The organism is Providencia sp. PROV061, from assembly GCF_011045655.1.
Lineage (GTDB): Bacteria > Pseudomonadota > Gammaproteobacteria > Enterobacterales > Enterobacteriaceae > Providencia > Providencia hangzhouensis.
The window spans coordinates 1,960,831-2,422,203 of record NZ_CP042861.1; the positions used below are offsets into that span (position 1 = coordinate 1,960,831).

417 protein-coding genes, 4 tRNA genes, 8 pseudogenes, 1 riboswitch and 1 other annotated feature (1 of these 431 only partly in view) are annotated in these 461,373 nt (G+C 40.3%); of the genes and pseudogenes, 229 read left to right on the forward strand and 200 right to left on the reverse strand.

All coding sequences use genetic code 11. The features are described 5' to 3' along the window. Window positions 1-33 precede the first annotated feature (33 nt). The 12 genes from FVA72_RS08830 to FVA72_RS08885 all read left to right on the forward strand — a co-directional run bounded on the left by FVA72_RS08830 (window position 34) and on the right by FVA72_RS08885 (window position 11,816). Entirely contained in the window at window positions 34-846 is an 813-nt protein-coding gene (locus FVA72_RS08830; protein WP_004257268.1) for a helix-turn-helix transcriptional regulator, read from the forward strand. A gap of 86 nt (window positions 847-932) precedes the next feature. Beyond that, a complete protein-coding gene (pdxB, locus tag FVA72_RS08835; protein ID WP_110591924.1) occupies window positions 933-2,069 on the forward strand; it encodes a 4-phosphoerythronate dehydrogenase PdxB in 1,137 nt (378 codons plus the stop codon). Between the two features lie 75 nt (window positions 2,070-2,144). After that, window positions 2,145-3,155: an aspartate-semialdehyde dehydrogenase gene (locus FVA72_RS08840; protein WP_096864927.1), complete on the forward strand. Its 1,011-nt coding sequence runs from the start codon at window positions 2,145-2,147 to the stop codon at window positions 3,153-3,155. Next, window positions 3,155-3,970 carry a tRNA pseudouridine(38-40) synthase TruA gene (truA, locus tag FVA72_RS08845; RefSeq protein ID WP_094962680.1) on the forward strand — a complete coding sequence of 272 codons (816 nt, stop codon included), beginning with the start codon at window positions 3,155-3,157 and terminating at the stop codon, window positions 3,968-3,970. The genes FVA72_RS08840 and truA overlap by 1 nt, the downstream gene beginning before the upstream one ends. Window positions 3,971-4,035: 65 nt before the next feature. Continuing rightward, complete coding sequence (locus tag FVA72_RS08850; protein WP_094962679.1) at window positions 4,036-4,722, forward strand: DedA family protein; 687 nt, start codon at window positions 4,036-4,038, stop codon at window positions 4,720-4,722. Window positions 4,723-4,839: 117 nt separating this feature from the next. After that, complete coding sequence (gene accD, locus FVA72_RS08855) at window positions 4,840-5,811, forward strand: acetyl-CoA carboxylase, carboxyltransferase subunit beta (protein WP_110591923.1); 972 nt, start codon at window positions 4,840-4,842, stop codon at window positions 5,809-5,811. Further along, entirely contained in the window at window positions 5,801-7,090 is a 1,290-nt protein-coding gene (gene folC, locus FVA72_RS08860; protein WP_110591922.1) for a bifunctional tetrahydrofolate synthase/dihydrofolate synthase, read from the forward strand. The genes accD and folC overlap by 11 nt, the downstream gene beginning before the upstream one ends. 5 nt (window positions 7,091-7,095) lie before the next feature. After that, the gene (gene dedD, locus FVA72_RS08865; protein WP_110591921.1) at window positions 7,096-7,737 is read left to right on the forward strand and encodes a cell division protein DedD; all 642 of its coding nucleotides are present in this window, start codon (window positions 7,096-7,098) and stop codon (window positions 7,735-7,737) included. 179 nt (window positions 7,738-7,916) lie between these two features. Beyond that, entirely contained in the window at window positions 7,917-8,420 is a 504-nt protein-coding gene (cvpA, locus tag FVA72_RS08870; protein ID WP_004257304.1) for a colicin V production protein, read from the forward strand. 14 nt (window positions 8,421-8,434) lie between these two features. After that, window positions 8,435-9,952 (forward strand): amidophosphoribosyltransferase, encoded by a 1,518-nt coding sequence (purF, locus tag FVA72_RS08875; protein ID WP_004257307.1) that lies wholly within the window; start codon window positions 8,435-8,437, stop codon window positions 9,950-9,952. A 292-nt stretch (window positions 9,953-10,244) separates the two neighbouring features. Further along, a complete protein-coding gene (locus tag FVA72_RS08880; protein WP_110591920.1) occupies window positions 10,245-11,069 on the forward strand; it encodes a YwqG family protein in 825 nt (274 codons plus the stop codon). A 174-nt stretch (window positions 11,070-11,243) separates the two neighbouring features. Then, on the forward strand, window positions 11,244-11,816 hold the full coding sequence (locus tag FVA72_RS08885; RefSeq protein WP_036957976.1) for a UbiX family flavin prenyltransferase: 573 nt from the start codon (window positions 11,244-11,246) through the stop codon (window positions 11,814-11,816). 29 nt (window positions 11,817-11,845) lie between these two features. Here the strand turns inward: FVA72_RS08885 and FVA72_RS08890 are convergent, their stop codons facing one another. Both FVA72_RS08890 and FVA72_RS08895 read right to left on the reverse strand, forming a co-directional pair. Then, window positions 11,846-13,534, reverse strand: coding sequence for a hypothetical protein (locus tag FVA72_RS08890; RefSeq protein WP_110591919.1), 1,689 nt, complete (start codon window positions 13,532-13,534; stop codon window positions 11,846-11,848). A gap of 153 nt (window positions 13,535-13,687) precedes the next feature. Continuing rightward, a complete protein-coding gene (locus tag FVA72_RS08895) occupies window positions 13,688-14,605 on the reverse strand; it encodes a TIGR01777 family oxidoreductase (RefSeq protein WP_110591918.1) in 918 nt (305 codons plus the stop codon). Window positions 14,606-15,003: 398 nt separating this feature from the next. Between FVA72_RS08895 and yfcD the strand changes: the two genes are divergently transcribed. The 4 genes from yfcD to FVA72_RS08915 all read left to right on the forward strand — a co-directional run bounded on the left by yfcD (window position 15,004) and on the right by FVA72_RS08915 (window position 18,676). Next, complete coding sequence (gene yfcD / locus FVA72_RS08900) at window positions 15,004-15,546, forward strand: NUDIX hydrolase YfcD (RefSeq protein ID WP_004257328.1); 543 nt, start codon at window positions 15,004-15,006, stop codon at window positions 15,544-15,546. A gap of 238 nt (window positions 15,547-15,784) precedes the next feature. Next, window positions 15,785-17,029 carry a M24 family metallopeptidase gene (locus FVA72_RS08905; protein ID WP_110591917.1) on the forward strand — a complete coding sequence of 415 codons (1,245 nt, stop codon included), beginning with the start codon at window positions 15,785-15,787 and terminating at the stop codon, window positions 17,027-17,029. 10 nt (window positions 17,030-17,039) lie between these two features. Beyond that, window positions 17,040-17,237, forward strand: coding sequence for a DUF3311 domain-containing protein (locus tag FVA72_RS08910; RefSeq protein ID WP_004257337.1), 198 nt, complete (start codon window positions 17,040-17,042; stop codon window positions 17,235-17,237). Beyond that, window positions 17,234-18,676 (forward strand): sodium:solute symporter family protein, encoded by a 1,443-nt coding sequence (locus FVA72_RS08915; protein WP_110591916.1) that lies wholly within the window; start codon window positions 17,234-17,236, stop codon window positions 18,674-18,676. Before FVA72_RS08910 ends, FVA72_RS08915 begins: the two co-directional genes overlap by 4 nt. A 62-nt stretch (window positions 18,677-18,738) precedes the next feature. Here the strand turns inward: FVA72_RS08915 and pta are convergent, their stop codons facing one another. Both pta and ackA read right to left on the reverse strand, forming a co-directional pair. Continuing rightward, the gene (gene pta, locus FVA72_RS08920) at window positions 18,739-20,868 is read right to left on the reverse strand and encodes a phosphate acetyltransferase (RefSeq protein ID WP_153673987.1); all 2,130 of its coding nucleotides are present in this window, start codon (window positions 20,866-20,868) and stop codon (window positions 18,739-18,741) included. Between the two features lie 87 nt (window positions 20,869-20,955). Further along, window positions 20,956-22,158, reverse strand: coding sequence for an acetate kinase (gene ackA, locus FVA72_RS08925; protein WP_110591915.1), 1,203 nt, complete (start codon window positions 22,156-22,158; stop codon window positions 20,956-20,958). Window positions 22,159-22,751: 593 nt separating this feature from the next. On the opposite strand from ackA, the gene yfbV reads away from it, so the two are divergent. Next, window positions 22,752-23,207: a terminus macrodomain insulation protein YfbV gene (gene yfbV / locus FVA72_RS08930; protein ID WP_004257353.1), complete on the forward strand. Its 456-nt coding sequence runs from the start codon at window positions 22,752-22,754 to the stop codon at window positions 23,205-23,207. A 139-nt stretch (window positions 23,208-23,346) separates the two neighbouring features. Then, window positions 23,347-23,841 (forward strand): YfbU family protein, encoded by a 495-nt coding sequence (locus tag FVA72_RS08935; RefSeq protein ID WP_004257356.1) that lies wholly within the window; start codon window positions 23,347-23,349, stop codon window positions 23,839-23,841. Window positions 23,842-24,030: 189 nt separating this feature from the next. Here FVA72_RS08935 and FVA72_RS08940 read toward each other — a convergent pair whose 3' ends face one another. The 7 genes and pseudogenes from FVA72_RS08940 to FVA72_RS08970 all read right to left on the reverse strand — a co-directional run bounded on the left by FVA72_RS08940 (window position 24,031) and on the right by FVA72_RS08970 (window position 27,667). Then, window positions 24,031-24,300, reverse strand: a complete 270-nt coding sequence (locus FVA72_RS08940) for a PAAR domain-containing protein (RefSeq protein WP_094962673.1) — start codon at window positions 24,298-24,300, stop codon at window positions 24,031-24,033. Then, entirely contained in the window at window positions 24,293-25,219 is a 927-nt protein-coding gene (locus FVA72_RS08945) for a hypothetical protein (RefSeq protein WP_110591914.1), read from the reverse strand. Before FVA72_RS08945 ends, FVA72_RS08940 begins: the two co-directional genes overlap by 8 nt. Further along, complete coding sequence (locus FVA72_RS08950) at window positions 25,216-25,455, reverse strand: hypothetical protein (protein ID WP_165119699.1); 240 nt, start codon at window positions 25,453-25,455, stop codon at window positions 25,216-25,218. The genes FVA72_RS08945 and FVA72_RS08950 overlap by 4 nt, the downstream gene beginning before the upstream one ends. A gap of 24 nt (window positions 25,456-25,479) precedes the next feature. After that, window positions 25,480-25,962: a hypothetical protein gene (locus tag FVA72_RS08955; protein WP_110592597.1), complete on the reverse strand. Its 483-nt coding sequence runs from the start codon at window positions 25,960-25,962 to the stop codon at window positions 25,480-25,482. Window positions 25,963-25,967: 5 nt separating this feature from the next. Further along, window positions 25,968-26,231 (reverse strand): hypothetical protein, encoded by a 264-nt coding sequence (locus FVA72_RS08960; protein WP_110591913.1) that lies wholly within the window; start codon window positions 26,229-26,231, stop codon window positions 25,968-25,970. A gap of 101 nt (window positions 26,232-26,332) precedes the next feature. Continuing rightward, window positions 26,333-27,079: pseudogene (locus FVA72_RS08965) on the reverse strand (type VI secretion system Vgr family protein); the annotation flags it as partial. Window positions 27,080-27,148: 69 nt separating this feature from the next. Next, on the reverse strand, window positions 27,149-27,667 hold the full coding sequence (locus tag FVA72_RS08970) for an Hcp family type VI secretion system effector (protein WP_004246976.1): 519 nt from the start codon (window positions 27,665-27,667) through the stop codon (window positions 27,149-27,151). A gap of 743 nt (window positions 27,668-28,410) precedes the next feature. Here FVA72_RS08970 and FVA72_RS08975 point away from each other — a divergent pair. From FVA72_RS08975 to FVA72_RS21700, 3 genes are all read left to right on the forward strand, one after another. Further along, window positions 28,411-29,085, forward strand: a complete 675-nt coding sequence (locus FVA72_RS08975; protein WP_110591912.1) for a sugar phosphatase — start codon at window positions 28,411-28,413, stop codon at window positions 29,083-29,085. A gap of 88 nt (window positions 29,086-29,173) precedes the next feature. After that, a complete protein-coding gene (locus FVA72_RS08980; RefSeq protein WP_004259790.1) occupies window positions 29,174-31,006 on the forward strand; it encodes an SLC13 family permease in 1,833 nt (610 codons plus the stop codon). A gap of 167 nt (window positions 31,007-31,173) precedes the next feature. After that, entirely contained in the window at window positions 31,174-31,590 is a 417-nt protein-coding gene (locus tag FVA72_RS21700; protein WP_232062784.1) for a hypothetical protein, read from the forward strand. 51 nt (window positions 31,591-31,641) lie between these two features. Here FVA72_RS21700 and yfbR read toward each other — a convergent pair whose 3' ends face one another. Together yfbR and FVA72_RS08995 are read right to left on the reverse strand one after the other, a co-directional pair. Further along, window positions 31,642-32,223: a 5'-deoxynucleotidase gene (gene yfbR / locus FVA72_RS08990; protein ID WP_004259798.1), complete on the reverse strand. Its 582-nt coding sequence runs from the start codon at window positions 32,221-32,223 to the stop codon at window positions 31,642-31,644. Between the two features lie 407 nt (window positions 32,224-32,630). After that, window positions 32,631-33,845: a pyridoxal phosphate-dependent aminotransferase gene (locus FVA72_RS08995; protein WP_004259802.1), complete on the reverse strand. Its 1,215-nt coding sequence runs from the start codon at window positions 33,843-33,845 to the stop codon at window positions 32,631-32,633. Window positions 33,846-34,635: 790 nt separating this feature from the next. Here FVA72_RS08995 and FVA72_RS09000 point away from each other — a divergent pair. The 14 genes from FVA72_RS09000 (at window position 34,636) to nuoN (ending at window position 51,648) form a co-directional block, all read left to right on the forward strand. Continuing rightward, window positions 34,636-35,559: a LysR family transcriptional regulator gene (locus FVA72_RS09000; RefSeq protein WP_036958083.1), complete on the forward strand. Its 924-nt coding sequence runs from the start codon at window positions 34,636-34,638 to the stop codon at window positions 35,557-35,559. Window positions 35,560-36,673: 1,114 nt separating this feature from the next. Continuing rightward, window positions 36,674-37,117 carry an NADH-quinone oxidoreductase subunit A gene (locus tag FVA72_RS09005; RefSeq protein ID WP_004259806.1) on the forward strand — a complete coding sequence of 148 codons (444 nt, stop codon included), beginning with the start codon at window positions 36,674-36,676 and terminating at the stop codon, window positions 37,115-37,117. A gap of 18 nt (window positions 37,118-37,135) precedes the next feature. After that, window positions 37,136-37,810, forward strand: coding sequence for a NuoB/complex I 20 kDa subunit family protein (locus tag FVA72_RS09010; protein ID WP_004912254.1), 675 nt, complete (start codon window positions 37,136-37,138; stop codon window positions 37,808-37,810). A gap of 74 nt (window positions 37,811-37,884) precedes the next feature. Further along, entirely contained in the window at window positions 37,885-39,687 is a 1,803-nt protein-coding gene (nuoC, locus tag FVA72_RS09015; protein ID WP_405029950.1) for an NADH-quinone oxidoreductase subunit C/D, read from the forward strand. A 2-nt stretch (window positions 39,688-39,689) separates the two neighbouring features. Further along, complete coding sequence (gene nuoE / locus FVA72_RS09020) at window positions 39,690-40,238, forward strand: NADH-quinone oxidoreductase subunit NuoE (protein WP_036958085.1); 549 nt, start codon at window positions 39,690-39,692, stop codon at window positions 40,236-40,238. After that, the gene (gene nuoF / locus FVA72_RS09025; protein WP_004259820.1) at window positions 40,235-41,593 is read left to right on the forward strand and encodes an NADH-quinone oxidoreductase subunit NuoF; all 1,359 of its coding nucleotides are present in this window, start codon (window positions 40,235-40,237) and stop codon (window positions 41,591-41,593) included. Before nuoE ends, nuoF begins: the two co-directional genes overlap by 4 nt. 89 nt (window positions 41,594-41,682) lie before the next feature. Then, on the forward strand, window positions 41,683-44,415 hold the full coding sequence (nuoG, locus tag FVA72_RS09030; RefSeq protein ID WP_110591910.1) for an NADH-quinone oxidoreductase subunit NuoG: 2,733 nt from the start codon (window positions 41,683-41,685) through the stop codon (window positions 44,413-44,415). After that, complete coding sequence (gene nuoH / locus FVA72_RS09035; protein ID WP_004912244.1) at window positions 44,415-45,392, forward strand: NADH-quinone oxidoreductase subunit NuoH; 978 nt, start codon at window positions 44,415-44,417, stop codon at window positions 45,390-45,392. The genes nuoG and nuoH overlap by 1 nt, the downstream gene beginning before the upstream one ends. A gap of 14 nt (window positions 45,393-45,406) precedes the next feature. Then, window positions 45,407-45,949, forward strand: coding sequence for an NADH-quinone oxidoreductase subunit NuoI (gene nuoI / locus FVA72_RS09040; RefSeq protein ID WP_004259834.1), 543 nt, complete (start codon window positions 45,407-45,409; stop codon window positions 45,947-45,949). A gap of 12 nt (window positions 45,950-45,961) precedes the next feature. Further along, a complete protein-coding gene (gene nuoJ / locus FVA72_RS09045) occupies window positions 45,962-46,504 on the forward strand; it encodes an NADH-quinone oxidoreductase subunit J (protein WP_004259837.1) in 543 nt (180 codons plus the stop codon). Continuing rightward, window positions 46,501-46,803 (forward strand): NADH-quinone oxidoreductase subunit NuoK, encoded by a 303-nt coding sequence (nuoK, locus tag FVA72_RS09050; protein ID WP_004259841.1) that lies wholly within the window; start codon window positions 46,501-46,503, stop codon window positions 46,801-46,803. The genes nuoJ and nuoK overlap by 4 nt, the downstream gene beginning before the upstream one ends. Then, entirely contained in the window at window positions 46,800-48,641 is a 1,842-nt protein-coding gene (gene nuoL / locus FVA72_RS09055) for an NADH-quinone oxidoreductase subunit L (protein WP_004259845.1), read from the forward strand. The genes nuoK and nuoL overlap by 4 nt, the downstream gene beginning before the upstream one ends. A gap of 19 nt (window positions 48,642-48,660) precedes the next feature. Beyond that, on the forward strand, window positions 48,661-50,181 hold the full coding sequence (nuoM, locus tag FVA72_RS09060; protein ID WP_110591909.1) for an NADH-quinone oxidoreductase subunit M: 1,521 nt from the start codon (window positions 48,661-48,663) through the stop codon (window positions 50,179-50,181). Between the two features lie 6 nt (window positions 50,182-50,187). Beyond that, window positions 50,188-51,648: an NADH-quinone oxidoreductase subunit NuoN gene (nuoN, locus tag FVA72_RS09065; RefSeq protein WP_004259851.1), complete on the forward strand. Its 1,461-nt coding sequence runs from the start codon at window positions 50,188-50,190 to the stop codon at window positions 51,646-51,648. A 56-nt stretch (window positions 51,649-51,704) separates the two neighbouring features. On the opposite strand, the gene FVA72_RS09070 is transcribed toward nuoN, so the two are convergent. Together FVA72_RS09070 and FVA72_RS09075 are read right to left on the reverse strand one after the other, a co-directional pair. Beyond that, a complete protein-coding gene (locus FVA72_RS09070; protein WP_110591908.1) occupies window positions 51,705-52,688 on the reverse strand; it encodes an alpha-xenorhabdolysin family binary toxin subunit B in 984 nt (327 codons plus the stop codon). Next, window positions 52,678-53,907 (reverse strand): alpha-xenorhabdolysin family binary toxin subunit A, encoded by a 1,230-nt coding sequence (locus tag FVA72_RS09075; protein ID WP_165119701.1) that lies wholly within the window; start codon window positions 53,905-53,907, stop codon window positions 52,678-52,680. Before FVA72_RS09075 ends, FVA72_RS09070 begins: the two co-directional genes overlap by 11 nt. Window positions 53,908-54,652: 745 nt before the next feature. Here FVA72_RS09075 and FVA72_RS09080 point away from each other — a divergent pair. The 6 genes from FVA72_RS09080 to menE all read left to right on the forward strand — a co-directional run bounded on the left by FVA72_RS09080 (window position 54,653) and on the right by menE (window position 61,782). Further along, a complete protein-coding gene (locus FVA72_RS09080; RefSeq protein ID WP_110591906.1) occupies window positions 54,653-55,987 on the forward strand; it encodes an isochorismate synthase in 1,335 nt (444 codons plus the stop codon). Window positions 55,988-56,106: 119 nt separating this feature from the next. Then, window positions 56,107-57,780 (forward strand): 2-succinyl-5-enolpyruvyl-6-hydroxy-3-cyclohexene-1-carboxylic-acid synthase, encoded by a 1,674-nt coding sequence (gene menD / locus FVA72_RS09085; protein ID WP_110591905.1) that lies wholly within the window; start codon window positions 56,107-56,109, stop codon window positions 57,778-57,780. After that, window positions 57,780-58,544 (forward strand): 2-succinyl-6-hydroxy-2,4-cyclohexadiene-1-carboxylate synthase, encoded by a 765-nt coding sequence (menH, locus tag FVA72_RS09090; RefSeq protein ID WP_110591904.1) that lies wholly within the window; start codon window positions 57,780-57,782, stop codon window positions 58,542-58,544. Before menD ends, menH begins: the two co-directional genes overlap by 1 nt. A gap of 12 nt (window positions 58,545-58,556) precedes the next feature. Then, window positions 58,557-59,414, forward strand: coding sequence for a 1,4-dihydroxy-2-naphthoyl-CoA synthase (menB, locus tag FVA72_RS09095; RefSeq protein WP_004259866.1), 858 nt, complete (start codon window positions 58,557-58,559; stop codon window positions 59,412-59,414). Beyond that, complete coding sequence (menC, locus tag FVA72_RS09100; protein WP_004259867.1) at window positions 59,414-60,385, forward strand: o-succinylbenzoate synthase; 972 nt, start codon at window positions 59,414-59,416, stop codon at window positions 60,383-60,385. The genes menB and menC overlap by 1 nt, the downstream gene beginning before the upstream one ends. Then, on the forward strand, window positions 60,373-61,782 hold the full coding sequence (menE, locus tag FVA72_RS09105) for an o-succinylbenzoate--CoA ligase (protein WP_110591903.1): 1,410 nt from the start codon (window positions 60,373-60,375) through the stop codon (window positions 61,780-61,782). The genes menC and menE overlap by 13 nt, the downstream gene beginning before the upstream one ends. Window positions 61,783-61,826: 44 nt before the next feature. Here the strand turns inward: menE and FVA72_RS09110 are convergent, their stop codons facing one another. After that, entirely contained in the window at window positions 61,827-63,266 is a 1,440-nt protein-coding gene (locus tag FVA72_RS09110) for a catalase (protein WP_004259872.1), read from the reverse strand. Window positions 63,267-63,601: 335 nt separating this feature from the next. On the opposite strand from FVA72_RS09110, the gene FVA72_RS09115 reads away from it, so the two are divergent. Further along, the gene (locus tag FVA72_RS09115) at window positions 63,602-64,144 is read left to right on the forward strand and encodes a YfaZ family outer membrane protein (protein WP_096864878.1); all 543 of its coding nucleotides are present in this window, start codon (window positions 63,602-63,604) and stop codon (window positions 64,142-64,144) included. 151 nt (window positions 64,145-64,295) lie between these two features. Here the strand turns inward: FVA72_RS09115 and FVA72_RS09120 are convergent, their stop codons facing one another. Together FVA72_RS09120 and tyrP are read right to left on the reverse strand one after the other, a co-directional pair. Then, window positions 64,296-65,246 carry an Rpn family recombination-promoting nuclease/putative transposase gene (locus FVA72_RS09120; RefSeq protein ID WP_004259881.1) on the reverse strand — a complete coding sequence of 317 codons (951 nt, stop codon included), beginning with the start codon at window positions 65,244-65,246 and terminating at the stop codon, window positions 64,296-64,298. Window positions 65,247-65,527: 281 nt separating this feature from the next. Continuing rightward, complete coding sequence (gene tyrP, locus FVA72_RS09125) at window positions 65,528-66,736, reverse strand: tyrosine transporter TyrP (RefSeq protein ID WP_036958089.1); 1,209 nt, start codon at window positions 66,734-66,736, stop codon at window positions 65,528-65,530. 419 nt (window positions 66,737-67,155) lie between these two features. Between tyrP and FVA72_RS09130 the strand changes: the two genes are divergently transcribed. After that, window positions 67,156-68,496 carry an anaerobic C4-dicarboxylate transporter gene (locus FVA72_RS09130; protein WP_004259891.1) on the forward strand — a complete coding sequence of 447 codons (1,341 nt, stop codon included), beginning with the start codon at window positions 67,156-67,158 and terminating at the stop codon, window positions 68,494-68,496. 72 nt (window positions 68,497-68,568) lie between these two features. Here the strand turns inward: FVA72_RS09130 and yfaE are convergent, their stop codons facing one another. The 4 genes from yfaE to ubiG form a co-directional block, all read right to left on the reverse strand. Beyond that, a complete protein-coding gene (gene yfaE, locus FVA72_RS09135) occupies window positions 68,569-68,832 on the reverse strand; it encodes a class I ribonucleotide reductase maintenance protein YfaE (protein ID WP_004259896.1) in 264 nt (87 codons plus the stop codon). A gap of 2 nt (window positions 68,833-68,834) precedes the next feature. Beyond that, a complete protein-coding gene (gene nrdB / locus FVA72_RS09140) occupies window positions 68,835-69,971 on the reverse strand; it encodes a class Ia ribonucleoside-diphosphate reductase subunit beta (protein WP_004259897.1) in 1,137 nt (378 codons plus the stop codon). 11 nt (window positions 69,972-69,982) lie between these two features. Further along, on the reverse strand, window positions 69,983-72,274 hold the full coding sequence (gene nrdA, locus FVA72_RS09145) for a class 1a ribonucleoside-diphosphate reductase subunit alpha (protein WP_004259904.1): 2,292 nt from the start codon (window positions 72,272-72,274) through the stop codon (window positions 69,983-69,985). A 358-nt stretch (window positions 72,275-72,632) separates the two neighbouring features. After that, window positions 72,633-73,355: a bifunctional 2-polyprenyl-6-hydroxyphenol methylase/3-demethylubiquinol 3-O-methyltransferase UbiG gene (ubiG, locus tag FVA72_RS09150; protein WP_094962306.1), complete on the reverse strand. Its 723-nt coding sequence runs from the start codon at window positions 73,353-73,355 to the stop codon at window positions 72,633-72,635. 308 nt (window positions 73,356-73,663) lie between these two features. Here ubiG and gyrA point away from each other — a divergent pair, with 308 nt between their 5' ends. Beyond that, a complete protein-coding gene (gene gyrA, locus FVA72_RS09155) occupies window positions 73,664-76,279 on the forward strand; it encodes a DNA topoisomerase (ATP-hydrolyzing) subunit A (RefSeq protein WP_201276746.1) in 2,616 nt (871 codons plus the stop codon). A gap of 213 nt (window positions 76,280-76,492) precedes the next feature. After that, entirely contained in the window at window positions 76,493-79,279 is a 2,787-nt protein-coding gene (gene rcsC, locus FVA72_RS09160) for a two-component system sensor histidine kinase RcsC (protein WP_232062974.1), read from the forward strand. 78 nt (window positions 79,280-79,357) lie between these two features. Here rcsC and rcsB read toward each other — a convergent pair whose 3' ends face one another. Both rcsB and rcsD read right to left on the reverse strand, forming a co-directional pair. Further along, window positions 79,358-80,008, reverse strand: a complete 651-nt coding sequence (rcsB, locus tag FVA72_RS09165; protein ID WP_004259923.1) for a response regulator transcription factor RcsB — start codon at window positions 80,006-80,008, stop codon at window positions 79,358-79,360. A gap of 1 nt (window position 80,009) precedes the next feature. Next, window positions 80,010-82,703 carry a phosphotransferase RcsD gene (rcsD, locus tag FVA72_RS09170; RefSeq protein WP_110591902.1) on the reverse strand — a complete coding sequence of 898 codons (2,694 nt, stop codon included), beginning with the start codon at window positions 82,701-82,703 and terminating at the stop codon, window positions 80,010-80,012. Window positions 82,704-82,916: 213 nt separating this feature from the next. Here rcsD and FVA72_RS09175 point away from each other — a divergent pair. The 3 genes from FVA72_RS09175 to lpxL all read left to right on the forward strand — a co-directional run bounded on the left by FVA72_RS09175 (window position 82,917) and on the right by lpxL (window position 84,578). After that, window positions 82,917-83,004, forward strand: a tRNA-Ser gene (locus FVA72_RS09175). A 5-nt stretch (window positions 83,005-83,009) separates the two neighbouring features. Next, window positions 83,010-83,085: transfer RNA gene (locus FVA72_RS09180), tRNA-Thr, on the forward strand. A gap of 569 nt (window positions 83,086-83,654) precedes the next feature. Next, window positions 83,655-84,578 carry an LpxL/LpxP family Kdo(2)-lipid IV(A) lauroyl/palmitoleoyl acyltransferase gene (gene lpxL / locus FVA72_RS09185; protein WP_004259939.1) on the forward strand — a complete coding sequence of 308 codons (924 nt, stop codon included), beginning with the start codon at window positions 83,655-83,657 and terminating at the stop codon, window positions 84,576-84,578. Window positions 84,579-85,061: 483 nt separating this feature from the next. On the opposite strand, the gene gltP is transcribed toward lpxL, so the two are convergent. Continuing rightward, window positions 85,062-86,369 carry a glutamate/aspartate:proton symporter GltP gene (gltP, locus tag FVA72_RS09190; RefSeq protein WP_110591901.1) on the reverse strand — a complete coding sequence of 436 codons (1,308 nt, stop codon included), beginning with the start codon at window positions 86,367-86,369 and terminating at the stop codon, window positions 85,062-85,064. A gap of 562 nt (window positions 86,370-86,931) precedes the next feature. Further along, window positions 86,932-87,594, reverse strand: a complete 663-nt coding sequence (locus FVA72_RS09195; protein WP_004259949.1) for a GntR family transcriptional regulator — start codon at window positions 87,592-87,594, stop codon at window positions 86,932-86,934. Between the two features lie 401 nt (window positions 87,595-87,995). Between FVA72_RS09195 and FVA72_RS09200 the strand changes: the two genes are divergently transcribed. The 5 genes from FVA72_RS09200 to FVA72_RS09220 are packed head-to-tail and all read left to right on the forward strand — an operon-like array spanning window position 87,996 to window position 94,174. Continuing rightward, window positions 87,996-89,237: an NRAMP family divalent metal transporter gene (locus tag FVA72_RS09200; protein ID WP_004259957.1), complete on the forward strand. Its 1,242-nt coding sequence runs from the start codon at window positions 87,996-87,998 to the stop codon at window positions 89,235-89,237. A gap of 14 nt (window positions 89,238-89,251) precedes the next feature. Further along, window positions 89,252-90,031 (forward strand): LamB/YcsF family protein, encoded by a 780-nt coding sequence (locus FVA72_RS09205; protein WP_110591900.1) that lies wholly within the window; start codon window positions 89,252-89,254, stop codon window positions 90,029-90,031. Then, entirely contained in the window at window positions 90,028-90,834 is an 807-nt protein-coding gene (locus FVA72_RS09210; protein ID WP_110591899.1) for a putative hydro-lyase, read from the forward strand. Before FVA72_RS09205 ends, FVA72_RS09210 begins: the two co-directional genes overlap by 4 nt. Before the next feature lie 9 nt (window positions 90,835-90,843). After that, window positions 90,844-92,418, forward strand: coding sequence for a 5-oxoprolinase/urea amidolyase family protein (locus FVA72_RS09215; RefSeq protein WP_110591898.1), 1,575 nt, complete (start codon window positions 90,844-90,846; stop codon window positions 92,416-92,418). Window positions 92,419-92,434: 16 nt separating this feature from the next. Beyond that, window positions 92,435-94,174 carry an acetyl/propionyl/methylcrotonyl-CoA carboxylase subunit alpha gene (locus FVA72_RS09220; protein ID WP_175427117.1) on the forward strand — a complete coding sequence of 580 codons (1,740 nt, stop codon included), beginning with the start codon at window positions 92,435-92,437 and terminating at the stop codon, window positions 94,172-94,174. Between the two features lie 41 nt (window positions 94,175-94,215). Here the strand turns inward: FVA72_RS09220 and FVA72_RS09225 are convergent, their stop codons facing one another. Further along, window positions 94,216-94,485, reverse strand: a complete 270-nt coding sequence (locus tag FVA72_RS09225; RefSeq protein WP_004259979.1) for a hypothetical protein — start codon at window positions 94,483-94,485, stop codon at window positions 94,216-94,218. A 403-nt stretch (window positions 94,486-94,888) separates the two neighbouring features. Here FVA72_RS09225 and FVA72_RS09230 point away from each other — a divergent pair, with 403 nt between their 5' ends. Next, window positions 94,889-95,431 (forward strand): DUF924 family protein, encoded by a 543-nt coding sequence (locus tag FVA72_RS09230; RefSeq protein WP_110591897.1) that lies wholly within the window; start codon window positions 94,889-94,891, stop codon window positions 95,429-95,431. A gap of 57 nt (window positions 95,432-95,488) precedes the next feature. Here the strand turns inward: FVA72_RS09230 and FVA72_RS09235 are convergent, their stop codons facing one another. The 5 genes from FVA72_RS09235 to FVA72_RS09255 all read right to left on the reverse strand — a co-directional run bounded on the left by FVA72_RS09235 (window position 95,489) and on the right by FVA72_RS09255 (window position 101,622). Further along, entirely contained in the window at window positions 95,489-96,082 is a 594-nt protein-coding gene (locus FVA72_RS09235; RefSeq protein ID WP_004259987.1) for a TorD/DmsD family molecular chaperone, read from the reverse strand. A gap of 152 nt (window positions 96,083-96,234) precedes the next feature. Further along, window positions 96,235-97,011, reverse strand: a complete 777-nt coding sequence (locus FVA72_RS09240) for a dimethyl sulfoxide reductase anchor subunit family protein (protein ID WP_004259991.1) — start codon at window positions 97,009-97,011, stop codon at window positions 96,235-96,237. Window position 97,012: 1 nt separating this feature from the next. Continuing rightward, complete coding sequence (locus FVA72_RS09245; RefSeq protein ID WP_036958092.1) at window positions 97,013-97,630, reverse strand: DMSO/selenate family reductase complex B subunit; 618 nt, start codon at window positions 97,628-97,630, stop codon at window positions 97,013-97,015. An 11-nt stretch (window positions 97,631-97,641) separates the two neighbouring features. Then, on the reverse strand, window positions 97,642-100,071 hold the full coding sequence (locus FVA72_RS09250) for a DMSO/selenate family reductase complex A subunit (RefSeq protein ID WP_110591896.1): 2,430 nt from the start codon (window positions 100,069-100,071) through the stop codon (window positions 97,642-97,644). A 300-nt stretch (window positions 100,072-100,371) separates the two neighbouring features. Then, window positions 100,372-101,622, reverse strand: coding sequence for a mechanosensitive ion channel family protein (locus tag FVA72_RS09255; protein ID WP_094962319.1), 1,251 nt, complete (start codon window positions 101,620-101,622; stop codon window positions 100,372-100,374). A gap of 347 nt (window positions 101,623-101,969) precedes the next feature. On the opposite strand from FVA72_RS09255, the gene FVA72_RS09260 reads away from it, so the two are divergent. Both FVA72_RS09260 and FVA72_RS09265 read left to right on the forward strand, forming a co-directional pair. Further along, complete coding sequence (locus FVA72_RS09260) at window positions 101,970-102,494, forward strand: anti-virulence regulator CigR family protein (protein ID WP_165119703.1); 525 nt, start codon at window positions 101,970-101,972, stop codon at window positions 102,492-102,494. Between the two features lie 452 nt (window positions 102,495-102,946). Beyond that, window positions 102,947-103,789 (forward strand): D-amino-acid transaminase, encoded by an 843-nt coding sequence (locus FVA72_RS09265; protein ID WP_004260013.1) that lies wholly within the window; start codon window positions 102,947-102,949, stop codon window positions 103,787-103,789. A 20-nt stretch (window positions 103,790-103,809) separates the two neighbouring features. On the opposite strand, the gene FVA72_RS09270 is transcribed toward FVA72_RS09265, so the two are convergent. The 4 genes from FVA72_RS09270 to FVA72_RS09285 all read right to left on the reverse strand — a co-directional run bounded on the left by FVA72_RS09270 (window position 103,810) and on the right by FVA72_RS09285 (window position 107,398). Next, entirely contained in the window at window positions 103,810-104,385 is a 576-nt protein-coding gene (locus FVA72_RS09270) for a cysteine hydrolase family protein (RefSeq protein ID WP_004260017.1), read from the reverse strand. Between the two features lie 95 nt (window positions 104,386-104,480). Beyond that, window positions 104,481-105,842: a sensor histidine kinase gene (locus FVA72_RS09275; protein WP_110591894.1), complete on the reverse strand. Its 1,362-nt coding sequence runs from the start codon at window positions 105,840-105,842 to the stop codon at window positions 104,481-104,483. Beyond that, window positions 105,832-106,506, reverse strand: a complete 675-nt coding sequence (locus FVA72_RS09280; protein ID WP_004260024.1) for a response regulator — start codon at window positions 106,504-106,506, stop codon at window positions 105,832-105,834. The genes FVA72_RS09275 and FVA72_RS09280 overlap by 11 nt, the downstream gene beginning before the upstream one ends. Window positions 106,507-107,137: 631 nt before the next feature. After that, a complete protein-coding gene (locus FVA72_RS09285; protein ID WP_004260032.1) occupies window positions 107,138-107,398 on the reverse strand; it encodes a DinI-like family protein in 261 nt (86 codons plus the stop codon). Window positions 107,399-107,620: 222 nt separating this feature from the next. Here FVA72_RS09285 and FVA72_RS09290 point away from each other — a divergent pair, with 222 nt between their 5' ends. Continuing rightward, complete coding sequence (locus FVA72_RS09290) at window positions 107,621-108,154, forward strand: GNAT family N-acetyltransferase (protein WP_110591893.1); 534 nt, start codon at window positions 107,621-107,623, stop codon at window positions 108,152-108,154. A gap of 18 nt (window positions 108,155-108,172) precedes the next feature. Here FVA72_RS09290 and FVA72_RS09295 read toward each other — a convergent pair whose 3' ends face one another. Then, window positions 108,173-108,592 carry a GNAT family N-acetyltransferase gene (locus FVA72_RS09295; RefSeq protein WP_004260038.1) on the reverse strand — a complete coding sequence of 140 codons (420 nt, stop codon included), beginning with the start codon at window positions 108,590-108,592 and terminating at the stop codon, window positions 108,173-108,175. A 295-nt stretch (window positions 108,593-108,887) separates the two neighbouring features. Between FVA72_RS09295 and FVA72_RS09300 the strand changes: the two genes are divergently transcribed. Together FVA72_RS09300 and FVA72_RS09305 are read left to right on the forward strand one after the other, a co-directional pair. Then, window positions 108,888-109,619, forward strand: a complete 732-nt coding sequence (locus FVA72_RS09300; protein ID WP_096864892.1) for a class I SAM-dependent methyltransferase — start codon at window positions 108,888-108,890, stop codon at window positions 109,617-109,619. Window positions 109,620-109,783: 164 nt separating this feature from the next. Next, window positions 109,784-109,894: a DUF4113 domain-containing protein gene (locus tag FVA72_RS09305; RefSeq protein ID WP_110591892.1), complete on the forward strand. Its 111-nt coding sequence runs from the start codon at window positions 109,784-109,786 to the stop codon at window positions 109,892-109,894. Window positions 109,895-109,979: 85 nt separating this feature from the next. Here the strand turns inward: FVA72_RS09305 and FVA72_RS09310 are convergent. The 3 genes from FVA72_RS09310 to FVA72_RS09320 form a co-directional block, all read right to left on the reverse strand. Beyond that, window positions 109,980-110,056, reverse strand: a tRNA-Pro gene (locus FVA72_RS09310). A 73-nt stretch (window positions 110,057-110,129) separates the two neighbouring features. Further along, a complete protein-coding gene (gene yejM, locus FVA72_RS09315; protein WP_110591854.1) occupies window positions 110,130-111,845 on the reverse strand; it encodes an LPS biosynthesis-modulating metalloenzyme YejM in 1,716 nt (571 codons plus the stop codon). Window positions 111,846-111,866: 21 nt separating this feature from the next. Beyond that, on the reverse strand, window positions 111,867-112,094 hold the full coding sequence (locus tag FVA72_RS09320; RefSeq protein ID WP_004911940.1) for a YejL family protein: 228 nt from the start codon (window positions 112,092-112,094) through the stop codon (window positions 111,867-111,869). 242 nt (window positions 112,095-112,336) lie between these two features. Between FVA72_RS09320 and yejK the strand changes: the two genes are divergently transcribed. Further along, window positions 112,337-113,338, forward strand: a complete 1,002-nt coding sequence (gene yejK / locus FVA72_RS09325) for a nucleoid-associated protein YejK (protein ID WP_004260056.1) — start codon at window positions 112,337-112,339, stop codon at window positions 113,336-113,338. Between the two features lie 97 nt (window positions 113,339-113,435). Here yejK and rplY read toward each other — a convergent pair whose 3' ends face one another. Both rplY and FVA72_RS09335 read right to left on the reverse strand, forming a co-directional pair. After that, window positions 113,436-113,717: a 50S ribosomal protein L25 gene (rplY, locus tag FVA72_RS09330; protein ID WP_004260060.1), complete on the reverse strand. Its 282-nt coding sequence runs from the start codon at window positions 113,715-113,717 to the stop codon at window positions 113,436-113,438. 165 nt (window positions 113,718-113,882) lie between these two features. Further along, on the reverse strand, window positions 113,883-115,640 hold the full coding sequence (locus FVA72_RS09335) for a DEAD/DEAH box helicase (protein ID WP_110591853.1): 1,758 nt from the start codon (window positions 115,638-115,640) through the stop codon (window positions 113,883-113,885). Between the two features lie 223 nt (window positions 115,641-115,863). Between FVA72_RS09335 and rsuA the strand changes: the two genes are divergently transcribed. From rsuA to FVA72_RS09350, 3 genes are all read left to right on the forward strand, one after another. Then, on the forward strand, window positions 115,864-116,571 hold the full coding sequence (gene rsuA, locus FVA72_RS09340) for a 16S rRNA pseudouridine(516) synthase RsuA (protein WP_110591852.1): 708 nt from the start codon (window positions 115,864-115,866) through the stop codon (window positions 116,569-116,571). Between the two features lie 18 nt (window positions 116,572-116,589). Then, window positions 116,590-117,801, forward strand: a complete 1,212-nt coding sequence (locus FVA72_RS09345) for a Bcr/CflA family multidrug efflux MFS transporter (RefSeq protein ID WP_137019014.1) — start codon at window positions 116,590-116,592, stop codon at window positions 117,799-117,801. 601 nt (window positions 117,802-118,402) lie between these two features. Continuing rightward, the gene (locus FVA72_RS09350; protein WP_004260080.1) at window positions 118,403-118,744 is read left to right on the forward strand and encodes a hypothetical protein; all 342 of its coding nucleotides are present in this window, start codon (window positions 118,403-118,405) and stop codon (window positions 118,742-118,744) included. Window positions 118,745-119,004: 260 nt separating this feature from the next. Here the strand turns inward: FVA72_RS09350 and mepS are convergent, their stop codons facing one another. Continuing rightward, window positions 119,005-119,589 carry a bifunctional murein DD-endopeptidase/murein LD-carboxypeptidase gene (mepS, locus tag FVA72_RS09355; protein ID WP_004253117.1) on the reverse strand — a complete coding sequence of 195 codons (585 nt, stop codon included), beginning with the start codon at window positions 119,587-119,589 and terminating at the stop codon, window positions 119,005-119,007. Between the two features lie 815 nt (window positions 119,590-120,404). After that, window positions 120,405-121,004 carry a YrbL family protein gene (locus tag FVA72_RS09360; protein ID WP_004253120.1) on the reverse strand — a complete coding sequence of 200 codons (600 nt, stop codon included), beginning with the start codon at window positions 121,002-121,004 and terminating at the stop codon, window positions 120,405-120,407. Window positions 121,005-121,340: 336 nt separating this feature from the next. Between FVA72_RS09360 and FVA72_RS09365 the strand changes: the two genes are divergently transcribed. Further along, window positions 121,341-121,685 carry a hypothetical protein gene (locus tag FVA72_RS09365; RefSeq protein WP_004253122.1) on the forward strand — a complete coding sequence of 115 codons (345 nt, stop codon included), beginning with the start codon at window positions 121,341-121,343 and terminating at the stop codon, window positions 121,683-121,685. A gap of 136 nt (window positions 121,686-121,821) precedes the next feature. Here the strand turns inward: FVA72_RS09365 and yeiP are convergent, their stop codons facing one another. The 3 genes from yeiP to FVA72_RS09380 form a co-directional block, all read right to left on the reverse strand. Continuing rightward, complete coding sequence (gene yeiP, locus FVA72_RS09370) at window positions 121,822-122,394, reverse strand: elongation factor P-like protein YeiP (RefSeq protein ID WP_004253124.1); 573 nt, start codon at window positions 122,392-122,394, stop codon at window positions 121,822-121,824. 153 nt (window positions 122,395-122,547) lie between these two features. Beyond that, window positions 122,548-123,792, reverse strand: a complete 1,245-nt coding sequence (mtr, locus tag FVA72_RS09375; RefSeq protein ID WP_110591849.1) for a tryptophan permease — start codon at window positions 123,790-123,792, stop codon at window positions 122,548-122,550. A 160-nt stretch (window positions 123,793-123,952) separates the two neighbouring features. Beyond that, complete coding sequence (locus tag FVA72_RS09380) at window positions 123,953-124,390, reverse strand: nucleotide triphosphate diphosphatase NUDT15 (RefSeq protein WP_004253127.1); 438 nt, start codon at window positions 124,388-124,390, stop codon at window positions 123,953-123,955. Between the two features lie 164 nt (window positions 124,391-124,554). Between FVA72_RS09380 and fruK the strand changes: the two genes are divergently transcribed. Beyond that, a complete protein-coding gene (gene fruK / locus FVA72_RS09385; protein ID WP_004253135.1) occupies window positions 124,555-125,490 on the forward strand; it encodes a 1-phosphofructokinase in 936 nt (311 codons plus the stop codon). A gap of 63 nt (window positions 125,491-125,553) precedes the next feature. On the opposite strand, the gene nfo is transcribed toward fruK, so the two are convergent. Both nfo and FVA72_RS09395 read right to left on the reverse strand, forming a co-directional pair. Beyond that, window positions 125,554-126,399, reverse strand: a complete 846-nt coding sequence (nfo, locus tag FVA72_RS09390) for a deoxyribonuclease IV (protein ID WP_036957604.1) — start codon at window positions 126,397-126,399, stop codon at window positions 125,554-125,556. Window positions 126,400-126,499: 100 nt separating this feature from the next. Continuing rightward, window positions 126,500-127,579, reverse strand: coding sequence for a YeiH family protein (locus FVA72_RS09395; RefSeq protein WP_110591848.1), 1,080 nt, complete (start codon window positions 127,577-127,579; stop codon window positions 126,500-126,502). A gap of 194 nt (window positions 127,580-127,773) precedes the next feature. Between FVA72_RS09395 and yieE the strand changes: the two genes are divergently transcribed. The 9 genes from yieE to dld all read left to right on the forward strand — a co-directional run bounded on the left by yieE (window position 127,774) and on the right by dld (window position 140,091). After that, complete coding sequence (gene yieE, locus FVA72_RS09400) at window positions 127,774-128,637, forward strand: DNA-binding transcriptional regulator YeiE (RefSeq protein WP_110591847.1); 864 nt, start codon at window positions 127,774-127,776, stop codon at window positions 128,635-128,637. 406 nt (window positions 128,638-129,043) lie between these two features. Beyond that, the gene (locus FVA72_RS09405; RefSeq protein WP_004253146.1) at window positions 129,044-130,534 is read left to right on the forward strand and encodes an amino acid permease; all 1,491 of its coding nucleotides are present in this window, start codon (window positions 129,044-129,046) and stop codon (window positions 130,532-130,534) included. Between the two features lie 250 nt (window positions 130,535-130,784). Then, a complete protein-coding gene (locus tag FVA72_RS09410; protein WP_036957608.1) occupies window positions 130,785-131,921 on the forward strand; it encodes an ABC transporter substrate-binding protein in 1,137 nt (378 codons plus the stop codon). Window positions 131,922-131,940: 19 nt separating this feature from the next. Continuing rightward, window positions 131,941-133,035 carry a FecCD family ABC transporter permease gene (locus FVA72_RS09415; protein ID WP_110591846.1) on the forward strand — a complete coding sequence of 365 codons (1,095 nt, stop codon included), beginning with the start codon at window positions 131,941-131,943 and terminating at the stop codon, window positions 133,033-133,035. Then, window positions 133,029-133,817, forward strand: coding sequence for an ABC transporter ATP-binding protein (locus tag FVA72_RS09420; RefSeq protein ID WP_094960415.1), 789 nt, complete (start codon window positions 133,029-133,031; stop codon window positions 133,815-133,817). The genes FVA72_RS09415 and FVA72_RS09420 overlap by 7 nt, the downstream gene beginning before the upstream one ends. Window positions 133,818-134,084: 267 nt before the next feature. Continuing rightward, the gene (locus tag FVA72_RS09425) at window positions 134,085-136,115 is read left to right on the forward strand and encodes a ligand-gated channel protein (protein WP_110591845.1); all 2,031 of its coding nucleotides are present in this window, start codon (window positions 134,085-134,087) and stop codon (window positions 136,113-136,115) included. 349 nt (window positions 136,116-136,464) lie between these two features. Beyond that, window positions 136,465-136,677 carry a hypothetical protein gene (locus FVA72_RS09430; RefSeq protein ID WP_004253162.1) on the forward strand — a complete coding sequence of 71 codons (213 nt, stop codon included), beginning with the start codon at window positions 136,465-136,467 and terminating at the stop codon, window positions 136,675-136,677. Continuing rightward, entirely contained in the window at window positions 136,667-138,052 is a 1,386-nt protein-coding gene (locus FVA72_RS09435) for an APC family permease (RefSeq protein WP_110591844.1), read from the forward strand. Before FVA72_RS09430 ends, FVA72_RS09435 begins: the two co-directional genes overlap by 11 nt. A gap of 299 nt (window positions 138,053-138,351) precedes the next feature. Beyond that, window positions 138,352-140,091: a D-lactate dehydrogenase gene (gene dld, locus FVA72_RS09440; protein WP_004253168.1), complete on the forward strand. Its 1,740-nt coding sequence runs from the start codon at window positions 138,352-138,354 to the stop codon at window positions 140,089-140,091. A 72-nt stretch (window positions 140,092-140,163) separates the two neighbouring features. Here dld and sbcB read toward each other — a convergent pair whose 3' ends face one another. Further along, window positions 140,164-141,591: an exodeoxyribonuclease I gene (gene sbcB / locus FVA72_RS09445; RefSeq protein ID WP_036957613.1), complete on the reverse strand. Its 1,428-nt coding sequence runs from the start codon at window positions 141,589-141,591 to the stop codon at window positions 140,164-140,166. A gap of 347 nt (window positions 141,592-141,938) precedes the next feature. Here sbcB and FVA72_RS09450 point away from each other — a divergent pair, with 347 nt between their 5' ends. Both FVA72_RS09450 and tmaR read left to right on the forward strand, forming a co-directional pair. Further along, window positions 141,939-143,222, forward strand: a complete 1,284-nt coding sequence (locus FVA72_RS09450; RefSeq protein ID WP_004253175.1) for an MFS transporter — start codon at window positions 141,939-141,941, stop codon at window positions 143,220-143,222. 124 nt (window positions 143,223-143,346) lie between these two features. Continuing rightward, window positions 143,347-143,679: a PTS system regulator TmaR gene (gene tmaR, locus FVA72_RS09455; protein WP_004253179.1), complete on the forward strand. Its 333-nt coding sequence runs from the start codon at window positions 143,347-143,349 to the stop codon at window positions 143,677-143,679. Window positions 143,680-143,745: 66 nt separating this feature from the next. On the opposite strand, the gene FVA72_RS09460 is transcribed toward tmaR, so the two are convergent. Next, the gene (locus FVA72_RS09460; protein WP_036958098.1) at window positions 143,746-144,435 is read right to left on the reverse strand and encodes a helix-turn-helix domain-containing protein; all 690 of its coding nucleotides are present in this window, start codon (window positions 144,433-144,435) and stop codon (window positions 143,746-143,748) included. A gap of 210 nt (window positions 144,436-144,645) precedes the next feature. Between FVA72_RS09460 and FVA72_RS09465 the strand changes: the two genes are divergently transcribed. The 3 genes from FVA72_RS09465 to FVA72_RS09475 are packed head-to-tail and all read left to right on the forward strand — an operon-like array spanning window position 144,646 to window position 148,345. After that, window positions 144,646-146,976, forward strand: coding sequence for a molybdopterin-containing oxidoreductase family protein (locus FVA72_RS09465; RefSeq protein WP_110591843.1), 2,331 nt, complete (start codon window positions 144,646-144,648; stop codon window positions 146,974-146,976). Window positions 146,977-146,978: 2 nt separating this feature from the next. Further along, entirely contained in the window at window positions 146,979-147,527 is a 549-nt protein-coding gene (locus tag FVA72_RS09470; RefSeq protein ID WP_165119705.1) for a 4Fe-4S dicluster domain-containing protein, read from the forward strand. A gap of 2 nt (window positions 147,528-147,529) precedes the next feature. Next, window positions 147,530-148,345: a dimethyl sulfoxide reductase anchor subunit family protein gene (locus FVA72_RS09475; RefSeq protein ID WP_110591842.1), complete on the forward strand. Its 816-nt coding sequence runs from the start codon at window positions 147,530-147,532 to the stop codon at window positions 148,343-148,345. 220 nt (window positions 148,346-148,565) lie between these two features. On the opposite strand, the gene FVA72_RS09480 is transcribed toward FVA72_RS09475, so the two are convergent. Together FVA72_RS09480 and rne are read right to left on the reverse strand one after the other, a co-directional pair. Beyond that, window positions 148,566-148,856 carry a putative quinol monooxygenase gene (locus FVA72_RS09480; protein ID WP_004253191.1) on the reverse strand — a complete coding sequence of 97 codons (291 nt, stop codon included), beginning with the start codon at window positions 148,854-148,856 and terminating at the stop codon, window positions 148,566-148,568. Window positions 148,857-149,054: 198 nt separating this feature from the next. Further along, on the reverse strand, window positions 149,055-152,333 hold the full coding sequence (gene rne, locus FVA72_RS09485; protein ID WP_110591841.1) for a ribonuclease E: 3,279 nt from the start codon (window positions 152,331-152,333) through the stop codon (window positions 149,055-149,057). Between the two features lie 543 nt (window positions 152,334-152,876). Between rne and rluC the strand changes: the two genes are divergently transcribed. Continuing rightward, window positions 152,877-153,836 (forward strand): 23S rRNA pseudouridine(955/2504/2580) synthase RluC, encoded by a 960-nt coding sequence (rluC, locus tag FVA72_RS09490; RefSeq protein WP_110591840.1) that lies wholly within the window; start codon window positions 152,877-152,879, stop codon window positions 153,834-153,836. A gap of 42 nt (window positions 153,837-153,878) precedes the next feature. Here the strand turns inward: rluC and FVA72_RS09495 are convergent, their stop codons facing one another. Continuing rightward, window positions 153,879-154,466, reverse strand: a complete 588-nt coding sequence (locus FVA72_RS09495; RefSeq protein WP_110591839.1) for a Maf family protein — start codon at window positions 154,464-154,466, stop codon at window positions 153,879-153,881. Between the two features lie 143 nt (window positions 154,467-154,609). Between FVA72_RS09495 and yceD the strand changes: the two genes are divergently transcribed. The 22 genes from yceD (at window position 154,610) to umoD (ending at window position 175,866) form a co-directional block, all read left to right on the forward strand. Beyond that, window positions 154,610-155,134, forward strand: a complete 525-nt coding sequence (yceD, locus tag FVA72_RS09500) for a 23S rRNA accumulation protein YceD (RefSeq protein ID WP_004253206.1) — start codon at window positions 154,610-154,612, stop codon at window positions 155,132-155,134. 12 nt (window positions 155,135-155,146) lie between these two features. Next, window positions 155,147-155,317, forward strand: coding sequence for a 50S ribosomal protein L32 (gene rpmF / locus FVA72_RS09505; RefSeq protein ID WP_004253223.1), 171 nt, complete (start codon window positions 155,147-155,149; stop codon window positions 155,315-155,317). A gap of 12 nt (window positions 155,318-155,329) precedes the next feature. Further along, entirely contained in the window at window positions 155,330-156,370 is a 1,041-nt protein-coding gene (gene plsX, locus FVA72_RS09510; RefSeq protein ID WP_110591838.1) for a phosphate acyltransferase PlsX, read from the forward strand. Between the two features lie 9 nt (window positions 156,371-156,379). Next, window positions 156,380-157,330, forward strand: coding sequence for a beta-ketoacyl-ACP synthase III (locus FVA72_RS09515; protein ID WP_094960620.1), 951 nt, complete (start codon window positions 156,380-156,382; stop codon window positions 157,328-157,330). A gap of 18 nt (window positions 157,331-157,348) precedes the next feature. Next, a complete protein-coding gene (gene fabD, locus FVA72_RS09520; RefSeq protein WP_096863860.1) occupies window positions 157,349-158,281 on the forward strand; it encodes an ACP S-malonyltransferase in 933 nt (310 codons plus the stop codon). 7 nt (window positions 158,282-158,288) lie between these two features. Then, window positions 158,289-159,023, forward strand: a complete 735-nt coding sequence (fabG, locus tag FVA72_RS09525) for a 3-oxoacyl-ACP reductase FabG (protein ID WP_004253233.1) — start codon at window positions 158,289-158,291, stop codon at window positions 159,021-159,023. 155 nt (window positions 159,024-159,178) lie between these two features. Then, window positions 159,179-159,415: an acyl carrier protein gene (gene acpP / locus FVA72_RS09530; RefSeq protein ID WP_004253236.1), complete on the forward strand. Its 237-nt coding sequence runs from the start codon at window positions 159,179-159,181 to the stop codon at window positions 159,413-159,415. Window positions 159,416-159,492: 77 nt separating this feature from the next. Then, the gene (fabF, locus tag FVA72_RS09535; protein WP_071585850.1) at window positions 159,493-160,743 is read left to right on the forward strand and encodes a beta-ketoacyl-ACP synthase II; all 1,251 of its coding nucleotides are present in this window, start codon (window positions 159,493-159,495) and stop codon (window positions 160,741-160,743) included. 150 nt (window positions 160,744-160,893) lie between these two features. Further along, a complete protein-coding gene (gene pabC, locus FVA72_RS09540; protein WP_110591837.1) occupies window positions 160,894-161,724 on the forward strand; it encodes an aminodeoxychorismate lyase in 831 nt (276 codons plus the stop codon). Between the two features lie 52 nt (window positions 161,725-161,776). Beyond that, entirely contained in the window at window positions 161,777-162,799 is a 1,023-nt protein-coding gene (mltG, locus tag FVA72_RS09545; protein ID WP_096863863.1) for an endolytic transglycosylase MltG, read from the forward strand. A 5-nt stretch (window positions 162,800-162,804) separates the two neighbouring features. Then, on the forward strand, window positions 162,805-163,434 hold the full coding sequence (gene tmk, locus FVA72_RS09550; protein ID WP_004253248.1) for a dTMP kinase: 630 nt from the start codon (window positions 162,805-162,807) through the stop codon (window positions 163,432-163,434). 24 nt (window positions 163,435-163,458) lie between these two features. Continuing rightward, window positions 163,459-164,451: a DNA polymerase III subunit delta' gene (gene holB / locus FVA72_RS09555; RefSeq protein ID WP_110591836.1), complete on the forward strand. Its 993-nt coding sequence runs from the start codon at window positions 163,459-163,461 to the stop codon at window positions 164,449-164,451. A 12-nt stretch (window positions 164,452-164,463) separates the two neighbouring features. After that, a complete protein-coding gene (locus FVA72_RS09560; protein WP_004253269.1) occupies window positions 164,464-165,255 on the forward strand; it encodes a metal-dependent hydrolase in 792 nt (263 codons plus the stop codon). Between the two features lie 40 nt (window positions 165,256-165,295). Then, entirely contained in the window at window positions 165,296-165,646 is a 351-nt protein-coding gene (gene hinT, locus FVA72_RS09565; protein WP_036957623.1) for a purine nucleoside phosphoramidase, read from the forward strand. Between the two features lie 13 nt (window positions 165,647-165,659). Beyond that, window positions 165,660-166,052, forward strand: a complete 393-nt coding sequence (locus FVA72_RS09570) for a YcfL family protein (RefSeq protein WP_004253275.1) — start codon at window positions 165,660-165,662, stop codon at window positions 166,050-166,052. A 2-nt stretch (window positions 166,053-166,054) separates the two neighbouring features. Then, complete coding sequence (lpoB, locus tag FVA72_RS09575) at window positions 166,055-166,633, forward strand: penicillin-binding protein activator LpoB (protein ID WP_004253278.1); 579 nt, start codon at window positions 166,055-166,057, stop codon at window positions 166,631-166,633. Further along, window positions 166,626-167,498, forward strand: a complete 873-nt coding sequence (locus tag FVA72_RS09580; protein ID WP_110591835.1) for a phosphotransferase — start codon at window positions 166,626-166,628, stop codon at window positions 167,496-167,498. Before lpoB ends, FVA72_RS09580 begins: the two co-directional genes overlap by 8 nt. Window positions 167,499-167,562: 64 nt before the next feature. Next, a complete protein-coding gene (nagZ, locus tag FVA72_RS09585; protein WP_110591834.1) occupies window positions 167,563-168,582 on the forward strand; it encodes a beta-N-acetylhexosaminidase in 1,020 nt (339 codons plus the stop codon). Window positions 168,583-169,955: 1,373 nt separating this feature from the next. After that, a complete protein-coding gene (locus FVA72_RS09590; protein WP_004253295.1) occupies window positions 169,956-171,308 on the forward strand; it encodes an OprD family outer membrane porin in 1,353 nt (450 codons plus the stop codon). Window positions 171,309-171,343: 35 nt separating this feature from the next. Then, window positions 171,344-172,963 carry a bifunctional metallophosphatase/5'-nucleotidase gene (locus FVA72_RS09595; RefSeq protein WP_110591833.1) on the forward strand — a complete coding sequence of 540 codons (1,620 nt, stop codon included), beginning with the start codon at window positions 171,344-171,346 and terminating at the stop codon, window positions 172,961-172,963. Between the two features lie 412 nt (window positions 172,964-173,375). Beyond that, window positions 173,376-174,680, forward strand: coding sequence for an NAD(P)/FAD-dependent oxidoreductase (locus FVA72_RS09600; RefSeq protein WP_004253300.1), 1,305 nt, complete (start codon window positions 173,376-173,378; stop codon window positions 174,678-174,680). A gap of 589 nt (window positions 174,681-175,269) precedes the next feature. Continuing rightward, window positions 175,270-175,866, forward strand: coding sequence for a UmoD family flagellar biogenesis regulator (umoD, locus tag FVA72_RS09605; protein WP_110591832.1), 597 nt, complete (start codon window positions 175,270-175,272; stop codon window positions 175,864-175,866). 69 nt (window positions 175,867-175,935) lie between these two features. Here the strand turns inward: umoD and mfd are convergent, their stop codons facing one another. Further along, window positions 175,936-179,379, reverse strand: a complete 3,444-nt coding sequence (gene mfd, locus FVA72_RS09610) for a transcription-repair coupling factor (protein WP_110591831.1) — start codon at window positions 179,377-179,379, stop codon at window positions 175,936-175,938. A gap of 276 nt (window positions 179,380-179,655) precedes the next feature. On the opposite strand from mfd, the gene lolC reads away from it, so the two are divergent. From lolC to lolE, 3 genes are read left to right on the forward strand one after another with little or no spacing between them, the layout of a single operon-like run. Next, on the forward strand, window positions 179,656-180,858 hold the full coding sequence (gene lolC / locus FVA72_RS09615; protein ID WP_004253308.1) for a lipoprotein-releasing ABC transporter permease subunit LolC: 1,203 nt from the start codon (window positions 179,656-179,658) through the stop codon (window positions 180,856-180,858). Beyond that, complete coding sequence (lolD, locus tag FVA72_RS09620) at window positions 180,851-181,552, forward strand: lipoprotein-releasing ABC transporter ATP-binding protein LolD (RefSeq protein WP_096863868.1); 702 nt, start codon at window positions 180,851-180,853, stop codon at window positions 181,550-181,552. Before lolC ends, lolD begins: the two co-directional genes overlap by 8 nt. Then, complete coding sequence (lolE, locus tag FVA72_RS09625) at window positions 181,552-182,799, forward strand: lipoprotein-releasing ABC transporter permease subunit LolE (RefSeq protein ID WP_004253316.1); 1,248 nt, start codon at window positions 181,552-181,554, stop codon at window positions 182,797-182,799. Before lolD ends, lolE begins: the two co-directional genes overlap by 1 nt. A gap of 69 nt (window positions 182,800-182,868) precedes the next feature. Here the strand turns inward: lolE and FVA72_RS09630 are convergent, their stop codons facing one another. Further along, the gene (locus FVA72_RS09630; RefSeq protein ID WP_110591830.1) at window positions 182,869-183,414 is read right to left on the reverse strand and encodes a class IV adenylate cyclase; all 546 of its coding nucleotides are present in this window, start codon (window positions 183,412-183,414) and stop codon (window positions 182,869-182,871) included. 139 nt (window positions 183,415-183,553) lie between these two features. Continuing rightward, window positions 183,554-184,042: a TIGR00645 family protein gene (locus tag FVA72_RS09635; RefSeq protein ID WP_094960443.1), complete on the reverse strand. Its 489-nt coding sequence runs from the start codon at window positions 184,040-184,042 to the stop codon at window positions 183,554-183,556. 419 nt (window positions 184,043-184,461) lie between these two features. On the opposite strand from FVA72_RS09635, the gene cobB reads away from it, so the two are divergent. After that, window positions 184,462-185,295, forward strand: a complete 834-nt coding sequence (cobB, locus tag FVA72_RS09640; protein WP_110592593.1) for a Sir2 family NAD+-dependent deacetylase — start codon at window positions 184,462-184,464, stop codon at window positions 185,293-185,295. Window positions 185,296-185,346: 51 nt separating this feature from the next. Here the strand turns inward: cobB and FVA72_RS09645 are convergent, their stop codons facing one another. Further along, on the reverse strand, window positions 185,347-186,057 hold the full coding sequence (locus FVA72_RS09645; protein WP_004253328.1) for an SDR family oxidoreductase: 711 nt from the start codon (window positions 186,055-186,057) through the stop codon (window positions 185,347-185,349). Window positions 186,058-186,442: 385 nt separating this feature from the next. Here FVA72_RS09645 and pepT point away from each other — a divergent pair, with 385 nt between their 5' ends. After that, complete coding sequence (gene pepT / locus FVA72_RS09650; protein ID WP_004253330.1) at window positions 186,443-187,678, forward strand: peptidase T; 1,236 nt, start codon at window positions 186,443-186,445, stop codon at window positions 187,676-187,678. Window positions 187,679-187,845: 167 nt separating this feature from the next. Here pepT and FVA72_RS09655 read toward each other — a convergent pair whose 3' ends face one another. The 9 genes from FVA72_RS09655 to rluE all read right to left on the reverse strand — a co-directional run bounded on the left by FVA72_RS09655 (window position 187,846) and on the right by rluE (window position 196,877). After that, window positions 187,846-188,445 carry a LysE family translocator gene (locus FVA72_RS09655; RefSeq protein WP_110591829.1) on the reverse strand — a complete coding sequence of 200 codons (600 nt, stop codon included), beginning with the start codon at window positions 188,443-188,445 and terminating at the stop codon, window positions 187,846-187,848. Between the two features lie 331 nt (window positions 188,446-188,776). Then, a complete protein-coding gene (locus FVA72_RS09660; protein ID WP_004253337.1) occupies window positions 188,777-189,901 on the reverse strand; it encodes a cupin domain-containing protein in 1,125 nt (374 codons plus the stop codon). 248 nt (window positions 189,902-190,149) lie between these two features. After that, a complete protein-coding gene (gene phoQ / locus FVA72_RS09665; RefSeq protein ID WP_175427118.1) occupies window positions 190,150-191,607 on the reverse strand; it encodes a two-component system sensor histidine kinase PhoQ in 1,458 nt (485 codons plus the stop codon). A gap of 1 nt (window position 191,608) precedes the next feature. Further along, entirely contained in the window at window positions 191,609-192,283 is a 675-nt protein-coding gene (gene phoP / locus FVA72_RS09670) for a two-component system response regulator PhoP (RefSeq protein ID WP_004253350.1), read from the reverse strand. Window positions 192,284-192,524: 241 nt separating this feature from the next. Further along, entirely contained in the window at window positions 192,525-193,895 is a 1,371-nt protein-coding gene (purB, locus tag FVA72_RS09675; protein WP_110591827.1) for an adenylosuccinate lyase, read from the reverse strand. Window positions 193,896-193,912: 17 nt separating this feature from the next. Further along, window positions 193,913-194,539 carry a high frequency lysogenization protein HflD gene (hflD, locus tag FVA72_RS09680; RefSeq protein ID WP_004253359.1) on the reverse strand — a complete coding sequence of 209 codons (627 nt, stop codon included), beginning with the start codon at window positions 194,537-194,539 and terminating at the stop codon, window positions 193,913-193,915. A 2-nt stretch (window positions 194,540-194,541) separates the two neighbouring features. After that, on the reverse strand, window positions 194,542-195,645 hold the full coding sequence (mnmA, locus tag FVA72_RS09685) for a tRNA 2-thiouridine(34) synthase MnmA (RefSeq protein WP_110592592.1): 1,104 nt from the start codon (window positions 195,643-195,645) through the stop codon (window positions 194,542-194,544). A gap of 139 nt (window positions 195,646-195,784) precedes the next feature. Continuing rightward, complete coding sequence (locus FVA72_RS09690; protein WP_110591826.1) at window positions 195,785-196,234, reverse strand: NUDIX hydrolase; 450 nt, start codon at window positions 196,232-196,234, stop codon at window positions 195,785-195,787. Next, complete coding sequence (rluE, locus tag FVA72_RS09695; RefSeq protein ID WP_110591825.1) at window positions 196,227-196,877, reverse strand: 23S rRNA pseudouridine(2457) synthase RluE; 651 nt, start codon at window positions 196,875-196,877, stop codon at window positions 196,227-196,229. The genes FVA72_RS09690 and rluE overlap by 8 nt, the downstream gene beginning before the upstream one ends. Before the next feature lie 540 nt (window positions 196,878-197,417). Between rluE and icd the strand changes: the two genes are divergently transcribed. Then, the gene (icd, locus tag FVA72_RS09700) at window positions 197,418-198,671 is read left to right on the forward strand and encodes an NADP-dependent isocitrate dehydrogenase (RefSeq protein ID WP_004253371.1); all 1,254 of its coding nucleotides are present in this window, start codon (window positions 197,418-197,420) and stop codon (window positions 198,669-198,671) included. 119 nt (window positions 198,672-198,790) lie between these two features. Here the strand turns inward: icd and FVA72_RS21705 are convergent. After that, window positions 198,791-198,982, reverse strand: a pseudogene (locus FVA72_RS21705) (integrase); the annotation flags it as partial. 38 nt (window positions 198,983-199,020) lie between these two features. Here FVA72_RS21705 and FVA72_RS09710 point away from each other — a divergent pair. The 6 genes from FVA72_RS09710 to FVA72_RS09735 all read left to right on the forward strand — a co-directional run bounded on the left by FVA72_RS09710 (window position 199,021) and on the right by FVA72_RS09735 (window position 201,886). Continuing rightward, window positions 199,021-199,203: a hypothetical protein gene (locus FVA72_RS09710; RefSeq protein ID WP_243154762.1), complete on the forward strand. Its 183-nt coding sequence runs from the start codon at window positions 199,021-199,023 to the stop codon at window positions 199,201-199,203. 174 nt (window positions 199,204-199,377) lie between these two features. Continuing rightward, window positions 199,378-200,157, forward strand: coding sequence for an HNH endonuclease signature motif containing protein (locus tag FVA72_RS09715; protein ID WP_110591823.1), 780 nt, complete (start codon window positions 199,378-199,380; stop codon window positions 200,155-200,157). A gap of 2 nt (window positions 200,158-200,159) precedes the next feature. Beyond that, the gene (locus tag FVA72_RS09720; protein WP_094960452.1) at window positions 200,160-200,420 is read left to right on the forward strand and encodes a bacteriocin immunity protein; all 261 of its coding nucleotides are present in this window, start codon (window positions 200,160-200,162) and stop codon (window positions 200,418-200,420) included. A 364-nt stretch (window positions 200,421-200,784) separates the two neighbouring features. Further along, complete coding sequence (locus FVA72_RS09725; RefSeq protein ID WP_004253374.1) at window positions 200,785-201,135, forward strand: hypothetical protein; 351 nt, start codon at window positions 200,785-200,787, stop codon at window positions 201,133-201,135. Window positions 201,136-201,153: 18 nt separating this feature from the next. Continuing rightward, entirely contained in the window at window positions 201,154-201,495 is a 342-nt protein-coding gene (locus FVA72_RS09730; protein ID WP_110591822.1) for a hypothetical protein, read from the forward strand. Beyond that, the gene (locus FVA72_RS09735; protein WP_110591821.1) at window positions 201,476-201,886 is read left to right on the forward strand and encodes a hypothetical protein; all 411 of its coding nucleotides are present in this window, start codon (window positions 201,476-201,478) and stop codon (window positions 201,884-201,886) included. The genes FVA72_RS09730 and FVA72_RS09735 overlap by 20 nt, the downstream gene beginning before the upstream one ends. Window positions 201,887-201,955: 69 nt before the next feature. Here the strand turns inward: FVA72_RS09735 and FVA72_RS09740 are convergent, their stop codons facing one another. Further along, window positions 201,956-202,198, reverse strand: coding sequence for a Rap1a/Tai family immunity protein (locus tag FVA72_RS09740; RefSeq protein WP_036957627.1), 243 nt, complete (start codon window positions 202,196-202,198; stop codon window positions 201,956-201,958). 278 nt (window positions 202,199-202,476) lie between these two features. Here FVA72_RS09740 and FVA72_RS09745 point away from each other — a divergent pair, with 278 nt between their 5' ends. Then, window positions 202,477-202,836: a hypothetical protein gene (locus tag FVA72_RS09745; protein WP_004253383.1), complete on the forward strand. Its 360-nt coding sequence runs from the start codon at window positions 202,477-202,479 to the stop codon at window positions 202,834-202,836. Window positions 202,837-202,870: 34 nt separating this feature from the next. Here the strand turns inward: FVA72_RS09745 and FVA72_RS09750 are convergent, their stop codons facing one another. Next, the gene (locus FVA72_RS09750) at window positions 202,871-203,197 is read right to left on the reverse strand and encodes a hypothetical protein (protein ID WP_094960455.1); all 327 of its coding nucleotides are present in this window, start codon (window positions 203,195-203,197) and stop codon (window positions 202,871-202,873) included. 126 nt (window positions 203,198-203,323) lie between these two features. Between FVA72_RS09750 and FVA72_RS09755 the strand changes: the two genes are divergently transcribed. After that, window positions 203,324-203,890 (forward strand): hypothetical protein, encoded by a 567-nt coding sequence (locus FVA72_RS09755; protein ID WP_110591820.1) that lies wholly within the window; start codon window positions 203,324-203,326, stop codon window positions 203,888-203,890. Window positions 203,891-204,030: 140 nt separating this feature from the next. Then, complete coding sequence (locus FVA72_RS09760) at window positions 204,031-204,402, forward strand: DUF4113 domain-containing protein (RefSeq protein WP_243154756.1); 372 nt, start codon at window positions 204,031-204,033, stop codon at window positions 204,400-204,402. A gap of 265 nt (window positions 204,403-204,667) precedes the next feature. Here FVA72_RS09760 and FVA72_RS09765 read toward each other — a convergent pair. The 4 genes and pseudogenes from FVA72_RS09765 to FVA72_RS09780 form a co-directional block, all read right to left on the reverse strand. After that, a pseudogene (locus FVA72_RS09765) lies at window positions 204,668-205,783 on the reverse strand (SAM-dependent methyltransferase); the annotation flags it as partial. 40 nt (window positions 205,784-205,823) lie between these two features. Continuing rightward, window positions 205,824-206,081: a YjhX family toxin gene (locus FVA72_RS09770; protein WP_110591819.1), complete on the reverse strand. Its 258-nt coding sequence runs from the start codon at window positions 206,079-206,081 to the stop codon at window positions 205,824-205,826. Window positions 206,082-206,560: 479 nt separating this feature from the next. Beyond that, window positions 206,561-206,791: a helix-turn-helix domain-containing protein gene (locus FVA72_RS21775; protein ID WP_096863878.1), complete on the reverse strand. Its 231-nt coding sequence runs from the start codon at window positions 206,789-206,791 to the stop codon at window positions 206,561-206,563. 55 nt (window positions 206,792-206,846) lie between these two features. Continuing rightward, window positions 206,847-207,170, reverse strand: a complete 324-nt coding sequence (locus tag FVA72_RS09780; RefSeq protein WP_004253408.1) for a helix-turn-helix domain-containing protein — start codon at window positions 207,168-207,170, stop codon at window positions 206,847-206,849. Between the two features lie 831 nt (window positions 207,171-208,001). Between FVA72_RS09780 and FVA72_RS09785 the strand changes: the two genes are divergently transcribed. Further along, window positions 208,002-208,358, forward strand: a complete 357-nt coding sequence (locus tag FVA72_RS09785) for an MmcQ/YjbR family DNA-binding protein (RefSeq protein ID WP_165119709.1) — start codon at window positions 208,002-208,004, stop codon at window positions 208,356-208,358. Between the two features lie 53 nt (window positions 208,359-208,411). On the opposite strand, the gene tam is transcribed toward FVA72_RS09785, so the two are convergent. The 3 genes from tam to FVA72_RS09800 all read right to left on the reverse strand — a co-directional run bounded on the left by tam (window position 208,412) and on the right by FVA72_RS09800 (window position 210,665). Beyond that, window positions 208,412-209,170 (reverse strand): trans-aconitate 2-methyltransferase, encoded by a 759-nt coding sequence (gene tam, locus FVA72_RS09790; protein WP_110591817.1) that lies wholly within the window; start codon window positions 209,168-209,170, stop codon window positions 208,412-208,414. Between the two features lie 67 nt (window positions 209,171-209,237). Further along, window positions 209,238-210,125: a PhzF family phenazine biosynthesis protein gene (locus tag FVA72_RS09795; protein WP_110591816.1), complete on the reverse strand. Its 888-nt coding sequence runs from the start codon at window positions 210,123-210,125 to the stop codon at window positions 209,238-209,240. A 330-nt stretch (window positions 210,126-210,455) separates the two neighbouring features. Further along, the gene (locus FVA72_RS09800) at window positions 210,456-210,665 is read right to left on the reverse strand and encodes a hypothetical protein (RefSeq protein WP_094960461.1); all 210 of its coding nucleotides are present in this window, start codon (window positions 210,663-210,665) and stop codon (window positions 210,456-210,458) included. An 829-nt stretch (window positions 210,666-211,494) separates the two neighbouring features. Here FVA72_RS09800 and FVA72_RS09805 point away from each other — a divergent pair. After that, a complete protein-coding gene (locus tag FVA72_RS09805) occupies window positions 211,495-211,884 on the forward strand; it encodes a nuclear transport factor 2 family protein (protein WP_110591815.1) in 390 nt (129 codons plus the stop codon). 91 nt (window positions 211,885-211,975) lie between these two features. Here FVA72_RS09805 and FVA72_RS09810 read toward each other — a convergent pair whose 3' ends face one another. Both FVA72_RS09810 and FVA72_RS09815 read right to left on the reverse strand, forming a co-directional pair. Next, complete coding sequence (locus FVA72_RS09810; protein WP_110591814.1) at window positions 211,976-212,818, reverse strand: MBL fold metallo-hydrolase; 843 nt, start codon at window positions 212,816-212,818, stop codon at window positions 211,976-211,978. Window positions 212,819-213,025: 207 nt separating this feature from the next. Further along, on the reverse strand, window positions 213,026-214,678 hold the full coding sequence (locus FVA72_RS09815; protein ID WP_110591813.1) for a methyl-accepting chemotaxis protein: 1,653 nt from the start codon (window positions 214,676-214,678) through the stop codon (window positions 213,026-213,028). Window positions 214,679-215,035: 357 nt separating this feature from the next. Between FVA72_RS09815 and FVA72_RS09820 the strand changes: the two genes are divergently transcribed. Both FVA72_RS09820 and FVA72_RS09825 read left to right on the forward strand, forming a co-directional pair. Then, window positions 215,036-215,374, forward strand: a complete 339-nt coding sequence (locus FVA72_RS09820) for a GlpM family protein (RefSeq protein ID WP_004253427.1) — start codon at window positions 215,036-215,038, stop codon at window positions 215,372-215,374. Window positions 215,375-215,585: 211 nt separating this feature from the next. Then, the gene (locus FVA72_RS09825; protein WP_226616956.1) at window positions 215,586-215,924 is read left to right on the forward strand and encodes a hypothetical protein; all 339 of its coding nucleotides are present in this window, start codon (window positions 215,586-215,588) and stop codon (window positions 215,922-215,924) included. Window positions 215,925-215,970: 46 nt separating this feature from the next. Here FVA72_RS09825 and FVA72_RS09830 read toward each other — a convergent pair whose 3' ends face one another. After that, on the reverse strand, window positions 215,971-216,753 hold the full coding sequence (locus FVA72_RS09830) for a class I SAM-dependent methyltransferase (protein WP_110591812.1): 783 nt from the start codon (window positions 216,751-216,753) through the stop codon (window positions 215,971-215,973). 85 nt (window positions 216,754-216,838) lie between these two features. After that, on the reverse strand, window positions 216,839-217,330 hold the full coding sequence (locus tag FVA72_RS09835; RefSeq protein ID WP_110591811.1) for an N-acetyltransferase: 492 nt from the start codon (window positions 217,328-217,330) through the stop codon (window positions 216,839-216,841). Between the two features lie 134 nt (window positions 217,331-217,464). Here FVA72_RS09835 and FVA72_RS09840 point away from each other — a divergent pair, with 134 nt between their 5' ends. Then, a complete protein-coding gene (locus FVA72_RS09840) occupies window positions 217,465-217,809 on the forward strand; it encodes a DMT family protein (protein WP_094960466.1) in 345 nt (114 codons plus the stop codon). Window positions 217,810-217,852: 43 nt separating this feature from the next. Here FVA72_RS09840 and FVA72_RS09845 read toward each other — a convergent pair whose 3' ends face one another. Further along, window positions 217,853-219,004, reverse strand: a complete 1,152-nt coding sequence (locus FVA72_RS09845; RefSeq protein ID WP_110591810.1) for a pyridoxal phosphate-dependent aminotransferase — start codon at window positions 219,002-219,004, stop codon at window positions 217,853-217,855. Between the two features lie 279 nt (window positions 219,005-219,283). Between FVA72_RS09845 and FVA72_RS09850 the strand changes: the two genes are divergently transcribed. After that, window positions 219,284-219,787 (forward strand): DUF1543 domain-containing protein, encoded by a 504-nt coding sequence (locus FVA72_RS09850; RefSeq protein ID WP_110591809.1) that lies wholly within the window; start codon window positions 219,284-219,286, stop codon window positions 219,785-219,787. Between the two features lie 40 nt (window positions 219,788-219,827). On the opposite strand, the gene FVA72_RS09855 is transcribed toward FVA72_RS09850, so the two are convergent. After that, on the reverse strand, window positions 219,828-220,166 hold the full coding sequence (locus FVA72_RS09855) for a hypothetical protein (RefSeq protein WP_004253447.1): 339 nt from the start codon (window positions 220,164-220,166) through the stop codon (window positions 219,828-219,830). A 189-nt stretch (window positions 220,167-220,355) separates the two neighbouring features. Then, window positions 220,356-220,580 (reverse strand): hypothetical protein, encoded by a 225-nt coding sequence (locus FVA72_RS09860; RefSeq protein WP_094960468.1) that lies wholly within the window; start codon window positions 220,578-220,580, stop codon window positions 220,356-220,358. A 286-nt stretch (window positions 220,581-220,866) separates the two neighbouring features. On the opposite strand from FVA72_RS09860, the gene FVA72_RS09865 reads away from it, so the two are divergent. Then, window positions 220,867-221,244, forward strand: a complete 378-nt coding sequence (locus FVA72_RS09865; RefSeq protein WP_110591808.1) for a hypothetical protein — start codon at window positions 220,867-220,869, stop codon at window positions 221,242-221,244. Between the two features lie 59 nt (window positions 221,245-221,303). Here the strand turns inward: FVA72_RS09865 and FVA72_RS09870 are convergent, their stop codons facing one another. Next, complete coding sequence (locus FVA72_RS09870; protein ID WP_036957640.1) at window positions 221,304-221,675, reverse strand: hypothetical protein; 372 nt, start codon at window positions 221,673-221,675, stop codon at window positions 221,304-221,306. A 373-nt stretch (window positions 221,676-222,048) separates the two neighbouring features. After that, the gene (locus FVA72_RS09875) at window positions 222,049-222,297 is read right to left on the reverse strand and encodes a DinI-like family protein (RefSeq protein WP_004253462.1); all 249 of its coding nucleotides are present in this window, start codon (window positions 222,295-222,297) and stop codon (window positions 222,049-222,051) included. A gap of 581 nt (window positions 222,298-222,878) precedes the next feature. Here FVA72_RS09875 and FVA72_RS09880 point away from each other — a divergent pair. Continuing rightward, the gene (locus FVA72_RS09880) at window positions 222,879-224,339 is read left to right on the forward strand and encodes an alanine/glycine:cation symporter family protein (RefSeq protein ID WP_110591807.1); all 1,461 of its coding nucleotides are present in this window, start codon (window positions 222,879-222,881) and stop codon (window positions 224,337-224,339) included. Window positions 224,340-224,527: 188 nt separating this feature from the next. Continuing rightward, a complete protein-coding gene (yddG, locus tag FVA72_RS09885; RefSeq protein ID WP_094960471.1) occupies window positions 224,528-225,427 on the forward strand; it encodes an aromatic amino acid DMT transporter YddG in 900 nt (299 codons plus the stop codon). Between the two features lie 67 nt (window positions 225,428-225,494). Here yddG and yidA read toward each other — a convergent pair whose 3' ends face one another. Then, entirely contained in the window at window positions 225,495-226,307 is an 813-nt protein-coding gene (gene yidA, locus FVA72_RS09890; protein WP_004253474.1) for a sugar-phosphatase, read from the reverse strand. Window positions 226,308-226,532: 225 nt separating this feature from the next. Further along, complete coding sequence (locus FVA72_RS09895) at window positions 226,533-226,916, reverse strand: helix-turn-helix domain-containing protein (RefSeq protein ID WP_004253477.1); 384 nt, start codon at window positions 226,914-226,916, stop codon at window positions 226,533-226,535. Window positions 226,917-227,249: 333 nt separating this feature from the next. Here FVA72_RS09895 and mgrB point away from each other — a divergent pair, with 333 nt between their 5' ends. Together mgrB and FVA72_RS09905 are read left to right on the forward strand one after the other, a co-directional pair. Beyond that, on the forward strand, window positions 227,250-227,396 hold the full coding sequence (gene mgrB / locus FVA72_RS09900; RefSeq protein ID WP_004253482.1) for a PhoP/PhoQ regulator MgrB: 147 nt from the start codon (window positions 227,250-227,252) through the stop codon (window positions 227,394-227,396). Between the two features lie 230 nt (window positions 227,397-227,626). Further along, window positions 227,627-229,003 carry an amino acid permease gene (locus FVA72_RS09905; RefSeq protein WP_036957645.1) on the forward strand — a complete coding sequence of 459 codons (1,377 nt, stop codon included), beginning with the start codon at window positions 227,627-227,629 and terminating at the stop codon, window positions 229,001-229,003. Between the two features lie 75 nt (window positions 229,004-229,078). Here FVA72_RS09905 and pagP read toward each other — a convergent pair whose 3' ends face one another. Further along, the gene (gene pagP, locus FVA72_RS09910) at window positions 229,079-229,654 is read right to left on the reverse strand and encodes a lipid IV(A) palmitoyltransferase PagP (protein ID WP_094960472.1); all 576 of its coding nucleotides are present in this window, start codon (window positions 229,652-229,654) and stop codon (window positions 229,079-229,081) included. 671 nt (window positions 229,655-230,325) lie between these two features. Here pagP and FVA72_RS09915 point away from each other — a divergent pair. The 3 genes from FVA72_RS09915 (at window position 230,326) to thiD (ending at window position 233,709) form a co-directional block, all read left to right on the forward strand. Further along, the gene (locus FVA72_RS09915) at window positions 230,326-231,882 is read left to right on the forward strand and encodes a YjjI family glycine radical enzyme (protein WP_110591806.1); all 1,557 of its coding nucleotides are present in this window, start codon (window positions 230,326-230,328) and stop codon (window positions 231,880-231,882) included. After that, window positions 231,854-232,720, forward strand: coding sequence for a YjjW family glycine radical enzyme activase (locus FVA72_RS09920; protein ID WP_110591805.1), 867 nt, complete (start codon window positions 231,854-231,856; stop codon window positions 232,718-232,720). Before FVA72_RS09915 ends, FVA72_RS09920 begins: the two co-directional genes overlap by 29 nt. 191 nt (window positions 232,721-232,911) lie before the next feature. Beyond that, complete coding sequence (gene thiD / locus FVA72_RS09925; RefSeq protein ID WP_004253495.1) at window positions 232,912-233,709, forward strand: bifunctional hydroxymethylpyrimidine kinase/phosphomethylpyrimidine kinase; 798 nt, start codon at window positions 232,912-232,914, stop codon at window positions 233,707-233,709. Window positions 233,710-233,755: 46 nt separating this feature from the next. Here thiD and yegS read toward each other — a convergent pair whose 3' ends face one another. The 14 genes and pseudogenes from yegS to purM all read right to left on the reverse strand — a co-directional run bounded on the left by yegS (window position 233,756) and on the right by purM (window position 256,182). Further along, on the reverse strand, window positions 233,756-234,655 hold the full coding sequence (gene yegS / locus FVA72_RS09930) for a lipid kinase YegS (RefSeq protein ID WP_096863891.1): 900 nt from the start codon (window positions 234,653-234,655) through the stop codon (window positions 233,756-233,758). A 462-nt stretch (window positions 234,656-235,117) separates the two neighbouring features. Beyond that, window positions 235,118-236,503, reverse strand: a complete 1,386-nt coding sequence (yegQ, locus tag FVA72_RS09935) for a tRNA 5-hydroxyuridine modification protein YegQ (RefSeq protein ID WP_004253511.1) — start codon at window positions 236,501-236,503, stop codon at window positions 235,118-235,120. A 128-nt stretch (window positions 236,504-236,631) separates the two neighbouring features. Beyond that, window positions 236,632-237,339, reverse strand: coding sequence for a two-component system response regulator BaeR (gene baeR, locus FVA72_RS09940; RefSeq protein WP_405029949.1), 708 nt, complete (start codon window positions 237,337-237,339; stop codon window positions 236,632-236,634). A 2-nt stretch (window positions 237,340-237,341) separates the two neighbouring features. Beyond that, a complete protein-coding gene (gene baeS / locus FVA72_RS09945) occupies window positions 237,342-238,730 on the reverse strand; it encodes a two-component system sensor histidine kinase BaeS (RefSeq protein ID WP_004253515.1) in 1,389 nt (462 codons plus the stop codon). Next, the gene (gene mdtC / locus FVA72_RS09950) at window positions 238,720-241,821 is read right to left on the reverse strand and encodes a multidrug efflux RND transporter permease subunit MdtC (RefSeq protein WP_110591803.1); all 3,102 of its coding nucleotides are present in this window, start codon (window positions 241,819-241,821) and stop codon (window positions 238,720-238,722) included. The genes baeS and mdtC overlap by 11 nt, the downstream gene beginning before the upstream one ends. Continuing rightward, window positions 241,821-244,943, reverse strand: coding sequence for an MdtB/MuxB family multidrug efflux RND transporter permease subunit (locus tag FVA72_RS09955; protein WP_110591802.1), 3,123 nt, complete (start codon window positions 244,941-244,943; stop codon window positions 241,821-241,823). Before FVA72_RS09955 ends, mdtC begins: the two co-directional genes overlap by 1 nt. Continuing rightward, a complete protein-coding gene (locus FVA72_RS09960) occupies window positions 244,943-246,187 on the reverse strand; it encodes an MdtA/MuxA family multidrug efflux RND transporter periplasmic adaptor subunit (RefSeq protein WP_110591801.1) in 1,245 nt (414 codons plus the stop codon). The genes FVA72_RS09955 and FVA72_RS09960 overlap by 1 nt, the downstream gene beginning before the upstream one ends. Before the next feature lie 248 nt (window positions 246,188-246,435). Then, the gene (locus tag FVA72_RS09965) at window positions 246,436-247,788 is read right to left on the reverse strand and encodes an MFS transporter (RefSeq protein WP_094960480.1); all 1,353 of its coding nucleotides are present in this window, start codon (window positions 247,786-247,788) and stop codon (window positions 246,436-246,438) included. Between the two features lie 585 nt (window positions 247,789-248,373). Then, window positions 248,374-249,660, reverse strand: a pseudogene (mgtE, locus tag FVA72_RS09970) (magnesium transporter); the annotation flags it as partial. Between the two features lie 360 nt (window positions 249,661-250,020). Beyond that, window positions 250,021-251,550 (reverse strand): exopolyphosphatase, encoded by a 1,530-nt coding sequence (locus FVA72_RS09975; protein ID WP_094960482.1) that lies wholly within the window; start codon window positions 251,548-251,550, stop codon window positions 250,021-250,023. Between the two features lie 4 nt (window positions 251,551-251,554). Then, window positions 251,555-253,624 (reverse strand): polyphosphate kinase 1, encoded by a 2,070-nt coding sequence (gene ppk1, locus FVA72_RS09980; protein WP_004253537.1) that lies wholly within the window; start codon window positions 253,622-253,624, stop codon window positions 251,555-251,557. Between the two features lie 54 nt (window positions 253,625-253,678). Continuing rightward, window positions 253,679-254,266 carry a spermidine N1-acetyltransferase gene (gene speG / locus FVA72_RS09985; protein WP_004253538.1) on the reverse strand — a complete coding sequence of 196 codons (588 nt, stop codon included), beginning with the start codon at window positions 254,264-254,266 and terminating at the stop codon, window positions 253,679-253,681. A 237-nt stretch (window positions 254,267-254,503) separates the two neighbouring features. Continuing rightward, complete coding sequence (purN, locus tag FVA72_RS09990; RefSeq protein WP_110591799.1) at window positions 254,504-255,142, reverse strand: phosphoribosylglycinamide formyltransferase; 639 nt, start codon at window positions 255,140-255,142, stop codon at window positions 254,504-254,506. Then, window positions 255,142-256,182, reverse strand: a complete 1,041-nt coding sequence (gene purM / locus FVA72_RS09995) for a phosphoribosylformylglycinamidine cyclo-ligase (RefSeq protein ID WP_094960484.1) — start codon at window positions 256,180-256,182, stop codon at window positions 255,142-255,144. The genes purN and purM overlap by 1 nt, the downstream gene beginning before the upstream one ends. A 354-nt stretch (window positions 256,183-256,536) precedes the next feature. Between purM and upp the strand changes: the two genes are divergently transcribed. The 3 genes from upp to hda all read left to right on the forward strand — a co-directional run bounded on the left by upp (window position 256,537) and on the right by hda (window position 259,386). After that, on the forward strand, window positions 256,537-257,163 hold the full coding sequence (gene upp, locus FVA72_RS10000) for a uracil phosphoribosyltransferase (protein ID WP_004253541.1): 627 nt from the start codon (window positions 256,537-256,539) through the stop codon (window positions 257,161-257,163). Window positions 257,164-257,261: 98 nt separating this feature from the next. Continuing rightward, window positions 257,262-258,557: a uracil permease gene (uraA, locus tag FVA72_RS10005; RefSeq protein ID WP_004253542.1), complete on the forward strand. Its 1,296-nt coding sequence runs from the start codon at window positions 257,262-257,264 to the stop codon at window positions 258,555-258,557. Window positions 258,558-258,684: 127 nt separating this feature from the next. Then, window positions 258,685-259,386, forward strand: coding sequence for a DnaA inactivator Hda (gene hda, locus FVA72_RS10010; protein WP_036957653.1), 702 nt, complete (start codon window positions 258,685-258,687; stop codon window positions 259,384-259,386). Window positions 259,387-259,429: 43 nt separating this feature from the next. On the opposite strand, the gene arsC is transcribed toward hda, so the two are convergent. Next, on the reverse strand, window positions 259,430-259,786 hold the full coding sequence (gene arsC, locus FVA72_RS10015; protein WP_094960485.1) for an arsenate reductase (glutaredoxin): 357 nt from the start codon (window positions 259,784-259,786) through the stop codon (window positions 259,430-259,432). A gap of 12 nt (window positions 259,787-259,798) precedes the next feature. Continuing rightward, the gene (locus tag FVA72_RS10020; protein ID WP_110592591.1) at window positions 259,799-261,262 is read right to left on the reverse strand and encodes a beta-barrel assembly-enhancing protease; all 1,464 of its coding nucleotides are present in this window, start codon (window positions 261,260-261,262) and stop codon (window positions 259,799-259,801) included. Between the two features lie 196 nt (window positions 261,263-261,458). Here FVA72_RS10020 and FVA72_RS10025 point away from each other — a divergent pair, with 196 nt between their 5' ends. Beyond that, the gene (locus tag FVA72_RS10025; protein WP_004253547.1) at window positions 261,459-262,523 is read left to right on the forward strand and encodes an AI-2E family transporter; all 1,065 of its coding nucleotides are present in this window, start codon (window positions 261,459-261,461) and stop codon (window positions 262,521-262,523) included. A gap of 47 nt (window positions 262,524-262,570) precedes the next feature. On the opposite strand, the gene bcp is transcribed toward FVA72_RS10025, so the two are convergent. Continuing rightward, a complete protein-coding gene (gene bcp, locus FVA72_RS10030; RefSeq protein ID WP_004253548.1) occupies window positions 262,571-263,041 on the reverse strand; it encodes a thioredoxin-dependent thiol peroxidase in 471 nt (156 codons plus the stop codon). A 14-nt stretch (window positions 263,042-263,055) separates the two neighbouring features. Further along, window positions 263,056-263,613 carry a glycine cleavage system transcriptional repressor gene (locus FVA72_RS10035; RefSeq protein ID WP_004253549.1) on the reverse strand — a complete coding sequence of 186 codons (558 nt, stop codon included), beginning with the start codon at window positions 263,611-263,613 and terminating at the stop codon, window positions 263,056-263,058. Between the two features lie 287 nt (window positions 263,614-263,900). On the opposite strand from FVA72_RS10035, the gene dapA reads away from it, so the two are divergent. The 3 genes from dapA to purC all read left to right on the forward strand — a co-directional run bounded on the left by dapA (window position 263,901) and on the right by purC (window position 267,118). Then, window positions 263,901-264,809, forward strand: coding sequence for a 4-hydroxy-tetrahydrodipicolinate synthase (gene dapA, locus FVA72_RS10040; RefSeq protein WP_004253550.1), 909 nt, complete (start codon window positions 263,901-263,903; stop codon window positions 264,807-264,809). A gap of 16 nt (window positions 264,810-264,825) precedes the next feature. Further along, the gene (bamC, locus tag FVA72_RS10045; RefSeq protein ID WP_004253551.1) at window positions 264,826-265,881 is read left to right on the forward strand and encodes an outer membrane protein assembly factor BamC; all 1,056 of its coding nucleotides are present in this window, start codon (window positions 264,826-264,828) and stop codon (window positions 265,879-265,881) included. A 523-nt stretch (window positions 265,882-266,404) separates the two neighbouring features. After that, a complete protein-coding gene (gene purC, locus FVA72_RS10050) occupies window positions 266,405-267,118 on the forward strand; it encodes a phosphoribosylaminoimidazolesuccinocarboxamide synthase (RefSeq protein WP_004911363.1) in 714 nt (237 codons plus the stop codon). Between the two features lie 52 nt (window positions 267,119-267,170). On the opposite strand, the pseudogene FVA72_RS10055 reads toward purC, so the two are convergent. From FVA72_RS10055 to FVA72_RS10075, 5 genes and pseudogenes are all read right to left on the reverse strand, one after another. Next, a pseudogene (locus FVA72_RS10055) lies at window positions 267,171-267,926 on the reverse strand (energy-coupling factor ABC transporter ATP-binding protein); the annotation flags it as partial. Between the two features lie 52 nt (window positions 267,927-267,978). Next, window positions 267,979-268,842, reverse strand: a complete 864-nt coding sequence (locus tag FVA72_RS10060; RefSeq protein ID WP_110591798.1) for an energy-coupling factor ABC transporter ATP-binding protein — start codon at window positions 268,840-268,842, stop codon at window positions 267,979-267,981. Continuing rightward, window positions 268,833-269,537 (reverse strand): energy-coupling factor transporter transmembrane component T, encoded by a 705-nt coding sequence (locus FVA72_RS10065; protein ID WP_096863898.1) that lies wholly within the window; start codon window positions 269,535-269,537, stop codon window positions 268,833-268,835. The genes FVA72_RS10060 and FVA72_RS10065 overlap by 10 nt, the downstream gene beginning before the upstream one ends. Further along, window positions 269,538-270,119 carry a membrane protein gene (locus FVA72_RS10070; protein ID WP_036957659.1) on the reverse strand — a complete coding sequence of 194 codons (582 nt, stop codon included), beginning with the start codon at window positions 270,117-270,119 and terminating at the stop codon, window positions 269,538-269,540. It abuts the gene before it with no gap. Window positions 270,120-270,155: 36 nt separating this feature from the next. Further along, window positions 270,156-270,581: a PPC domain-containing DNA-binding protein gene (locus FVA72_RS10075; RefSeq protein ID WP_110591797.1), complete on the reverse strand. Its 426-nt coding sequence runs from the start codon at window positions 270,579-270,581 to the stop codon at window positions 270,156-270,158. A gap of 583 nt (window positions 270,582-271,164) precedes the next feature. On the opposite strand from FVA72_RS10075, the gene FVA72_RS10080 reads away from it, so the two are divergent. Beyond that, window positions 271,165-271,617, forward strand: coding sequence for a DUF441 domain-containing protein (locus FVA72_RS10080; RefSeq protein ID WP_004253572.1), 453 nt, complete (start codon window positions 271,165-271,167; stop codon window positions 271,615-271,617). A 7-nt stretch (window positions 271,618-271,624) separates the two neighbouring features. Next, complete coding sequence (locus FVA72_RS10085; RefSeq protein WP_110591796.1) at window positions 271,625-273,646, forward strand: tRNA(Met) cytidine acetyltransferase TmcA; 2,022 nt, start codon at window positions 271,625-271,627, stop codon at window positions 273,644-273,646. On the opposite strand, the gene FVA72_RS10090 is transcribed toward FVA72_RS10085, so the two are convergent. Both FVA72_RS10090 and FVA72_RS10095 read right to left on the reverse strand, forming a co-directional pair. Continuing rightward, window positions 273,627-273,818: a YpfN family protein gene (locus FVA72_RS10090; protein WP_004253577.1), complete on the reverse strand. Its 192-nt coding sequence runs from the start codon at window positions 273,816-273,818 to the stop codon at window positions 273,627-273,629. The genes FVA72_RS10085 and FVA72_RS10090 overlap by 20 nt on opposite strands. Before the next feature lie 147 nt (window positions 273,819-273,965). After that, window positions 273,966-274,217, reverse strand: coding sequence for a hypothetical protein (locus FVA72_RS10095; RefSeq protein WP_004911337.1), 252 nt, complete (start codon window positions 274,215-274,217; stop codon window positions 273,966-273,968). Between the two features lie 244 nt (window positions 274,218-274,461). Between FVA72_RS10095 and FVA72_RS10100 the strand changes: the two genes are divergently transcribed. Next, window positions 274,462-274,854, forward strand: a complete 393-nt coding sequence (locus FVA72_RS10100; protein ID WP_094960491.1) for a DUF454 family protein — start codon at window positions 274,462-274,464, stop codon at window positions 274,852-274,854. 54 nt (window positions 274,855-274,908) lie between these two features. Here FVA72_RS10100 and FVA72_RS10105 read toward each other — a convergent pair whose 3' ends face one another. The 4 genes from FVA72_RS10105 to FVA72_RS10120 form a co-directional block, all read right to left on the reverse strand. Next, window positions 274,909-275,577 carry a M15 family metallopeptidase gene (locus tag FVA72_RS10105; RefSeq protein ID WP_110591795.1) on the reverse strand — a complete coding sequence of 223 codons (669 nt, stop codon included), beginning with the start codon at window positions 275,575-275,577 and terminating at the stop codon, window positions 274,909-274,911. After that, window positions 275,574-276,704, reverse strand: coding sequence for a succinyl-diaminopimelate desuccinylase (gene dapE / locus FVA72_RS10110; protein WP_110591794.1), 1,131 nt, complete (start codon window positions 276,702-276,704; stop codon window positions 275,574-275,576). Before dapE ends, FVA72_RS10105 begins: the two co-directional genes overlap by 4 nt. Before the next feature lie 13 nt (window positions 276,705-276,717). After that, window positions 276,718-277,089 carry an ArsC family reductase gene (locus FVA72_RS10115; protein ID WP_165119711.1) on the reverse strand — a complete coding sequence of 124 codons (372 nt, stop codon included), beginning with the start codon at window positions 277,087-277,089 and terminating at the stop codon, window positions 276,718-276,720. 146 nt (window positions 277,090-277,235) lie between these two features. After that, the gene (locus FVA72_RS10120; RefSeq protein ID WP_036957668.1) at window positions 277,236-277,856 is read right to left on the reverse strand and encodes a LuxR C-terminal-related transcriptional regulator; all 621 of its coding nucleotides are present in this window, start codon (window positions 277,854-277,856) and stop codon (window positions 277,236-277,238) included. A gap of 531 nt (window positions 277,857-278,387) precedes the next feature. Between FVA72_RS10120 and maeB the strand changes: the two genes are divergently transcribed. The 5 genes from maeB (at window position 278,388) to FVA72_RS10145 (ending at window position 287,145) form a co-directional block, all read left to right on the forward strand. Further along, complete coding sequence (gene maeB / locus FVA72_RS10125) at window positions 278,388-280,667, forward strand: NADP-dependent oxaloacetate-decarboxylating malate dehydrogenase (protein ID WP_004253593.1); 2,280 nt, start codon at window positions 278,388-278,390, stop codon at window positions 280,665-280,667. Between the two features lie 118 nt (window positions 280,668-280,785). Beyond that, complete coding sequence (locus FVA72_RS10130) at window positions 280,786-281,652, forward strand: ChaN family lipoprotein (RefSeq protein ID WP_228677085.1); 867 nt, start codon at window positions 280,786-280,788, stop codon at window positions 281,650-281,652. 145 nt (window positions 281,653-281,797) lie between these two features. Continuing rightward, the gene (locus FVA72_RS10135) at window positions 281,798-282,601 is read left to right on the forward strand and encodes a cell envelope integrity protein TolA (RefSeq protein ID WP_110591793.1); all 804 of its coding nucleotides are present in this window, start codon (window positions 281,798-281,800) and stop codon (window positions 282,599-282,601) included. A 12-nt stretch (window positions 282,602-282,613) separates the two neighbouring features. Beyond that, a complete protein-coding gene (locus FVA72_RS10140) occupies window positions 282,614-284,746 on the forward strand; it encodes a S9 family peptidase (RefSeq protein WP_110591792.1) in 2,133 nt (710 codons plus the stop codon). A 140-nt stretch (window positions 284,747-284,886) separates the two neighbouring features. Next, complete coding sequence (locus FVA72_RS10145) at window positions 284,887-287,145, forward strand: TonB-dependent receptor domain-containing protein (RefSeq protein WP_110591791.1); 2,259 nt, start codon at window positions 284,887-284,889, stop codon at window positions 287,143-287,145. A gap of 62 nt (window positions 287,146-287,207) precedes the next feature. Here FVA72_RS10145 and xseA read toward each other — a convergent pair whose 3' ends face one another. Continuing rightward, a complete protein-coding gene (gene xseA, locus FVA72_RS10150) occupies window positions 287,208-288,575 on the reverse strand; it encodes an exodeoxyribonuclease VII large subunit (RefSeq protein WP_110591790.1) in 1,368 nt (455 codons plus the stop codon). Between the two features lie 171 nt (window positions 288,576-288,746). On the opposite strand from xseA, the gene guaB reads away from it, so the two are divergent. From guaB to FVA72_RS10220, 13 genes are all read left to right on the forward strand, one after another. Next, entirely contained in the window at window positions 288,747-290,213 is a 1,467-nt protein-coding gene (gene guaB, locus FVA72_RS10160) for an IMP dehydrogenase (RefSeq protein WP_096863905.1), read from the forward strand. An 85-nt stretch (window positions 290,214-290,298) separates the two neighbouring features. Continuing rightward, window positions 290,299-291,876: a glutamine-hydrolyzing GMP synthase gene (gene guaA, locus FVA72_RS10165; protein WP_110591789.1), complete on the forward strand. Its 1,578-nt coding sequence runs from the start codon at window positions 290,299-290,301 to the stop codon at window positions 291,874-291,876. Between the two features lie 38 nt (window positions 291,877-291,914). Continuing rightward, a complete protein-coding gene (locus tag FVA72_RS10170; RefSeq protein ID WP_001131288.1) occupies window positions 291,915-292,091 on the forward strand; it encodes a hypothetical protein in 177 nt (58 codons plus the stop codon). Window positions 292,092-292,180: 89 nt separating this feature from the next. After that, window positions 292,181-293,383, forward strand: coding sequence for a tyrosine-type recombinase/integrase (locus tag FVA72_RS10175; RefSeq protein ID WP_000954590.1), 1,203 nt, complete (start codon window positions 292,181-292,183; stop codon window positions 293,381-293,383). 147 nt (window positions 293,384-293,530) lie between these two features. Then, a complete protein-coding gene (locus FVA72_RS10180; RefSeq protein WP_001179606.1) occupies window positions 293,531-293,752 on the forward strand; it encodes a helix-turn-helix transcriptional regulator in 222 nt (73 codons plus the stop codon). 19 nt (window positions 293,753-293,771) lie between these two features. After that, complete coding sequence (locus FVA72_RS10185) at window positions 293,772-294,584, forward strand: helicase RepA family protein (RefSeq protein ID WP_001346140.1); 813 nt, start codon at window positions 293,772-293,774, stop codon at window positions 294,582-294,584. Further along, window positions 294,571-295,452, forward strand: coding sequence for a replication protein C, IncQ-type (gene repC, locus FVA72_RS10190; RefSeq protein WP_000743064.1), 882 nt, complete (start codon window positions 294,571-294,573; stop codon window positions 295,450-295,452). Before FVA72_RS10185 ends, repC begins: the two co-directional genes overlap by 14 nt. 1,032 nt (window positions 295,453-296,484) lie before the next feature. Then, the gene (locus FVA72_RS10195) at window positions 296,485-296,673 is read left to right on the forward strand and encodes a FitA-like ribbon-helix-helix domain-containing protein (RefSeq protein WP_000024442.1); all 189 of its coding nucleotides are present in this window, start codon (window positions 296,485-296,487) and stop codon (window positions 296,671-296,673) included. Between the two features lie 140 nt (window positions 296,674-296,813). Then, entirely contained in the window at window positions 296,814-297,593 is a 780-nt protein-coding gene (gene trbJ, locus FVA72_RS10200) for a P-type conjugative transfer protein TrbJ (protein WP_000836966.1), read from the forward strand. 12 nt (window positions 297,594-297,605) lie between these two features. Continuing rightward, window positions 297,606-297,842 carry an entry exclusion lipoprotein TrbK gene (gene trbK / locus FVA72_RS10205; protein WP_000718002.1) on the forward strand — a complete coding sequence of 79 codons (237 nt, stop codon included), beginning with the start codon at window positions 297,606-297,608 and terminating at the stop codon, window positions 297,840-297,842. A 10-nt stretch (window positions 297,843-297,852) separates the two neighbouring features. Continuing rightward, window positions 297,853-299,280 (forward strand): P-type conjugative transfer protein TrbL, encoded by a 1,428-nt coding sequence (trbL, locus tag FVA72_RS10210; RefSeq protein WP_001405816.1) that lies wholly within the window; start codon window positions 297,853-297,855, stop codon window positions 299,278-299,280. Between the two features lie 4 nt (window positions 299,281-299,284). Further along, complete coding sequence (locus tag FVA72_RS10215; RefSeq protein WP_000213809.1) at window positions 299,285-299,533, forward strand: hypothetical protein; 249 nt, start codon at window positions 299,285-299,287, stop codon at window positions 299,531-299,533. Window positions 299,534-299,596: 63 nt separating this feature from the next. Beyond that, window positions 299,597-299,821 (forward strand): type I toxin-antitoxin system ptaRNA1 family toxin, encoded by a 225-nt coding sequence (locus FVA72_RS10220; RefSeq protein WP_000211355.1) that lies wholly within the window; start codon window positions 299,597-299,599, stop codon window positions 299,819-299,821. Window positions 299,822-299,857: 36 nt separating this feature from the next. Here FVA72_RS10220 and FVA72_RS22015 read toward each other — a convergent pair whose 3' ends face one another. The 5 genes from FVA72_RS22015 to FVA72_RS10245 form a co-directional block, all read right to left on the reverse strand. Continuing rightward, the gene (locus FVA72_RS22015; protein WP_000131871.1) at window positions 299,858-300,061 is read right to left on the reverse strand and encodes a hypothetical protein; all 204 of its coding nucleotides are present in this window, start codon (window positions 300,059-300,061) and stop codon (window positions 299,858-299,860) included. Between the two features lie 114 nt (window positions 300,062-300,175). Continuing rightward, a complete protein-coding gene (arsB, locus tag FVA72_RS10230) occupies window positions 300,176-301,243 on the reverse strand; it encodes an ACR3 family arsenite efflux transporter (protein WP_001272375.1) in 1,068 nt (355 codons plus the stop codon). After that, on the reverse strand, window positions 301,240-301,746 hold the full coding sequence (locus tag FVA72_RS10235) for an arsenate reductase ArsC (RefSeq protein WP_000140066.1): 507 nt from the start codon (window positions 301,744-301,746) through the stop codon (window positions 301,240-301,242). The genes arsB and FVA72_RS10235 overlap by 4 nt, the downstream gene beginning before the upstream one ends. After that, complete coding sequence (gene arsH, locus FVA72_RS10240) at window positions 301,743-302,510, reverse strand: arsenical resistance protein ArsH (protein WP_001239389.1); 768 nt, start codon at window positions 302,508-302,510, stop codon at window positions 301,743-301,745. Before arsH ends, FVA72_RS10235 begins: the two co-directional genes overlap by 4 nt. After that, complete coding sequence (locus FVA72_RS10245) at window positions 302,507-302,839, reverse strand: ArsR/SmtB family transcription factor (protein WP_000447876.1); 333 nt, start codon at window positions 302,837-302,839, stop codon at window positions 302,507-302,509. The genes arsH and FVA72_RS10245 overlap by 4 nt, the downstream gene beginning before the upstream one ends. Before the next feature lie 147 nt (window positions 302,840-302,986). Here FVA72_RS10245 and FVA72_RS10250 point away from each other — a divergent pair, with 147 nt between their 5' ends. The 3 genes and pseudogenes from FVA72_RS10250 to FVA72_RS10260 form a co-directional block, all read left to right on the forward strand. Then, window positions 302,987-303,724 (forward strand): recombinase family protein, encoded by a 738-nt coding sequence (locus FVA72_RS10250; protein ID WP_001366550.1) that lies wholly within the window; start codon window positions 302,987-302,989, stop codon window positions 303,722-303,724. Further along, window positions 303,721-303,945 (forward strand): hypothetical protein, encoded by a 225-nt coding sequence (locus FVA72_RS10255; RefSeq protein WP_000743213.1) that lies wholly within the window; start codon window positions 303,721-303,723, stop codon window positions 303,943-303,945. Before FVA72_RS10250 ends, FVA72_RS10255 begins: the two co-directional genes overlap by 4 nt. Window positions 303,946-304,155: 210 nt before the next feature. Next, window positions 304,156-304,560: pseudogene (locus FVA72_RS10260) on the forward strand (IS91 family transposase); the annotation flags it as partial. A gap of 106 nt (window positions 304,561-304,666) precedes the next feature. Here the strand turns inward: FVA72_RS10260 and FVA72_RS10265 are convergent. From FVA72_RS10265 to FVA72_RS10290, 5 genes are all read right to left on the reverse strand, one after another. Further along, a complete protein-coding gene (locus FVA72_RS10265; RefSeq protein ID WP_000480968.1) occupies window positions 304,667-305,503 on the reverse strand; it encodes an aminoglycoside O-phosphotransferase APH(6)-Id in 837 nt (278 codons plus the stop codon). Next, a complete protein-coding gene (gene aph(3'')-Ib / locus FVA72_RS10270) occupies window positions 305,503-306,306 on the reverse strand; it encodes an aminoglycoside O-phosphotransferase APH(3'')-Ib (protein ID WP_001082319.1) in 804 nt (267 codons plus the stop codon). Before aph(3'')-Ib ends, FVA72_RS10265 begins: the two co-directional genes overlap by 1 nt. A gap of 60 nt (window positions 306,307-306,366) precedes the next feature. Beyond that, a complete protein-coding gene (sul2, locus tag FVA72_RS10275) occupies window positions 306,367-307,182 on the reverse strand; it encodes a sulfonamide-resistant dihydropteroate synthase Sul2 (protein WP_001043260.1) in 816 nt (271 codons plus the stop codon). Window positions 307,183-307,612: 430 nt separating this feature from the next. Continuing rightward, the gene (locus tag FVA72_RS10285) at window positions 307,613-308,095 is read right to left on the reverse strand and encodes a glutathione peroxidase (protein ID WP_110591788.1); all 483 of its coding nucleotides are present in this window, start codon (window positions 308,093-308,095) and stop codon (window positions 307,613-307,615) included. 229 nt (window positions 308,096-308,324) lie between these two features. After that, complete coding sequence (locus FVA72_RS10290; protein WP_110591787.1) at window positions 308,325-309,266, reverse strand: LysR family transcriptional regulator; 942 nt, start codon at window positions 309,264-309,266, stop codon at window positions 308,325-308,327. Window positions 309,267-309,327: 61 nt separating this feature from the next. Between FVA72_RS10290 and FVA72_RS10295 the strand changes: the two genes are divergently transcribed. Then, a complete protein-coding gene (locus FVA72_RS10295) occupies window positions 309,328-310,311 on the forward strand; it encodes an aldo/keto reductase (RefSeq protein WP_004253824.1) in 984 nt (327 codons plus the stop codon). A 358-nt stretch (window positions 310,312-310,669) separates the two neighbouring features. On the opposite strand, the gene FVA72_RS10300 is transcribed toward FVA72_RS10295, so the two are convergent. Further along, on the reverse strand, window positions 310,670-311,764 hold the full coding sequence (locus tag FVA72_RS10300; RefSeq protein WP_110591786.1) for a porin: 1,095 nt from the start codon (window positions 311,762-311,764) through the stop codon (window positions 310,670-310,672). A 380-nt stretch (window positions 311,765-312,144) separates the two neighbouring features. Here FVA72_RS10300 and alr (FVA72_RS10305) point away from each other — a divergent pair, with 380 nt between their 5' ends. After that, complete coding sequence (gene alr, locus FVA72_RS10305; protein ID WP_110591785.1) at window positions 312,145-313,374, forward strand: alanine racemase; 1,230 nt, start codon at window positions 312,145-312,147, stop codon at window positions 313,372-313,374. Window positions 313,375-313,582: 208 nt separating this feature from the next. Next, window positions 313,583-314,320, forward strand: a complete 738-nt coding sequence (locus FVA72_RS10310) for a phosphatase (RefSeq protein ID WP_004253839.1) — start codon at window positions 313,583-313,585, stop codon at window positions 314,318-314,320. A gap of 102 nt (window positions 314,321-314,422) precedes the next feature. On the opposite strand, the gene FVA72_RS10315 is transcribed toward FVA72_RS10310, so the two are convergent. Continuing rightward, window positions 314,423-314,893 (reverse strand): GNAT family N-acetyltransferase, encoded by a 471-nt coding sequence (locus FVA72_RS10315; protein ID WP_164565706.1) that lies wholly within the window; start codon window positions 314,891-314,893, stop codon window positions 314,423-314,425. A 133-nt stretch (window positions 314,894-315,026) separates the two neighbouring features. Between FVA72_RS10315 and rlmA the strand changes: the two genes are divergently transcribed. Beyond that, window positions 315,027-315,851 carry a 23S rRNA (guanine(745)-N(1))-methyltransferase gene (rlmA, locus tag FVA72_RS10320; protein WP_036957684.1) on the forward strand — a complete coding sequence of 275 codons (825 nt, stop codon included), beginning with the start codon at window positions 315,027-315,029 and terminating at the stop codon, window positions 315,849-315,851. Between the two features lie 32 nt (window positions 315,852-315,883). On the opposite strand, the gene mntP is transcribed toward rlmA, so the two are convergent. From mntP to pabB, 8 genes are all read right to left on the reverse strand, one after another. Beyond that, window positions 315,884-316,465: a manganese efflux pump MntP gene (gene mntP, locus FVA72_RS10325; protein WP_004911288.1), complete on the reverse strand. Its 582-nt coding sequence runs from the start codon at window positions 316,463-316,465 to the stop codon at window positions 315,884-315,886. A 46-nt stretch (window positions 316,466-316,511) separates the two neighbouring features. Then, a riboswitch (yybP-ykoY riboswitch) is annotated at window positions 316,512-316,656 on the reverse strand. 151 nt (window positions 316,657-316,807) lie between these two features. Next, window positions 316,808-317,266, reverse strand: coding sequence for a DUF986 family protein (locus FVA72_RS10330; protein WP_004253844.1), 459 nt, complete (start codon window positions 317,264-317,266; stop codon window positions 316,808-316,810). Window positions 317,267-317,355: 89 nt separating this feature from the next. Then, complete coding sequence (locus tag FVA72_RS10335) at window positions 317,356-318,207, reverse strand: PTS mannose transporter subunit IID (protein ID WP_004253848.1); 852 nt, start codon at window positions 318,205-318,207, stop codon at window positions 317,356-317,358. 12 nt (window positions 318,208-318,219) lie between these two features. Continuing rightward, entirely contained in the window at window positions 318,220-319,023 is an 804-nt protein-coding gene (locus tag FVA72_RS10340; RefSeq protein ID WP_004253851.1) for a PTS mannose/fructose/sorbose transporter subunit IIC, read from the reverse strand. A gap of 81 nt (window positions 319,024-319,104) precedes the next feature. Beyond that, window positions 319,105-320,067, reverse strand: coding sequence for a PTS mannose transporter subunit IIAB (manX, locus tag FVA72_RS10345; protein ID WP_206535593.1), 963 nt, complete (start codon window positions 320,065-320,067; stop codon window positions 319,105-319,107). Window positions 320,068-320,748: 681 nt separating this feature from the next. Further along, window positions 320,749-322,113 (reverse strand): L-serine ammonia-lyase, encoded by a 1,365-nt coding sequence (locus tag FVA72_RS10350; RefSeq protein WP_036957685.1) that lies wholly within the window; start codon window positions 322,111-322,113, stop codon window positions 320,749-320,751. A gap of 280 nt (window positions 322,114-322,393) precedes the next feature. Next, a complete protein-coding gene (locus FVA72_RS10355) occupies window positions 322,394-322,954 on the reverse strand; it encodes a CoA pyrophosphatase (protein WP_004253869.1) in 561 nt (186 codons plus the stop codon). Further along, on the reverse strand, window positions 322,947-324,317 hold the full coding sequence (gene pabB / locus FVA72_RS10360) for an aminodeoxychorismate synthase component 1 (RefSeq protein ID WP_110591783.1): 1,371 nt from the start codon (window positions 324,315-324,317) through the stop codon (window positions 322,947-322,949). The genes FVA72_RS10355 and pabB overlap by 8 nt, the downstream gene beginning before the upstream one ends. A gap of 124 nt (window positions 324,318-324,441) precedes the next feature. On the opposite strand from pabB, the gene FVA72_RS10365 reads away from it, so the two are divergent. Next, window positions 324,442-324,621 (forward strand): YoaH family protein, encoded by a 180-nt coding sequence (locus tag FVA72_RS10365; protein ID WP_004253877.1) that lies wholly within the window; start codon window positions 324,442-324,444, stop codon window positions 324,619-324,621. A gap of 180 nt (window positions 324,622-324,801) precedes the next feature. Further along, window positions 324,802-325,167: a protein YebF gene (gene yebF / locus FVA72_RS10370; protein ID WP_004253880.1), complete on the forward strand. Its 366-nt coding sequence runs from the start codon at window positions 324,802-324,804 to the stop codon at window positions 325,165-325,167. A gap of 79 nt (window positions 325,168-325,246) precedes the next feature. Here yebF and FVA72_RS10375 read toward each other — a convergent pair whose 3' ends face one another. After that, window positions 325,247-325,477, reverse strand: coding sequence for a DNA polymerase III subunit theta (locus tag FVA72_RS10375; protein WP_004253885.1), 231 nt, complete (start codon window positions 325,475-325,477; stop codon window positions 325,247-325,249). A 291-nt stretch (window positions 325,478-325,768) separates the two neighbouring features. On the opposite strand from FVA72_RS10375, the gene ftnA reads away from it, so the two are divergent. The 4 genes from ftnA (at window position 325,769) to FVA72_RS10395 (ending at window position 328,206) form a co-directional block, all read left to right on the forward strand. Then, window positions 325,769-326,272: a non-heme ferritin gene (ftnA, locus tag FVA72_RS10380; RefSeq protein WP_004253892.1), complete on the forward strand. Its 504-nt coding sequence runs from the start codon at window positions 325,769-325,771 to the stop codon at window positions 326,270-326,272. Between the two features lie 237 nt (window positions 326,273-326,509). After that, window positions 326,510-326,896 (forward strand): copper homeostasis periplasmic binding protein CopC, encoded by a 387-nt coding sequence (copC, locus tag FVA72_RS10385; protein ID WP_004253895.1) that lies wholly within the window; start codon window positions 326,510-326,512, stop codon window positions 326,894-326,896. 1 nt (window position 326,897) lies between these two features. Next, on the forward strand, window positions 326,898-327,794 hold the full coding sequence (copD, locus tag FVA72_RS10390; RefSeq protein ID WP_110591782.1) for a copper homeostasis membrane protein CopD: 897 nt from the start codon (window positions 326,898-326,900) through the stop codon (window positions 327,792-327,794). Window positions 327,795-327,858: 64 nt separating this feature from the next. Then, the gene (locus FVA72_RS10395) at window positions 327,859-328,206 is read left to right on the forward strand and encodes a YebY family protein (RefSeq protein WP_004253900.1); all 348 of its coding nucleotides are present in this window, start codon (window positions 327,859-327,861) and stop codon (window positions 328,204-328,206) included. A 422-nt stretch (window positions 328,207-328,628) separates the two neighbouring features. On the opposite strand, the gene FVA72_RS10405 is transcribed toward FVA72_RS10395, so the two are convergent. The 3 genes from FVA72_RS10405 to yebS all read right to left on the reverse strand — a co-directional run bounded on the left by FVA72_RS10405 (window position 328,629) and on the right by yebS (window position 332,550). Further along, a complete protein-coding gene (locus FVA72_RS10405) occupies window positions 328,629-328,862 on the reverse strand; it encodes a DUF1480 family protein (protein ID WP_004253902.1) in 234 nt (77 codons plus the stop codon). A gap of 147 nt (window positions 328,863-329,009) precedes the next feature. Next, the gene (locus FVA72_RS10410; protein WP_110591781.1) at window positions 329,010-331,349 is read right to left on the reverse strand and encodes a PqiB family protein; all 2,340 of its coding nucleotides are present in this window, start codon (window positions 331,347-331,349) and stop codon (window positions 329,010-329,012) included. Next, entirely contained in the window at window positions 331,324-332,550 is a 1,227-nt protein-coding gene (gene yebS, locus FVA72_RS10415) for a membrane integrity lipid transport subunit YebS (RefSeq protein ID WP_094960507.1), read from the reverse strand. Before yebS ends, FVA72_RS10410 begins: the two co-directional genes overlap by 26 nt. Before the next feature lie 132 nt (window positions 332,551-332,682). Here yebS and FVA72_RS10420 point away from each other — a divergent pair, with 132 nt between their 5' ends. The 7 genes from FVA72_RS10420 to FVA72_RS10450 all read left to right on the forward strand — a co-directional run bounded on the left by FVA72_RS10420 (window position 332,683) and on the right by FVA72_RS10450 (window position 340,518). Beyond that, window positions 332,683-333,165: a GAF domain-containing protein gene (locus FVA72_RS10420; protein WP_004253911.1), complete on the forward strand. Its 483-nt coding sequence runs from the start codon at window positions 332,683-332,685 to the stop codon at window positions 333,163-333,165. 110 nt (window positions 333,166-333,275) lie between these two features. Next, window positions 333,276-333,965 (forward strand): RNA chaperone ProQ, encoded by a 690-nt coding sequence (gene proQ / locus FVA72_RS10425; RefSeq protein ID WP_036957687.1) that lies wholly within the window; start codon window positions 333,276-333,278, stop codon window positions 333,963-333,965. Between the two features lie 19 nt (window positions 333,966-333,984). Beyond that, entirely contained in the window at window positions 333,985-336,027 is a 2,043-nt protein-coding gene (gene prc / locus FVA72_RS10430; protein WP_004253916.1) for a carboxy terminal-processing peptidase, read from the forward strand. A 286-nt stretch (window positions 336,028-336,313) separates the two neighbouring features. Beyond that, complete coding sequence (locus FVA72_RS10435) at window positions 336,314-337,012, forward strand: cell envelope biogenesis protein TolA (RefSeq protein ID WP_110591780.1); 699 nt, start codon at window positions 336,314-336,316, stop codon at window positions 337,010-337,012. Between the two features lie 417 nt (window positions 337,013-337,429). Next, window positions 337,430-338,311 (forward strand): protease HtpX, encoded by an 882-nt coding sequence (gene htpX, locus FVA72_RS10440; protein WP_004253918.1) that lies wholly within the window; start codon window positions 337,430-337,432, stop codon window positions 338,309-338,311. 345 nt (window positions 338,312-338,656) lie between these two features. Beyond that, a complete protein-coding gene (locus tag FVA72_RS10445; protein WP_110591779.1) occupies window positions 338,657-340,039 on the forward strand; it encodes an alanine/glycine:cation symporter family protein in 1,383 nt (460 codons plus the stop codon). 200 nt (window positions 340,040-340,239) lie between these two features. Further along, complete coding sequence (locus tag FVA72_RS10450; RefSeq protein WP_110591778.1) at window positions 340,240-340,518, forward strand: hypothetical protein; 279 nt, start codon at window positions 340,240-340,242, stop codon at window positions 340,516-340,518. 176 nt (window positions 340,519-340,694) lie between these two features. Here FVA72_RS10450 and FVA72_RS10455 read toward each other — a convergent pair whose 3' ends face one another. Continuing rightward, window positions 340,695-340,916, reverse strand: coding sequence for a DUF2594 family protein (locus FVA72_RS10455; protein ID WP_004253922.1), 222 nt, complete (start codon window positions 340,914-340,916; stop codon window positions 340,695-340,697). Window positions 340,917-341,287: 371 nt separating this feature from the next. On the opposite strand from FVA72_RS10455, the gene FVA72_RS10460 reads away from it, so the two are divergent. From FVA72_RS10460 to FVA72_RS10475, 4 genes are all read left to right on the forward strand, one after another. After that, on the forward strand, window positions 341,288-342,487 hold the full coding sequence (locus FVA72_RS10460; RefSeq protein ID WP_110591777.1) for a sugar transporter: 1,200 nt from the start codon (window positions 341,288-341,290) through the stop codon (window positions 342,485-342,487). A 126-nt stretch (window positions 342,488-342,613) separates the two neighbouring features. Continuing rightward, window positions 342,614-342,946, forward strand: coding sequence for a DMT family transporter (locus FVA72_RS10465; RefSeq protein WP_004254027.1), 333 nt, complete (start codon window positions 342,614-342,616; stop codon window positions 342,944-342,946). A gap of 46 nt (window positions 342,947-342,992) precedes the next feature. Continuing rightward, on the forward strand, window positions 342,993-343,292 hold the full coding sequence (locus tag FVA72_RS10470; protein WP_110591776.1) for a DUF333 domain-containing protein: 300 nt from the start codon (window positions 342,993-342,995) through the stop codon (window positions 343,290-343,292). A gap of 280 nt (window positions 343,293-343,572) precedes the next feature. Beyond that, entirely contained in the window at window positions 343,573-345,855 is a 2,283-nt protein-coding gene (locus tag FVA72_RS10475) for an FdhF/YdeP family oxidoreductase (RefSeq protein WP_110591775.1), read from the forward strand. A gap of 58 nt (window positions 345,856-345,913) precedes the next feature. On the opposite strand, the gene dsbB is transcribed toward FVA72_RS10475, so the two are convergent. Together dsbB and nhaB are read right to left on the reverse strand one after the other, a co-directional pair. Beyond that, entirely contained in the window at window positions 345,914-346,429 is a 516-nt protein-coding gene (dsbB, locus tag FVA72_RS10480) for a disulfide bond formation protein DsbB (protein ID WP_004254030.1), read from the reverse strand. Window positions 346,430-346,580: 151 nt separating this feature from the next. After that, the gene (gene nhaB / locus FVA72_RS10485; protein ID WP_004254031.1) at window positions 346,581-348,131 is read right to left on the reverse strand and encodes a sodium/proton antiporter NhaB; all 1,551 of its coding nucleotides are present in this window, start codon (window positions 348,129-348,131) and stop codon (window positions 346,581-346,583) included. A gap of 221 nt (window positions 348,132-348,352) precedes the next feature. Between nhaB and fadR the strand changes: the two genes are divergently transcribed. From fadR to FVA72_RS10505, 4 genes are all read left to right on the forward strand, one after another. After that, window positions 348,353-349,069, forward strand: coding sequence for a fatty acid metabolism transcriptional regulator FadR (gene fadR, locus FVA72_RS10490; RefSeq protein WP_094960513.1), 717 nt, complete (start codon window positions 348,353-348,355; stop codon window positions 349,067-349,069). 462 nt (window positions 349,070-349,531) lie between these two features. After that, entirely contained in the window at window positions 349,532-350,833 is a 1,302-nt protein-coding gene (locus FVA72_RS10495) for a D-amino acid dehydrogenase (RefSeq protein ID WP_110591774.1), read from the forward strand. 61 nt (window positions 350,834-350,894) lie between these two features. After that, window positions 350,895-351,974, forward strand: a complete 1,080-nt coding sequence (alr, locus tag FVA72_RS10500; protein ID WP_110591773.1) for an alanine racemase — start codon at window positions 350,895-350,897, stop codon at window positions 351,972-351,974. A gap of 133 nt (window positions 351,975-352,107) precedes the next feature. Next, a complete protein-coding gene (locus FVA72_RS10505; RefSeq protein ID WP_004254041.1) occupies window positions 352,108-352,860 on the forward strand; it encodes a MipA/OmpV family protein in 753 nt (250 codons plus the stop codon). 112 nt (window positions 352,861-352,972) lie between these two features. Here the strand turns inward: FVA72_RS10505 and FVA72_RS10510 are convergent, their stop codons facing one another. Then, window positions 352,973-353,854 carry a D-hexose-6-phosphate mutarotase gene (locus FVA72_RS10510; protein WP_110591772.1) on the reverse strand — a complete coding sequence of 294 codons (882 nt, stop codon included), beginning with the start codon at window positions 353,852-353,854 and terminating at the stop codon, window positions 352,973-352,975. 230 nt (window positions 353,855-354,084) lie between these two features. Then, window positions 354,085-355,080 carry a glyceraldehyde-3-phosphate dehydrogenase gene (gene gapA / locus FVA72_RS10515; protein ID WP_004254049.1) on the reverse strand — a complete coding sequence of 332 codons (996 nt, stop codon included), beginning with the start codon at window positions 355,078-355,080 and terminating at the stop codon, window positions 354,085-354,087. A 355-nt stretch (window positions 355,081-355,435) separates the two neighbouring features. On the opposite strand from gapA, the gene msrB reads away from it, so the two are divergent. Next, window positions 355,436-355,849 (forward strand): peptide-methionine (R)-S-oxide reductase MsrB, encoded by a 414-nt coding sequence (msrB, locus tag FVA72_RS10520; protein ID WP_004254053.1) that lies wholly within the window; start codon window positions 355,436-355,438, stop codon window positions 355,847-355,849. A gap of 114 nt (window positions 355,850-355,963) precedes the next feature. Next, the gene (locus FVA72_RS10525; RefSeq protein WP_004254056.1) at window positions 355,964-356,269 is read left to right on the forward strand and encodes a YeaC family protein; all 306 of its coding nucleotides are present in this window, start codon (window positions 355,964-355,966) and stop codon (window positions 356,267-356,269) included. Window positions 356,270-356,396: 127 nt separating this feature from the next. On the opposite strand, the gene pncA is transcribed toward FVA72_RS10525, so the two are convergent. From pncA to sppA, 3 genes are all read right to left on the reverse strand, one after another. Next, entirely contained in the window at window positions 356,397-357,023 is a 627-nt protein-coding gene (gene pncA / locus FVA72_RS10530; RefSeq protein WP_004254059.1) for a bifunctional nicotinamidase/pyrazinamidase, read from the reverse strand. A gap of 22 nt (window positions 357,024-357,045) precedes the next feature. Next, window positions 357,046-358,065 (reverse strand): asparaginase, encoded by a 1,020-nt coding sequence (ansA, locus tag FVA72_RS10535; RefSeq protein WP_004254063.1) that lies wholly within the window; start codon window positions 358,063-358,065, stop codon window positions 357,046-357,048. A 167-nt stretch (window positions 358,066-358,232) separates the two neighbouring features. Then, entirely contained in the window at window positions 358,233-360,089 is a 1,857-nt protein-coding gene (gene sppA / locus FVA72_RS10540; RefSeq protein WP_110591771.1) for a signal peptide peptidase SppA, read from the reverse strand. Window positions 360,090-360,560: 471 nt separating this feature from the next. Between sppA and FVA72_RS10545 the strand changes: the two genes are divergently transcribed. Genes FVA72_RS10545 through FVA72_RS10555 form a run of 3 tightly spaced genes read left to right on the forward strand, consistent with a single transcriptional unit; the run spans window position 360,561 to window position 364,096 of the window. Continuing rightward, window positions 360,561-361,112, forward strand: coding sequence for an NAD(P)H nitroreductase (locus FVA72_RS10545; protein WP_004254072.1), 552 nt, complete (start codon window positions 360,561-360,563; stop codon window positions 361,110-361,112). Between the two features lie 11 nt (window positions 361,113-361,123). After that, window positions 361,124-362,167 carry a selenide, water dikinase SelD gene (gene selD / locus FVA72_RS10550; protein ID WP_004254077.1) on the forward strand — a complete coding sequence of 348 codons (1,044 nt, stop codon included), beginning with the start codon at window positions 361,124-361,126 and terminating at the stop codon, window positions 362,165-362,167. 3 nt (window positions 362,168-362,170) lie between these two features. Then, window positions 362,171-364,096 (forward strand): DNA topoisomerase III, encoded by a 1,926-nt coding sequence (locus FVA72_RS10555; protein ID WP_110591770.1) that lies wholly within the window; start codon window positions 362,171-362,173, stop codon window positions 364,094-364,096. Between the two features lie 65 nt (window positions 364,097-364,161). On the opposite strand, the gene xthA is transcribed toward FVA72_RS10555, so the two are convergent. Then, complete coding sequence (gene xthA, locus FVA72_RS10560; RefSeq protein WP_004254084.1) at window positions 364,162-364,974, reverse strand: exodeoxyribonuclease III; 813 nt, start codon at window positions 364,972-364,974, stop codon at window positions 364,162-364,164. Window positions 364,975-365,539: 565 nt separating this feature from the next. Here xthA and FVA72_RS10565 point away from each other — a divergent pair. After that, window positions 365,540-366,415, forward strand: a complete 876-nt coding sequence (locus tag FVA72_RS10565) for a LysR family transcriptional regulator (RefSeq protein ID WP_094960519.1) — start codon at window positions 365,540-365,542, stop codon at window positions 366,413-366,415. A gap of 1 nt (window position 366,416) precedes the next feature. On the opposite strand, the gene FVA72_RS10570 is transcribed toward FVA72_RS10565, so the two are convergent. The 3 genes from FVA72_RS10570 to FVA72_RS10580 all read right to left on the reverse strand — a co-directional run bounded on the left by FVA72_RS10570 (window position 366,417) and on the right by FVA72_RS10580 (window position 368,087). Then, a tRNA-Tyr gene (locus tag FVA72_RS10570) sits at window positions 366,417-366,501 on the reverse strand. A 162-nt stretch (window positions 366,502-366,663) separates the two neighbouring features. Beyond that, window positions 366,664-367,512 carry a formyltetrahydrofolate deformylase gene (gene purU, locus FVA72_RS10575; RefSeq protein WP_004254090.1) on the reverse strand — a complete coding sequence of 283 codons (849 nt, stop codon included), beginning with the start codon at window positions 367,510-367,512 and terminating at the stop codon, window positions 366,664-366,666. A 95-nt stretch (window positions 367,513-367,607) separates the two neighbouring features. Continuing rightward, the gene (locus FVA72_RS10580) at window positions 367,608-368,087 is read right to left on the reverse strand and encodes a YchJ family protein (protein ID WP_004254092.1); all 480 of its coding nucleotides are present in this window, start codon (window positions 368,085-368,087) and stop codon (window positions 367,608-367,610) included. 125 nt (window positions 368,088-368,212) lie between these two features. Here FVA72_RS10580 and rssB point away from each other — a divergent pair, with 125 nt between their 5' ends. Together rssB and galU are read left to right on the forward strand one after the other, a co-directional pair. Further along, on the forward strand, window positions 368,213-369,223 hold the full coding sequence (gene rssB / locus FVA72_RS10585) for a two-component system response regulator RssB (protein ID WP_110591769.1): 1,011 nt from the start codon (window positions 368,213-368,215) through the stop codon (window positions 369,221-369,223). Between the two features lie 159 nt (window positions 369,224-369,382). Continuing rightward, the gene (gene galU, locus FVA72_RS10590) at window positions 369,383-370,303 is read left to right on the forward strand and encodes a UTP--glucose-1-phosphate uridylyltransferase GalU (RefSeq protein ID WP_036957689.1); all 921 of its coding nucleotides are present in this window, start codon (window positions 369,383-369,385) and stop codon (window positions 370,301-370,303) included. A gap of 466 nt (window positions 370,304-370,769) precedes the next feature. On the opposite strand, the gene hns is transcribed toward galU, so the two are convergent. Further along, window positions 370,770-371,180, reverse strand: coding sequence for a histone-like nucleoid-structuring protein H-NS (gene hns, locus FVA72_RS10595; protein ID WP_004254106.1), 411 nt, complete (start codon window positions 371,178-371,180; stop codon window positions 370,770-370,772). A 542-nt stretch (window positions 371,181-371,722) separates the two neighbouring features. Here hns and FVA72_RS10600 point away from each other — a divergent pair. Further along, a complete protein-coding gene (locus FVA72_RS10600) occupies window positions 371,723-372,352 on the forward strand; it encodes a thymidine kinase (RefSeq protein ID WP_004254108.1) in 630 nt (209 codons plus the stop codon). A gap of 196 nt (window positions 372,353-372,548) precedes the next feature. Here FVA72_RS10600 and adhE read toward each other — a convergent pair whose 3' ends face one another. Further along, the gene (gene adhE, locus FVA72_RS10605) at window positions 372,549-375,254 is read right to left on the reverse strand and encodes a bifunctional acetaldehyde-CoA/alcohol dehydrogenase (protein WP_004254110.1); all 2,706 of its coding nucleotides are present in this window, start codon (window positions 375,252-375,254) and stop codon (window positions 372,549-372,551) included. A gap of 482 nt (window positions 375,255-375,736) precedes the next feature. Between adhE and FVA72_RS10610 the strand changes: the two genes are divergently transcribed. From FVA72_RS10610 to oppF, 7 genes are all read left to right on the forward strand, one after another. Beyond that, complete coding sequence (locus FVA72_RS10610) at window positions 375,737-376,381, forward strand: YchE family NAAT transporter (RefSeq protein WP_004254112.1); 645 nt, start codon at window positions 375,737-375,739, stop codon at window positions 376,379-376,381. A gap of 531 nt (window positions 376,382-376,912) precedes the next feature. Then, window positions 376,913-378,526 carry an ABC transporter substrate-binding protein gene (locus FVA72_RS10615; protein ID WP_110591768.1) on the forward strand — a complete coding sequence of 538 codons (1,614 nt, stop codon included), beginning with the start codon at window positions 376,913-376,915 and terminating at the stop codon, window positions 378,524-378,526. Between the two features lie 93 nt (window positions 378,527-378,619). Then, window positions 378,620-380,260: an oligopeptide ABC transporter substrate-binding protein OppA gene (oppA, locus tag FVA72_RS10620; RefSeq protein ID WP_110591767.1), complete on the forward strand. Its 1,641-nt coding sequence runs from the start codon at window positions 378,620-378,622 to the stop codon at window positions 380,258-380,260. A gap of 71 nt (window positions 380,261-380,331) precedes the next feature. Beyond that, a complete protein-coding gene (gene oppB, locus FVA72_RS10625; RefSeq protein WP_094960523.1) occupies window positions 380,332-381,252 on the forward strand; it encodes an oligopeptide ABC transporter permease OppB in 921 nt (306 codons plus the stop codon). A 14-nt stretch (window positions 381,253-381,266) separates the two neighbouring features. Continuing rightward, a complete protein-coding gene (gene oppC / locus FVA72_RS10630; protein WP_004254117.1) occupies window positions 381,267-382,175 on the forward strand; it encodes an oligopeptide ABC transporter permease OppC in 909 nt (302 codons plus the stop codon). Between the two features lie 10 nt (window positions 382,176-382,185). Further along, entirely contained in the window at window positions 382,186-383,175 is a 990-nt protein-coding gene (locus tag FVA72_RS10635; RefSeq protein WP_036957694.1) for an ABC transporter ATP-binding protein, read from the forward strand. Further along, entirely contained in the window at window positions 383,172-384,173 is a 1,002-nt protein-coding gene (gene oppF, locus FVA72_RS10640; protein ID WP_004254119.1) for a murein tripeptide/oligopeptide ABC transporter ATP binding protein OppF, read from the forward strand. Before FVA72_RS10635 ends, oppF begins: the two co-directional genes overlap by 4 nt. Window positions 384,174-384,263: 90 nt before the next feature. Here the strand turns inward: oppF and FVA72_RS10645 are convergent, their stop codons facing one another. Next, a complete protein-coding gene (locus tag FVA72_RS10645; protein ID WP_004254123.1) occupies window positions 384,264-384,596 on the reverse strand; it encodes an HI1450 family dsDNA-mimic protein in 333 nt (110 codons plus the stop codon). 22 nt (window positions 384,597-384,618) lie between these two features. Next, complete coding sequence (cls, locus tag FVA72_RS10650) at window positions 384,619-386,079, reverse strand: cardiolipin synthase (RefSeq protein ID WP_094960524.1); 1,461 nt, start codon at window positions 386,077-386,079, stop codon at window positions 384,619-384,621. 287 nt (window positions 386,080-386,366) lie between these two features. Between cls and FVA72_RS10655 the strand changes: the two genes are divergently transcribed. Beyond that, on the forward strand, window positions 386,367-386,540 hold the full coding sequence (locus FVA72_RS10655) for a YciY family protein (RefSeq protein WP_004254127.1): 174 nt from the start codon (window positions 386,367-386,369) through the stop codon (window positions 386,538-386,540). Between the two features lie 127 nt (window positions 386,541-386,667). Beyond that, window positions 386,668-387,387: a TonB family protein gene (locus tag FVA72_RS10660; protein ID WP_110591766.1), complete on the forward strand. Its 720-nt coding sequence runs from the start codon at window positions 386,668-386,670 to the stop codon at window positions 387,385-387,387. Between the two features lie 82 nt (window positions 387,388-387,469). Here the strand turns inward: FVA72_RS10660 and yciA are convergent, their stop codons facing one another. Next, window positions 387,470-387,904 (reverse strand): acyl-CoA thioester hydrolase YciA, encoded by a 435-nt coding sequence (yciA, locus tag FVA72_RS10665; RefSeq protein WP_004254136.1) that lies wholly within the window; start codon window positions 387,902-387,904, stop codon window positions 387,470-387,472. Window positions 387,905-388,194: 290 nt separating this feature from the next. Here yciA and FVA72_RS10670 point away from each other — a divergent pair, with 290 nt between their 5' ends. Next, window positions 388,195-388,392, forward strand: coding sequence for a YqaE/Pmp3 family membrane protein (locus FVA72_RS10670; RefSeq protein ID WP_004254139.1), 198 nt, complete (start codon window positions 388,195-388,197; stop codon window positions 388,390-388,392). 59 nt (window positions 388,393-388,451) lie between these two features. Here FVA72_RS10670 and FVA72_RS10675 read toward each other — a convergent pair whose 3' ends face one another. Further along, window positions 388,452-389,009, reverse strand: coding sequence for a septation protein A (locus tag FVA72_RS10675; protein WP_004254142.1), 558 nt, complete (start codon window positions 389,007-389,009; stop codon window positions 388,452-388,454). A 225-nt stretch (window positions 389,010-389,234) separates the two neighbouring features. Between FVA72_RS10675 and FVA72_RS10680 the strand changes: the two genes are divergently transcribed. Further along, window positions 389,235-391,037, forward strand: a complete 1,803-nt coding sequence (locus FVA72_RS10680) for a SulP family inorganic anion transporter (protein WP_110591765.1) — start codon at window positions 389,235-389,237, stop codon at window positions 391,035-391,037. A 49-nt stretch (window positions 391,038-391,086) separates the two neighbouring features. Here FVA72_RS10680 and FVA72_RS10685 read toward each other — a convergent pair whose 3' ends face one another. After that, window positions 391,087-391,839, reverse strand: a complete 753-nt coding sequence (locus FVA72_RS10685) for a YciC family protein (RefSeq protein WP_096863786.1) — start codon at window positions 391,837-391,839, stop codon at window positions 391,087-391,089. 404 nt (window positions 391,840-392,243) lie between these two features. Between FVA72_RS10685 and ompW the strand changes: the two genes are divergently transcribed. Continuing rightward, window positions 392,244-392,894 carry an outer membrane protein OmpW gene (gene ompW / locus FVA72_RS10690; RefSeq protein WP_094960528.1) on the forward strand — a complete coding sequence of 217 codons (651 nt, stop codon included), beginning with the start codon at window positions 392,244-392,246 and terminating at the stop codon, window positions 392,892-392,894. A 332-nt stretch (window positions 392,895-393,226) separates the two neighbouring features. Here the strand turns inward: ompW and FVA72_RS21715 are convergent. The 7 genes and pseudogenes from FVA72_RS21715 to FVA72_RS10735 form a co-directional block, all read right to left on the reverse strand. Next, window positions 393,227-394,909, reverse strand: a pseudogene (locus FVA72_RS21715) (ShlB/FhaC/HecB family hemolysin secretion/activation protein). A 534-nt stretch (window positions 394,910-395,443) separates the two neighbouring features. After that, the gene (locus tag FVA72_RS10705; RefSeq protein ID WP_094960529.1) at window positions 395,444-397,591 is read right to left on the reverse strand and encodes a filamentous hemagglutinin N-terminal domain-containing protein; all 2,148 of its coding nucleotides are present in this window, start codon (window positions 397,589-397,591) and stop codon (window positions 395,444-395,446) included. A 494-nt stretch (window positions 397,592-398,085) separates the two neighbouring features. After that, the gene (trpA, locus tag FVA72_RS10710; protein ID WP_094960530.1) at window positions 398,086-398,892 is read right to left on the reverse strand and encodes a tryptophan synthase subunit alpha; all 807 of its coding nucleotides are present in this window, start codon (window positions 398,890-398,892) and stop codon (window positions 398,086-398,088) included. Then, a complete protein-coding gene (gene trpB / locus FVA72_RS10715) occupies window positions 398,892-400,082 on the reverse strand; it encodes a tryptophan synthase subunit beta (protein WP_094960531.1) in 1,191 nt (396 codons plus the stop codon). The genes trpA and trpB overlap by 1 nt, the downstream gene beginning before the upstream one ends. A gap of 47 nt (window positions 400,083-400,129) precedes the next feature. Next, the gene (trpCF, locus tag FVA72_RS10720; protein WP_004254163.1) at window positions 400,130-401,521 is read right to left on the reverse strand and encodes a bifunctional indole-3-glycerol-phosphate synthase TrpC/phosphoribosylanthranilate isomerase TrpF; all 1,392 of its coding nucleotides are present in this window, start codon (window positions 401,519-401,521) and stop codon (window positions 400,130-400,132) included. A 1-nt stretch (window position 401,522) separates the two neighbouring features. Further along, window positions 401,523-403,157 (reverse strand): annotated as a pseudogene (trpD, locus tag FVA72_RS22280) (bifunctional anthranilate synthase glutamate amidotransferase component TrpG/anthranilate phosphoribosyltransferase TrpD). Then, on the reverse strand, window positions 403,157-404,731 hold the full coding sequence (locus FVA72_RS10735) for an anthranilate synthase component 1 (protein WP_110591760.1): 1,575 nt from the start codon (window positions 404,729-404,731) through the stop codon (window positions 403,157-403,159). The pseudogene trpD and the gene FVA72_RS10735 overlap by 1 nt, the downstream one beginning before the upstream one ends. A 26-nt stretch (window positions 404,732-404,757) precedes the next feature. Further along, window positions 404,758-404,859 (reverse strand) — a sequence feature (Trp leader region). A gap of 139 nt (window positions 404,860-404,998) precedes the next feature. Between FVA72_RS10735 and rnm the strand changes: the two genes are divergently transcribed. The 4 genes from rnm to aphA all read left to right on the forward strand — a co-directional run bounded on the left by rnm (window position 404,999) and on the right by aphA (window position 408,890). Next, window positions 404,999-405,898, forward strand: a complete 900-nt coding sequence (gene rnm, locus FVA72_RS10740; protein WP_004254168.1) for an RNase RNM — start codon at window positions 404,999-405,001, stop codon at window positions 405,896-405,898. A gap of 146 nt (window positions 405,899-406,044) precedes the next feature. Next, window positions 406,045-406,665 (forward strand): L-threonylcarbamoyladenylate synthase, encoded by a 621-nt coding sequence (locus tag FVA72_RS10745; RefSeq protein ID WP_036957701.1) that lies wholly within the window; start codon window positions 406,045-406,047, stop codon window positions 406,663-406,665. Window positions 406,666-406,865: 200 nt separating this feature from the next. Next, window positions 406,866-407,783 (forward strand): 23S rRNA pseudouridine(2605) synthase RluB, encoded by a 918-nt coding sequence (gene rluB, locus FVA72_RS10750; RefSeq protein WP_036958116.1) that lies wholly within the window; start codon window positions 406,866-406,868, stop codon window positions 407,781-407,783. A gap of 393 nt (window positions 407,784-408,176) precedes the next feature. Then, entirely contained in the window at window positions 408,177-408,890 is a 714-nt protein-coding gene (gene aphA, locus FVA72_RS10755) for an acid phosphatase AphA (protein WP_004254174.1), read from the forward strand. Window positions 408,891-409,106: 216 nt separating this feature from the next. On the opposite strand, the gene FVA72_RS22020 is transcribed toward aphA, so the two are convergent. From FVA72_RS22020 to FVA72_RS10780, 5 genes are all read right to left on the reverse strand, one after another. Continuing rightward, complete coding sequence (locus FVA72_RS22020) at window positions 409,107-409,268, reverse strand: hypothetical protein (RefSeq protein WP_164565270.1); 162 nt, start codon at window positions 409,266-409,268, stop codon at window positions 409,107-409,109. A 116-nt stretch (window positions 409,269-409,384) separates the two neighbouring features. Further along, a complete protein-coding gene (locus tag FVA72_RS10765) occupies window positions 409,385-411,493 on the reverse strand; it encodes a filamentous hemagglutinin N-terminal domain-containing protein (protein WP_110591759.1) in 2,109 nt (702 codons plus the stop codon). Between the two features lie 498 nt (window positions 411,494-411,991). Then, window positions 411,992-414,139: a filamentous hemagglutinin N-terminal domain-containing protein gene (locus FVA72_RS10770; protein WP_110591758.1), complete on the reverse strand. Its 2,148-nt coding sequence runs from the start codon at window positions 414,137-414,139 to the stop codon at window positions 411,992-411,994. A 555-nt stretch (window positions 414,140-414,694) separates the two neighbouring features. After that, the gene (cobO, locus tag FVA72_RS10775) at window positions 414,695-415,285 is read right to left on the reverse strand and encodes a cob(I)yrinic acid a,c-diamide adenosyltransferase (RefSeq protein ID WP_036958117.1); all 591 of its coding nucleotides are present in this window, start codon (window positions 415,283-415,285) and stop codon (window positions 414,695-414,697) included. 5 nt (window positions 415,286-415,290) lie between these two features. Beyond that, window positions 415,291-416,055 (reverse strand): YciK family oxidoreductase, encoded by a 765-nt coding sequence (locus FVA72_RS10780; protein WP_110591757.1) that lies wholly within the window; start codon window positions 416,053-416,055, stop codon window positions 415,291-415,293. A 177-nt stretch (window positions 416,056-416,232) separates the two neighbouring features. Between FVA72_RS10780 and sohB the strand changes: the two genes are divergently transcribed. Further along, complete coding sequence (gene sohB / locus FVA72_RS10785) at window positions 416,233-417,279, forward strand: protease SohB (RefSeq protein ID WP_110591756.1); 1,047 nt, start codon at window positions 416,233-416,235, stop codon at window positions 417,277-417,279. A 96-nt stretch (window positions 417,280-417,375) separates the two neighbouring features. Here sohB and FVA72_RS10790 read toward each other — a convergent pair whose 3' ends face one another. Then, complete coding sequence (locus FVA72_RS10790; RefSeq protein WP_094960535.1) at window positions 417,376-417,633, reverse strand: DUF2498 family protein; 258 nt, start codon at window positions 417,631-417,633, stop codon at window positions 417,376-417,378. 290 nt (window positions 417,634-417,923) lie between these two features. Between FVA72_RS10790 and topA the strand changes: the two genes are divergently transcribed. Next, a complete protein-coding gene (gene topA / locus FVA72_RS10795) occupies window positions 417,924-420,530 on the forward strand; it encodes a type I DNA topoisomerase (protein ID WP_004254195.1) in 2,607 nt (868 codons plus the stop codon). A gap of 315 nt (window positions 420,531-420,845) precedes the next feature. Beyond that, the gene (gene sodC, locus FVA72_RS10800; RefSeq protein WP_110591754.1) at window positions 420,846-421,370 is read left to right on the forward strand and encodes a superoxide dismutase family protein; all 525 of its coding nucleotides are present in this window, start codon (window positions 420,846-420,848) and stop codon (window positions 421,368-421,370) included. A 319-nt stretch (window positions 421,371-421,689) separates the two neighbouring features. Here sodC and FVA72_RS10805 read toward each other — a convergent pair whose 3' ends face one another. Then, complete coding sequence (locus FVA72_RS10805) at window positions 421,690-423,723, reverse strand: M13 family metallopeptidase (RefSeq protein WP_110591753.1); 2,034 nt, start codon at window positions 423,721-423,723, stop codon at window positions 421,690-421,692. A gap of 315 nt (window positions 423,724-424,038) precedes the next feature. On the opposite strand from FVA72_RS10805, the gene cysB reads away from it, so the two are divergent. The 3 genes from cysB to FVA72_RS10820 all read left to right on the forward strand — a co-directional run bounded on the left by cysB (window position 424,039) and on the right by FVA72_RS10820 (window position 428,703). Beyond that, window positions 424,039-425,013 (forward strand): HTH-type transcriptional regulator CysB, encoded by a 975-nt coding sequence (gene cysB / locus FVA72_RS10810; RefSeq protein ID WP_004254202.1) that lies wholly within the window; start codon window positions 424,039-424,041, stop codon window positions 425,011-425,013. Window positions 425,014-425,291: 278 nt separating this feature from the next. Continuing rightward, the gene (acnA, locus tag FVA72_RS10815) at window positions 425,292-427,964 is read left to right on the forward strand and encodes an aconitate hydratase AcnA (protein WP_110591752.1); all 2,673 of its coding nucleotides are present in this window, start codon (window positions 425,292-425,294) and stop codon (window positions 427,962-427,964) included. Window positions 427,965-428,259: 295 nt separating this feature from the next. After that, window positions 428,260-428,703, forward strand: a complete 444-nt coding sequence (locus FVA72_RS10820) for a hypothetical protein (RefSeq protein ID WP_036957705.1) — start codon at window positions 428,260-428,262, stop codon at window positions 428,701-428,703. Window positions 428,704-428,813: 110 nt separating this feature from the next. On the opposite strand, the gene hemB is transcribed toward FVA72_RS10820, so the two are convergent. Next, on the reverse strand, window positions 428,814-429,791 hold the full coding sequence (hemB, locus tag FVA72_RS10825; protein ID WP_036957706.1) for a porphobilinogen synthase: 978 nt from the start codon (window positions 429,789-429,791) through the stop codon (window positions 428,814-428,816). Between the two features lie 189 nt (window positions 429,792-429,980). Continuing rightward, entirely contained in the window at window positions 429,981-430,577 is a 597-nt protein-coding gene (ribA, locus tag FVA72_RS10830; RefSeq protein ID WP_094960627.1) for a GTP cyclohydrolase II, read from the reverse strand. 213 nt (window positions 430,578-430,790) lie between these two features. Between ribA and FVA72_RS10835 the strand changes: the two genes are divergently transcribed. The 5 genes from FVA72_RS10835 (at window position 430,791) to yciH (ending at window position 434,248) form a co-directional block, all read left to right on the forward strand. Then, window positions 430,791-431,513 carry a phosphatase PAP2 family protein gene (locus FVA72_RS10835; protein ID WP_110591751.1) on the forward strand — a complete coding sequence of 241 codons (723 nt, stop codon included), beginning with the start codon at window positions 430,791-430,793 and terminating at the stop codon, window positions 431,511-431,513. A gap of 145 nt (window positions 431,514-431,658) precedes the next feature. After that, on the forward strand, window positions 431,659-431,976 hold the full coding sequence (locus FVA72_RS10840; protein WP_004254219.1) for a LapA family protein: 318 nt from the start codon (window positions 431,659-431,661) through the stop codon (window positions 431,974-431,976). Between the two features lie 6 nt (window positions 431,977-431,982). Then, entirely contained in the window at window positions 431,983-433,155 is a 1,173-nt protein-coding gene (gene lapB / locus FVA72_RS10845) for a lipopolysaccharide assembly protein LapB (protein WP_004254221.1), read from the forward strand. 44 nt (window positions 433,156-433,199) lie between these two features. Further along, on the forward strand, window positions 433,200-433,925 hold the full coding sequence (pyrF, locus tag FVA72_RS10850) for an orotidine-5'-phosphate decarboxylase (protein ID WP_110591749.1): 726 nt from the start codon (window positions 433,200-433,202) through the stop codon (window positions 433,923-433,925). Further along, window positions 433,922-434,248, forward strand: coding sequence for a stress response translation initiation inhibitor YciH (gene yciH / locus FVA72_RS10855; RefSeq protein ID WP_110591748.1), 327 nt, complete (start codon window positions 433,922-433,924; stop codon window positions 434,246-434,248). The genes pyrF and yciH overlap by 4 nt, the downstream gene beginning before the upstream one ends. Before the next feature lie 72 nt (window positions 434,249-434,320). Here yciH and nadS read toward each other — a convergent pair whose 3' ends face one another. From nadS to FVA72_RS10915, 12 genes are all read right to left on the reverse strand, one after another. Continuing rightward, entirely contained in the window at window positions 434,321-434,605 is a 285-nt protein-coding gene (gene nadS, locus FVA72_RS10860) for a NadS family protein (RefSeq protein WP_096863771.1), read from the reverse strand. 1 nt (window position 434,606) lies between these two features. Then, window positions 434,607-434,939: a type II toxin-antitoxin system RelE/ParE family toxin gene (locus FVA72_RS10865; RefSeq protein WP_036957715.1), complete on the reverse strand. Its 333-nt coding sequence runs from the start codon at window positions 434,937-434,939 to the stop codon at window positions 434,607-434,609. Between the two features lie 151 nt (window positions 434,940-435,090). Continuing rightward, entirely contained in the window at window positions 435,091-435,309 is a 219-nt protein-coding gene (gene osmB, locus FVA72_RS10870) for an osmotically-inducible lipoprotein OsmB (protein ID WP_110591747.1), read from the reverse strand. Window positions 435,310-435,510: 201 nt separating this feature from the next. Beyond that, window positions 435,511-437,454 carry an exoribonuclease II gene (locus FVA72_RS10875; RefSeq protein WP_110591746.1) on the reverse strand — a complete coding sequence of 648 codons (1,944 nt, stop codon included), beginning with the start codon at window positions 437,452-437,454 and terminating at the stop codon, window positions 435,511-435,513. Window positions 437,455-437,593: 139 nt separating this feature from the next. Continuing rightward, the gene (gene nth, locus FVA72_RS10880; protein WP_004254236.1) at window positions 437,594-438,235 is read right to left on the reverse strand and encodes an endonuclease III; all 642 of its coding nucleotides are present in this window, start codon (window positions 438,233-438,235) and stop codon (window positions 437,594-437,596) included. Between the two features lie 19 nt (window positions 438,236-438,254). Next, a complete protein-coding gene (locus FVA72_RS10885; protein WP_110591745.1) occupies window positions 438,255-438,971 on the reverse strand; it encodes an electron transport complex subunit E in 717 nt (238 codons plus the stop codon). Beyond that, window positions 438,971-439,600 carry an electron transport complex subunit RsxG gene (gene rsxG / locus FVA72_RS10890; RefSeq protein ID WP_036957719.1) on the reverse strand — a complete coding sequence of 210 codons (630 nt, stop codon included), beginning with the start codon at window positions 439,598-439,600 and terminating at the stop codon, window positions 438,971-438,973. Before rsxG ends, FVA72_RS10885 begins: the two co-directional genes overlap by 1 nt. A 10-nt stretch (window positions 439,601-439,610) precedes the next feature. Beyond that, a complete protein-coding gene (gene rsxD, locus FVA72_RS10895; RefSeq protein WP_004254245.1) occupies window positions 439,611-440,696 on the reverse strand; it encodes an electron transport complex subunit RsxD in 1,086 nt (361 codons plus the stop codon). A gap of 11 nt (window positions 440,697-440,707) precedes the next feature. Then, complete coding sequence (rsxC, locus tag FVA72_RS10900) at window positions 440,708-443,281, reverse strand: electron transport complex subunit RsxC (protein ID WP_110591744.1); 2,574 nt, start codon at window positions 443,279-443,281, stop codon at window positions 440,708-440,710. Beyond that, entirely contained in the window at window positions 443,274-443,888 is a 615-nt protein-coding gene (gene rsxB / locus FVA72_RS10905) for an electron transport complex subunit RsxB (protein ID WP_004254251.1), read from the reverse strand. The genes rsxC and rsxB overlap by 8 nt, the downstream gene beginning before the upstream one ends. Then, entirely contained in the window at window positions 443,888-444,469 is a 582-nt protein-coding gene (gene rsxA, locus FVA72_RS10910; RefSeq protein ID WP_004254254.1) for an electron transport complex subunit RsxA, read from the reverse strand. The genes rsxB and rsxA overlap by 1 nt, the downstream gene beginning before the upstream one ends. Window positions 444,470-444,553: 84 nt before the next feature. Beyond that, on the reverse strand, window positions 444,554-444,994 hold the full coding sequence (locus FVA72_RS10915; protein WP_094960548.1) for a DUF2569 domain-containing protein: 441 nt from the start codon (window positions 444,992-444,994) through the stop codon (window positions 444,554-444,556). A gap of 128 nt (window positions 444,995-445,122) precedes the next feature. On the opposite strand from FVA72_RS10915, the gene FVA72_RS10920 reads away from it, so the two are divergent. After that, a complete protein-coding gene (locus FVA72_RS10920; RefSeq protein ID WP_110591743.1) occupies window positions 445,123-446,166 on the forward strand; it encodes an oxidoreductase in 1,044 nt (347 codons plus the stop codon). A gap of 60 nt (window positions 446,167-446,226) precedes the next feature. Then, complete coding sequence (locus tag FVA72_RS10925; RefSeq protein WP_094960550.1) at window positions 446,227-447,204, forward strand: bile acid:sodium symporter family protein; 978 nt, start codon at window positions 446,227-446,229, stop codon at window positions 447,202-447,204. 255 nt (window positions 447,205-447,459) lie between these two features. Here FVA72_RS10925 and add read toward each other — a convergent pair whose 3' ends face one another. The 3 genes from add to manA all read right to left on the reverse strand — a co-directional run bounded on the left by add (window position 447,460) and on the right by manA (window position 451,602). Then, window positions 447,460-448,461 carry an adenosine deaminase gene (add, locus tag FVA72_RS10930; protein WP_004254279.1) on the reverse strand — a complete coding sequence of 334 codons (1,002 nt, stop codon included), beginning with the start codon at window positions 448,459-448,461 and terminating at the stop codon, window positions 447,460-447,462. A gap of 212 nt (window positions 448,462-448,673) precedes the next feature. Beyond that, entirely contained in the window at window positions 448,674-450,320 is a 1,647-nt protein-coding gene (locus FVA72_RS10935) for a YdgA family protein (RefSeq protein ID WP_243154696.1), read from the reverse strand. A gap of 106 nt (window positions 450,321-450,426) precedes the next feature. Beyond that, window positions 450,427-451,602: a mannose-6-phosphate isomerase gene (gene manA / locus FVA72_RS10940; RefSeq protein WP_036957724.1), complete on the reverse strand. Its 1,176-nt coding sequence runs from the start codon at window positions 451,600-451,602 to the stop codon at window positions 450,427-450,429. A gap of 179 nt (window positions 451,603-451,781) precedes the next feature. Between manA and fumC the strand changes: the two genes are divergently transcribed. Further along, a complete protein-coding gene (gene fumC / locus FVA72_RS10945; RefSeq protein WP_036957725.1) occupies window positions 451,782-453,179 on the forward strand; it encodes a class II fumarate hydratase in 1,398 nt (465 codons plus the stop codon). A gap of 59 nt (window positions 453,180-453,238) precedes the next feature. Here fumC and tus read toward each other — a convergent pair whose 3' ends face one another. From tus to FVA72_RS10960, 3 genes are all read right to left on the reverse strand, one after another. Next, on the reverse strand, window positions 453,239-454,153 hold the full coding sequence (gene tus, locus FVA72_RS10950) for a DNA replication terminus site-binding protein (protein WP_110591741.1): 915 nt from the start codon (window positions 454,151-454,153) through the stop codon (window positions 453,239-453,241). Window positions 454,154-454,294: 141 nt separating this feature from the next. Then, entirely contained in the window at window positions 454,295-454,873 is a 579-nt protein-coding gene (locus tag FVA72_RS10955) for a lytic polysaccharide monooxygenase (RefSeq protein WP_228677007.1), read from the reverse strand. A gap of 84 nt (window positions 454,874-454,957) precedes the next feature. Next, complete coding sequence (locus FVA72_RS10960; protein WP_004254299.1) at window positions 454,958-456,229, reverse strand: MFS transporter; 1,272 nt, start codon at window positions 456,227-456,229, stop codon at window positions 454,958-454,960. Window positions 456,230-456,354: 125 nt separating this feature from the next. Here FVA72_RS10960 and FVA72_RS10965 point away from each other — a divergent pair, with 125 nt between their 5' ends. From FVA72_RS10965 to bioD, 3 genes are all read left to right on the forward strand, one after another. Then, entirely contained in the window at window positions 456,355-457,266 is a 912-nt protein-coding gene (locus FVA72_RS10965; protein ID WP_036957727.1) for a LysR family transcriptional regulator, read from the forward strand. Window positions 457,267-457,357: 91 nt separating this feature from the next. Further along, window positions 457,358-458,569 carry an ROK family protein gene (locus FVA72_RS10970; RefSeq protein WP_110591740.1) on the forward strand — a complete coding sequence of 404 codons (1,212 nt, stop codon included), beginning with the start codon at window positions 457,358-457,360 and terminating at the stop codon, window positions 458,567-458,569. 142 nt (window positions 458,570-458,711) lie between these two features. Then, entirely contained in the window at window positions 458,712-459,386 is a 675-nt protein-coding gene (bioD, locus tag FVA72_RS10975) for a dethiobiotin synthase (protein WP_004254308.1), read from the forward strand. 71 nt (window positions 459,387-459,457) lie between these two features. On the opposite strand, the gene FVA72_RS10980 is transcribed toward bioD, so the two are convergent. From FVA72_RS10980 to FVA72_RS10995, 4 genes are all read right to left on the reverse strand, one after another. Continuing rightward, window positions 459,458-459,691 (reverse strand): DUF1161 domain-containing protein, encoded by a 234-nt coding sequence (locus tag FVA72_RS10980; protein WP_036957728.1) that lies wholly within the window; start codon window positions 459,689-459,691, stop codon window positions 459,458-459,460. 45 nt (window positions 459,692-459,736) lie between these two features. After that, complete coding sequence (locus FVA72_RS10985) at window positions 459,737-460,108, reverse strand: DUF1283 family protein (RefSeq protein ID WP_036957730.1); 372 nt, start codon at window positions 460,106-460,108, stop codon at window positions 459,737-459,739. A gap of 82 nt (window positions 460,109-460,190) precedes the next feature. After that, a complete protein-coding gene (gene ydfG / locus FVA72_RS10990) occupies window positions 460,191-460,940 on the reverse strand; it encodes a bifunctional NADP-dependent 3-hydroxy acid dehydrogenase/3-hydroxypropionate dehydrogenase YdfG (RefSeq protein WP_110591739.1) in 750 nt (249 codons plus the stop codon). A 241-nt stretch (window positions 460,941-461,181) separates the two neighbouring features. Next, window positions 461,182-461,373 carry the 3' portion of a hypothetical protein gene (locus FVA72_RS10995; RefSeq protein WP_110591738.1) on the reverse strand. 87 nt of this gene lie beyond the right edge of the window, so only the last 192 of its 279 coding nucleotides appear in the window; its start codon lies off the right edge, out of view; its stop codon occupies window positions 461,182-461,184.

Here is a 461,373-nt window from a genome sequence, read left to right on the forward strand (position 1 = left end):
CAGACAACCGATAACGCTTTTCAGACAGGAACCATGGAAAACTTAAAATCAGACATTTGGCAAATCAGTGAATGTAATATCGCAGAGCCTGAATTGGTGGCTTTTCGGCACGAGCAAACCGCGGCCCTCACTGAGTATAAATCCCATTCACACCCTTTTGGGCAAATGCTGTATGTGGTCTGTGGCATTATGGAAATGGAGGTGGCTGGTCAACATTATCTAGCGCCGCCAGAGTTTTGCATTTGGATCCCAGCGAACATTCCCCATGCTAGCTTTAATAAAGAAAGTGTCAAATTTCGGATCATCGATTTTTCTCATGAATATAACCAAGTGCTTGCCCAGCGACCTTGTGTGATTAAGCTTAGCCCTATATTTCAGTCAATTATGACGGATATGTACCAACGCGGTATTGTTCAGCCTGAAACAGAGCAAGACTTACGTTTGGCTCATGTGCTAATTGACCAATTTCCATTGTCCCCTTGCCAAGATACTTATTTGCCTATTTCAAAAGACAAATTTCTTGCCCCAATCTTATTAGAGTTACAAAGCGACCCAGCCGATAACACGACGTTAGCACAATGGGCAAAACGCTATTATACATCGGAACGCACGTTATCAAGACGCTGCCAGCAAGAATTAGGTATGTCGTTTAGTGAATGGCGTCAACGCTTGCGATACTTACATGCTGTTGCCGGGTTAGAAAAGGGGAAAAGTGTCCATGAAGTCGCATTGGATGTTGGGTATAGCTCGGCATCCGCCTTTATTGCGATGTTCCAGCAGATATCAGGTGTCACACCAGACCGTTTTCGAGCGAAAGAATTTGACGTAGAAGGCAACCTCTCATAGGCATCTGGCTTAAACCGTGGCAAAATATTGTTCCACTTATCTATATAACGACACAATACAAAAAAGTTATTGATTGGGACAACAGCGTGAAAATTTTAGTCGATGAGAATATGCCATATGCTCAAACTTTATTTAGCGAGCTTGGTGAAGTGAAAGCAGTACCGGGACGTCCTATACCAGAACAAGAATTAATTGATGCAGATGCATTAATGGTGCGTTCTATCACTAAGGTTAATGAATCACTGCTTGGTAATACGCCAGTTAAATTCGTTGGAACCGCGACAGCCGGTTTTGACCATATTGATACCGAGTGGTTATCGGCGGCAAATATTGGTTTTTCATCAGCGCCGGGTTGTAATGCGATAGCGGTTGTTGAATATGTTATTTCTTCACTATTATTACTAGCGGAACGTGATAACTTTGATTTGCGTGATAAAACAGTAGGGATCATAGGTGTCGGTAATGTCGGAGGGCGTTTAGCTGCAAGGTTATCGGCTTGGGGAGTCAAAACATTACTCTGCGATCCGCCACGTGCAGCCAAGGGGGATGACGAGTCATTCGTTTCTTTTGATGATATCCTTGAGCACGCTGATGTCATTACCTTTCATACTCCGCTGAATATGTCAGGGGAATATAAAACTTTCCATTTAATGGATGAAACGCATTTAGAAAAATTGCGCGATGGTACCATTTTAATTAACGCAAGTCGGGGTGAGGTAGTTGATAATAAAGCCCTATTATCCGTGCTTAACCGCGGAAAAAAACTGAGCGTTATCTTAGATGTGTGGGAGCCAGAGCCTGATTTAGATACGGCACTTTTAGCATTAGTGGATATTGGCACGCCGCATATTGCAGGCTATACGCTAGAAGGTAAAGCCCGAGGAACGACGCAAGTTTATGAAGCTTACTGCCAGTTTCTCGGCAAATCGTCACAAGTTTCTCTTTCATCATTACTGCCTAAGCCAGATATCAATCAATTGACTTTCAATGGTAAATTAACGCAAAACCAGCTCAAAAGGTTAGTACATCTCGTGTATGATGTGCGCCGAGATGATGCAGTGTTAAGAGCCGTTGCAGGGGTAAAAGGTGAATTTGATAAGCTGCGCAAAAATTATCAAGAGCGTCGTGAATGGTCATCCCTTGAAATTATTTGTGATGATGAACAAACGGCATCAAAACTCAATGAGCTTGGTTTTACAGCAAGTTTAGTTTGCACAAAATAGATTAGTTAAAATGAACACCTGATTAAATAACACCAATTGGTGTTATTTAATTTTTTATTTTTTAGAGGAATAGCCATGACTGAAGGTTGGAATATTGCAGTATTAGGCGCAACCGGTGCTGTAGGTGAAGCTATTATTTCACTGTTACAAGAAAGAGAATTCCCAGTCGGCGAATTATATTTACTTGCCAGTGAGCGTAGTGCAGGGGAGAGCGTACGCTTTAATGGTAAAAGTATTCAAGTTGAAAATGTGACCGACTTTGATTGGTCACAGGCACAAATTGCATTTTTTGCAGCCAATGAAGGTGTCAGCCTACAATATGCCGAATTAGCGGCACAAGAAGGGTGCATTGTCATCGATACGAGTGGCGTATTTGCTCAAGAACCGGATGTGCCACTGGTTGTCCCGAATGTGAATCCGCAAGTCTTAGCCGATTACCGTAACCGTAATATTATTTCATTGGCGGACAGCTCTGTGAGTCAATTATTAACGGCAATTAAACCGCTGGTGGATGCGGCAGGGGTGGGGCGTATTACTTTAACAAATATGTTGTCGGTTTCTAGTTATGGTAAAGCCGCCGTAGACGAGCTGGCAGGGCAAAGTGCGCGTTTATTGAATGGTATTCCTGCAGAAGAAGGCCGTTTTAGTAAGCAATTAGCGTTCAATATGTTGCCATTACTGGCGGATATGGAAGGCAGTGTCGTTCATGAACGTCGTTTGGTTGAGCAAGTGCGTAAGGTGCTGCAAGATGATGGCTTGCCAGTGGCGGTGAGTTTTATTCAATCTCCTGTTTTTTATGGGAATGCGCAAGTCGTTCATTTAGAAACTTTGCGCCCAATGAGTGCAGAAGAAGCGAACGAAGAACTTGAACGTTTTGAAGATATTCAGGTCTCAGAAGAGGGTGATTATCCTACACAGGTGACTGAAGCGTCAGGTAATGACCAATTAAGCATTGGTTGTGTACGTAATGACTATGGCATACCTGAAATTTTACAATTTTGGTCAGTGGCTGATAACGTGCGTTTCGGTGGGGCACTGATGGCGGTAGAAACAGCAGAAAAACTGGCTCAGGAGCTGTTTTACTAATGTCTGAGCCTACACAGTTGTATCGAATCGCATTAGGTATTGAATACAACGGCAGTCGTTATTTTGGTTGGCAGCGTCAGCAAGAAGTGAAAAGTGTTCAAGGTTGTTTAGAAGAAGCCTTGTCAAAAATTGCAGCGGAGCCAATTAGCGTGTTTTGCGCAGGGCGCACAGATGCAGGCGTTCATGCTACAGGGCAAGTGGTGCATTTCGAAACCTCTGCCATCCGCAAAGAAGCGGCTTGGACTATGGGGGCGAATACGCATTTGCCCCCTGATATTGCTGTCCGCTGGTGTAAACCGGTGGCCGAGGAGTTTCATGCACGCTTTAGTGCAACTGCGCGTCGATATCGCTACGTGATTTTTAATCACCGTTATCGGCCAGCAATTTTATCGAGTGGCGTAACGCACTTTCATTATCCACTCGATGAAAAAAGAATGCATGAAGCGGCACAGGCGCTATTGGGTGAACGTGATTTTACCTCATTCAGAGCAGTCCAGTGTCAGTCAAAGTCGCCATGGCGTAATGTGATGCATGTGAATGTCAGTCGCCACGGTCATTATGTGGTGGTAGATATCAAAGCCAATGCGTTTGTTCACCATATGGTGAGAAATATTGTCGGAAGTCTGTTGGAGATTGGTTGTGGCAATCAAAACATTGATTGGATGGCGCATCTTCTTGAGTTAAAAGACCGTACCAAGGCAGCTGCAACCGCAAAAGCGGAAGGGTTGTATTTAGTGAGTGTCGATTACCCAGAGAAATTTGAGTTGCCTCAGAATGTGATGGGGCCGCTTTTTCTGGCAGATGAACTGATGTAAAGCGAATTTTTATTTATCTCATAATTTTTGTAAATAGCATGGATGCTATTATCAATGAGGATTTTATGGAATTTATCACTTTTATTATCGACTTTATTTTACACATCGATGTCCATCTTGCTGAACTGGTCAGAGATTATGGTACATGGGTCTATGGTATCCTATTTCTGATCCTATTTTGTGAAACAGGGTTAGTGGTCACACCATTTTTACCTGGAGATTCGTTATTATTCGTTGCGGGTGCGATTTCGTCATTAGACAGTAATGACCTGAATGTCCATTTAATGGTCGCTTTAATGATTACGGCAGCGATTATTGGTGATGCTGTAAACTACGCAATTGGGCGTATTTTTGGTGAGAAATTATTCAGAAATCCAGACTCGAAGATTTTTCGTCGTGTTTATTTAGATAAAACTCATGCTTTTTATGAAAAACATGGCGGTAAAGCGATTATACTGGCACGCTTTGTGCCGATAGTCAGAACTTTTGCACCATTCGTTGCAGGAATGGGGAAAATGTCTTATCGTCACTTTGCTTTTTATAATGTGACGGGCGCGTTTATTTGGGTATTATTATTCACTTATGCGGGTTATTTCTTTGGTGAATTACCGTTCGTACAAAAGAATTTGAAATTACTGATAGTCGCGATTATCTTTGTTTCAATTCTTCCGGGTGTTGTTGAAATTATTCGTCATCGTCGAATAGCTGCGAAAGAAAAGCGTGCGGCAGCGCAAAAAATCGATAACCACTAAGCGGTTTAGTAAGGTGGTTTAACAAGTTTTTATCTACAGTGAGATATCATTGTGGTTTAATGGCAAAAAATTACATACTGGTGATAACCAGAGTGAATCAGACAAAAAGGTCCATTAATGAGCTGGATTGAAAAAATTTTAAAGAAAGGTAACTTGACCCAATCACACAAAGCCAATATCCCTGAAGGGGTTTGGACCAAATGCGATAGCTGCGGGCAAGTATTATATGGTGCTGAATTAGAGCGTAATTTATCCGTGTGTCCAAAATGTGACCACCATATGCGAATTCACGCACGTCAGCGCTTAGAAACCTTCCTTGATGAAAACTCAACAACGGAATTGGGCAGTGAACTTGAGCCAAAAGATATTCTTAAGTTCAAAGATTCAAAAAAATATAAAGACCGTATTGCTGCTGCGCAAAAAGAAACAGGTGAAAAAGACGCGATCATCGTGATGAAAGGCACGTTGAAAGGTATGCCTGTGGTGGCTGCGGCGTTTGAGTTCGCTTTTATGGGCGGTTCAATGGCCTCTGTTGTTGGCGCGCGTTTCGTGCGTGCAGTGGAGCAAGCTCTGGAAGATAACTGCCCGTTGGTTTGTTTCTCTTCAAGTGGCGGTGCGCGTATGCAAGAAGCGCTGTTATCATTGATGCAGATGGCAAAAACCAGTGCAGCTTTGGCAAAATTGCAAGAACGTGGTTTACCTTACATCTCTGTATTGACCGACCCAACCATGGGTGGGGTGTCTGCAAGTTTAGCGATGTTAGGGGATATTAATGTGGCAGAGCCGAAAGCATTAATTGGTTTCGCAGGGCCACGTGTTATCGAACAAACTGTTCGCGAAAAGTTACCGCAAGGTTTCCAACGCAGTGAATTCTTACTTGAGAAAGGCGCGATTGATATGATAGTTCGCCGCCCTGAGATGCGTGATCGCTTAGCTGAAGTGTTAGCGATGTTAACCAATAAACCAAGCTTTAATGACACGCCTATCGTCGTAGCGGAAACGGTTGAAATCGACATTAACGCCGTTGATGAACTTGATGCCCAAGAGCCAAAAAAGGATTCTGAAAAGCATAAAAAAGATGATGAGTAATCTAATCATTCCTAATGCCAAGTCTCCATTGGAGGCTTGGCTTTCTTATCTCACCGACTTACATAGTCAAAATATTGATATGGGGTTGGAGCGAGTTGGTCAAGTTGCTAGGAAAATGAACCTAACGCAACCTGCACCTAAAGTTATCACTGTCACTGGGACCAACGGAAAAGGGACAACTTGCCATACGCTAGAGTCTATTTTTATGGCATCTGGGTTAAAAGTTGGGGTTTACAGTTCACCGCACCTTATTCGTTATACCGAACGCGTTCGTATTCAAGGCCAAGAGCTCCCTGAGTCTGATTTCTGTGAAGCATTTGCCACAATTGAAGCACAACGTGCAGATATTTCTCTCACCTATTTTGAATACGGCACCTTGGCGGCGTTACAATTATTTAAGCAAGCTAAACTCGACATTGTGATTTTAGAAGTCGGTTTAGGCGGTCGGTTAGATGCGACCAATGTCGTTGATGCGGATATTGCGGCGATCACCAGTATTGCCTTAGACCATACAGATTGGTTAGGTGCAGACCGTGAACATATTGGTTATGAAAAAGCCGGTATTTTCCGCAAAAATCACTATGGAGTGGTCGGTGAACCGGACATGCCAGCTTCAATTGCCCAAGTGGCTGAGCAGCTAGGTACACAGCTATTTCGCCGTGGTACGGATTGGCAATACAGTGAGCAAGCAAATAGCTGGTCATGGAAAAGTTCACAGCGTGAATGGCATGATTTACCGTTACCCAATGTACCTTTAGCGAACGCAGCAACAGCGCTGGGTGTGGTGAGTTGCTTATTGGAAATTGATGCTGATATTGCCCAAAAAGTGACTGAGTCCGCTATTCATCAAGGTTTGAAATCTGCTCAATTACCGGGGCGCTTCCAAATTATTGGTGAAAAACCGTTAATGATATTGGATGTAGCGCATAACCCCCATGCCGCAGGGTACTTAGTCAGTAAATTAGCGGCCTTACCGGAAACTAAAAACCGTCGCATTCTCGCGGTGGTAGGGATGCTAGGCGATAAAGATATCAAAGGGACGCTTGAGTGTTTATCACAACAAGTCACCGACTGGTACCTTGCGCCATTAACTGAGTTTAGGGGAGCAGATGTGGCCCAACTTAGTCAATATTTACCCACAGCTAACCAGTTTGAAAGCGTAGAAAAAGCGTGGCAGCAAGCTTGCGTCGATGCTAATGAGCAAGATGTGATTGTGGTGTGCGGGTCATTTCATACCGTCGCTCACGTTATGATGTTATTGGAAAATCAAGAAGGATAGTGCCGGTGGCTAGTAAATTTCAGAATCGACTTGCTGGCGCCATTGTGCTTGTTGCAGTGGGGGTCATTGTGCTTCCTGCTCTGCTTGATGGCGATAAGAAATACAATGAAAATGAATTTGCGGCCATTCCTATTATCCCTAAACCAGGTGATGAAGAAGACATTGAGGCAATAGCGCCTATTGTAAGTACGACAACAACAGCTTCTTCAGAAGGGGCTTCTGAAGCCATGTTATCAGAAGCGATTACGCAGCAGCAAAACGAACAGGTTGAAACACAGCCATCGACGACAACTCCGGCACCAAGCGTAGTTGAACCCACAAAGCCAGAACCGAAGCCTGAGCCTAAAGTTGAGCCGAAGCCACAACCGAAACCTGAACCTAAGCCCGAGCCGAAACCTCAGCCACAAGGCAAAGCATTTGTGGTGCAAGTCATCGCATTGAACAATGCGAGTAAAGTTGAGGAGATAGTCGCACAACTCAGGTTGTCTGGTTACCAAGTTTATACTGTTCCTGCAAAACCAGTGAATAATAAACTCACGCGGATTTACGTAGGGCCTGAGGCCTCAAGGCAAAGGCTAGAAGCGGCTTTACCAGAACTGAATAGGATTACGGGAACAAAAGGGATAATTCAAAGCTATAAACCTTAAAATAGAATTTAAATAATCCCTAAAAGGTAAGGGGATTTAGTAACTTACTGCGGCGATTATGATTTTTTCTTTTCGCCGCTATTTTTTTTAATTTGATAGAAAAATGGTTACGCAAACGTTTTCGTTTTCTGTTAGAATGCACTTCGCTGATGTCGCGAGTGCGAATTTTGGAATGGAATATGGTCTGGATAGATTACACAATTATCGCCATTATTGGCTTCTCGGCATTAGTTAGCTTGATCCGTGGGTTTGTACGAGAGGCGCTCTCACTGGTTACATGGGGCTGTGCTTTTTTTGTTGCAAGTACGTTTTATCCTTATTTAGCTGACTATTTTACTCGCTTTGAGGATGTGCTGGTTAGAAATGGCATTGCTATCGCCGCACTGTTTATTGCCACTTTGATTGTTGGCGCAGTCGTAAACTATGTGATTAGCTCATTAGTACAAAAAACGGGGTTGTCAGGCACAGATCGTGTTCTGGGGATCTGCTTCGGTGCGTTGCGTGGTGTATTGATTGTTTCGGCATTGCTGTTTTTTCTCGATACCTTTACACCATTACCTCAAAGTGAGGACTGGCAGCGTTCGGAACTTATTCCGCAGTTCAGTCATATAATCAGGTGGTTTTTTGACTACCTGCAAAATGCGTCAAGTTTCCTACCGGAGAACATTTCTCCGTCTGGCTGATGAGGAAAGACTAAATGTGCGGTATTGTCGGTATCGCCGGTGTTACACCGGTAAACCAATCAATTTATGATGCTCTCACGGTGCTTCAACATCGTGGGCAAGATGCAGCAGGTATTGCCACTATTGATGGCAAAAACAACATTCGTTTACGCAAAGCAAATGGCCTTGTTAAAGATGTGTTTGAAACACGTCATATGCTGAGATTACAGGGCTGCATGGGGTTAGGGCACGTCCGTTACCCAACGGCAGGTAGCTCAAGTGCTTCCGAGGCGCAACCTTTCTACGTAAACTCACCTTTTGGTATTACACTTGCGCATAATGGTAATCTGACAAACGCTCATGAACTCACTCGGAGTTTATTTGAAACAGCGCGCCGCCATGTTAACACCACTTCTGATTCTGAAATATTACTGAACGTATTAGCCCATGAGCTGGACAGGTTTGATCATTTCCCTCTCGAGCCAGACAATGTTTTCAGTGCTGTGTCCGCGATGCACAAAAAATTACGCGGTGCGTATGCTTGTGTGGCATTAATTATTGGCCATGGCATGTTAGCCTTCCGTGATCCTCACGGTATTCGTCCGTTAGTATTAGGGCGCCGCATTACTGAAAGTGGTGAACATGAATATATGGTCGCTTCTGAAAGTGTTGCGCTTGATACTTTAGGTTTCGAGTTTTTACGCGATGTGGCGCCTGGCGAAGCGGTATATGTGACAGAAAAAGGCCAATTATTTACACGCCAATGTTCTGATAACCCACAATTAACCCCATGTATTTTTGAGTATGTCTATTTTGCTCGCCAAGACTCTTTTATTGATAAAGTGTCTGTGTATAACGCAAGGTTACGTATGGGGCAAAAACTGGGAGCTAAAATTGCTCGCGAATGGGAAGACTTAAACATCGATGTGGTAATTCCTATTCCAGAAACATCGTGTGATATCGCCTTAGAAATCGCGCATATTCTTGATAAACCGTACCGCCAAGGTTTCGTGAAAAACCGCTATGTAGGCCGTACATTTATCATGCCGGGTCAGCAAGAACGTCGTAAATCGGTGCGCCGTAAGCTTAATGCGAACCGTGCGGAGTTTCGTGATAAAAACGTCTTACTTATTGACGACTCCATTGTACGCGGAACAACATCGGAGCAAATTGTTGAGCTTGCGCGTGAAGCCGGAGCAAAAAATGTTTACTTTGCCTCAGCGGCACCCGAAGTGCGTTTCCCAAACGTATATGGCATTGATATGCCAAATGCAAATGAATTGATTGCACACGGGCGCGAAGTGGATGAAATTCGCAAACTTATCGGCGCAGATGGGCTAATTTTCCAAGATTTAACGGATTTAGTCGACGCGGTGCGTGAAGAAAACCCTGAAATTACAGAATTTGAGTGTTCCGTGTTTGATGGCATTTATGTGACCAAAGATATCGACCAAAGTTATTTAGACTACCTAGAAAACTTACGAAAAGACGATGAGTTAAAGTTGAAGGATCAGAGTGAGGTTGAAGACCTAGAGATTTATAACGAAGGCTAAATTTTCGTCAATTTTCGTCATAGTTTGGGCTACAGCGTTGTTGGCTTCACAAATTCGCCCTAGTCACGTAGTTTTCTACGCTCCTAGGGTCTCTTTGCTAGCCGCCTAGCTGTAACCCTAACTATATAGAAAATCCACAGTGATTCTGATTTTTCCCATCTTTAATCTGTAGCCTAAAATATCAAGAAAACTATGACGTCAAATGAAGGCCTAAGTTACAGTTATATCTGATTTAAAATACGTAAAAATTGAGTAGGCTATAGGGACATTAACTGCCTATTTGGAGCGATATATGGCTGATTTCAACTCCCTCCCTGATGTGATTAAACCTTTCGCAGATAAAATCAAAGCCACTAAAAAACCGCTTGTTGAAATGACGTTAACCCCTATTGAAGACTATGTTTTATGGGATAGCCGTGTTGGGGGAATGCCGTATTTGCCACTAAATGAAAAATACCCGACGAATAGCGAAGGAACGCCACTCAAGTTACTTGCCCAAATTAATTTTGCACAAGTGCCTAAATTAGAAAATTACCCTGAAAAGGGGATTTTACAGTTTTTTATTGGTGGTGATGATTTATATGGGGCTGATTTTGAGCAGCGACAAAAACAAGAAGATTTCCGTATTATTTATTGGGAAGAGGTTATTGAAGATACTCAGCAATTAACCCAAGATTTTTCTGCGGTGATTGCTGCCCATTCTGATGACTACTATACCCCCATAGACCATCAATACAGTATTGAATATACGCCTGCGGAGCAGTACATCAGCATCGATGATTTCCAATTTGGCCAGAAAATATTAGGGGTCGACAACCTCTATGATTATGAAGAGCAATTTGAAGGGGAAGATTTTTACGATGAATGGGTTGAGCCCTACAGTGATACGTTTGAATCAGGGGCACACTGCATCGGCGGCTATCCGTTTTTCACTCAAACCGACCCAAGAGAATACGAAGAAGATATTCAACAATATGAATTGCTTCTACAAATAAATACCGATTATGAAATAGGGATCATGTGGGGAGATATGGGAGTCGGTAATTTCTTTATTCACCCAGATGACCTGAAAAAACGTGATTTTAGTCGTGTGGTGTATAATTGGGATTGCGGCTGACCCAGAAATCCTTTTTGCCTTTTAACCTGTAGCGTTGTTGGCTACAGGCTAAAATAATGAGTGAGTTATTAGTCGCCTATTTAATTAATTTTAATGCTTTCTTTGCATCTGCAACCGTGGCGTATTTCGTATATAATGCTCAATTATCGTTTGCTAGGGTGGTTAGGTAGGGAAATGAAGAAACTTATCATTGGGTTAACTGGCGCGAGTGGGGCTATTTATGGTGTCCGCTTGCTTGAAGTGTTGAAACCGCTCAAAGGTGTAGAAACCCATTTGGTGATGAGTGCGGCCGCCCGTCAAACATTAGCACTTGAAACAACTTACACGGTGAAAGACGTTCAACAGTTAGCCGACCATAACTATGACAGTCGTGATATTGCTGCAGCGATTTCTTCCGGTTCGTTCCGTACTGCTGGGATGGTGATCATGCCCTGCACCATGAAAACGTTATCAGGTATTGTTCACAGTTATACTGATACGTTGGTCACTAGGGCGGCGGACGTAGTGCTTAAAGAAGGTAAAAAATTGGTGTTAGGTGTACGCGAAACGCCATTGCACGTCGGCCATTTACGTTTGATGGTGCAAGCGGCGGAGATGGGAGCCGTGATTATGCCTCCCATGCCTGCGTTTTATCACCAGCCTGAAACTATTCAAGATATTATTGACCAAACAGTTAATCGTATCCTTGATCAGTTTGATATCGAACTGGAACAAGACCTATTTCATCGTTGGCAGGGGGCGAAATAATATTTAAAGATAATCATATTGTTAGGTTACTAACTTTTATGTATTTTAAATCTATTTTTTACTGAGGGTAGCTTTGAACTGAAAAATGTTAAAATTGATTGAATTTTAACACTAAGTGGTAAGGCGGTTGTTAGTTTTTCATGCTGAACGGTCGCGATATCATCTTGAATCAATGATGCTGATATAGTCGGTGAGCCAAACATTTCGGCGATATTCGATTGTTGAGTAAAATCGTTCATAGAATGGTTATCTCGCAATTGATAAATATTGCCTGCTTGACCTATAAATATAGAGCTGTTCAAGTTTACGATTTCATGGTATTTGTTTTTAATATGTTTGTGTAGCTGTTCAGAATCTAATTGATTAGAGTAAATATAGTAGTTATGCATGGTACCTTGCTTATCAGTATAATACGTGTTTTCTAATGTTATTAGACCGTTTTTTTTATTAAAGTGTGAATGAAATATTCGATCAGATCTAAAAATATCATGGTTTATTCTTACGACATTAAATTCATCTAATGCTAAAACTTCGTTTTGAACTAATAATTTTAATTTTCTTTCTTTTTCGCTAATGATAGATGACTCATTTGGGAGTCCATTCACTTTTGTATATTTGATTAAAAAATCGGAATTACTGCTATTCTTTTTAAATTTATAGGGTTCTGCGTGAGTATTTACAAATAATGTTAAATTTTCTTTAAATTGTTTAAATGAGCCAAACTCATATAGCCCTTTGTTTGGGTCAAATAAAGTATAAATTTCTTTGCCATTTTGATTGTTCTTTATACCAACTGCACATGCATGATTAGTACTGTAGAAAATATATGACTGTATTTTTTCATCATTGTTTTTTATGAGAGATAGAAAATGACTAAGTTCTACTTGAATCTTTCTATCATTAGAATAATGAATATTCTCTCCTGCATCAACATGATTTTTCTTGTTCACTTTTTGCCATCCTAATGTTTGGCATGAGAAAGTATAATCAATGACAGAATTTATAAATAGATTGATATCTTTTTCTAAAAATAACTCTTTGGGTAAGTCAATTTTTCTTATTAGGCAATCCATGTGATTATTGAAGTTATCATCAAGAGTTTTATTATTAGCTAAATTTGAAAAGAATTTATCCATATTTGTTTTTATAGTGGCATATTCCACTGTAGGTTTGTAATTTATGTAGTATTCATTGGAAGAAATTGTATCTGAATAGGTTTTCTCTAGTGCTTCGTAGACTAATTGCTTGAACTCCTCTACTGAATATTTATTTTTTCCACTAGATTGTGAAGTTTTTAAATAATTAGAATTTAAATTAAGTATAAAATTAGATTTACAGTGAAAATCTTGTATTTTCATTGCCTGTTTTAGCAATTTTTTAGTCTGTACTTTGGCCATTTCCTCTTTTATTGTTGATAAATATTGATTAATATTCGTACGGTATCTGCTGTGCTCAGGGAAATGTAGTAAAATTGTATTGTTAGAGAAAGAAGATGTATTATGAGAGAAATTAACACAGTTATCCATAAATGTTTTTATGCTATTATTATTGTGGCTATGCAAAAATTTCATTGATAGTCCCAAACAATAACCGGCATAGGCTTGGTTGGTATTTGAGACTCCGAATAATTGCTCTTGAAATGAATGGCGTTTAGCTTCATTAACCAAACATTTTTGAGAAAATGGAATAAATTTGTTGTAGGTTATTTGCTTAGGCACGTTATACTCCGATAACTAATTTAGTTTAATCACAGTATGTTTTTCATGATTTTATTTCTTTCAAATATCAATTATTGATATGTAGTTTTAAAATTGCATATCGAAAAATTGAGTGTGCGGTCTTGTAATTAGCCTAATTTAAAATGTTATGTACTATTTTTCGGTGTTATTGTTATTTTGAAGTAAATCTTCTAACGCTTTTTTTAACTCGATATGTTCAAATTGAAAGCCTGCCTCTTCTAACCGTTTGGGGATCGCCTGTTGGCCACCCAATACCAGCGCTGCGGATTCCCCCATGATGGCTTTAATCACAAAAGCGGGCGTTCGTACAAATGAAGGACGATTAATAACTTCACCTAACGTGGCGGAAAATAGGTCATTATGGACTGGATAAGGTGAGGTCATATTAAAGGGGCCAGAAAGCGTTGGGTTATCTAATAGAAAACAAATTGCACGAACCATATCGTTGATATGTATCCACGGCATGTATTGTTTCCCGTCACCAATTGGCCCACCTGCACCCATTTTAAAAATGGGGAGAATTTTGGCAAGTAAACCGCCATTCGCTGATAACACAAGGCCAGTGCGTAATAAACAAACGCGAGTTTTTTCTGACTGAGCATTAGCGGCTAAAGCTTCCCAATGCTGTGTGAGTTGGTGAGTAAATTCATCATGGGGGTGTTCGTCTTCGGTAACGACCGATTGGCCCTGATTGCCATAATAGCCGACAGCAGAGCCCGATAAAAATACCCGGGGAGGGGTTTCACTGGCTGTGATTAACTCACTAAGCTGCTGAGTTAACTTCCAACGGCTATCACACAGTAACTTTTTTTGTTCCTCTGTCCAGCGCTTATCAGCAATAGGTTCGCCTGCTAGGTTAATGACAGCATCGAAGTCATTTAAGTGGGTTTTACCATTGAGAGACGTCCAGCACTCAACAGCCTTGCAAAACTGGCTATAAACTTTTTGTGGAGAGCGGCTTAATACAGTAACCTGATGCTCAAGAGAAATCAGTTTTTGGATTAGTGGTGTTCCGATTAGCCCGGTGCCGCCTGTTATGAGTATCTTCATCGCCATCCCCGTCATATTTCAAACTGCAGCGTTGTTGCTTACGTTTTGTCACCTTAGTCACATACTTGTGTATGCTCCTAAGGCTGCCATCTCTTGGCGCCTAGCTGCAATTTGAACTATTTAGGGGATATCCCTGAGATCAGTAACAAACTACAGCGTTATGATTTAACTATAGCATTTGTGAACACAATTTGTATGATTTGCTTAGCCTGCCTTTAAAAAATTCGGTTTCATTATCACTGTAATAAGAAGTGCTTTTTATGATGGCAACCAATCACAAATTCAGCTAGGATCATTTTCATAGGTGCGGATCAATGCAGATTGGTATTGTCAGGCATACAATAATAATCAGTCTAATGATATAAGCAGTTTTAGCTTAAAAATAAAAGGTTTACAGGATGGAACAACAAACCGAAGTTGTTGAATGGGTCGATATTGTTGATGAAGACAATACTGTGATTGCTCAGGCAACACGTAGCCAAATGCGAGCAGAAAACCTACGTCATCGTGCAACTTACATTGTTGTTCATGACGGAATGGGCAAAATATTGGTTCAACGACGCACAGACATTAAAGATTTTCACCCCGGTTTCCTCGATGCAACAGCTGGAGGAGTGGTTACGCAAGGTGAAAACATTCTTGATTCTGCAAAGCGTGAAGCTGAAGAAGAGCTAGGTATTGCTGGCGTTCCTTTTGCTGAACATGGCCATTTTTACTTTGAAGATGCGCATTGTCGTGTATGGGGTGGTTTGTTTAGCTGTGTGAGCCATGGTCCATTTGCTTTACAAGAATCTGAAGTTGTTGAGGTCAGTTGGTTGACCCCTAAAGAGATCAGCGCACGCTGTGACGAATTTACGCCGGATTCACTTAAAGCGCTTTCTTTATGGTTGACTCGGAATAATGAGTTAGAAAAAACCATCACTTGTGCTGAAAACTCATAGTTGATCAGATTAAAATTGTTGAAGGGCTATTTTATTTAGTCCTTTACTTTATTTCTCCCAAAATCAAATCTCTAGCAAAGTTAATTTCAAGCTAATATATAACGATTAGTTATAACAAACTTGTAAGCTAAACGATGTATTCATTTCTACACTAGATATAATGTGACAGATCTTAACATTTATCGTTTGCGATATGATGCACTGCTTGGTGTATACATGACGCTTCGAGAGAATAAAAATGACAATTGATAAACAAGATACTTTTTTGAAACAACAACACCTTGATAACGTAACCAATAAAGCCCGTGAGATTATGGAGCGTGAAGGAATTGAAGCGTTAATCGCAACCGTGGGTGATAACTTTTATCACTTAACCGGTTTTGCGAGCTTCTTTATGTACACTTTCAGGCAAACAGGTTCGGCGATTGCGGTTATTTTTCGTGATCCTTCTATTCAATCATTGGTTATTATGAATGAATTTGAAGCGGCAAATTTGTCACTTCAAATGCCTAACGCAAGGATTAAAACATTTCCAATTTGGGTGGATGTTGATGACCCTTACAACCCGGAAAATGGCAAAGTGGTGAAGGCAAGGCCAATTAATAGCCCAATAGAAACCATTTTCAATTTACTCAAGGAGGCGTTGTCAGAAGCGGGAGTTTATTGTAAACCGGTTGCAATTGAATTAAACCAAATTACACATACAGGTAAAGTATGGTTGGATAAGGTTATTCCTGAATTAAATTTGGTTGATTCTTCGCCGCTATTTAATGAATTACGCATGATTAAAAGCCCGTGGGAAATTGCTCATCTCAGAAAATCAGCACAAATTACAGAGGCTGGTATTGCTGCTGCGAGTAAATTGATCAAAGTCGGCTGTACTTCAGCGGAATTAACCGCCGCTTTTAAAGCGAAAGTGATGGAATACCCAGAGACAAATTATAGCCGCTTCAATTTAATTTCAGTGGGCAGTGATTTTTCACCGAAAATGATCCCTGATGACCAACCTGCAAAAGAAGGGGATTTAATTAAATTTGACTGTGGCGTTGATGTGGCAGGTTATGGTGCTGATATTGCACGGACATTTGTGGTTGGTAAACCGAATGAAAAAGTCGCTGCTATTTATCAAACTATCTTAAAAGGCCATCAATATATGTTAAGTCGAGTTGCGCCCGGCGTGGCATTAAGTGATGTTTTCAATGAAACAATGGCACTCATTCGTTCTTCGGGTTTGCCCCATTATAACCGTGGGCACTTAGGCCATGGGGACGGGGTGTTCGTTGGGCTGGAAGAAGCCCCTTTTGTGAGCGCTGCGACCACAGAAATATTTCGAGCTGGGATGGTAATGAGCTTAGAAACACCTTATTACGGGATTGGTGTTGGCGGTATTATGATTGAAGATATGCTGCTGATTACTGAAGACGGTGTGGAAATGTTAAGTCATTTGCCTCGTGAATTGATTTCTTTCGGGCAAGTGGAATAAGGGGCGGAATATGAAGTGGTATCATTATTTAGTTATTTTCCCAATCCTAGCGTTAACCGTGGGTATCTATTATGCCAACCAAGTAGAGCCTTTTGTTATGGGCTTGCCATTTTTAATGTTCTGGATTGTCTCATGGGTGATTGTTACAGCCTTAGTTATGTTACTAATCAATATATTAGATAATAAAAATACTAAGGAAACATCATGAGCTCCGCGCTAATTATTATTACTGTTTTCTTCCTGTTTAGTATTTATCTTGCTATTCGTGCGAAGAAAGGAAAAACGATGGACCATGAAGGGTGGTCTGTCGGTGGTCGTAGTTATGGCGCACTGTTAGTTTTCTTGCTGAGTGCGGGGGAAATATATACCACGTTTACCTTCCTTGGCGGGAGTGGCTGGGCTTATGGTAAAGGCCCTGCAATTCTATATACCTTGGCAGTCAATGCTTTTATGGGGATCTTTTTATACTGGGTGCACCCAAGGGTATGGCGATTTGCAAAAGATAATGATGTCAGAACGATTTCTGAGTTATTTACCAAAAAGTATCAAAGCCCGGGGTTAGGGTTATTAATTAGCTTAATATCTATTGCTGCAATGGTGCCTTTATTTGTTTTACAGCTTAAAGGATTAGGCATTATTGTTTCTCAAGCGTCTTACGGCGCAATTCCAGCAGATATTGCCATTTGGATTGGAATTATTGCAGTGACGTTATTTGTGATGATTTCAGGAATTCATGGCTCAGCTTGGACATCAGCACTAAAAGATTTAATGATTTTAATTGTGGTGGTTTTTATCGGTATTTATATTCCACTTCATTATTACGGTAGTTTTGGGGACATGTTTAAAGCGATAGATACGGCGATGCCAAGCTTTTTAACATTCTCCGAAACGGGGCTAAATATCCCTTGGTATATTTCCACAATATTCTTATCTGTGGTTGCCTATTTCTGTTGGCCGCATTATATGGCCGCAGTGTTTACCGCAAAAGATGAAAAATCACTGAAACGTAATAGTATTCTGATTCCAGCGTACAGTTTGATTATGCTATTCGCATTTTTCGTTGGTTATGCATCCATATTGCAAATTCCACATCTTGAAGGGGCGGCAGTGGATTTATCGCTGTTTGAGATATCTAAGAGCACCTTCTCACCGATTGTGGTTGGTTTTATTGGTGCGGCAGGGATGTTAACCGCATTAGTACCTGGTTCGATGTTGTTGCTAACTACTTCTAATATGTTAGCGGGAGTTGCGCAAAAAGCGATGGGAGTAAGTGAAGAAAAACGCCAGTCTGGTGTGTATGCTCGCTTTATGGTACCTGTCGTTGCGTTGGTCAGCTTGTATTTTATTTTCCACAGTAATGATACCTTAGTGGCTATTATGTTACTCGGGGTCAATATTGTCGCGCAGTTTTTCCCTGCTTTACTGATGAGCTTTAAACAGCAAAACCCAATGACACCAGCGGGTGCTATTTGTGGAATTTCTGCGGGGGTTTTATTCCTTGCGGTAACCTATATAGAGAAAATTTCTTTAGCACAATTGTTCCCTTGGTTAGGAGAAAGTTTGAGCTTTATGAATATCGGTATTGCTGCATTTATTCTGAATATTATTGTTGCGGTAGTGGTTTCATTATTTACGCGTAAAAGATAGTTAAAAATAATCAGGCAATAAAAAAGCGCTCAGTTGAGCGCTTTTTAGCATAAAGAGATGAATTAAGCGTTTTCGTTTTGTACTGCTTGGATAGCAGTTAACGCAACGGTATACACGATGTCATCAACTAATGCACCGCGTGACAAGTCATTGACTGGTTTACGCATACCTTGCAGCATTGGACCAATAGAGACTAAGTCAGCAGAACGTTGTACGGCTTTATACGTGGTATTACCGGTATTTAAGTCAGGGAAGATAAATACGGTCGCTTTACCTGCAACTGGTGAATTAGGTGCTTTGGACTTAGCAACATCCGCCATAACAGCCGCGTCATATTGTAATGGACCATCGATAATTAAATCAGGGCGTTTTTCTTGTGCTAAACGCGTTGCTTCACGCACTTTTTCAACATCACTACCCGCACCTGAATCGCCTGTAGAGTAAGAAATCATCGCAACACGTGGGTCGATACCGAACGCTTTAGCAGAATCCGCAGATTGGATAGCGATTTCAGATAATTGCTCTGCAGTTGGGTCTGGGTTGATAGCACAGTCACCGTACACAAATACTTGTTCTGGTAATAACATAAAGAACACAGAAGAAACTAATGAGCTACCCGGTGCTGTTTTAATTAATTGCAACGGTGGACGGATAGTATTTGCCGTCGTATGAACAGCACCAGAAACTAGGCCATCCACTTCGCCTTTCTCTAGCATTAATGTGCCTAATACAACGTTATCTTCTAATTGCTCACGAGCAACAACCTCAGTCATTCCTTTGCTCTTACGTAATTCAACGAGGCGAGCAACGTATTCTTCGCGTACTTTAACTGGGTCAACAATTTCAATACCAGTGCCGAGTTCAATACCTTGTGCGGCAGCAACACGACGAATATCTTCTGGGTTACCTAATAGAACACAAGTTGCAATGCCGCGCTCTGCACAGATAGATGCAGCTTTAACTGTACGCGGTTCGTCGCCTTCAGGAAGAACGATTCGTTTGCCAGCTTTACGTGCTAATTCAGTTAACTGATAACGGAATGCTGGTGGTGATAGGCGGTTAGGGCGTTCTGAGTCAGCAACCAGTGATTCAATCCAATCGCTACTAATATGACGAGCCACATAGTTTTGAATTTTTTCAATACGTTCATGGTCATCAGCTGGGACTTCTAAGCTAAAGCTTTGTAGATTCAGCGATGTTTGCCATGTATTGCTTTTCACCATGAAAACAGGCAGGCCAGTTTCGAAAGCTTGTTCACACAGCTGGCGAATAGGCGCATCGATGTTGTAACCACCCGTTAGTAGAACTGCACCGATTTCAACCCCGTTCATTGCCGCTAGTGAGGCAGAAACTAATACATCAGGGCGATCCGCTGAGGTCACTAATAATGATCCTGGGCGGAAGTGTTCAAGCATGTGCGGAATGCTACGAGCGCAGAAAGTCACTGATTTAACACGACGAGTTTTGATTTCGCCTTCGTTAACAATCTCTGCACCTAAGTGTTTTGCCATGTCAATTGCACGGGTGGCAATTAAATCAAAGTTCCATGGAATGGATGCCAGCACAGGCAGATTCAGCGCAGAAAGTTGCTTAGTATCGAGGTTAGCCACAGTCGCTTTGGTTGAATCATCAAAGATTTCAGATAGGTCAGGGCGAGTACGACCTTGTTCATCAACAGGTGCATTCACCTTATTGATAATAACGCCGATGATATTTTTATTACGTTGGCCGCCAAATTCGTTACGTACTAACTCTAAACGCTCTTGCATTTGTGTGATTGAACTGTTGCCTGGTGCAGTGACGAAAACAATCTCTGCGCCTAATGTTTTGGCAATTTCATAATTTAATGATTGAGCAAATGAATGTTTACGCGTTGGCACTAAACCTTCAATTAAAATCACTTCCGCATTTTTTGTGTGGTCATGATAGCGAGCGACGATTTCTTCCATTAACACATCTTTTTTGGAAGAGGTCAGTAGCGATTCAACGTATTCCATTGTTAGTGGTTCAACAATGGTAGTAATACTTGAATGAGAGCGCAGGACTTCAGTGGTTTGGTCTTTATTGCCAGAGACGCGTGGCTGTGCGATAGGTTTGAAAACGCTTAATTGAACACCTTTTTGTTCCATTGAGCGAACGACACCTAGGCTAACGCTAGTTAAGCCAACGCTGGTGCCAGTAGGTATTAACATAATTGTACGGGACACGGGAACCTCTTTATTTCGGTTACTCTAATGACAAAACGATACCGCCAGCAGGTTGCTGGCGGTAGAAGTTGCTTATGCGGTTAAACGCGCAGTATCTTGGGCGATAACCAACTCTTCATTGGTTGCGATAACCAGTGCTGGGCGGCTGTTATCGGTAGTGATTAAACCTTCTTTACCGAAGCGCGCCGCTAAGTTACGTTCGTGGTCATATTCGAAACCAAGGATAGCCAGTTTCTTCAAGGTAATTTCACGAACTTGCGCTGAGTTTTCACCAATACCACCCGTGAAGATGATAGCATCAAGGCGGCCTTCCATCAGAGCACTATATGCACCAACGTATTTCGCCAAACGATGGCAGAAAACATCCATTGCGCGAGTTGCGTCTTCTTTAGTGCCGTAGTTATCTTCAACATAGCGGCAGTCACTTGTTACACCAGTTAAACCTAATAAACCAGACTCTTTGGTCAGCATCTTGTTGATTTGCTCAACACTCATACCTAAAGAATCATGTAAATGGAAAATAATTGCAGGGTCGATATCACCACTACGTGTTCCCATTACCAGACCTTCTAATGGCGTTAAACCCATTGAAGTATCAACGCATTTACCGTTAACAATAGCAGTAACAGAACCACCATTGCCTAGGTGGCAAGTGATAACATTTAGCTCATCAACAGGTTTGTTGAGTTTTTTCGCAGCTTCACGGGAAACATAGAAATGGCTTGTACCGTGCGCACCATAACGGCGAATACTATGCTCTGAATATAATTCGTATGGCAATGCATACAGATAAGCTTCCTGCGGCATGGTCTGATGGAATGCGGTATCAAAGACAGCGACATTTTTGTTCACCAGATGCGGGAAGGATTTTCTTGCTTCTTCAATACCGATGAGATGAGCAGGGTTATGCAATGGCGCGAATGGAATAGCCGCTTCGATGCCTTCAATCACTTCATCTGTGATTAATACAGAAGAGGTAAATTTCTCACCACCATGAACAATACGGTGACCGATGGAGGTGATTTGCTCTGATAGCTCAGGTTTTTCAGCAAGAATAGTGTTAACAATGAAATCCAATGCTTCGCTATGCGCTGCACCAGCACCTAAAGGCGCTTCTTTCTTAGCACCATCCATTTTCCACTTAATACGGGCTTCCGGGAGGTTAAAGCACTCAGCTAATCCAGATAAAAATTCATCGCCATTAGTTGGGTCGATGATGGCGAATTTCAGTGAGGAGCTACCGCAGTTTAGAACCAGTACCAGCTTACTTGACATGGAAATACCTATCGTTAATTGTTGTTGTGAAGCCTTTTAAAAACATGAAAAGACTCAGATATAAAAATATACCGCTAGAGCCTAGCGTATTTATGACCTGAAACATCATGATTGATATCATGTTAAAGGCGAAAAAAGTTAAAGATCGTGAGATCTTCAGGGGTTGATAACTCAGGCGCTATTCTTTTCTACAGAAGGTTATAAAAGTAAACCTCTGCACCTAGTGTTGAAATAACGATCAACAACCCCAATATATAACTGTTGTCTATCTTCAGTATCGAAGATGGATAAAGCTAAAAAATAACAAATGCAACAGCAATTCTAAATGTGGCAGATTCTACTAAAATTATTTTATATTTTATACGTTTTTTTTAAAAATAGGGACTTTGATTGATTAAAATCATAAGTGACGTATAAAGTAGTGTTATAGCACAGGGTTACGTTGCTATTAGAATAGCTGATATTTAGTAAATTGACTTAACTTAAGGTAAATGTAATGAAATAATTTCGTTACCTTAAATGTGCTATCATTTTACCATGCGTAATTTATAAATTATTGCCTCAGTTTTTAAGAAGTCGATAGGAAACGTTTCATGAGTACATTGCAAAGTACACCGCCCGGTTTTTTTAAGCGCTTTAGATTAGGTAACCGCTATCTGAAGGCTTTTCCTATGGAGAAAAAACTGTCGCCGATATTCCCCGAAATTCGTATTAACAAGGCGGTACGCTTTGGTATTCGCTTTATGCCGCCCATTGCAATTTTTACATTAGCATGGCAAATCGCGTTAGGTGGGCAATTGGGGCCTGCCATTGCCACGGCACTTTTTGCCTGTAGTTTGCCAATGCAAGGTTTATGGTGGTTAGGAAAACGTGCGGCGACACCTTTGCCATCCAGCTTGCTAAGCTGGTTTTATGAGATCCGTGATAAATTTACCGAAGCGGGAATTGCGATGGCACCAGTTGAACACCAACCCGATTATATGGCGTTGGCTGACTTGCTAAAACGTGCATTTAACCAGCTAGATCGTTCCTTTATGGAAGATATCTAAGGGATAATTTCTATTAAAAGCTAGATTTAACAATAAGTAATACAAAAATAGTGTTTAGATCAATAAAAGCGATGTTTTCACTGTCTATGATTGATGTTGAATGCGAAGATAAGCCATACTTTTTAGTGGGAGAACCCTGATGGAAATGACTAACGCACAACGCTTGATCTTATCTAATCAATATAAAATGATGACCATGCTTGACCCCGATAATGCAGAACGTTATCGCCGACAACAAACCATTATTGAACGTGGTTTCGGTTTACAAATGCGTGAGTTAGACAGAGACTTTGGTCATTTAAGTGAAGATACCTGCCGTACTGTTATTGATATCATGGAAATGTACCATGCGCTGCAAGTCTCTTATAGCAACATGGCTAATAAGGAAGATATTGATGGCCGCCGTGTGCAATTTTTGGGTTTTGATGCGGCAACAGAAGCACGTTATCTGAGCTATGTCCGTTTTATGGTCAACACAGAAGGGCGTTATACCCACTTTGACAGCGGGACGCATGGGTTTAACTCACAAACGCCAATGTGGGAAAAATATAATCGTATGTTAGCGATTTGGCATGCATGTCCAAGGCAGTATCATTTATCAGCAGTGGAGATCTCCCAAATTTTAAATGCCTAATGCTCGTCATTCTTCGCGCTGTTGCGTTCGGCGACTCGGGTCACGTACATTTGTATGTTCCCCGAGATATCTTCTCTAGTCGCCTAGCTACAGCGTGAATATTTAGAGCATATTTGCTTGTCATTAGTAAAGCAGTAACACGTGACACTGATATGCGAGCTATATAAGCAAGTTAAAACACATTAACATTTAGCCTACAGCAACAAGCACGCAGCCCCCAGAACATCCACAAGCGACTTTATGACCTTCTAGCGCAACAGGGATACCATTAATTTTCATTAAGCTATCACCTTCAACGATAGTCCCTGTTTTTTTACATGAAGGACAATAAACAGAGTCGCCCACACAGGCGACTCCTTGGGTTTGCTTGGCGAGAGAAGAAGCTGTCAGCACCGTACCACCGGTATTCGTCGTATCATTTTTTAAAATGAGTTTTCTGCCGTTCACAAGACTACGCATTGCGTTTTTTCTCCTGATCAAGCTTTGCTAAAATCTGTTCGACCTGTTGCTCAAAATCAGTAGGAAGTGGGTTTTTACCAAAAAACAAAAAGGGTTTACGAGCTTGGTAATCGACTGACGAAACGGCATCTCGCCCCTCTTGCATATAAGCATTGAGAAACGTGATAAAACGATGGTTTTCACTGTCGGTGCTGGTCAGGAAACTGGAGTAATGGGAAACATTTGGCTTGTAAAGTATGGTTTTCAATTGCCCTGTTTTTTCATCAAAGCCATACAGTTTAATCGCCAGCATTTTACCTGCATAGCCGAATTGTGCATCTTCATAGCGCGTTAAACGTACTTTCCCCATCCCATAGCTATACAATATTCCTCGTTGCCTATCCGCAATAAGGTAAACCGGAGGTGTGAAGAAAGAGAGATAACCCAATAGCCATAAAAAACCCGGGAAAAAGATCAACCAGCCGATAACAAGGTATTTATCATATTGACTGTTAGTAAAGAACTCGCCTGAATTATTAGCTTTTATATAATCCCACCAACTAATTTTTTCTTCGCCAAAAAAACGCTTATATGAATCTATCATTTTTAATGCATGCGGATCCTTTTTATTTGGCTTTGCATATTTGTCCTCCACGTGCTTAGCCATCATTTCAATTGAGGCTTTAGAATCAATATGGTTATTAGCAAAATTATATAACGTATAACACGCCATTACTAAGAGCACGATAAAAAAAGGTATCGTGTTGGTAAGTTGACTATTCCGCTGTGGTGAATTAATCACACAACGCTGTTTATTGACTGCATCTAAAAATACCAGTTTTTGAGGCTCCAACGGATCATCGTAGTGACAACTTTCTTCAATCAATGGCGTAGTTTCTAATTGCTCCGGGTGCTTTGTTGCCGTATATAAACTCGTCATTCGGTGCCTTCCTCATCAATACAGCCATACAGTTTATCATTAGGATCACCGTTTCGGTAACGCAATGGCGCAATCTCGCCTTTAAGACGATCCACCAAGTAGTACCAATAAATGGATGGGATAGATTGCCCCAGAGGATCACCTGCAAAAATACCCGCTTCAACTTCAAAGCTCAGCACAAGCTCTCCATCACGCAGTGCCGTGGTTGCTACGTATTTTGCTGTTTTGCGCAACAAAATTAAGACGTTTTCCTTAAGAAGCTAACAAATACTAAAAATGTCAAAAAAGTTACCTATAAACCAAATGACAAGTAAAACAGCAACAATGCTGGCTATACCTGCGGCAGCATACAATAAAAGAGAAATAGCGAGAACGCTCCCATTTAGTGCTAATGCTATTCTGGCTGAGTTTTTGTTTTCATGGCGAATAAATGAAATAGCAGCAAAAATAATACCAAATACACTGAGCGTTATACTAACTTGTTTGGATAATTCAATTTTATCTAATAAAAGCTGTCGCTGTTCATTGGCAGGATCTACGGTAGGAGCTTGATACGCTTTTCCTTTAATTGCATCCATTGTCGCTTTTTTTATACTACTTACCTTTTCATGAACAATCTGCTCTAACTTAGGTTTGGATTGAACATATTCACGCTCAAAGCTTTGATTAACAAGTATTACAAGAATACTAAAAGCTCCAATGATGATAGCAATTAAACTGAACCGATTATAAACCATAGTCATCACAATTATAACTTATGTTTAGCCTTAAAATTAATGTATTTTTCAATACCCTTTTCTATTAACTTAATTGGTAATTTATATACCATTAAATAACCATCATGATTGAATAATAACATTTCTTTTTTGCTTATAGAAAAAAAAATAGTATCGCCATCAATAAAACAAGAGTTATATTTTTTAAAATACCAATCCAAAAAAGAATCAATATCTTTAGAGCCTAATAAAAATGCTATCTTTTTTTCGTATAAGAAATCATTTAATACAATCACTTCACCTAGTTGATATCTTTTAAAATCAATTTCCTCTAATATATCAATATCATCTTTTTCTTCCCAGTTCTTCAGTTGTTTAACTAAAAAGAAATTTTCATCTTCGGCATATAGGTGAGCGATATCCCCGCTTTCATGCCTAAATGGCGGTCACTGTAAAACAGTTGTGGACCTTCTTCGAACCAGAACGTAATCCCTTCCTCCGCCGCCAGACGGCACCAAAAGTCGTACATGGTTTCACGCTTTTGAGTGATATACTCGCGTTTCAGATGCTCTTCGGGGTGGTAAAACTGCTTGTCAAATTTAATGTGAGATTCGCTCAATAGCGTCTCAAGAATGTTCGGCACCGTCATATTTTGGAAAATGCGGCTGTCCTGTTTAAGCGTCATCACCCACATTTCAGGGCGTATCACAAAGTGATACCAGGTTTTAACCCCATCGGTGTTGCCTTGCTCTGCCCCGGCTAAAATGCCTTGTACTGTGCGAAGAATTTTTCCATCTCGCTTTACAGTCAACGAGGAGGCCACACCCAGAACCGTTTGAAAATCAATCTCGGGTAACGAGCTGACCGCCTGAATCGACAGTGAAAAGAGCTGGGAAAGCCCTTCTTGCAAATCAAACTGGGTCACTTGAAAGGTATTTTCAGGTAACCCACCAATGGTACAGGTGAATACTAATCCCGTCCCCATTTCGCCACTCATAATACGGTCTAGCAGTTGACCATGGGCTTCTTGCAAGGCTTGGTCCTGTGCATAGGTTCTGCCACCCGCATACCCACCACCGTGAATAAGCGGGTTATTTTCGGGGCTGCCAAGTCGTTTGTTTTTATTGGGGTCTGTCCAAGACATGGGAATTTCCTCTACGGAAGAAAAAGCTAAAAACGCAAACGAGCCTCGAAAGGCTCGCTAAATTCGAACTTACGCTTCGAGCGGCGCACGCCAGTCATCGGCACCGGATGTACCTGCAACGGTATGTTCCCAGTCAATTTTACGGTAAGACAGAGACACTTCGATTAACTGCGTGAAATCCGCTTTCGCTGGGTCTTGGCAGTGTGGCATTTGGCAATCGATATTCACGATAGTCGCATCCGTTAATGTGGTGGTGAAGAAATGCTCTTGCTTCCCTTCAACGGATGTGCGGTACCATTTCAGTTCCACTTTCGGCAACATTTCGCCAGATGCTAACGCGTTATACAGCAGCGGAACCGCTTTATTTAACGCCACGGTAAAACGGAAGGGTTTATGTGCGCGTTGGCCTGAAGGTTGGCCAGATTGTGGGTCTGTCGGTACAGTCACAACGTGAGAAAACTCTTGCACTAACATTTGGTCTTCATGACCTTGTACATAGATGTTACCCACAGAATCCGCCGTAAATGCACCGGCAGTGATGTTGCCTTGGGTTTTTCCTTCAATGGAAATATAACATGGAGTTGGCATAGCGATATCCTTTATCCAGAATAACAAATTGGGTTAAGTCGACATAATTATCGATTAATTTCCGTCATCTCAGCCAGTGCGCACGGTAAGATTTGAGTTAAGGATAATAAAAGCTTATGAATGGACTGTAAACCGGAGGGCCAGTTTGTATCTCTCTAGGATAAGTGACTTAGCGTAAACGGGTTGAAATATCGCTATATAACTCCAGAAAAACACCAAAAATGAATGATTACCGAATAATCATCGAGCAAAAAATAGACCAAACTGCGGTAAGCCCAGTAAGTTCTAATGTACATAGAAATAAACTATGTAACCAAATATTTCAGCTTAAGAGGTTATCGCAACCACATGATTTAAAATAAATAAAATAGAGAATTTAAGCTACCCTCTACTAGCAGTGAAATTATCGGTCTAATTTTATAGTGTATTTAACTATTTATCATGAAATTACTAGTGATTAATATTGATAAATATGCTAACCAACTGTAAGTTTTACGTTTTTCCTGTGTGGTACAGGAGCAATATAATGATTTCGTAAAAAAGCAAATACAACAGAAATCACCATGTCGTTCAAAAAACACAAAGATCAACAGCCCTAGCGCATTCAAATTTATGTCTTAGGCACAATTCTTAACTATTTTCAATAATGAGGTTGCGTATGGGCGCCTATTTAGCGTTAACTAGTGGGCTAGAATCGATTCAATTTTTTATGTTATGCGAATTGCAAAATTAAAGGGGTAGATGTGAAATTAAAGGCAAAAGGGTTTCTATTTGATTTAGACGGTACGTTAGCGGATTCACTCGCAGTCGTTGAACGTTGCTGGTGCAAATTTGGTGAGCGTATTGGTAAAAGTGCGGACGAAGTTATTAGCTATATTCATGGCAAACCCGCAATGACCAGTTTGCGCCATTTTTTACCCGAGGCGAGTGATGAAGAAATTATGGAATACTTCCATTGGCTAGAAAAAATGGAAAGCGAAGATGTGGAGGGCGTTGTTGCTCTACCCGGCGCTATTGCTTTGCTGACGCGTTTAAATGAAATTGGCGCGCCGTGGGCAATTGTCACCTCTGGTACTGTACCAATTGCTCATGGGCGTCAACAAGCGGCAGGGTTACCAGAGCCTAAACATTGGGTAACATTTGAAAAAGTGTCCAAAGGTAAGCCTGACCCAGAGCCGTTTTTACTTGGTGCCCAAGCACTTTCTTTTCCTGCAAAATCCTGTATTGTCTTTGAAGATGCACAAGCAGGCATCCATTCAGCATTAACAGCCGGTTGCCAAGTGGTGGCAGTCCATGCACCAGAAGGGATGCCTCGTCGTGATGAAATTCAAGTAATTGTGAGTTCATTGGAACAAATTTCCGTTATGGGACCTGACAATAATGGTGATTATGAACTTTTCGTGTCTAATTTGACTTAATGGTGATTTAATCAAAGAAATTCTCCGTAAAACATGCTTAACTAAATAAAATTCTTAGCAATGTTTTTTTTCGTCGAAAGGGGATATTTTGAACGGAGAATTGCTGTGGGTCTTAACCCTTCTATTGATTGCGATAGTTCTATTTACCACAAATAAAATTCGCATGGATGTGGTCGCGTTACTTGTCATTGTCGCGTTTGTGCTGAGCGATACCTTAACGCTAGAACAAGCTACCGCAGGTTTTGCTGACCCCAACGTCCTGCTAATCGCAGCATTGTTTGTTATTGGTGATGGCCTTGTTCGCACAGGGATAGCCTATCAAATGGGAGACTGGCTTGTTCGCGTTGCAGGAAGCAGCGAAAGCAAAATGCTGGTTTTCTTAATGCTCACTGTCGCTGGGTTAGGGGCTTTTATGAGTTCCACAGGAGTGGTGGCTATCTTTATCCCCGTCGTATTAAGCGTTGCATCACGCATGAAAACGTCCCCTAGCCGGTTGATGATGCCATTAGGCTTCGCAGGGCTTATCAGTGGAATGATGACACTGGTGGCCACGCCACCGAATATGGTAGTGAATAGTGAGTTAGTACGAGAGGGGATCAAAGGCTTTCAATTTTTTTCTATTACCCCTATAGGCATTCTCATTTTATTAGCCGGTATTGCCTACATGTGGCTAACAAGGCGTTGGCTAGGCAGTAATGAACCCGACAAACTCCCTGAGCGTTATCGACGTACTTTCCGTGATTTAATTCGTGATTACAAATTGACGGGTAGAGCTCGCCGCCTTGCTATCCGAAAAGGTTCGCCACTCATAGGCCATACGCTTGATGAACTGCATCTTCGCTCCCGTTATGAAGCTAACGTGGTTGGGATAGAGCGTTGGCGTAAATTCCGTCGCGTGATGGTGAGTGCAACGGGGGGAACCGAGCTACGCGAGCGGGATGTTTTATTAGTCGATATATCCGTGAGTGATGACGATTTGCGCCAATTTTGTAGCGAGCAACTTCTTGAACCGATGATTTTACGGGGAGATTATTTTTCAGACCAATCACGTGATGTGGGAATGGCTGAAGTGTCGATGAACCCTGATTCCGAACTATTGGGGAAATCGTTGAGGGACATTAAATTTCGTACTCGTTATGGTTTGAACGTTGTTGGTATTCGTCGAGATGGCAAGGCACTGGATGGAAAGCTAGTTGATGAACCGCTTAGGTTAGGTGATATTTTATTAGTTATTGGTGATTGGAAATTGATCCGAATTTTATCGACTAAGCCGCGTAACTTTATTGTATTGAACCTAGCTGCTGAAGTCGAGGCCGTTGCACCCGCTGCATCTCAGGCTCCTCATGCCTTGTTTTGTTTGGCGCTAATGGTCGCGATGATGGTGACCAATGAAATTCCTAATTTTATTGCAGCACTTATTGCCTGTTTGCTAATGGGGAAATTTCGTTGTATCGATATGGAAAGTGCCTATAAGTCAATCCACTGGCCTAGTATTATCTTAATTGTTGGGATGATGCCTTTTGCGCTAGCATTACAAGAAACAGGGGGGATTGCGCTTGCTGTCGATGCGTTAATGAAAGTCGCCGGTGGGTTAGGGCCACACGTGATGTTATTGTGCCTGTTTATTTTGTGCGCCACTATTGGCTTATTTATTTCCAATACCGCAACTGCGGTGTTAATGGCGCCGATTGCCATTGCGGCGGCGCGTCAAATGGAGGTTTCACCACTTCCTTTTGCCATGATTGTTGGGATAGCCGCATCCGCTGCCTTTATGACCCCAGTTTCATCACCAGTGAATACCTTAGTTTTAGGGCCTGGTGGGTATAAATTTGCTGATTTCCTAAAAATTGGTGTGCCGTTTACTATTATCGTAATGCTAATTAGTATTTTGGTTGTACCGGTATTATTTCCCTTTAATTAATCTTTGTTATTTATAATTTCAAAATTACCATCAATAACGAATGAAAAGCAAATCGTTATTGATGGTTTTTTATTAAAAAAACGTAAGCGTTAATATTTATTCGTTTTTTCATTTGATAAATGAAATGCTAGCTTATTTCTGACAAATCAATGTGAGGAATATATAATATGAATAAAGAAACTGCTACACCGGAAAGGTATTATTTGGGCTTGGCAACATTTGAAAACTTTTGGGGGGAAGACTTAAGTTCTGTTGTCATTGAGCACTATGTTAATAACCTTAGTAATAGCAGAACGAAAAAATATCCCAGTTCACAAACTTTGTCTAATATTGCCAATAAAGCAGTTATGAAAGATATTTTTGCATTTAAATATGAGCTCGGTATTAATGATTCATATGATTACTGGGTAGTTGAAATAACAACTAAAAGTGGCAAAAAATATCGTACAAAATCGAGTTTTTATTGTTCTATTACCTTTGAAGATAAAGGAAAAGTGGTTTTGGGGGTTAATGGGGACTTTAAGCGGCTGTATGTGCATTTTCCGTCATCGTCTGACTGTTCTACGGCATTTAACGAAGTATAATTAATAACTGCTTATGCAGAGTAGGAATATTTATTATTCCTACTAAAAAAATTAATTACTGATTTCATCAAGGGAAAGTTTAAAACCTGGGACAAATTTTTCCATAAAATAGTCCATTTCAGGGCTTTTTCTTTCTTCTAATATTTTCTCTAGGCGTTTTTTTGCAAGTTTAAATTCACTATTACCCGCGGAAAGCTCTTCTAAACATTTTAAATAAGCGCACAATGAGTCAGCTTGTTTAACCAATGAATGTTCTTCATCAGTTTGTAAATCTTCAATAATTAGCTCACGGAAGTCATCTTGCAGTTCTTCTGGTAGCATTTCGAGTAATTTTTGTTGGGCGAACTTCTCTATTTTTTTGTATTCATGAGCAATTTGCTGATTATGGTATTTAATCGGAGTTGGTAAGTCTCCAGTGATAACTTCGCTCGCATCATGGTACATGGCTAACATGGCTATTCGTTCTGCATTAACCTGACCGCCGAATCGACGATTTTTGATGATAGCAAGAGCATGGGCAACCATAGCCACTTGTAAGCTATGTTCCGAAACGTTTTCAGTTCGTACATTGCGCATTAAAGGCCAGCGGTGAATGAGTTTCATTCTAGCTAGGTGGGCGAAAAAGTAGCTCATAAGTCCTCTTCTGTGGTGTCTGCAAACAACTAAAATTATAACGGAAATAATGTGGTAGTGATATATTTTTATTGTTTTTTAATAAGTTACTAGTTCGTAATTATTTATTAATATTTATTTTCATATTAAGATAATCATAATAATATAATCAGTATTTGACTTTAATTTAACTGTTATTTTAATTGTGTTGAATTATAGAATCAAAAAAATATAATGAATGTTCAATTCGGAAATAAAGAGGCAATATGAAATATTTTCCATTTATATTATTGGGCTTTTTCTTGGTGGCAATTTATTTTATTTCTATTATTTGATTATCAGAATAATACAGTCTATTAATGATGACTCGATTTAGAATAAAAAAGCCTCCGGAGTAGGAGGCTTTCACTTTATGTTTGATGCCGCTTTTATTGGCGATAACCTTCAAGGAAACGGCCGAATTTATTAATCGCCATTTCAAGATCATCTGCATAAGGTAATGTGACAATTCTAAAGTGATCGGGTTCAGGCCAGTTAAATGCGGTACCTTGAACTAATAACACTTTCTCTTGTAACAATAGGTCTAAAATCATTTTCTGGTCGTCATAGATATTAAATCGTTTAATATCGATTTTTGGGAACATATACAGAGCACCTTGTGGTTTGACACATGAAACGCCCGGTATTTGGTTGATCAACTCCCATGCACGATTACGTTGCTCATATAAACGACCACCTGGTTGAATAAATTCACTGATACTTTGGTAGCCCCCGAGTGCAGTTTGAATAGCATGCTGCATTGGAACGTTAGCACACAGGCGCATTGAGGCCAGCATTTCTAAACCTTCAATATAGCTTTTTGCATGTTTTTTCGGGCCGTTTAATACCATCCAACCTTGGCGAAAACCAGCGACGCGATAAGTTTTAGATAAACCATTAAATGTGATGGTTAATAAATCAGGGGCGAGGGCGGCAATAGAGTGATGTACAGCATCATCATAAAGAATTTTATCGTAGATCTCATCAGCATAAATAATAAGATTGTGCTGGCGAGCCAATTCGACAATTTCCATTAACAGATCTTTACTGTAGACCGCACCGGTTGGGTTATTTGGGTTTATGACCACAATACCACGCGTTCTTGGGGTGATTTTTTTGCGAATGTCTTCAATATCAGGCATCCAACCTTGTTGCTCATCACACATATAATGAACCGCTTTCCCACCTGAAAGGGAAACCGCAGCGGTCCATAATGGGTAATCAGGCGCAGGCACTAACATTTCATCACCATTATTAAGCAGCGCTTGCATGGCTTGTACGATTAATTCAGAAACGCCATTACCAATGTAGACATCTTCCACGGTCATTTCATGAATACCGCGAGCTTGGTAATGCTGCACAATCGCTTTACGGGCAGAATATAAGCCTTTTGAATCACAATAACCCTGAGAACTAGGCAGATTACGCAAGACATCAACTAGGATTTCATCTGGGGCTTCAAAACCAAATGGGGCCGGGTTACCAATATTGAGTTTGAGGACTTTGTTGCCTTCTTCTTCTAGGCGTTTAGCTTCTTTTAAGACGGGCCCACGAATGTCATAGCAAACATTATCGAGCTTACTGGATTTAGTTAGATTATTCATAGTTTTCTCATTACCCTAAGGGTTACATTGGTCGAGCCGGCGTTATTCCTTTACTCTACTCCTCCCTCAGAAGCTTTTGAAGATGCAAGGTTATTTTTGGTGTAAAAGGTTGGTTTACGCTTAAATGTAATGTTTGGTATCTTATTATATGGTTTAAGTTAGCTGTATGTTCCTAAAATATAGCATTGTGTGGATTATAATTTTAACATTTATTGATGTTTTGGAGTATAAAAAGTAAAAAAGCAGAAAAACAGAGGAAAAAGGAAAATTTGTATCAAAATGTAATATTAAGCATTGAATCATTAAAATAGACATGATTTTTTTGCTGTAATAGCCTTTTTTTATAATAATTAGTGTGATTTTGTTAGTAATATTGATTGTTTCGAGTCATTTTTATTAACAAAAGGTGTTGCTTAAAATTGTAACTATTTGATATTCATAACTATAGGTAAATAGTGAAACGAATTTTATAATGTGCTTACATTAAAATAATTGTGATTACATTAAATATGTTACTATTTAAGCGTGTTCTAGAAAGCGCTTTGTTAGTTTGTTTTTTAGGAAAACATCCCCTTTTTATTAAAATTATTTGATTTTTGGAAGTATGCTATTTGCACACGTGCTCTATCAATTATAAATGATGAGCAGGGTGGAAAAGTAAAATAATTAGAAGTTATTGCAGATCTATGGATTAGAAATGCACTCGCTTAGTAGTCGCTATAAACTCGCTGATTCTCATGGAGGAGAGCAGAAACACCAGGTAACATAAAATTATATAAGAGAATGAACGATGATAAATTCCAATCGTCCCATCATGAACCTAGATCTTGATTTGCTACGTACTTTCGTTGCTGTCGCAGATCTTAATACATTTGCAGCTGCAGCTGCAGCCGTTTGTCGAACACAATCTGCTGTGAGCCAGCAAATGCAACGTTTAGAACAATTAGTCGGTCGTGAGCTTTTTGCTCGTCATGGACGAAATAAACTGCTTACCGCACATGGATTGCAATTACTTGGCTACGCAAGGCAAATATTGCGCGCCAATGACGATGCAACGGCATCATTAACTTATAATGACGCTGATGGTGAATTGCGCATCGGTGCATCTGATGACACCGTCGATATCCTATTACCTTTCTTGCTTAATCGTATCGCGTCTGTCTATCCAAGAATTGCAATTGAAGTACGCATTAAACGAGCTCAGTTTATTGAGTCAATGCTTGATAACCATGAGATAGATCTTGCATTAACAACGGCAAGAATTAGCCACCATCCTAAAACGGCTTTAAGAACCGTGCCTGTTTTGTGGCATAGCGCACCCGATTTTCAATTGCGTCCGAATGAGCCGATCCCATTAGTTGTTATGGATGAAACTAACCCATATCGTAAACTTTGTACTAGTGCCCTTGATGATGCAGGTTTGTCATGGCATGTTGCTTATGAAGCAGCTTCTCTGCCTGCTGTTCGTGCAGCAGTTAATGCGGAAGTAGGGGTAACTGCAAGGCCAATGGAAATGCAAAATGCAGATTTACGTATTTTGAATGAAGCTGATGGGTTACCACGTTTACCTGATATTCAGTATTGGTTATATAAGAACGCAGACGAACAAAAAGATTTTGTTCTGACGGTATTCGGTGCGATCGAAAACAAAAAAATCCCTTATGTGGCAGCCTCAGCAAGTGAGTTGATGGATAGCAACGAGGAAAGTAATTAAGTTAATCGATTCATCTAGTTGCTTTAATCGCAATATCTAATCGATTTATTGTACTGGCGGTAATTCCAATTATTTTGGGATTGCCGTTTTTTTATATCATTTTTGTTGGTTTATTACTGAATCACTTGTTTGTGATCAATGTGTTATTGGCTGTGTACAAATAAAATCAATGTGTTAATCGCAATCTAAAGAAGGCTCGTGTGGCGACTGAGATAGCTATTTTTGGTTAAATGGTTAACGCACGGGTAGATTAAGCTGTTAGATAACAGTTTAACGGATTCGTTGGTAATAACTGAAACGATTATTTCATGCAGTGGAACTCAATTTTCAATATTGGGAAATGGTATCGAGAAATTTGTTTTTATGCATGTTTAAATAATGTCCAGTGATATCCTTAGTAGGATATCGAGTTCAAATTTATCGATTTTTTATTAATTTCCGCTCATAAAAAAAGCAAATAACCACTTAATAAGTATGGTTAAATAAGAAAGACCATGAAATAATTGTGATGTAGCTGGCATAACCTGAATTTCATTGTTTGGTTAACAATTTGTTATGTTATTAACAATGTTTTTTTATTGAATAGATAAAATAGCGCTGTAATGTCAGTTAGTTACTTGAAGTAATGCGTTAAAAAGAGTTACAAAGACTTAAAGTTAAATTGAATGCTATGTAAACAAATTGAGTACTTTTTCAATAAAAGTGTGCGTTAGATCAAATAAAAAGAGCAATTTTTCATCTGTTAAGACAGGTTTTTCCTGAGATAATGGTGTAGTAAAAACGAATAATCAGTTAAACTAGTTTGCGTGTTTACTTGAGTATCATTACACTGACACGTTTTAGCAGATTATGAGTGCTTTTTGTTGTTCTGTTGTTTCCAAAGTGTGAAGTTTTTGTAATAAATACGGGTTATTTTACTTAGTTTAAGTGAAATAAATTGTAATGAGAGAGGACAAACCAAACGCAGTCAACAGGCTGATTTAAGTTTGGTGATATTTTAGTTTGTGATCAATTTTGGTCTTTCTTCTCGATTAACTGGGCAATTGTGGTGCAATACTGCCGTGATGTAAAAAAGAGCAGCTAACACACCATAAGTAATGAGTAAGCAACGAGTATGTCTACATCAATCCTAGCGTTAGCCCATAACTGGGCGTTTGCGATATTCCTTATCGGCACTATCGGTCTTTGTGCTTTCATGTTGGTCGCAGGTCACTTTCTAGGTAGCCGCGCCAAAGCCAGAACAAAACATGTTCCTTATGAGTCAGGTATCGACTCGGTCGGTAGTGCACGTCTCCGCATGTCTGCTAAGTTTTACTTAGTTGCCATGTTTTTCGTTATCTTCGATGTTGAAGCCATGTTCTTATTTGCATGGTCAGTCGCCATCCGCGAAGCCGGTTGGGTAGGTTTCATCGAAGCCGCGATCTTTATTTTGGTATTGTTGGCGGGACTGTTTTACCTCGTCCGCGTTGGGGCATTGGATTGGACTCCAGTCCGTTCCCGCGGAAAAGTAAAGCATCCTAGTGAAGTTATTAAAATCAGCAATCGTCATCCGCAGTAAAAAGCGAGGCATTATACAATGGATTATACGCTCACCCGCATAGATCCGAACGGTGAGAACGACCGTTACCCACTGCAAACTCAGGAAATCGTTACTGATCCACTGGAGCAGCAAGTTGAAAACAGTGTTTACATGGGAAAACTTTCTCATGCACTTCACGATGTGGTTAATTGGGGGCGCAAAAACTCTCTATGGCCATATAACTTTGGTCTTTCATGTTGCTATGTAGAAATGGTGACTTCGTTCACGGCTGTTCATGACGTTGCCCGCTTTGGTGCAGAAGTACTGCGTGCTTCACCTCGTCAAGCCGATTTCATGGTAGTAGCAGGTACTTGTTTCACAAAAATGGCACCTGTTATTCAACGTCTGTATGACCAAATGCTTGAACCAAAATGGGTAATTTCCATGGGTTCATGTGCCAACTCTGGTGGCATGTATGACATTTATTCTGTTGTACAAGGCGTCGATAAATTTATTCCTGTGGATGTGTATATCCCAGGTTGCCCACCGCGTCCAGAAGCCTATATGCAGGCTCTGCTTCTGTTGCAAGAATCTATCGGTAAAGAGCGTAGACCGCTGTCTTGGGTTGTTGGAGACCAAGGCGTTTACCGTGCCAATATGCAATCAGAAAGAGAAAGAAAGCACGGTGAACGTATTGCAGTGACAAACCTGCGTACACCAGACGAAATTTAAGGCTTAAAGCCATACAGCGTAACAGAGCAATGTTGTTGCGAAATAATAAACCTGATCAAGCGTTATGGTGAAGAATGATGACAGATCAGATAGCGCAAGCGAGTAGTAACCAGCCAGGATGGCAGACACAGGATCACTTAAACGACCCTGTGCTTCTGGAACTGCGCAATCAATTTGGGCCGGATGCCTTTTCTGTTCAAGCGACTCGCACTGGTATGCCAGTGGTTTGGGTGCGTCGTGAACAGTTACTGGAAGTGGTCGATTTCCTAAAGAAATTACCAAAACCGTATGTCATGTTATTTGACTTACATGGGGTAGATGAACGTCAACGAATTCACCGTCAAGGTCTGCCAGAAGCAGATTTTAGTGTTTTCTACCACCTCATCTCTATCGATCGTAACCGCGATATCATGTTAAAAGTCGCTCTTAATGAGAAAGACTTAAATGTGCCTTCTATTGTTTCCCTGTTCCCGAATGCGAATTGGCATGAACGTGAAGTGTGGGACATGTTCGGTATAACGTTCCAAGGTCACCCAAATTTACGCCGTTTATTAATGTCACCAAGCTGGGAAGGTCACCCACTGCGTAAGGATTATCCTGCGCGTGCGACTGAGTTTGACCCTTTTGTTCTGACTAAGCAGAAACAAGATCTGGAAATGGAAGCCTTGACTTTCAAACCAGAAGAGTGGGGCATGGCACGTGGAAATGAAAACGAAGATTTCATGTTCCTAAACTTGGGGCCAAACCACCCATCCTCACACGGTGCGTTCCGTATCGTATTACAACTGGATGGCGAAGAAATTATTGACTGCGTACCTGACATTGGCTACCACCACCGTGGTGCTGAAAAAATGGGTGAACGCCAGTCATGGCACAGCTACATTCCTTACACTGACCGTATCGAGTACCTCGGTGGTTGTGTGAATGAAATGCCATATGTGTTAGCCGTTGAAAAACTGGCTGGCATTGAAGTGCCGGATCGCGTGAAAACCATTCGTGTTATGCTGTCTGAGTTATTCCGCATTAACAGCCACTTGCTGTACATCAGTACCTATATCCAAGACGTTGGTGCGATGACCCCTGTCTTCTTTGCGTTTACCGACCGTCAAAAAGTCTACAACGTGATTGAAGCGATTACCGGTTTCCGTATGCACCCTGCATGGTTCCGTATCGGTGGTGTTGCGCATGACTTACCGCGTGGTTGGGAAAAACTGCTGCGCGAATTATTAGATTGGTTGCCAAAACGTTTAGAGTCTTATGTGACTTCTGCACTGAAAAACTCCATCTTAAAAGGTCGCTCTATTGGGACAGCAATGTACTCAAAAGAAGAGGCGTTGGCATGGGGTGTGACAGGGGCTGGATTACGTGCAACAGGCGTTGATTTTGACGTGCGTAAATGGCGTCCATATTCAGGCTATGAAAACTTCGAGTTTGATATCCCTATTGCTCATAACGGTGACTGTTATGACCGTGTGATGATCAAAGTAGAAGAGATGCGCCAGAGTATTCGTATTCTTGAGCAATGCTATAAGAATATGCCAGAAGGTCCTTTCAAAGCTGACCATCCATTGACAACTCCGCCACCAAAAGAGCGCACGTTGCAGCATATCGAAACCCTGATCAACCACTTCTTACAAGTGTCTTGGGGGCCGGTGATGCCAGCAAATGAGTCATTCCAGATGGTTGAAGCGACGAAAGGTATCAACAGCTACTACTTAACCAGTGATGGCAGCACAATGAGCTACCGTACGCGTATTCGTACGCCAAGCTACGCTCACTTGCAGCAAATTCCTGCCGTGATCAGAGGTAGTTTAGTTTCAGACTTAATCGTCTATCTGGGTAGTATCGATTTTGTAATGTCGGATGTGGATCGCTAACCATGCATAATGAACATAACGAAAATGAGAAGCACAACGAGCTCAATGTCGTGAATGTGTTTGAACCGCAAGTCAATCATGGCTTTGTCTTAACAGAGAAAGAGCGTGAAGAGATTGAAGGTGAGAAACACCATTACGAAGACGCACGTGCTGCCTCAATTGAAGCACTGAAAATTGTGCAAAAAAACCGCGGTTGGGTTGAAGATGGTGCGATCCATGCTATCGCTGACGTCTTAGGTATCCCAGCTAGTGATGTTGAAGGGGTGGCGACATTCTATAGCCAAATCTTCCGCCAACCAGTGGGTCGCCACATTATTCGCTATTGCGACAGTGTTGTTTGCCATATTACAGGTTATCAGGGCTTAGAAGCTGAAATCATTAAACAGCTTAATATTCGCCCGGGTCAAACAACAGCTGATGGCCGTTTTACATTGCTGCCGACCTGTTGCTTAGGTAACTGTGACAAGGGTCCAACGATGATGATCGATGATGACACTCACAGCTACGTGCAGCCTGAAAATATTCAAAAATTACTGGAGCAGTATCCATGACAAATTCTGTTAATCCAGTGATCCGTACTGCTGAAACTCATCCTCTAACATGGCGTTTGCGTGATGACAATCAGCCTGTTTGGTTAGATGAGTATCGCAGTAAAAACGGATACAAAGGTCTTGAGCGCGCGCTCAAAGGCATGGCACCGGATGAAGTTGTGAATCTCGTAAAAGACGCTGGCCTGAAAGGGCGAGGTGGAGCGGGCTTCTCAACGGGTCTGAAATGGAGCCTGATGCCAAAAGACGAAAACATGAAACTGCGTTACTTTTTATGTAATGCGGATGAAATGGAACCGGGCACCTATAAAGACCGTTTATTGATGGAGCAACTCCCTCACTTGTTAGTTGAAGGGATGATCACGGGCGCTTATGCACTTAAGGCCTACCGTGGTTATATCTTCTTACGGGGTGAGTATGTTGAAGCCGCGCAAAACCTACGCCGTGCCATCGAAGAAGCGAAAGCGGCGGGTTTATTAGGAAAAAATATCCTCGGTTCGGGTTTCGATTTTGAACTGTTTGTCCACACCGGCGCTGGGCGTTATATCTGCGGTGAAGAAACCGCACTGATTAACTCTTTAGAAGGCCGCCGTGCTAACCCACGTTCTAAACCACCATTCCCTGCAACATCAGGTGCTTGGGGTAAGCCAACTTGCGTTAATAACGTCGAAACCATTTGTAACGTGCCTGCCATTTTAGAGCACGGAGACCAATGGTATATCGATTTAAGCGCCGGTAAGAGTAAAGACGCGGGTACTAAATTAATGGGCTTCTCTGGCCGTGTGAAAAACCCGGGTCTGTGGGAATTGCCATTTGGTACAACGGCACGTGAAGTGTTGGAAGATTACGCAGGTGGTATGCGTGATGGACTGAAATTAAAAGCATGGCAGCCGGGTGGGGCAGGGACAGACTTCCTAACCAACGACCACCTCGACTTACCAATGGATTTCGAAAATATTGCCAAAGCAGGAAGCCGTCTTGGTACTGCATTGGCGATGGCGGTTGATCATGAAATCAACATGGTTTCTTTAGTGCGTAACTTAGAAACCTTCTTTGCTCGTGAATCCTGTGGTTGGTGTACGCCGTGCCGTGATGGTTTGCCATGGAGTGTGAAAATTTTACAAGCGCTGGAAAAAGGCGAAGGGCAGCCGGGAGATATTGAAACCCTAGAGCAGCTGTGCCGTTTCTTAGGACCGGGTAAAACTTTCTGCGCTCACGCACCGGGTGCGGTCGAACCGCTACAAAGTGCCATCAAATATTTCCGTGATGAATTCGAAGCGGGTATCTCGCAAAAAGATCTGCGTAACATCGTGCAGATTGCAGGTATCCAACCCAACTTGCTTAAGCAGCGTTGGTAATTATTTAGCGATTGAGCAACCGCTAAAGAGATTTTTCACGAAGAACGTATTTTTGATTAACGCCTGCTTTATGCGGGCCTTTGGGAAGCATGCTGACTATGGCTACAATATATGTAGACGGCAAAGAATATGACGTAAACGGGTCTGAAAACCTGTTACAAGCCTGTCTTTCTCTCGGGCTAGATATTCCTTATTTTTGCTGGCATCCGGCGCTGGGAAGCGTTGGCGCTTGCCGCCAGTGTGCGGTTAAGCAGTATCAGAACGCAGATGACACACGCGGTCGCCTAGTAATGTCTTGTATGACACCCGCAACGGAAGGTACCTACATCTCAATTGATGATGAAGAAGCCAAACAATTCCGTGAAAGTGTCGTGGAATGGCTGATGACCAACCACCCTCATGACTGCCCAGTCTGTGAGGAAGGGGGGAACTGTCACCTACAAGATATGACGGTAATGACCGGTCATAACATGCGTAAATATCGTTTTACGAAACGGACTCACATTAACCAAGACCTCGGTCCATTTATTAGTCATGAAATGAACCGTTGTATTGCGTGTTATCGCTGTGTTCGTTACTACAAAGATTATGCAGATGGCACGGATTTAGGGGTTTATGGGGCACATAACTATGTGTATTTCGGTCGTACTGAAGACGGTACACTGGAAAGTGAGTTCTCCGGTAACTTAGTTGAAGTTTGTCCTACCGGGGTATTCACCGATAAAACCCACTCTGAGCGCTATAACCGTAAATGGGATATGCAGTTTGCCCCCGGTATCTGCCAGCAGTGCAGTATCGGTTGTAATACTAGCCCCGGTGAGCGTTATGGTGAAATCCGCCGCATCGAAAACCGTTATAACGGCTCGGTAAACCACTATTTCCTGTGTGACCGTGGTCGCTTTGGTTATGGTTACGTCAACCGTAAAGACCGTCCTCGCCAAGCTGTACTCAATAAAAATGGCGTTAAGCAGGTCATCTCGGCTATCGAAGCGATGCAAAGTGGTGCGCAAATTATCAATCAAGCGAAAAAAGTGATTGGTATCGGCTCGCCGCGTGCTAGCGTTGAAAGCAACTATGCATTACGCGCATTAGTTGGAGCAGAAAACTTCTATTCCGGTATTTCTGCGGGAGAGCAGCGTCGTTTAGCATTAATGCAAAATATTCTGCAAAACGGCGGTATCTATACGCCAACACTGCGTGAAGTGGAAGGCTATGATGCGGTACTGGTACTGGGTGAAGATTTAACTCAGACAGGTGCACGCATGGCGTTATCTGTACGCCAAGCGGTGAAAGGTAAAGCTCGTGAGATGGCGGCAGCACAAAAAGTGGCTGACTGGCAAATCGCGGCAATCATGAATATTGGTCAACACGCAAAATATCCGCTGTTTATCACCAATGTTGATGACACGCGTTTAGACGATGTGGCTGCCTTCAATTACCGTGCTCCAGTGGTTGACCAAGCGCGCTTCGGTTTTGCTATCGCCAATATGATTAATGGCGAAGCCCCTGCGGTGAATAATTTACCCGCGGACTTAAAAGCCAAAGTTGAAACCATTGCTCAAGCATTAGCCAGTGCGAAAAAACCATTAATTATCAGTGGTAGCCATAGTGCAAGCGAGGCAATGATCCAAGCGGCCGCTAACGTGGCATTCGCACTGAAAGCGAAAGGCGCGAACGTTGGGTTATCTTACTTAGCGTCTCATGCAAATAGTTTCGGTCTGGCAATGATGAATGCACAGCCATTAGACAGCGCTTTAGCTCGCATAGAAGCGAACGAAGCGGATGTGGCTATTGTTATCGAAAACGACCTGTACCGTCACAGCAGCGTGGATGCAGTCAATAGCGCATTAGCGAAATTGAGCCATTTGATTGTAGCGGATCATCAGCAAACTGACATCATGGATAAAGCAACATTAGTTCTGCCAGCAGCAAGTTTTGCTGAAGCAGACGGTACGTTGATTAACCAAGAAGGTCGTGCACAGCGTTTCTTCCAAGTCTTCGACCCAACGTATTACGATAAAGCTATCGTGATGAACGAAAGCTGGCGCTGGATGCATTCACTGCAAACTGAAGCGCAAGAGCGTGATGCGGATTGGTCTCAACTTGATCACGTTATCGCTGATTGTGTTGCCGCAATGCCACAATTCTCAGGTATGGTTGATGCCGCACCAAAAGCGTCTTTCCGTATTCGTGGTCAAAAACTGGCGCGTGAACCACATCGTTACAGTGGCCGTACAGCGATGCTAGCAAATCAATCTGTCCATGAACCTCGTCAACCGCAAGATATTGACTCTCCATTTGCTTTCTCAATGGAAGGGAACAACAGCCCAACCGCACCGCGCCAGCAAATTCCATTTGCATGGGCACCAGGTTGGAACTCACCGCAAGCATGGAATAAATTCCAAGCCGAAGTGGGTGGTCATCTGTTATTTGGTGACCCGGGTATCCGTTTGTTCAATTCAACAGAGAGCAAATTGGCTTACTTCACTGAAATTCCAGCGGCTTATCAAGCTAGCGAAGCGCAGTGGGTCGTCGCACCTTATTACCACCTGTTTGGCAGTGATGAAATGTCACAGCGTTCAGAGGTGATCCAAGAGCGTATGCCTGAGCCTTATATCATGCTGAACACGCAAGATGCTGCGGCACTGGGGCTGTCAGCGGGTGCTAAAGCTGAGTTTAGCCATGCAGGTCAAGCGTTTAACTTGACTGTTCGCCTCAGTAATCACCTGTCTACCGGTCAAATTGGCTTACCGCTAGGAATGCCAGGTATCGCACCGTCAATGGCTGGCGTGTCAGTCAATAATCTGCGGAGGGGAGCATGATGGATTGGATTTCTCCTGAAGTGATGGAAGTATTAATTTCCATCCTTAAATCTGTCGTCATTTTATTGGTTGTTGTGACTTGTGGGGCATACATGAGTCTGGGAGAGCGCCGTATTCTCGGTCTATTCCAGAACCGTTATGGCCCTAACCGTGTGGGGCCGTTTGGGATGGGCCAGTTAATCGCGGATATGTTCAAAATGCTGTTTAAAGAAGACTGGATCCCACAGTTTGCAGACAAGAAAATCTTTACCCTTGCGCCAGTGATTGCTTTTTGTTCACTGTTCTTAGCATTTGCTATCGTCCCTGTTAGCCCAACATGGCACGTTGCAGACCTGAATATTGGGATTTTATTCTTCCTAATGATGGCGGGTCTAGCGGTCTACGCGGTGTTATTCGCGGGATGGTCAAGTAATAACAAATACTCATTATTAGGTGCGATGCGTGCGTCAGCACAAACCGTGAGTTACGAAGTATTCTTAGGCCTTTCTTTAATGGGTGTGGTTGCACAAGCAGGTTCATTCAACCTGATTGATATTGTGAACTCCCAAGAAGGCATGTGGAATATTATTCCTCAATTCTTTGGTTTTGTGACTTTTGCGATAGCGGGCGTTGCGGTATGTCACCGTCATCCGTTTGACCAACCAGAAGCAGAACAAGAGATTGCGGATGGTTACCACGTTGAATACTCAGGGATGAAGTTCGGTCTGTTCTTCGTTGGTGAGTATATCGGTATCGTAACGGTTTCTGCACTGATTGTGACGCTGTTCTTTGGTGGCTGGCATGGTCCATTCCTGCCGTCATTCTTGTGGTTTGCTATCAAAACTGGCTTTTTCATGATGATGTTTATCTTGATCCGTGCCTCTTTACCGCGTCCACGTTATGACCAAGTGATGTCTTTCGGTTGGAAAATTTGCCTGCCGCTGACACTGCTTAATCTGCTGGGTACTGCAGCAGTGATTTTATACAACGCTCAGTAAGGGGTGATTGAACCATGACATTGAAAGAGTTATTGGTCGGTTTCGCCACCCAAGTACGTAGTATTTGGATGGTCGGCCTACATGCGTTCGATAAACGCGAAACGCAAATGTATCCAGAAGAGCCGGTTTATCTGCCACCCCGTTACCGTGGTCGTATCGTGTTGACGCGCGATCCAGACGGTGAAGAGCGTTGTGTTGCATGTAACTTGTGTGCGGTAGCTTGCCCTGTGGGTTGTATCTCACTGCAAAAAGCTGAACACGAAGATGGCCGCTGGTACCCTGAATTTTTCCGCGTTAACTTTTCGCGCTGTATTTTCTGTGGTCTGTGTGAAGAGGCTTGCCCTACCACGGCAATCCAATTAACACCTGATTTTGAAATGGCCGATTGGAGACGTCAGGATCTGGTTTACGAGAAAAATGACCTGTTGATTTCAGGTCCGGGTAAATATCCTGATTATAACTTTTACCGTAAATCAGGTATGGCGATTGCAGGTAAAGACAAAGGTGAAGCGGATAACGAAGCGAAACCTATCAACGTCAAAGACCTGTTGCCATAAGGAGCGATATTCATGGAATTTACATTTTATATCGCCGGTCTAGTTGCCATTTTAGCAACTTTAAGGGTGATAACGAATACAAATCCGGTGCATGCACTGTTGTATCTGGTTGTTTCTCTGCTGGCTCTGTCAATGGTGTTTTTCTCCCTCGGTGCGTATTTTGCTGGAGCGTTGGAAATCATCGTTTATGCAGGTGCCATCATGGTCCTGTTCGTGTTCGTCGTGATGATGCTCAACCTAGGACGTTCTGTTCAAGAACAAGAGCGCGCTTGGTTGACGCCGAAAAACTGGATTGGTCCTGCTGTGTTATCCGCAGTTTTATTGGCTATCTTAGTTTACGGTATCACCTCATTGTCATATCAAGAAGGCATTGAGGGCACCATCATTGGGGCGAAAGAAGTGGGTATTAGCTTGTTCGGGCCTTACGTTCTGGCTGTCGAATTGGCGTCACTGTTACTACTAGCTGGTTTAGTTGTCGCATTCCACGTTGGACGTGACCGTAAAGAAAACGGTGCTGATCTTGTCAGTATCGCGAAGGCGGAGGAGCAAAAATGATACCTCTAGAACATGGTCTGATTTTAGCGGCGATTTTATTTGTGATGGGGCTTAGCTGCCTTGTTATTCGCCGCAATCTGCTTTTCATGCTGATCGGACTGGAAATCATGATTAACTCAACTGCACTGGCATTTGTGGTTGCAGGGAGTTTTTGGGGGCAGCCAGACGGCCAAATTATGTATATATTGGCAATTACATTGGCTGCAGCGGAGGCGAGTATTGGATTGGCGTTGTTACTGCAACTCCATCGTCATCGTCAGAACCTGAATATTGATAAAGTCAGTGAGATGCGCGGATGAACCTACTCTATTTAACTATTCTGTTGCCTTTACTGGGGTCGGTGTTGTTAGCCTTCTCCCGTGGACGCTGGTCAGAAAACGTTTCGGCCATTATTGGTGCGGGGTCGGTCGGCTTAGCGGCCATCGTCGCATTCTATGCTGGCAATGAATTTTTAGCTCAAGACGCTGGTAGCGTGTTCATCCAACCTCTGTGGACTTGGATGTCTGTCGGTACCTTTAATATCCCATTCACCCTAATGTTAGATGGTCTATCTCTGACCATGTTAGGTGTGGTAACGGGTGTGGGCTTCCTTATTCATGTATACGCTTCTTGGTATATGCGTGGTGAGGAAGGTTACTCACGTTTCTTCGCTTACACTAACCTGTTTATCGCGAGTATGGTGGTCTTAGTCCTCGCTGATAACATGATGCTGATGTATCTCGGTTGGGAAGGGGTAGGGCTGTGCAGTTACCTGTTGATTGGTTTCTATTATACCAATCCAGAAAACGGTAAAGCCGCAATGAAAGCGTTCTTTGTCACGCGTATCGGTGACGTATTCCTCGCAATTGGTATGTTTATCCTGTGGAATGAGCTCGGCACATTGAATTTCAGCGAAATGGCGGTGTTAGCACCTCAGAAATTTGCTGAAGGTTCGAGTGCGATCAATTGGGCAACCTTGATGTTATTAGGTGGAGCAGTCGGTAAATCAGCACAGTTACCATTGCAAACGTGGTTGGCAGATGCGATGGCGGGTCCTACGCCAGTTTCAGCATTGATCCACGCCGCAACCATGGTAACGGCCGGTGTGTACTTAGTGGCTCGTACCCACGTTCTGTTCTTATTAGCGCCAGAAGTTTTACATCTAGTTGGCGTTGTGGGCGCAGTGACATTAGTACTGGCAGGGTTTGCTGCACTGGTTCAAACCGACATCAAGCGTGTGCTTGCTTATTCCACGATGAGCCAAATCGGTTATATGTTTTTGGCTCTCGGTGTGCAAGCTTGGGATGCTGCGATTTTCCACCTGATGACGCACGCTTTCTTTAAAGCACTGTTGTTCCTGTCAGCAGGTTCGGTCATTTTGGCATGCCACCACGAGCAAAATATCTTCAAAATGGGCGGATTGCGTAAGCAAATTCCATTTATCTACGCTGTGATGTTGATTGGCGGAAGCGCACTGGCAGCATTGCCATTGTTTACTGCTGGTTTCTACAGTAAAGATGCCATTTTGTGGGGTGCGCAGCTTGATGGACAAACTGTATTGTTGTGGGCAGGTATCCTCGGTGCATTAATGACCGCAATTTATACCTTCCGTATGATTTTCATCGTGTTCCACGGTGAAGCAAAAATCAAAGCGCATAAGGTTAAAGGCATCACTCACACATTACCACTGGGCATTTTGGCTATCCTTGCAACGTTTGTTGGTGCATTAATCCATCAACCACTCGAAGGGGTATTCCCTGCAGAAGCGGCTGGCAGTGAAGACGGTAAAGTCTTACTCGAAGCGATTTCTGGCGGGTTTGCTATCGCTGGTCTATTAATTGCGGTATTCCTCTACCTGTTTAGACGTTCAATAGTCGATGCTATCGCGAAAACTGCGGTGGGTCGTTTCTTCAGCGCATGGTGGTACCAAGCGTGGGGCTTCGACTGGCTGTATGACGTAGTCTTTGTAAAACCGTTTAAAGGTATTGCATGGCTACTGGAAAGCGATCCGATTAACTCTCTGATGAATATCCCTGCACATCTTTCACGTTGGGCAAATAAAGGGCTTGCAGTGAGTGAAAACGGCCAAATCCGTTGGTATGTTGCCTCGTTGGGGCTGGGTGCAGTGCTGATTCTTGCTCTGCTGCTTTTGGTTTAATTAAGGGACACATTGCGCCATGCTATTACCCTGGCTAATACTCATTCCCTTCATCGGAGGCCTGCTAAGCTGGCAGGCTGACCGGTTCAGTCATCGCGCACCGCGCTGGATTGCACTGGCGACGATGGGAATAACATTAATACTCTCCGTGCAATTGTGGTTAGAAGGGAATTACTCTCTTGTTAATCCACAAGGGATTCCACAATGGCAATCTGTTTTCTTTATGCCGTGGATCCCGTCACTGGGAATTGACTTTCATTTAGCTATTGACGGCTTATCACTGCTGATGGTCGTATTAACGGCTATAATGGGGGCTTTCTCGATTCTGAGCTCTTGGAGTGAAAACCAGAAGAACCAAGGTGCGTATCACTTTAACCTGCTGTGGATTATCACAGGTGTGATGGGGATTTTCACCGCGGTTGACTTGTTCTTATTCTTCTTCTTCTGGGAGATGATGCTGATCCCAATGTACTTCCTGATTGCCAATTGGGGGCACAAAGGGTCAGAAAACAGACAACATATCAAAGCTGCGACTAAGTTCTTTATCTATACGCAAGCAAGTGGCTTGATCATGTTGGTTTCCATCATTGGATTGGCACTAGCGAATTACAATACTTCAGGCGTATTAACATTCGATTATAACCAACTGTTAGGCGCAGAGCTGTCTAGTAACGTTGCGTTTATGTTGATGTTAGGCTTCTTTATCGCCTTTGCCGTTAAAATGCCATTGGTTCCTTTCCATGGTTGGATGGCAGATACCCAAGAACAGTCGCCTACAGCGGGTTCCGTGGATATCTCCGGTATCATGCTAAAAACCGCAGCATACGGCCTGTTACGCTTTACTTTGCCTCTGTTCCCTGAAGCCTCTATCCAGTTCACGCCAGTGGCGATGACGCTGGGTGTGATTAGTATCTTCTACGGCGCATGGTTGGCGTTCAAACAAACGGATATCAAACGTCTTGCAGCGTACAGTAGCTTATCCCATATGGGCTTTGTGACAGTCGCTATTTACGCGGGTTCAACCTTGGCCTACCAAGGTGCTGTAGTTCAAATGATCACCAATGGTTTGTCTGGTGCGGCACTGATTATCATTAGTGGTCAACTGTATGAACGTACGCAAACGCGTGATATGCGTATGATGGGTGGATTATGGAAACGCATTAAATGGTTACCAGGAATGTCCCTGTTCTTTGCTGCGGCAACGCTAGGAATGCCAGGTACAGGTAACTTCATTGGTGAATTTATGATCCTGTTTGGCAGCTTCAGCCAATTCACGTTAGTGACTTGTATTATGGTCTTTGGTGTGGTGTTTGCGTCTATCTACTCACTGTGGATGATGCAACAGACTTATTATGGTACACCAAAATCTGAAAAAGAAATGAAAGGGTTAACGGCGCGTGAGTTTGGTGTGCTGCTGGCTCTGGCTGTATTACTGGTTATCATCGGTTTCTACCCGCAACCAATTTTAGATACATCAATTGGTTCGATGGAAACATTGCATAACCTGTATTCTGCTTCACTTACAACATTAGGGCTGTAATTCGCCATGACAATAACTCCTCAAGAACTGATCGCAATACTACCACTGATGATCGTCGGGTTGACGGCGGTGGTTGTGATGCTGTCCATTGCGTGGCGACGCGATCACCTTACCAGTGCCGCGCTGACAGTATCTGGCTTTGTTATTGCGTTGCTTTCACTGATTTGGGTAGCCGACGGCTACCTAATGGATGTGACTTCGCTTATCCGTGTTGATGGCTTTGCGCTGTTCTATAGTGCATTAGTCCTGATTGCAGGTATCGGTACCAGCATCTTTGCCTACCACTGGCTGGAAGGTTTTGGCGACAATAGAGATGAATTCCACTTGTTAGTTGCTATCGCGGTGGCAGGTGGTGTGCTGTTATCTATGTCAAACCATATGGCGTCGATGTTTATCGGTATTGAGCTGATTTCATTGCCACTGTTTGGCTTAGTTGCCTATACCTTTGAGCGCAGTCGCACATTAGAAGCTGGGATCAAGTACATGCTGTTATCTGCAGCAGCGTCTTCATTCCTGTTATTCGGAATTGCGTTACTGTATGCGGAATCGGGTAGCTTAAGCTTCGCAGCTGTTGGTCAAAGTCTTTCTGATAACCAAATTCACGCCCCATTAGTGATGATTGGTTTCGGTATGCTCATTGTTGGTTTTGGCTTTAAACTGTCACTGTTTCCATTCCAACTGTGGACACCAGACGTTTATCAAGGTGCGCCTGCACCTGTATCAGCTTTCTTAGCAACGGGTAGTAAAATCGCTATCTTTGCCGTATTAGTGCGTATCTTTTTGGAAGCACCAATTGCCAACAGCAATACGTTAGCGATTGTGATTTCAGTGATTGCCATAGCATCTATCTTGTTTGGTAACTTACTGGCTATCACACAAAAAAGCGCAAAACGCTTGCTGGGTTACTCATCTATCTCGCATATGGGTTATTTACTCGTTGCCCTTGTTGCGTTACGTATCGACCCAGTAGCGTCACAAGTGACTATCGCAATCTACTTAGTGGGTTACTTGTTTGCAAGCTTAGGCGCATTTGGTGTTGTGAGTATCGTTTCCAGTCCTTATCGTGGTGATGACCAGGATGATTTCAGTGCATTCCGTGGGCTGTTCTGGCATAAACCCGTTCTAGCAACGGTAATGACTGTGATGATGCTGTCGCTGGCGGGTATTCCAATTACATTAGGATTTATTGGTAAATTCTATGTGATTGCATCTGCGGTGAATGCAGAGTTATGGTGGTTAACAGGAGCTGTAGTGGTTGGTAGTGCAATTGGCTTATATTACTACCTAAGCTTTATGGCTAGCCTATATAGCCGCGATGCAGAACATGCAGAACGTTATACAGGCCCTGAAAAAGCAACGTTAGGGACCGTTGTTGCTGTTATTTGCGCCATTGCGGTTATTGTCTTTGGTGTATGGCCACAACCTCTTATTGATATGACATCAACAGCACTTGCTGTGATTAACTAATAGGCTAAAATTTCCTATAGTTGATAAACCGGCTACTTTTGAGTAGCCGGTTTTTTTTAATCAGGTAACTGACGCTGATATTGGTATTCCATATCATCTAAAAAAGACATTAGTACTTGGCTTGCGGTATTGATCTTTTGAATATTCACTGTTTTTTCAGACGATTTTTCATTAATAAAATGGCACCATTCCCACCAATAATTCTTAATGAGGCCTATCTGAGTAATAATTGATAATTTATGTGAATCTATAGCGGTGATTTGTTCTGATAAGAGCATGAGTTGAGAAAGCTTAAATATTGTTTTATCAATGTGATTAACTTCTTCCTTTAATTCTAAAATTTGGTTTCCTAAATCTAGCCTGACCTCGACAAGTTGCGCAAATTCTAAACCATCATCAATGACTGATAATAAATTTTTAATAAAAGCAATGGCTGACTTTAATATTTGCTTTTTATTTGTTGGCATATCAATTGAGTCAATTAACTCATCATTCAACAAATGTTTTTTTAAGAAATCAGTGATTTTAGATTTTAAGATGATATCTTCTGCTGCGGTAATAACGGAGTGTTGCTGATTGATTTCGTTTATTTTTAGCATTTTGCTATTTTTGGATGTGACTAGGAGTTCTTTTTGTTCTGAGTATTGCTGTAGTTTATGTTGGTTGCTTTCTTCCACGTGAATGAGTGATAGAGAGTCGGTGGTGTAACTGAATTTGGTAATTATTCTTTCTAGCTCTAATTTAAAATCAATTAAATCCTCAATAAAGCTTGTGACTAAAATTCCGTCAGGTATATTTGTATTTTCACTATTTAATTCACTTTTTAAAATATAATTTAATTTTATTTTTAGCTTCGGTATCGAGTTTCTGATTGTTTCATTTATATTGAAAGTCTTACTTGCAATTTTTTGTATCTTTCCGTGTATGATAAAGTCATAATGTATTATATTTTTATTAAATGCGGAAATTTTATTTGACATATGCCTTAATTGATAAATATCAATGGAGGGCAATATCGGTAAATCAAGCTTATCTTGCATATGCGTACCTTTTATTGAGGGGGGTGTTATTTGGTTGAATTTGGTCAAATAACGTTATTAAATGTGTAGAGTATTCTTGAATGGTATACCAAGATGTAACAATTCGTTTGAAATGAGTAATGAATTTAATAAGTTTATCAGCGTTATTGATTTTTTTGAAAACCTCGATTGATTGGGTTATTTCGGTTAGGAGGACAAGCCACATATAATCTAAATGGTCAACGGCTAACCGTGCATCTTTAAAGAAACCATCGATTTTATGGAGGTTAATTTGAATATCAAAGATAACTTTTTTGATGAGTTCTTCTCTGTTAATTTGGTCGTTAATTGATTTTATTTCTGCTAATGTTTCATTCTTTCTTGCTCGAATTTTTTCAGCTTTCGAACCAAAAATACTACCAGTAATAATGAGACCGATGACACCACCTGCTAAGCCGGTGAAGCTGAGTTTTACAAAATGTGAATACTCTTGCTCTAATTGCTGTAGCTCCTGTTTTTTCATTTTAAGTAATTCTTGTAAGTAGCTATCTGTAATTTCATTATCAGTAGTTTCAAGTTGATTATATAACCCTTTAATATTAAATAATAAAGATTCAACGTGTTGATAATTAGATAGATACCCTCCTGTAATATGTACTCTAAAATCTGAAATGATATTTTTAATATTACTTGTCTTAATGGATTGATCCTTAATATCATCTTTAATTAATTGTAAGATATTAGTTAGTTCAGTCGCTATTTGCTGGTCATCGCTTTGATAAAATATTTCATCTAACTCACTTTCATTAATATCATTCAAACTATCTGATACTCTTTTCAATATAGGCATGTGGTTTATATATTCAATAATCTGCCCGCCAGTCTGTATAATATTTCGGCTAGCTAGAGATAGATTGACAGATTGTTCTTTAACATGTTGCTCGACATTATCCCAGGTATTGGCATGATCTCGAATATTGATAATGGTATTAATTAATTCGTCTGTATCTATTGGTAAAGTGGTTGATGAGGTAATACCAAACCATTTTAGAATATCATTTTTTTTCCAAGGCAAAGAAAGAGAGAAGTAAACATGGCGATGTATGCTAATTAAATCGTCTAATGTAAAAATACCGACTTCGCGGGTTGAAAGAGCATCTTGATTCGTTAATAAAGCTAAGGTTGTATGGCCTATATGCTCTTTTTCAATAATTCTGTCGTAATTTTCTTTTGTATTCATTTTAAAATCCATGTTGATTAAGTTAAGGATTGAACACTAATTTGTATTAGCACTATTGTATGGTTGAGTTACCTATTTATTGTAAATGAAAATATAAATTTCATATTTGTTAACCTACTAGAAATTGGCTGAAAGTTTTATACTAAAAAATGAAAAACAGAGCTAAAAAATAGCACTTTGAACAAGTCAATACATGTTTAAAATATTATTTTGTATTATATATATTTAGAAATCATCTATAGTGATACTAAATTAAATAACGCATAACAATATGATGATAATTAAAATTTACGGTGGTTTTACTTTTGAGGGCTAAATAGAATTGTAATGGAATATAGGTTTGCAGCTTAAATATAACTATGTTTCAAAATGGAATTCTTTTTGGATAAAAATGAAGCAATTTCGAGAGGGAGGAAAGAAGAAAGAGGATAAAATCACATTTTCCATTAATTAAATGAATGGAATGACGTGTAATATATATAATAAGCTATACTATCAACAACCTGAACCTCTATTCGTGTAACAAGGTTGGTTTTGATGTGATTTCTCTTGGCTATCGTCATTTGGGGCATAAGCGATAATTATAGTGATGTACTAAAAACAATTTGTTTATTGCAGATAATCTGTTTTTAGTGCTGAACCGGTGACATAGCATTTACTGTTAGTCATCAATGTATTAAAAAATGGTTTTGCGCTATATAATAACGCGTAGTGAATTTGTGTGATGTAGCAGTGGGAATCTAAAGTGAACTATAAAAAAATTGATCAACTGATAACTGAAATTTTGGATCATTTGTCTACATTGACACTAAAAAACCAAGAGTTTATTCGTTTTGTTTGGCAATTGGATGCGCAAACCGCTTTCCCTGGTCTTTCATGGCTATCAGTGCAAGAAAGCTACCCTCAATTTTACTGGTATCAACGGACGGGAGCTGAAGAATGTAGTGCTCTTGGCATGGTGAAATCTTTTGATTCGATAGATAAGGCTCAAGCTTTTTTATCGCAATACCCTGATATACCAGAAATGCGCCTATGGGGGCTTAATGGGTGGAATGCCGTCGGGGATGAGATCCCTGACGAGATAAAACGTCAAGCAACATTTTGTTTTTTACCTCGTATTGAAATTCATCGATTACGTTCAATGATTAACGTTAGCATCAATATAGAAGGTGAAGAAGATCGCTTAAATGCCATTCATCTTTTACAGCAATTAAAACCCGCTTCTCAAGTGACATTGGCACTGAATGCGGATATTACTGCGCAAGAACATATTCCTACTCATGATGAATGGTGCCGTTTATTAAATTGCGCTATTGATGATATGAAGTCAGGGAAAATGGAAAAAGTGGTTATGGCAAGGGAAACAAAACTCACCCTGTCTAAGCCTATTGCGGTTGCTCAGTTTTTAGCACAAAGCCAGCAAGTGAATCATCATTGCTACCATTTTATGATGGCCTTCAACGCGCATTCTGGTTTTATTTCTTCAACCCCCGAGCGTTTATATTTACGTCAAGATGGCCAATTAAATTCTGAGGCCTTAGCGGGAACCGTCGCTAATGACCCTGATGATGCAGTCGCAGCAGAGTACGCTAAATGGTTGATGGAAGATAAAAAAAACCAACATGAAAACTTAGTGGTTGTTGATGATATTTGTCAACAATTGCAAGGGGCGGTGACTGGGGTAGATGTGTCTTCAGCAAAAGTTATTCGTTTAAGAAAAATTCAACACCTTTATCGTTCAATTGTTGCAACGCTAATCACCCCTTCTGATAGCGATTGTTTACAACGCCTCCAACCTACCGCTGCCGTGTGTGGTTTGCCACGAAAAGTCGCTCGGCAATTTTTAGCCAAAAATGAACCTTTTTCTCGCGGCTGGTATGCAGGAACGGGTGGTTTTATGAGCTTAAATAAAAGTGAATTCGCGGTATCTCTACGTTGTGCGCAAATAGAGGGTGCACAGGTCTCATTATATTCAGGCGCTGGCATTGTCAGTGGCTCAGACCCAGAGCAAGAGTGGATAGAAATTGAAAATAAAGCGGCTGGGCTAAAGTCTTTATTTGAAAATAACGAAAAACCATAAAATAAAAATGGTTATTTTCTTTTTTATTTCAATTAGTTCATCAAAAATTGTCCTGAGATCAAGAAATTTATTTCAGCCAGTCTAAACTAATTGATAACTAATAATTTGCTGAGCATATTATGTCGAATTCTGCTTTTAACCTCCGTTGGGCTGAAGTGATTATCGAAGCACTGTCTCGCCACGGAATGAAACACATCTGTATTGCGCCTGGTTCGCGCTCAACACCCTTGACCCTTGCGGCGATTAACCATGGTAAATTGCATTGCCATACGCATTTCGATGAGCGTGGTTTAGGGCACCTAGCCCTAGGTTTAGCAAAAGCCAGCCATGAGCCTGTAGGGGTTATCGTTACCTCTGGTACAGCTGTTGCAAACCTTTACCCTTCATTAATTGAAGCCGGTTTAACAGGGGAAAAGGTGATTTTTCTTACCGCTGACAGACCGCCAGAATTGATTGATTGCGGTGCTAATCAAGCTATTCGGCAAACACATATTTTTGCATCTCACCCCTCTCAATCATTAATGTTGCCAAGGCCGACGCAAGATATTTCAGCGAAATGGTTGGTCACCGCGATTGATAATGGCATGAACCAGTTACACCATGGTGCCTTTCATATTAATTGTCCATTTGCAGAGCCACTATATGGTGAAATGGATGGGGAATATGAGTGGCAGCAAACACTTGGAGAATGGTGGAATTCTTCTCACCCGTGGTTAACGGAGCCATTAACCCATTCCGTCGCATTGGTTGCGGATTGGTATTTTTGGCGTCAGAAAAAAGGCGTTGTGATTGCAGGGCGAATGACAGCGAGTGAAGGGGAGTTAGTTGCAAAATGGGCACAGGAACTTGGATGGCCAGTACTCGGTGATGTGCTGTCTCAAACCGGACAACCTTTTCCATGTGCCGACTTATGGCTACAACATCCAGAAACTCAGTCTATTTTAAAAGATGCGGAATTAGTCGTTCAGTTTGGTTCAAGCTTAACGGGAAAACGGCTCTTACAATGGCAAGCCAATTGTGAGCCGCAAGAGTATTGGATTATCGACTCAATACCTCAGCGGTTAGACCCAGCCAATCATAAGGGAAGAAAATTAACCTGTTCAATCAAGGGTTGGCTAGATAACCATCCTGCACAGCCGAGAAGCTTGTGGTGTGAGTCGCTGCCCACTTTAGTGCAAAAAACTCAACACCATGTGCGCCAACGCTTACAAGCGCAGTTTTCAGAAGCCGCAGTTGCACACCAATTACCTGAACTGCTGCCTCCACGAGGCCAACTATTTGTTGGCAACAGCTTAATTGTCCGTTTGGTAGATGCACTAGCACAACTTCCATTGGGCTATCCTGTTTATAGTAACCGGGGCGCGAGTGGTATTGATGGTTTGATTTCTACCATGGCAGGTGTTCAACGGGCAACAGCACGGCCAACATTGGCTATTGTTGGGGATATTTCTGCACTATATGACTTGAATAGTTTGGCTTTGTTGCGTGAGCCTTCAGCGCCCACCGTTCTGATCGTGGTGAATAACAATGGTGGGCAAATTTTTTCTATGTTACCTACACCAGACGAAGCAAGACAAAACTATTACTGTATGCCGCAAAATGTCAGTTTCGAGCCCGCGGCGAAAATGTTTAGCTTACAATACTGTGCGCCGACAGACTGGACAACACTAAAAAATACCGTTCAACAATTTTGGCGCCGTCAACAGGGCACATTGCTGGTGGAATTGCAGGTGGCAAGTGATGAAGGCGCCCGTACGTTAAAACAACTATTGAATGAAGTTGTGGAACTGTAATGTTATCTGCCCATAGACATAATTCAGTCTCATCTGCTCCTTGGGTCATCTGGCTGCATGGCTTGTTAGGTAGTGCCGATGACTGGCTACCTGTGATTGAACAAACACGTGCTTTTCCATCGTTAGCGGTGGATTTACCAGGGCATGGCGGTTCTCACTCAGAGCCATGCCAAGGTTTTTCACATTTTGATCAACAACTCAGCGCTCTTTTACATTATCATCAAATTAATGAATACTACTTGGTCGGCTATTCACTCGGTGCTCGGTTAGCGATGCATTTTGCCTGTCACTATCAGCCTAACGGATTATTAGGTCTAGTGATTGAGGGGGGCAATGTGGGATTAGTCAATGAACAAGAACGAGTTGCTCGGGCGGCTAATGATAAGGCATGGGCACAACGTTTTCGTTCAGAACCCATCGAAGAAGTGTTAGATGATTGGTATCAACAAGCTGTATTTGCTGATTTGTCGACCACTCAGCGCCAACATTTAACTCAGTTACGTCGGCAAAATAACCCGCACAGTATTGCTGCTATGCTAGAAAATACATCATTAGCAAAGCAACCTTTCTTGGCGGACAAATTGCATCAATTGACCTGTCCTTATCGTTATTTTTGTGGCGAAAAGGATAAAAAGTTTCGAAGCGTTTCGCAACAATATGAATTGCCGTTAACGCTAATTGAAAATGCAGGGCATAATGCGCATTGGGAAAACCCAATGGGCTTTGCAGCTGCACTACACCATTTTTTATCACACTGTGGTTAAAGGAATCTGATAATGATTTATCCAAGCGAAGAAAAATTATACGCACCAATTGAATGGCAAGATTGCTCTACAGGGTTTGAAGATATTCGCTATCATAAATCTCCTGAAGGGATTGCAAAAATTACGATTAATCGCCCAGAAGTGCGTAATGCTTTTCGTCCACAAACCGTGAAAGAAATGATCCAAGCTCTATCTGATGCACGCTATGATGACCAAGTTGGAACTATCATTTTAACGGGTGAAGGTGAAAAAGCATTTTGTGCCGGTGGTGACCAAAAAATTCGTGGCGACTACGGCGGGTATCGTGATGAAAGTGGTACTCATCACTTAAATGTATTAGATTTCCAACGTCAAATTCGTACTTGTCCAAAACCTGTGGTGGCAATGGTCGCCGGTTTCTCTATCGGTGGTGGTCATGTGTTACATATGATGTGTGACCTGACTATTGCTGCAGATAATGCAATCTTTGGCCAAACCGGTCCAAAAGTTGGCTCATTTGATGGTGGCTGGGGTGCGTCTTATATGGCACGTATTGTTGGGCAGAAAAAGGCACGTGAAATCTGGTTCCTGTGCCGCCAGTATAATGCACAAGAAGCGTTGGATATGGGGCTGGTTAATACTGTCGTTCCTTATGCTGACTTAGAAAAAGAGACTGTGCGTTGGTGTCGTGAAATGCTAGAGAACAGCCCAATGGCATTACGTTGCTTGAAAGCCGCCTTGAATGCAGATTGTGATGGTCAGGCTGGCCTGCAAGAGCTCGCAGGTAATGCCACTATGTTGTTCTATATGACAGATGAAGGGCAAGAAGGCCGTAACGCCTTTAATGAAAAACGTGCTCCAGACTTCTCTAAATATAAGCGTAATCCATAATGCGTAAAGCCCGTATTTATTCGTTCAGCCTGCCGATGGAGGCAGGCGTTATCCTTCGTTATCAGCGACTAAAAACGCGTGATGGGCTTTTAGTCTGTTTACAAGATGGGGATAATGAAGGTTGGGGAGAAATTTCGCCTCTACCTGAATTCAGTCGTGAAACATTAGAAGAAGCAACCGCAGAAACTATTAAGCGACTGAATGAATGGGTGAAAGAAGGCAAAATTTCTAATAGTTTATTACCCTCTGTGGCTTTTGGTTGCAGCTGCGCTCTAGCGGAGCTGGCAGGGGAGCTTCCTGAACAAGCGGATTACCGCAAAGCGCCTTTATGTAGTGGTGATCCTGACGATTTAATCTTAAGCCTTGATGCAATGGAAGGTGAGAAAGTCGCTAAGGTTAAAGTCGGTCTATATGAAGCGGTACGTGATGGTATGGTGGTTAACCTGTTACTAGAGGCAGTTCCAGAACTGAAACTGCGTTTGGATGCGAATCGCAGTTGGACCCGAACAAAAGCCGACGGTTTTGCTAAATATGTTAATCCAGACTACCGTAGTCGTATTGCGTTTTTAGAGGAGCCGTGTAAGACCCGTGAAGAGTCACTGCAATTTGCAGCAGATACTGGCATTAGTATTGCTTGGGATGAAAGTGTACGTGAGGAAGGCTTTATGGTAGAAGCGCAGGAAGGGGTTTCTGCGATAGTAATTAAACCGACCCTGACAGGCAGCTTGTCATATTGCCGCTATTTAGTGGAAGAATCACATCGCTTAGGGTTACAAGCTGTGATTAGCTCATCCATTGAAAGTAGTTTTGGTTTAACACAACTTGCTCGTGTAGCGCATTGGCTAACGCCAAATACCATTCCAGGCTTAGACACGGTATCACTTATTCAATCTCAATTGGTACGGCCTTGGCCACAATGTGATATTCCGCTTCAGCAGTTAGATGATTTAACGCTTGTATGGCAGAGTTAGCACAATTTAAAGATTGGCCTTGGCAACACTGGGCCAATCTTCGTCCGAACTCAATCGCTCTAGTCACAGAGTCCCAAAGTATGACTTGGGAAAGTGTAAGCCAACAAATTACTGACCTTAGAACTTACTTTTTAATGCAAGGCGTAGAGCAGGGGCAGTGTATTGTTTTACATGGAAAAAATTCAGTTGAATTATTACTGAGTCAGCTGGCACTTATTGCTTGTGGGGCTCGTGTTTTACCATTAAATCCCCGCCTCCCAGAACGGTTGTTAGCAGAATTATTACCTCATCTTAATGTTAGCTCAGTTATTGATTTTACTGATGAATCAAATCTGTTAGCAAATTATCGTAATTTAGATTATCAACTTTATTACCATTTTATTAGTGATGAAGAGGTTGCTCCGGTTATTTTTCAAGAGGTTATTCAGCAGCCCGCTACGTTGATTTTAACATCGGGATCGACAGGCCTACCTAAAGCCGCTGTTCACAGTGTCGCTGCGCACTTAAATAGTGCAGCAGGTGTTGTTAATCTGATGAATTACCAGCAAGGAGATTGTTGGTTACTATCGCTGCCGTTATTCCATGTATCTGGTCAGGGGATTGTTTGGCGCTGGCTTCTTAAAGGTGGCTCACTTGCGGTCAAAAATCTTCCTTTGGCTCAAGCATTGCATGAGGTCACTCATGCCTCTTTAGTTCCGACCCAGTTATGGCGTTTATTAAATGATAAATCAGTGACTAATATCGCATTGAAAGCCGTTTTATTGGGAGGAGCGAGTATTCCTTCAACCTTGACGGATCTGGCTCAACAGCATGGTATTGCTTGTTGGAGCGGCTATGGGATGACAGAAATGGCATCTACGGTTTGTGCGAAACGGGCAGACGGTAAAAAAGGTGTCGGTTTACCCTTAAAAGGCAAGCAAGTTCGTCTTGTGGATGATGAAATTCAAATTCAATCAGACAGTCAGGCTCTGGGTTATTGGTTTGATGGGCAACTTCACCCATTAAATTGCCTAGATAACTGGTTTAAAACCAATGATAAAGGGGCTTTTATTGATGGGGAATATCAGGTTGTTGGTCGTCTAGATAATTTATTTATTAGTGGCGGGGAATGTGTTCAACCCGAAGATATCGAATCAGTCATAAATTCACATCCTGATGTCAGCCAAAGTTTTATTATACCTATTGATGATGTGCAATTTGGGCAACGTCCTGTCGCGGTTATTGAAGCAAATGAGTCAGTGGATTTAAATCAGCTGGCGGATTGGTTAAAAGATAAACTCGCTCCATACCAATATCCTATGGCATTTTATTATTTAGACCCTGAATTGAAAGCAGGGGGAATAAAAGTGTCTAGGCAACAAGTGAAGAAGTGGTTGTTAGCGAGAATAAAAGAATAGGGCGAAATAGTGGCGGGGTTATCCCCACCACTTAATGACTTACACTATTTTAGTGCTTTTAACGCTTTTTCGACACCTGCACCGTATTCAGGGTGAACTTGTTTAAATAACTCGATTTGGCGCACTTGTGTGGCTTCAGTCGCGTCAATCAGTTCACCGGCAATACGTTTAAACATACGTTGGTGCTCGGCATCATCTAACAACTCATATAATGCACGTGGCTGGCTGAAATAATCTTGGTCTTCGCGGTGATCCCAATGGTCAGCAGCACCTTCAATAGATAATGGCGGTTCGCTAAAGTCCGGTTGTTCTTGGAATAATCCGGCTTCATTTGGCTCATAGGTCACATGGTTGCCACTATTACCGTCAACGCGCATTGCCCCATCACGGTGGTAATTATGGAATGGGCAACGTGGGGCGTTTACTGGGATTTGGTGATGGTTGACACCAAGACGATAACGATGAGCATCGCCATAAGAGAACAGGCGGCCTTGTAACATTCTATCTGGGGAGAAACCAATACCCGGAACCACGTTAGCAGGGCTAAAAGCCGCTTGTTCTACGTCAGCAAAATAGTTGTCTGGATTACGATTAAGTTCAAAATAACCGACATCAATTAATGGATAATCTTTGTGTGGCCATACTTTGGTTAAGTCAAATGGGTTATAAGGAACTTGAGAAGCTTCTTTTTCTGGCATAATTTGCACTTGCAAATTCCAGCGTGGGAAATCCCCTTTCTCGATGGATTCAAACAGATCTCGCTGTGAACTTTCTCTATCTTTACCCACTAACTGCTCAGCTTGTTCATCAGACAGATTTTGAATACCTTGTTGGCAACGGAAATGGAATTTGACCCAGAAACGTTCATTGTTACTGTTGATGAAACTATATGTATGGCTACCAAAACCATGCATATGACGGTAACTTTGTGGGATACCACGGTCACTAGCATCAATGGTTAACTGGTGTAAAGATTCAGGTAATTGGGAGAAAAAGGCCCATTTATGTTCCATTGTACGCAGGTTAGAGCGAGGGTCACGTTTAACTACGTGGTTTAAATCAGGGAATTTTAATGGGTCACGGAAATAGAATACAGGGGTGTTGTTACCCACCATATCCCAGTTACCTTCTTCAGTATAAAACTTTAATGCGAAGCCACGAATATCACGTTCTGCGTCGGCAGCTCCACGTTCGCCTGCAACGGTAGAGAACCGAGCGAACATTTCTGTTTTTTTCCCTACTTCAGAGAAAATTTTTGCACGAGTATAGCGGCTAATATCATGGGTTACGGTAAACGTACCGAAAGCACCAGAACCTTTTGCGTGCATACGTCTTTCAGGGATTACTTCACGGTCAAAATGGGCAAGTTTTTCTAAAAACCAAACATCCTGTAATAACATTGGGCCACGTTTACCCGCTGTCATGACATTATTATTATTGGCGACTGGGGCGCCTGAGGCGGTAGTAAGGCCTTTCTTTTTCATCACAATGCTCCTTTGTTTGGATTAAATGACTACACAAACCTAACTAATAAGTTAATATTTTGTAAAAAATAAAAAACACGACTACAATAAACTTGTAATTCAGTATAGTTATTATGGAATTGATTATCTAATTAATATAACCAATTACTGTGATTACAAGTAAAAAAATACGTATTTATCGCACTTTTTTGCACTAAAATTTTTGATGCGTGAAATTTTGTAATGAATAACGAGGGCTTTTATCGAGGCTATAGCGTAAATCTAGGTAAGAATGGCTGAAAATAGGGTGAGATTCGCGTAATATCCATAGGTAATAATATCAAGAGGATAAAATAATGCGCAAATTATTATTATTGGCAGCAGCGATGTCACCATTATTCGTAGGTACTGCACATGCAGTTTCAGTTAGTGCACAAGCAGGTGAACATTTTACTGAGCTGTCTGCAGGGTTAGGTAACCAAAATGCAGGATTGGCATTTAACGGCTCTTGGGCTCGTAGTGACCATGATGGGCAAATGGGTAGTATTGGTGCCACATTTGGCTTACCTATTGGGCCTTTTTCTGCATTTGTAGGAGGTAAAGGGCTATATCTATCACCTGATCACAATAGTAATGGTGCTGCATTAGCTGTTGGTGGTGGGTTAAATTGGCAGGCTTTGCCTTCACTCAATATTTACGGTGAAGCTTATGGTGCTCCAGAGCAACTGACTTCAGGCAGCAAATCGTACGTCGAAGCTAAAGCCGGTGCACGTTATACGGTATTTAAGCCTTTATCTATTGATGCGGGATATCGCTTAATTGAAATGAAAGGGACACATGGTCATAGTAGCGATAAAGTTGCTGATGGCTGGTATGTAGGGGCTGGCCTTTCATTCTAACAGGGTTATCTTGTTCATAATGCCCCTAGGCGTACATTATGTGTACGCCTAGGGCGAATTTGATGATGTAAACTTAGTTGAGTATTTTTTAAAATAATTGGTTAAACTTTTAGCTGCTTATCCATAGCTATTTACTTCAGTTTTTATTGCATTACTTTAATGACGTCAGCTCATCACGGCTCAATCCGGTGCTTTTCATAATAATTTCAGGGCTAACACCGTTTATCAATAAGTTGCGAGCTAAGGTGGTTTTAGTTTTTTGAACGCCTTCTTGAAGCCCTTTTTGAAGCCCTTCCTGTTTGCCTTTTTGCAGCCCCTCGAGAAGGCCCTCTTGATGACCCTTATTATGTAAGCGTTGTGCGATATTCATAATCGTCTCCTTGTGCTTTTCTGTTTGCGCTTCTAATGTGTAGATAAATTTTTCAAAATCAGTTGAGTCTAAAGCAGAAAATAGGTAATTGATGATAGTGACCACATCATTGTCGCTATTATAGTGTTGATTGAGTGCTTGCGCCAATAAAGGAAGCACATGGTGAAACTCATCTCGCAAACGTTTATGTTTCATCGCTAATTCCATAACAGCAATTTTGCGATGATTTACTAATTCATTATCGTCTATTACAGTGATATCAACCAACGGGAATGATTGTGTATATAACGTATTTGCCAGCTTGGGCTGAGGAAAACAATCTGTCCATAACTGAGTGTAAGGGTAAGGTGAACGAGTACCGTGGTAGAAAAGAATAGGAACAACTAGAGGTAATACAGTGCTTCCTTGCTGCATATGCTGATTCATTGCTAAAAACGCATAATGCATTAAGCGCCACGCCATCAGTTTATCTGGGGTTGACTGGTGCTCGACTAATAAATAAATATAGCCTGTTCCATGTGAGGTCTGTACTGAATACAGAACATCAGATAGCCGAGAGCGAAGCTGTTTATCAATAAATGATGAGTTAGTCAGCTTTAGCGTAGTGAAATCACATAATGATTTTATGTGTTTTGGTAAGTGAATTTCAAAAAAGTCACGTGCGCTGTCTATGTTTGACATAAACCTCTTAAATGCTGCATCGTGGACAGCAGAAATATTTTTCCTTTTCATTCAACCTAATTCCTTATTTACCTCTCAATAACTGTAAAGCAAGAGGGGTAGGGTTGTCTTTTCGGAATTATTTTCTGCCAAATGACGTAATTAAAGAAATATATATTAAATTATATGCAAATAATATATATGTGGAGATAGAGTAGGAATGCTAGGGAATTATTGATTGATTGCGGATATCAAACGATGGCCACCTTGATTGGGAGTGAGGATAGTTAATTTCAGATAAACAAAAGCCGTAATTTGAAGTTATCCGAATTACGGCTTAATTTATCAATTTGTTAGCCGACGTTCGGTAAGAAGCCGGCAACAATCGAAAATTGGATAGCGATTACTGCCACACCACATGCCAACACTAAGGCTAAAATAGGTGTACCACCTTTAACTTGATACCCACCTTGAGATTCTAATTTACGTACACGTAATGTTAGCAATGCAGGAATAATCAGCGCTAAGACCGAGAGTGCAACAGCTGCATAAGTTAATGCTTGTACGAAACTACTAAAGAATAGGGCAGCCAATAATGGCGGAACAAAGGTGAGTAAGCCTGTTTGCACTCGACCGATAAAATGATTACTCCGTTTGAATAAGTCGGCGAGGTAATCAAATAAGCCTAATGCGACACCTAAGAAAGATGTGGCCAACGCTAAATCCATAAACAAGCTGACGGCGATATTAACGCGAGGTGTAGCGACAACATCGCGGATCGCGGTGAGTAACCCATTTAGACCTGATTCCTGCGCTAGTATTCCGAGAAAAGTATGTGATGGAATAGACCCTAACGTCGCAATCTGCCATAGAATATAAGCAACTAAAGGAATTGCGCTTCCGGTAATGAAAATCATACGTAATTTACGTACATCCCCATTCATATAGTTAACTAAACTTGGGACGCTGCCATGGAAACCAAAAGAGGTAAAAATAACGGGTACTGCGGCAAGGATAAGGCCTTTTTCAATTGGCATGGTGCTTAAGTTTACGGCTTCCGCGTGTGGCATCATTACAACTAACATGATGACTAAAAAAATCGTTTTTGCTGTGAATAAAATTCGGTTAATAAAATCGACGGAATGCGTACCAATACAGACAACTGCACCACCAATAATAGTGAATGCAATAATGGCAGTGTCAGTTGAAATTTTAAAGCCCCACCATGAAGACAGACTATCTGAAATTAATACGCCAGCTCCACCAATATAAGCGGTTGTTAATGCGTACATTAATAGCAGCATACTTAGCCCAGTCACTATCTGGCCAATTGGGCCAAGATATTTTTTAGCAACGGAGCCTAAGCCCATATTTGCAGGGTTATGCTGATACACTTCAACTAACAGTAATGAGGTATAACTCATTAACATCCATAATCCAACAAGCAAACAAACGATGCCTGTGAAACCGACTCCTGCAGCGGCAAGTGGCATTGCCAACATCCCTGCACCTATTGTTGTCCCTGCAACGATTAACACACTGCCAAGCGTACGATTCTTCACAAGTTCCTCTAATTGAATTTGAATAATTAATAAGTGATGCAGATTATGCGATTGCAAGTTCGCTGTCAAATGTAAATTACAGCTAGTGTAATGTTAAGTTTACGCCAATAATCAAGTAGATAGAGAGACTCAAGACAATGAGCAGAGTTAATAAAGTAAAGAAAAAATGATGATTTAAAGTGACTAAAGGTAAATTTAAATGGAGTGAGTTGTTAAAATTGGTGTAGTAGTTGATTGATTTTTATCAAAATGGTAGGTAACGGAATAGTATGTCAGTTACTTAATTAAAATTATGTGATGAGGTCAAAATAAAAGCATAAAAAATAAAACTAAATTGATTTTGAAGTTATCATAAATCAAATTAATGCTTGAAAATCATCCCGATAATATATGTAAACATATATATAAAGGATGGAACTATGGACTTTATGATTCAACTAGCCATTATCCTTGTTTGCTTATTCTATGGAGCAAAAAAAGGGGGAATGGCACTCGGGCTATTAGGTGGTGTTGGTCTAGTTATCTTAGTTTTTGGCTTTGGTTTACCGCCTGGAAAACCGCCTGTTGATGTAATGCTTGTTATCATTGCTGTTGTTGCCGCATCAGCAACGTTACAAGCATCAGGCGGTTTGGATGTCATGCTGCAAATTGCAGAACGACTACTGCGGAAAAACCCTAAGTACATTTCTATTGTGGCACCTTTTGTGACATGTATCTTAACCATTTTGTGTGGTACAGGGCATGTGGTGTATACAATTTTACCTATCATTTACGATGCGGCGATTAAAAATAATATTCGCCCTGAAAGGCCAATGGCTGCGAGTAGTATTGGCGCGCAAATGGGGATTATCGCTAGCCCAGTTTCAGTTGCCGTTGTTTCATTAGTCGCAATGCTAAATGGTGTGACAATCAATGGTAAGTCACTCGAATTTTTGGATTTATTAGCAATTACTATTCCATCAACATTAATTGGTATTTTAGCTATTGGTATTTTCAGTTGGTTTAGAGGTAAAGATCTCGATAAAGACCCTGTATTCCAAGAGTTTATCTCAGTCCCTGAAAACCATGATTATGTCTATGGTGACAGTGTGACACTGCTAAATACCAAATTACCGAAAATTAATTGGGTCGCGATGTGGATTTTTTTAGCTTCCATCGCAGTTGTGGCATTACTTGGCGCATTTTCTGAACTTAGGCCGCTAATTAACGGTAAGCCACTATCCATGGTTTTAGTCATCCAGATGTTTATGTTATTAGCAGGTGCGCTAATTATCATTATTTGTAAGACTAATCCAGGACAAATTTCAAAGAATGAAGTATTCCGTTCAGGGATGATTGCGATTGTTGCAGTATATGGTATCGCATGGATGGCAGAAACCATGTTCGGTGCTCATATGGATGAAATTAAAGGAACTTTAGGTTCTTTAGTGAAAGATTTCCCTTGGGCTTATGCAGTTATCTTATTATTAGTCTCTAAGTTTGTTAACTCACAAGCAGCTGCTCTGGCCGCTGTAGTACCAATTGCACTAGGGATTGGTGTTGACCCGGCTTATATTATCGCTTCTGCGCCTGCGTGTTATGGGTATTACATTTTACCAACTTACCCGAGTGACCTTGCGGCAATTCAGTTTGACCGTTCTGGAACAACGCGTATTGGTAAATTTGTTATCAACCACAGCTTCATTCTACCGGGGTTAATTGGGGTGGGTGTTTCTTGTGTATTTGGTTGGATATTTGCGGGATTATATGGTTATTTATAATCAATAAAGCAAGTGAATAAAAAGTGATTGCACAGGTAACTGATAGACAGCTGTGCAATCACCTATTTTAGATTAACCAATTTCAATATCTGAAAGTGGATGACAGCAACAAGGCAGAATTTCTCCATCTTGCACAAATGCAATAGGTTTTTGCTTATAGCCCACTTTCCCATGTAATAACGTCACTCGGCATGAACCGCAGTAGCCTTCACGGCATTGATATTCTACAGGAATACGGCTGTCTTCTAAGGCTTCCAACAAACACGAATGGACTTCAGTATGGAAGGGGACTTGAACACCCTGCGTTAACCGCAGGGTGATTTTATGGCTTGCCATGCTTATAGTTCGAAGTCGCTCAAATCGTCGGTATCGACTTGAGAGTCAATTTGGCCGACTAAATAAGAACTGACTTCAACCTCTTGAGGCGCAACTTGTACGTTGTCAGACACCAACCATGCGTTGATCCATGGAATTGGGTTTGAACGCGTTTCAAATGGCAATTTCAGACCGACAGCTTGCATGCGAATATTAGTAATATATTCAACATATTGGCATAAAATATCTTTATTTAAACCAATCATAGAGCCTTCGCTGAATAGGTAGTCAGCCCACTCTTTCTCTTGCTCTGCCGCTTGAACGAATAAGTCATAACATTCTTGCTCGCACTCTGCCGCGATTTCTGCCATTTCTGGGTCATCTTGCCCCGAACGTAACAGGTTCAACATGTGTTGTGTACCAGTTAAGTGCAGTGCTTCATCACGTGCGATCAGTTTGATGATTTTAGCATTTCCTTCCATTAGCTCGCGTTCAGCAAACGCAAATGAACAGGCGAAGCTAACATAGAAACGAATTGCTTCGAGCGCATTAACGCTCATTAGGCACAGGTACAGCTGCTTCTTCAACTGACGCAGAGAAACAGTAACTTGCTTGCCGTTGCAAGTATGCGTGCCTTCACCAAACATATGATAGTAATTGGTCATTTCGATCAGGTCATCGTAAAAACCAGAAATATCTTTAGCACGTTTTAAAATTTCTTCATTTTCAACGATATCGTCAAAAATAATGGCAGGGTCATTCACAATATTACGAATAATATGTGTATACGAACGTGAGTGGATAGTTTCAGAAAACGCCCACGTTTCAACCCAAGTTTCCAGTTCAGGAATCGAAATCAGTGGCAATAATGCCACATTAGGGCTGCGGCCCTGAATAGAGTCCAGCAGCGTTTGGTATTTCAGATTACTGATAAAGATATGCTTTTCGTGATCTGGCAGCGCATTATAGTCAATACGGTCGCGAGAGACATCAACCTCTTCAGGGCGCCAGAAAAACGACAGTTGTTTTTCAATCAGCTTTTCAAAAATAGGGTACTTTTGCTGATCATAACGCGCCACGTTAACGGGTTGGCCGAAAAACATCGGCTCCAGCATTTGGTCATTTTTTTTCTGTGAAAACGTTGTATATGTGTGTGACATAACAATTCCTATTAAATTTTACACGCGCCGCCTTCGCAATCGGAATCCGCTGACTCAACAACTTCTTCCAGATCGCCCTGAACATCTTCCGCCCCATCGCGAGTGTTATGATAGTAAAGTGTTTTCACACCAAACTTATAGGCGAGCAATAAATCTTTTAGCAATTGGTTCATTGGTACTTTACCGCTCTCAAAACGAGTTGGGTCATAGTTTGTGTTAGCAGAAATCGACTGGTCGATAAATTTCTGCATGATACCAACGAGTTGTAAGTAGCCACTATTTGAAGGCATTTGCCACAGTAGCTCATAAGCACCTTTCAGATTTTCGTAATCAGGCACCACTTGGCGCAAGATACCATCTTTAGAGGCTTTAATACTGATATAACCACGCGGTGGTTCAATACCATTGGTTGCGTTAGAAATCTGTGATGATGTTTCTGAAGGCATCAATGCAGACAGTGTCGAGTTACGCAGACCATGTTGTTTAATTTCTTGGCGTAACGCTTCCCAATCGTAATGCAAAGGTTCATTAGTTAACTTATCGAGCTCTTTTTTATAGGTATCGATAGGTAAAACGCCTTGTGCATAAGTTGTTTCATTGAACCATGGGCAAGCACCTTGCTCCTTTGCTAACTCATTCGAGGCTTTTAATAGATAATACTGAATGGCTTCGAATGTTTTATGCGTTAAGTTGTTTGCACTGCCATCAGAATAACGAACGCCGTGCTTCGCGAGATAATAAGCGTAGTTAATCACGCCAATACCTAATGTACGACGGCCCATTGAGCCTTGTTTAGCTGCAATGATTGGGTAATCTTGGTAATCAAGTAGCGCATCGAGTGCACGAACAGCTAATATTGCTAGCTCTTCTAATTCATCTAGACTATCAATCGCCCCTAAGTTAAATGCCGATAATGTACACAGCGCAATTTCACCATTTTCGTCATTTATATTATTTAATGGCTTAGTTGGCAGCGCAATTTCTAAACATAAATTCGACTGACGAACTGGCGCAATCTGCGGGTCAAATGGGCTATGTGTATTACAGTGGTCAACGTTTTGAATATAAATACGGCCAGTAGACGCACGTTCTTGCATCATTAATGAAAATAGCTCAACCGCTTTAACGCTCGATTTACGAATGTTTTCATCTTGCTCATATTTCACATATAGACGTTCAAATTCGTCTTGATCTGCGAAAAAGGCGTCATAAAGACCCGGAACGTCCGATGGGCTGAATAATGTAATGTCTTGGTTTTTAATCAGACGCTCATACATTAACTTGTTTAATTGCACACCGTAATCCATATGGCGAACACGGTTACCTTCAACCCCACGGTTATTCTTTAGAACCAGTAAGCTTTCTACTTCAAGGTGCCAAATAGGGTAGAACAAGGTTGCAGCGCCACCGCGAACACCACCTTGCGAACATGATTTAACCGCAGTTTGGAAGTGTTTATAGAATGGAATACAACCCGTATGGAAAGCTTCTCCACCACGAATTGGGCTGCCTAATGCACGGATACGGCCTGCATTCACCCCAATCCCTGCACGTTGTGAGACATATTTCACAATTGCGCTTGAGGTTGCATTGATAGAATCCAAGCTGTCACCACACTCAATCAGTACGCAAGAGCTGAATTGACGTGTAGGCGTACGTACCCCCGCCATAATCGGCGTAGGTAATGAAATTTTGAATGTTGAAACGGCATCATAGAAACGACGGATATAATCGAGGCGTGTTTCTTTTGGATAATGTGAAAATAGGCAAGCTGCAACTAAAATATATAAAAACTGTGCGCTTTCATAGATTTCACCCGTTACACGGTTTTGAACTAAATATTTCCCTTCAAGCTGTTTTACAGCCGCATAGGAGAAGTTCATATCACGCCAATGATCAATAAAGCTATCCATTTGCTCGAACTCTGCTTCAGAGTAGTCTTCCAGCAAATGCTTGTCATATTTCCCCATTTCAACGAGGTGTTTAACATGCTTATATAATGCAGGCGGTTCAAACTGGCCATAGGCTTTCTTGCGTAAGTTAAAAATAGCAAGACGCGCAGCTAGGTATTGGTAATCAGGGGTATCACCCGTAATTAAATCTGCTGCTGCTTTGATCATCGTTTCGTGAATATCAGAAGTTCTGATCCCATCATAAAACTGAATCTGTGAACGTAACTCCACTTGAGAAACGGATACGTTACTTAGGCCTTCAGCAGCCCAGGTGATTACCTTGTGGATTTTATCAAGATCAATGCGTTCTTTATGTCCATCACGCTTTGTGACTAACAGACTCTGGTTCATGAGCAAGTACACCTTGGTTGAACTACAAATAGTTTAAAATAAACATAAAAAAGCTCATGGTGTAATGCCATGAGACTAGTTGTATTATGTTTTGTTGTACCACTATATGTAGTAGTTTGTTTAGAATACCATAACAAGATAATGTTAATATGTGATTTTATCAAGTGAACAAATTAGAGGGATCTTGTGGATAACTGGTTGGATAAGAAAAGTGATCATGTCGGTAAGCTGCATGGTAAAAGGCATTAATAAAAAAAATGCTTCCGACATGAGGACTAAAATAAATTTTGTAAAATGCGATCGTTTGCTGCTTTCTTAAACGTAGTGCTTGTGATTTATTCTTTTCACGACTAAATGACTATTCGTTTACCGTATGCAGCATATAGTTTACATCAACATTTGGCCCAAGCCAGAACTTGTCTGTTAATGGATTATAATGCAACCCTATGATATGTTTGTCTTTTAATGGTGTGCCGTCAATCCAATGAATTAACTCAGAAGGGCGAATAAACTTGTTTGCGTCATGAGTGCCTTTTGGGACGATTTTCATTATATATTCAGCAGCAACAACAGCCATTAGCCATGCTTTTTTATTACGGTTGATGGTTGAAAAAATTACGTGTCCACCCGGTTTGACTAATTTTGCGCAAGCCCTAACGACAGACTGAGGGTCCGGAACATGTTCAAGCATCTCCATACACGTGACAACATCATAGGCTTGAGGGTGCTTGTCTGCATGTTGTTCAACGGTTTCTTGTACATATTCAACTGGAATGCCGGACTCAAGAGAATGTAAGCGAGCAACCATTAAAGGCTCGGCACCCATATCAAGACCGGTGACTTCTGCACCTTCACGCGCCATACTTTCCGATAAAATGCCACCGCCGCAGCCAACATCAAGAATTTTTTTACCGAAAATACCGTCTACACGCTGCATAATATAACCTAAGCGTAATGGATTGATGCGGTGTAGTGGGGCGAATTCCCCTTCTAAGTCCCACCAACGTGAGGCAATGGACTCGAATTTTTCGATTTCTTGCTTATCGACGTTAAGGTAGGTTGGGGTTTGGGTGTCATTCATACAAAGAAGCTCCTATTTTTAACCTATTACCCGAAAGCCTATTAACGATAGTTATATTTAAACTGTATTTAAACTATGTTTAATAGTGGGAATAGTAGCCCGACAAGCATTGATGGCTAAAATGTAAACAACAATGTAATTATTGCAGTTATTAATTGATAAACCTTCAAGTTTCGGACACATAAACTTAATTTTCCGCTATTATACATAGCTTGGAAGACAAATACCCGTCTCTTATTTTTATTAAATTGGCGAATTGTGGTATAGTTCTACTCTTTGAATCCGAAGTTATGAGGGACAGTGGTTCCATGAGCGAGATTGCCAGAGAAATCACACCAGTTAATATCGAAGAAGAGCTTAAAAGTTCGTATTTGGATTATGCAATGTCCGTTATTGTCGGCCGTGCGCTTCCAGATGTTCGAGATGGACTGAAGCCAGTACACCGCAGAGTACTGTATGCGATGAATGTATTGGGAAATGATTGGAATAAACCCTATAAAAAATCTGCCCGTATTGTTGGGGACGTCATCGGTAAATACCATCCACATGGTGATATCGCTGTTTACGAGACAATTGTTCGTCTTGCACAGCCTTTCTCAATGCGTTACATGCTGGTTGATGGTCAGGGAAACTTCGGTTCAGTTGACGGAGACTCCGCTGCGGCAATGCGTTATACGGAAATCCGTATGGCGAAAATTGCCCATGAGCTACTTGCTGACCTTGAAAAAGAAACCGTTGATTTCGTTCCAAACTATGACGGAACAGAGCAAATTCCTGAAGTCATGCCAACGAAAATTCCAAACCTTTTGGTTAATGGGTCGTCTGGTATTGCGGTTGGGATGGCAACCAATATTCCTCCTCACAATTTAGGGGAAGTGATTAATGGTTGTCTTGCTTATATAGAAGATGAAGACATCAGTATTGAAGGTTTAATGGAACACATTCCAGGGCCTGATTTCCCAACAGCGGCTATTATCAACGGCCGTCGTGGGATTATTGATGCATATCGTACAGGGCGTGGCAAGGTCTATATCCGTGCAAGCGCTGAAGTGGAAGTCGATGAGAAAAATGGTCGCGAAACCATTATTGTCAGCGAAATCCCTTATCAAGTGAATAAAGCTCGCTTGATTGAAAAAATTGCAGAGTTAGTTAAAGACAAACGTGTTGAAGGAATCAGTGCACTGCGTGACGAGTCGGATAAAGACGGTATGCGCATTGTTATTGAAGTTAAACGCGATGCTGTGGGTGAAGTTGTCCTGAACAACTTATATTCCTTGACTCAATTGCAAGTTTCTTTTGGTATCAATATGGTGGCTCTACATCAAGGGCAACCGAAAATACTGAATTTAAAAGATATCATTGCTGCTTTTGTGCGTCACCGTCGTGAAGTTGTCACTCGTCGTACGATTTTCGAATTGCGTAAAGCGCGTGACCGTGCTCATATCCTTGAAGCACTGGCAATCGCACTTGCTAATATTGACCCAATTATTGAATTGATCCGTAAAGCACCAACACCAGCTGAAGCTAAAGCAGGGTTGATTGCACGTTCTTGGGATCTGGGTAATGTAGCGGCAATGCTAGAGCGTGCAGGTGATGATGCAGCTCGTCCTGAGTGGTTAGAACCACAGTTCGGTGTTCATGAGGGGCAATATTTCCTGACTGAGCAACAAGCCCAAGCTATTTTGGATTTACGTCTCCAAAAATTAACCGGTCTTGAGCACGAAAAACTACTGGAAGAGTACCGTGATCTTCTAGTACAAATTGAAGCTTTACTGTTTATTTTACGTAGTCCTGAACGTTTGATGGAAGTGATTCGCGAAGAGTTAGAAATTATTCGTGATACTTATAATGATCCTCGTCGTACAGAAATTACAGAAAATACCGCAGACATCAATATTGAAGATTTGATCAATCAAGAAGATGTGGTAGTGACATTATCTCACCAAGGTTATGTGAAATATCAGCCTCTGTCTGATTACGAAGCACAGCGCCGTGGTGGTAAAGGTAAATCTGCTGCACGAACAAAAGACGAAGACTTCATTGAACGCTTATTGGTCGCCAATACGCACGACACCATCTTGTGTTTCTCAAGTCGTGGGCGTTTGTATTGGATGAAAGTTTATCAGTTGCCAGAAGCGAGTCGTGGTGCTCGTGGTCGTCCAATTGTTAACTTATTACCACTTGAGCAAGATGAACGCATTACTGCTATCTTACCTGTACGTGAATATGAAGAGGGTTATAACGTCTTCATGGCAACGGCGAGTGGTACTGTGAAGAAAACACCTTTACAAGAGTTTAGCCGCCCAAGAAGTGCCGGTATTATTGCAGTGAACTTGAATGAAGGTGATGAACTGATTGGGGTTGATTTAACCGATGGTTCAAATGAAGTCATGCTGTTCTCTGCACAAGGTAAAGTTGTGCGCTTCGCTGAAGATGCAGTTCGCCCAATGGGACGTACTGCAACGGGTGTTCGTGGAATTAAATTAATGGATAACGATAAAGTCGTATCCTTGATCATTCCACGTGGTGAAGGCCATATCTTAACTGTCACAGAAAATGGTTATGGTAAACGTACTGAAGAAGCAGAATACCCAACTAAATCGCGTGCAACTCAAGGGGTTATTTCTATCAAAGTGAGTGAGCGAAACGGTAATGTTGTTGGTGCTATTCAAGTTGATGAAACTGACCAAATCATGATGATTACGGATGCCGGCACATTAGTTCGTACCCGTGTATCTGAAGTGAGCGTCGTTGGCCGTAATACGCAAGGAGTGACCTTGATTAGAACAGCTGAAGATGAAAAAGTGGTTGGTTTACAACGTGTTGCTGAAACAGATGATGATGAAAATAATGATGATGAGAATGCGATTGAAAACACTGAAGAAAACGGTGTTGATGATGCAAATATCGACGACCAAGAGTAATTATCGCGTTTAATTTAATGAACGGGTAGCATATTAGCTGCCCGTTTTAGTTTCTAGTCTAAATTTCTTAGTTTTATTACTTTTCATGTCTGTCGCTTTTTTATTATGTAATCGAGTATAATTAGCGATCATCGTATCGAATATACAGGAAAACGCTTGAGATACTTACCCTCGTTTAAAACATCACTTAGACTTTCTCGGGATTTATTTCGTATCCTCGGCTTGATGTTGTGGGGCATGGGTGCTTTTATCACTTTATTTTTCCTTTATTCGCAATTTAATGAATACAAATCTGATCTTCGCCAGCAGTTCTATTCTGGGTATGAAAACCTACAAGTCTATATACAGCAAACGGCGGCGACACTGAATTCTATTCAGTCGATGACTGATCTGTACCAAATAAAGCTGCAAGAATCGACAGAGGAAAATACTTTTACGAGTAAATTTATGGAATTGCCAAATGCCTCTAATTACTCGTTCTATAAATTAACTCCGAATACGGATTGTGATCATTTTAGGGATAAAGCTGAAAACTATTTGCAGGCTTTTGAACAATTGAATTATTTTTGGAAAGAGAGTATTGCAGCGCCTCAAGCTTTAAACCATGTCTTTTTAGTGGGTTCGAAAAGTTATTGTCTGGTGGATTATCCTATTCGTTCTACAATATCGGATATAGAAATACTAAAAAAAGTTAGCTACGAAAGTGTGCGAACTTATCAAGGTTTAAGGCTACAAGGTAAAGAGCGTAAGCTATTTACCATTACGCATGGTGCTCAGCCGGATTATGGGCAGGTTTACTTAATTCAAGCAATCAAGCACGATAATCTGCTCCCCGCATTTATTGGGCTAGAACGTTCAATTAATTTAAATCAATTTAATATACGGCGAAATAAGGCTATCGAAATATTGATAATTAACGACTATAACCAGCCTGTTTTATATTCACCTACAGATATCAATCCTAAGAGCTCTGCATTGCTCAATATTTCTGAGCCTTCATTTTTCGGTTTTAACTCAGATTACTCAAAATTAATCTTCAAAAAAAGGTTAGCACCTTCTCAAATTACGGTCATTTTCTCAATTGCGACGTCGGAAATATTAGCGAGTTTAGAAAACACCATTTTTTACGGTATCCTCCTAAATATTTTTACGGGTGGGCTGATTTTCTTTTTAATTTGGTTACTTGAAAGGAAAATGCTAGAACCCGCAGAGAACACTGCGATACGGCTTGAGGAACATGAACAATTCAACCACAAAATTGTAGCATCAGCACCGGTCGGTATCATCATTTTAAGATTAACAGATGGTGGTAATATTCTCAGTAATGAATTAGCCCATGACTATTTTCGGCTGTTAAATGATGATGATAAACAGCGAATATTGACAATTATTCGCCAAAAATCGAGCAATTATATAGATGTGGTGACAACCAACGGCACACACTTACAAATTAGCTTTGTAAACTCTCGATACCAAAATGAAGATGTCGCTATTTGTGTATTAGTCGACATTAGCATTCGTGTTCAAATGGAAAAATCGCTACAAGATGTAGCCGATGCGGCGGAACAAGCAAACCATGCTAAGTCAATGTTTTTAGCGACAGTTAGTCATGAATTAAGAACGCCGTTATATGGAATTATTGGTAATATAGAATTACTACAACGTTATGAATTACCGGAGAAAGCAACACGCTTAGTCTCAACTATGGATAATTCATCTTCACTTTTATTGCAGATTATTAGTGATATTTTAGACTTTTCGAAAATTGAATCTAAGCAATTGAAAATAGAAAGCAAATTGTTTAATTGTCGAGAGGTTTTTGCGTTTGTATTAGCAAACTACCTGCCATTAGTCACGAAGAAAAAAATATCTTTATATTCTTTTATTGAGCCTAATATACCTGATCTCATTTTGAATGACCCTGTTCGTTTACAACAAGTGATTTCTAACATTGTTAATAATAGTATTAAGTTTACAGAATCAGGTTTTGTATTGCTTTATGTATGGAAAGATGAGAATTATTTAAAGATTGAAATACGTGATTCAGGGATTGGAATGACACATGCGGTGGTCATGAAGTTGTTTGATCCATTCTTTCAAGTTTATGACCAAAATAATATGGGCCATAAAGGAACTGGTTTAGGTCTAGCTATTTGCGAAAAACTGGTTAACCTCATGGATGGTGACATTGAGGTCAGTTCCCAAATTGGACTTGGTAGTTCATTTACTATTCGAATTCCTTTATATGGTCAAGAATATCTTAAGAAAAATATTCCAGAATACCGGGCTCATTATCGGATTGCAGTTTCGTGTCGAAATGAATTTTTAATGAACTTTCTTTTGCGTTTATTAAGCCAAGAACAATTTTCTGTTGTCCGCCATAATGCAACGGATAAGACACAACATTATGATCTCTTAATAACTGATTATGAGCAGGCTGAAAGGGGCATCTGTGAACATCATATCCAATTATCAAGTATTTATGCGGGTGAACTCCATCAAATAAAACAAAACCAGTGGATTTATAATACATATCAATTAGATAAATTACCTATCTTAATTGATAAAGCCATCATGAAAACGGCCGAGCAATCGCTGAAAAATAGTACAGTAAATCCATCATTGGTTGCTGACCATTCGTTAAGTGAACACCATGTATTAATTGTCGATGACCATCCAATTAATAGAGCATTATTGAGTGAACAATTAGCGACTATCGGTTTTACTACAGGCACAGCGATAGATGGGCTAGATGCATTAAAATATTTAGATAATCATCATGTTGATATTGTTTTAACGGATGTAAATATGCCAAATATGGATGGCTACCAGTTGGCAAAGGAACTGCGCCGTTTAGAGTTCAATTTACCCGTTATTGCATTAACTGCTAATGCAATGGCAGAAGAAAAGCAACGCTGTATTAACGCAGGAATGAATGATTGTTTATCAAAACCGACAACAATTGCAATTTTACGTGAGACTTTGACGCGCTATTGTTGAATGTGACTAGAAAAGGACGCAAAAATAAAAACCCATAACTGGGTTTTTATTGGCGTAGTCTTATAGTTAAAATGAAATTTACTCTGAAGGCGAGTTATCAATGCTGACAGAAGAAAGGTAATTCAGTAGCGCTATATCATTTTCAACACCTAATTTCAGCATAGCTGATTTTTTCTGGCTACTGATTGTTTTTATACTGCGGTTAAGTTTCTTTGCAATTTCAGTGACCAAAAAACCTTCAGCAAACAAACGTAGCACTTCACTTTCTTTTGGTGATAAACGTTTATCGCCATAGCCGCTTGCATTGACTTTTTCTAACAGTTTGCTCACGCTTTCTGGTGTGAATTTTTTGCCTTTCTGTAAAGCCGCTAAAGCTTTAGGTAAATCAGCTGGCGCACCTTGTTTTAACACAATTCCTTCAATATCCAGCTCTAAAATAGCGCTAAGAATGGCAGGGTTATTGTTCATAGTGAGAACAATAATTGACAGGTCAGGATAATGCCGCTTGATGTATTTGATTAAAGTAATACCATCGCCATATTTATCACCTGGCATAGATAAATCAGTAACTAGTACGTCTGCGTTTAAACGTGCTAAGTTATTAATCAAAGAGGTTGAGTCCTCAAATTCCCCTACGATATTCACCCATTCAATTTGTTCAAGTGATTTTCTGATGCCGAAAAGAACGATAGGGTGATCATCGGCAACAATGACATTTAGGTTATTCATATTATTGGTTACCTTCTGGCATTAGTTTTTTGACTGAATTATCCAGCACGCTAATGCAATTTTTTATTTCCAATCCGTTTTCATCTGCTATGTAACGCTCCAAATCTTCACAAAGTTCATGAAGATAAGTAAATTCGAGCATAGCAAAAACTCCTTTTAAACGATGTGCAGTGTTTTTCAATTCGGTCAAATCCTCAACACTTTCACTATTATACAGTTTATTAATATCTATCGGTACTGTTGTGATAAACAAATCTCGATATCCGCTATTTGCCAGTGCTAATTGATAACTTGTAATTGCATTTTCAATTGATTCATTCGAGTTCTGTGAAAGCGCTTGAGTACTAACATGGTCTGGAGGCAAAATATCAGCATGCTCATGCTCTGCGTTTTCGATCAATAATGAGATAGCATCAATTAATTCATCAGCAAAATTGTAGTTAGTTTCGATATAATGAGGTTGTAATTGATTAATCCCTAAAAGAGTACCATTTACTTTAACAATATTTTCAAAACATTCCTCATTATTATCAGTTATCAAAAGATCCCAGTCGGTGTGAGGGGAACTTTCACTTAAGTCCAAATATTCTGCTCCATAATTTGTTAATATGTTCCTAACAATCCGTGAGATATCTGCATTATGTATATTTAAGCGTATACAAACATCTTCCAATAAAGCTGGGAAGTCTTTGACGAGCATTTCTTTAGCTGCAGGAAGCGTAATTTCATAATGAGTGCCTATTGCATCACTAGAACGAATAGAAAAAGTACCATTCATTTTTTTAACCAGTAACTTACATAAATAAAATGTAATGCCTGAACGCGTAAAGTTAGAAGCATTCAAAATTTGCCCAGTAAAAGGACTGTGTAAATTACTAAGCTCAAGATTACTGACCCCAGTTCCACTGTCTTTAATACTCAATAAAATTACATTTTTATTGGCATCATAAGATAACGCGAATGAAATTTTTCCAAAAGAGGTTGTCGCAATAGAATAATCCCAAATTAGTTGTATTAACTGTTTTAAATAATCAGGGTTTGCCATGATCAGTGAATCTGGATTGAGATTATTATGAAAATAAAGTGCTAACCCCTTGTTATTGCATTGGGATAAATTTTGTTTCAAAAACTCGCTAACAAGATTACTGATAGAAACGTTTTCAGTTTTTACTGAGCTAGCTTGAGACTCAAGCTGATTTAATAAGTTAATGTTTTTAAACCAGCGATTGATATAAAAAAGCTGACTTTCAATTTCTAAAATAAATGCGCGGTTATTTATGCTGGCTATTTCGGATAATTTAGTTAATTGTTCATCCACCTTAATTAGTGAGGGTAATATCTCAGTACACATATTCTCAAATACAATCTTACGCATGTGAATATTTTTTTTGTACTCACGATTCGCTAATTCTTGACGTTTTTGGGTCAAGGCTTCTTTGTCTTTGTCGATAATAATAAAGAGAACGGTATTGGGTTTTGTCATGCTATTGACAAGAATAACTTCATAGATAATATTCTCGATAGAAACTTGGATAACATCATGGTTTTCTATCGCCATTTCTTTAATGTGAATAAGATCCATAGAAGGTAATAACTGGTTAGCAATATCATTGCTCAGAATCTTTTTGTTAGTATTAAAGTCATAAACCAAAATACCGTATGAAATATGGCTGATAATATCGCTTGTCAATGATTCATTAAAACTCAGCTCTTGCAACATATTTGTATTGGGCGAAATAAGGCGCTTACGAATGAATAGCATGATCAGTAAAGCGAAGAAGATCATAATAAGCATGCCTGTCATTAGCCATAAGTTATAGCCAATAACATTAAAGATAATGCTTTTTAATGAGACATGGTAATAAAGTTGATAGCTGGTGCCATCAATAGGGTGGGAGAAAATGAGGTTAGTTCCGACCCAAGTTGTATGAGGTTCATTGCTTCCTGTGCTTGCAGGGCGTGTATTAATCGTAAAAAAATCCCCATTTAAATTTGGAGGGATCAGTGAATTGATAGAAATATCAAAGGATATGACACTCGTTAGCTGCCCTGGAGAATTAAACATTAGCCGGTAAGTATAGTAAAAAAGGTTATCGGGGGAGTACTTTTGAATATTTGAAATTATTTCCCGTCGGTCTAATAATGTTGATTGAGTCAACATATCAGCACGTTTTTCTTCAGCAGTTAATGTGAGATAACTTTCTTTAAAGCGTAGCTCAGGTTTAAGAATTGAATGAGTGGTCACTAAGACTAGGGTATTGTCTAAGCCATTGAGATAATACATTGAGTTATATTCATTACGGGCTCCCCAGACAATCTCCATATAATTTGCAAGTTTAGATGCTAAAACATTACTACTTTGCTTATTATTGCCAAATACAATAGCATCGATGGATTGGTTGGCACTACTTAGCCAAAAAATATCATGGCGTATTCCTGTCACGGCAAGCTGATCAGCGGATGGGGTAGAGGATTTATTATTGGCAATTTTGTAGATATGGCTTGCTTGATAACGATAATCTTCGATTTGATACGCTAACCGACTAGCCATACTGTTCAAACTAGCCTGACGGCTTTGAACCAATGCTTGATAGTAGTTAAATAGTGATAAACAAAGCATCACTATCAGCAGTAAAATAAATGCTGCGAAAATACGAAAAAGAGTGTTTGGCTTTAATAATGATTGTTTGTACATACTGTAGCAAGTCGTCCCATCGGCAAAAGTATTATTAGGTTAAAAATCATACGCCTAGAGAAAGGATAGACACCGATTTTGCACAGATATTACCATTTTTCTTGGAAAAGATAGAGCAATTGAGTGAAGATTAGCCAAACGAAGTAAAAAAATCAATTTTTTTACTTTCAGGGGTAGACAAGTTGCTGGGATTCCTCCATAATCGCGCCCCATGGAGAGATGGCCGAGCGGTCGAAGGCAGCGGTCTTGAAAACCGCCGATGGGAAACCATCCTAGAGTTCGAATCTCTATCTCTCCGCCATATTCGCCGGCTTAGCTCAGTTGGTAGAGCAACTGACTTGTAATCAGTAGGTCACCAGTTCGACTCCGGTAGCCGGCACCAAATAAGAACCCGTTACATTTAATAGATGTAACGGGTTTTTTCTTGCTTGTAATCCATATTATTTAACTACCTTAAGTCGCTGATGTGACAAACTTCTGGCTCCATCACCAAAAGAACATCAATTTTTCTTTCCATCGCTGATTGTGGTGGCTTCTTGAAAGCACCAATAAAAAGTAACGATTAAATTGACAAAAATCAGCAAAAAAATTCGCAAAATGACAAAAGTGCATATTAATAGTGAGATTAATTAAGCCATATATGTGATAATTTTATCTGTTCCTTGCAGTTTAAGTGATTATGTTGTTGGCCTAACCGATGCATAGTTTTGATGAATAGAAAACGAACTTCACAGAGCTATTTATTAATTAGCCATATTAAAAATCAAATATTGCTTAATGGCTTGGAAAGATTATTCGGCTGTTATCTACTCGAAAGGGAGATGAACTGCAAGGTATTCAGATAGTTATGGGTGAAAACCCATCTTGTTGTAGTAATCATGTTGAATTTAAAAGACTAAATATTGTCTAAAATAGCGTGCATTCTGCAAAGGCGAAGTATTGGGAGATATAATGTACGCCAAAAACCCATTTTCACTGAAATTGGTCCACCCGAAGTATGTAGTAACTTGGGTGGGAGTTTTTATCTTATTTTTATTAGTTCAATTGCCGTATAAATGGCAAATGTGGCTTGGTGCTTTTTTAGGCAGTAATTCACGGTATTTTATTAAAAGAAGAGTATCAATCATTAAGCGAAATTTAGAATTGTGTTTCCCAAATAAAAACAAAAATGAAATAGATACTTTGGTGAATGATAACTTAAAATCTTTAGGTATCGCATTATTTGAAACTGGGATAGCCTGGTTTTGGAGTGATAAAAAAGTTAAAAAATTATTTCAAGTAAAAGGAATGTCCAATTACTTAGATGCTATTGCTAAAAATAAAGGTGTGATTATTGTTGGGGTCCATTTTATGTCACTTGAACTCGGTGGCCGGATTATGGGGCTTTGTTTTCCTGTTAATGCAATGTATCGTCCTCATAACAATAAAGCGATGGAATATATTCAGACAAAAGGACGGTGTCGTTCTGGTAAAGGAATGATTGATCGTAAAAATTTAAAATTTATGGTTCAAGAGTTAAAAAGTGGTAAATCCATATGGTTTGCACCGGACCAAGATTTTGGAAGAAAAGGCACGATATTTGCGCCGTTTTTTTCTGTCAAAAATAGTTCCACGTCAAAAGGAACCTCAATACTTGCTCAATTATCTAAATCTCCAACACTCACGGTAACATTATTGAGAAATAAGAGCGGTGCTAATTATGATTTGGTACTGGGAAAAGAAATACTAGAATACCCAAGCTCTGATGCATTACAGGATGCAACAATAATTAACTCTATCTTAGAGGTTGAAATAATGAAAGCGCCCGAGCAGTACCTTTGGGCTCATCGACGGTTTAAAACCCGGCCTGAAGGGGAAGTGTCGCTTTATAGCTAGTTTTATATTTATCTTATGGCACTTTAAAGTTCATAATAAAAAACGAGATAAACACATGTTTTATCTCGTCTATTAATAATTTATAGCCTTGTTTAGCACAAGGTTATCGTTATAACCAGCTGTGTAGCATAAAGTATGATAATGAAAATATAAAAATTACCATTAGGTGTTGGAGCACCTTTAAAAACAAAAGAAATCTTCTTACTTGATTCATTGTTTCCTGCTTTGGCGAATATAATAAACGGCTAATTAAAACTCTTTTTTAGTGTAGTTCCACTAATAATAAAATACCAATTTCCATTTAAAAAATTAAAAAAATGTGAAATAAATTACACTTAATAAGTAAAAATAACTAAGTTAATGAGTAATTAATAAATAATAAAATATCTGGTCATTTATCACGTAAAATATGTAAAAATCGAATAGCCTTCAATAACGATGTTAATCGAAGACTATTCTAATATAGAGTTACTTTAGAATAAACTAAAAACTTTCTTCATATTCACGAGCTTTTTTATCGTCATAGTTATGTTCCCATTTGGCAATAACAAGTGCGGCTAGGGCGTTGCCTACAACGTTAAGTGCAGTACGTGCCATATCAAGAATTCTGTCAACACCCGCAATGAATGCCAATCCTTCTAGTGGGATACCGACACTTCCTAATGTGGCAAGCAGAACAACAAATGAAACTCCAGGGACACCCGCAATACCTTTAGATGTGATCATAAGGGTAAATACTAAGATTAGTTCTTGCCCAATGGAAAGTTCAATACCATAGAGTTGGGCAATAAAAATAGCAGCAATACTTTGGTATAATGTAGAGCCATCTAAGTTAAATGAATAGCCAATTGGAATAACAAAGCTTGTTACGGATTTAGGAGCACCATATTTTTCCATTTTATCCATAATACGAGGAAGTACGGTTTCAGAACTGGCTGTTGAGTAAGCGAGCAATAACTCATCTTTTAATATTTTCATTAAAGTGAAAATATTTATTCGACAATAACGAGCGACTAATCCTAGTACAACTACAGCAAAAAATATAATTGCACAATGAACGAGGATAACAAGTTTTAATAAAGGAACTAATGATGAAAAGCCGAAGTTAGCGACGGTAACGGATATTAATGCGAAAACCCCGATTGGGGCATACATCATAATCATATTTGTTACACGGAACATTGTTTCAGAGAAAGTCTGTAATACATTGAGTAACGGTTGTTTCTTCTCTGATGGTAAAGAAGAGAGCCCCAAGCCAAATAATACAGCAAAAAAGATGACTGGTAGCATATCACCACTTGCCATCGCTGCGAAAATATTACTCGGAACTAAAGTTAAGATCGTATTAATGATCCCCGAAGGGTGGCTTTCGACTTCTTGAGTGGTTTTTTCATATTGAGAAATATCGACTTGCGTTAATTGCGACATATCGATACCAACACCAGGCTGGAATATATTGGCAAAAGAGATACCGACGATAATGGCAATTGTAGTGATAATTTCGAAATAAAGGATAGTTTTAAAGCCGAGAGAACCTAATTGCTTAGTATTACCAACCCCGGCTATTCCAACAATTAGAGTCGATATAACAATAGGAACAACAATCATTTTGATTAACTGAATAAATATTTTACCTGCCGGGGAAAGAATATTTATAATCAACCAATCTTTGTACTCTGTATTATCATGTAAAAGTGCACCAGCAATAACACCTAAAATAAGAGCAACCAGTATTTGCCATCCTAGGCCAAATTTAAACAGTTTCTTTTTAGTCACTTGGTTTAATGTCATAATGAAATCTCATTTTATATTAATAATTTTTATGTATGCGTTGTTATTATCATAAATTTTATATCGAATATTCGAGAAAACTACAACTATTAACTCGATAAATTTGAGTAATTTCAATATGTAATTTATATCAATATGTTTATTATGTTAAATTTGAGTAGTAAAATGGCGATATATGTTAAATATTATAGATTTTTGTTAATCATTAGTGGGTTTTAAGGTGAAGTTGTCATTTTAGTTAAATGTAAGCAATTGTTTTAAATTGTTAATGATATTGCTTTTTTGTTACTTGTTTTTTCGCGAATAAAACTAGATAGAGTGAAAAACAACCTCTAAAAATAATTTTTTTATTGAAAAGTCAGCAGAATATAATTTTCTGTATAACTCATTCAATTTAATAAGTTAATAAAAAAAAATTTAATTTGAGTTAATCATGATTAGAAGAATAGGAATTATTAAAATATCAAGGTATGACTATAAATGACCACCTACTAAAGTTTATGTAATGAAATTAGTAAGGGATGAGCGAGTTAAATAAGAAAACTATTAATATTAAAGCAACTCAAAGTGCAGATTGTTTCCGTTTAAATGCAGCGAGTAATGTGCGTTCAGAAAGGTCTAAGTAATCACGTAACATATTAGAGGCATCTAAATTTTGGCCAGAGTCTAATAATCTAAGAATAGAATGGTTTTTATCAATATAGGGAGCATATAAAATTTTAGGGTCATTAAGATGACCAAAGGCCAGCCGTAATTCAGCGGATACATTACGGTATAATTTAATTAAGCGTTCGCTGTCAGATAGCTCAACAATGGCAGTATGAAATTTCATATTTGCAGTTCCTACACCCACCCAATTTTCTGTCTTTTCATGTTCACGAGCTTCTTGAACAGCATCTTTCATTTTTTGAACTGATGGATGCAAGGCATATGCATGAGTTAGTGCATCACATTCAATGAGTCGGCGAACTTGATAAATATCGATAATGGCAGCCATATCAGGCACTGAGACAAATACGCCCTTATTTGGGGCATAAGTTAATAAACCTTCCTGTGTGAGTACGCGAAAAACTTCTCGCAATGTATTTCGAGAAATATCGAGTTCCTCACTTAATGCTGCTTCAGATAAGCGTTGACCTGGTGTGATCTCCCCAACTGTTATCTTATGGCGTATAACTTCTGCAATTGTGACAGATAAAGTTTGTGCAACAGGTTGTTTTTTCATAATAAAGGCTAATTTTAGTCTCAGGGGTGATAAGGCGTTATATTCACATATTCAAGTTATAGCAGCAAGTTTCCTTTCTCTTTTACTTATTCCATTCCATATTGCACAAGAATAGTGAAATTTAAATTTATTGCATCAATTTGGTGCAAGTTGCTTAATAAGCAATATGGTTTGTCAGCCAAAATTGTTAAAAAAGTGATCTCGTCTTGATTTTTAAACCAGCAATTACGATTTTTATTGATTGTTTATTCATCATTTAATACTAATTGTTCAACAATCTATTAAAAATGAATTAACAATACAGCTAACAAGTAGAACAATGGCACGATAATTGCCTTAGTGATTGTGACATCAACAACTACATCAATAATTAAAACAATAACTATTAGAGGAGTATTCATATGGCAGCTCAAGAAAGTGCACCAAGTACTGCTGAATATGTGAAAAGCCGCCGTTCATCACTGATAAGCGCAATCTTTTTAATGGCAACCTCAGCCATTGGGCCTGGGTTTATCACACAAACTGCGACTTTTACCGTGACATTAGGAGCCGCTTTTGCCTTCGGGATATTAGCGTCTATTGTGATTGACTTCATTGTGCAGCAAAACATATGGCGGGTTGTTACCCTGACTAAAATGCACTCATCCGAAATTGCGAATGCCACAATTCCTGGGAGTGGTTATTTATTAGCGATATTAGTTATTTTTGGCGGGCTAATATTTAATATTGGCAATATAGCTGGTGCAGGTTTAGGGCTTAATGCGTTAGTCGGCTTAGACCCGAAATGGGGCGGTTTGATTAGTGCATTATTGGCAATTTATATTTTTTCTTCTCGTAAGGCCAGTACCTTTATCGACAGGTTAATCATTGGGTTAGGTGTAGTGATGATTGGCTTAACTTTATTTGTCGCTATCGCATCAAACCCACCTGTTGGGGAAGCATTACGTCAAAGCGTATTACCTGACACAGTTGATTTTGCCATGATAACCACTATTGTTGGGGGCACTGTTGGGGGATATATCTGTTATGCAGGCGCTCATCGCTTATTGGATAAAGGCGCAGTAGGTATTGAAAACATTAAAGTTGTTTCTAGCGCAGCCACAAAAGGCATCTTAGTTGTTGGGTTGATGCGTTACATTTTGTTCTTGGCTATCTTAGGTGTGGTAGCCAGTGGTGTGACTATTGATATTTCAGGGCATGCTGCAAACCCTGCATCTCAAGCATTTCAGGCTGCCGCTGGTAATTTTGGTTTACGTATTTTTGGTTTAATTCTATGGGCTGCTGCTCTCACCAGTGTGATTGGTGCGGCGTATACCTCAATGAGCTTCCTAACGGCATTTAAGTCCTCTATTACAGAAAGGCAGCGTAATGTTGCAACTATTATATTCATCGCAGTTTCTCTGATTGTTTATTTATCCATGGGAACAGCCCCCGCTGCATTATTAGTTTTTGCTGGTGGTTTCAATGGGTTAATTTTACCTATTGGTTTAACTTTATTTGTTTATATCGGCTGGAAGCGTTCAGATTTAATGTCGGGTTACCATTATCCACGTTGGCTATTATGGTCAGGTGTCGTGACATGTGCACTAACTTGGTATATGGGCGCGATGTCTGTCGGTGCAATCTTTAATTATCTGAAATAACTCAAGGAGTAGCCATGAAAAAGCAAATTGATTTAAATAGCGACCTTGGGGAGAGTTTTGGACAATGGGAAATGGGCAATGATACCGCCATTCTTCCCGTTGTTAGTAGTGCGAACATTGCCTGCGGTTTTCATGCAGGCTCACCTGAAGGGATATTAAAAACCCTTAACGCGGCGAAGGAAAATGGTGTTGCTGTTGGTGCTCATGTTGGTTATCCCGACTTAGTGGGATTTGGTCGACGTAATATGGATATTGCATCGAGTGAATTAACCGCAGACGTGATTTATCAAATTGGTGCATTACAAGGGTTAGCAACCGCAGCAGGGGCACAAGTTTTATATGTTAAGCCTCATGGTGCACTGTATAACACGATTGCTCATGATAAACGCCAAGCAATGGCCGTTATTGATGCGATATTAGCTATTGATAAGCAATTGATATTAGTGGCATTAGCAGGGTCACCATTAATTGAGTGGGCAAGAGAATGTGGCTTAAATGTGGTCGCAGAAGCTTTTGCTGATAGAGCTTATAACAGTGATGGCACATTAGTATCTCGAAAATTAGCTGGTTCAGTATTACATGACCCACAGATAGTTGCAGACCGCATGTTGCAGCTGGTCATGGAAGGCGGTGTGATGTCAATTGATGGAAAATTTACACCTGTTGATGCGGGGTCAATTTGTGTTCATGGCGATAGCCCTGGTGCTCTTGAAATGGCAAAACAGGTGCGTGCCGTACTAGAAAAACAAGGTATTGAAATTTATGGTTTTGCTCACAAAGGAGATCATGAATGACACAGCTAATGAAGGCATCACTGCAGGCCATTGAAGCCGCTCGCCGTGCACGCCAAGCTATCCGTGAGGGATATGACAAACCAACAGCAGGCCTTGCCCCAGGCATGACCCAAGCCAATATGATTGCATTGCCACGTGACTGGGCATTTGACTTCTTATTATACGCTCAGCGTAACCCAAAGAGCTGCCCTGTTCTTGATGTATGTGAGGCAGGGAGCTGGCAAACGGTTTTAGCTGAAGGCGCCGATTTACGTACTGATATTCCACGTTACCGTGTGTGGGAAAAAGGACAGCTAGTAGATGAAATTACGGATGCGACAGAAATTTATCAGCAACATCCTGATTTAGTAACTTTTTTAATTGGTTGTAGTTTTACATTCGAAACGCCAATGATTGAAGCGGGTATTGATGTACGGCATATCACGGATAAATCCAATGTTCCTATGTATAAAACCAATCGCTTATGTCGTCCAGCAGGGCGCTTACAAGGTGAATTAGTGGTTTCAATGCGACCAATACCCGCACACCGCGTTGCTGATGCAGTAAGTATCACTGGCCGGTTTCCTGCAGTGCATGGCACTCCTGTTCATATTGGTGTGCCAGAACAATTAGGTATTGCTGACATTATGCAGCCTGACTTCGGTGATGCGGTTCGTATTGAAGAGGGCGAAATTCCCGTTTTTTGGGCTTGCGGTGTAACGCCTCAAGCGGCAGTAATGAAATCTGGGGTTCCATTCGCATTAAGCCATGCACCCGGTTACATGTTTATTACGGATGTACCTGATGCCGCATATCACATATAGAGGTGCCAATTGAGATTTTTACCCGTCAATTTAAGTGCTTTTATGGTGGAGTTGGAAAGTCTTGAACAAACAATGGCATTGACTGATTCTTTAACAGAAATGCCCATCTATGGGATTGATGAAATAACACCAGCAGCAAGGACTATTTTAATTCGTTACAACCCGTTCAGGATTGATGTCAATGAGTTGGTTGAAAAGATATCGGTTAGGGATGTGTCGAGAAGAGTTGGTAAGGCCAGTAAATTGGTCACTATCCCTGTTCATTACAATGGAGAGGATCTTTCGGATGTTGCAGCGCATTTAGGGATATCCACTGCAGAAGTGATACGTCGTCACACAGAAAATGAATTTCAGGTTGCATTTAGCGGTTTTGCTCCGGGTTTTGGTTACATGGTGTCGAAAGGCGCTAATCTGAATGTTCCAAGGCGTCAATCACCAAGAGTGCGTATCCCTGCGGGATCTGTTGCCTTAGCCGGGGAGTTTAGCAGTGTTTATCCACAAGCTAGCCCAGGGGGATGGCAGTTAATCGGTGTGACTGATCTATTAATGTGGGATATCAATCGACCAGAACCCGCACTCGTTCAGGCAGGCATGCGGGTAAACTTTGTTGATGCAACAAAAAGCCAGATTAGCTATAGCTTGCCAACTAAAGTAAGTATTGAAAAAAATGCTGAGAATGTCAGTGCTGATTTAACCGTTTTAGCGACAGGATTACAGATTTTATTTCAAGATTTAGGGCGTATTGGCCAATCAGCATTAGGTATTTCAGAATCTGGCAGTATGGATAAATCGGCATTGCGTAGTGCAAACCGTATTGTGGGGAATAAATCAGACTCCGCCGTTTTAGAGATAACGCAAGGTGGGTTTAAGGCACAAGTGCACAAAGACCTTATTATTGCAGTGACTGGTGCGCCTTGTTCTATTGAGGTTATTACGGAAGAACACCAACAATATCAAGTTAATACTTATCAACCGATTCATTTAGCAAAAGGCGACACCATTAAATTAAGCCGTCCGAACAAAGGTGTACGTAGTTATTTCGCTGTGCGGGGTGGTTTTAATATTGAACCTATTTTATCGAGTTGCTCGTTTGATACGCTGGCGCAAGTTGGCCCAGCCCCAATCAAGGTAGGTCAAACATTAACGGTTAGCACTGATTCGTCTCCATTAGCCGTTTCATTAAATGAGACACCTGCTTTTGATTACCCAGCAGAAAATGATGTTGTGGTTTTGGATGTGATATTGGGACCTCGAACGGATTGGTTTACAAAACAAGCCGTTGGCCAACTAACAAAGCAATTATGGCAAGTCACTGCGTCATCAAACCGAATAGGCCTGCGCTTATCTAGTGAAAAACCGTTAGAGCGCGAACAACTACAGGAGCTACCGAGTGAAGGGACTTGCATTGGGGCTATTCAAGTGCCAGCAAATGGCCAGCCCGTTTTGTTTCTCAATGACCACCCTTTAACTGGCGGTTATCCCGTCATTGGCGCGGTATGTGAATACCATTTGGATTTAGCAGGGCAAATCCCTGTGAATGCCAAAATACGTTTTAATCCACTTGGTGAATTTAAAGTATTATAAGGGAGCCATTGTGCTTATGAAAATGAATAACAACAAAAAACATAAAGTATTGATTGCTAATCGAGGCGAAATTGCAGTTCGTATTATCCGTGCATGTCGTGATTATGGTTTCCAGTCTGTTGCGGTTTATGCGGACAGTGACATTGAAGCTCTCCACGTCAAAATGGCTGATGAAGCCTACGGGCTTGGGGGAAACTCGCCAGCAGAAAGTTATTTAAATATTGAAAAGTTGATTAGTATCGCTCAGCAGTCTGGTTCAACCATGGTGCATCCGGGGTATGGTTTTTTATCTGAACGCGCTGAATTTGCGCGTGCAGTTGAAGGCGCAGGGTTAATCTGGATTGGGCCTAGCGCAAACAGCATTGATATACTAGGGGATAAGGTTCAAGCTCGCCATATTGCAATGCAAGTCGGTGCACCGCTAGTGGTTGGTACAAAAGACCCTGTGAATAGTGCACAAGAAGTACTAGAATTTGCTCATCAACACGGTTTACCTATTGCCATTAAAGCAGCATTTGGTGGCGGTGGCCGAGGGCTAAAAGTAGCTTGGCAACTCCATGAAGTTGAAGAACTTTATCATTCAGCTGTGCGCGAATCTACTGCGGCATTTGGCCGAGGTGAATGTTTTATTGAACAATTTTTGCATAACCCTCGGCACATTGAAGCCCAAGTTATTGCAGATACGCATGGTAATGTGCTGGTGGTGGGAACACGTGACTGTTCACTACAACGGCGTAATCAAAAACTGGTTGAAGAGTCACCAGCCCCTTTTTTATCTGAGAACCAACAACAGCAAATTGTCCAAGCCTCAACGGATATTTGCCGCAAAGCGGGCTATGTGGGAGCAGGAACCGTTGAATTTTTGCTAAGCCAAGATGGAACGCTGTCATTTTTAGAAGTGAATACGCGCTTACAGGTTGAGCACCCAGTCACAGAGGAAACCGCAGGGATTGACTTAGTGATTGAGCAGCTACGTATTGCGGAAGGTTTACCTTTAAGTATTAATGAGATGCCGACTCCTCGAGGGCATGCGTTTGAATTTCGTATTAATGCCGAAGATGCTGGGAATGGTTTTTTACCGACCCCAGGCACTATTACTGTTTTTGATGCACCAACGGGGCCGGGAGTCCGTGTTGATAGTGGCGTAACGGCAGGGACTACAATACCGGGTACCTTTGATTCATTAATGGCCAAATTAATTGTCGTGGGGAGTACTCGTGACCAAGCCATTTCGCGTGCACGTCGAGCACTGGCAGAATTTAATATTGAAGGCGTTGCATCCGTATTACCATTCCATCGTGCAGTAATAGAACAAGCTGATTTTTGTGATAATTTTAGCGTACATACGCGTTGGATAGAGACTGAATTTAATGTGGAAATTCCACCAGCAAAACGGCAAATTCCATTATCGGATCCTGCGATGACTCGTACTTTTATTGAAATTGATGGGAAGCGTTGTGAGTTAGGTTTGCCCACTCAACTTTTTTCTGGTTTCTCAGTCAATAATTCAGCGGCATCCCATTCAGCCCCTCAATTAGTTGATAATCCTGATGCGGTCAACGCACCTATTTCCGGGATATTATTTAACTGGCTGATCCCTCAAGGAAATAATGTTTCTGAAGGGGATGTCATTGGTGTAATGGAAGCCATGAAAATGGAAGTGCAAATTGTTGCACACCGAACAGGAACGTTGAAGTATTGCGCTACTAAAGGGGATTTTGTTGAAGCAGAAAGCCCAATAGCTGAAATTATTTAGTTTGATGCCAATTAAGTTTGAGCTAAAGGAGTTAGCTCAAACTAACGGGAAATTCGCTCTGGCAGCGTTCTTAGAGGAAGATGAGGCGCAGGAATAGCATGTTTTTCTTCAGCGGTCATTTCATTGCTATCGCGGTAAACCTCACCACAGAGAAAGTAGAGATTCGGTCGTTTTGATTCTAGGTATTTTTTTCGGCTCATGCATTGTTCTTGTGTAAAAATAGTTTCAGTCACCGGTAATGCATCGCATGAATCCGTACCACAAGGGCTAACCCATAACGCCCAACCAATGAGTACCATATGTCCTGCCATTTACATTGCCTTCCTTAATAAGAACCAATATGAACCGCTGAAAGTGATGACTGCAAGTAACTATCTAATTCACATACGCATTATAGGTTAAATTCTAACATTGAGTTAACCAAATGTATGTATTTAGGCATGATGAATTGTTTCATTCACACTAAAAAGCAAATCGTTATAAATTAAAAAGTTGGGAATTATCATAAGTAGAAAATAAATGATTTGATAATAAATAAAGTAGTATATTGTTAAAATTACACTATCAATATTGCATGTTTTTTTGGTGTCAGATCGCAAAAAAACAAAATAATTATCTACAAACAGCCGATATTAGAGCTCAAGCCTGTCAATTAAGGCTATTTTTAACTAGGATTATGACAACCTCTAATAAGAAAATAGATAGGAATAAATCATGAATGCCATGGAAGAAGTGCTTTCATTTTGGTTTGAGGAATCGACACCAAAACAATGGTTTGAAAAAAGCGCTAAGTTTGATTTGACGATAGCACAACGGTTTGCTCATATCTGTGAACGCGCAGCTAAGGGAGAATTAGCTTATTGGCGGGCATCTATTCGTGGACGTTTAGCGGAAATTATTGTTCTAGACCAGTTTTCACGTAACTTATGGCGTGATACACCACGGTCTTTTGCTCAAGATGGGATGGCTTTAGCATTAGCGCAAGAGGCGATTAAGCAACATGATTATAACCTTCTGACGCTGTCACAGCGCAAGTTTGTTTTAATGCCATTTATGCACTCTGAATCCAGTTTTATACATTTACAGGCGGTTGAGCTATTTCGCATGCTGGGTGATGACGGTACATTAGATTTTGAAATGAGACATAAAGCGATTATTGATAAATTTGGCCGTTATCCTCACCGTAATGAAGTTTTAGGTCGGCCATCAACACAAGAAGAAATTGCATTTTTACAAGAGCCAAACTCTTCTTTTTAGACTAAAACCAAATGAGCCCATATTTTGTTTAACTAGCTCATTTGGTTTAGTTTTTGTTTAGCGAAATAATTCAGCCCTGACTGGCGATAATTCTAATTTCAATTGTAGTGATTTGAGGTAAATTTCAGTGATCTGTGCAAGGCTAGGGTAAAAAGTGGACTCTGTTTTGCTTTGCTGCACTAGCTCTAAATAGCGATACGCCCAAGGTAACAAATGTTGCTCAAATAGAGCAATAACAGCGCTGTCGTCCTCTTGCTCTGCTAACGCAGAAACTGCCATCATCATTAAGCCAAATTGGTCTTCAGGTTCACGGATTCCAGTATCAGTGACTAAACCTTTCGCTTGCAAAAAGTCGCGATAAGCCGCAGTTGACTCACCCATAACAGTATTATCATGCTCTAAGTACACAGAGCCCCAAGGCGGAGCAGGCATACTGCCTTGTCCTTCGAATAAGATGGAATAATCATAAGAGATATCATCAGGTTGTGTTTGTGACAACGAAGTACAAATAGCCTGAATTTTCTCTGGGTTATCCCATGTACATAACTGTGGTAGTTCACCCAAGACAGAGTAAACGTTACGTAAAGTGTCCGATTGCGGAGGGTAGTAGAAAAACGCACCAAGGATGCGGATCATTGTCGTGTCAATCATATTATTTTATCCGTCTTATTTCGCGCTAAAGCATGACATCATTATTTAATTTCCAGCTACTGTATCAATGCAGGTGGTGTTGAAGATATCTAAACAAAGAACCCCAAATGGGGTTCTTTTATGAAACACTATAACATAGTAATAACAATGCCTTACATGGTTATTTGCCACAAATTATAGAATGCAATGCGGCCAGCCAGTTCAGCTAATAATACTGCGGCGGCACAAGTTGCTAATGTCGCTTTTGGTGCGCGGTGCTTTAACGCCATACCAACGAAAGCAGCTAAAGCAATAGCTAAAACAACAACTTGGAAGCCCCAGAAGCCTGTTTGTTCACCGCTAAGAGCGGGACCTGTTTCTGCTAAAAAGGCTTGATAACCCGCACGGCTTGCAAAAATAGCAAAAGTACCAATTAAGAACGAAGCAATACCTAAGCCACGAGCACCGATTGCAATGGCGAGCGCACCGCCACCGACTAACATCGTCATCCACATTTGCAGTGTGGTATAACCGGTGTCCCAGTTAGCAATAGTGGCGATGTTGTATACTTGAGGTATTGACCAAACAAATGCAAGTCCAGAAACTACCGCGGCAATATTAGCCAGCTCACGTAATAACGTATGTTTGAAAAACAGCGTAAAAAATAACGTTGCAGCAGCGCACCCAACAAATACGCCACTTAAGAACGCTTCATTACTCATTGGCGAACGGCCTACACCTAATAACATATTAAAGAAGCGTAGTGGCTGGCCAACGTGTAACCCACCGATACCTAAACCAATTATCATAATGATAAAGGCCACGATATTGGCAGTTTTTAGCTGATTATCGTCAATAGAACCCATTCTACGGCTAATATAAGCGAGTAAGAAAAGCCCAGCAGCGGACTGTCCTAAGACGGTGAAAAAAACGAGTGGTAATTCATGCATCTTACACCTCCGCAGGGTTTTTTAATTCGCCACTTTTATCGCCAAATGGCTTCGCATCTTTATGTGGTTTGATGACAATATTCGGGTTCGTCAGGCTTGGGTCTGGCATTGGAGCAATGCCACACTCTGTGCCGTGTAACTCACGAAGAACATTAATATCATCAAAATCTAAAGCACGCTGCGGGCAAGATTCAACACAAACAGGTTTCATCCCTTTTGCGACGCGCTCATAGCAGCCGTCGCATTTACTCATTAGTTTCTTCTTCTCATCAAATTGTGGGGCGCCATACGGGCAGCGCAACTCACAATAACGGCAACCAACACAAATAGATTGGTCAACCACGACTAAACCATCTTCTTCTCGTTTATGCATTGCACCGGTTGGACAACCCGCGACACATGTCGGGTTTGAACAGTGGTTACATGAAATAGAAAGATAGTAACTAAAGACATTTTGCTGCCAAATACCATCTTGTTTTTGCCAACTACCGCCACCGAACTCGTAGACACGACGGAATTTTGGGCCTAAATCTAAATCTTTTTCATCCTTACAACTGACTTGGCATGTTTTACAGCCAGTGCATTTTGTGGAGTCAAAGTAAAAGCCATATTGTTTCATCATTCAACTCCTTAAGCGCGTTTAACTTCAACAAGGTTAGTATGTTGTGGGGTACCTTTAGCCAATGGCGAAGGAACATGCGAAGTCAGTGTATTGATACAACCACCGATATCTAGCCCATCATTATTAAGAGTACGCCATGCACCTTGTGGAACGGCGATAACACCGGGTAATACACGCTCTGTCACTTTCACTTTAATTTGAATACGACCACGATCATTAAATATTTCAGCCATATCACCATTATTCAAGCCGCGTTGCTGGGCATCGACTGGGTTGAGCCAAAACTGATGTGGAATGGCTTCACGTAGCATAGCAACATTGTAATATGATGAATGCACATGGCCTTTATCATGAAAGCCGGTCATTAATAGCGGATGCTTTTGTTGGCTTGCTTGGGCTTCAACACCTTCTTTATTGACGCAATACTCAGGAATGGCAGGAATACGTTGGCCTTCTGGTAATTCCCAATTTTTAACACGTTCAGCTAGTTGTTCTGAATAGATTTCCACTTTACCTGACGGCGTTTTCAATGGGTTATTGATTGGGTCGTCACGGAATTTCTTCAATGCAATATTTTCTGAACTGTTCAGGAACTTACGGTCGATAATACCCGCACCGTCGGTTTCGCTGAATTCAGGTAAATGAGGCATTTTTTCACGTGTTTTGTTATAACAGAACTCAATCCATTCAGCGTAGGTACGGCCTTCGGTGAATTGTTCTTTTACACCCATTTTTTCAGCAATTTCTGCTAACACATCGTAATTAGGGCGATTTTCCCACAGTGGCTCAATGGCATTTTGTAGGCGAACTAAATAATGATACGCACCACTTGCATAGGAGTTATTGATTAAATCGTTGGTTTCTACAGTTGTGACATCCGGTAACAATAAGTCTGCATATTTTGCGGATGGGGTATCATGGTTATCCCATACTAGAATGAATTCACATTTGGATTCATCTGCAAGTATTTCATGGGTTTTATTTAAATCGCCATGTTGGTTACCAATGACATTACTGGAGTAGCACCACATAAACTTGATGTCGTTGTTTAGTTTATCGACACCTTTAATGCCACCATTCTCTGCGGTCAATTCTTTCCCGCGAACAATTGCTTCTGACCACATATAAGTCGGAATCAAGGCTTTTACTGGGTTAGGTAAAGCAAAACCTGCAACAGGATAAGCGTAGCTGTTACCCCACAGCCCAGTGTTAGTTCCTGCACGACCAATGTTCCCAGACATCAACGGTAACATCATAATAGAACGACAAGCTTGCTCGCCATTCTCTGTGCGCTGTAAGCCCCAGCCTTGTGAGATCCATGCTCTATTTGCATTACCGATTTCACGTGCAAGTTGTTTAATACGTGCGACTGAGATACCCGTTAATTTGCTCGCCCACTCAGGGGTTTTTGCGATGCCATCAGGGCCATTACCTAAAATATAATCTTTATATGATGCATTGCGTGGTGCAGAAGCAGGTAAGGTAGACTCATCCCAACCAACACAATAGTTGTTTAGGAATTCTTCGTCAGTCAGGCCTTCTTCAATCATGACATAACCGAGAGCAGCAACTAATGCAGCGTCAGTACCTGGGTAAATAGGTATCCATTCTGCGCCAAGCGTTGTGACGCTATCAGTGCGACGCGGGTCAATGATAATAACTTTTGCTTTGCTTTTATCTAACGCATTGAGGGTTTCGTAAAATTGACCGCCCCCAGACATACGCGTTTCAGCAAGGTTGTGACCAAACATGACGACTAAATCTGAGTTTTGGATTTCAGATAAATAGGATTCTTCAATACTGCCATATACGTAAGGCGTGATTTCCATTAATTGCGCATATGAATATGTGCCATAATCACCCAAGAAACCACCGGTTAAGCTTAATAAACGTTTACAAGCAGCACGACCGTGTAAGTTTGCGCCTGTTGAACCCGAGCCATATTGATAGTAAATGGCATCACTTCCATATTTATCAATAGTATACTGCAGTTTTTCGGCGATAATGGTTGTTGCCTCATCCCATGAGATCTTTTTAAATTTACCTTCACCGCGTTTACCAACTCGTACCATTGGGTATTTTAAACGGTCTGGGTTATAGGTTTTCCAGCGCACTGAACGGCCACGCAAACATGGGCGGATTTGGTGTTCACCTAACGTTGAGTCGTCATACATTGTTTCATTGGAAATGCGGCTGATAACACCGTCTTTCACATGAACTTTTAATGGACAGCGGCTACCACAGTTTACTAAGCATGCGCTATAGCTGATTTTTTCGCTGACTTCGTCAGGCATGATCGCTGGTGTTTTTGCTTGAGCAGCAAAAGGAAGAGTGATTGAGCCAGCAACAGCAGCGACACCCGCAACGGTTGCAGAGGTTTGTATAAACTCCCTCCTGCTCAGTTCTCCAAATTGAGTATTTATTTTATTTTTATGCATTGACATTGCCTATATGTAAATAACAACATTACTTTCTTGTTTTATATGTTAAAAAAAGTTTCTGTTGAGTTACATGACTTACATCAATGTTATCCCTGATAAGATAAATGTATTTATTTAATTTATAAGGATTTTTTGTTCGCTATAACATAGATTAGTTCTATTTCTATTAACTATCGAAGTATTAATTATTATATAACGATTGGGTCAAAAGTAAGGAAAAAGAGGGATATCTCCCTCTTTGAAATACTACTTTAGGTGTAGATGGATAAGAAAATTTAACTAATCACTTAGTATTAATTATTTTTCTGGGGAATAGCCTATCATCCTAACATCATTTCCGGTAGGTGATTGATGTACCATCAGATTAAATTGCGGAAGGATGGAAAAGATATGGTCAAAAATGTCTGACTGTATTCTTTCATACTCCACCCATACGGTTGTATTCGTAAACGCATATATTTCGATTGGGATACCATTTGAGTCAGATTCTAGCTGTCTGACCATAATCGTCATATTTTTGTGAATATTAGGGTGTGATTTTAAATAAGCTTCAATGTAAGCCCGGAAAGTCCCTATATTTGTCAGACGACGTTGATTTAAAGGGATTGCTTTATCATCAGGTAGGCTAGAATTAAAGACTTGAATCTCAGATATTTTTTGCTCGATATAGGGCTCAAGTAAATTTGCTTTAATACAGTACGCTATTTCTTCAGATGTTAAAAAATGCACACTGCTAGCATCTAAGCGGACACTACGCTTAATTCGGCGCCCACCAGACTCTGTCATTCCTTTCCAGTTTTTGAATGAATCAGAAATAAGTGCATAGGTAGGAATAGTGGTTACTGTGTTGTCCCAATTACGGACTTTTACCGTAGTTAAACCAATATCAACCACAGCGCCATCAGCACCGTATTTAGGCATTTCTAACCAATCGCCAATGTTAACCATGTTGTTGGCTGAAAGTTGTATCCCAGCAACTAACCCCATAATAGGGTCTTTGAACACTAGCATCATAACAGCGGTCATTGCACCAAGACCGCTGAGAATAATCAGAGGCGATTTGCCTATTAATAGCGCAATAATCATGATGCCAATTAGAATTGTGGCAATCAGTTTAAGACTTTGAAATATTCCTCTAAGAGGTAAATGCGCGGTTTTGGCAGCACGTTGGAGTACACCAAGTATAATATCAAGAACGGAGTAAAGGGTTAGTAAGCCAAATAATAGGCACCAAGCCTGTGAGCCGACCTTTAGAACGGCTTGTGCAGTCGAGCCTGAATGTAACCATAGCGTAGCTTGGATATTGACAACAACACCTTGTATAACAAATGCAAAGCGATTAAAAAGATTATGTTGAGTTATTAAATGAATCCAAGTTCCTGCACTTTTTTGCCCGCGCTTTTCGAGTTGAGGAAGTAATATTTTATGCAGAATTAAGTGTAATACGCAGGCGACGATTAGAATTAAACCGAGCACCATAAGTAAAGAGGCGAGGTTAGCGTAATCTTGGTTGAACTGACGTACCCAGTCTAGCAGTTGCTGCTGCATGGTTTCTCCTTCTTGAGGGTGTTAGGAACAATGGTTTATAAAAATATTCGGTTTATAAAATTATTCGATAGTTTAAAGACCTTATCATATTCACAATGAAAATTCATGGCGAACAATATTAAACTCCGTCTTAATTCTTATTGTTAGTTCTAAGTATTGTGCAGTATATGAATGCAATATTAATGACAATAAAGTCATTATAAAGGAGCGGGTTCGTTAATTTGATTAGTTATGTAACATTTACATAACATTACATGTGATAAGGATTTTCTGATTGCGAGTCTTCATAACTAAGCATAATGTTCTACAAACTTCCTAATGTTATATTAACTTTGCAGGAATTTATTATGAGCGTATTTAAAAAGCCGACTTATTCTGTTCTTTTGCAGTATATCTTATTACCCGTTATTGCCTGCACTCCATTTCTCGCTAATTCATCTCCTAATGGCAATCAAGGCCAAGGGAATGGTAAAGGAAATCAACAAATTCATGGAAACAAAGGAAATCAGAATAAAGATAAATCGAATAAAGGGGATGGTAATCAACAGCTAAAATATGCCAAAGCAAGCGAATATTACGATAAGAAACGAGGTTCTAATATTAGTTTTAATGTGAGTTTTGGTAATGTAAGGCCTTTGGCCATTGAATATGGTTTGACGGGTTATCAAGGGTTGCCGCCAGGCATTGCAAAGCAAGTTGGTCGGGGTAAACCACTTCCTCCAGGTATTGCCAAAAAAGCGTTACCTTCAGCTTTTTTAGCTCAATTACCCGTTTATGTTGGGTATGAATGGAAAATCAGTGGCCAAGATCTTGTCTTGGTTGCGATAGGAACAGCGATAGTCGCAGAAATTATTGAAAATGTTTTCGAATAAAAAAAACGACCTTGATTTCAAGGTCGTTGTGCAAAATAAATGCAATTAACGCTAATGATTAGGTAACTAAAAGGTCTGATTGACTAAAAAATGATTAACTCGCTTACATAAAACGTTTAGACAGTAATTCAACAACTTCTTGCACACTGCTGATAAATTCTTTGATGCTGTTCATCGATAACTCCAAATTAAAATGTGATCCAGATCACGTGAGAGCATTTTAGCCATTAACATGTTAATGTCAAGTTAATATTAAAAATAATTTTAAATATTAAATTATTTTTTAAAGGAATGTCTGGCACTTGTTTTTGACTGCAAGTTGTTACCACAAGACATGCAAAAATCCATAAATGGGCACAAAAAGTGTGAAGAATTGAAAGGTAATTTTTATAATATGGTGTATGGTTAATCAGAGGTTAGGTAATGATTTGATTGATAAAGGAATATAACTCATGATTGCTTATGTGAACGGCCAGTTTTTACCTGAAGAAGACGCATCAGTATCTGTTTTTGACCGTGGGTTTCTATTTGCGGATGCAGTATATGAAGTGACAGCAATAATTAACGGTAAGCTCGTTGACTTTGATCGTCATATGGCTCGTTTACAGCGTTCTTGTGCTGAATTACAGCTATCACTACCTTATGATTTAGCAGAATTAAAACAAATTCATCTTCAATTAGTTCAGAAAAATAATATCGAAGAAGGGCTTGTATATCTTCAGTTGACCCGTGGTAATGCACACCAACGTAGTTTTTTATATCCGGATAAACAGACGAAGCCAACATTAGTCTTATTTGCACAAAAGACACAGATTGTTGAAAATGAAAAATCAAAATATGGAATAAAAGTTGTCACTGTAGATGATATTCGTTGGCAGCGTTGTGATATTAAAACAGTTGCTTTATTAGCAGCTTCGATGGCAAAAGAATACGCTAAACAGCAAGGTGCAGACGACGCTATATTTGTTAAAAACGGCTATATTACTGAAGGAAGTTCCAGTAATTGTTTTATTATTAATCAACAAAACCAAATACAAACACGGGGGTTAAATAATGAAATATTGTCAGGTATTACTCGCCAAGCGATATTACAACTTGCTAGAGAACAACAAATAGACATTGTTGAAAAGCCATTTAGTATTGATGAAATGTTAGAAGCCAAGGAAGTCTTTATTACCTCGGCGACAACATTAGTTTGGCCAGTTATTATGGCGAATAACCAATTCATTGGGGAAGGTAAGCCGGGGAAACTAGCTATCCGGCTACGAGAGATATACTTGCAAAAATTAAAATAATCACATGAGATATCTAAATGTTATTTTAATTGCATAAATTCTTTAACTGAAGAAATGGTTACCATGCCATCCAATGCCTGAATACTTTGCTGGTGGAGTTCTGGCGTTGGAGCGGCACATAAATCCTCAAGTACTGTAACAAAATACCCTAAATCATGAGCCTGTCTAGCCGTGCTTTGAATGGCCTTTACGGTACTAACTCCGCCAATAAACAACTCGGTAATATCATTATCGGTAAGCCATTTATGGAAATGATTTCCTGCAAATGCAGAAACCCCTTTTTTAATCATTACTGGGTCACGAAATGCCACTTCAAGGTCATGAGCCCAATGACACCCAGTGCCACTTAATTTTAAGGCTCCAAGTTTTTTAGCTTGCTGAAACATAGGGGAGCCAGCAGGAACATCGTGATAATTGTCTGAAAACCCAACCTTAACCCAAATCACGGGAATATGATGGTTTCTTGCATATTGTGCCGCTTGATTAGCTTTTTCAACGATTTTTCGCGAGCAAGTTTGCTGGTAACTTGAATTAGATAAGCCATTTTTACCAATTATCTCTTCAATGAGATCAATAATTACTAATGCCTTGGACATTATTGCCTCTTTTAGGTGTAAGTATATTAACGTATAACGGCGTATACTATCTGGAAAAAAGCGTGAATGCTGTTAACTCAATAACATTATTCGATTTAGGGTAAGTCAATAATAAAACCAATACCTTGATTGTCTAATCCATCAGTAACTCTAATTACAGCACCGATTTTATGGGCTAAATTCTGGGCAATTGATAAACCTAAACCGCTTCCGGTTTCCATTGTTCCAGGTACTCGATAAAAGCGAGAAAATATAAGCTGGCGATTGTCTTCTGGAATTCCACGGCCGTTATCTTGAACAGAAATAGTCCCACCAAATGGGGTTAGGTCTTTTAAAATGACCTTGATTTTCCCTTTTTCAGGGCAATATTTAATCGCATTTTCAAGCAGATTAGTAAAAATATTACTTAATGCGAGTTTATCTGTGAGGATATAAAAAGATTTTGGGCTTTGGAGTTCGACATCAATATCTTTGTTAATGGCGTAAGGTATGTGTGAAGATATTAAATGGCTGATTAATGCAGGCAGGTCAACTTGTTCTTTATTTAGCAAGAAATCTTCAGTTTCTAAACGAGCTAAGTCAATTAATTGATGTGATAGAGAGGCCGCACGATTTAAAGTTTCTTGCATATCATTAATAATTTCGCCTTTTTCTTTTGGATTATCAATTTGCATTAACAAATGCAATTGAGCAATAACAGCCGCAATCGGCGTCCGTAATTCATGTGCGGCGTCTGCCATGAAGCGCTTTTCACGTTGATTCGCAGCATCAACACGAGACATAAGGTTATTTATTGCAGCAATAATAGGCCGAATTTCTTTATATTGCTCTTTTGTTTCTATAGGAGTTAAATTACCCGGCTGACGGCTGGAAATGAGTTTTGCTGATTGTCTTAAAGGCCGCAAACTAAAATAAGCGGTAATTAAAATTGCTAGCAACATAATACCTAAAATGAAAGCGAGGGGGATGGCTGTCCCTTCGGCTGGATTACCTAATAAGGATTTACGATCACTATAAGATTCAGCAATGACAACCTCAAAGGTTTTTTGATCATTCCATGCAGAAGTAAAGTGCCAGTCTTTATGTAATGCCGCGAGCTCAGAAACGGATTTAAGGGAGGGAACATGTAATTTGTCACTGTTCCGGTAATAGACATTCCCTTGTTTATCTCTGACAACCATAAAAGGCCGATAACTAATATTATCGCCACTTTCCATTGCGCTAGAATAAAGTTCTTGTAGGTTATCGGCTATTTTATTGAAATATTCAGGTTTATCAGCAACCACATCAAGTGTTTTAGCAAACCCTTGAGTGACGATATTCTGTTGTGCATTTAACTCATCATGAATTGATGGCCAATAAAAAAACTGGAGCCAGCCAACTAATAATAACCAAAGAAAAATAACAGAACTGATTTGTAGCCCGAATGTATAAATAAAAAATGATTTAACTTTCACTTAGTGGCACTTCTTTTTTTAATAGATAACCAATGCCACGGATAGTAATTATACGGTCTTTACCTATCTTTCGGCGTAAATTATGAATATGAACCTCTAAAGAGTTACTTTCTACATCATCCAATCCGAATAGACGCTGCTCTAAATCCGTTTTTCTGACAACATTATCTGCATTTTTTATTAATTCATAGAGTAATAGGTATTCTTTCCCGGATAGCAGTAGCAATTGCTCATTAAGGGTTACTTGATGATTAAGTGGATTTAATTGCAGGTTACCCAATTGCCATATTTCAGATGAAAACCCAGCCATACGGCGACTAACGGCTTTCACTCGGGAAATAAGTTCAGGCATAGCAAATGGTTTTGTTAAAAAGTCATCAGCACCTGAATCTAAACTAGAAACTAAGTTATCCATTTGGTTTCTTGCCGTGAGAATGATTATTGGAATAGTTTCGCCCATATTACGCCAAGCTATGAGCTCGTCATGACCATCGCCATCAGGTAAGCCCAAATCTAAGAGCATTAGGTCAAAATTGCGAGATGCGAGTTGTAACTTTGCATCAGCAAGTAGCCTTACCCAACAAGGATTAAAACCTGCAAGCTCCAGCCCACGACATAGTGCTTTTCCCAATTGAAGATCATCTTCGACTAATAGGATATTCATATTATCACCTCTACTAGCCAGTATAAGCAGGCAGTGAGCGTCAGACAATATGAACAGTTCAAGTTTGAAGCGTATTTAAGCATATCTTAAGGTTGGTTTAACGCATCTTTAAGGTACAAAAAAATAGACTGTTTATTATCGTTTTATCATTCAAGCAATAAGAGCATTGATAATGAAACACGCATTTTATGAGGTGCCATTGTTTATAGTCGCAATCGCGCTTGCTTTAATCTTTATTGGAAAAGATTTTAATAATACGTCCACAGTTAGTTTATCACCCCTAAAACTAAATGAAATTTCTACTTGTGCAAATATTACTAACTGTATTTCGCAGGTTAGAACAACTAATGAAGAGAATGAAAAGTTGAATCCAGTGAAACAAATTAAAACCTTTCTTAGGCATAAAATCTATTAATTAAAAATGAGTAAAATTTAGATATAAGAAATTTAAAACAACTAGCTGCTTTAATAATCAGTGTGTTACCTTGCAGTTGTTCTCTGGCTGATGAAAGTACTTTTGTTGTTTGGAGGGGGGGAGTCAATATTGCGCCAGTTTATGAAGGTGTAAAAAGCCTCACGTATTAGTAAAAAAGGAATGTCATTGGGTAAAACATTCCTTTTAAGTATTTGGTTAATCCTCTGTTGTTTCTTCTGGGACCCAACCATCATCCATCCATATTTCTTCCAGTATTTCTTCAATACGAGTTTTATCCTCCGCTATTTTTGTTCCTGAAATATTAACGCGTTGTTGTGAGCTAAACCCAACCCGAGTTACCATATCAGGATATTGGTTCTGAAGTTTGCGTAAAATCTCAGTTTCAAGAGCTTGTAAAACCACTGAACTGGGTTTTTGCGGAGCGTTTTTATCAAATAATACTTCGATACGTAACATGATAGCCTCTAGTAAAGACTGTATTAATATACAGTATTTTTAGAACTATTAGACAAAAAAGTCAATATAGAGCTGCAAATATTTTTATCAGTAAATTAAGTGAAAAAATAATATCAATATAAAACAAAAAGTTAATCTTATGAGCGCTTGATAAAATAATTGTCAGAAAATTAAAAATAGGTATTCTATAAAATATATTTGATGAAGGTGAGTTTCGATTAAATGTTACATGCTTTAAGAATTAAAAGTGAAGATAGCCAAGCGATAGCAATGATTAACCAGTTATATGACACCACTTTTCCGTTATATGAACAAAGAAGCTATCAGGGAAGAAAGGCAATATTGAATCATGGCGATTATTATTTGCTCAATTTCAAAGAAAATGACATTTTCATTGGCTTTATTGGTTGTTGGAAAATCGAAGGTTATTATTATATTGAACATTTTGCCATTTCCCCCGTATTAAGAGGGCAAGGTTATGGGCAAAAGGTACTAAAACAGTTTTGTCATGATGTAGGCAAAGTGATTCTAGAAATAGACCCTATTATTGATGAAATCAGCCAAAAACGTTGGTCTTTTTATCAGCATTGTGGTTTTCAACAAAATGAATACGTCCATGCTCATCCAAGTTATTACCCAGAAAATAAGCCGCATGAGCTTAGGGTGCTAAGTTATCCAGAAGAGATTGCTCAAGAAACGTATCAGCAATTTAATCACATCTTACAAACGGTTGTGATGGATAAAACGCTATTATAGTTCTTCATATCGATGGGGTTAATCAGGTATATAGCAATAGATAAGTTCGGGATCATTATCATCTAAATTTTCAATGTAGCCACTAGGAACAAAGCCAGCTTTTATTAAAAGCTGTTGAGTGGCTGTATTTGATTGATTTGTAGAAGTAAAAATCTTTTGGGGTTTACTCTGCATTTTTAGTTTATTAATTAAAATGAGGCCAAGGCCTTGTCGACGATGGTTTTTATTTACCATTAATAGCTCTATAAAGGCATGGGAATAGAAATGATAATGTAGAACGCCATAAGCCAATATTTCGTTGTTGGATTCCAGTACATAACATATTCCTTGCTCGCTCCATTGGGTAATGTCTTTATAGCGTTCTGCGGTCGCAATGGTATCTATGGAAAATATAGCATTTATATCAATTGGTGTTGCTACTCTAAAGTTAGTTTTCATTATTAATCAGTTATTTGTCAATGCTAAATGTATTAATTCAAAAATATTACAGTATAGGATGGTTTAAATAAAAGGTTAATATGAAAACTTAAAATAAGTTCATTACAATTATTGTTTTTTTAACCTATTGAATTAAAACAATTTTAATCTTATGGGCAGTTAACTAAAAATCTACCATAAAGCTCGCTCTTTGTTATCATTGAGTCGTTGTTAATCTATACAGTGGTAATTCTTATCAAATTTAAGAAATATAGAATATGATTAGCCTAATTTTCTTATTATTGGGGAATAAACCATGTCTCAAAATATTTATGATGACCCTGATTTTTTTGCAGGCTATGCAACATTGCCTCGCTCAGTCGAAGGGCTAAGTGGTGCACCAGAGTGGGATGCAATACAACGGTTATTACCAGATTTAAATGGGAAATCTATTATAGATTTAGGTTGTGGTTATGGCTGGTTTTGTCGGTGGGCAAGTGCTCAAGGGGCAACACAGGTAACAGGCGTTGACCTCTCAGAAAAAATGTTAACAAAGGCGATTTCAATGACAGATGATTCCGCTATAACATACTTACGTGCTGATTTGGAAAAGTTGAGCTTACCTACTGAACAGTATGATTTGATCTATAGTTCGCTGGCTCTACATTATGTGGTCGATATTTATTCTCTATTAACTAAGTTATATCAAGCTCTAAATCAAGGTGGGAGGGTGATTTTTTCTGCAGAACATCCAATATACACCGCACCACTTATTCAAGAATGGTGTATAGATAAGTATGGTAATAAAGCCTGGCCGGTTAATCAGTACCAGCAAGAAGGCAATAGAATTAGCCATTGGTTTGCTGATGGTGTCGTGAAGCAACACAGAAAATTATCCACTTGGATTAACTTATTAATTTCTGCTGGGTTTGAAATAATTGAACTGGACGAGTGGGGGCCGTCGTGCGAGCAAATTATAGAAAATCCAACATTAGATGAGGAAAAAGAGAGACCAATGATATTTATTATTAGTGCTCAAAAGCCATAATTAAAACCTTATGTTTTGGTAAAATTTAATACAGATCACAAGGCGATTTATTATGGTTCAATGAATCGTTAAAGACTGTTGTTGGCATAATGCACACAATGGCTTATGACTAGTTACTATGAGAAATATAGTCATGGGTAGTAATTGACAGGTATGTGTAATGATTGTTTGTTAGTAAGAGTAGTAATAGCGGATATAAAGTGAAAAGAGAAATATTGTCACCTGCCTACACGACAAATTTTGATGAATTAGCAGTGGTTAAAGTTAGAAAATAAGTTGGATTTTTACCCGACTTTTGCCCACCTAAAATTTCATGCATAAAAAAACCAACCGTAACAGGTTGGTTTCTCTATAATAGATTGGTCGGCATGATAGGATTTGAACCTACGACCCCCGACACCCCATGACGGTGCGCTACCAAGCTGCGCTACATGCCGAACTTTGATTAATACTACTCAATTTGCTTCTAAAAGCAATAGACTTATGATGCGACTGGTTGATATTTAAGCACTAATTTTCATTAAAACGCTTTAATTCAGTAAAGATTTTCAACAACTCAGCCAAATCAGGCTTTTCATTTCGCTCTATGGCACCTTGTTTATCATAGATATTAAACTGGCCATTTTGATCCATGTAGAGAGTGGCATTATCTGTGGTAATGACAACATCGTCGTTGTCACCCGTGATCACCCATGGGTAAGTACGTTTAACACTAAATAAATCTTCACCTTGGCTGTAATCATCAGGTGGATTACTGACATGTAATAAACGCTGCATCAGTGTTGTCATCACATCTTGATGGCTTGTTAGCTTATCTATCTGCTGTGCAGGTGTGTTTGGCCAATAAATAAACAGTGGTACCTGCATATTATCACGGTTGAAGCGTTTACCATCTAACCATTCGTTTTCTGCTTTTCCTTGGTTATTGTAATTTGCCGTCACAATAACAATGGTATTTTGCAAGCGATTATCACGCTGTAATGCGGCCATTACGCGATTGATTTGTTCATTCGTTTTTGCACTTCCAGGTGTTCCTTTAATATTCAGGAAAGAGAACCAAGGCGAGCCGTTCTTAAGGTTATCTAGCCAGTTATTCCACTGTGTAACGGTTAAGTTGTCATTATCTGCAGTTTTTGCAGGTAATGAGTAATCAGCTAAAATAGCTTGTCTGAATAATGGAGAATTAAAGCCATCTGTTGAGAATAAACCAAACTGATACCCTTGATGTTGTAAGGCTTCAATTAGCGCTGATGGATGGCGGCCATTGAGAATATTATCGAAATAAGTCGATGAAATACCATAGAATAGGCCAAATAGCGCAGTATCGTTACGTAGCCCAGCTGTGTAGTGATTCGTAAACTGCGTACTGATTTCTTTAAATTCGTTTAACGCCCCCATAGAATCTTGTTGAGATTTATTCCCTAGATCATCAATGACCAACAATAATAAGTTGTAATCAGCGCCTTGGTCATAATAACTTAAAGGTTTCAATGGGTAGTTTAACTTAAGTGCCGTTGGGCTACCTTGTTGGAATACACGATTTTGATGTTCGGTTAAGTCTAATAGGCCATACCTATCAAGTAGCTTGCGAGCTGTCATGGGTTGCGACAATGGATAATTGTAGCGTTGCATGGTGATAGGGCGATAAAAATTAGCGTCGGCCCATGCATACATCAGATGTGACATAATAAAAGTCACAATAAAAATAGCCGCCAGAGGTTTGCCGAATGTTTGGCGGTTTAAACTACGTAGTTTTTGCCAACTCCAAGTCGCAAATAACATTTCAACAAGAAAGATAATGGGAATACTGATAAACATCAGTTGCCACTCACGAGCCATTTCCCCCTTAGTTGGGTTGATGACCAAGTCCCAAACTTGCGGTGTTAAATGCAAACCGAATTGACTAAAAACACGGATATCAAAGATTAATAGTGTTATTCCTGCCGTTGCAAGGGCAACACAAAGTAGCCTCAGCAACCGCTGAGACATAACAATAAAGGTCAGTGGAAAAATAATTAGCAAGTAAGTCGCAAAGACCACAAAACTAAAGTGACCTAACCAACTGACGAAAGCATAAATTCGGCCAGTTAAGGTATCTGGCCAATCAAAAATAAACAGATAGCTGCTACTTAACACAAGGCTAAGCAGTATATTGAATAGTGCAAACCAGTGCCCCCAACCAATCATGTTAGAGACTTTGTCACGGTAGCGCAGGTGGGTGACCATACTGTTTATTTCATTAATCAATTAGTGTGATTGATCTTCTTTAACAGAAGAAAGTAATGCATTTGCGAATGATTCTGCAATCATTTTACGTTGCGCAGGCGCAACCGACGTATTCAGCAGATTCGTTACCATATTACCTAACACCATGAGGGAAAGGTCAACAGGGGTGTGATTTTTTTCTAACACACTCACGAGGTCAGAAAGTAAACCTTCAACTTTTTCATCACTATAGCGAGATGATTGTGGCATAAATTGAGACATCCTAAATTAATGAAAGCTACATATCATAGCGTATCACAGTTGGTTTTTCTTCTTTCTTCGCAACAAATTTTTGTTTAAATGGGAATAATGTTAATTCAGATTCATAAAGTGCGTATTAGTTCAGCGTAATCAGGCTAAAAATAGAACAAATGATGGTTTCTGTTGCAGATGAATAATATCAATGTTTGAATACGCGCAACATTATTTTCGTTATAACGAAGGAGCCAACAATGAGTCTGGAAATTAACCAGATAGCTTTACACCAGCTAATTAAAAGAGATGAGCAGACACTAGAGGTGATGTTGCGGGATTCTTTATTGACAGCAGATGGTGTCGTACAAGACATGATGGCAGAATTGCACCGCGTCTATAGTGCTAAAAGTAAAGCATTTGGTGAATTTAACGAAGAAAGTGAACTTGCTGATGCGTTAAAGTTATTGCGTAAGGGCGAAGAAGAATTTTTAGGTTTCAGCCGTGCGATGACGGTTCGCTTGAAAGATGAATTAGCCAAATATCCTTTTGCGGAAGGGGGCGTGGTTCTCTTTTGTCAATACCGTTACCTCGCGGTCGAATACTTATTAATTGCGGTGCTCAATAGTTGTGACAGCATGTTTGTCACAGAATCATTGGACTTAGGCACGACACATTATTTAGATATTCCTCATGCAGATATTGTCGCACGTATTGATTTAACCGAATGGGAGACCAATCCTGAGTCAAAACGCTATTTAACTTTCTTAAAAGGTAGAGTAGGGCGGAAAGTTTCTGATTTCTTTATGGATTTTCTGGCTGCATCTGAAGGGTTAAACGCAAAAGTTCAGAATAAAGGCTTGGTTCAGGCACTTGATGATTTTTGTGACAATGCACAAATGGACAAAAATACGCGCCAAGCTTATCGCCAGCAAGTACATAGTTATTGCACAGAACAATTACAGTCTGGAGAGGAAATTGAGCTGCAGGCGTTGGCAAAAGAGCTGCCAATGGTTGAAGAACAAAGCTTTGACGATTTCGCTCGCCAAAATGATTATCAACTCGAAGAAAGTTTCCCTGCCGATAGAGGAACGTTAAAGCAATTAACGAAGTTTTCGGGGAGTGGTGGCGGGATCACGATTAGCTTTGATGCGATGCTCATGGGGGAGCGTATCTTTTGGGACCCTGTCACTGATACGTTAACCATTCGTGGTACACCACCTAATTTGCGTGATCAATTACAACGCCGTGGTACTAAATAGGTTGTGGTGTTGAAGAGGTAGAAATAAATAACGCCGCAATTGCGGCGTTATTTACTCGGCGTCCCGAAAATTTCTAAAGCTCGGCTGTGGGCTTTAATTAAGCGCGCAGGAAGTCAATGTGCGTCACTTTTGGCTTAAATGGGTGACGTTGAACAGCCTGAACTTTTACTTTTGTTTCTTTACCATCGATAACCAGATTCAGAACTTCGTAAAATTCTGCTTTGCTTTCTTGGTTGATGATTTCATCGTGGTTAAGAGTTACAGAGATAGCTTCTTGGTTGCCACCGTAAACGATAGCTGGAAGCTGGTTATCTCTGCGCAGGCGGCGGCTCGCACCCTTACCCTGCTCTTTACGTTCAATTGCATTGATAGTTAACATTACTATTTCTCTATAAAAAGAAAATATAAATTCCTGCTACAGGCGACCCAGCAGCAGGTTCGAGATTTGGCCTAGGATAATCTATTCATAGAACAAGATATCGGAAGGCGGGCGGCATTTTAACGAAAAATCGGCCATCCAGCAATCATTATGATCATTTTCGCGTTATGACAGGGGAGCAGCAACGCGAAAACGCCCTTGATAATCGAAGATTTTCTCTCGAATTTCCCAAAAGCGTTCTTTTTTGCGCGCGACAATAAATTGGGGATATCGTAATAAAGATTGTTGCACTAATATATCATTTGCATTATTCCACTTAAACGGAACACCTGGGGCACGCTGATGCTCACGTAAAAAACGATATTCGAACACGCGTTTTTGTGCGGGTGTGGCTAGGCGAAAACGTTCTGAAACACAGGTTCCATCTTCATCATAATAATTGATTTTAATCCATTCACCTTTGTTATCACTCCCTGTAATGAATTGCATACCACCACAACGAATAATTAACGCATCTTTGAGTTTTAAGGCGGCTTTTAGCATATCGTCAGGGTCGGTAAGCACTTCTTGGCATTTTTGACAGCGACGAGCCGCTATATCATTTTCTGCACCACAGTGTGGACATTGTTTAAAGCGAAAACGAAATTCACATTGTTTTTTCTGCTTATTTTCATCTTCTTCCCAGCCTTGGCAGCGCCGGCCGTAATGTTCAATAATTTGCCCATCAGAGGTACATTTTCCCCAAAAAATATTCGCAAATTGGCATAATGGGCAAAAAACTTGCACAGGCACACTGGTTGAATTTGGTTGACTTGACCCCACTTCAGGCCGAAATAAATCGTGTGGATTACCTGCGTAATCTAAGATTAAACAGCGTGTTTTTCCCTCATAAAGGCGTAATCCTCGGCCAACAATTTGTTGGTATAAGCTCACTGACTCTGTTGGGCGCAAAATAGCAATCACATCGACATGAGGTGCATCAAACCCTGTTGTTAATACTGAAACGTTAACGAGATAATGTAATTCTTTATTTTTAAATTGTTTAATAATTGCTTGCCTATCAATTGCTGGGGTTTCAGCCGTCACTAATGCCGCACTATTCTTCGGTAGATAACTCAGAATTTCGTTGGCATGTTCGACCGTCGCAGCAAAGATCATGCAGCCTTGTAACGGTGCTGCATATTCAATAACTTGCTCAATAATTTTAGGCGTAATGCGTTGTTGTTTTTTTAATGACAAATTAAGTTCTTGTTCGTTAAAAATACCCGATGATGTCAGTGAAACTTGGCTAAAATCATATTGTAAAACAGGCATATCTAAGCGTTCAGGTGGAACTAAGAATTTGTTTTTAATCATATAGTGTAGAGGTAGTTCATAAATACACTCTCGAAAAAAACAATTTTCATCACCACGTACCATGCCATGGTAATGGTATTGGTAAATCCAGCCACTGTTGAGGCGGTAAGGGGTGGCTGTTAATCCTAAAATACGTAATGAAGGGTTATTAGCTTGTAAAACTTGAATAATTTGTTGGTATTGGCTCTTATCATTCAAACTTATACGGTGACACTCATCAATAATTACTAGGGAAAAATGTGCGTCAAATGCCTTAAGATTGCGAGCAACAGATTGCACACTACCGAAAACCACTTTGCTTTGAGATTCTTTGCGGTTCAGGCCAGCGGCAAATATATCGGCTTGTAGGCCATATGCGAGGTACTTAGCATGGTTCTGCTCAACTAATTCTTTCACATGGGCTAATACCAACACTCGCCCGCGAGCAAGCCGAGCCAATTCGGCAATCACTAAGCTTTTACCTGCTCCTGTTGGTAAGACAATCACGGCAGGGGCAGTCTGCTTGCGGAAATAATCAACCGTCGCATTGACAGCTTCTTGTTGGTAAGGGCGTAATACAAAAGGCATATTATTCAGTATTATGTAATTAAATCAGGTGAATGACGTTAAATTTAATTTAAAACGATGACTCTGTCTAAAGATGTAAGTTGCTGCGGTGAAACTATCACTTCACAGGGGTTATTGTTATAATGAATTATGTGATAGCAATCACAACAACCTTTCACTCTATATTCTGACAGTTGAGCGTTATTGTACGCTTCGCTGGCATTCCATCAAGTTAAGAGAATCTATGCGACTGGATAAATTTTTGTCCCAGCAATTAGGGATAAGCCGAAGTTTGGTAGCGCGAGAATTGCGCGCAGGGCTCGTAACGGTTGATGATGAAATCGTTAAGTCAGGGGCCTTTCAAGTTACGATTGATCATGAAGTCGCTTATGATGGTAATGTCCTCGTGCAAGTTACTGGGCCGCGTTATTTTATGTTACATAAGCCACAAGGCTATATTTGCTCAACAGATGACCCAACACATCCAACAATTCTTTTTTTTATTGATGAGCCTCTCGCACAAAAACTGCATTCAGCAGGGCGTTTAGATATCGATACAACGGGGCTTGTCTTATTAACTGATGATGGTCAGTGGTCACATCGCATTACTTCACCGAAGCATCATTGTGAAAAAACATACCGAGTTCAATTGAGTGACGATATCGCCAATGATGTTGCCGAGCAGTTTACTCAGGGCGTTATGCTTAACGGGGAAAAACACCTAACTAAACCAGCAAAACTGGAAATTATCAGCCCTAGAGATGTCAGGTTGACGATTAGTGAAGGGCGTTATCATCAAGTGAAACGCATGTTTGCTGCGGTGGGGAACCATGTTTGTGGGTTACACCGTGAACGCGTTGGTGAAATTTGGCTCGATGAGACTCTTGAGCCCGGAGAATACCGTCCACTGACGGAAGAAGAGATCAACAGTATTAACGTACCACGTAAATAAATAGCAGGAGTTTAAAGAGTGCAACAGCAGCGTTCATCCTATTTGGGGCTGATACTAATTCTAGGTTTATTATCGATGTTAATGCCGTTGGCCATCGACATGTACCTGCCAAGCTTTCCGACGATGATGCATTATTTTAATGTAGATGAAGGGCGCATTCAAATGACGCTCAATAGCTACATTTTTGGTTTTGCTATAGGGCAATTATTTTATGGGCCGATGGCAGATAGCATTGGTCGTAAACCTGTTATCTTGGGTGGAGTCGTTGTTTTTGCAATTGCTTCAGCGGCTTGTGCTATCACTGAATCGATTGACTCACTGATTTGGTTGCGTTTTTTACATGGTTTTGCCGCGGCAGCTGCAAGTGTTGTGATTAATGCACTTATGCGGGATATGTTTACCCGTGATGAATTCTCAAGAAGTATGTCTTTTGTTGTCTTAGTGATGACAATCGCACCGTTATTAGCCCCTATTTTAGGGGGAGAGCTAATGCGCTGGTTCTCATGGCATGCAATTTTTTGGAGCATCGCTATTGCTGCGGTTATCGCTGTTATTTTAGTGAGCTGTTTTGTGCGGGAAACACTCCCCGTTGCCAAAAGGCAAAAATTTCATGTTGGAACAACATTAAGGCAATTTGCGACTTTATTTAGAGCAAAACAAGTATTGTTCTATATATTAGCGAGCTCATTTTCCTTTGCAGGGATGTTTTCGTTCTTAAATGCAGGCGCTTTTGTGTATATCGATTTAAATGGGGTATCTCCACAGAATTTCGGCTACTATTTTGGTATCAATATCATCTTCCTGTTTATTATGACGACTATTAATAGCCGTTATGTAAGGCATTTCGGCGCGGAGAAAATGCTTTACTTTGGTATTATTATCCAATTTGTGATGGGCGTGTGGTTGCTTGTTACAACGGCATTTGCATTAGATTTTTGGACATTGGTTATCGGTGTTGCAGTCTATGTTAGTGGAATAGCGATGATCACTTCTAACGCAATGGCAGTGATCTTGGATAATTATCCACATATTGCAGGAACCGTTTCTTCATTGGCAGGAACAATAAGGTTTTCAATTGGCGCACTCGTTGGAACTTTGTTATCACTAATACCTGCTCAGAGCGCATGGCCAATGGTCGGCTCTATGGTTGCTTGCGTGGCGCTCTCGATGTTATTTGTTTTACTAGCCAAAAAACAAAATAAATCATATGTTTTCAAGTTTCATGGATGAAACTGAGAACACTCAATTCTCTTCTTCATTATTTATAACGGACTAATCAAAGTTTGTTCTAGTTACTTTCCCATATAATTCATTTATCTATTAGAGATAAAAGTGATTGCTCGATAAAGCCGAGTGATAACGCAGTGGTATTAATAATCTTTGGTGAAAAATGATCTAAATCAATTATCATTACAGCTGAATTTGTTAAATTTATGTTTTGTGATTTGATATGCATTGCAACATTATTCATTAATAAAAATTTGGATTTACTTCAAAAATAAACTGTTTTTTACTATTTTCTTTTCAAAAATGTAAAAAAAAGTTAAGTGTTTTATGCAAGATGTTAGGATGTAGCGATCAAAATTAGTTTATATTTTAATATATTTGCTATTAAAATGAATATGCAATGATTTATGTCACAAAAATTTAACGACATTTTGTTTTTTTAATGTTATATTTAAGATTCGGTATTTAACATTCATGTTACTTTTTGGATAACTTTAAGTTCGGTTTGAACGATGAATGAGTGGCTTAAGCCCATGTTAGGTCAAGTAAGAAATTAAATATCAATACTTGGCAAAATACTAGAATGTATCAATAGGATATCTTTGTGGAAAAATTAGGTCTTTCGGTGGTGCACAGGCTACCGCAAAGCTACCGCTGGTTATCAGGCAAAATAGGTACGGATGTTGAAGTTGTACCTATGAATGATGCCGATAGCGATAAGCTTGTGGGGCTGAAATTACTTAGCCATGACTGTGCGACAGATTGTATTGCAATGCAACAATTGTCTGAATCATTATCAGATATGCAGATTGCCAACGCGATCTTGGAGTGGCAAAAAGAAATTTGCCTATTTATTCATGCTAATGATGAGTTGGCAGCTATGTGCCGTTTAAAAGCCTCTGGCGTTGCTATTGCAGAACTTTCTTCTGGTTTTTATAGTGCTTAGTTTTGAGTATATTTAATATTTTATTAGTTGTTATAGTGGCTTGATTATTTATTATTATTTTAGTTACAGGTTTTATTCGGTTACGTGTTTAAAGCTTGTTTTTGAATGAGTATTATCGCGAGGTGGGCTTGGTGTTTTAGTTGTTTTTTATCTAAAAATCAAATAGCTATCACTAAGTTTAGTCAAAAAATTCCCAATAAAAAAGCTTCCATCAAATGGAAGCTTTTTTATTGGGAAGGGATATAGGATATTATAAAAACTTATGAGCCATTAATAATGCGCCTGCTGGCATAATATCTTTTGCTCCAGTATGAGTTAGTCATTTCAGAAACGATAACACCACTACTGGTTGATGCATGGACAAATTTTTGGTCACCAATATAGATGCCAACATGCTTCATAGTACGGCCTGTTTTAAATAAAACAATATCACCGACTTTTAGATTATTACGTTTTACGCTTTTGCCGGAGGATTCTTGTTCAGAGGTCGTACGAGGGAGTTCAACACCAAATTGTTCAAGAAATGTTCTCTGTACGAAACTTGAGCAATCAACACCTTTCTTTGTTGTGCCGCCAAGACGATAAGCTACGCCTTTCCAGCTTGCGTATTGATCCATTATTTTAGATTTAGTATCAACACTTTGTACTAACTCTTCGAATTCATCTTGAGATGCCATCGTCAACGAGTCACCCGCAGAACCATTTAGCATACGAGTATCTGATTTAGCAGTATATTGTGTGTTTTTAGCTGACTTTGGGTTGGTACATGCTGTGAGCGTTACGGCGATTGCAATTGCCGGAACAATGCGCCAAGCATAGCGCTTAAGTTTTTCAGAGGTTAGCATTCTTATATATATCCCTTACCATTTTTCTTTTTAGTACTTTATTGTGTAAAAAGACACAAAAAAACTAAACTTATCCCTGTGAAAAACGCATTATAGATGGCAAAACTGTGTTTTTCGCAGAAAGTGTTTATCGTAGTACCACTAAACTTCGAATGTACTAGTCATATTTAATGACTTATTGAGTATAGGAGATAAGTCAATATTTACTAAATTTACTAAGACATTCTTTACATTTTTTTGTTTAGAAGATTCAGCATCGTAGTAGTACCAAATCAAACCTTTAAGAGCATACATAAACAAAAGCAAAATGGCGAGTTAATAGGGGTGAAATTTACAAAACATTAGATAAAAGTGCCTATTTGCCATTGGTTTATGTGACAATTGTCTACAATGAAGGATATTACTTATAAAGATGGTATTTTTAACTAGTAAAATATGAACTAAATCACACTTTTCTATGTGTTATTTCAGTGAATTTGCATAATTAAGGACTTTTCAAACTAGAAGTGTAAAGAAGTTTAAGTTTTTATTTAGAGGGAGTGTGTTTGTACTCAAATAAACAGTTTAATTTTTGTTAAGAAAGTCCATTAGAATAAAAAACACTCAGAAAATAATTTAAAAAATAAAGGTACTGTATGTATATCAGTATTTTCTGGTTGTATTTATTAGTAATTCTCCACAATATTAATATCGACTAGTGAGTAGCATTCTACCATAACCATTCATAACCAATGTATTGTTAGAGCAACTCTAATAATACGTCAATATAACTAGATATTTAATGGTGACAGCAAAATAGGGGGCGAGGAATGTGACTATATCTTAAGATTATAGTCACGATAAAGTCGTTGTTCGAAATCAGCAAACCGGCGATTTAGGGTGGAACGAGCAATTCTAGTTGAGAAATAATCAATGGGGATTAGGTTAGATGAGCCAAGGTTATCTATAATAATAAATTGACCATAAGGTTTATAGCCTAGTTGATAAACGATGTTATAAGTTTTGAGCGCCATCGTGGTAATAGCCTCTTTGTATATGTTCTTTTTAAATTGCTCATAAGCAATTTTCATATTTTTTTTATGTTTTAAAAAAACTTGTTTATTTTTAAGATAATAATCTAAGGTATTTGAAACATTCCCTGTCTTATCTTTGATTAATTGGAACACATATCCTAGCCCCCGATCAGTTTGCTGGGTGCCATAGTAATGAGAAATCGTTTTTACGGTAAGATTCCTTTTATACAAGCGTTTATAATAGCGAACCTCTCTTAATGTTTCTTTATCATCTCGCCCACTTAAATGAACTTTTACACATAGGTGATTATACTCAGGATGCTGATAACAAGCACGTTGCCTGCCTGATGCGATCAAGTTTTCAGAAGGTAATAAAATTTTTTTATCTAAGTTCATATTCATGATAATAAACACTTTTTTTAACAAATTTAAGGTGTTTGATATATAGATATACCTAAAATGGCATAGCGACGATTTTTATAAATTAATTGACCAATGCTAATAGATTATATTTATAAAGTGTTGCATTTTGTGTGGTTAATTAAGTGTGAGTCAAGTCATATATTTTGTTTTGATAAATAATAAAACAAAAAATAAAAAACTACGGCTATAAATGAAATTATTAATATCCCTTTGGAATTAGTATGTCGTCCTCAGGCAATTCAGCCAAATAAATACTTTAACTGTAAATAAATTACAGGAAGTGACGATAACATAATTTTAAACGGGAATTTCGTTATGAATAGCTCAGTAAAAAAAATGGTAATGGCTTTTTTAGCAGTAACAGCATTGAACTCAAGCTTTTCAGTATTTGCATCTGAAAACAGTGAGGTAAAACGCAGCAATACAGGCGTTATTCGATTTACTGGAGCTATTGTAGCAGCGCCTTGTATTGTCGAAGCCAATGCGAATAAAGTAGAAACCAAATGCTGGAATGATAGTGGTAAATTGGAAACCGCATCTGCAGATATTCGTAAACTAAAGAATCAAGAAATGTTGCTTCCGAATCAAAAAGGTACTCAACAATTCAACTGGATTAATAAAGATAAAACCCTAGGTATTTACACAATAAAATACGATTAATTTTGAGACGAACACAAATTGAATATAGCAAACTAAGATGAGAAGGTATGCAATGTTTAATTTTAATGACATATGCCTATGAACAATAAATTCATAGGCATATAAAGGCTTATTTCTTTCAAATCAAAAGCAGAAATTAATCACAACGGCCCATATAACGACGCTCAGCGATATGAATACGAATTTTTTCACCGGTTGTTAAATATTCAGGAACTTGAACTGTTAACCCTGTAGCCATCGTTGCAGGCTTAGTTCGTGCGCTAGCCGAAGCCCCTTTAATTGCTGGGGTTGTCTCAATAATGACCATATCAACCGTTTGCGGTAACTCTAAAGCAAGAACTTGCCCATCCATTGTTAACACTTGCATTCCTGGTAACCCTTCTTCAGGAATGAAAAGTAATTCTTCTTCAATATCGGCTTTTTTGAAAAGGTAGGGAGTATAGTCTTCATTGTCCATAAAGACATATTCATCACCATCAATATAAGAAAAGCTCACTCCACGACGGGTTAGGGAAATTGTTTCTAAAATATCATCGCCTTTGAAACGCTCTTCAACTTTCTGGCCCGTTTTGATATCAGTAAAGCGCATTTTATATAATGTACTCGCTCCACGAGCACTAGGTGCTTGAATATCAATGTCTTTTACAAGTAATAATTTGCCATTGTAGTTAATTGCTAAACCACGTTTGATTTCGTTGGCCTTGGCCATAAATAACCTTCTTTAGGGTTGTCAAAAAGAGTGCGACAAAATTACTCGCAGATAAAGAATTAGGCAAGATGCTGAAGTCAATTTTCAGTGAAAAATTTTTAGGTGACATATCAGTGTGGATATAACCAGAGGGCGATATCCACACTGAAAGGGTTAATAAATAGGTAGTAAGCCAGATAGTGACAATAAATGAGCAACCGCATTAATTAATCCAAAGAGGATCACAAAGCCAATAATAAAGCTCCCACCTGGTGCTTTGTAGCTGTTGTTAGGGTAACGTTTACGACTTGCTTTCGCCATCAGCGCAGGGACAATGACTGCCCAAATAGTAGCTGCCAACCCTGCAAAACCAATCGCATAAATAAACCCATTAGGAAAAATCAGTGCGAGTATTGTTGGTGGTAAAAAAGTGACTAAGACAGATTTAAGGCGCCCAAATTTGTTATCTGCAAATTTGAAAAAATCAGCAATAAAATCAAATAACCCTAAAGACACACCTAAGAAAGAACTCGCTAGAGCCATATAAGAAAACAGGTTCAAAAATTGAGATATAAAGCTGCTCTGGGTAGAAATATTCATTTGAGCCAGTAATGCATCAATATTGTTGCCATTTTCTCTGATTTCAATAAATGACGTTCTTGGAATATTTCCTTGGATCGCATACTGCCACAAAATATAGATAACAACGGTAATGGTAGCCCCATAAACTAGGCTCTTAACAACACTACGGCTATCTTTATTATAATATTTAACTAATCCAGGAACATTACCGTGATAACCAAATGAGGTTAATAAATAGGGTAATGCGGCTAAGGCATAAGGAAGATATTGGCTTTCACCATGCTCAGTTTGGTTGAATAGGATAGCTGGTGATGCGGTTGAAATCATTCCACCGATTGACATAATAAAGGTGATGACCATCCCGCCAATTAAAATGGTACTTAACCTATCGACAGCACGAGTAGAAAGCCACACAAAAAAAGCCACAATAAATGCAAAAATAAAGCCTGCACCCGCTTGTGGTATTTGTATTTTTTCTGACAAATTCGCGGTGATGATAGAGCTTCCTGCAGAAATATAGGCGTAAGTAAGAATATAAAGCACAAAAGTAACGGATAAACTGTTAATAGAATTCCATGTCGTGCCTAATAAGTCTTTGACCATAGTATGGAAACTGGCGCCAGCTGGGTAATTCATATTGGCTTCTAAAATCATTAACCCAGAAAGTAACATGCAAATAAAGGTATAAATTAACAGTATGACAGAGCCTGTGAACCATACGCCGGAGGTCACCATAGGAATTGAAAACATACCCGCACCCACCGCAGTACCGGCAATGATCATCGCACCTCCTAATATAGAAGGATTTTTTTGTTGTGTTGTTCCATCAATAGCCATGGTGGCTCCTAAATATATCGTTTCACTGTACTAGCCAAATGATACGGTAAGAGTGCAGTATTGTAAATATCGTAAATAGAATAAAATAGGGAAAAATGAGTAATTAGAAAGGGATGGATGATAAACGTACAAAAAGAGGATGTTGTACGTTTACACTTGATTAGGCTTTGTGGTGATAGAAACGTTGTGTAAGCCAGAGGTCAACAGCATTGCGGCTAGCTTCAAAATGAGGCTCTGGGAGCTTATCAGGTGAAACCCACATTAAGTTTTCACATTTATCTGCTTCCATAATTTGAGGTTCAACCTCACCGTTATATTCAACATGCATACAAATAGAAACGGTATGTTTACCTTCTTGTTGATAAGTCTGTAAATTATTGCTGATACCAAAAACAGTTGGAGCTTGGATATCAATACCAATTTCTTCTTTTATTTCGCGAATGGCACAATCTTCAAAGGACTCACCAGGGTCCACATGTCCCCCGAAAATGGACCAATAGGGCGCATGTTTACTACTGCGTTTGCCCATCAAAATTTGCCCCTGTTTATTAGTGATTAGAACACCAACACCAGCGACGACGTGAGTATGCTGAGACATATATTCTCCTTATTATTTTATTTTTCAGCGCGCTGATCCTGACATAATCTTGTAGAAAAACAAGCAGGAAAAAGTACAAATATCACTGAAAACAATATGCTTTAATGTTATAACTATAATTAAATTTAAAGACACGATAATCATGATAAGGGAGATTAGTGGTTATGACTCGCCGGGTTGCTACAATTACATTAAATCCTGCTTACGACCTTGTGGGCTTATGCTCTACTATCGAAGTTGGTGAAGTCAATTTAGTCAAAACCGCTAGCCTCAACGCGGGTGGTAAAGGTGTCAATGTCGCAAAAGTGCTCCGTGACTTAGGTATTGATATCACTGTTAGTGGTTTTATGGGAAAGGATAACCAAGAAGAGTTTCAACATTTTTTCAGTGAAAATGGCATGGCGAACCGTTTTAGTATGGTGCCAGGGCGTACACGGATTAACGTGAAACTCACGGAAAATAATGGGGAGTCAACGGATTTTAACTTTTCAGGCTTTGAGGTCAGTAAAGAAGATTGGAACCGTTTCTCTACCGAATCACTTAATTGGTTAGGCCATTTCGATATGGTCGTTGTCAGCGGAAGTTTACCAAGTGGTATTGACCCAGAAGAATTCACTCGTTGGATGACTCGCCTTCGCCAATTATGCCCATGTATTATTTTCGATAGTAGCCGAGAAGCCTTAAAGGCAGGTTTGAAAGCGTCACCATGGCTAGTAAAACCTAATCGTCATGAATTAGAAAGTTGGGTTGGCCGAAAACTGCCAGATTTACAAGATGTTGTAGCCGCAGCGCATGAGTTAAGAGACAAAGGAATTTCTCATGTTGTTATTTCATTAGGAGAAGAAGGGGCTCTGTGGGTTAATGCTTCGGGTTCTTGGCTGGCGAAACCGCCACATTGTGAAGTGATAAGCACGGTTGGGGCTGGTGACTCGATGGTAGCAGGGCTAGCTTATGGGTTACTCAATGGTGAGTCCAGCGAGCATACGTTACGTATGGCGACCGCAATTTCTGCACTATCCGTTTCTCAGCCAGATGTCGGTTTAAAAAATAGAAACAAATTAGCGGATATGATGGCAAAAATTGAAATGAAATCGTTATAGTTAATGAATTTCAAACAACCCCCACATGATAATGCGGGGGTTGTTATATTAGAAAGCCAATAATTAGCTACTTTGCTGTGCTTTCAACCATGCAATTTCTTGCGGCCAAATATCGGGATTAATGGTTTCTAAAATCAAGGGGATACCATCGAAACGGCTATCTTGCATAATATATGTGAATGGAACAAAACCAATATTCCCTTCACCTAAACTATGGTGGCGGTCAACACGACTGGCAAATTCACTTTTAGCATCATTAAGGTGCATTCCCTTTAGAAACTCAAAACCAACAATATCTGCAAATTGGCTAAATGTGTTGTCACAATCTTCGGCTGTGCGTAAGTCATAACCTGCGGCAAATGCGTGGCAAGTATCAATACAAACGCCTACACGGCTTTTATCTTTCACCCGTTCAATAATTTTTGCAAGATGCGTAAAGTCAAAGCCTAAGTTAGTGCCTTGTCCCGCCGTGTTTTCAATTACAGCGGTCACGCCTTCGGTCTCAGCAAGCGCAATATTAATAGATTCAGCAATGCGAGCTAAACAATCGTCAATTTCAATTTTCTTTAAATGACTACCGGGGTGAAAGTTAAGTAAATCAATACCTAATTGTTCACAACGCTGCATTTCATCGATAAAAGCGACACGAGATTTCTCTAGAGCCTCAAATTCGGGGTGACCTAAATTGATCAAATAGCTGTCATGAGGAAGGATTTGGTGTTTACCGTACCCATATTTTTTGCAGTTATCTTTAAATTTCTTAATTACGTCTTCGCTTAGTGGCGCAGCTTTCCATTGGCGCTGATTTTTTGTGAACAAAGCAAAAGCGGTTGCATTGATTTCATGTGCGCGAATAACAGCTTGGTCAACCCCACCAGAGGCGCTGACATGTGCTCCAATATATTTCATTTTTGACTCCTTTTTGTTGGAGTATGCCATTAATAAGCAAATAAATGAAATCAACAAAAAAGCCACCCATTGAGGTGGCTAAAAATGAGGAGAATATATGCTAAAAAATGCTTTGAATCAGTATGTTAATTAAGAGCCCACCGACAATCAACCAAACAAATAGGATAAGTGCCATCAGTAATGGCTTAATACCCGCTTGGCGAATAGCACTAACATGGGTAGTTAACCCTAAAGCAACCATTGCCATAGCCAGTAAAATCGTATCCAAGGCTATGATTTGTTGTACTAATACATGGGGCAGTAAATTGAGTGAATTGAAACCTGCGACAACAATAAAAAATACGGCGAACCAAGGAATCGTAATTTTACTTTTCTGAGTGTTTGTTGTTTGGTTTGCGGCTGTTTTACGGCTTAAGAAAGCCGATAAAATAATCAAAAAAGGCGCAAGCATCATTACACGGATCATTTTGGCGATGACAGAGGCATTTTCTGCCTCAGTACCAATAGTGTGGCCTGCTGCAACAACCTGTGCAACTTCATGTACTGTTGAACCGATATAAATCCCAAAAGTTTCTTCTGTTGCAGGAAACCAGCCAAAGTGCGCATTTAATTGGTAAATCCAAGGATAAACAAAAATACAAATAGTCCCAAAGATAACAACCGTTGATACGGCAACCGCAACTTTACTTGCAGAAGCTTTCACCACGGGTTCAGTAGCCATGACTGCGGCTGCGCCACAAATGCTACTACCTGCACCAATCAATAACGTGGTTTCTTCATCAAGACCGAACACTTTTTTACCTAGCCAATATGCTAATAAAAAAGTTGAGGTTAATGTTAAGGCATCAATGATAACCCCTGTAGCACCTACATCCGTAATTTGTTGGAAAGTAAGGCGAAAACCATACAAAATTATACCCGCACGGAGAAAATAGTGCTTAGCAAATTTAATGCCGGCATCACAAGATTGACTGGCTACGGGGTAAAAAGTATTCCCTACAATAATTCCTAATAAGATTGCGAGGGTTAATGCACCTAAGCCGATATCCATAAACCAAGGTTGGTCACCTAGGTAAATTGCAATAGCAGTCAGAATACCAGCTAAAATAATACCGGGTATCAGTTTTAATATAGGATTTAGGTTATTCCGCTCAAGGGTGCTGGTGTCACTTTTATTCATGATAATGCTCTTTATTACCGCTTATAAGATTTAGTAATAAGGATATAACAAAATCAATAATAATTTAAATTGATTGTCTTCATATAATCTACCACTAAAATAGATTAGAAAGTTTCTTCTGGAATATTGCAAATAAATCGTTAATATTAACATTATTATTACAAATACTAAAAATCACGTTGGGGCTTACCTTTATGCGAATTACACTTAGGCAACTTGAGGTTTTTACGGAAGTATTAAAGAGTGGCTCCACGACGCAAGCATCTCAGTTATTAGCGCTTTCACAATCTGCAGTCAGTGCGTCGCTAACGGATTTAGAAGGTCAATTAGGCGTTCAATTATTTGACCGTGTGGGTAAACGACTTGTTACTAATGAGCACGGAAGACTTTTATATCCAAAAGCGTTAGCGTTATTAGAGCAAGGGTTAGAAGTTGAGCAACTCTTTAAAAAAGAGATGGGCGCCGTGCGTCTTGCTGCCAGTACAACGATTGGTAATTATATTTTACCTGAAGTCTTAGCGGGGTATCGTCATGACCACCCTGATATTCCTTTAGAGCTTTTTATTAGTAATACAGAAGAAATTATTAAGGCAGTCATGGAATTTAGGGCGGATGTTGGGTTAATTGAAGGTGTTTGTCATAGCCCTGAATTAATTTCTAAAGCATGGTTAAAAGATGAGCTCGTTATTTTTGTTTCCCCCCAAAACCCATTAGCGAATAAAAAAGTCTCTTTAAAAGATTTGCGTGACGCGCCTTGGATTTTGCGTGAAAGGGGGTCAGGTACACGGGATGTCCTTGACCAACTATTATTTGCACATCTTCCGGGCTTTCATATTTTGATGGAGCTAGGAAATTCAGAAGCTATCAAGCATGCAGTTCGTTATGGAATAGGTATAAGCTGTTTATCACGTCGAGTGATCGAAGAACAATTAGAAAATTGCTCTCTAGTCGAATTAAAAATAGACGAACTTCATTTAGAAAGAACGCTATATTTGATTTATCACCGTCAAAAGCATATTTCGAGTGCGATTACTAATCTTCTGTCTTACTGTAATTAAAAATCCTCGTCATCTTTTAACCTGTCGCGTTGTTGGCTGCAATCGACGACCCAAGTCACATACTAATGTATGCTCCTTGGATAGTCTCAATTGCCGCCTAGCGACACGCTAAAAGCTATAGAGGATTGCAGTGAATGTGTTGCACTAGTGATAGGCTATCGCGTTGTTGGCTGCACTTTTTATGTGCCTTGAACAGTCACATTTGCCGCTACAGACACGATAAAGAGAATAAAACGTCGTCCTCTTATTAAGAGGGTATACTGAATTTTTTGAGATAACGCGTTTTACTTATAATTTTGTATGAATTATGAAGGTATCTTATAACAGTGAAGAGTTGCTTAGTTCTCACAGTCTATTTTGCTAGAATCCATGCGATATTAGCTGAATAATAAAATACAGGGAACAAATGTCAGAACAACATACCAATACTATCTCGCAGGGCGGCCCACAAAGACTACGCCGTGAGTTAAAGGCGCGCCATCTTGCGATGATTGCTATCGGTGGATCTATCGGTACCGGTTTATTCGTTGCATCCGGTGCAACGGTTGCACAAGCAGGCCCCGGTGGAGCACTCCTTTCTTATGCTATCATTGGCTTAATGGTCTATTTTTTAATGACCAGTTTAGGTGAATTAGCCGCTTATATGCCTGTCTCAGGCTCATTTGCAACCTATGGTGCAAAATATGTCGATGAAGGTTTTGGTTTCGCACTAGGGTGGAACTACTGGTACAACTGGGCTGTAACAATTGCAGTTGACTTAGTTGCTGCTCAATTGGTGATGACCTATTGGTTCCCAGATACCCCAGGTTGGATTTGGAGCGCTATTTTCCTTGCGATTATTTTCTTACTGAATTTCATCTCTGTGAAAGGGTTTGGTGAGGCGGAATACTGGTTCTCATTAATAAAAGTCACCACAGTCGTTATTTTTATTGTTGTTGGCGTATTAATGATTTTTGGCATCATGAGCGGTGCGGAAAATGCCGGGTGGCATAACTGGGAAATTGGTGATGCACCTTTTGCGGGTGGTTTTTCAGCAATGATTGGCGTGGCAATGATAGTTGGGTTCTCATTCCAAGGAACTGAATTAATCGGTATTGCTGCGGGGGAATCGAAAGATCCTGCCAAAAATATTCCCAAAGCAGTACGCAAAGTATTTTGGCGGATATTGTTATTCTATATCTTTGCAATCTTAATTATTAGTTTGATCATTCCTTATACTGATCCAAGCTTACTGCGTAATGATGTAAAAGATATTAGTGTGAGTCCATTCACTTTAGTATTTGAAAATGCAGGTTTATTATCTGCTGCTGCGGTGATGAATGCGGTTATCTTAACGGCAGTATTATCGGCAGGTAACTCGGGTATGTACGCATCAACGCGTATGTTGTATACCTTAGCGCGTGAAGGTAAAGCACCACGTATTTTCGCTCGTTTATCTAAAGGTGGCGTACCTCGTTATGCGTTGTTAGCAACGACGGTTATTGCGGGCTTATGTTTCTTGAGTTCCATGTTTGGAAACCAGACGGTGTACTTGTGGCTATTAAATACATCGGGGATGACAGGGTTTATTGCTTGGTTAGGTATTGCAATTAGCCATTATCGTTTCCGTAGAGGCTATATTGCACAAGGGAAAGATCTTAATGACTTACCTTATCGTTCAGGTTTCTTCCCAATTGGTCCTATTTTTGCCTTTATTTTGTGTTTAACAATTACATTAGGCCAAAACTACCAAGCCTTTTTAGAAGATAAAATTGATTGGGTAGGGGTTACGGCAACTTATATTGGAATTCCGCTGTTTTTAGCAATTTGGTTTGGTTATAAGATAGTGAAGAAAACAACGTTTATTCGCTATAAAGATATGAGCTTTCCAAGTTACCGAGAAAATTTAGATAAATAATATTCTTAGAATATCTATCATAAAAAACAGCACTCTTTATAGGGTGCTGTTTTTTTATATATAGCGCAACAAACCTGCATTTTGGCGGTAAAATAGGCTGAATGTTTGGCTTTACGATAATGGTCACAGAATTCCATTGATGAAAGTCATGATTAAACTAATAATCGTATTGATAAGTATTCTTATTTGCTTTATTGTTACCGCATAAAAAAAAGGTAAGTCAATGAGGTTAATAGTGGAGCTTAATACTATGTCGTCGGTAGCCAAGAAGTCTGTAGCTAGGTCGGTAGTAAAAGGAATAGGTTTAGCGTTATTAGCAAGTGCCAGTATGAGCGCTTGGGCTGCAACAGTGACTGATATTGCAGGCCGTACTGTTGAGGTTCCTGATAATGTTAATCGCATTTTATTAGGTGAAGGGCGCCTGTTTAGTGCAATAGCTCTGCTGGAAGGTGATAAACCTATTGACCGAATTGTCGGTTGGCAAGGTGACCTTCGAAAACTAGACCCTCAAACCTACGCTGTTTATAAAGCTAAATTCCCTGAAATTGACAATATTCCACTGATTGGTAATACCAGCGCAGATAGCGTCAGTTCAGAAAAAGTATTAACCCTAAACCCTGATATTGCGATTTTTGGTTTGTCAGGCCATGGGCCGGGTAAAAACAGTGAATTAGTTAACCAGCTTGAGAAAGCCGGCGTGCCTGTTGTATTTGTGGATTTCCGTGATAAACCACTGGAAAACACATTACCAAGTATGCGTTTACTTGGTAAAGCGTTGAACCGCGAACAGGCAGCAAATAAATATGTCGATTTTTATGAAAGAAACCAAAAATTAGTCACTGATATTACTTCTAAAATACCAGAAGATAAAAAACCAAGTGTTTTTATTGAGTTACGTGCAGGAGCATTTGAAGATTGCTGTGGTACCGCTGGCGATGGAAATATGGGGAACTTTATTGATTTAGCTGGTGGTAAAAATATTGCTAAAGGCGTTTTGCCGGGCGCGCTTGGTACGATGAACTTAGAGAAAATCATTGCTGCGGACCCAAATATTTACATTGCATCTGGAGCAAAAGCACCGGGAAGTAAAGATGCAGGCGTTCAATTAGGGGCGCAAAGTTCATTAGCTGATGCGAAAGAAAGCCTGAAAAAAATAACTGAACGTAAAGGAATTAGCTCGCTATCAGCCATAAAAGATAAGCAAGATTATGCTATCTGGCACAATTATTATAACTCTCCATACAATGTGATTGCGACGCAAGTTTTCGCCAAATGGTTTTACCCAGAACAATTTACCGATCTTGAACCGCAAAAAACACTGGATGAATTACATAGAGAGTTTCTCGCTATCGAACCAACCGGTGTATATTGGGTCAGCGAAAAGTAATGAAAATGGGTAAGAATTGATGAGTATTACGAGCGAGCCAATAGTTGCGGCTGAAAAAGCAGCGATTCAGGCTGACAACAATGTAAAACAACATTATCAAAATATGTTGCGTCGTCGATTGACATGGATAGCTGTTATCGTCGCTGCGATTTTATTATCACTGGTTATTGATTTCACCTTAGGTCCTTCAGGGTTATCCCTTGAACGCTTATGGCAAACCTTAATGACCCCAGAAGCAGTTGATGCAGGAACTCGAGTCATTGTTTGGGATATCCGTTTGCCATATGCATTGATGGCCGTGGTGATCGGCATGTCTTTAGGACTTGCTGGTGCTGAAATGCAAACGATCCTTAATAACCCGTTAGCGAGCCCATTTACACTAGGGGTATCTAATGCGGCGGCTTTTGGTGCCGCATTGGCGATTGTTTCTGGCATTGCAATTCCAGGCGTGCCTGACCAATGGGTAATATCAGCCAATGCCTTTATTTTTGCATTATTAGCAGCCTTGATGTTAGACGCGGTAACTCGCTGGACGCGTGTAGCAACCTCAGGTGTCGTATTGTTCGGTATTGCACTTGTGTTTACCTTTAATGCATTGGTTTCTATGATGCAATTCATCGCAACAGAAGACACTTTGCAAGGTTTAGTTTTTTGGACGATGGGCAGTTTATCAAAAGCAACATGGGTAAAACTTGGTGTGATGGCATTGGTTTTCGCGCTTGTTTTCCCGATTGCCATGATGAGTTCATGGAAATTAACGGCTTTAAGGTTGGGTGAAGATAGGGCGATCAGTTTCGGTATTGATGTGCGCCGTTTAAGGCTAACAACATTATTACGTATTAGTATTTTATCGGCTTTAGCGGTGGCGTTTGTGGGGCCTATCGCCTTTATTGGTTTAGTCGCGCCGCATATTGCAAGGTTGATTTTTGGTGAAGATCACCGTTTTTATCTGCCAGCAAGTGCATTAATTGGGGCGTTAATCTTATCAATGGCCTCAATTGCATCGAAGAATATTATTCCGGGTGTGATTATTCCTGTTGGGATTGTGACATCGTTAGTGGGTGTGCCGTTCTTCTTAAGCATTATTTTACGTCATAGAGGGAACGTATCATGAGTGGCCTGATTATTAACCAATTTAATGCAGGTTACCCAAAGCGCCCCGTAATTGAGAACCTATCGACGGATATCTTACCTCGCGGCAAGATCACGGTATTACTTGGGCCAAATGGTAGTGGTAAATCCACATTATTACGGTCGTTGGCGGGGTTAAATAAGGCAACAGGGCAGCTGTTACTGGATGGTCAGGACTTAACCCAACAGAGTTTTGCCCAGCGAGCACAAAATGTGGTGTATTTACCGCAAACGTTACCTGCTGGTGTACATCTGTATGTTTTAGAGTCAGTGATTGTTGCTCAACGTGCTTCAGGCGGTTTGAGCAATGAGAATAGTAAAGACGAAGTGATGGGGTTATTACGTCAATTGGGTATTGAACATTTGGCGTTAAGTTATTTAGACCAACTTTCAGGTGGTCAAAAACAATTAGTGGGTTTGGCACAATCTTTAATTCGTCAACCCAACTTATTGTTATTAGATGAACCTTTAAGTGCACTGGATTTAAATTACCAATATCATGTGATGGATTTAGTCGCGAAAGAAACGAAGCGTCGAAATATAATCACGGTTGTGGTGGTTCATGATATTAATATTGCACTCAAACACGCAGAACATGTATTAATGCTGAAGCAAGGTAATTTAATTGCTCAAGGTGAACCTGCTGAGGTAATTACCCCTGAAAGCCTTGCTGAGGTCTATGGTGTACGCGGTCGTATCGAACGTTGTTCGCAAGGTGTTCCGCAAGTCCTAATAGATGGGCTGGTTGATAAATTAGCAAGTTAATATCGTAATGGAATAATGTGCTTGCAGCACTCGGCAAGCACATTAAATAAAAATAAAATGAGAGGATGTAATATAAAAAAACAAATTAAATATTAATTAATAGTAATTACCCACAGGAAATTTAATTGAATTATATAATGGTTTTTACCATGGATTTCCTATGGGTATTTAAATACCCCAATAATAAAAAATATTTTTTGATTCAATGAAATCAATGTGAGCAAATCAATTCATATATAAAACAAAATATCTCTTGGAGAGTTGGGAATGGTTGTTTTTAATAAAAGAAAAGTGGCAATTAGCATAATTGCGGCTATTGCTGCGGCACCTGCATTTGCTGATGACAGTAAAGATAAAATCTATGTAACAACAGCATCAGGTTATCAACAGAAAATTGAAGATGCACCTGCGTCTATTTCTGTAGTAACTCGCGAACAACTCGAGAACAAAGCTTATAAAGATGTCACTGATGCGTTAAAAGATTTACCTGGCGTTCAGGTTACTGGTGGTGGGAGTAAATCCGATATTAGTATTCGTGGTATGGATGCAAAATATACCATGATTATGGTTGATGGAAAGCGTGTTGATACACGCAGCACTCGCCCAAATAGTGATGGTTCAGGTATTGAGCAAGGTTGGTTACCACCATTACCTGCAATTGAACGTATTGAAGTAGTACGTGGTCCTATGTCTTCATTATATGGTTCAGATGCGATGGGGGGGGTAATTAATATTATTACCCGCAAAGTAGGAAAAGAGTGGAATGGTAGTCTGCGTGCGGATACCACAATCAATTCTCATCGTGATTCAGGAAATGAAGGTCAAGGCAGTTTTTATGCATCTGGTCCATTAGTTGATGGTCTGCTGGGGATGAAAGTAAATGGAATTTATTCCAAACGTTGGGAAGATAAATTTGTCGGAGGTTACAACGAACAGAAAGTTGGCGCTATTGGTACAACTCTAACACTAACACCTGATGAATTTAATACCTTTGACTTTGATTTCAAACACGACGAACAAGAAAGAAATACAACGGCTGGAAAATCGGGTTCATTGATGTGTACTACGGGTAAAGGTGCAAATAAAGTTACTAAAAAATGTGATGATTCAAATGTGACATACCGGAAAAACAACTATGCAGTTACGCATAACGGTATTTATGAGTGGGGTGCAATGGAAACATTTGTACAACGCGATGAAACAAAAAATCCAAGTCGTAAAATGGAATATAACGATACTTTAGTTAAAAACCAAACAGTATTTAATCTTGGTGACCATACTTTGAGTATTGGTGGGCAATATCGTTATGAAGATCTCCGTGATAAAGGAAATCAATTAGCTTCTGCAGCAGATGTTGATAAATTAACTCGTTACAGTTGGGCATTATTTGCTGAAGACGAATGGATGATGACCAATGACTTTGCTTTAACGGGGGGGGTCCGTATGGATAAAGATGAAAACTTCGGTTCTCATTGGACTCCTCGTTTATACGGTGTTTGGCATACCTCTGATGAATGGGTAATTAAAGGTGGTATCTCAACAGGGTATCGTTCACCTGAGTTAAGGCAAGTTGCACCAAATTGGGGGCAATCAACAGGGGGGGGCGGTGATCCAGCTGTTATTATCGGTAATCCAGATTTAAAACCTGAAAAGAGTGTTACACAAGAACTTGGGTTTATCTGGAATAATCAAGATAACTTGAATGTCGGAGTGACATTCTTTAATACTGAATTTAAAGATAAAATCATGGAAGTACGTAGCTGCACGGATTCAACAAAAGATAAAGATGGAAATACAGGTACAGTCGCTAGCGGTGAATGTATGTATGATGGGAAAGCATACAAATTTATTAGTGAAAGAGAGAACGTTGATAAAGCAAACCTTCGCGGTGCTGAGCTGACATTCAACTGGGATATTACAACGGATCTCGCATTTGCTGCTAACTATACTTATTCTGATTCTGAGCAAAAAAGTGGTAAGTTCAAAGGTAAGCCTTTAAGCCGTACACCGAAACATATGGCAAATGGTTCTTTAACTTGGCAAGCGACTGAAGATCTTCAATTGTGGAATCGTGTTAACTTTAACGGAAAAAGTAGCTCCTATCTCTCCAGAACTAGTATGAGTAAAGAAAGACCTTCTTATACTTTTGTTGATATCGGTGCGAGCTACCATATTGATAAAAACATCAATTTAGTAGCAGGTATGTATAATATCTTTGATAAGCGTTTAACTACGGAGTCCAATGATAAAGTACTTGATGGTCGTCGTTACAACTTTGGCATCAACTACAACTTCTAATCGAATAATTAATCTCGATTAATCCAAACCCTTTGGCTTCTACCAAAGGGTTTTTTGCTGATTAAAACCATAAGAAAAAAAAGTTATAAGCAGATAGGGTAAAAAGTCAGAAATAATCAAAATTTCTCATGGAAAATAGGGTGATTTGTTAACAATTTAACTTGCTATTTGTGGTTATGGCGTGCAAAATGCGCGAACTAAAAAATAACTGATGCTTAATCAAATGAAGCATCGGTTTTTTTGTTTTTAGGAACGTTCATTCTAGCGGGGCCGGACATAGAGCCGGAGAGATAATTTTAATATTTACGTGTAGCAAACATTTTACGCTACCGATTTGAGGAATGCTTTTATGGCTTACTTTTTCGCATTCGCAGCAGGGCCAGGCGCTGGCGGCTGCCGTATCGATGACTACGGGGCTCTCGGTGGCTTCGCTCACACGCCTTTCTCCCTTTCTTCGTTTTTCTCTGCCTATAGGCAGATGCAAAGTCTTCCCAGTAACTGTCGATTAAGCCGAAGTAGTATGCAATCGAAAGTTATGGGAGGGCTTAGACGTGCAAAATAATACGCCAATTCCATTAGACATCGGTCACAATCAAACGGGTGCGAATAACCGCGTACAACTTGCAAAAACCTTAACATTGGTGCAAGTGGTCATGATCGGTATTGCGTATATCCAGCCAATGACGATATTTGATACCTTCGGAATGGTGTCAGATAAAACCGGTGGACATGTTCCAACTTCATACATTATTGCACTTGCTGCGATACTGTTTACTGCTCTGAGCTATGGTAAATTGGTGAAACGTTTCCCATCAGCCGGTTCAGCGTACACTTACGCCCAAAAATCAATGAGCCCACATATTGGCTTCTTGGTGGGTTGGACATCCTTGCTGTCCTATATTTTTATGCCAATGATCAACATCTTATTGGCTAAAATTTATTTACAAGATATCTTCCCTAATGTTGAGCCAGCGATTTTTGTTGTGGGATTAGTCATATTAATGACAGCAGCAAACTTACGCGGTATCAACGTGATAGCGAATTTAAGTACTGTGATTGCGATTATCCAAATTGGGGTAATGGCGGTCTTTACGGGCTTAGTGATTCACGGCGTTTCAAATGGTGAAGGTTCAGGTGAGATTTGGACATTTAACCCATTTGCTAATGAAAAAACCGAAGTGATCCCGCTTATTGCTGGGGCAACAATCCTTTGTTTCTCATTCTTAGGTTTCGACGGATTAAGCTCACTGTCAGAAGAAACACCTAATGCAGGCAAAGTGATCCCACGTGCTATTTTCTTAACCGCGTTAATCGGTGGAATTATTTTTATTACTGTTTCTTTCTTCTTACAGCAGTATTTCCCTGATGTTTCACGTTTTAAGAATATTAATGAAACACAGCCAGATATTATGCGTTTTGTTGCTGGTGCATTCTTCCAGTCAATCATTCTGGTTTTCTCATGTGTTACGGTATTAGCGTCAGGTATGGCGGCTCACGCAGGTAGCGCACGTTTAATGTACGTTATGGGGCGTGATGGGGTATTCCCAGAAAAAGTGTTTGGTTATGTAAGCCCAACATGGCGTACTCCGGCATACAACGTACTAATGGTTGGTTTCTTGGCATTAGGCGCTATCTGGTTTGAAATGGATTTTGCAACCGCGTTAATTAACTTTGGTGCGTTAATCGCGTTTACTTTTGTTAATATTTCGGTTATCAGCCAATTCTTTATTCGTGAACGCCGCATGACAGGGCTCAAAAATATCCTGAATTACTTGATTTTGCCTGTTATTGGTACACTGACAGTGTGTGTGTTATGGCTGAATATCGAAGAAGACTCAATGGTTTACGGGTTGGTTTGGACGGCAGTTGGTTTGGTCTATATGGCTGTGCTGACACGTATGTTTAAGCGGCCTATGCCGCAAATGAGCGACGTTTAACAAATATTCTTCATATTTCGCGCTGTAGCTGCGTTGCGTTCTCAAAACGACATGGGTCACATACTTATGTATGCTCCCCATGATCGTTTTGCTCGGCGTCTTGCTACAACACGAACTATTTTGAATATGTCCAGAATTAGATTCAAAAATAGCGCCTTAAGGCGCTATTTTTTTATCCGTTAAGAATTATTTAAGATAAAGCGTGTAGCCTATTAACATCATAATGTTATGTGATATTGTTGTTACAACACATAATGCAGAACTATGATAATCACGAATTCGATTAATAAGGCACACAAATGAATGATGCAAAGAAACCTGAGAATCAACGGTTATTACTGACGCTTAGGAATATTGTTGGCAAAAAAAATATTTTAACAGAGCCACATAAAACAGAACGTTATCGTAAAGGCTTCCGCTCTGGTATGGGGGATGCAATCGCGGTTGTATTTCCAACAACATTGCTCGAACAGTGGTATGTTTTCAAGGCGTGTGTTGAAGCAGACAAAATTGTCCTGATGCAAGCGGCTAATACAGGGTTAACCGAAGGGTCGACACCGAGTGGCTATGACTATGATCGCGATATCGTCATTATTAGTACGTTGAAATTAAACCAAATTCAAGTTTTACCGGAATTCAACCAAGTCGTTGCGATGCCGGGGAGTACTTTGTACGACTTGGAGAAAATCTTAAAACCATTAGGGCGTGAACCGCACTCTTTGATTGGCTCTTCTTGTATTGGAGCTTCAGTTGTGGGTGGTATTTGTAATAGTTCTGGCGGTTCATTAGTGCGTAGAGGCCCCGCCTATACTGAGCTTGCTCTTTATGGCCGAGTCAGTGACGATGGAAAAGTGGAGCTTGTCAATCACCTAGGTATTGATTTAGGTAACACACCAGAAGAAATCCTGACGAATTTACAAAATCGTGGCTATAGTAGTGAAGACGTACAAGTTAGCGATAAACTCGCTTCTGACCATGAGTATGCAGAACGCGTTCGTGATGTCGATGCAGATACACCATCACGCTTTAACGCGGATGAACGTCGTCTATTTGAAGCATCAGGGTGCGCAGGAAAATTAGCCGTGTTTGCGGTTCGTTTAGATACCTTCCCTGCCGATAAAAAAACACAGGTATTTTATATCGGTTCAAATAACCCTGACGTTTTGGAAGATATACGCCGTTATATTTTAAGTGAATTTAAAAACCTGCCAGTTGCAGGTGAATATATGCACCGTGGTTGCTTCGATATAGCAGAAGTTTATGGTAAAGATACCTTTTTAATGATTGATAAATTTGGCACTGACAAAATGCCAATGTTTTTCACTATTAAAGGGCGTATTGATGCAGTATTAAATAAAGTCCCATTCCTGCCATCAAATCTGATTGACCGTACTATGCAGGTTCTCAGTAAATTATGGCCTTCCCATTTACCACCACGTATGAAAGAGTTTCGTGATCGTTATGAACACCATTTAATGTTAAAAATGGCCGGAGATGGCATTGATGAGGCTAAAGTTTGGCTAAAATCTTATTTTGCAAGCGCCGATGGCGGCTATTTTGAATGTACACCAGAAGAGGGGGCAAAAGCATTTTTACACCGCTTTGCCGCTGCTGGCTCCGCTGTTCGTTATCACGCTGTTCATAATAAAGATGTGGAAGATGTATTACCTCTCGACATTGCTTTACGTCGCAATGATAGAAATTGGTTTGAAACATTACCACCAGAAATTGAAAAGCTATTAGTTCATAAATTATACTGCGGTCATTTTATGTGCCATGTTATGCACCAAGACTATGTTTTGAAAAAAGGCGTTGACCCGAAAGAACTAAAAGAAAAAATGTTAGCTTTATTAGATGAAAGGGGGGCTCAATATCCTGCGGAACATAACGTAGGGCATTTATATAAAGCTCCAGAACAATTAAAATCATTTTATAAACAATCTGACCCAACAAATACAATGAACCCCGGTTTAGGTAAAACAACTAAACGCAAAAATTGGGAAGGGGATTGTGGATGCGCTCATACTCATGATCATTAATGAACGCGTCGTATAAATAACAAAAGGCAGGTATTGGGAAACGTTTCAATATCTGCCTTTTTTATTACTAAATTAACTGGCGAGATCTCTCGCATAGCTAATCAATGCTTTTAATTGTTGGCAACGCTTTTCATCATGTTGATGCTCTACAAGTAATAGCTGTATTTGTTGCATATATTCTGTTAAACGCTCTTCACTAAAGTAGTCTCTACGGTGCTGTAACCAGCGTTGCTGCTCATCATAAGACAAGGTGGCAGGGTAGTTACGTGCTTTATAGCGAAAGAAGAGCTCTTTCATGCGCTTATCTTCAAAACTGAGTTCCAATGCAGGCAAGTTCTGTGGCGATGTTTCACGAATAATATCCATGGTTGAGCGGTCAGAAGGACTAAAGAATCCATTATAAATTTGTGTATCGACATCATCCGACTCTGTAAATACTTGTGGTTCGCTAAATAACTCAATTAATTTATTACGAATTTCAGGGTTCTTGCGTAAAGTTTCCAGATTGCGCATACACAAGTCACGGTCAACACCGGTTCGTTCCGCATCTTCAGGGCGCAGTGTTTTTTCTGGTGCTAAAATAGGGCACTTATTAATGTGAACGAGTTTTACAGGAACGGGAGAAGCGCCTGCCAATTCAGCTTTAGGTGTATATAATCGGGTACGCAATTGTTGAACATCTAACTCAACTAATGGTGAGATATCAGCAGATAAATCACACATAATAACGGCATTTTTGTTGTCAGGGTGCCAAGCAAGAGGAGCGACTAAGCTGACATAAGAACGTAATGCACCAAACATACCAGACACATGAACTAGTGGTGTTATTTCTACAATATCAATAAGTTGACTTATTTTGTTTTTATTTCTTAATTGATAAAAATAATCAAACATTCTGGGTTGAGCGGCTTTCAACAGTTTGGCCATGTTAATGGTGGCTAAAACGTCAGACATTGCATCGTGAGCATTTTCATGAGCAACACCATTCGCTTTAGTTAAATGTTCTAAACGCATACTCGGCAGGCCATCTTCATTCTCTGGCCATTGAAGACCTTCAGGGCGAAGCGCAAAACAGGCACGCAAAGTGTCGAGTAAATCCCAACGTGAATTTCCTTGTTGCCAACTATAGGCATACGGGTCATAAAAATTTCGATAAAAAATATTACGGGTAACTTCATCATCGAAACGAATATTGTTGTAACCCATAATGCAGGTATTGGGGACACTAAAAGCCGCATGAATTCGTTTAGCAAACTCGGCTTCATTAACGCCTTGAGATAATGCGACCTGTGGGGTGATCCCAGTGATCATGACGGCTTCAGGTTGCGGCAAATAGTCATCAGCTGGAGCGCAATAAAAAACCTCTGGCTCTTCAATGATATTAAAATCAAGGTCGGTGCGGACGCCTGCAAATTGCGCAGGCCGATCAAGAGCAGGGCGCTTACCAAAAGTTTCATAGTCATGAATAAAAAAAGTAGGTTGTTTTTTATTATCTTGCAACGTTTTCACCATTTCGATGGTTATATAGTAGATTGATAGTGGTTAATTTATTGGTATTCACTATACATTGTTGATTAATGATACCTTATCTACTGTGAAAGCTAAACCAAGGCTATCTGATATTGAACTGGCGCGATTGATAGTAGTTTAATTTGATAACTCGATAGAATATTTTACCCAGCAGGAGGTCGTTATCTTAAGTTATAAGTATTGTGATAACCGTCACATATATTAATTGTTAACGTTAACATTGGTGATTAACATCACAATTAATAGGTGATTTTGTGGTTTGTAATTAATGTTAACCTTAACATTTCATCAGGATAATTTTTGTTAGGTGATGAAATATGAATCGTGGTTCAAGAAAGTATTATGCCTCTTTGAGTGCATTATTGTTTTTTTTCTTTTTCACCTGGTCATCAACATTTTCTGTCGTTGCAATCTGGCTGCGTAAATATGTTGGTTTAGATGGCGCAGATACTGGGGTTATTTTTTCTTGTATTTCGATTGTGGCGCTTTGCGCGCAACCACTTTATGGATTCATGCAGGATAAATTAGGGTTACGAAAAAATTTACTATTATTTATTGCAGTATTACTGATTGCATCAGGGCCATTTTTTATGGTTTTTGGGACGTTGCTAAAATGGAATGTATTTTTAGGCAGTGCAATTGGTGGCTTATTTATTGGTATGACCTTTCACGCAGGGATTGGGGTGCTTGAGTCTTATACAGAGAGGGTCAGCCGATTACGTAATTTTGAATATGGTAAAGCGAGGATGTGGGGCTCATTGGGTTGGGCGACAGCTACCTTTTTTGCCGGGCGTAACATTAACGTGAACCCTGATTACAATTTTATTATGGCAACTGTTTCAGGCCTATTATTTTTAGTTATTCTATTGAAATTAAAAACGGCAAATACGGATGCTTATAATAGCCTTGAACATGGCAAACCTTCTACGATAACCGTGAAAGACGCTCTACAATTGTTTGTACAACCTCAATTTTGGGCTTTAATATTATTTGTATTAGGAACCTGTATATACAGTGTATATGACCAGCAATTTATGGTGTATTTTGCTCATCAATTTCAGAATGAACAATTAGGTAATGAGATGTACGGTTATCTAAACTCATTGCAGGTTTTCTTGGAAGCAGGGGGGATGTTTTTAGCACCATTTATCGTCAATCGGATAGGTGCTAAAAATGGGTTATTATTTGCGAGTTCAGTGATGGCGTTACGCATTATTGGTTCAGGCTTAGTTGATGGTGCAATTATGATATCGATAATGAAATTACTGCATGCCGTTGAACTCCCGATTCTTTTAGTCGCGATTTTTAAATATAACAGCCTTCATTTTGATAAACGTTTGTCATCGACACTTTATTTGGTTGGCTTTAGCTGCATGAGCTCTGTAGTTGCAAGTATTTTATCGCCATTAGCTGGCTGGGGATACGATCAAATTGGTTTTGCTCATACTTATCTCGTCATGGGGGGATTTGTGATTATTACGACAATATTATCTGCATTTTGTCTCAGAGGTGACGGGACAGGTAATCAAGAAATCGGAAGTAAAGATCAGAGAAATAAGTTTGATAAAGATCACTCTGATAATTTGGTCGTTAAAGTATAAAGTGAAATCAAGTTTCAGTGGAATAATTTGATAAATATGCGAAACGGGCTTGTAACACGATAGGATTAGAATGTATTGTGTTAATAGATAATGCGTTTTGAATATTGACTAGAGGGTTTTAAACATGGACAACGCTAACAAGCCGTCTTTCCAAAATGTTCTGGAATTTGTGCGTATGTTTCGTCGCAAAAATAAAATTCGTCGTGAAATCACCGACAATGAGAAAAAAATTCGTGATAACCAGAAGCGTGTTTTGCTACTGGATAACTTGAGTGAATATATAAAACCAGGCATGTCGATTGAGGATATTCAGGCAATTATTGCGAACATGCGTAGCGATTATGATGATCGTGTTGATGATTATATTATCAAGAACGCTGAGCTTTCCAAAGAGCGCCGTGAAATATCTAAAAAACTCAAAGAAATGGGTGAATTGCCTCGCATCGATGTAAAATAATCAACTTATAAAGCCGAGATAATCTCGGCTTTATTGTTTTTGAGTTATTATCATGAAGGTTTGTTGTTATAAATTTAGTTTATTAACTTGTTTGATTAATGCAGTTGCTAATCTTTCCATTTCATTTTCTGCAATAAATCCCATCGTCACTGCGGCAGCAACAAGCTGACCTTCGCCATTAAATACAGGACAAGCAATAGATTGCGCTCCGGGAATACCTTCTGTTGGTTGGTAACGGATAGCATAACCTTGTTGGGTCACTTTATTAATTTCGTCTTGTGAATAGGAATTAGAGCCAAATTGGCCATCAAATGCTGAATAAACCAGCCCTGCCGCACTTTTTACGACAGGCAATGGCGTGTTAGGTAAAAAGTCAATTTCAATATTTTTAAAGCTACGATTATATTTAACCAAAGAAAGTGCTTTCCCTAAGCGGGTGGCAACACCTGTTGAGACATTTTGTTCATCACGAAATTGAATCAAAGCATTATTAATAGTGTCGATATAAGAGTCTTCAGGTTTAACAAAATTGGCTAAGAAGGTTAAATTTCGGCCTAAGCCATAACGGCTAGTTTGAATGTCTTGATACAGCATTTGTGTACGGCATAGTGAAACAAGATATTTATGTAGCCGACTTTTTGATATCTCACAGCCTTTTGAAATATCCGCTGCGCGCGCAATACCTCCATTCTGAGCAATATAATTTAAAATGCTTACGGCTATATCAACAGAATTAACACCTTGCAGAGTAGACATACATAAACCACCTAAATTTAACAAGTTTGGGTATTTTACCATGAGTTGCCTTGTGCTGCTAACGACCCGACGTGACAAACAAATAATCCGAAAGCGGTAGTACGTTATTACCTATAAATAGATAGAATTATTGATGCTACTCAAGTTCACTTTTGGTGAATGGGGTATATATATAGTGAACTTTAAAAAGCAATGTCGAGGTTTACTATAATGAAAACTATAAATTCACTACGTTTGAAACGCCGAACTCTGCTTAAAGGGCTTGGTGTTGTGGGGTTGGCGAGTATTGCTCCCTGTTCTTATACACAAGAAAACAGCAATCACCCTTTACCTAAAGTGCGACTAAAATTGTCGGACTACAAAACATTTCGGTCAACTTGTGCAATGGAGTGTTTACATTGCAACCTAACTGCATATACCTATCAAGGTAAGCTGATGAAAATACAGGCGACTGAAGGGTTTAATGTCAAATGTTGCTTGCGAGGTATGAGCCGGACTAAATGGGTCTATCATGAACAACGCATCAAAACCCCATTACTGCGAGTCGGCGAAAAAGGTAAAGCGGAATTCAAACCGATAAGCTGGGATGAAGCGCTGGATCTTATCGAAAAAAATATCAGAGAAACCATTGATAAATATGGTAATGAAGGGTTATTTATTTCCACGCATGCAGGGAATATGGACTCTATCAAGAATGATATGGGAAAAGCCTTTTTTGATTATTTAGGCGGAGCAACGAAACAGGCGGGTTCATTGTGTTGTTCAGCGGTAACAGCAGCGATGATCCCAATGCTAGGTTTAAGGTATGCAGATACCCGAGATACGATAGCCGACAGCCGCTATATCTTGTGTTGGGGAAATAACCCTGCTGTTACCATGCAAGCCTATTTTAAAAATTATAACCAAGCGAGAAGAAATGGTGCTCGACTAGTGGTTATTGACCCGCGCTATAGTGAAACCGCGGCAAAAGCAGACGAGTGGGTCCCGATTATTCCAGGGACGGATACGGCTTTGGCATTGGGAATGATCAAAATCATTATTGAAGAAAACCGAATAGACGAAAACTTCCTTAGAACACATACAGGGGCTGTTTATTTAGTTGACACCAATCAGAAACAAGTTAGGCAAAATAATGACGATAAGGACAGTTATTTAGTTTTCGACATATTAAGCAAAAAATTAGTTCGTCATGATTCATCGGGTATTAAACCGGCACTATTCCAACAGGAGCTTCCTGAAGATTTGGGGTATACCACGGTTTTTGAGCAAATTTATCAACAAGCCAAAGCATGGGATGTTGCTCGAGTCAGTGAAGAAACCGATGTTCCAGCGGAAACTATCGTACGTCTTGCTCGGGATTACTCATCAATAACACCTTCAATGATTGTGCAAAATATGTCAGGAGCACAGCGAACTGAGCACGGTGCTTATGTTGCAGGAAGTCAATTCTACCTTGCATTACTCACTGGCAATATCGGTAAACGAGGGGCGGGGGTTTGTGATGCCGGTGGAGCTCGGCAAATGGCTAACTTTAGTCCAATCGTTCCTCCTGCTCCGAATGTGAAAAATATTCCACCTATTCCGGTGGCGAAAGTTGGTGATTTTATCGTCAATAAAAAGCCGCATCCGATTAATTTTTGGTGGATTATGACAATGGGGGTTATGACCCAATTACCGAATACTAACAAGGTTAGGGAGGCTCTGAAGAAAGTTCCATTTGTAGTGGTGGCTGATAATCTCATGAGCTCAACAGCGTTATATGCAGATTTAGTCCTACCTGTTACAACGATTTTTGAAGATACAAGTTTGATGGCGGGGGTACGTAGCCAATATGTTCAATTAATGGAACAAGCCGTTGAACCTGTTGGTGAAGCAAAACCCGATTATTGGATTTTCGCCCGGTTAGCAGAGCGTTTCGGCTTTGGAGATGTATTCAATAAGCCAATAGAACATTACATTGATGCCTGTTTAGTCGGTTCAGGCATCACTCGTCAAATGTTAGAAAAAGGCCCAGTACGTCCCGTAGAAGGAGACTGGATTCCTTTCAAAGACGGTATTTTTAGAACATCGACTAAAAAAGCGCACTTGTTTGTTGAAGATTGGCAAAAGAAAAATTTCTCACCTGTCGTCGCTTACTACCAAGTGACTGAGTCTGTTAAAGGTTCACCTGAATTAGCCAAAAAGTATCCATTAATGGCGGTTCAGCGCAAGTTAGCGCGTAGTGTGCATTCAAGTCATGGAATGAATGAATGGATTCTGGAAGTACAACGAAACCAGCCGAATGTTTTAATTCACCCAGAAGATGCTAAATCTAGAGGTATTCAGAATGGGGAATGGGCAATCACCTTTAATGACCGAGGAGAGCACAGAGCCATTGCTGTTGTGACAACGCATATTAAAAAAGGCGTGATTTCACTAGATAACGGCTGGTGGGAGCAGCAGGGGGGAAGCAGCAGTCATGTCACGAATGACCAAGTTGAACATTTGGGAACAGGGCACTGCTGTAATAGTACGTTAGTTGATGTCAGAAGGGAGGCGTAATCATGGTTAAGCAATATGGTTTTTTGATAAATACAAAAGATTGCTATGGTTGCCGTACTTGTTCAATGGCCTGTAAATCCGAAAATGTCACCCCACCAGGGGTTTTGTGGCGTCGAGTTCGCGAATTTAATGATGACTCACCGAATGCCCAAGCATTTATTACGATGTCTTGTAATCATTGTGATGACCCTCAATGTTTGAAAGTCTGCCCTGCTGACACCTATACCAAACGGGCGGATGGCATAGTCGTTCAAGACCATGAAAAATGTATCGGTTGCCAGATGTGTATCATGGCTTGCCCATATCATGCTCCTGTTTTTGATCCTGCCGAAGGGAAAACGAGCAAGTGTAATATGTGCGCAGAACGGTTAGATGAAGGGCTACTACCAAGGTGTGTGGAGTCTTGCCCGACGGGCGCTATTGAGTTTGGTGATATTACCGAGCTACGTAAAAAGCACATGACAAATTGGGCGGTACTGGAGCAGCGCTATAATATGCCCGATCACACAATTAGTAATCCAAATATTGTGATTATTGGGATGGAGGACTAATCATGGATATTAAACATATGGAACTCCCTCTGGTATTTTTTACAGTGATGAGCCAGTGGGGGATCGGGGCAGTTCTCGCATTAACTATTTACCAAATGAAAGCCAGCCAAGAGTCCCTATTATCAGGGCCTGTATTGCGTCGAGCAGTGCTATTGATATGGTTGATTGAAGTTATTGGCTCATCGATGTCAATGGGGCATTTAGGTGTGCCTCTTGAAGCATACCGTTCCGTTTTGGGGTTAAGCCATTCATGGTTAAGCCGCGAGGCCGTGACATTTGTATTATTAAATGGCGTTGTCACGTTATGGGCTCTATCTTGCTGGTTGCAACCCACAGTAAACATGCGCAACACGATATTAGGCTGGGTAAGTGGGATTGGTGGATTAGCCGCTATACTTGTCACGGCACAAGTCTATTATCAAATGGTCGCTCACCCATTATGGCATACTCCGGCAACACAAATCGCATTTATAGGCAGTGCAATTGTCCTTGGTTTTAGTCTAGTGGCCTTATTTGTTATTGGGCAAGGAAAGCCATTACCATCGTCAATTAAAGTCGGTGTGCTTATAGGCGTTGCATTGGTATTAATCGCGCAAATCATTCGCCTGCAATTACCTGCAAGCCAAGGTGGAAGCTATTTGCTGTGGTGGCAAGTTGTGATGAGTATGCTATTGCCTTGCATTGTGGCGATGAAAGGATATACGAAACCGCCATCGGCGATTTTAATTGCCTTAGTAATGTTAGCCATATTTAGCGGTGAATTAGCGGGTCGTGCCTTGTTTTATGGAGCGGTTATGATCCAAGCTCCTTGGTTCTAAAAATCCTCGTCATATTTCGGCCCGTCGCGTTGTTGGCGTCGCACACTCGCCCTAGTCACATACTTATGTATGCTCCTAGGGCCTCGTTTAGCTTGCCGCCTAGCGACAGACCGAACTATTTAGAGGATTATGTAGGTTTTTTTGTCGATATCAGAATTCGGCCTGTAGTGTTGTGTATGGGTTCTAGTTATATGCTTGGGGGTACGTTTAGCTAATGTGCTTATTCAAAAGCACCATTCATCAGTTTGATAATAGGGTCCGAACGCTTATAGCTGTTGATTAGAGGAACTAGGCGTTTGAAATGTTCGCTGGCACAGTGAATATCGAGCGCTTCTTGATTCGGCCACTCCTCGATAAAAATAAAGTGCCCAGGATCTTTTTGGTCAACGTAAAGGTCATAACTGATACACAATGGTTCTTGTTTAGTTGCAGCGACCAATTCACGGTATAGCGGCATAACAATCTCAATCGCTTCGCTTTGAATAAAATCTTCCGCAATGACTTTTAACATATATTTCCCTTTTCTTTATAAAATAACTGTGTATAAACACAGCAATACAAACACAAATTCGTTGAGAGCTCAATGTAAAAAACTGGCGAGATGATGAGTTTTTTTTAATTAAAAAATTTATTATTCATGAAATGTATTGTAATAAAAAAGCCTTGATAGTTTCTTATCAAGGCTTCTGTGTTTTAAAACTATTAAGTTTTAGTGACTAGATGGTTTTGCCATTGCAGAGGTTGCGACGTTTGAAGCAACATGACCACCTGCGCCGCCTTTCCCTTCAAAGGTTGAGGCTTCACGCTGATATTCAGTGATCTCAAATGGTGCAGCAGCACTTGCAGGTGCTGGTGCTTTTGTCATTGGAGAATAAGCATGACGTTTATGTAAGCTGACCGCTGGGCTGCTTGCTACCGTTGCTGGTTCAGCTACGGCAACAGGTTCGATAACTTCCTCGACACTGACTACCTCGGCTGATGCCGTGACAGAAACTTGTGGACGTTGCGCTTCTTCAACGACTTCATTCACAATAACAGGCGTTGTTTGTTCGTCCGCAATAGAAACGCTTTCAACCACTTCTGTTTGAGCTATTTCAACCTGTGGCTCAATAACTTCAGCCACTATTTCTACAGTCTCTTTTACAGCTTCGATGGTTTCAACTTCTTGCGAAACATCAGTTTTCTCTTCAACAACAACTGGAGTTGGTTCGACAATGTGTTCAACAACCGTTGCTTCGTTAGCTAATGGGGTTTCTTCTACATTAACCGTTTCTGTAGTGGTGTCTTGTACCTCGTGTTTAACCTCTTCAGCCACGACTGGAGAGACAATTACGTGGCTTTGTGACGCGGTAACATTTGAGGTTTCAGCTACAGAAGCTTCATTAACACTTTGTTGTTCAAGCATTTCTTCATTGGTGATGATTGCCATGCTTTCTTGTTGAGGCTGAGCAATCGGGTAATGAATAAATACTTTGCCAGACGCAAGCTCTGGTGAGGCAACGGCAGCGATTAATGGCATTGGTGATTTAGTTAAATGGCGCTCATCACGGTAGCGACGACGACGTTGACCACTGACACGCAAGTGACGAGGTGAACGACGAGAACGGCGTGGAATGATGGTGTCTTGTTTTTCTTCACCATCAACTTGAGCCACGGCTTCTTGACGCTCTTCAGTTTGTACTTCACCTTCAGTTTGGTTCACAGATACCGTTGGTGCAGGTAATGCTGCAACTGGCTCAGTGGTTACTTCAGGTGCCGTTTCAACAGGAGTAATGATTTGCTCGCTATCAGTAACACGGATTTTTTGTTCTAATTGGCGACGTTGACGACGTGGGGCAACCGGACGTTGTTCTTCTTCCTTTTCCACCGCATCTTCGACATGGCTTTGCTGAGCATCTTGCTGAGTTTTGGCCACTTGTTGTTGACGTTTTTCGTCTTGGCGACGACGGCGCTCAGCACGTTGTTCGCGACGTTGCTGCTGGTTGTCACGATTGTTAGACTCAGTTGCTTGCTCATCTTGCTGGCTCGTATTTTTATTATTACGGCCTTTATTACGAGTGTTCGCATCATCCGATGACGTATTACGGTTATTGCGATTATCACGGTTGTCACGATTATCGCGTGTTTCATTTTCATCGCGATCACGACGATTATTATTACGGCGATTATTATTGCGACGATCATTGTTACGGCGGCGGTCATTATTATTGCGGTTTTTCGGCGCTGGTTTCTCAACCACTTTTTCTTCTTCACCAAATAGGTTCTTGAAGAAAGCCGCAATTTTACTGAACAAACCTGGGGATGCAGGTTCAGTTGCCACTGATTTTACTGGTGCTTTTGTTGCAGTTTCTTTTGGCTTCACTGTAGACATGTCTACAGGCTCTTGCAGTGCAAAAGCTGAAATTGCAGGTTGCTCAGGGATTTTGCGCTCAGCGGTAGTCTCGTCACTTTGTGTCAAAGTGACGGTTTCGTGATATTGAGCTAAGTTATAGCTTAAAGTATTTACCTCTTCACCTTTACGAATGCGGATCACATGGAAGTGAGGCGTTTGCATTTGGTCATTAGGGACAATCACAACGCGAACATGGCTTTGGCGTTGTTCGATATCACTAACGGCTTTACGCTTTTCATTCAATAGGTAAGATGCAATTTGTACAGGAACAATGGCATGCACTTCGTGAGTATTTTCTTTCAGTGCCTCTTCTTCGATAAGGCGAAGAACAGACAGGGAAAGTGATTCGTTATCACGAATGGTTCCTGTTCCTGAACAGCGAGGGCACACGTGATGGCTGGATTCACCTAACGATGGGCTCAAGCGCTGACGTGACATTTCTAATAAACCAAAACGAGAGATGCGTGCAATTTGAATGCGAGCACGGTCTTGGCGTACAGCTTCACGTAAGCGGTTTTCTACTTCACGTTGATGCCTAACTGGCGTCATATCGATAAAATCGATAACAATCAAACCACCTAGGTCACGTAGACGTAATTGACGTGCAATTTCATCAGCCGCTTCTAAGTTAGTATTGAACGCAGTTTCTTCGATATCGCCACCACGTGTTGAACGTGAAGAGTTGATATCGATAGCGGTCAGAGCTTCAGTGGTATCAATAACTAATGCACCACCTGATGGCAAACGAACTTCGCGTTGGAACGCAGATTCGATTTGTGATTCAATTTGGTAGTGGCTAAAAAGTGGAACATCGCCACTGTAGTGTTTGATTTTGCTTGCAAAATCACCACGGCCGATAGCTTCGATATGGTTGCGTGCCATTTCGACAACTTTCGGGTTATCTATTAGGATCTCACCGATATCTGGGCGTAGATAATCGCGGAATGCACGAACAATAACGTTACTTTCTTGGTGGATCAAGAAAGGTGCAGGGCGGTTTTCAGCGGCTTTTTGAATCGCTTCCCAGTGACGTAAACGGTAGAGCAAATCTTGTTGCAGTGATTCTGCAGATTTACCCACACCCGCGGTGCGAACGATTAAGCCCATGCCGTCTGGAATTTGTAAAGAGGACAGCGCTTCTTTTAGCTCAGTGCGGTCTTCGCCTTCGATACGACGTGAAATGCCCCCCGCACGTGGGTTATTTGGCATTAAAACGAGGTAACTTCCTGCCAAGCTAATGAAGGTGGTTAATGCGGCACCTTTATTGCCACGCTCTTCTTTATCCACTTGAACGATAACTTCTTGGCCTTCTTTTAACACATCTTTAATGTTAGGACGGCCTTGGGAGTGATAGTTGCTTGGGAAGTATTCACGAGCGATTTCTTTGATAGGAAGGAAACCGTGTCTTTCAGCGCCATAGTCAACAAAAGCAGCTTCAAGACTAGGTTCGATACGAGTGATTTTACCTTTGTAAATATTGGCCTTTTTTTGCTCATGACCGGGACTTTCAATATCCAAATCATAGAGGCGTTGCCCGTCAACAAGGGCAACACGCAACTCTTCCTGTTGAGTTGCGTTTATTAGCATTCTTTTCATGTTATTACTTACTCATTATTTTCTTTTAAATAAAGAGCAGCGAAAGAAAGAGCTACTGTAAACCGATGGCCTCGTGATTTTTACAAAACCGTCTGCCTCGCGGCAGTCGTTCGTATAGAGACGCGCAGTATTCGGTGAACCTGATTTTTAGATTAAAAATTCAGCGTTCTTAATCAGGATGCCGTAAGTTATTAAAGAAAACGGAAGTTCCTAACCCAATAAGCCAAAATTCGTTGCTCGCTAATTTATTTGATGTTGCTAAATGTCTTACGCCATTGCTGCACTGTTACGCCATCAAATAAGAAATCCTATAAAACGTTAACTTTCGTTTTTTAAACATCTTAGCAACTTCATATTATTCCATTGCCATAGGTATTATAGCAAGTCGATACGGAAGTTATATGGAAATTTTATTTAGAAATAGGATAAATCATGCAGAAAATAACCAAATTAAAAAAAAAGATAAAAAATTTTGTGGAGTCGGTATGATAGGGAAAGCGAATAAGAGCATATTTTAATCAATTAGAGTTAACGCATTCCCGAATGAATACACAAAATCAAGTTCAATTTATTGACATCAGCGATGACGAAGCTGGGCAACGTATCGATAACTTTTTGCTCACTAAACTTAAAGGTGTACCAAAGAGTATGATTTATCGCATTATCCGCAAAGGGGAAGTGCGTGTTAACAAGGGGCGGATAAAGCCTGAGTATAAATTAGTCGAAGGGGACCAAGTCCGCGTTCCTCCCGTTAGGCTTGCTGAGCGTGAAACTGCAACGGTTTCGGCTAAACTGGATAAGGTCGCTGCATTAGCGAATTGCATTTTATTTGAAGATGACGTTCTCTTAGTGCTGAATAAACCATCTGGTACTGCTGTTCATGGTGGAAGTGGTTTAAGCTTTGGCGTTATCGAAGGCTTGAGGGCTTTGCGACCCGAAGCGCGTTTCCTTGAATTAGTCCATCGCTTGGATAGAGACACTTCTGGGATTTTGTTAGTGGCAAAAAAACGTTCTGCACTTCGCGCACTACATGAACAATTGCGTTTAAAACAAATGCAAAAAGATTATTTAGCACTCGTAAGAGGTAATTGGCAGTCCCACATGAAAGTTGTTCAAGCTCCTTTACTGAAAAATATTCTACAAAGTGGTGAACGTGTTGTTAAAGTTAGCAGCGAAGGGAAGCCATCAGAGACACGCTTTAAAGTGGAAGAGCGTTTTGATAATGCAACTTTAATAAAAGCGAGCCCTGTCACAGGGCGTACGCATCAGATTCGTGTGCATACTCTCTATGCGGGGCATCCTATTGCATTTGATGACCGTTATGGTGACAAGCAATTTGATAGCCAACTGGCCGGAACAGGTTTAAACCGCTTATTTTTGCATGCGAGCGCACTGAAATTTACACACCCTAAAACGGGTGAAGAGATGCGTTTGCAAGCTCCATTAGATAACCAATTGAATCACTGCCTAAAAATATTACGTAGTCGTAAAGCAGAAAAGTAGGTCATTTAATTAACTGGCAGGTATTACCTGCCAGTTAAATGATTAATTATCAAATAATGGACTAACTTGGTGTTGGCGTAACATTTCAAGTAATAGAATAAGTGGAAGCCCCACTAACGTATTGGGGTCACGCCCTTCCAAACGTTCAAATAAGCTAATCCCTAATCCCTCTGATTTAAAACTTCCAGCACATTGATAAGGCTCATCTTTAAGTAAGTAATTAGTTATTTCGGCGTCAGATAGTGATCTAAAATGAACGTGAAACAATTCACACTCGACATTAAACTTACCTGTTTCAGTATCGAGTAAACATAGGCCAGTATAAAAAGTGACCTTATTACCTGACGCGGATTTAAGCTGCTGAAAGGCATTATCAAAATTATGCGGTTTTCCCATAATTTTATTTCCAATTACACAGACTTGGTCAGAACCGATAACCAGGTGCTGAGGGTATTGAGCAGAGAGTGCGTTGGCCTTTTCATGAGATAAACGCATGACTAAAGCCTGAGCGGACTCATTCAATATGGGCGATTCATCAATATTGGGAGCCACTGCTAAAAAAGGCAATCCCAGTTTTTTTAGTAGGGCTTGTCGGTATGTTGAAGTTGACGCCAAAATAATCGATTTCATGATTTTTCTCGAAACTCGTAGCCAAAAGGGTTAACTCATTTTAAACTATAAAACGTAAAACCTACGGTTTTTTGGTGAAAAGGCGAGTTTACCCCGCCTTTTTCTTTGACTATAGCTCATTACAAAGTTAATATGCGCGCCTTATGCAAAAGGTAAAATTACCCCTGACTATCGATGCGCAGCGTGCAGCTCAGAAAAACCTCGACTATGTTGGGAGTTATACATCTGAGCAAGTTACACGAATTGCCGAATCAGTAGTCAGTGTAGATAGTGATGTAGAAACCGAATTATCATTTAAAATTGATAATCAGCGTTTGACTGTCATCGAGGGGAAATCCCAAGTGGATGTCACCTTACAATGCCAACGTTGCAGAACTGATTTCAAACATCATGTCTACGTATCGTATTGTTTTAGTCCTGTCGTCAATGACGAAAAGGCCGAAGCATTACCGGAGCTCTATGAACCGATTCAAATTGATGAATTTGGTGAAATAGATTTGCTGGGAATGATAGAAGATGAAATAATTCTATCCTTACCAGTGGTTCCGGTTCATGATTCTGAACACTGTGAAGTGTCCGAAGCGGACATGGTGTATGGTGAACTGCCTCCCGAGGCAGAAAAACCAAACCCATTTGCCGTATTAGCCAGTTTAAAGAAAAGTACTTAAGGAGTAAGGTCAATGGCCGTACAACAGAATAAACCAACTCGTTCAAAACGCGGTATGCGTCGTTCACATGATGCACTGACTGCTACCCTAGTTTCTGTAGATAAAACTTCCGGTGAAACTCACCTGCGTCACCATGTGACTGCAGATGGTTACTACCGTGGCCGTAAGGTTATCAACAAGTAATTTGTTGTTACCTTGGCTAATCTAACCATCGCGTTAGATGCTATGGGCGGGGATGTTGGTCCCCGCGTCACGGTGCCTGCTGCATTGCAGGCACTGGCATCTAATCCAGCACTCAAATTACTGCTTGTCGGTCAACCCGAAGCCATTCAACCCTTGCTTGCACAACAAAGTGCTGAGCTAATTTCGCGCGTCGAAATTATTCCTGCTGACGGCATTATCGCAAACGATGCAAAACCATCAAACGCGATAAGACAAAGCAAAGGAACGTCGATGCGAGTGGCCTTAGAGTTAGTGAAGACAGGGCAGGCACAAGCGTGCGTGAGTGCGGGAAATACGGGTGCGCTGATGGGCTTAGCGAAATTAATGCTAAAGTCTATAGAGGGGATTGAGCGCCCAGCGCTAATGACAATCCTACCTAATCAGCAAAAAAGTCAAACAGTAGTGCTAGATTTAGGCGCTAATGTTAATTGTAGTAGTGAAATGCTAGTCCAATTTGCCGTAATGGGTTCCGTGATGGCTGAAGAAGTGGTTAACATTTCTAAACCGAGAGTTGCGTTACTGAATATTGGCGAAGAAGAGAGTAAAGGGTTGGATAATATCCGCGAAGCCGCCTCAATATTAAAAGAAACGACATCAATTAACTACATTGGTTATGTAGAAGGTAACGAGTTACTGACAGGTAAAACCGATGTGTTAGTGTGTGACGGCTTCGCAGGTAATGTCTCATTGAAGACGATGGAAGGTGTAATACGCGTCATCCTTTCATTGATAAAATCGACCGGCGATCAACATAAAAAAAGCAGTTGGTTTATGCAACTGGCGAAAAAATGGTTAAAAAAACGTTTAATGAAACGTTTTGGGGACATGAACCCCGACCAGTATAACGGTGCGACTCTGTTAGGATTAAAAGGTATTGTCATCAAGAGTCACGGTGCAGCGAATGAAGGCGCTTTTAAAGCGGCTATTGACCGCGCAGTACAAGCTGTTGAAAAACAAGTCCCAGAAAGAATAACAGCGCGACTAAATATTGTTTTACCCAGGAGTGATCAATAACCTATGGCTATGTACAGTAAAATCTTAGGAACAGGCAGCTACTTACCAGCACAAGTACGTACCAATGCTGATCTGGAAAAAATGGTTGATACTTCTGATGAGTGGATTGTGACACGCACTGGCATACATGAAAGAAGAATTGCTAACGAAGAAGAAAGTGTTTCAGTGATGGGTTTTCATGCGGCCAAAAATGCGTTGGACATGGCACAAGTCGATGCAACCGACATTGGTTTAATTATCGTCGCAACCACATCAGCAACTCACGCTTTCCCTAGTGCTGCTTGCCAAATCCAACAAATGCTTGGTATTCAAGATTGTGCGGCATTTGATGTCGCAGCTGCATGTGCTGGTTTTACTTATGCGATTAGTATTGCTGATCAATTCGTTAAAACGGGCATGACTAAAAAAGCATTAGTTATTGGTGCAGATGCATTATCTAAAACATTAGATCCCGAAGACCGTGGCACAATTATTTTATTTGGTGATGCGGCAGGGGCTGTGGTTATTGGCGAATCTGAAGAGCCGGGTATCATTTCGACACATTTACATGCAGATGGCCGTTATGGTGATTTACTCACATTACCTAATCGTAGCCGTTGCTCTGAAGACCCTGCCTATTTGACCATGACAGGTAATGAAGTCTTTAAAGTTGCAGTGCGTGAATTAGCGCATATTGTCGATGAAACATTAGCACAGAGCGGCATTGCCAAAGAAGAACTTGATTGGCTAGTCCCACATCAAGCAAATTTAAGAATTATCTCTGCGACGGCGAAAAAATTAGATATGACAATGGATAAAGTCGTTGTCACATTAGACCGTCACGGTAATACTTCAGCAGCATCAGTTCCTACAGCGTTGGATGAAGCGGTGCGTGATGGCCGTATTCAGCGTGGTCAACTTGTGCTTTTAGAAGCCTTTGGTGGTGGTTTCACTTGGGGCTCTGCATTGGTTCGTTTTTAATTAACTGAGAAAATAGACATGACACAATTTGCTATGGTATTTCCCGGACAGGGTTCTCAGTCTTTAGGTATGTTAGCGGCACTAGCTGAAGAAAATCAGCTGGTTGAGCAAACATTCGCTGAAGCATCGGAAGCATTGGGTTACGATCTCTGGGCGTTAGTACAAAATGGGCCAGAAGAAGAATTAAACAAAACATGGCAAACACAGCCTGCGTTATTGGCAGCTTCTGTGGCTATTTTCCGTGTTTGGAAAGACAAAAATGGCGCAATGCCAACGATGATGGCGGGTCACAGCCTTGGTGAGTATTCTGCTTTAGTTTGTGCGGGTGTTATCGACTTCAAACAAGCGATTAAACTGGTTGAATTGCGCGGAAAACTCATGCAAGAAGCCGTTCCTGAAGGAACTGGTGCGATGTATGCCATTATTGGTTTAGATAATGAATCAATTGAAAAAGCTTGCCAAGAAGCCGCTCAAGGCCAAGTGGTTTCACCAGTTAATTTTAATTCACCAGGCCAAGTCGTCATTGCAGGTGAAAAAGCGGCAGTCGAACGTGCGGGTATCGCATGTAAAGAAGCGGGTGCAAAACGCGCATTACCATTATCTGTTAGCGTCCCTTCTCATTGTGCATTAATGAAGCCAGCTGCTGATAAATTAGCCGAAGCGTTAGAAAAAATTGATTTTTGTGAGCCAGACTATCCAGTTATTAACAATGTTGATGTTAAAATTGAGAAATCGGCACAAAATATTCGTGATGCTTTAGTCCGTCAACTGTATAATCCAGTACGCTGGACGGAAACAGTAGAATTAATGGCAGATCAAGGTGTTGAACATCTTATTGAAGTAGGTCCAGGAAAAGTATTGACTGGTCTTACCAAGCGAATTGTCTCTAATTTAACTGCCGTCGCAGTCAATGATCCTGTATCATTAAGCACTGCTTTAGAAAATAGCTGAGGACGACATGAGCTTTGAAGGAAAAATTGCACTGGTAACAGGCGCGAGTCGTGGAATTGGTAAAGCGATTGCTTTAACATTAATTGCTCGTGGTGCTACTGTTATCGGGACAGCAACCAGCGAAAAAGGCGCAGAAGCCATTACCGCTTATCTTGATGGCAAAGGTAAAGGTTTAGCATTAAACGTGACTGATGCAGCATCAATCGAAGAAACTTTGACCAAAATCCGCGAAGAATTTGGTGAAATTGATATTTTGATTAATAATGCAGGTATCACTCGTGATAACCTATTGATGCGTATGAAAGAAGATGAATGGCAAGATATTATTGACACCAATCTTTCATCCGTTTACCGTTTGTCTAAATCCGTTTTGCGTGCCATGATGAAAAAACGTTGTGGACGTATTATTTCAATTGCATCCGTTGTCGGTGTGATGGGAAATGCGGGGCAAACTAACTATGCAGCAGCGAAAGCAGGGTTAATTGGTTTTAGCAAATCATTGGCTCGTGAAGTCGCTTCTCGTGGTATTACTGTCAACGTCGTTGCACCTGGTTTTATCGAAACTGATATGACTAAAGCATTGACAGATGAACAGCGTGCAGGCATTTTATCTCAGGTTCCTGCGGATAGACTGGGTGATGCACAAGAAATTGCCAGTGCTGTAGCGTTTTTAGCTTCTGATGAAGCTGCTTACATCACAGGTGAAACATTGCATGTCAATGGTGGCATGTACATGATCTAAAGAAATGATGGAACTATTTGCATTTTTAATGTTATCTAACGCTAAATAATGCAAAATAATAGTTCCAACAGCCGGGATTGGGTTGTATCTTTTCCTGTATTTCATAAACTACGAAAACCATCGCGAAAGCGAGTTTTGATAGGAATTTTAATAGTATGAGCACTATCGAAGAACGCGTTAAGAAAATCATCGTTGAACAACTGGGTGTTAAAGAGGAAGAAGTTGTAAATACAGCTTCATTTGTTGATGACTTGGGCGCTGATTCTCTTGACACAGTTGAGCTAGTTATGGCTCTGGAAGAAGAGTTCGATTGCGAAATCCCTGACGAAGAAGCTGAAAAGATCACAACAGTACAGGCTGCGATTGACTACGTCGAGAACGCATCTAAATAATTGTACGAAAACTTATCTAGGCGATCACTCGATCGCCTATGTTCCTTTTGTAACTTTTCCCTCCTTGGAGGAAATACGTGTCTAAGCGTCGTGTAGTCGTAACCGGACTGGGCATGTTATCTCCTGTCGGCAACACAGTTGAGTCATCATGGAAAGCTGTTTGTGACGGACAGAGTGGTATCAGCCTAATCGATCATTTTGATACTACTAACCACGCAACTAAATTTGCTGGCTTAGTAAAAGATTTCAATTACGAAGAATTTGGCATCTCTCGTAAAGATGCAAAGAAAATGGATCCATTCATCCAATATGGTATCGCTGCTGGCTTTCAAGCCTTTAAAGATGCTGGATTGGAAGTAACAGAAGCCAATGCTACTCGAATTGGTGCAGCGATTGGTTCTGGTATTGGTGGGTTAGGCTTAATTCAGGACAACTGTGAGTCATTACTGCACGGTGGGCCTCGTAAGGTAAGTCCATTCTTCGTACCATCGACCATCATTAATATGGTGGCTGGTCATTTAAGCATTATGTACGGTTTCCGTGGTCCAAGTATTTCAATTGCAACTGCCTGTACATCAGGTGTGCATAATATTGGTCATGCAGCTCGTATGATTGCTTACGGTGACGCCGATGTAATGGTTGCAGGCGGCGCTGAAAAAGCGACTACACCACTTGGTGTGGCTGGTTTCGGTGCAGCACGTGCATTATCGACTCGCAACGATGATCCACAAGCGGCAAGTCGCCCATGGGATAAAGACCGTGATGGTTTTGTTCTGGGAGATGGCGCAGGTATCATTATTCTTGAAGAATATGAACATGCGAAAGCACGCGGTGCAAAAATTTATGCAGAAATTGCAGGTTTTGGGATGAGCAGTGATGCTTACCATATGACATCACCACCTGAAAATGGTGCGGGTGCAGCACTTGCAATGGAAAATGCACTAAATGACGCAGGAATCAAAGCGAGTGACGTGGGGTATATCAATGCTCACGGTACTTCAACTCCTGCAGGCGATTTAGCAGAAGCGCAAGCAGTCGTTAATGTATTTGGTGAGGGCACAGATGTATTAGTCAGCTCAACTAAATCAATGACTGGGCACTTACTTGGTGCTGCAGGTGCTATTGAGTCAATCTTCACTATTTTGGCATTGTGCGATCAAATTGTTCCACCTACCATTAATTTGGATAACCCAGATGAAGCGTGCAAACTGGATTTTGTTCCAGGTGAAGCACGTAAAGTGGATAACATGGAGTATGCTCTGTGTAACTCGTTTGGTTTTGGTGGCACCAACGGTTCATTAATTTTCCGTCGTTATCACGGCGAATAATTAATCTATTACCGTTAGTCATTAGCCCTAGTCACGTATTGTGGCTGGGGCTTTATTTTGCCCAGTTCTTTGCACAGTTCTTCGCTTTAGTTTATGATAATCCCACTTGATTACTGTCTGATTTATCAGCTTTTATTATAAGTATTATCAATGTCATATTGGGTTAATGGGCAGCTTTGCCAGCAAATAAGTGTTACTGATCGCGCAGTCTCTTTTGGGGACGGCTTCTTTACGACCATACATGGCGTTAATCAGCAAGCTAAAATGTTAAATGAGCATATTGCTCGGTTAAAGCACGATAGCCAAAGATTGAAAATTGCTCAGCCAGATTGGGAAAGGTTGGCAGAGCATCTAAAGCAGGTTTGTGCAGAACAGACTCAAGACGAATTTGTGGTCAAAGTGATTATTAGTCGCGGTACTGGTGGTAGAGGATATAGCTCTAAAGGTTTTACCTCGCCGACGGTGATAGTCAGCGTTTCTCCCTTCCCGAATAATTATGTCCAATTACAGTGCAAAGGGGCTAACCTCGTTCTCAGCCAAATTCCATTGGCTCGTAACCCATTGCTAGCAGGGATGAAACACCTCAACCGCTTAGAACAAGTCCTTATTAAGCAAGAGGTTGATGAACTTAATGCAGATGAAGCTATTGTGCTAGACACCGACGGTATTATTGTTGAATGCTGTAGTGCTAATGTTTTCTGGCGAATTGGTCAAACAGTGTATACCCCAGTTTTATCTCATAGTGGTGTGAATGGATTAATGAGACAAAAGATAATATCACTGTTACAAGATAGCCAGTACCATCTTCAACAGGTGGAACGCTTTGCTAACGTCTTAACTCATTGTGATGAAGTGGTTATTTGTAATGCGCTGATGCCAGTTTTACCGGTACAAAGTATTCAAATGGATAAACAACTTCCACCATTACAATTTGCGTCTCGTGAGCTGTTTGAGTATCTATTTTTGCGCTGCAAAATTTAGTTTTTATAAATGAATTAATTATTACCAATACACGCATTGAAATGGTCAATAAATGAAATTAGCCAAAAAAATCATTCTAATCGCCGTTACCCTGGCTGCTATTGTCGCAGCCGCGGTCTATTGGCAATATCGTCAAGTATTGGACTATGCCAAAACGCCAATTAACATCACACAAGAAAAAATTTTTACGGTACCAGCAGGAACTGGGCGTGTCGCATTTGAAGGGTTACTTATAGAAGATAACATTCTTGAAAAAGGGAATGAATTTCAATGGTTACTCAAACTACGGCCTGAACTGGCTCAGCTAAAAGCAGGAACTTACCGCCTGCAACCGGGTATGAATGTGGAACAACTACTACAATTAATTGTAAGTGGTAAAGAAGCACAATTTTCGATCCGTTTTATTGAAGGTAACCGTTTAAGTGATTGGGGTAATATTTTACGTGATGCTCCTTACTTAGAGCATAAAACTACCAACTTAACCCCGACAGAACTGCATGCCTTGATTGGGTTTAACGGAGAAGGGACTTTAGAAGGGTGGCTATATCCTGATACCTATTTATACACAGCGGGGACAACAGACGCTGAAATTTTAAAACGTGCTTATAAACGTATGCAAAACAGCCTTGATGAAGAGTGGAAAGGGCGTGATAGGGATTTACCCTATAAGAATGCCTATGAAATGCTTATTATGGCTTCGATTATTGAAAAAGAAACCGGTATTGATAGTGAAAGAGCCCAGGTTGCATCCGTATTTGTTAACCGCTTAAAGAAAAATATGCGTCTGCAAACCGACCCAACCGTCATCTATGGGTTAGGTGAAAAGTATCGTGGTAAAATTTATCGTAGTGATTTAGATAATTACACACCATACAATACTTATAAGATTGATGGTTTGCCACCAACACCGATTGCAATGCCGAGCCTTGCATCGTTAAAGGCTGCCGCACATCCGGCTAAAACGGATTACATATTCTTTGTCGCAGATGGTAAAGGTGGGCATACTTTTAGTCGTAATCTAAACGACCACAATCGTGCCGTTAAAGTTTACCGCCAATTTGAACAGCAAAACTGATAAAAATGAAAAACCAATTTATTGTTATTGAAGGACTCGAAGGCGCTGGTAAAACAACTGCAATCAATACGGTTGTGGAAACGTTGAACCAAGCAGGGATCACAGATATTGTTTTTACTCGAGAGCCTGGTGGAACGCCATTGGCAGAGAAACTCCGTGAGCTCATAAAGCAAGGTATTGCAGGTGATAAAGTCACGGATAAGGCTGAATTGCTGATGTTATATGCAGCCCGTGTACAACTGGTTGATACAGTGATCCAACCTGCATTAGCGGCTGGCAAATGGGTGGTCGGTGACCGTCATGATTTATCTTCCCAAGCGTATCAGGGGGGTGGACGTGAAATTGATCGTCATTTGATGCAATCATTACGTGACTTAGTGTTGGGCGATTTCAAACCTTCATTAACCTTATACCTTGATTTACCTCCTGAATTAGGTTTACAACGTGCAAGGTCACGGGGTGAATTAGATAGAATTGAAAAAGAATCGTTAGCCTTTTTCGAAAGAACACGCAGCCGTTATCTTGAGCTGGCTGCGGGTGATGAAACGATACTCACTATTGATGCCAGCCAAAATATTGAGCAAGTACAGCAAGATATTCGCCAAACGTTGACACAATGGTTAGCGCGTGCTTGATAAACCACATAAGGTATTAATCCCATGAATTGGTATCCTTGGTTAAATGAACCTTACCGACAAATTATTACTGCGTACCAAAACGGTAGAGGCCACCATGCGTTACTGCTTCACTCAATACCGGGAAATGGGGCACAAGCACTATGCTATGGAATTAGTCGTTGGCTTATTTGCCAAGAAAGAGACGGGCTAAAAAGCTGTGGGCAATGCCACAGCTGTCGTTTGATGCTCGCTGGTAATCATCCTGACTATCATATTATTGAAGTAGAAAAAGGGAAGTCTACTGTTAGTGTTGATGCGGTTAGAAAATTGATTGAAACCTTGAGTCGCCATGCTCAACAAGGCGGCAACAAAGTGGTGTATATTCCACAGGTTGAAGCATTGACAGATGCAGCAGCTAATGCGTTATTGAAAACATTGGAAGAGCCAGCAAAGGATACTTACTTTTTACTTGGAAGTGATAAACAAGAGAATTTGCTTGCGACCATTCGCAGCCGTTGCCTAAGTCATTTCTTACCTGCTCCCGATCCACAAATAGCACTCTACTGGTTGCAAAAGCAAAAGCCGGGTATTGCTGTTGAAAATGCGATAACGGCATTAAAAATATGCCAAGGTGCGCCACTTTCTGCACTAGCCTTATTGGATGAACAACGCTGGCAAAAACGTAATGCACTATGCCATAGTTTAGGTCATGCATTGCAAACGGGGGATATGTTGAGTTTGCTGCCTAGTTTGAATATTGATGAAGCGCCTGATGCCTTAAATTGGCTACTTAGCTTATTGGCGGATGCTATTAAAATTCAACAAGGGGCTGGGGCTTTTTGCATCAACCAAGATCAGCAATCTCAAGTTCTGCAATTAGCTGGTGCTATGAATCGAACACAGTTAATAAATATGTATGATAAGTGGTTATATTGCCGCCATCAATTACTGACAGTTCCTGCACTGAATCAGGAACTGATTCTGACAAATCAATTATTACAATGGGAAGCTTCGTTGTCTCTCCCTACATTTTAAAAAGAGTTAAATATGTTTGTTGTTGATTCACACTGTCATCTCGACTGTTTAGATTATGAAAAATTACATACGAATGTCGACGATGTTATCGCAAAGGCTTCGGCCCGTGATGTCCGCTTCATGTTAGCTGTTGCTACAACGTTGCACGGTTTTGAAAGCATGAAAAAAATGATTGGTATGCGTGACAATATTGCTTTTTCATGTGGTATTCATCCTCTCAATTTAGACGAAGGATATGATTTCGCACGACTAGCACAATTAGCCGCAGGAAATGAGGTTGTTGCGCTAGGAGAAACTGGGCTGGATTACTATTATCAGCAAGAAAATGCCGCGTTGCAGCAAGAGTCTTTTCGTCAGCACATTCGCATAGGTCGTGAAGTCAATAAACCCGTCATTGTGCATACTCGTGCGGCACGAGAAGACACCTTATCTATTCTACGCGAAGAAAATGTGATGGACTGTGGCGGGGTATTACACTGCTTTACTGAAGATAAAGATACGGCTGTTGAACTACTCGATTTAGGTATGTATATCTCATTTTCAGGGATCGTCACATTTCGTAACGCAGAGCAAATTAGAGAAGCCGCCCGTGTTGTTCCTTTAGACCGAATTTTAGTCGAAACTGACTCGCCATATTTGGCTCCTGTTCCTCATCGTGGCAGGGAAAACCAACCCGCGTACGTCCGGGATGTTATTGAGTATATGGCGGTGCTAAAGGGGGTTAGTGTTGAGCAACTCGCTGAAATTACGACACAAAACTTCAATCGTTTGTTTCATTTAAATGTTGGCACAAATAACGTATAAATTAGTTCACTAGAACGATTAAATGACTAAGGAAATTGAAATGGCAGAAGAAACGATTTTCAGTAAAATTATCCGTCGCGAGATCCCAGCAGACGTGGTTTACCAAGATGAACTTGTCACCGCATTTCGTGACATTTCGCCGCAAGCACCTTCTCATATTCTTATTATTCCTAATAAATTAATTCCAACTGTTAATGATGTTACTGTGGATGACGAACTTGCATTAGGCCGTTTGTTTACTGTTGCAGCGAAAATAGCCAAAGAAGAAGGTATTGCAGAGAATGGCTACCGTTTAATCATGAACTGCAATGAACATTCAGGGCAAGAAGTGTTTCATATCCACATGCATCTAGTGGGTGGTCGCCCATTAGGGCCGCTATTGGCGAAATAATAAGGGATCGGCAATGAACCGTATTGCATTACTTGCTTTGGTAACTGTGTTGCTAAGTGGTTGCATATTTAAGAAAACACAAGGGCTGGTTTTTAATGAGCAACAGCGCATCATTATGGAGCCCGCAGTACTTGCACAAGGGGTCATTGTCGAAAACCCAGTGATAGGTAGTGAAAATCATCAAACTATCGCTACTATTAACATGAGTAATTCACAGCCTAAAGTGGTGAATATTGCTTATCGTTTATACTGGTATGATAAGCAAGGGTTAAACGTAGAAACATCGAATACCTTGTATCAGCAAATCGCAGCAAATTCTGATGTGAAAGTTCGTGCTGTGACTTCTTCTCCACGTGCAACAAATGTACGTGTTCATGTATTTTTATCGTCAAAGGCCGGAGAATAATAATGAAACGCATCTTAATGGTTGCTGCCGCGACATTAATTTTGGCTGGGTGCCCTTCATATCCACCTCAACAACCAGGTACACAACCTCCAATTGTGCCAGTAGAGCCGGAAAAACAACCAGAAGTGACTCCGCCACCCGTTGATGTTGTTCCAACTCCACCAAAGCAACAAACAACAGATTGGTCCGCTTCCATTACACCTTTAGTTAACCAAATGGCCAGTGCGGATGGGGTCGAAAACGGCAAAGTACTGTTAGTTGATTCAGTGAAAAATAACACGAATGGTTCAATACCGGTGCAAACTGTAACATCAGTTATGACAACCGCGGTTGAGAACACCAATCGTTTTAAAGTGGTTCCCGCCAGTGTGGTGAGTTCCGCACGTAAAACACTCGGTTTATCACAAGAAGACAGCTTAGTCACCCGTAGCAAAGCGATAGGGTTAGGCCGCTATGTCCAAGCGGAGTATGTGATTTACAGCGTGATGTCAGGTTCAAATAAAGAAAGAAGCCTTGAAATGCAGTTGATGGATGTGCAAACGGGTGAAATTGTTTGGACTGGAAAGCACAATATTGAGTAACCAGCAGTCACTTTTTCGACTGTTAGTGACACATTTTCCTACAATATCTGTACGCGATTGGAAAATATCCTCACTAACAGGGTTGTCAGGTGGAAGTTATTTACTGGAATGTTTTCTACCTGCTCGCGAAGTGAAGCTGATAGCGCGTGCAGATGGAAATGCACAAACTGCTTTGTATGTTGACCGAAAGAAAGAAGCGCGGATATTGCAGCAATTACGCGCTTATTCATTTACACCTCAAGTGATTGGTCGGAATTCACAATGGTTATTATTAGGGTGGTGTGAAGGGCAACACCCTGATAACAATACTTTTTTGTTGCCCAGTTACCAGTGTGAGCTTGCAAATATAGCCACACAATTACATTGTGCTCCACTGCTGGGGTATCATTTACAACTCCGCAATGAAATATCTCATTACGGCTATTTAATTGATAAAAAACGGTTATCACCTCGCTGGAAAAAACTCCATCGCCATTTTACCTCTGACGCTTTTCCCAAAATGCTGAAACTGGCGCCTGCCCATATGGATATTCATGCAAAAAATATTGTTCGCACATCAACAGGGCAGCTAATGCTATTGGATTGGGAGTATGCGGCAAATACAGATATCGCATTCTCTTTAGAAACCTATTTCCAATTTAATGGTCTGACAGACATTCAGCGAGATTTTTTCTTGAGGCAATATTGTGATGTTCACGGTGCTTATCGAGACAAACAGCAATTGGCGAAAAGCTGTCAATCATGGGCACCTTGGGTAAAATATATGACATTAATGTGGTATGAAGTGCAGTGGAATGAAAGCCAGTCATCTGACTTTTTGGTACACTCACAATTATTACGGCAATATTTTGGTTTAATAGGTTGATAGCCAAAGGCTATCAGAAAACAGTATCGGATTAAGACAATTAGTTTAATAAGTGAGGCATGTTATGGGCCCTATAATGCTAGATGTTCAGGGTTATGAATTGGACAACGAAGAGCGCGAAATATTAGCTCACCCATCCGTGGGGGGGTTAATACTGTTTACCCGTAACTTTCATGACGCAGCCCAATTACGAGAGCTTGTCCGCCAAATTCGTGATGCATCAAGACACCGGTTGTTGATAGCTGTTGACCAAGAAGGTGGTCGAGTACAACGTTTCCGTGATGGTTTCACAGCATTGCCTTCTGCTCAGGCATTTGCAGCACTCAATAGTGAAATCGATGGTGCTAAACTCGCTGAAGAGGCGGGTTGGTTAATGGCATCAGAGATGATAGCCATGGATATTGATATTAGTTTTGCACCTGTTTTGGATCTTGGCCATCAAAGTATTGCGATAGGCGAACGCTCATTCCACGAAGACCCAGAAATTGCGATGGTCATGGCAGAACGTTTTATTAAAGGTATGCGTAGTGCGGGTATGAAAACGACAGGGAAACACTTTCCTGGTCACGGTGCAGTGAAAGCTGATTCACATAAAGAAACACCACGGGATGACCGCTCCTTGGATAAGATCCGGGGTAAAGATATGTTGATCTTTAAAGACTTTATTCAGCGAGAACTACTCGATGCAGTGATGCCTGCTCATGTTATTTATACTCAAGCTGATGATCGTCCTGCGAGCGGTTCACCATTTTGGCTAAAATCAGTATTGCGAGAGCAACTTGGTTTTCATGGTGTCATTTTCTCTGATGATTTATCGATGGAAGGCGCTGCGGTGATGGGAAGTTATCCTGAGAGAGCCCAGGCATCGTTGAATGCGGGATGCGACATGATTTTAGTCTGTAATAATCGTGAAGGTGCAGTCAGCGTCTTAGATAACTTACCGAAACAATATGATAGCCAAGCTTCTAAGCTATATCATAGCGGCCGACAATATAGTTTAACAGAGTTGCAAGCAGTTGAGCGTTGGAAAAATAGCCATCGTCAACTCGTTGATTTGCATGAGCGCTGGCAAGAACATCGCTAATAATTTCTAGTACATCTGAAAGGCCAGTAATTTATTACTGGCTTTTTTGCATAAGTACGCAAAAAAGACAAATTGCTTTGCATGAATAAAATAATAAAATTATGACTTGTGGTAAAAGTTACCCGTAACTTTCTTGTTTTTTACAGTTAATCCCAATGTTCTTTTCGACTATATTTGATAAAAATGAACTAATACTTATTTCACTATTAAAAATAATTAGAAGGTTTTTATTAATCTCATTAGTGTTATGTTTCATTTTTGAAAGAATAAAATAGAAATATTGATTGTTTTATTTGTTGGTAATTATATTTTGAGTTTAATTGAAACAAATAACCATATATTTGCATTATGTCTGGGTTTTTATGTGGTTAGGATGCTAGGTATAGCTATGTTAATTTTAATAATGAAAGCAATCATCTTAAAAAGTTAAGATGATTTTAAATAAATGAAAAATAGAATGATTCAATTAGTGCTTAATAACTATTGGTGCCTATCATTTGCTCAAGTGTTACTTAATTTAAATTTGCCTACAGAGAATAATACTTTCTCTTATGAGGGGGCTATAGAACGATCATGAGTAAATATACATCAACAAATACTACGCATTCATATGAAAGTTTCTATTGGGTGAAATTTTATACATATAGCCAATATGTATAAAGCTATTACAAATACCTATTTAAGTGGATGAGTTAACAAATAAATGAATTGCCGATAAAATTCTATTCAAAATAATGAGTTACATATTAAATTTACCTTAAAATAAAATGTGACATGCATCACTATTAAAAAGTAGCTTATTGCAACTGATGTGGCGTGTTGTGACAGCGATCGTTTTAATTGACATAAAATTACGATAGCATTCGTATTATGAAAGATTTATGACAATTTAGAGTGATAAGTAATCAATTAAAAAGATAGCAATTTAATGGTTGCATTTTAAGTTAAATATTCAAATTTATTTGAGATGATTATTTCTCAGGGATGTTTTTTGCTCTAAAAAATTATATAGGAAATAAAGTGAAATTTTTTTTCTTAATAAATAATACAGTGTCGATAAATACAGTGCCGTAGTGTGAGGTTTAAGCTAGATAAACACCAAATATGAGTAAGTGGCGCTATCGAATCAATAATGTATTTTTGAATTCTTATAAGGAATATTTCTATTCATAGTAATAAGTAAACACAAATACAGGAAAATACTGTATTGAATTTTATATTTAAAATGACTTATGTGTTTGAAATGGATGTATCTGTTTGTCTTTAAGTTAAATTGTTTTATTAAGCTAAAAATAAAAATGGTGTTTTGTTGTTCATGGAAACATGGCACAGCATAAAATTAATTCAAATAATCATTAACTAGGTTAATTCCAATGAAAGTTAAAAATATTGCGTTATTAATGCTTTCTCCTTGCTATTTAGCGGTAGCAATGGCAAATGCCAGCAACTGGGAAGATTCTATCAAGGAAAACTCATTCATTGCGGATTCGGAGCTAGAGCTGTCAACCCGCAACATGTGGAAATACTTAAAAACAGAAAACCGTTTTGATAAAAACGAAAACCGTTATCGAAAACAAGTTGCGAATGCTTGGGGACAAAACTTTCAAGCAGATTTCAAATCAGGTTATTTTGCTGATGTAATTGGCTTTGATGCCTCTTATTACGGCGGTATCAAACTGGGGGCAAGTAAAGACTTCGCCTCCCGTGCAATTTTATATAATGATGATGGCCATGCGAAAGGGTACAACAAAATTGGTCAACGTTATGCAAAAGTAAAACTGGACCTTGAGCCAGTAAAATTTAATGCGAAAGCAGGTTGGTTTACGCTGAAAAATACGGGTATTTTCACGAATTCACAGCGTTTATCATTGAACAGTTATAGCGGTTACTACACTAATACTGCGATCAGTGATTGGAGTTTGGATTTATTATATCTCGATAAGAAAGTCATGCGTCGCGATAGCCCAAATATTGATGCGATGTATTTCACTGATGCTAATGGTGTTCGACACAATGTTAATCATGTCATTACAGGTGGTATTAACTACAATACTAAACCATTGAAAGTATACTATTTCTATGGTCAAGCAGATGATTTATTCCGTCAGCAAGGTTTAGAAGCAAAATATAAACTGACTTCAGATGTGACACTAGGTACACAAATCTATAACCATGAATACGGTAGTGATGGTAAACGTACTGAAACCGATAAACAAAAAGGGAAGCGTAATTTTGACAAACGTGCATGGCACTACGCAGGAACGGCAGAATGGCGTATTCCTGAGTCACCTTGGACGTTAAGCACAGGTTTAACTCATACCCAAGCGAAAAAAGCGAATGGCGTAGGCCAGTTTGCGCGTAACCCAATTGGTAACACTCGTGGCCGTTTTAACTCACCAGCCTATGCAGATATCGACTACGTACGCGATGGTGAAACCATGGTTGCAATGGCGGCAGAGTATCGTATTAGTAAAGAACTCTCTGTTGGTGCGCGTACTAACTATTCAGAATTTAAATATGAAGGTGAAAGATTAAAACAAGGTCAATTTGGTCTATTCAGCTATTGGAAACCAACTGAAAACCTTTCTGTTTCGTTAAGTGGCGGTCTGGGCTGGCACCACCGTCAGGAGAACGACTACACGACGCCAAAATTATATGATGGTCACTCACGTCGTGCACACTCGTTATCTGGATCAATGACAACGACTTATCGTTTCAAAATGTAGTCGATAGTTGAAAAGGATTAAAAAAGGTAAAATAAATGAAACATAAAATTGGATTACTCACACTGCTCATTTCTGGTGCACTTTTAGCGGGTTGTGCTCCCAAAAATACAGATACCGTAAAAGTACAAGTCATTGGTATTAATGATTTCCATGGGGCTTTACAAGCCCCAGGTGATGGTAAATTAGGTGGTATTGAGTCAATTGCCACGCTGGTTAATCAATTAAGAGCGCAAAATGATAAAACTATCGTTGTTGGCGCGGGTGATTTAGTCGGGGCAAGCCCATTACTGTCATCGATGTTTTATGATGAACCTACCATTGAAGCCTTAAGTGCGATTGGTATGGAAACCAGTGCAGTTGGTAACCATGAGTTTGATAAAGGTAAAGAAGAGCTGCTGAGAAAACAAAACGGCGGCTGTCACCCAACAGCAGGTTGTGTGGGTAAAGATTCCTTTGATGGTGCTAATTTTAACTACTTAGCGGCCAACGTTATTGTGAAAGAAACAGGAGAAACTCTGTTCCCATCTTACTTTATTAAAGAGTTTGATGGCATTCCAATGGCATTTATTGGTTTAACGTTAGAAGGTACGCCAGCTATCGTGACACCAAGTGGAACCGCAGGGTTAGAATTCAAAAATGAAGTCGAAACTATTAATAACCAAGTGAAATTATTAAAAGCACAAGGTATTAACAGTATCGGTGTTCTGATCCATGAAGGCGCAACACAACAAGTTGATACCAAAGTTAAAGATATTAACCGTTGTGATAATATCAAAGGCCCAATCGTTGATATCGTTAAACAATTAGATGCGAATGTAGACTTTGTTGTCAGCGGTCATACACACCAAGCTTACAATTGTGAAATCAATGGGATGACAGTAATTTCAGCCCAGTCTAACGGGACTTTATTATCTCAATTGAATATTGAGATTGATAGAAATACGAAAGATATTGTTAGTATCAATGCAAAGAATATCCCTGTTGAAACGAGCCGTTATGAGAAAAACCCTGAGTTAACCACGTTCGTACAAAAATACGAAAAAATTGCCTTGCCTATTTCGCAACAAGTGATGGGCTCTTTAACAGCAAATGTGGATAAAAAATTATTGCCTGCAGGAGATTCAACTCTAGGTAAGATTATTGCTGATGGGCAATTATATGCAGCTTCCAGCAAAGAAGCGGGCGGTGCGCAAATTGCGTTTATGAACAGTGGCGGTATTCGTGCTGATATGAAAGCAGGGGAATTAACTTACGGTGATATTTTCACTGTCCAGCCATTCTCTAACGTGGTTGTTACGCAATCGCTAACAGGTGCACAAATTAAACAAGCGCTTGAGCAGCAGTGGGATCGTGCTCGTCCACAAGTTATGCCAGTTTCTAAAGGTTTTTACTACGAGTGGGATGACAGCCGCCCAGTGGGTGATAAAGTTATTCAAAAATCAATGAAATTAAACGGTAAGCCGTTAGACATGAATAAAAGCTATCGTGTTGCTGCGAATGAATTCTTAGCAACGGGTGGTAGCCGTTTCTCTGCCTTCAACCAAGGTAAAAACCGTGTTTATAGCCTGCCAGATAACGAAGCGTTAATGCAGTACTTTAAAGATAACTCACCAGTTTCCGTTCCAACGGATGTGCGTATCAAGAAAATTAAATAATAAAATTTAATATTCCATTAAAAACTCTGAGAGTGTTTATCATCCTCAGAGTTTTTTTGTGCTTAATTTCCGGCATGGGGTAACGATGAGAAGGGGGGATTGATTGTGTTTACTAAATAAAAAATGATAAAGTAATAATTCTCATTATCATTATGATTTTGTGAATTTAAACAATTGATTGATATAACGGCTAAAAAGCTGACTCGATTCGTTTGGGGAAAAAAATGATTTGACGAATGTGATCGTAGTCATAATAATCAACTAAATTGATGTGAATCAATATTTGGTATTACCAATAGACCAGTCATGATATTCTAATAGGGTTAGTGTTAGTTGTGGCTAATTATTGTTATATAAGGCTTTTTTATGAGAAACCTTAAATAACATTAATATATTTTGTTTCGAGGGATTTATGACCTTATCTCAACCCAAAATCATCGTTGTCGGCGGTGGGGCTGGTGGATTAGAACTGGCAACACGTTTAGGCCGTAAGCTAGGCCGTAAAAAACGCGCACAAATTACCTTGGTTGACCGCAACCCAAGCCATTTATGGAAACCACTATTACATGAAGTGGCGACAGGTTCGTTAGATGATGGGGTCGATGCGATAAGCTATTTGGCCCATGCTCGCCATAATGCATTTAATTTCCAATTAGGTTCGCTCACGAATATTGACCGTGAAAATAAAAAAGTGGTTCTCGGTGAACTTTATGACAAACATGGTGAATTATTGGTCCCTTTGCGTGAACTAGAATACGATATTTTAGTGATGGCATTAGGCAGTACGTCGAATGATTTTGGTACACCAGGTGTTAAAGAACACTGCATTTTCTTAGATAACCCACACCAAGCGCACCGTTTTCACGACGAAATGCTAAATCTGTTTTTACGTTACTCAGTTCGTGATAACGCAGAAGAGAGCGTTAATATTGCCATTGTTGGTGGCGGTGCAACGGGCGTTGAGTTATCAGCGGAGCTCTATAATGCAGTAGAGCAACTGACCAGTTATGGTTTTAAAGGGCTAGACACAGATGCATTGAATGTCACACTAGTTGAAGCGGGTGAACGTATCCTGCCGGCTTTACCGCCGAGAATTTCAAGTGCCGCACATCAAGAACTTAATAAACTCGGCGTGAATGTATTGACGAAAACTATGGTAACCAGTGCTGATGCAGATGGTTTGAATACGAAAGAAGATGGTAAAATTCATGCGGATCTCATGGTTTGGGCTGCAGGGATTAAAGCACCTGATTTCATGAAAGATATCGCTGGGTTAGAAACAAATCGTATCAACCAATTGGTGGTAAAACCGACGTTACAAACGTCTCGTGACGATATGATTTTTGCCATTGGCGATTGCGCTTCTTGCGCTAAGCCAGAAGGGGGATTTGTGCCACCAAGGGCTCAATCAGCTCACCAAATGGCCAGCCTTTGTTATGATAATATTGTCGCTTTAATGAAAGATAAACCTTTAAAAGAATATGTTTATAAAGACCATGGCTCATTAGTTTCACTGTCTCGCTTTAGTACAGTTGGCAGCTTAATGGGGAATTTAATGCGTGGGGATATGATGGTAGAAGGGCGTATCGCTCGTTTTGTGTATATTTCTTTATACCGTATGCACCAAATCGCATTACACGGTTACATTAAAACGGGGCTAATGATGCTTGTTGGCAGTATTAACAGAATTATTCGTCCAAAGTTAAAATTGCACTAGTCAACGACTAGCTACTTGTTTAATTTGGTTTTATTAGCACTATGCACCTGTATATTCGTATAACAGGTGCATTATTTTTTATTATTTATAATGATAAATAATAATGTTAATAAATATATTAACTAAATCTGTCAAGGCTTATCTATGTTAAATATTGCGTAGAAAAACTATTTAGATCAAATTTAATAGGTTAATTATCGATTATATTGTCACTATTACTTATATAAATATATATTTTATTTTAATGAAACTTAAACCTAGAAATTAATATAAAATAAATGATCCGAATATTAACTTATCTTAAGTTTTAAATAATTAAGATGTAAATCCATTTATATAACGATAACAGCCAACCATAACAGGCTCTTCTATTATCCTATTGATTTAAAACAGTAATATTTTTGATTGTAATCAATAGGTGAAGTTGCACTAATGGTAAAGTTTATTTTTCTAAAACAGTTATAATAAACATATGTTTTAATGATAATTTAAGATAATTCTAAAAAACAACACTATTAGTAGGTAATTATCGAATTATTTTGAGTAGTGGTTACAATAGGCACGGCATATTTTAATAAGGGTTAACACGATGAAGCTAAAATTTAAGTTGTTATTAGCAACTGTAGTGATGCTCCTTATTGTATTGCTCGTGGATTCATTCAGCCAAGAGCCGGAAACTAAATTGGCTACGGTATTATCGGTTGAGCCGATCAAAGCGAATCGCCTTGTTGAGTACGAAAATTGTACAGTAACAGGGGTTTTAGGCACCTTTAATCAGCAATCTCTTTCTCGTTTTCACCCTGCGCAAAGCGAATGCAAAATGATTTTTATGATTGAAGCATTACAAGGGAAAAGCTTTCCATCTCTATTTGATATGCAAAATCAAACCTGTGTTAACACACAAAAAATGGAATTAGTGATTGTTGGATATGACGTTGTGTACCAAATTGGTAAAACAGTTGGAAAAGTCAGAACATCCTATGAACCATCAATGTTTATTCCTTTAGATGATAAAGGGCGTTTGGTGCTCACTTCATCCAATTCAGTATGTGAAACCATGCGCAGTGATATAAAAGAATTATTACCCTTTTATTGTTTACAGCAAAATGAATTACCAATCACAAAAAACTCATCAGCAGTCTTAGAACTGCAACCGAATAAAAATACATTTGGCTTTATGGAATAATTTTTTCTATAAATATTATAGAGATAAAAGGCTACAAGAGTAGCCTTTTATCATTTTAGAGCATCAAACTTAGCTAATTTGATGCTCTTCAAACCCAATGAGTAATTGTTTAATAAACTCTAGTCGAGAAACTCTTTCTGTTAAATCATGGAAAAATTTTAGTCGAACAGGGCCATCTAACCGATAAGTTTGTGGCTGGTTTTGTAATAAGCTTATTAAGAAACTTGGGTCGACTTTATTTTTATCACTAAACTCAATAAAGCCACCTTTTTCATGAGCTTCAATACGTTTAATACCAAGAGCTTGAGCTTGTAATCGAATAGCTGCGTTCGCTAATAGGAATTTACCTGCGTCAGGTAAACTACCAAAGCGGTCGATCAGTTCTGTACGCAATTCGTCAAGCTCCTGACTGTTTTTTGCACTGGCTATTCGTTTATAGAAAGACAAACGAATATTCACGTCGTGAATATAGTCGTCTGGCAACAGAACAGGCATACGCAACTCAACTTCTGTTTGTTGGCTAGTCAAATCTTCTAATGAAGGCTCACGCCCCTCTTTAAGCGCATCAACAGCACTTTCTAATAGCTCCATGTACAGGGTAAAACCAATAGTGGTCATTTGCCCACTTTGGTCTTCACCAAGTAATTCACCCGCACCACGAATTTCTAAATCGTGAGTTGCTAAAGCAAAACCAGCTCCTAAGTCTTCCAATGATGAAATGGCTTCAAGGCGTTTATGTGCATCGGTGGTCATAGCTTTGGGATGCGGGGTGAGTAAGTAAGCGTATGCTTGATGGTGAGAGCGACCAACTCGTCCACGTAGTTGATGGAGTTGAGCTAATCCGAAATGATCCGCGCGTTCAATGATAATGGTATTCGCTGTTGGTATATCAATACCAGTTTCAATAATTGTGGTGCATATCAATACATTAAAACGTTGATGATGGAAATCTGTCATTACGCGTTCTAACTCGCGCTCGCGCATTTGGCCATGCCCAACAACAAAACGTGCTTCAGGGACTAACTCTTCAAGGCGGGTCTTTGCCTTTTCAATATTTTCAACATCATTGTAAAGGTAATAAACTTGGCCGCCACGTAAGGTTTCCCGTAAAATTGCCTCACGGACAACTAAGTCATCATATTGGCGCACAAAGGTTTTTACAGCCAAACGGCGTGCTGGTGGTGTGGCGATAATAGATAAGTCACGCATACCACTCATGGCCATGTTAAGAGTACGAGGAATAGGTGTGGCGGTCAGCGTTAAGATATCAACGTCTGCACGCATAGCCTTTATTCGTTCTTTATGGCGGACACCAAAGCGGTGCTCTTCATCGACGACGAGCAAACCTAAATCTTTCCATACTAAGTCACTTTGTAGCAACTTATGGGTACCTATTAGAATATCAACTTTGCCTTCCGCGGTCTGGGTAATAATTTGTTGTTGCTCTTTCGCTGTTTTAAAGCGTGATAACATTTCTATGCGGACAGGCCAGTTAGCAAACCTATCTTTAAAATTATCATAATGCTGTTGTGCAAGTAGTGTCGTGGGGACTAAAACGGCAACTTGTTTGTTATTATTAATCGCAAGGAATGCGGCTCGCATTGCCACTTCGGTTTTACCAAAGCCCACATCACCACACACGAGTCGGTCCATTGCTAATGGTTGGCACATATCACTGAGAACAGCATTGATGGCGACTTCTTGGTCAGGCGTCGTTTCGAATGGAAAGCCTTGACAAAATTCTTGGTATTGTTGTTTATCATGCTTGAATGCAAAGCCAGCCTTAGCGGCTCGTTGTGCATAAATATCAAGCAGTTCAGCAGCAACATCGCGTACTTTTTCTGCGGCTTTCTGGCGTGCACGACCCCAGCTATCACTACCTAATTTATGCAATGGGGCGTTTTCATCAGCGCCACCTGCATAACGGCTAATTAAATGGAGTGAAGAAACAGGAACATACAGTTTATCATCACCGGCATAGGTTAAAATTAAATATTCCGCTTTAATACCGCCCGCTTCTAAGGTAATTAAACCTTGGTAACGGCCTACACCATGCTCAATATGTACCACAGGTTGCCCAGGGCGTAATTCAGCTAAGTTGCGAATGAGGGTGTCAGTATTAATGGTGCGGCGGTTATCTGCCCGGCGACGAACAACACGCTCCCCAAGTAGGTCACTTTCGCAAATTAATGCCCTATGGATATCGGATTGAATAAAGCCGTGTTCAGCGGCACCAATGGTGATGGCAAATCTGCTGTCAGTAGGGCTAGTATAGCTTTGAATAATTTCAGGGCGAATTTTTAAACGGGCTAATAGCTCGGTAACGGTCTCACGTCGGCCTTCACTTTCCACAGAAAAGACGATGGTTCCATCAAATTGTTCAGTAAACTGACGCAATTTTTCAAGCGGCGTTTTGCTTTGCCCTTGTGTGCTGATATCCGGTAATGGCAGGTAATCTAAATTAGTATTTGCCGCTTTTTTGGGTAAAGATTCGAGGGATAACTGAATACGCGGCCATTTTTTTAACGATTGATTAAGTTGTTCAACAGTTAACCATAGCTCAGAAGGGGGGAGTAATGGGCGCATTGGGTCAACACCACGGCTTTCATACCGCTGCTGAGTATCAACCTGAAAGCGTTCAGCCGCTTCTTGTAAGCTCTGAGAAACAATTAAACTTGATGGCGGTAAATATTCAAATAAAGATGGCAGTGGCTGAGCAAAGAATAAAGGCTGCCAATACTCGATACCCGTCGGTAAGGTATTTTTACTGACTTGCTGGTAAATATGCTCTGGATCACGGCGAACTTCAAAGCGCTCGCGCCATTGGCTGCGGAAACGTTCAATAGCGTCTTTATCGGTCGGGAATTCATGAGCTGGGAGTAAATTGATTTGCTCTACTTCTTCGAGTGTTCTTTGTGAGTCAACGTCAAACGTTCGTAAGCTATCAATTTCATCATCGAAGAAATCAATACGAAACGGCAACGAGCTACCCATGGGAAATAAATCGAGTAAAGCGCCCCGTGTGGCATATTCACCATGCTCTAAGACTTGCTCTACATGGCGGTAGCCAGCGTTATCGAGCTCATTACGTAAGTTATCACGGGAAAGCTTGTCACCTTTTGCCATCACTAAGGCATGACTGGTTAAAAAGTCAGCAGGACAGACTTTTTGCATCAATGTATTGACGGGAAGAATTAATGCGCCTTTTTGCAAACCGGGCAAACGGTACAGTGTCGATAAACGATGAGAAATAATTTCCTGATGGGGGGAGAAATTGTCATATGGCAATGTTTCCCAGTCAGAAAGAGTCTCTATAGGGTGTTGTGTAAACTGTTGAATTTCATCTCTTAAACGTAATGCACTTTGCATATCACGTGTCACGATGATCACAGGCCCTTGGTGACGTTGTATTATTTCTCCACATTCAAGTGCACCAGCCGCCCCGATAAGGCAACCTAAATGGCGAACATCGCCACTACGACTAGGGAGTTCATAACGAAATTTTGACAACATAGAAATCTTCGGTATCTCACAGCGATTAGTAAGCAGTTAAACAAGAGTTAGCCCAAACATAGCCAATTTTTGTACGAAAAATAGTTAAGTTAATCAACAAATAGTTAAACTACAAAATTTATAACAAAACAATCAGTTTTAACTCGTAATTCGTCTGAAAGTCAGACAAAAAGGCACTTAAAGCAGAAAAAAAACCATCGGGTGGTTCCATTCATCAATCGTACCCTTTATTATCGCTGAACACTTCGCTTTGGCAACAGGGGCATCATAGATTTCATGCACCAATCTGTCTCATTATTTATAGGCCTACGCTATTTACGTGGGCGTGCTGCGGATAAATTTGGGCGTTTCGTATCCAGTTTATCTGCTATTGGTATCACACTAGGGGTTGCGGCATTGATAACCGTCACCTCAGTGATGAATGGGTTCGAGCGATCGTTACAAGATAGCATACTTGCTTATATGCCGCAGGCAATTTTAACCTCTGCCTCTGGAAATATAGACCCAGCAAAATATCCAATATCCGATCTACAACATTTAAAGGGTGTCAGCCAGATCGCACCTATTGTGCAATCTGATGTGGTATTACAAAGCCGAACCAATGTTGGCGTTGGCGTTATGGGGGGAATCGACCCCGAAGAATCTTCGTTGTTATTGGATAAACTGGTTGTTGGGCAACGCAATGACCTCAAAGAAGGCAGTTATAATGTTTTTCTCGGGAATAAACTTGCAGAAACGCTCGGGGTAAAACGTGGTGATGAGGTTCGCTTAATTATTCCAGGCGTGAGTCAGTTAACTCCGATGGGGCGCATTCCAAGCCAGCGCCTATTTACTGTGGCTGGTATTTTCCAAACAAATGGGGAAGCGGATACGAGTGAACTGGTCGTGGCACAACAAGATGCCGCACGTATGCTTCGTTATCCCGCAGGCCACATTACTGGGTGGCGCTTATATTTAGATGAGCCTTTACAAGTTGACGTTCTAAGTCAGCAAGCGTTACCAGATGGCTTAGTATGGAAAGACTGGCGGGAGCGCAAAGGGGAGTTTTTCCAAGCCGTTCGCATGGAAAAAAATATGATGGGCTTATTGCTTAGCTTAATTATTGCAGTGGCGGCATTTAATATTATTACCTCGCTATCACTGTTAGTGATGGAAAAGCAAGGTGAAGTGGCTATTTTAAAAACCCTAGGCCTCAAACGTTGGCGTATTTTAATGATATTTATGATCCAAGGCGCTGGAGCGGGGGTGATTGGCTCACTCATTGGCACGATATTAGGCACGATACTTTCTAGTCAACTGAATGTCATTATGCCGCTGATCGGTTTATTACCCAAAGGCGTCTCTTTACCTATTGTGCTTGATTACTCTGGTATTTTAATTATTGCACTAAGTGCAATGCTGATTTCTCTGCTGGCAACGCTTTATCCTTCTTGGCGTGCAGCAGCGGTTCAACCTGCTGAGGCTTTACGTTATGAATAAACAACCACTTCTGGTCTGTGAAAAATTAAGCAAAACATATCAAGAAGGGACATTGTCGACGCAAGTGTTGAAAAATGTCAGTTTTTCCATGGGGCGTGGGGAAATGATGGCCATCGTGGGAAGTTCTGGTTCAGGTAAAAGTACCTTATTGCATTTATTGGGTGGCTTAGATACCCCTTCAGAAGGGAATGTTATCTTTCGTGGGCAGCATATAAATCAATTAACCTCAGATGAGCGTGCTGCTATTCGTAATAAAGATCTCGGTTTTATTTATCAATTTCATCACCTTTTACCGGATTTTACTGCCCTTGAAAATGTGGCAATGCCTTTATTAATTGGGGGGATTGCGAAAGAAACTGCGTTTTCTAAAGCAACTGAAATGTTAGAGGCAGTTGGGTTAGCACACCGAGCAGGGCATCGGCCTTCTGAATTATCAGGGGGAGAACGCCAGCGTGTTGCTATTGCAAGGGCGTTAGTGAATGAGCCAGCACTGGTTTTGGCAGATGAGCCGACAGGTAACCTTGATTTACGTAATGCAGATGCCATTTTTGAGTTGTTGGGTGAATTAAACCGAACACAGCGGACCGCATTTTTAGTCGTCACCCATGATATGACTCTGGCTCGGCGGTTATCCCGCCAATTGGAAATGCGAGATGGGCATTTGCAACAGGAAATTACCTTGGGGGCTCGGTAATGTCTAAATTGCCTCTTTCACTAGTCACGGCGCTGCGTTTCAGCCGTGGTCGACGCCGAACAGGGATGGTTTCGTTAGTCTCGATAGTTTCAACGTTGGGGATTGTTCTTGGGGTCGCGGTGCTAATTATCGGTTTAAGCGCAATGAATGGCTTTGAACGCGAATTAAATAACCGTGTGTTATCTGTTGTTCCCCATGGGCAAATTTTTGCTGTTAAGCCACCGTATAAAAATTTGGAGTTTGCTGAGCAAGTTATCCGTAAAACGCCCGGTGTAGAAGGTGTTAGCCCTTACATCAATTTTACGGGGTTACTTGAACGTGGTGCAAATTTAAAAGCAATTCAAGTCATGGGGGTTTCACGAGAAACTCAGCCACAAGTCAGTGCGTTACCTCAGTTCATTCTCAATGATGCTTGGCAACATTTTGATGCAGGCAAACAATCAATTATTTTAGGCCAAGGTGTGGCGGATGCATTGAATGTGAAGGTTGGGGACTGGGTCACAATCATGATCCCAAATACCGATGCTAGCTTGAAAATTCAACAGCCTAAGCGTATTCGTGTACAGGTGACGGGTATTTTTAAACTTAGTGGTTTGCTCGATCACCAGTTAGCACTCGTTCCTCTCGCAGATGCACAGGAATATCTCGACTATGGGGATGGTGTGACAGGGTTTGAAATCAAAGCAACAGACCCATTTATTGCCGATCAAGTCGTTTATGATGCAGGCTTGAAAACAATGCATCATGTCGTTGTAAAAAGTTGGATAGGCGATTATGGCTATATGTATAATGATATTCAAATGGTTAGAAGTATCATGTACTTAGCTATGATATTGGTGATTGGCGTTGCGTGTTTTAATATTGTTTCTACCCTTGTTATGGCAGTTAAAGATAAAAGTAGTGATATCGCTGTATTGCGTACCTTAGGGGCAAAAGATAGGCAAATTCGTGCTATTTTCTTATGGTATGGCTTGTTGGGTGGCCTTGTTGGTTCATTGATTGGCGTTGTGCTTGGGGTCGTCATATCATTAAATCTAACACCCATGATTAAGGTGGTAGAGGCTATTGTTGGCCATCCAATTTTATCGGGTGATGTTTATTTTATTGACTTTTTACCTTCTGAATTGCATGTCATGGATGTGGTTTATGTTTTAATTACAACCATTGTATTGAGCTTACTAGCTAGTTGGTATCCTGCTCGTAGGGCAAGCAAATTAGACCCTGCACGTATTCTTAGCGGGCAATAGCTATTATAGGGTTAGAGAGCCAATGGTTTTTAGGAGACGATTCTAAAAACTTATTGGTTCTTCCTATGATTACTGCGCAGCTAAAAACATCTGCTTATAACTACGAGTTTCCACCATTTCTTCTGTAAATCCATATTGCTTGGCGGTCGCCATCAATTTTTGATATAGAGCTTCAAGTAAATCCTGCTCATCTGTCATAATGGCAAATTCAGCAAACCAGCCGATCCCACTAAGGTGGTCAATTGTAATGTGGATGTCATTCAGGAAATAAATGCTCCTTATTTTAGTTGTGGTTAAGTAGCAATGATATCCCAGTGTCGTTAACATGTTTTGTACATGGTGGCAGTCATCAATATTAATGGCTTTGCATTCAGAAGCCCCAGGTCCTTTGACTATCCATAATTTTATGCCGGATGGCACCATTTCACGTACACACATACTGACGCCATTGTTAGCCAGTGGTAAATGCGGGTTTTCATAGAAATAATCTGTTTCTGTATTATTTTCCGTAAAGGGTTCAGCCAAGTCGGCCTTTATTTTATGCAGAAAAGTATCCGGGTCCGGTAAATGAAATTTAATTTCAGCTTCATATTTACCGACAAAATGTTGGCTCATGTAAAGTTCCTTGGTACTAACCTTCAGGATAATGATGGTAACACAAAGAGAAAATAGACGAGGGAGATAAAGATGAGGTTAGCGAATAAGTAAGTGCCTAGATGTTTAAATTAGGCACTTTTAGCATACATTCTACTGGTTATTTTTTTGTCATTTTATCTAGATAACCCATAACGAATGCAGATAATACAAAGGTTAAATGGATAACGACATACCACATCAACTTGTCATTTGAGACACTTTTCAAGTCCATGAAGATTTTTAATAGGTGAATGGAGGAAATAGCAACAATGGAAGCCGCGACTTTATTTTTTAATGATGAAGCATCCATTTTACCTAGCCAGCCTAGTTTTTCACTGCTGTCAGGGATATCCATTTGGGAGACAAAGTTCTCATAACCAGAAAACATCACCATCACCAATAACCCACCGACTAATGCCATATCAATCAATGATAATAGCGTCAAAATTAAGTCTGCTTCAGGAATTGAAAGGATATTTGGCAAAATATGGTATAGCTCTTGAAAGAACTTAATGGTTAAAGCCAATAGTGTCAGTGAAAGCCCAAAATAAATAGGCGCTAAAATCCAACGTGAAGCATACATCGCTCTTTCAAAAAACTTTTCCATGAAACCCCTTTTAGTGGTGAATTAGCAACACAGTAAAATCTGCGAGGCGTATTTTAACTGCACGGAGAGTGAACGAGAAAGGTTTTTTTATTGTTTTACAGTTACGAACGTTTTATGGCGAATTTATGAAATATTAGTGTCATTTTTATGAATAAAAAGTGACAAAATCGATGCCTTTGATATTTTTATTTGCATTCAGCAAGATGATGCGTTTTAGTATGTTAACATTTAGATAATGTCATCAGTGCTGGTAAGGAAATAGTTAGTATGCCAATAAAGTATATACTTGGAGCTTGATTATTTTAAAAATTCCAAACAATCAGCGTTTATAAGTTTGTGTCGTAATGACATGATAAAAACAATTAATATTTAACATGATATAAGTTTATTGGTTATATGGATGAAAGGAAGCTTTGATGTTGCGATTTCGTTATAGGTTGAAAAAAGCTCGTAAGAATAAATGTATACGCCGCCAGCGACTTCGTAACCGGTCTTTTTATATAGATAATAGATTGGGTAATATGAAAAATGTCAATATTGTCGTTTTAACAGGAGCAGGTATTTCAGCCGAATCTGGGATCCAAACATTCCGTTCTGCGGATGGTTTATGGGAAGAGCATCGCGTTGAAGATGTGGCAACGCCTGAAGGTTTCGAACGTAACCCTAAATTAGTACAACGTTTTTATAATGAGCGACGTCGGCAGTTACAGCAAGAAAATATTAAACCTAATGCTGCTCACTATGCACTTGCACAGCTTGAAGAGATTTTTGGTGACCGCTTTTTGTTAATTACACAAAATATAGACAATTTACATGAAAGAGCGGGAAGCCAGCGGGTTATCCATATGCATGGTGAACTATTAAAAGTTCGCTGTAATTGGTCAAATCAAGTATTGGAGTGGAAAGGGGATTTATCGGTCGATGACCGCTGTCATTGTTGCCAATTCCCTCAGCCGCTGAGGCCCCATATTGTTTGGTTTGGTGAAATGCCAATTGGAATGGATTATATTTATCAATCCCTTGAATCTGCGACCATTTTTATCTCTATTGGAACCTCTGGCCATGTGTACCCTGCTGCAGGCTTTGTTCATGAAGCTAAATTACATGGGGCACATACGGTCGAACTGAATTTAGAGCCTAGCCAAGTGGAAAGTGAGTTCGATGAAAAACACTATGGTTTAGCCAGCAAAGTCGTTGTTGAATATATCAATAAGCTTATTACTGAGTTACAGGTTAAAAATACCGCGGAATAAGCTTTCAATACATAACATTATAAGGGGAAACGTATTGTTTCCTCTTATAGGTTAGACGTTTGTATCCATCATGGCTGGCATCGTAATCTCTTTGACGCAGGTTGCATTGCTCGTATTGGCGATGAAGCGTACGGCATTGACAACGTCTTGTAATGGGATCAATTGCCCATGACTTTTTTCAATGACTTCGTCAACTGGGGTAGTGAGTGGATACTCAGTTGCTAAATAACCTAAATTTATAACCGATATCGCTATTTTATCTTCCCGTAATGTTTCTCTTAACGATTGAGCTATTCCCCTGATGGCATATTTGGTAGCAGAAAAGGTGACTTCCTTGCCATTATGATTATCTAAACCCCATGTGGAACCAATCAATATAATCTTGCTATTTTTCGCTAAACGCAAATTGGGTAACAGTGCTTTTAAGTTCAATAAACAGGCGCTGATATTAGTCTGAACCATATTCAGCAGCTCTATGTCATCAGTCGATTCAAATTGGTACTCTTCACTAAAAGCGAGTTTCTCCCATATACCCACATTATAAATTAAGGTATGAATAGGTTGACTCTGAATAACAGACTTAATGGAATTCGCGCTATTAATGTCATTTAAATCAGCAGGGATCCACGTAAAATTAGTTTGCTCAAAAGGAGGTTTTGAGCGAGAAACACCGTAAATATGGTCTGTATTTTCAGGGAATCCTTCGACTAATGCCTTACCTAATCCTTTGCTAACACCATAAATTAAACATGTTTTTGACATGAATTTTCCTATAAACGAGTAAAATTTTGTTTTGTTTATTATTAGCTAGTAAATAAAATAATAAGGCATCATATATAGCATACTATTTCAATTTAATGATTGATGATTAGTGTAGTGGATGAATGATATTTAACCAAAAGGTGTGTTTTTAGGTAACAAATAAATAATAATCGAATAATTAATACAATTTGATTATTACCCTTATTTATTATAGGTAGTGATTGCTGCTGTAATAGTAAACCGGTAAAAAATAGGCTAAAAAATAAATTTCATTAAAGATTTATCATAAAAAATAGTGAGCATTAACAGGAAAGCTGATTTGAGACAATAATTGAATCTGTGATCTTTCCCATAATATAGGCATTGATATTTTAGGGGGAAGGGTATGGACAAACTCTTAGAGCGGTTTTTTGAATATACCGCTTTCGATACACAATCAAAGCTAAACGCAAAAACAGTACCCAGCAGTGCAGGACAGTTAAAGTTCGCTCGTGCATTAGTTAATGAACTGAATGAGTTAGGTTTTGAAAAAATAACGCTAAGCGATCAAGGTTGCGTGATGGCTTATTTACCGTCAAACGTTGATTGGGATGTTCCTACTATTGGTTTTATTTCACATTTAGACACAGCGCCTGATTTTTCAGGTAAAAATGTGAGTCCACAAGTCCTCGAAAATTATCGAGGAGGGGATATTGCGTTAGGTATTGGTGATGAAGTGCTATCCCCTGTGATGTTTCCGGTACTCCATGAAATGATTGGTAAAACGCTGATTATGACAGATGGTAAAACTTTACTGGGTGCCGATGATAAAGCGGGTATTGCAGAAATAATCACAGCTCTCGTACGTTTAAAGGAAAAGAATATTCCTCATGGTAAAATCTGTCTTGCATTTACCCCTGATGAAGAGATAGGACGTGGGGCTCGCCATATTGATTTTAAACAATTTGATGCATTGTGGGCCTATACCGTCGATGGTGGTGGAGTTGGTGAATTAGAGTATGAAAATTTTAATGCGGCCAATGTTTCCATTAAAATTGTTGGCAATAACACTCATCCTGGTACGGCCAAAGGGGTGATGGTTAATGCATTAGGGCTAGCGAACCGTATTCATTCGATGTTACCACCTGATGAAACACCTGAAAATACAGAAGGGTATGAAGGGTTTTATCATTTAACATCGTTAAAAGGTACAGTTGAAAAGGCCGAGTTGAATTATATTATTCGTGATTTTGACTTAGCAGGCTTTGAAGCTAGGAAGAAAAATATAATTCGAATTGCTGAAAAAGTTGGCGAAGGGCTGCACCCAAGCTGTTATATCGAACTGACACTTGATGATACCTATTATAACATGCATAAAGAGGTCATGAAGTACCCACATGTTATTGAATTAGCGAAACAAGCAATGCTTGATTGTGGCATTGAACCAGTTATTCAACCTGTCCGTGGTGGTACCGACGGTGCACAGCTTTCACATCGCGGTTTACCATGTCCAAATATTTTCACAGGTGGTTATAATTTCCATAGTAAACATGAGTTTATAACACAAGAAGGTATGGAGCAGGCTGTTAGTGTGATTATGCGTATTGCGGAGCTAACGGCCATTCACGCACGGCAATCGTGATATTTTATGAGAAGTAAGAGAGGTTGTTGACAAAGTGGGATAAAAGCGTGGTTTTTCCCACTTTGTGTTATCAGCCGAAAATCAATAAATTGATTTTCCTAATTTATTTTCAAAACCTATTCGACTTGCCGCTAAACATAATATGTTTGTCAGCACTCTTACTGTTGTTATTGAAATAATACAGAAATACCACTAAGTGCCAGTAAAACTCCCATGACTAAATTAAAGCGCTTTAATATCTTAGGTTGTTTTAGCCTTTCTCTTAATTTACTACCAAACATAGCCCAGATAGCAACACATGGCCAATTGATGGCTGCAAATATGACAGCGACTTGCAACATTGATAAATAAGGTGAAATTGTATTGGTATACATCGCCATTCCAGAGACTGCCATCATCCAGGCTTTAGGATTTATCCATTGAAATAACGCCGCTTCTAAGAAGGTTAGTGGTTTAATTTCTTGGTTATTTGTCTGTGCAATTGAATGGCTAATAGTGGTTTTCCATGCAAGCCAGAACAAATAAATAATTCCAAAATATTTTAATATCGAATAAACCATAGGGGATGATTGAATCAATGCACCTACACCGAGCCCTACTGCCACTAACATAATAAGAAAACCAATTGATACTCCAAATGAATGAGGTAATGTTTTTCTAAATCCAAAATTAATACCTGAAGCAAGTAACATAATATTATTTGGGCCTGGAGTTATGGATGTCACAAAGGAAAACAATGATAAAGCCAAAAGAGTTTCTATGTTCATGTTGTTATCATCTTTAAAAGGGACAATTAACGCTGTGCGTGACTGGCGACGGTGAAGTCAAAACAGTTTAAAATTGAATCAAATAATGTGCTTTATCTTTGCGTGCTTACGGGCAAGAAGGGGACATATTGCGAGTAGGTGCTAGCGGGATATAATATATATTAAAATAAATAATTTAGTTATTAATAATGATGTGTTAATTGTAGTCAGCGGTTTTCAATTGATGGTCAGGAGGGTGCTGCCATATCATACTAATAATATTATTTTTAATAAAAGACCCATAATGAATGGGCCTTTTTCACAAATATAAATTTAATATTATCAGTACCGATTAATCATCAAAATACCAATAACCATTATTAACGAGCGCAGTAAGCAGTGCGATGAAATTAACATCATCAATGGCATCAGCTAAATTTTCGCTATTAACGGCATCATAGCGGCATAAACTATCAGCGGCCTCATAACACTCAGTTTCCAAGCATTCACCATTAACAAAAAATTGGTCGCCAACGCGTAATGCTCTGAGACCATTTAATTTGTATAATGTTTCTTGCTGAGTTTTTAGCAAATCATAGATTTCTTCTTGCTCATAAGGCGGTTCAGGTGGCGCAATGTCTAACTCGTGGCGTGATTGGGAGATAAACTCACCTAACCATTTGCGAAAGAGCTCAGGGTCATTAATGAGTGATTCCATCATCTCACGCAGCTTAATTTGTTCACCTTGCAAGATCTCCGCGGGGTTATCACGGAATGATAAATCAGGGTCACTATAGCGGTAGCTGCCTAAATCGTTAGAAATTAAGTGATCGGCAAAGCTACTGATTAATTCACGAGTATTTGGTGCACGAAAGCCAACCGAGTAATTTAATGAAGGTTCAATGGCGTAGCCTTCATGTGGGAACCCAGGTGGAATGTACAAAATATCGCCGGGTTCCATTTCTTCGTCGATGATGGCATCGAAAGGTTGTACTTGCAGTAAGTCAGGGTGCGGGCAATGTTGTTTCATTGGGATTTTTTCGCCCACGCGCCAACGACGGCGGCCTTCACCTTGAATAATAAATACATCGTATTGGTCGAGGTGAGGACCTACACCACCGCCGGGGACCGAGTAGGAGATCATTAAATCGTCCATTCGCCAGTCTGAAAGTACACGGAATGGTTTCATCAACGCAGAGCTTGGGTGATGCCAATGGTCAACAGCCTGAACTAAAATAGACCAATTTTCTTCACCGAGATGGTCATAGCTTTCAAATGGGCCATGGCCAACTTGCCAAATCCCTTCTTTATGGCTAACTAAACGGCTATCAACCTCATCTTCCATCGCCAAACCTGCAAGTTCGTCAGGCGAGATAGGGTCAATAAAATTTGCAAACCCTTTTTTGATAAGCAGTGGGCGCTTCTGCCAGTGACTGTCGAGGAAACTTTGCCAGTCGAGATTTAGTTTGTAATCCATCTTATTGTCCCTTGGAGCTGCTAAATATAGCTAATCAGTTTATTGCAATATACCCGGTCTCAATACTACAAAATGACCTATATGTGTAATGGTATGATGTTAAATAAACTTTATGAGAAACATATAGTAAAGGTTTATCTTGAGAGTAAACCAATCAGTTACCCTAAATTACTTTTCATAAAACACTTCACAAATAGTATACCGGAAATGGTTTGTAAAATAGGGGGTAAACGGACACATATCACAGATTAACTATCTTCAATCATAGATTGCTGCCTAAATGTGACGGATAAACGCGCTCCGCCAAGAGGGCTGTCACTAATTATGATTTCCCCGTCATATTGGTCGATAATATCCACTGCAATAGATAAGCCTAAACCTTGACCTGGGCGAAGGGTGTCTGCGCGTTGCCCTCGAACGAAGATCAAACTACGTTTGCTTTCAGGCACCCCTGGGCCGTCATCATCGACAACTAATGTTAAGCTATCAGCACCTACAACAGCACTAACTTCAACAAATTCAAGGCAATACTTACACGCATTTTCCATGATATTACCCATCACTTCCATAAAATCATTGGGTTGACCCAGCCATGTTGTTTCAGGAGAAACATTAACCGTTATAGAAACACCTTTGTGCTGATAAACTTTATGTAGGGCACTTGCAAGGCTATCTAGTATTGATGGGACAGATGAAATTTCACGTAGCATCATGTTTTCATCACCTTGCGTTGATGCGCGGTGTAAATAATAACCCACCTGTTGAGAAATACGGCCAATTTGTTCAAGCATGATAGGCTCTGCTTGTTCAATGTTCATTTGTTTGCCTGAACGAAGTAGCCGCAATGTCGACTGTAAAACAGCTAAAGGTGTCTTTAAACTGTGTGTTAAATCAGAAAGTGTGGTGCGATATTTGCTGTAGCGTTTTCGCTCATTTGTTAGCAAAATATTAAGGTTGCGTACTAGGCCGCGAAGTTCATACGGTGGGTTCTCGTCCAGTGTATCCCGTTCACCTTTTTCTAGGCTACTGAGTTGTGATACTAATGATTTGATTGGCCGTAGACTCCAGTAGGCGGCTAGCCATAATAATGGGATGACTAAGATTAAATTTGCCAGCAACACATAGCCAAACCATTCCCAAACTAACCCGGTATTTTGTAAGTCCTGTGGTAGAGTATCTACAACGACGATGGTGAGCGGGGGCAGGTTTTCACTTGCTGCATATTGGTTGACGGACACGGAATGAGTCAGCGGTTCGTCATCGTTATCCATGTCATCTAACTTGGTATTGAATTCGGGGTTATCGTCTAGTAGTTGGCGGGTTTCACGGATATCCGTATCAATTTCATATAAGCCCTCTTTTTTTAGCCAATCATTACGGATCAGCCGTTCAACGCTAGGCACATCACGTTGACGCCATAGCACAAGTCCTTGTTCATCATAAATAATAACCAAAGTTGGGTTATTCAAAGTAAAATTTGGTGGGACTCGGATGTCAATTTTATTATTTTGCCATTGGGCTAGGCTATAAATTAAGTTACTTTGGCTACGTAATAAGGTGTAAGTCGTTTTATCGAAACTAATTAAATACCCCAAAATTGCAACAATACCGTAGGATAAGGTGAGAGCCAAAATCACCGCTGATGTTGCACAAAGAAAACGTGCTCGTAGCGAAAGGGGGTTGAACTTAAATTTACTTAGCCACATATTAGCCATTCACATCAAAACGATAACCCTGGCCGCGTACAGTAACAATTACATCATCACTATGGAATTGTTGAATTTTTTTGCGTAATCGGCCCATTAAAACATCGATAGTATGACTTTCTCTAAGTTCGGCATCTGGATAAAGCTGGCGCATTAACGAGTCTTTGCTAACCACTTTTCCATTATTGCGGAGCAGTGTTTCAATAATGGTGTATTCAAAAGCCGTTAATTTGACGGTTTCACCATTAACTGTAAATTCTTTACGTGAGAGGTCAATAACGAAATTACCTAATTCGAGAACTTGTGAAGCAAGACCGCTATTTCTGCGCATTAAAGCTTGCATACGGGCGACCAGCTCTTCTAGCTGGAAAGGTTTCGTCACGTAGTCATCTGCACCACTGTTTAGCGCTTGTACTTTTTCTTGCCAACTCTCCCGAGCCGTCAATACTAAAAGTGGAATATTGACGTGCTCACCACGCCAGCGTTTTATCATGGAAAGCCCGTCTTCATCAGGTAAGCCCAAATCGACTACCGCGATATCTGGACAACTTTCGTGTAAAAAATAGTCAGCTTCTTTTGCGTCTTCAGCGGAGTCAACCTGATGACCCAGATCTTTAAGCTGTACGGTTAAATGGTGGCGAAGTAACGCATTGTCTTCGACAATAAGAATACGCATCGGAAACCCTCATATTGAAAAGAGATAGCTACAACTGATTCAAATAGTAGCACTAGTTACGCTATGGTAAAAAGAGTTCTGAATAACGACAAGAGATTAAGTAAATATAAATCAAACGAACCGGAAAAATATTTTATCTATATTTATCTCTAGATAATTTAGCATAAGGAATAGAACGGGGAATTCAGAATGATAATTAAAAAGGGCGACTTAGAAGCCGCCCATTTTGAAAATATTGAGACTATTTTAGTTCGTCAATAAAAGTGACAGCGTAACCGATATAGTTAGCCGGTGTCATTTCTTTTAAACGCACTTTTTCGTGTTCTGGCAAATCTAAACCATCAATAAATTGTTTCATCCCTTCAGCGGTAACGCGTTTGCCACGGGTCAATTCTTTGAGTTTTTCATATGGTTTTTCAATGCCATAACGGCGCATTACAGTTTGAATAGGCTCAGCTAGCACTTCCCAGTTTTGGTCTAATTCATCCAGTAAATGCTGTTCATTAACTTCTAATTTGTTTAAGCCTTTCATGGTTGATTGATAAGCAATCAATGCATAACCTAGGCCGACACCGAGATTACGTAATACAGTCGAGTCCGTTAAGTCACGCTGCCAGCGAGAAACAGGGAGCTTGCTCGCTAAATGACCTAAGACGGCATTTGCTAACCCTAAGTTACCTTCAGAGTTTTCAAAATCAATCGGGTTCACTTTGTGTGGCATGGTAGAAGAACCAATTTCACCAGCGATTGTTTTTTGTTTGAAGTGATTTAATGCGATATAGCCCCAAATATCACGGTCGAAATCTAACACGATAGTGTTAAAACGAGCGACACAATCAAATAACTCAGCAATATAATCATGAGGTTCAATTTGCGTGGTGAATGGGTTCCATTGGATGCCTAAAGACGTAACGAAGGTTTCGCTAAATTCGTGCCAGTTAACTTCAGGGTAAGCGACCATGTGTGCATTATAGTTACCAACTGCGCCATTGATTTTACCTAAAATTTCAACTTGTTGCAGCTGACGGAATTGGCGTTCCAAACGATAAGCAACGTTGGCAAACTCTTTACCAATGGTGGAAGGCGTTGCAGGTTGGCCGTGAGTACGCGATAGCAACGGCAAATTGCGGTACTCATGAGCCATTGTTTTGATTTTATCAATAATTTGACGCCATTGTGGCAGTAATACTTCTTCGCGAGCAGTTTTCAGCATTAATGCGTGCGAAAGGTTATTAATATCTTCTGAAGTACAAGCGAAGTGGATAAATTCAGAAACTGCATGAAGAGCAGGGATGTTGGCTACTTTTTCTTTTAGGAAATATTCTACAGCTTTCACATCATGGTTGGTTGTGCGTTCAATTTCTTTGATACGCATTGCGTCTTTTTCACAGAAGTTCGCGACAATTTCATCTAAGTAAGCGATTGCGTCAGCGTCAAATGAAGGAACTTCTTTGATTTGAGCGGTTGCAGCCAGTTTTTGTAGCCAGCGAACTTCAACTTGTACGCGAAATTTCAGTAAACCAAACTCACTAAAAATAGTGCGTAAAGCGCTGACTTTATCACCGTAACGGCCGTCAATCGGGGATACAGCGGTCAGTGAGGATAATTCCATTGGTAGCAACTCCAGATTTAAAGGTGAGACAAAATATCTTTCGCCTGATTAGCCAGACGATTGCGAGAGAACATGAGTTGGATACGACTTCCACCAACTTGTTGCCAAAGCACTGCGCAGCGAATACCTGCGAGCAAAGTGGCTCTAACTTTTGCTTGAACGAGTGTATTTTTGAGAATGTCTGGGGAACCAGTGACTTGAATTCGAGGTCCTGCAGGGCTGACTACGTCGACGTAAATACCCGCAAGTGCGTTAAACACACCTTCAGAGAGCGGTTCAAAATAGTCAGCTTGGCGCTCAAATTGTTCAATACGTTGACCAAGTTGGTTCATCGCTTCTTGATTTTTATTAAGACGGCGCTCAAGTACCATAATACTTAACATATAACGTGTCATTTCAGCGGATAAACCACTATTACCGCCTGTTAACATGCCTAACATGGCATTGAGACCGGTCTTTAAATTTTCGGCATCATTACCAAATACATCCAAAGTTGATTTTGGATTCATATTGGTGAGGCAATTGACCATGGTTTCAGTGTCTTTCTCGAGACAAACACCTTCATGTGCGAGTTTTTGAACCATCGCGCTTGCTTGGCAGATACCCGCTAAAGCAAGCGTAATGTCGTAATAGTTTTTTGCCACATTTACTCCTGAATACGGGCTTCAATAATACCGCCACCGAGACAGACTTCATCGATATAAAATACGGCGGATTGACCTGGAGTGACAGCCGCGACTGGGTAGTCAAATGTAACTTCAATGCGATCATCACTTAATGGGGTTATCGTACAAGGGATATCCGCTTGACGATAACGTGTTTTTACTACACAACGTAGTGGTTCAGTCATTGTTTTACGGTCAACCCAATGTAATTGCTGAGCAATTAACCCAACAGACATTAACCTAGGGTGTTCATGGCCTTGAGCAACGATAAGAATATTATTTTCAACGTCTTTATCGACAACATACCAAGGTTCTTCAGAGCCCTCTTTTGTACCACCGATACCTAAACCTTTACGCTGACCTAAGGTGTGGTACATCAAACCTTCATGTTGACCAATTGTTTCGCCATCGACAGTGACGATAGGGCCGGGTTGAGCAGGTAAGTAGCGGCCTAAAAAGTCGCGAAACTTACGCTCACCAATGAAACAAATCCCTGTGGAGTCCTTTTTTTTCGCAGTAACTAAGCCAATTTCTTCGGCAATACGGCGTACTTCAGGTTTTTCGAGCTCACCAACTGGAAAAAGGCTTTTAGCGACTTGCTCGTGACTCAGGGTATATAAAAAATAACTTTGGTCTTTGTTGCCATCTAAGCCACGTAATAATTGGCTTTTACCATCGATATCACGGCGACGCACATAATGACCAGTGGCAATGTAATCTGCGCCTAAATCTTCAGCAGCAAATTCTAAGAAAGCTTTAAATTTGATTTCTTTGTTGCAGAGAATATCTGGGTTTGGTGTGCGACCAGCTTTATATTCAGTTAAAAAATGTTCGAAGACATTGTCCCAATATTCAGCAGCGAAATTAATGGTATGAAGTTCAATACCCAGTTTGTCACACACGGCTTGCGCATCGGCAAGGTCAGCCGCAGCTGAGCAATATTCTGTGTCGTCATCTTCTTCCCAATTCTTCATAAACAGACCAGCAACCTGATACCCTTGTTGCTGTAGCAAGTAAGCGGATACAGAGGAGTCAACACCACCGGACATACCGACGATGACTTTTTTTTGGCTGTTATCTGACATGGTACTATTATTTGACATGGAAATATCTCACTGCGGAAAAATCAAGCCCCATACTTTAGCATGTTGTTCCCGCATTACACCAGAGTTAGAGGGGAATATTATTGCTTGGTGAAATCTTCACCAAGCAGAAGTTTAGTGCTTAGCGATAATGATCGCCGTAAGCTGTTAAGATGTCGAGAGGATAATGTTTTCCTGTGAGAAAACAGCGTAAACTTTCAGCCACTAATGGTGAACGCAGGCAGTTGCTATCTAAAATTTCTTTGGCGGTCAGCCAGTGGCATTCGCTAATATCACTGTCTTGTGGCTGTGTTTCACAAATGGATTCAAGTTCTACGGCGAACAAAAAGCGGATAAACTGGGTTTTATCTGGGGCAATCCATTGGTGAATTTTAATTAATTGTGTTGGTGTGGCTTTGATTCCAGTTTCTTCTAGTAATTCACGTTCGGCGGCTTGCAAAATCGTCTCACCAGCTTCTAAGTGCCCAGCGGGTTGATTCCAAGTGGGTTTGTCATTTATCCACTCTTCCACGACTAAAAATTTGCCTTGAGCATGCACAACAGTTGCTACAGTCACATTAGGTTTAAACAACAGTTATCTCCTTCCATTCGCCAACTGAAAGATTTCCCAAATTAAATTCACCAATCTGATAGCGAATTAGCCTAAGTGTTGGAAAACCTATATTTGCCGTCATACGACGGACTTGCCGATTACGTCCTTCATATAAGGTGATTTTTAACCAACTGGTCGGGATATTTTTACGTTCCCGTATAGGCGGGTTTCTTTGCCATAGCCATTCTGGTTCATCAACTAATTCGATCTCTGCGGGGAGCGTTGGACCATCATTTAATGTTAACCCTCGCCGAAATTTTAGCAATGCATCTTCGCTGGGAATACCCTCTACTTGAGCATAGTATATTTTTCCTGTTTTTTTCTGTGGTTGCGTTAAACGAGCCTGTAGTTTTCCATCATTAGTTAAAATTAATAGACCTTCACTGTCCCTATCAAGACGTCCTGCTGCGTATACGTCGGTGATTGGAATATATTTTTTTAATGTATCGCGGCCTTGTTCATCAGTAAATTGAGGTAAAACATCAAAGGGTTTGTTAAATAAAATGATTTTAGTTGATGTTTGCGAACTAACCGAAATCCGCTTAGTTCTATGCTTTAACGCAGTAGAGGTTGGCGAGTAACGATTTTTTTTCGGAACTGATTTTTTGTTCGGTCTGTTCATGGTCATTCAATGAGAATTTATTAGTTTTAATTTATGGCGGTTTATCCTATCTAGTGTAGGAGATTTAGCGGTTTGATCCTAGAACGTATTTTTCATGGCGATGTAATATTTAATTAACAACTTTAAAAGCATTTAAATCAATAAAAACAATTTTTCATTTAAAAATAAGTACATATGAGTTTATTTGGATGACGATAGTGTGAGCGGAACGTATTTTTAATTTGAGTTAACTTGCTAGTATTATTTGTTGTTAGGAAAATATTTTAACAAAAGTTAAGTCATTCGCTCAAATGCGTCGTTGACAACTTTTCATCGTGGTTTGATTTATTTCTAATAATGGAATGCTTAAATTAATTTATTGATTTAACAGTGTTTATAAATAGTTATTCGATTAACTTACAAGATAAAACAGTACGTTAAATGCGATCGGCATTGAAGCTTAGATGAGTAATCATTGGCGTTCGACGCAGATTGAAGTAGTATTGACACGTCTCTTACAAAAAATTAACAAGCAAAATACGCAAGTGAAAGGAGAGGTTAATGGAAAGCAAAGTAGTAGTTCCGGCAGAAGGCGCTAAAATTACCATTGATGCAAAAGGCAAGCTAAACGTTCCGAACAACCCAATTATCCCTTATATCGAAGGTGACGGCATTGGTATCGATGTTACACCAGCAATGTTAAAAGTGGTTGATGCGGCAGTTAAAAAAGCCTACAACGGTGAGCGCAAAATTTCTTGGATGGAAGTTTACACCGGTGAAAAATCTACACAAATTTATGGTAAAGATGTTTGGTTACCAGAAGAAACCCTCGATTTAATCCGTGATTACCGTGTTTCAATTAAAGGTCCTTTAACAACTCCTGTTGGTGGTGGTATTCGTTCCTTGAACGTTGCACTACGTCAACAACTTGACCTGTATATCTGTTTACGTCCTGTTCGCTACTACAAAGGCACGCCAAGCCCAGTTAAACAACCTGAATTGACGGATATGGTTATTTTCCGTGAAAACTCTGAAGATATCTATGCGGGTATTGAGTGGAAAGCGGGTAGTGCAGAAGCAGACAAAGTTATTAAATTCCTGAAAGATGAAATGGGTGTGACTAAAATCCGCTTCCCACAAGACTGTGGTATTGGCATTAAACCTTGTTCAGAAGAAGGCACAAAGCGTTTAGTTCGTGCAGCAATTGAATATGCTATTGATAACGGCCGTGATTCAGTGACTTTAGTTCATAAAGGTAACATTATGAAATTCACTGAAGGTGCATTTAAAGATTGGGGATACCAATTAGCACAAGAGGAATTCGGCGGTGAATTATTAGATGGCGGCCCATGGGTTAAAATTAAAAACCCTAAAACAGGCAAAGATATCATTGTTAAAGATGTTATTGCAGATGCTTTCTTACAACAAATCCTGCTGCGCCCAGCTGAATATGATGTTATCGCGTGTATGAACCTAAATGGTGACTACATTTCTGATGCATTAGCAGCACAAGTCGGTGGTATCGGTATTGCACCAGGTGCGAATATTGGTTCTGAATGCGCATTATTTGAAGCAACGCACGGTACTGCACCTAAATATGCAGGCCAAGATAAAGTTAACCCAGGCTCTATCATCCTTTCTGCTGAGATGATGCTGCGCCATATGGGTTGGACTGAAGCGGCTGACCTAATCGTTAAAGGTATGGAAGGCGCAATCGAAGCTAAGACTGTAACCTATGACTTCGAACGTCAATTAGAAGGTGCTAAATTACTGAAATGTAGCGAGTTCGGTGACGCTATCATTAAACACATGTAATTTATTACGTGGTGTGATTAATAACGGGAGCTTAATAGTTCCCGTTTTATTTTGCCTAGAAAAATTCTTCTGCAAAACCCCTGCAAAACTCTTCTGCAAAACAGGCTACAAAACAATCGTTATTTTATAGCTAAAACCTGCCAATTTTTTCCTCGGTCATCATGATATTTATCGGTCATTTTCTGTGACTTATGGCCAAGAAGTTTCTGAATATTGATACCTTGTTCTCGATAGAGTCTTTCCGATAAAGAACGTTGTTCATGAAATGAAGGTGCTGATCTTTCTGGCCATGTTAACCCGCATTTATTCTGTTGAAATTGCACCAGGTAAACCGGCATTACAGATTGAAATGACGGATAAAAAGCCGAGTGCATCGTTTAAAACACCGTCTTATGACAATGTTAAGCCAGAATCGGTTATTCCGAGTGTAACGTCTGAGACATATCAGGGGATTGTTGATTTTGGTGGCGACCATGCGCCGATTTATATTTCAATATCGAAGAATCCAACGACTGCACAAGAAAACAACTGATTGAGAAGCTAACCGAGATTGGCGTGCTTTATATCCAGCTGAAGCTGCAGAATTAGATTGGAAGCAAGCAAGTAGCGAGTTATCACAAGCAGATGTAGATGCTCAGACACTCAGACAGCAAAAAGAGAACTCGATAAAACTAAAAGCTCTCCGGAAGGCGGTGCTTTAACTGATGTGAGTAAAAATCCTTTACAAATTAAACAGTCAAGTCAGGTAATTTCTAGCGTATTTGGTATTGAATATATTGAAAAAATTGATAATCAAAAAGCATTGTCATATTTACTCAATCGTAATCCTGAAGATTATGTTATTAACATTTTGAGTATTGCTAGCGTATATGGATATGAGACTGATGATGGTAGCGAACCTGAAGTTCTAATTGATGATCCGGAAATTTATGAGTCTATTGTAGAGCGTTTCACATTAGCAAAAGAGCGACTTTTAGACGCTGAAAAAGCAATTAAAGAAGCAGAGAGAAAGCTGGGCATAGCTTTAGAGAAAAAGAAAAAAGCCGAAGCTAAAGAAAAGAAAGCGAAGGATAAAAAAGAAAAAGAAGAGAAGCGTAAAAAGCCTGGCACTGCTACAGGAAAAGGCAAAAAAGTTAGCGATAAATGGCTTAATGATGCTAGTAAAGAAAATGGTGCTCCTATTCCTGAGCAAGTAGCTAATAAATTACGAGGTAATAAATTCAACAGTTTTGATGAGTTCAGGAAGGCCATCTGGGATGAGATATCAAAATTTCCAGAATTGATTAAAAACCTTAGTAAGAATAATAAAACTCTTGTTTCTAAAGGATACTCGCCTTTTGCTAGGAAAAAAGATCAAGTTGGTGGTAGAAAGGTACATGAGTTGCACCATGACAACCCAATTAGTGAAGGGGGAGAAGTCTATAACATGGACAATTTAAGAGTTACGACCCCGAAAAGACATATTGATATCCATAGAGGTAAATAAGAATGGAACTAAAAAATAATATTACTGATTATACAGAATCTGAATTTTTAAAGTTATTAACAATTATTTGTAATGCAGATACAGCAAGTGAGGAAGAACAAATTAAGTTTGTGACTCACTTTGAAAAAGTAACAGAGCATCCAAGCGGAAGTGATCTTATTTACTACCCAGAGGATGGAGCCGATGATTCTCCAGTCGGAATTTTAAAAACAGTCAAAGAATGGCGGGCTAAAAATGGCAAGCCTAGTTTCAAAAAAGGCTAAGAACTACTGCTAATGGAATAGCTGAACATAAAGCATCAATGATTTAAGGATGAATCATTGATGCTTATCCTCTTGCCATTTCAGGTTATGGATTTGCTTAACATCAAAAATAAAGCGGCCGTATTTAATGATATTCAACTGATGGAGTCAAAAGCTTTAGAATTGATCCATAAAAATAGAGCGAAAGCTGAACCACCATGTTCAAGACGCTTATAGACTCTTATAAACGCTTATAAATGTCTATATGACATACAACTGGGGTTGTTAAGTTAGCTTAAACACTTTAATATGATCGCAGCTATCTTAAGCATATTGCTTAATTACCCGTCAAAATGTCATTAATCTAAACTAACAAGGGGGCTATATGAGAACTGAACATACCAGATCTGTACAAACAATTAGCCATGCAACAGAACTTGTTAATACATTTTTTGATGATAATACTGAAAAGTTTTTCTCTGTTCGTCGCCTTAGTATGAGAAAGGATCCGAATAGACAGTTGTTTATTGTTACTATCGAAAATGATAACAAAAGCGATGAATATGAAATTGTTCCTTTTGCTGAGTTATCATATCGCCAAAAAAAGATTAATATAGTCGTTGACCCTAGCACGCAATATCCAGAACTAAATCAAAGCATAACTGATGTGATTGAAAAAATTAAATCTTCAATTCTTGGTTACATGTCAAATTATCAGAAGTTGTCTGTCCATTAATAAGATAGTGAGAATGGAATGGCTCCAAACTTTACCAGTAGTTACTCAAAGGATCTGAATAGAAAGCCAGAATGTGAAAGAGAAGATGAGATAGAGTCTTTCCATTATCTTACTGTTGAGGGCGATTTACTAAAAATCACGGAATACGCTCTTACTGGCAGCGAGTTTCATTATTACTCTAAAATTGTCGCATTAGGTTGTACTACTGAAGGTTTTTATGCAGACCATGCTGAGTTTTTGAGAAGTCACCGATTTTCTGATGAACATATCATTGGTGAGCTGCTTGAGTTAGGAATGCACGCGGAAGAAGATGATACTTTAATTGGGCGTGTTGCTTATAATGACTTCACTTTTTTTTGATGGTTCAGCGATAAAGACAGGCAAGCAAATTAGGGGCGTGGCTATTCTTGATGATTATCAGGCTGGTGGCGTAGCTCGTAATGTTTATAAGTGCTTGTTACTGAAGCATGAATATATAGTATGTGATAACTTACAAACTATAGGTGGTGGTTCGTTGTGGGTGTCTGGCATGACCAGTATTGGTGAAGTAAGGATCTATGATACCATCCAAAAAAAATTCATTGATGTGCTATCAAAGGTTGGCTGTGGGTACACTGGTATAATCCCGTGGAGTGCAGAAGGCTTATCTCAAGCGGATATCGCTAAATGGGAGCCTAGGAAGTTATCAATGGACTCATGTCACCATATAGTAAACATTATCAGCAAAGATAGAATTTACAATATTGACTAATGTATTAACAGCTAAACCCACTTCGGTGGGTTTTTTATTGCCTAAGTAGAGGGGCCTCACCCACAGACCTTATTTCTTCGGGCATGGCCATGCACTAATAAATGAATCCACTACCTGATGACTTGCTTGCTTGTTACGAGCTTCAGGTGAATTCTTTAGGTGCTTGGCCGCAACATCCATAGCTTGGTTCAAAGTAACACTACGTGGTGGGCAGAAAAGAATGCCTGAACCAAGGTCAAATGTTCCCGCAATATAGCCCGAGTACATACCCGATTTAACAACATCGTTAGCATCTAACAGAGTGTCATTCATTAGACGCTCCCTTGCTTGACTATATTCATGCACAGAATTCCCATCCCAAAGGTAATTTTGAGCAAAAAGTGGCATAGGGATTAGTAGGAGAAGTAAAAGTTTTTTCATTAGAAGTCTCAGAGAATAATTAATATTTTAGTGTTTTGGTAGGGCGCAAAATATCATATTTTCTTATGCTTTAAAAATGACAAGTCTAGCTGGCCTAATTCAGCGGTTTTTATTGCCTGAACTCTGCATCTATCCTAGAATTTACGTACTTAACTTAAATATGGTGATGTATGAAAAAGGGATTGGTGGTATTGCTTTTAGGTCTAGCTTCGTTTAGCTCATTTGTCAGCATTGCGAGTGTTGGCGCTAATGAACGGCCTGAAATTACAGAAGATGATGTAGTGCCAGATATGGCGGCAAGTATTAATCGACAGAAAGCACTTCTATGTGGTGCGTTTGAAAAACATGGCAACATACGTACTTGTAAGCGTTTAGTTGATAACATGGTTGCTTTGGCTTATTCCCAAGGCGAAGCTAGCATGGGCTGTAAGTTAAAAGCAGATGACCCGAAGTATAAGGAAATACCAAATATTGAAGAATACTGCGATAAAGCTAAAAGTCTAATTAGCAACCTAAGCCCTAATGATTAACCTGCTTCGGCAGTTTTTTTGTTATGAGCATCGATTAAGGATATATCCAAGACTCGGGTTTATCATAAATACCACATTCATCATCCATTACTTTAGCATGTAGTTTTTTGGCGATTTCTAGCATTTTTATATAGAGGGCAGTATCAGGCCATTTGGTATAAATCCTACCTTCGTACCAGTCAAGCCAAGGTTCTTCGTAGGTGCTATTACCGAACCATAAAGCGTTAAACTCACCGTTAATAGCATTTATTTTTAGCTCTGGGTCTTGTTCAACAAGAGCTAGCCACTCATCGCTACTGATTGGATTGCTTTCACTATCAAACCAGCATTCAGCGCGAGTAATATGAAATTCTACACCCATACAGTCATCCTTATTAAATTAGTGAAAATAAAATATCACTTAAATACATAATCTGAAAGTGTGCTTTGCTTCAATTTGCATCCTCGCTAGGCTAACATTACTGAAACTAATTGATGGGATGGTGAGATGAAAGGATACGTAGTTGCTAGTTTGCTAATGATGACGTGCTTTGGTTCTGTTGCTGAAAATAATAAAGATACCGCTCCATTCGGGTTTAAATGGCAAGCATCGGTAGATGAAGTCAAAGAAAGTATTTCTGGCAATTACATCATTGTTAGTGAGGAAGTTAGTTGCCCAATAAGCAAGTTAAAACTAATTAAGGCTAATGAAGAACACACAGGCAGTTGGGTGTATGAATTAGGGTTCTTTACTCCAAGGTCAGGCGATAAGTTCATAGGATTGAACGAGGTTAGCTATAGCAAATCATCAAAAGATAAAAAAGCTATTGATGAGGATTTTAAAAATGTGCGGGCTGAGCTCACAAGCCGCTATAAAGAAAAAGCCAACGAGAGCAACACGCCAGATGAAATGTCATTCACCTATAATAGTCCTTATGTAACTGGTTTACTTGCATACGAGGATGGCTATGCAGGTTGGCAGGTAACCACGATTGTACTAAACACACCGACTTTAGATAGAAAAGAGTGGGCCGAGGTGTACGATAAAGCAAAATCTGAGTGCTTTAAGCAGTAAGATAAATAGTTAGTGTTAATTTCTGTCTAGCCCGTCCTTGGGCTAATTTCATTGCATTACCCAGCGATCATTGACCCAACTGGCAGGGCTGTCTTCAATATTTACAATCCAATCAGTTGAAGGTAGCAACGAAGTTAACTGTGAAAGTGTGTCAAGCCAATACTCAATTGATTCCATCAGTATACCCCAGCAGTGATACCAGGGATATTATCAATGCAGCAATGCGTGGGTTAAATACTATTTGGCGTGACGGTTACCGGTATTATAAAGCAGGCATCATACTATCTGATTTTACCGATTCAGATATTACTCATTTTGATATGTTTTCAACACAAAAACCATTTCGTAATAATGATGAGTTAATGAAAACATTAGATGCCATTAATAAGAGCGGGCAGGGTAAAGTGTGGTTTGCTAGTAAGGGCGGCGATAGCGGATACAAAATGAAAAGAGAAATGTTATCGCCTGCTTACACAACAAACTTTGATGAATTGCCAGTGGTTAAAAGCTAAGAAATGGGCTGAGCGTTTAAATGTATTGCTGAATAAATAAAAGAAAGCAGGGAGAAGAGCTGTGAAATACAAACAATATGGACTTTGCTTTTTGGCCTGACACAACTGGGACACAGAGCCAAATTGAATATAATTTTCTGCTCTGCCTTAACAATAGACATAGCTTGTATCCTTTGTAATCCAGTTTATAGGGAACAGATCAATACATTTGTTCAATGTAAAGAAGAAGTCCCGGTATTTCCCAAAAAATACCGGGAGTCTGTTGTTACCTGGCGATGAGTGCAAACACACCCCAGCCAAAGTATTCCCGCGTGTAAGTCACGTGACGTTTCGGCGAGACCGTTAGCTCGGCCCTGACTTCTGCGGCAAAGTCGTCGTCAGGGTTAGCTTCCAACCAGCGGCGCATGGTCAGCCATTTCGCGGCCTCATACCGGTCCCAGCCTTCTTGGTCTGCCAGCACCATTTCCACTACGTCATAGCCGAGGCCGTCGAAAGCGCGGATAAGTTCAGGTAACGTCAGGAAATCAGCTATTGCGTTAACGCCACAGGCCTGAGCTATCTCTTCCGCTGCTGGTAGCTGACGCCAGTAGGGTTCGCCGATAAGCATGAATCCGCCCGGCTTCAAGCTCTGAGCCAGCAGCCCGACGGTCCCAGCAAACCCACCAGCAATCCATGTCGCCCCGATGCAGGCGACAACGTCGAATTTCTCCTCTGCAACATACCCAGCGGCGTCGTTATGTATGAACTGAACCCGGCTGCTGACGCCGAGTTCTTCCGCGCGGCGTTTAGCCTGTTCGCTGAACAACTGGCTCATGTCGATACCGACACCGGTAATGGCGTGATCCCGGGCCCAGGTACAAAGCATTTCCCCCGAGCCACTGCCGAGGTCAAGAATGCGAGCATCCGGCTTCATACGTAGTACACGGCCCAGCGTGGCGTACTTCTCTTCGGTGAACGGGTTGTGGATGCGATGTTCGCTTTCACTTATGGTAAAAATACGTGGGATATCCAATGCTGAATTCCTTTTATTGTGTTGAGTATTAAGAGGAAGTTCCTCTATGTTTTTTGCTTTTTCAGCCAGCAGAGCAAATAGCTTTCCTTCAAATGTCTCGCTGACTGGCCAGTCGTGGCTTTCAGGAGGAGGAAGCAGGGTAAATCCGACATTATCGAGCAGGCTGAAGTACTCGTCATTGCTCAAGGCCGTCATCTGGCTGCCGAAACGGGTGGTATGACCATTTGCTTCAGTTATTCCCTGACGTTTAACTTCTTCGAAAGTATGGACTTCAGTGAGTAGCCGATCATCAGGCTCCAGCCGTAGTGCGCAGCGGCTGATGATGGTGCACGCATCCGTCAGTTCTCCAAACGTCATCATGATGAAATCGAGCGACCTATCAAGGGTATTGAAATCCATTATGCTCTCCTTAGCGGTTATCAAGCTGTGCACGAACATTATTCAGCCCGGTGGTGTTGATACGGTACGGCTGACCGTTGACGGACTTGATAAGTTTTTTGGCTTTGAGTTTTTTGAAAGTGGAGAGGGTGCAGTCGGTGAACAACAGCCCTTCACGGGTGTAGCATTCAACGGCGGTGATGCGACCAGACGCATCGCGGACGTGCGCGATACGACCACCTTTAGCGAGAACGTGTAAGGTACGTTGTTCCTGACGGGATAAATTCATACTGGAAAACCTGTTTAATCATCATGTGCAAAATTCGCAAACACACTGCGGTGTTCGCATTCGATTTCGGCGCATTGATAATCAGTTCGGCCTGAAAAGGTCGATAAACTGATTATCGGATGATTACATTCTCCAGCATCAAAGCCTCGGGTTGAGTTGAAAGGTATTTACAGGGTTAATGTTAACACACAATTTAAATATGGGTATGTACAGTACAATAAAGTGTGATTTACTTCATCAAATTCCTTTTTTAACTTTGGCATGCTCCCCCGTTCATTCACATAGAATGCTGTTAGCAATGTCTGTTCCTCGAACAGAGCAGCACCATGAGTTCTGTTTATGGTTAGTTTAGTGCCAGAAGATGAATCCTAAGTTTTACTCAACTTAATGGCTTAGTTTCAAGTCTAAGAATAAAGAAAATTATGGGAGGAAGGTTAAAAGGCTAGCAGGAGCAAGCCTTCTAACGCGGGAGATATTGTTTAATTTCTCAGATAAACATTTAAAAATACGTTTATATGTATATTAAATATTTTAGATATGATTATTAGATGATCTGCATAAATTGAAGTATTTCCACTTTCATATTCGTTATAATGGCTGTCTGTAATATTTAGACTATCTGCCATTTCATGAGTTGATATTTTTTTATTTACTCTAATGTTTCTTATATATTCACCAAGGTTCTTATTTCTTTGTGTGGTTTTTTTCATTATTATCTTTCTATCTATTATATTGGTGTTAGCGCAGTATTTTATTTAAATTTATTTACAGATAAAGGTATTGATTTCTACGTGGCAATGAATTTGAATATAAACGCAATCCTAAATTAATAATTTCGCCATCACTCTCTAATTCTTTTAATAAAGAAACAAAGAAGGATTCGACACTAATATTTAATTTTATTAAAAATAGTAAAATTAGGCTGAATGATATAGTATTAATACCATTTTCATAGCGTGAAACCTGCTGTTGGCTGACATGAAGTAATTTGCTTATGTCTTCTCCGGTCAGGTCATTTTCAATGCGTTTTTGTCGTAAATAATTTCCAATTAAGATGTTTACTTTGCTATTTAAAATAGCACGATCCATATTAACCTCTATAGTGAGTAAGAATTTTCTGAGATAAAAATTAGTCAAATAATAATATTAAGTACAATCGTTTATAACGCTTGATGGAATATTTTTCATCGGTATAAACGATTGATACGAAAAAATCAATCGTTTGATTTTATTTTTGTTTAGACTTAATTTCATGATAAATAACAATTAATTTGATATTTCTTGTTTTTAAAATATTACAAGGCAAATGAAGTGACAATTGCGAATACACGCAATAAGAGTATTTGCGGTTTCATTTTTTATGGTATCTTGAATATTAACTTCAATGATTAAATTATGCTTATTGTTTAGTATTTTATTTATTTTGTATTTACATTCGATTTTTCTTATTTAATTTATACATATAATAATATTATCATTTACAACGCTGTATCATTTTTGAAATAAAATATTATCAATTGAAATATTTTGTTACAATATAACTGGCTTACTAGTGATAAAACAATCTGGAAAATTTTCTTATGTGCTGATTTTATCGTAAATAATAATGTGCTTATATTAAATCTAGCCGCAATTATTTAGAGTATCGGCAGTGATTTTATATACTTGAGGAGATTAATTATGGAGGTTAAATTTTCACTTTATGTTTCAGTATGAAACTATTTCTTGAGGGATACAATGGTGGAATTCATACAGCTATACTGCTTTTTAGTGATATATAACGTATAACTATATGCAGATACTGTGTAACCCGAAGTCACGCTTTTTGAAAAAAAGGTAGTGAACTAGAAGAAATGCAATAGTGAGGATGGCTGATATGGCTGATATGGGTGAAGCTCATTAATGAACTGGAGTGATAACATGAACCGAAGTGAATTGGTTGATTATATTCAGCATAATTATGGCGTGGATCCTGAGACCCCTTGGGGGAAGTTCCCTGAGTATATTGTTTTTAGGAGAAGAAATAACGCAAAATGGTTTGCAGTTATTATGCGCATTTCATCAAATAAATTAGATACAAATAAAAATGAAGAGATGGTTAATATCGTCAACCTTAAAGCTCCTCCTGAACTCATTGGCTCATTGCGGTTAAAAGACGATATTTATCCGGCATATCATATGAATAAAGAGCATTGGATTACGATAAAGCTGCCAGGGAGCCTTACCGATAGTGAACTCAAAGAGTTAATCGAAGATAGTTATAAGTTAACAGCATAACAGTTTATTATATTGCTAGATTACCCCATCCTTAGGGAAAGTTTCTATACTAGCTAGTTAAGCTTTTTAGCAATGATAAATAATCGAGGAAATGGCATCAAAACATGGCCATTATCTTGTTTTGGATAAGTTTTTGTTAATAATTCATGATAACGTGCGAGAAATTGCTCTTTTTGCTTTTCATTTAAGTTTTCAAGGTAAGGCCTCAACCCTGTTGCTCTTAACCAATCAATGATTGAATCAATAGATGGCATGACGTGATAATAAGTTGTTTGCCATATATCAACAGAGCAGGTAGCTGCTGAAAGCAAATCATAATATTCAGTTATTGATAAAAGTGCTGTTCTATATATCGCAGAAATGGATTGCTCATTGGCTACTTTGCGCATTAAAGCATGTGTGGGTTCATTCCAATTATTTGGCATCTGAATGGCTAAAATACCGCCACTTTGTAGTTGGTTAACTAGGTGAGGAAATAATACCTTGTGATCAGGTAACCATTGTAAGGATGCATTGGCAAATATAAGGTCCTGCTTGGTTTCAGGAACCCAGGTTGCGATGTTCGCTTCTGTAAACTGGCAATCAGGAAGATTCTTTCTCGCTTCAACTAACATAGCGGGAGAATTATCAACTCCCATTATTCTTGCTAATGGATACATTTCACGAAGTATCTGAGTTGAATTACCGGGCCCACAACCTAAATCAGTTAAATTACATGCGTTAGAGACATGAATATGACTGAGTAAGTCGTATGATGGACGAGTTCTTTCCCGCTTAAATTGTAGGTACAAGTCTGGGTTCCAATCTTGCATGTGTGAGCCTCATTGTATTATTAGATGATTAAATCATAACCTATGGCTGAGCATATTGTATTTCTGGCTAAATATGAATTATTTGCGTACCCATCAGAGCAGCTTGACCACCAACTTCTACCTGAATAATATTTTTTGTTTGCGAGTTAATTGTTACTTGAATTAATGACGGGCATCCCATTGCACGACCTTGTTCAAACAAAAAATGAGTTTCATTTGGTAAAACATAATTGACCAAATAGCAGCCAAGGGCTCCGCTAGCACTGCCTGTTGCTGATTCTTCATTTATTCCGTAGAGCGGTGCGAAATTTCGACAATGTGCTGTGGTCGAAGAGTTATGGTTTAGCTCAAATACATGAAAACCGATAGCTTTGAATTCACGACTTAGCCTTGCTATTGCCTCATAATTAGGCTGTAGCAAATCTAAATGACCAGTTTTAACTGGAATAATAATGTCGGGTAACCCTGTTGAAACTATCATGATAGGTAAGCCTGTTTCAGCAATAACTTCGTTAGTTATGCCAAGGGCTGTTGCTACTTCATTGATACTGGGCCCATTGCGTAAGGTTGGTAGTGTCTGCTCCATAACGATGTTATTTGGGCTAACAGACACGTTCAGAATACCTGCTTTGGTTTTTTGAGTGTAAAGCCCATCAGTAAGTTGCTTAAGTGAAGCTAAAGTAGAAAACACAGCTAATGTGGCATGACCACAAAAATCAACTTCACCTTCAGCAGTATAGAAATCTACTATAAAATCAGTTTCTTCGCCGTTATAGACAAATGCAGTTTCTGAAAAACCGACCTGCCGCGCAATAGCAATTTTTTGTGAAGTGCTGAGTTTTGGCGGGTTGAGGACAACACCTGCTGGGTTACCACCAGAATTATTTTGTGTGAAAGAATTGACAAGGTATACCAGGATAGCTTGCTCAACTGAATCGGTATTTTTATTTTGCATGGGGATCTTATTGATTGGTTAAAATTTAACAAGAAGTATAGACAATATATTAGCATTAACTCATTGTATAATAGAATAAATATAAAAAATCTATTGAGATAACATGATAGCGATGCAGAACTCAATATTATAAAGAGTTAAGTTGAAGTTGATTGAATATTTGATATAAGTTGGGTGATTTATTTTGATGCAGGTGAAAATAATTGAAATATATGCTGCATAAAATTATGCGGAAGAAATATACAAAACCCTTCAATACCCAGATGAATAGTAAAAAATTTTATTTATATGGCAATAAAACTTATTATTACCTAAGCTAGGTAATAAGTCTCAACCATTAGAGCAATGTTCAAAGCTATGTTTAAGTTGTTTAATAGCATATTTTTCTATGTCTCTTAAACTCATATTCATGGTATCCAACCCTTTGATATCCATTTTAAGTGTATGAGTGGAGTTGTCGTCACCGATCAAAGTTATATGCAAGCCTGTAACTTTTGTATTTTCTTCTAATATATTTACTTGAGTTAGATTAAATCGCATAAAAGTACCTTTTATGTAAATTATAATTATTAATTAATTTACTCTAATTGCATGTTTATTTCCTTTACAAATAGTTAAAAATTGTAACTGTCATTGTTCTTAAAATTATCATAATAAATATATAAATTTCTCACGATTTATTACTTAAGTTTAAGTTATGGAGACGTCATCACCTATAGTATCCATGATAGATACCTATTCCGTTGAATAATCGTCCGATTTATTCAATAAGATCTAGTGGGTAGCAAAATGAGGAAAATATCACAGGTTATTGAAGGGCGTTGTTTCTAAGGTATGCCATCATTTAGCAAAAAAAGCCCCTGCAAGCAGGGGTATCTAATGGAAATGTATATTTATAGTTATTGTTATAAGGTGCCTGTTGTTTAGATAGGCTATCAGATAATACCAGTGATTAAGGATTAATCCAAATCAGAGTAAGCATAAAATTAAAATAAATGTTTTACAGGGGGGCTTGCGTTTGAAATTACTAAGCAACTAATTGTTTTTTAATATTAATTTCTTTTTTTAGAACCTAATTCCAAGTGAGTGTAACTACATGATATCTAATGCTTATGATTAACTTATTGAGAATAATACATAAATCAAACTAAAGTTGGCGAGATGAATGTAAGGTTTTGACTGAATACAAAAACATAATAAGAGTAAAAACGAGTATTATTTTATAGATTATCTCACGGACAAATGGGAAATTATTGAAGTATAGTAAAGGAATATAATTAAAAAGATAATTAAATCGGTTTTGACTTGAAATATAAAATATTACTCCCATAACAGTTATAAATAATCTTTTTAATGTAAGGGATAAAAGATGACTAATGCACAGTGGGTAATACAAGCATTAAATGCGGTATTGGGTGAGAATATTGGTTCATTGCCTGTGGCTAAACAGTATTTTTCGGATAAATATATTCAAGTTGTTGATGGAAAACAAATTGATTTTAATGAATTTATTACACATTTGCAGGTATTGAAAGAAGCCACTGAGTCGATTGTTATTACTATTAAATCTATCGCAGAGGGGGATGGATGTGTTCATACTCAACATCTGGCAAAAGCCACTAAAAAAGATGGTTCAGTAAGTGAATTTGAGGTATTTGCTTGTTTTCAAATAGAAGATGGAAAAATTACCCGTTGCGAAGAATTAACAAGAATGGTTAAAGGTAATAATACTGATGAAGATTTAGGCTCAAGAACCTAAATCTTTATTGCTTGTACAATACTGAATACTACTATTGTAGGTAAAACCTATATTAAAACAAGGTTTTACCTTACTTCTATTCTATCTTATATTAACTTGGGTAAATTAACTGTAATCCAGTACCAACTTCTTGTACTGGTGCATATTTTGCCAAATGTATTTTTGCGTTGAGATCTGTACAGTGGCATGGGTGTATAAATTTTATATCCTGCTGGTTAAAGTAATTACCTGTTTTTTCCAAAATTTCTTTTGATGCTTGCTGTAAATGAAATCCACCTATGACAGTGACAATATTATTTATGCCAGTTACATGCTTTGCATATTCAGTAATATTACAAATTCCAGAATGAGAGCAACCCGTTATTACAATTAGGCCTTCAGACGTTTTAATTGCAAGTGCTGAGTCATCAAACACATAGTCATCAATGATATTATGATTGAAGTCGAGTGTAGTACCAATTGGCTCTTTTCCCTCAAAACTATTGAGTCTAGGAATTTGGCCTAAAAAAATCATCTTTTCAGAAAGATAGTATGGTTTTGTCGCTTCTATACAATGAAAATAAGAAGCTAAAATGTCTTTAGATGTATTTGTCCCGATGACTTTAGATTGAAATTTTTTGGGAATTAGCGCATCCGGATGGTATATCAGGTGTTTAGTTTCAGGTGCTTCAATGTTACGGCGGTCAAAGTGTTGAATTAGGTGACCTAAGCCCCATGTATGATCATTGTGGCCGTGAGAAAGTACCAGGTCAGTAATATCGGCAAGATCAATATGTAAAATATTCGCATTATCAATAAATATATCTGAATAACCTGTATCGAATAATATTTTTTTATCATCAGCTTCGATATAGTAGCAAACACCGGGTTCACCACAAAAATAATTATCAATCAGGGTATTATTATCTACAAGAACAGTAATTTTTATTGTCATCATGAGCTCATGTTTAATAGAAGTAATCGTAATCTGTTGTATCAGATAAACAGTAACAAATTACTAAATGGCGATAAAATATAATTATAAAAAATGAGGAAATGAGAGGAATACGAGAAAATTATAAAAAAGGTCGGAGGAGACTATCGACAGCCAACCTCCTAAATAAATTGCGATATAAGCTTATACATTGCTAGGCAAATTTTTTTACTTCTTTACTTCTTGTTGAATTTCATCACCTGTTTCATGGGGATTGGTTGGCTCTGTATGAAAAATAGACATAATATCTTCTAATAGATCTGATTGAGCTTCTAAAGCTTTTAAGGATGATTGCAACTCACGAGTCATAGCTGCATTCGCTTGAGTGGTGTTATCTAATTCATTGATTGCTAGATGTATTTGACTCACCCCATGGGTTTGTTCATTTGAGGCAAGCGCAACACTTTGGATCATTTCATTGATATTAGATGTGTCTTGTGCAATTGAAACGATATTGTCATTTGCATCCGCTGCTAATTGGAAACAGTGGTTAATCTTATCATTTGAATTATTAATCAATAGCTTGATTTCTTTGGATGCTTGAGTACAACTAATTGATAATTCGCGCACTTCATTTGCGACGACCGCAAACCCTTTGCCATGTTCACCCACTCTGGCAGCTTCTACAGCGGCATTCAATGCTAATAAATTAGTTTGAAAAGCAATATTATCAATGGTTGAGGTGATTTTACTGATTTCTTTTGAAAAATCGACGATATCATCCATATTTTCTACAACATCAGAAATAAGTTCATTGCTTTTTTCAATAGTTACACTTGTCTCTGACATCAATTGGCACGATTGGTTGGTGTGAGCTGTATTTAATTTAAAAGATGAATCGAGTTCTTCGACACTGGCTGCGGTTTCGACAATTGCCGCGGCTTGTTGATCTGCTCGAATAGAAAGGTCGTGATTCATCTGGGTGATATCTCCAAGCTCAACTTTTATATGATGAGTGTTGTCATAGATATTTTTAACGATATCAATCAGCTTACTTTGCATATTAGATACATGCTGTTTAAGTAATTTAATTTCATATAAACCTTTGTTATCAAAGGTATGATATAGAACGCCATGGCTAACTTTCTCAATACCATCAATAACTTGGTTTAGTGGGCGAATAAAGAAAAACTGTAGGATAAATCGAATAAATAGAGTCACGAGGATAACGATTGAGATAGTAACGATTAAGCCAATCAAACTTTGCTTATACAATTGCTCACTTGCAAGAGCAATATCATGATAATTACTATTTAACTGTTGATGATAATTAACGTAGTTTTTCTCAAATGTATCTTGAAACCCTTGAGTAGGTTGGTTTAAAAAGTCATATGTTTTTCCTTGAACTAAAAATACAGAAAGTTCATTCAATGCAGCATATAACGCTTTATATGATTTTTCTAGTTCAGCAAATTCATCACCGTTTTTATAGATTGAGGCGGATGTGAATGCATCCCAATAGTTTCCTGTTTCTGTTATTTTTTTATGATAAAACTCGATGAGGCTATCTATGTCAGTGTTTGATGTTTTCATCTTATTGATAACCAATAAATGACGAGAGCTAGCGCGATTCAATGTGTTTCGTGCTTGTAATAAAGATTGCCACGTATTATTCAGTTGTGTTTGTTCATTATAAATAGTGTCGAGTTTGGATAATGTCTCTTGATATTGCTTTAAAGAACTAAAGAAAAACCAACAGGTTGAAAGAAGAAGGACGATAAGCAGGCCTGAAATAAACCAGACTAGAGTTGTCGTTTTAAAACCAGAAAAAGAGAATTTAGGTGAACTAAAATTAATTTTTTTTAAATTACCAGACATCATTGATTATTTCCTTTCATACCATCGAGTAGTATGTTTGAACGCATACTAAGTACGACTTCTAAACATAACATGATTAACCATGAGCAAATCGAAGCTGTCCGATAGCTAAAAAGTTATATGTAGTCACGCGGAAGCATCAGGCGTAGGGACTAAATGAATGTATCGGCACTAACTCTGGATACTTTATATCCAACAATTTGACTTAGCTCATAAAATTGAAAGTAATTAAGGGGTTTTACTGATCGAGAGAGAATGGGAGGAAATAATTGTTGTACATTGCTACTTAGAATACAGTTAATTTACGAATTATTTGTGATAATAATAGTCAACCTTTAAAACTTTGGCTTTGAGTGCGGTATGCTTTCTTTATTCTTTAAATGCCTTTTAGGCGCTTTAGCTGTATTGATTATTGCACTGTTTTCGCGTAGTAAAATTTACTATATTGCAGGTTTAGTTCCATTATTTCCTACATTTGCATTAATTGCACATGTTATCGTTGTACAAGAACAAGGCACAGAAGCACTAAGAAAAACGGCATTGTTTGGGCTGTGGTCACTCATCCCTTATGCAATGTATTTATTAACGGTATATTTGCTAGCAACGAAAATGACGGCTTGGGGAAGTTTAAGTATTGCAACTGTTATTTGGATAATAACAGCAGCAATATTGGTTTATATATGGCAACTCACTCAATAAATAACATAGGGAGAAATAATTAACTGTAAATAATGATAAAACTAAACTATCACGATAAGCTGATAGCTTAAGCCTTATGGGCTATAGTCGCAAAAATCTAAGTATTAACTATAATGATAAGCAGTGTTTTCCATTGAGTTGTACAGTTAAAATGTTATTAAGAACCTTGGTATTATTATTAGTTGCTGGTTGCGCGTATATTGCAGGAATTATGACTGAAATTAAACTTGATCCTGAGTTAGATACTGAAGGTCGAGTGAAAAGTTCTGTCGAAGATTTTCTTGCTTACCCCTCAGCTGCAAATTATAAAAATGTTCAATACTATGTATTGACCAAAAGTGAAGAGGGGGATGAAACTGGCTATTATTGTGGCGAAGTCTTTGGTTTTGAAAATGAATTACCCCATGGCTATAAAAGGTTTATCGTTAGACTCCATAAAAATAGAGCTGGCAAGGTAATGATATCCATTCCTTTTGTAGAAAAAACAGATGATATTATTCCCGCAGAGCAATTTGAATCTGTGTGGGACAGGTATTGTAAAAGAAGCTAATTTAATATAGCTCGTTGAGTGACAAACAAAACGAGCACCAATAATATTAATTTGTTTTAACTGCCATCGTTGCTAGGAATGTGGGCAGATAATTATCAACGACAAATCGTGGATTAGGTTGCCAGTCTTCTTTAAAGCCAGTGATATAAAAGCCTACCTTTATTTGCCCTCCAATAAGATCTGTTAATGAGTGACCGAACACAAAAGCTTCTCGCCTTGCTTGCTTTTGCGCTATTTGCTCTGTTGATAGGGTTGATAGCTCGGAGTACGGCATAGTATGACTTGGTTTTATTATGCCTTGCTCATCATATCGCTTATCACGTTCTCCAATGAAAACAACAGGATTAAAAAAACTGGATAACAGTCGTCCATTTGGTTTTAAAACACGGTAGCATTCTTGCCAGACCGGGTTAACATCTGGAATATACAGGTTAGAAATAGGGTGAAATATTATATCAAATGATTCATTCGCAAACATGTGTAATGAGCGCATATCACCTTGAACAATCTCTAATGTTAAATTATCCCTTTCTGCCACCATTTTGTCTTGCTCAAGCTGTTTTTGAGAAAAGTCAAAAACAGTCACATTCGCCCCTGCGGCAGCGAGTACTGGAGCTTGTTGTCCTCCAGCAGAGGCTAAGCAGAGAATTTTTTTATCTTTTACATCACCTAACCAAGCGTCATCAACAGGAGTTGGAGTTAGATGAACCTGCCACTTTCCTTTTTTAGCTTCATTGATAGTTTTGGAATCAACGGGGGTTGACCAAGCAAGTTGCGATTCTGCTTGTTTATCCCATGCTTTTTGGTTGGCACTCATGAAATCTGTCATAAAAAGACCTTCTGCATACAATAATTTGTCACAGTGTAGCAAAAAATGAGCAAATTGAAATAAAAATGTACCGGTTGGTACATAATTAATTTCCTACCATTAAATGATATGAGGTGCCATTAAATTCAAAATTAGTGACATTACTCATTCCTATCTTCTTATGTGCAAAAAGGGACCTAAGATTATCTGCATTGATAAATGCAATAGGCTTTCCTTGGTTATACGAACATACGCTATCAAAAAGGATCTTTAGAATATTTTTTCCTCTATAATTTCTATCAATACAAACAGGGCCATAGAACCAATTATTCTGTATAATTTCCGTATGCTGTTTAATGATCAAATGTGCTATAGCGGGTAGGGATGAAGAATGAGGATCAAAGCTAAATACGACTGCGATAATTTTATTTCCATCTCTGGCTATAACAGTAGTTAGACTCCCTGAAAACATAGCGTTGACTTTAGCTTGAGGATATTCACCGAGTAACCCACCTTGTTGGGATTCAGAATTAGATTGCAATAATTGAGCCACAGCAGGACAATCTGATTGTGTCATTAATTCATATTTAATATTCATTATTCCCTCGTAATGATTGCTAAATACGTTTAAATTTATGATATGAAGAGTAGCGGGATTTGTGGGAGCACATTGTAATGTGTTACTTCTAACCCCATAATATCGGTTATTTATTCTTTGTCTATTGAATCAGTATGTTAACTAAATTTTATCCAGTATTTTTACTTGTTATTTCAAATGTATTTATGATGTTTGCTTGGTATGGACATTTAAAATTTACAACAAAGCCACTGTATGTTGTTATTTTCTTTAGCTGGTTAATTGCATTGGTTGAATACTGTTTTGCGGTGCCAGCTAATCGGTTAGGGCATCAGTACTACAGTGCAGCTGAATTAAAAACAATGCAAGAGGTGATAACACTCTGTGTTTTTGTTCTTTTTTCGGTGTTGTATTTAGGTGAAAGTTTTACCATTAATCATTTAATAGGTTTTATTCTCATTTTTGCGGGGGCCTTTTTTATATTTAAGGGGCCATTTTAACAAAAAGAGCAGTTTGAGCTGCTCTTTTTGGATTTGACTTAGTTTATACCCATCCTTTTTCATGGAATTGTTTCAGTATTACAACAAATTGCTGCATTTCCTCGGGGGTTCCTAGCGTTAATCTATTCCAGCCAACCGCTGGTGGAAATTCACGACCTACCATGACATGAGCATCAGCCATACGTTGTTGATAGGTTTTTACGTCCCCTTTAACTTTATGGAAAATAAAATTAGCCTGTGATGGAGCATATTCCAGCCCGATTTTGTTTAATGCTTTTTCTACGATTTTTCTCGATATATCGTTGGATTTTAGGCTGTATTGAATAAATGATTTATCCTTTAGTGATGCAATCGCAGCAACCGCACCTGCTGTATTAGTATTATCAATAGATAAAAACGTATCTACAGCAGCAATAATTTCGGGAGTTGCGACCCCATAGCCGACTCTTAAGCCTGCTAAGGCAAAAATTTTAGAGAAGGTACGTGTGACAATCAGGTTGTTTTGACCTTTTTTGACTAATTCAATAGCACTTGTAAAGTTCGGGTCTTCAACAAACTCAGCGTAAGCTTCATCAACGATAAAAAATGTGTTGTCAGAGTCTTTACTCAGCCACTTATCAAGCTGGCTATAAGGCGTGATCATTGCCGTCGGATTATTTGGGTTACAAATATAGACCATTGATAAACCATCAAAGTCATTAGCGGCTTGTTCCATTTTTGCTAAGTCAAATGATAAATCGGTTTTTAAAGGAATTTTCGTTATCGTCACCCCTAATGGTAGGGAGTATAGCTCTGCATAATTGAATGTTGGGTCAGGTGTGACGAGCTGAATATTGATACCCCGTTTCTTCGCTTTATTTGCCAACATCGCGACAGTGGCTTGAATGGTTTCAGATGAACCATTGCCTATACTAATGTTCTCATCGGATAAACTGTAGAGCTCACCAATATTCTTCTGTAATTCAGCACGAGCATCATCAGGGTAGCGGAATGCATTAGGTAATGCCTTAATGATAGCTTCTTTAGCCTTTTCGGACATCCCTAATGAGTTTTCATTGAAATTCAATAGTAATGGGTGTTTTTCACTCGGTAAGACAATGTTACTATTTTGTGCAACCGCATGATTAAACAATGAATTAAGCGCAAGCCCACCAGCCACTAATGAGCTGGATTTAAGAAATGAACGACGATCCATAGTTATTCCCTGAAATTATTATTTTTGAATGTATTAGATTACTCATAATTATCTCAAAGTAAATAATTATATAGATAAAATGACTTTTTATTCACTTTATTGTTTGGGTTAACTATTTCAAATCATTGCATAGGAAATTCAACCTTATCTATTTAATTGATATTAAAAGATAAAATTTTTTAACTCGGGAGTGACTAGAATAATAAGTAATTGTGCTATGAATTAAATTCGTTATATAATAATTTATATGATGATTATTTGGCTATAATAGGAACAATAATGAAGCTATACATGTTTTATGTGGGTGGTAACGCAGGTAAGTCTAATATTGAAGTGCATGATGTTCAGTTTGTGGCAGCAGAGCAACCTACAGATGCTTGGCCGACATTAAGAGAAAATTGGTTTGGTGATAAAGACAAGCTCCATATTGATGGCTATGCAGTGATTAATTGGGCAGATGGGTTTGAAATAGAATTACGAAAAGAACCCTCAACAAGTGAATATCGCCTTTATTTTGTTAATGTAGGTGGATATATTCCAAGCAACCTTGCGGAATTACACGAGTTTGATTTATTCGTTGCTAAAACTGCACATGAGGCTAAACAAAAAGCACTTCAGGCGCTATTAACAAATAGTCAGCAACAACATAAAGATAATTTGAAAGATGTGGATGATTGCTTATTACTACAACAAGTTGGTGATTTTTATATACATCTAACTGAAAATAAAAATGGAAATCACTTTATTCCTCAGTGGCAAGGTTACCAGCCAATCGGAATATAAAATAATACCAAGGGTAGTGTTATTCTACCCTTGGTAAAAATTACTGACCTTGTACAGGGGTATTAGGCGTAATTTCTACAACTGCAACTTTAACCATATATTGTTTACCATTTTCTCCTTTAGGAGCATCTGCAGCAATTTTTTTCAGTGTTTCATCTGGCTGAGCTGTTTGAATTGATGTTGAATACTGCATCATACCACGGTGACGATTTGCATAATTAGAGTGACGATAATTATCACAAGGTCTATCATTATATTGGTGTTGATTTTGGTACCCACCACGGTGCCATGAACCATTCCCATCCCCTGGGTAAGCAAATGTTGAAAAACTGATAGCGATTAAACTTGCACTAAGAATTAATGGCTTTAATATATTCATGTGATATCTCCTTTAGAATATTTATTAATTATCATTCTGCCATTCTAATTATGTAATTCAATTACATTTACTTATCTAAATGAATAAACCATAATTCAGTCACTTTATATTCATTATTTCTTCACAATGAAAATAGTTTGTTAATGAAATGAGAGTGAGGTTAAATTATAATTCTCTGTTGGTTTTGTTTTATTGTTTTTCATTGAAAAACTTAGCGAGTTTGCTGATTGATATAATTGATGCAACGGCAATATCTTTATTATAATCATCACATAATACTAACAGTCTATCGATGGCGGCTTCTTGTTCAATTGAACAAATATAATCACCTAATGCATTTATTGCAGCTATTTTAACATCATTGTTATTGCCATGAGTTAAGTTAACGAGATTTTTAACGATCTTTTCTTTCATAAAAATAGATTAAATTAGTCTAACAGTATAGAGGTTAGTATAAAACTAGCTAACAAAATAAAAAATGTTTTTTTTATTAATGTTAAGTTAATAGATATAAATTGAATCAATAGTGATAGGAATGTTTTAGAAAAATTTTCAATATTAAAGTTCGATTTTTATGAGAAAATAGCAATTGGTTAGAGGGAATATCAAATAGTAGAGCCAAAAGCTCAAATTGTTTATTCAAACTGATATAATCCATTTATACTAGTTCGATTTATCATAAAGTAGAAAGGGTGATGCGTTGAAGCGTATAAAAACAAAATTACTGATTGTACTGCTATTGGCTTTAGGAGTATTTGCATACCATTCTTATACGAGTATTGGTGATTCAGATGTTAAAAATGAAGCACAAAGCTTGGTGGAAAAGAAATTCGGCAACTCATCAGCAGTTGAGTTTAGTGATGTTGAAATAGTACAAAAAAATGAGTTTAAGGAAGGGGAGAGTTATCGAGTTTGTGGCTTATACCATTTATCTTCCCAAGACGACGCTCTGCCATTTGTTGCGAATGTGATTGTTAAGGAAGGGGGTTTTTCTGAACATGGGCAGCTGATTATTAGTGAAACACCGGAGTTACAATTTTCTATTGAACAGTTGTGTGTTAAAAAACAAGCTAATTGATAAAAAAGCGCTCAAAGTAAAAGTTGAGCGCTTTTTTGTTTCCTAGAAAAATTAAATGATTAAGATTTATTCAAAAGAAGTTCAGTTTGAATTTTACAAGCTGAAACAGAATCATTTAATGATTTATTGAAGTCAGCTTCATTAGCAAATTTAGATTTATTGCTACGTACGGTATCAATCGCTGAAGTTAGATTTTTGCGGAGGTCTGACTCAACAGTGGCTAATTGCTTGAGATCGACATTTTCACTTTTCAGTTTAGCAATGGTTTCTTGGGTTAATTCACTGCTAGTTTTGTCAGTGCTGTATGCTTCACTTAGTGCTTGACCTGTGATTTCACAATAATCGTTGGCTATCTCACTAATATTTAATGGGGCATTATCAGCCATAACAAGGGCTGGGGCCAGGCAAAAAGCCAGTAATAAACGCTTCATAGTCATACCTCTATTTTGCACACAATGAATAATAACTCTATCTGGTATTAGAGAAATACTATAGCAGATTAGACCTAAAACGGGGGATGTCGAATGGGTTTTAGCATGATTTCATAAAAAAGAGCCAGTATAAATACTGGCCGCTATAATTAGCAAAAGCAATGTAAATGAAAATTACGTTATATACATTACCATATAACGGTGTGAGGTAAAGCGATTTCCACTTATTTTGGTGAAAGTTAAGATTAAGTATGATCTTGATCAGAGTTTGGATAAATATTGGAAGAGCGTTATTGAAATATAGGAGAGTTAAAACAACCAGCTAGCGATCATGCAGACCACTGCTGGTTCTATTCATAACCTCACAGAGAGCTTATTGTTTTAACCAATGACCATGTTTTAATACATCTTCGACAAGTTCATGTAAAACAATATGTGCTTCGTTATCATCATGAAAGCCTTTAGTTTGAAAGGTTGTTGGGCCATTATCATGAGTAATCAATAGATAACTACCAGGGTAAACTTCTAAAACGCGAGCTTTCAGTTCTGCAATGAAGGATTCATATGATTTTTCAGGGAGCTGAGAAAGTGGGTCATCAGATAACTTAATATTAATTTCCATGCGTTAACCTCTTGTTTATAAATTTAATTAAGCTCAGTTTATTGTTAAGTGAAAGCATAAGCAATAATCTAATTATGATGATTGCAATTTGATTGATTTCGGCGTTGTGAATTAACGTTATTCATTGAGTCAATATTCCAAATAGCAAATGAGTTAAATAAAGTTAATATGAAAAATGTTTTAGTTAGAGGATAAGCTAATTAAAATTGACGATGTGAAATAAATAATAGGCTTTTATTTGTTTAAGTGACTATTTGATTAAAATAAATACTATAATTCAATCATTTGATTGGTTTTTTGTTAAATAATAAATGATTTTATCATGCTTAGATTTTTCAATATGTTACATGTATTTTTTTGTAAATGTCTAACTTGTTTTTATTAAAACGTAATGTAGTTAATGATTGTTCAAGCGAAAATCAATTTACATTAAAGATAAAAAAATATAATTTCTGATAATCATATTAAGATGATTTGGCTTTTGTAAGCTGAACTCCTTTTTCTGGAGTTATATTTTAAATGTGAGGTTTTGATTTTCGATTAACTATTTATTAATCGTTCTAATAAAAAAGGAGTGTAATTTGATAGAATTTATAAACTCATTAACTAATTTTATTTGGGGTTCTTTACTTATTTATTTATTACTGGGTGCCGGCCTGTATTTTACTCTTCGATCAGGGTTTATTCAAATTAGGCATTTTGGTCATATGTTTAGTGTCTTAAAAAATAGTAAACAGTCCGATAGTGCGGGTATCTCATCTTTTCAGGCATTATGTACAAGTTTAGCCGCTAGGGTCGGCACAGGAAATTTAACCGGAGTTGCAATTGCGCTAACAGCAGGTGGGCCAGGCGCTATTTTTTGGATGTGGGTCGTCGCTGTACTCGGAATGGCTACGTCTTTTATTGAGTGTACTCTCGCACAGTTATACAAAACCAAAGATGATAAAGGAAACTATCGAGGTGGGCCTTCATATTATATACAGAAAGGCTTAAACCAACGCTGGATGGGCGTATTATTTTCCATTTTCCTGATTATTGCCTTTGGTTTAGTATTTAATGCAGTACAAGCTAATTCTATTGCTCAAGCAACCGCAGTCGCCTTTGATTTCAATCCAATTTATGTTGGCATTGGCTTAGTTTTATTAAGCGGAGTTATTATTTTTGGTGGATTGAAATCCATTGCGAAAGTTGCTGAATTAGTTGTTCCAGTTATGGCGTTAGCTTATTTGTTATTAGCTTTTTGGGTTGTTGGGCACCATATTGAACGATTACCTGAAGTTTTTATGCTGATAATTCGAAATGCATTTGGTCTGCAAGAGGCTGCGGGTGGGGCTGTCGGTTATGGTGTTGCCCAGGCAATGACACAAGGAATTCAACGGGGGTTATTCTCTAACGAAGCTGGGATGGGGTCTGCACCAAATGCAGCGGCATCTGCGGCACCTTATCCACCACATCCTGCGTCACAAGGGTATGTACAGATGCTTGGTGTATTTATGGACACCATCGTTATTTGCAGTGCGACCGCCATTATTATTTTATCATCTGGCGTTCTAGAAAGTGGAATGGATAACATTAATGGGATTGAATTGACACAGCTTGCTCTTTCTTCTGCTGTCGGTAGCTGGGGAAGTACGTTCATTGCAATTGCTATCTTCTTTTTTGCATTTACATCAATCATTGCTAATTATGCTTATGCCGAAAGTAATATGATTTTTCTCGAGAATAATCATACAGCTGGGTTATTTATTTTCCGTTTAGCTGCGTTGGGTATGGTGATGTTTGGTGCGCTCGCTGAAATGCCATTTATTTGGAAACTCGCAGACTTATCGATGGGCTTAATGGCGATAACTAATCTAATTGCGATCCTTTTATTATCGGGTATCGCTTTCAAACTTGCTAAAGATTATAACCAGCAGTTAGTTGCCGGCAAAATACCGACTTTTGATATCAATCAACACCCTGAATTAAAGAAACAGTTTGAGGAAGGGATATGGGAAAAAGAAGAAGTTGATAAGTGGGTTGAGAAAGAAACATCTCGCTAATACAAAACATTTTAAGCATAAAATTCTTAGGTGATAGCCTGAGAATTTTTTTTATGAAATATTATCAATGCGTAATAAGAATAAGCGCTTGCATTATAATTATTTGAGCTATAAGGTTTTTTAAGGTGATAAAATAAATGTATTATTACAATAAATACCAATTTCGAAACTAAATAGCTGAGAAAATTATGAAATTGAATCAGTATGCCGCAACGCTGTATGGGGTTATATCAATCTTGTTGTGGAGCACAATGGTAGGGCTGATCCGTAGTGTAAGTGAAAACTTTGGGCCTGTGGGTGGTGCTGCATTAGTGTATACAGTCGGTTCGCTTGTATTGGTACTCGTTATGGGGATACCAAAAATAACGAAATATCCTAAACGCTATTTGCTTTGGGGAACGGTGTTATTTGTTAGCTATGAAATCTGTTTTGTTTTGGCGTTAGGATTAGCTAATAACCGGCAACAAGCTATTGAACTTGGTATGGTGAATTATTTGTGGCCAAGTTTTACTATCGCACTTGCTGTGTTTTTTAACCGCCAGCGTTTCACTTTATTATTAGGATTAGGGTTGGTTTTAGCTTTTATGGGGTTGATCTGGGTAATTTCAGGCAATCAGCCATTGTCGGTGCAAACTATTTTGGCAAATATACAAAGTAACCCACTTTGTTATTTTTTAGCTTTTATTGGAGCCATTGTTTGGTCATTTTATAGTAATGTTACCAAGCGTATTTCTGGTGGTCACAATGGCATGGTATTATTTTTCATCATGACTTCTATTGGGTTATGGATTTTGTATTTTTTTAGTACGCCAACAGCGTTTATTATCAATAGCGAAAGCCTGTTGTTATTACTCGTTGCCTCTATTGCGACTGGTGGGGCGAATGCATTATGGACATTTGCGGTTATCAAGGGCAATGTGGCTTTTCTAGGGACGCTTTCTTATTTCACTCCAGTTATATCGACAGCATTCGCGTCTATGTTGTTAAGTACCGCATTAACGTTAAGTTTTTGGCAGGGTGTGTTAATGGTGACAATGGGGTCGGTGATTTGCTTTTTAGCGACTAGGCAAAAACCAATACACGGTTAAAAATGGCAGCGCATACTGGTGTAAGCGCTGCAACGGAAAATATACTGAAGTGAAATTTTTTGCGGGCTTATACATTAATAAACTTATTAATGGCGACAGCAACACCATCTTCATCATTGGTTGTGGTGACAAATTTAACCATTTGGCGAATTGGCTCTAAAGCATTGCCCATTGCGACAGAAACACTGGCGTATTGCAGCATTTGAATATCATTGTTTTGGTCTCCAATACTCATGACTTTATCCGGTGTAATGCCTAGTTTTTCACAGATACATTCTAACGCAGCGCCTTTACTTGAGGTTTTATTTGATACCTCAAGGAAATATGGGCTTGTTCGAGTTAAAGAGTAATTATCAAAGACATTCTCTGGAATATAGCTGATACCCATATCTAATTTTTCTGGATGGTCAATTATCATAAACTTAGTAAATTCCAGAGAAGAGTCCATTTCATTAACGGGGCAATAGATAAGCGGAGTGTGGGTTAGATAAGCATCTGCCACCGTATAGTGACTAATATGGCGGTTTGCCGTGAACATGCTGTTATCCGCAAGAGCATGCATGTGGACCCCGACATTTCTAGCCAGTTCCTCAAAATATTGGAAGTCAGCGAAATCTAACAAATTTTCTGCCAGATGACTGCCATCATTGGCTTGGTGAATGACACTACCATTATTACTAATACAGTAGTTATCCGCTGTATTTAAATCTAATTCCCGCAGGTAGGGGGATATACCCGAAAATGGCCTACCGGAGGCTAAAATAATATGGACACCTTTTTGCTTGGCTTGAGTGATGGCCTCTTTTACTACGGGAGATATTTGGTGTTGGGAGTTAAGTAATGTGCCATCTAAATCAATGGCGACCAGTTTGATTGACATCCAATGCCTCCTAAAATTCGTGCTTTCTGCCAATACCTTACTCCAATTATTCGGAATGTAAATTATACAAATAGTTATAATTTTACGCGTACTAGAATAATGGGTATTTGATGTGAAATTGAACAGAATATAACGCAGGAACTCTGTTCAATAGTCAAAGGTTGAAATGACAATGTTTTATAGCATCAGTGTGTGAATCAATAGATTAATGCGGCTAAAATATTCTCACTCATAATTATGAATCAAATGAAGCGGTTGCTTAACATCTAATTGGATTTGGTCATTCTGTCTAAAATCAAATGGCGTAATGCCATATTCCTTACGAAACATATAGGTAAAGTGGGACTGTGACCCAAAACCAAAATCCAGTGCGATATCGAAAATAGACTGGTTGCTGTTGCGCAGTAAGTTAACCGCACCAGCAAGACGGCGTTGGCGGATGTATTTACCCAGTGAAATCCCTGTGACTTCTTTAAAAATTTTTTGCATATGCCAAAGTGAATAGCCTGAATAAGCCGCGAGCTCTTCTAAGTGGATCACGCGCCCTAAGTGTTCTTCTATCCATTTACTCAAAGCATAAACAAGTGCTAAGTGGTTATCTTGTGGCATCTCAAATGTTTTCTAGTTTTACGGTAGCAGAAGTATACACAACTTCATTTCATCATGACAAAGGCTGCTTGTGCGGTATTTCCTATTTTTAGGATAAAAAAAGCACAATCAGAATAAGTTAATGGCCAATAGCACCTAAAATGAGCGAAATTTTTGTAAAAAGAGGTCAATTGCATATTTTCCTCAAATTTAAGGCTCGAAATTAGAGTACCATTTATTTTATAAACGCATTACGTGCAATGCCATAAGTGATATCAATCATAAAATGGCAGTACCTTAGTATTGTAATCATTTGAAAAATAAAATCATCATAGAAATATGAAGGAATTATCGGTGTTTGGTCGTAAATTAATTATTGTTATAAGTGCAATCTTGGCCTGTATTTTTCTCTATCTTTTAGCGATGGATAGCCTGTGCGACCAAGGTGGAGAGGACTTTATTTTTGGTATTTGTCGTGTAACTGACTTGTTACCATTTTGAATTTGCTTTTTAATGCACAATCCATGATATTGAGTTGGGGTAACTATCCTGCGGTATCATTTTGTTATGTGATGAAAAAAAATAACTAATAGCACCAGCTTCTGGTTCGTAGAATAGGGTAAAAACAGCGCCAGAAGAATGTAGTGTTAATAAGAAAATTCAAATAAACTTGTGTCATTATCATTAGTTTGGGCGATAAAAAGCAAGTAAGAGGACGAAAGGGTAAAGTTATGGCGCAACAGCAACAGACGCTAAAGCGGGGATTAAAAAATAGGCATATCCAATTGATTGCTTTGGGAGGCGCTGTTGGTACAGGGTTATTCCTCGGAATAGCAACAACCATACAAATGGCAGGGCCATCAGTTTTACTGGGCTATGCATTGTGTGGGTTTATTGCTTTTCTTATCATGCGCCAGTTGGGAGAAATGATTGTTCAGGAACCTGTCGCGGGTTCATTTAGCCACTTTGCATTTAAGTATTGGGGTGGTTTTGCGGGTTTCCTCTCAGGGTGGAATTACTGGGTTATGTTTATCCTTGTTGGGATGACAGAACTGACGGCCGCAGGTAAATATATGCAACACTGGTGGCCTGAGCTCCCGATATGGGTTTCTGCCGCGGTGTTTTTTATTGCGGTGAATGCCGTTAACTTGGTTAATGTTCGCTCTTATGGGGAAACGGAATTCTGGTTTGCATTGATAAAAGTTATTGCTGTCGTAGCTATGATTATTTTTGGTTGCTACTTACTACTTAGCGGTCATGGTGGCTCACAAGCGAAAGTGAGTAACTTATGGGAGTATGGCGGTTTCTTTGCTAATGGCTTTAATGGGCTAATAATGGCTTTGGCTATTATTATGTTTTCATTTGGGGGCTTAGAGCTAGTCGGTATTACGGCCGCAGAGGCAGAAGACCCAGATAAAAGCATTCCAAAAGCGATAAACCAAGTTGTGTACCGTATCTTGATTTTTTATATTGGCTCGTTAGCCGTATTGTTAGCGTTGTACCCTTGGGTTGACCTTGATGGCAAAACAAGCCCATTTGTATTAATTTTCCACGAATTAGGGGACTTACTGGTTGCTAATTCATTGAACGTTGTCATTCTAATCGCTGCGTTGTCGGTATATAACAGTGGGGCTTACGCGACAAGCCGTATGTTATATGGCTTGGCACAACAAAGTAACGCACCTAAATTTCTTGCGAAAGTGAATAAAGGTGGCGTTCCCGTCATGGCTTTATTGGTTTCAGGTATTGCGACTTCTGGCGGGATTTTAATTAACTTTGTGATGGAAGGTAAAGCTTTCGAATTATTAATGTCATTGGTTGTGACGACGTTAGTTCTGAACTGGATTATGATTTGTGTTTCAAATTTGAAGTTCAGAGCGGCAATGAACAAACAAGGTGTTGAAACGAAATTTAAAAGCATTTGGTATCCATTTGGGAACTATCTATGCTTAGCATTTTTGCTGTTAATTTTAGGGATTATCTTGACAATGGACGGCTTGCGCATCTCGGTATTAATTATGCCATTATGGATAGCGGTTCTATGGGTTGGGTACCAGTTCTCAGGGGCTAAAAAACAAGATTTAGCTAAAAGCCAACAGCTGAGCTAAATTTGATTTTCTGATAATAAAAAGGTCGGTGGGAATATCCCACCGGCCTTTTTATACAGTAATGAAGTACTTAAATTACCATTGCCAACGTAACCAAGCGAATAATACGTTACCGTTATTATAAGTTCCCGGAATATAAGTGGCTTGTAGCGAAAGTTTGTCATATTCCACTGATACCAGAGGAAGCGGTGCTGGGATCGGAATATAGTACATATCCTTGCGAGCAGTAACACTGAGAGTGAAGCCAGCTCCCATGCGAAAACCATCAATGTCCCCGGGGATCCACATTTTTTGGAATGCATAACCACCAATTGGCTCCCAATCATTATGTGAATCTTTAAATGCCATTGCATAGATAGCATGCCAGTCATTGTCTTCATCATAACGATATTTACCAAAGCCCAGACCCCAAGGGCGCTCGTTATATTCATCTGTTTTTTTCTTGTCGTACATTGCACGGTTGTGCCAAGTCACAGCGGGAACGTATAGCTCATATTTGTCTGAGTCCCATGTGGTACTGACATTACTTTTAAATGTATCCCATAAATTTTCCGATTGCTCTTGTGCAACGGCAGGCGATGATATGCAGATTGAGGCGCTCATGAGTAGCGATGCACCTACGGCCAACTGTATGTTTTTATAAACTCTCATTGTAAATCCAGTTCTGTATCGCAGATATAAAAATGATGATTAGCTCGCTAATGATTATCAGATTAGCATTATTATTATAATTTTGAGCGAAATTATTTTAATTAAGATGTACAGAATATAACAGTATTTATTACATAGTTAAGGATAATAATTGGCTGGTCATGGTAGAACCGTTTAATTTTGCCTGTTTTTAAGTAGGATAACCGATAGATAAATTGGATGTTAACTTATCAGATTGGTTATTGAATAGGCTAATTCTCCTAAAAATAACCAATAATAATAGATAAGGTATTTCATTTTCTTATTAATAAAGCCGTTATTTGATAAGAAAAAATGAAAGAGAATTTTTTAATCAAGAATAAGAGAAAACATTGTGTCACTCATTATTGTTGTATTTAACGTTTTGTAATAAAAAGATATTTTTAACAATTTAGGTGATTACGACTAGTAATGTTGATAGAGCAGACATTTATGAAAAATAGCGTGCAAACAAATCTAAAAAGTATGATGCACGTCAAATAATGACTTGTCTCAATGGGATGAAATGAGTGTTATAGGCGGCAGGTATAAGCTGCTGCGTGTCAACACGGGTAGGAGCGAGTACTTAAAGGTTTATAGCATATACATTGCTGTGCGTAACCTTGGCTTCTAACTAACAAAGGAACATCACCATGATGAAACGCCAAGAACCACTGACTGAATATCAAGCAAAATGCTTGGCTATCGCTACAGACAAAATATTATCACCAAAACAAAAAGCCAATTTTTTAGCGATAGAGGCCGATAGCAATATTCCTTACCTTGCGATGAGCCAACCCCTAGCGGATGCGCTAAATGAACGTGTTATTTGTGATATGTATGAAGGAAATGCACCGTATAAGCCACGTTATGTATTGCCCGATTATGTAAAATACCTCAAGCAAGGTTCAAAATACTTAGAGTTAGCCCCTGCTGAGGACTTTGATGAAGCCCTTAATCATCTGATGATTTTGTACCACCACGTCCCTTCGGTAACCAATTTCCCTGTGTTTTTAGGGTATTTAGATAAAGTCCTCATGCCATACGTGGGTGAGTTGACAGAAGAACAACTGTATCCAAAACTAAAAAGATTCTGGGTGCAGTTAGACCGAACTCTACCTGATGCTTTTATGCATGCCAATATTGGGCCTGATGACAACGTTATTTGCCGTTTGATTTTACGTATTGATGCAGAACTGAAACAAGTCGCACCTAACCTGACATTTGTCTATCACCCACAACGCACACCAGAGTCGCTTTTCTTGCAAGCGATTGAGAATATTTGTGAATGTAGTAAGCCACATATTGCAAATGATATTGTTCATAGTGCGGCATTCGATAAACAAGGTTACGGTATTGTCAGTTGTTATAATGCATTACCTGTTGCGGGTGGCGGAAGCACTTTAGTTCGTATTAATTTGCGCGAAGTTGCGTTACGCAGTCAAAATTCAGCTGATTTTTTAAATGTGCAATTGAAAAAGTATTGTGAGTTACAAATGGAACTCATTGAAACACGTAGCGCATTTTTATATGAGGAATCTAATTTCTTCCAAACCAGTTTTCTTGTTCAAGAGGGGTTAATTGAGCCAGAACGCTTTGCACCGATGTTTGGTATTTATGGTTTAGCAGAGGCCGTGAATATCTTGATGGAAAAAGATGGCGTGAAAGGCCAGTACCAAGCGAATTCACCAGCTTTACCATTGTCTTATCAAATTAGTGAACAATTGGCAGACTTTGTTGAAACAACACCGGTTAAATATGGCTATAAAAACCGAGCTATGCTTCATGCGCAATCTGGGATTAGCTCAGACATAGGAACGACGCCGGGGGCTCGTATTCCATATGGTGAAGAACCCGATCCTGTGTCGCATATTCAAGCCGTTGCACCTCATCACAAACACTATTTATCTGGGATCAGTGACATTTTAACCATCGATGAAACGATTAAACAAAACCCGCAAGCATTAATGCAATTGTGCAAAGGGGCGTTTAGTTGTGGGATGCGCGAATTTACCGCAAACGTGGCAAGTAATGATTTAGTCCGTGTCACTGGCTATATGGTGCGTTTGTCAGATATCGAAAAATACAAAGAACAAGGTTCTAGAAGCAATACTACCTGGTTAGGTGAAGAAGCGACTAAGAACTGTAAAATTACAGCCCGTCAGCAGCGAGTCATCAGCAATGAGCAATCGATGCGCTACGCTGAATAAGGTTATTCCTTTTTCCTGCGTAGATGGGCCGGGCAATCGACATGTTATCTTTTTGCAAGGTTGCAATTTACGTTGTTTGAATTGCCATAATCCATATACCATGGCGCTCTGTGACCATTGTGGGGACTGCGTTTTAACCTGTCCTCACAATGGGTTATCATTTGTTGATGGTAAGGTTATATGGGATAGCGATGCCTGCCAGCTCTGTGACATTTGTTTACAAACGTGCACTAAGAATTCAAGCCCAATGACAGTGTCGTTAAGTGTTAATGATGCTATCAATGACTTGAAAAAAAATGTTGTCTTTCTGAATGGTATAACCATTAGTGGCGGGGAAGCAACAACACAATTACCTTTTATTATTGAATTATTTAAAGCGATTAAAGACACACCTGAACTGAAACATTTAACCTGCTTTATTGACAGTAATGGCCATCTTGCTTCTGCGGGGTGGAGTAAGGTAATTGAGTATACTGATGGCGTGATGATTGACTTAAAGTCATGGAGTGATGAGTGTGCCTTAAGATTAACTGGGAAAGATAACCAACGTGTATTTCAATCAATTCAATTTCTGGCCCAAGCGGGGAAATTGTATGAATTGCGTTTGTTATATATTCCTCAGCAAACAGATTATCTAGAACACATTGATAAACTGGCTGATTTCTTAAATCAACTTCCTGCAAAAACACGAATAAAAGTTAATGCCTTTCAGCAACATGGCGTAATAAATGAAGCGGCTAACTGGCCTGCGGCAACTCAAACAGAAGTGGAAACATTTGCCCAGCTATTAAAACAGCGAGGTGTCGGTAATATTCATTTGCCTAATGTGTACTTATAAGTCACGCTAATTTTTCCTGTGTAATATATTTCCCCTTTTTATCTAAGTCATTAAAATTCATTCACTAACCGCTGGTATTTGTTAAATGATATGAGACAATCAAGGCGGTTTTATTGTTTGATTTAAAATGATTTCAGTAAACCTCGCTTATCAATCTATTCAAATGCTTTAGCCGAAAAGGGGAATCACTCATGAGGATCAATGCGTTAACCATAGCCGGAACAGACCCATCGGGTGGGGCGGGTATTCAGGCGGATTTAAAAACTTTCTCTGCATTAGAGGCTTATGGTACGAGTGTGATGACGGCATTGGTGGCTCAAAATACCCGAGGCGTGCAATCCGTCCAAGACTTACCCCCTGAATTTGTGGCGGCACAATTAGACTCTGTTCTCAGTGATGTGCGAATTGATAGCGCAAAAATCGGCATGTTATTTAACCAAAGTAATATCGCAGTTGTGGCGAAGGCGCTGAAGCAATATCCTATTCCGTATGTGGTATTGGATACTGTAATGGTGGCTAAAAGTGGCGACCCGTTACTATTACCCGATGCGGTTGATGCACTGCGCCAACAATTATTGCCCCTCGTTTCTATAATTACACCGAATCTCCCTGAAGCCGCGGTATTACTAGACGAAAAAGTTGCACAAACAGAAAGCCAAATGTTGACTCAGGGGTATAAGTTACTTGAAAAAGGTTGCCAAGCGGTGTTGATGAAAGGCGGGCACCTAAGTGATGCTGAAAGCCCTGATTGGTTAATCACACCTGAAGGTGAATGGCGCTTTACCTCTATTCGCGTAAATACTAAAAATACCCATGGTACTGGGTGTACTTTGTCAGCGGCTTTGGCTGCTCTGCGCCCTCGTTGCTCTGATTGGCAAGAAGCGGTTACGCAGGCTAAAGCCTATTTACAAGCTGCGTTAGAGCAAGCGGACAGTTTAGAAGTTGGCAAGGGGATTGGCCCAGTACACCACTTCCATGCATGGTGGTAGCCTGTAATGATTGAAAGCCCGAACACTTGGGCTTTCTCGTTATATTTTAAGCTAATAAGTTACATTGAGGCGGCAACCGGCACTGAATAGCATTCGGCTGCACTGCGAACGTAAAGGTATCTCCCGATAATGGCTCACCATCAAGGTTTAAGATCATATCGTGAGGAGATGAAATTTTTACCCATGATAATTGCTTTTCGACCAAGTGCTCGTTTTTATCGTCTGAAAATAGGTTCGCTAAAAATGCGGGTATGACATCCCTCGCAGGGATAATCAGTAAATTTAATGCGCCATCATTAATCAGTGCTTGCGGTGTCAGTTGTTGTCCTCCGCCCGCTTGGCGGCCGTTTCCGACAGCGATGACCAACGTTTCACCTTCCCAACTAAAGTTTTCGCCCTCAATGCGGCAAATATCCGTTTTCAGCGTATCAGGGCGCAATAAGCCATTTATCACGTAAGCGGCACCGCCCAATGCTGATTTCAGTGCTTCAGGCGTTTCGGTGGTAATACGCGTCCCAAAGCCGCCAGTTGCCATATTGAGAAAATAATATTGCTTATTGACTTGCGCAATATCAATGGGAACTGCTTTACCTTTTAATGAGAGAGCAAGGGCGGCTTCAATATCCAGTGGAATATTCGCGCTGGTGGCAAAATCATTTGCCGTTCCCATCGGGAGAATTCCTAAAGTAGGGCGAGAGTCACTCGGGAACTTCATCAAGGTACTGGCAACCGCATTTACTGTGCCGTCACCTCCTGCGGCAATGATGGTATCAACGCCGTGTTTTATTGCCTGAGAAATAAAATAATAAGTATCATCCAATTCCCACGGAATACGGACTTGAATTTGATGGCCTTCATTACGTAAGTGAGTAATGGCCTTTCGCAGCTCAGCGTGATTGGCTTGTTTACCATTAAGGATAATCATGGCTGACTGATATTGATTCATATATACCCATCCATTCGGCTTAACATATGGCAAATATTCGTTAAAATGAGTATAAATGGATTTATAAGATATTGATGAGCTTATTTTAGATTTTTTACAGTAATAGCGTTAACAAGAGAAATGAAATAGAAATTGCAGATAAAAGAAATGGCTAGCTCAAGGGAGATTGAGCCAGCCAAGGAGGTGGTTCCTAGTCTTATTTTATGACTTTCTAGTTCTTCGTTTTCAAGAGTGACTATACGATATTGAATAGCCAATTGATGTGATCTGTTGCATAAAATTGGATATTCAGTGCACTTTTCAATGTAAATGTCAATAACGCGAATGATTCTCATATAAGAAAACGCATATAAAGTGAAATAATATCATATTATAGATAAAAAAAAGCCAAAATATCAAAACGTTAAACGATGAGATTTTGGCTTTTAGCGAACAAACTATTTAAAAAACACGGAGTGGCGGTTAGCCTGCAATTTGTTTTTCTGCCTGAGTTTGGTGAGGTGCGCGGGTCGTTGTTCCTGCTAAGTTACGGATCAACAAACCAAAATTAACATCGACATCCTCAGGGATTGGCAGGTAAACTACATGGCCGTTACCGGGTGCAACATCAATCGCTTCACCTTTGCGGTTTGCTAATGAGTCCAAAGTAAAGACAATATTACCCGCCGGGGTCATCATCTCTAAGCTATCCCCAACGCTAAATTTATTTTTTACATCAACCTCAGCCATACCATTGACACGTTTACCTGTGAATTCACCCACAAATTGCTGAGTTTCAGAAACAGAATAGCCATATTCATAGGTTTGGTAGGCATCGTGAGTGTGGCGACGCAAGAAACCTTCAGTGTAACCACGGTGTGCTAACCCTTCTAAAGTAGATAACAACGTTGGGTCAAAGGGTTTTCCTGCGACAGCATCGTCAATCGCACGTCTATAGACTTGTGCAGTACGAGCACAGTAATAAAACGATTTTGTGCGGCCTTCAATTTTTAATGAGTGAACACCCATTTTTGTTAGGTTTTCAACGTGTTCGATTGCACGTAAATCTTTAGAGTTCATGATATAAGTGCCATGTTCGTCTTCAAAGGCCGTCATATATTCGCCTGGACGTTTAGCTTCTTCTATCATAAAGACTTTATCTGTTGGCGCGCCCGCACCTAAAGTTGGTGCTACATTTTGTACAGGGATCGGTTCATGCACATGGACAATATTACCCACATCATCTTCTTTACCTTCTTGTACGTTATATTCCCAGCGGCAAGCATTGGTGCAAGTCCCTTGATTTGGGTCGCGTTTATTAATATAACCCGAAAGTAGACAACGGCCGGAATAGGCCATACAAAGGGCACCATGGACAAAGACTTCAAGTTCGATTTCCGGTACTTGTTGACGAATTTCAGCAATTTCTTCGAGGGATAATTCGCGAGATAAGATCACACGTGTTAAGCCCATTTGTTTCCAAAACTTCACCGATGCCCAGTTAACTGCATTGGCCTGCACAGATAAATGAATATCCATCTCAGGAAACGCTTCACGAACCATCATAATAAGGCCAGGGTCAGACATGATCAGAGCATCTGGGCCCATTTCAATGACGGGGGTTAAATCACGAATAAAGGTTTTTAATTTCGCATTATGAGGGGCAATATTCACCACCACATAAAACTTTTTACCCAACTCATGGGCTTCCTGAATGCCTTTAGCTAAGTTTTCGTGATTAAATTCGTTATTTCGTACGCGCAAGCTGTAACGGGGCTGTCCTGCATAAACGGCGTCTGCGCCATACGCGAAGGCGTAACGCATATTTTTTAATGAACCGGCAGGGGATAAAAGCTCTGGTGTAAACATGGTTATTCTCTATCTGATGTCAAGTCAGCACTCACTCATACGAGAGAGTGTTTTTAAGGGATGAGGATTTTACTCCCATTTGATAAAAAAACCAAATATCCCACAAGAATAGTATGTCTATTGATTACTTAACATTCATCCCAACGGTAGCCGAGGCCGTATATTGAACGAATAAAGGTTTTTTCGTTATCGAGGGACTCTAATTTACGGCGTAAATTTTTGACGTGACTATCAATTGTACGGTCCGTTACTACGCGGTGGTCGTCATATAAGATATCCAGTAACTGGTCGCGAGAAAACACCATACCTGCATTATCAGACATAAACTTGAGTAGCCGAAATTCAGCGGGCGTGAGTTCAAGTAAGTGTGAGCCATAGCGTACTTGAAATGCATTTTCATCAATAATAAGCTTGGATTGATTATTACTATTAGTTTGGTTATTGCTAGTTGCCATATTTGGCTGGCAACGGCGTAGAATCGTTTTGACTCGAGCCACGACTTCTCGCGGGCTAAAAGGCTTACAAATATAGTCGTCAGCCCCAATTTCTAACCCTAATAAACGGTCAATTTCTTCGGTTTTTGCTGTCACCATAATAATGGGAACATCACTGAATTTTCGCAGTTCACGACATACTGAAATGCCGTCCATACCGGGTAACATTAAATCTAATAAAATGAGTGCAGGTTGATGTTGTTTAACATAGTCGATTACTTGGTCACCCCGTGCAATTAATGCGGGTTGATAATTTGCAGCTTGTAAGTAATCGAACAGCAGTTGGCCTAGCTTGGGTTCATCTTCCACAACCAAAATAGGGGTATTGCTCTGTTCAGTCATGATCATAAACCTTTGTCTTTTAATTGAATCGGTAAATTAATGGTAATTTTGACACCACCTAATGGTGACGGTGCTGCGGAAATTGTTCCATGGTGAGCCTCAACAATATTATAGCAAATGGCCAACCCTAAGCCTGAACCGCCACTGGCGCGATTACGAGAACCTTCAGCACGGTAAAAACGTTCAAATAAATGTTGGCATTGCTCAGCAGACAGCCCCGGGGCGCTATCTTGCCAAATTATACTGAGCTGGTTGTGGTCTTGTGTGACTTGAATGGCAATTTTACCTTGTGGGTCCGTATAGCGTAAGCTGTTTTCCATTAAGTTATAGAATAACTGAGTGATGCGGTCAGGGTCTGCAAACACGTTGCCTTGTGCAATAAATTGCCGTTCAACTGAAAGTTGTTGGTCTTCTAACCGCCAGCGGGCTTGGCCTATTGCCATTTCAATTAAAGGGATAATATCGGTAAGTTGCATACGGTAGACCAAAGAACCTCTATCCGATAACGAGAGCTGGTGGAGGTCATTAACCAGCTTAATTAAAGTTTGGGTTTCATTCAGTAGGGAATTGATTGTTTCGGGAGTGGCTTGCCGGACGCCATCTTGCACCGCTTCTAATTCGCCTCGCAGAACTGACAACGGCGTGCGGAGCTCATGGGAAATATCCGCCATATAATCACGCCGCATTTGTTCGTTTTTTTCAAGGGTAGAGGCCAGATGGTTAAAATCTTTAGCCAGTTGCCCAAGTTCATCGCGGCCAGACTCAGGAACCCGCGTGGCAAAATCACCATTGGCGAGCCGGTTAGTGCCTTCGAGTAACCGCTTGATGGGTTTCAAAAAACTACGGGCAAGGAACAATGTGGCAATCAGAGCCACAAATAAAGACAGCCCAGCGATGATCCAACTGGTATACATTTGTTTGGTATCAAAACGGCGGTCAAGGGCGCTGCTGATTCCCGTTTCATAGCTGGCAACGAGCCAACCGACGGTTTCGCCATTGCTAGTAACAATAGGCTCACGGAGAACTTTGCTCGGTAGGGGCGTGTCTTGCCCGAAAATTAGCCGGTCTTGTGTATCATAAACCCAAAAAATGGTTCGCCAGCGCTGTCGCATCGGGCCACGATGCTGTTGATGTTCTACAGAGCGCAGAATGCGAAAAAAAATGCGATCATTACCAATCAAAAACCGCCAATTGCCCATTTCTTCATATTGTTCCGCAAGGGCGGAAGAAACCTGCTCAACGCGTTGTTGGTCATTTTCTTTAATATAGTCAATAAAGCCATGTTGAAAACTCATGCGCACGCCTTGGTGCATAATTAGCACTAGCAATAAGCATGTCGCAAAAATAGCTAAAAAAAGCCGAGTACTAACGCTATTTAACCTAAGCTTCATGGTTATTCTCCACAATCTTATGCGTTAATGACTTTTTGCGCTGCCAACGTTGCCTTAAGCTATCAAAACTTAAATACACAACAGGAGTGGTAAATAAAGTCAGCAATTGGCTCATTATTAAGCCACCGACAATGGTGATCCCGAGAGGTTGACGTAGTTCTGCTCCATCACCACTACCTAACATTAACGGTAACGCACCAAAAATGGCGGCGAGTGTCGTCATTAAAATAGGGCGAAAACGTAATAAACTGGCACGGAAAATGGCTTCTTGAGCGGTTAAACCCGCTGTTCTTTGTGCTTGAATAGCAAAATCCACCATAATAATGGCGTTCTTCTTGACGATCCCAATTAATAGCATGATGCCGATTAAAGCGATTAAACTAAATGGTGTGTCAAATAACTCAAGGGCTAATAATGCACCGACACCAGCAGAAGGCAAAGTTGATAAAATTGTCAGTGGGTGAATATAACTTTCATATAGAATCCCAAGGACTAAATAGACAGTCACAATAGCGGCTAAAATCAAAAATAATTGTGACTGTAAAGTTTCTTGGAATATTTGTGCCGTTCCTGCAAAAGACCCTCGCACTGTAGATGGCACGCCAAGCGCAGTCATGGTTTTTTCTATTTCGACGATGGCATCATTTAAGGTATAACCGTCAGCGACATTAAATGCGATAGTGGATGAAGCTGATAGCCCCTGGTGGTTCACGCTTAATGGCGCATTCGCCGGCTGCCAACGAGCAAAATAAGACAGCGGGATAGCATCGCCATCTTTATTGATAACAAACATTTTGTCGAGGGAACTGACATCTTGCGTATATTCAGGGGCAACTTCCATCACCACTTTATATTGGTTCATCGCTTCATAAATAGTGGAAACTTGGCGTTGACCAAATGCATTGTTAAGCAAACTGTTAGCTTCACGGACATCGATACCTAGCTGGGCCATTAAGTCCCTATCGTAGGTGATCGCCATTTCTGCACCTTTGTCTTCCTTATCTGAGTTCACATCTGTCAGCTGTGGCAATTCACCGAGTGCTTTACGAATGGCGGGTTCCCAGTCACGCAATGCAGAAAGCTCATCCGCAAGCAGCGTAAACTGATAGCTGGCATTGGCTTGTCGACCTCCCACACGAATATCTTGTACTGGCATCATAAACAGGTTAGCCCCTGGCTCATTGGCTAATTTCATGCGTAACCGATTAATGACTTCAGCTGAGCTTTCAGTACGTTCACCCAGTGGTTTTAATGAGATATACATAAAACCGCTGTTTACCCGGCTACCGCCAGTAAAACCGGTGACATTATCCGTCGCTGGGTCGGCTTTAACTTGCTGCATAAAACGGGTCATTTTTTCTTTCATTGACTGGAATGAAATACTTTGGTCTGCGCGAACAAAGCCCAGCACACGGCCGGTATCTTGTTCAGGAAAGAAAGTTTTCGGAACGGTAATATACAGATAAACGTTTAAGCCGATTGTGGCAAATAGCACCGCGAGAACACTACGGCGATGTTCGAGTACCCATTTTAAAGCGATGCCATAACTTTCTTGCAAGCGCAGCAACACACGTCCAAACCCGCGATGTTTGGCTTTGACGTTGCGAGGGCGTTTCTTCAGTAAGTAAGCACACATCATAGGGGTGAGCGTTAATGAGATCACCAAAGAAATACCGATAGCGGTTGCAAGGGTAATGGCAAATTCGCGGAATAAACGGCCGACCAGTCCATCCATAAGCAGTAGCGGAATAAAAACAGCCACTAAGGAAATACTCATGGAAACGACGGTAAAGCCGACTTCATGCACGCCTTTAACCGCCGCAATAAACGGTTTTTTACCATTTTCGATATGACGCGAGATATTTTCTAATACGACAATGGCATCATCAACCACAAAGCCCGTCGCAACCGTTAATGCCATCAATGACAAGTTATTTAAACTAAAGCCACATAAATACATGGCCGTAAAAGTCCCAATCAATGAGACAGGGACAGCAACGGTAGGGATCAAAGTAGCGCGACCTGAGCGTAAGAACAGCAGCACCACGAGGATCACCAAGGCAACGGCAATCAGTAGAGCACGTTCCACTTCGGCTAGAGACGCGCGGATGGTCGGTGTTCTGTCTTGTGCCACTTTTAAATCAATAGCGGCAGGGATCATGTCATTGAATTCAGGCAATTCAGCACGAATACGGTTCACTGTTTCAATAATATTGGCGCCAGCTTCACGACGAATGACAATCAAAATAGCCGGTTTACCGTCTGCCATACCAGCAGCGCGTATGTTTTCAATGGAATCTTTAACATTGGCGACATCGCTGAGCTTTACAGCATTGCCTTGGCTGTAATGAACAATAATTGGCCGATAATCGGCTGCTTTTTTTAACTCATCATTAGTCTGTACTTGATAACGTTTTTCGTCATCATTGATATAGCCTTGCGGTTGGCGAACGTTAGCACTACTAATGGCTGAGCGCACGGCATCAAGGGAAACCCCTTGGTTAAATAGGGCGGTTGGGTTGAGTTCAACCCGTACGGCAGGGAGCGAGCCGCCACCAACTGAAACTTCACTAACCCCTTCAATTTGCGCAATTCGCTGGGCTAAACGGGTAGATGCAATATCATAAATTTCGCCAGTACCCATGGTCTCTGAGGTCATGGTTAAAATCATAATTGGCGCATCAGACGGGTTAGACTTGTAATAACGTGGACGGCTTGGCATACCGCTGGGCAGCAGGTTTTGCGCCGCATTAATCGCAGCTTGCACTTCCCGAGCCGCGTTATTAATGTCTTTGTCGAGATTAAACTCAAGGGTAATAGTGGTTCGCCCAAGCGCACTGCTTGAGGTCATTTCGCTGATCCCAGCAATACTGCCTAAAGAGCGTTCAAGAGGTGTCGCAACGGAGGACGCCATGGTTTCGGGTGACGCCCCAGGAAGTGACGCTGTCACGTTAATCACAGGGTAATCTACTTGAGGCAACGGAGAAACCGGTAAAAATAGAAAGCTCAGGGCACCACACAAAGTAATCGCAACGCTAATCAGCGTCGTTGCTACCGGGCGGCTAATAAATAGAGCAAAGAAGCGCTTCATTATGACACCTGTGCCTTCTTCGCTTGGCGACGGTCTTTAAAATAATGAGAAAGACGGTCGAACAATAAGTAAATAACCGGTGTGGTAAATAAGGTGAGGATTTGGCTCATAATTAAGCCACCAACCATACAAATTCCTAATGGTTGGCGTAATTCTGCACCGACACCTGTACTTAGCATTAATGGCAAGGCTCCTAGTAATGCCGCCATGGTGGTCATTAAAATTGGGCGAAAACGCAGTAGGCAAGCTTGGTAGATGGCATCATAAGGGGACATTCCCTGTTCACGCTCTGCAGCAAGGGCAAAGTCAATCATCATAATGGCGTTCTTTTTCACGATACCAATTAATAAGATGATGCCGATGACTGCAATAACATCAAGGTCTTTCCCTGCCATCATTAAAGCAAGTAATGCGCCAACCCCCGCAGTCGGTAAGGTGGATAAAATCGTAATCGGATGGATAAAGCTCTCATATAAAATGCCTAATACGATATACATCGCCACAATTGCGGCTGCAATTAACCAGATAGTGCTGCTTAGTGCAGCTTCAAAGGCTAAAGTCGCTCCTTGGAATTGTGTGGTAATGGATTTTGGCATAGCAATTTGTGATTCGGCCAATTTCACGGCATTGACGGCTGACTCAAGCGAAGCGCCATCCGCCACATTAAACGAGAATGTCACCGCGGGAAATTGGTCGAGGTGATTAATTGCTAATGGCCCATTACCTTCTTGAATATTTACCAAAGTGCTTAGTGGCACAATGGCTCCATCAGTGCCTTTTAGACGAATATCATTCAGCGCATCCATACCATCACGTGTCTGTGTGTCATGTTCTAATATCACACGATATTGATTTGACTGTGTGTATATGGTCGAAACCATTCTCTGCCCAAATGCATTATATAAAGCGTTATCAATGGCTGACATTGTGATACCAAAACGGCTTGCGGTATCACGGTTAACATTCACATAGGCGACTAACCCTTTATTTTGCCAGTCACTACTGACATCGGTGAGTTCAGGTTGTTGCTCTAGGGCATCTAACAAGCGTGGAACCCAAGTGGTTAATTCCTCTAGTGAACCGGCCTGTAACGTAAATTGATACTGTGTGCGTGCAACTTGCGTATCGATGGTGAGATCTTGCATAGGCTGCAAATATAAATTCACCCCGGCAATGTTATCCACGGATTGCTGTAGACGATCAATAATCGCCACCACTCTATCTTCACGCTCATCAAGGGGCTTTAAGGTAATTTGGAGACGCGCATTGTTTAATGTTGGGTTGCTACCATCAACCCCCACATAAGTGGTGACATTATCAACCGCAGGGTCTGCCAATAATTTTGACGCGACTTCCTGTTGCTTTTGCGCCATGGCCGCAAAAGAAATAGATTGACGGCTTTCAATTGAACCCTGAATAATTCCACTGTCTTGCAACGGGAAAAACCCTTTTGGGATCCACATATACAGCAAAACAGTCAGCACCATGGTGCCTAGCGCCACAGAAAGCGTTAACCATTGGTGATTAAGAATACGTTTTAACCAAATTGCGTATCCAGCAACCATACGGTCAAAGAAACGCTCACACGCTAGTTCAAAACGGTTATGTTTATGTTGCGACTCTGGTTTTAATAAACGCGCACACATCATTGGCGTTAACGTCAAAGAGACGACAGCGGAGATCAAAATAGCCACGGCTAGGGTAATGGCAAATTCGCGGAATAACCGGCCGACAATATCCCCCATAAATAACAGCGGGATTAATACTGCAACTAAAGAAAAGGTGAGGGAGATAATGGTAAACCCGATTTCACCCGCCCCTTTGAGTGCAGCGACCAGAGGCTTATCGCCTTTTTCTAAGTAGCGGGAAATATTTTCAATCACCACTATCGCATCATCGACCACAAAACCTGTGGCGATGGTTAATGCCATTAGGGTGAGGTTATTGACAGAAAAACCACAAAAATACATGACTGCAAAGGTACCAACGAGGGACAGCGGTACCGCAATGCCCGGTATTAAGGTGGCAATTCCATTGCGTAAAAACAAATAAATCACCATCACCACGAGGGCGATGGCTAACATTAACTCAAACTGTACATCATTAACGGACGCTCGAATAGTACTGGTTCTATCGGTTAAAATATCGACATTAACCGATTTAGGTAAGCTTTCAATTAATTCGGGTAACAGCGTACGAATGGTATCTGTGGTTTCAATGACGTTAGCACCGGGCTGCCGCTGCACATTGATCACAATCGCCTGTTCATTATTTGCCCATGCCCCTAAATAGGCATTTTCGGCACCTTGTGCAATCGTTGCAATATCGCCTAAACGCACAGGCGCACCATTTTGGAAGGCCACAATAAGCTGACGATAGTCGTCAAGTGACTTCATTTGGTCGTTAGCAGAAAGCGTCACTGCTCGCGTTGGCCCATCGAAACTCCCTTTTGCGGAGTTGACGTTAGCATTGTTGATGGCTAGGCGGATGGTTTCGCTATCCAGCCCTTTGGCTGCCATGGCTTGTGGGTTTAAATTCACGCGAACAGCAGGGCGTTGACCACCGGCTAAGGTGACTAAACCCACTCCATTAACTTGGGATATTTTCTGGGCAATTCGCGTTTCAATAATATCCTGTACCTGCGTTAATGGCATCGCATCAGAGGTGACCGCTAAGGTGAGTACAGGCGGGTCAGCAGGGTTTACCTTATTATAAATCGGAGGATAGGGTAAATCCGAAGGCAGTAAACTACTGGCGGAATTAATCGCTGCTTGGACTTCTTGTTCGGCAACCTCTAGAGGCAACGTTAATTGGAACATCAGTGTTATAACTGATGCTCCTCCTGAACTTTGCGATGACATCTGTTTAAGACCCGACATTTGCCCAAACTGGGTTTCCAAAGGCGCAGTCACTGCAGAGGTCATCACATCGGGGCTGGCTCCCGGGTAAAGGGTAACAACTTGAATCGTCGGATAATCGACTTCGGGCAGGGCTGAAACAGGTAAGAAGCGATAGCCGATGATCCCTGCAAGTAATATAGCCACCATGAATAATGTGGTAGCCACAGGGCGCAAAATAAATAAACGAGAAGGCCCACCGCCTTTTAACATTTCAGGCTGCATTACGCTTTCTCCGCGCTATTGGCTTTATCTTTGCGGGGCTCTTTTTTGGCGATGCTTTCAGCGGTAACGACTTCGACAGTTGTGCCATCGGTGAGTTTATCAACACCATCGGTGATGACTTTGGTATTTGCTGCGAGCCCACTTTCAATAACGACTTGTTGGCTATCTTGCATCCCCACGGTCACATTGTGTTTGCTGACTTTATTATCATCACTCAATACCCAAACATAGTGACCTTCATTGCCCATTTGCAGTGCAGCGGTTGGGATCACCACGGCATTTTGCAGCGTTTCAACTTGCATTTTTACGTTAACAAATTGATTAGGGAAAAGTTTTTCTTCTTCATTGGTAAAGCGCGCTTTTATTTTAAGAGTGCCGGTCGCAGCATCAATTTGGTTATCAGTACTGAGTAGCTCACCGCTTGCGATTAGCGCGATATTGTTTCTGTCCCAAGCTTCAATCAATACTTTTTCACCGGAAGATTGTGCTTGCTGGATCGCGGGAATATCACCTTCAGGTAAAGCAAACAAGACATCTGCGGGTTGAGTTTGTGTGATAACAACAAGAGGGGTTGAGGTTCCTGAAGAGATAAAGTTTCCGACATCAACTTGTTTTAAACCAACCCGCCCTGAGATGGGGGCAGTAATTTTACTGTAGGTTAATTGCAGTTTGGCATTATCAACAGCCGCTTGGTCGACTTTAATACTGCCTTGTGCCTGTAATACTGCCGCTTTTTGGTTATCTAGCTCTTGTTGCGAAATCACTTTAGTGCCAGCAAGCTTTTGATAACGCGCTAAATCTAATTGCGCATTAGCTAACGTTGCTTTGTCTTTAGCTAATTGCCCCTCAGCTTGTGATAGCTGAACTTCAAATGGGCGAGGGTCAATCTGTGCCAATAAATCTCCCTTATTGACATATTGCCCTTCGGTAAAATACAGCTGCATTAACTGGCCTTCAACACGGCTGGTTACAGTGACAACATTTGCTGCTTGCACTGTGCCTAAGCCTGATAAAAATCGTGGAACGACTTTTTGTTCAGCAACGGCAAACTGCACAGGGGCTAACACACGTGGTGGGCGGCCCATCGCGCTTCGCTGTGAGTTTGGTTTTGCTACGGTGCCAGTAGATTGTGTATCTGATTGTTTTTCTTGATGATAAAAGTACCAAGAAACGCCAGCTACCGCAATAATGGCAATAAAAATGGCAGAGCGAATAAAAGGTTTACGTTGTTTTTGTTTATTCATTTTGGGTAATTCGCTTAACTCAAAAAAAGTGGATGAGATCCGTCAGGCTGTATACTAAAAAACTAACAAAAAAGAGTCAGTTAGACATATTAGTAGTTTAACGTGATAGGTACAAAGAAAAATGGAGGAAATATGAATAAGTGTCAATTTCTGTACTTGTATACTTCAGTGCTTGTAAAGGGGGAGAGCGGGGGAATAATTTTGTATCAATTAAGATTGCCCCCCGAGTAAATAGGGGGCAATCGATTTTATAAACTAGAAGCTTTTAAGACCGCAGATTTTTCGTTTGAAGACTCTGAATTGACAGTCCAACCTTTCCAAGATAGAGGAATGAAGGCTACAGCAACCGCTAATAATGAGACGCCAGCGACATAATAGGCAGGTGCCATGTGAGATTGCTGCAACCAAGCACCAGTTAATATTGGTGTTAAACCACCAAAAATTGCATAAGCCACATTGTAAGCGAATGACAGGCCAGAATAGCGAATTTCAGGTGGAAATGCGCGTGTACTGATAATTGGAGTGGTTGCAATCGCGCCAACAAAGAAGCCCATCAAGCCATAGTTAAAAATCAACGTACTCGCCGCAATATCACTGGATAATGATGAATAAAAGTAAATTGCTGTTACGGCTAATCCACCCCATGATAAAGTCATTGAGGTACGAGTTCCGGTTTTATCGCCTAACCAGCCCCAGAAGATACAGCCTAATGTTAAGGTCAATGTCGCCGCGCAGTTAGCTTGCAATGCCACATTCCTATCAATGTTATAGATCCCTTTTAACACCACATCTGGTGTCATCAAAATGGTGACAACGATAGCGGTTGATAATGACCACGTCAGTGCCGCAGTGATCATACAAGCTTGTTTATGAGACTTAATCACGGTTTTGACGGGTAATTCTTGTGACAAGGCCTTTTTGGCTGCCAGTTCTTTGAATATCGGGGTTTCTTGTAAAAAACGACGTAAATACACAGAGATAAACCCAAAAACACCACCAAGAATAAATGGAATACGCCAAGCAAAATCATGAATTTCAGTTGTGGTATAAGAGCGCTCAATGATAATTGCGACGATAGAGCCTAATAAAATACCACCGGTGATCCCAGAAGTCAGTGTACCGACACCTAAACCATAACGTTGTTTTGGTGTATGTTCTGCAATAAATACCCATGCACCTGGCATTTCACCACCAATCGCGGCACCTTGCATAATACGCATTAACAGCAGTAATAATGGAGCAGCAGCGCCAATGGTTTCATAAGTAGGTAAGAAACCAATAACAAACGTTGGGAATGCCATTAAGAAAATACTGAGGGTAAACATTTTCTTGCGGCCAATTTTATCCCCGAAGTGAGCCATGATAATGCCACCAAGAGGGCGAGCAAGGTAACCTGCTGCAAATAGACCCAGTGTTGCCATTAGCGCGAGAAATTCGTTATCCCCTGGGAAAAATAGTTGGGAAATAATTTTTGCGTAAAAAACAAAGATAACGAAGTCATAAAACTCAAGAGTTCCCCCTAAAGAGGATAAGCCTAATGTTTTATAGTCTTCTTTGCCCAAAGGTCTCGCAGAGGGCTGGCTGGCGGTTTGCGGTGTCATTATAGTTTCCTTCTAACTACCTGTAATACTAAATTGCATAAATTCAAAATAATAAGCATTGACTCATAATAATGAGCTAATCATTTTTATTGGTGCAGATAAGAGGTATAAAACGTTGGATGGGTATAACTTAGTTTAATACACAGTATCTTTTTTGCATGTGTATATTTATAGCAGGAAATTCTATATTCTGTAAACCTCAACCCTAAAAACAAGAATGACATTCCAATTAGTTTTGATTTGTTAGCATATTGATTTGGCGTGATGATAAATAACCTTATATGATGTTAATAATATGAATTTTGCAGAATATCGTATATTTAAATTAGTGAGTTATAGTGTTAATTATATTTAATTTAATAAATTCTTACTGAATTATAGTAAGTAAATATTACCTAGATATTATTCGTTATAATTAACTTTATTAATCTAGATAAACTAAATAACTATAAAATCATTTAATTAATAGATAAATAAAAGGGTTGTTTGCGAGATTTTGGTTTTTTAGCTGGGCTTTGCTGTCGGAGGGAGTGTTTTGTAAATTGCACGCGCCTAATCTAAGAGTAGGACGCGTGCAGAGCGAATTTAAACGAGGAATAGAGTGGCTAAGCCAAGGAAAATAAAGAAACCGCCTGTATCTGTGATGGCGGTGATCATCACGCTAGAACCGATAGCAGGGTCCTTGCCCATTTTCAGCATAATGAGTGGAATAAGCACGCCCATAATAGCCGCCATCAGTAGGTTCAAGATCATTGCTAATGTCATAACTGCACCCATAGCGATATCGCCATAAAGGAAGTAGGTGACGACACCCATAATTCCTCCCCATACAACCCCATTAATAAAGGCGACACCAAGCTCCCTTAACATTAAGAAAGAGAAACTATTGTTTTGTATCTGGTGCAGGGCAATGGCACGAACAATCATGGTAATGGTTTGGTTTCCCGTATTACCACCAATTCCTGCCACAATAGGCATTAATGTGGCAAGGGCGACTAATTGGGAAATCGTATCTTCAAAAACCCCAATAACACGAGAAGCCACAAAAGCGGTACATAGGTTAATGGCTAGCCATGTCCAACGGGTTTTAACGGCTTGGCCGACAGGGGCGAAAACGTCTTCTTCAGGGCTTAACCCCCCCATACGACGAATACTGTTATCGTTTTCTTCACTAATGTTATCAACGATATCTTCAACCGTCAGGCGGCCCATTAGTAGGCCGTTGTTATCAACAACAGCCGCAGAAATTAAGTCATAACGTTCGAACGCACTCGCTGCGTCTTCGCCTTTTTCATCAGGCAAGAAGGTCACTGTGTCAGTTTTCATGACATCGGCCACTATTTTTTCAGGGGATTGCGTTAAAATAGTGGTTAGAGGCAATTCACCTTGTAAATAATTACTGTTATCGACAACGAAAATTTTGTCGGTCGCTTCTGGGATCTTGCCCCGTTGGCGTAAATAACGTTGAACCGTTTTTAGCGTCACATTTGGGCGTACGGTGACGAATTCAAAATCCATCATTTGGCCGACGCTATCTTTCGCATATTGTAAAACTTCGCGAATACGGCTACGCAGACTAGGTTCTAAATAGGTGAGAAGCCGACGCATGGTGTCACGAGGTAAATGCTCAGCAATATAGGCTTGTTCGTCAACATGCAAGTTGGCAACGGCGCGCAGTAGTTCTCTGTCAGACATATCCTTAATTAGGCTATCCCAAACAGAAACCGAGGCCTCAACTAACACTTCACCACGTTCGTTGTTATCAACAAGACGCCATAACGCGAGACGCTCATCATAAGGGAGCATTTCTAAGATATCGGCGATATCCGCAGTGTGTAAATCAAGTAGCAATTCTTTTACAAGACTAATTTTTTCACTAATTGCTTTGTCATCAATACTGACGTGTTGATCATTTTCAACAAGCGCATGGACGAACTCTTCGTCATCTAAAAATAGCGTCAGAATTTGCTGGCGAATATGTGCCAGTTTTTGAGAGTGCGGGTTGACTGTTGGCACCGCATCGGTTGAGAAAGCAGATTGTGACATTTTAATCCTTAAAGCAATAGCAGCGCAAAAGCGCTTTTTATGAATTCGTCTGCGAGCGGACGAAATTTATTATCATTATTGTCGCCTATTTAAATAATATATCAAATAGTTGAGTCAAATAAGCGGTGATTTTCAAGTCATCAATGATGAATAATAAGAACAAATCACTACAATAATGGCCGCAAATTACTCATTTTCTGCGCAAATAGTTAACGACCAACCGGGAACATCTTCCCAATAGCCACTTTCCTTTTCTAAATCTAATAACATCAATGCATTTTGCACGAGATATTCAGATGGTAAATAGATAGTCCAGTGCCCATCATCCGTTTCTATCCGTAACGAAGAAGGGATTGTTGTAGATTGGCGTTGATTATTTAACAAAATAGCTAGCCGCAAAATTTGGATAAGCGGCATAAATTGTTTTCTTTTAAATAAATTAAATTTAGGGATATCGTCATACTTAATAGCCCGACGATGATTACGTACTAGTGTGGCAAGCAATAACTGCTGTTCTTGGTTGAAACCCGGTAAGTTAGTATTTTGCAAAATATAAGCAGAATGGCGGTGCATACCACTATGATTAATACTTAAGCCAACTTCATGGAGCATAACCGCCCATATTAAAATGGATTCTAACTGTGGGTTGAGTTGTTTAGGGTTTTGCTGCCCCCACTGGAAATAGAGCTCTTCCATCGTTTTTAATACACGTTTAGCTTGCTCTCTATCAATATTATAATGCTCAGCAAGGCTTAATGCAGTACGTTGACGGATATCTTGGTGGCGGAAGCGGCCTTCCATTTCATATAAAACACCTTCACGTAATGCACCGTCAGATAAACGTAACTCTTTAATTTCTAATGAATCAAAGACGGCAAGTAAAATGGCTAAACCTGGGACAAATACATGTTTACGTTCATTAGAGAGGCCGAGTATATTTAGTGCGCTAAATGACTTATATTTTAATGCCATTTGCTTGATTTCGATGAGGCGTTCACGGGTGATAATACCGTCTTTATAGCCTAATTCTTGTATTACACTATGAGCAGCTTTGATGGTGCCCGAGGCACCCATCGCGACGTCCCAAGTTTGTTTCTTAAATAAAATCGCAGTGCTTTCTAATTTTAAGCAAGCCCCTAGGTAAGCGCGATTAAAAAATTCAGGGTTGATTTCTTCATTTGGGAAGTAAGTGCGAGCAAAGCTCACACACCCCATTCGGCGGCTTTCAATCAAAAGCGGTTCAAACTTTTCACCAATGACTAACTCAGTTGAACCGCCACCGATATCAAGTACTAATTTGCGGCCTTTTTCGGGTTGGGTGTGTTCAACGCCCATAAAAATCAATCGAGCTTCTTCTTGGCCTGAAATGATTTCAATAGGATAGGGCATGATTTCTTTTGCGCGTTGCAAAAATAGTTTCACATTCGTTGCGACACGTAATGAGTGTGTGCCAACAATACACACGTTCTCAGGGGAAAATCCTTGTAACCGTTCGGCAAACAACGCGAGGCAGGCAAGGCCCCGTTCCATGGCTTCTTCACTTAATTCATTGGTATCACTTAGGCCATCGGCAAGGTGAACACGTTTTTTCAAACGAGTGAGAACTTGCAATGCACCGTTGACAATACGAGCAATGACCATATGAAAACTATTGGAGCCTAAATCTATAGCCGCAATTTCTTGTGGTCTCGGTGTTGAGGCGTTGGTTATTGGCATATTTTTAAGCTCTTGTATCAGGTGTTTCGATTGATTTTAAATAATCATACACAGCAAGCTGGGCTTGGATTTTTCGTTTATTTCCGCGGGGAACATAATGATTACTTAAATCTTTGTCAACATAACGTGCTTTTACGGTATCGCTAAATTGCAGCTCTAAAATATCCAATACCCGTTGTTTTAAATGCGGGTCGACTAAACTAACGGCAACTTCAATACGGTAGTCAATATTGCGTGTCATCCAGTCAGCGGAGGAAATAAAGACTTTTTCATCACCCGCATTGGTGAAAACATAGACACGGTCATGCTCAAGAAAACGGTCAACAATACTGGTTACCTGAATATTTTCACTGTAGCCGACTTGACCCGCCACTAAAGAGCACATTCCTCTGACTAATAAACGAATTTTGACACCTGCATTGGAGGCATCATACAGTTTGTCGGTCAATTCTTTGTCGACTAGATTATTAATTTTTAATGTGATGCCACTTGGCCGTTCAGCGAGTGCATTTTCGATTTCTTGGTCAATTAAGGCCATTAAACGAATCCGTGTATTTTGTGGAGACACCATTAAATTATCGAAAGTCACTGGGCGATAGGGGTTTTCAATAAAACTAAATACCCGACGAACTTCGTTGGTGATCAGCTCATTTGCTGTGAGTAGCGAGTAATCGGTATAAAGCCGAGCGGTTTTTTCATTAAAATTACCCGTACCAATATGAGCGTAGCGAACGATTTGGCCTTCTTCCATACGCGAGATAATAAACAATTTCGCATGGATTTTAAGCCCTGGCGCGGAGAAAATAACATGCACGCCAGCTTCGGTTAACCGTTTTGCCCAATGAATATTGGCGGCTTCATCGAATCGAGCTTGTAACTCAACGACCACCGTGACTTTTTTTCCATTATGGGCAGCATGAATGACGGAATCGATAATGCGTGAGTCTTTCGCAACACGGTAAATATTAATTTTTATCGACAATACATTCGGGTCAAAAGACGCTTGGCGCAATAATTCTAAAGTATGTTCAAAGGTATAGTAGGGATAATATAACAGCACATCGCGTTCGCGAATGGCATCGAAACCGTTACGGAAATTATCAAACCAGCGGTGACGCAGCCTTGGTAATGGCTTGTTTAATAGGTTTTTATTTCCTTCATTAGGGAAATTAATAAAGTCTTTAAAATTGTGGTAGCGGCCACCGGCAATCACGGAGTCATCGCTGGATAGCCCCAGTTTTTCACGTAAAAGAGCAACCATTTCGTCAGGCATATCACGCTGATAGACAAAACGGACGGGTTCTGCGGTTAAACGTTGTTTTAATGTAGATGACATTATTTCGAGCAAGCTCGATTCCATCTCTGTTGCGATGTCGTACTCTGCATCACGCGTCATTTTCATCGAATAGGCATTGAGCTTATCGTAATCAAAAAAACCTTTGAAAATTTCATCGAGCGTATAGCGAAGGATATTATCAATTAGGATCATTGACTTGCGACGCTTTGGCATTTCCGGCGGTAAGTTAACAAACCGAGGTACTTTATCAGAGGGAATTTCCAATAGCGCATACTGAATGTGATTGCCATTGATGATTTCAACGGCAAGGTACGTGTAGTCATCTTTTAGAAACTCAACCAGATTGGTGTCAGGATTAATTAATATTGGCGTAATATGCTGGCGCAGGTTCTGCCGGAAATATTGACGTAACCAAATCTGTTGGCGAGGCGAAATTTGACGTTCGTTAATCAAGAATATTTGATTGCGCGCCATTTCTAATAGCAAATCATTATAAAGAATATCGAACTCTTGTTCTTGTTTGGCAACTCTTGACTGAATTCTCTTTAACAAGTGGCGAGCACCGCTTGCCGAACCCCGTTCTTCATTAATTAAAATACGGCGTTTAACGTCGGCGAAGCGGACTTTATAAAACTCGTCTAAATTATTGGAATAAATACCCAAAAAACGCATTCGCTCAATAAGAGGGTTACGCTTGTCGGCTGCTTCTTGTAAAACACGCTCGTTAAAAGACAGCCAGCTTAACTCTTTTTCATGATAGAGACGTTCTTGGGACATTCTAACTCCATATTAGACTCTTGTTACTTTGTGGCTATGATACCAGCCAGTTAGCTAAATGTGTTGTTTAATTGCTTTATCTTGGGTAATAACACTTTCTGGATTAGCAGATTGCTGTTTCATCGTAAAATATTGCTGCTGAAAAATACACATACGGATAGCGGTGTGATAACGACCATTGACAAAGAACTCGTCGATCAGTTCGCCTTCAGTATGGAAGCCTAGTTTATTATAAATATGGATAGCTTTGACATTTTCTTTATCAACAATAAGATAAAGTTTATATAAGTTTAGTACAGAAAACGCGTAGTCCATTGCTAATTGCGCAGCGCGACTCGCATAGCCATGCCCTTGATGGCTCGGTGCAATGATAATCTGAAATTCAGAGCGTCGGTGAATATAATCAATCTCTACCAATTCGACTAGGCCTACTTTCTCACTGTCATTTTCAACGATAAAGCGGCGTTCAGACTGGTCATGAATATGTTTATCGTAAAGATCGCTTAATTCAACAAAAGCTTCGTAAGGTTCTTCAAACCAATAACGCATAACACTGGCATTATTATCAAGCTGGTGAATGAATGCTAAATCTTCACGTTCAAGTGGGCGCAACCTAAACGGATGAACTTGCCCGGTTGTCATAAAAATACCTCTATTTAGTTAGGAAAAATGTGTTGTTCTTCGATTACAAGGATAACATTTATTTACGATAAAATAATGACACAGCACAGAGAGATGATCACCTTGTTGAAAAATAATTCATTTTACTTAGGGGGACGCTGTTTAACTCAATACCGTTCTATGTTATTTCCATGTGAAATACGACGAAAAAAGGGTGGATATCCACCCTTAAGTTTATATTTTTCGCTGCCACGAAGGTTACTCGTTAGCATAACCTTGTTGCGGTAAAATTTGGTTATCTAACACAGCGTTACCTTTTTGCATTGTTAATCGGCCACTGATGAACCATTCAACAACTAATGGGTAAATCACATGTTCTTGAGCTTTAACCCGCTCGATAATATCTTCTTCGCTATCTTGTTCAAAGATAGGCACTTTGGCTTGTAAAATAACCGGCCCGCCATCCAGCTCTTCGGTAACGAAATGCACCGATGTGCCATGTTCTTTATCCCCATTTTCCAGCGCCTTACGGTGTGTATGTAAACCGGGGTATTTAGGCAGCAAAGAAGGGTGGATATTGAGTAATTTTCCAGCAAAGTGGTTGACGAATTGGGCTGATAAGATACGCATAAAACCCGCTAATACGACTAAATCAGGCTGGAATTGGTCAACCTGCGCGAGTAATGCAGCATCATATGCTTGGCGGTCAGTATATTGTTTCGCATCTAAATAACAGGCTGGGATCCCAGCCTGTTGTGCTCGAACAAGCCCATAAGCATTGGCTTGGTTGCTGATAACAGCAACAATTTGAGCGCCAATTGCCCCAGAGCGACAGCTATCAATTAATGATTGCAAATTACTGCCACTGCCAGAAATGAGGACAACTATTTTTTTCATTAGCGGATCACAACCTGCTCTTCACCCGCAGGTAATGCACCAATTGTACCGATTTGCCATGCGTTTTCACCAAGCTTGTTCAGCAGAGCAAGTGCATTTTCGACTTCTTGCTGTGGCAGAGCAATAATAATCCCCACACCACAATTGAAGGTACGGTACATTTCATGGGTACTAACATCACCAGCTTGCTGTAGCCAATTAAAGACTGCGGGCCATTGCCAGCTGCTGCCGTCAATAATCGCTTGTGTGTTGTCAGGTAGTACGCGAGGAATATTTTCCCAGAAACCCCCACCGGTTATGTGTGCAATGGCGTGGATATCGCTATTTGCGATCAGCTCTAATACATTTTTAACGTAAATGCGTGTTGGTTCCAATAAGTGATCAGCTAAAGGTTTTCCATCTAATAGCGTTTCTTCAGGGTTGGTTTGACTGACTTCAAGGATTTTGCGAACCAGCGAATAACCATTTGAATGAGGGCCGCTAGAGGCTAAAGCAATTAAGGCATCCCCAGCACTCACTTTGCTGCCATCGATGATTTCTGAGCGCTCAACAACACCCACACAGAAACCCGCCACATCGTAGTCTTCACCATGGTACATACCAGGCATTTCAGCGGTTTCACCGCCAACTAATGCGCAACCAGATTGTTTACAGCCTTCTGCGATACCTGTAATCACGCTAGTAGCGGTATCCACATCCAGTTTACCGGTTGCATAATAATCAAGGAAGAATAGAGGCTCTGCGCCTTGAACAATCAGGTCATTGACACACATAGCGACGAGGTCAATCCCAATGGAGTCATGACGTTTTAAATCCATTGCTAAGCGTAATTTGGTACCGACACCGTCAGTGCCTGAGACTAAAACAGGTTCACGGTATTTTTGCGGTAGGGAACATAATGCACCGAATCCCCCAAGCCCACCCATAACTTCTGGGCGGCGGGTTTCTTTTACGACACCTTTAATACGTTCAACCAAGGCGTTACCCGCATCAATATCAACACCGGCATCTTTATAGCTGAGAGAGGTTTTATCAGTCACTACGGCCCCCAAGGCAATTACATTTTTGAGAAAAATAACATCATTGACATTATTCTAACAGGCTAGGCAAACGTTTGCGATAGCTTTGTGTTGGAAATTTTTTTAGTACTCGTGATTCAAAAAAGGGGATTGCTAAGAAGCCGTACAGAAAAATAATAAATGATTTTATTTAAATCAAATTTGCGGTTTAGCCAATTTCAACTTAACTGAGATGAGGTATAATTCTAAAAAAAATTGTGTTAATCGTTGTTGTTTTGACCAAAATCAAGCGTTATCTAGTGGCAACCAAAGCTAAAAGAGGTATAATCCGGCGATTTTTTTGTCCGCCGCCGTCTTAAATAGTAGGAGAAACCCATGAAGATCGTTGAGGTAAAACACCCTCTCGTTAAACATAAACTCGGCCTGATGCGAGATCATGATATAAGCACAAAACGCTTTCGTGAACTGGCCTCAGAGGTTGGTAGCCTACTGACTTATGAAGCAACTGCTGACCTTGAAACTGAAAAAGTGACTATCGATGGTTGGTGTGGTCCTGTAGAAATAGAACAAATTAAAGGTAAGAAAATCACTGTAGTACCAATTCTCCGTGCTGGTATTGGTATGATGAATGGTGTATTAGATAGTATTCCAAGTGCACGTATCAGTGTGGTGGGTGTTTATCGTGATGAAGAAACACTGCAGCCTGTCCCTTATTTCCAAAAACTCGCATCTAACATTGAAGAACGTATGGCATTAGTGGTTGACCCAATGTTAGCGACGGGTGGCTCAATGATTGCCACTATTGATTTATTAAAAAATGCGGGTTGTACCTCGATTAAAATCTTAGTCCTTGTTGCAGCGCCAGAAGGTTTAAAAGCGTTAGAAGCTGCGCATCCAGATGTTGAATTATATACCGCTTCAATTGATGAGTATTTAAATGAAGAGGGGTATATCGTTCCGGGTCTCGGTGACGCGGGCGACAAGATATTTGGTACTAAATAATGATAAGCCGACTGAGAAGTCGGCTTTTTTTTGATTAATTGTAGAGACTCACTGCTTATTCAGTGATTAGCCATTTCGCTAAAAGAGGATAAAGTCACATGACTCGTCGCACCATCAGTGTTGAAGAAAGACCACCATTATTACAAACTATCCCACTGAGCCTTCAACACCTGTTTGCTATGTTTGGCGCAACCGTTATCGTACCGATTCTGTTTGGTGTAAACCCCGCGACAATTTTGCTGTTTAATGGAATAGGAACGCTGCTGTACTTATTTATTTGTAAAGGGCAAATTCCGGCTTATTTAGGTTCAAGTTTTGCATTCATTTCCCCTGTGTTGATTTTATTACCATTAGGTTATGAATTGGCACTTGGCGGCTTTATCATTTGTGGCGTGTTGTTCTGTATAGTTGCGCTGATTGTTAAAGTTGCAGGAAGAGGGTGGATCAACGTCATGTTCCCCCCAGCGGCAATGGGGGCAATCGTAGCTGTAATTGGTTTAGAGCTTGCTCAAACCGCTGCAGGTATGGCAGGGCTATTACCTAAAGATGGCGCAGTGGTTGATTCGAACACGTTAATTATTTCCCTGACCACATTATCAGTCACTATTCTCTGCGCGGTCGTTTTCCGTGGGTTTTTATCTATAATTCCAATTTTGATTGGCTTTTTAGCGGGTTATGCATTGTCCTATTTTATGGGAATTGTGGACTTTACCCCTGTTATTGAAGCGCCATGGTTTGCTATCCCAACATTTTATACACCACGCTTCGAATGGTTTGCTATTTTAACCATTTTACCTGCGGCCTTAGTAGTTATCGCTGAGCACGTAGGGCACTTAGTGGTCACGGCGAATATTGTTGAGCGTGACTTAATGAAATCGCCAGGTTTGCATCGCTCAATGTTTGCGAATGGGTTCTCGACGGTGATTTCAGGTTTCTTTGGCTCGACACCGAATACGACTTATGGTGAAAATATTGGGGTAATGGCAATTACCAAGGTATACAGCACATGGGTGATTGGCGGAGCTGCAATTATTGCTATTTTATTATCTTGTGTTGGTAAATTAGCTGCTGCTATCCAATTAGTGCCGGTTCCTGTCATGGGCGGGGTTTCACTCTTATTATACGGGGTAATTGGTGCATCAGGTATTCGTGTGTTGATTGATTCAAAAGTTGATTATAACAAGCCACAGAATTTGATTTTAACCTCAGTGATTTTAATTATTGGTGTTAGTGGTGCGGTTATCCATATCGGTCAAGCGGAACTTAAAGGTATGGCACTGGCGACGATTGTCGGGATCTTTATGGCATTATTGTTCCGTTTTATAACGTTTGTTAGGCCTGAAAAGCAATTTGTAACATCTGAAGTGCAAGAGCTTGATAGCAATAAAAAATAAGCCATGTGACTTTTCCTATTGCCGTTCGGTTGATCGAGCGGCATTTGCTCACCGTTCTTATTCATCTATCCGTGTTTTTTATGGTAAACTGCTAGATGAAAATTGATTTGTACAGCCAGAGGCGCTTCTGAACACACCATCACAGCTTTCATTACCACTATATCTGCCAGATGATGAAACCTTTGCAAGCTTTTATGCAGGGGAAAATGGGGCGTTGCTGTCTGCTATTCAGTCTGCTATTAATCAACCACACGGTAGTTATATCTATTATTGGTCGCGAGAAGGTGGTGGAAAAAGCCATTTATTGCATGCGGCTTGTGCTGAACTGTCTGAACAAGGCATTGCAGTAGGCTATGTCCCTTTAGATAAACGTGCATATTTTGTCCCTGAAGTACTAGACGGTATGGAGCATTTATCACTCGTTTGTATTGATAATATTCAGTGCATCGCGGGTGATGAAGAGTGGGAAATGGCGATTTTCAATTTATATAATCGTATTTTGGAGATTGGCCGAACTTGTTTATTAATCACTGGGGATAGGCCACCTCGGCAAATCGAACTGAAATTACCTGATTTAGCCTCTCGCCTTGATTGGGGACAAATTTATAAACTGCATCCACTGAGCGACGAAGATAAAATTTGGGCACTGCAATTACGTGCTCGTATTCGTGGTTTCGAATTACCGGAAGATGTGTGCCGTTTCGTATTAAAACGTTTAGATAGAAAAATGGGAACCTTGTTTGATATCTTAAACAAACTTGACCACGCATCCATCGTTGCTCAGCGCAAATTAACGATCCCTTTCGTAAAAGATATTCTAAAACTTTAGTAGACTAAACGAGTTGGCAGCCGCATAGCTGCCAAAATAGTGACTATAAGATTTCACAGACTTGCTCAGGCGGACGGCCTAAGCGTGCTTTATCACCATTAACAACGATAGGGCGTTCAATCAACTTAGGGTTCTCATGCATCGCTTTAATGAGTTGGTCCTGAGTTAAGCTGTCATCGTTTAAATTCAATTCCTTATACAGCTCTTCTTTGGTGCGCATTAATTGACGAGCATCTTTAAAGCCTAACATTTTAAGGAGTTTTTTGATCTCAGCTACCGTTGGGGGTGTTTTTAAATATTCGACCACCGTGGGAGTGATACCCTTATCAGTTAAAAGGGCTAGGGTTTCACGACTTTTAGAACAACGTGGGTTGTGGTAAATCTTAATCGAATCCGTCATTATTTTAACTCCTTACGGTTTTGCATTTTTGTCACGTAATTGTAGTTTTCTAAGCGCATCAATGCGAGCGTCATAACGCTGTTGTTCATAGCTGCCTAAACGGCTTTGACGGCTAGCATCGCTGAGATAATTAATCGCAGTGTCATAATTACCCCGTAATGCCATTCCTTCTGCGTAAGCGGCGAGTTCTTCTGTACGTTTACCTTGCTTTGCAGACGCTTCAGCCAGTAAATCCCAGCCAATCGGGTCATCAGGGTAATCAAACGTATATTTATTCAACAAGGTTGTTGCTTCTTTATATTGATGATTATTAATTAATGCGTTGGCAAGGTTAACAATGAAAACAGTATTTTTCGGTGTTTTTTTCAATGCGTTTTGTAAACGCGAAACTGCTCTAGCAACTTGATTTTGTTCGATATCGATATCCGTCATACTATCAATAAACCAAGGGTTATCAGGTTGTTTCGCTAATAGCTCTGTCAGGATTTTACCTGCTTCTGCATATTTTTTGTCCTGAGAAAGAAGTAACGCTTTACCATATTGTGCCGCAATTTGCTCTTGTGCAGAACCTTTCCCGTAATTTTCAATAATTTGGTCTAAGGCATGTTTTTGCTCGGTGCTATACATGGCCAAAATACGAACGCGAGCTAACATAAAATCCAGTGATGATGGCACACTCACTTTAGGATATTGATTAGAGCGGTTTCTTGCATCCGCTAAACGGCTATCCGGTAAGGGGTGCGTTAATAGGATTTCAGGGGGCTTCGACATATAACGAGTTTGGTCTGACATCGTTTGCATAAAATCAGCCATGGCGTGTGGGTCAAAGCCAGAGCGCCTTAATGTCTGCAAGCCAATACGGTCAGCTTCTTGTTCATTGGCTTGGGTAAAGCTGATCATACCTTGTTGAACCCCAGCCATTGTTCCTGTTAAAGCGGCAAAACCGGCTTGAGGATTCGCCATCACTAACAGTAAAGAACCAATGGTCCCTGCAATCGCGAGAGGAGTGGTGCTTTTCTGGTCTTCCATCATTCGCGCAAGGTGTCTTTGCGTGACGTGAGATATTTCGTGAGCCATGACTGATGCGAGCTGGCTTTCATTTTGGCTGTACCGAAATAATGCGGAATGCAGCACGACATTACCCCCAAAATAGGCATATGCGTTAATATTGGGGTTATTGACTAAATAGAACTTAAACGGTGTTTTAACTGAGTCGGCATTTTTTACTAAGCGCATGCCAAGTTTGTTAACATACTGAGTTAACAGTGGGTCATAAATAAGAGGGGTACTGGCTCGTATTTGGCGTGTGATTGCGTCTCCCATAATAATTTCTTGGTTGATGCTAAGAGTGCCTCCCGCCGTCGTTCCTATATCGGGTAAGGTATCTTCAATTGCGCTATAAGCAGGTAAAACTGCACCGTTCATTAGCGCAGCGATCATGAAAGCCAATAATGGATATTTTAAAGTTTTCTTCATGAAACGTGAGTATCCCATACAACATTTAAATTTAGGGTAAGTACCGACTTTATTTCGGGTATGTTTAAGTAAGGCACCTAAAAACGCGAAAAGTTTAAAACACATGATAGCAAAAGCTATCGTAAAATCTGTTCTTCGGTATAATTTTCGTTACTTTAGGAACTGTCCTTTGCACTAATTCCCCCAGGAGCAATAAATGCTGGAATTGTTTTTACAGTGGTATCGTCGGCGTTTTGCTGATCCACAAGCCATAGCCCTCTTTACATTACTCGTATCGGGGTTTGTGATCATCTTCTTTTTCAGCAGTATACTGGCTCCATTGCTGGCGGCAATTGCTTTAGCTTATTTACTTGAATGGCCAACCAATTTATTACAGCGTATAGGGTTATCTCGTTCAGTTGCTGTCGGCATTATTTTGACCTTATTCGCTGGAATAAGTGCCATGGTTATTTTAATTATTGCGCCGACGGCATGGCAGCAAGGGATTAATTTGATGGCCGATCTACCAAATATGGTTAACCGTTTCAATGAATTCGCACAGAAATTACCAGAGCAATACCCCGCATTAGTGGATGTTGGCATTATTGATATGATGGCAGATAACCTTCGTAGCCGCATGTCAGGCATTGCAGACTCAGTGGTTAAAGCGTCAGTTGCATCATTAATTGGTATTTTTACTTTGGCGGTTTACTTAGTTCTAGTGCCTTTGATGACATTTTTTCTTTTAAAAGATAAAGAACGTATCAGCAAAAGCTTTCTTAAGTTATTACCCAAAAATCGTTTGTTAGTGGGCAAAGTTTGGGTCGAAATGAATGAACAAATCACCAACTACTTACGAGGGAAAGTAACAGAAATGGTGATTGTTGGGGTGGCGACCTATTTATGTTTTGCTTATTTTGACTTGCGCTATTCCGTATTGTTATCGGTGCTTGTCGGAGTAGCGGTATTAATCCCTTATATTGGTGCGGTAGCGGCCACGATCCCAGTGGTTATTGTTGCGCTCTTTCAGTTCGGTATCGGCAGTGAATTTTGGTACCTAATGTTAGTTTACTTAGTGATCCAAGGTTTGGATAGCAACGTTGTTGTGCCTTTATTGTTTTCTGAAGCGGTAAATTTGCATCCACTAGTGATTATTTTATCTGTTGTGATATTTGGTGGGTTATGGGGCTTTTGGGGCGTATTTTTTGCAATCCCATTAGCAACACTGATTAAAGCGGTCATTCACGTATGGCCGGAAGAGCCAACGGAATCACAAAACTAGGTTAGGAATAGTGCTGTATGGGGGCATACAGCACTAAGATGTGGCGATTAAGCGTGTGTATTAATGTAATCAAGCACGATTTCGTGGTGGTTACTGGTTTTAAAATTGTCAAAGACGTGTTCTATTTTCCCAGTAGGGTCAACGAGGAAGCTAATACGATGAATCCCATCATAGGTTTTCCCCATGAATTGTTTTTCACCCCAAACCCCAAATTGCTCACATACTTGGTGGTCTTCATCTGATAATAAAGTGAAGTTCAACATCTCTTTTTCAGCGAAACGAGACAGTTTCTCTGGTTTGTCTGTGCTAATACCTAATACTTCGACACCTTTCGCTTTAAGTGTATCCATTTCATCACGTAGACCACACGCTTGAACAGTACAACCAGGGGTCATCGCTTTAGGATAAAAGTAAACTAATACGCGCTGACCCTGATAATCAGAAAGATTGATGAGCTCACCATCTTGGTCAGGAAGGCTAAATTGAGGCGCCTTATCACCGGCTTTCAATGGGTTCATTACATATATCTCCGTTAACTTTGCATGTTGGGGTTGTTAACAATACTTATGTTGCCTTTAGCATTTAGCATTGTACACAGTTGTTGAAATTTATTTTTTATGATTATGCCATTATCGTCCAACGGGTCGTGTGCAGTAATCTGAATCTCCAGTTGAGCGGGCATATCATTATTGGCTGGTTGTGTTTTAGAAACAAGCTCTGCGATATTACACTGCGAGGTTGTGAATAAATTTGTGAATTGCTCGACAATACGGGGTGCATCGTCAACAACAACATTCACTGTTACTGTCGATGGGTAATAGGTTGTTTGAACACTCTGGGTTCTTTTCATTACGATGAGCAAATCGAGCTCGGCGCCCTTAGGTGGCAATGTCGCCTCTAAAAGGGTGATAGCATTCCAACTGCCTGAAAGCATCATAATGAAGGTAAATTCCTTGCCAAACATCGCTAAGCGACTATCTTCAATATTACAATCACACTCGCTGACTAGCCGTGTAATAGTATTCACAATGCCCGGACGATCTGTTCCCAGCGCAGTAATGACAAGAAATTGCTGTTCAGTCTTAGGCAAAGTCTATTCCTTAGTATTTTAATTATGTCAGTTAAACATTTGATTAGAATATAGCAGTAAAATTCTAGCACTAAAAACTGACTGACTATGAAGGTAAGGAAACCATAAAAAAGACAATCTGCCAAGAGGGGAAATAGACTCTTGCGAGAAATATCAGTGAATTATTACTTCTATTTAAGTTAATGTGCTCGGCATTAACAAAATTCATTAAATTCTTGCTGTTGGGTGGTTTTCTTCTTTGAAATGAAAAAGTAACATGGTAGTTCAATTATTGAGGGGGTATCGCTATGGCTAATGGAAACGCAAACTATAAAGATTTTTTAACGGGAAGCATTGTTGCAGTTATCACACCAATGGATTCGGCGGGGCGTTTAGATAAAGCCAGCTTAAAAAAATTGGTGGATTATCATGTTGAAAGCGGAACAACTGCGATTGTTTCTGTTGGTACAACTGGCGAATCAGCAACCTTAACGCACAAAGAACATGTGGATGTCGTGAAAGCGACACTTGAATTAGCGGATGGCCGTATTCCTATTATTGCAGGAGCAGGCGCAAATGCGACAGCTGAAGCTATTTCGCTGACAAATGAGTTTGAAAACAGTGGTGTAGTTGCTTGCCTGACGGTAACACCTTATTATAATAGACCTTCTCAGGAAGGGTTATATCAACACTTTAAAGCAATTTCAGAAAACACGAGCTTGCCACAGATTCTTTATAATGTACCATCACGGACTGGCTGTGATATGTTGCCTGAAACCGTTGGGCGTTTAGCAAAACTGGCGAATATTGTTGCAATTAAAGAAGCAACAGGGAACTTAGCTAGGGTTCATCAAATCAAAGAACTGGTTGATGATAATTTTGTACTGTTAACAGGTGATGACGCAACAGCACTTGATTTCATGCAACTGGGTGGTCAAGGCGTTATTTCAGTCACATCCAACGTTGCGGCACCACAGATGGTAAAAATGTGTGACTTAGCGCTTGCAGGCAAATATACTGAGGCGCGTGAATTAAATAAAAAACTGATGGGGCTTCATCTTCAGTTATTTGTTGAACCAAATCCAATTCCAGCGAAATGGGGCTGTCATCGCTTAGGCCTGATTGCAGATGGTACATTACGGTTGCCAATGACACCGTTAACCACCTCGGGCCAGCAAAAAGTTGAGGAAGCCTTGAAACTCGCTGGGTTACTGTAAAATTTAGGGAATTTTAATGGCAACATTATTGCAAAAATCGAAGGTTATGAAGGTTGCTGGCCTGTCACTTGTCGTGTTACTGGCAGCCTGCTCCAGCGATCAGCGCTATAAACGTCAGGTCAGTGGTGATGAGGAATATCTCAATGCTGCGCCATTGAAAGTGTTGAATGTGCCACAAGGGCTGACATTACCAGAACAAAATGGTGAGTATGATATCCCTAAAGCCACATCAACAGGGGCAATAGGGAAAGCGTTAGACATTCGTCCGCCAGTACTGACAATTTCGCAATTAGCGGGTTCTCGTACAGAGGATAGCGCTCAAGCAAGTCGTTTGTTGCTAGAAAATACACCTGAAAATAGTGCACTTTGGTCACAAGTTACGATGATCTTAGAGCAAAGAGGTATTCCAGTTTCATCTAAAGATGATGGTTCTCGCTCAATTGAAACCGATTGGGTCAAATGGGATCGTGCAGATGAAAACGTACCGATTGAGAGTCGCCATAAAGTAACAGTGCAACCAGAAAATGGTATGATGGCGTTAACGGTAACCAGCTTAGGCTTACGTCAAGGTGGTGAGACCATTACCGATGTTGTCGAAACTCAACGTTATAACAAACTGTTATTGAATGAATTAACCGATAACTTATATACGTTGCGTGATACTTCAAACAAAAATAGCATCCAAAATGCTTATGGTATCATTGATGTTCAAACAGGTAGTGATGATACTGGCTTACCTTTAGTTGTTGTTCGTGCGCCATTTGATGCAGTATGGGAACGCTTACCACACACCTTAGAAAGTGTTGGCATGAAAGTGGGTGACCGTACACGTTCAAGTGGTTCTGTGATGGTGACTTATAAAGGTTTAAGCAGTTCAGAATGGCAGGCGTTGGGCATTGATGACCCAACTGTGCCAGAAGCGGATTATAAAGTGCAGGTCGGTGATTTAAATAACCGTAGTACACTGCAATTTATCACCACCAAAGGTGTTCCTTTAACACAAAAACAAAATGATGAAATGGTTGCTGCACTGAAAGCGGCGTTTAGTAAAGCACCAGCCAAAAAGCAATAATTCAACATTTTTAGATGACGAATTAAACCGTAGCTTAAATACAAGCTGCGGTTTTTTTTATTTAAATTGGATGGGTTTGTATTGGGGTAAAGATATTAAGCTTCATACGCATAGGCTGGTGGTTATCAGCTCTGTATTTTGTTTATTTAATGCTTATCGTAACCTATATGCTTAGTTAATTATTAATTAGCATTCCATCAGTTTCAATTTTCCTTCTCTGGAAGGCTAATTTTATCTTTCATGTTTTCACTTAAAACAAATGGACAAAAAATCAGTATTTATGGTTAAGTAATCGTTTGCGTCCGCTCCGGAATTTTATTATCATGATTAGCAGTCAATTATAAAATATTGAATATCAGCTAGTTAGCGTTTTATATGGTGAATTTCAGTAACTGACTGAAACAGAGCAGAAAATTAACAATGAATAGGCCATTTGAATGGTTTTTGTTCTTCTGTTACTTATCTGAATCTGCTGTGCAGGTTGATTTTTGTTTAGTTTAATCACATCCCTGGAGTGTGTAAGATGCAAAAGAAAGCTGAGTTGTATCGTGGTAAGGCAAAAACAGTCTATACCACAGAGGATCCTGATCTACTGGTTCTGGAGTTCCGTAATGATACATCAGCACTCGATGGTGAGCGTATCGAGCAGTTTGACCGTAAAGGTATGGTAAATAACAAGTTTAACCATTTCATTATGAGCAAATTAGAAGCAGCCGGTATTCCAACGCAAATGGAAGCATTATTGTCTGACACAGAAGCTCTAGTGAAAAAGTTAGATATGGTGCCGGTTGAGTGTGTGATCCGCAACCGTGCAGCGGGTTCACTGGTAAAACGCTTAGGTGTTGAAGAAGGCATGGTGTTAAACCCGCCTTTATTTGACTTATTTTTAAAGGACGATGCCAAGCACGACCCGATGGTGAATGAATCGTACTGTGAGACTTTTGGTTGGGTGAGTAAAGAAAATTTGGCTAAAATGCGTGAGCTAAGCTACAAAGCCAATGAAGTGCTCAGTAAAATTTTTGCAGATGCAGGGTTAATTTTAGTCGATTTTAAACTGGAATTCGGCTTGTATAAAGGCCAAGTTGTCTTAGGGGATGAGTTTTCCCCAGACGGTAGCCGTTTATGGGACAAAGAAACACTGAATAAAATGGATAAAGACCGTTTTCGTCAGAGCCTTGGTGGTTTAATTGAAGCTTACGAAGAGGTCGCCCGCCGTATTGGCGTGCAGTTAGATTAATTAATTTCCTATAATTTGAATGAGATTTTAGCCTGCATTGCAGGCTATTTTTTTAGTTATTAATCGGGCGTGACTGTTGGTTAATAAAATGTGTGATCCATGATGAAAGAGTGGTATCAGTAGTATTTATTTGTAGTTGCTGACTAAGTGATATCAATGTCGGTGCGGGAAGTGGGCTTTCAACTTGTAACTCTGGATGACCTAATACTTCCAGTGGTTGACCATCAGCGATTAGATTACCATTTGATAGATGTATTACACGCTGAAAATGGCGGGCGACAAAATCAAGATCGTGGCTAATCGAAACGACAGTTACCCCTTTTTCGCGTTGTAATGTCAGCCAATCTTCGAATTTTCGCATCCAAAAGGCATCAAAGTCACGGCTTGGTTCATCAAGTAGCAATAGTTTAGGTGAAACAGCCTCTAAGCAGGCAACAGCAACCATCCTGCGTTGGCCTGCATGTAAATCTAAAGGGTGTTTATCCGCCACATCGGATAAGTGACAAATTTCAAGTGCTTGCTGTACTCGCGCTTGAATATCACGTTTATGATGTTTTTGGCGTTTTAAACCAAAAGCAATTTCATCACGTACACAACTATGAAAAATTTGTTTCTCAGCTTCTTGGAATAAGATCCCAATATGGTTAGCTCTTTGTGGGGAGGAAAGAAGATTAAGCGGGAGGCTATCAAGCCGAATATCACCTTGTGTTGGGCGCAATAACCCCGCTAAAAGGCGCAATAGCGTTGATTTACCTGCACCATTATCCCCAACTACAGCGACCCATTCACCAGGGTGAATAGATAGAGATAAAGATTGTATGTTATCAATAGTTGAACTTGGCCAACGATAACTCAGGTTTTCAAGCTGTAACATATCGCTCCTTAAACATCTGTAGCAATTGTGCTTCATCGAGGGGAATATTTCCTTGCCAATACCCTAATTTGAGCAGTTCACCTACCGCACGCCAAGCATCTGGCATATTGATTGTTTCAATGGCATCAAGAAAAACATCATTTAAACCACCTGTTGCGACCATTTTCCCAGCCTCTAAAAAGGTTTTACCCGTACTCAGCAAAAGGAATGAGTCACAGAAACTGGTGGCTGGTAATAAGTTGCGCTCAAAAAAAATAATGCTACAGCCTGTTTGTTCTGTATAGCGTTGTAATTGCGTTAAGATGCGTTGTGTTGCACTCGGTGTGAGCCGACTAAAGGCTTCATCAAGTAACAGGAGTTTGGGTTGCATCGCTAATGCGCTTGCTAACACCACTCGTTGCGCTTCACCGCCTGACAAGGTTGCAGGATGGCGCGTTCGCAGTGCCCTACAAAACGTCAGTTCAATGGCAAGCTCAACTCGCTCACTAATTTCGTCGGGTGTTAAACCGAGGTTCTCAGGCCCGAACGCAATTTCCTGTTCAACGGTAAACGCGCAGCCTGAAAGTTGTAATTGGGGGGATTGCTGAACTAGTTGGCGTGATATAGACACCTGAACCACGGAGTTGTCAGCTAAGGGCGCTCGTAATATCTCTGCGGTTCCTTCGATTTTCCCCTGAATGAGGTCATTGTGCCAACCGGCGAGTATTTGCGCTAATGTGCTTTTTCCGCTGCCGTTACCGCCAAATATGCATAGCCATTGGCCTGCGTTTAGCTGAAGATCAATCGGCCCTAATAGGGACTGCTCCGCACCTTGTGGAATGAAGCGCATTTGTTGTAGATTTACCACCACAGAGAGAGACCACCTTCAATGAAAATTAACAGAACTAACCCATATCTAAGTACTGCTTGGAGAGAGCTATCTCTAGGCGGGTTTAATGTGGTGCGTTTGGCACAATAACGAAAACCACGCATATCTAATGCGGCTCCACGAATACTTAGTTCACTTAAGGTATTACTGGCAAGTGGAAATAATAGGGCAGGTAACGATATAACACGTTGCCAAAAGCGCCCATCAAGAGGAACGCCTCTCGCTAATTGGGCTTCACGGATAGTGTTTAATTGCTGGCGAAATTGTTCTGCAAGTAATAACGGGCCTGCGAGTAGGTATGCAAAACTTGCAGGTAAACGGCTTGCAAACAAAGCACGAATGAAACGTTCAGTCGGTACATACTGCAGCCAAAGTTGAGAAGCGCTAATAATCGTTAATAACTTAAACCACAATGCCAACGCAAATTCAGGGCGGCTATTTTTTAATGTGGCTCCGGTTAATAGCTGAGCTAGCCAGCCACCATGAATTAACCAAAGCCCTGCCGCCATGGGAAGCATAATCCACGCAACTATTTTCCATCGGTGGCGTGCGGGCCGCCAAAATAATAAAACACCAAATGTGCTGCAACCTAGCAGAATTAATGTCCAGCTCAATGGTAAGAAAAGCGAGCTTACACTGAGCCAAAACCAAATTGTCAGCGAGGTAAATGGATGCATTTAACGGACCTTAGCCATATTTGGATAATTACGTTGGACACGTTCTGGTAATTGTCGAACCAATAACCAAGCAATAATGGCTGATGCGACTTTATCTGCAATATTGGCGCCTAATACTGTAATTGCCACCGATTCTAATAAGTTATCGCCAACAGCATGAAAATACGCGACAAAAAAGTCAGCGCCGCTACCGGTTGTTCCTGCAAACAAGTAAGTGCGAATGGGAACAGCAACGATCATCAACGCAAAAGTAATGACAACACCGGATAAAATCACTCTTGGTAAGGTGCGAAAACCACCTGCGCGAGCTAATAACCCAGCACTCAGGCCAATCATCATCGCGACAGGGGCGAAAGCCGCTGCAATTGGGCCGCTGAGTAAACCCCATAATAGATTTGTTAATAATCCACTCAATAGTGCAACCCAAGGGCCTGCTAATAATGCACAAATTAATGTTCCTATAGAATCTAGGAATATCGGCAGTTTTAACATTGAGCTTAATTGGCCAATAACCATATTAATAGCAATAGAAAAAACAATTAAAGTCAGTGTACGACTAGAAATAATCGACGTTTTACTCATGACAAAGTCATTCCTTACAGTAATGGAATAATAAAATTAGCGAGAAGTGATGATAAGCTCTTCATAACCAGACAAAGGGCAAGGTTCACGAGTGAAATTAACTTTTTCAAGTTCCCCAATAATCAGCTCTAATGTTGTTCTAACAGTACAACCCGGCATCATATGGCCACCGAGAACTTTCCCTTCTTCATCAGAGACAGACAAATGCAGGTGTTCGCCGTTAGCATCTAAAGTGCCAATTAATGAAACAATTTCGAATTTGCCTGTTGTGTGAAACGTGTTCTCTTGTCCTGCAAAACGCAGTGCGACATGAGTTAAGCTGCCGACGCTACTGGCAATAAATGCAGCTTGTAGGCCGTGTTGCTCAATTTTTCGTTTTAATGCTAAAAGCGCATCTTCTCCAGGCACTAAGCGGATAGCAATAAAACGAGCGTTTGAAAAGGGGGATAAAGATTGGTTCATATTGTTAATCCTAATCATTGTGCTTGCGCAGAGCGTCGCACAACCATGTAAATCATTAAAATTATAAATAATGCTAAGTTATGATTTTTCTGTATTAATTATTGGTGATTATTATACGTAATTGAGATGGATTGTCTGGTTGTAAAGGTATTTAGGACTATCTTCAGCAAAAGGCACCACAAGTTGGTTTTTATGATGATAAATATAAAAAAAAATGCAGAAATAAAAAAATAAACAGTGATGAATATTCCGAATATTTAGCTTAAGTTTTGGTGGCGATGGGAGTTATCTGTATTGCCATGCTAATTTTATGTACAATTCGGCTTGTCACCGTGAAATATGCTAAGAAGACCTCTTTTGAAAAGTATTAAATAGATAATAAAGAACAGCTAAAATGTCGCACTTGAGTTAATAAATTGTGCGGAAATAGTAAGGTTTTTTATTAATGAAAATATCGTTACCGTAAAAATAAAAAGAGTTGGCGTTAATATTTGCTTCTTTGATGATGAGCCAATAACATGTTTTTAAATCAGTCTATTTGCTGCTAATAAATTATAATTATGCGTTTTACAGGGATAAATCTATGAGTCATGTTGATCCAACATTAATCATTTTACTGGTATTAGCCGGGTTAGGTATCATTAGTCATAATATGACAGTCACTCTTGCGATGTTATTTTTATTGGTGGTCAGAATAACACCATTGAATAATTATTTTCCATGGGTTGAAAAATATGGCTTAACCATTGGGATACTTATCTTAACTATCGGTGTTATGGCGCCAATTGCGAGCGGTAAAATAACGGCAAATGAAGTATTGAGCTCATTTTTGAATTGGAAATCGATTCTTGCAATTGTCATCGGGATCGCCGTTTCTTGGTTAGGTAGCCGAGGTGTCACATTAATGTCCCATCAACCTTCTACTGTTGCAGGCTTACTTGTTGGAACTGTTATTGGTGTTGCTTTATTCCGTGGTGTTCCTGTAGGGCCTTTAATTGCTGCCGGGATCTTGTCACTATTAATTGGTAAATCATAGTATTACGATGGTGAAATTGCTTCCTGTTATTATCGAACAGCTACATATGGTTGGCATGCGTCGTCTTATGGTTCTTTCTGGTGACAGTGCGTGGGTGGAACAGCAACTCAACGAACTTCGGACAGCCATTGATGGCGACTGGTTAACCATTTCAGCGAATTTGCCACAAGGGGTTTCCCCAGAAAATGCACATCTATTATTGGGCCGTGAATTTTTACATGGCATCTTTGATGCGCGTAAAGGTTTTCATAGTGAAGCCCTAGCCATGCTTGCTGGCACGTTAAAAGCAGGGAGCTTGTTAGTTTTATGTACTGCACCTCAAACTGAGTGGGCGACAAATGCTGATCTAGACAGCCTACGTTGGAATGAACAATTGGGTCTAATTCCGACACCGAATTTTGTTCACCATTTGCAACGGACTTTCCAAACATCTTCCGATATTTTATTTTATAAACAAGGAGATGAGCCTGATTTTTCATTACTAAATAACAAACCATTATGGCAAGCACCGACAGGCCAGCCAACAGAACAGCAGCAACAAATAATTAGCCAATTATTAAAAGCAAAACATGGCATTTGGGGCTTGATAGCCCCGAGAGGGCGCGGAAAATCTGCAATAGCTGGGATGTTAATAAAACAATTTATGGGAGAGAGTTGGTGTTGTGCTCCCGCCAAAGTGGCGATGGAAGTTTTAAGTCGGCACGCAGGACAAAAGATTAATTTTTGGTCCCCTGATAACTTATTAGCGTACTGCCGCCGCAATGAAAAAATAACAGCAGATTGGCTAGTCATCGATGAAGCTTCTGCTATTCCTAATTATATATTACGTGAGCTGGTGGGGTATTTTCCCCGAGTTTTATTAACTACGACAGTCGATGGTTATGAAGGAACAGGGCGTGGATTTACGCTAAAGTTCTGTGCAAGTTTAGCCCATTTCACTTTACTACAACTTGATAACCCAATGCGCTATGCGGCTAATGATCCCTTAGAATTGTGGGTCAATGAGGCTTTATTGCTGCAAGAACCCACCACTCAAACGGTTCTTGCTGGAAATACTGAATATAAAGCGTTAACTCAGGCATCATTAGCGGAAAATAATGAGCAATTAAAAGCGTTTTATGGCTTATTGATGAGTGCACATTATCGAACGTCACCATTAGATTTACGACGACTATTGGATGCTCAGCAACAACATTTTATGGTGGCAAAAACCGAGTCTCATGATTGTGCCTATTTAGGTGCATTATGGATGGTAGATGAAGGACAGTTAACCGAATCATTGAGCTGGCAAATATGGGCTGGGCTTCGTCGACCAAGAGGAAATTTAGTTGTCCAATCTTTAGCAGCTCATAGTTATTTCCCCATTGCGGCACAATGGCTATCTCGCCGAGTGATGCGTATTGCCGTTGATGCGAACCACCGTAGGCGCCAAATTGGTTTAACACTGCTAGCAAAACAAAAAGTGTTCGCCACAGAGCAAGGCTTGGACTTTATATCTGTTAGTTTTGGGCTAACACCAGACTTAGTGGCATTTTGGCAAAAAGCGGGCTTTCGGTTAATACGAATAGGTTCGCATAAAGAAGCCAGTAGTGGCTGTTTTACCGCGATGGCTATTTTACCTATTTCAAACCGTGCATACCAACTTTGTGAACAGGGGGAGTTACGGTTAAAACGTGACCTATATTGGCGCAGTGATTTACAAGAGTTTGCTTTCACAACAGACTCACAGCAGCAATTAACGACAGATGATTGGGTTGAACTCATCGGGTTTAGTGAGTTTAAACGGCCCATTTCCGCGAGTGAAAGTGCGATTCTGCGTTTATTGAAGGAAGAAAAAAACGGGCTTTCGCTTCTCAGACGGCATTTGGTGTCATGTGAACCCATCGCACAGATTTGCGCAGATGTTGGTATAACAGGGCAAAAGCAATGGCTACAACGAGTAAGAGAAGAGGTTGGTATACAGGTAAAACAATACCAACCCACGCTGTTAGCGGAGATAAAGCAAAAAGTTATTTCTTCTTGTCTTTAGGCCAATCGTCTTCATCATCCCAAAGATGGTTATTATCCTGATGCGGAGGGATTTCAGGCTTGTTATCTAAAAATTTTTTGGGGTCCAATTTCATCATTTCTTTGACTGAATTCCAGATAATACCTACCAATAAGAGTAAAATTATCCACCAGTAGTCGGCTAACCATTGCATACATTACCTCTATGAAATTGGGTAAAAGCTAAATGTTGATTTTAAATTATTTAAAATTTATACCATTAGAGTACCATTTACACTTTATATGAAACTGTGTGTTTTTTCAGAGATAGCTACAGAAAATATACCTACAGAGCTTATTGTTTATTTAAATACCATGGCAAATGCACCAACAATGCCAAGCAAAATATCAGAGCCTGTAAGTGCGTAGATATTTTTAACCTCTTCACCGCGAATATTAGCAAAGCGTTCAAGCGCTTTTTCTGTTGAAACGGCTTCAATCTCTTCAAATTGCTTTTCATATCCGGCAGCAATTAGCTTTTGGGTCTCTTGCTCATTTGGTGTAACGATAGCAATAACCTTTCCGGCCTTCATAAAAAAAGAGTAATGATTCATGGGACTTTCTAATAGTCTTAAGTTTAGGCTCCTGTCATTTTCTCAGGCTTTGCAAGTCAATGACTGGGGCTATTACCGCTCTTTTCGTAGTAGAACAAGGGAATAATAATCGCATCAACAGGCAAAAGCGACTTTTCATTAAGCGTGTTTACCATTAGAGTATACCATTGATATTATTATGAGTTACCACAGATTTTATGCGGCTTTTACCATTTGATTTATTTTTTAGGGAGGGGGAGTAATTTTGAAAAAATTGTTCCTCATTGTTATTGGATGGTTAGCTGTTGCGCTGGCTTTTGCTGGCGTTATTCTTCCTGTTTTGCCGACTACGCCTTTCTTGTTATTAGCGGCATGGTGTTTTTCTCGTTCATCTCCACGCTTTCACCATTGGTTATTATATCGCTCTTGGTTTGGGGGATATATCCGTCACTGGCAAAAGCATAAAGGGCTACCGAAAGGGGCAAAACCAAAAGCAATTGTATTGATAATACTCACTTTTTCACTATCAATCTGGGTTGTTAGCTATTTATGGTTAAAAATTGGTTTATTGGCACTGTTGTGTTGGCTGCTTATTTTTATGTATCGGCTTCCAGTTGTTGATGAACAAATTGCCACGAAAAAGAAAAAAGCCCCATAAATTATGTAGCGTAATCTATGAGGCGTGATAGAAGTTGCTCTGTTAGCTTAGAAATTATTCAGGAGCTTTAATATAGCGTTCGAATACATAATCTAAGTTACTGTTTAGCCAGTTTTTTCCGCAAATATCCTCTTGTAGGAGAACTTGTTTAATGACTTCTGGCGTTAAAAGCTGTTCTGCTTCATGGGATAAAGGCCAGTAGCTAATATGCCAAGGTTCATAGGCAACCCCTGCATTTTTTGCAGTGAAAGGGCGATAAAAATCAAATGTCGCCATGTTATCCGTCAGCCAGTGGTTCAGTTCAGCAAAATAGCCGTCAGTTTCATATTCCCAAGGCTCTAACTGTAACGTTTGCCCTAAAGGAATACGTAATGGGTCATAAACATCTATTTCGGTTCCCCAATGGTGGCGGCTTGCACCGGGTAATGCTGACCAATGTAAAATAGCTTCACAAAGCTCGCCTTCAGAAAGCGTTGTAATATCTAAAGGTTGGCTTTGTGCATCAAGAACAGGGCGGAGACCGGTAAATTTTTCATTCCAAATTAACTGTTGACGTGAAAAATCACGAAATGCACTTGCCGATTGTAACTTGAACCCTGACTTTACAGCCGCTTGTTGCATGGCTAAAAATGCTTTGGTGGCATTGAACTGTAGGCGATGAGAACCGCTAAGTGTCACTAAATGGTCAGTTGAGCGGCCTGTTAACATGGCAATAGTGATCATAATAACAATAACTCCATGACCCGTTCATAAATTAAGGCCAGCTGTTGCAAGTCTTTGACGTTAACGCATTCGTCAACTTTATGTATGGTGGCATTCAGTGGGCCGAGCTCAATAACTTGAGTCCCCATTTGGGCGATAAAACGGCCATCGGAGGTTCCACCGCTTGTGGATAACTCTGCATTAAGACCAGTTAATTCATGAATTGCTTGCAAAGTTGCAGTGACAAGTTCTTGTTTTTCAGTTAAAAATGGTTGCCCAGATAATGACCACTCTATTTTATATGTTAAGCCATGGCGTTCTAGCATGCTAGTGACCCTGTCACGTATTTGTGTGTCGGTCAATTCGGTGCTAAAACGAAAATTAAATTGAACAAATAACTCACCAGGGATCACATTACTTGCCCCTGTACCACCATGAATATTGGCAATCTGCATAGTGGTGGCAGGGAAGAATTCGTTGCCGTTATCCCAAATAGTTGATGTGAGTTCTTGCAAAAAAGCAGTTGCTCGATGTACCGGGTTATCCGCTAAATGAGGATAGGCAACATGCCCCTGCGTTCCCATAATGGTAAGATTTGCCGTAATAGAGCCTCTACGGCCATTTTTTATGATGTCGCCTAAATGAGATTGGCTTGAAGGCTCACCGACTAAACAGTAATCAACGCGTTCATTACGTGCCATCAATGTTTCGACCACTTTGACCGTGCCATCTAGCGCATCGGCTTCTTCATCTGATGTGATTAAAAAGGCCAAACGCCCTTGATGTTGAGGGTGCTTTTTGACAAAGCGCTCTGCGGCGACAACCATTGCTGCGACTGAGCCTTTCATATCAGCAGCACCGCGACCATACAAATGTTGATTGATAATTGTCGGGTTAAAAGGGGGTGTTTGCCAATTTTCACTATTGCCTGCTGGTACGACATCGGTATGGCCTGCAAATGCGAGGGTTGGACCTTGAGTACCTCGATGTGCCCAAAAATTTAATGTGTTACCAAAATGCATTGGTTCAACGGTAAAACCGAGTTGGTTTAAACGCTCAGTCAGTATCGCTTGGCAACCTTGGTCATCAGGGCTGATAGAAGGGCGTGAGATCAGTTCTTTGGCAAGTTGAATAACTGGGCAATCCATCATAACCGCCTGATTATCGAATGAAGTTTTGGTAGTCATTTGCGCTAAACCCAACTAAGTAACGGTTGTCTGGAGAAACAAGTACGGGTCTTTTGACCATGGAGGGCTCTGCAATTAGCACTTTTTTCGCGCTATTTGAATCAACCACTGCATTTTTTTCATCATCAGTCAGTTTACGCCAAGTTGTTCCTCGTTTATTTACTAACACTTCCCAATCAATATGTTCCATAAAGGTAGAAAGTAATTCATCGCTAATACCATCAACACGATAATCATGAAACTGATAGTTAACTCCATTGTCTTCTAAGTAACGGCGTGCTTTTTTAATGGTGTCACAGTTTTTAATTCCGTACATGATATAAGGAGAGTTAGATGTATTGGGCATATGATTTTCCTCAAAAAACTAGCGATAATCCATACATAATGAGGCAAAAATCGCTTAGGATCTAGCCCAAATGTGAGAAATATATAATAAACTTATAATTAAATTATTCGTAATTTAGCTTTGTTAATTAATATAATTAGAAAAAATTATCTTGAACGCATATAAATTAAGCTAGCTTCAAGACGAGAGCGAACACGTAATTTTTTAAGAATATTTCTAATGTGAACTTTAACCGTTTCTTCAGAAATAAAAAGTAAATTAGATATTTCACGGTTTTTTAAACCCACAGCCATTTCATGTAAAATTTCAGATTCTCGCCGTGTCAGTGATGAGAGTGGGTCATTATAATTATGACGAGAAATAAGATGCTGATATATTTTTTCACTGAAAACTAATTGCCCTCTAGAGGCTTTCTTCATACTATAAAATAACATGTCAAGCTCACTGCTTTTTAATAAATACCCTTGTGCTCCTGCATCAATAGCGCCATATATATCTGTTTTAATTGTTGAAGCAGATAACACTAATAAGTAGCTATTATTGCAGTGCTTACGAAGTAATCGTATCGTTTCAAATGTTTTAATACCTTGAATATTGGTATCTATAATAATTAGATTAGGCTGTAGCTGCCTTGCAATGCTTAAGGCCTCGTAACAACAAGAGGACTCTGCTGTGACAATAAAGTGCGTATCGGTATTTATGAGCTGGCGCAATCCCAAGCGTATAAGAGGGTGCTCATCAACAATCATTACGGTATATTTAGACATAGAGGGTTCCTTTTTCATGTCTTAAAATTCAAGGTCTAGTTTGATACTTTCCATAAAATAGACAGTTTAATTTTGATATATTTATTATATTTAATTGGAGTATTAATAATTGTAAAATCAGTATGGGGAATTCTTAATGTTACTTCTTTGCTTAATATATTATATCCCTCGCTAATAACAATAAGATACTTGTTGATAATACATTAAAATTAGAAAATTCATATCTAATATTTAAATCAATATTAAACGGAGAAGGTATTTAAGATAGGGTTCATAATGTGATTAATTTTTTATATATATTAACCTCATAAAACTAATAATAAATTATTTTTAGTTAATATCTTAAAAATTAGAGAAGTGTTTCGATATAGTAAAATATAATCAATGTGATTACGTTTTACTCTAACGGTGACCTAACTCTATTGTAACTGAAAGATTTTTCTGGAAATTGCCAGTATGATCATGATTTGCTAGAGAGATGTGTTTATACTGTTATCGCTCTTACCTTACTTATTTTGAAAGGACTTGACGATGGATGACAAATTAAAACAAAGTGCTCTTGATTTTCATGAGTTTCCACATCCTGGGAAAATTACGGTTACCCCAACTAAACCACTAACAACCCAGAGAGATCTCGCATTAGCATACTCACCAGGTGTTGCAGTGCCATGTCTTGAAATTGCAGATGACCCACTTAAAGCTTATCGTTACACCGCTAAAGGTAACCTTGTCGGGGTCGTGTCTAATGGTACGGCTGTCCTTGGGTTAGGTAATATCGGTGCTTTAGCTGGTAAACCTGTCATGGAAGGAAAAGGTGTACTATTTAAAAAGTTTTCTGGTGTTGATGTCTTTGATATTGAAGTTGATGAAACAGACCCAGACAAGTTAGTTGATATCATTGCGTCTCTTGAGCCGACTTTTGGCGGTATTAATTTAGAAGATATCAAAGCACCAGAATGCTTTTATATTGAACAAAAACTTCGTGAGCGGATGAAAATCCCTGTATTCCATGATGACCAACACGGTACCGCAATCATCTGTACTGCCGCTGTTATCAATGGCTTACGTATTGTTAAAAAAGATATTGGTGATGTGCGCCTGGTGGTTTCTGGCGCAGGGGCGGCATCAATCGCTTGTATGAATTTATTAGTCGCGTTGGGGTTGAAACGCGAACATATCACCGTTTGTGATTCAAAAGGGGTGATTTACAAAGGCCGTGATGAACGCATGGATGTCACCAAAGCCGCGTATGCAATTGAAGATAACGGCCAACGTACTTTGGCTGATGCGATTCCTAATGCAGATATTTTCTTAGGCTGTTCAGGTCCACGTCTTTTAACGCCAGAAATGGTGAAAACCATGGCAAAAGATCCTCTAATCTTAGCATTGGCTAATCCTGAACCCGAAATTTTACCACCTTTGGCAAAAGAAGTTCGCCCTGATGCCATCATCTGTACTGGTCGTTCTGATTACCCAAATCAGGTTAATAACGTATTATGTTTCCCATTCATTTTCCGTGGTGCGCTAGATGTTGGCGCAACAACGATTAATGAAGAAATGAAACTGGCTTGTGTATATGCCATTGCAGATCTTGCATTGGCTGAGCAAAGTGAAGAAGTGGCTTCTGCGTATGGCAACCAAGATTTATTCTTTGGCCCTGAATATATTATTCCGAAACCATTTGACCCGCGTTTGATTGTGAAAATTGCGCCAGCAGTGGCAAAAGCAGCTATGGATTCAGGGGTAGCAACGCGTCCAATTGAAGACTTTGATGCCTATATCGAAAAATTAAATCAATTTGTTTATAAAACAAATTTATTCATGAAACCTATTTTCTCTCAAGCTAAGACGGCGAAAAAACGCATTGTATTAGCAGAAGGGGAAGAAGAGCGTGTATTGCATGCGACTCAAGAACTAGTGTCTTTAGGTTTAGCTTTCCCAATTTTAGTTGGGCGCCCAAGTGTGATTGAAATGCGTATTCAAAAACTCGGCCTACATATTGAGTTAGGTAAAGATTTTGAAGTGGTTAATAACGAAAACGACCCGCGTTATAAAGAATATTGGCAAGAATACTACCAAATCATGAAACGTCGTGGTATTTCCCAAGAAATGGCGCGCCGTGCGGTGATTAATAACCCAACCTTAATTGGTGGGATCATGGTGTTGCGTGGCGAAGCCGACGGGATGATTTGTGGTACGGTGGGCAGTTATGGCGAACACTATGAAGTTGTTAAAGATTTATTTGGTTTCCGCGAGGGTGTTCATGCAGCAGGTGCAATGAATGCATTGTTATTACCAACGGGTAATACGTTTATCGCAGACACTTATGTCAATGAAGATCCTTCACCGGAAGAGTTAACTGAAATCACGTTAATGGCAGCGGATACTGTAAGACGCTTTGGTATTGAGCCAAAAGTGGCTCTGTTATCGCGTTCTAGCTTTGGTTCTTCAGATTGCGCATCTGCACAAAAAATGCGTGATACGCTAACGATGATCAAAGCACGTGACCCACATTTGGAAATTGATGGTGAAATGCATGCGGATGCCGCATTAATTGAATCTATCCGTAAAGATGTGATGCCTGATAGTCCATTAAAAGGTTCAGCAAATTTATTAATTATGCCAAATATGGAAGCAGCACGTATTAGTTATAATTTACTGCGTGTCACAAGCTCTGATGGTGTGACTGTAGGGCCTGTGTTAATGGGGGTTGCGAAACCTGTGCATATATTAACACCAATTGCTTCGGTACGTCGTATCGTGAATATGGTGGCATTGGCAGTGGTTGAAGCACAAACAAACCCACTCTAAAGGTTAATATTAATTAATTTGTGTTAAAGGCTTCTATGGTTTCATAGGAGCCTTTTTGTTGAAAATGATTCTCATTATCTGTATCTTGTGAGCTTGACTACATAAGATGGAAAGCATAATGATTTCAATTAGATTGACCTCTCGAATAGCCACTTTAATGGTTGGGTTATTTTTTCTTATTGGTTGTACACAAAAAATTGAGCCAACAAACGTACAATTGGATAGCCAGCTAACAGCAAGCGACCAAATTATTGACTTAGCAACAGGTAAGTCTTTAACACCTCAGCAATTAGTTGAGCAGCTTGCTCAATCTCCACGTGTGATTGTTGGAGAAAAGCATGATAACCACTATCATCACCAAATTGAGCAATGGCTTGTACAGGAAATGCCAAAAATACGGCCTCAAGGTGCGGTTTTACTCGAAATGCTGACACCGTCACAGCAAAAAGGTGTGAGTCGAGTACAGGCACAGATGCAGAGTAATCCTTATATTCGTGACGAAAAGTTACAGTCCGCCATAAAATGGAACAGTGGTTGGCCTTGGGAACAGTATGGGGCTTTAATCCGTCATTTGCTAAGCTCACCTTATCCATTACTTTCTGCAAACCTAGATAAAGAAGAGGTGCTTTCCGCCTACGCTAACCCATCATCAATAATGGGGCAGTATTCGACTCAGCCTATTGTTCAAGAACTCATCAGTAAAACGATTGAAAGCTCTCATGGTGGGGAACTTACAGCGGAACAAGTGGTAAAAATGACCTTTATACAGCAGTTGCGTGACCGCCGTATGGCAGAGTCGTTATTAAATGCACCTACACCCGCGCTCTTATTTGCAGGTGGCTACCATGCAACAAGAGCTATTGGGGTACCTTTACATGTGCAAGACCTCGCACCTGACGAATCAGTCAAAGTGTTAATTATTTCAGAGAGAGGGGAAGAAATAGACCATTTACATGCTGATTTTGTTTGGTATACCCCTAAATGATGACTAAATAATAGCAACCTAATGATTTCAAAAAAGTTAATTTTGTGAAGTATTCTTTATTTTCATTAAGAAATGATTTCCATTTTCATTTGTTATTAATTATCATTTGCGTTTATGTGAAGATACATAAGTACATAAGATAAAAATGAGTATAACAACATTTGAAAATGAGTATTTAAAGCGAACGACGAAGATGAGTGGGTGGTTCGCATTGGCAATTGCTCTTCATGTCGCTGTGGTTGGGGGCTATATATGGGTAACTTATAATCAACAATGGGAAGAGCTATTGCCTCCACCATCAGTGGTGATGGAAATTTCGATAGAGTCGCAAGCCGAACAATTGACAGAAGTTAACATTGGTCAACTACAAGAGTTAGCGGTGGCGAGTCAGGCCTATGAGGCTCCATCAGAAGAGAAAATTATCCCACCATTAGCCATCAATGAGCAGGCAGAAGTGCAAGTGGCTAAGACGGTGAGTACAAAACGAATAGCTGAAGTAAAAAAACAAAAGCGTGAAAAGCAGGTGGTTGAACAAAAACAAGCGACTGATTCAAAAGCCAATGATGCCCCTGTCACCAGTGATGCAGCAGCGCCATTACAGACTCAGAAAATTGCCGCAGAATTTAATAGCCAGTCACAATCGATAGAGAACGCGAAAAGGCTGTGGGAAGCACAAGTATTGGGTAAATTAAATAAATACAAGCGTTTCCCTGAAGATGCCGTAAGGCGAGGGCGAGTTGGTCAATCAGTAGTAACATTTACGGTTGACCCACAAGGTTTTTTACTTGATAGCGAGCTGGTGAGTTCATCTGGAACGCGATCGTTGGATAGAGAAGCCTTGCAGGTTTTATCAAGAGCGGCACCTTTACCTGAACCACCTACTGAAATTTTAATCAACGGGCGGGTAACAGTCAGGATCCCTATTGATTTTACTCTTAATGAAAAATAGATTGGATGAATTATGCGTAATAAACTTACTGAGTTTTGTCTTATTACATTACTTGGTTTATATGCAGCAACTAGTGCTGCGGAGGATAGAATGTCAGCACCAATAGCCAAAAAACAACCACATACAATGACTACTCACGGAGATGTCCGTGTTGATAACTATTATTGGTTAAGGGATGACCAACGTGAGTCTCCAGAAATTATCGAATACTTAACGCAAGAAAATGACTATACAAAGCAACAATTAGAGAAAGGTGAGTCGTTAAAAAAAGAGATTTACGATGAACTCTTTTCGCGTATGAAGCAGGACGATGAGTCAGTTCCCTATAATTATAATGGTTATACTTACCGCTCACGAGTGGTTGCGGGAAAAAATTATTCTATCTATGAAAGACGTCCGGTAAATAGTCAGGGTGAATGGGTTGTATTAGTTGACGGTAATGAACGTGCCGAAGGCACAGAATATTATCGTATGGGCGCGTTAGCTATTTCGCCAGATAATACCACGCTTGCCATTGCCGAAGATCGTCAAGGGCGTAATGAATTTGCAGTGTCATTTCGAAAAATTGATGAGAGCGAGTGGCAAGAGAATGTATTAACCAATACATCAGGGAATATTGTTTGGGCTAATGATAACCAAACGCTATTCTATGTGAATAAGGACAAGCAAACATTGCTTCCTTATCAAGTGGTTAAGCACCAATACGGTACACAGCAAACTCAAGACAAACTGGTGTATGAAGAAAAGGATGATACTTTTTACGTTAGTTTAGCGAAATCGACGTCAAAAGATTTTATTTTAATAGGTATCACGAGTACTGAAACTTCTGAATATCGGTTAATTGATGCAAATCAGCCACAAAATGATGCTAAAATCTTAAAACCACGTCAAGTTGGGGTTGAGTACTATCCTGATCATTTCAATGGTAAATTTTACATTCGCTCTAATCACCAGCACCCATTATTTGGTTTATATATTGCAGACAATATTTCAGCGCCGTGGGTAAGCTTTATTGCACCACGTGATGGGGTTGATCTTGAAGGTTTTGCGTTATTTAATAACTGGTTAGTGGTAGAAGAGCGCCAAAACGGCTTAATAAATATACGCCAAATCAGTTGGTTAACGCATAAAGAAAACCAAGTGAGCTTTGATGACCCAACTTACATGGCGTGGATTGGGAATAACCCTGAGCCTGATACGGACACATTACGCTACGGCTACTCATCAATGACCACACCGTCTTCAGTATATGAAATTAATATGCTAACTCAAGAAAAACAGCTTTTAAAACAAGAAGAAGTTAAAGATTTTAATAAGCAAAATTACCAAAGTGAGCGTATTTGGGTCACTGCACAAGATGGGGTAAAAGTCCCTGTTTCCTTAGTTTACCGTAAAGATCTTTTCAAACATGGTCAAAATCCATTGTTAGTCTATGGTTATGGCGCTTATGGATATGGCATAGACCCTTCTTTTAGTTCATCTCGTTTGTCTTTATTGGATCGCGGTTTTGTTTACGCGATTGCACATATTCGTGGTGGTGGTGACTTAGGTAAAAATTGGTACATACAAGGCAAAACAATCCACAAAATGAATACATTTACTGACTTTATTGATGCAACCAAAGGGTTATTATCAGAAGGTTATGGTAAAGCAGGGCATGTGTATGCCATGGGGGGCAGTGCGGGGGGCTTATTAATGGGAGCGGTGGTGAATATGGCGCCTGACTTATACGAGGGTGTTGTTTCCGCTGTTCCATTTGTAGATGTGGTAACTACAATGTTAGACCCATCAATTCCTCTGACTACTGGGGAATACGACGAGTGGGGTAACCCTGAAAATGAAGAGGATTACTGGCGAATTAAAGCGTATAGCCCTTATGACAATATCAAAGCACAACATTACCCACATATTTTAGTGACGACAGGGTTACATGATTCCCAAGTTCAATACTGGGAACCTGCAAAATGGGTGGCTAAATTGCGAGATATTAAACAAGGTAATTCATTATTATTATTAGAAACGAATATGAATGCGGGCCATGGCGGTAAATCAGGGCGTTTTAATGCACTCGATGATATTGCCCAAGAATATAGCTTTATTCTTATGCTTGAAAATAAAGACAAATATTTTCCATATTTAAAATAATAATTAACCTATAAAATTTAGGTGATTTTAGGCCAGCAACAAGATTAATCACATTGTTGCTGAGCCTTTTCACAGGCACTATTTGGCCTGTGCTAGCGGTGTGAGCGTATGATACTCAGTACGTTTACAGGAATGGTTTAATGAATAATAAAACAATAATTATGGTAGCTGGCATTATTGCCACTAGCTACCAAGGGATCGCTTTGGCTGAAAATACACAGCAGCAAAATAAGCAGAAAGAAGGTGTGGTTAATTTTAGCCAATTAAAAGTTTCAGGTGCGCAGAAACAAACCCCACTAGTCAAAGCATTAGAAAAACCAGGTGCTTATAGTGCGGTTGGTACAGAAAATAAATTGCAGTCGATGGATAAAATTATTCGCACCATGCCCGGTACCTATACTCAAATGGATGCCAGCCAAGGTACGGTTAACGTCAATATTCGTGGGCTGAGTGGTTTTGGTCGCGTGAATATGATGGTTGATGGTATTACACAAAGTTATTATGGTATCTCACCGAGCAAATATACCCACGGTATGCAGCCGAGTAATGATTTTGGTTCATTAATTGATCCAAACTTTATTGTCTCAGTGGAAGTGGAGAAAGGGCAGTTGAATGGCAGTAATAGCATTAATGCTTTAGCCGGAAGTGCGAATTTCCGCACTATCGGAATTGATGACGTCATTTTTAACGACAATTTATACGGACTGCGTAGTAAAGCTAACTGGGGGGATAATGGTCTCGGTTATAACGGAATGGTTGCCGTTGCGGGTAAAACGCAATTACAGGATGATGGTTACTTTGGTGGTTTAATTGCAATTAGTGGTCATAATATTCCCGGAAGTTATAAGAATGGAGACGGCTTTGACAGTGATGAATTTGCCACAGATCCCTCATTCAAACAAAAGCCACAATCTCAATTGGCAAAGTTGAAATATAAACCTAATGATCGCCATGAATTGGAATTCAGTGGGCGTTTTTTGCAAAATAAACTTACCAGCAGAAAGATTAATAGTGAGGACTATTATCTAAAATATAAATACACTCCATTAAATGAATTAATTGACGTAGAAATACTGGCAAGCCATGGCAATAATGAACAAAAATTTCAAGGTGATCCTATTGGTGGAGCCTTTAAAAATGCCATATCTAGAAATAAATCCGATAGTATAAATTTATCCAATACGAGTCATTTTTCTTATGGAGATGTGGATTATAAATGGCAAGTTGGTTCGAAATTAATGAAAACCAAATACCAAAAAACATCTCAACCTGTTGAAGACCCTAACACCCAAATATATAACCCATTTTCACCGAGTGGCACGCAAGATATCGTGAGCTTATATACCCAATTTGAAGGGAAATATGATATCTATACCGCTACATTTGATCTTAATTATCTTAATTATAAAGTTAAAGGTTATAAACCTGCGTGTGATGAAACCGAAAAATGTTTCCCCCAAGAAGCCAGTACATTGAATATCAAGGATAGCGGTATTAACCCTGGTGTTTTATTATCAGCACAAATTATTCCTGAGTTTCAACCTTTTGTTAGTTATGCTCACTCGATGCGTGCACCTAATTCCCAAGAGGCTTTTTTCTCGCAAAATGGTGGTCAGAGCATGAACCCATTCCTAAAAGGGGAAAAGTCGAAAACATGGCAAGTTGGGTTTAATAGCTTCAAGCCTGACTTAGTTGTAGAGGGCGATCAATTCAATATGAAAGCTCTGTGGTTCCATACACATATTAAAGATTACATTACTAGCAAATCATTTATGTTGTGCCGAGCAAACTCACAAGAAGAGTTTGATTGGTGCTTGATTAACGATGATGTTTGGAATAAAGAAAACCCAGATATTTTTCAGCGTGCAGATATGTATGTTAATGATCCTAGAGATGTGAATTTACGAGGGTATGAGTTGCAAGCCAATTATGATGCAGGTGTATTTTATTCAATGGTTTCATATACCAAAGAGTCAGGAAAACAACCGGTTTCTATTAATAGTACCTCCGTATTTAGTGCAGGGGATTTCACTCAATTACCTGACTATTACCTAACATTAGACTCAGGCGTACGCTTCTTTGATGAAAAACTGACACTCGGTTCAACGATCACATGGACTGGCCCCTCCAAACGGATTAGCCCAGTTCCAGATGGCGACCAAAATGGTGATGCTATGACGGAGAAATATGAGAAACAACCAACCATTATTGATGTATATGCAGATTATGAAATTAATAAAAACGTTAAATTGATGATGACTATTAACAATGTGACGAATAAAAACTATACCGATGCATTAAATCGCGCAAATTCAGGTGCAATTATGCAAGAGAGAGGACGGAATAATGAAACGGGTAGAGGGCGTACTTATATGATAGGTGGGCAGGTACGTTTCTAACCAGTATATAAATTTACAACCACTTATCCCGTTATTTTAATCGAGATAAGTGGTTAAAATAATCACTTCGATACTATTTTTGTTTTAACTTTCTCAATGTGAGTAATTTGGCTTTCAACCCAACCATCATTAAGGCGTGTTTTCAGTGGTTGCCCTAATTTTACTTGGCTGGTTTTTTTCAACACGGTGCCTTCTGCTGTCTCACTAATACTAAAGCCGCGAGCAAGTGTTGCCAATGGGCTGACAGCTTCCATTTTCGAACACGCGACAGCAAAACGTTGACGATAGCTATTGACCAAACTCGTGATCATATTTTGCAAATGATATTGTGTTTGTTGCAACTGACGTTGTTGCTTTTGCAACTGAGGGCGTAAATCATTTTGCAGCAAACGGCGATTGACTCTTTCGAATTTAGCTGTCGAATTTTGTAGTTGCCGAGTCATCGACTGTGCTAACTTTTGTTGCAATAAATTAAGTTGGTTATGTTGCCGTGCTAAGCGTAATTGCGGGTGCTGTTGCTGTAAACGATGGTGTAAACGAGCAAACCTTTGTTGTTGGCCTACCACGTAATAATCCATTGCCATTTCAAGGTGTTGCTGTGCAGATTTTAACTGCCGCAGCATTTCTAGCTGGTTACGGCTAACAAGCTCGGCTGCCGCAGATGGGGTTGGTGCTCTTATGTCCGCTACATAGTCCGCAATCGTCACATCGGTTTCATGACCAACAGCACTAATTATAGGCAGTTGACTAGCAAAAATAGCTCTAGCAACGATTTCTTCATTAAATGCCCACAAATCTTCAAGGGAGCCCCCACCGCGACCGACAATTAACACATCACATTCTTGACGCAAATTTGCTAGCTCAATCATTCGAGCAATTTGTGCTGGTGCCATTTCGCCTTGAACGGCCGTTGGATAGATAATGATAGGCAGAGAAGGATCCCGGCGGCGTAAAATATTTAAAATATCATGTAGGGCTGCACCGGTTGCTGATGTAATGATACCGACAGATTTAGCAGGGCTAGGTAGCGGTTTTTTATGAATAATATCAAATAAGCCTTGTGCGCTTAGCGTTTGTTTTAATAGTTCAAAACGCTGTTGCAGTAAGCCCTCACCGGCTGGCTGCATACTTTCAAGGATTAATTGGTAGTCACCTCGAGGTTCATATAAAGTCACTGTCGCTCTAACCAAAACTTGCTGGCCATTTTGTGGGCGGAAAGTGACACGTGCATTCTGCCCACGGAACATTGCCGCACGTACCTGTGCTCGGTCATCTTTTAAGGTTAAGTACCAATGACCTGAACTTGGCTGTGAAAAATTGGAAATTTCAGCGGTTAACCAAATACGCCCCATTTGGCTATCGAGTAGTTCTCGAACTGTTTGGTTAAGCTTGCTAACCGAGTAAATTGCGTTATTTTGTGAAGTCGACATGTGAGCCAGATCAAATTTTAAAACAATGACTTAATCGATAGATACTAACGCAGCTATAGGAGTTATCAAGTTTTTTTTCAAAAAAACGCTGGAAGCAACCGTTTTCGGTGTGTATAATGCCGCGGCAATATTTTATACCTTTCCATAACGCTGCCTGGTGGGATATTGCCTATGTTACGCATTAAAAAAGAAGCACTTACTTTCGACGACGTTTTACTCGTTCCTGCACACTCAACCGTATTACCGAATACCGCAGATTTATCAACTCAACTGACTGCAAACATCCGCCTGAACATTCCTATGCTTTCTGCAGCCATGGATACTGTCACTGAATCTGACCTTGCTATTGCATTAGCACAAGAAGGTGGCATTGGTTTCATCCATAAAAACATGACTATTGAGCGCCAAGCGGAAGAAGTTCGCCGCGTGAAAAAGCATGAAAGTGGTGTCGTCACTGACCCTGTGACAGTAACGCCTGATACTACCATTCGTGAAGTGCAAGAAATGGCTGAGCGCAATGGTTTTGCAGGTTATCCAGTAGTTGCAAGCGACAACTCATTAGTTGGTATTATTACTGGCCGCGATGTTCGTTTCGTGACGGATTTAGACCAGCCTGTTACTGCTGTGATGACGCCAAAAGAACGTTTAGTCACCGTGAAAGAAGGCGAAGCACGTGAAATTGTTTTACAAAAAATGCATGAAAAACGTGTAGAAAAAGCCTTAGTGATCGATGATAACTTTCATTTGTTAGGGATGATCACTGTTAAAGACTTCCAAAAAGCAGAACGTAAGCCAAACGCGTGTAAAGACGAGCAAGGCCGTTTACGTGTTGGTGCTGCTGTTGGTGCTGGTGCAGGAAATGAAGAGCGTGTTGACGCGCTGGTGGCTGCTGGCGTTGACGTTTTATTAATTGACTCATCACATGGTCATTCAGAAGGCGTATTACAACGTATTCGTGAAACCCGCCAAAAATACCCTGACTTACAAATCATTGGCGGTAACGTAGCAACCGCGGAAGGGGCGAAAGCGCTGGCTGATGCAGGTGTTAGCGCCGTTAAAGTCGGTATTGGCCCTGGTTCAATTTGTACAACTCGTATCGTAACTGGTGTGGGTGTACCACAAATTACGGCTATTGCAGAAGCGGCAGAAGCTCTGGAAGGTACGGGTATTCCTGTTATCGCGGATGGGGGTATTCGCTTCTCAGGTGATATCTCTAAAGCTATCGCGGCAGGCGCAGCCTGTGTGATGGTTGGCTCAATGTTCGCAGGAACTGAAGAGTCTCCGGGAGAAACTATTTTATTCCAAGGCCGTACTTACAAAGCATATCGTGGCATGGGCTCACTGGGTGCGATGTCTAAAGGTTCGTCAGATCGTTACTTCCAATCTGATAATGCAGCAGACAAATTAGTGCCAGAAGGCATTGAAGGCCGCGTAGCATACAAAGGTCGCCTAAAAGAAATCATTCATCAACAAATGGGTGGCTTACGCTCCTGTATGGGCCTGACGGGCTGTGGTACTATTGATGCATTAAGAACAAAAGCAGAATTTGTTCGCATCAGTGGAGCCGGTATCCAAGAAAGCCACGTTCATGATGTTACTATCACGAAAGAATCTCCAAACTACCGTTTGGGGCAATAATCGATAAAGTTTCTCAGGGTGGCGCATTCATTTGATTGCGTCACCGATTCTTATTTTTGACTTGAATTTTTGGAATTCTCCTCAAATGACAACAAATATCCATAAACATCGCATTCTTATTCTTGATTTCGGCTCACAATATACACAGCTGATTGCCCGTCGTATTCGTGAAATTGGCGTTTACTGTGAACTCTGGGCGTGGGACGTTACAGAAGAACAAATTCGAGGATTCAATCCAAACGGTATTATTCTTTCTGGCGGGCCAGAAAGTACGACTGAGTCAGATAGCCCACGTGCTCCTGATTACGTATTTAATGCAGGTGTTCCTGTATTAGGTATTTGTTATGGCATGCAAACCATGTCAATGCAGTTGGGTGGTACAGTTGAAGTCTCTGGTGAACGTGAGTTCGGTTATGCCAATGTCGAAATCACTGAGCAATGTGAATTATTCCGTGATATTCATGACTCTCTGAACGAAGCTGGCAAGCCAGTACTTGATGTTTGGATGAGCCATGGTGATAAAGTTACAGCTATCCCTGCAGATTTTAAAACTATCGCCAGCACGCCAAGCTGCCCATATGCCATCATGGCAAATGAAGAGAAGAAATTCTACGGTGTGCAATTCCACCCAGAAGTGACTCACACTCACCAAGGCCTGAATATTTTAACGCGTTTTGTGAAAGATATTTGCCAATGTGAAGCCCTGTGGACACCAGCGGCAATTATCGAAGACACAGTAGCGCGTTTAAAAGAGCAAATTGGTGATGACCATGTACTGCTCGCATTATCGGGTGGTGTTGATTCATCGGTTACGGCATTGCTATTAAACCGCGCAATTGGTAAACGTTTAACCTGTGTGTTCGTTGATAACGGTTTATTGCGTTTAAATGAAGCAGACCAAGTAATGGAAATGTTCGCAGGTAAATTTGACCTGAACATCATCCATGCAAAAGCCGAAGATCGCTTCTTAAATGCATTAGCTGGGATCAGCGATCCAGAAGCTAAACGTAAGAAAATTGGTCACGTATTTATCGAAGTATTTGATGAAGAGTCATCTAAGCTGCCTAATATTAAATGGTTGGCTCAAGGGACGATTTACCCAGACGTTATCGAATCAGCAGCATCAGCAACTGGCAAAGCGCACGTTATCAAGTCTCACCATAACGTAGGTGGTCTGCCGGATGATATGAAACTTGGTTTAGTTGAGCCATTAAAAGAATTGTTTAAAGATGAAGTCCGTAAAATTGGTCTCGAATTAGGCCTCCCGTACGATATGCTGTATCGCCACCCATTCCCAGGCCCAGGTTTAGGGGTTCGCGTGTTAGGTGAAGTGAAGAAAGAGTACTGTGACTTATTACGTCGTGCAGATGCTATCTTTATTGAAGAACTGCACAAAGCAAATTTATATCATAAAGTTAGCCAAGCATTTACCGTATTCTTACCTGTCCGCTCTGTTGGCGTCATGGGTGATGGCCGTAAATATGACTGGGTTGTTTCACTGCGTGCAGTTGAAACTATCGACTTTATGACCGCTCATTGGGCGCATCTACCTTATGACTTCTTAGGCCGCGTTTCAAACCGCATCATTAATGAAGTCGATGGTATTTCCCGTGTTGTTTATGATATCAGCGGCAAACCACCAGCGACAATTGAGTGGGAATGATTCCGCGTCTGGCACAGCCAGGCACCTGATGGCATGAAATGCCGCTAAGCCCGCGTAATTGCGGGCTTTTTTTTGTTTGTGTTTGGCACGATCTGGCAACGGGAGGAAGCGCCAAGCACCGTTTGAGCATGGCATTAAAGCTGGTATTATGGTTTGGCGATGCCATGATTGATGCCGATACCATGCTGCGTTCTTTTGTGTGTTCATGGTATTAATATTCTATAAGTTACTGTTTCGTAAGAAAAAATACGATAAATTCGAGATTTTTTCAGCATGGTATCGGAGACGAAGAAGGACAAGGTACATGCTGACCGATACCAAGCTGCGCAATCTCAAGCCCAGGGACAAACTCTACAAAGTGAATGACCGGGAAGGTCTCTATGTGGCAGTGACTCCAGCCGGCTCCATCTCGTTCCGTTACAACTACTCAATCAACGGTCGGCAGGAGACCATCACCTTTGGGCGTTATGGTGTCGGTGGCATCACCCTGGCCGAAGCCCGCGAGCTGTTGGGTGACGCCAAGAAGATGGTTGCGGCGGGCAAGTCGCCGGCCAAGGAGAAAGCCCGAGACAAGGCGCGGGTGAAAGATGCAGAGACGTTCGGTGCCTGGGCGGAGAAGTGGCTGCGTGGCTACCAGATGGCCGACTCCACCCGCGATATGCGCCGCTCGGTTTATGAGCGTGAGCTGAAGCCGAAATTCAGCAATCAGAAGCTGGTGGAGATCACCCACGAAGACTTGCGGGCGCTGGCTGATGCCATTGTTGAGCGAGGCGCACCGGCCACCGCCGTTCATGTGCGTGAAATCGTGTTGCAGGTATTTCGCTGGGCCATCGAGCGTGGGCAGAAGGTCGAAAACCCGGCAGAACTGGTGCGCCCAACAAGCATCGCTCGATTCGAGCCACGTGACCGAGCGTTGACGCCAGAAGAAATTGGGCTGATGTACCAGTACATGGAGCGAGTGGGCACAAGCCCAACAAACCGTGCGGCGGCCAAGCTGTTATTGCTGACGATGGTGCGCAAGAGCGAGCTGACCAATGCGACCTGGAGCGAGATCAATTTCAGCGAAGCGTTGTGGACGATTCCAAAGGAGCGGATGAAACGCCGTAACCCGCACCTGGTATTTCTGTCCCAGCAGGCTCTGGATATTTTCATTGCCATGAAAACCTTTGCCGGTGGTTCCGACTTCGTTTTGCCATCACGGTACGACTCGGATGCGCCGATGAGCGCTGCCACACTTAACCAGGTGCTGACGCTGACTTACAAGGCGGCGCAGAAAGATGGGAAGTCACTTACCAAGTTCGGACCGCATGATTTGCGGCGCACAGCCAGCACGCTGTTGCATGAGGCCGGCTACAACACCGACTGGATCGAGAAGTGCCTGGCGCACGAGCAGAAGGGCGTGAGGGCTGTCTACAACAAGGCTGAGTACCGCGAGCAGCGGGCGGCGATGTTGCAGGATTGGGCCGATATGATTGATGAGTGGACTTCGGGAGGCAGTAAGGGTTGATGTTTTTGCTATCTTTGATAGCATTGAAGTTGATGCCGTGAATTTATAAATAAGGCCGCCATTGGCATCGGGCAGGTCAATTACCGATTAGCTGCTTCGCGCAGCTACTCGATGAATAGCAACTATTCATTTGAGAGGTATTGACCCATGCAAAATATAAAGACCCTCATCAACAGGAAGAAGCTCCTGGAGATGATCCCGCTTTCGACACGAACAATTTATAACCTGGAGCAGCGAGGGGATTTTCCACGCCGTATCGCGTTAACCAGTAGAAATGTCGCCTGGGATTTGTCAGAGGTCGAAGAGTGGATTGAGGCACGTAAATCATCGGGTGATCAAGCTGCGCGACCTGGCCCTATAGAGGGCTAGTTATATGGCTCTTGATCTTATGGCGGCTTTCACGGAATTGCCGCCACCCATTGATTATGTTCTGCCTAATATGGTTGCTGGCACTGTTGGTGCTCTTGTGTCGCCTGGTGGGGCTGGTAAATCCATGTTGGCCCTTCAATTGGCTGCACAGATTGCAGGCGGGCCTGATTTACTTGAAATAGGCGAGTTTCCCACCGGGCAAGTGGTCTATCTGCCTGCTGAAGATCCACCGGCCGCTATTCACCATCGTCTGCACGCCCTTGGGGCACACCTCAGCGCAGCGGAACGGCAAGCCGTGGCTGATGGTTTGCTCATTGAACCCTTGATCGGTAAATGCCCAAACATCATGGCTGCTAGCTGGTTCGATGCTCTCAAACGAGCCGCTGAAGGTCGTCGCTTGATGATCTTGGACACTTTGCGGCGCTTCCACATTGAGGAGGAGAACGCTAGCGGGCCGATGGCGCAGGTTGTTGGGCACATGGAGGCCATAGCCGCTGATACAGGCTGCTCCATTGTGTTTCTGCACCACGCGAGTAAAAGCGCAGCCATGATGGGGTCGGGCGATCAACAGCAGGCCAGTCGTGGATCGTCCGTACTGGTTGATAACATCCGTTGGCAATCGTACCTATCCGGCATGACGCAAGGCGAGGCCGAGATACTGGGGGTCGATGATTGTCAGCGTGGGTATTTTGTCCGCTTTGGCGTCAGCAAGGCCAACTATGGCGCACCTTTTCAAGAACTCTGGTTTAGACGGCACGACGGCGGCGTGTTGAAGCCTGCTGTACTGGAGCGGCAGTGCAAGGTGAAAAGGAGACAGCGTGAAGAAGCCTAAGCATGACCTGACCCACGTCCGACATGATCCCGCGCACTGTTTGGCACCTGGCCTGTTCCGCAGCCTCAAGCGTGGCGATCGCAAACGCTGCAAGCTGGACGTGACCTACACCTTTGGCGAGGACGAATCCATGCGTTTCGTCGGATTCGAACCTCTCGGGGCCGATGATATGCGTCTTTTGCAAGGCATCGTGGCCCTTGGCGGCCCGAACGGCATCTTGCTAACCCCGGAACCGACCAGTGAGACGGGGCGACAGCTACGGCTATTCCTTGAACCCCGTTTCGAAGCCATTGAGCAAGACGGCTTGGTGGTTCGTGAGAGCCTGACCAAACTGCTCTCAGAAACGGGCATGACGGATAGCGGCGACAACATCAAGGCGCTCAAAGCCAGCCTGCTGCGCATGTCGAACGTCACCATCCTTGTGACGAAGGGACGGCGGCAAGCCGCGTTCCACCTGATGAGTCATGCTTTTGACGAGACGGACGGCAGGCTATGGGTTGCCCTGAATCCGCGTATTGCCGAAGCGATCCTGGGGCATCGTCCATATGCCCGTATCGACATGGCGGAAGTGCGGGTGCTACAGACTGATCCGGCACGGCTGATGCACCAACGGCTATGCGGCTGGATCGACCCCGGCAAATCCGGGCGCGTGGAACTGGACACGCTTTGCGGCTATGTCTGGCCAGATGAAGCCAATGCCGAAGCTATGAAAAAACGCCGTCAGACTGCCCGGAAGGCACTGGCCGAACTTGCCGCCGTGGGTTGGGTAGTGAACGAATACGCCAAGGGAAAATGGGAGATCAAGAGGCCTGGCCCCACGGCAACTGCACCCGTTTACCGTCGTAACGTTCCCTTGTTACCGTCGTAACGCTCCCCTTCTGCCGTCGTAACGTTCCCCGTCCCAATTTGGAAAACCCAGACGGTGCGCTGCTTTGCGGGCAGTTTGGGAAATCCATCCAAGATTATCTAAAGATAATCCATCATGCGCGGTGCAGCTCGCGCCTTGAGGGCGCGTTCTGACCTTGCCAATAAAGCCCTGGCGGGCTTTATCAATCGGCCATAGGCCGATGGTTTAACGCCAAGAAGAGAAGGCGGCTTCAGTGGCCGCTGAAACGCCTTGTGAGAGGGGAAAACAACCCGGAGTCCCTTATTCCATGAGCTGAAGCAGAATCTGCGTCTAACGGTGCTGGAGGGCCGCTGTGTGCACTTGTAGTTATCTGTACTGAAACCTTGGCTCGAAACGTGAAATGGCTAAGCAGTGCCCATTCGTTCGGTAAGAATAATAAGAAGATTATTATTCTTATTATTACCAAGCAGGAATGAGCCGTGTGTGTTGGACGCCCATAACCAGTAACCTGCGTGAAGGTGTCAACATCAGGAAAGGTTGCCCCTCAAGTATCAATACGTCGCCTTAGTGGTATGACGGGAGGGGAGGCAAATTTCTTGTGTTCATTGACACTTGAGGGGCGGGTTATGCCCTTCTTTTTTGGCGTCCAACTCGCCCCATCGGGGCGAATGGTTTGTGTCGATTGTTGGCATTTTAGGTTCCGATTTAAAGCCGATTGAGCAGCGATTTTGAAGCGACTATGTCGATTGCAGGCCGATTTGGTGACGATTACGGTTATGTTGCCAAGAATCGGTGTTTGTTTGACGATAAAACGCTTTACGTTCGATATGCGCTAGATTTTCAATAGTGGGTGAAATGCGGGCAGGATGGGTGAAGTTAGCTAACCGGCAAGCCGGTTATCTATCTTCACTGTCCCTTATTCGCGCCGGGGGCACTCAACGGGAATCCTGCCCTGCGGGGCTGATCGGCTACCGCCGGTTGCAAGAGTATAGGTCTTGCTATTTTTAATATCTTTGATAGCATGGTTGTCGGGTACACCAAAAGGGTATTGATATGGCAAATGTGCTTATCAGGAATTTACCCGCCGAGGTGCACCGTGCGTTGAAAGTTCGAGCAGCGCTCAACGATAGGAGCACCGACGCGGAAATACGCGAAATACTGACGGCGGCAGTACAGCCGCTAGAGCTTGAAGAGATTGGCCGGGAAGTTGGCTTGTCCGAAAGCGATAAAAAAACAGAGTAGTTTTACGTTTGTAAGTCCGGGCCTCAGCGCCAAGGGCAATACCGATCAGCTAGTGGCGTAGCTCTTCGATGAAACGTTGCCGAGAACAAGCACAACGCTTGGTCAAGGCAATGCCTTCTTTTCATCGACGGAGTACGACCATGAAGTCCAAAATTTTAGCGGCTAAAAAAACCGCTCTAGCCGTTGCACTCGCAACCGGCTTTATCACCACTACCACCGCCCCTGTGCAAGCTGGTATCCCCGTCATCGACGGCGGCAACCTGGCCCAGAACATCATGACGGCCATCGAGTCGGTGGCGCAGACGCTCAAGCAGATTGAGCAGTACCAGACCCAGTTGCAGCAGTACGAAAATCAGCTCCAGAACACGATGGCCCCAGCCGCGTATATCTGGGATCAGGCGCAGACTACGATCAACCGGCTGATTGCCGCGCAAAACACGCTGGCCTATTACGAGAACCAGCTAGGCAGCCTGGATCGTTACCTGGCCAAGTTTCAGGACGTGGCCTATTACCGCAGCTCGCCATGCTTCAACGGCAGCGGCGGATGCACGCCGGCCGAAAAGGCAGCGATGGAAGAGAACCGCCGCCTGGCGTCAGAGTCGCAAAAGAAGGCCAACGATGCCCTGTTCCAGACCGTTGCCGACCAGCAAAAGGCTTTGAAGGATGACGCCCGTACCCTGGAGCGGCTGCAAGGCGCGGCCCAGGGTGCAACTGGCCAGCTACAGGCCATCGGCTACGCCAACCAGCTCGCCAGCCAGCAGGCCAATCAGCTCTTGCAGATTCGCACCATGTTGACCGCCCAACACAACGCGGAGGCAGCCCGGATTGCAGCAGAACTCGATGCCGAGGCGCGAGGTGATGCCAGGGCCGAGCAAATGCGTACCTGGACGTTTCGCCCGAGTCCGGCAGACAACTACTAGGGAGGCGGTGAGATGAAAAAAATCTTTTTTACTACCGCGGCTACGTTGCTGTTGTTGGCTGGATGTGAACAGGAAAGGATGCCCGAACCAAATGCGGCGACGTGTGCCCCCGATGCGTTCCAGGCAGCACTGAATGAAATGCGCAGCGAAGCGAACCGAGAGGCCTTTACCGAGGAATGCAGAGCATTCCAGAAGGCCAAGCAGATGCGTCAGTGGGAGTTCAAGCCCAGCCCTAAAGATGATTATTGAGGTGGTCGCCATGAGAAAGAAAATTGCTCTAGGTGGCTTGATGATGGTCGCCACAATGGTGCTGGCTGAACCTGCAATGGCGCAGGAGCTAAGTAGCAGCGGTGTTATGAATGATGTGCTCAAGCGTTTTCATGATGCTGCCGCAACATGGGGGCCAGCTATTGAGTCCGCTGCATCGCGTTTGTTCTGGACGCTGGTTGTGATTTCGATGGTCTGGACATTCGGCATGATGGCTTTGCGCAAGGCCGACATTGGCGAGTTCTTCGCGGAGTTCGTTCGCTTCACGATCTTCACCGGCTTTTTCTGGTGGTTGCTGACGAATGCGAACCAGGGCATGAATATCGCCGGTACGATTGTTCAGTCATTGCAAACTCTGGGCGCGCAGGCGGGGGGACTTTCCAATAGCAATCTTGGGCCCTCCAGCATCCTTGATCTTGGTTTCGAGTTATACAACCGCACAGTACAGGCCACCTCGGAGCTGGGATGGCGGCAGATGGCAACTGCTCTGGTCATGGAGCTAATGGCCCTGGCTGTTTTGTTTGTCCTGGCGTTGATTGCGGTCAACCTGTTGCTGTTGCTCGCATCAGCCTGGATTCTGTTGTATGCCGGTGTGTTCTTCCTTGGCTTTGGTGGAAGTCGTTGGACTTCCGACATGGCGATCAATTACTACAAGACCGTGCTGGGCCTGGCCGCACAGCTTATGGCAATGGTGCTTCTGGTTGCGATTGGCAAAGAGTTCATCAATCACTACTACACGCAAATCAGCGAGAACATGGCATCCCAGGAACTGGCCGTGATGTTGGTTATATCGGTCATCTTGCTTTTCTTGGTCAACAAAGTTCCGCCGATGATTTCTGGTCTTGTGTCTGGTGGTGGTATTGGCGCAGCCGGTGGAATTGGAAACTTCGGTGCGGGTGCGGCAGTTGGGGCGGCGGTGACGGCGGCCAGTATGGCAACTGGCGGCGCTGCCCTGGCAGGTAAAGCGGTTATGGGTGCCGCAGCCGGTGCAGCCGGAGGTGCAAGTGCACTCCAAGCGGCTTTTCAGAAAGCATCAGCGAGTATGGAAACCGGCGGTGACATGTCCAGCATGGGGTCAGTTGTCAGCAGTGGCGGAAACGGTGGTGGTGAAGCGGGTACTGCTGGCAGTAGCCCATTCGCCCAAGCGGCTGGCTTTGGTGACAGCGGCAGTAGCTCAAGCGGTGGCGGCTTTGCCAAGGCCGCGAAGCTGGCCACAGGCACGGCCTCCGAGTTAGCCAAGGGTGTCGGCTCTCAAGTGAAGCAGGGATTCCAGGAGCGAGTGAGCGAAACCACAGGCGGAAAACTGGCTGCTTCGATACGCGAAAGCATGGAGCCGAAAGAAGCAAGCCAATCTGGCCAGTTCGAGGGCAATAGCTTGGGCGCCGATTCTGGCCCAGATAGTAACGAAGTCAGGAGTTAGCACGATGACGACATCAACATACATGGCCGCATTGGCGGCCCTGGATGAAGCGCCAAGGGAAGAAGTCAGCCAGGTATTTATTTCGCCGCTGGGTGATCAATCGACCGAGGTCGATGCAGAGACAGAAACAGCCGCTTTTGTATCACGGCCAGACCCTATGAGAGAGAGCGAAACTAAGCCGATAAGTATTGAGGTTAATGGCGGCAGGAATGAGCGGTCAGCATTCGCGGAGGCGGCGGGGCTGTACCTGTAGGCGCACCGGGCTGGCCACAACCAGCCCGGCACTTTCAATCAACACCTACTGGAGAGGTGAATTATGACAACACAACATATTATCGAACCAGGGCAAGCAGTGCATCAAGCAGCGGCTATTCTTTCTTCTTTGGAGTACATCAACCAAGCGGAAGCGCGGAGCCTTGGGCCATTGGCCGAAGCCGTCGCTAATGCTTTTATGGTGGTGTACTACCAAGCTGAAACGGGCCGGGCGACACAGGCTGATTTTCAAGAAGCAATGAACGCCTTGCGCCAAGCGTGCAGCTAATGACGAAAGGGCGGCCACTCGAACTGGCCGCCTTTTTCAATCTTCACTGTTTGGCCATTCCCGACCCACAGACGGCGCATCCATCCATTCGCGTTCCTCCGGCGGCAGCGGGTAAGCCCCGGATGCTTCCGCGTCGGCCAGTAGTTCGGCCAGTGTGTAGCGCACCCGACCAGTGGAAACGGCGCGGGCCGGGTCGGCCTTCTCATGCAGCCTGTTCTCTAGGTTCTTTGGGTCTGTCATCGGGCGACCTCAGCAAGCATGGATACTAGGTGTTCCAGGTCAGTGATCGAATGCGCCAGGAAGCGGCCGGCGCGGCAATCTGCAATCATTTCCTCAGTTTTTTCCTACTCATGTTCAACCTCGTTCGTACCAGCTCTTCGAGCGATTCACCACGCGCACGACCAGCAGCATCACCGGCACTTCGACCAGGACGCCGACCACGGTTGCCAATGCAGCGCCGGAGTGCAGACCGAACAAGCTGATGGCGGCCGCCACGGCCAGCTCGAAGAAGTTGCTGGCACCGATCAGGGCCGAAGGACAGGCGACAGAGTGCTTTTCCCCCGCCCGCTTGTTCAGCCAGTAGGCTAACCCGGAATTGAAGAACACTTGAATCAAGATCGGCACGGCTAGCATGGCGATCACTAACGGCTGCCGGATGATGGCCTCGCCCTGGAAGGCGAACAGTAGAACCAACGTCAGCAGCAGCGCGGCCATCGACCACGGCCCGATCTTCTGCATGGCCCGTTCAAAGGCGGCCTGTCCTTGCTTGAGCAGATGCCGCCGCAAGAGCTGCGCCAGGATCACCGGCACGATGATGTAGAGCACGACCGAAATCAGCAGCGTGTCCCAAGGCACCGAGATCGAGGACATGCCCAGCAGCAGGCCGACGATGGGCGCGAAGGCCACGATCATGATGGCGTCGTTCAGAGCCACTTGCGAGAGCGTGAAAAGCGGGTCGCCGTTGGTAAGGCGGCTCCACACGAACACCATTGCCGTGCAGGGCGCGGCGGCCAGCAAGATCAAGCCCGCGATGTAGCTGTCCAGTTGATCGGCCGGCAGGAACGGAGCGAACACTTGTCGGATGAACAGCCACCCCAGCAGGGCCATCGAGAATGGCTTGACGGCCCAATTCACGAACAGCGTGACGCCGATGCCGCGCCAATGCTCTTTGACCTGGTGCAGCGCCCCGAAGTCGATCTTGACCAGCATCGGGACGATCATTACCCAAATCAGCAGGCCCACCGGCAAATTGACCTGGGCCACTTCCATGCGGCCTATGGCCTGGAACACGTCAGGAAGGCCCTGGCCGAGCGCAACACCGGCGACGATGCACAGGGCCACCCACAGCGTCAGGTAACGCTCGAAGCCGCTCATCGGGGCCTGGCGCGGCTTCGCGGCGATGGCCTGTGCGCCGGCGCTCATGCTTCCTGCTCGGTCTTGCCGATGTTCGCCAGCTCGCGCTTGATGGCCGTCTGGTCAAGCATTTTGAGAGGCAGATTCACGAACAGGCGGACGCGGTTCATCATGTGCCGGAAGGTTTGTTCGAAGGCCCGGCGCTTCTCGGCGTCAGTGCCTTCGACGGCGGCCGGGTCTTCAAATCCCCAATGCGCCGAGATCGGCTGACCAGGCCACACCGGACACATTTCGCCGGCGGCGTTGTCGCAGACGGTGATGATGAAGTCCATCTTCGGTGCGTCGGGCGTGGCGTACTCGTCCCAGCTCTTGCTGCGCAGATTCTCGGTCGGGTAATTCACCGACTCCACCTTTTCGACGGCGAAGGGATTGACCTTGCCGGTTGGGTGACTGCCGGCGCTGTAGGCGCGGAAGCGCCCTTGCCCCATCGTGTTGATGAGAGCTTCGGCCATGATGCTGCGCGCCGAATTGCCGGTGCAGAGGATGAGGACGTTATAGATTCTTTCGGTCATGATGTTTCGCTTTCTGGTAGTGGCTGGGGAGCAATGGCGATGGATGAAAGATCGGTGGCCTCGTCGATGACGTGGCCGGCCGCTTTCCGTTCGGAATAGCGGTCTGTCAGTGCTTCACGGTGCGGCCGTACCAGCGCCGTGAAGCGCACCAGTTCTTCCATCACATCGGCTATTCGGTCGTAGTACGGCGAGGGCTTCATGCGGCCCGCCGCGTCGAACTCTTGGAACGCTTTGGCGATACTCGACTGGTTCGGAATGGTGAACATTCGCATCCAGCGGCCGAGCAGACGCAAGGTGTTCACGGCGTTGAAGCTCTGCGAGCCGCCGGATACCTGCATCACGGCCAGGGTGCGGCCTTGGGTCGGCCGGATGCCGGCCATTTCAAGCGGCAGATGGTCAATCTGCGCCTTCATGACACTGGTAATCTGACCGTGGCGTTCCGGGCTGCACCAGACTTGTCCCTCTGACCACTCGGACAGGGCGCGCAGCTCCTTGACGGCCGGGTGATCGTCGCTTTGCACTTGATCGGGCAACGGCAAATCGGACGGGTCGAAGATGCGTGTTTCTGCGCCAAAGAATTGCAGCAGCCGGGCCGCTTCCTCGACGGCCAGCCGTGAGAACGAGCGGGCGCGCAGCGAGCCATACAGCAGCAGGATACGCACCGGCGGGGCGTCGGGTGCCAGCCCGAGCGCCGGGCGCTCGATGGCAAAGGATTTGTCCAAAGCGGGCAAAGAATCGGGGTCGGAAAGATGGCGAAGTCTCATGCCAACACCTTCCCGGCTTCCGTGGTGCAAGACAGGTTGCACACCTGGCCGCCGCAGCAGTTTTCCGTGAGAAAGGCCACCAGGTTAGTGGCCGTCGAAAAGTTCGCCTCGTAGATCACAAATCGGCCTTCTTGCCGCGACGTGACCATGCCGGCGTGTGCCAGCTCTTTCAGGTGGAAGGATAGCGAAGACGGCGGGATGCCGGCCGCTTCGCTGATTTTTCCGGCGGCCATGCCGGCGGGGCCGGCCTGGACGAGAAGCCGGAACACCGCGAGGCGCGATTCTTGAGCGATGGCCGCCAGGGCGGCTACAGCATTTATCGTTTCCATGTTTCAATAATAGTCGAAATATGGAGTGTGCTCAATAGCTCATTTAAGCTGTAAAAATGAGCTAGGCGCATTTAGATCGATATGTGATAAATTGGCCTGCCAGTTTAAGATGGGTGCATTTGAGTATGCCCAAAGGAGCCCGCAAGTATGCGCAGGACGAAGCCAGTAGCCGCGCCGATGGTGGCGCGGGTCTATCTGCGCGTCAGCACCGACGCGCAGGACTTGGAACGCCAAGAGGCGATCACTACGGCCGCGAAGGCCGCCGGCTACTACGTCGCCGGCATCTACCGTGAGAAGGCATCCGGCGCACGCGCCGACCGGCCTGAGCTGCTGCGCATGATCGGCGACCTACAGCCCGGCGAGGTGGTCATTGCCGAGAAGATCGACCGCATCAGCCGCCTACCTTTGCCCGAGGCCGAGCGCCTGGTGGCCTCGATACAGGCCAAAGGCGCACGCCTGGCCGTCCCTGGCGTGGTCGATCTATCCGACCTGGCGGCCGAGGCCCAGGGCGTCGCCAAGATCGTGCTGGAAGCCGTGCAGATCATGCTTTTTCGCCTGGCCTTGCAGATGGCCCGCGACGACTACGAGGACAGGCGCGAACGCCAGCGCCAAGGCATTGAGTTGGCCCGCCAGGCCGGGCGGTACAAGGGCCGCCGTGCTGATCCGAAGCGCCGCGCCCAAGTTGTCGCGCTGCGCAAGTCCGGCTACAGCATCAACAAGACCGCCGAGCTGGCCGGGTACAGTGCGGCCCAGGTGAAACGGATATGGGCCGAGGTCAGCCAGGCCGAAGCGAAGCAGCACGGCGCGTTCGTGGAGGACGCATTGACGGAAGCCGATGCCCTGGCCGCTGTCGGCCAGGATGAGCGCCAGGAGGAAAGGGCATGAAGAAGCCGAACCAAGACGACGAGCCGTTTTTCATCACCGAGGAGATTGCGGCCGAAATGATCGCCGGCGGCTATGAGTTCGAGCTGCCGCCCATTCCTTGCACCATCCGCCTACGCGACGTGCTGGAGCGCATGACCGATGCTGAGCTAGCATTGCAGCCGGGCGAGATCGCCGACCAGGAGCGTGAACGCTGCCGGCGCAAGCCGTGTTCAACCTCATGATCTGGTCATGGTATTTTTCATGGCACTGAGCCTGATAGTTCTTGCAAATTGTTGTCACTAAAGGGTTTTGTGTGCTTGTTTACAATCGAGTGGGAGTGACGGGCACTGGCTGGCAATGTCTAGCAACGGCAGGCATTTCGGCTGAGGGTAAAAGAACTTTCCGCTAAGCGATAGACTGTATGTAAACACAGTATTGCAAGGACGCGGAACATGCCTCATGTGGCGGCCAGGACGGCCAGCCGGGATCGGGATACTGGTCGTTACCAGAGCCACCGACCCGAGCAAACCCTTCTCTATCAGATCGTTGACGAGTATTACCCGGCATTCGCTGCGCTTATGGCAGAGCAGGGAAAGGAATTGCCGGGCTATGTGCAACGGGAATTTGAAGAATTTCTCCAATGCGGGCGGCTGGAGCATGGCTTTCTACGGGTTCGCTGCGAGTCTTGCCACGCCGAGCACCTGGTCGCTTTCAGCTGTAAGCGTCGCGGTTTCTGCCCGAGCTGTGGGGCGCGGCGGATGGCCGAAAGTGCCGCCTTGCTGGTTGATGAAGTACTGCCTGAACAACCCATGCGTCAGTGGGTGTTGAGCTTCCCGTTTCAGCTGCGTTTCCTGTTTGGGGTCGTTTGCGGGAAGGGGCGGAATCCTACGCTAAGGCTTTGGCCAGCGATATTCTCCGGTGAGATTGATGTGTTCCCAGGGGATAGGAGAAGTCGCTTGATATCTAGTATGACGTCTGTCGCACCTGCTTGATCGCGGCCGCGATAGCTAGATCGCGTTGCTCCTCTTCTCCATCCGCGTTCCAAGCTGCGGAAAGGCACCCATAAGCGTACGCCTGGTCGAGCAGGCGACGCGGATCGACGTCCAGCGCACGAGAGAATGCGTCCGCCATCTGTGCAATGCGTCTAGGATCGAGACAAAGGTCGTCTCTGTCAGCCGGATCGTAGAACATATTGGCGGCGCCAAAGCCCACTTCACCGACCAGACCGACGGGATCTATCACCAGCCAGCCGCGACTGGAGAACATGATGTTTTCATGATGCAGATCGCCATGTAGCCCACGCAGTTCCGAGGCATTGCTCATCATTTGATCGGCTATAATCGCCGCGTGGACGTAGTCAGTTTGACAACCTGCGTTTTGATCATCGCGCGCCCGCTGAAACAAAGCTGCAAAGCGATCCCGGATCGGGAGAAGGGCAGAAGGCAGGGGTTCCTCAGATGCGGCATACAGCTTCGCCATTAGTTCCGCTGCAATTTCGGTCGCCTGGTAGTCGCCGTGCTCGGCAACGATGTGAGAGAGCATTCGCTCCCCGGCATATTCGAGCAACATCAGATTGTTCTCACGACCGAGCAACCGGACTGCTCCCCTCCCATTGCGCCATACCAGATAGTCGGCCCCGCGCAGTTCATCAGCAATGTCTTCTATAGGTTTCAATCCCTTGACGATTGCAGGAGTCCCGTCTGGCAATGAAACTTTCCAAACGAGGCTGGAAAAGGTGTCCGCAATGAGAACAGGTTGCGAAACGTGCCAATGAGCAGGAAAAACAGGCGGCATGAACATCAACCCCAAGTCAGAGGGTCCAATCGCAGATAGAAGGCAAGGCGTTCGCGGTCGGGGGCTTCGATCCCCAATACATTGAATAGGACAGCGAAGGCGCGCTCTGCTTCATCTGGCGCTGCCCAGTTCTCTTCGGCGTTAGCAATCATGAGTGCCAAATCGGCATAGCGATCTGCTGTTCCGAGCCGCCCAAGGTCGATCAGACCCGTGCATTGAAGAGTTTTAGGGTCCACCATGAAGTTCGGCATGCAGGGATCACCATGGCAAACAACCATATCGGTGCGCTCTTGGTCGAGCCGCACCGGTAGCTCTCGTTCGACACGAGCCAAAAGATCGAGCTGCGGCGTACTCTTGTCCTCGTCCGGTAAGAAGTCGGGATTGACGGCATTGCGGGACACCACATCAACGGCGCGTCCGAACATTCGCGACAGCCTGCGCTCAAACGGACATTGATCAACCGATAGGCTGTGAACAGCGCCAAGTTGCTGCCCCATTGACGGCCACGCTTTGAGCAAATCCGCTCCAGACAGATCAGCCGCCGGTACTCCCGGAATTGCCGTTATCACCAAGCATGCACCCTCCTGTTCCTCCTGCCAGTTGATGACCTCGGGGCAAGCCACACCTCGACCTTTGAGCCAAATGAGGCGGTCACGCTCTCCAGCGAGCTCACCGCGGCGGGAAGCAGGTGCGATTTTCGCGAAGGCATGCCCGTCACCACGTCGAAAAACAAAATCACCAGATTCTCCGCCTCTGACAGGCAACCAGTCAGAATGCGATTCACCAAAAAAAATATTAGTTCGATTCAATGGAGGTTCCTTCAGTTTTCTGATGAAGCGCGAATATAGAGAAATATCCCGAATGTGCAGTTAACGAATTCTTGCGGTTTCTTTCAGCGCCGCCAATACCGCCAGCCCGTCGCGCAAGGGGCGCGGCTCGTGTGTGCGGATGAAGTCAGCTCCACCTGCGGCGGCGGCAAGCTCTGCAGCGAGTGTCGCGGCCCCGACATCCCCCGGACCACGGCCTGTGAGCGCGCGCAGAAAGGATTTGCGCGAAACAGACAGAAGCACCGGCAAATCGAAGCGCAGCCGCAATTCATCGAACCGCGCCAGCACCGAGAGCGAGGTTTCGGGAGCAGCCCCCAGAAAAAACCCCATGCCGGGATCAAGGACAAGGCGGTTGCGTTTGATACCGGCACCCGTCAGCGCCGCGATGCGCGCGTCAAAGAACGCCGCAATGTGATCCATGATGTCGCCAGCGGGTGCCTCGCGCCGATCTGCCTGCCCGTCTTGCACCGAATGCATAACGACGAGTTTGGCAGATGATTTCGCCAATTGCGGATAGAACGCAGCGTCTGGAAAACCGCGAATATCATTGAGATAGGCCACACCACGCGACAAGGCATAGGCTTGCGTCGCGGGTTGATAACTGTCGAGCGAGACGGGAATGCCATCTGCCTTGAGCGCGTCCAGCACCGGCGCGATACGCGCGATTTCTGTGTCGGACGAAACAGGCGCGGCGTCGGGATTGCTGGATGCCGGACCGAGGTCGATCACATCTGCCCCCTCGGCCATCAGCTTACGCGCCTGCGCAATGGCTGCGTCTGGCGCCAGATACCGGCCTCCATCGGAGAAACTGTCCGAGGTTATGTTGACGATGCCGAAAATGATGAGCGATTTATTCATGGGGGCTTCTATAATAATAATAATCGAGCATGAGTCTCATACGGATGCTCGGGTCGAAAGGGAATCCCCAGGCGAGTAACCTGTTTGCGGTGATCCATTAGCTGCAGGAGCAGAATAGCATACATCTGGAAGCAAAGCCAGGAAAGCGGCCTATGGAGCTGTGCGGCAGCGCTCAGTAGGCAATTTTTCAAAATATTGTTAAGCCTTTTCTGAGCATGGTATTTTTCATGGTATTACCAATTAGCAGGAAAATAAGCCATTGAATATAAAAGATAAAAATGTCTTGTTTACAATAGAGTGGGAATAATCCCCCAATAAGAATTAGCTGGCACTGGCTGGCAAAATAACAACTTAAGCCCATGTAAAAGTGGGCTTTTTTGTTTTTTAGTCTTTAATAGCATTCGATTTAATTGAGCAAATTAGTGAACACTTAAATTTGAAGTGCAGAAAGGATTATTGCTTCCATTTTTTCAGGGGTAGTGAATGGTGCGAAGCGTTTGAGCGGTTTACCGTCACGCCCGACCAAGAATTTAGTAAAGTTCCACTTGATCCGCCCACCCATTAGACCTGGTAGCTCGTTTTTCAGGTAACGGAATATCGGGTGAGCAGAGCTCCCATTAACGTCGACTTTTTCGAATATTGGAAAGCTCACTTCGTAGTTAATAAAGCAGGTCTGCGCGATTTCCTCAGCGCTACCGGGTTCTTGTTTGCCAAACTGATTACAGGGGAAACCAAGCACCACAAAGCCCTGAGGAGCATATTTCTTGTAGAGTGATTCTAAGCCGTTGTATTGTGGTGTAAAACCACAATGACTGGCGGTATTAACAACGAGAACCACCTTATCAGCGTAGTCTTTCATAGAGATAAGTTGCCCGCCGAGACTTGTCGCTGCTAATTGATGAAAGGGGGCCATAGTAGGATCCTTAGAATAGAGCTAATCGACATAAGCCAATATAGCCGCTGATTGTGTGGTAGGTCTGAAGTCTTTTACCTGGCTATCTTGGCAAATTTTAAAGGTAAAAACAACATACTGGCTGTTCTCCCATTGATTGAAATATTAGATATTAGCCCTTTGCTTTAATCCCGCTATAAACATTCGCTGGCTAAATAATGGTATCAGCCCGTGTCAAAGTGGAGGGAGCTTATGGCATCAGCAACCTCTCATGTTCCTTTGCAACTAACTCATTCAAAAAATCAGCGACAACCCTGATCCTTCGTGAGTGAGCGAGATCAGAGTGAATGACTAGCCAAATAGGTTGGTCACAGCCTATATTATCTTGTAGGCAAATCAGTCCCATCTTTTGGGCAATGAAATGCGGCAAAACAGCCATGCCAATACCCGCTTGGACTGCGCTAAATTGTGCTGACATCGTACTGGTAGTGAGCCGGCAAGCTCTTCCTCTTAGCGTTCTTTCTAACCATTGTGCTGATTGGAGGTGCTGCTGTGCTTCCGACCAACCGATAAAATCATCTTGTTCTAGAGAGCTCAATCTGTTTGGATTTGGTCTACGCTGTAAATAACTCTCTGAGGCGTAAAGGCCAAACCCCAATGTGCCTAATTTACGAATACGCACATTACCGCGTTCAGGCCTAACCATACGCAGTGCAATATCCGCATCACGCCTGTGTAAATTCACTGTCGACACCCCAGTTACAATTTCAATTGTGAGATTAGGGTTCACGTTGGTTAGTGAAGGCAGAGCAGGGATGATTAGATGATCGGCTAAGCCTTGAGCGGTAGCTAAACAAACATGGCCCATCACGCTTTCGCTTTTTCTCCGCGCGGCATTGCCAAATGCATAACCCGCCTGTTCTAAGGCTTCAGCCTGAGAAATTAATGCATTTCCTTCATCGGTAAGCTTGTAACCAAGCTGGTCTCGAGTGAATAGCCGAACATGTAATGCCTCTTCTAGGCGTTCTAAACGCCGAGATGTGGTTGCAATTCCAAGTTTCAATGCTTTAGATGCAGCACTTAGCGTGCCTTCTCGAGCAATCGCTAAAAATACTCTGACATCATCCCAATTTGAATGCTGTCTATCGTTTTGTTTTCCATTATTGGAAAATGGATTGCTTTCATTAGTCATATAAATCTCCATTTATGGAAAATATACTGAAAAACATAAAATAAACCAAGGGAGAGCGATAATGAAAAAACGTATTTTGGGTAATGGACTTGAAGTCTCGGCAATTGGACTCGGTTGTATGGGGATGAGCGAGTTCTATGGGCCGCAAGATGATCAGGCTGCCATGGTTGTGCTACAAAAAGCTATCGAACTAGGCTGTACGATGCTGGATACTGCGGATACTTATGGCAATTTTCATAACGAAGAGTTGATTGGGCATTTTCTTAAACAAGTAGGTTCTGATGTTAAAATCGCGACAAAGTGCGGTATTGTTCGCCGACCAGGTGAATATGAGAGAAGGATTGATAATAGTCCAGAATATATACGCAGCGCCTGTGAAAGCTCTCTTCGTCGATTAGGTGTTGAATGTATTGATTTGTATTATATCCATCGTCTAGATCCCTCTGCATCAATAGAGACGACAATGCACACGCTGGCGGGGTTAGTTGCTGAAGGGAAAATTGCTCACATTGGGTTGTCTGAGGTGAGTGCGGCAACCCTTAGAAGGGCACACGCAGTTTATCCTGTTACTGCAATCCAAACTGAGTATTCGCTTTGGACGCGTGATGTTGAAACGGAAATATTGCCAACTTGCCAAGAATTAGGGATTGGTTTTGTACCTTATTCCCCGTTAGGACGTGGATTCTTAACAGGGCGCTTTAATGCCGAAAGTAGGTTCGAGAGCGATGATGCACGTAATACGCTACCGCGTTTCACATCAGAGAACCTTAGAGCTAATCGCACATTAGCTGACTTTATCGTGCAGATGGCAAGTAACAAGTCATGTTCACCTGCTCAAATTTCACTGGCCTGGTTGCTAGCTCAAGGAGATAACATTGTACCAATACCAGGAACGAATAAAGTTAAACACCTTGAAGATAACTTTGCTGCCGCTGATATTGACCTAACATCGGAGGATTTACTGCAAATAACACAAGCGCTAGAAAGCTTTCAACCTGTGGGTTCCCGTTATACTGCTGAAGGAATGAAAGGTGTTAATGTGTAAGGTAAGCATCATTTTGTAGAGTAATAGAGTTGCCCTGTGCTGTCATATTCTGTGAATGTTATTTGGCAACAATAATTGAGGTATCAGTTTTTTACTGGTGCCTTTTTTTATTAGTACCAAAGACGTTAGAAAAAATAGGTATACCATTATAGGAATTTATTTAGGAAAAGGGGCCTCTATGTATGGGGTTAGATACTTTTGTATCTTACAACTGCTTTATCGAGGGTAAAGCAACAGAGCTTCCCGTTCCTAGGGAATAGGTCATGAAGATGATGAGAGATATTTTTATTGTCAAAGCTTACCCGTAAAAAAGCGCCTGTAATTTACAGACGCTTTTGCTTTTCACTCAATTCTAAAATTAGAACTGATACACTAACCCTAAACCAAGTACGTTATCGGTATTCACTTTGTAGTGGTCAGTAAAATCATTATCGTTTAACAAGTTGATTTTATAGTCGATGACAGCACTTAGGTTTTTATTAAAGTCATAAGCTGAGCCGATGGCGATATAATTTACTAATTCTTTATCTCCAAAGTTGCCTAAGTTTTTACCTTTGGAATAGTTATAGCCAATTGATGGGGTTAAACCGAAGTCAAAAGAATATAGGGCAACCACTTCCAAGTTCTGAGTTTTATTTGCTACTGACTCCATATTATCATTACCAAAACGGCTCATATTAAGCGTTTGGCCATACATGACTGCGAAATAGAGATCTTCGTATTCAAATTTTCCCCCTACGTTCCAAGCTTCAGCCCGTTTACCAGTCGCACTGCTAGTTGTGGCATCTTTTTGCTTTGGTGTACGGGAAGATGAGGAGTAACCACCACCGAGGGAAATACCATAACCTAATTCATAAGCTGTAGATAAACCAAAACCATCGCCGTTATCGGTTAATTCATCACCGGATGACAGGTTTTGTTCGCCATTTTTCCCCTGATATTGTAATGCAAAGCTTAAACCATCAATGTAACCAAAGGCATTATTATTGCGATAAGTGAGTAAATTACGGTTACGGCTTAGCATGTAGTTATCTTCTTGATCCATCGTATCCGCTCCCCAGAGAGGTAATACGTCTGTCCAAGCATTGGTATCATAAATAACACCATAATTGCGGCCATAATCAAGGGAGCCGTAATCTGCAAATTTTAAGCCTGCATAAGCTAAACGATTACTATTTTCTTCAGTTGATTCAGATTGGTTAGTTTTAGTTTCCCATTCAAAACGTCCAAAACCAATGAGTTGGTCGGTGATTTGTGTGTCACCTTTTAGCCCCAGTCTGACACGTGAGTCATCACCATCTTCGCCACTACGGCTTTTGGCAATATGATGGCGAACATCGATTTGCCCATACACATCAAGCTTATTACCATCTTTATTGTACATTTCAGCGGAGTTAGCAACATTAGCAGTAAGTAGTGTTGGAATAATGAGTGCGAGTAATTTGTACTTCATAACATAGCCTTATGGATTGAGTGATATTTAGCAATAGTTCCTAATTGATAGTTATTATCATTTAAGCATTTTAATTCGCCAAATAAAAAATGTAACAAAATTAAATATTAGTGAAACAATACGGCTAACTTATTAAATAATAAAAATAATTTAATTTATGGTGATTTCAACCAAATGTTTTATTTTTAGAAAATCAAAATCAATGTGATGAAAGAGTTATGTTTATGTATAAGTGATTTTTTATGCATAAATCGTGAATTATTACTTGTTTGAAATGCTAAGGTTGGTATTATTTAAAACCTATACAAATTTTGTCTATATCAACCCAGAACCCTAAAAATAATATCTTGGTAGAAATCACTAGATATAAGGAATAATAAGTGGCTTTACGTTTGAAGTATCTGGCATTACTCCCTTTATTAGTTGCTGCGACAGCTTGTCAGCAACCAAATAATATCAAAACACCAGTAGAAACTTATGCGACACAAAACCAACCTGCGGTGGTTAATAACGCATGGATTGAAATATCACGTGGTGCATTAGATTTTAATATCAAAAAAGTACAAAACTTGCTGGGGGATAAGTCTTCTCTGTGCGCTGTTTTGAAAGGGGATGCCTATGGACATGACCTTTCTTTAGTTACGCCAATAATGATTGAAAATAATGTGCAATGTATTGGGGTAACAAATAACCAAGAGCTTAAAACCGTGAGAGACTTAGGTTTTAAAGGCCGCTTAATGCGAGTGAGAAGTGCGACAGAACAAGAAATGGCTCAGGCCACACAATATGAGACAGAAGAGTTAATTGGTAATTTAGCAATGGCGCAGCGCTTGAATGCGATTGCGAAAAAACAAAATAAAGTGATCCCTATCCATCTTGCGCTAAACTCGGCAGGGATGTCCCGTAATGGGCTAGACGTCAGTAGTGCATCTGGCTTAGATGAAGCAAAACAGATCGCGGAGTTATCGCAATTAAAAATCGTGGGCATTATGTCTCATTATCCAGAAGAGGATGAAGCTCAGATCCGTAAAGACCTTGCGAAATTCAAGAAAGAGTCTCAACAAGTCTTGAATGTGACAGGGTTAAAACGTGAAGACATTACATTACATGTCGCGAATACTTATGCAACCATTACCGTACCAGAATCATGGTTGGATATGGTACGTGTAGGTGGTATTTTCTACGGTGATACCATTGCGACAAATGACTATAAACGCGTGATGACGCTGAAATCGAACATCGCCTCTGTCAATCATTATCCGAAAGGTAATACAGTGGGTTATGATAGAACTTATACCTTGAAGCGTGATTCTGTATTAGCCAATATCCCTGTAGGTTATGCAGATGGCTATCGCCGTGTATTTAGCAATGCGGGACATGCATTAATTAATGGCCAGACAGTTCCTGTTTTAGGAAAAACATCAATGAATACGGTCATGGTTGATGTTACTGATTTAAAATACGTTAGCCCGGGAGATGAAGTTGTATTTTTTGGCAAACAAGGTCATGCTGAAATTACGGCCGAAGAGGTTGAAGACATCAGCGGTGCATTATTTACCGAAATGTCAATTTTGTGGGGTGCAACCAATAAACGTATCTTAGTTGATTAGGTTAATTTTTAATTCCGTATATTTTAACCCGCAATAATCGCGGGTTTTTTTATCCAAAATGTCTCTTCGGATTTTATCCAATATGTCGATAAAATGCGGTTTAGGGGAATGACTATCGAAACTTATAAGCTGATATGTTAGGTTGGTAGAGTCTTTTTTGAGCGGATTGACTCAGAAGGAAAATAAAAGAATTAGAAGGATATCATTTATGTATCAAGTTGATTTACATGCGCATACCATTGCCAGCACCCATGCATATAGCACTGTTAATGAATATTTTGCTGAAGCCGCAAGTCGAGGTGTGAAACTCTTTGCGATTACCGACCACGGCCCTGAAATGCAAGATGCTCCGCATGAATGGCACTTTGGTAATATGCCTATCTTACCGAGAATTGTTGATGGCGTTGGTTTATTGTACGGTATTGAAGCGAATATAAAAAACAAGTTGGGTGAGACAGACTGCAATGAAAAGATTGCTCGTCATTTGGATATTATTTTAGCTGGTTTCCATGAACCGGTTCTTGAACCCCAAAGTTTAGCTGATAATACAGAAGCTATGATTGCCACGATCCGTAGCGGTAAAGTGCAAATAATTACCCATCCGGGAAATCCCAAATATCCCATTGATATTAAAGCGGTAGCACAAGCTGCGAAAGATTGTAATGTGGCTTTGGAAATGAATAACTCCTCATTCTTGCATTCAAGAGCGGGTAGTCAAAAGAATTGTTTAGAAATAGCAAAGGCCGTTAAAGAAACTGGCGGGTGGGTAGCATTAGGTTCGGACTCGCATTTTGCTGGGTATCTCGGCCGTTTTGACCGCGTAGTTGAAATGTTGGAATCAATTGATTTTCCGCAATCACAAATTTTAAATGTTACTCCACGCCGTGTATTGGATTTTTTAGAGTCCCATGGGCGTAAGCCTATCCCTGAATTTGCTGATTTTTAATAGTTATTCAGTTATTCAACATTGCGTTCTTAAAGACAGTCAATATTAGGTATAATAAAGCCACAAAAGGTTAGTGGCTTTTAATTCAAGTTATATTGAAAGTTATAATTCAATTTCCATTTGAACACAATTTAACTCAACTTGAGCAAGAGAAGAGTAGTAGCTAGCATGCTTAATCGAAGTAAATCCATGTTTCTGATAAAAGCGTTCCGCATTCGGTGATGAATCTAATACCAATTTTTTAATATTTCGCTTTTTGGCTTCAGCTTTAATAGCATCTAATATTAAGCCCGCAGCTCCGCAGCCAGTGTACTGTGGTAAAGTAAATATGGCATCAACACTGTTAGCCTCTAGATTAAGATAGCCAGTTGCAACGGGTTCATCATTTTTATTTACCGCGACAAAGAATGGGTTATTCTTCACAATACGTATATAACTTACTGGCATTTCATCAGGTGTCCAGGCGCTGATCGTTTTTGCATCAAAACTCGTTGTGCAACCATGGCGAATGGCTTGGTTGCGTATAAACCAAAGATGTTCAGCTTCATCGGGAGTTGCTAACCTAATTTTCATCATGATACACCTGCTAATGTTTTTTTATTTCTTTCATAGAACAAAAAGTACAGTTAAAAAGCAATATATATAACAGAAAGAAAACTAATTTGAATATGGTATACTCACCCTTATTTTTAAATCAGTGACTTTTATGAATTATCAATGCCCCCTCTGCTTTACACCACTTAACTTTATGCATAACAGCTATCGCTGCGCAGAAAATCACCAGTTCGATTGTGCGAAAGAGGGTTACGTTAATTTGTTGCCCGTACAACATAAACGGTCTAAAGACCCCGGTGATAATGCTGAAATGATGCAAGCACGTAGACAATTTCTTGATGCAGGACATTACCACCCGATGCGTGAAAAGGTGGCAGAAAAAATTATTCAGTTTATTCCATCATCTAATACTAGTTTGTTAGACATTGGTTGTGGGGAAGGGTATTACACAGACTATTTCTCTCGGGAACTTGCAAAACATTTTGAAAAATATACGGTTCTGGGCTTAGATGTTTCGAAAGTGGCGGTTCGCTATGCGGCGAAACGGTATAAATCCGTTCGTTTTTGCGTCGGTACAAGCCATCGCTTGCCATTCTCAAATAACAGCTTAGGTGGAGTTGTCCGAATTTACGCACCCTGCAAAGCACAAGAATTAAGCCGTGTATTAGTTTCTAAAGGTATGTTAATTACTGTTACGCCTGCGGCAGAGCATCTGCAAGAATTAAAAGCGTTAATTTACGATGAGGTTAAGTTACATCCAACTAAAGATGAAGATTTACCAAATTTTTCGCTAATAGATAGTTGCCAATTAAATTATAAAATGGCACTGACAGGGCAAGAAGCTTATGAATTGTTGATGATGACCCCATTTGCTTGGCGTGCATCAGAACAGGTCAAAGAGAATCTGCAACAAGCTGAAGTGAAAGAATATACGGCTGATTTTTTAATTCGCGTTTATCAATCTGATGCAGAGTAAGGTTATTGCCCCCATATAAGGGGGCACAAAAACTAATGGGCATACATAAATAATTCGAGGTGCTCAAATAAAATATTAAAACCAATACCTATTAGAACCAACCCACCGATAATTTCTGCTTTTTTTCCGAGTAATGGGCCAACATAGCGGCCAATCATCATACCAATAGTTGCCATAATCATTGTCATTAAGCCGATAGTCATTGCAGTATGAACGATATCCACTTGCAAGAAAGCTAAACCTAGACCGATAGCCATTGCATCAAGGCTGGTGGCTATCGCAGAAAAGATAAGGCTTGTTGAGCTATGACTAGAAGGTTTAGAACAGCATTCTTCATCTTTTGTTTTAATACTCTGCCAGATCATTCTAGCACCTAAAACAAACAATAAACCAAATGCAATCCAATGATCCCAACGGATAACATATTGGCTAGCTAAGATCCCGATACCCCAACCAATAATCGGTGTAATGGCTTCAATAAAACCAAAAATAAAACCAGTACGGAGAATTTCTCTAAAGCGGGGTTTATGAAGTACGGCGCCTTTACAAATAGCAACAGCGAAGGCGTCCATTGATAGGGCAAGGGCTAAGATAAGGGTAGCATAGAAACTCATAATAGAACCTCGGTTGGGTGATTCCATATACACATAAATTACCCCCAACCAAAAGGCTTATTTATGTGTCTATGGTCTTGCCAACCGAATTTTGGTGTCCGCACCACGTTTGAAACCAAACGAGTATGTTGATACGGACTTTCTGGTCTTATATATGAAACCAGAACAGGCTACTCCCCAATGACGTGGAAAGAAAGATACCATATTTTATATTAAAGGCAACACTTAATTAATTGTGGATATTAAATGTTATTGAGAATTATTATCAATAAGGATATTGACAAAAACAAGGTTAATTAAATTTATAATTAACCTTGTTTTTAGTGATAATATAAAACTTATTTACTTATGATTAATAAGGAATTCATAAATTCTTTGTAAATCATCAAGATGTGAAACTTGGATGTTAATTTTCTTTTTTTCCAAACCTATTATTAATACACCGTCTTCGGATAAGTTCATTGTTTTTATTCTGTCATATAATATAAATGCATTGGCAAAATAAAAACCATTCTGTTTAAAGAATAGCTTAGGTGTTCTTATAAACGCCAAATAGATTGACATAAAAATAGTAATCAATAATAAGTAAGTGGTTAATAAATTACCATGGCGTACAATATTTGTATAAATAACGATACAAATTAGAACAATAAAAATAATAGCATCGGCCCGATGTTTTCGTTTTAGATTAATTTTTAATAATGTTTTACCCTTTAGCAAATGCTGAATGAATTCATCATAAATTGCATAAACAAGCATGATCAAAATGATTATAGCAAGAATGGCATCATTGAAGGTCATTTGTGAACCCTTGGATAAGTGAACATAATGCAGAGCTTAAAATTAAAAAAGGGAGGCTGCAACCTCCCAATTCAAATAATGGTGGAAAATTATGGTGCTAAGAAGTTTAACCAAGCACCAAGGATACCCAAACCAAAGAAGCCGATAATAATCCACAATGCGTTAACTTTACGACGTAACAGCCACATACAGGCGAAGGTTAGCAATAGTGGTACTAAACCTGGCATGAGTTGATCAAGGATCATTTGGACGGTGGTAATATCTTCAGCACCTGTTGTTGGGTTTTTGATCCGCGACACTTCAAGTGGAATATTGACATGTGTCCATTTATTGACCAAGGCTCCCATAACAAATAAACCGAGAATTGATGCTCCTTCGGTTAGTTTTTGTAGGAAACCGCCACCAATGTCTTGAACAATATCAATCCCTTTTTTGTAGCCATATGAAACACCATAATAAAGGGTTAATAAACGTACAAGATTAAACAAAACAAAGAACAGAAGAGGGCCAAGTAAGCTACCCGTCATTGCGATACCTGCACCGAGAGCCGCAAATACTGGGCGAACAGTTCCCCAGAAAATTGGGTCACCAACACCGGCTAATGGCCCCATTAGACCGACTTTGATACCATTTATTGCACCGTCATCAATGTCTGCACCATTGGCACGTTGCTCTTCCATTGCCATTGTGACACCCAGAACAGGCGCTGCAACATACGGATGTGTATTAAAGAATTCAAGATGGCGCTTAATGGCTTGTTTTCTATCATCATTATTTTCAGGATAAAGACGACGAATAACGGGAACCATTGAATAGCAGAAGCCTAGGGCTTGCATACGCTCAAAGTTCCAAGAACCTTGCAATAGGTTAGACCGTAAGAATACGCCGCGAATATCGCTTTGTGTAAGCTTTTTAGCCGTTGGCTTAGTGATATCTACCATTATACGTTCCTCCTAGTCTAGCTCATTATCAAGGTTGTTATTGCTACTATTTCCTTGCGTAACAACAGTTTGCGATTTATTGTATTTTGGACTGAGTTGGATATATAAAATAGCCATAACAGTACCGATAACCCCAAGAGCAACCAGGTTGAAGTCAGTAAATGCCGCGGTAACAAAGCCTAAGTAGAAGAACGGCATTAAGTAGCCTGCACGCATCATATTGATAACCATCGCATAACCGACAACAACAATCATACCACCAGCAATATTCAGGCCGTCAGTAACAACTTGCGGGATAGAATCCAACATTTGTTGTACTTCTGATGTACCAACAGAAATGGCGACAATTAACGCAGGTATTGCGATACGCATGGCTTGCAGTAATAAAGCTGAGATATGGATAAAGCCAATTGCAGTTAGATTACCATTGAGGGCGGCTTTATCAGCAGCATGTTGGAATGCAACCGTTACAGTACGAACAATAATGGTTAATACTTGTCCCGCTGCTGCGAGTGGGATGGCGATGGCAATACCTGCACCAATGCTTTGACCACCAGCAATAACGAGAATCGTTGAAATGATAGAAGCTAAAGCGGCATCAGGTGCAACGGCAGCACCGATATTCATCCACCCAAGTGCGATCATTTCTAATGTACCTCCGATGATGATACCCGTTTTCATATCTCCCAAAACAATACCTATAAGCGTACAGGCAATGAGAGGACGGTGAAATTGGAATTCATCAAGGATTGATCCCATCCCCGCGATACACGCGACGATGAAGACCATTACTATTTGAACAACGGTAAGTTCCATTGTTTAATCTCCTGTAACCAAAAGTTTTAAAATCTGTTTTGAGTAATGGATTAAAATTAATATAAAAAATGGCTATAAAAATTATTTTTTGAGCTTATTAATCAAGTCCATCATATAAACTTTGCTATCTGATGAGACTTTCCTAACTTCAAGTTCAATCTTTTTGTCGTTCAAATAATTAAATGCATCAATGTCTTCTTGGTTGATAGAAACGGCATTTGTGACCATTGTTTTGCCATCATGGTATGCCATTCCACCAATATTAACGGACTTGACGTCAACACCTTCTTCGACGATACGTTTAACATCAGTTGGATTAGTGAAAAGCAACATAACGCGCTCACCAGCGTATTTCGGGTTATTGTAAACGCGAATACATTTAGCAACATCGACAACATGTGCAGTGACACCTGGTGGTGCGACTTGTTTTAACAATGTAGAGCGAACTTGGTCTTTTGCTACGTCATCACTGACCACAATAATGCGCTTAACTTGGGTTTCTTTCGTCCAGCGTGTTGCGACTTGCCCGTGAATTAATCTGTCATCAATACGAGCAAGTGCGATCACCATATGTTCACCGGGGCCGGCTTTCACTGGTGCAGGGGCAGGAGTACTCGAGACTACAGGAGCAGGTTCAGCTTCAACTTCTTTGAATTTAAATGAACGAACACCACCACGACCCGTTTCTAGGGCGACAGTGATAAGTTCATTCATTGATGGGTTATCGTCACGGCACATGAATGTTTCAACTAACATTGGAACATTTACACCCGTGATAATGTCATAATTATCATGTTCATTAACAATGCGACTAGCTGCGTTAAATGGACTGCCTCCCCATGTATCAACAAGGAATAAGACACCCATTGATGTATCTAAATCAGTTAGCTTTTGGGTGTACTTATCAAATAGGGTATCTGCGTTTTCCCCAGGGATAAAATCAATAAACGACACATTATCTTGTTCGCCTATTAACATTTCGGTTGTTCGAAGAAGCTGCTCTGCAGCGACTCCGTGTGTACCAATCATAATAGCTATACTCACTATTTTTCCCTCATAGATAGATAAAACAAAACATTATCTGTCGATAAAATGGACACTTAAGTTAGACTCCTTTTTATCAGTTTCCCCTGTATGATAATTTTAGCTGAATAATTACAAACGTCTTATAATAGCCATAAACTCATTTATGGCACTGTTAGTATCAATTACATTATTAGCATATCATCTTGCATTATCCTAAAAACTTGTTTCGCGTCAGAAAAATAAGAATACACCTAAAAATTGATATCGAATTGCATTTTTCTGCTATTCATTTTAATTAAATAAAATTAATAATCTGATTATTTTGTTTTTGCTGGTTTCTTTTTGTGTTATCGGTAACAAAAAAAGTAAATAAAATAGTGCCATATTGATTTTTAGAGTGAAAAGTAATCAATTTTTAGTGGAAATTAGTTATCTCTTGCTCAGCTCAAAACAATCTTTAGCACAAAATAGTATGAATTTCGTTTTGATGTGATGTGTTGAGTATAAGAAAAGCGAGTTAATTCAATGAAAAAATTATGGGTAATTGATTAGGTGAATTGGAGCGTTTAGGAAGAGAAAGGTGACTAAAAAATAAAGAAAACTTTTTAATGCAGATTAAAAAAGCACCCTCAAAATACTGTTCAAAGACATAACAGAATAGGAAAGGGTGCTTAAGGCTTAAATTAATTGAGAATAAAATTAGTCACATTGTACTTTGATGGCTAGCCCGCCTCGGGATGTCTCACGATATTTCGCATTCATGTCTTTCCCGGTTTCGTACATAGTTTCAATGACTTTATCAAGTGAAACCCGTGGCTCACTTGTTCTGCGTAGGGCCATACGTGTGGCATTCACCGCTTTAACAGATGCGATTGCATTACGCTCAATACAAGGAACTTGTACTTGACCAGCAACAGGGTCACAAGTTAGACCTAAATTGTGTTCCATGCCGATTTCAGCAGCGATACAAACTTGCTCAGGGCTACCGCCAAATAATTCGGCCAGACCAGCTGCAGCCATAGAGCATGCCACACCGACCTCCCCTTGGCAGCCAACTTCAGCTCCTGAAATGGAAGCATTCATTTTGTATAAAATACCAATGGCGCCTGAAGCTAAGAAATAACGCATATACAGCTCTGGCGTTACCGGTTCTATGCAATGATTATAATACGCTAAAACGGCAGGTACGATACCACACGCACCGTTAGTCGGTGCTGTTACAACACGGCCGCCTGCTGCATTTTCCTCATTCACTGCTAAGGCATACATATTGATCAGGTCAACCACATTCATAGGGTCATTAGATAGCTTACTTGATGAAGTGACCATTCGGTTTAGTGCCGGTGCACGGCGAGGAACACGCAATGGGCCCGGCAATACACCTTCGGTGCTTAAACCACGCTCAATACAGGCTTGCATTGTCTGCCATACATCAGCGAAATAGGCTTCGATCTCTTCTTTAGAATGAAGATCTAACTCATTTTTCATCATTAAGCTAGAAATCGAAAGGCCTGATTTTTTACAATTTAGTAGTAGCTCTTCCGCAGAGTTAAACGGATAAGAGACCGGTTTGCTATCAAGAGTAGATTCGCCAAAATGCTCTGCATCGACAATGAAACCACCACCAATGGAATAATAAGTTTTGGTGTAAATTTCTTCATTACCTGCAAAAGCATGAATTGTCATGCCATTTTCATGCAATGGCAGGTTGTCTTGACGAAAATTCATGCCACCTTCATTAGGGAAGTCAACGACCTGAAGACCATTCGCTAATGATAACTTTTCTGTTTCTTCTACATTTTTGATAAAAGTTGGGATGGATTCAATGTCGACAGTGGCAGGTAAGTTACCTGCTAGCCCCATAATAATGGCGATATCAGTATGGTGCCCTTTTCCAGTAAGCGATAATGACCCATAAACATCCACAGAAATACGAGTGACGTTAGGTAATAAATTTTTGCTTACTAAATCATCGACAAATTCTTTCCCAGCTTTCATTGGACCAACGGTATGAGAGCTTGAAGGGCCTATGCCCACTTTAAACATGTCGAAAACGCTTATCACGCAGGACTCCTTAAAAAAAAGATGAAAATGTAGTGCATTATTTTAAAAGGCGCTACTTTACTGTTATTTAGTAGTGTTAACCAGTAAGTTTAAAGTATTTTTTGAAATAAGGTAGTTGCTGAAGGGTAATTGATTGTAAATAGCACAAAATGTCTGTGATGTGGCTAAAAAAGCGACAGGTAGTAGAGGTATATTTTGTCATATATGACGTGATATTTTGTCATCTTAAATAGATTTTACTGCAATAGTAACATTGTATGGTGAAAAGTTGTGTTAAACGTTAATCCAATTGCAAAGCAAGTTGGTGAATAATTGAAGCGGTTAACCCCCAAACTAAATGCCCCTTATACCAATAAAAAAAGATGCGGTTATGCCGCCCTGAACGGTTAATATCGACATATTTATGGCGTTGTAATGAAAGGGCATCAAATAAGGGAACTTCAAAGATAGCAGCGACTTCACTAGGGTTGGCTTGGTATTGAATGTTATTTGGTACCAAACCAACGATTGGCGTAACTTCATAGCCACCATAACTTTGCAAGGGGCTTAACTGACCCAGTACCGTGACTTTTTCAGGAGGGATGGCCACTTCTTCATATGCTTCACGCAGCGCGGTATTCACAAGCGTACCATCCTCCGGGTCACTTGCCCCTCCTGGAAATGCGACCTGGCCTGCATGGGAGCGTAAAAAAGGAGAGCGTTGTGTGAGAAGTAATGTCGGATTGGGTTTATTGATAATGGGCAAAAGAACGGCTGCCGATTTACCCGCCTTAGGTCCAGACTGGCGGGTAGCCGGCAAAGTAAACTGAAAACGATTGATAAAGTTATTCAGTTCAGTCATCGTTATTGAGCGCTCCTAATAAAGGTAAAATCAGGCTTAATTTATCAAAGGTTTCTTGGTACTCTTTGTCTGCTTGGCTATCTGCAACGATACCACCGCCAGCCCAACAATAAACCTGCTTTTTATATGTCAGTAAAGTACGAATAGTAATATTGCTGTCCATATTACCATTGAAACTAATATAGCCGATTGCTCCACAATAGCCATGTCGGCGATGGGGTTCTAATTCTTCAATTATCTCCATTGCACGCACTTTTGGTGCGCCGGTTATTGAACCCCCAGGAAAACACGCTCGTAATAAATCAGTTGCACGGTATTGGCTATCTAACTTTGCCGTGACGGTACTGACCAGATGATGCACTGCCGGGAAAGCTTCAACAGCAAATAATTCAGGAACACTGACCGTGCCCGGTTTGGCAACGCGACCAATATCATTGCGTAGCAAGTCAACAATCATCAAGTTTTCTGCGCGGTCTTTAACTGAATTAGCCAGTTTTTCAGCTTGTGCAAGATCATCTTGTTGATTATCTAGGCGCGGAAGCGTTCCTTTTATTGGGCGGGTTTGAATATCCCCATCTTGCAGAAAGATAAAACGTTCCGGTGAAATACTGATAACCGCATTTTCGGGGAGACGTATAAATGAAGAGAAGGGAGCTCCATTGCGCTCAAGTAGCGCTAAAAACGCATTCCATTCATCTCCTTTATACTTAGCTTTAAATCTTTGTGCTAAATTAATTTGATAACAATCACCATTACGTAAATATTCATGGATGCGCGCAATATTATGATGATATGTCTCTTCAGACATATTAGATTGCCATGCCGAGGTTAATTGGAATTTGTTTTTACGGCCCTTTTTTTGACTATGTAGCCAAGCTAACCGAGCATCAACATCATCATAACTAATTAATGTAGTTGTTTTATTATGGTGATCAACGATAAGTGCCCACAAGTAGATGCCAACCGCCATGTCTGGAAATTGTAGTTCTGTGGTTGAAATTTCAGGTAATTTTTCAATGCGCCGGCCTAAATCATAACTCCAAAGGCCGAGGGCACCGCCGTTGAAGGGACATTCGGTCTCTTCCTGGTATTTCGGTTGGTATTTATCAAGCAACCCTTGAAGAAGTTCAAAAGGATCTGATTCAGAAACGATAGGGGCCTGATTTTGCTCTGAGATAGTTGTTTCAAGCTGATAAGTCGTCAGTGTGGCAATAGGGTCAGCAACGATAATATCAAAGCGATTATGTGAGTGTTTTGCATTACCTGAATGCAGTAACATCGCCCATGGCTGGTGTGCCAGTGGAGTAAAATAATCAATGGCAGTGTTTGGGCTATAAGGTAATTGGATTTTTTTGATAACCATAATGATGAGTCTAAATTTCCGCAAGTGAATCAATACAGATTAACATATATTCTTATCTTAATAATCGAAGAGATGTTAAAATGTTAACTATTGATTTTAGTCTTTTATTCATGAGGTTTAAACCATGTTTTCTGGTATGCCAGCACTTAATCACCAAGAACAGCAAGAAGCAGTTGAAAAAATTCATCAATTGATGGCGGAAGGTATGAGTAGTGGTGAGGCAATTGCATTAGTTGCTCAAGAAATTAGGGAGAAGCACCAAGGTAAAGAGCAAATCCATGTTCGTTTTGATGATGAAAATTAATAATCTGTAAACATACTATTAACATCCATGCATAAACCTGATAGATTAATATTAGTTAAGTCATTCTATTTATCAATGAAGACTAGATAATAACCAGAAGATAACTGGTATCTGATAGGCTGAAATATGCCGCTAAACTAATCAAAAATCTTTACCTAGTAATAGGTATCGGAGGATGGTATGGAAGCGAATCAAAAAATTGCTGTAGTTTTAGGTACTTGTGCGCTGGTTTTTAGCTCTTTTGCGTTAAGCGCAAATAATGAAGAAGGTAAAGCAGCGCCTTTCGTCAGTTGTGGTACGTTAACTGAGCCACAAATTGCAGCACAAGTGAAAAGCGATTTTATGCATAATCGTTTACCTCGCTGGACAGATGAAAAAGCGGCTTTAGGCAAGAAAGCGGTTGCATGGGTCAATGATAGTGAAGTCACTAAAACGGAAACAGGCTACAGGGTACCGTTAGTTGTTCGTGGTGCAAAATCTGACTTACATTATTCAGTCGCGGTAGACTGCCAAAATAATACAGTGACATATAATACGGCGAAATAAATTTTTTAATCTTGAGAATCAAGGGGTAACCATTAAGGTTATCCCTTTTTTGTATCATTTCTTTTGTGCCTTCGTGAGACTAGCGATTTCGTGGTTCATAAGGCATACGTGCAAAGTTTTGCGACAGTTGTCGGTAGTAGACTAATCGCTCCCTGAAATACTCCCTTAAGTGCTCGGGTTGTTCTCGCTCAACAGCTTCAGCAATGATGGCAATGTTATAGCGTTCTTTAAATGCAACACCGGAAGCTAAAAGGTCGACATTGACCTTATCCATTTCATCTTTAGGCAATAAAGCAAGATTATGGCTCATATTTGATCTCTACTGTTAAATTCATACGCCATTATTGTAACTGGATAATGAGAAAAAATCTCAATACCTTAATTGGAATAATGAAAAACAATAGTTAAATTTCTCTATTTATATATTAGTAATTAAGGGAAAAAGCAGGGAAAGATAATGAGATTGATTATTATTGTTTTTAACAAAAGTTATTAATTATCAGTAAATTGGATTTTTTTGTTTTAAGATTGTTTTAGGGTTTTAATTGTTTTAATACTGTGCATAATATACTCATGAATAATTAATCGATAAGGCATAAATATGTTAACTACAGATATGGTCAAAAAATTAAACGAACAATTAAACCTTGAATTTTATTCTGCAAATCTTTATTTGCAAATGAGCGCTTGGTGTAGTGACAAAGGCTATGAAGGTGCTGCAGCGTTCTTAAAAGCACACTCACAAGAAGAAATGGAACATATGCAGCGTTTATTTGATTACCTTAGTGACACTGGGGCATTACCCCTGTTAGGGCAAATTGCAGCGCCACCAGTTGATTTCAAATCAATTAGCGATGTATTTCATCAAACTTATGAACATGAGCAATTAATTACTCGTGAAATTAATAAATTGGCTCATTTAGCAATGACAACACAAGATTATTCTACATTTAATTTCTTACAATGGTATGTTGCAGAGCAACACGAAGAAGAGAAATTATTTAAATCAGTACTGGATAAACTGGATATGGTGGGTGAGTCTGGTAAGGCACTATTCTTGTTAGATAAAGATTTGAAAAACATGTCAGCGGCAACACATGTTTAATCTACACGCCAGTAAGTAAATAGAAATATCGTTTTATCTCCATGTAATACATAAAGACCTCTCTAGGCTTATGGGCATGAATCCTGCAATTCAATGTTCATAAGTCTTTTTCTTTTCATTTTGTGTGAAAACTCACAGGATAGGCCGATAAAACCCATTTTTAAGCGGTAAAATGGTTTGTTTTCCGTATAATGATTGGTAATTATTCTAAATTCACCTGCAAATTAAGAGGTTACTATGCCAATTAACCCTATTAAATCTTCATGGCGCAAACTTAGCGCAGTCGCAGTTCTTTTTTTAGGTATGTCGTTCCAACAGGCATTTGCACATGCGCACTTAAAAGACCAACTTCCTGCTGAAGGTACGGCAGTAGAACAAGCCCCTGAGTCTATCTCATTAAGCTTTTCTGAAGGCATTGAAGTTAATTTCACTAAGGTCAGTATTATCGGTCCTGAAAATAAAATAGTGAAAACCGGTAAAGCAACGTTAGACCCAAGTAACGATACAAAAGTGATTGTCCCTGTGGAAGACAAGCTCGCTGCTGGGAAATATGACGTTAATTGGAGCGTCGTTTCTGTCGATGGACACAAAACAAAAGGAACGTATAGCTTTACAGTGAAATAATATGTCACTAGAAGCTTTTTATACCCTTATTCGCTTTATTCATTTTATCGCTGCAATATTGATGTGTGGAATGTCAATATTTGCAGTGGTACTTAGTCGTGAGCCATTTAATTATTTGCTCAGCCGCTATTTGAATAAAGGTATTTTCTTCTGTGCCATCGTTACCGTGTTAACAACTTTTGGTTGGATGCTTGCACAAGCAGGCCTGATGGGAGATGGTTGGCAAGATAGTATCGATTTGGATATATGGCAAGGGGTTTTAGGGACGTCATTCGGTCAAGTATGGCGTTGGGAACTTTTGTCATCTGTATTATTGTTATTGGTTTTATTTGTAAAACCAATCCAATTGCGATTGAAACTCATATTGGTTTTTTCAGTGATCCTACTTGGTTTGCATGCTTTTATTGGGCACGCGGCTATGCATGATGGCTTACTCGGAACCCTCCACCGCATCAATCAATTCATTCATCTTATTAGTTCAGCCTATTGGTTTGGCGGTTTGTGGCCATTTTTAATTTGCATTCAATTTTTACGCAATAAAAAAGAAATGGTCGAAGGGATGGATAAACACATTGTGAATACCATGATGCGTTTTTCGCGTTATGGTCACATCTCTGTTGCACTGGTTATTATTACTGGAGTCATTAGTGCAATAACGCTCTTACCTGGTTGGCCATTAAACTATTCAGGGTCAGAATACCAATCACTACTTTGGTTTAAGATCATTTTAGTGGGGGGAATGCTTCTATTGGCTATTATCAATCGCTATTACATCGTACCGATTATTAAACAAAAAGGGCGGGTCAACACCCTAATTATTAACAGTTGGGTTGAGTTACTGTTAGGGACTATGGCTATCCTTTCGGTGGCGATTTTTGCAAGCTACCAGCCAATCTAGCTAAACTTTTATATTTAATTGATAATAACGCGAAGATATCTTTAATGTTTGATAAGGCACTACCATGAAATTTAAACTCATTATTTGCACACTGTTATTGGCTGGTACCGTAAGTACTGCTTTTTCTGCACCGTTAACATCCGTGAGTAAGAAACAATTTGGAGATGATTGGCCATTTACTCGTGAGGAGGTCATGTTAGAGTGCCGTCATAATGGGGCTTTGGTCGTTATTAACCCTGCGACATTAATGCAATATCCATTAAATGATATTGCAACTGAATTGATGAATAAAAAAGAAATTAAAGCACAGCCTATTGATGTGCTGCTTAAGCCTATCGATAGCACCAAGACAGTTGTGGAAAGAATATTACCTATAAAAGAAGCCGCTGAAAAGTTGTGTGTTAGCAACTAAGCTGATAGCAAAGTAAAACCATTAGAGCATAAAGGAAGTGGTGAATTAATAAATTATCATTGTTATTCAATTAGTTGATTGATTGAAAGGTTTGAATGATTAGGTGAATAGGTTTAACCTATTAAACAAATAGTTCAATATTATAAAATCAAGAAATAAATTGTGTTAATAATATGTGAAAATATTGATAATAAACATGGTAAGAACGTGCATTGAAAGCTAGTATTAGAGTGTACTTTGTTACGTCTCAATGGCAATTTTAGCGCACGGCTCTGCCAGAGCCATTTCCCAAGGCCCGGTAATCGGAATCTACCAGGCCTCTTTTTTTGCCTATTATTTTGTTAGTTCTCATTTCATATCAGCTTTTCAGTTCCTACCTACTTATATGCTTAGTCAATAGCCTAAGTGTACTAACAAAATTCTTAAGCAAGTTTCATCACCCAATGGTGATTTTCTTTGTCATAACGATCACGATAGAGCAGGACTGGCTTTTCATCTAAAGTTGCAGGGATACTTGTATGCTCGTCCCAGCCATCAAGCTGCATGCAAAAATCGGTATCAGAATCACATGGAATACTCACTGTGTCGCTTTTATGGGAAGCCATAACTGCATCATTAATTTCATAGGAAGATATTTTCAATTTTACAATACACATAACTGCACCTCATTCATTGATTTTAACTATATATAAACAGCCCAATGAAATTAAGCATAGTATAAATGGAATTAATTTCCAAAATAATTTTTATGACGCATGAAGGGTTAGGGTGCTATATGTGGTTAATATGCACCCTAATAGTGGTTATTTTTTAGGAATAGAAGTTCCCCAGCCCATGTAATCTTTAGGGGGTTCCAACTTCAGGATGAAATGCTGTTCAGGCTTGGCTTTTGGGGCTAAAGGCACTGACGGCGGGGTTGCGAAGGAAATGCCACCGCGTACAAATTGTTTGAAAGTCCCACTCTTGGCGACACCACCAGTTAAACCAAATGAGAAATTAAAACCGGAAGATTGCCAAAATTCTGTATTATTGCGAATGAGATATTGGTATTCCTTACCAATGCGTGTGGCAACATATACGCGATCGGAAAGCTCTCCCAAATATAGACCTGTAACAACACCGACTTCTAGGCCTCTGAATAAAATAGGCGTGCCAACTTGAACGGAGCCGACATCACTCGCATCAAGGTAAATAGTTAAACCGTCTAGATAACGCGAGTCTGTAATATTTGCAGCTTGTAATTCAAATTGATAACGGCTTTTATTATTACGTCCTGGCTCAGCACTAATATAGGGTTGTAATATGCTATCTAAATTATTTAAACCCGCAGGGGATAATTCAGGTGTTACAACTGCGAAACGGCTTCCTAACCGGGTAAAAGCACTGACATATTCAGGGTATAGAATGGCTTTTGCTTGTACTTCACGTTTATCAGATGACAATTTTAATGATTCAATTTGGCCAATATTGATGCCCAAATAACGGATAGGCATGCCTTCTGAGAGTTTTGATGCATCAAATGTTGTTAATGTAATGATGCTTCCTATTGCTTTCGCGGAGGTTTCATTTGGATAAAGTGTGTGTTGGCGAGCAGTATTGGCAACACCTCCATCCAGGTTATCAAAGCTAATAGCACCGCTAATGGCTCGGCTCAGCGGTGCCGCTTGAACGGTTAAACCATTACCATTAAGTTGAACTTTTGCACCACCTTCAGCCCAAAATACACTGTTTTCAGTGAGTAAGTGAAGATATTCATTTGAGATATTTACATTGATCGCAAACCCAGCCTTGGTCGGTTTAATGGCAATTATTTTGCCGACTGCAAATTGGCGATAAAGAACAACAGAGCCTGCCTGAATGTCTGGTAATGTTGTGGTATTGAGAGTGATAGTTGTGGGTGGTAAAGCCCCTAAAATACCCGCTTTTGCATTATCATCACTACGATATAAAGGAAAAGTTTCTGGGAGTTTTTCTTGGCTTTGTCCTGCTATCAGATGAATACCACCATCTAACCACTCTTGGGGAGTAGCTCCTTGGAATTGTAATCCATTAAGACCTAATTGGATATCCACTCGGCTATTAGCAACAAACTTGCTGTCTTCTCGAACAAGATGTTGGAACTCATCATATATCAGGATATTAAAATTTACTTTCTCAGTTGCTAAGTGACGCTGTAACACCTCGCCAATTTGAATGCCTTTATAAACAATAGGTTGACCTTTATCGACGCCATAAGTGTCATGTGCCCAAAGTGTTAGCAACAGGGGGTCTTTACCATCTTGTTCTGCGGTTTGGGCTATTTTTTTACTGTCTTGTAGGACAAATTTTTGCCCTTCTTCTGCTTGTGGGCTGTCTTGTGGTGAATCAAAAGCAATGGCGCCATTTATAACAGCAGAAAGGCTTTCCATTTTTACGCTAGCGCCAGATTTAAGGTCAAAGCTGCCTTGTAGCCCTGACACATTCCAAAACTGGCTCTCTTTACGGACCAAGTGAACATAAGGTTTTTTGACAACGGCAGAAATGGAAACCCCTTGGTTATCAGGCAAAATGGTGTAGTCTGAAATATAACCAACAGGGACTTTCCGGTAATAAATAGGCGAGTTTTCATTCAGTGAGCCTAAATCTGGAGCAGTCAGGTGAATAAGTAATTCACCTTTATCAATGTCTAGCTGCGGTGGTGTGTCTTGTGCAACAAAAGAGAACTGTTCTGTGCCTGTGCTTGGTAACATACCAATGTAATTTCCACCAACTAAAGCATCAAGACCAGAAACACCCGCTAACGATGCTTTGGGGGTCACTAACCAAAATTTAGTCCCTGAATTTAAGGCTGGCCGCATATCTTTATTCACACTAGCAGTGACAATGATGGTTTTCATATTTTTACTGATAGCAACGGATTGTACTAAACCTACTTCAACCCCTTGATACCGGATAGGCGTTCTATTGGCGACGACTCCAGGTGCGGATGTAAACTCAATAGTGATATCCGTTCCTCGTTCAGCCCAATGTTGAAACAAAAGCCAGCCTGCAATGAAAATAGCGACTAAAGGCAATAGCCAGAAAGGCGAAATTTGCCTGCGTTTGCGTAATATGGCTTCTGATATTTCTTCAGAGGGTTCATTTTGTAGGTTTTGATTTTCCATAAGAATCCCAAATTAAACGGCTATCTAACCACTCAACAGCCAAAATTGTTAAAATAACGGCTGAACCAAAATACAGTGCGGCTGGCCCCATAGTAAAAGACATGAGTTGATCACGGTTAACGAGTGTCATCATCAAGGCGATGACAAATAAATCTAGCATTGACCAACGACCAATCCACGAAACAAACCTAAGTAATTTCATACGTAAAATAGGGTCAGTATTGCTTTTTAAATGGATAGAAAACAGTAGCAATATCATAATAATAATCTTAATAAATGGAACCAGTATACTGGCGATGAATACAATAACTGCGATTGGCCAGTTACCTGAATCAATTAAAGAGACAACCCCAGAATAAATGGTGTCTTCTAAGCGCTGTCCATTGAGATAAAAAATAGAGATTGGCATTAAATTAGCAGGAAACAATAACACCATGGCAGCAATTAGTGCGGCCCAAGTTTTTTGTAAGCTATAAGGTTCCCGATAATGAAGAGGGCGATGACATCGTTTGCATTTCCCATTCCAATTTGCGGGCCCAGTGTAATGGCAAGCCGTGCAAGTTAGCGAGTTATCTTGTACTTTTTTATTATTGATGGGATAAAATTTTTGCCATAACTCATCTAGGTTTATGTGGATGAGAATTAATAAACTGAGAATAGACATAGTAATAAAAGCCACTAAGCCATGCCCAATGAATACACTTGCGTAATCTTGCATTTTAATGGCGGCAATACCCAATGCTATTAGGTAAACATCTAACATAACCCATTCTTTGATGTGGCTTAACACTAAAAGAATAGGCCGGAGATTCAAATTGATATGCTGACCAATAGATAACAATAAAATTAAAATTGGTAATAATAAGGGGGCTGCAATAGCACAAAAAGCCACTATACTGGCAGTAAATGGATCCCCTTGTTGATTAATTAAGCGTATACCTTCAATGACATTTGCATTAATTTGGCTTCCTAATAAATGAATAGAAATAAGGGGTTGCCAAAAAGCAATGGGAGCAAGCATCAGTAATGTGATAGCCAGTATTGATAAACGGTTGAGTGACCAAGAACGTCCATCATTAAGTTGACTAGAACAGCGAGGACAAACAACGACTTGTCGTACGTTGGCTCGAGGGGTTAGTAGCTTCTGATTGCAATGATTACAACGTTGAAAAAGCAAATCAGTGTGGTTAATGTAGTTCATATTGACTCATTTTAGGTGGTTACCTAGATGTAATCTAGTGTAAAAAAATTTACCTCAAAGTGACAAATTGGTAACCTTAGGGCTACGCTTACAAACATTCGATTAATTGCTTGATTATTACAAGAAATAATTATGGATAAAAAGAAGTATTATCTTGAACTTTCGGACAATCTCTCTGCATTACTTGCAGGTGAGTATGATTTAATTGCAACTTTAGCAAATACCAGTGCATTATTATATGAATATTTAGAAGGGGTTAACTGGGCTGGTTTTTATCTCAGTAATGGGCAAGAATTAGTTCTGGGTCCTTTCCAAGGTAAAGTTGCGTGTGTTCGAATTCCTTTTGGTAAAGGCGTTTGTGGTACAGCTTTTAGTAATAACCAAGTTCAGCGTATAGAAGATGTTCATGCCTTCCCAGGTCATATTGCCTGTGATGCAGCAAGTAACGCTGAAATTGTGTTCCCTTTGGTAGTTAGTGGGCAAATTATCGGGGTTTTAGATATTGATAGCCCAAATATTAGCCAATTCGACCAAGAAGACGAAAAAGGGCTACAACACCTTGTAAACCAGTTGTGCCAACATCTGGCAATGTGTTCTATGCCTAAATATCACTAAATAATGGTCAGTTAAATTAATAGTAACGTGGCAATTGTCAGCAACACGATTATAATGTCGGCTTGTTCATGCCCGTGAGGTTGGCAAAATCGTTGTTATCAGGAAATTTCATGGAAAATCAACCTAAGTTGAATAGTAGTAAAGAAGTTATCGCATTTCTAGCAGAGCGTTTTCCTCGCTGTTTTATCGCTGAAGGCGAAGCACGTCCGTTAAAAGTCGGAATTTTTCAAGATATCGTAGGATGCTTAAAAGAAGAAGATGGTATTAGCAAAACGCAATTGCGTTCTGCGTTACGCATGTATACTTCTAGCTGGCGTTATCTCTACGGTGTTAAAGAGGGCGCTAAACGCGTTGACTTAAATGGTGAAGATTGTGGTGAATTAGATGCAGAACATATTGCTCATGCGCGCCAACAATTAGCCGAGGCTAAAGCTCGCGTTCAAGCACAACGTGCTGAACAAAAAGCACAAAAACGTCCAGCAGCGAAAAAAGCGAGTGAGAAAACCCCTCGTAATCAAGATGCAGCTAAAGAAAAAACGCCTCGTCGCCGTCCGTCAGATAATAAAGAACGCTCGCAAAATACATCTGCTAAAGCCCCTCGTCGTAATACACCTGCGCCAGAGCAAAATCTGAAATCAGTCACTGATATCAATACCCTTCAAATTGGTCAAACTTTGAAAGTGAAAGTCGGTACCAGTGTGATGGACGCCTCTGTGCTGGAAATTGCGAAAGATGGTGTTAGGGTTCAATTGCCAACAGGGCTGGCAATGATTGTACGCGCGGAACATTTAAAGTTCTGATACGGAGGTCAATCAGGTCATGAACAAACTTCTTAAAATTGCATTGGTGGTAAGTCTAGCGACTTTTGGCAGTGCAATAGCTAATACTCAAGCAGTGGCTCCGGTCACTGCGGCTCAGTTACCTGTCTTAAAACAGAGTGCACAGCACGGTACTGTGAGTGAAAGGGTCACCTCTCGGTTTACTCGCTCACATTATCGCCAATTCGATTTAGACAATGCGTTTTCTGGGAAGATATTTGATCGTTATCTCAATATGTTAGATTTCGGTCATAATGTTTTACTTCAATCCGATATTGACCAATACGCCAAAGATAAAGGCAAAGTGGGTCAGTGGCTTGAGGATGGCAAATTAGATACGTTCTATGACCTGTATAACCTGTCTCAGGAAAGACGTTTCGAGCGCTTTAAATATGCATTGGCTCGTTTAGAGCAACCCATCGATTTAAATGCGACTGATTCTATTGAAGTTGACCGTTCAAAATCACCATGGCCTAAAGATAAGCAAGAGCTTGATCGTCTATGGGACCAAAAAGTGCGTTATGATTGGTTGAATTTAAAACTATCAGGTAAAGATGATAAAGAAATCAAAGAGAAACTGACAAAACGCTATAATTTTGCGTTGCGGCGTTTAACGCAAGCGCAAAGTGAAGACGTTTTTCAATTGATAGTTAACTCTTTCGCTCGTGAAATTGATCCACACACAAGTTATCTGTCGCCTCGTAATACTGAACAATTTAATTCAGAAATGAGCTTATCATTAGAAGGAATTGGTGCGGTATTACAGCAAGATGACGAAAATACGGTTATTAACTCATTAGTTGCTGGGGGGCCAGCTGCTAAAAGTAAAGAGCTAAAAGTCGGCGATAAAATTATCGGTGTTGGCCAAACGGGTAAACCTATTGTTGATGTGGTTGGCTGGCGCCTTGATGATGTGGTTGCTTTAATTAAAGGCCCGAAAGGAAGTAAAGTTCGGTTAGAAGTCGTTTCTGATACTAAAGGGGCGAAACCTCATATTGTCACCATAGTTCGGGAGCAGATCCGACTGGAAGACCGAGCAGTCAAACTGACGATTAAACAGCAAGGTAAAGATAAAGTTGCTGTTTTAGATATTCCTGGTTTTTATGTTGGTTTAACCAATGATGTTAAAACTCAATTGCAAAACTTGGCTAAAGATAATGTTTCCGCATTGGTTATTGATTTACGCGGTAATGGTGGTGGAGCATTAACCGAAGCGGTCTCTTTATCAGGTTTGTTTATTCCGAAAGGGCCAATTGTTCAAGTTCGTGATAATAACGGTCAAGTTCGCCAAGATATTGATGATGACGATGTTATTTATTATAAGGGGCCTCTTGTTGTTTTAGTCGACCGCTTTAGTGCATCCGCATCTGAGATTTTTGCTGCAGCAATGCAAGATTATGGCAGAGCGATGATTGTTGGGGAACCAACCTTTGGTAAAGGAACTGTTCAGCAGCACCGTAGTTTGAGCCGTGTTTACGATCAAATGCTAAAACCAGAATGGCCTTCATTAGGTTCTGTCCAATATACCATTCAGAAGTTTTACCGAGTTAATGGTGGTAGCACACAACGTGAAGGTGTAACCCCTGATGTGATAATGCCTACAGGCCAAGACCCAGCTGAAACTGGAGAAAGCTTTGAGGACAATGCATTACCATGGGATAGTATTCCACCGGCAAAATATACACCTGTTGGTAATGTGTCTTCTGATTTATCACCAATAAAAACTCAGCATTTGGCACGTATTAGCAAAGACCCTGAATTCAACTATATTGATGAAGATATTGCTCGCTATAAAGTAAACAAAGAGAGTAAGAATCTTATTTCGCTCAACTATGCAGAGCGCCAAAAAGAAGATTCAGAACTTGAAGCGACAAAATTGAAACGTATAAATGAACGTAATACTCGGGAAGGTAAACCACTATTGAAATCAATTGATGATTTGCCTAAAGATTATGAGGGGCCAGACCCATACCTCGATGAAACGGTGAAAATGGCGATCGACTTAGCTAATCAACATACTAAGCTATTATCAAATAATAAATAATATTCTCTTAGTGTTTAACGGAATTAAGCCAGCGAAAGCTGGCTTAATTTTTTGAGTTTCTTTAACGCTATCTTAATCCGCTTAGAAAATAGAAAATCAAATGTTAATTTATTGTTAATTTTGGTGTTTTTAGTCAGTAGCTATTAAATTAGTGCAGTTTTATTCTTTATTTATTTTATTTTCCAAAACGACTGACTGAAATTGATGATTAATTATAGGTTTCTTTACCTTTACTTAATTTATCCTAAACTTTTGGTATAGCTTTCCTTAACAACGAGACAATACCATGCGTAAATTATTTGTAGGATTAATGGCAGTTAGTGTAATGATGATTGCATCTATTAATACAGCGAATGCAAGAAATTACCCATGTTCTGGAAGTAAAGGGGGAATAGATCGCTGTGAAGATGGTAAATTTATTTGTAATGATGGTTCAACAAGTCGCTCAGAGCAAGTGTGTACCATAGAATTAAAAAATGATATTAACAGCAAAGCGAAAGCGGCTGGCGCTTCGATTGGTGCAGGTGTTGCTAAACAATCAAGTAAACCATCGGTTTCTGACTCAATAAAGAGCACGAGTGATAAAGCCAGTAAAACAGCCTCTGATAAAGCAAGCAAAGCCAGTGATAAAGCATCAGATACAGCTAAGACAGTAAAAGAAAAAGCCGCTAAAACGACAGATAAAGAATCAGCAAAAGCGGTGAAAGAAAAAGCTAGCAAAGCGACAGATAAAGAATCAGTAAAAGCGGTGAAAGAAAAAGCTAGCAAAACAGCAGATAAAGAGCCAGCAAAAGCAGTGAAAGAGAAAGCTAGCAAAACGGCAGATAAAGAGCCAGCAAAAGCAGTGAAAGAGAAAGCTAGCAAAGCGGCAGATAAAGAATCAGCAAAAGCGGTAAAAGAAAAAGCGTCTAAAGCCAAAGATAAAGAAACAGCTAAGACAGCAAAAGAGAAATCAACAAAATCGACTAAAGAGAAAACTAATTAGCGCGAGAACTAAACAACAGACAGCGATAGAACAGAATAGTGCCACTTAATGTGGCATTATTTTTTAATAGAGTGGAAGTAAAAGTAAATATTCATTCATTTGGCAAACAATATGAGTGATAATATAGATAAATACACTAAATTGTTTTTGGTGATTGGCTAACTAGCTTTATCGTTTCAATTACAAATAGCTTTGAATTTAAATGGTTACAAAATGAGCCTTTAAAAACAAATGGTTAAATTCTTACTAAAGAAGTTATCATTTATTTAGAGCATAATGATGAGTTTTGAACGCAGCTATGTAAAGTTATGTTATTTTTTAGGGTTTTCGCGTTAATGCACTTGAAAAAGTGTGAAAAAACCTTATTTATAAAGTAAATTCTACGTATATTTGTTTTTACCAAGGAATACATAAAAAATGATGAGAATTGCTTTATTCTTACTCACAAACTTAGCGGTTATGTTTGTGTTTGGGATAATCCTAAGCTTAACTGGGATCAGAGGTAGTAGTGTCCAAGGCCTCATGATCATGGCTGGCCTATTTGGTTTTGGTGGTGCTTTCATATCACTACTGATGTCCAAATGGATGGCTCTAAAATCAGTGGGTGGTGAGGTTATTGAAACTCCACGTAACCAAACAGAACAGTGGTTAGTATCAACTGTTGAGCGTCAAGCAAAACAAGTTGGAATTCAGATGCCACAAGTGGCTATTTATCATGCTCCAGATATTAACGCGTTTGCAACAGGGGCTCGCCGTGATGCTTCGCTTGTTGCAGTAAGTACTGGGCTATTAGAGAATATGAGCCGTGATGAGGCTGAAGCTGTTATCGCTCATGAAATTAGCCACATCGCGAATGGTGACATGGTGACGATGACCTTATTACAAGGTGTGGTGAACACGTTCGTCATCTTTATTTCACGTATTATCGCACAGGTTGCGGCAGGCTTTATGTCCAACAGTGATAACGAAAGTGAAAGTAGTAATGGTAACCCAATGGTTTATTTTGCGGTTTCCATGGTACTTGAAATCGTCTTCGGTATTTTGGCAAGCATCATTACTATGTGGTTCTCTCGTTATCGTGAGTTCCATGCGGACGCAGGTTCTGCAAAATTAGTCGGCCGTGAAAAGATGATAGCTGCATTGCAACGGTTGAAAACGAGCTATGAGCCACAAGAAGAAGGCCGTTTGATGGCGTTTTGCATCAATGGTCGTGGTAAAGCATTCAGTGAATTATTTTTATCACACCCACCATTAGACAAACGTATTGAAGCATTGCGCTCAGGTGAATATTTAAAATAGCCTAAATAATAGTCTAAAGTTAGCTTTAAATAGACAACGATTTTAGTATCTGCCCAGTAATAATTTAATTACTGGGCATTTTTTATCTATACAATATGGTAAATATGCTCCCTCAAAATACCCATTTACAGCTACAAACTCAATTCTAATTCTGACTCGCAATAAATTGTATTAATAACTGTAATCGATAAATCACAAGTGAGCTTACTCACAATCTTCTATTTTAAATGAAGAATTACTGAAAATTTGTTCGCTTTTATTTTACTTTTAATCTTTATTAGATTGATAAGGAATTGTTATGAATTCGATTGTTTTGTTAATTAATATGAATTAATTGGGGGTAGGATGGATTTGATAACTACGTGGTTAAGTGAACTAAATGGAGTGGTTTGGGGAGTACCAATGCTGGTTGGGATCTTAGGCGTTGGTATTTATATGCAAATCCGGCTTGCATTTTTACCGATAAGAAAAATTGGGACAGGTTTTAAGTTATTGTTTCAAAAGAATGAATCACGCGGTGAGGGACAAATATCACCTTTTAATGCATTAATGACAGCGTTATCGGCAACGATTGGTACAGGGAATATTGCCGGAGTTGCAACCGCAGTGGTCATGGGAGGGCCGGGAGCGTTATTCTGGATGTGGATGACGGCATTGGTAGGAATGGCAACAAAATACTCTGAGGCGGTGTTAGCTGTCCGTTTTCGTGAAGTCGATAAATATGGCCAATATATTGGTGGCCCAATGTACTACATTAAAAATGGATTAGGCCCTAAATGGATTTGGCTGGGAACACTGTTTGCCTTCTTCGGTGCATGTGCCAGTTTTGGTATCGGCAATACGGTACAAGCGAACTCAGTGGCAGATGTGCTAGAAAGTAACTTTGGTGTGCATAAATGGTTGACCGCAGGGGCTTTAGTTTTATTAGTTGGTGCGGTATTGATTGGTGGGCTGCGACGTATTTCTGATGTTGCAGGAAAACTTGTCCCATTTATGACTGTTGCCTATTTTGGCGCGGGGGTCATTGTGCTTGGTATTTATTTTACTGAGATCCCTGCGGCACTTTCTCTGGTTGTTACCTCGGCTTTTAACCCTGTTGCTGCTCAAGGTGGGTTTGCGGGGGCTGCTGTATGGGCTGCAATACGCTTTGGGGTTGCACGAGGCGTATTTTCCAATGAAGCAGGTTTGGGGAGTGCACCTATCGCCCATGCCGCTGCAAAAACACAAAACCCTATTCGCCAAGGACTCATTGCGATGTTAGGAACATTTATTGACACTATCATTGTGTGCTCTGTCACAGGGTTAACTATCATTATTACTGGTGGTTGGCTGACCAGTGAAACAGGCGCGACATTAACCGCATCATCATTCCAAACGGTAATTCCCGGTGGAAATTATATTGTTGCTATCGCATTAGCCGTGTTTGCATTTACCACTATTCTGGGTTGGAGCTTTTATGGCGAAAAATGTGTGCAATATTTATTTGGGTTGCGAGCAATAAAGCCGTACAGAGTTTTATGGCTGATTGCTTTACCTATCGGCGCAACACAATCACTTGATTTTGTTTGGTTGTTGGCAGATACACTAAATGCCATGATGGCGATCCCTAATTTGATTGCCTTGTTACTTTTAAGCCCTGTTGTTTATCGGTTAACACGTGACCATATAAAAGATGTGAACGCAGACAGCATTGATATGGCAAAACAGTTGTACGACAATAAATCATAATCTATTGATAATAAGCTTCATTTTAATAGTGAAGCTTATTATTTCATTAATATCTCTCCTCTCATTCATCAAGCCTATCGATAGGTAATATATAAATCATCTATTTTTATAGGTAAAATTACGGGATGGCGTTAAATGCGCTATGCTTAGAAGAGAAGTTGTAAACCATGCGTATTTTATAAATTAAACAAGGGGATAGAATGGATATTCTGGAGAAAACGTTATTGTTTGGTAATGATTTTTTGACAACGACAAATCCCGCTAGGTTAGTTCCGTTTAAATTTGAGATCTACCGTTCTGAGCAAGGTTTTTACCATCGGATTTATAAGCAAGTTGGTATGTCAGGCGCTAACTTTGGGCAAACGTTTGAAGTGTGGGCTTTTGAAGAACAGAAAAGTTGGGATAAGCAAACCAACGATACAACAGTCGATGAATATATTCAGCATTGCCAAGATATTTATAAACGGAATAATACATAAGTTGTAGAAAAAAAAGCCCCCTTCATAGGGTTCTGAAGGGGGAGCTAAATGAATAAAGAATGGTTTAATTCATGAACAAAGATAGATGATTTTCATGATTAAAACTTAGTTATTTGTGCAGTTTAAACCACTTTATAGCATGTATATCCTTAAAATAGCATTTATCGCTAAATAATCTATTGGCGATACGCTGTTTTTATCTGTTCTAACGTATTTTTATAGGTTTCTGCCTGTTTTTCGTCTTCCATTTGTGCAACTTCACGTTGCATCTTGACCAAAATCTTACCTGCATCAGCTTGGCCGATAGCTTTTAGCATATGCGTTAATAAGTTTTTTAGGCAAGTAACTTCATCTGCTAAGGTATTAACGTTAGGTTCAGTAGGAAAATGGTTTTTCATTAAAGCGGTCCTTTAAGCATAAAAAATAATAGTGAGATTGTAGCATAGAAAGTAATGCGATGTATTTTCAGATAACTGAATGTAATAAATATTCAGATAAATGACTTAGATTTGAACGAATAATGAAACAGAATAGTCGAGAGAATAAAAATAAGCAGACATGATATTGTTCTTGCCAATTAGGCAAAGAGGAGCCTTTATGAGTAATGAAAAAATGTGATACAATTCACATAAAAAGAGTTATTAGCAACCTAGCTTGCTTAGTGACAACTCAATCCTGTATGAAATACCAATATCCTTTCGCAGCAATTTTTACGCACAATTAAACCGTTGTGTATGTTATTTGTGGGAAAGTAAAGGCTAAGAGAAATATGACGCAAGTTTCTAGAAAAACAGCTTGGATCCGTGTAATAGCATTAGCGGTCGCTGCATTTGTTTTTAACACAACAGAGTTTGTGCCTGTAGCATTACTCAGTGATATTGCAAAAAGCTTTGATATGACGGTCGCACATACTGGATTGATGATAACAATCTACGCGTGGGTTGTGGCTTTGATGTCGTTACCTTTAATGCTATTAACCAGTAAAATAGAGCGTCGCAAATTATTAGCTTTTTTATTCGTTATTTTTGTTATTAGCCACATTATTTCAGGGTTTGCGTGGAGTTTTGATATTCTAATAGCAGGGCGTATTGGCGTTGCATTATCCCATGCGGTATTTTGGTCAATTACTGCATCTTTAGCTATTCGGGTTGCTCCTGCAGGTAAAAAAGCCCAAGCTCTTGGGTTATTAGCAACGGGGACCGCTTTAGCGACAGTATTAGGGCTTCCCCTTGGTCGAGTGGTTGGGCAGTTTTTAGGCTGGCGGGCGACGTTTTTAGGTATTGGTATCATTGCATTGTTTACTATGGTTGTGTTGATCCGTTTTTTACCTCGTTTACCAAGTGAACATTCTGGTTCGTTAAAAAGTGTTCCTATGCTATTCCAACGGCCTGCACTCGTAGGAATGTTCGCATTAACTGTTTTAGCTGTTACCGCACATTTTACAGCTTACAGCTATATTGAACCTTTTGTTCGAGAGGTTGCATTGCAAAGCCAAAATTTTGCTACTTTACTACTACTGATTTTTGGTGGTGCCGGTATTTTCGGAAGCGTAATGTTTAGTCGTTACAGCAGCAAGTTTTCATTATCATTTTTACCTGCAGCAATCGCATTTATGACAATTTGTTTATTATTGCTGATGCCATTAGGTAGAGATGTTTGGTCTTTGGTTATGTTATCAGTGTTCTGGGGAATGGCGATGATGTGCATTGGCTTAGGGATGCAAGTTAAGGTGATTGATTTATCTCCAGATGCTACTGACTTGGCAATGTCAATTTTCTCTGGAATTTTTAATATTGGTATTGGCGCTGGTGCGCTGTTAGGTAACCAAGTTATTGTTCATTTGGGAATGACTAAAATTGGTTATATTGGTGGTGCGATCGGTCTGATAGCCTTTGCTTTATGTGTTTATCTATTCAAGCGCTATAGTGAATCTCTTACTGATAGAATAGACGTAGCTACAAATCATTAACTCGTCTTAGCACCATGAAGTAGATATAAAAGCTCTGTGTCATTTTCAGGATAGACAGAGCTTTTTTGTTGTATATAGGAAAATAATAAGTTTCATTATTACTAATTCTAATAATAAGGAAAGGCGATGAAGGGGTTGGGTTTTTTGTTGATGTCTATTATTGCAGAAGTCATTGCGACGACAACATTGAAAGCATCTGATGGTTTTAGTCGTTTTTGGCCGTCTTTGATTGTTATTGTTGGCTATGCTGTCTCTTTTTGGGGGCTTTCGCAGGTAGTAAAAACAATGCCATTGGGTATTGCTTATGCAATTTGGTCAGGTTTAGGGATCGTGTTGGTTTCCGTCGCTGCAATTTATATTTACAACCAAAAACTCGATTTACCTGCAATTATTGGTATGCTATTAATTATTATTGGTGTTTTAGTCATCAATTTATTTTCAAAAAGCGGCGGGCACTAAACAGTTGGTGCAAAATGTTCAGGTAGCATGATAGGAGAAGCAGGGAATGAGGCATAGGGTTAATCATTTTTTTCAGTCAATAATAGCAATGTCACTTATTGGCGTTATATCTGTCATGTTATCTGCGTGTGGTAGTTCAAACGTGGATAAATCTGTGGAACATTCTGCGAGTCAGTATGCTCAACAAGTGGTCAATTTAGGCCCCGGTGCACAAGAAGCTTGTATGTCAGCGGGTGGGTTGCCCGCACTCACATTAGAATTAAATGGGTCACAAACTGCAGTATGCCAATTTGCGAATGGTAAACGTTGTGCTGTTGACATTATACAATCTGGCTCTTGTATATAACTCTTCTTTTTATGAAGTTAATTAATTTTCTTTTAATGGAAAGTTAATTAACTTCATGCATTTATTATAACTGAATGTTAAATTAATATTCATCATTTATTTTTTAATTATATTCTAATTACTCATTTATAAATCATCTAATTATGAACATCTATTTAAGTGTTTATTTTAATTATTGATATTTAACGGCGAAGTTACTAATATTAAATAATAAAGAAAAATTTAAATAATTATAAAAGCATATATAAAGATATTTCCATTTATTAAAGAGTAATGCCTAATGAAAAAGAAAATTGAAGAGTATGATGGCCCCGCTGCGGGTTGGGGGGCTGTAAAAGCAGTTGCAGAAGCTTTACGCGGCCAAATGAAAGTAGGGCACGATATCATTGCAATGTTTGAAATGAATAAGGTGGATGGCTTTGATTGCCCTGGCTGTGCGTGGCCTGACCCTGTACATACAGCATCATTTGATATTTGTGAAAATGGTGCAAAAGCAATTACTTGGGAAGCAACATCTAAAAAAACAACCCCAGAATTTTTTTCTAAATATACTGTAACAGAATTACTCGAATGGGATGACTTTCATTTAGAAGATGAAGGGCGTTTAACTCACCCCATGAAATATAATTCACAAACAGACAAATATGAACCTATCGAATGGGAAGAGGCCTTTCAGCAAATAGGTACGCGTTTACAAAGTTATTCAGACCCAAATACCGTTGAATTTTATACCTCCGGTCGTACTTCAAATGAAGCCGCATTCTTATATCAATTACTGGCTCGTGAATATGGAACAAATAATTTTCCAGATTGTTCAAATATGTGCCATGAGCCAACGAGTGTTGGTCTTGCTAACTCTATTGGTGTCGGTAAGGCGACGGTATTATTAGACGATTTTGATAAAGCGGATTTAGTTATTTGTATAGGTCATAACCCGGGGACTAACCACCCAAGGATGTTGAGCTCATTGCGTGAAGTTTCTAAACGCGGCGCAAAGATCATTGCAATAAACCCTTTAAGAGAGCGTGGTCTTGAGCGTTTTACCTATCCGCAAGACGTGTTAGAAATGCTGACGCTAGAATCTACACCTTTAGCGGGGCACTATTATAAAGTTCGTGTTGGTGGAGACACTGCGTTACTTAAAGGGGTTATGAAGTTATTGATTGAAAAGCACCAAGCCGCAGTAGATGCAGGAAAAGAGCCTATTCTCGATACTGATTTTATATCAACTCATACACAGGGTTATGAAGCTTTAAAAAATGACTTACTGACAACAAGCTGGAAGGATATTTTAAGGGTTTCTGGCTTGCCACGCGAGTCTATCGAAGAGATTGCAGACCTTTATATTGAAGCAAAAAGCACCATTATTTGTTATGGCATGGGGATCACTCAGCACGAACATGGTACGCAGAATGTTCAGCAATTAGTCAATTTGCTGCTACTTAAGGGTAATATTGGTCGGGAAGGTGCGGGTATCTGCCCATTGCGTGGCCACTCAAATGTGCAAGGTGATAGAACTGTTGGCATTACAGAAAAACCGTCAAAAAGCTTTTTAGACAAAATTGAACAACGATTTGGTTTTAAACCACCAAGCGAATTCGGTCATGCTGCAGTCGCGAGCATGCAAGCCATTTCTGAAGGAAAAGCGAATGCTTTAATTTGCATGGGAGGAAATTTAGCGGTTGCAATGCCTGATAAAGACGCTTGTTTTGCTGGTATGAAAAAGCTTGATTTAGCGGTTCATACTGCAACTAAACTAAATCGCTCCCATTTATTAACAGCTAAGCAAACATTCTTATTACCCGTATTGGGTCGCAGTGAAATAGACAGACAAAGCAGTGGTGTGCAATGTGTTACTGTAGAAGACTCAATGTCGATGGTTCACGCATCAAAAGGTTTACTTAAACCATGTAGCCCTTACCTTAAATCTGAGTGTGCGATAATCGCAGGAATAGCTAAAGCGGCAATACCTCAGAGTAAAGTCGAATGGGATGATTTTATCGGTAACTATGACTTGATCCGTGACGCAATGGAGGCGGTATTACCTGGCTTTGATGATTACAATGCACGTATTAAAATACCGGGAGGATTTCACCTGACAAACGCTGCTTCTGAGCGTCGTTGGTTAACTCAATCAGGTAAAGCTAATTTTGTACCGACAGAAGGCGTTATTGAAGACCCGAATTCAGCAGTAAACAGTGAATTGATTTTGGCAACATTACGCAGCCATGACCAGTATAATACTACAATTTATGGGCTAAATGACCGATACCGTGGTGTGTTTGGGCAACGAGATGTTGTTTTCATCAGTGGTGCAGAAGCCCAAAAACAGAAGTTACAGGCGGGAGATAAAGTGAATCTCATCGCATTAGACCGTGAACAAAAACCAACAAAACGGCGTTTAGATAACCTCACTGTGGTGATCTATGATATGGCAGACCGAAGTGTTGCCACTTATTTCCCTGAAGCCAATAATTTAATTTCATTAGATAATTTCGACCCGCAATGTGGTATTCCTGCGTATAAAAATATCCCTGTGAAATTAGAGAGAGTCATTCAATAGATAGATGTGATTGTTTAGGAACCCCAAATGTTGAATTTAACATTTGGGGTTTTAAAGATTATTTTTTGGCTGGGAAGAATTGGCTGATGATAACAATGATTGCAACTAAGAGATAAGCCGCGAAGATACCAATTAACCATTGTGGCATATCAAGCCCTAAGAATGCCCATTGCCTAACGGCACAGTCACCTGTTGCTTCAAACACTGCAGGGACCCACTCTTGTAATGGTAACCAATCAGGGAAATTAACGAAAAAATCGCAAGAAGCAAATGGAGAAGGATAAAGTTGTAGCATGGTATGTTCCCATGCAAGGTCTAAGCCACGCCAAGCAGAGTAAACCCAAATAAGAATTGCTACCCAGCGTATTACCATATTCCGTGGTGCTATTGCCCCAATTAAGCCAGCAACCATAATGCCAAGTAATGCAACACGTTCATAGACACACATAACACAGGGTTGTAGCTTCATCACATGTTGAAAATATAAGGCCGCACACTCGAGCATAAAGGCAATAAAGGCCATGAGTAGCCAAGCGCCTCTCCCTTGCGAGCAGTAGTTAAAAAATCTGAACATACTTAGTATCCTAATTGAGTAATGCGCACATTTTGCCTCTATCAGCTCGATAAAAAAAGCAATTAAAGTGAAATAATGCAATTTCAGATAAGGCTTTACCTAACATTACAATTAGCCATATTGGTATATGGCTAATTGTTTTAAAGTATAGTTACTGAGCGAATGTAATCAAACCGATACTTTCCATCCAATGAGTGATTGGTACTAGCCAGAGCTCTACTCCTAATAACCCGACAATAGTCATTACGATGGTATATGGAAGAGCCATCCAAACCATACGGCCGTAGGATAAACGGATTAGTGGAGATAACGCTGAGGTTAATAAGAATAAGAAAGCAGCTTGCCCATTAGGTGTTGCAACAGAAGGCAGGTTAGTACCTGTATTAATTGCTACGGCTAAGAATTGGTATTGTTCCATTGATACCAAACCTTCATTCGCTGCTTTTAAGGCTTCAGTAATGTAAACAGTCCCTACGAATACGTTATCTGATACGGCAGAGAGTAGGCCATTAAATAGATAGAATAATGATAATTGTGACGACTCAGAGGATTGCAGTACAAACTGAATAAATGGGGTGAATAGTTGTTGGTCAATGATTACGGCTACAATACTAAAGAAGACTGTTAATAATGCGGTAAAGGGTAACGCTTCCTCGAAGGCTTTCCCCAACGCATGTTCTTCTGTGATACCACAAAATGCGGTCGTTAGCACGATAACAGAAAGACCAATAAGGCCAACTTCCGCTAAATGGAAAGCAAGAGCAACGATTAGCCACACGCCAATTAAGCCCTGAACGACTAACTGTGCAAGATCTCTTTTGGTACGTTTAGCCGTCAGTTTTTTATCGTGCTCAGTCAAAATTTGACGTACAGAGTCAGGAAGCTCAGCACCGTAACCAAATAGCTTGAACTTTTCAACAACAAAACAGACAACCAAGCCACAAATAAAAACAGGTATGGTCACAGGAGCCATACGAATATAAAAAGTAATGAAGTCCCAATTAACATGCTTTGCAATGATAAGGTTTTGTGGTTCACCAACCATGGTCATGACACCACCAAGCGCGGTACCAATACCGGCATGCATCATTAAGCTACGTAAAAATGCCCTAAATTGCTCAAGGGTTTGCTTTTGCTCCGCACTATTAATGAAACCATCATTTTGTAGGTCAGTGTTGCTGGGCTGGTTAGAGGCATATTGGTGATAGATAGAATAAAAGCCAATTGAGACGCTAATGACGACGGCAATAACGGTTAATGCGTCTAAAAATGCGGATAAAAATGCACTTGCCATACAAAAAGCAAGGGAAAGAATGCGTTTAGAGCGCACGTTTATCAACAGTTTGGTGAAAACAAATAACAGTAATTGCTTCATGAAGTAGATACCAGCTACCATAAAAATCAGTAACAGGATGACTTCAAGGTTATTGCTAATTTCATGTGAAATTTGGGCAGGGGTGGTCATACCAATAATAACGGCTTCTATGGCTAAAAGACCACCTGGCTGCAATGGGTAACATTTAAGAGCCATTGCTAATGTGAATATGAATTCAACAACTAATAGCCAGCCTGCAACGAAGGGGCTGATGAAGTAAAAGATAATAGGGTTAATTATTAAAAATACAATAATTGCTAATTTGTACCAATCAGGTGAATTTCCCAGGAAATTTTTCAAAAAAGCAGTTTTTAAACTAAAATCCATTATGATTCGTTATCCTCTTTTATGCGGATGTCGTGTATTGTGCTATACATACTACTCTTATCTTTTGCGGATTTTAAGCTTATTTGCTAATTGAGAGCTTATGAATTATATGGAAATTCTATGATTTGCCTCACTCTTTATTTTCAGTCTAACTATATCAGACGATGACAATCTGGTATGATTTGCCCAATATCCGTCTAAATGTTTGGAATAATAAAAATATGGTTATTAAAGCTCAAAGTCCGGCTGGTTTCGCGGAAGAGTATATTATTGAGAGCATATGGAACAACCGCTTTCCACCAGGTTCAATTTTACCCGCAGAGCGTGAGCTTTCGGAATTAATTGGTGTGACACGAACAACCTTACGTGAAGTGTTACAGCGCTTGGCTCGGGACGGTTGGCTAACCATTCAGCATGGTAAACCAACTAAAGTGAATAACTATTGGGAAACGTCTGGTCTAAATATTTTGGAGACATTGGCTAGGCTAGATCACGATAGGGTGCCCCAGCTAATCGATAATTTATTGGCAGTACGTACCAATATCGCAGCTATTTTTATCCGTACAGCCTTTCGAAATAACCCCGAGAAATCAATAGAAGTATTAGCTGAGCGGGAAAAGGTTGAAGATAATTCAGATGCATTTAGTGATTTGGATTATAACATTTTCCGTGGTCTTGCATTTGCATCCGGTAACCCGATCTATGGCTTGATTATTAACGGCTTAAAAGGGCTTTATACCCGTGTTGGTCGCTATTATTTTTCGAACCCAGAAGCTAGGCGTTTAGCGTTAAATTTCTATCAACAATTAAGCCATCTTTGCCGTGAACAAGCCTATGACCGTATTATGGATTGTGTGCGTAATTATGGGAAAGAAAGTGGAATAATTTGGCATAGTATGCAAAGCAATATGCCTTCAGATTTAGCTCAAAGTCGCTAATTAATTAGTAGTTAAACACTTAAGGCCAGCATGTTGCATTGAATCTGCATGCTGGTTTTTTTATCGTTAATGATTGACAGTTTTTAGTCACATAGCCACCGAATACGAAAATGAAGCGGAAAAACCAATTTTTATTGGTTTTTTGAAATTTAATACTGACAAAACCCCTCGAATTGGTTTAATAAAATAAACATATTTTATTGGGCGCATCACTTGAATCGATAGAAAACTCTGAATTAACAAAATAGATAAATTGCCATTATTTTATCCAATTGAATTATAAGAATTTAAATTCATGCTGAAATTTTAGTCTAGTATTTAATATCGACATGTAAAACAAATGTGATGAAATTTAAATTTTTTAACTTTATTGTTAAAAGTGTTAATCCACCACATTGGCAAATAATTTCTAGAATATTATCCTAAAATAAATGATGCATATTTTTATTTTGCGGGGAAGCTATGAAAATTCTAGTGTTAGGTGCGGGAGTGATCGGTGTAACAACAGCATGGTATTTAGCACAAGAAGGGCACGAAGTGCTGGTGGTGGATAGACAACATGATGTAGCAGAGGAAACAAGCGCAGCAAATGCAGGGCAAGTATCCCCTGGCTATGCAACCCCATGGGGGGCTCCTGGTATCCCCCTTAAAGCCGTGAAATGGATGTTTGAAAAACATGCGCCCTTGGCAATACGTCCAGATGGTACGCTATTTCAACTGCGTTGGATGTGGCAGATGCTAAAAAACTGCGATATCCAACATTATGCGATGAATAAAAGCCGTATGGTGCGCATTGCAGAATACAGCCGTGATTGTATTCGCCAATTAAGAGTGGATACAGGCATTGAATATGAAGCTCGTCAAGGTGGCACCTTACAGCTTTTTCGTACGGCAGAGCAGTTTGATAATGCAGCGAATGATATTGCGGTCTTACAGCAAGAAGGTGTTCCATACGAATTATTGACGTCTAATGAATTAGTTAAAGCGGAACCTGCATTAGAGTTTGTCAAGCACAAGCTTACAGGGGGGTTGCGATTACCCAATGATGAAACAGGGGATTGCCAGCAGTTCACCAAAAAACTGGCTAAAATGGCGGAAAATGCAGGAGTCCAATTCAAATTTGGTAGCCGAGTTGAACAGATTTTAACCGAAGGTAACAAAGTTAGCGGCGTTAAAATTGATGGTGAAATTTTGCAAGCGGACCGATATGTGGTAGCGATGGGCTCTTATTCCACTTTAATGCTACAAAGTCTGGTTCAAATTCCGGTTTACCCACTCAAAGGCTATTCATTGACGATGCCAATTATTGATGAACAGCGTGCCCCAATGTCTACTATCTTGGATGAAACATACAAAATTGCAGTAACGCGGTTTGACAAGCGCATTCGTGTCGGTGGAATGGCTGAAGTCGTTGGGTTTAATTTGAATATCCTGAAAAAACGCTGCGAAACATTAAAAATGGTGGTACAAGATTTATATCAAGGTGGTGGTGATATTGCACAAGCGCAATTTTGGACGGGGCTGCGCCCAATGACACCGGATGGTACCCCAATAGTTGGGCCGACTGCATACAGTAATTTATATTTAAATACAGGGCATGGGACGCTGGGCTGGACAATGGCTTGTGGTGCAGGAAAACTGCTAGCAGATTTAATTTCAGGGAATACACCAGAGATAGCGTCTGATGATTTATCGGTATTTAGGTACCTTGATGGTTTTAATACCAAACTGGTTACTCATGGTGATTTAACTCCAGCACGTTAAGCGTTTGATGTTTTGGCATCATTGTAATTTTAGAATTAATTAAATGTACTAAGGAATTAAAATGCCGCGCCCTATAAGTGCTGTTATTCATCTACAAAATTTACAACATAATTTGGCTATTGTACGGCAACATGTTGGAAAATCGAAAATTTGGTCAGTCATGAAAGCAGACGGTTATGGTCACGGTATCAAGCAGATTTGGCCGGCATTAAAAGAAACGGATGGTTTTGGGGTATTGGATTTTGATGAAGCCATTTTATTGCGAAAAGAAGGGTGGAAAGGGCCAATTCTGTTGTTAGAAGGTTTCTTCCAGCCACAAGACTTACAATTGATTGACCAGTATAATTTAACAACCAGCGTTCATAGTGAGTGGCAATTGTTTGCTATTGAAAATGCACAATTATCATCACCTATTTCAGTCTATATAAAACTAAATAGCGGCATGAATCGATTAGGTTTTTCACCGAGCGAATACGAAAGTGTGGTACAACGGTTATCTAAAATGCCGAATGTACGCAGTTTAACGTTAATGAGTCACTTTGCTAATTCAGATACCAAAACGGGCGTTACTGAACCTTTTCAACAGATCCAGCAATTTGAACACTTATCTTTAGAAACCTGTATCGCAAATTCAGGGGCAACACTGTGGCATAAACACACACAATATGATTGGATTCGTACAGGTATTTTGTTGTATGGAGCTTCTCCAAGTGGAAAATCTACTGATATATCTGGGTTGAACTTGAAGGCGGCGATGACCTTACAGTCAGAAGTGATCGCTATCCATGAAATTCCAGCAGGTCAATCAATTGGTTATGGTAGCCGGTTTACATCGACTAAACCTATGCGTATTGCGACAGTAGCGTGTGGTTATGCAGATGGCTACCCTAGACATGCTGCCAATGGAACGCCTGTATGGTGCAAAGAAAAGCGTTGTGCGCTACTGGGGGCTGTTTCAATGGATATGCTGACAATTGATATCAGTGACTGTGGCGATGTTAAGCTTGGTGAGCGAGTGGAGTTATGGGGGCAAAACTTACCGGTTGATGAGGTTGCACAAGCTGCGGGGACAATTGGTTATGAGCTACTTTGTGCGCTAGCAAAAAGAGTTCCTGTTTCTTATGAAAATAAAGTAGAATAAATATTAATCAGTCACGCTAAAAACAGTTAAAATTTAGCTTTAAATGTGATTTCGATTAAGCATATTGGGATTATAGCTATATTGTTATAACATATAGCTGTGATCTATTTCTCATTATTTTTAGGTTGAATATATGTCAAAAGCAATTAAATTAACGACACTTGCGGTGGCTTTGAGTGTGTTATCTGGGGCCGCCTTTGCAGGAACTTGGTCAGTTGGTGGTTCAGTATTAGCACAGTCAACACCTTATAAAGGAATTAAGAGCCGTGATTATGTCACGCCAGTGCCTATAGTTAATTATGATAGTGAGAATTTCTATTTTCATACATTAGCAGCTGGTTATTATCTATGGAATGATACACAAGACCAGTTATCATTGGATGCTTATTATTACCCACAATTTTTTAAACCTAAAGACAATGATGATAAAGCAATGCGTGAATTAGACCGTCGCCGTGATACGGTGATGACTGGTCTGACTTATCGTCATAAAGCTGATTGGGGTACACTAAGAACGAATATTTCTGGTGATATCTTAGGTATCAGTAATGGTATTCGTGGTGAGTTTGCCTACCTGTATGGTTTTGAAGGTGATAAATGGTCAATCACTCCAGGCCTTGGTATTAAATGGGATAGTAAGAACCAAAACCGTTATGAATATGGCGTGTCTTCAAAAGAATCACGTAATAGCGGTTTAAAACGTTATAACCCAGGTTCAAGTTGGACACCATACATTGAAGTGACAGGAAATTACCGTTTTGATGAAAATTGGACTGTATTCGCAATGGGCCGTGTTGACCGTCTACCAAGTGAAGTGAAAGATAGCCCAATGGTAAATAAAGATGTTTCCGCCATTATGTGGACAGGTGTCACTTACACATTCTAAGTTTGTGATAGAAAATTAAATTAATTAGCCCCTGATATTCTTACAATTATCAGGGGCTAATTTTATCTATCTAGTTATCTACCTAGAAAATTTATATTCTTAGAATGGATAATTAATCTTGCGGCTTATTATCGCGACTGACCATCACTAAAGAAAGACGAGCAGGGTGTTGTGCTTCACTTTTCATCGGGACGTTGATCCTTGCAGTTTCTACACAAACCATTTGTTTGTACCCATTATTTGGCATGTCATCCATGCTACATGATAATTCTGCCCAAGGGTTCCAACAGACAACATCACTATTATGGTAATGGTGAATTTCTATTGTACGTGCCCAGCCATCATCACGTAATAAGCTGTATTCTTCCGGTTCTGAATAAATACGATCGGTGTGCTTATTAAATTTGAGTGGTTCATTCACATAAGCTTCTTTATCTGCGACTTTATCGAAGTAGTGGCCGCCTAACCCATAGACGGTGGTTTTTTGGATATCACTGATATTGAAATAACTATGCAATGCGGCAGTCGTTTCGAAATCTCCATAACTTTCTAATTCAAGTTCACATGTTTCCCCAAGTTTCATACGTAAGATCAGGGTGAACTCATGGGGCCATAATTTACGGGTATAGTCGGTATCCGTTAACGTGAAGGTTAAAATAACACCATCTTCATGTTCATTATGTGCGGTGAATTGCCAAGGTAAAATTCGTGCAAAACCATGACTAGGACTGGCAACAGGACCGAACCAAGGCCAACAAATAGGAATACCACCGCGAATAGCAACGCCTTCTTTAAAGGCACTTTCTGAACTTAGCCATAAGCAAGGTTTTTGCCCCGCGGGTTGCCAATCAATAAGTTGAGCGCCTTGTAAACTGACAGCACCACGTACTTTGGGATGTGAAATAACAATAAGTGGGAGCTCATCGAGTTGGCGTTGAGTAATGTAAGCAGAGACTTGTTTAATGACTGGTAGTGCAAAAAGTTTGTCGTGCATGGTATTAGGCCTGTGTTCATTCACTTAAATTATTTAGAAGTTCCTATGTGGCATACTTAAAGCCGCAGTGAATCGTATTCGTTCTAAAATAAGTCATGTTTATAGCGTATCCAATAGAAGATCAACCATAAGCGATATTGCAGAAAATATGAAGTGTTAATTTGTTATTGGATACGATACAAAAGAGCCGCCAAATTGGCGGCTCAGTTAGACAGATTACATTACAGCTCTTATTTAGAGATGTGAGCGATCAGGTCTAAAACTTTGTTAGAGTAACCCGTTTCGTTGTCATACCAAGAAACTAATTTAACAAAGTTGTCGTTCAGTGCGATACCTGCTTTAGCATCAAATACTGAAGTCAGTTTTTCACCGTTGAAGTCAGTTGATACAACGTCATCTTCAGTGTAACCCAGAACTCCTTTCAGTTCGCCTGCAGCTGCTTCTTTGATAGCATCACAGATTTGAGCATAAGTTGCTGGTTTTTCTAAACGAACAGTTAAATCAACAACTGATACGTTAGGAGTAGGTACACGGAAAGACATACCAGTCAGTTTACCGTTCAGCTCAGGGATAACTTTACCTACGGCTTTAGCAGCACCGGTTGATGAAGGGATGATGTTTTGAGCAGCACCACGACCACCACGCCAGTCTTTATGTGAAGGACCATCAACAGTTTTTTGTGTTGCAGTTGTTGCGTGAACTGTTGTCATCAGACCTTCAACGATACCGAACTTGTCATTGATAACTTTAGCCAGTGGAGCTAAGCAGTTAGTTGTACAAGATGCGTTAGAAACGATTTCTTGACCTGCGTAAGCTTTGTGGTTAACGCCCATAACGAACATAGGAGTATCATCTTTAGAAGGGCCAGTCAGAACAACTTTCTTAGCGCCAGCTTGGATGTGTTTACGTGCAGTTTCATCAGTTAAGAAGATACCTGTTGCTTCAGCAACGACGTCAACACCGACTTCGTTCCATTTCAGGTTTGCAGGATCTTTTTCTGCTGTTACACGGATTTTTTTGCCGTTTACAACTAGGTGACCATCTTTAACTTCAACAGTACCGTTGAAACGACCATGAGTTGAGTCGTATTTCAGCATGTATGCCATGTATTCTGCATCGAGCAGGTCGTTGATAGCAACGATTTCGATGTCAGAACGCTCTTGTGCAGCACGGAAAACGATACGGCCAATACGACCAAAACCATTAATACCTACTTTGATAGTCATAGTATTTCCACCAGCTATTTATTCGTGAATTAAGTTGTAGTTAAAGTTACCAAAACCTTGCCAGCCGTCAAGCGGAATCGTGTCAATTATTGAAAAAAATCAATTCTGATACCACCAATTGCTTATTTGTCAGCCACTTCAGCGGCAAATACAGCCGCACGTATTATCGGGATTGTACGGCATAATGAAACCATCTATCAGTGATATATGTGATACGGTTCACAAATCAAAACGGAAAGTAAGATGCTTCTTAGTTTAGAATAGTTTTACAGAAAATGTTGTTAATTTTTTGTTGATTGAAATTGATGTATGATAACCATCAACCACTTTAGTTATTTAAATATTTAGGTATGACATGTCAAGTAAAGATAAACAACCTATTGATATTTCAGAATTAAATGAGATGCAGCGTTACGTTACACAGCAAGCGGGTACCGAGCCGCCATTTAGTGGCCAATTATTGCATAACCGTAAAGAAGGTGTGTACGAGTGCTTATGCTGTGGTTCACCTTTATTTATGTCTGAGACCAAATTTGATGCAGGTTGTGGGTGGCCAAGTTTTTACCAACCCGTCAATGAAGAGGCAATCAAATACATTGAGGATTTCTCTCATGGGATGCACCGCATTGAAGTTCGCTGTCAACACTGTAATGCGCATTTAGGGCATGTGTTTCCAGATGGTCCTCAGCCTACTGGTCAGCGTTACTGCATTAATTCAGCATCATTAAGCTTTATTGATGACGATAGCGGTGAAAAGACGCGTGGATAAATAGCTGAAGCGTGCTGAAGCCATTTTTTTAGAATGACAAAAACGATTCAGCTATTGGCTGAAATCAAGAATAATAAAATAATGAGTGAATTATGTATTTGAAGGAGCTTTACCGTGAGCGTTGAAGTCAGTCCTGAGCAACTTGAACAATTATTAGCAGTGATGACCCCTGAAATTTATGAACGCCTTGTGACCGCTGTTGAGCTCGGTAAATGGCCAGATGGTGTGATGTTAACGCCAGAACAAAAAGAACATAGCTTACAAATGGTATTATTGTGGCAGTCACGGCATAACCATGACCCTGAGCATATGACGGTAGGGACTAATGGTGAAATTACGATGAAGAGCAAGCAAGAGCTAAAAACGTTGTTTCAAGGTGAGATGTTAGCAACATTAAAACCGCAAAATAATGATGAATAGCGGTTGCTCTAGAGAATAGCTTGTTTATTCAATATGATGCTGCATAGTGACAGTGTCACTAAAACAAGTTTTCTCAATTACTAGATTTTCAATTATTACATGAGAAAACTTGTCCATAAAACATGTCCTAATGCAGGTCGGTTAATGTAATTAACCTCGCACCTTGATTTTGCATTTCGACTAAAGCTTCTTGGCTGTCATTGGCCCCGAGATTGACGCCTCTACACCCATCGACTAAAACATCTACGGTATAACCTAATTTTAACGCATCTAACACGGTAAACTTGACACAGTAATCCGTCGCAATTCCCATAATAATTAAATGCGAAATATGGTGTTCTTGTAGCCACGTATGTAGGCGCGTTTGGCTAATTTTATCATTATCAAAAAAGGCACTATAGCTATCAACCTGGGGGTTTTCCCCTTTGGTAAAAATTGCACTAATAAGCGATTGATTTAAATTTTTGTGTAATTCAGCGCCATGTTCACCTTGTACGCAATGAATAGGCCACCAAACTTGTGTAATACCATTTAGCTCACCGACTTCGCCAATTTGAGTATTTGAATTGGCCGCGAAACTAAGGTGTGTCGCAGGGTGCCAATCTTGGCTTGCAATGATGTCTATCTGTTTTTGTTGGCAAATATCCATCGCTTTATTAGCAACATCAATAACATGTTCGCTTTCATTTACTGCTAATGTGCCACCCGTGCAGAAATCGTTTTGTAAATCGACTAACAGTAATGCTGCTTTCATTATGTCCTCAGTATGTTATCTGTTATTCATCAGCATAGCTCAACTCGCCGCGTAAATTATTCTGCATTAACTCACGGATTAACGCAGGGGTATAATTTTGACTCAGTAAGTAGTGCAATTTACTTAAGGCGGCTTCAAAAGTCATGTCATATCCACTTATCACACCCGCTTCTGCAAGTGCGTGTCCTGTGGCGTAGCCTTCCATATTAACACGTCCAGAAATACATTGTGTCAGGTTCACCACAATAATCCCTCGGTTCGTTGCTTCACGGAGTATGCGAAGTAATTCAGGCTGCTGAGGGGCATTACCGACACCGTAAGAGCGCAATATTAGCGCTTTAACGGGTTGTTGGAGAATGTTGCGTACAATTTCAATTGATAGCCCTGGATAAAGTGTCACAACGCCGATAGGTTGAGGTGTAATTCGGTGACTTTTAAATTCACCTATACCAATAGGCGCAGGGCACGTATTAAATGAGCGAATATGAATGCCAGCTTCCATTAATGGCGAACAGTTAGGTGAACTGAAAGCATCAAAGCCATCTGCATGGGCCTTAACAGTGCGGTTACCGCGATATAATTTATTATTGAAAAATAATCCCACTTCATTAATGGGGTAGTTTGCTGCTAAATATAATGCATTTAGTAGATTAGTTTGCCCATCAGAACGTAATGCTTCTAAAGGGATTTGTGACCCTGTCACTATTACGGGTTTTTTCAAGTTTTCAAACATGAAAGATAACGCTGAGGCGGTGAAAGCCATCGTGTCAGTGCCATGTAATATGACAAACCCATCATAAAGTGGATAGTTCTCACGTATATCATCAGCGATAAGTTGCCAGTCTTCAGGAGTGATATCAGATGAATCAATTAAAGGCTGATGTTCACGGATCGTAAACTCAGGCATTTCAGGGCGGTGAAACTCGGGCATCTGAGCTAACTGAGCTTGCAAATGGCCGGAAACAGGAATATATCCCTGTGGTGAATGGCGCATGCCAATTGTTCCACCAGTGTAAACAACATAAATTGATTTCTTCTGCATCTTATTACCTAATTTATCCAACTTATCGAAGGAGAGTGATTATCAGGATTTTGACGTATTTGTTAGCGTATTACTATCGTTAACTTGCGAATAGTTAGATTGATATGAGGTTATTGATGGGTTTGTGAGAGAAATCCCCTTCATTGAATCTGAAGGGGATTCAGCGATTAGTTAATTTCCGCGCAATTTAAACAAAAAGCATAGCGGTTTTGTGGGTCATTCATTTTTAAGAAAAATTGCGCTTGTTGGCGGATATCCGTCGCGACTGCTGGTGGTAAAAATACGTGTAGCACATCCGGCATGGCGGCTTGAACGTTTGTCGTTAATTCAAGTAACAATTGATCCATAAAGGTCAACTCAGGCTTCATCCAATCTAACTTAACGTCAGTGAGTTTAGCGAGCTCAGCAGCTTTATCTACGGCATTATCAAAATCACCTAGTTGGTCTACAAGACCATTTTTAAGCGCGTCTTGCCCAATCCATACACGGCCTTGAGCGATTTGGTCTATCTCTGCCGGTGTTTTATGGCGAGATTTAGCCACTAAGCCAATAAATGTCTCATAGCCATTCTCAATGGTAATTTGCATCATGTCAGCAAATTGTGGGCTGATCCCTTTAGTCAAAGAAATATCGGCTAATGGCGACGTTGATACGCCATCAGTATATACCCCTATAGAATCTAAAGATTTTTCAAAGGTATTAATTACGCCAAATATACCAATCGAACCAGTCAGCGTGTTTGGACTGGCAATGATATAGTCCGCTGGAGTTGAGACCCAATACCCCCCAGATGCAGCCATTCCCCCCATAGATACAACAACAGGTTTACCTGCAGCATGAGCAGAAGCCAGTTCACTGCGGATCAAATCAGAAGCGCTTACGCTACCACCTGGACTGTTAACGCGCAAAACTATCGCTTTAATATTATCATCAAGGCGAGCGTCACGAATTTGTGCTGCGATGGTATCGCCTCCTGCAATCCCAGCCGTTTGTGGGCCATCCATGATAGCACCTTGAACGACAATCACGGCGATATTGCCACTTTGATTAGCATTGGTATCTGCTATTTTAGTGGAATAATCATAGATACTAATATTATTGAATTGTTTATCTTCTTTATTCCAGCCAAAGTGTTTACTGAGTAAATCTTCAACTTGTTCGTTAGTATAAAGTTTATCAACCAATTTTTGTTTTAACGCGTATTGTGCGCTATCGCCTTTGACTGAACGTAATTTCTCTAAAATAGCATCAGCCCCAGGAAAAATTTGTGTGCTGGTCGTATTACGGTTTTTGGCGATTTCTGTGAGGTAATTGTTCCAAAGGGCATCCAGCCACTGTTTATTGGCTAAACGTGCTTCAGGGGACATCTCATCACGCATTAATGGTTCAACCGCTGATTTATAGGTACCAACACGGAAAATATGGCTACTAACTTTAAGTTTTTCTAACAGTGACTTGTAGTAGAGCCCATTTGTTGCAAAGCCATATACCCCAACAGCACCTTGCGGTGTGAGGTAAATATCATCAGCGTAACTGGCGAGGTAGTATTGCGATTGATTATAACTGTTACCAATGGCGTAAACCTGTTTTCCTGAACTTTTAAACTCATTAATTGCTTTACCGATATAAGCGAGAGAGGGCTGATCGGCTCCAGCTAAATCATCTAAGCGTAATACCATCCCTGTAATGCGGTCATCATTTGCAGCGGTGCGAATGGTGTCAACGATGTCGAATAGTGAATTCTCTTGCATACGGCTGTTTGAGGTACCAAGTAATTCACGGCTCATACGACCAAATGGGTCTGGAGTAGAGACTTGGTCTACGATAACCCCCTGTAAATCCACATACAAAGCACCAAAATAATTTTTTTCGGGTTGAGTCTCTGTCTGATAAAGAGCAATCGACCCAATAACAACAAAAAATAATACTAAGAAAATGGCGTTGAAAACGAATTCCCTAATAAAGTTCAGTGCTCGCCAGCTAATTCTAAAAATGGTAGCGATGATGTCCCATAGTTGACGCATGTTTTCTCCTATCCTGCATATTCTGCACCACAAGGGTGTTGGCTTCATTTGTTTGCCGTTGACTTATGGCACAAACTATTTTTGGATATTACATAAATAGTTCTTTCTACAGTTGGGTTACTTCAGCCTGTAGCACGAATTAACAACAATATACTCAAAAGCAAATCTGTTACCCGATCACCACATCGAACACTTGATATCTTAGTTGTATCAATACAATTAGTTGCAATAGCGGGCTATTTTTATGCATAACAAAATTATGATACGCAAGGTACAATGCTTCAATGATATTTTTCACATGTGACAAATGATACAATTCAATGAATTTATAACGTAATTTTACCTAACGAATAACTGTTATTGTTGTATTAGTGTAAGCGATTTTCCTTTAAGCTTAAACAATAGATAGCGTGGGTATAATTATCTAATTGAATGATTATCATATCAGTTTACTCTTAAACGGAGACAAATATGGATGCTTTGACCCTTTTGTTGAACCGCCGTTCAGCTTCAAGACTTACAACACCAGCACCGCAAGGCGAAGAACTCGACAATATACTTGCTGCGGGGATGAGAGCACCTGATCACGGTGCTTTGAAGCCGTGGCATTTTGTTGTTATGCAAAATGAGGGGATTAAACGCTTCAGTGAGCTATTGGAAAAAGCAGCAATTGAAGGGCAATTAGGCGCAGAGGTACAAGAAAAAGCTCGTAATGCCCCTTTTCGTGCCCCATTAATTATTACTGTGATTGCTAAATTAAAAGATCATCCGAAAATACCACAATGGGAACAATTAGTTGCTGCGAGCTGTACGGTACAAGCAATGCAGATGGCAGCAGTAGCTCAAGGTTTTGGCGGTATATGGCGCTCAGGTTCATGGACAGAAGATGCTGTGGTTCGTGCCGGATTAGGTTGTGGAGATAACGACCGCATTGTTGGGTTCCTTTATTTAGGAACTCCAGAGCTTAAAGCGCCAGTAAAAGTACAAGCTCCTGATATGACAGGCTATGTATCTCACTTCTAAAGAGAATAATAATGACTGAAAAAATTAGATTAACTCAATATAGTCATGGTGCTGGTTGCGGTTGTAAAATTGCACCGAAAGTATTAGAGCAAATTCTACACACAGAGCAAGCAAAATTTCATGATCCACATTTGTTAGTTGGTAATGAAACTAAAGATGATGCGGCCGTTTATGATTTAGGTAATGGAATAGGCATCATCAGCACAACAGACTTTTTCATGCCGATCGTTGACTCCCCATTTGAATTTGGTCGGATTGCAGCAACCAACGCGATTAGCGATATTTTTGCAATGGGTGGTAAGCCAATTATGGCCATTGCTATTTTAGGCTGGCCAATTGCGAAGTTACCACCGGAAGTGGCTCGTGAGGTGATTGAAGGTGGACGTGCAGCTTGTGCTGATGCGGGTATCTCGTTAGCTGGTGGCCATTCTATTGATGCACCTGAGCCTATTTTTGGTTTGGCGGTTACGGGTGTTGTGAATACGGAGTATGTGAAGAAAAATAGTGCCGCAACAGCGGGGTGCGAATTGTTTTTGACGAAACCGCTTGGAATTGGTGTTTTGACAACAGCAGAGAAAAAAGGGGTACTTGCGCCGGAACATCAACACTTAGCGGCAGAAACCATGTGTCAAATGAATAAGCTAGGTGCGGTGGTTGCGCCTTTAGATGGTGTGACGGCAATGACTGACGTGACTGGTTTCGGTTTATTAGGTCATTTAAGTGAGATTTGCGAAGGGTCTAAAGTTCGTGCTGAAATCTCCTTTAGTAAAGTTCCTAAATTAGCCAATGTCGAAAAATATATTGAAGCAGGTTGTGTTCCTGGGGGAACCACTCGTAACTTTGACAGTTATGGGCACCTTATTGGCCCTATGAGTGATATGCAGCGTCAACTACTGTGTGATCCTCAAACTTCTGGCGGCTTACTTATTGCAGTAAAACCTTCCGAAGTCTCTAAAATTAAAGAGATTGCACAGCAGCAAGGTGTTTTGTTACAGTCTATCGGTAAATTATTACCCCATCAGGATAATGTTCCTTTAGTTGAAGTGATAGATTAATTTATGCGTTTGTTTATTGCGGAAAAACCGAGCCTTGCAAGGGCCATTGCAGATGTATTACCAAAGCCCCACAAACGAGGTGATGGTTTTATTCAATGTGGTGATGGCCAAACTGTAACATGGTGTATTGGCCATCTTTTAGAGCAGGCGGAACCCGATGCTTATGAACCTCGGTATGCACGATGGAATCTTCAGGATTTGCCAATTATCCCTGATAAGTGGCAATTGAAGCCCCGTCCCGCAGTAACTAAACAATTAAAAACTATTGAAACATTGCTGAAGCAAGCCTCAATAGTTGTCCATGCAGGGGACCCCGATAGAGAAGGTCAATTGCTGGTGGACGAAGTGCTTGACTTTTTGAAGCTCGACCCTGAAAAACGCAAAGAAGTAAAACGTTGTTTAATCAATGACCTTAACCCACAAGCCGTTGAGCGGGCAATTGAGCGTTTGAGAGAAAATCGTGAGTTTATTCCTCTTTGTGTCTCTGCTTTAGCAAGAGCACGGGCAGATTGGTTGTATGGCATCAATATGACCCGTGCTTATACGTTATTAGGGCAACGAGGAGGCTATCAAGGCGTTCTTTCTGTAGGGCGGGTTCAAACTCCGGTATTGGGGTTAGTTGTTAGGCGCGACGAAGAAATAGAAAACTTTGTACCTAAAGACTATTTTGAGGTTAAAGCTCATATTGTTACGCCAAAGGATGAGCGCTTTGTAGCGATATGGCAGCCAAGCGACTCCTGTATTGACTATCAGGATGAAGAAGGGCGTTTATTCCATCGGCCGCTTGCAGAGCATGTGGTATCGCGTATTGAGGGCAAACCTGCCATAGTGACGCAATATCAGGACAAGCGCGAATCAGAAATTGCACCGTTGCCTTTCTCTTTATCTTCTTTGCAGATTGAAGCTGCCAAAAAATATGCGTTGAGCGCTCAAGAAGTATTGGACATTTGCCAACGTTTATATGAAACACATAAGTTGATTACTTATCCACGTTCAGATAGCCGTTATTTACCGGATGAACATTTTGCAGGGAGACACAGTGTCTTGAATGCAATTGCGGTGCATCAACCAGACCTCACTGAATTTGAATTGCCTGAGCTGGATAAAAAGAACCGGTGTTGGGATGATAAAAAAGTCGATGCTCACCATGCCATTATCCCAACAGCAAAAACGGCAGCAGTAAAGTTAACTGAGAATGAAAGTAAAATTTACCAATTGATTGCGCGTCAATATATTATTCAGTTTATGCCCGATGCGGTTTACCGTAAGTGTACAATTGATCTAGAAATTGAAAAGGGTAAATTTATTGCAAAAGCTCGATTTCTTGCTGAAGCAGGTTGGCGAGTCGTATTGGGCAATAAAGAGCGCGATGCTGAAAACGATGGTATGCCACTGCCAGTTGTGAGTAAGAATGATGAGTTGTTATGTGAAAAAGGGGAAGTGGTTGAACGGCAAACGCAGCCTCCACGTCCTTTTACGGATGCAACGTTATTATCAGCAATGACTGGGATCGCTCGTTTTGTACAAGATAAAGCATTAAAAAAAGTATTGCGAGAAACGGATGGGCTTGGTACAGAAGCGACTAGAGCCGGTATCATTGACTTACTATTCAAACGCCAATTTCTCTACAAAAAAGGGCGTTATATTCATTCCTCGCCTGCGGGAAGGGCTCTAATTCATGTTTTACCCGATATGGCAACATTACCAGATATGACAGCCCATTGGGAGTCAGTATTAACCCAAATTAGTGAAAAACAATCACGTTATGATGATTTTATGCATCCACTAAGCCAAACGCTAATGCAATTAATTCATCATGCACGTCAGTTTACAAATTTGAGGGCATTTCGAGAACTCCCCGCTCCATCAGTAAAAACGGGGAAAAAACCAGTAAAAGCGGGTAAGAAAACAAAAAAGAAACAGGATTAGTTGAGTCTGGTAAACCAATAAAAGGCGCTTAAGGCGCCTTTTTGCATTATGACAAGTAAGAAAGTTTACTTTGAGAGGTCAAATTCAGACCATACAGGTGCGTGGTCTGATGGCTTTTCCATCCCGCGGATTTCGTAATCAATACCCGTTGCAATACAACGCTCAGCGAGTTTATTGGAGGCCAGTAATAAATCGATACGTAGGCCACGGTTATCATCGAAGCCTTTCGAACGGTAGTCAAACCATGAGTAGCAATCAGAAATATCAGGGTTTTTTGCACGATATGTATCGACTAAACCCCAGCCTAATAATTTAGCTAACCACTCACGCTCTTCGGGTAAAAAAGAGCATTTTCCGGTTTTTAACCAACGTTTACGGTTTGCATCACCGATACCAATATCAAGATCGGTTGGGCTGATATTCATGTCACCCATAATGAGCAACTGTGACTCTGCCGTTTGTGTTGATGTGATGTAATTTTGTAAATCTTGATAAAATTTTTCTTTTGCCGGAAATTTTGTTGGGTGGTCACGGCTTTCTCCTTGAGGAAAATAACCATTTACAACCGTCAATGGGCCGCGATCTGTTTGGATATCAGCCATGATAATGCGACGCTGTGCATCGTCATCGTCAGTTGGAAAACCTTTACGGACAGCAAGAGGCTCATTTTTAGTTAATAGAGCCACGCCATAATGCGCTTTTTGACCGTGATAAAAAACATGATAGCCGAGCTGACTAACTTCTTCATAAGGAAACATATCATCATGGACTTTGGTTTCTTGTAAGCCAATAACCTCAGGTTGATGTTTTTCGATGATTGCAGCGAGTTGGTGAGGGCGAGCTCGAAGGCCATTAATATTGAACGATATGAATTTCATGGTTTTTTATCACCTAGTTTTATGATTATTATGCTTATTCTACCAGATGGTAGCAATACTGTAACCCCGCGTAGCATGTTTCAACGGTTAGATTGTTTTAAAGACGATAATGGCTATGATAAAAATGCTCATGGCTTAACTTATTCTTGGTATAGTATCAAAATTCAGTGGTTAATATAAAAATAATAATAAATTTAATTAATCAAAAAATATTATGACTAATTAAATTTATTATGGGTGCTAGAGTTTAGTTTTCTATTAAAGCTAAATTAATAATATCATTATTAACTAGTTTTAATTTCATTTAAAGTCAATTGGTTATTTATATTTTAATGTGATTTAATAGTGGGGGAATAAAAAATAATCAATCGAAACAATATAATATATTGCTTTGTAATGATGGAAATTATAAAAATACTTTTATGAAATATTGTTAATCATTCAATAAAAAATCAAGTTTGATTTTTTATTTTGTGAATTAATTTCTGGGTTAATCAATATAATTATTAATGAGAAAGTTAAGTATGTTGATTAATATTTTAATAAACTGAATGGGGTCATAGATATGTTCTTTTCAAGAAAATTAGAGGCGTTTATGGCGGTTGTTGAGAATGGCTCGTTAAGCAAGGCTGCAAGAGTGATGAACCGTACGACACCTCCCATCGCGAAGTCAATCAAAGACTTTGAGACAAGCCTAGGAAAACGGCTTTTTAAACGAGAAAAATTTGGAATGACATTAACTAAGGATGGCCAAGAACTTTATAACGATCTAAGAGATCTTTATTTACAGGAGAAAGAAATAACAAAAAAACATTTTTCTGGTTATATAATAAATGAGGCTAATATTTATTATGATTGGGGTAAGGAAAGCCATTTAATTAATTTATATCAATCAGCACATCAAAATAATGTGCAAGTAAATATATTAAGGTTTAATTATGATGAAGTAGATGAAATTGTCGATTATGATGGTAATACACTTATTCTTAGCTCTGAACAAGTTGTCAGTGAGCGATTTTCATTACAAAAAATAATAGAAAACTCACCATTAGGTATCTATTGTAGGAAAGAACTTTATGAAAAATTCCATTATGACCTTGTTACACTATTACAAAAAAGTACATGGCTATGTGATCCCGCATTTTATAAAAGTTCATTAATGAGTGATTTATTAGCAAAAATTGAAACGGTTGATAATAAAACGAGTGTGAGACAAATGGATAATATTGGTTGTTGCCAAAGTTTCATTCAAGATGGTGATTTTATAGGCATAATAGACCATTATCCAGAAGAAGAATTGATTGATAAATCATTGATTTATATACCATTGAATAAAATTTTGGGGAAAAGTGTGTGTTATATCTATAAATCAAAGTCACACTCAAGTGTGTTAAATCGTTTTATGGGAGTTGTTGATAAACTAGGAGGTGAAATCAATTAAATGGTGGTGGGAGAAGGATTCGAACCTTCGAAGTCTGTGACGGCAGATTTACAGTCTGCTCCCTTTGGCCGCTTGGGTATCCCACCAGATTTTGAGTTGCTGTAATCATTGACAGCGGGCGGCATCATATCAAATGACGCGCCGCTGTAAAGCATTAATTTTCAATAAAATGGTTGTTTGCTGTTTTTTTATTCTTAATGCGTGTTAAATCAACAAAGTGTTGTTAAATAAGCCGCTATATTATTGGCTTATAAAATAATGGTGCGATTACCATATACAAATACACGTTGAGCTAAGACCCAATAGAGAGCATGGCTTAGTACATTTTTTTCAACATCACGCCCTGCACGCATCATATCATCGGCTGTGAATGTATGGTCTACATTAATCACATTCTGTGTAATGATTGGTCCTTCATCAAGGTTATCATTAACAAAGTGCGCAGTAGCCCCAATAATTTTTACGCCACGCTCATAAGCTTGGTGATAAGGGCGGGCACCAATAAATGCAGGTAAAAACGAGTGGTGAATATTGATAATTTGGTTTGGATAATGCTGCACAAATGCAGGCGTTAATACACGCATATATTTAGCTAAGACAACATAATCAGGCTGATATTGGTCAATCTGCGCTGTCATTTTTTCGTCATGTTGTTCGCGTGTTAGGCCTTCATGGCTAATATGGTGGAATGGAATACCAAATTGTTCGACTAAGTTTTTTAGCGTGTCGTGGTTTCCTATAACCGCTGCAATTTCAACATCTAAGCCATCATAAGCACTTTTCATGAGCAGGTCGCCCAAACAATGTGCTTCTTTTGTAACCATAACGACAATACGACGACGACCCGCTGTGTTTAATTCACGTTGAGATCCAACTGGTAATGCATCATCGAGGTCAGCTAATAATGTTTCATCGTTGAAAATTCCCTCTAACTCAGTTCTCATAAAGAAACGGCCAGTGTGATGATCAACAAACTCATTATTTTGTACAATGTTGAGTTGGTGCTTATAGCAAATATTGGTGATTTTCGCGATTAATCCTTTCGCGTCAGGGCAAATTGTCCTGAGAATTTTCTTCTGTACAATTTTGTGTTGCATGAAACAGCCTAATCCTTAACTAACAAAGCGATATGAAAAAATGACGGGTTGAGTATTAAATGTGTCTCATTAGACAGGCATTAAATAAAGGGTAATTAGTCTGGATGACCACACTTTTTATATTTTTGACCAGAGCCACAAGGGCATAAATCATTACGACCGACTTTGGGGGTAATGCCGTCTATATAATACCAACACGAATCCATCTTAATAAAACGCGAACGTTCATGAATAAGCTGCTTATGATCAGCTTTTTCATCAATAAAGCAAGCCGAAAATTCGACATAAGCTTCATTGGGATTTTTAGCATAAGAAGAACTAATAACACGAAGACCAAACCAGTGTGTTTTCGGAAAACTATTGACTATTTCTTGATGCCATTCTTGAGCATGGCAATCTGGGTGCCATGTTTTAATAAGATAATCGACGTCTTGGTGTACATAAGCACTATACCTTGAGCGCATAAGTTGCTCTGGTGTCTGTGGAATAGCTTTCCCTTGTAAAAAAGGAGCGCAGCATTGCTCAAATTGTGCTTCGTTGCCACAGTAACACCTATCTTCTACTTGTGATTTCATAACACTCTCTATAAAAATAAGTATAAGATTGAAAAGTCACTATACTTAAATGATGGCGAATAAATGATTTTATCGTATGAATAATTGTATTGTTAATTAAACCAGGCTTTTGCAGTAGGTATCTTATGAAAAATAGAAAAATACTCATAATAGAAGACGAAATCACCTTCTGTACAATGTTAAAAAACTACCTAGAAACGCTGGGTATTGAGATCTATACCGCAGATAATGGTCAATTAGCAATAGAGATGTTAACAATAGACCGTATCAAACCTGATATCATTCTATGTGACTTAAATATGCCTGTCATGAATGGTGAAGCGTTTATGAAAGCGTTAGTTGCGCGTAATATTGATATTCCTGTCATTGTGATTACAGCAACAACAGATTTCACTCAGTTAGATAGAATGTTTCGCTTAGGTGCAAAGGATGCTTTGTTAAAGCCAATAAAAAATTTAGATGAAGTTAAAGTGACAATCCTTTCTGCTTTGTATCCTGAGCAAAATAACCTAACAGAGCTGTTAGGAGAGGAAATCCCTCAGATTTCGACACTAATGCAAAACGATACTCAAGAACTGTTAGCGGTATTAAAACAGTTACAACCACCAGTACATCAAATTATAAATAATTACCGAATTAACTATCGCCAACTTAATGAGGCTAACCGTTTTGGATTATTATTAGACCTAGCGCCCATTTCAGACAGCCAAATAGGTTTTTACTGCATTGATACTGAGCGCTCTCCTCAAGAAGGCATTATGGCTGCTTTTTTGATTAGAGTCGTGTTCAATGATCTCTTGAAAAGTGCGGTAAGCCACCCAGAAAAAAAATTACCCAATATTGATAGGATTATTAACCAAATAAATTATTTACTGGAAGATTCGGGGTTTAGTGGCCAGTTTCCGCTATTATTGGGGTATTTTAATACACGGAATAAAGCGATTATTATGGCGAGTGCAGGTTTAGAAGCGGATATAACGACAGAAAATGCGCATGTTAAGTTATCTAGAAGCCTTCCTTTAGGAGCGTTGAAATTTTACCAATCTAATCATTTAGAGGTAAAAGGAAATGCTTGGCAGTGTTTAATTCGCAATAATAGCCAGAAAATAAAACTAATGTTTAACCCCGAAACATAGTTAACACCTAAAATGTATACTCTTTTAATCTGAATAACTCTATTCGGACTCGTCGCTATTTATTCATGAACATTTCCTGATATACTTCTGCGCACTTAAAATGCCTCTTGATACTTTAGTGTAATTCGAGAGGCTAAGATGATATCTGGAGTGATAAAAATGACACAGCGCAAGGTGCGTAAAGCGGTAATCCCAGTTGCGGGCTTAGGGACTCGTATGCTTCCTGCAACAAAGGCAATCCCAAAAGAAATGTTACCAATAGTTGATAAGCCACTTATTCAATATGTTGTTAATGAGTGTATCGCTGCTGGGATCAATGAAATTGTTTTAGTGACACATTCATCAAAAAATTCCATTGAAAACCACTTTGACACAAGCTTTGAGTTAGAGGCTATCTTGGAAGCGCGTGTTAAGCGCCAGTTATTGGATGAGGTTCAATCTATTTGCCCAAGCCACGTAACGATTATGCAAACACGACAAGGAATAGCAAAAGGATTAGGTCATGCAATTTTGTGTGCTAAACCTTTAGTCGGTGAAGAGCCTTTTGCGGTTATTTTACCCGATGTCATTTTAGACCGTTACAGTACAGATTTAACCAAATTTAATTTGCGTGAAATGCTAGAACAATATGAGTCAACAGGCGCAAGTCAAATTTTAGTTGAACCAGTCCCTGAAGAAGATGTATCTAACTATGGTATTGTGGATTGTAATGGAGAAATGTTAGAACCTGGAGATAGTAAAAGAATTATTCGTATGGTTGAAAAACCAAAACGTGAAGAAGCTCCATCTAATTTATCTATTGTTGGCCGTTATGTTTTATCTGAAAAGATTTGGGATGCATTAGCCAAAACAGCGCCAGGTGCTGGGGATGAAATACAATTAACCGATGCTATTGCATTAATGATGGAAAATAATGAGCCAGTAGAGGCCTACCACTTATGTGGTAAAAGTCATGACTGTGGAAATAAATTAGGTTATATGAAAGCGTTCGTTGAATATGGAATGCAGCATGATGCACTGGGAGATGAGTTTACCCAGTGGCTGAAGAAATTATCAGTATCATTGAATTCAGCAAAATAAAATTCCGCAATAAATTTTATTAAAGGCTAACTTAATTTGTTAGCCTTTTTTTATACGTAGATAAATAAATTATTAACAAAAATACCAAGTATAAAGAGGAACACTCTGACTTGAGCTGTTCAGTCTGTACACGTTATAAGTGGTGAGAGTACAAAAATTAGCATACAACTTCATTACATAAATAGAATCACTGAAAAATATTTAAGTTTATCTAATTAAGCTTACATATCTTTACTGCTATGCTTTTATTTATCATGATTATTTGGTAGATGGCGTAATACGTCGTAACAGCTTAAAACAGAACAGTTAATTGAAGTAGGGAGCGGCAGTTATGCGGTTTTAGTGCTAAAGACTGTAGCTATAATAGATAAGGGCTTTTTCTTAGTGCAGGTTAATATAAATAATATATAAAGGATTAAATAAAAACACCCTTATAAAAGGGTGTTTAAAATACATGTTGAGGCTATTAGATTAAGAAATCATCCAAAGATTTGCCTTGTTCTTCAATGGCAACCTTGATTACTGCTGGAGTACGGCCTTGGCCTGTCCAAGTTTTGGTTTCGCCATTTTCATCAACATATTTATATTTAGCTGGACGTGCAGCGCGTTTAGCACGAGTGCTAGTGCTTTTACCTGAATCCATTGTTTGCAGAAGGTCATTTAAATCTACGCCTTGCTCAAGGATCATTTCACGAACTTTTTCCAATTTACGGTTACGTTCTTCTAATTCCGCGCGAGCTTGGCTTTCTTCATCACGACGTTCTTCAACAACGACGGTTAATTTTTCCAGCATTTCTTCTAAAGATTCTAAAGTTACTTCGCGAGCTTGAGCACGAAGAGTACGGATGTTATTTAACGCTTTTAATGATTCGCTCATTTTCCTGGTCTCAAATTATTTGTTGGCATGTGTACAGTAATAATAGAATGCTATTTTAAATTCTGCAATAGCTAAATTACATCCTTAGTTTAAAAGTAATCTTTAACGAATGCAATTTTTTTACAAAAGAAAAATAAACTTTTCGTAGATATATATATAGCTATTATCAATAACTGAACTAAACGAAAAATAGGAATAAGCTAAAATCTTAGTGATTAAATAATTCAAAAAAGAAGAGGAGGGTCTCATTTTACTTTTACTCGGAATGAATTGAAGGGATAGACTCGCTTAAATTTTCTTTTTTTGATGATGTTTTTTAGCGGAATGTGCTTTAGTTGAAACTGTTTATAGTTAATATCAAATTGGTTTTTTTGCCCGCAAGCTAAGCAATATTTGCAATAAGGTATAAGCAATAAGGTATAAACTGAACTGGGAAAAGTTCAATTTTCAATAAGTAAACAGCATCTACACCATTATTGTTAATCCTAAAGCTAGTTTTATGGTAAAATTATTACGTATATTAATTTTGAGGGAACAGCCAAATGGCTCAGCTTTACTTTTATTATTCAGCTATGAATGCGGGAAAATCAACGTCATTATTGCAATCATCGTATAACTATAATGAAAGAGGGATGCGTACGGTTATTTTTACAGCAGAGATAGATAACCGTTTTGAACAAGGAAAAGTCTCATCGCGCATAGGCTTATCAGCGGAAGCGTTATTATACTCAACAACAACAAATATGGCTGAACTGATAAAAAAAGAAAATAGTGAACAAAAAGTCCATTGTGTTCTTATTGATGAATGCCAATTCCTAACAAAAAAACAAGTTGAAGAATTATGTGACATAGTTGATAACGAGGATATTCCAGTTTTATGCTATGGGTTGCGTACCGATTTTGCAGGGCAATTATTTGAGGGCAGCCAATACTTGCTTGCTTGGGCTGATAAATTAGTTGAGCTAAAAACAGTTTGTTATTGCGGACGTAAGGCGAGTAAGGTATTGCGTATAGGAAGTGATGGGGTGCCTGTATATGAAGGCCTACAAGTCGATATAGGCGGTAATGAAAAGTATATCTCTGTTTGTCGTAAACACTATTCAGAAGCAATAAAACAGGCTCAGTTGATGAATGAAGGTGTTATACCTAAGAAACCACTCCATTTTAGGTAAACAGAAATAATCTAGTGTAGAGAATAAAACAGGATTCAGTTATCGGATATTATGGCTATTAATGATATAACTCAGTGAGTTAAATCATTTTATATGATATTGATTTCTACATTTTTATAGCAATTGATTTTAAATAACGAAACAAAAGGCACTGCAATTATTGCAGTGCCTTTATTTTTAAATTATGTGCTAAACATTATTTCTTAGTGTTTTTCTTTTCTGCTTCTTTTTTTACGGTTGATTTTTTCTGAGGGGCTTTTTTTTCCTCTTTTTCAATCACAAGCGCGTCTTGGTGCTCAACAAATTCGCGACCATAATAAGAATCCAGTAATAGCTGTTTAATTTCAGAAATTAAAGGATAACGAGGGTTAGCTCCTGTACATTGGTCATCAAACGCATCTTCAGAAAGTTTATCTACGCGAGCTAAGAAGTCAGCTTCAGTAACACCAGTCTCACGAATAGATTTAGGAATACCTAAATCGGCTTTCATTTCCTCCAACCATGTGAGTAATTTTTCAATTTTCGCAGCAGTACGATCTCCGACGTTAGTGAGTCCCAAATGATCCGCAATTTCTGCATATTGGCGGCGCGCATGAGGGCGGTCGTACTGGCTAAATGCAGTTTGTTTTGTTGGGTTATCATTAGCATTGAAACGGATAACGTTACAAATTAATAGAGCATTAGCGAGACCATGAGGAATATGGAATTCTGAGCCAAGTTTGTGTGCCATTGAATGACATACACCTAGGAATGCGTTTGCAAATGCAATACCGGCAAGTGTCGCACCGTTGTGTACGCGTTCTCTGGCTACAGGATTTTTAGCACCTTCATGGTAACTTGCTGGTAAATAATCTTTTAATAAGCTTAGTGCTTTAAGTGCTTGACCATCAGTAAACTCGTTAGCTAAAACAGAAACATAAGCTTCTAACGCATGGGTGACAGCATCTAAACCACCGAAAGCAGTTAAAGATTTAGGCATATTCATGACTAAGTTGGCATCAACAATGGCCATATTTGGCGTTAATGCATAATCTGCTAATGGATATTTTTGGCCCGTTTTATCATCAGTCACTACAGCAAATGGGGTGACCTCAGAACCTGTACCTGAAGTTGTTGTGATAGCAACTAATTTAGCCTTAACGCCCATTTTAGGGAAGCGGTGGATACGTTTACGTATATCCATGAAACGTAATGCTAATTCCTCAAAATGAGTCTCTGGGTGTTCATACATGACCCACATGATTTTAGCCGCATCCATTGGTGAACCACCACCTAATGCAATGATCACATCAGGTTGGAATGCTTGCATTTGTGCTGCGCCTTTACGGACAACAGTTAATGTTGGGTCTGCCTCAACTTCAAAGAAAACGTCAGTTTCAATGTGATGTTTTTTGAGAACGTTAACCACTTCATCAACATAACCATTATTGAACAGATAGCCATCGGTTACGATAAAGGCGCGTTTTGCACCATCAGTTGCAATCTCTTCAAGGGCGATAGGTAGACAACCACGGCGGAAGTAGATTGAGTTCGGAAGTTTATGCCACAACATATTTTCAGCTCTCTTCGCCACAGTTTTGGTATTGATTAGGTGTTTTGGACCCACGTTTTCAGAGATGGAGTTACCACCCCAAGAACCACAACCTAGAGTAAGAGAAGGGGCTAATTTAAAGTTATAAAGGTCTCCGATACCACCTTGAGATGCTGGCGTATTGATTAAAATACGCGCTGTTTTCATTTTTTGGCCAAAATAGTTAACGCGTTCGTGTTGGTTATCTTGGTCAGTGTATAAACAAGAGGTATGACCGATCCCGCCCATTTCGACAAGTTGTTCTGCTTTGGCAACCGCGTCTTCAAAGTTTTTACCACGGTACATTGCTAATAATGGTGAAAGTTTTTCATGTGCGAACGGTTCTGACTCATCGATGCTTTTTACTTCACCAATTAATATTTTAGTGGTCTTTGGCACGGTAATACCGGCCATTTCAGCAATTTTATAAGCAGGTTGGCCAACAATAGCGGCATTTAAGTTACCATTTTTTAAAATGATATCTTGAACCGCTTTAAGCTCTTTTCCTTGTAGCAGGTAACCACCATGACTTGAAAAACGCTCGCGAACTTGATTGTAGATTTCATCAACGACTACAACGGATTGTTCAGATGCACAAATAACTCCGTTATCGAATGTTTTTGACATCAAGATAGACGCGACAGCACGCTTAATATCTGCGGTTTCATCAATAACGACAGGGGTGTTACCAGCACCAACACCAATTGCAGGTTTTCCAGAACTATAAGCAGCTTTGACCATGCCTGGTCCACCGGTCGCTAAAATCAGGTTAATATCAGGGTGGTGCATTAAAGCGTTGGATAGCTCAACAGAAGGGGAATCAATCCAACCAATAATATCTTTCGGCGCACCAGCTGCAATCGCAGCATCAAGCACAATTTGTGCCGCGCGGTTGGTAGCAATTTTAGCGCGAGGGTGTGGGGAAAATATAATAGCATTGCGCGTTTTTAAGCTAATAAGTGATTTAAAAATCGCGGTTGAAGTTGGGTTAGTTGTTGGCACAATACCACAGATAATACCAATCGGCTCAGCAATGGTGATTGTCCCAAATGTTGGGTCTTCAGATAGCGTGCCGCAGGTTTTTTCATCTTTATAAGCATTGTAGATATACTCTGAAGCGAAGTGGTTTTTAATCACTTTATCTTCAACAATACCCATTCCAGATTCTTCGACAGCAAGTTTTGCTAGAGGGATACGTGCATCAGCAGCAGCGAGAGCCGCGGCTCTAAAGATTTCATCAACTTTTTCTTGGGAAAAAGTAGCGAATTCACGTTGAGCTTTTTTGACACGAGCAACGAGTTCATTGAGTTCGGTAACGTTAGTTACGGACATATAGATTACTCCTGATAAATGTTAAACTTTTTAAGCCAATGAGCAATGCATCGATAGAACAAGGAAATGCTTAAAGATAAAAGTATAGATGTTATCTATAATAACGCTGCTCATGATCGCCTATTGGCTTAAAAACCTTATTCCGTACTGAGTTAATATCCTAATTAGCTCTGTCTATCAGTTAAGAGTAGATTAACAAAACGGTAATTAAATAAAGTGATCTAGGTCACGAAAATGTCAAGCTGACTCCTTTCAGCACGTGTATTTATGCACAAGTTGAATAAATGTTGTTCATCTATTACTTAATTTAATATTATCAAAACAACTTGTGCAGATAATTTATGTATATCTAACTAAATACTAAGCAAATTTAGCAAGTTAAAGAAAATATTGTTTTGCTCAAGGAAATTAATGACATCGGTGGTAAAATTATAAAAGATATCAATAAATCTCTAAAGAGAACTGCTTAAGGAAATGAATGGGTGAGTAGCGCATTACTTGATTTATCGGGATATATTAAATTTTTTATTGGTTTGTTTGCACTCGTAAACCCAGTTGGCATATTGCCTGTGTTTATTAGTATGACAAACTATCAAAGTAATGCGGGGAGAAATAAAACCAATACTATTGCAAATACATCAGTTGCTATCATTTTATGTACATCACTATTAATTGGTGACTCAATATTGCAATTGTTTGGTATCTCAATTGATTCTTTCCGTATTGCTGGTGGGATCTTGATCGTCACAATAGCGATGTCAATGATCAGCGGTAAAATTGGGGAAGACAAACAAAATAAACAAGAAAAAACAGAAACTGCGGTTAGAGATAGCATTGGTGTTGTGCCTTTGGCTTTACCCCTAATGGCAGGGCCTGGTGCAATAAGTTCTTGTATTGTTTGGTCATCTCGCTGGCATGGGTGGCAAAACTTTTTAGGCTTAGCGTTGACGAGTATCGCATTTGCCTTTTGTTGTTGGCTATTATTCCGCTCAGCGTCTTTATTGGTTCGTTACTTAGGTCAAACAGGGATCAACGTAGTAACGCGTATCATGGGTCTATTACTGATGTCATTGGGTATAGAGTTTATTGTGACAGGTGTTAAGGCCATATTCCCGGGCTTATTGTAATCTAATCTCTTTTCTTTTAATGGCTGCAAACTATATCTATTTGCAGCCATACCTGCCGCTAATTACCTCATATTACACACATCAATTTTGCTATACAGATAGCACATTTCTCTTTCTTAAATGGCTTAATAAAACTTTAGCTATTAATAATCACACATAAAAAAAATGATACCTGTAATTATATGTGGCATTTTTTGCTAAAACAGGGATAAAAAGTAAGGAATTGTGAGCTACGTAAATTTATTCACTATTCTAATTGGTGTTTGTTAATGATATGTTTGGAAAAGAGCTTGGAGGTTATTTTATGGTGGATAGCTAAATTGATTTTAGTGTATTGAAATATAAGAAGAATTAAAATTTCACGTCTATTTTTTTAAAATTTACTTAAAATTTTTAACTGTTCAATGTTAATTAATTGTTTTAATTGTTTGAGTTCATGAAGTGGATTGCCCATAAGGAAATAGCGGTACCAGGGCTTAAATATCAGCGTAAAGATGGCTGCAAATGAGGTTATAGCGCTATTGATGAATCATGAGGGATAGAATGTTCAAATCAACACTTGGTTTTGGTGTACTTTCTTTATTAGTTGTTACATTACAGGCTAGTGCCACGGAAAAAGTAAAACAGGTTATTACAATTAACAATGGCTCAGAAGTGACATCACTTGATCCCCATAAAGTGGAAGGGGTTCCTGAAGGCAATGTGATATTAAACTTATTAGAAGGTTTAGTGTATACCGATATAGACGGTAAAGCAGTTCCTGGGGCTGCTAAAAGTTGGAGTAATGAAAATTTCACTACGTGGACTTTTACTTTGCGGGAAGATGCAAAGTGGAGTGATGGCACACCTGTAACCGCTGAAGATTTTGTGTATAGCTGGCAGCGTTTATCTGACCCAAATACTGGCTCCCCATACTCCAGTTATTTACAGAATGCGTATATTTTAAATGCAGATGCGATTTTAGCGGGAAAAATGCCGGCAACAGCGCTGGGTGTGAAAGCGCTTGACCCGCAACATTTACAAGTTACGTTGAGCCACCCAGTGCCTTATTTCGTTGATATGCTTTCTCATACGTCTATGAAGCCCGTGAATAAGTCAGCAATTCAACGACATGGTGATAAATGGACCCAACCCAAGAATTTTATTGGAAATGGGGCATACGTATTGGATAATTGGGTAGTAAATGAACGTATTGTTATCAAACGAAATCCATTTTATTGGGATAACCCAAATAGCCGTATTGAGCAAGCGACCTTTTTAGCGATTAGCTCCGAAGTGAGTGATATTAACCGTTACCGTAGCGGTGAAATTGATATTTCTAACTCTGCAATCCCACCTGTTTTATATAAAAAAATGCAGCAAGAGAGGCCGAATGAATTGTATGTTCGGCCTTATTTGTGCACGTTCTATTATGAGATAAATAATCAAAAAGCCCCGTTTAATGACCCAAGAGTGCGTGAAGCAATAAAGTTAGGATTAGATAGAGAAACAATAACCAATAAAATTATCGCTCAAGGGCAAAAAGTCGCTTATGGCTTTACGCCAAGTTTTATTAATAATGGTAATTTTACCTTACCGGAATGGGCAAATTTATCAGCAGAACAACGTTATCAACGTGCTAAAGATTTGCTTGCTGAGGCCGGATATACTAAAGAAAACCCATTGAAATTTGCTTTACTGTACAACACATCAGATCAAAATAAGCAGCAAGCTATTGTTGCGGCGTCCATGTGGCAGAAAAATATTGGTGCGCAAGTGACGCTGCAAAACCAAGAATGGAAAACATCATTACAAAGCCGCCATGAAGGAAATTATGATGTTGCCAGAGCAACGTGGTGTGCCGATTACAACGAGCCAACCGCATTTTTGAACATGATGCTGTCTCAAAATAGTAATAATACCACTTTTTATAATAATCCAGCGTTTGATGCCTTGCTTGAGCAAGCGCTAACAGCACCGGACTCTTCATCTCGCCATACAATTTACCAGCAAGCGGAAGCCTTGCTAGACAATGATTCGGCTATTGTTCCTGTTTATTATCGCGTCAGTGCTCGAATGATAAAACCGAGTGTTCGTGGATTTAAAGGTAATGACCCTCTTGATTATACGGATATTAAACGGTTATATATAAGTGAACCTAATTAATAATATCTAAATAATTATAAAAAGTGTTCATCTACTGGGTGAACATGTATCAACACACAATCATAATAATTATGTATGGGAGTAACCGATAAGATGAGTAAGTTAATCAATAAATCGATTATTGCGCTTAGCGTAACGGCTGGGCTGGCAATGGGCTCTATAGCAACAAGTTTTGCAGCAACGGTTCCTGCGGGCGTTGAACTGGCTGAAAAGCAAGTGATGGTTCGCAACAACGGTTCTGAGCCGCAATCGTTAGACCCTCATAAAATAGAAGGGGTGCCGGAATCTGCTTTAGCAAGAGACCTTTTCGAAGGGATCACAATAGTGGGGCCTGATGGCGAAATTTTACCTGGCTCGGCAACAAGCTGGGAAAATAAAGATTTTACAGAGTGGACATTTAAAATTCGCGATGGCGCGAAATGGTCTAATGGTGACCCTGTCACGGCAGAAGATTTTGTGTATAGTTGGCGACGATTGGCTGACCCTGATACTGCATCGCCTTATGCAAGCTATTTACAATATGCCCATATTAGTAATATTGACGATGTTATCGCTGGGAAGAAAAAACCTGAAGAACTTGGTATTAAAGCTCTTGATGACAAAACTTTAGTTATTACACTGAGTGAAGCCGTTCCTTATATTCCTAAATTATTAGCTCACTCATCCATGTCGCCAGTCAATAAAAAAGTCATTGAGCAACATGGTGTTAAGTGGACGCAACCACAAAACTTTGTAGGTAATGGAGCATATAAATTAAAGGATTGGACGGTAAACGAACGTATTGTATTAGAGCGTAGCCCAAGCTATTGGGATAATGCGAATACCATTATTGACCAAGTGACTTTTTTACCGATTTCTTCAGAAGTCACTGATGTAAACCGCTACCGCAGTGGCGAAATTGATATGACATACAGTAACTTACCTATTGAGCAGTTCAAAAGTTTACAGCAAAACATGCCGAATGAGTTACGTGTGAACCCATATCTATGTATTTATTATTATGAAATTAATAATGAAAAACCGCCATTTAATGACCCTCGTGTTCGTGAAGCATTAAAACTATCTATGGATAGAGATACGATTACGTATAAAGTCAAAGCCCAAGGGGATATTCCTGCGTATGGGTTCACTCCACCATTTACCAGTGGAATGAAAACAGAAAAACCGGATTGGTATGCGAATATGACCCAAGAGCAGCGTAATGAAAAAGCGAAACAGCTGCTAGAAGAGGCGGGATATAACAAAGCCAACCCTCTAAAATTCAATTTATTGTATAATACTTCAGACTTACATAAGCGTATTGCCATCGCCGCTTCTTCTATGTGGAAGAAAAATATTGGCGCAGAAGTGAAACTAGAAAATCAGGAATGGAAAACATTCTTAGATAGCCGACATCAAGGTAACTATGATGTGGCACGCGCAGGCTGGTGTGCGGATTATAACGAACCTTCATCTTTCCTCAATATGTTACTTTCCTACAGCAGTAATAATACTGTTCATTATAAAAATACAGATTTTGATGCAGTGATGAAAAAAACATTGCAAGTCAAAACGGATGATGAACGTGCTGAACTCTATCAACAAGCCGAAAAATTACTCGATAAAGACTCAGGTATTGTTCCTCTTTACTACTATGTTAATACGCGTTTAGTGAAACCTTATGTGGGGGGGTATAGTGGCAAAGATCCATTAGATAACCTGCATACTAAAGATCTGTACATTATTAAACACTAATATAGTTGTTCTGGCTCCATTTATTGGAGCCAGATGTTCGCCTATTTAGGCAATAGAAGTAGGAAAGAGCGATGTTGAAATTTATTATTCGTCGGTTGTTAGAAGCCATTCCGACTCTTTTGGTTCTGATTACCATTTCATTTTTTATGATGCGATTAGCCCCAGGGAGCCCGTTTACGGGTGAACGGAAATTGCCACCGGAAGTGATGGCAAATATTGAAGCTAAATATCATTTAAATGATCCCATGTATAAGCAGTATTTTAATTATTTAATTCAGCTTTCCAAAGGTGACTTTGGCCCATCATTTAAATACAAGGACTACAGTGTTAATGATTTAGTGGCTAAAGCATTTCCTGTTTCTGCAAAATTAGGGGCAACGGCATTCATTGTTGCTGTTCTATTTGGGGTCTCTGCAGGGGTGATAGCCGCACTCAACCAAAATACCAAATGGGACTTTACAGTCATGGGGTTTGCCATGACGGGGGTTGTTATCCCAAGCTTTGTTGTGGCACCTCTATTGGTGCTGATTTTTGCCATTCATTTGAAATGGTTCCCTGGTGGTGGGTGGGATGGTGGAAACCTAAAACACATGGTGCTACCAATGGTTGCACTTTCACTTGCTTATATTGCAAGTATTTCCCGTATTACACGCGGTTCAATGATCGAAATTATGCATTCTAATTTTATTCGTACTGCACGTGCTAAAGGGTTACCACTAAGAACTATCATTTTACGCCATGCGCTTAAACCAGCGTTGCTTCCTGTGCTTTCCTATATGGGTCCCGCTTTTGTGGGGATTATTACTGGCTCGATGGTAATTGAAACTATTTTTGGGTTACCGGGGATCGGTCAGCTCTTTGTTAACGGCGCACTTAATCGTGATTACTCACTGGTATTGAGTTTAACAATTTTAGTTGGGGTACTGACAATTACGTTTAATGCGATTGTCGATGTTTTGTACGCAGTTATTGACCCTAAAATTCGTTATTAAGTCGGAGAAACACGATGCTATCGAACCAAAAAAATAGTGAAGCTCTGGCAAACTTTTCAGAGCAGCTAGATATTGAAGGGCGCAGTTTATGGCAAGATGCAAGGCGCCGTTTTATGCACAACCGTGCGGCAATATTTAGCTTATGCGTATTGTTGTTAATTACTCTATTTGTGATTTTTGCTCCTATGATGTCGCCTTTTTTGTACGACGACACCGATTGGGAAATGATGTCAATGCCACCGGATATGGCAACCGGGCATTATTTTGGTACGGATGCTTCAGGCCGAGACCTATTAGTGCGTGTCGCGATAGGTGGGCGAATTTCCTTAATGGTAGGGGTTGCCGCAGCCTTAGTCGCAGTCGTGGTAGGCACTTTATACGGTTCATTAGCGGGTTATGTGGGTGGAAAAGTGGATTCCATCATGATGCGTATATTAGAAATTTTAAATTCCTTCCCATTTATGTTTTTTGTGATCCTCCTTGTCACGTTGTTTGGGACCAATATTTTACTGATATTTGTGGCGATAGGAATGGTGTCTTGGTTGGATATGGCGCGTATTGTTCGCGGACAAACACTCGGATTAAAGCGTAAGGAATTTATTGAGGCAGCGCTTGTTTGTGGTGTTAGTACGCGGCAGATTATTCTACGTCATATTGTACCTAACGTTTTAGGTGTAGTAGTCGTTTACGCGTCATTATTAGTTCCAAGTATGATTTTGTTTGAATCATTCTTAAGCTTTTTAGGTTTAGGCACACAAGAGCCGTTAAGTAGCTGGGGAGCGTTATTAAGTGATGGGGCGAACTCAATGGAAGTGACGCCATGGTTGCTACTGATACCAGCCGGTTTCTTAGTCATTACGCTATTTTGTTTTAACTTCATCGGTGATGGGCTGCGTGATGCGCTCGATCCGAAAGATCGCTAGAGGGAATAATATGTTAAATAACTCAATGAAAAGCCCTCTGTTATCCGTGAAAGATCTCAGTGTGACATTTGCAACTCAAGATGGTGAGGTTACCGCCGTAAACAAATTGAACTTTGAATTAAGTGCGGGGGAAACGCTTGGCATAGTTGGTGAATCAGGCTCAGGAAAATCACAAACTGCTTTCGCACTCATGGGCTTACTCGCCAAAAATGGCAGAATTAATGGCTCTGCAATGTTTAATGGCCGTGAGATTTTGAATTTAAGAGAAAAAGAATTAAACCGTATGCGAGCGGAAGAGATTTCAATGATTTTTCAAGACCCAATGACATCATTGAACCCTTATTTGAAAATTGGTACACAGCTGTCGGAAGTTCTCATGTTACATAAAGGCATGAGTAAAAGAGAAGCTTTCGAAGAATCAGTTCGTATGTTAGATGCCGTTAAAATGCCTGAAGCACGTAAGCGTATGAATATGTATCCACATGAGTTTTCAGGAGGAATGAGACAACGCGTCATGATTGCAATGGCCCTGTTATGCCAACCAAAGCTGTTAATTGCTGACGAACCCACGACAGCACTTGATGTGACTGTACAAGCGCAAATCATGACGTTGCTCAATGAGTTAAAACAAGAGTTTGATACTGCAATTATTTTGATCACCCACGACCTTGGGGTCGTCGCAGGGGTATGCGATAAAGTCCTAGTGATGTATGCAGGACGTACGATGGAGTACGGTACTGCGAAGGATATCTTTTATCATCCATCTCATCCATATTCACTTGGCTTGTTAGCTGCTGTTCCGCGCCTCGATGGTGATGACGAAAGTTTAGCTACCATTCCCGGCAATCCGCCTAATTTATTACGTTTACCCAAAGGCTGCCCATTTTCACCTCGTTGCCAATATGCAGTTCAGCAATGTGTTGACCAAGAACCTGCATTAACCACATTTGGTCAAACGCGGTTACGTGCCTGCTTTAAGCCACTGGAGGAATTGGTATGAGTACCCATGAAAATAGGCCAGTTTTACTCGAAGTGAATGACCTTAAAGTCCATTTTGAGATTCGAGATAAAAAACAGTGGTTTTGGCAACCAAACAAAAGCCTTAAAGCGGTAGATGGCGTAACACTTCGTTTATATGAAGGTGAAACATTAGGTGTAGTCGGGGAATCAGGGTGCGGTAAATCCACTTTTGCTCGAGCACTTATTGGGTTAGTTAAAGCGACGGATGGTACGGTAAGTTGGCTTGGGCAGAATTTATTAGGTAAAACTGATAAAGAGTGGCGCAGTGTTCGCAGTGATATTCAAATGATTTTCCAAGATCCACTGGCTTCGCTTAATCCGCGAATGACCATCGGTGACATTATCGCTGAGCCATTAAAAACCTATCATCCTAAAATGCCACCATCACAAATCACAGAAAAAGTGAAAAAAATGATGATGCGGGTTGGCTTATTACCAAATTTGATTAACCGCTATCCCCATGAGTTTTCGGGAGGGCAATGCCAGCGTATTGGTATCGCAAGAGCATTGATTTTAGAACCTAAACTCGTGATTTGCGATGAGCCAGTTTCTGCATTAGACGTGTCAATTCAAGCACAAGTTGTTAATTTATTGCAAGAATTACAACGCGAAATGAAATTATCGCTAATCTTTATCGCGCACGATTTGGCGGTTGTTAAGCATATTTCTGACCGTGTCTTAGTGATGTACTTGGGGCATGCCGTAGAGCTTGGTACCTATGATGAGGTATACAATAATCCCTTACATCCTTATACACGCGCATTGATGTCAGCAGTGCCCGTTCCTGATCCCGATAAAGAAAAAAATAAGGTAATAGAACTTTTAGAGGGTGAATTGCCATCACCCATTAACCCACCTTCAGGTTGCGTATTTAGAACCCGTTGCCCATTAGCGGATGAAGAGTGTGCAAAAACAAGGCCATTATTAGAAGGGAGTTTCAAACATGCGGTGTCTTGTTTGAAAATTGACCCATTGTGATTGTTTTCTCATGATGGGCGAAAGGGAATGGTGTCTAGGGGGCTTCTACTTTAATTAATCCAAAAGGGACGAAATGTCCCTTTTAATCAACTATTTCTTCCAAAAAATATGGTGAAACGGTTTAGAAGGGTGGCGGCTAATTAATACGCGAGCAAAAATATCGTCTAATTCGGCGTCAGGGCTTTGAGCTAACCCAATAACCACTTCACTTAATTGGTTTAAATTAAGCTCTTCAGTAATCATCTCTTGCCAATTAAGGGTAACAGGAACAATTTCTGCGGCACCTAACTCTTCAAACTGCAAAGCAAAAATTAATTGGTCAGCGGGCTCTAAATTATCCATTGCCCCTTCAAGAAAAAGGTCATAAGCCATTTCAATGATGTCATCTTCATCGATTAAAGGTGTATTTTGTATTTCAGTCATGACCTTTCCTAATTAACTTAATTTATAACAATGGGCTAAAGAAGTAGCAAATGCGCTCAACGACACGGTTCCAGAACGGGCGCTGTTCCCATTCTTCAATTTCTAAACGAGTTGAACGCGCAATATAATCATACTGAACTAGCGTGAGATCGCTACCAAAACTTTTATCATCAATAACCACTGTTATTTCAAAATTGAGCCATAAACTGCGCATATCAAGATTTACTGAACCAACAAGGCTAAGCTCGCCATCAACCAAAACACTCTTCGTGTGTAATAAACCGTCTTCAAATTGATAAATCTTAACACCAGCAGCTAATAATTCACTGTAAAATGAGCGGCTTGCCCAGCGAACAAGGAATGAGTCATTCTGCCTTGGCATAATAATACTGACGTCGACACCTCGCATTGCTGCTGTACAAATTGCATGCAAAAGGTCATCACTAGGCACAAAATAAGGGGTGGTCATGATCAGTTGTTTGCGCGCAGAGAACATCGCGGTCATCAGTGACTGTTGAATCAACTCATCAGGGAAGCCCGGTCCTGAGGCGATAATTTGTGTTGTATGCCCATTCGCTTGTTCAAAAGGCATAATATTACTGTCAGGCGGTGGTGGAAGTACGCGTTGGCCGGTTTCCATTTCCCAGTCAAAAGCATACACGATACCTAATGTGGTACTCACAGGGCCTTCCATACGTACTAAAATGTCAACCCATTCACCAACCCCTGAATCTTGTTTAAAATAACGAGGGTCAACCATATTCATACTGCCTGTATATGAAATATAGTTATCGATAACTACTATTTTACGATGTTGACGTAAATCCATTCGACGCAAGAAGAAACGCATCAAATTAACTTTTAATGACTCTACAAACTCAATACCTGCAGCACGCATTTTTTCGGGGTAATCGCTACGGAAAAAATGCCAACTTCCCGCGGAGTCCACCATAATCCGGCACTTAACACCGCGTTTAGCGGCATTAAGTAAGGCTTCGGTAACACCGTCGACTAAACCACCCGGTTGCCAAATATAGAAGACCATTTCAATCGAGTGCTGGGCATTGTTGATGTCGTTGACTATCGCTTTTAATGAGTCTTCACAGGTAGTTAAAAGTTGAATTCTATTGCCTTTAACACCAGCAATACCTTGGCGTTTTTCAACTAACTGAAATAATGGTTCAGCGACGGGGCTATTATCAGTGGCGAAGATATGTTTTGAAGTTCGTAAGTTTTCTAACCATGTCGCGACGGAAGGCCACATATCATGAGCTTTATCGACTCGACGTTTACCGAGGTGAAGTTCACCGAAGGCGACATAGGCAATAATCCCGACTAATGGCAGAATATAAATGATCAGGAGCCATGTCATGGCTGAGGTGACCGGCCTTCTTTTGACTAAAATGCGGACTGTAATTGCTGCAATAATTAGCCAATATAGGAAGAACAGAAGCCAACTCATAAGTGTATAGACGGTTGCCATAACGGGTCAGATGCCTCACTGATAAGAAAAAGGTTCAAAAAAAGATAGATTAGCTAAAAAAACTGTTAGTAAAATATCAACTTAATAGAATTTAGCAAAATTCTGCAGTAAAAGCTTCGTGAAATAGAGTAATTTGTTAGGAAAAATAGTTTCGTTAATTGATTTTATCATCATGAAATTAAAAGCAGTGCACCGAAATGACATAAAAAGTTCCTCTTGGTTCTTTTTTTCAAAGGAATATAATATTTTTTTCTAATAACTTTTAGACGATAAAAGGACACAATTAAATGAGACGTAGTAGGCATGAAGTAGGGCGTTGGCGTATGTTAAGACAATCCCTACGTCGCCGTAGACGCTGGCTAGAAGGGCATTCAAGGCGAAACATGCGCATCTATGCAATGCGTAAAATTGACATTTACCATCGTCGGCATTCCCTGCTTTTTACCCAATGGATTGAGTAAGGTTATTACAGCGTACACTCACATTTTTCACTTTGTATGACAAACCTTATTGAATATGATTGCTATTTGCATTTAAACTATCAGTCATATTCTTTTTTGGTAGACAGGTGTAGGGTAGAAATTGCATATGCGTTGGATGCGTTGGACTTTAATTATCGTCGTTTCATTATCTATTCATGCGGGTCTTGCAATGGCATGGATTTTTAATCAACCTAACTTGGTCAGAGACCCTGAACCATTGACGATTTCTATGATTGCTTTTGCCGCCCCTGAACCCGCTTCTGATCCCGTTGAGCAGGTTGAAACACCGGTAGAGCCAGAACCAGAGCCCGTTATAGAACCTGAACCCGAACCGGTAGTTGAACCTGTTATTGCATTACCCAAGAAGAAACCTGAGGTAAAGAAAAAGCCTAAGCCAAAACAGGAAGAAAAGAAAAAAATTAAAGAAGATGTTAAGCCAGTTGAAAAGCAATTGGCGATGAATAATCTTAAATCAGACGTTACTGCGCCGAAAACGAATAACAGTCCAATTAAAACTGCAAACAATACAGGGGCAAGTAATAGTCAATCGACTAAGAAAGGCGGCCCGAGGGCTCTGCATAAACAAGCTCCTTCCTATCCTGAACGCGCGCGTCGCTTAGGTAAAGAAGGATATGTGAAAGTTCGTTATGATATTGATGATGGTGGACGAGTGACAAATATTGAATTTGTCGAAGCCTCACCTAAAGGTTTATTCGAGCGGGATGTTAAACGTGCAATGAACCGTTGGACTTTTGAAAAGCAACCTGCAAAAGGCTACGTGACTGAAATTTATTTCAAATTAGATGGCACTGTTAGCCAAGTCTAATGGTTAACATTAGGTTGTATAAAAAAGCACCACAGCAATGATGGTGCTTTTTAGTTTTTACATAATGAGCGGAGCTAAAAACTTATGCTTCGTTAGTTTTTTGATCTGAACTCGCTAACTGAAAATGTTGTTTTTCTTTGGGTAATGAACGTGAGGTACTATCATCATTAACTGCGACATAAGTAAATACCGCATCAGTAGCACGATAACGTTGCCCAACAGGCTCCGTTGCGACTTTTTTTACCCAAACTTCAATATTAATGGTAATTGAGCTTTTTCCTGTTTTTAAGCAACGTGCATAGCAGCAAACAACATCACCAACTGCAACGGGCTTTTGAAACTTAATGCCATTAACTGCCACAGTAACAACTCGTCCGAGCGCTATTTCTTTTGCTAAGATAGCCCCACCAATGTCCATTTGTGACATTAACCAGCCACCAAAAATATCACCATTCGCATTAGTATCTGCGGGCATGGCTAATGTACGTAAAACCAACTCACCGTTCGGCAATTGCATATCTGACTCTTATTAAAAGGGTTATTACTTTTGATTTTGCATTTATAACAAATTACATATGCAATAGTAAACCTGAACCATACAGTTATTGATTGATAATAGCTATTTGATTGAATTGCTGCAAAAATAAGACAAATATGGTACCCATTATTAATAAACAGCGTCTAATTCTTGGTAAAAAGATCAACTTTTGCAAAGAAAAAGCAAGAAGTGTTTTTTATATTTAGTCAGTTGATTGAATTGGCTATAATCAATAATATAAATTTTATTGATTAATTTAGAGGTATGAAATGAGATTGTTACTGGCAATATTATTACCTTGGTTGCAATTTTTTACGATAGGGCGCCCCTTTGCTGGGGTCATTTGCTTAATTCTACAGATCACGTTAATTGGTTGGCTACCCGCTGCCATATGGTCGGTATACGCATTATCACAGTACAATACAGATAAAAAAATTGAAAAAGCATTTGGTGACAAGCGCTATTAATAAGAAAAAAAACCTGCTAATCGATAGACAATTAGCAGGTTTTTAACTCTAATTTTTAATTATTCTTCGTGTTTTTCTGCAGGCTCTTTAACCATATTTTTAAAAATATAGACCACACTCAGTACTGTAAATATTAATGTTCCCGCTGTCAGACCAAAGACTTTGAAATTCACCCAAATATCTTGCGCCATCCAGAAAGCAACATAAATGTTTAGTAATGCGCAGAAAATAAAGAATATTGCCCATGCACTATTGAGTTTGTTCCAATAACTATCTGCTAATTTTATTTCTTGATTACTGCCTAACATGCGCTGAATTAGGGGCTTTTCAGTAAACCATTGGCTAAAGAGTAATGCGCCAGCAAACGCAGCATAGATGATAGTGACTTTCCATTTAATAAAAGCATCACTGTGGAAAATAAGGGTTAACGCAGCAAAACTCATCACAATTGCACAGGTGATTTTTGCAACTTTCTCAACTTTTTTATAAATAAGGTAGGTTGCTAATAACGCTAAGGGAGTGGTAACCATTAGTGCGCCACTCGCATAGAAAATATCGTATCTTTTATAGACTATAAAAAAGATTACCAAAGGAATAAAATCAATAAGTTGTTTCATAACAGTGAATACAGCGCCTCAACGTAAAGATAATGGAGTAGTTTAACCGATTTTGGCTTTAATTGTTAAAAGTTTGCACCTTTTTACCAATAAACATGTTTTGTTACCAATCATATTTGCACTATTTTACGATTATTTGACTTACTTCTAGATAAACTTTATTAGTTCGGATATAAGTAATACATAAAATAATTTAACTTGCTAATTTATAGGTACTTTTCTCCCATGATAAAGGCAAAGCTATTTGTCTGGATGCCAGGTTTAAAAACGCTATTTAACTATCAACGTACAGACTTAGGCCCTGATGTTAAAGCGGGTTTGTCTGTCGCTGCAGTTGCTTTGCCAGTGGCTATTGCCTATGCCGAATTAATGGGGGTGAATGCCATAGTCGGATTATACTCATGTATTTTACCAATGTTTTTCTATGCGTTATTTGGGACGTCGAAACAATTGATTATCGGGCCTGATGCCGCAACATGTGCTGTAATTGCAGCCGCAGTCGCACCACTCGCAATGGGGGATGAAACCGTTCGTTGGCAACTGATTATTGTCATGAGTTTTATGACTGGGGTTTGGTGTTTGATTGCAGCAAGGTTTCGTTTAGGTACCTTTGCTGATTTTTTATCGAGACCGATATTGCAAGGTTTATTAAATGGGGTAGCTCTTACGATTATAGTCAGCCAAATCAGTAAAATATTTGGTATTACGACTTTACCTTCAGGGTTTATTGAACGCTTAATAGCGTTTCCATTAGCGCTAATGGAAACACATATTCCGACATTATTAGTAGCTATTGCAACATTGGTAATCACCTTAGTGATTAAACGAGTAAGGAGTAAGTGGCCGTCCCTATTAATTGCAATGGTTTTGGCTACAGCAGCCAGTATTCTATTTAATCTTGAGCAATATGGCATTAGCACGGTTGGGGATTTAGGTGAAGGACTTCCTTATATACCTATGCCTGATTTTCCGCCAGGGTTACTCAGAGATCTTGTCATTCCATCATTAAACTTAGCAGTGATTAGCTTTGTAAGCTTTATGATGACAGCGCGAAGTTTTGCAAGCAAAAATGGCTATACCGTGGATGCAGACCAAGAATTAAGAGCATTAGGAATGGCAAATATTGCTTCTGCTTTTGGTCAAGGTTTTGCAGTGAGTGCTGCGAGCAGCCGTACAGCAGTTAATGATATGATGGGAGGGAAAACACAGTTGGTTTCCCTCGTTGCCGCGGTGACCATCTTAGCTGTTTTACTTTTTTCTATGAATTTATTGGAATATATCCCTATGCCTGCTTTAGGGATGGTTTTAATTATTTCAACTTATTCCTTGCTCAGTTTCCGCAGTATTTTATCAATGCGTAAACGCAATAGAGAAGCTTTTTTCTTATGTGTTTTTACTTTATGCGCAGTGTTGGTAGTTGGTTTGATTAGTGGGGTAGGTTTAGCCGTTTTATTAGGTTTATTACAGTTTATCCGAATTATATTTAGGCCAACAGATCAACTATTAGGCGTTGATGAGCATGGTATGTTGCACTCGATGACATCAGAAAATGATATTCAAGAAGTTGATGGCGTCCTAATTTATCGTTTCAATTCTCCGCTTACCTATTTTAATGTGAATTACTTTAAAGAACGGTTAAATAAACATTTAGATAATCAACGTAAAAGACCCGCTTGGGTGATTGTTGATGCTGCTGTCAGCTTTACGCATAATGATGTGAGCGTATTTTCCACATTGAATGATATTGTGACATCTTTGAAGGCGAAAGGGGTGACTTTGGTATTAGCTGGGCGTAGAACTTCTCTTAATCGTTGGTTAGAACAAAATAAAATCAACCGTTCAGATGATGATTTATTGGTGGTACCGGATATTTATTTTGCGATCCGTTTAATTCAAAGTAAGCAGCAAATTCAAATGAAATGTGTGGAAGAAAGAAAGACACAAGAGAGTGGGAAGGACCCAGGCTCATTAGAATATGATTGCGAAAATCGAATAGGACCAACGAATATTAACTCAGATAAAGTTTAAAAATAACGTAAATAAAAAGGTATCAAATGATACCTTTTTATCAGCGAGATCAATTTTTTGTGATTAGCATATATAAACGATAAAAGTAAATTAAAGCAAATGCGGCTACAACATTATTGAGTAAAAAGGAGATACCATTAATCGCAATATGATTCATATTAAGGTTACCCAATAGAACACTGATAAGCATTTGAACGGCCATCCAAATTAAAATCATCGGTAAAGCGACACGCCAATTTGCATAAGCCAATTTCCAGCTTTTTCCCATCGCACTAAATGGGTTGGTGTTTTCTGTCATTAAAATTGCTGGCGCTAAGGAAAAACCAATGGCTAGCACGATACCAGGTAGAACCATAATTGTGATGCCTAATTGGATAAGCAGCGAGCAAACGACCAACAGAAGAAACATAGAAGGCGCTTTGTTCAGTGATGATGTTATCGCTTGAAGCCCTGTCATATCTTCGCCACGAGACATCCCTGAGATATAGGATAATGTGCCACAAATAAGGAACAAACTGCCAAGAGTGACTGAGAGAATCAATCCAAAAGAAACGCGCAAAATACTACTTTTATCTTCTTCAGATAGATTTAGAATCCAGTCTTGTAACCCCGAATTACCAGATTCAATCATTTTACTTTGTGCTTGAGCAAGAACACCTATCATCTGTTCACTAGGGATCATCATCGCATAGATGACAAGGCTTACCACGGTGGCTAAGAGCACAATGGTGAGGAGGCCACTCAATTGGTTTTTAAAGAAATTGATACTATCACTGATGAGTGAGTTGGCCGAAATGGACATGACACTGCTCCTATCTACAAACGGGATCAAAATTTTAATCTAATTGTAACTGAGTATCACGCCTAGAGGTAGAGAAAGATAAGAAAATTCGGGAGGTTAAGAAAAATATATTGCTCATGATGATCGAATGTAATTAACCCAAGAAATGAATTTATATAAATTGTATTTTTTATGCATGTTTAAGTTTTGAAATAAATATCTATATTTAGAAATCAAATTTTTATTTTGTTAGTTACTTTATAAAAATTGATTTAAATCAAAAATAAAAAAACAATAAATGAAATAATAAATCCATATTTATTGGTTTACCTATAAATTAGTAAAAGATGTGATCTTGATTTGAACATCAATTTAAATAATACGGTATATTTTCCTAAAATAAAAACATAGGAATGGGATTGATAATGAAAAAACTCACTGCGCTTGTATTAGCTGCTGCAACTTTAGCTCCAGCAGTTTCTATTGCTCATGAAGCTGGCGATTTTCTTTTTCGCGCGGGTACTGCAACAGTCAGACCTAATGTCGGAGGAGATGATGTTAAAATTAATGGATTAGGTAATTTAGGTACCTTTGATGCGAATAATAATACTCAATTAGGTTTAACTTTTGGGTATATGATCACTGATAATATCGGTGTGGAATTATTAGCAGCAACTCCGTTTGAACATAAAGTTGGTACAGGCCCTACAGGTAATATTGCAACGGTAAAACATTTACCACCAACATTAATGGCGCAGTATTATTTTGGTAGTAAAGAAGATAAATTACGTCCTTATTTAGGTGCCGGTGTTAACTATACTTTCTTCTTTGATGAGAAATTTAACTCTACCGGAAAAACTGCAGGCTTATCTGATCTAGATCTATCAAGCTCGTGGGGCTTCGCGGCACAAGCAGGTATGGATTACATGCTGACTGATAACTGGATGTTAAACGCTTCTCTTTGGTGGATGAATATTGAGAGTGATGTGAAATTTAAAGCGGGTGGTGAACAGTATAAAGTTAATACTCGTTTAGACCCATTTGTATTTATGTTCGGTGCGGGTTACCGTTTCTAAGAATTTGATAGGATGCAATACAGGTAATACCTGAATTCTGAAGGACTAGAGAGAAGTAGGAAATCCGAGAATATTCGTATTCTCGGATTTTTCAATTACCATTAAGCTTGAACATATATTTAACAAATGATCATCATAAAAAACAAATTATGATAATGATATTTATAATATATTAATTAGTGTTATAGAGTGATAATAAAGTAAAGGTACTTATTGATTATCTTTATTTAGGGTAATTAATAAAAATATTGAGACTAATTACCTTGAAATAAAAAAGCCGAATACAGGGGCGTATTCAGCTTTAAGATATTATTCAAATTTACAATATTAAATTACCAAAACCATTGCACGTTTAACCCAGCATTGACGCTACTGGTTTCATATTCAGCCGGCTTATAAAGTGGGGCACCTAAGAATAAGTCATAACTAAATATATTAGCATTACCTCTCATGCCTATAGCCATTCCTAATAATTGGTCATCAGAATAGAGACCTAACGGATAAACACCGCCGAATACACGTCCATAGTCAAGAGCATAGTATGGATAGATGGAGAAGCCAGGAATATAAAAGTTAAACTCATTGCGTAAGTAAAAACCTTTGTCACCTATTAGGGAAAATTCTTCGTCAAAACCACGAACCGTCCAACGGTTACCTAACGAAAATTGATCTTGAATGGTTAAGCGGTCTCGTGAGTATTGTATAAACAGTTGTGGATTATAACTCATAATAAAATTGTCAAAGGCGAAGGGAAACATTCCTGAAATATCGGCAGTATAAACACGGCTCATTTTGCTGACATCACCATATTTCATATCCCAGCTTTCTTCGGCACCAAACCAAGGTACATTACGTTGGTAATATATTGAAGCATCGATAGTTGAATTATTGATGTTTTGACGGTGGCTAACACCGAGCTTAAGGCTGGTAAGGTCACGTTGTTGGGAAAGTAGGGTGACATCCTCTAATTTATATTTTGATTTTCTTTTAATTAATTGAATTGATGCAGTGTCTTTGAACGTTTGCCCACGCAAGAAAACATTACTCGCCGTAGCATTATAATATTTACTATCACCATAATACTTATAGCTAAATACGGAGTCATTAATAGTTTGTTTATAGTCGCTTTTGCTTGCATACAATGAAAAAAGTCAGTAGTTGTAGGGTACGGCATAATAAATTGCAGTATTACTGGTGCTGTAGCGGGCTTGGTTTTTTAAATTTTTTCCTGCTGAAACATATATTGTGTCGTTTAAACTCGTTAAATTGTTAGCATACAAAGTCACTCCGACTTGATCTTTACCCGTTTGGCGGCTTCCTGAGTTATTGTAATATCCACCTACGTTAAAGTGAGATGATTTTTCTCTTTGTATGGAAATATCAGATGTGGAAAACTCTTTACCCGGTGCTAGCTCTATATTCACTTTAGCACCCGGTATCCGTTCAAGGTTCTCTAAGCCTTGTTCGATGTCACGAATATTCAGAATATCCCCTTCTTTAGCAGGCATAATCGCACCTAATGTAATATAAGTGTCGCTACCTTCTGCAAGTTTTACATTCGCAACTTTACCTGGAATAATTTGGAGCGTTAAAATACCCTCACTGATATTTTGTTCTGGAATATTAACTCGTGTTGTGACATAGCCTGATTTAATTATTTTATCTTGTAAGCCCTTTGCTAAAGTTTCAACGCCATTAATACCAATGCATACACCAACAACTTGGTTTGCATAAGCTTCTAGAGGTCGCATAGAAGGGAGTTTAGGCTCAGAGAGTAAGATAACCTGTTTCATTTGAAAACAATCTTTCTCATCATCAAAAACTAAAATATTATTTGAACGCTCTCTAGTTTTACCTAAGGCATCTTTAGCTTCTAATTGAGTCTGTTGTTGGCGAGAACGATCTTGGCTAGCTTGGTTATTAATTTGTTGGTCAATAATTTGTGCGGTATTAGCTGATGCAGCTAAAGGCAAAGAAGTTAAAGTTGATAATAAAAAAATAAATCGAAAATTCATGTGCACCACATTAATTTTAATAAAGATTAAAGTTATTTTTATGATATAAAGACTAATAAATTGCCGATGTGATTATTTATTAATTAAATACATCAGAATTTTCTTGTTTAATCACCATCAGTCCTTTGTTTTGAAATGAGTACATGTATATCCCTATAATAAACCTATTGCTAATTTTCTTATTTTACATAATTTAATTATGCGTTAAATTTATAATAAATAAAAATTAATTAAATTGATTGAGTTAGTGTAAATGCTTTTGGGGATTACTACTGAAAATATAACTAATATAATTTAATCTTTGGTGGTTTGATTAATTCTTAATGAAATCAATGTCTAGTAAATACACTAAATTAGATTAAATAAGTTTTTTTACTTAGAGTTAAACTATTTTGTCTTGCTTTAAAAATAAGTAAACATTAGAAAGCTTTAAGGTTTGTCAATGATATTAAAATAATGGTGTATACTATTTTAATATCACTCTGTATTGGCGTAATAAAATAAGGAGGCTAGTAGCCTCCTTATTTGACCTAATTAATAATAATAAGGTGTATTTAAAACAATCATTGAACCTAGGATTTGTCCAGTAGGGCTATTGTAAATTATAGGACTTGTAATCGTAGTTTTGTTCATTGAACTTAAGCGTCCAGTGTTATTATCTACGCGAGTAAAGGCATCAATGTTTAAATCTTTGCCAGCATGAATTGAACCTGATTTGGTATTATCTAGCTTATTAAGATCTAAATTGACATCATTAGCACCTTGAATTTTTCCACTACGGTTATCAAGGTCATTTCTTAGTGTAATATTAATATCGCCTTTATTTCCAGCCTTTTCCTGTGCATCTGAAACAATCACACCAGAGTTGTTATTTATGCCATTTGCTTTGATAGTAATAGAACCATCTTTGGTATAAATACCACCCGTTTGGCCGGAAACACCGTATTTGCTAGCATAAGCATTAAAACCGCTAGCATAGCTGTTATCTACAGTTGTTGCATTAACTACGACATTAGAATCAGCAGTAATTAAACCTCTGAGGTTGTTTAAGTAAGTTGCTTTAATGTCTATATTATTTCCTTTGATAAAACCATATTGGTTGTTAAGGGAATACACATCAAACTTGGACTTACCTGCACCAGAAATTAGTGAACCTTGGTTATTAACAACATGAGCATTAATATTTAAGGCTTTTCCACTATCAATTGAAGAATAACCATTATTTACTAGGTTACTTCCCAAGGTGATATTGATTGGGCCATTGTTAGATTTAATCAATGAGTTACTATTTTGTAACGTAATAGTATCTATATCGATTCTTCTTTTTGCTGAAATTTGAGAGTTATTATTATTAGTGATAGTATTACGAGCATTTATTGTAATATCACGACCTAATAATGTTGAGTTATCGTTTGCTAGGGTGGTTGTTTCTATAGTTAAACTACCATTACCACCTGCTCGAATTCCTCGTTCGTCTGCATTAACAACATTACTACGTAAGGTATAGTTGTTATCAATCTTCCCTGTTGCACGAATTGCAATATCGCCACTATTAGTTTTGATTGAACCATTAGTATTAACAACATTTGCAGTTGAGATATTCATGTCTTTTTGAGCATGGACAATACCATTTCGGTTATCAATACTCGAAGCTGAAGCGAGTTTGAGATTACCGCCATTAGACTTAATCTGTCCATTCACATTACTTAGAACTAATCTTTGAGAATCAATATCAACATCGCCATTAGCTATAATAGTGGAATTATTATATAAACCATTGGCTTTTATATTGATGTTGCCATTGGCATTTACTTTTCCGCGTTGGTTATACACTAAGCCAGTTGAATCAATATTAACTCCACCGATTCCGGCAGCTAGGTTTCCGTTATTGGAAACACCAGTTCCACTTTCAGTTGAAATTAAGGTAATTTTGTCAGCATACATACCACCCATGGCGGCTACATCGACACCAATTCGAGTTGCATTTCCAACGCCTTGAACTTTAGTCACGAAATTACCTTTGGCATCGACAAAGTTATTACCTGCGACGACATTAATTTCTTTAGCGTGGATATCACCTTGGATCACCGCAGAACGAGCGATGATATCCGTCGGGGAGTCTGATTTTAAGCGGCTATTAATAATAATTTGGCCTTTTTCAACGTTATAGCCAAGAACTTCACCGCCAGCAACAATTGGTTTACCCGTTGTTAGAGTTACTCGGTCTGTGTTGATAAAACCACAATTATTACATGTGATACCAGATGCGTTAGCAACGATAACTTGTGCTTTATCACCTGCAACTTCAATCATTCCGCCTAGGGTACTTGCCTTATATGAATTAACTTCATTCAAAATGACTTTTGCAGGGCCATTACCATTATTTAAATTTAGGTTTCCATTGATTTGTCCGCCTAAACTGGTATTCGTATTTGTTGCGCTATTATTTAAAATAACCCCTTTTTGGTCAACATCAAATTGGCTATAAATGTTATGTGAGACACCTTTGTCACTAGCTCCTTTAATATGAACGATAGTCGGGCCATTACTTTGATTTATTACACCAGCACCATTTGTATTAACAACGGCGCCGTGAGCAACAGATATTGACCCTAAAATAACAGATACACTTAAAAAGAGTGGTTTGATTTTCATCATAGGATGAGTGGTAGGTTGTTTCATAAATATCCCTAAAATAGACTATAGATAAAATTAAAAATAGCTAAATAAAATTCCATTAAAGCATGAAGATTATCCGTGATATTTGTTTTTATTAAAATTTAATTGTACTTAAGTTGAATCATGCGGGTGCAAATAGCTTAAAATAATTATATTCTGATATAAATGGTGTTTTATATTCAGTGACTTATTATTGCTAGTAAAATCAATGGATAAGGTTTGCTCTGCTGTGGATTTGATAGGGGGATTTACCAGTGTGTAAATACGTAAGTATTATTTTTGATATTAATGGATTCGATTAGTAAATATTATGATTATTAAATTTTAGATATTTAATCAATAGCTAATTAATAGTTAATTGATATCTATTATATTTAAATTGGTTTGAAATTTAATTATAGAAGGCTAGGTGAAGTTTATTTAAGACTATTTTTTTATGATTTTAAGTAACCAAGCCATTAATTTTAAATATGACTTGATTACTATTTATTCCTTATCTATTTTTGTGTTGCTGCTTTCATTTTTGCAACGAATTCAGTTAATGATTTAAGCATAACGTCAGGGCGATGTAGGTTATTTTCAATAATTTTAACCACAGCTGAACCTGAAATTGCGCCTGCAGCACCATTTTTAATCGCTTCTTCGACTTGCTCAGGTTCTGATATTCCAAAACCTTGTAGGGCGGGAGCCGCTTTATATTGGTTTAATTGACTCAATAAGTGAGTCAATGGCATTTCTGCTCTTTTTTCAGTACCTGTCACGCCTGCACGAGATAATAAATAAGTATAACCTTGGCTATATTTCCCGATCTGTTGCAGTAGCTCATCATTAGCATTTGGTGGGCAAATAAAAATGGGTGCAATATTGTGAGCTAGCGCCGCTTCGCGAAATGGTTTTGATTCAGACATAGGGACATCTGCAACTAATACAGAATCAACACCTGCTTTTTCGCAGCGAATATAAAAATTTTCAATACCATTCGTAAAAACTAAATTTGCATAGACTAATAAGCCAATAGGAATAGTAGGGTGTTTTTCTCGAATACGACGGAGTAGTTCGAAACAAATTGTTGGGGTAATTTCACTTTTAAATGCACGCAAATTTGCATTTTGGATAGTTGGGCCATCTGCCAGTGGATCAGAAAATGGAATACCAATCTCTAATGCATCAGCACCACCAGCAATCAAAGCATCGACAATTTTTAATGATAACTCAGCATCTGGGTCACCTAAAGTGACAAATGGAACAAATGCGCCTTGGTTATTCTGAGCTAAACGTTCAAAAAGTTGGGTGTAGCGTTCCATTAGATTTCTCCTTTGCTGGCTAAAATATCATGTACCGTAAAAATATCTTTATCACCACGGCCAGACAAATTGACGATTAATAACTGTTCTTTATTAGGTTCTTGCTCTGCCATTTTTAATGCATAAGCGAGTGCATGAGATGATTCTAATGCAGGAATAATTCCTTCCTTACGTGATAATAATTTAAAAGCATTTAAGGCTTCATCATCGGTAATGGAAACATATTCAGCACGACCAATACTGTTTAAATGGGCATGCTGAGGGCCGACAGAAGGGAAATCTAATCCGGCAGAGATAGAATAGGATTCTTCAATTTGACCTTCATTGGTTTGCATCATTGGCGATTTCATACCGAAATAAATCCCGACACGGCCATGTTTTAACGGGGCACCATGTTGGCCGGATTCAATACCTAATCCAGCAGGTTCCACACCGATTAGTTTCACATCTTCTTCTGGAATAAAAGAGGCAAATAAGCCGATTGCATTTGAACCACCACCAATACAGGCAACGACAGCATCAGGTAAACGGCCTTCTTTTTCGAGAATTTGTTGTTTTGCTTCATCACCAATCATACGTTGGAACTCACGTACAATTGTTGGGTAAGGGTGTGGCCCCGCCGCGGTTCCTAATAAATAATGAGCTTTATCATAGCTGCCAGACCAGTCCCTTAATGCTTCATTACAGGCATCTTTCAATGTGGCTGAACCGCTGTAAACTGGAATAACTTCAGCGCCCATTAATTTCATTCGAAATACATTGGGAGACTGGCGTTCTACATCTTTGGCGCCCATATAAATACGGCATTTCATGTTCAGTAATGCACAAGCCAGTGCTGTCGCAACGCCGTGCTGCCCAGCGCCTGTTTCTGCAATTATTTCAGTTTTCCCCATTCGCTTAGCAAGTAGTGCTTGGCCTAATACTTGGTTAGTCTTATGGGCACCGCCGTGCAGTAAATCTTCCCGCTTTAAATATAATTTTGTTTTTGTACCTGCGGTTAGATTTTTACATAACGTTAGCGCAGTAGGGCGACCTGCATAGTTTTTTAGTAAGTCGTGAAACTCACGAATAAATTCATCATCATTCTGTGCGTCGATAAACGCGTCTTCTAATTGGTTTAATGCAGGAATAAGAATTTCTGGGACATATTGCCCACCAAACTCGCCAAAATACGGATCTAATTTGCTCATTATTTATTGTCCATTTTATCAGTTACATTAATTGGTGTTGGAGTCTTTCATTTCGTTGTGTATTGATGAGCCGTTGATTTGGCTAACAACGTTGACAATACCAAATTTATTTTTTGTTGACTTTTTATACCAGGTTCAATTTCAACCCCTGAATTAAAGTCTAATCCGTTGCACAATAACTTAGCTGCGTCTAGGCAGTTATCAGGGGTAAGCCCCCCCGCTATCATTAATTTCTGTGTTGTGGATGAGGGGATTGCTGACCAATCGAAGGTTTTGCCAGTACCACCAGAGCCATTATCCAGCAATAACACATCAATACCTTGTGTATCGTAGTCATTTAGAGTTGTTCGTGACATATCAAGCGCCTTCCAAACTTCACAGTAGTTTGGTAAAAATGTTTTTAACGTATTGATATAAGAAGTATCTTCTTCACCATGTAATTGTACCGCAGATAATGCAAGTTGCTTGGCGATATGAGCAACAAAATCCGCGGACTGATTGCGGAAAACACCGACATATTTTAAAGGCGCTGCATGGATGATATTCTGCGCTTGTGACAATGTCACTTTTCTAGGGGAAGTTTCAGCAAAAATTAATCCACCATAGTGTGCTCCCGCTTCAAATGCGGCTTTTGCATCTTGCTCGCGGGTTAAACCACAGACTTTATGTTCTCCCACTAACAAGTTTCGAATGGCTTTATCTAGGTCAGCTTGCTCCATTAAGGCGCTACCGATTAAAAAACCATTCGCAAATTGTTTCAGCGACTGAATATGTTGGTGTTGATGAATACCTGACTCACTGATCACAATGGTACCCTTCGCTAAGCGGGGTGCGAGTTCACGAGTTCGGTTTAAATCAATAGAAAGGTCACGTAAATCACGGTTATTGATACCAACAACCTTGGCTTGTAACCGAATTGCTCTCTCTAATTCTTCTTCATTACTGACTTCCGTTAATATTCCCATATTAAGTTGATGAGCGACTTCTGCTAACGCTTTATATTCATCATCATTTAAGACAGATAACATGAGTAAAATGGCATCCGCTTGGTAGTAACGTGCAAGGTAGATTTGGTATGGGTCAATGATAAAATCTTTGCATAACACGGGTTGTTTTACGGTATTACTGACAATCGTTAAGTAATCCATATTCCCTTGAAAATATTTTTCATCAGTAAGAACGGAAATCGCGGATGCGTAGGGCGCATAAGTTTTAGCTATCACAGCGGGATCGAAGTCAGCACGAATCAACCCCTTTGAAGGCGATGCTTTTTTGCACTCTAAAATAAATACAGGGCGTTTTGCGCTTAGTGCGTTATAGAAACTACGCTGGCTAGGTTGAATACCAGCAATAAAGCTTTCTAATGGCTGCTTGGCTTTGCGTTCGATTAAATAATCAACTTTATCATCAACAATTTTTTGTAAGACTGTCGCTTTCATTTTATTGGTTCCTTGCCGCGAGTGCTGTGACGCGGTCAAATGCTTTACCGCTACGAATAATTGCGAGTGCGTGTTCGCTGTTTTGTTTTAAGTCTTCATGGCCATTAATACGCATCAACATGGCGACATTGGCCGCTACAGCAGCTTCGTGAGCAGCTTGCCCATGGCCTTGAAGCAAGTTACTAAGTAACACGCGGTTTTCATCTGGTGTTCCGCCTTCTAAGTCACGTAATTGATACGGTGCTAGCCCAAAATCATCTGCAGTTAATTGGTAATGTTGTACTTTGCCATCTTTTAACTCAGCGACTTGAGTTACTGCATGTAATGAAACCTCATCCATCCCTCCACTGTGTACCACAGCTGCACGGGTGAAACCAAGCATCTGTAATGTTTCAGACACCGGTTTTACTAATGATTCTTGGTAAACACCGATAAGGGCAATTGGCGGACGAGCTGGATTAATTAATGGCCCCAATACATTAAATAACGTTCGGGTTTTCAATTGAGTGCGTACAGGGGCCGCATGGCGGAAACCACTATGGTATTGCGGTGCAAATAAAAAACAAACACCAAGCTCATCTAATGCGTCACGAGCGCTTTGCGCACTGAGATCAAGAGCGATACCAAAAGCAGCCAGTAAATCTGAAGAACCTGAACGGCTCGAAACACTACGATTACCATGTTTGGCTACTTTAATACCACATTCAGCAGCAACAAAGGCACTTGCTGTTGAAATATTAATACTATTTGCACCATCTCCCCCTGTACCAACAATATCACTGAATAGGTAGTCAGGGCGGGGAAAGGGTTGTGCATTTTCTAAACAAGCTAGAGCGGCACCCGCAATTTCTTGTGGTTGCTCGCCACGCATTTTCATACTGATTAACACAGCGGCTAACTGAGGTTCTGTTAATTCACCTTGAATAATGGCATTAAACAAGTACTGGCTTTCTTGTTGAGTTAGCGGCTGCGCTTTAAATAATTTATCATAAATATTTTGCATAATTGGCTCTTTAGTATTCCGTTAGTGCGAATGAGTGGATTCGATTGCATTGGGAGTAGAAAGAGCCCATGCCACGGTGTTTTCTAACAACTGTTTACCTTGGGTTGTTAAAATGGATTCTGGGTGAAATTGGAATCCACAAACTCTATCGCTATCATTACGTACAGCCATGACCATGCCATTTGACTGAGCACAAATGGTCAAGCTCTTCGGAATTTGGCTACCAACAAGAGAGTGGTAGCGAGCCACTGATATTGGGTTTTCAAGATGGTTAAACATGGCTAATCCATCATGTGTGGCTATTGAGGATTTACCATGCAAAATTTCACCTGCAGCAGAGACAGTTCCACCATAGGCCTCAACAATAGCTTGGTGACCTAAGCAAATACCGATAACAGGAATTTTGCCTTTTACGCGCATCAATATTTCTGGCATTGAACCTGCTTCACTAGGTTTTCCTGGACCGGGTGATAAGACTAAAATAGGTGAAACCATTTGATTTAATACAGATAAAATATGTTCTGCACTGACGGTATTACGATAAATAACCACCTGATGTCCACCCGCACGTAGTTGGTCTACCAGGTTATAAGTAAAGGAGTCAACGTTATCGAGCAGTAAAATATTCGCCATTAGAATAACTCCTTAACTTGGTGTGCTTGGGCAATTGCACGGATCACCGCACGTGCTTTATTACGGGTTTCATCGGCTTCAGCTTGAGGTATGGAGTCTAGAACGACACCACCTCCCGCTTGTACAGTGGCAATGCCATTTTCTACGTAGGCGGAGCGAATAACGATGCAAGTATCAAAATCACCATTTCCTTGAAAATATCCCACAGCCCCCCCGTATGATCCTCGGCGCTCTTGTTCATATTGCGCAATCAGCTGCATTGCTTTTACTTTTGGTGCACCCGTTAACGTTCCCATATTCATACAGGCTTGATATGCATGAAAAACATCTAAATCTTGGCGTAATGTTCCCACGACATGAGAAACCAAATGCATCACGAAAGAATAGCGGTCAACTTTAGTTAGGTTGGCAACATAACGGCTACCTGCTTCACAAATACGTGCTAAATCGTTACGTGCTAAGTCAACGAGCATGATGTGCTCAGCAAGCTCTTTCTCATCAGAACGCATGGAAAGCTCAATTCGGCTATCTAAATCAAGGTCTAATTCACCTTGGGTATTTCGTCCACGAGGGCGGGTTCCGGCGATTGGATAAATTTCTACTTTGCGATTTGCTGTCGCATATTTGAGTGCGCTTTCGGGGGAAGCCCCAAAGAGTGTAAATGCGTCATCTTGCATGTAGAACATATAAGGGCTTGGGTTTTGTGCTTTGAGTTTTTGGTACGCAATTAAGGGATGTGAGCATGGCATCGTAAATTTACGAGAAGGCACAACCTGAAAAATATCCCCACGGTATATGGCTTCTTTTAATGAGGTGACAATTTCCCCATATTCTGGGTCATTTTTGTTTACCGAGACGGCAAAGTCAGGCGCAGTTGCTAAAGGAAGCGCTGGCAAGAACGGCCGGCACGAAGCGATAATTTGAGCGTGACGCTGCGTAACAGTTTCGACATCTTGCTCATTTTGCGTAAATAGGCAACTTTTTAGACGTGCAGCCTGATTTTGATGGTCGATCACTAAATAATGCTCAGCAACAAAAAAACAGTAATCAGGGCAGTGATTAACGGTATTTACCTTGGGTAAATCTTCAAAGCTCGCGACTAAATCATAAGCAAACAACCCACCAACAAACAGATTTTCAGGTTTTGTGGAATAGGCTTGTGCAAGAGCAGGTAGTGCACGTAAAACGTCTAAGCTAGATGCAGCCTTCAGGCGGCTATCTTCGTCTAAATCTTGTGCAGGCTGGCTGAACGTTACCGTCAAACTATTTTCTTGCATGCTATGATGCATGATTAAATCTGTTAATTGAGCTAACAGTTTAGGTAATAAGGCCTGGCCATTTGGCGTCAACGCTTCTATTTCAACTTGCTGGCCAAAAGCACGAATACGTAGCGCGCTGTTGACAATCAACAAGCTTTGTAAGTTGGCTTTATTATTAATTTCAGCGGATTCCAACAGCATTGTTGATGGAGCTTGATGACACAAATGATTAAATAATAATGTTGGGTCAGGCTGATAATTAATTGGGCTATCCAGATACTTAAAATGTGCTAATGTGGTGTTTTGTTCGTTCATTATGTTGCCTTACGCTAATTTTTGACATAAAAAAACCCGCCTAGGAAGGGCGGGTTTGGCACTGAAACATACAATAACTATGCGCGTGCGGCTTCCGCCCAATTTGGGAAGTCACGCCACCAACGATTTGATAAGTTTAATAAAGTCATTGTATGCCTCACTGGATAAACTGATTATTTTTAGCTTTAGCTGTCTTGCGTACTAGTTAACTGGATCGCGCTATTTATGTCAAGGACTTTATTAATTTATTAGGAAAAATAGTTTTTCATGGAAATAGGAGAAGATATCAATATGCCGACAGCCTCGTCGCCATTAGTGACTCGCTATGACTTACATAGCCATACGAATGCTTCGGATGGTGACCTAACTCCTGCTGAGTTAATCGAACGTGCAGTGGAAAAAGGGGTTAATATTTTAGCGATTACCGACCACGATACCTGTGAAGGTGTATTAGAGGCTCGCCGCTATCTTGCTGAACATGAGCGGCCAATTGAGCTAGTCAATGGCGTTGAAATTTCGACACTTTGGGAGAATATTGAAATACATATAGTGGGCTTAAATTTTTCGCCTTCACATCCCGCGATGGTTCAATTGTTAAAAACACAATCTGAGCATCGTTTAGAGCGTGGTATTGAGATGGGCAGGCGGTTACAAAAAGCAGGCATTGACGATGCATGGGAAAATGCACAACGTATTTCTGGCGGTGGGCAGGTAACGCGGGCACATTTTGCACAATATATTGTGAAAATAGGTAAAGAAAAAACGATTAATAATGTATTTAAACGTTTTTTATCGAAAGGGAAAACAGGGTATGTACCTGCGAAGTGGTGCACAATTCAAGACTCAATTGACGCAATCCATGCCGCAGGGGGAATTGCGGTATTAGCGCATCCGTCTAAATATCAATTATCCAATAAATGGTTAAGACGGTTGGTTGCGTATTTTAAACAGTGCGGTGGTGATGCTATGGAGGTTTCTCACTGCCAGCAACCGTCAAATGAAAAGCAATATTTAGCAGAATTAGCCAATAATGCTAATTTGTATACATCCGTTGGTTCAGATTTTCATCGGCCTTGCTCTTGGATAGAACTTGGCAGAAATTTATGGTTGCCCGATGATGACAAGGCTGTTTGGACACTTTGGGATACAGTAAAAACAGCTAATTAATTGATGTATTAATAATGCAGTGTAAAATAATTATTATAAGTGATGATTTATTAATGAGTAAGTCATCTTATGGAATTCAAAGATAGTAGCATTTATAGGTATTTTTGCCGGGTGATGCTGTCGATACCCAAAAATTAGAGGTATGTATGAGCCAGTTTTTTTATATCCATCCGGACAATCCTCAGGCAAGACTTATTAGCCAGAGTGTTGAAATTTTAAATAAAGGCGGAGTGATTGTTTATCCTACAGATTCAGGATATGCCATTGGATGCCGTTTAGAAGAAAAAGATGCTTTACAACGTATCTGTCGGATTCGTCAGCTTGATGCTAACCATAATTTCACATTAATGTGCAGAGATCTCTCTGAGCTATCGAATTATGCGCATGTTGATAATACTGTCTTCCGTTTAATTAAAAATAATACACCAGGTAATTACACCTTTATTTTGCGGGCAACGAAAGAAGTTCCACGGCGTTTAATGAATGAAAAACGTAAAACTATTGGTTTACGTGTACCGTCGAACCCGATAGCTCGAGATTTACTCGAAGCTGTTGGTGAACCGTTGATGTCAACTAGTTTGATTATGCCAGGTGATGATTTCACTCAATCAGACCCTGAGGAAATCCGCGATTTACTCGATAAACAAGTCGATTTGGTGATACATGGTGGTTATATTGGGCAAAAACCAACAACTGTGATTGACTTTACTGATGATACGCCTGTTGTGGCGCGAGTCGGAACAGGGGATCCAACGCCTTTTGAGTAGGTATAAATATATCGAAGCTTAAGATTCAGTACTGAACTAACTAAAATTGTATTGAATGTGCAATATACAGATAAGTAATAGGGGTTCAGGACAAACCTGTGTATAATGCGCGGGTTTTCAAATTCATTATTGTTTGGCGCGGCAAAAATAGCGCGCCAAAAAGATATTTGACGCCTGTGAAGGCGACAGCAGAGGGTTACATGAGCGTAAAACCGCAAAAAACTGAAAAATTACAGAAAATCCTTGCTCGTTCAGGGCATGGTTCTCGTCGAGAAATCGAAACATTCCTGCAAGCGGGTCGTATTAGTGTTGATGGCAAAATTGCGACACTAGGGGACCGTGTTGAAGTCACACCAGCAACAAAAATTCGTTTAGATGGTCGTTTATTAGCAATCAAAGAGCCTGAAAAGGAAATCTGTCGTGTAATGGCTTACTACAAGCCAGAAGGTGAGTTATGCACACGTCATGATCCTGAAGGGCGCCCAACTGTTTTTAACCGTTTACCACGGTTAACAGGGGCGCGGTGGATTGCTGTTGGCCGTTTAGATGTTAACACTAGTGGTTTATTGTTATTCACAACAGACGGTGAGCTCGCTAATCGTTTAATGCACCCTAGCCGTGAAGTTGAACGTGAATATGCAGTGCGTGTGTTTGGTGAAATTAACGATGCAAAAATTCGTCAATTAACACAAGGTGTACAGTTGGAAGATGGCCCAGCCTCTTTTAAAACGGTTTCTTACCGTGGCGGAGAAGGGATGAACCAATGGTTTAATGTCACCTTAACTGAAGGACGTAACCGCGAAGTTCGTCGCCTTTGGGAGTCTGTTGGTGTACAAGTAAGCCGTTTAATCCGTGTGCGTTATGGTGATATCGACTTACCTAAAGGTTTACCGCGTGGAGGATGGACGGAACTTGGTTTAGAGCAAACCAACTATCTCCGTGAGCTGGTGGAACTGCCGGTGGAAACGGAAAGTAAGGTTGCGGTTGAGCGCGATCAACGTCGCATTAAAGCAAACCAAATTCGCCGTGCAGTAAAACGCCATACACAAGTTGCATCGCGTCCGGCATCAAAACGTCAATCATCAAGACCAACGGCGAAACGTCGTACTCGCATCTAAATTTGCTATTCTTTATTCAGTATAAAAACGCAGAGCGTAATTTCTCTGCGTTTTTTTATGTGATCACGCCAATAATCATCCACTCCAGTAATCATCAATCTTATAAACTCATCTTTCAGTAACAGTTATATGCCACATAGATAATTAGAAAATTAATGGTCTAGTTCACATTATTATGAAACCTATCAATAATAGATAATGTTTATGAGATGTTTGTCTCATTTTAATGTAATAAAAAGTCTTAGTATGCCCCTTCTTATGGGATGTAACTCACAAAATGTTGAGTTGCTAACTGATAATAAAGACAAATTTACAGATAAACCTATTACTTACCCAGTTTATCCAGATAAATAAAGAATGGTTTAAGTGGATAAACCTGAATAAGGACAAAACATGAAAAAAATAACACTGACTTTGAGTGCGATTGCATTGGCATTGAGTTTTACGGCAACCTCTCAAGCAAAAATTCCAATGCCAGAAACCGTAAGCCCCGGCGTTACCGTTGTTGAACTTGCTCAACAACAGCCTATTCATTGGGTTTCCATCGAACAAATTAAACAAAGCCTAGAAGGGAAAGCACCTATGGCTGTTGGGTTTGATATCGATGATACGGTGTTATTTTCAAGTCCAGGTTTTTACCGTGGTAAATTAGAGTTCTCACCTAACGATTTTAGCTACCTCAAAAATCAACAATTTTGGGAAAAAATGAATAATGAGTGGGACAAATTCAGTATGCCAAAACAAGTGGGTATTGATTTAGTCAAAATGCACTTAGAGCGCGGTGACACTGTTTATTTCATTACTGGCCGTACGAAAACAAAAACGGAAACAGTGACGAAATATGTTCAAGAAGGTTTAGCGATACCTGCGGATAAAATGCAACCTGTTATTTTTGCGGGTGATGAACCAGGGCAAAATAATAAAGTGAGCTGGATGCGTGATCACAAACTTACCATATATTATGGTGATGCTGATGCCGATATCGCAGCAGCACATGAGTTAGGTATTCGCGGTGTTCGTATTCTACGTGCGGCAAATTCATCTTACCAACCATTACCAAAAGCAGGTCGCTTTGGTGAAGAGGTTGTGATTAATTCAGAATATTAATTCAACAAGTGCAATGCAAATAATAAATATCCTCCGACTAATGCCGGAGGATATTTATTCAAACACTCTACGAATAGAATCTTCCCCTAACCGTTGGCGAGCCTGAACAACATCACCTGGTGAAACGTAAGGTCATTTACTAGATAAAACAATTTCTAGATGGAGAACGAGTTGAGCCATGGAAAGTGAGCGAAAAAGGGGCATTCCTATTACAGCTCATACCATCATTTCCATCGGAATACGATGTTTTCTTATTGTAATAACCCCAGTATCCACGACATGTTCATCAATGAGTGCAGCAGAAAGGAGGCCAGAAAAGGGCTGTAAATTATTTTGGCGGGAAAGCCTGAACAGACTCGAAAGCTGGCTAAGTAACATAAAAAATCCGTAATCTTGGGATAATTACGGATTTTTGTAGATCGGTAGGGTCGTTAAACTGATTATTTAACTCTTAACTGATCGGCATTAGGTAAATTACCCCTTTATTGCATAACTTAATAATAATTATCTGTATTGATGATTACTTCACCGCCTAATATTTTACCATCTGGGCTGTTATAAACCATAGGTGCAGTGACGCGAGTTTGATTTTTTGATGAAATAGTACCGTAAGGATTAAATAAAGCAGTTTTTGCATTTATAGTTGCGTTATAATCAGCACTAATTAAGCCGTGGTATCCGTTATCAATAATATCTGCATTTAATTTTAAATTATTAAAAGCTGAAATTGTACCGTTTGAATTATACAGATTTTCATTGATATTCATTTGAACATCACCAGAAGCTAACGCTTTTTCAGTCCAGTTAGTTTTAACCTCTCCTATATAATTGTTAAAGGTATTTGCTTTAATATTGATAGAACCATCAACTGCATTTATTCCTGCTTTATCATCTGTGACACCGTATTTTTGGGCATGATTGGAAAAATCTGAACTCCAACGGTTGTCTAGTTCGTTTGTTTTGATTACTAAATTACCATTTGTACTAATTAAGCCTTCTTTATTAATTATTTTATTTTCTGCATTGATATCTAAATTAGTTGCGTTGATATAACCTGCAGTGTTATCTAATTTATCGGTATTGATGGTAGATTTACCTGCCTTGGAAATAATAGCACCAGAGTTGATAAGTGATGGTGTCTCGATAGTTAAAAGACGACCACTTTCAATCGCTGAGTCTTTACCATTAGTTAATGACTTTTCTGCAATTAGATCCATTCTTCCATTCGTGGTTTTGATTGAAGAAGTGTGGTTATTTATTTCCTCACTTTTTAAGTTCATACGTCTTTTTGCATTGATTAACGCATTATTTTTGTTTTCAATAGAAACAGCCGCCTCAATTGTAATATCACGACCAGTAAGTAAAGCATCATTATTGTAAACAATGCTACCTGAATTAATGTTTAATTCATTACCGGCTGAAATTACACTTTTAATAGAATTAGGAAACATATTGGATGAATTTTCAACATTATTAACTGTTTTGATGTTCATATCACCTTTGGTGGCCTGTATTTTACCGCCATAGTTGCCAATCATGTTAGCGTCAGCATTTAAATTTTGATTTGCAGTGATCTCGCCACCAGAATAGTTAAGGATATAGCCATCAGTATTGATATTAATATCGCTGTTTTTTGATTTAATAGCCCCTGTATTTTCAATTCCGCTTAAATTGTGCGCATAGGCAGGATTACTGGTTGCGGTAATATTTACGTCACTAATAGCATCCATTGTTTTATAATTGAAAATATTACCATTACTGGCAATTCGTAAACCATCATCACCAGCGGAGATAATGCCTTTGTTGCTAATAGCGCTATTATTTCCAGTGGATATCAGCGTGATTTTATCTGCATACATGCCACCTAATGCTGAAATATCGATAGCAATATTTGGAGTGTTAGTATTGGAACTTGCAGATTTTATAAGTTGTCCATTTTTACTAATAACATTGGTACCTGTAATTATATTTATCTCATCAGCATTCATCTTACCCGAGATAGCAGCTGTTTTTGCTAAGATATCAGTAGGTGAGTTTGAATTAAATTTATCAGTAATGACGATTTGACCTTTGTCAACATTGATAGTGAAATCACCATTAAGTTGTGGTGTTATTTTCCCTGTCGTGAGTGTTGCTCTATTTGTGTTAATGAAACCACAATTATTACAAGTAATACCTGAAGCATTGGCAACAATAACTTGAGCACTATTACCAGCAACTTCAATCATTCCATTTAATTGGGTTGCTTTATTAGAATTAACTTCATTTAGAATAACAGTTGCAACATTACCTTGAAGATTGCTGTTGGCTTTAATACTACCTGCTAATTGCGTATTAATATCTACTTTACTGTTATTGAGTACGACACCTTTTTTGTCAACATCAAATTTACTATAAATATTATGAGAAACACCATTATTAGATGGGGTCTTTATATTTACAATAGTTGCGCCATTTGGTGCTTTAATGACACCAGCGCCATTGGTGTTAACAATATCTGCTTGCGCAATAGAAATTGTACCTAAAAAAATGGAAATTCCTAAAAAAACAGGTTTTAATTTTAGGGTAGGATGGTTGTAATATTCTTTGTTATTTTGTTTCATATTAATCTCTAATTTATCGATAGATATAAAATACGTAGATGATAAATAAAATAAGCTATAGGATTGTACGTTAATAAAAATTTAAATAAAAATTAATTCTTTTTAAGACTATGCAATTGACGTCAATTAGATGTTATATCTATAAAGGTGAAAAAATGGGTGTTTATCACTTGGCTTGTAAAATTTCCTTGTATATTCAATATGTAAACTTTACTCTAAAATGGAGATCGTATACGTTATTACTTAAGTGAGTTCTCCTATCTATTGTGACTTTACAATAAGCATAGATAAGATATGTTTAACACTTATTATTATTGTTGTTGGGTAGTGGCATTTGGCTGTTATATATTAGGTTTTAATTTCGCCACTTATTAATTATTTGTTTGTGTTTGTTTCGGTAGATATAGTGTGAGAATATTATTTAGGCGCGGTCGGTAATAAGCCCTTATAGGGCTAGAATAAACCACCCGCTATGCAAGTGGTTATGATTGTAATATATTAGTTTGTCACAACTGCATCAATAATCACACGGTTACCCGTGATGCTTCCAGTCGTTCCATTACTTATTATAGGGCTGGTGACTTTAGTCGTGTTAGTAGAGCGTAAAGCACCATATTGGTTGTTAATACGATTTTTTGAATCAATGGTGAGATTTTTCCCTGCGGCCACTGTTCCTGAATAGTTTTCTAATGTGCCAACATCCAGTTTCTGGCTATTAGCGCTTTTGATTTCCCCATAATTATTATTGAGTGTTGCTTTGAGCTTAACGTCAATATCATTACGTGCAGCGGTATTATTTTCTACATTTGCAGCAATAGAACCATAGGTATTATGTAACGCATCACCTTTAACTTTAATAGTTCCATTATTGGTTTGTAGGCCACCATTTTGGTTTGTTAGTCCAAATTTAGTATTAATGAGTTTAAAGTCACTACTGTAACTGTTGTTCAAATAACTGGTTTCAATATCGAGATTATTTTCTGCATTAATTAACCCTGCTTGGTTATCAATACTATAGGCTTTAATCGTAAGATTTTGTCCTTTGATATAGCCAGAACGGTTGTTCATTGAATTAGCATTAATAACGGATTTGCCGTTATTTGAAACAATCTCTCCAGTGTTATTGAGCTGGTTAGTACTGATATTCATCAAGCGACCACTATGAATGGTTGACGTTCCCGCGTTAGTGAGTGATACCGACGCATCTAAATTCATTTGGCCATCAATGGCATTTATTTCAGAGTTAGTTTGCGTTAAGTACATCGTACTGATGTCTGAATGGCGTTGTGCAATAATTTTGCTATTTGATGTGTTATCAATTGCGGATTGCGTGCTGATCTTGCTATCTCGCCCTGCAGTAATATTGGAGTTTTCATTCACAACACGAACGGCATTAATCGTTATATCGCGCCCGGCATTAAATCCTTTTCCTGGATCATTTGGATTGGCGAGATTGTCCCTGTTGTAAATTGTACTCATGGAATGAATGTCGATATTACCTTTAGTAGACTGAACGATACCATTATCATTTACAAATGAATCAGAGAGTGTATTAACATTCTGCAGAGCGATTATCGAACCACGATTGTTGCTTAGTGTACCTAATGTACTTAGATTAATATCATTGTTATAGGATGTGATATCACCATTATCATTATTAATTACACCCGTTCCTGCAACGGTAATATTGACGTTTTTATTACCCGCAATGCGACCGTTATTGGTAAGGCTTGCTGCTTTAATATCAATATCACCCGCTGCGTTCATATTACCATTGGTATTATTCACCGTTCCTGCGGTATCAATAGAAATTGCGCCATTATAGGTACCAATATCCCCTAAATTACTGACACCAACGCCAGTTTCAGTGGCTATTAATGAGATTTTATTGGCATACATACCGCCAATCGACGAAACATCAATCCCAACAGTGGGTTTTGTTCCAATTGCAGCGGCTGTACCCGTCACATCCCCAGCCGAATTGACGTGATTACTTCCAGCTATCACATTGATGCGCTGTGTATCAATAATGCCATTAATGGCCACCGAACGTGCAATTAAATCTGTCGGAGAATTGGTATCTAGTCTCCCATTGATGGCAATTTTACCTTGCTGCACATTATAGTTAGCAATGGAGCCATCATTTGCTAGCTCTACTTTACCGGTTGTCAGTGTTGTACGATTGGTGTTGATAAAGCCACAGTTGTTACATGTAACTCCGGACGCATTAGCAACGATTACTTGCGCTTTGCCGCCTGCAACCTCAATCATGCCATTTAATGTGGTTGCCGCATTTGAATTTATTTCGTTTAAGATAACTTTAGCTCGCCCGCCAGCAACATTGGTATTGCCACCAATTTTGCCGCCAATGAGAGTATTAGAATTTTTTGCACTGTTATTTAAAATAACGCCTTTTTGGTCAACATCGAATTGGCTATAGGTATTATGGGAAACACCAGCCTGGCTTGGTTTATTAATATAAACGACAGTCGGCCCATTACCTTGATTTAATATACCAGCCCCATTAGTTGGTGTAATTGCCGCTTGAGCAACAGTAGTAGTTCCAACGATTATTGAAACACACAAAAAGAGTGGATTAAATTTCATTTTTGTGAAATTTAAATGAGAATTTGAAACATTTTTCATATATATCCCTTAAATAAAATAGAAAAATCTAAGATAACTAACAATCCATTATTGCAGTTTAATTATGCTTAAATAGAAAACTAAATAAAATTAATAATGTTAACATGGGTAAATATATCGTTATTCATTGATAACTAACTAAAACTGAATAAAAGCGGAGTAATATCTATTTTTATAGATTAGTTTGTTTTTTATCAATAGGTTGTGTTTACGCATTTTTAGCCTGTTAGGAGGATTTTACTCACGTAGCAATACGTAATCATTTTAATTAAAGAGGAGATTTTCAACAAATAGCATTAATTATTTTTATATTTATTCTTTATCGTTATAAAATAATTGTGATACTTGATGTACAAAAGTTAGCAAAAAAACTCATACTACCAAAAAATATTTTCCAATATGGAGTTCACACTAAATTAGTGTTACCAATGAAAAGTATTAAATAACTTTTTTATAGGTTAACTGATGGCTTAGTTAGAAAAATAGCTAGTGAAATAGATTAGAAGTGCAATAATAAAAAATAACGCCTTATTATTGCACTTTGTTATCGGATGATTACCAATCAATCCCTTTTTGAGCTTTAATCCCAATATCAAATGCATGTTTCACTGGGCGCATTTCTGTTACTGTATCAGCTAATTCGATTAAATCTCGGTGGCAACCTCTGCCAGTGATCACAACAGATTGATTGGCAGGGCGGCTTTGTAATGCTTGGATCACTTCTGCTAATTCGAGATAATGGTAACTTACCATGTAGGTGAGTTCATCTAAAATGACTAAATCGTACTGTGGGTCACTTAATAATTGTTTGGCGTAGTGCCAAGTTTCTATACAGGCGAGGGTGTCTGTCTCTTTGTTTTGAGTTTCCCAAGTGAACCCTGTGGACATAACATAGAAGGGAACGCCTTGGGGTTCTAATAGCTCACGTTCACCATTATCCCAGCCACCTTTAATAAATTGAACAACAGCGGCTTTTTTACCATGGCCTACTGCCCGGCAAACAGTACCAAATGCCGCTGTCGTTTTGCCTTTTCCATTTCCAGTAAAGACAATAACAATACCCCGTTCAATTTGAGCGGCTTCAATTCGTGCATCCACTTTTTCTTTTAAACGTTGTTGACGTTCTTCGTGTCGGCTTTGAGACATCATTTTTACTCCGCAGCACCGGGCTTGCGTCCGGGTTGTGCATCATAGCTACTTCCTGTTTTACGCAGGCTATCATCACCCATCAAATAGATATAAATAGGCATGATATCAGCAGGAGTTTTCAATTTAAGTGGATCTTCGTCAGGGAATGCGCTTGCTCGCATAGAGGTTCGAGTTCCACCTGGATTAATACAATTTACACGAAGATTACTGTGCTTATACTCTTCGGATAGAATTTGCATTAAACCTTCTGTCGCAAATTTAGAGACAGAATAGGCTCCCCAACCGGCTCGACCTTGTTTACCTACACTTGAACTGGTAAAAACTAACGAGGCATTAGGCGCTTTAAGTAATAGAGGGAGCAAAGCTTGAGTTAGCATAAATGTGGCATTAACATTTATTTGCATCACATCATGCCATAGGTCACTGGGTTGCTCAGAGATAGGGGCTACTACACCAAGTATTCCCGCGTTGTGTAAAACGCCATCTAAATAAGGCGTTATTGACGCAACTTGCGAAGCGAGTGTATGGCAGTCATCAATTGTTGCGGTTAATAAGTCTAATACAAAGCAAGGTGGATTCTTTCCATCTAAAGCCGCTACTTCATCACTAACTGATTGTAATTTATGCAGTGTTCTACCAACAAGGATAAGGGATGCACCATAGCGCGCATAAGTGAGAGCGGCTTCACGGCCAATGCCATCACCGGCACCTGTCACGAGAATAGTTTTACCTTTCAATAGGTCTTGTCTAGGCTGATATTGGAGCATATTCTTTCCTACTATTGTGATTAGCATGTATGGTTATCATCGCACTGATTGTGATAATTGGCTAATCTAACATAGTATTAACAAGGTTTGTCGTGCCAACTCTGTTTTTTTCTGGTTGTTTGCGCGTAATCGTGAGATTATTTTTGTATTGAAGATAAATATCAAAAGGATCAGATTGTGGAGTATTTCTCATTGTATGGGCTATTTTTAGCAAAAGTCGTTACGATTTTGGTAGCGGTGGTTTTGCTGGCTGTTTTTGTGTTTGGCGTAGGTATGCGCAGACAAGGATCAAAAGGTGCTTTGAAAATCACAGATTTAGGTGAAAGCTATCGTGAGCGTCAGCGCCAAATGCAACAGGTAAAAATGAATGAATCAGAACATAAGGCATGGCTAAAAGCATTTAAAAAACAGCAAAAAGCAAAATCAAAAAGTGAGAAAACTGGGGCTAAATTAGGCCAAACAGGGGTTAAAAAGCCTTGCTTATATGTCTTAGACTTCAAAGGTAGTATGGATGCCCGTGAAGTTGCCTCTTTACGTGAAGAGATCAGTGCAATTCTCGCTGTTGCAGACCAACAAGATGAGGTTTTGTTAAGACTTGAAAGCCCAGGTGGGATGGTTCATGGTTATGGCTTAGCGGCTTCGCAATTACTAAGAATCAAAGAAAAAAATATCCCACTGACTATTGCGGTAGATAAAGTCGCTGCGAGTGGTGGCTATATGATGGCATGCATCGCAGATAAAATTATCGCAGCGCCATTTGCCATTATTGGTTCGATTGGTGTTGTCGCTCAAATTCCAAATATTCATCGGTTATTAAAAAAGCATGATGTTGATGTTGAACTTCACACCGCTGGCGAATACAAACGTACATTGACCATGTTAGGTGAGAACACGGAGCAAGGTCGTAAGAAATTTGTTGAAGATTTAAATTCAACACATGAATTGTTTAAACAATTTGTTCATCAAAATCGCCCATCTTTAGATATTTCTGCAGTTGCAACAGGGGAGTATTGGTATGGTTCACAGGCGTTTGATAAAGGGCTTGTGGATAATATTGGTGTGAGTGATGATTTTATTATTAATGCGATTGATACTAAGGAAATAGTTAGTATCCGTTATGTATTAAGTAAAAAAATGATGGATAAGTTTATGGGAAGCGCGGCAAAGAGCGTGGATAATTTATTATTGCGCTGGTGGCAGCGTGGGCAAAAACCACTCTTGTAATTTCGAATTTTGCCTAGCGAATAAGCGTTTTTAAATCTACTATTAATTTACCGGCTTTTTAGCCGGTAAATTATATACAAAGAGCAAACGTGTTAATTAGTTATTATCACTCAATTGGTATTGTTCTGATAGTACATGAGCAAGGTGTTTGTACATATTAAAAGCAGCGGTACTCTTTAAGGTAGGGATATTGTTCTCATCTAAGAAGAACTCCCCTTTAAATACCAATGTACCTCGATGCTGCTCTACAGTATCAACAAACATACCATGAATATAATCATCATGTTTCTTTATGATATCATTAGCTTTTTCAAGTAACTCTTTTTTTGTGATGAACGGTAAATTGTCTTGCATAACTTGGCTTCCTTGAAAAAATAATTGGTTGCTTCTAGCATTTTATCAGGTAGAGTGTGTGGTTTTCAATTGTGACTAAACATCTTTATATGGTTAAAATCAGTCGACTAGAAGACACTTTGTGCCTTTTAGAATAACGTGATTGAGTTTATAAGTTTTGTTTCAACACAAATAATTGTTTAAAAATATATTGATATATTGTGATTGTGTCGCAATATAAAAAAGAGATTCTCATTTTGCGCATTTTAATGTAGAAATGCGCCATTGTTGATATTTAGGTAAAGGTAAATATGGGTAAAGCTCTTGTTATAGTGGAGTCCCCGGCAAAGGCCAAAACGATTAATAAGTATCTTGGCAGTGGCTACGTTGTAAAAAGCAGCGTTGGCCACATTCGTGATCTGCCGAAAAGCGGCTCTGGTTCACAAACCGGCTCACAAAAGAGTACAGGCTCATCTACCGACAAAACAAAGAAAGTGAAAAAAGATCCGCGTGACGCATTAGTTAAGCGCATGGGGATTGACCCTTACCATGGTTGGAAAGCGAATTATCAAATTCTACCAGGTAAAGAAAAAGTGGTCTCTGAACTTAAATCACTGGCGGAGGATGCTGATCACATCTACCTCGCAACGGACTTGGACCGCGAAGGGGAAGCTATTGCGTGGCATTTACGTGAAGTGATTGGTGGAGACGATTCTCGTTTTAGTCGTGTTGTATTTAATGAGATCACCAAAAATGCGATCACTCAGGCATTTGATAGCCCTGGGGAATTAAATATAGATAGAGTTAACGCACAACAAGCGCGTCGTTTTATGGACCGAGTTGTGGGTTACATGGTTTCTCCACTGTTGTGGAAAAAAGTGGCTCGTGGCTTATCTGCTGGTCGTGTTCAATCAGTTGCAGTGAAACTGATAGTTGAACGTGAACGGGAAATTAAAGCCTTCGTTCCTGAAGAATATTGGGAACTGCATGCCGACTTAGCCGATAAAGATATCGCTAATTTGCGTATGGAAGTCACTTCACAAGGTGGTAAGGCATTTAAGCCAGTCAATAAAGCGCAAACAGAGGCGGCGGTTAAATTACTGGAAAATGCCCGTTTTGCGGTTACTGACCGTGAAGATAGGCCGACATCCAGTAAACCGAGCGCACCGTATATCACGTCAACGCTACAACAAGCTGCTAGTACCCGTTTAGGTTTCGGCGTGAAAAAAACCATGATGATGGCTCAGCGTCTTTATGAGGCGGGTTACATCACTTATATGCGTACTGACTCAACAAACTTGAGTCAAGATGCACTCGACATGGTTCGTGGCTATATTAATGATAATTTTGGCGCGAAATACCTGCCAAAAGATGCCAATGTGTATAGTAGCAAAGACAATTCGCAAGAGGCACACGAAGCCATTCGTCCTTCTAGTGTCGATGTTTTACCTGAGTCACTAAAAGACATGGAGAACGACGCGAAAAGGTTGTATCAATTGATTTGGAATCAGTTTGTGGCTTGTCAAATGACACCTGCGAAATATGATTCAACAACCTTAACAGTCAAAGCAGGGGATTTTGAACTAAAAGCCAAAGGGCGTACTCTGCGCTTCGATGGTTGGACGAAAGTCATGCCTGCACTGCGTAAAAATGATGAAGACAAAACGCTGCCACCAATACAAGTTGGTGCGGAGTTGTCTTTGGTTGAGCTATTGCCTAGCCAGCACTTTACCAAGCCGCCGGCACGTTTTAGTGAAGCGTCCTTAGTTAAAGAGTTAGAAAAGCGTGGTATTGGCCGTCCTTCAACGTATGCAGCGATTATTTCGACGATACAAGACAGAGGTTATGTCAAAGTTGAAAACCGTCGTTTCTATGCAGAAAAAATGGGTGAAATCGTCACAGACCGCTTAGAGGAAAACTTTAATGATCTGATGAACTATGATTTTACTGCACGTATGGAAGACCAATTGGACCATGTTGCAAACCATGATGCCGAATGGAAAGCCGTATTAGATGAATTCTTCTCTGATTTTAGTAAGCAGCTCGATGTTGCTGAAAAAGAACCAGAGGAAGGGGGAATGCGCACCAACCCAATGGTAATTACCTCAATTACCTGCCCTGATTGTGAACGCCATATGGGCATTCGTACCGCATCAACTGGGGTATTTTTAGGTTGTTCTGGTTACGCATTACCACCCAAAGAGCGTTGTAAAAAAACGATCAATCTTATCCCTGAAGACGAAGTCCTTAATGTCCTTGAAGGGGATGATGCGGAAACTAATGCGTTAAGAGCCAAACGTCGTTGTCCAAAATGCGGCACCGCGATGGACAGCTATTTGATTGATAATGGCCGTAAATTACATGTTTGTGGTAATAACCCTGCGTGTGAAGGTTATGAAATCGAAGAAGGCGAGTTTCGTATTAAGGGTTATGACGGCCCGGTCATTGAGTGTGACAAGTGTGGTTCAGAAATGCACCTGAAAATGGGGCGTTTTGGTAAGTACATGGGTTGCACCAACGAAGAGTGTAAAAATACGCGTAAAATCTTACGAAGTGGTGAAGTGGCACCACCGAAAGAAGATCCAGTGCCATTGCCGGAACTTCCATGTGAAAAATCTGATGCGTATTTTGTGTTACGTGATGGGGCTGCTGGCGTTTTCCTTGCGGCGAATACATTCCCTAAATCACGAGAAACACGTGCACCACTAGTGGCAGAATTACAGCGTTTTAAAGACCGTTTACCTGAAAAACTCGCTTATTTAGCTGAAGCACCGGCTGAAGACGGTGAAGGTAACCCAACTGTCGTCCGTTTTAGTCGTAAAACGAAACAACAATATGTTTCTTCAGAGAAAAACGGCAAAGCAACGGGTTGGAGTGCATTCTACGTTGACGGTAAGTGGGAAGTAAAAGAGAAATAATCGCTCTCCTTTGTTTCCAAACAAAAAAGCCAATCATTTAATTAGATTGGCTTTTTTAACTTGTCAATTTCATATCAATGCCTATCAGTGAATAACCCGCTGTTATACTGTCCATTCCTTTATTTCTTATCGCTCACTGTGATACAGCCACCAATTTTTAACTAAACTCAAATGTAGCACCAAAGTGATAACTAATTTGTGTTAACTTAAGATAGAGTCGTTGTAGTTATCAATTGGCAGTAATAATCCTTACCTTGCTGAAATATTTAGGTAAGTCGATGGAATGATAGATAAAAGTTATCCACCGGAGGCAAAATGAAGTTAAAAATGTATTTACTGGCTGCATTATTGACAGCGGGGACAGCGTACGCTGCTCAGTCTACTGTTGTATTAAAAGAAGCGACACCCACAGGTGATGGTAAAGCAATAGGTGAGGTTGTTATCTCAGAAACGGAATATGGATTACTGTTCACGCCTAAATTAACAGGACTACAAGCAGGCATTCATGGTTTCCATATTCATGAGAACCCAAGCTGCGAACCTGCAGAAAAAGACGGTAAATCGGTACCTGCATTAAAAGCAGGTGGTCATTTAGACCCAGCCAAAACAGGCGTTCATAAAGGCCCTTATGATAACACAGGGCATTTAGGTGATTTACCCGGCCTAGTTGCCGATAGCCAAGGTAATGCTAATTATGCGGTGCTAGCGCCACGTTTAAAATCACTCAAAGATGTTCAAGACCGCGCATTGATGGTGCATGTGGGTGGTGATAACTATTCTGATAATCCAGAAGCGTTAGGCGGTGGTGGGGCTAGGATGGCCTGCGGCGTCATCAAATAATACGCGTCATATTTCAAGCTGTGGCGTTGTTAGCTGCGCTTGCTAACCCTAGTCACATACTTATGTATGCTCCTAGGGCTTAGCGCCGCTTGCTGCCTAGCCACAACTTGAACTATTTAGCGTATTGTATTGATTATAAAGTAGTTTAAAAGACAGTATTGCATTGATTAGAATATGATTTAAACAGCAGAATTGTTATCTGGACTTACTAATGTTAATTACATACTGATGTATGCTCCTAGGGCTCAGCGCCGCTTAATGCCTAGTCATAAAAAGAAGGCTCACGCTAAATTTCGAGCCTTCTTTTGTCATTGATAAATTACCAAATACGAATACGCTGTTCTGGTGCCAAATACAGGGCGTTATTTTTATCAACACCGAATGTTTCGTACCAGTCATCAATATTGCGTACTACGCCATTTGCGCGAAATTGGTTAGGGCTATGAGGGTCCGTCATAATCTTATTACGTTCAGATTCTTTATTTGACAGCTCTTGCCACGTGCGTGCCCAAGCAATGAAGAAACGCTGTAACCCAGTTGTTCCGTCAATAATTGGAGCCTCACCATTTGGGTAGTTTTCTTTGGCAAATTGCTTATAAGCACTTAAGGCAATATTTAACCCACCGAGGTCACCAATATTCTCCCCTAATGTAAGCTCACCGTTCACCTTTAAGCCATCAACAGTAAAGCCGTTATATTGTTCAACAAGCTTAGCGGTTTTCTCTTTAAAGTGGGTTTTAGCGCTCTCACTCCACCAATTACGTAACTGCCCGGTTCCGTCATATAAACTGCCTTGGTCGTCAAAACCATGGCCCATTTCGTGGCCGATGACTGCACCTATTGCGCCATAGTTATAGGCTGGGTCAACATTAGGGTCAAAGAACGGTGCTTGTAAAATTGCAGCAGGGAACACAATTTCATTTTGAACAGGGTTGAAATAGGCATTGACTGTTTGTGGCGTCATTCCCCATTCCCATTGACGAACAGGCTGACCAATTTTGCCAATCATATCATCATATGACCAAGCTAAAACTTGCTTATAATTCTCTAATAATGAATCGGGCTTGAGGTTAATCTCACTGAAATCATTCCATTGGTCTGGATAACCCACTTTAACCGTGAATTGTTCCAATTTTTTAAGGGCTTCTTGGCGAGTAGGCTCATCCATCCAGTCATTGACTTTTAAGCGTGAATTAAATGTTCCTCTCACATAACTAACCAAATCTTTAATTTTTTCTTTAGCTTGAGGGTCGAAATATTGTTCGACGTAAATTTGCCCTAATGGCTCACCTTGGAGTGAGTTAACGGTTTGCAAAGCGCGCTCTTGGCGGGTGCGTTGCTTCTCAATACCATTGAGTTTTTTCGAGTAAAAATCAAACTGTGCATCTGCGATGGTTTGGTTTAAATAACGTGCGTGCTCACTAATATACTGAAAGGTTAAGTAATCTTTTAATGTCGAAACTGGGGTATCTGCAAAAATCTTTGCAGTTTGTTCAACTGCGCTGTCCGTTTCAACGACCACTTTCGCAAGTTGCTTATCAGTTAACTTGCGGCTAGTAATAAAGCTATCCCAATCAAAACCTTGGGTATGGTTTTTCATTTCAGCTAAGGTCATTGCATGGTAATTTTTGATAGTGTCACGGCGGGCCTCAGGGCTCCAATGTACAGTTGCAATCGCTTTTTCTAAATCAAAAATTTTCTGTGCTTTTTGTGTGACATCTTTTTCACCGGCTAGCTCTAACATGGTAGCGATATAAGCGATATAACTTTTTCGAATATCTTCCATTTGCGGTGTGTTATCGAGGTAATAAGTCCGATTAGGTAGCCCTAAGCCGCCTTGGCCGATATAAAGCACATAGGTATCCGGTGCTTTAGCATCTAAGTCTACCCAATAAGAAATCAATGATTTGTAGTCGGGTTGGGTCATTAACTGGCTAATATCACTATGGCTTTTAGCTTTCTTAATGGCATCTAAATCGGATTTTATTGGGGTAATTCCTGCCTGTTCGATAGCCGTTTCATTCAGGTAACTAAGATATAAATTTCGAATATTTCGTTGATTATGCGTAAGTTTGTTTTCGGGGATCTGCTGTAGCTGGTCAATTATCGATTGAATTTGTTTTTCTGTATTTAAGTATAATTCCACAAAAGAGTTAATACGTGGCATACCGGTAGGGATTTGCGCTTTATTTACCCAATCTTCATTCACATAACGGTAAAAATCATTGCCGGGTTCAATCGTGTCAGACAAAACAATTTTTTGTTGTCCATAACTAACTTCTTTTGCCAATAGTGACGGGGCAAAAGAAATAGTCGACATACCAATAATTAAAGCCAAAACATTTAAACGCATGTAACCACCTCTCTTCGTTGAGAATTACGATATCCACTCTAATACGTTAAACCTTGGAGCGAGTGTTCTGCAAAATTTATTTCACTTATTGAACCACATAATGAAATAAAGTTAATCCGTCTTTGCAGTACCTTACTGCTTTTCTTCATTGTAGAGGGTATTTAGATGAAATTTTATCATCATACTGTTTATTCTTCAGAGAATGATGTTATATTGGTTATATCAAATAAATCAATTATAACTATTAGCTATATGTAATATTCTTTAGCTATAGATAGCAAATGCACATTATTCCTGTATGAGGTAGACTGAAATATGAAATTGCAGCAATTACGTTATATTGTTGAAGTGGTTAACCATGACTTGAATGTCTCCTCAACCGCTGAGGGGCTTTTTACATCACAGCCCGGTATCAGTAAACAAGTGCGGATGCTTGAAGATGAGCTTGGGATCCAAATTTTTGCGCGTAGTGGTAAGCACTTAACGCATGTTACTCCCGCAGGGGAAGAAGTGGTACGGATCTCCCGAGAAGTGCTATCAAAAATAGAAGCGATCCGCTCGGTTGCTGGGGAGCATACTTATCCAGATAGAGGTAGCTTGAGTATTGCCACGACACATACACAAGCTCGTTATGCTTTACCTCCGACAATCAAAGGTTTTATTGAGCGTTATCCACATGTTTCATTGCATATGCAGCAAGGGTCACCAACGCAAATCGCTGAGGAAGTGTGCAAAGGTAACAGTGATTTTGCGATAGCAACCGAAGCATTGCACCTTTATAACGATTTGATTATGTTGCCATGCTACCATTGGAATCGCTGTGTGGTCGTGCAAAAAGACCATCCACTTGCAACGAAAAAAAATGTCACTATTGAAGATATCTCTGAATATCAAATTGTAACCTATACTCATGGGTTTACTGGCCGTTCAGAATTAGATGTGGCATTTCAGAAAATTGGTCTTGAGCCCAAAATTATTTTTACTGCAACCGATGCTGACGTGATTAAAACCTATGTTAGATTAGGGTTAGGGATCGGTATTATCGCGAGTATGGCCGTTGACCCTGTTAGTGATAGCGATTTAGTTGTGATTGATATGCGTGATAAGTTCAGCTATAGCACAACCAAGATTGGTTTTAAACGTACTAGTTTCTTGCGTAGTTATATGTATGATTTTATGTGGCGTTTCGCACCGCATCTAACCCGTGATGTGGTCGATAAAGCGGTTGCTATACGTAACAATGAAGAAATTGAAGAGTTTTTTAAAGATATGAAACTGCCTATCATTTAATTTCTTTATATTTTTGCCTTGTCATAATTTGTAAGTAGGAACCCTAGTGATCGTATTTCTAGGGTTTTTATTATTATTACCGAGTTGGTGTACTTAGTTTTTTCCTGACTTATTTCCCTTCTTATCTTAAATTTCCTATTATTAATAGAGAAAAATTCAATATTTGGCACAAAATCTATAAATCAAATTTCTAGAGCAACTATGATTACAATTGGTTAACAAAAAATAATGGTGGTAAATACAAATATTGCCATAGCCATAAAAACCAAGGAGGAGTTATGTCGTTGAGTCTAAAAACAACGAGTGCTTCGACACTCAATGTTGGAAACAAGCAGTATAATTACTTCAGTTTAGCGATTGCTGAAAAAAAGCTCGGTGAGGGGACTAAATTACCTAAGTCATTAAAAGTTTTACTCGAAAATCTATTACGTCATATTGATGGCACCTCAGTTGTCGAACAAGATTTACAAGCAATAATTGACTGGCAAAAAAACGCGCATGCAGATAGAGAAATTGCTTATCGCCCAGCGCGTGTTCTCATGCAAGACTTCACGGGTGTTCCTGCTGTTGTTGACCTTGCCGCTATGCGTGAAGCAGTTAAATCCCTTGGCGGCAATGTTGAGCAAGTAAACCCGTTGTCACCTGTTGATTTAGTGATTGACCACTCGGTGATGGTGGATGAGTTTGCAACCGAATCAGCATTTGGCGATAACGTTGAAATTGAAATGGCGCGTAACCATGAACGTTATTTATTTTTACGTTGGGGCCAAAAAGCATTTAATCGTTTTCAAGTAGTGCCGCCGGGTACCGGTATCTGTCACCAAGTTAATTTAGAATACCTTGGCAAGGCAGTATGGTATGAAGAAATTGACGGTAAATTATATGCCTATCCCGATACTTTAGTGGGCACGGACTCTCATACGACGATGATCAACGGGTTAGGTGTGTTAGGTTGGGGTGTCGGTGGTATTGAAGCTGAAGCCGCGATGTTAGGCCAACCGGTTTCAATGCTGATCCCTGATGTTGTTGGTTTTAAATTAACAGGGAAATTATCCGAAGGGATAACAGCAACCGACCTTGTATTGACGGTAACACAAATGCTACGTCAACATGGTGTTGTGGGTAAATTTGTTGAATTTTATGGTGATGGCCTAGCGGATTTACCATTAGCAGACCGAGCAACGATTGCGAATATGTCACCAGAATATGGCGCAACTTGTGGTTTTTTCCCTGTTGATGAAGTGACGCTATCTTATATGCGTTTAACTGGGCGCAGTGATGATGAAATTGCGCTGGTGGAAGCTTATAGCAAAGAACAGGGTTTGTGGCGTTATGCAGGTGATGAACCTATTTTTACCAGTACACTTGAGTTAGACATGTCGACGGTTGAATCCAGCTTAGCAGGCCCTAAACGTCCGCAAGATAGAGTTGAACTCAGCCAAGTACCAAAAGCATTTCGCGGTGCAGTAGAGTTAGAAGTTAATAAAAAAGTTCAATCGAGCTATCCTTCTGTTAAATATCAAAATAAAACTTTTGAGTTAACCGATGGTGCAGTCGTTATTGCGGCAATTACATCTTGTACGAATACGTCGAACCCAAGTGTATTAATGGCTGCAGGACTATTAGCGAAAAAAGCCGTTGAAAAAGGGTTAGTCCGTCAGCCATGGGTTAAATCATCATTGGCACCGGGTTCAAAAGTTGTCACTGATTATCTTGCTGTCGCGGGTTTAACGCCTTATTTAGATAAGCTCGGATTCAATCTTGTCGGATATGGATGCACAACCTGTATTGGTAACTCAGGCCCATTACCAGAACCAATAGAAGAGGCGATTAAACAAGCGGATCTTACCGTTGGCGCTGTGTTATCGGGTAACCGTAACTTTGAAGGGCGAATTCATCCATTGGTGAAAACCAACTGGTTAGCATCACCGCCACTTGTTGTTGCATATGCTCTGGCGGGTAACATGAATATCAACTTGAAAACCGATCCTATCGGTGTCGATAAATCAGGTAACGATGTTTATTTGAAAGATATTTGGCCATCGAGTGCTGAAATTGCCCAAGCTGTACAGCAAGTTAAAACAGACATGTTCCGCAAAGAATATAATGCGGTCTTTGAAGGTGATGACGCTTGGAGAGCATTGAAAGTTGAAAGCTCTTCAACTTATCACTGGCAAGAAGACTCAACTTATATTCGCCATCCACCTTTCTTTGAAGGTATGCAAGTTCAGCCAGCACCGGTCAAAGATATTCATGGTGCAAATATTTTAGCGATCCTCGGCGACTCGGTAACTACTGACCATATTTCTCCTGCAGGGAATATCAAAAAAGAGAGTCCAGCGGGGCGTTATCTGCAAGAACACGGCGTTGCTGTTGCAGATTTCAACTCTTATGGCTCGCGTCGTGGTAACCATGAAGTGATGATGCGAGGAACATTTGCAAATATTCGTATTCGCAATGAAATGGTGCCAGGTGTAGAGGGGGGATATACCTTACATATACCGACAGGCAAACAAATGGCGATTTATGATGCGGCAATGCAGTATCAACAAGAAAATCGCCCATTAGCTATAATCGCCGGTAAAGAATATGGTTCAGGTTCTAGCCGAGATTGGGCAGCTAAAGGCACGAATTTATTAGGTGTGAGAGTTGTCATTACTGAATCATACGAGCGTATCCACCGTTCTAATTTGATTGGCATGGGGGTTATACCTTTAGAATTTAAAGATGGGGTATCTCGTAAAACTCTCGGGTTAAAAGGTGATGAACGCATTGATGTCACAGGGCTTCAGTCAATTACCCCAGGGCAGGATATCACGGTGAAAATCACTTATGGTAATGGGGATATAAAAGAAGTTATAACTCGCTGTCGTATTGATACCGCAACGGAGATGGATTATTACCGTCATGGTGGTATTTTGCATTATGTAATAAGACAGATGCTACATTAATCATTAAATTATGACACTTCAACGCCTGTAAGATTGTATCCTACGGGCGTTTTTATTTTTTAATATTTAATCTTATTTATCAATCTTGTTTTTTCTCAATATTTTTGATGGCAATCTACGTTATGGTGTTAAATAGACGGTAAATTAAAGGAGAAAATAGTCGCAACTAGGCTAAATGAAAATAGGGTGAAGTTCGCCATAAATAAGTTTCTTTGTGCAAAATAATTGAATGTAATAGCTTCAACATGGGGCACCATGTGACTAGCTTATCGAAAACACTATTAAGGAAATGAGTATGGCAGATATCAATGAAACCGATTTCTATAAAGGGGCATTGTGGGCAGCAGATATCTTATTAACCACATCCCATTTTGATGGTGCGAACGAAGAGGTTCGTGACATTTTGGAGCACATACCTAACTTATATTCTATTGTGATGAGAACACCTGAAACGGAAGTCCATGATTTGCGTTTATATGCAGACAAAGAATTTCCACTCGGCTTAAATGCAGATTATACCGCCATTACCATTGCGCCATTACAAGACTACTTTGATATTCTGCCGATGCCCGATCAAAACCCTGAAAGTATTACGGTTGAAGTTGATTACTGGGGAGTGGTCGCAACAACATCTGCGGGTAAACAAGATTTATTGATTGCTGGTTTGGCAACGGCAGAGCAAGCACAGCATTATGCGCAAACACTAACTCAACAACTTGAATTGCAAAGAGCAAAATAGCCATTTGGTTGTTAATTGGTCGATTTAAGTATTATTATTCAACAAAAATGACAAAAACCCGCACTACTGTAATTTTATACAGTAGTGCGGGTTTCTTTAACTGAATGAGATTATAACGCGTTGGCTTCGGCTAATTGTAAAGCGAAATAAGTGAAAATAAGATCAGCACCTGCGCGTTTGATTGACCCCAGTGTTTCAAGAGCCACACGAGTTTCATCAATTGCACCCGCTTGAGCAGCAAATTTAATTTGTGCATATTCGCCACTGACTTGATAAGCACCGATAGGTAATTGGGTATGCTCACGTAAATCACGAATAATATCCAAATAAGCCCCAGCAGGTTTAATCATTAGCGCGTCAGCACCTTCACGTTCATCAATTAGTGATTCATGTAGTGCTTCACGGCGGTTCATTGGGTTCATCTGATACGTTTTTCTATCCCCTTTAAGGCATGAACCCGCTGCATCTCGGAATGGGCCATACAGTGCTGAAGCAAATTTTGTGGAGTAAGACATAATGGCGGTGTCTGTAAAACCAGCTTCATCAAGTGCATGACGAATTGCGGCAACTTGGCCATCCATTGCCGCAGAAGGGGCAATAAAATCAGCACCTGCACGTGCAGCGGCAACCGCTTGTAAACCTAGGTTATGGATGGTTGCATCGTTATCAACGATATGGCCGTGCATGACACCACAGTGACCATGGGAAGTGTATTCACAAAAACAGGTGTCAGACATCACTATCATTTCAGGGACGGTTTCTTTACAGATACGTGACATACGTGCCACTAAACCATTTTCTTGCCATGCATCACTACCATTATCATCAAGATGATGGGAAACCCCAAAGGTCATCACTGATTTTATTCCTGCATTTGCGATACGCTCAATTTCATAAGCAAGGCGTTTTTCAGGAATACGCATAACACCCGGCATGCTGTTGATTGGCATATAATCGTCGAGTTCTTCTTCAACAAAAATTGGCAAGCAAAGGTCATTAATAGAAAGGTGAGTTTCTTGGAATAAAGTGCGGAGTTTTTCAGTTTTACGCAATCTTCTCATGCGTTGAATGGAATGCAGGTTGTTCACAGTATCTCCTGGTAGTATGCGGAATAAACCTCAAAAACTCAGTTTATTCGTCAGGGTAATCAGATGGCTAACAGTATAAACCTTATGGAAAGAAAGTGAATATAGCCGTGGATAAATGGCACACTTTGAATGGTGATAATGAAATAGGAAAAATAAAGGGAAGAGCAGAACACTCTTCCTTTGCTGAGGTCATTGGTGCTTAAATAGCATATGGCCCATTTTTTCTGCTTTAACGTCAAGATAATGTTCATTACTTGGGTTGCGGCCAACGATCAACGGAACACGTTCTACCACGTTAATTCCAGCTTCACGCATGATATCGATTTTTTTCGGGTTATTCGTCAATAAGCGGACTTCATTTATCCCCAATAACTTATACATATCAGAGCATAAGGTAAAATCACGTTCATCCGCTTTAAAGCCTAACTTAATGTTAGCTTCAACCGTATCTAAGCCTTGATCTTGCAATGCATAAGCTCGGATTTTATTCAGCAAGCCAATATTTCGGCCTTCTTGACGATGGTAAAGTAATACCCCTCGGCCTTCTTTACTAATCTGAGAGAGTGCGGCTTCTAATTGAAAACCACAATCGCAACGTAGACTAAATAACGCATCTCCTGTTAAACATTCGGAGTGGATCCGGCTGAGTACCGGTTCACTTCCTGAGATATCGCCAAAAATTAACGCTACATGATCACGACCGGTTGCGATTTCTTCAAAACCCACCATCAAAAATTCACCAAAAGGTGTAGGGAGCTTAGCTTCGGCAACGCGTTTTAGCTGCATATTTTCTTTCATTAGTTAAAGTAACTCTTGCTTAATTAATAACGTTTATCGATATAAAGTAGCTTAACTATAATACATCGATGCTATATGACGTTTAGCATATAGAGGTTGGTATTCTTTGCACACGACCAACGCTGTATTACTATAACAGAGTTAATAATAGGTGAATGGAATATTTGTATATTTAATAGAACTTTATTTGGAACACGTTGAATGAAAAAAACTGTTTTGGTCGTTTGTACTTTTGCATTGTTATTAATTATGCCTCCCATGGTGATGATAGTTACAGGGTGGCATTGGTCACCAGAAACCCAGTTTAACTCAATGAAATGGATACTCTGGCTGACAGACACTGCGGGAGCACCTTATAGTATTTTAACGTCTCTGTTATTTCTTGGCGCAGTTGCATTTATTTTTCGTTCAGAAAAAAAACAGCAACTGAAAATATTGCTTGTTCTTGTTGGTATTGTATTACTGCAGCAAGGTTTGAAGACGGCATTAAAAAGTACGTTTAAAGAGCCTCGCCCTTATGTGGAATGGCTGGCAACCGAATATCAAATTCCTTCATCAGACTTTTATGCGTTAAAACGTAGTGAACGAGCAAAATTAATTAAAGACACCGTCAAACAAGATGAATATATAGCGAAATGGCAGCGTAAACACTGGCAAGCAGAAACCGGATATTCTTTTCCTTCTGGTCATATGTTATTTGCGGCTGGCTGGGCATTGTTTTTAATTGCGATTTTTTGGCAACAACGTTTATACGTTTTATCGATAGGGCTCGCTATTTGGGCTGAGGGTATTGCATTTAGTCGTATGTTGTTGGGCATGCATTGGCCTATTGATATAATTACTTCAGTGATCATCAGTGCGTGTTTTGCCTTATTTGGTTATTATATTTTGCGAGCATGGGGAATACTGAGTAAAACCGATTAATCTTTCATCAAGTTAACCATTATTAGGGGAGATCTGACTTAAATCTCTCATTGTATAAAATAAATTGCTTTGTCTGAATGCGTTGGAAATGCTACCTTAACAGGTAGATATTATTGGATGAATAGAACTGATAACGGGAATAAATGTGAAATATTTTCTGATTTTATTACTAGCGGTCGCTTTTTTTATTATTTCGATTACGCTAGGTTCAAGCAATGATCAGGTTATTACATTTAACTACCTGATTGCAAAAGGGGATTTTTCATTATCGACCCTTCTTGCATCACTTTTTGGTGTCGGTTTTGTGCTAGGTTGGCTAGTTTGTGCTGTATTTTATTTACGAGTCATTGTTAGCCTGAAAAACGCACGTCGTAAAATTAGACGTTTAGAATCACAATTAGGTGCTGGAGAAAGTCATATTTCCGATTCAACCTCATTAGTGACGACTCAGAACAAGGAATAATCCTGTATGTTCGAGTTGCTGTTTCTGCTGCTACCAGTTGCTGCTGCTTACGGTTGGTACATGGGGCGCAGAAGTGCTCAACAAGATAAGCAACAACATGCGAATCGCTTGTCACGTGATTATGTGACAGGCGTTAACTTCCTATTGTCTAATCAACAAGATAAAGCTGTCGATTTATTCCTCGATATGCTGAAAAATGAAGATAGCTCTGCTTTTGAAGCACATCTCACGTTGGGAAATTTATTCCGTTCTCGTGGTGAAGTTGAACGCGCCATTCGCATTCACCAGTCGCTGGTGGAAAGTGCCGCTTTATCATTTGAACAACGCTTGCTAGCAACCCAACAACTCGGTCGAGATTACATGGCTGCTGGTGTTTATGACCGAGCAGAAAACATGTTTCAACAATTGACGGACGAAGTCGATTTCAAACAAAGTGCCTTACAATCCCTGTTAAATATTTATCAATTAACTAGTGATTGGACAAAAGCTATTGAAACAGCAGGTAAACTGGTTAAATTAGGGCATACAGAGCTACGTGAGCAAATTGCACATTTTTATTGTGAACTAGCGACTCAACAACTTGCTAGCGATGATCTCGAAGATGCACTGATCTTTTTAAATAAGGCAGAGCAAGCCGACAACCACTGCGCTCGGGTCTCAATTATGAAAGGGCGGTTGTTCATCGAACAAGGTAATTACGACAAAGCAATTCATGTTCTAAAACAAGTCTATGAGCAAGATAGAGAGCTCGTCGCTGAAACGCTACCTTTGCTGTTTGATTGCTACCAACATACTGGCCAAGCCGATGAGTGGGAAGATTACCTACGTCAGTGTGTTGCGGGTAACTCAGGGGCTATTGCAGAGCTTTATTTAGCGGATATTATTGTTGAAAAGCAAAATCACGAAGCCGCTGCAAATTATATTAATGACCAAATTCAACGTCATCCTACCATGCGTTTATTTTATCGTTTAATGGATTACCATCTTGAAGAAGCTGAAGATGGAAGGGCAAAAGAAAGTTTGATTTTGCTACGAAAAATGGTAGGGGAGCAAATTCGTACCAAACCCGATTATCGTTGCCATAAATGTGGGTTTACATCACGTGCATTATATTGGCATTGCCCATCTTGTCGCTCGTGGGACACGATTAAACCTATTCGTGGGCTAGATGGGCAGTGACAGCGTCACTTTTTAAATAATAACGACTCTTTAAAGGCTAAGAAATGATTTCCTCAACTGAGAACCACACACATTCACCAATTATTGTGGCACTTGACTATGAAAATGCTAATGAGGCTTTGGCTTTTGTGGATCGCATTGACCCACGTGATTGTCGCTTAAAAGTAGGCAAAGAAATGTTTACTTTTAATGGTCCTCAATTTGTTAAGTCACTCCATGATCGTGGTTTTGATGTTTTCTTAGATTTGAAGTTTCATGATATTCCAAATACTGTTGCCCGAGCGGTTGCAGCTGCGGCTGAAATGGGGGTATGGATGGTTAATGTTCATGCAAGTGGTGGTGCTCGTATGATGGAGGCGGCACGCCAATCTCTTGAGCCTTATGGTAAAGAGGCGCCATTACTCACAGCAGTAACCGTATTAACGAGTATGGATGAATCTGACCTCATTGGTGTTGGGATTAACCTGTCACCAGCTGCTCATGCAGAGCGTTTGGCCTTATTAACCAAACAATGCGGGCTAGATGGTGTTGTTTGCTCTGCTCATGAAGCCCAACGTTTAAAACAAATTTGTGGTGTCGATTTCAAATTAGTTACCCCAGGTATTCGCCCAACGGGAAGTGATGTTGGGGACCAACGCCGCATTATGACACCACAAGATGCAGTGAAGGCGGGTGTGGATTATATGGTGATTGGTCGTCCGATTACGCGTAGTGAAAACCCAACTGCCACATTACAACAAATCAATCAGTCTATTGAAGGTTTGCTATGAATGATTCAAATAGTCGTCTTGTTTACAGTACAGAAACAGGGCGTATTGCTGAAGATAAACCCAAAATTGAAAGGCCTAAAGGTGATGGTATTGTGCGGATCCGCCGTGAAACATCAGGCCGTAAAGGAAAAGGGGTTTGTGTTGTAACTGGTCTTGACCTTGAAGACAGCGAATTAGCTAAATTAGCGGCTGATCTTAAAAAGAAGTGTGGCTGTGGCGGAGCTGTCAAAGACGGTAACGTTGAAATTCAAGGCGATAAACGTGATGTTATCAAACAGTACCTTGAGGCGAAAGGTTTTCAAGTTAAGTTAGCTGGTGGCTGATAGGTTCGAAAATTTTACTGTTTGTCATGAGTGGCTACTTAGAAAGCCACTCATTTTATAACGAAGAAGTGGTTAAATTGCTGCTAACTCAGCAAATAAAGCTGGGTTACGTTTAATGGCGATAAGTATTTTAGCTGCTAGCCCTGTTGGGTTTCGTCGTTTAAGTTCCCAACTTTTAATTGTATCGAGGCTAGTTCCTAGTGCATGAGCTAATTCGCTTTGGGAAACATTCAGTTGTTCTCGAATAGCTTTGACATCAGTAATTTCGTAACGAGTAACATTAGCGGCTTTTTGATGGCCTTGTTTTATTTCAACAGCTTCTTCTAAAGAGGCTTTTAATTCGTTGAATATACTCATTTTATACCTCATTTTTTAGTAATTTCGTTAGTTTCTTTAATTCTGCTTTTTCTAAGTCATTTAGCGTATCTTTGACATTTTTTGGATAAGCCATTATAAAATAAATAATTTCTGCTGTAGCTAGGAAATAAATAACTCGTACACTTGCACTTTTTCCTTTATTACCAGTTGCCATCCTAATTTTACGAAGCCCACCCGTTCCTTGGATGATATCGCCCTTATCTGGCCATGCGATAAGTTCATTTTGTAATATCCTAAGTTCTTCTTGTGTGGCGATAGATTGGATTTGTTTGGTAAAAAAGCTGGTTTCAATAAATTCAATTGCGTGACTCACAGGGTTCCCTCCCTTTGTATTAATTGCAAGTGTACTTTGTACACTTTTTGCCGTCAATAGTTTAATAGATTATCGGATATAAAAAATAAAATAGCGTTCATACTGAACGCTATTTTAGATTAAGGAGAGCGACTAAAGGATATTATGAGATTTATTTGCCTACTTGGTGTCCAATAATTCCGCCAATAGCCGCACCACCTACGGTTCCTATGGAACTTCCGCCTGTCAATACAGCGCCACCAACAGCTCCTACACCGGCACCAATCGCTGTGTTTTTATCGCGTTTAGACATATTTGAACAGGCACTGACGCTGATAGCGACAGTAGTTATCACCATGAATGATAAAATACGCTTGCTTACTGTGTTCATTTTAATGACCCTTAATACAGATTTAACAGTTAACAAAATATCATGATAGGTAAATTTACGAATAAGAATAATCAGGAAAAAATATGGAAAAGTGTTTGCAGTTTAACGTTTAATGCGAATTTTAGGTTGTAAAAAAGTAGATAGAAAAATAAAAGACCATAGGTTTCAAACTATGGTCTTTAAAGAGTAGCAGAAAAGCTGTTATTCGGCTGGTCTAGCGACGATATTACGTGTTTCCATACGAACTTCATTAATGGTGACATTGATAATATCGTTAAGTTGGTAAGCTATTTCACCTTTAACAAGTACATTACCTGTTTCTTGGCTACATTGGATCTCATCACGAACACTATGAATAAAAGGCGCAGGAACAAAAGCTACAGCACCATTATCTACCAAACGGACTCTTACGCCACCGCGAGTGATATCAATAATTTCAGCTGGGAATTTGGTATCCGTACCTTCAAAAGGTTTTAAGTAACGAGAATAGAGCCAATCACCCACATCACGTTCAGCCATGCGGTTTGCACGACGACGTTCGGCTAACTTGATTGATAATTCTTCGGATGGCTTATTCGTTGAAGGTTTACCAGCAATAATGGATTTGATTAAACGGTGGTTGACGATATCGGTATATTTACGAATTGGTGAAGTCCAAGTCGCATAAGCTTCAAACCCTAAACCGAAATGCGGGCCGGGCTCAGCTTTGACTTCTGCGAAAGTTTGGTAACGGCGAATGCGGCTATCGAGGAATTGGGTCGGCTGTGCATCTAGTTGACGGCGTAGTTGGCGGAAGCCTTCTAGTGATAATAATGATTCAGCCGTTGTTTCAATGCCATTATCTTTAAGCGTTTGCACGACTTGGTCAATTTGTAGGGGTTCAAAGCCCATATGCACATTAAATACGCCAAATCCTAATTTTTCTTTCAGTACTGCGGCAGCACAGAGGTTAGAGGTGATCATGGCTTCTTCAACAATGCGATTAGAGCTGCGGCGACGTTCAGTCACGATATCAACCACAATTCCTTTGTCATCTAATACAAAGCGGTAATCAGGGCGATCTTTGAACACGAGTGCATTGTTTTCGCGCCATAGTAAACGCCTATCTGCCATTTCTTTAAGCAGCAAAATTTGTTGTTTGTCAGTGTCATTTTCTGGCTGCCAACTGCCTGTATTTTCAAGCCAATCAGAGACTTCGTCATAAACTAATTTAGATTTTGATTCGACCCAAGCGCTGAAAAACTCAATATTATCGTCAATGCGACCATCTTCTTTGATGAGTGCAATGCAGACTAAAGCAGGGCGACGTTCATTTGGGCGCAAAGAGCACAGGTCGTCAGATAATTTGCGCGGTAGCATTGGAATATTAAAACCCGGTAAATAGTTGGTGTAGCCACGGGCTAAAGCCAGTTTATCGAGTTCGCTACCTTCTGGTATATAGCTTGTTGGGTCAGCAATAGCGATATACAGTTTTAAGTCACCATTATCGGTTTTTTCAACATAGAGTGCGTCATCTATATCTTCAGTACTTGCATTGTCTATGGTTGTAAAGTGCAAGTGAGTTAAATCAACTCGTTCAATACCTTGGTCATCACGTTCGCTATCAACCATTTGCGGTTCATTACGGTCTAATTGGTGACGGCGTAACGTTACCCACCATGGTGCAAAATGATCATCTCCGTCAGTGATAAACTCAGTAATTTCAGCGTAGAAGGTTTTATCGCCTTTTAATGGATGGCGTCGCATTTGTGCAACAACCCAATCATCTTGCTTAAACTCATGAGTAATGCCATTGATAGGACGGCAAGAAATCATATCCTTCAGTAATGGGTGATCGGGAATGACAAATAAACGGTTATCATTTTCTTTCTTTTGTATTTTCCCAACAAACCTATCTAAAAAAGGTTCTACCAGTTCTTCTGGTTCTGCAAATTCACGGTCTTTATCGGTATGAACCGTAGCAATAATACGATCACCATGCATGACCTTTTTCATTTGAGGAGGCGGAATGAAATAGCTTTTTTGGCCATCAACTTCGAGAAAGCCAAAGCCTTTTTCTGTACTTTTTACCAGCCCTTCGACGCGTGGGGTTTGGGCATGTAGTTTTTGTTTAAGCTGTGCGAGCAGTGGGTTGTCTTGGAACATACTTACCGTTTAATTAATATTGGGTTTGGCTCTATTGTTACGTAAGACAAAGTCTTAGAGCAAGGAAAAAATGCGTTACCGGCTAGATTCATGATTAAAAGTATCGTTTATCTATAACCTATTCAAAATAGTATCTTGGTCAATCTTCTGGATATATTTTATCTTTAAATTCGCATAAATCTTCGATAATACAAGAGCCACAGCGGGGTTTGCGGGCAATACAAGTATAACGTCCATGCAAAATAAACCAATGGTGACAATCTACTTTAAACTCTGCAGGTACAACTTTAAGGAGTTTGTCTTCAACTTCAACGACATTCTTACCAGGAGCAAAGTTAGTACGATTGCAGACACGGAAAATATGCGTGTCAACGGCGATAGTCGGCCAGCCAAATGCGGTATTAAGAACCACATTTGCCGTTTTGCGGCCAACACCCGGTAAAGCTTCTAAAGCCTCTCGGTTTTCAGGGACTTGGCTGTTGTGCTTTTCGATTAAAATTTGACAGGTTTTATAGACGCTTTCAGCTTTGGTATTAAATAAGCCAATGGTTTTAATGTACTCTTTTATTCCATCCACACCGAGTGCCATAATAGCTTCAGGCGTATTAGCTACAGGATATAGCTTTGCTGTCGCTTTATTGACACTCACGTCAGTAGCTTGAGCTGATAATAAAACGGCGATTAATAGCTCAAAAGGGGAGTTAAATTCTAACTCCGTTGTAGGGTGTGGGTTGTTATCCCGTAGACGAGTTAGAATTTCAATGCGTTTTGATTTATTCATTGCTCACAAAATATCGTTGTTAAGAAATATGGCTGCCGCAACCTTGCTGTTTTTCATATTCACGTTCTGGTTGAATACCAGATTGTCGTGCGGCTCTTTTTTTCATTTTTTCATCAATTAAGTATTTCGCAGCTAATAGTAGTGCTAGGCCAATGAAGGCACCAGGCGGTAGCATAGCGAGTAAAAATGGAGAATCAAGATGTAATACTTCAATACGAAGGGAGGTAGCCCAAGAACCGAGTAACAAGTCAGCGCCATCAAATAAGGTCCCATTCCCTAAAACTTCACGAATTGCTCCTAGAACAAGCAAGGTCGCGGTTGCACCTAAGCCCATAGCAAACCCATCAAGGGTAGATAGCCCAACAGGATTACGAGATGCATAGGCTTCTGCGCGTCCAATCACAATGCAGTTGGTAACGATTAACGGAATAAAGATCCCGAGAGATTCATATAAACCAAAAGCATATGCGTTGATTAACATTTGTACCGCGCTAACAACAGAAGCAATAATCATCACATAAATAGGGATGCGAATTTCTGATGGCACCCAACGACGTAAAGCAGAAACGGCAACATTAGTACAAACTAAGACTAATGTGGTCGCTAAGCCTAGTCCTAATGCGTTGGTTGCTGTTGATGACACAGCGAGCAGCGGACAAAGCCCTAATAATTGAACTAATGCAGAGTTGTTTTTCCACAAACCTTGCACTAATAAGTCTTTAGATGAATCGCTCATTATTCGTCCCCACAGCGTGGATAATTCGATAATTGTTGTGGAATTTGTTGCATAAATACCGCAGTACGTTTAGTGGCATTGACGACTGCTCTGGGTGTAATTGTTGCCCCAGTAAACTGATCAAATTCACCTCCATCTTTTTTAACTGCCCATTTAGGGTCATTATCAGAGGTTATTTTTTTACCACTAAAATAAGTAATCCAATCAGATATTCGTGTCTCAATTTTGTCACCAAGCCCAGGTGTTTCATGATGTTCTGTAACACGAGTTCCCAGTACTGTACCGTGAAAATCTGTACCGACTAATAAATGTATAGCGCCTGAGTAGCCGTCTAATGCTGTTGTTTCCAAGGCAGCAGCAACAGGTTCGCCATTTTTACGGGCTAGATACAAGCGCCTAGGTTGTTTATTACCCAGTATGGCCTCATTAGTGACTAAATAACACTCTTTTGCGAGGTCATTGTCATATAAATCACTTGGTATCACTTGGTCGAGTAGTTTTTTCTGAACAATAGCAGCTTGCTCAGCAATGGTCTCTTTCGTTAACGTGTACACCGCAGCGCTAAGCGCAGTGGTTCCTGCTGCAAAGATGGCTAACGTTACCCCATGGCGTCTCATCGTGTTCAACATACGGTTATCCTTACTTATGTCCATGACCGTACGCACGAGGTTGCGTATAGTAATCAATTAATGGAACAGTAATATTGGCGAGTAACACGGCAAAAGCAACAGCGTCAGGGTAACCACCGTATACACGGATCACCCAAACAAGAAAACCGATAATCACACCAAAAATAATCCGTCCCTTAGGCGTTGTCGATGCGGTGACAGGGTCAGTCGCAATAAAAAATGCCCCTAGCATAGTGGCACCAGACAATAAATGAACCCATGGCGACGCATGTTGGCTATCATCAATTAAATAACTAACAATAGATAAAACTGCCAATGTACCTAAGAACGAAACCGGAATATGCCAGCTAATAATACGGCGCTGTAATAAGAACAAACCACCCACTAAATAGCCAATATTCACCCATTGCCAACCAATTCCCGCTAAGGAACCTTGTAAAATAGGTTGTTGTAATACTTCAGAAATAGAATGAGTCAGTAGGCCCGTTTTAAAGCTATCAAGCGGGGTCGCTTGGCTCATGCCATCAATGCCTGTACGTAGTTGCTCGAGGGTAATACCTGTTGGAGTATGGCCACTGAGAATAATGGATAGGCTATCAAGTGCAGAAATCGACATATTTTGTAATTCATGTGGAGGTAGCCAGTTTGTCATGTGAACAGGGAATGATATTAGCAAAACGACATAACCCACCATCGCAGGGTTAAAAGGGTTTTGCCCCAATCCACCATAACATTGCTTAGCAATCGTAATAGCAAAAAATGTCCCTAATACGATCATCCACCAAGGTGAGAGCGGAGGTAGGCTGATAGCTAATAATAATGCGGTCACAATGGCGGAATTATCTTTTAGTACAGGAACCACAGGTTGTTGGCGTAAACGAATAGAAACTGCTTCTGTGATAACCGCTGTTAGCACCGCTAAAATAATTTGGTATAAGGTGCCAACGCCAAAGAAATAAACTTGAGCAGCAATACCCGGTATTGCTGCTAAAAGTACCCAAAGCATCACTAAACTGGTGCTTTGATTGTTATGAGTAAATGGTGCGCTAGCAATTTTTAAACGGCGATTTTTCGCATCAATTGGCCTAAATTTCATCTCGTTATCACTTACTCTGTAGTCGTTTGTTCATGTTGTTTTTGTGCTTGCTTTGCTTTTACTCGCGCGATCGCAGCGGCAACGGCAACTTTTCGAGGGTCGGTTTCCTCTTCAATGGGTTGTTCAGCGGCGGGTGTAAGCTCTTCTTGTGCGAGTTGTTCTGCTTGAGCTGCTTTTTTGGCTTTCGCTCGTGCAATGGCGGCCGCGACAGCCGCTTTACGTGGGTCAACCTCAGCGTCAGTGACCGTTTCAGCAACTGGCTCAGTTGCAGATTGCGCTTGTGCGGCTTTTTTGGCCTTCGCTCGTGCAATGGCAGCTGCGACAGCCGCTTTACGTGGGTCAACCTCAGCGTTAGTGACCGTTTCAGCGACTGGCTCAGTTGCAGGTTGCTCTTGAGCCGCTTTTTTGGCTTTCGCTCGTGCAATGGCAGCTGCGACAGCCGCTTTACGTGGGTCAACCTCAGCGTTAGTGACCGTTTCAGCAACTGGCTCAGTTGCAGATTGCGCTTGTGCGGCTTTTTTGGCCTTCGCTCGTGCAATGGCAGCTGCGACAGCTGCTTTGCGTGGGTCAACCTCTGCATCAGTGACGGTGTCAGCGACTGGCTCAGTTGCAGGTTGCTCTTGAGCCGCTTTTTTGGCCTTCGCTCGTGCAATGGCAGCTGCGACAGCCACTTTGCGCGGGTCAACCTCAGCGTCAGTGACGGTGTCAGCAACTGGCTCAGTTGCAGATTGCGCTTGTGCGGCTTTTTGGGCTTTCGCTCGTGCAATGGCAGCTGCGACAGCCGCTTTACGTGGGTCAACCTCAGCGTTAGTGACCGTTTCAGCAACTGGCTCAGTTGCAGATTGCGCTTGTGCGGCTTTTTTGGCCTTCGCTCGTGCAATGGCAGCTGCGACAGCAGTTTTGCGAGGATCATCCGTGGCCTCTATATCAGTAGGTTCTACTGGTGTATTGGCCAGTTTTTCCGCCTGTTTAGCACGTGCTTGTGCTTTACGGGCTTCGCGAGCAGCAATCACAGCACTATTGTCTGGTAATTCACCGGAAACAATCTTAATTGGTTCGGTTGTCGCACTTTGTTTGGCTTTAACCCGGGCTAAAGCTGCATTAACGGCATCTTTATCAGCGCTATCTACCTGTACAGCAGCTTTTTTATGACGTTCTTCCCGCGCTTGCTTATCACGTTCCATACGCAACTGTTTTGCTTCAAAACGCAATTTTGCTTCAGCGGCACGGCGCTCTTCTTGAGCTATTTCACGAATTTCTGCTTTTTCTTGACGATAATATTGCACTAGCGGAATATTACTTGGGCACACATAAGCACATGCACCACACTCTATGCAGTCAAATAAATTATGTTTTTGCGCTTTTTCGTGTTCATCTCCTTTACTGAACCAGTAAAGTTGCTGAGGAAGTAACCCGGCTGGGCAGGCATCGACACACAACCCACAACGAATACACGCTTCTTCTAGTGCTTTAGGTCCCATTTCTTCCATTGTGGGAACCAGTAAACAGTTACAAATTTTTACGACAGGGACATTCAGGTCGGGTAGGGTAAAGCCCATTAAAGGCCCCCCCATAATCACCATTTGTTCTGGCTCTGGGTTAAAACCTGATTGCTGTAATAGATGTTTAACCGGAGTGCCTAAACGCGCCCAAAAATTACCCGGTTTACTGATGGCTTCACCAGTAACGGTTACCACACGCTCAATCAATGGCTGGCCATCAACAACCGCGCGTTTAATGGCGACGACAGTACCGACGTTTTGCATCAACACACCAATTTGTGAAGAACGCGCACCGGATGGCACTTCTTTTCCCGTCAAAATTTTTGTCAGCTGTTTGGCACCACCTGATGGGTATTTTGTTGGTATAACTCGGATGAATATTTGTTTATCTTGCGAGGTGACAGCATCTTTTAGGGCACGGATAGCCTCGGGTTTATTGTCTTCAATACCAATTAATATTTGGTCAGGGTTCAATAAATGCTGTAAAACACGACAGCCTTCAATGACTTCCTGTGCGTGTTCTTGCATTAACCTATCATCAGCTGTGATATAAGGCTCACATTCAGCTGCATTAATGATTAATGTTTTAATCGCATCTTGACCACCGGCCAATTTTGATGCGGTTGGGAAACCTGCACCACCGAGGCCGGCTATCCCAGCTTGTTCAATTTTTTGCAGTAATTCAGCACGGGTTAGTTGAACGTAATTAGGCTCTGGGGACAAAGTACACCATGTATCATGGCCATCGGCTGCAATACGCACACACAATTCTTTTAAGCCTGAAGGGTGTGCCGTTACCATAGGTTCAATTGCAGTGATCACCCCTGAAGTTGATGCATGAACAGGTACAGTACGCCCAAGCCCTTTAGTCAATGGCTGGCCTTTTAATACGGAGTCGCCAACCTGAACAATTAGCTCTCCCTCAGGGCCCAAATGTTGTTGTAATGGGATAATCAGCTCATTGGGCACTGATGCAATACGCATCGGTGTTTGGCTAGATTGTAGCTTCATTTCAGGCGGATGGATCCCACCTTTAAAATCCCAAATATTATCTTTTTTCAACCAATTAAAGAGCTTAAGCATGAGTTTCACCTCTTGCTTTAGTGACAAGCTGTTCATTGGGTTCAACACTAATATTTTTTACTGGGATAGTGTTTAAATCCCATTTCCAATTGGCTGTAGTCGTTTTCACAGGAACAAGCTCAATACAATCTGTAGGACAAGGGGCGACGCATAAGTCGCAGCCTGTGCACAAGTCTTCAATCACAGTATGCATGGCGCGGGTTGCGCCAACAATGGCATCAACAGGGCAAGCTTGAATGCATTTAGTACAACCAATGCAGTTTTCTTCGTCGATAATAGCCACTTTACGAACGGGGTTTTGCGCGGCTTCATCGCCATCAATCGGCTGAGGGTCGACATTAAGCAACTCAGCGATTTTTAGCATGACTTGCTCGCCACCAGGGGCGCATTTGTTGATCATTTCCCCATTATTTGCAACCGCTTCGGCGTAAGGGCGACAGCCAGGATAACTGCATTGACCGCACTGGCTTTGAGGCAATATTGCTTCAACTTGTTCGACAATAGGGTCTGCTTCAACTTTAAAGCGTAATGAGGCGTAACCTAACATCAGCCCAAATATCAGGCCAAAAACGGCTAATATACCGATAGCAATCCATACAGACATCATTAGAATTTCACCAAACCACTAAAGCCCATAAACGCGAGAGACATTAAGCCAGCTGTAATTAACCCAATTGATGACCCTTTAAAAGGGGCAGGAACATTGGCAACAGCTAAACGTTCGCGAATAGCGGCAAATAAAACCATAACTAATGAAAAACCCACAGCAGCGCCAAAACCGTACACGGCAGACTGCATAAAAGTATGAGACATATTAATATTTAATAAGGCAACACCAAGAACCGCACAGTTGGTGGTAATTAAAGGCAGAAAAATACCGAGTAAACGGTAAAGCGTTGGGCTCGTTTTCCTGACCACCATTTCAGTAAACTGTACAACAACAGCAATCGCTAAAATAAAGCTTAGCGTCCGCAGATAGACAAGATCGAGAGGAATAAGGACAAGTGTGTCAATCAACCAAGAACTGATTGATGCTAATGTCATAACAAACGTCGTTGCTAAGCCCATTCCAATGGCCGGTTCGAGTTTTTTTGAGACGCCCATAAAAGGGCATAAGCCAAGGAATTTAACGAGAACGAAGTTGTTAACCAGCACTGTTCCAACAAAGAGTAATAGATAATCAGTCATGCTATTGCCTGAAATGAAAAAAGAACAAAAACTGGCCGAAGCCAGTTAAACTATCATTATGATATCAAGCAATTTATGTGATGCTTATCGATCTTGTGTGAAAGTCATTTTCACACGTTGAGAGCGTTTTAGATAAGGGACAAAGAAACCCGCGCCAATTAAAGGCCATGCTAAGACCTGCAAAGCGGTTTCATCGTCAATAGGTGAAAATGCGAAGGTTTTTATACCTAATAATAACAAAATGAGTAGCCAAATAATAAAACGGCGGGGGAAATGCTTTGAGCGGGAAAACATCAGTTGCAGTACATGAATACTGAAAATAGTCATCCCAACAGCGATGGCAAATGACAGATACCAAGCGGCAGGAATAAAACTTGTCCAATGATCAACAGTCGTGACAATCTCATAAAATTTAATGCAATACATAACAGTCATACTGCAAACAGCTAAAAAGGTTAATAACAAATAGATCGCTGGAACTAATAGCCAGCCAGTGATGCGGTTAGCGTCATAAACTGAAGTCATAATTAATCAAACCCATTTTGGCAAATTCGCTGGACAATCTACAATCCTATCATAGATTTATTTGCCATTTCATTCCTTCTGATGGTACTTTTTATCTCTACCTGAGTTTATCGTTGTATGAGGTCTAAATGTCTAAACCAATTAAAGTCGCGATCATCGGATATGGCTATGCCAGTAAAACATTTCATGCTCCCTTCCTTGGTATTTTAGAAGGGTATGATTTAACAACGATTTCTAGCAGTGACCCGAGTAAGGTTAAGGCAGATTGGCCAAATATTCATGTTGCCGCCTCTCCGGAAGCTGTTTTTGCTGATAAAGATATCGAACTAGTCGTTATTCCTACGCCTAATGATACTCACTTTCCTCTTGCTCAAGCGGCATTAGCAGCAGGGAAGCACGTCGTTGTCGATAAACCATTTACATTAGATGTCTCACAAGCAGAACAATTAAAACAACAAGCGGAGCAAGCAGGAAAATTATTGTCGGTTTATCATAACCGCCGATGGGATTCAGGTTTTTTAACAGTTAAAAAAATATTAGAAGAAGGTAATCTAGGCGATATTAAATATTATGAATCACATTTTGACCGTTATCGCCCGTTAGTTAGGCAACGTTGGCGTGAAGCTGATATTCCTGGAGCAGGTATTTGGTACGACTTAGGGCCGCACTTGTTGGATCAAGTCCTGCAGTATTTTGGTAGGCCTTTAGGGATCAACGTTGATCTTGCTATGATCCGCCCTAATGCACAGGCAGTGGATTACTTTCATGCTGTTTTGCAATATGCAGATAAGAAGGTTGTATTGCATGCAACAACATTAGCTGCTGCACCAACACCGATATATGTTATTCATGGAATGAATGGTAGCTATGTTAAATATGGTTTAGATACCCAAGAAGACTGTTTAAAAGCTGGCAAACGACCAGAAGGGGCTGATTGGGGAGTTGATACCAATATGGGTAACGTGACGTTGTCACAAGGTGATGAGCTTATAACACAATCGTGGCCAAACCAACACGGTAATTATGGTGGTTATTATCAAGGGATATATGATGCGATTCGCCATGGTAAACCAAACCCCGTCACACCGAGTGAAGCAATAGATATTATGAAGCTTATTGAAGCAGGCATACGTTCGGCAAAAGAAAAACGCATAATCGAAGCAATATTTTAACGTCATTAACGCACACTATAAGGCCAGTTAACATAACTGGCTTTTATTATGGATAATCGAATGAATTTGCTAGCTAAACTGAGAATCGACCCATTTTTACTTATCATGATTGGCGTTGTCATTCTAGCCAGCCTTTTTCCTTGTGAAGGCGATATAAAAACGGGGTTTCAATATTTAACTACTGCTGCAATTGCATTATTGTTCTTTATGCATGGGGCTAAGTTATCTCGTGAATCAATAATGGCAGGAATAGGGCATTGGCGTCTCCACCTCTTGGTTTTTGCGAGTACATTTATTGTATTTCCTATCGTAGGCTTAGGACTTGCGGTGATTGTACCTAAATGGATGTCACCTACAGTATATATGGGGTTTTTATACCTGTGTGCTTTACCTGCAACTGTACAATCAGCAATTGCTTTCACCTCGGTGGCCGGGGGAAATATTGCCGCGGCTATTTGTAGTGCATCAGCGTCAAGCATTCTTGGGGTTTTTCTTTCACCAATCTTAGTTGGTTTATTGATGGATGCTGATGGCAGCCAAGCCATGGATACGCTCAATGCAATAGGGTCTATTTTAATGCAATTGATGCTGCCATTTGTTGTGGGGCATTTATCTCGACCATTGATTGCCAATTGGATTAACCGTAATCGTAAGTTAGTGAATATGACTGACCGGTCTTCAATATTGTTAGTGGTTTATGTGGCATTTAGTGAAGCGGTTGTCGAGGGGATTTGGCAGAAAATAGACGCATTTTCACTCTTTATGATTGTGGTTGTCACTTGCGTTATTTTATTTATTATCATTGTATTCAATACATTGGCTGCACGGTTGCTAGGTTTTAGCAAAGAAGATGAGATTACTATCGTGTTTTGTGGCTCGAAAAAGAGCCTAGCTAACGGAGTCCCAATGGCGAACGTCTTGTTTCCTGCTGCGACAGTAGGGGTCATCTTATTGCCACTGATGATTTTCCATCAAATACAACTTATGGTCAGTGCTGTACTTGCACAGCGTTATGCTAAACGATTATCGACCAAATAAGCACAAATATTGAGGGGATTAGTAACAACCCCTCATGTTTTTTGCTGTTTATTTATAAGGGTACTTATTTAGTTACAACATACAATAGAGCTTTATAATTGATACATTAACAACAGTGTTTATACGTTAAGTATAAAAAAGCTAACTAGAGGGGGAAGTGATTGGTTAATGATGACGGTCTATTGGTGTGTAAAGAGATGTGAAATGTTTGAGAGAGTTATCAGGGTTATAATAAATACCCTGATAACATTTAAATTAACGGGTAGCGGCTTTATGTAAGAGCGCTTTTTTCTCACTTTCAGATAAAAATGCCATACTTAGGCCATTACGTTGCGCTTGTTCTATTTCTGCTGAAGTTAAACCTGCTTGCGGGGCTGCAACTTCATACTCATAGCGTAACTCAATACCTTGAACTGCTGGGTCATCTGTATTAATTGAAGCCAATACACCTTGTTGCAAAAAGGTTTTTAATGGGTGTTGAGCAAGGGATGGCACAGTGCTTGTTTGAATATTTGATGTTAAACAGCTTTCCATACCAATTTGATGTTTTACTAAATATTCAATTAAAGCAGGGTCTTCTATTGCCTTTACACCATGGCCAATTCGTTGTGCACCTAATACATTGATAGCATGCCAAATACTGTTCGCTCCAGCCGCTTCACCTGCATGAACAGTGATATTTAACCCTGTATCTCTAGCTTTGATAAAGTGTGACTCAAATAACTCTCCAGGGAAACCTAGTTCATCTCCAGCTAAATCTAAAGCACATAAGTGATGACGATGAGCTAATAGTCCTTGTAATTCAGTTGTACAGGCTTGTTGGCCAAAAGTACGGCTCAAAATTCCAATTAAATTAATTTTAATGTCGAATTGTTGGCACCCAGCACGCACGCCATCAATAATAGCTTCAACGACACCTTCTACAGGTAGCTGGTGTTTCATGGCCATATAGTATGGAGAGAAGCGTAGCTCTGCGTAATCGATACCAGCATTAAAAGCATCTTCGACATTTTCAAATGCCACACGGCGGCATGCTTCTAAATCTGCTAAAACAGCGACTCCCCAATCGAGTTTTGCTAAGAAACCGACTAAATCAGCTTCTTGTCCTATAATTTGGACGTGAGGGCGCAAAGCTTCAAGTTCTGTCGCTGGTAATTGAATGTGATGCTGTTCTGCTAAGGAAAGAATCGTTTCTGGGCGGATATTGCCATCAAGGTGGCGGTGTAAATCGGTTAAAGGTAAATGTGTTTTAATCACGGAATGATCCTTTATCTATTTTCTATCCTCATTTTGGCTTTTATTTTGCTAAAAGCAATTTTAAATCACGAAAAATGTGAAACATGATCAATAATTACATTTTATATGTGATTTATCTCACATTTAAGTGGGGTGTCAAATAAAAAAGCCAGCTATATGGGGTCACTTCATATTAACTGGCTTTTGTGACTAAATTGTATCGATTAGATTAATTAGTTAGCTGGCGCTGCATCTTGTGGTGCTAATTCAGGCTCAACTTCCATTTCTGGTGCTGGTTCTGCATCTGGAGCAGGTACAGTTTCATATTCTAATGCATCTTCTGGGTTAGACATCACTTTCATCTTAGTGAGGAACTCAGCTAAGGTATATTTGTCATTGTTGAATGTCAGGTCATTACCTGCAAATTTGATAGTCATAGTTAAATCATTTTCGCTATCAATCATCCAAGGTGATTTTTTCTGTTTAGCTTTTTCAGCACGTTCTTCATCTGTCATAAACATTTCTTCAAATGGAGAAGAGAACATATCTGAAGTCAGCATTTGCTGAACACCTTCAAATTCAGAAGTAACCATACCTTTCATTTCTTTCTTAGTATCAGCATTAACTGGAACACCTTGATCTAAAATCATTGCTTGAGTCATTGATTCGATGATCATTGGCTTGTTCAGTTTTAAATTGAAATCAAAAGAAGTAATGAGTTGCTTGATAGCTTCATCAACTTTGTTAGACATTGCTAACGCAGTAATTTCATCTTGGTTCCATTTATTAAATGTGATGTTTAGGTCAACTGAACTTTGGCCAGCTTCATTTTTCCAGTAGAAGGGGCTAACAGTGAATACAGGCTTGCTTTTCATTAGCTCTGGCAATGTTGTAGACATCATTTCCATCGCTAAACGCTCTGTTGCTTCAGTTGGGTCACCATTAGCTAAGCCTTGAGCTAATGCTTCATTATATTGTTCAACGAATTTACCTAATGCTTTAGCATCTAATTTTTCAATAGCAACAGTTAGTTCGCCAGAACCTAAGTTTTGCTCTAATGCCTTTAAGTCAGAGATGCTATAAGAAATATTCCCTTTCACATCTTCGCCAGTAATAGAGGTGTCGCTTGAAATTTTGAAATCTTTAAAAGAAAATTTAGTTTCAGGAATGTTGAAATCTGTATCAGCAATAACAAATGACTGGGTTCCAGTGTAGAAGCCATATTGTGATTTTGTTACATTAGAGACTAATTTTAAGCCTTTTAATGTCATAGATTCAGAGTTATCTTTTTTACCAATAACTAAATTATCAGTGACTAAAGTTGCATCAACGGCAGCAAGATCAGAAGTTGTTGATACATCAAACTTAGAACCACTGAAAGATAATGAAACGTCATCTTTCTTATACTCGACAGGGATCAGCTCTAAATTGGTATCAATACTTTTGCTATAGCCAATGACAGCAGAACCATGAATAAATGGTTTACCTTGAGTCGCTTCGAATAATTCTTTTGTCGTCGCGTTGTTAGCTAATTCAATTTGCGTCGCTGCTAATTTTGGTAATAAATTAAACTTAGCGACTTGTGATAATGGGAATGGACCGTGGTCAATATTCGTTTTGAATACAATTGAGTCTTCTGGTGATACTGAATCCGCAGAGGTGATTACGATATCTGCTTTAGATGAAAAAACACCTTTTTCATAATTTTCTACTTTAAAATTCAAACCTGACTCAGGCACATTTACAGCAAAAAAATCGTTGGTTTTGAGAATTACTCTATCAAGTTCATCTTTTACTTTAGAACCTGTATACCATGAAGCTCCAGTCCACACTGCCCCCAGAGCAACAATAACACCAACCGCGACTAATGACTTTTTCATTATAAACATCCATCCTTTCAGCACGTTATTGCCGTACTTATAAATTTATAAAAGTTTTATATAATCGTCTTCATACAATGAAGACGGTTAAATACAGAATATGACACTATTTGTTAAATACCCGGGCTAGTTTGCCACTGCCATTAATGGTTATGCTTTTCTCATAAGCAGGCAAGAAAACAGATTCACCTGAATTAATGCATATTTCATCATTACTTGAATGTAAAACTAACTGGCCTTCAATACAGAACAAAATTGAGGCACTATTGTTAGATAGCGCAACTTCCGAGTGGGTTATAGAATATATATTAAATGCAAAATCTTCTACTGGAATATTATATTTCCAGATATTTCCAGATTTTTCGGGAATACTTAATAAATCCTTTGCAAACGTAGGCTTAAAGTCAATGTTAGCAATCAGCTCTGGGATATCTATGTGCTTATTTGTTAACCCAGCACGCAGTACATTATCTGAGTTTGCCATCACCTCTAACCCAACACCTTCTAGATATGCATGTGGCGTTCTGGCATATAAAAACATCGCTTCACCAGGTTCTAATTCAACGATGTTAAGAAGAAGAGGGGTAAATAGCCCATTATCTTCAGGATATAGGCTAACCATTTGCTTTATTGAGTTCCATGGCTCGCCTTGTCGGCTGTTTAAAGCGGCTTTCAATACGCCAAGTGCTAAATCTTTTTGTTCACCTGTTAAATTAAGAATTTGTGCAAATAAACGAGATAACTTTTCTTTTGTTGGGTCTTGAACAAATAATTGGATATCAGGATGTGCAGCTGAAACAAAATCCAGTAATTGCGCGATTTCATTCAGTGGGCGAAACGCGTTCATTGCCTTAAAAGGTGTTAACGCAAAGATTAATTCAGGCTTATGGTTGTCATCTTTATAATTGCGTATTGGGGAATCTAGTGGGATGCCAGCCGAATTTTCTTTAGCAAAACCAACTTCAGCATAAGTTTTGTTTGGATGTACTTGAACAGACAACGGTTGAGCAGCACATAACACTTTAAATAAATAAGGTAAACGATGATAAGTTTGTGCGACATGCTGACCTAAGTAGGCTTCAGGATCACTTTCAATTAAGGCGTTAAGTGGAATACTTTGATTTTTTTCCGCATCGAGAACTTCGGAGCTTGCTTTTGGATGAGCACCCATCCAAAGTTCAGCCATAGGTAAGCTATCAGGGTTTGAAATCCCATATAACTTAGTCAGGGCCGTTTTACTGCCCCAGTCATAGTTTTGGACTTTGTTTATCATTTTAAGCATAGCAAAATTCTCTTTTTCATAAAAATCAACTGATTTCCTTTTCACTACAATACAATAAGCTCGACCAAGTCTCATAAATGAAATTCAATTTGTGGCATTATACTGCTCGGTTATTTGCTTACCTGCAAGCAGATGATTCTAAAATCAATTATTCTGTGTATGTACCTAAGGAGATAGTAATGGCAGCCACTCGCATTGAAAAAGACTCAATGGGACCAATTGAAGTACCTGCTGACCAATTGTGGGGCGCGCAAACGCAGCGTTCTTTAGAACATTTCCGTATATCTGTAGAAAAAATGCCTGTTGCGTTAATTCACGCACTCGCTATCACTAAAAAAGCCGCTGCTAGTGTTAATATGGATCTTGGATTATTAGCTAAAGAGCGCGGCGATGCAATCATTGCTGCTGCTGACGAAGTTTTAGCTGGTAAACATCCAACGGAATTTCCTCTAGCTATTTGGCAAACCGGTTCTGGTACGCAAAGTAACATGAACATGAACGAGGTTTTAGCTAACCGTGGTAGCGAAATTCTCGGTGGTCAACGTGGTAATGATCGTCTTATTCACCCTAATGATGATGTGAATAAAAGTCAAAGTTCAAATGATGTTTTCCCAACGGCAATGCACGTTGCTGCGGTCGTCGCAATCCGCGAACATCTTCTCCCTGAACTGAAAATTTTGCATCAAACATTAGATGCAAAAGCGAAAGAATTTAAAGATATTGTAAAAATCGGTCGTACTCACTTGCAAGATGCAACCCCGTTGACGCTAGGCCAAGAAATTTCAGGTTGGGCTGCAATGTTAGCGCATAATGAAAAACACATTGAAAATTCTGTTCCTCATGTGTGTGAATTAGCGCTAGGTGGTACAGCAGTAGGGACTGGTTTAAATACGCATCCTGAATATGCGGTACGTGTTGCGAAAAAAATCGCAGAATTAACTGGCCAACCTTTTGTTACTGCACCTAATAAATTTGAAGCATTAGCAACTTGCGATAGCCTTGTACATGCACATGGTGCTTTAAAGGGCTTAGCTGCCTCTTTAATGAAAATTGCCAATGATGTTAGGTGGTTAGCATCTGGTCCTCGCTGCGGTATTGGTGAAATATCTATCCCAGAAAATGAGCCAGGCAGTTCAATCATGCCAGGTAAAGTAAACCCGACACAGTGTGAAGCACTGACTATGTTATGTGCACAAGTTATGGGGAATGATGTTGCTGTTAACATTGGTGGGGCATCCGGTAATTTTGAGCTGAATGTATTCCGCCCAATGCTAATTGATAATTTCTTACAGTCTGTTCGCTTATTAGCTGATGGTATGCGTAGCTTTAATGAGCATTGTGCGATTGGAATTGAACCAAATCGTGAGCGTATTGAAAAATTACTTCATGAATCGCTAATGTTAGTGACAGCTTTAAATACTCATATTGGGTACGATAAAGCCGCAGAAATCGCTAAAAAAGCGCATAAAGAAGGACTGACGCTGAAAGAATCCGCATTGAAATTAAACTATTTAACAGAAGAACAGTTCAATGATTGGGTTCGTCCAGAAGATATGGTTGGCAGCATGAAATCTTAAGCTAGCTTATTAAACTGGTTTTATATAACACCCATACTGTTTTACAGATGGGTGTTTTTTTAGCGTTCTATATACAAATTTAAACGTGGTATTAATAGTTCAACTGCTTTTGCTCTGGGCCGATTACGGATTGCAATGTTATTGGCATGGTAATCGGGAAGTTCACCGACTTTAATTTCTGCCACCGTTTTTTCAAGCGCAAAAACAAATAAAGGCGTTGCACAAGCAAACTGGGTTTGTTTCTGTTGTTCTTTATCCCACACACGAGCGATTGGCTGAACTTTGACTGGCCGTTGAGTTTTTAAAACCGCATTGTAAGGTAGGGAGTCAATTAAGCGAATTTCATTTTCCAATTGTAAGCGCCAGTGCTCTTTTGGTAAATGAAGAGGGCAGCGGCCACTTTCTAAGCTTGCTTGTAAGCGGTCTAGCATTGCTTCTTTTGTGACTTTATTGATAACTTTTTTATTCGCCCAGCCAAAATTAATCGTATCGACATCAATCAATGAAGAGAGGGTTCGGTAGGTATTCAATGTTAGTAGGCCATGTAAACTATCACGGATAAATTCGAATCGATGAGGTTCGTCAACTTGTGTGACAATGGCTTTTATATGCATTTTTAACTCATTGATCTTTAAAATTAATGAATTAAAGTTACGATAAGTTTGCAAATTAGTTTGTACACATATAACCCCCGGTAAACGGATAGCGGCTTTGTTGCTGACCTCGTCTGGTTTGTTTTGTAAAAACAATAAGTTAACTAATTTTACTGTTTCACGTATCGCATCATGACCAACTAATGTTTGTACTGAGATTTGTTCTATCTCATTATTCTCTTCACCTTTAATTACTGAAGGTAACTGGAAGACATGAGCTGTAAATGGAACTTGTTTTGATTGTTCCAATAACAACAGGCTAAATTGGTTTATTTGTGATTCCAATTCATTGAACGTATTAATTAAATCTTGTTTTTTCATGGTTTAGTTACAACATTCAAATAGGTGATAAACAATAAATAACACAAACTCTCGTGTTTATCTATAAGAAAATCAGAGTCAAAAAGGGCAAGTGGGGTATTTTAACACTTGCCCCTTTCTTATATAAGCTTTCCTTTGACGTTAATTTATTTCTGCATCAATAACTTGATAAAACGCATTTTGCGTATCATCTATCGTCCAAATGGCTAAAATGACATGGTAACCTTTTTGATTTTTTGGCAATACACACTTGTGCTCAACAGTCTCTTCTGGAAACTCTACGCGTTCAAATTTACAAAATGGCGTTAGTGTAAATTGATTACGAGATAGCAAGGCGTTTGGCTGCCAGTCTGGCTTAGTTATGAAATATTCCCATTTTGTCGTTTTATGTTTTGCCGTGATGCGCCATTTAAACCTAACATCAGGTGAATTTAAGATAACCCGTTGCCATCGATTCGCAGTTTGTATGTCTAAGGGAGAAAAAGCAGCAATACCGGCGCTAGCAATTTTTCCATCAACTGGGCCATATTGAGGAAAACCTTTTTGGCCTTCAATAGATTGCGGTTCATATTGCACCGCTCCGCAGTGGGTATTTACCCCTTGCTTGCAGTAATATGAACGACTTTCAGGGGATTCGACATAGCCATGGGACCAAACAAAAGAACTACAGCATAGGAGTAATGGGGCAATTAAAAATGGTTTTATAGAGAATGGTTTCATTGGGTTTCCTCGTAATTAATAGACTTTTTTATCATCTACTAATCACGAGAAGGTATGGTAGTTTAACCTTTATTAGTTCCTAATCTACTGGTTATAACAAATTGATTTCAAACGGTAAGCAATGACTATGCCGATAAATAATATTCCAGCAATAAATAGCGCAACGCCATTCCAGCCAAAGTGTTGCCAAAATAAGCCACCAACCGTACCTGCAATACTTGACCCAGCGTAATAACTAAATAAATACAGAGAAGACGCTTGTCCACGTGCTCGTTTAGCTCTGCGTCCCACCCAGCTACTCGCTACAGAGTGCGCTGCAAAAAAGCCCGTTGTTAGTATTGTCATTCCTAGCAGCACTAACCAAACATTTGAATATAGTGTGATTAAAATACCAACTAACATCATAGTAATAGACGCTATGAGCACTCGTCCAAGTCCATACTTGTGAATTAAACTTCCCGTTTTAGTCGCACTGTAAGTCCCTGTTAAATAAATAACGGATAACAAGCCAACAGTAGACTGAGAAAAAGAGTAAGGCGCTTCAAGTAAACGATATCCAATGTAGTTATACATTGTGACAAAACCACCCATCAAAACAAAGCCTTCAATAAATAGAAAAGGTAAGCCTTTGTCTCTAAAGTGTAGATGCAAATTAACCCATAGATTCTTAGGTTTTAAAGAACTCGCACGAAAATGCTGAGAAGGGGGCAATAAGCGCCAAAAACCAATAGCCGCGATCAAAGCTAACGAACCTAAAATCACAACGGCAACACGCCATGAATAAAAATCAGCAATCACTCCCGTCACCAAACGGCCGCTCATTCCACCCAATGAATTACCACTAATATATAACCCCATGGATAACGCAACATAACTTGGATGGATCTCTTCACTCAAATAAGTCATAGCGACAGCAGCAACGCCACTTAACGATAAACCAACTAATGCCCTCGCAATTAAGATCCCTTGCCAACTCTGCATGACTGAACTGAGCAGAGTAAATAGTGCAGCACAAGCCAATGCAATAACCATCACATTTTTGCGACCTATTGCATCTGAAATTGGCCCGGTAATCAGTAAACCTAATGCCATCAAGCCAGTACTCAGTGATAATGATAAGCTTGCAGTTGCAGGGGAAATATTAAAATCCTCTGACAGCATAGGTAATATTGGCTGAACAAAATATAGCAAAGCGAATGTGGCAAAGCCCACCGTAAAAAAAGATAAGGTTACACGTAAATACAGCGCATCATCTCTTTGTATATAATGTTTTTTGGGTGTGGTATTTCCCTGCAAGGGTGTTCTTATTCCTTCATTAGGCCGCTCAGATGTGAGGCTATTTTGTGAGTGTTCCATGTTTATTCCTTGTCATACCAACACGTTTGATTTCGATCAAAGAATAGAAACTTTCTAGTTTTTTGTCTAATATATTAATTATTAATAATAATACTTTAAACATATTAATGGGTATTAACCAAAAGATGAGTATAGAACTTAGACATCTTCGATACTTTATTGCTGTCGCTGAAGAGCTTCATTTTGGCAAGGCAGCTGAACGTCTGCATATTTCACAGCCCCCTTTAAGCCAGCAAATACAGATGCTTGAAGAGAAAGTTAATGCAAAATTGTTAGAAAGGAATAATCGAAACGTTGCGTTAACGCCCGCGGGGGCAATGTTCTTAAAAGAGGCATATCAAATTTTAGCTCAAGTCGATGCGGCTGCGACAAAAGCAGCTCGCATGGAAAAAGGCGAACTTGGGGAGTTATCTATTGGATTTACGTCAACTACGCCATTTATGCACAAAGTTACCATGAGTTTACGGCAGTATCGGGAAGCTTACCCTGAAGTCTCTATTCATATGCATCAGATGAATACCAAACAACAGATAGCGCCATTAATTACGGGGCGAATTGATATTGGTATTATGAGAAATACAGTGTTACCAGAACAATTGGATTACCAACTATTATTTAAAGAACCATTTATGGTTGCCGTCTATGAAGGCCATCCATTATTAGAATTTATTGATGTTGGTGTTGATATTCAACAACTTGCTGATTATCCATTCATTTTCTTTGAACGTGATGTTGGTACCGCACTATATGATGAAATAAATCAATTGTTAACATCTGCGGGAGTGGTACCCACCATTTCTCAAGAAGCGGGGGAAGCCATGACCATTTTAGGATTAGTTTCCGCGGGAATGGGAATTTCTGTGATAACAGAATCCTTCACACGAATGAAAATTGATGGTGTAAAATACTTAAAACTCACTAATATTAATGCTTCATCTGAAGTTTGGTTAGTCTACAATACTCGTAGAACGTTACCTGCCGTAGCCAAAAAATTAACAAATCTTTTGATGGCCAACATTGTTGGCAACCAAGAGTGAGCTAGTTCACATTTTCAATGTAAACGAAATCATTCATACACAGATTAAGGCATAATAACTCATTGCTTTATAAAGGAATTGAATTATTACCATGGTGAATCAAACTGGTCACATTGACCAAATCAAACAGTTAAATACGGGTATTGTATATCGTATCATTGATCAACATGGTCCAATTTCGCGTATTGCCTTGTCAAAACAGGCTCAGCTTGCGCCTGCCAGTATCACTAAAATTACACGTGAACTTATGGATGCTCACTTAATCAAAGAGTTAGAGTTTCCAGTGCTTGGTTTACGTGGGCGTCCAGCAGTAGGGCTGGTAATTGAAAGTGAAGGGTGGCAATTTCTAGCGATCCGTATTGAAGGCCAGAAACTGATTATTTCCTTGAAAGAAATTAACGCAGTTACCTTGGCTCAAACAGAATATCCATTCACACCGTTAGGCAATAGTGAATTCATGGATTCGCTTACTGAATTAATCAGTCAATTTTTTGCTAGCCATCAAAAAATATTAGAAAGAGTCACTGCAATTAGCATTCTTATTGATGGTATATTAGATCCTCATACAGGTGTTATTTATCAGCATCCATCTTTTAAAATCCACCAACTGGCCATAGCGGAATCTCTTACCAAGCAAACCGGTTTACCTGTTTATTTACACCCTCCTGTGGATGCTTTAGCGTTAATGGATCATTTCTCTCATCAAGAGAAAAGAAAAGAAAAAAATATTATTTACTTACAGCTACAAGATGTTGTTAATGTCATGGTGCTAAGCCATGGAACAACATTAGATACAAATACCCATCGGCCTATTTTATTCGGCCATACCCAATGTGAACCCTGTAACCATAACTTTTGCTATTGTGGTAGCGATGGTTGCTTAGAAACCCAAACTTCTATTCCTGCAATATTACACCAAGCTGAAAGTTTGCTAATAAACTACCCTGATTCGCATTTACATCAGAAAAATATCTCAATTGATAACATTTGCTCTGGAGCAATATCAAACGATAGCCTTTGTGTTTATCTTATTAATCAGGTTGCTCAACGGTTGGCAAAACCATTAGGATTGATGGTGAATTTATTGGGGAGCGAGCTAATTTTGGTAAACTCCCCATTGAATCAAGATTCTAAGTTATTTTTAGAATGTTTACATAATCATATAAACAAACATACGATCCCTCTATATTCATCTAATTTAGTAATAGAAAAATCCATATTTACCGTTAAGGATAGTGAAACGTCATTAATACAGAGAGCGTTATATGATGGTTCTCTACTACTACAACTATTACAAGGCTAAAACAATTCGATAATATTTATACTATCGTACACAAAATTGAGCTAACGCAAACTTCTCACTTACCCATTCCAATAAACTGAATCCATATCATTTTTGCAGCTTATTGCTGTATAAGTCTGTCACTTCAGGATAGAAAAAGACCATGATCAATCTATTTGTTACCGGGACAGATACAGATGTCGGGAAGACAGTATCGACGCTTGCCATCCTGCAAGCACTAAATAGCCAAGGAATTAAAGCCGTGGGCTATAAACCTATTGCGGATCAATGCATTGATACCCCTGAAGGAATCAGAAATAAAGATGCATTGCTAATCCACAGTGTTTCTCAAGACCTTGTTTCCTATGATGAAGTTAATCCTGTGCGTATCACAGATAATTACAGTCATGAAAATAGCATTGATTTTAATAAAATAAAGCATGGGTTAGACCATTTACATCATCAATGCGATATGGTTGTAATCGAAGGTAATGGGGGATGGCGCTATCTACTTGATGATAATACTTTTTATGCAGACTGGTTAAAAGATCAGCCGGTCGGTGTTATCTTAGTCGTCGGTATTCAACATGGCTGTGTTAATCATGCATTATTAACCGCTGATGCAATTCGAGCCGATGGGTTACCATTAATAGGTTGGATGGCAAACCGCATCAACCCAGGGTTGGCACACTACGCCCAAATAATTGACCGGTTGCAACATCATATTAAGGCTCCATTAATTGGAGAAATTCCATATTTATTGCGCCCTGAAGAAAAAGAGTTAGGGCATTACCTCAATACAGATAAACTGCAAGAACTTATCGCTATTCCTAACTAATTGCTTAATAAGCAATAAAGAAAAAGGGCGCCATCATCAAATAGCGCCCTTGATTCTATCTAAATTGTAACCTAGTGACGAGTATAAATGATTTTATAAGAATCATTTTGGCAGTGCCCGACAACTTGGCCTTTAGACGAGTCAACTTCATCATTAGGCACTGCAACCAAACTAAAGTTATCAGCAGGAACGCCATTATTGATAATCTTTTGTTTGATTTCCTCAATCACACTTTCACATGAAGCTTGGGCAAAAACTGGCACTAGCACCAATGCAAATAAGGGTAACAACAATTTCTTTTTCATCTTCTCTCCTTGATCAACAGCTCCATAAGACAACCTATTATAAGGTTATGGATTATTAATTGGACGGCCATTACTTACATCAAGGCAACGTTTAGTGCTCGGTTCCCAGTAAGCATTTAGATTGAGGCTTTTTTCGCATTTATCTTTTGCATCAAAAGCCTGATCTACTTTATCAAACTCTTTTTCGGTACGAGTATTAACCTTTTTGCGCAACATACGGGTATCATCCCATTGTTCCTTTTCTTGACGCGCTTGCTCTTTATTAAGAGAGTCATCGCCTTTGCCCACAGAAACGCAAGTACTGCCTGCAGTGCATGATGTCGTGGATTGTGCCGCAGAAGACGATGTAGCCCAAAGTAAAGGGAGACATAAACAAATCGCAGTTAAGCCAGTTTTCAACATTTTGTGTGAACTCATGTAAATTCCTTACTAAACAGGACCGATAACCTGAGTATAGCTAAAAAAGTGTCAGTGCGTCTGTATAGAATAGTACTAAAAATTAAATCTGTTTATGTACTGTTAAACCTGCAAAAGTTTGGCAAACAGGCATCAATTCTAATGTATTTACATTCATATGTGCAGGTAATGTGGCAACCCAGTATACCGTTTCCGCGATATCTTCAGGGGTTAGAGCGTCAGCGCCTTGATAAGTACTAGCCGCTTTATCATCATCTCCTTTAAAGCGAATATTTGAGAATTCTGTTCCACCGACTAGGCCTGGTTCAATATCAGTCACTCGGATTTTTTTCCCCTGTAAATCAGCACGCAAACCAAGTGAAAACTGTTTAACAAAGGCTTTGGTTGCACCGTAAACATTGCCACCTTTGTAAGGCCAGCTCGCCGCCGTAGAGCCAATATTAATAATATGGCCATGATTTTCGGCTACCATGTTTTGCAGCACTTCATAAGTCATATTCACTAAACCTTTAGTATTTGTATTAATCATAACGTCCCAATCATCAGGATTGGCGTCAAATGCGGGTTCTAAACCTAACGCTAAACCTGCATTATTCACTAAAACATCGATTTTTTTGAGGTGTGCAGGTAAATTTGCAATCGCATTATGGATGGCTTTTCTATCTTGGATATCTAAAGTTAACGGATAAAATTTATCACCTAACTCTTTATGGAGGGCTTCTAAACGCTCTGTTCTACGTCCTGTACCAATAACAGTGTAATTATGTTTGATAAATCGACGGGCAATTGATTCACCAAAACCAGAAGAAGCACCCGTTACTAAAATAATCATTGAAAACCTCATAGTTGTTATTGTCGTGCTAGCGTGATTTCATTTTAACGCTATCTATTGGGAACCACAAAAATTGTTACAACCCCAATATTTGTTTGTCTTTTGGGTAGCTCAATGTATAACTGAATGAGATTTGCTTTTCTTCATTAGGTTCTAAGGTGATATCCCATGTTATTTCACCGGTGCTTTTGTTGGTGACCGCATTTTATCCTCTATTGCAGACACTTTTATATCGCTATCCTCACTTACTCGTGCTTTTTAGTGAGTAAGGTAGGGCGATTTGGTAATTTAAATTGATACCGTTATTAGACGTTGTAACAAAGTCTGCTATACCTGAATTGATTGTCTTCTTCTTTTCACTAACTGGCTTTTTCGCATCGATAGATAAGACAATTTGGCTTTGTTCGCCAATTGAAGAGGGCATATTTTCCTC

Excerpts from the sequence above, each read along its gene's own strand:
- FVA72_RS10915 (WP_094960548.1), bottom strand. The coding sequence starts at position 444,994 with ATGACTTCAGTTTATGACGCTAACCGCATCACTGGCTGGCTATTAGTT.
- gyrA (WP_201276746.1), top strand. The coding sequence starts at position 73,664 with ATGAGCGAGATTGCCAGAGAAATCACACCAGTTAATATCGAAGAAGAG.
- FVA72_RS09840 (WP_094960466.1), top strand. The coding sequence starts at position 217,465 with ATGTTAACTAAATTTTATCCAGTATTTTTACTTGTTATTTCAAATGTA.
- pepT (WP_004253330.1), top strand. The coding sequence starts at position 186,443 with ATGGACAAACTCTTAGAGCGGTTTTTTGAATATACCGCTTTCGATACA.
- FVA72_RS09515 (WP_094960620.1), top strand. The coding sequence starts at position 156,380 with ATGTACAGTAAAATCTTAGGAACAGGCAGCTACTTACCAGCACAAGTA.
- FVA72_RS10315 (WP_164565706.1), bottom strand. The coding sequence starts at position 314,893 with ATGAAAATTAGGTTAGCAACTCCCGATGAAGCTGAACATCTTTGGTTT.
- FVA72_RS10450 (WP_110591778.1), top strand. The coding sequence starts at position 340,240 with ATGGATATTCTGGAGAAAACGTTATTGTTTGGTAATGATTTTTTGACA.
- uraA (WP_004253542.1), top strand. The coding sequence starts at position 257,262 with ATGACTCGTCGCACCATCAGTGTTGAAGAAAGACCACCATTATTACAA.
- FVA72_RS10095 (WP_004911337.1), bottom strand. The coding sequence starts at position 274,217 with ATGAATCATTACTCTTTTTTTATGAAGGCCGGAAAGGTTATTGCTATC.
- hinT (WP_036957623.1), top strand. The coding sequence starts at position 165,296 with ATGGCAGAAGAAACGATTTTCAGTAAAATTATCCGTCGCGAGATCCCA.
- FVA72_RS10780 (WP_110591757.1), bottom strand. The coding sequence starts at position 416,055 with ATGCTCCAATATCAGCCTAGACAAGACCTATTGAAAGGTAAAACTATT.
- FVA72_RS08850 (WP_094962679.1), top strand. The coding sequence starts at position 4,036 with ATGGAATTTATCACTTTTATTATCGACTTTATTTTACACATCGATGTC.
- FVA72_RS10660 (WP_110591766.1), top strand. The coding sequence starts at position 386,668 with ATGCGTTGGATGCGTTGGACTTTAATTATCGTCGTTTCATTATCTATT.
- FVA72_RS10555 (WP_110591770.1), top strand. The coding sequence starts at position 362,171 with ATGCGTTTGTTTATTGCGGAAAAACCGAGCCTTGCAAGGGCCATTGCA.
- FVA72_RS09430 (WP_004253162.1), top strand. The coding sequence starts at position 136,465 with ATGGCTTACTTTTTCGCATTCGCAGCAGGGCCAGGCGCTGGCGGCTGC.
- FVA72_RS10565 (WP_094960519.1), top strand. The coding sequence starts at position 365,540 with ATGTTCTTTTCAAGAAAATTAGAGGCGTTTATGGCGGTTGTTGAGAAT.
- oppA (WP_110591767.1), top strand. The coding sequence starts at position 378,620 with ATGAGTAAGTTAATCAATAAATCGATTATTGCGCTTAGCGTAACGGCT.
- FVA72_RS09730 (WP_110591822.1), top strand. The coding sequence starts at position 201,154 with ATGGCTCCAAACTTTACCAGTAGTTACTCAAAGGATCTGAATAGAAAG.
- nadS (WP_096863771.1), bottom strand. The coding sequence starts at position 434,605 with ATGAGTATATTCAACGAATTAAAAGCCTCTTTAGAAGAAGCTGTTGAA.
- FVA72_RS09250 (WP_110591896.1), bottom strand. The coding sequence starts at position 100,071 with ATGCATAAAAATAAAATAAATACTCAATTTGGAGAACTGAGCAGGAGG.
- FVA72_RS10330 (WP_004253844.1), bottom strand. The coding sequence starts at position 317,266 with ATGACCTTCAATGATGCCATTCTTGCTATAATCATTTTGATCATGCTT.
- FVA72_RS09450 (WP_004253175.1), top strand. The coding sequence starts at position 141,939 with ATGAATCGTGGTTCAAGAAAGTATTATGCCTCTTTGAGTGCATTATTG.
- pta (WP_153673987.1), bottom strand. The coding sequence starts at position 20,868 with ATGTTAATACCTACTGGCACCAGCGTTGGCTTAACTAGCGTTAGCCTA.
- FVA72_RS09845 (WP_110591810.1), bottom strand. The coding sequence starts at position 219,004 with ATGGATCGTCGTTCATTTCTTAAATCCAGCTCATTAGTGGCTGGTGGG.
- FVA72_RS10105 (WP_110591795.1), bottom strand. The coding sequence starts at position 275,577 with ATGATCACTATTGCCATGTTAACAGGCCGCTCAACTGACCATTTAGTG.
- fumC (WP_036957725.1), top strand. The coding sequence starts at position 451,782 with ATGGCAGCCACTCGCATTGAAAAAGACTCAATGGGACCAATTGAAGTA.
- nrdB (WP_004259897.1), bottom strand. The coding sequence starts at position 69,971 with ATGTCACACACATATACAACGTTTTCACAGAAAAAAAATGACCAAATG.
- cvpA (WP_004257304.1), top strand. The coding sequence starts at position 7,917 with ATGGTCTGGATAGATTACACAATTATCGCCATTATTGGCTTCTCGGCA.
- gltP (WP_110591901.1), bottom strand. The coding sequence starts at position 86,369 with ATGACATTAAACCAAGTGACTAAAAAGAAACTGTTTAAATTTGGCCTA.
- FVA72_RS10925 (WP_094960550.1), top strand. The coding sequence starts at position 446,227 with ATGAATTTGCTAGCTAAACTGAGAATCGACCCATTTTTACTTATCATG.
- yfbR (WP_004259798.1), bottom strand. The coding sequence starts at position 32,223 with ATGAGCTACTTTTTCGCCCACCTAGCTAGAATGAAACTCATTCACCGC.
- arsC (WP_094960485.1), bottom strand. The coding sequence starts at position 259,786 with ATGACGGATTCGATTAAGATTTACCACAACCCACGTTGTTCTAAAAGT.
- rnm (WP_004254168.1), top strand. The coding sequence starts at position 404,999 with ATGGAAATAGGAGAAGATATCAATATGCCGACAGCCTCGTCGCCATTA.
- thiD (WP_004253495.1), top strand. The coding sequence starts at position 232,912 with ATGAGGATCAATGCGTTAACCATAGCCGGAACAGACCCATCGGGTGGG.
- FVA72_RS09740 (WP_036957627.1), bottom strand. The coding sequence starts at position 202,198 with ATGAATGACACTCTGTTAGATGCTAACGATGTTGTTAAATCGGGTATG.
- sodC (WP_110591754.1), top strand. The coding sequence starts at position 420,846 with ATGAAGTTAAAAATGTATTTACTGGCTGCATTATTGACAGCGGGGACA.
- gapA (WP_004254049.1), bottom strand. The coding sequence starts at position 355,080 with ATGACTATCAAAGTAGGTATTAATGGTTTTGGTCGTATTGGCCGTATC.
- FVA72_RS09590 (WP_004253295.1), top strand. The coding sequence starts at position 169,956 with ATGAAAGTTAAAAATATTGCGTTATTAATGCTTTCTCCTTGCTATTTA.
- FVA72_RS10235 (WP_000140066.1), bottom strand. The coding sequence starts at position 301,746 with ATGACCGAAAGAATCTATAACGTCCTCATCCTCTGCACCGGCAATTCG.
- FVA72_RS08915 (WP_110591916.1), top strand. The coding sequence starts at position 17,234 with ATGAGCTCCGCGCTAATTATTATTACTGTTTTCTTCCTGTTTAGTATT.
- FVA72_RS10405 (WP_004253902.1), bottom strand. The coding sequence starts at position 328,862 with ATGTGTATTGTAAAATTGAAAATATCTTCCTATGAAATTAATGATGCA.
- FVA72_RS09835 (WP_110591811.1), bottom strand. The coding sequence starts at position 217,330 with ATGAATATTAAATATGAATTAATGACACAATCAGATTGTCCTGCTGTG.
- trbK (WP_000718002.1), top strand. The coding sequence starts at position 297,606 with ATGAAAAAAATCTTTTTTACTACCGCGGCTACGTTGCTGTTGTTGGCT.
- ubiG (WP_094962306.1), bottom strand. The coding sequence starts at position 73,355 with ATGAATGACACCCAAACCCCAACCTACCTTAACGTCGATAAGCAAGAA.
- yidA (WP_004253474.1), bottom strand. The coding sequence starts at position 226,307 with ATGTCAATCAAACTGGTCGCCATTGATTTAGATGGCACATTACTTAAC.
- nagZ (WP_110591834.1), top strand. The coding sequence starts at position 167,563 with ATGGGCCCTATAATGCTAGATGTTCAGGGTTATGAATTGGACAACGAA.
- rsxA (WP_004254254.1), bottom strand. The coding sequence starts at position 444,469 with ATGACTGATTATCTATTACTCTTTGTTGGAACAGTGCTGGTTAACAAC.
- msrB (WP_004254053.1), top strand. The coding sequence starts at position 355,436 with ATGTCAAGTAAAGATAAACAACCTATTGATATTTCAGAATTAAATGAG.
- FVA72_RS08940 (WP_094962673.1), bottom strand. The coding sequence starts at position 24,300 with ATGCGTAGTCTTGTGAACGGCAGAAAACTCATTTTAAAAAATGATACG.
- fabG (WP_004253233.1), top strand. The coding sequence starts at position 158,289 with ATGAGCTTTGAAGGAAAAATTGCACTGGTAACAGGCGCGAGTCGTGGA.
- menD (WP_110591905.1), top strand. The coding sequence starts at position 56,107 with ATGTCGAATTCTGCTTTTAACCTCCGTTGGGCTGAAGTGATTATCGAA.
- FVA72_RS10410 (WP_110591781.1), bottom strand. The coding sequence starts at position 331,349 with ATGGAAAATCAAAACCTACAAAATGAACCCTCTGAAGAAATATCAGAA.
- FVA72_RS09595 (WP_110591833.1), top strand. The coding sequence starts at position 171,344 with ATGAAACATAAAATTGGATTACTCACACTGCTCATTTCTGGTGCACTT.
- rsxG (WP_036957719.1), bottom strand. The coding sequence starts at position 439,600 with ATGTTGAACACGATGAGACGCCATGGGGTAACGTTAGCCATCTTTGCA.
- rluB (WP_036958116.1), top strand. The coding sequence starts at position 406,866 with ATGAGCGTAAAACCGCAAAAAACTGAAAAATTACAGAAAATCCTTGCT.
- upp (WP_004253541.1), top strand. The coding sequence starts at position 256,537 with ATGAAGATCGTTGAGGTAAAACACCCTCTCGTTAAACATAAACTCGGC.
- FVA72_RS08910 (WP_004257337.1), top strand. The coding sequence starts at position 17,040 with ATGAAGTGGTATCATTATTTAGTTATTTTCCCAATCCTAGCGTTAACC.
- phoP (WP_004253350.1), bottom strand. The coding sequence starts at position 192,283 with ATGCGTATTCTTATTGTCGAAGACAATGCGTTACTTCGCCACCATTTA.
- purF (WP_004257307.1), top strand. The coding sequence starts at position 8,435 with ATGTGCGGTATTGTCGGTATCGCCGGTGTTACACCGGTAAACCAATCA.
- FVA72_RS10435 (WP_110591780.1), top strand. The coding sequence starts at position 336,314 with ATGCGTAAATTATTTGTAGGATTAATGGCAGTTAGTGTAATGATGATT.
- FVA72_RS09195 (WP_004259949.1), bottom strand. The coding sequence starts at position 87,594 with ATGAAAAAACAACCTGTTGCACAAACTTTATCTGTCACAATTGCAGAA.
- FVA72_RS10310 (WP_004253839.1), top strand. The coding sequence starts at position 313,583 with ATGTATCAAGTTGATTTACATGCGCATACCATTGCCAGCACCCATGCA.
- FVA72_RS10770 (WP_110591758.1), bottom strand. The coding sequence starts at position 414,139 with ATGAAAAATGTTTCAAATTCTCATTTAAATTTCACAAAAATGAAATTT.
- tus (WP_110591741.1), bottom strand. The coding sequence starts at position 454,153 with ATGAAAAAACAAGATTTAATTAATACGTTCAATGAATTGGAATCACAA.
- FVA72_RS10085 (WP_110591796.1), top strand. The coding sequence starts at position 271,625 with ATGGTGAAATTGCTTCCTGTTATTATCGAACAGCTACATATGGTTGGC.
- FVA72_RS08995 (WP_004259802.1), bottom strand. The coding sequence starts at position 33,845 with ATGAATAATCTAACTAAATCCAGTAAGCTCGATAATGTTTGCTATGAC.
- copC (WP_004253895.1), top strand. The coding sequence starts at position 326,510 with ATGCCAATTAACCCTATTAAATCTTCATGGCGCAAACTTAGCGCAGTC.
- FVA72_RS10070 (WP_036957659.1), bottom strand. The coding sequence starts at position 270,119 with ATGAGTAAAACGTCGATTATTTCTAGTCGTACACTGACTTTAATTGTT.
- FVA72_RS09205 (WP_110591900.1), top strand. The coding sequence starts at position 89,252 with ATGAAAAAGCAAATTGATTTAAATAGCGACCTTGGGGAGAGTTTTGGA.
- yejK (WP_004260056.1), top strand. The coding sequence starts at position 112,337 with ATGAGTCTGGAAATTAACCAGATAGCTTTACACCAGCTAATTAAAAGA.
- FVA72_RS09850 (WP_110591809.1), top strand. The coding sequence starts at position 219,284 with ATGAAGCTATACATGTTTTATGTGGGTGGTAACGCAGGTAAGTCTAAT.
- FVA72_RS10685 (WP_096863786.1), bottom strand. The coding sequence starts at position 391,839 with ATGTCCATTTCGGCCAACTCACTCATCAGTGATAGTATCAATTTCTTT.
- FVA72_RS10970 (WP_110591740.1), top strand. The coding sequence starts at position 457,358 with ATGGTGAATCAAACTGGTCACATTGACCAAATCAAACAGTTAAATACG.
- lpxL (WP_004259939.1), top strand. The coding sequence starts at position 83,655 with ATGTACGCCAAAAACCCATTTTCACTGAAATTGGTCCACCCGAAGTAT.
- hns (WP_004254106.1), bottom strand. The coding sequence starts at position 371,180 with ATGAGCGAATCATTAAAAGCGTTAAATAACATCCGTACTCTTCGTGCT.
- FVA72_RS10645 (WP_004254123.1), bottom strand. The coding sequence starts at position 384,596 with ATGACTGAAATACAAAATACACCTTTAATCGATGAAGATGACATCATT.
- ackA (WP_110591915.1), bottom strand. The coding sequence starts at position 22,158 with ATGTCAAGTAAGCTGGTACTGGTTCTAAACTGCGGTAGCTCCTCACTG.
- FVA72_RS10445 (WP_110591779.1), top strand. The coding sequence starts at position 338,657 with ATGGATTTGATAACTACGTGGTTAAGTGAACTAAATGGAGTGGTTTGG.
- FVA72_RS09725 (WP_004253374.1), top strand. The coding sequence starts at position 200,785 with ATGAGAACTGAACATACCAGATCTGTACAAACAATTAGCCATGCAACA.
- FVA72_RS10675 (WP_004254142.1), bottom strand. The coding sequence starts at position 389,009 with ATGAAACAACTTATTGATTTTATTCCTTTGGTAATCTTTTTTATAGTC.
- FVA72_RS10965 (WP_036957727.1), top strand. The coding sequence starts at position 456,355 with ATGAGTATAGAACTTAGACATCTTCGATACTTTATTGCTGTCGCTGAA.
- rcsB (WP_004259923.1), bottom strand. The coding sequence starts at position 80,008 with ATGAATAACCTAAATGTCATTGTTGCCGATGATCACCCTATCGTTCTT.
- FVA72_RS08955 (WP_110592597.1), bottom strand. The coding sequence starts at position 25,962 with ATGACTATGGTTTATAATCGGTTCAGTTTAATTGCTATCATCATTGGA.
- FVA72_RS10245 (WP_000447876.1), bottom strand. The coding sequence starts at position 302,839 with ATGGAAACGATAAATGCTGTAGCCGCCCTGGCGGCCATCGCTCAAGAA.
- FVA72_RS09475 (WP_110591842.1), top strand. The coding sequence starts at position 147,530 with ATGGATATTAAACATATGGAACTCCCTCTGGTATTTTTTACAGTGATG.
- FVA72_RS09010 (WP_004912254.1), top strand. The coding sequence starts at position 37,136 with ATGGATTATACGCTCACCCGCATAGATCCGAACGGTGAGAACGACCGT.
- rne (WP_110591841.1), bottom strand. The coding sequence starts at position 152,333 with ATGAAAAGAATGCTAATAAACGCAACTCAACAGGAAGAGTTGCGTGTT.
- FVA72_RS10475 (WP_110591775.1), top strand. The coding sequence starts at position 343,573 with ATGAAAAAGAAAATTGAAGAGTATGATGGCCCCGCTGCGGGTTGGGGG.
- FVA72_RS10985 (WP_036957730.1), bottom strand. The coding sequence starts at position 460,108 with ATGAGTTCACACAAAATGTTGAAAACTGGCTTAACTGCGATTTGTTTA.
- FVA72_RS09255 (WP_094962319.1), bottom strand. The coding sequence starts at position 101,622 with ATGCAGCAGCAACTGCTAGACTGGGTACGTCAGTTCAACCAAGATTAC.
- FVA72_RS09395 (WP_110591848.1), bottom strand. The coding sequence starts at position 127,579 with ATGAATAAAAGTGACACCAGCACCCTTGAGCGGAATAACCTAAATCCT.
- menE (WP_110591903.1), top strand. The coding sequence starts at position 60,373 with ATGGCAGAGTTAGCACAATTTAAAGATTGGCCTTGGCAACACTGGGCC.
- FVA72_RS09290 (WP_110591893.1), top strand. The coding sequence starts at position 107,621 with ATGTTACATGCTTTAAGAATTAAAAGTGAAGATAGCCAAGCGATAGCA.
- purU (WP_004254090.1), bottom strand. The coding sequence starts at position 367,512 with ATGCAACACAAAATTGTACAGAAGAAAATTCTCAGGACAATTTGCCCT.
- pabC (WP_110591837.1), top strand. The coding sequence starts at position 160,894 with ATGTCATATTGGGTTAATGGGCAGCTTTGCCAGCAAATAAGTGTTACT.
- FVA72_RS09905 (WP_036957645.1), top strand. The coding sequence starts at position 227,627 with ATGGCGCAACAGCAACAGACGCTAAAGCGGGGATTAAAAAATAGGCAT.
- rpmF (WP_004253223.1), top strand. The coding sequence starts at position 155,147 with ATGGCCGTACAACAGAATAAACCAACTCGTTCAAAACGCGGTATGCGT.
- FVA72_RS10340 (WP_004253851.1), bottom strand. The coding sequence starts at position 319,023 with ATGGAACTTACCGTTGTTCAAATAGTAATGGTCTTCATCGTCGCGTGT.
- nth (WP_004254236.1), bottom strand. The coding sequence starts at position 438,235 with ATGAATAAATCAAAACGCATTGAAATTCTAACTCGTCTACGGGATAAC.
- FVA72_RS10090 (WP_004253577.1), bottom strand. The coding sequence starts at position 273,818 with ATGCAATGGTTAGCCGACTACTGGTGGATAATTTTACTCTTATTGGTA.
- purC (WP_004911363.1), top strand. The coding sequence starts at position 266,405 with ATGCAAAAGAAAGCTGAGTTGTATCGTGGTAAGGCAAAAACAGTCTAT.
- nuoI (WP_004259834.1), top strand. The coding sequence starts at position 45,407 with ATGACATTGAAAGAGTTATTGGTCGGTTTCGCCACCCAAGTACGTAGT.
- yciH (WP_110591748.1), top strand. The coding sequence starts at position 433,922 with ATGAATGATTCAAATAGTCGTCTTGTTTACAGTACAGAAACAGGGCGT.
- trpA (WP_094960530.1), bottom strand. The coding sequence starts at position 398,892 with ATGGAACGCTACACCCAACTTTTTGAACGTTTAGCTCAGAATAACCAA.
- nuoK (WP_004259841.1), top strand. The coding sequence starts at position 46,501 with ATGATACCTCTAGAACATGGTCTGATTTTAGCGGCGATTTTATTTGTG.
- baeS (WP_004253515.1), bottom strand. The coding sequence starts at position 238,730 with ATGAAGCTTAGGTTAAATAGCGTTAGTACTCGGCTTTTTTTAGCTATT.
- FVA72_RS10980 (WP_036957728.1), bottom strand. The coding sequence starts at position 459,691 with ATGAAAAAGAAATTGTTGTTACCCTTATTTGCATTGGTGCTAGTGCCA.
- FVA72_RS08970 (WP_004246976.1), bottom strand. The coding sequence starts at position 27,667 with ATGCCAACTCCATGTTATATTTCCATTGAAGGAAAAACCCAAGGCAAC.
- FVA72_RS09295 (WP_004260038.1), bottom strand. The coding sequence starts at position 108,592 with ATGAAAACTAACTTTAGAGTAGCAACACCAATTGATATAAATGCTATA.
- FVA72_RS09570 (WP_004253275.1), top strand. The coding sequence starts at position 165,660 with ATGAACCGTATTGCATTACTTGCTTTGGTAACTGTGTTGCTAAGTGGT.
- FVA72_RS10705 (WP_094960529.1), bottom strand. The coding sequence starts at position 397,591 with ATGAAACAACCTACCACTCATCCTATGATGAAAATCAAACCACTCTTT.
- nhaB (WP_004254031.1), bottom strand. The coding sequence starts at position 348,131 with ATGGATTTTAGTTTAAAAACTGCTTTTTTGAAAAATTTCCTGGGAAAT.
- FVA72_RS10960 (WP_004254299.1), bottom strand. The coding sequence starts at position 456,229 with ATGGAACACTCACAAAATAGCCTCACATCTGAGCGGCCTAATGAAGGA.
- FVA72_RS10455 (WP_004253922.1), bottom strand. The coding sequence starts at position 340,916 with ATGAAAAACCATTTTCCTACTGAACCTAACGTTAATACCTTAGCAGAT.
- FVA72_RS10335 (WP_004253848.1), bottom strand. The coding sequence starts at position 318,207 with ATGGTAGATATCACTAAGCCAACGGCTAAAAAGCTTACACAAAGCGAT.
- FVA72_RS10290 (WP_110591787.1), bottom strand. The coding sequence starts at position 309,266 with ATGACTAATGAAAGCAATCCATTTTCCAATAATGGAAAACAAAACGAT.
- bcp (WP_004253548.1), bottom strand. The coding sequence starts at position 263,041 with ATGAACCCATTGAAAGCCGGTGATAAGGCGCCTCAATTTAGCCTTCCT.
- maeB (WP_004253593.1), top strand. The coding sequence starts at position 278,388 with ATGGATGACAAATTAAAACAAAGTGCTCTTGATTTTCATGAGTTTCCA.
- adhE (WP_004254110.1), bottom strand. The coding sequence starts at position 375,254 with ATGTCCGTAACTAACGTTACCGAACTCAATGAACTCGTTGCTCGTGTC.
- FVA72_RS09975 (WP_094960482.1), bottom strand. The coding sequence starts at position 251,550 with ATGCCAATAACCAACGCCTCAACACCGAGACCACAAGAAATTGCGGCT.
- FVA72_RS10580 (WP_004254092.1), bottom strand. The coding sequence starts at position 368,087 with ATGAAATCACAAGTAGAAGATAGGTGTTACTGTGGCAACGAAGCACAA.
- FVA72_RS09320 (WP_004911940.1), bottom strand. The coding sequence starts at position 112,094 with ATGCCACAATCATCTCGCTATAGTGATGAAAAAGTTGAAGGTTTACTT.
- acpP (WP_004253236.1), top strand. The coding sequence starts at position 159,179 with ATGAGCACTATCGAAGAACGCGTTAAGAAAATCATCGTTGAACAACTG.
- FVA72_RS09000 (WP_036958083.1), top strand. The coding sequence starts at position 34,636 with ATGATAAATTCCAATCGTCCCATCATGAACCTAGATCTTGATTTGCTA.
- FVA72_RS10300 (WP_110591786.1), bottom strand. The coding sequence starts at position 311,764 with ATGAAGTACAAATTACTCGCACTCATTATTCCAACACTACTTACTGCT.
- FVA72_RS09075 (WP_165119701.1), bottom strand. The coding sequence starts at position 53,907 with ATGAATACAAAAGAAAATTACGACAGAATTATTGAAAAAGAGCATATA.
- sul2 (WP_001043260.1), bottom strand. The coding sequence starts at position 307,182 with ATGAATAAATCGCTCATCATTTTCGGCATCGTCAACATAACCTCGGAC.
- FVA72_RS09260 (WP_165119703.1), top strand. The coding sequence starts at position 101,970 with ATGAGCGTATTTAAAAAGCCGACTTATTCTGTTCTTTTGCAGTATATC.
- xthA (WP_004254084.1), bottom strand. The coding sequence starts at position 364,974 with ATGAAATTCATATCGTTCAATATTAATGGCCTTCGAGCTCGCCCTCAC.
- guaA (WP_110591789.1), top strand. The coding sequence starts at position 290,299 with ATGACAACAAATATCCATAAACATCGCATTCTTATTCTTGATTTCGGC.
- nfo (WP_036957604.1), bottom strand. The coding sequence starts at position 126,399 with ATGAAATATATTGGAGCACATGTCAGCGCCTCTGGTGGGGTTGACCAA.
- FVA72_RS09655 (WP_110591829.1), bottom strand. The coding sequence starts at position 188,445 with ATGAACATAGAAACTCTTTTGGCTTTATCATTGTTTTCCTTTGTGACA.
- FVA72_RS22015 (WP_000131871.1), bottom strand. The coding sequence starts at position 300,061 with ATGACAGACCCAAAGAACCTAGAGAACAGGCTGCATGAGAAGGCCGAC.
- menH (WP_110591904.1), top strand. The coding sequence starts at position 57,780 with ATGTTATCTGCCCATAGACATAATTCAGTCTCATCTGCTCCTTGGGTC.
- FVA72_RS10820 (WP_036957705.1), top strand. The coding sequence starts at position 428,260 with ATGGCAGATATCAATGAAACCGATTTCTATAAAGGGGCATTGTGGGCA.
- baeR (WP_405029949.1), bottom strand. The coding sequence starts at position 237,339 with ATGACTGAACAGAGCAATACCCCTATTTTGGTTGTGGAAGATGAACCC.
- FVA72_RS09915 (WP_110591806.1), top strand. The coding sequence starts at position 230,326 with ATGATGAAACGCCAAGAACCACTGACTGAATATCAAGCAAAATGCTTG.
- FVA72_RS10765 (WP_110591759.1), bottom strand. The coding sequence starts at position 411,493 with ATGAAACAAAATAACAAAGAATATTACAACCATCCTACCCTAAAATTA.
- FVA72_RS10745 (WP_036957701.1), top strand. The coding sequence starts at position 406,045 with ATGAGCCAGTTTTTTTATATCCATCCGGACAATCCTCAGGCAAGACTT.
- FVA72_RS09560 (WP_004253269.1), top strand. The coding sequence starts at position 164,464 with ATGTTTGTTGTTGATTCACACTGTCATCTCGACTGTTTAGATTATGAA.
- FVA72_RS21775 (WP_096863878.1), bottom strand. The coding sequence starts at position 206,791 with ATGAAAAAAACCACACAAAGAAATAAGAACCTTGGTGAATATATAAGA.
- FVA72_RS10195 (WP_000024442.1), top strand. The coding sequence starts at position 296,485 with ATGGCAAATGTGCTTATCAGGAATTTACCCGCCGAGGTGCACCGTGCG.
- tmk (WP_004253248.1), top strand. The coding sequence starts at position 162,805 with ATGAAAAACCAATTTATTGTTATTGAAGGACTCGAAGGCGCTGGTAAA.
- cysB (WP_004254202.1), top strand. The coding sequence starts at position 424,039 with ATGAAATTGCAGCAATTACGTTATATTGTTGAAGTGGTTAACCATGAC.
- ribA (WP_094960627.1), bottom strand. The coding sequence starts at position 430,577 with ATGCAGCTAAAACGCGTTGCCGAAGCTAAGCTCCCTACACCTTTTGGT.
- FVA72_RS10655 (WP_004254127.1), top strand. The coding sequence starts at position 386,367 with ATGAGACGTAGTAGGCATGAAGTAGGGCGTTGGCGTATGTTAAGACAA.
- FVA72_RS10180 (WP_001179606.1), top strand. The coding sequence starts at position 293,531 with ATGCAAAATATAAAGACCCTCATCAACAGGAAGAAGCTCCTGGAGATG.
- FVA72_RS21700 (WP_232062784.1), top strand. The coding sequence starts at position 31,174 with ATGAATAAAGAAACTGCTACACCGGAAAGGTATTATTTGGGCTTGGCA.
- FVA72_RS10670 (WP_004254139.1), top strand. The coding sequence starts at position 388,195 with ATGAGATTGTTACTGGCAATATTATTACCTTGGTTGCAATTTTTTACG.
- FVA72_RS09410 (WP_036957608.1), top strand. The coding sequence starts at position 130,785 with ATGTCGTCGGTAGCCAAGAAGTCTGTAGCTAGGTCGGTAGTAAAAGGA.
- FVA72_RS09965 (WP_094960480.1), bottom strand. The coding sequence starts at position 247,788 with ATGACACCGCAAACCGCCAGCCAGCCCTCTGCGAGACCTTTGGGCAAA.
- FVA72_RS10170 (WP_001131288.1), top strand. The coding sequence starts at position 291,915 with ATGCCGCTAAGCCCGCGTAATTGCGGGCTTTTTTTTGTTTGTGTTTGG.
- lolD (WP_096863868.1), top strand. The coding sequence starts at position 180,851 with ATGAATAAACAACCACTTCTGGTCTGTGAAAAATTAAGCAAAACATAT.
- mfd (WP_110591831.1), bottom strand. The coding sequence starts at position 179,379 with ATGTTGTCAAAATTTCGTTATGAACTCCCTAGTCGTAGTGGCGATGTT.
- nuoH (WP_004912244.1), top strand. The coding sequence starts at position 44,415 with ATGGATTGGATTTCTCCTGAAGTGATGGAAGTATTAATTTCCATCCTT.
- topA (WP_004254195.1), top strand. The coding sequence starts at position 417,924 with ATGGGTAAAGCTCTTGTTATAGTGGAGTCCCCGGCAAAGGCCAAAACG.
- FVA72_RS09635 (WP_094960443.1), bottom strand. The coding sequence starts at position 184,042 with ATGGAAAAGTTTTTTGAAAGAGCGATGTATGCTTCACGTTGGATTTTA.
- FVA72_RS09210 (WP_110591899.1), top strand. The coding sequence starts at position 90,028 with ATGACACAGCTAATGAAGGCATCACTGCAGGCCATTGAAGCCGCTCGC.
- FVA72_RS09130 (WP_004259891.1), top strand. The coding sequence starts at position 67,156 with ATGGACTTTATGATTCAACTAGCCATTATCCTTGTTTGCTTATTCTAT.
- FVA72_RS10295 (WP_004253824.1), top strand. The coding sequence starts at position 309,328 with ATGAAAAAACGTATTTTGGGTAATGGACTTGAAGTCTCGGCAATTGGA.
- nuoM (WP_110591909.1), top strand. The coding sequence starts at position 48,661 with ATGCTATTACCCTGGCTAATACTCATTCCCTTCATCGGAGGCCTGCTA.
- FVA72_RS09720 (WP_094960452.1), top strand. The coding sequence starts at position 200,160 with ATGGAACTAAAAAATAATATTACTGATTATACAGAATCTGAATTTTTA.
- FVA72_RS10220 (WP_000211355.1), top strand. The coding sequence starts at position 299,597 with ATGACAACACAACATATTATCGAACCAGGGCAAGCAGTGCATCAAGCA.
- FVA72_RS09870 (WP_036957640.1), bottom strand. The coding sequence starts at position 221,675 with ATGAAGCGTTTATTACTGGCTTTTTGCCTGGCCCCAGCCCTTGTTATG.
- FVA72_RS08945 (WP_110591914.1), bottom strand. The coding sequence starts at position 25,219 with ATGACGAGTTTATATACGGCAACAAAGCACCCGGAGCAATTAGAAACT.
- FVA72_RS10250 (WP_001366550.1), top strand. The coding sequence starts at position 302,987 with ATGCGCAGGACGAAGCCAGTAGCCGCGCCGATGGTGGCGCGGGTCTAT.
- FVA72_RS10020 (WP_110592591.1), bottom strand. The coding sequence starts at position 261,262 with ATGAAGAAAACTTTAAAATATCCATTATTGGCTTTCATGATCGCTGCG.
- FVA72_RS08905 (WP_110591917.1), top strand. The coding sequence starts at position 15,785 with ATGACAATTGATAAACAAGATACTTTTTTGAAACAACAACACCTTGAT.
- purB (WP_110591827.1), bottom strand. The coding sequence starts at position 193,895 with ATGGAATTATCCTCACTGACCGCTGTATCCCCGATTGACGGCCGTTAC.
- purN (WP_110591799.1), bottom strand. The coding sequence starts at position 255,142 with ATGAAAAAAATAGTTGTCCTCATTTCTGGCAGTGGCAGTAATTTGCAA.
- FVA72_RS09735 (WP_110591821.1), top strand. The coding sequence starts at position 201,476 with ATGACTTCACTTTTTTTTGATGGTTCAGCGATAAAGACAGGCAAGCAA.
- FVA72_RS22020 (WP_164565270.1), bottom strand. The coding sequence starts at position 409,268 with ATGTTACTTAGCCAGCTTTCGAGTCTGTTCAGGCTTTCCCGCCAAAAT.
- htpX (WP_004253918.1), top strand. The coding sequence starts at position 337,430 with ATGATGAGAATTGCTTTATTCTTACTCACAAACTTAGCGGTTATGTTT.
- FVA72_RS10875 (WP_110591746.1), bottom strand. The coding sequence starts at position 437,454 with ATGTTCCAAGACAACCCACTGCTCGCACAGCTTAAACAAAAACTACAT.
- FVA72_RS09770 (WP_110591819.1), bottom strand. The coding sequence starts at position 206,081 with ATGAATTTATCCCGTCAGGAACAACGTACCTTACACGTTCTCGCTAAA.
- FVA72_RS10600 (WP_004254108.1), top strand. The coding sequence starts at position 371,723 with ATGGCTCAGCTTTACTTTTATTATTCAGCTATGAATGCGGGAAAATCA.
- FVA72_RS09110 (WP_004259872.1), bottom strand. The coding sequence starts at position 63,266 with ATGAAAAAGAAAGGCCTTACTACCGCCTCAGGCGCCCCAGTCGCCAAT.
- FVA72_RS10680 (WP_110591765.1), top strand. The coding sequence starts at position 389,235 with ATGATAAAGGCAAAGCTATTTGTCTGGATGCCAGGTTTAAAAACGCTA.
- mdtC (WP_110591803.1), bottom strand. The coding sequence starts at position 241,821 with ATGAAGCGCTTCTTTGCTCTATTTATTAGCCGCCCGGTAGCAACGACG.
- FVA72_RS10465 (WP_004254027.1), top strand. The coding sequence starts at position 342,614 with ATGAAGGGGTTGGGTTTTTTGTTGATGTCTATTATTGCAGAAGTCATT.
- acnA (WP_110591752.1), top strand. The coding sequence starts at position 425,292 with ATGTCGTTGAGTCTAAAAACAACGAGTGCTTCGACACTCAATGTTGGA.
- icd (WP_004253371.1), top strand. The coding sequence starts at position 197,418 with ATGGAAAGCAAAGTAGTAGTTCCGGCAGAAGGCGCTAAAATTACCATT.
- trbJ (WP_000836966.1), top strand. The coding sequence starts at position 296,814 with ATGAAGTCCAAAATTTTAGCGGCTAAAAAAACCGCTCTAGCCGTTGCA.
- yegQ (WP_004253511.1), bottom strand. The coding sequence starts at position 236,503 with ATGTTTACACCAGAGCTTTTATCCCCTGCCGGTTCATTAAAAAATATG.
- arsB (WP_001272375.1), bottom strand. The coding sequence starts at position 301,243 with ATGAGCGCCGGCGCACAGGCCATCGCCGCGAAGCCGCGCCAGGCCCCG.
- FVA72_RS09070 (WP_110591908.1), bottom strand. The coding sequence starts at position 52,688 with ATGCAAGATAAGCTTGATTTACCGATATTGCCCTCCATTGATATTTAT.
- FVA72_RS09960 (WP_110591801.1), bottom strand. The coding sequence starts at position 246,187 with ATGAATAAACAAAAACAACGTAAACCTTTTATTCGCTCTGCCATTTTT.
- FVA72_RS09200 (WP_004259957.1), top strand. The coding sequence starts at position 87,996 with ATGGCAGCTCAAGAAAGTGCACCAAGTACTGCTGAATATGTGAAAAGC.
- FVA72_RS09785 (WP_165119709.1), top strand. The coding sequence starts at position 208,002 with ATGAACCGAAGTGAATTGGTTGATTATATTCAGCATAATTATGGCGTG.
- FVA72_RS10835 (WP_110591751.1), top strand. The coding sequence starts at position 430,791 with ATGAAAAAAACTGTTTTGGTCGTTTGTACTTTTGCATTGTTATTAATT.
- FVA72_RS09335 (WP_110591853.1), bottom strand. The coding sequence starts at position 115,640 with ATGCCTTTTGTATTACGCCCTTACCAACAAGAAGCTGTCAATGCGACG.
- trbL (WP_001405816.1), top strand. The coding sequence starts at position 297,853 with ATGAGAAAGAAAATTGCTCTAGGTGGCTTGATGATGGTCGCCACAATG.
- FVA72_RS09805 (WP_110591815.1), top strand. The coding sequence starts at position 211,495 with ATGACTAATGCACAGTGGGTAATACAAGCATTAAATGCGGTATTGGGT.
- FVA72_RS09465 (WP_110591843.1), top strand. The coding sequence starts at position 144,646 with ATGAAAACTATAAATTCACTACGTTTGAAACGCCGAACTCTGCTTAAA.
- FVA72_RS10265 (WP_000480968.1), bottom strand. The coding sequence starts at position 305,503 with ATGTTCATGCCGCCTGTTTTTCCTGCTCATTGGCACGTTTCGCAACCT.
- FVA72_RS09220 (WP_175427117.1), top strand. The coding sequence starts at position 92,435 with ATGAAAATGAATAACAACAAAAAACATAAAGTATTGATTGCTAATCGA.
- rsxC (WP_110591744.1), bottom strand. The coding sequence starts at position 443,281 with ATGCTTAAGCTCTTTAATTGGTTGAAAAAAGATAATATTTGGGATTTT.
- rsxD (WP_004254245.1), bottom strand. The coding sequence starts at position 440,696 with ATGAAATTTAGGCCAATTGATGCGAAAAATCGCCGTTTAAAAATTGCT.
- guaB (WP_096863905.1), top strand. The coding sequence starts at position 288,747 with ATGTTACGCATTAAAAAAGAAGCACTTACTTTCGACGACGTTTTACTC.
- yfbV (WP_004257353.1), top strand. The coding sequence starts at position 22,752 with ATGAGTACATTGCAAAGTACACCGCCCGGTTTTTTTAAGCGCTTTAGA.
- arsH (WP_001239389.1), bottom strand. The coding sequence starts at position 302,510 with ATGAGACTTCGCCATCTTTCCGACCCCGATTCTTTGCCCGCTTTGGAC.
- FVA72_RS10920 (WP_110591743.1), top strand. The coding sequence starts at position 445,123 with ATGTCTAAACCAATTAAAGTCGCGATCATCGGATATGGCTATGCCAGT.
- nuoG (WP_110591910.1), top strand. The coding sequence starts at position 41,683 with ATGCTGACTATGGCTACAATATATGTAGACGGCAAAGAATATGACGTA.
- FVA72_RS09630 (WP_110591830.1), bottom strand. The coding sequence starts at position 183,414 with ATGAGCCAACATTTTGTCGGTAAATATGAAGCTGAAATTAAATTTCAT.
- FVA72_RS10140 (WP_110591792.1), top strand. The coding sequence starts at position 282,614 with ATGCGTAATAAACTTACTGAGTTTTGTCTTATTACATTACTTGGTTTA.
- mepS (WP_004253117.1), bottom strand. The coding sequence starts at position 119,589 with ATGCTAACCTCTGAAAAACTTAAGCGCTATGCTTGGCGCATTGTTCCG.
- tam (WP_110591817.1), bottom strand. The coding sequence starts at position 209,170 with ATGCAAGATTGGAACCCAGACTTGTACCTACAATTTAAGCGGGAAAGA.
- mntP (WP_004911288.1), bottom strand. The coding sequence starts at position 316,465 with ATGAGTTTCTATGCTACCCTTATCTTAGCCCTTGCCCTATCAATGGAC.
- mtr (WP_110591849.1), bottom strand. The coding sequence starts at position 123,792 with ATGGCTATTGATGGAACAACACAACAAAAAAATCCTTCTATATTAGGA.
- FVA72_RS09425 (WP_110591845.1), top strand. The coding sequence starts at position 134,085 with ATGGTTGTTTTTAATAAAAGAAAAGTGGCAATTAGCATAATTGCGGCT.
- FVA72_RS08880 (WP_110591920.1), top strand. The coding sequence starts at position 10,245 with ATGGCTGATTTCAACTCCCTCCCTGATGTGATTAAACCTTTCGCAGAT.
- folC (WP_110591922.1), top strand. The coding sequence starts at position 5,801 with ATGATGAGTAATCTAATCATTCCTAATGCCAAGTCTCCATTGGAGGCT.
- rluE (WP_110591825.1), bottom strand. The coding sequence starts at position 196,877 with ATGAACAGACCGAACAAAAAATCAGTTCCGAAAAAAAATCGTTACTCG.
- FVA72_RS09755 (WP_110591820.1), top strand. The coding sequence starts at position 203,324 with ATGAAAGGATACGTAGTTGCTAGTTTGCTAATGATGACGTGCTTTGGT.
- ppk1 (WP_004253537.1), bottom strand. The coding sequence starts at position 253,624 with ATGTCCCAAGAACGTCTCTATCATGAAAAAGAGTTAAGCTGGCTGTCT.
- FVA72_RS10285 (WP_110591788.1), bottom strand. The coding sequence starts at position 308,095 with ATGGCCCCCTTTCATCAATTAGCAGCGACAAGTCTCGGCGGGCAACTT.
- FVA72_RS10955 (WP_228677007.1), bottom strand. The coding sequence starts at position 454,873 with ATGAAACCATTCTCTATAAAACCATTTTTAATTGCCCCATTACTCCTA.
- pabB (WP_110591783.1), bottom strand. The coding sequence starts at position 324,317 with ATGGTTATCAAAAAAATCCAATTACCTTATAGCCCAAACACTGCCATT.
- FVA72_RS09710 (WP_243154762.1), top strand. The coding sequence starts at position 199,021 with ATGACGGATAAAAAGCCGAGTGCATCGTTTAAAACACCGTCTTATGAC.
- cobO (WP_036958117.1), bottom strand. The coding sequence starts at position 415,285 with ATGTCTCAAAGCCGACACGAAGAACGTCAACAACGTTTAAAAGAAAAA.
- yfaE (WP_004259896.1), bottom strand. The coding sequence starts at position 68,832 with ATGGCAAGCCATAAAATCACCCTGCGGTTAACGCAGGGTGTTCAAGTC.
- speG (WP_004253538.1), bottom strand. The coding sequence starts at position 254,266 with ATGACAACCGGGCAAGTTCATCCGTTTAGGTTGCGCCCACTTGAACGT.
- ompW (WP_094960528.1), top strand. The coding sequence starts at position 392,244 with ATGAAAAAACTCACTGCGCTTGTATTAGCTGCTGCAACTTTAGCTCCA.
- copD (WP_110591782.1), top strand. The coding sequence starts at position 326,898 with ATGTCACTAGAAGCTTTTTATACCCTTATTCGCTTTATTCATTTTATC.
- rlmA (WP_036957684.1), top strand. The coding sequence starts at position 315,027 with ATGAATTATCAATGCCCCCTCTGCTTTACACCACTTAACTTTATGCAT.
- FVA72_RS09825 (WP_226616956.1), top strand. The coding sequence starts at position 215,586 with ATGACTGAAATTAAACTTGATCCTGAGTTAGATACTGAAGGTCGAGTG.
- FVA72_RS10615 (WP_110591768.1), top strand. The coding sequence starts at position 376,913 with ATGAGGGATAGAATGTTCAAATCAACACTTGGTTTTGGTGTACTTTCT.
- FVA72_RS08830 (WP_004257268.1), top strand. The coding sequence starts at position 34 with ATGGAAAACTTAAAATCAGACATTTGGCAAATCAGTGAATGTAATATC.
- FVA72_RS08895 (WP_110591918.1), bottom strand. The coding sequence starts at position 14,605 with ATGAAGATACTCATAACAGGCGGCACCGGGCTAATCGGAACACCACTA.
- FVA72_RS09810 (WP_110591814.1), bottom strand. The coding sequence starts at position 212,818 with ATGACAATAAAAATTACTGTTCTTGTAGATAATAATACCCTGATTGAT.
- FVA72_RS09415 (WP_110591846.1), top strand. The coding sequence starts at position 131,941 with ATGAGTATTACGAGCGAGCCAATAGTTGCGGCTGAAAAAGCAGCGATT.
- yejM (WP_110591854.1), bottom strand. The coding sequence starts at position 111,845 with ATGGTCACCCACCTGCGCTACCGTGACAAAGTCTCTAACATGATTGGT.
- FVA72_RS09660 (WP_004253337.1), bottom strand. The coding sequence starts at position 189,901 with ATGGATTACAAACTAAATCTCGACTGGCAAAGTTTCCTCGACAGTCAC.
- FVA72_RS10790 (WP_094960535.1), bottom strand. The coding sequence starts at position 417,633 with ATGCAAGACAATTTACCGTTCATCACAAAAAAAGAGTTACTTGAAAAA.
- FVA72_RS09280 (WP_004260024.1), bottom strand. The coding sequence starts at position 106,506 with ATGAATATCCTATTAGTCGAAGATGATCTTCAATTGGGAAAAGCACTA.
- FVA72_RS09235 (WP_004259987.1), bottom strand. The coding sequence starts at position 96,082 with ATGATTGACACGACAATGATCCGCATCCTTGGTGCGTTTTTCTACTAC.
- FVA72_RS10185 (WP_001346140.1), top strand. The coding sequence starts at position 293,772 with ATGGCGGCTTTCACGGAATTGCCGCCACCCATTGATTATGTTCTGCCT.
- galU (WP_036957689.1), top strand. The coding sequence starts at position 369,383 with ATGACACAGCGCAAGGTGCGTAAAGCGGTAATCCCAGTTGCGGGCTTA.
- alr (WP_110591773.1), top strand. The coding sequence starts at position 350,895 with ATGCCGCGCCCTATAAGTGCTGTTATTCATCTACAAAATTTACAACAT.
- FVA72_RS09750 (WP_094960455.1), bottom strand. The coding sequence starts at position 203,197 with ATGGGTGTAGAATTTCATATTACTCGCGCTGAATGCTGGTTTGATAGT.
- FVA72_RS09920 (WP_110591805.1), top strand. The coding sequence starts at position 231,854 with ATGAGCAATCGATGCGCTACGCTGAATAAGGTTATTCCTTTTTCCTGC.
- FVA72_RS09815 (WP_110591813.1), bottom strand. The coding sequence starts at position 214,678 with ATGATGTCTGGTAATTTAAAAAAAATTAATTTTAGTTCACCTAAATTC.
- ftnA (WP_004253892.1), top strand. The coding sequence starts at position 325,769 with ATGTTAACTACAGATATGGTCAAAAAATTAAACGAACAATTAAACCTT.
- FVA72_RS09780 (WP_004253408.1), bottom strand. The coding sequence starts at position 207,170 with ATGGATCGTGCTATTTTAAATAGCAAAGTAAACATCTTAATTGGAAAT.
- FVA72_RS10025 (WP_004253547.1), top strand. The coding sequence starts at position 261,459 with ATGCTGGAATTGTTTTTACAGTGGTATCGTCGGCGTTTTGCTGATCCA.
- FVA72_RS10255 (WP_000743213.1), top strand. The coding sequence starts at position 303,721 with ATGAAGAAGCCGAACCAAGACGACGAGCCGTTTTTCATCACCGAGGAG.
- FVA72_RS09800 (WP_094960461.1), bottom strand. The coding sequence starts at position 210,665 with ATGCGATTTAATCTAACTCAAGTAAATATATTAGAAGAAAATACAAAA.
- FVA72_RS09600 (WP_004253300.1), top strand. The coding sequence starts at position 173,376 with ATGACCTTATCTCAACCCAAAATCATCGTTGTCGGCGGTGGGGCTGGT.
- yeiP (WP_004253124.1), bottom strand. The coding sequence starts at position 122,394 with ATGGCCAAGGCCAACGAAATCAAACGTGGTTTAGCAATTAACTACAAT.
- pagP (WP_094960472.1), bottom strand. The coding sequence starts at position 229,654 with ATGAGAGTTTATAAAAACATACAGTTGGCCGTAGGTGCATCGCTACTC.
- FVA72_RS09875 (WP_004253462.1), bottom strand. The coding sequence starts at position 222,297 with ATGGAAATTAATATTAAGTTATCTGATGACCCACTTTCTCAGCTCCCT.
- FVA72_RS09270 (WP_004260017.1), bottom strand. The coding sequence starts at position 104,385 with ATGTCCAAGGCATTAGTAATTATTGATCTCATTGAAGAGATAATTGGT.
- mltG (WP_096863863.1), top strand. The coding sequence starts at position 161,777 with ATGAAATTAGCCAAAAAAATCATTCTAATCGCCGTTACCCTGGCTGCT.
- rsxB (WP_004254251.1), bottom strand. The coding sequence starts at position 443,888 with ATGATGTCTGTATGGATTGCTATCGGTATATTAGCCGTTTTTGGCCTG.
- FVA72_RS09830 (WP_110591812.1), bottom strand. The coding sequence starts at position 216,753 with ATGACAGATTTCATGAGTGCCAACCAAAAAGCATGGGATAAACAAGCA.
- rcsD (WP_110591902.1), bottom strand. The coding sequence starts at position 82,703 with ATGTACAAACAATCATTATTAAAGCCAAACACTCTTTTTCGTATTTTC.
- FVA72_RS10075 (WP_110591797.1), bottom strand. The coding sequence starts at position 270,581 with ATGAACCAATCTTTATCCCCCTTTTCAAACGCTCGTTTTATTGCTATC.
- rsuA (WP_110591852.1), top strand. The coding sequence starts at position 115,864 with ATGCGACTGGATAAATTTTTGTCCCAGCAATTAGGGATAAGCCGAAGT.
- FVA72_RS09365 (WP_004253122.1), top strand. The coding sequence starts at position 121,341 with ATGAATAGCTCAGTAAAAAAAATGGTAATGGCTTTTTTAGCAGTAACA.
- dsbB (WP_004254030.1), bottom strand. The coding sequence starts at position 346,429 with ATGTTCAGATTTTTTAACTACTGCTCGCAAGGGAGAGGCGCTTGGCTA.
- FVA72_RS09285 (WP_004260032.1), bottom strand. The coding sequence starts at position 107,398 with ATGTTACGTATCGAAGTATTATTTGATAAAAACGCTCCGCAAAAACCC.
- holB (WP_110591836.1), top strand. The coding sequence starts at position 163,459 with ATGAATTGGTATCCTTGGTTAAATGAACCTTACCGACAAATTATTACT.
- FVA72_RS09480 (WP_004253191.1), bottom strand. The coding sequence starts at position 148,856 with ATGTTAAAAGTCATTGCGGAAGATTTTATTCAAAGCGAAGCGATTGAG.
- accD (WP_110591923.1), top strand. The coding sequence starts at position 4,840 with ATGAGCTGGATTGAAAAAATTTTAAAGAAAGGTAACTTGACCCAATCA.
- FVA72_RS09115 (WP_096864878.1), top strand. The coding sequence starts at position 63,602 with ATGCGCAAATTATTATTATTGGCAGCAGCGATGTCACCATTATTCGTA.
- fruK (WP_004253135.1), top strand. The coding sequence starts at position 124,555 with ATGACTCGCCGGGTTGCTACAATTACATTAAATCCTGCTTACGACCTT.
- FVA72_RS08840 (WP_096864927.1), top strand. The coding sequence starts at position 2,145 with ATGACTGAAGGTTGGAATATTGCAGTATTAGGCGCAACCGGTGCTGTA.
- FVA72_RS09240 (WP_004259991.1), bottom strand. The coding sequence starts at position 97,011 with ATGCATGAATTACCACTCGTTTTTTTCACCGTCTTAGGACAGTCCGCT.
- rluC (WP_110591840.1), top strand. The coding sequence starts at position 152,877 with ATGAATACACAAAATCAAGTTCAATTTATTGACATCAGCGATGACGAA.
- cls (WP_094960524.1), bottom strand. The coding sequence starts at position 386,079 with ATGGCAACCGTCTATACACTTATGAGTTGGCTTCTGTTCTTCCTATAT.
- menB (WP_004259866.1), top strand. The coding sequence starts at position 58,557 with ATGATTTATCCAAGCGAAGAAAAATTATACGCACCAATTGAATGGCAA.
- bioD (WP_004254308.1), top strand. The coding sequence starts at position 458,712 with ATGATCAATCTATTTGTTACCGGGACAGATACAGATGTCGGGAAGACA.
- FVA72_RS09855 (WP_004253447.1), bottom strand. The coding sequence starts at position 220,166 with ATGAATATATTAAAGCCATTAATTCTTAGTGCAAGTTTAATCGCTATC.
- FVA72_RS10175 (WP_000954590.1), top strand. The coding sequence starts at position 292,181 with ATGCTGACCGATACCAAGCTGCGCAATCTCAAGCCCAGGGACAAACTC.
- FVA72_RS09895 (WP_004253477.1), bottom strand. The coding sequence starts at position 226,916 with ATGCCACAAGATAACCACTTAGCACTTGTTTATGCTTTGAGTAAATGG.
- FVA72_RS10495 (WP_110591774.1), top strand. The coding sequence starts at position 349,532 with ATGAAAATTCTAGTGTTAGGTGCGGGAGTGATCGGTGTAACAACAGCA.
- yciA (WP_004254136.1), bottom strand. The coding sequence starts at position 387,904 with ATGCAATTGCCGAACGGTGAGTTGGTTTTACGTACATTAGCCATGCCC.
- FVA72_RS10375 (WP_004253885.1), bottom strand. The coding sequence starts at position 325,477 with ATGAGCCATAATCTTGCTTTATTGCCTAAAGATGAAATGGATAAGGTC.
- nuoJ (WP_004259837.1), top strand. The coding sequence starts at position 45,962 with ATGGAATTTACATTTTATATCGCCGGTCTAGTTGCCATTTTAGCAACT.
- rplY (WP_004260060.1), bottom strand. The coding sequence starts at position 113,717 with ATGTTAACTATCAATGCAATTGAACGTAAAGAGCAGGGTAAGGGTGCG.
- lapB (WP_004254221.1), top strand. The coding sequence starts at position 431,983 with ATGTTCGAGTTGCTGTTTCTGCTGCTACCAGTTGCTGCTGCTTACGGT.
- FVA72_RS10935 (WP_243154696.1), bottom strand. The coding sequence starts at position 450,320 with ATGAAAAAGTCATTAGTCGCGGTTGGTGTTATTGTTGCTCTGGGGGCA.
- fadR (WP_094960513.1), top strand. The coding sequence starts at position 348,353 with ATGGTTATTAAAGCTCAAAGTCCGGCTGGTTTCGCGGAAGAGTATATT.
- FVA72_RS10395 (WP_004253900.1), top strand. The coding sequence starts at position 327,859 with ATGAAATTTAAACTCATTATTTGCACACTGTTATTGGCTGGTACCGTA.
- mnmA (WP_110592592.1), bottom strand. The coding sequence starts at position 195,645 with ATGTCAGATAACAGCCAAAAAAAAGTCATCGTCGGTATGTCCGGTGGT.
- FVA72_RS10365 (WP_004253877.1), top strand. The coding sequence starts at position 324,442 with ATGTTTTCTGGTATGCCAGCACTTAATCACCAAGAACAGCAAGAAGCA.
- FVA72_RS09360 (WP_004253120.1), bottom strand. The coding sequence starts at position 121,004 with ATGAATATGAACTTAGATAAAAAAATTTTATTACCTTCTGAAAACTTG.
- umoD (WP_110591832.1), top strand. The coding sequence starts at position 175,270 with ATGAAGCTAAAATTTAAGTTGTTATTAGCAACTGTAGTGATGCTCCTT.
- FVA72_RS10635 (WP_036957694.1), top strand. The coding sequence starts at position 382,186 with ATGTTAAATAACTCAATGAAAAGCCCTCTGTTATCCGTGAAAGATCTC.
- yfcD (WP_004257328.1), top strand. The coding sequence starts at position 15,004 with ATGGAACAACAAACCGAAGTTGTTGAATGGGTCGATATTGTTGATGAA.
- nuoL (WP_004259845.1), top strand. The coding sequence starts at position 46,800 with ATGAACCTACTCTATTTAACTATTCTGTTGCCTTTACTGGGGTCGGTG.
- dapA (WP_004253550.1), top strand. The coding sequence starts at position 263,901 with ATGGCTAATGGAAACGCAAACTATAAAGATTTTTTAACGGGAAGCATT.
- manA (WP_036957724.1), bottom strand. The coding sequence starts at position 451,602 with ATGCTTAAAATGATAAACAAAGTCCAAAACTATGACTGGGGCAGTAAA.
- menC (WP_004259867.1), top strand. The coding sequence starts at position 59,414 with ATGCGTAAAGCCCGTATTTATTCGTTCAGCCTGCCGATGGAGGCAGGC.
- FVA72_RS09405 (WP_004253146.1), top strand. The coding sequence starts at position 129,044 with ATGTCAGAACAACATACCAATACTATCTCGCAGGGCGGCCCACAAAGA.
- yebF (WP_004253880.1), top strand. The coding sequence starts at position 324,802 with ATGGAAGCGAATCAAAAAATTGCTGTAGTTTTAGGTACTTGTGCGCTG.
- FVA72_RS10505 (WP_004254041.1), top strand. The coding sequence starts at position 352,108 with ATGTCAAAAGCAATTAAATTAACGACACTTGCGGTGGCTTTGAGTGTG.
- yebS (WP_094960507.1), bottom strand. The coding sequence starts at position 332,550 with ATGAACTACATTAACCACACTGATTTGCTTTTTCAACGTTGTAATCAT.
- FVA72_RS10130 (WP_228677085.1), top strand. The coding sequence starts at position 280,786 with ATGATTTCAATTAGATTGACCTCTCGAATAGCCACTTTAATGGTTGGG.
- ansA (WP_004254063.1), bottom strand. The coding sequence starts at position 358,065 with ATGCAGAAGAAATCAATTTATGTTGTTTACACTGGTGGAACAATTGGC.
- FVA72_RS09265 (WP_004260013.1), top strand. The coding sequence starts at position 102,947 with ATGATTGCTTATGTGAACGGCCAGTTTTTACCTGAAGAAGACGCATCA.
- nuoF (WP_004259820.1), top strand. The coding sequence starts at position 40,235 with ATGACAAATTCTGTTAATCCAGTGATCCGTACTGCTGAAACTCATCCT.
- FVA72_RS09245 (WP_036958092.1), bottom strand. The coding sequence starts at position 97,630 with ATGAAACAATATGGCTTTTACTTTGACTCCACAAAATGCACTGGCTGT.
- FVA72_RS09300 (WP_096864892.1), top strand. The coding sequence starts at position 108,888 with ATGTCTCAAAATATTTATGATGACCCTGATTTTTTTGCAGGCTATGCA.
- lpoB (WP_004253278.1), top strand. The coding sequence starts at position 166,055 with ATGAAACGCATCTTAATGGTTGCTGCCGCGACATTAATTTTGGCTGGG.
- FVA72_RS09955 (WP_110591802.1), bottom strand. The coding sequence starts at position 244,943 with ATGCAGCCTGAAATGTTAAAAGGCGGTGGGCCTTCTCGTTTATTTATT.
- FVA72_RS09460 (WP_036958098.1), bottom strand. The coding sequence starts at position 144,435 with ATGTCTACTCTGCAAGGTGTTAATTCTGTTGATATAGCCGTAAGCATT.
- oppB (WP_094960523.1), top strand. The coding sequence starts at position 380,332 with ATGTTGAAATTTATTATTCGTCGGTTGTTAGAAGCCATTCCGACTCTT.
- pncA (WP_004254059.1), bottom strand. The coding sequence starts at position 357,023 with ATGAAAGCAGCATTACTGTTAGTCGATTTACAAAACGATTTCTGCACG.
- FVA72_RS10355 (WP_004253869.1), bottom strand. The coding sequence starts at position 322,954 with ATGACTGAACTGAATAACTTTATCAATCGTTTTCAGTTTACTTTGCCG.
- trpB (WP_094960531.1), bottom strand. The coding sequence starts at position 400,082 with ATGAGCAAATTAGATCCGTATTTTGGCGAGTTTGGTGGGCAATATGTC.
- FVA72_RS08935 (WP_004257356.1), top strand. The coding sequence starts at position 23,347 with ATGGAAATGACTAACGCACAACGCTTGATCTTATCTAATCAATATAAA.
- pyrF (WP_110591749.1), top strand. The coding sequence starts at position 433,200 with ATGATTTCCTCAACTGAGAACCACACACATTCACCAATTATTGTGGCA.
- rssB (WP_110591769.1), top strand. The coding sequence starts at position 368,213 with ATGAAAAATAGAAAAATACTCATAATAGAAGACGAAATCACCTTCTGT.
- FVA72_RS09495 (WP_110591839.1), bottom strand. The coding sequence starts at position 154,466 with ATGAAATCGATTATTTTGGCGTCAACTTCAACATACCGACAAGCCCTA.
- xseA (WP_110591790.1), bottom strand. The coding sequence starts at position 288,575 with ATGTCGACTTCACAAAATAACGCAATTTACTCGGTTAGCAAGCTTAAC.
- FVA72_RS10080 (WP_004253572.1), top strand. The coding sequence starts at position 271,165 with ATGAGTCATGTTGATCCAACATTAATCATTTTACTGGTATTAGCCGGG.
- sppA (WP_110591771.1), bottom strand. The coding sequence starts at position 360,089 with ATGCGTCAACTATGGGACATCATCGCTACCATTTTTAGAATTAGCTGG.
- FVA72_RS10545 (WP_004254072.1), top strand. The coding sequence starts at position 360,561 with ATGGATGCTTTGACCCTTTTGTTGAACCGCCGTTCAGCTTCAAGACTT.
- dld (WP_004253168.1), top strand. The coding sequence starts at position 138,352 with ATGAATGATGCAAAGAAACCTGAGAATCAACGGTTATTACTGACGCTT.
- FVA72_RS09230 (WP_110591897.1), top strand. The coding sequence starts at position 94,889 with ATGAATGCCATGGAAGAAGTGCTTTCATTTTGGTTTGAGGAATCGACA.
- FVA72_RS09380 (WP_004253127.1), bottom strand. The coding sequence starts at position 124,390 with ATGTCTCAGCATACTCACGTCGTCGCTGGTGTTGGTGTTCTAATCACT.
- tmaR (WP_004253179.1), top strand. The coding sequence starts at position 143,347 with ATGGACAACGCTAACAAGCCGTCTTTCCAAAATGTTCTGGAATTTGTG.
- nuoN (WP_004259851.1), top strand. The coding sequence starts at position 50,188 with ATGACAATAACTCCTCAAGAACTGATCGCAATACTACCACTGATGATC.
- yddG (WP_094960471.1), top strand. The coding sequence starts at position 224,528 with ATGAAATTGAATCAGTATGCCGCAACGCTGTATGGGGTTATATCAATC.
- FVA72_RS10145 (WP_110591791.1), top strand. The coding sequence starts at position 284,887 with ATGAATAATAAAACAATAATTATGGTAGCTGGCATTATTGCCACTAGC.
- yceD (WP_004253206.1), top strand. The coding sequence starts at position 154,610 with ATGCAAAAGGTAAAATTACCCCTGACTATCGATGCGCAGCGTGCAGCT.
- FVA72_RS09860 (WP_094960468.1), bottom strand. The coding sequence starts at position 220,580 with ATGAAAGAAAAGATCGTTAAAAATCTCGTTAACTTAACTCATGGCAAT.
- FVA72_RS10215 (WP_000213809.1), top strand. The coding sequence starts at position 299,285 with ATGACGACATCAACATACATGGCCGCATTGGCGGCCCTGGATGAAGCG.
- nuoC (WP_405029950.1), top strand. The coding sequence starts at position 37,885 with ATGATGACAGATCAGATAGCGCAAGCGAGTAGTAACCAGCCAGGATGG.
- FVA72_RS10115 (WP_165119711.1), bottom strand. The coding sequence starts at position 277,089 with ATGCCCAATACATCTAACTCTCCTTATATCATGTACGGAATTAAAAAC.
- prc (WP_004253916.1), top strand. The coding sequence starts at position 333,985 with ATGAACAAACTTCTTAAAATTGCATTGGTGGTAAGTCTAGCGACTTTT.
- truA (WP_094962680.1), top strand. The coding sequence starts at position 3,155 with ATGTCTGAGCCTACACAGTTGTATCGAATCGCATTAGGTATTGAATAC.
- osmB (WP_110591747.1), bottom strand. The coding sequence starts at position 435,309 with ATGAACACAGTAAGCAAGCGTATTTTATCATTCATGGTGATAACTACT.
- FVA72_RS10470 (WP_110591776.1), top strand. The coding sequence starts at position 342,993 with ATGAGGCATAGGGTTAATCATTTTTTTCAGTCAATAATAGCAATGTCA.
- FVA72_RS09745 (WP_004253383.1), top strand. The coding sequence starts at position 202,477 with ATGAAAAAGGGATTGGTGGTATTGCTTTTAGGTCTAGCTTCGTTTAGC.
- FVA72_RS09225 (WP_004259979.1), bottom strand. The coding sequence starts at position 94,485 with ATGGCAGGACATATGGTACTCATTGGTTGGGCGTTATGGGTTAGCCCT.
- proQ (WP_036957687.1), top strand. The coding sequence starts at position 333,276 with ATGGAAAATCAACCTAAGTTGAATAGTAGTAAAGAAGTTATCGCATTT.
- yegS (WP_096863891.1), bottom strand. The coding sequence starts at position 234,655 with ATGAATCAATATCAGTCAGCCATGATTATCCTTAATGGTAAACAAGCC.
- ydfG (WP_110591739.1), bottom strand. The coding sequence starts at position 460,940 with ATGATTATTTTAGTAACGGGTGCTTCTTCTGGTTTTGGTGAATCAATT.
- oppC (WP_004254117.1), top strand. The coding sequence starts at position 381,267 with ATGCTATCGAACCAAAAAAATAGTGAAGCTCTGGCAAACTTTTCAGAG.
- FVA72_RS09005 (WP_004259806.1), top strand. The coding sequence starts at position 36,674 with ATGTCTACATCAATCCTAGCGTTAGCCCATAACTGGGCGTTTGCGATA.
- FVA72_RS09645 (WP_004253328.1), bottom strand. The coding sequence starts at position 186,057 with ATGTCAAAAACATGTTTAATTTATGGTGTTAGCAAAGGATTAGGTAAG.
- FVA72_RS09120 (WP_004259881.1), bottom strand. The coding sequence starts at position 65,246 with ATGAAAAGGAAAAATATTTCTGCTGTCCACGATGCAGCATTTAAGAGG.
- FVA72_RS09795 (WP_110591816.1), bottom strand. The coding sequence starts at position 210,125 with ATGCAAAATAAAAATACCGATTCAGTTGAGCAAGCTATCCTGGTATAC.
- FVA72_RS08885 (WP_036957976.1), top strand. The coding sequence starts at position 11,244 with ATGAAGAAACTTATCATTGGGTTAACTGGCGCGAGTGGGGCTATTTAT.
- yieE (WP_110591847.1), top strand. The coding sequence starts at position 127,774 with ATGCGAATTACACTTAGGCAACTTGAGGTTTTTACGGAAGTATTAAAG.
- FVA72_RS09820 (WP_004253427.1), top strand. The coding sequence starts at position 215,036 with ATGCTTTCTTTATTCTTTAAATGCCTTTTAGGCGCTTTAGCTGTATTG.
- trpCF (WP_004254163.1), bottom strand. The coding sequence starts at position 401,521 with ATGAAAGCGACAGTCTTACAAAAAATTGTTGATGATAAAGTTGATTAT.
- lolE (WP_004253316.1), top strand. The coding sequence starts at position 181,552 with ATGTCTAAATTGCCTCTTTCACTAGTCACGGCGCTGCGTTTCAGCCGT.
- FVA72_RS10735 (WP_110591760.1), bottom strand. The coding sequence starts at position 404,731 with ATGAACGAACAAAACACCACATTAGCACATTTTAAGTATCTGGATAGC.
- nuoE (WP_036958085.1), top strand. The coding sequence starts at position 39,690 with ATGCATAATGAACATAACGAAAATGAGAAGCACAACGAGCTCAATGTC.
- FVA72_RS10420 (WP_004253911.1), top strand. The coding sequence starts at position 332,683 with ATGGATAAAAAGAAGTATTATCTTGAACTTTCGGACAATCTCTCTGCA.
- dapE (WP_110591794.1), bottom strand. The coding sequence starts at position 276,704 with ATGGATTGCCCAGTTATTCAACTTGCCAAAGAACTGATCTCACGCCCT.
- FVA72_RS10135 (WP_110591793.1), top strand. The coding sequence starts at position 281,798 with ATGAGTATAACAACATTTGAAAATGAGTATTTAAAGCGAACGACGAAG.
- FVA72_RS09470 (WP_165119705.1), top strand. The coding sequence starts at position 146,979 with ATGGTTAAGCAATATGGTTTTTTGATAAATACAAAAGATTGCTATGGT.
- oppF (WP_004254119.1), top strand. The coding sequence starts at position 383,172 with ATGAGTACCCATGAAAATAGGCCAGTTTTACTCGAAGTGAATGACCTT.
- FVA72_RS10805 (WP_110591753.1), bottom strand. The coding sequence starts at position 423,723 with ATGCGTTTAAATGTTTTGGCTTTAATTATTGGTATGTCGACTATTTCT.
- FVA72_RS10065 (WP_096863898.1), bottom strand. The coding sequence starts at position 269,537 with ATGCATCCATTTACCTCGCTGACAATTTGGTTTTGGCTCAGTGTAAGC.
- nrdA (WP_004259904.1), bottom strand. The coding sequence starts at position 72,274 with ATGAACCAGAGTCTGTTAGTCACAAAGCGTGATGGACATAAAGAACGC.
- fabD (WP_096863860.1), top strand. The coding sequence starts at position 157,349 with ATGACACAATTTGCTATGGTATTTCCCGGACAGGGTTCTCAGTCTTTA.
- bamC (WP_004253551.1), top strand. The coding sequence starts at position 264,826 with ATGGCAACATTATTGCAAAAATCGAAGGTTATGAAGGTTGCTGGCCTG.
- FVA72_RS10120 (WP_036957668.1), bottom strand. The coding sequence starts at position 277,856 with ATGTCTAAATATACCGTAATGATTGTTGATGAGCACCCTCTTATACGC.
- FVA72_RS10885 (WP_110591745.1), bottom strand. The coding sequence starts at position 438,971 with ATGAGCGATTCATCTAAAGACTTATTAGTGCAAGGTTTGTGGAAAAAC.
- FVA72_RS10460 (WP_110591777.1), top strand. The coding sequence starts at position 341,288 with ATGACGCAAGTTTCTAGAAAAACAGCTTGGATCCGTGTAATAGCATTA.
- phoQ (WP_175427118.1), bottom strand. The coding sequence starts at position 191,607 with ATGTGGCTAAGTAAATTTAAGTTCAACCCCCTTTCGCTACGAGCACGT.
- FVA72_RS10510 (WP_110591772.1), bottom strand. The coding sequence starts at position 353,854 with ATGCACGACAAACTTTTTGCACTACCAGTCATTAAACAAGTCTCTGCT.
- selD (WP_004254077.1), top strand. The coding sequence starts at position 361,124 with ATGACTGAAAAAATTAGATTAACTCAATATAGTCATGGTGCTGGTTGC.
- lolC (WP_004253308.1), top strand. The coding sequence starts at position 179,656 with ATGCACCAATCTGTCTCATTATTTATAGGCCTACGCTATTTACGTGGG.
- aphA (WP_004254174.1), top strand. The coding sequence starts at position 408,177 with ATGAAAAAAATAACACTGACTTTGAGTGCGATTGCATTGGCATTGAGT.